This window comes from Thermocoleostomius sinensis A174 (genome assembly GCF_026802175.1).
In the GTDB taxonomy this organism is placed as follows: Bacteria; Cyanobacteriota; Cyanobacteriia; order Elainellales; family Elainellaceae; genus Thermocoleostomius; species Thermocoleostomius sinensis.
The window spans coordinates 1,210,003-1,671,375 of sequence record NZ_CP113797.1; the positions used below are offsets into that span (position 1 = coordinate 1,210,003).

Here is a 461,373-nt window from a genome sequence, read left to right on the forward strand (position 1 = left end):
AGATGTCTTGCCAATCGCGGCGGCTATTGTTGATAGAGTGGAAATATTTGAGTAGGCGATCGTGAGTCTCAATAAAAGCTGAATCGGTTTCGGGTGACGACAACAACAATTGCATCTGTGACACTACAAAGGGCGATTGCGATAGCAACACTACGTCTTGTTTCTGATCACTCACCCATCGATCTAGCTCCCCTTCTTTGAAAGCAGCCGACGCACTTAACCGTTCATACACGGATTGTTCTAACGCCGATCGCGCTTGTAAAAAGGCGACATAACCAACTAACCCCACTGTCACCCAAGACAACACTAAAAAATAGCCCACTAAGCGAGCCATCAAGCTTTTTTTCCAGAACCTCATCCCTCCTCTCCACTCAGTTTGTCTGTAATGCCTTCGCTATTAGATACACCCGGTTTCATCCTAGTCACACAGCGGCAGCACAGATTTGTTCTCATGGATCAACCTGCTTGAGAAAGTGCACGTGTCCATCTGTGATGTGGGAAATAATGACGCTACGAATCGGATCACCCGTCCCGCGATATTCGATCGTTCCCGTCACCCCACTATAACGTCCCAATGTTGCCAAGCCTTGGCGAATCGACTCTGAGTCCACCTTTTGTTGGTTTTGCATGGCGCGAAACAGAATATTCAAGGTGTCATATGTTGCCGCCGCCGCATTGCCAGGCTCTTCACCGTACCTCTGCTGATACTGATCAATGAACGCCTGAGTGTAGGGATTTTGAATATCTGGCGAATAAAGATCGGTAAAAAACGCCCCATTGACTAATTGGCGCTGGTTAGCTGGTATATTCCCCCACGCATCAGCCCCCAACAAGGTTACATTCATTCCCATCGCCCGCGCTTGCTTCACCTGTAACAGCACCTCATGCACATAGTTCGGCAAAAACAACACAGTTGGATTGCGGTCTCGAATAACCGCCAATTGTGCATCAAACGTCTTTTCACCTGTGGTGTAGGACTCAAACGCAACCACTCGCCCCCCCTCTGCCTCAAACACCTGCCGAAACACATTCGCAATGCCTTGATTGTAGGCGCTGGCAATGTCATAGAGTACCGCCGCTGTTTCTGCTCCCAATTCATGATGGGCAAACTGCGCCATCACCTGCCCTTGAAACGGATCAATGAAGGTGGCTCGAAACACATAGCGCTTGCCCATCGTCGTTTCGGGATTTGTCGAAACTGGGCTAATCATAGGAATCTGCACCGTTTCAACAAACTTAGCCACGGGAATAGCATTTCGGCTCAGTTGCGGTCCCACAATCACCTGAACGTTGTCTTGATAAATCAATTTTCGAGCAGCATGAACCGCCACATCTACATTGTCTTGATCATCTTCAGTATTTAAAACAACGGTATATCGTTGGCGATCGATCTCCAGTCCCCCTGCTTGATTCACTTGCTTCGCGGCTAATTCTGCACCTTGCACCATCGCCCTACCACTGCTTGCCAGTTCACCTGTTAGGGTTGCAATTAACCCAATATGAATGTCATGACTTTCAGAACTTTGCCAGGCGAGTGGCCGTGCGCAAGCGGCTAACCCAACGATCCAGGCGCAAACCAATCCCAGAATCGCATAGGGTCGAAGTCGGGGAAAGAAGTGGAAATGGGGGGTCATGCAATGAGAAGGAATTGAAGGAGGGAAAGTCAAAGATAAAGCATAAAAGGGAAGAAATAGGGAAGATGGAATCGCTAGCGTGTGATTGGAGCTAAGCCACGGCTGATTGTTGGTTTGATCTCCTTGTGGAAGGTTGGTTTGCCGTTTTGAATTTGCAAAAGCGTGACGGTGACAATAGGGTCACCTGTTCCTTGATAATTGATCACCCCAGTGACGCCATCATATGGCCCATAGTTAGCTAAACCGTGCCGAATGGTCTCTGCATGAGTTGTGCCGTGTTGTTGCATTACACTGAATAACAGGTTCATGCTATCGTAAGTGGCTGCTGCATTTGCGCCAGGTTCATAGCCATACACCCGTTCATAATTGCGGATAAAGGTGCGTGTGGCTCCATGTTTGGTTGCTGGTGCAACGTGATCGCTGTAGTATGCGCCTTCTAGGGATTGCCGATCGCCTGCTTTGATATTGCCCCATGCATCAGCCCCTAGCAGCGTTGCCTCAATTCCTAAGGCTTGGGCTTGCGCAGCTTGCTTGGGCACCTCGTTCTCATAGTTGGGCAAAAACAAGACATCTGGTTGTCGATCGCGAATCGTTTGCAGCGGTGCAGTGAAATCTTGCTCACCGGTTGTGTAAGCCTCGGATGCTACAATGACTCCTCCCTGTTCCCGAAAGGCTTGCTGAAAGACTTCGGCAATCCCGCGATTATAGGGACTAGCAATGTCATACAATACAGCAGCGGTGCTTGCCTTCAAATCTGTGTAGGCAAAATCAGCAATCACCCGTCCTTGGAGAGTATCTACAAAACTGAACCGAAACACATAGCGTTTATCGGCTGTTGTCTCAGGATGAGTCGATCGAGGACTAATCATAGGAATTTGGGCCTGTTCTGCTATTTGCGCGACCGGGATGGCATAGCGACTGTAGTTTGGACCCACAATGGCCACAATATTTTCTTGAGTAATTAGGCTTTGGGCCATACTTGCTGCGATGTCGGGTTGGCTTTGGGCATCTTTGATGACCAGTTCAACGAACTGTCTTTGTCCGCCTATTTCAAGTCCTCCTTGAGCATTCACAGCTTGCGTAGCCAACATCGCCGCCTCCACTGTTGCTCGTCCACTATCGGCATCGTCGCCCGTCAGCGAGTCAATAATGCCAATGCGAATCGTCCCTCTCGGTAACGGTGCATCGATCGTAGGCGGAGCACACCCAACCAACGACGCTAGCCCTATGCCCCACAATAGCCCCCACAACAGAACCAGCAGCCAACAGCGAACTCCTCGAACCCATTGATGCGTCACAAACACCTCATACCCGGAGATATTCCGAGAACATTCTCGACAACGTTAAGCCGTTGCGAGCACGTCACTCACAACGTGGATTCACCTGCGCATCTTAAAATCTATATGCCATAGAATTGCAGCCTCACTGTGGTTAACAGCCTCTAGCGTCTGCAATCAAGCGGGCTAAGCGAGGTTGACTTCACGAGACTTCACGAGAACCGATCGAGCAATCGAGCAATCGATTCAGAGTTACTCAAAAGGTTTGAACTTGAGTCTGTGTGAAACCTATTAACTCGATCGGTACACCCACATTAAATGGCGATTTATGGAGGTTTAGGGGAATATACACATCTGCTGTGTGAGATAGCACCAGCCGCACCTTTTTCCATGTATCGCGGGTTTTAGCATCTTCGTGCCATGCTCGCAACAGTCCCAAAAATTCATCGGCTACCTCAATGTAAGGAAATAGTCGATCGACATCATCTAATGCCAGCACTAACGGCTGTGACGATTGAAGTAACAGATATTCTTCAAAATAGCTTTTGCAACTTATGCTGCTGCCAAACACATCATCCCAATAGTCATCCAAGTAATTGGGCAACTGTAGGGCGACTGTCACCTGCTGACAAAACCACTGAAGCAAAGCATCAATATCTTGTAGCATCGAGGGTTCTACAGCTTTCAAACTCAGCAATGCTACATCAAAATTCTGCTGAGCTTTTTGATGCAATAGGCGCAGCAGTAGCGATGTTTTTCCCATTTGCTCGGCGCCTTTGATGCGCAGCAAGGCTCCAGGCTGCAAAATTGCTGCATGGCAAGCAGCTTCGACGGTAAGGAACGATGGAGTGTGATCGGACGTGTGCACGAGGCCATCGTGCAAATCGCAAGTGGTTACCAGTGGTCGTTCAATATAAAACTCAGAGTTTGGTAGTGAGGAATTCCCCCATTCTGGACGATAATCGCCCAATTGAAAGTCTTCCTTGGATGGTTTCACGCTACTACCTCTGAACGATGAAAATCTCCATCAAACGTAATAACGCTTCAGTTTGCCTGCTTTTGTCCGTATTTTACCGCAAAGTAAGCCTTTCTTGGCTTATTCGCCCTTTATAGCAGTAATTAGTGGATATAAAAATATCAGCTATTAACCGATCGCGCTAACTGCAACGAACCAGGTCAATAGCTGAGATAGGTTAGTAAGTTAGAAAACGGGCTAACCCGCCTTTCTGGATTAACCCGCCAATTTGGGAACGCTGAGAGAGACTACTTTTGCACAACCAGCTTAACGTTAGCGTTTTGCAAGCCAGGGCGCTTAACTTCAGCCAGAGTCTTGTTCACAGCATACTTCTGGTTGATGGAGTTAATTAACTCGGTCTGGTTATGCTTTTTAGCAACGCCCCACAGGTCAGCAATCAGGTCAAAAGAACCATCTGCATTGCGGGACCAGCCCAAATCATACTCACCTTCAAGAACAGCAACAATGTCGGAACGAACGCGCTGACCATTGTAGCCACGAACATCAGCCTCAGTCTTAACCGTGATACCCAGATCACGCAAAGAAGACTTCAGGATCTCAGCATCAGTGATCTTGGTGCGCAGAGTGCTAAAGTGAGACATTTTAGGATTCCTCCTGTAGAGAAGTTGAGAGAAACGACAACAGTTAAGAGGTGATAGATATCGCCACACCGTTCAGCGGTTGGAATGCCAACAAATGCGGCTGCTGTATTTAACTGCTAGCCAGTAGCTAGCCTTTCCCCCTCTGTTGGGAGCAGAGGAGAAAGCCTGTTAAAACTCCAGTCGCTGATATTCAGCGATCGTATCCGATGCAGGTCGCGCGCGCTGCTGGGCCCATTTGCGAAGAGCTTCTACCTGCTCGGTCATGGTTCTGGAGAGTGGGAAGGTTGCTCGGGTAGCTGCGATAATATCTAACTGCGTAAACTCGCGGTTATGAGCGAAAGCGTCATACATAGCTGCAATAATTGCTTGCTCAATTTCAGCCCCAGAGTAACCATCAGAAATCTTTGCTAGTTGATCAACATCAAATCGACTAATGTCGCGTCGGCGTTTGCTAAGATGAATCGTGAAAATTTGTTTGCGCTCTTCTTCATTAGGCAGATCGACGAAGAAGATTTCATCAAACCGTCCCTTTCGTAAAAATTCTCCGGGTAGCCGTTCAACCCGGTTAGCTGTCGCCATTACAAACACAGGCGATCGCTTTTCCTGCATCCAGGTCAAGAACGTTCCTAAAATCCGGCTAGAGGTACCTGCGTCTGAATCTGCGGAACCAGCACTTCCAGCGAATGCTTTATCCAATTCGTCGATGAAGAGAATACACGGAGAAACTGATTCAGCCGTCTTGAGGGCGTTGCGCAAGTTCGCCTCCGAGCGCCCCACCATTGAACCATCATACACACGACCCAGATCCAGACGCAGCAGGGGTAGACGCCATTCATTTGAAGTTGCCTTCGCAACGAGAGACTTACCACAGCCGGGTACACCCAGCAATAAAACCCCTTTCGGTTGAGGCAATCCATACTCTCGGGCACGTTCGGTGAAGGCGATCGAGCGTTGCTTCAACCACAACTTTAAATCATCCGAACCGCCAATATCATCTAGAGTTCCTTGCTCTTCCAAGTACTCCAAAATACCATTGCGGCGAATCAACTGACGCTTCTCAGAGAGAACAATATCGACTTCAGACTCAGTTAAGCGACCCGCCGTCACATAAGCTTTTCGGTAAACTTTTTCGGCTTCATCTCGGGTCAAGCCCAGAGCCGCCGACAACAACTTCTCTCGCGTTTCTGTAGTAATTTTAGCAGAATCAGCCCGACGGGGAGACTGCTCGCGTCGTGCCTGCTCTAACTGACTGGAGAGGACATGGTTCAACTCCTCCATATTAGGCAAGGGATAGTCAACAACCGCCACTTCCTTCTCTAGCTCGATCGGGATTTGTTGAAGCGGGGACATTAGCAGAATCGTCTTGTGAGAATCTTTGAAGCTTGCGATTGCATCCCGTAACCAGCGGGTAACAGCCGGAGAGTCAATAAATGGATGCAGGTCTTTGAAGACGAAGATCCCAGGTTCTCGCTGTCGAACTACCCATTCGATCGCAGCTTCTGGCGAAACCGTATTGTGCTGTGTGATGTTGCGGGGTTGCCCATACTCAACAATTCCATGCGTCACTGTCCAGACAAAGACCCGCCGTTGCGGCTTCATTTGCGCGACCGCTGCAATCGCCTGCTCAGCCCGCTCTTCCTCGGAAGTAACGAGGTAGATCAGAGGATATTGAGCCTGAACTAGAATACTAAGCTCTTCTTTCATGATCATCAACCTAAGAATGTAAGAGACGGTGCAGAGGTTGCAATAGTGGGGAGGAAAACTTACATCTGCCCAAAGCAAACGAAAGTTTTAGCTAGGTGTATATCGGGATTAATAAATAGCCGCAAAAGCTATCCCAGCAGCGAGACCAATTCTTCACCCTTCTGATCAGATTCCAAAGACTGATTCGACATATCGGTGACATCATCTTCAGAGAGGAGGCTTGGCGGCTCACTGACAGAAACTAATTCCCCCTGCCGAATCACCAAAGAGCTAGCGCACTCTGGACAATGATAGAGCTGGTGAGTTTGACCATGTGCCACTTCCACCTCGTCTACAAGGTCAGGATGCTCCAGGTAGAAGACGATCGCTCGCTCAGCTAAAGTAGACATCGGCTCCAATTCAACGGCTGAACGAATCTTCAACTGGCGGTGCAGTTCTGGAGGGAGATACAGTGTAACTTTGTGCTTATCTTGCATAGAACAACTACATGGTTAATACCCGGGTATGGATGTCAGAATAATCCGTAGAATCCTGTGCTGTCAAGCCAGCAGAACGCTATGACAGCAATATTGTTACATTCGTTAACAATTCGAGTAGATTTTTGATGCTTTGAACCAGTGCATCACCTAATGGGTATAAATCATTGATGCTACGGGCTGCTTAAGATCCGTCTGTAGAGATAGCGAGTTGAACTAGATGGAAACCGATCGGTTGGAGTAGAGATGAGGGTGTTGCAGCACTTGTTGGTAAAGCTCTTCAAGCCGAGAGATGTTGGCGCTCAGGGTGTACCGATCGAGAACGCGCTGTCGTGCTTTGTGTCCTAAAAGGGTGGTTAACTCTGGATGATCCCGACATACAGGTAGCAGAGTGCGTAATTGCATGGACACTTGCTGCGTGCTCAATACGATTCCGGCACCGCCTTCCAGGACTTCGCCATCAGCCCCGGCATCGGTGGCAATACAAGCCACACCGCAGGCCATTGCTTCCAGGAGGGACAGTGAAAGTCCTTCTACTAAAGAGGGCAGAATAAAGACATCCGAACCACGCAAAATTTGGATGCGCTGCTGTTCATTGGCAATGAAACCCATCCAAATTACACCCAGTTCTTGACCGTAGGCGCTCATCAACGCTGGAGCTAGGGGTCCGTTACCCACAATCAGCAGCTTGCTATCACCGCCCATATCAGCTTGTTTCCAAGCCTTGAGCAACGACTCGACGTTTTTTTCAATCGCAATTCGCCCTTGATAGACGAAGATCCGTTGCGCGCCTAATTCTGCCTTTAGCTTTGACAGACCTGGTGAGTATTTGTCTGCACTCACACCGTTAGGAATTACGGCCACCTTGACAAGCGGTACACCTAAACGCACCAATAAATCTCGTTGAATTTGAGAAAAGACAATCACCCGATCATAGTTTGCTAGAAACGGAGCATAGAGTTGATAGGTCAAATGCTGAGTTCCAGAGGTGAGATTTCGTCGTTTGTGGTCGAAGGCTGGATGAAAGGTCGCAACTAAGGGTACGCCCAATTCTTCACAAATTTCTGGTAATAGAAAATCTAATGGAGAGAGGGTCAATGAAGCATGAACGATATCTGGCTTCAGTTGTTTGAGCGCTCGAATTAAGACCTTGCTCGATTTTAAGGAGGGAATGGTATAGATTTGAGATTTATAAAGAAATGGAATAGGAACTTCTGGACAATCTGTTGGACCTTCGATCGAGGAAAAGGCGCTGTCGTCTTCCTGGGCAAAATGCAGAAAGCTGACGCGATGGCCGCGATCGAGGAGGGCATTCGTGACTTCTCGACTATAGGTAACGTTGCCACAGAAGGGAGATTTCTTTCCAAGCCAGGCAATATGCATCCAGATTAATCGTTGAACGGTTTGAATCTTAATCCAGTATTAAGGATTCTAGTGGGTTATGGGCTTTTTTCAGTGGATTGAGTCCGAGAAATTGACCAGGTTAGCACCCCACCGACAATGGCTAATAGGGCTAATCCTAAAAACACCGCTTGAATACCAAAGAAGGTTTCCGCAATGCCTGCTAGGGCTAACGGTAAACTTAGGGCAATGTTAATCGCATTATTTTGTAGTCCAAATACCTTACCGCGCATGGCGGCTGGTGTTTCTTCCTGGATAGCCGTTTGCATAGGAACACCCACAATAGCCGCACAGGCTCCTAGCATCACCAGTAGCGGCAATGTGGGAAGAAGATGATGGGCCACTAGCGAAATTGCAGCCAGGGAAGCAGCCATTCCGATTGATCCATACAGCCCCAATTGCGCCCGAGAAATCCGTTGACCAAACTGACCTACCAACACGGCTCCGATTGCCATGCCGATGCCACCTGCTGCTAATAGAAAACCAAATTGCGAGGATTTCAGCTCCGGCATAATTTCCGCCAACCGTACTGCCAGCACTGCTAGGGCTGCAAAGATAGAAAATAGAATGACCAATTGAATCATGGCAGCGCGCACGCGTCGTTGCCCATTGAGGTAGCGTAAACCATCGCGAATGTTTTGCCATACATCCGGCAAGGATTCATCGGCATCCACGGTTTTTTCTTTGGTTCTCAGCAACATCAGCAACAATCCAGCGATCGTATAGCTGCCACCCACCAATAGTTCTTTTCCTAGATCTGGACCCAAGTTTAGTGAGGTTGCGATCGGTTGTAGGAGGCGATCGGCGATCGCTAAAAGGGGTTCTCCTAGAGCAAACCCAACAATCACCGACGCCATCATCGTCATGGTGTACAACGAATTGGCCGAGAGCAGGTGCTTTCGTTCCACAATCAGCGGAATCACAGCTTGCTCGGCCGGAGCAAAGAATTGCGTCAATGTCGAGACAAAGAACGTGATGCTGAGTACTACTAAAAACCCAACTGGCAGCCCCACAAAAGGCTGAAGGTCTTGAGTGAGCCACAGCAAAATTGGGAGTGCCAATACCAACCCACCGCGCAGCAAATTTGTGAACACCAACACCGCCCGCTTGCGCCAATGATCGACAAACACACCTGCCACCGAACCAAACAGTACCGCTGGGATTGTGAAGGCAATCATTAAGGAGGACACCCAGCCGCTAATGGTTTGCCCAGCCGCTTGAAACCGACTGGCAATGAGGGCAATCATCAGTACCAGGTACACCTTATCAGCTAGTTGAGAAAAAACTTGGCCACTCCATAGGGTTAAAAAGTTGCGATTTTTAAGTACCGGCAACAAGCCTCGTTCGGGTTCAGCGGCGATCGGTTCAGCAGAGAAATCTGAACCAGCTAGGTCGCCATCTCCCTGATGAGGTCTTCCATCGCCGCTATCGCTATCTCCATTGAGACCAAGGTGGTTGCCATTGCCATGACCGTAACCCGTAGAATCCTCAACCTCAAGCGATGGGTCATCTAGCCGGATGGCATTGCCATGCGTTCGTCCGTTTGCTTCCTCTAGGTCTAGCGCCTCTGCATCCGCTGCCGATCGCTCTGCCACAATCCGATCGCGTACTGGCTCTGATCCTTGCCCATTTTCCGTCCCACCCGGTGAGTACCGCTCTGATTCAGTGTGATAGATTTGTACCTTTCCCGAAGCAAGCTGAGTTGAAGCAGAAGGCAAATAGTCACGATTGAGGACTCCCGAAATACCAGACGCTCTCCGTGTCGCCAGTTCTTGCTGTGTAGGCAACAGGGATCTTGAAGCTGGAGGTTGTACGTCAGGATTATAGGATCGCATCATGATATTTGATAGGTGAAGAAACAGGAATCGAAGCAAAACACGTATCGATTAAAGCAGCCGAACGAATCGGTCGATCGAAGTGATACTGAGCATAATGCCGCAGAATTCGCTCGATCGAAAGCCAGGATTGAGGGTGGTTGAATGGGGAAAATGCTAGCTCAGATTCGGTTAGGTTTTTCAACAAATCTGGTTTGGCAAGCTGTTGCAGAACGGACAGTTCGGCAGCCGTCAGTTGGGCAGAAAGGTCGGGTGGAGGATCGGCAGTAGCACTAATCACACCACCAGCAACCGTACTAAAGCCAATGCGCCAATCTGACTCGGCAAAATTTGGAAGAACAGGCTGTTGAGTCACACAGCAGGTTTGAACTCGGGGTGCAATTCCTGCGGTCTCTAGCAGATGAAACGTGGCATAAGTCAAACAAGGCAGCGTCAAATGAGTCGGAAGTTGCTCTAGCCACTTTAGAGTCTGTCTGAGTAGACGAAATAGTTCAACTTGAGGTTGATTGCTGAGAGCTTGATAGAGCGCTAATTCAGCCAAATATTGCCCGGCTGTCAGTTTACGCAAATCTTGGCTTAACCCAGGGTATGATTCCAAACTTTCAGCTTGAATGACCTTATCAAGGTTACGCCCTTTTACCAGCAACAGTTGATTCACAACAAACACGCTGCTGCGCCCACCCAGACTAGATTTGTGTTTGCGAGAACCGGGGGCAACGGCCCGCAGAAGCCCATGTTCTTCCGTCAGAATAGTTAGCAGGCGATCGGCTTCCCCCAAGGGGGTACTTTTAAGGTTGATGCCAATAGCCTTGTACGTTCCGCTCATGAAATCTATATAGTAAAGCCCAGTGTATTAGCAAAAGCGTCCATAGTCAGAGCACAATCTCAGCATTTAGGCTGAATAGATGAAGTTTTTAGAGTAATGCCTCTCGTTCATACTTGGTCTACCGCTATTCTTTTTGACTCTTCTCCTTATCCAGCCTATCGCGTTGTCGGATTAATTCGGGCCCGCGAGACGTTCCCAGCCGTGTTGCTCCTGCTAGAATTAGCTCGATCGCCTGTTCTACGGTGCGAATGCCGCCAGCGGCTTTAATGCCAACTCGATCTTTAGTTATTTGTTTCAATAGCTTGACATCGGCAACGGTCGCCCCTCCGTGCCAGCCAGTGCTTGTCTTTAAAAAGGAAACGCCTGCATCCAAGCACACCTCCGCCGCTAGTTTCTTCTCGGACTCGGTGAGCACGGTCATTTCCAGAATGGCTTTCACGGTTCGATCGGTTTCTTCACAAATCTGGGCCAGTTCCCGATGTAGTTTGTCGGTTTCGCCCATTTTCAACCAGCCCAAATTGATCACCACATCCAACTCCGTGGCTCCGTTTTCCACAGCTTCTTGGGCTTCAAACAGCTTTGTAGCGCTGGTTGTGGCTCCGGTAGGAAAGCCAATTACGGTACAGACACCAGGACGTTTATGATGTAAGAGATCCACCGCCTGCCGCACATGAACCGGGTAGACGCAGACTGTGGCAAAGCCAAATCGATCGGCTTCCAAGCAAGCTTGAGTTACCTGGTCCGCCGTTGCACCCGGTAGGAGGAGGGCATGATCGATAAATTCGGCTAGATTAATTTCAGGCTGAGCATCCATGAGTCTCCAAACAGCACATCTGTTTATAACTTGTATCAGAAAAGGCCAAGGAGAACATGTCGTCCAGAGCAGGTGAGTTGTGTAGAACGACACACCTTCGCCGGGCAGCTACGCTATTCTAAGAAGAAAGAAAAGTTAAATTTTTGTTGCAGCGTGCGGTTTATCGTCGTTGTCTGTCGGGTTTCTTGAGGTTTTTTATGGCGTCTCTATCAACCACTCCAAACCACTTTGCTGACGATATGATCTGGAATCATTTAAAGCAAGCGATCGCCGCTAGTTCTGGGTTTCAACGTTGGCGGGCCGATCGCTCTATTACTGATAGTGATGCCGACTCGACGCTAGACCAGCTTGTAAATCGTTATCTACGCGAAACCCTGGAGACACTAGCCTACTAGGAAGCTGGACAGGAGACAGAGAAATCACTATCGAGTCCAAGGTAACCCGATTTTTTCTAGTGCATTGGTAATGGTTTCTTGAATATTCTGAATTTGGCGATAGGTAGCCACAATTCGATTGCCGTTTACGTGCAGTTCGCGAGTGGGATAGTTTTGGATCACTTCAATCAGGCTAATGCGGTTGTCGTCGCTAGCGGAAAGAATCAGGGCTGATCGCAATGCTTCTCGATCAGCTGTGCCTGAGGGTGTGTGAACAAAGCCGCCCATTTGATCGAGAATGGCATCTCCCAAAAAGCTGTTTAACACGCGATCGAGCGGTACAACATCCACCTCCACCTCATTGGCCAGGGCGCGTCTGATCCGCTCTGGATCTTGTCCAGACAGCCGAAAGTAGCTGCGCAGTTGGCGCGTAGTTTCCCCGGTTTCGACAAAAGTGGTCAAATCTTCTACGGGAACCGAACGTTGAAACATACGGTATCGCAATACCACGCGCTCGGCCGCTAGGGCAGATGGACTTAAGAGCAACACCAAGACACTACTGCCCATTACAGTTGCTACGATAGTTGCCTTAATATTTGCCCTCGATGAAGATAATAAACCCACAATTGCCTCCCTGACTGTGCGCCGTCTCTCTATAACTGCTGACGATCGGGTGACTGGTTTAGTTGCCATTTTTCAGGGGCGATCGCTGCAAGCTCCTATAAATACTTCTTGAGAAGGAGAGATAGCTTTTCTTTGGTGGCAACGGGGGCTTTGTCGAGTGGTGTGATGATGGCGTACTTTAGGGCCGAATGAGCATCAGAAGGGGGTGGATTGTGGCTGAGGCGACGCACGGTTTCTAGAATCACCCGTTGGGCATTCACGGCATTTTTTTGCAAATTGCCAATCACCATTTCCACCGTAACGCTGTCGTGATCGGGATGCCAGCAATCATAATCGGTGACAAGTGCAAGCGTGGCATAGGCGATCTCGGCTTCTCTGGCCAGCTTGGCTTCCGGCAAATTGGTCATGCCAATAATCGTGGCTCCCCAACTACGATACAGATTTGATTCGGCTTTGGTGGAAAAAGCTGGGCCTTCCATACAGACATAGGTGCCACCTCGATGCAGCGTCACGTCGGGCAAATTCAGAGACTCGATCGCCTCACTTAACACGGTCGCCAAGTTGCGACAAATTGGATCGCCAAAGGCAATATGCCCCACAATGCCTTCGCCGAAGAAAGTAGAAACCCGATTCTTGGTGCGATCGATGAACTGATCGGGGATTACCATATCCAGCGGTTTGGCCTCTGCCTTAAGCGATCCCACTGCCGATGCCGAAATCAAGTATTCCACCCCCAAACTCTTCATCGCATAGATGTTCGCTCGAAACGGCAGTTCTGACGGCATGTAGGTGTGGTTGCGACCGTGCCGCGCCAAAAACGCCACCCGCGTTCCCTCCAATGTGCCCACAATCAGCGCATCGGATGGCGAACCAAAGGGTGTTTCCACTTGCACTTCTTCCACATCCTTCAGCGCTTCCATCTTGTAGAGGCCGCTGCCGCCAATGATGCCAATTTTGACCTGATCTGCCATTTCTGCCCTAGCTCCTCGATCGTGCTGGAGTGCGTGGATATTGTACCAGTCTGGGTGGCTTAGCTCCCACGTTTCAACCAACTAAACACCTGGAGACTCGTCAATTTGCGGCAGTTGCAATAAAGCCTGCGAGGGCGATACCTAGATCTGCGCCACTCAAGTTCGTGCGCTGGAAATTGGCTCCGGCTAGATTGGCATGACTCAAATCTACACTGCTTAAGTCAGCTTCAGCATAGTCTTTGAGGGGATCTAGTCCTAGTTTGCGAGAAACCTCAAAAAATCACTAGCAGAGTAATTTTCAGATCAACGAGCCGAGAGGTGGGTGAAGGAGAGGATTGCTCGATCGCCACCGGGACAGACTCTATCTCCACTAAAACCAAATAGGGAAACCGATTGTGGGAGTTCAGCGGAATCGGCTGTTGCTGTTGCCCTAATTCTTGTTTGAGTAGGTTCAGACGATCAGTTTGATCCTGTAATAATCGCTCTTGCTCAGCCAGGATGCGGGCAAATTCTGTTCTGCCAATTTGCCTTGATTGTTGCAGCCAACCCTCCACTTCCCAGTAAATGCGATCGACTTGATGCAGCAAAGCTTCTTGTTCATGGATAAATTGATGCAAGCGATCGCGATCGAGCATGAAGGCAGAAGGTGGCTCAAGTTTTAATTGCTTGAATAAAAAATACCCTGGCTTAGATGGCGATCGACCCAAGCTTTAGAATTCTTTTTGCAGTAGCCAAAAGCCGCTGTAGGTCATACCGGAGTCATCGGGTTGAACTAAGAGAAAATGTAGCCCCTTTGCAGTGTGCTGTCGCTGTTGAAAGGTTCTAGCGGCGGTGATCACCTCTGGATCTTCAAAGGTTGTTAAAATCCAACGTTCAACTAATCCGGCTTCCAAGATTAAGCCATCCGGCTGTCCAGGAATGTAGTTGAGGGCAACGGGTTTGGACCGCTGAATCCACTGTGCCAAGGGCATCGATCGCCGTCCACCATCAATTACCACGCCGGGAATCAGGGCAGTGGAAGGAAGCTGAAGCTTGAGCGGCAAAAACACCTCTGGCATTTCTAGAATGGGAATCGGACGATGTTGAAATCGCTGAAGTTCGGGCGCTTCAATCGCCGCAAATCGCCATTGGTTGCCCCACAAATTTTCTGGCAAAGGCACAGGAGGCGGTTGTTCTAGTTGCACAGGCTCATAGGGCTGTCCGGTGTAATTGGGCAGCGTGCGATATTCCTGTACTCTGGCTTGCAACTGCTGCTTCAAGACTGGCGTGCGACGAGTGGGTTCTACAGCAATTCCCAACGGCTGGCAAGCGGCTTGCAGCAGGCTAACCGATTGGGGACGAAATACCTGAATCCGATCGGGCGTTCCTTCTGTTTCGATCCAGCGTTGTAACTGCTGAGCAATCCACGCAGAATTGGCTTCTGGCTGTGGACAGTAGGCACTGGCTGTAAAGGATCGATCGGCAGCACAAACCACCAACTCCCACAAGGGATTGCCAGCCTCATCCTGTAACGGACGCCGATAAAAGTCAGCTTGCCAAAGGTTCATAAACCGTGTCTTGATTCTGTTTTTAAGCTAGCAGAGAGCGGGAAGCGAGTCTTAGGTTTTGTGTTGAATTGCTGACAAACGTAATAACTGCCTAATGGAACTGCTTCGGCGTAATAAGATAGAAGTTTGACTACGTTGTTACGAACGCGATCGTGATTTTGGTTTGGAAAGTGGCTGGGGTGACTGAACTGACGATCAAGAACCTTTCCTAATCTCAGATTGAGTCCCAGAGTTGCCGCATTAAAGGTTTTCAAGCTTACAAGGTTGTTGTTGCTATTTCAGGTCAAATTACAGGTTCACGTATGAGTTCTTCCATTCGTTTTTTAATGTGCTCTCCCAAACACTATGATGTGGATTATGTGATTAATCCATGGATGGAGGGTAATGTTCACAAATCATCGCGCGATCGAGCTACGGAACAGTGGCAAAAGCTGTATCACATTTTGAAAGAACACGCCATTGTAGATTTAATTGAGCCGCAGCAAGGCGTTCCCGATATGGTGTTTACGGCCAATGCGGGCTTGGTGCTAGAGAGAACAGTGGTGTTGAGTCGTTTCTATCACAAGGAACGGCAAGGCGAAGAACCGTTTTTCCAACAGTGGTTTGAAGATCAGGGTTTTACCGTTTACACCTTACCCAAAGAACTGCCATTTGAAGGCGCGGGCGATGCTCTGCTCGATCGCGAAGGGCGCTGGCTATGGGCAGGATACGGATTTCGATCGGAACTAGATTCACATCCGCTGTTGGCCAAGTGGCTAGATATTGAGGTACTGTCGCTGCGGCTGATGGACGATCGGTTCTATCACCTGGATACCTGCTTCTGTCCCTTAACCAATGGCTATTTGCTCTACTATCCCCCCGCATTTGATGCCTATTCCAATCGTCTTATTGAAATGCGGGTGCCGCCAGAAAAACGAATTGCGATTGATGAAGCGGATGCGGTGAATTTTGCCTGCAATGCGGTCAATATCGATCACATTGTCGTGATGAACAAAGCCAGCGATAACTTGAAAGCACGGTTGGAAGAAGTCGGGTTCCATATCATTGAAACACCCCTGACCGAATTTATGAAAGCGGGCGGTGCAGCCAAATGCTTGACCTTGCGCGTGACCGAACCGTTGCAACCTGTGCATCATGCCGCCGCGACGGTGGAAAGTCGCACAATTCAACTAGAAGGTCATTTGTTAGATTCAGGCTTAATCAATCGCGCCCTCGACTTAATTGTGGAAGGTGGCGGCAGCTTCCAAGTACTCAATTTCAGCTTGGGCGAACAGCGGCAAAGTACATCTTCGGCGGAAGTACGGGTCACAGCGCCATCGCATGATGTGATGGAAAAACTGATGTCCCAGTTGATCGATTTGGGGGCCGGGCTGCGGCCTCAGGAGGTCTGTGATAATCCGCTTGAGGAAGTGACTCTAGACGGCGTCGCTCCTGATGATTTCTATGTCACCACCATCTACCCAACAGAAGTACGGGTCAACTGCCAGTGGGTGCGGGTCAACAATCAGCGCATGGATGGGGCGATCGTCGTTAGCCAAACCGCAGAGGGCCCAATAGCAGAATGTAAGCTGCTGCGCGACCTGAAGAAGGGTGATAAGGTGGTCGTGGGCGTGGACGGCATTCGCACTGTGCGCAAAACCGAATCACGGGAACAGCGCACCACTAACGACAAAGAGTTCAGTTTTATGGGATCGGGTGTATCCAGCGAACGTCGAGTCGAACTGGTCGTCGAGCAAATTGGCTGGGAACTGCGCCGCATTCGCGATCAAGGGGGTCGGGTGGTGGTGGTGGCTGGACCGGTTGTCATTCACACGGGTGGCGGCGAACACCTATCTCGGTTAATTCGCGAGGGATATGTGCAGGCATTGTTGGGTGGTAATGCGATCGCCGTTCACGACATTGAGCAATCGATGATGGGCACCTCGCTGGGTGTAGATATGAAGCGCGGCGTATCGGTACGGGGCGGTCATCGACATCACCTTAAGGCTATTAACACCATTCGTCGCTGCGGCAGCATTGCCAAGGCTGTGGAACAAGGTGTTTTGCAAAGCGGCGTGTTCTATGAATGCATTAAGAACAATGTGCCGTTCTCGTTGGCAGGATCAATTCGCGATGACGGACCGCTGCCTGATACGCGTATGGATCTGCTGGAAGCTCAGCGTGAGTATGCGCAGCTTATTCAAGGCGCAGATATGATCCTAATGCTGTCATCGATGCTGCATTCAATCGGCGTTGGCAACATGACCCCCGCAGGCGTGAAGATGGTCTGTGTAGACATTAACCCTGCCGTCGTGACAAAACTGAGCGATCGCGGTTCTGTTGAATCGGTGGGTGTTGTCACCGACGTAGGACTATTCCTCAGCCTGTTAGTGAAACAACTCGATCGGTTAACCAGTCCCTATCAGATTGCACAGCCTGTTTAGTGAAACCACTGTAACCTAGACGCTTGTTGTGGCAACCGGATTGGTTTGAACGGTCAGCGTCTTGTCTAAAGAGCTACCCTGTATACGGGTGGAAGCCCCCCTACCGCTTTTCAGTCAGGGGGGCAACCGTTGATGACCGATCGGACAACCAAGCCAAAATTTCAGCATTGACACATTCCGCACATTCATCATACGGACAGTGCCCTGCATCTGGAATTTCTACCAACTTCAACTGAGGATTGAGAGTTGGTAATTGTCGTCCCCATGTCAAGGGAATCACCCGATCGTTCGCTCCCCAAAGCAGCAAAATTGGGACTTGTACCTCGGCTAACAGGTCTTTGGTCGCACGGGCAAAATCGCTGCGAGTTCGGGCCTTGGTGAGGCGAGTCAGGGCCCGCACGGCTCCTCGATCGAATCCTGGCTGCAAAAACCGTTGCACCAGTTCCTCCGTTACCCGCTCCTGGTTGACATACACCGCTCGCAGCACGGCCCGAATCACACGGGGACGGCGGATAAAATAGAACACCAACCGCGTAAACAGCGATGTCATTACCAGCGCCTCCAATTTGCCCGCCAAAGCCTGCATGCGTCCAGTCAACAACTCTTGCCGTGCCGCTGGTAAGGTCAACAACACCAACTCTTGCACCATCTCTGGATGGGCAACCGCCGCTGTCAATGCCACCAAGGCTCCGAGGGAATGACCAATCAAGACGATCGGGCGTCCAATAAATGTGCGCCAGAACTCGTAGACTTGCTCCACCCAAAACCCCACACTGTAATTTGCGGCTGCCTTTTCAGACCCACCAAAGCCCATTAAATCCAGTGCATATACTGGATGCGATCGACTGAGCGGCAACAAGTTTTCGTGCCATTGCGTCAGCGCCGAACCAAACCCATGCAACAACAGCAGTGGAGTGGACGAACTCGACACAAGCGGCGAGCGCAAATAGGTATAGCGCACCTGCCAACCGCGCCACACCCAATCGCGCTGAGCACCAAACTGGGACTCCCAACCCTTCATCCCATCAATCCTTCTACTCCCGACTCCCGTTTTCCAAACTAGTCCACTCTCTCACTTCGCCAACCCATGTTCCAAGGCATAGCGCACCAATTCTGTCCGGCTATTGGTTCCCGTTTTGCTGAACAAGCGGCTGACATACTTTTCAACGTTGCGCACACTGGTATCTAGGCGACGAGCAATCTCCTTATTCATCAATCCTTCAGCCACTAGTTCCAAAACGCTTTGCTCTCGCGGCGTGAAGTCAATTTTTATCGGAGCCGGAGTTTGGGCGATACTGCCGCGCTGGGTCAACATGGCTCTAATTTCAGCAATTTGTCTAGCCATATCAGCAATATCAGGGGTTTCACCATCACTAGCAGATTTAGACACAACCGCCCGCCGTGCCAAGATGTTAGACACGATCGCCACTAACTCATCTGGATCAAACGGTTTGGAAATGTAAGCATCAGCTCCCGCATTGTATCCCTGAATTCGATCGGAGGTCATACCTCGGGCTGTCAGAAACACCACAGGTAAGCTTTCAAAGCGAGGATCTTCGCGCATTTGTTTCAAAAACTGATAGCCATCCACCTGCGGCATCATAATGTCTGAAATCACAAGTTCTGGCGAAATTTGCTGCAACAGTTCCCAGCCTTCTCGAGCATTACTAGCCACATGGACGGTAAACCCCTCCTCCTCGAGGTAAGCCTTGACCGCTTCTCGCAACCCTGGTTCATCATCTACTAGCAATAGCTGACCTGCCATTGGTCTTCTCTCTTTTCTATAGGGTGAGCCACAACTTGTTCCTTTCTTCCCATTATCTATCACGGAAAAGCCGAATCAGTCGTTGCCAAGAATCTTGTGATGGCGAGTGACTCGAGTTCGATCGCCACCTGATTCCATCGCAGAATGCATAGAATTTGCCAAAACTTAAAACTTTGCCTTACTTTAATGCTTATTCCTGATCCTTTACGGCAAGCTTAGACGAGATTAAGGGCGGGTTGGTAGACTGAGAATATTCAGGAAGTAACATATCCTTAAAATCTCTATTTTGCGCAGGCTTTTGTGCAGACGTTGTTAATTGACTTTTACGGAGATCTTTATTTAGCGTTCATGGTTACTGTTGCTCAATCTCCTATTCAACTGCTTCCACTTGCATCGCAGACGATCGCCTCGTTTTTACCCTCACTGCCCTTAGACAGCCTGCTCTCAACGCAGGGTATTATGGTAGCGCTCCTGATTGCCTATGCTGGAGCGATGTGGATGTTTTTGACGAGTGCGCCCAAAGTTTACACCGTCATGGTGTCTGACATTGAGTTGGCTCGACAGTTCTATGAGGGACTATTGGATTTACCCGTAGCGGATGTGCCCCTGCACTATTACTACAACTATGAACAAACGCTAGGAGCCGTTGGTGTCGATCCGCTGTATGCCTCTACGGCCAGCTTTAGCCAACCGACGACCCAAGCCTACAAAAACTCAGATGGGCTATGGTATCAGCTTAAGAAAAACACCCAGTTGCATGTGATTTCAGGGGCCAGTCTAGGTGCAAAAAATCGGCAGCGCCATGTGTGTTTCGATCACGACTGTTTAGAACAGCTTCTGTTGCGGGTTCAATCCTATGGGCTGAAATTCAAAATCCGTCGCGACAAACCGTTGAATTTTCTCGTTAAGGACTTGGACGGACGGGTGATTGAGATGGCTGAGGTGTCAAATTAGCAAGGTTTAGCGTTTCCAGTTCAGTTTGAATCGGTTCATCGCCGGGTACATCCACCACAATTAAATATCCTGTGAAGTTTTGTTCGCCTGCGGTTCTCAGAGCCTCCAGGATTTTTGGCATATCTGCTGCTAGCAAGCGTCCCGACTCGTCATAAAGCTCCAGCGCTGACAAACAACCGATCGTCGGGTTCCAGTTTTGGCTGGTGGGGTAGCGTTGATTATTGCTAAAGAACGTCGTGGCTTCGCCTGTGCCGTGGATGCGAAATAGTGCCCGTCCCGCTTTACCGGCCCAGTAGATCTGCTGAATCGGGAAGTAATTGCGCCAAGCAGGAGGCAAAAGTGCTTGATAGTCAGACAGCCCAACCCAGGAACCCGATCGCCCTACCACAAATTCTTGCACACCTGCCTCAAACGGCACAAATAAATTCACCAGTGAAAATTGCCCAAAGGCTCGAAAAAACTCTGTGTCTGGCTGAGGAATTGCCCCTTGAATCCGATAAATTCCCTGCGGTGTCTGCCCCCGCGAAAACACCCAAGATAAATCATGGATCGATCGCAATGACAGCGGCACCGACCAAAGCTGTCCATTGTCTGTCAGGAAGCGACCGTGACGATCCTTCAAAATTGCCTGACATAGCACACCCCGATCGGGACGGCAAAGGACATACAAGTGGGGTTGATGGGGCGCGATTGTCCACTCCAGTAAATCAGAGAGCGGCGGCGGGGTTTGGCTGTATTCGGCAACTTCGCGCAGCGTGGCGTACAAGTAAACATTGTGAGTCCAATTAGGAAAGCGCTGCTGAATAGCGGTGGCCCACTGTTGCTGTGAGGCTGGGTCTAGTCCACGTTGCACTAGGGCTGAAAACGCCATCGCCACCCACATTGGATCGGGGCTGTGCTCGATCGTTTGCACCAAGGTTGGCTCTAGGCGGCTGTACACGGTTGGATGCCCTAGATAAAGCTGCGTTCCTACCTGCATTGCCATATCAATGGTGCGCTGTTGGGCTGTGGTCAAATTGGAGCGAGTTGCCAAGCTCATCAGTTGCTCGATCGCTTCGGCTACATAGGGGGCTTGCGGTTCAACGATCGCCGTAGTCCACAGCAGGTTGCGCCAAAAGCTTTCATTGGCATTATTCACAGGGCGCAGGTTCAGGTCGTAATGCTCTGGACGAATTTGCCGTTCCTGTTGCTGACGATACATGGCGCGATTGGCTTCAGTGGCTTGAACCATTACATCAGCTTTGGCAGAAACCGCTGTCACCCCTGGGCTAATCACCAAGATGCCGGCAACAAGAAGTTGTTTTAGCCTTGTCATATTTCCCCGCAAACCATTACAAGCCTTCTAGTTCAGCAAGAATAGAACTAAGTTGCTTCTAAGCCCTTGAGCCAGCACGCGATCTGTCACTTTCTTGCTTGCACTTTCTTGCTTGAAGTGCGATAGAACTTAGTAAGCGCAAAATTCTACCGCATTATACCCAGTGCTGGACTGAATGTAGATATAGTAGTCGCCCGTTTCAGGAATCCAATAGTTTACTTGGTCGAACTCCACTTGGTCGCCGTAAATTTGTCCGTTCGGGCCAGAAACATAGGCGGTGTACTGCGTCCCATTGCCAATATTTCTCAGGGTTAGTGTCTGTCCAGAACCTATATTCAACACAAACTCTCTGCCTCTAGAGAAGTCACCCGCATATGCTCCGCAATAACTGTTTGAGGCAAATTCTATGCGAGTGGTAGCCAAGGCGATCGATGCGTTGCCGGTCACTGCCATCGTAATGGCAATCGGTAAGCTGAGGAAGCGAAGAAGTTGAATCATAATAGCAACAGGGTTCACAACGACGGACAGATACAACTTCAGTCATCTCAACAACACATCATGATTGAGCAACAGAAATCCATCGAGAATTCATATAAAGAAGCTTATGAACCTCATCAATCCCATAAATCTTTAACTTTGATTGTTTAGCCAAATGCCGATCGCAATGCTCACAGCCGTTTTCCGGAGCGTTAGCTGCTTCAGAAACTCTAAAGGCGGGACCACTTTGCAGAATTGCAATAGGATCGCATCAATGCGACGAGTCGATCGGAGATGCTTGGTTGATGGTGGTCACTGCCAAGAAGTTGGAGGAGGCAAATCAACAGGAAACCCGTCGCCTGACAACGGAACAGATCCTTGTTGTTATGAACTGATCAATGGGGGACTAGTGGAGATGCTACCCGCAAGTTGGATCAATTTGCTGATTGCCAAACGGTTGTTTGTGGCGTTGGTCAGGGTATTGGCGCTCGAAAGTAACAGGATTGACCCTAGAACATGGATTCTATGAAGCGAAGGAATTTGCGGGGGATGGGGCGATCGAAACTCGAATCAGGGATTTGATCAGGGACTTCCTTACAGCTAACCGCGAGTCAGGTGCTCAATCTCTAGAGGCGGTCCTGTGAGTAGCCCCATCAGTAGCCCCATCAGAGGCTTGTGTTTGTTCATTGGCGAGGTTCGCTAGGTCGTTCGCCATCACCTGAGGATAGATCAACAAAAAGAAGCCCATCCAGACCAAAACAGGAATCGCCACTAGCACCGTCACCCAAACCAGGCGCAAGAGCCACCAACTGCCGCCGATCGCCACAATTCCAGTGAGAACAATTGACCACGGCTGACACCACCAAGGTTTGTAGTGCCAAACTGTGGGAGGAGAAGATGCCATCGTAGTAGTTGTCCTTCCGATCGTCTTGTGTGCTGCCAGTGTAGTGTTCTGCCAATAACGATGATAGATGATAGCTGCGTTTGAACGTGAATGTCGGACTAGTCAAGTTGCACCGAAGAAGGCAGTTCCTCGGATAGTACCTCTAATTGTTCAGTTTCCCAAACGGTAGGGGCATTGTCTGGCGATAAGTCGTCGATGGCTGGATCAATCGCGCCGCTTGGGTCCACTGACTCATGCCCAGATTCGATCGCAGCGGCTTCTGGTACTGGCGATTCGATCGGATATTCGGCATCTGGAATATCAGCAGGGGGATGCAAGATTTGTAGAGCATCTTGTCCCAAACGAATAGTGATATCAGACTCTAAATTGCCCGTGCTTTCGACCAACACTTCCCCAAACCCCAGCGCCTTGTGAATAGCTTCGGCATTACGGATATCGCCGTGTTGAGCAATAATGCGTGTGTCTGGCAAGTCCTGTTCCCAGGATTTATCTTCGACATAGACATTGCCATAGCCCGCATTTCCCAAGAGATTCATTAACTTTTGCAGCGCATAGGCATCACCCGTGCTGTCTTGTACGACCACTCGAACATAGGCGGCACCACTAGGCAACTCGTATCCATAGGTAGCCTGAGTATGACCAAAATACTGCTGCACCATGATGTCAATCTCACTGTGCGACGGCAACCAATAGCCAGCCCCAGTTTCGCTATCAAACCCACCAGGCAACATCAACATTTGAGCATTGGGACGATCGGTTTGAGCAGCGAACCCAACCAGGGCTACCAACTCTTCCACGCTGAGGTTTGTATCAAGGTTCGATTGAATGACCGAAAGAATTTGTGGCAATCGAGGTAGGGTAGAAGGCTGTAAGGCTTGTTCCATCAATTCTCGCATTAACATCTGCTGGCGTTGCACTCGGCCAATATCGCCATATTCGTCATAGCGGAATCTGAGAAACTGCATGGCTTGTTCGCCGTTGAGGTGCTGTTCTCCTTTTTTAAGGTTGATGTAAAGGTGTTGGCTATCGTCTTGATATTTCATGTCTTGCGGCACATACACCGTTACCCCGCCCAGGGCGTCAATCAGTTTCTCTACCCCTTGCACATTAATGCGAATATAACGATCGATGCTCACCCCTCCCAACAATTCGCTCACCGATCGCGCCGTCAACGCCGGGCCACCTAACAGATTAGCCTCATTTAGCTTGGTTAAGCCTGCCCCTTCTACCCAGGTTCGAGTATCTCGTGGCAATGACAGCACCGCTACTTGATGCGTCTGAGGATTGAACCGCACCAGCAGCATAGTATCCGTTAAACCATCAAGCCGATTAACCAAAGCATGGTACCCCTGGTCACGCAATTCTTCAGGGGGATCTACCACATCGGACGTTAGAATCTTGGTGCCTAGCACCAAAATATTAACTGGGCGAGTTAGCTTTGGTAGCCGAAAGTTCATGCCTGTGGAAATGGGTTCATCGTGGTTGAACTCAAAGACAGGCTTGCTCGTTCCAGTGAAGGCTCGATGCATAAAGGGTGTACCAGCGATCGTGACGGCAAGCAATGCGCCAGCCGACGCTGATACACTGGCCACCCCGATCAAGCTTAAGAGAAGCCAGAGCCACTTGCGACGATGACTGACTGGCGGCTTCAGAACTTTAGGGGAGGTTGAAAAACTTTTGGACACGAACTTCCTCACACATCAGTAGGGGGTAGATCAGGGATTGGGAGTTAGAAGCGACTCTCGTTAAGAGTGCTAACACCAAGCAGATAAAGTGTTCTTCGCTGCCAGAGGTAAATCATCAGCCAGATATTAGCTAAAAAACAGGCAGACGTCAGTAGGCTAGACATAATTAGCAATGGTAGAGTTCACGAATCTGTGGTTTGAACAGGGGTGCTTAATACTACAGCACTGAGTAGTCCCATCAGGGTAAGGGATACAGTGGGTTGGCGAGCTTTTTGCTAGTCGCAATTGCCACGCTGCAAGGCAAGTGTCCACTAGATTGCCCACTTTGCTATGAAATCGGTCTGAGGAAAGTAATAGTTTATCGATTAGCAGAGCATTTAATGCAACGTGGCTTAAAATTCTTGACTTGACAATTGAGGTAGTGATTATGCCGCTTAGTATATTCGTCCTACCCACATTGATATAAACTGGTTGCTCAAGTGAATGACTCTTCCATCCCCATCTGTCTGTGTCTCGATTTCCCAACCAACGATGGCAAATTGCATCAGCCGACCCAGTGCGATCGGTGCAATTGGCTGATCTGACTGAGGTTTCACCGCTGTTAGCCCAGGTGCTACTCAATCGTGGTATCGATACGCCGGAAGCGGCCGAAACTTATCTCAACCCCGAATTACAGCGATTGCCATCACCGCTAGAAGAATTCCCCGATCTACCGATCGCCCTAGATTTATTGCTGCGAGCGATTGGAACCCATCAACCCATCGCCATTTGCGGCGATTATGATGCCGATGGCATGACCAGTACCGCGTTGCTGCTGCGAGCCTTGCGGGTGATGGGAGCGATCGTGGAGTATGCCATTCCCAGCCGGATGCAGGAAGGCTATGGCATTAATCAGCGCATTGTCGAAGAGTTTTACAACGAAGGGGTGGGATTAATTCTGACGGTGGACAATGGTATTGCCGCCTATGAGCCGATCGCCCGTGCCAGACAACTGGGTTTAACGGTGATTGTTACAGATCATCACGATATTCCAGAACAATTGCCGCCTGCAAATGCCATCTTAAATCCGAAGCTAATTGATGAAGCATCGCCCTATCGTGGGGTGGCAGGAGTGGGCGTAGCGTATATTCTGGCAATTTGTTTAGCACAATGCCTTCAGAAAACTCAAGACCTGACGACACCCTTAATTGAGTTGTTTACACTGGGCACGATCGCGGATTTGGCTCCACTGACCGGGGTAAACCGACGCTGGGTGAAACGGGGGCTAAAATTACTGCCCAAATCGCGGCTGCCGGGGGTACAGGCATTGATCCAAGTGGCAGGGCTGAGCAACGAGAAAGAATTGAAACCAGAGGCGATCGGCTTTCGCTTAGGGCCACGCATTAATGCCATTGGTCGCATTGCTGACCCGCAAATTGTGATTGATTTGCTGACCACAGACGATGAGGGTCGCGCCTTGGAATTGGCGATGAAATGTGAACAAGTCAACCAACTGCGGCAACGATTGTGTGAATTAATTGAGCAAGAGGCGATCGCTTGGTGTGAACAACGTGCAATCAATTGTCAGCACGAGCGGGTGTTAGTTGTCGTGCAACCTGGTTGGCATCATGGCGTCATTGGTATTGTGGCGTCGCGACTAGTGGAACGCTATGGCGTCCCCGTGTTCATTGGCACCTATGAAGAGGAGGACGAGCACCACATTCGCGGTTCAGCCCGGGGTATTCCCGAATTTAATGTGTTTGAAGCGCTACAATTCTGTGATTCGGTATTAGAGAAATATGGCGGACACCGAGCGGCGGGCGGCTTCTCGCTGAAGGCAGAAAACCTAGAAGCATTTCGATCGCAATTGCGTTTGTTTGCCCATGGACAACTGCAACCCCAGTATCTAAAGCCATTGGTGACAATCGACGCACAAGCCAACTTCAGCGACCTCACGCTGGACTTCTACAAACAACTCGACGTGTTACACCCGTGCGGCATTGAGAATCCCGATCCGGTGTTCTGGACGCCCAATGTTCGGATTCTGGATCAAAAGGCGATTGGACGGCAACAGGCACACTTGAAGTTGACGTTGGTGCAGGAATCGGGAATCCGGAGTTCGGAGTCCGGAGTCGGAATAACTTTAGAGTCCCAACCTTCAATTACCAACTACCAATTACCAACATCCATCAAAGCGATCGCCTGGCGCTGGGGTGAGTTCTATCCCCTGACGAGTCCGCTGGATGTGGCATATCGACTGCGGTTGAATGATTGGAATGGCGTGCAGACGGTGGAGCTAGAGTTGGTTGGGGTGCGAGTTCCTGAAGGAAATGATGGAGAAGGGGAACTGGCTGACATAACAACTCAACCCACGATTCAATCTGTGATGACGGATCACGATCGATCGACGGGGGTTGGAGCGGTATCTCCATCGCCAACCTTGCTAGGAGCGGATTCTGCATCAGAATCTCCACCCCCGAAATCTTCACCGTCCATGGCGCGGCGATCGAAATCGTTGGCTCGATCGATTACGCATCCGGTCGAGCCGCCCTCGCCCTCTCCCGCAAACCCTATGTCTGTTGCCGAGGGTTCGGAGGAGATTCAGTCGAATCAAGACAGTGCAAACAATACGACATCCAATACTGCTTCCAATACAATCTCTGCTAAAATCAGTTCTCCTCGCATTGAGTTCTACTACAACAAGCGCAAATATACCTGCGGACTTTTGCAAGTGGGTGAAAATCACGAATTGCGCATTCGCAATTGGGAAGGACAAGTTCTCACAGTGCAACCACAACAACGACGCGGTTTACTGGGCAAGCGACGAGACGATGCCAGAGAAATTGATGTGTCTCATCCACACTATTTCAACTTGATTCGGGCAGCATTGAATGCGCTCGATCTCGCCGAAAAAATGCTGCTCATTCAAGCGAAAGATCACCTGCTGGCAGCCAAAGATCAGCAGATTGAAATGCTCAATCAGCAGTTGCAAATGCTCGATCGTCAATTGACGCAACTGTCGCAAGAGCAACAGCAACAATTTCAAACGCTGCAATCTGAGTTACAACAGCGACAAACTTTGGTTCAAAATCACGAAACACAAATTGCCCAACTGCAACAGCAGCTTAGCCAACACAAACCGCTACCGAAACCCGAGGAACTTAAACATCAAGCTCGATCGCAACTTGGTGATAGCGTTTGGAAATGTTTGAATCCTCACAGTCAAAAGGATCTAACTGCTGCCCTCAAGCACTATTACTCGATTCAAGCTGAAACCTTTACAGCGTCTGTCACCGATTACTCTGAAGCAGGATTGCGGCTCGGATGTGCGGTGGAACGAGAAGTGATTCAACCCTTCTTTCGGCAATTACATCAATTTCTACTCAACAACGATGGCTTGGATGAAATTGGTGGGGTAACGCTGCGGCCTCGTAAACGCTATACTTTGGGAATGTTGCCGCCGCTGTTGTCGTCACAATGGTATTCATTTCGCGACACCATTTTGACAACCTGTACGCAGCTACCCGAAGAGGATTTTTACTGCACGATTAAATGGGATCAGGTGCATCAACCCGATCGCGATCGCATTAATGCTTTCTTGAATCAGTGGGATCATGCCGTGGCCCACTGGCTCTTGAAACATAAGGTGGCGGCCGCGTCTGCGATTGATCAAATCAATAAACTGCGTAACGTTGCAGCCCATGCTGAAAATTCGCTGTATCAATGGCAGTACGACCTGATGCAGGTTCTGGTGATGGGCAGTGAAACCCAATTTGGTATTTTTCAAGATATTTATGGAACTTTGTAGCGAAATGACCACGCCAATTGCAAAATCTGCTTCTAGCCAGAGGCGTCGTTGGTGCAAGTATCGCTAAGCTAAGAGGCTTAGTAGGTTTTTATGGGTAGCCGCTACCAACTGAATCGGGCTACACTATCCTGCTTACTGCATTCGGGTGGTTGCATCGATGGATATTGGCTCTGTTTGGACACAAATTCTTACCGCCTTGGTAGTTGGATTGCTGACAGCATTTGCGTTTCAGTTTTTGCTGACCAGTTTAGGCATCGCCATAGGGCTATCCGTCTGGAGTCTTGCCACACCCGATCGATCAGAGTCACTCAACCAGGACACCCAATCCAACTCACGCTCGAACACCCCGTCGGCTGATTCTTCCCAACTAACCGGACAAGAACCCAGAGGCGCTAGTGGTATTGGCACAATGGCGGGTTTTAGTATTCTACTGACCGTTAATTTTGTGCTCTTTGTTGCTTGCTTTCTGGCCGCTAAATTTAGTCAAGCCGTTGATCCTATCGCTGGTGCAATCGAAGGCGTTGTGGTTTGGTCTGCCTATTTTTTACTGTTAATTTGGCTCAGTTCAACCGCAATGAGTTCAGTCGTAGGAGCGATTGTAGGAGCCACAACTGGTGGGTTTCGGCAGCTTCTTTCCACCATTGGAACAGCACTCAGTCGCTCTGAGACCGAGGCATTGCCCACCGATCAACAACTGCTGGCGTTGCAACAAGAAATGCAGGAGATGCAAGCTGTTCTTGACCCGGAAAATTTACGCCAGTTGCTCGAAACCCAACTGCAATCGTTACCGCCTGATCCGTTTCCTCATAGTAATGCCTCTCTTGCGCTTAAAACGACGGCGACTAAATCGTCTGCCACCACCAGTGACATTGCGATCGATTTTTGGCAACAGGTAGAATCCTACCTACAGATTGCTAGCCCGAAAGCCTTGGCTCCCAAACGCTTCGATCGTCAGTTGCAAAACATGTGGCAGGCAACTCAGGCTAAGTTTGAGTCGCATGTGAGAATTTCTACAAATCCCAACCTCGATCAGTTCTATGATCGGGATGCACTGCATCAAATTTTAGAACAGCGCCATGATTTAAGCGATAAAAAGAAAACGCGACTGCTCGATCAATTGCAGGAAACCTGGACAGATTTTCTAAATAAGGCCGAACCGGAGGCAGAAGTATCTACTGCCTCCGAAGAGACTAAAAAGACTGACGATTCTGATGGCACTACCCAGTCGTCAATTGCGCAACTGACGACAAAACTGATGCAATCGGCGTCAGAAGCTAGCCTGGAACAACTGCTTGCTAATCTACCAACGTTGTTGCAATGGCTGAAAACAACCATGCCTGCTGAGATGCCAAGTTTGGTTCCCCTTATTTTGTCGATCGCCCTCGACAAAATTCGCAGTTCAATGACTGCAACTAATTTAATGGATGCTGAGTCATCTACCCCCAATTCATCAAACCATGAAGCACACGCTCCATCCCGTGGAGGGGGTTCATTGATTAACTATGTCACTCTGCGTCAATCGCTGAATCAACTGTTAGAAAGTTCATCTGAATTGGCAAGCTTCAATCAATCACTGGTAACACAATTGGAAGCTTGGCGCGATCGATCGCTGCAACAGGTAGACTTGATTCAACAAGCTGCTCAGGATCGCCTTCATGCCGCCAAGCAACAAACTCAACAGCGGCTAGATGAGACTCGCAGAGCCGCTGCTACCGCTGCTTGGTGGTTAGTCATGACAGCCACAACTGGTGTTGTTTCGTCTGCCCTTGCAGGTGCATTGGCCGCCAATTTTGATCTACGCGATCTCCTATTCTGGTGGTAGCGGAAAAGCTGAATGCTTCTAGGGTTTCAGGCTGTTTTCCTCGATTGCCCCCACAGGTTTCGAGCATCATTGACGGTGGAACTAAACCAGAACAATTGCAGAATGATTGCAGAAAAATGCATGAACGATGAAAATTCTCTACATGATTCATTCTTAGTTCTCCATATTTGTTCTCCTGTTTTCAAAATCAGACTTAGAATAGGTAATAGAACACTCCGTCTCGTGGCAACTAATGGCAACTCAAGTCTTGAAACGATCTAGGGCAAAGTTTGTATCCAAACAAACCGTTGAACAGGTTGGAATTTTTCTGCAAGAGTTACCGGAAAAAACACCGGACACGCTCTCTCTGCGGCAAACGATCGAACGATTGCGAGAATCAATTGAAGCCGCCTTGGCGAAGGGCTATAGCTATGAAGAACTTGTTCCCATGCTGGCTCAACAGGGAATCGATATTCAACCCTCGACTTTGAAGCGCTATGTGCTCACTCGCAGCGATCGGACGGGTAAACGTGCAGGTAAAACCACCCGTGGTCGCCGCAGAAAGGCTGTGTCTGATGAGGTGGACGATACCGATGCTGTATCCAAACTCACAGCAACCAGTGGAGCCGCCGTCGATGACGAGGATGACACCGATGATATCTCCGATGCGCCTGCTCGCAAACGCGGACGTGCGGACAAAGAAACAGCGTCTGAGCCTCTACCGATCGAGGAAGCTGAACCTGTCCGCTCTACTCGCACGCGCCGCCGGTCTACAGCATCGTCAGCCAAGTCTAGCCCGCGCAGTACTTCGAGCCGCCGTCGCAGATCATAGGAATCCTCTCCAGTGATTCTTGATTTGGTTTAGGTGCAGTTGTAGAGATGCATCATCAGGAGCGGCTAGTTCAACCTTCAATTTCGGTTCCTCCTCTCTCGATTCTGCAAACAGTCTAGTAGTATCGTAGATAAATGTTTGCAGGTCGATCGCAATGCCGTTTGCACTTCCAAGTCACTACAATTTTTTGCCTCGTTTCTACCGTTTGTCATCGGTCAGCGTGCTCTCTAATATGATGGTACCTTTGGCGGGGCTAGTGGATACGGCCTTCCTGGGGCACTTGACCGACATTCGACATTTGGCTGGCGTCATTTTGGCGTCTATCCTGTTCGATTATTTATATCGAGTACTGAAGTTTCTGCGATCGAGTACAAATGCTATCACAGCGCAAGCAGTGGGGCGTGATGATCCAAAAGCGATTGTGTTGGCAGGAGTGCGCAGCGGTCTTATTGCCCTGGCGATCGGACTTGTGATCCTATTGCTGCAATATCCACTCCAAAAAGCAGGATTTGCTATTCTTAGCGGCTCGCAAGACGTAGAAGCATCGGGTGTGGACTATTTTTATGCTCGCATCTGGGGCGCACCCGCTGTATTGCTCAACTTTGTTTTGATTGGCTGGTTTCTAGGTCAAGAGAAGAATGGGCTGGTGCTGGTTATGTCGATCGTCGGCAACGGGTCTAATGTGTTGCTCGACTACTTGATGATTTCTCAATGGGGCTGGGCTAGCGCGGGAGCCGGACTGGCAACGGCTGCTAGTCAATACTTATCGTTGCTGATTGGACTAATTGGCATGGGCGTTATTGTTCCCTGGACGGCAGTTTCGGCGGCGTGGTCAGAGATATTTGATTGGGCGGCGCTGAAGGAAACGGTGGCACTAAAGGGTAATATTTTGATTCGGTTTTTGGTGCTCATTTCCACGTATGCCATTTTCACCAACCTAAGTTCGGCCATGGGAACAACCACACTCGCGCAGAATGGGTTGTTGTTGCAAATTGCCCTCTTGAGTCAGTTCACAATTCAAGGGGTTGGAATGACGACGCAAACGCTAATTGGTAATTTCAAAAGTAAAGGCACGATCGATCGGTTGTTGCCGGTGTTGATCGTGTCAGTATTGACAACGTTGCCGATCGCCCTTACCTTTGCGCTAGTTTCAATCCTGTTTCCAGAAACGGTATTTGGACTGCTTACAAATCATGCAGAAGTCAATGCCCACATCACCAACTACACCCTATGGCTGTTGCCGCTGCTGGAAATTACGGCCGTGGCGTTTATGTTGGAAGGCTATTTCATTGGGCTAAAAGCAGGCGAAACGCTGCGAAATGCCGTGTTGATAGCCTTTGGGTTGGGATTTATCCCTGTAGCAGTGACGGCGTGGTATGTGCACAGCAACCATCTGTTGTGGCTATCGCTGGTCATGTACGTAACGGTGACAGCGTTAGTGTTAGGCTGGCACTTGCCCAAAACGCTGGAGCGTTCGGATGTCCCCGACCAACGTCCGTTACCAAGCTCCTAGTAGATGTAAATGTAGATGTAAATTCTACGGTTCAAACGCGAGCAGCATAGGCACATCCACTCTCAAGGCCGTCCACCCATCTTGGCTGCTGGCACTAATAGTTCCTTGTAGTGTTTCTACCAGCTTCTTTACCAGAGCTAATCCTAGTCCTGTACCGCCTTGTTGCCACGGGTCGGTTTTGGGAATGCGGTAGAACTTTTCAAAGATGCGCGGAATTTCGGTCGTAGGAATGTTGGCTTGATTGCTGACGATGAAGCTGATAACAGGACGGATACTCTCGTCGATCGCCATACTCGGCTGCTGCAAAATGCGCAAGACGATCGTGCCATTCGGCGGAGTATACTTACAGGCATTATTGAGCAATTCAGCTAAAATTCGCTCTAGGCAGCGCTGATCCGACATCAGAACTAGATCGACTTCCGGTGCTTCAACAATCAGCGATTGCTGACGGTTTTGAGCACGCGATGAAAATGGCGCAATGACGTTTGGCAACCAATCAAGTAACTGAATCGGTTCCATGGTGACGCAGTAGGAATCGTTTTCTAGTTTTTGCAAATCGAGCAGATCATTGATCAATTCAGTTTCGCGATTGCATTCCGCTTCTAAGATTGACATGTAGCGTTCTCGTTTCTCATCAGTCGGAGCAGTGCGCAACATATGAATCGCCATTTTGATATTGGAGAGGGGTGTACGCAATTCATGAGAAACCGTACTTAAAAAATCGTCTTTCAATTGATTTAAGCGTTCTAGTTCTTTAACCTGGGCTTGTGATTTTTCATATAATCTCGCTTGACGGATGGCAATCGCGCACTGATTCGCCACTTGTTGAGCCAATCGAATATCTTGATCGGTAAACGCATAGGACTTGTGATGAATTAACCATAAATCCCCAATTACTTCCTGATCATCTAGAATTGGGCAAGCCAGCATGGATACTACCCCTCGTTCGGGATTGGGAACCAGCGAACAAAACTGAAAATACTGCCCTCGCAATAACTGATCATAGAGTTCAGCCGCCGCCGAAAACTTAGATACCCGTCCTTGGTAGGGAGAAATTGAGTTTGTGTATTCATAGCAGGTGGTGGACGTGCCTTGCTCTAGGTCGTACAGTGACGCATTACAACCGCTAATTCGTAGCACCAAGGCCAATTCGCGCACCGCTGCCTGCAAAATCTGATCTTCATCCAAACTATCCCGCACTCGATCGGTGATGCGTTTTAGGGTGGCTTCAAACTCAAAGGCAACCTGTAGCTCTGCCGTGCGAGTGGCAACCTGATTCTCCAATTCGTCATTGAGTCGCTGAATTTGCTGGTGTAACTCAGATTGTTGAATGGCAATCGCCAACTGCGTCGCTAGTTTTTCCGACAGTTCAATTTCAAACGGTTCCCACTGATGAATGGCTGAACAGTGATGCACCGATAAGATGCCCCACAACTGTTCCCCAAACCCGATCGGAATAGCTAACCTTGATTTAACTTGCAATGAGTTTACCCAAGTTCTAACCTCGTCGGAGACTGGTAGCGACTGTAGATCATCAATTATCAACTTCGTCGGCTGGTGCTCCAAACACTCCAAACACAGATGGGATTGTAACCACGGATCGCGAATCAAACTCCCTAAGCAATTCGGCCATTCGTCACTAACGGATTCTGCAACCACGGTATACTGGTCTTCGTCGCTGCGTTGACTGATAATGACGCGATCGGCGTGCAAGAACTGACGCAATTCCGTCACGGTCGTATCAAGAATTTCCTGCAATTCCAGTGATTGCAGAATTCGCATAGCAATCTTGTTGATAATACGTTCGCGTTCAAACTGCTGTTGTAGCGTTTCCAAGGTAATTAGATCAGGAGAAAGATCAGGAGACAGGTGTGCCGTTGCGACCAAATCGTCAGCCAAATCGTCAGAAAGTTCAGCTTCAGCAGATGCAACGTCTCGAAATTCCATCTCGTTACATGGCAGGTTGCAGACCAGACCGCTTGTTATAGAGCGCGTCCGATCAATCTGTTTGAGATGTGAATCCAAGGTTGCTTGCTGATCGGGTTTCGTTTCTACAAGCAAAACTGTAACCGCAGGACAGGGAGCGGCCACAAAAAAGCAAGAGACGCACCAAGTGCGACGATCGGTTGGTGGTTCTACCGTAGAGTTTTCTGCAACAAACTCGTCTGCTAGCGCAATATTTACAACAGATTCTTTAGTTTTGAGCACTTGTTGGCAACAGTACTCGAGGGTAGAAGACCAGTGAGGAAATAAATCTCGCAGCGCTGCGTTCAAGTGACTTTCAATCGGCAATCCAGTGATGGCAGCAGCAGCAGTACTCGCTTGTACACAACGCAACTGCTCATCTACCCGCAAACAACACGTCACTAATTGCAAAGTATTTGCAAAATGAGTTTCCAAGCCTCGCTCCCACCAGTCACCTTGGACTGCATCATCAGGCAGACCATCTTCAAGGTCAGAAGCGCAAGCTTGGGATTTGGCTACCCGCGAGGAACCCATGCGCTGAGAATGCGATCGAACCATTAGACAACGCCTTACTGCGTTTAAATTTGATCCCTCTTAGTTTAACGGTCAATTGAGCTTAGCCGTCAACTGGAGATAGCTCCACCACAACCCGTTGTCCTGGTGTCGGCTGCATCACCCGGGTCGCTAAATGATGCTGTTCCAACAAACGACGAAATTCGTCCGGGCTACCCTTCGCCTGCAATAGTGACACCAACGCCCCTTCAAACACCACATCACCACCCGCAGCAGTTGGCACAATCACCTGCGGGTTTAACCATTGCACGGCTTGGAGTGCAGTTTCTCCGCCCTGGATGATGGGCCCCAGCAAGGGAATGCGTAGATCAATCAAGGGCGTGATGATAACATCAACAGGCGCAAAATTGCGCAGTGAAGGGGAATGATGACCGTGAGGATCGTAATAAAGTTTTATATTCCGCTCTAGATCTGTGAGAATGTAGGCGTTTTCTACTAAAAAGGGCCCGATCGGATCTCCCGGTACCGCTTGGATTTCAAGCCGATCGGCAAGAGTGAAGTGCTCACCATGCGACAGAGGTGTGACGTTGACATATCCCAATCCTTGCACCACCTTAGCCGCATTGGGTGAGGCAACCACCGGAATCATACGATCGATCTGCTGGAGGGTTTCAGGATGAGCATGATCTTCCAAGCCTTGGGACAACAACAACAGATCTGCTTCAGGAATGGGGCGCGGCTGCGAATGCTTTCCAGTAAACAACCAGGGAAGATTGCCAAACACCAGCGGCCCCACCAACCACGGATCGAGCAGAATCCGCTGCCCTGCCATCTCAATCAGCCAGGAGTTGTTGTCTAACCAAGTCAGATGCATGGATGTTCAGTTTGATGCTACCTCATAATTGTAACAAAGCTTCATATTGAGAGAAGTTGTCACGTTGTCACAAAGCAAGAAAATGGGTGAGTGCATCAAGTTCCAGCTACTCAGCCAGGCATCTATTTCTTCCTCCTCCAATTCATCTAAACCCGCTATAGTAGTCTGTTGTTGCACGGCATGAGGAAGACCATGAAGGATTTTGCAACCTTGATGATGCGCGGCGTGGTGGGTATTTGTTCGATCGTGGCAACAGCGATCGTCTCTGTGTTTGTTCAGCGTTACCTCAATAGCATCAACGGTGTGCCGCCTGCGGGGTTCTCGCCAGTTCCAACTCACACTGCACCAACCCCTGCCGCCTCAGCGGAGTCCTCTGCGATCGAGGTCTCACCCATCCCTGACGATGTGGCAGTACCACCTCTTTCAGAAGAAGCCGCCATTCAACTAGACCCGATCGAGCCTGACAAAAATGCTGATGCAACAACCAGTGGTGAATCCAATCGCTTGCAGGGAACCGATCGCCCAAACCAGATTATGCAAGAATTTTGGCGCAAGTTGAATCGATAGGACGAGGCAGGGTTGATGGAGAGCCACCTTCACACGTTGTTAGCAGCACAGCAGATTGAGTTTGTCCGAGTGCTGTGGTGCGACAATGCTAATGTGATCCGCGCCAAGGCGTTTCACACCCGCTTCCTAAGCGAACACCAATCTCACGGGGTCAGTATTTCGATTGCTCAACAGGCGATTCCAGTAATGTACGATGCCGTAGCGTCCGGCAGTGGTTTGGGTCCAGTGGGTGAAGCCTGGCTGGTGCCGGACTGGTCAACCCTCAGGGCACTTCCCTATGCACCTGGTCATGCACGGGTGATAGGCAATTTGGTCAAGGATAGTCAGCCGTGGTCGCTGTGTCCTCGCGGGTTTCTGAAACGAACAATCGCTCAAGCACTGGAGCATGGGTTAGACATTATGGCCGCCTTCGAGAATGAATTTTATTTGCTGAAGATCAACAGCGAGGGGGAAATTCGGCCCACAGACAATACGGTGTTTGCGTCAACGTTGAGCATGGATCTGAATCAGTCTGTGATTGATGCCATCTCTGAGGCATTGATTACCCAAGGCCTGCCGATCGAGCGCTACTATCCCGAGTCAGGTGGGGGACAGCACGAACTCTCGATTCGCTACACGCACGCTCTTCAGTGTGCAGACTGGCAAATTGCCTTTCGGGAAACGGTGCGAGGCGTAGCATTGCAGCACAACTTACGATCGTCCTTTTTGCCCAAACTCTTCGCTGATCAGGCTGGAAGTGGCTGCCATTTGCATCTCAGCTTGTGGCAAAACGGAGAGAACCTCTTGCCCGATCGCGAGCATCCAGGACAACTCTCAACGATCGGCCGATCGTTTGTGGCAGGTATTTTGCACCATCTTCCTGCATTGATGGCAATTACGACCCCCAGCGTCAATTCCTATCGTCGCTTACAACCCCATTGTTGGAGCGGGGCCTTTCGCAGTTGGGGATATGACAATCGAGAGGCCGCTGTCCGTATTCCCAGCAATCCAAGTCTTCCTAGCCCTACCCATATCGAACTGAAAACCGTCGATGCGACGTCCAATCCCTATCTAGCCCTAGGAGCGGTGATTGCAGCAGGTTTAGATGGCATTCAGCAAGGTCTTGATCCAGGTGAGCCAGTGCCCCTTGATCCAGGACATCTTCCCGAAGCCGAACGCCAATCTCGCTCAATCGATCGGCTACCGGAAACGTTAGCAGTGGCGATCGAGCAGTTCAGACAAAACCAAACGTTGATACATGCACTAGGATCTGACCTGACGCAAGCGTTTTTAGCAGTGCGTCAAGCCGAGTGGGAGTATCTCAAAGATTTTACCCTGGAAGAAGAGGTGCGCCTTTTGCTGGAGCGGTATTAGCGTTATGAGGGACAAGGAGTGGAACAGAGATGATTCAAGAACAAGGGCATAATGGGGTAAAGAATAGGGTGATTGCAGATTAATCATGCGTTTTGCAGTTCTTGCAGCCCCCTTTAGGCGGTTGGGCAATCTATGGACTGATCTGTCAGTGCGTCGCAAGGGAACCGTTGTGGTTGCAATTCCTTCGGCCTGTCTTTTGATTACAGTGGGAGCTTGGATTTGGTCGCGCCATGCCTTGCAAGAAATTCGCGTCGCGATCGACTATTCGGAATCCCTCATTCAACGCAGCGATCGACTGTTAATCACCCTTCTAGACGCCGAAACAGGCGTGCGGGGCTATGCTCTGACCTCTGATCCGACGTTTTTGGAGCCATACAATCAGGCACAGGGCGCATTAGAACAAGAGCTAATCCAGTTTGAACAGACCCTTCGAGCCGACGATCCCGATCGATTAGCCCTGTTTCAAGACATGACAGCGGCGGTTGCACGCAAAATGGAGCGTTTAGAGACCACCTTATCTGACATTGAAGCATCACTACAATCTCCAACCCCAACTGTCTCTGTGCCGTTGTTCTATCAAGAAAAGGAAGCAATGGACACGGTACGGCGTTTGGTAGCAGGCTTTCAGCAAAACGAACAGCAAGTGCTAGACAACTATGAGCAACAACGCCAACAGGTAACAGACCTAACGACGCTGGTGTTGTGGTTGACAATTTTGGTCAGTCTCGTCAGCTTTTTAGCAACCGTTTTTTTGTTCACTTATCTTGATCGAACGTTGCGAAACCGTGATGTGTTGTTGCAGGAAAATAAAGAGTTGCTGCAAGCTATCCTCTCCCATGTCGTAGACGGCATGGTGACATTAGACGCTCAAGGCAAAATTGAACTGTTTAATCCCTCGGCTGCCACTATGTTTGGCTATGGAGTCGAGGATGTTGTAGGGCAAGACCTCGGTTTGTTGTTAGACCAACCCCTACCGGATGCGATGGAAACCAATGGAGGACAGGAAGTGGTGGCTCCTTGGCATCGATCGAAATGGCAAACGAAAGGACGTAGCAAAGCGGGTACGGTGTTTCCTGTTGAGGTATCAATCAGTGATGTGCAACTTGACGATCGCCGCATTGTCATCATTCGGGACATCAGTGAGTTTGAGCAAATTGAAGCCAAATTACAGGCACGGGCTGATGAACTGGCTCGCCTCACCACGATGTTGGCCCAAACTAACACAGCCCTAGAACACCGAAATCGTGAGCTTGAACAATTTGCCTATGTGGCCTCTCATGACCTCAAGGCCCCCCTACGGGCGATCGCCAATTTATCCGAGTGGATTGAGGAAGATCTAGGCGGACAGTTGCCCGACGAAAATCAGCATCAAATGCGCTTGCTGCGGGGGCGCGTGCTGCGGATGGAAGCCTTGATTAATGGACTGTTGGAATATTCACGCATTGGGCGGACCCAATCATCCGTAGATAAAGTAGCAGTGGCAGATATCATTGCCGATGTCATTGATTCGCTCGATCCGCCGAATTCTTTCACGATCGACGTGGCTCCCAATTTGCCCACTTTGGAAACCAAAGCTGTACTGCTGCGTCAGGTGTTTGCTAACTTAATTGGCAATGCGATTAAACATCACAATCGATCGAATGGACACATTCAAATCTCGGCACAAGAGCAGGAAGACTCTTATAAATTTGCCGTGAGCGATGACGGACCAGGCATTGCCGCCGAATATCATGACAAGGTGTTTGTAATTTTTCAAACCTTGCAAGCGCGAGACACCAAGGAAAGTACAGGCATCGGTTTATCGATTGTCAAAAAAATTGTGGAAGCAGAAGGTGGTACGGTGCGGCTAGAGTCCCAAGAAGGGAATGGATCAACGTTTTCTTTTACCTGGCCAAAACAATGATTCGATCGCATATCAAGTCATAAAAAATACCTGTTTATTTGCGTAGGTACAATTTCATACCGGCGGCTGAGGTGCAGAAGATTACTTATTTCTAAAATTGAAGCTAATGTTACAAATACATAAGTTTAAGCTGTTAACGTCTTTAAGTTTCTAGTTAAACGTCTATGTAGCTGTCCATGATAGAAGCGGTTGAAAAGATGATTAACATCTTGCTAGTTGAAGATGACGAAGTTGATGTCATGAACGTCAAGCGAGCGTTCAAAAAAAGCAACATCTCAAATCCCCTCTTTGTTGCGTCAAATGGACTAGAAGCGTTGGCGATGCTGCGGGGTGAAGGCGAATCGCCTCAAATTCCCGCAAGTCGGCGTTTAATTCTGCTTGACCTTAACATGCCCAAAATGGGCGGCATCGAGTTTTTGCATGAGTTGCGGGCCGATCCCAATCTACGCATGACTCCTGTCATTGTGTTGACGACCTCAAATCAAGACCGCGATCGGGTGGAAGCTTACCAGCTAAACGTAGCAGGTTATATTCTGAAACCCGTTACTTTCTCTAACTTCGCTGAGGCGATGATCACGCTCAACAAATACTGGATGCTGTGCGAGATGCCGTAGTAGAGAATGGATCATTGCAACTGGGTGATTGCGGACTGTTGAAGCATACAGGGCATACATACATACAGAGACGAAAGGGCTAGTCTAAGATGGAGATCGATGCTATCTCTATTTTCGTCATTTAATGCCTTTTGCCTATGTCTTCTGGTTCTGCCAATTTTATTGCTTCCGCGCCGATTGCTGCTGAGTTGGCGACCCTTCCCGACCCATCAACACCTTTGTTGGGTCAATCGCTGGCACAGTTAACGGCATGGGTGCAGCAACAGGGACAGCCTGCTTATCGTGGAAAGCAGTTGCACCAGTGGATTTATCAGCAGGGCGCTCGATCGCTGTCCGAGATTACGGTGTTTTCCAAACAGTGGCGGGCATCGGTTACAGACGTGGTAGTAGGGCGATCGACGCTGCACTATCGGGCAGAAGCACCAGATGGCACAGTGAAGTATTTGCTGCGGCTGACGGACGGGCAAATCATTGAAGCGGTAGGAATTCCTACATATAAGCAGGAATCAGGGATTGGGGATTGGGGGTTGGGCAGGGAAGCCCAGACGACTCGGACGAAGCATTCTTCTCAATCGTTGCATTCCTCTGCACCGCTCGATCGCCTGACGGTATGTGTGTCGTCTCAGGTGGGGTGTCCAATGGCGTGCGATTTTTGCGCCACAGGTAAGGGCGGCTATGTCCGGAATTTGGCAACGCACGAAATTGTAGATCAAGTGCTAACAGTACAGGAAGACTTTGGACAGCGGGTCAGCCATCTTGTATTTATGGGCATGGGGGAACCGTTGCTGAACAGCGAGAATGTGTTGGCGGCGGTACGATCGCTGAATCGCGATGTAGGCATTGGGCAGCGATCGATCACGATATCGACTGTGGGCATTCCGGGGCGAATTCGTCGCTTTGCCGAACATCAGCTACAGGTAACACTAGCGGTGAGTTTGCACGCTTCCAATCAAACGATTCGCGAACAGTTAATTCCCAGCGCACGGCAATATCCGCTGGAAGCGTTGCTGAACGAATGCCGCGAGTATGTGCAAATCACAGGTAGACGAGTCACGTTTGAATACATTTTGCTAGCCGGTTTAAATGATGAACCACAACACGCGATCGAGCTAGCTCAACACTTGCGTGGCTTTCAAAGCCATGTCAATTTGATTCCCTACAACCCTATTTCCGAAGTGGCCTACCAGCGCCCCGATCGCGATCGAATTCAAGCGTTTGTCAATATCTTAAAGCAACATCGAATTGCTGTGAGCGTGCGCTATTCCAGAGGGCTGGAGGCCGATGCAGCTTGTGGTCAGTTACGAGCGTCGAAAGGCTTATGACTCAACGAAATGTTCCCAACTATGGATCTCTCAATAACGGATCTACAGGATCTACAAACGTGAATGCGGAACTGGAAGAAACAATCCTCAGTTTCAGCGACATTCAGGCAGAACTGAACTATCGGCAAGCACAAACGGTACTGCGCGATTTGGTACAAAAGCTCGACCTCACTCCTGCTGAACGGCAAGGGCTAGAAGCGGAGGTAGAAAGTCTGGAAACTATGCTGGACAAGCTCGATCGCCAAGTGGTGCACATTGCGGTATTTGGCATGGTGGGGCGGGGAAAGTCATCGCTGTTGAATGCGCTGCTGGGTCAGGAGGTGTTCACTACCGGCCCAACGCATGGCGTGACACAAACAATTCAGAGCGCTGAGTGGACAACCAGTGAAGAGGCGATCGATGGTAGTCACCAGAAGCTGTGGAAGGTGTCGCTGCCCGGTGTTGGCAATTCCTGCATTCAACTCATCGATACCCCTGGCATTGATGAAGTAGATGGTGAAGCGCGAGAAGCCCTGGCTCGGCAGGTGGCCAAACAAGCCGACCTGATCTTATTTGTCATCGCTGGCGATATGACTCAGGTAGAATTCGTAGCGCTGTCGGAACTGCGTCAAGCCAATAAGCCGATTCTGCTGGTGCTGAATAAGATGGATCAGTATCCCAGCGCCGATCGCTTAGCAATTTATGAAAAAATTCGCGACGATCGCGTGCGGACGTTACTTTCACCCAATGAAATTGTCATGGCAGCGGCTTCTCCTTTGGTTGCTAAAGCAGTACGGCGATCGGATGGCAAACTCGTTCCGCAGTTGAACCGAGGGGTACCCCAAGTTGAAGATGTAAAGCTGAAAATTCTGGAGGTGTTGCACCGCGAAGGAAAATCACTGGTAGCACTTAACACGATGCTGTTTGCCGATTCGGTGAATGAACAGGTGCTACAACGGAAGCTGGAAATTCGCGATCGCAGCGCCAATCAAATCATTTGGAATGGCACGATGACCAAAGCCATCACCACCGCCCTCAATCCAATTACCGTAGTGGATTTGCTCAGCGGAGCGGCAATTGACGTAGCGATGATTGTGGCACTGTCTCGGCTGTATGGCATTGCCATGACTCAAGCTGGAGCAGTGGCGTTGCTGCAAAAAATTGCAATTAGCTTGGGGGGAATTACCGCTAGCGAACTGTTGATTACGGCGGGGCTAGGCTCCCTCAAAAGTGTATTAGGTCTCTCGGCTCCGGCCACAGGCGGGGTTTCCTTGGCTCCCTATCTCTCTGTTGCGGTCACGCAAGCGGGAATTGCGGGCGTCTCAACTTACGGAATTGGGCAGGTGATCAAGGTTTATCTGGCTAACGGAGCCTCTTGGGGTCCCGATGGCCCTAAAGCCGTGATCGATCGCATTCTCTCGACCCTAGACGAAACCTCGATCATGAACCGAATTCGCGACGAGTTACGGGAGAAATTGGGAGTTAAGGGTTAGGCATTGAAGGTTAAGCGTTGAACGCATGTCCCCACGTTGCCAGTCCGCAATTCCTTGCAATTTCTTCATCTGGAATTGGACTATTTTCAAACGATCGGCCTTAGCTTAAAAAGCAGGGCTAGTTTACCAACCCTACCTTAGGAAGAAAGGACAGACAGAGAAGGGGGCTTACAATCTGTCTGTCCTACCCTAGGGTGTTACGGTATACCTCAGCCGCATCGTCCCCCATTTCGGACGCGATCGACTACTTTGCAAAAATTGACCGGCAAAACTTGGGTGAGTAACCTGATTAGCAATTTCCTCGCTTAACTTTAACTGAAGCCTAGAGCCATTGAGTTTGCGGCTGTAAAGTTTGTCAAACGTTTATCATTCGTAGCTACGCTTGTGTTCCAATCCTCTCTATGATGGATATGGAAGTGAATTGAATATAGAACCAATTAAGTACATTATCTCGTACAGATTCGGGGTTCTCTAGAACACATTCTAGAAACGGCAGCGCTGCACTATGCACTCTAGAAATACCTAGAAACTTAATTCCTAAGTAAACCAATTAAAACAGCCAGCGTGGAACTGCGTTGGTGTATTTTTCAGGAGGATTTATGGCCAATAGAATTATCGGCACGCTTCATGATGACGTGTTGTTTGGAGATACCAACCCCCTCGATCTGAATGACATTATCTTGGGATTGGCCGGAAACGATCGCTTATATGGATTTGCCGATCGCACAGGTGGCGATCTAATTGTCAGCCACGATACCTTGCGCGGCGGGGATGGTAACGATACGCTGCGGGGTGGAGCCGGAGACGATCAATTGTTGGGGGAAGCTGGCAATGATGTCATGGGCACAGCTTTCCCTGGCATCGAAGATGATTCTGCGGGGGAAGCTGGCAATGATAGTTTGCAAGGGGGCGCAGGCAACGATGTGATGAGCGGCGGAGATGGAGACGATTGGCTGTTGGGGGGAACAGGTGACGACTTGTTGGGTGCGTTCAGCAGTCGAGGTCCAGGCAACGACAGCCAATACTATTATGGCTCTGATGCGGGCAACGATACGCTTCTCGGCGGGGATGGAAACGATTACATCAGCGGCGGGGATGGAAACGATCTGCAAGTAGGCGGCAATGGAAACGATAACATTGGCAATTACTATTATTATGACGATCGCTTTGGTCAAGATGCCGGAGACGACACCCTCTTGGGTGGTGCGGGTAACGATGGCTTGTTTAGTGACGACGGAAATGATTTGATGCGGGGTGGAGCCGGGAACGATTACATTGGTTTTGGAGTAGATGGTCGCTATTTGATTGGTGATTCTCCGGGGGACGATCGGGGGTTTGGCGATGGCGGAGACGACTACATCATTCTGGGTTCCGGCAACGACACCATGAGCGGTGGCGCGGGCAATGATCGCTTGGGAACTCGAGAAATCAGGGTTCCCCCCGGTTTTATGGATGAGAGTGGCAACGATCGCTTAGATGGCGGCACAGGCAACGATACCTTAAATGGTGGTGTCGACAGGGATACGCTGATTGGCGGACGCGGCAACGATATCCTCTATGGCGATGATGACAGCGATGTCTTGACTGGAGTTGACCCAACCTCGGCGACGCCGGGGCGTGGCGAACAAGATGTGCTGTTTGGTGAACTAGCTCCTGAAGCCGACTACGAATGGCAATCGCCCGATCGCTTCATTCTCGGCAACCGCACCAGTGTCTTTTACAACGACGGCCGCAAGGATACCCGTGGCAACGGCGATTATGCCGTGATTAGAGACTTCGATTTAACAGCGGGCGATCGAATTCAACTAAAAGGATCGGCTAGGGATTACAGCTTAGGGGTGTCTACGATCGATCCGACAGCAACCGCCATTTTCTATACAGCCGGACAACTAACCCCTGAATTGATTGGATTGGTGCACGGCGAAGCGCCCTCGAATCTTACAACCGGGTTTGTGTATGTTTAAGTCCACTAGTGTTGACCAATGCTTGAATGAGCAGAACAGGTCAATAGGCGCTACGACAGAAAACCTCGAAAATAATTAAGCAATCAAGTAATTAAATTGATCAAACTATCCGGAACACGCAGCAAGGGTGCGAATAACTGAATTGGTAGATGCACCCTGATTTGTTTCCCCCTGGTCCCGAGCTAGGGGGATTTTTTATGCCTCTACATTCTTAGGGTGTTGCAAAAGTTGCCACGTTTCTGGGCCCACAATTCCATTCACTGGCAACCCATGCCGCTGTTGAAACGAAATCACCGATGCCAATGTTGTTGCCTGAAAAATGCCATCCACCGCTAGGCTCGATCCTTGGGCATTTAGCAATGTCTGCAATTGAGTAACGGCCTCGCCGGTGTCTCCTTTGCGAAGAATTGGGGATGATTCTGTTTCTTGCTCGTCCATGATGGTGTTTCCTCAGCTTTTCAAATAGTTGCTCTGAACCGCTCACCGCAATAGCGACAGCATAGGCTGCATACAATGACCGATCGTCATTCGCATGAATATATCCTTATTGACAGTCATACCAAGGTTAAAATAGATGGCTGTGACCCGATCGCAGGTGTCGTGTGATAGCCTAAGTCGATCAAACACACCGTTACAATACCTGTAATAATGAACTAGAACTGCCGAATGCCGGGGCCGGGGCTTGTTTTGTTTACAATTTAGCCGCTGATTGCACTTGACTGTATCTTTCCCAAGACTTAATCAACCGTCAATGTCAAGCCTGGCATATGGCCTATCCGATTTCAGGTTAATTTTCAAGTCAATTAATTTTCCGATCGCGACGGCAATGGGTTCTTCTTTCGATTTAAGTCAACAGAATATGAGTGCTGATTTTGCAACAGATCGGGATATCGATCGCTCGTTGGCGGCCTACGACTATGAACTGCCCGCCGATCGCATTGCCCAAAATCCGGTCGTACCTAGAGATAGTTCGCGCTTGCTGGTAGTGGATGCACCACCTCAATTTCGCCACTGTGTGTTTCGTGACTTGCCAACTTTGCTGCGATCGGGCGATTTGTTGGTTCTCAACGATACGCAGGTGATTCCGGCTCGGTTGTATGGCCACAAGGTGGATCGTACCAAAATTGCAGATGGAGCCAAGGTAGAAGTGTTGCTACTAGAAGAACAGAAGCCTCACTGTTGGCTTGCCCTGGTCAAACCAGGTAAACGCTTGAAACCCGGAGCAAAGATTGAGTTTGCCGATCGTCTCACGGCACAAGTGGTGGCAATTGACACAGACACCGGGGGACGTTTGCTGCAATTTAATTTGCCCACTGAACAATCGTTGTTGCCTTGGCTATCGCAACGGGGAGTTGTGCCACTGCCGCCCTATATCACGAACTCGGAAGCTGACCCAGAGCAATATCAGACGGTGTATGCTAAACGTCCAGGGTCGGCGGCGGCTCCTACGGCTGGATTACACTTCACACCGGAGCTATTCGATCGCCTACAAGCCAAGGGCATTTCGCACGTAACCTTAACATTACATGTGGGGGTGGGAACGTTTCGCCCAGTCGAATCGGATGACATCACCCAGCACAAAATGCATGGTGAGTGGCTAGAAGTCTCGCCATCTGTGGTAGAAGCAATCCAGCAAACCAAAGCCAACGGGGGACGGGTGATTGCAGTTGGGACAACCGCTGTTCGATCGCTGGAGGCTGCGGCCCAAACCGGAACCCTTCAACCCTACTGCGGCAAAACTGAACTATTTATCTATCCTGGCTATCAGTGGCGTGTGGTGGATGGACTGATCACGAACTTTCACCTACCTAAATCAAGCCTGATGATGTTAGTTAGTGCCTTAATTGGACGACAGCGCTTGTTAGCGTTATACCAAGAAGCGATCGATCAGCACTACCGTTTCTACTCGTTTGGAGATGCCATGTTGATTCTGCCCGAAGCAACAACATGAACGTTGAAGCATCAGCGTTGCCCCCTAGTTAAATACCTCTATTAGTACTTATTAGTGCTAGTGCTTATTAGTGCTAACGTTGCCGTTGCTGCCCACAGAGGCTCTAATCTCTGCGGCTGTCTAAGGGCAGAAAGATCGTCATTACTTCGCCCTGCTCGGGTCGCTGGCGCACAATCAACTTACCGCCCAACGCCTGAAACAGATTCTTGGTCGCCGTCAAATTTAGGCTAATGCTTCCTGTTTCTGGTTGGAACATCAGCAGTTGCCCCAATGATTTCAAGGTAGGGGTGAAGCCAAACTTTGAACCGCTGCCTTTGCCAGAGCCATCCCCGAGCGCCGAATTTGACTCAGGATGAGATTCTAACTGCAACTTGAGTTGATGACCCGCCAAGGATACCTGAACTTGAATATGGCTACCGGGTGGCAGACTGTGAGTAATGCGATCGATCAGACCCGTCAAGGCTTGATCGAGCATGGTGGGGTCTGTCACCACCAACGGCATTTTCTGTGGTAAGACGATGTCCAGCGTATGGTTATGCTGACTGGCCTGCTGCTGCCAGCGAGGAATATTCTGCTGCAAAACCTGATCGAGGGAAATGGGAGCCAACGAATTGATTAAGGTTTGCGTATTCGTCGTTTCCAACTCCACAGCCCGGAAGAATAAACTGAAGCGATCGATTTGCTCAGTACACTCGCGATCAATCACTTCCAAGCGCTTGATTACATCCGGGTTCAAGTCCTTGCGCCGCAACAGCAACCGCGTCAGCGTCCGAATCGTCGTTAAGGGGGTGCGTACTTCGTGGGCGATCGCCTTCAGCAATTCTGCATCGGAGCTTGGTTGTGGAGCGGGTGCTTTCTCATCCGGAGCGCGAGTCGATTCTGCAACCGTTCGTTTAGCGCGATGGCTTTTACTTTTTGCTCCAGACGTTTTTGTCCGATGGGGAGGTTTAGAGACCGTCACTTCCGATTCAGTCGTGGGGATAAATGCCTTACCAACTTGTGCCCCCAACTCTTGACCCACTAGCTCTTGGCCAAGACGGCTATTATGAGCAAGTGCCTCTGTTTCTAATTCCGACACCTGCGGCAAATTGGCTAACAGTAAGCGACTAAATTGCGTAACCAGGCGATAGTCGGGCGTAACGGGCGGAAATTGCTGCACTACCCGCGACAACATTGGCAGCATGTGAGGAGCCGCTAACTTAATCCTGGCTTCCAACGATCGCCAAACTTGCCACACCACTTCCGGATCAAAGGAAAACTGAAATGCAGGTTTGCCGGCGTCCTGTTCTCCTAGCACCATAGCTAAGCTAAAATCGTGCGTCAAGACCAAGCAAAACTGTTCAGCAGCGACTGGATCTCGTGGCAACAGCGGCAACGTCAGTACCTTGGCATAACGGGATGACAAATCAGGATCAGCAGCAGGCAGCAGTTGCACAATATCACCGGGTGCAGCGACCGTAAACATCCAAGCAGCTAAGCGATCGGTTAATTCAGATGGATTCAGAACGGGGAACGGTCCCGATAGTAATACACCGTCTAGGGGCTTGATTTTAGTGGTTCCAGCAACGGCTTGTCCGGTAGAAGTGGAGTCGGCGCGTGCGCCATTTCGGCTAGTACGAGTCACTCCCTGCGCAGATAGATGGGCAGACGAATTGGCAGAGATATCTGACGCTAGGCGCTCTGCTGCAATTGTCCGCTGCAATAATTGATTCAAGGCTGCAACCGCACCAGACCATTGCCCTTCCGCCGTCACCTGTTGTTGAGCGGGAAAGCCAAACCCCGGTTCTTGATCTGGCTCCGCCAAAGTCATGATTTCACTTAAGGTTGGCAAATACCACTTGTACACAGAAACCACCCGATCGACCATTAGCAACGTCTAGCAAAATACTTCGGAGGGATGTCTCCTAAGTAGCTCCTACTACGACAATACTGGGAGGAGCCGATTGGAAACAACCTTAGAACCGAACCACAGTAGTCGCGATCTCCCCCCGCTGGAATTCAGTCTTAGTAGTCTTAGTAGTCTTAATAGATAGGGATAGGTGGGGTGTCTAGTTGTTTCTAGTTTACGCAATTTATGACGATCGTTCTTTGCCCAGGTATCCATCCTCCCGCTTTTACCGAATCTTTCATCAAAGGGCTTGACATTTCGCCTCATGACCTGCTCGTGTTTCCGACCAATCGCTATCCGGCCTATTCGGTCTATCATCTGGTGCAATTTCTGCAAGAGACGGTTCCAAAGCAACCCAAGCAGGCTTTGCTGTTGATTGGATTCAGTGCTGGGGCAGTAGCTGCCGTGGGTGCAGCGACGGTTTGGCAGTTACATGGGAGCGTGAAAGCGGTGATGGCGCTAGATGGGTGGGGAGTTCCACAACTGGGAACCGTGCCGCTGTACCGCTTCAGTCACGATGCTTTTACCGCTTGGAGTTCAGCGTGTTTAGGTGGACAATCCCTCGCCTTTTACGCAGATCCAGCCGTGGCCCACCTAGAGCTATGGCGATCGCCAAAAACCACCCAAGGATGGCTCATTCAGAACTCCGATCCGGCTATCCCCAGCCCCCAGCCGCTTACCTGGACACGTACCACTCCTTCAACCTACGAGCGATCGACCATGGCCGAAGTCCTCAGGAAACTGCTGAAAAAATACGGAGAAATTTAAAGCCACGACAAAGTTTGTCACTTCAGCCACCCAAAATATGCCTAGTGGTGGAAATTTCACTTAATATGGTCAAGAATATTTTGCAATGTGACGTCTTCATCGTGGACGGATATGAGCAAGCGACGTGATGCTGGGGCGAATAGACGAATTCCATCCGGGAGGATTTCACATTTTTACTTTAAAGAAGAGTTCGACATTAACCCTACCGCTCCTGCACCTCCGAAGCGATCATTGCGGTGGATAGTGCCCATTCTTCCCATCGCTATTTTTTGCACTTCGATCGTACTAGCCGTTGCCTTTACTGTTCGAGACACCAAGCAACATGGTCCAGCGGTGGAGACGCTTAAAACCGAGGCTTTTCGGTGGGCGGTTAACCGGGCCATGAGTGCGGCTGAACTCACCCAAACTGCCAATTCTCGGGATGAGTGGTCGATCGTCAGTACCTGGTGGAAAGAGGCGATCGAGTTGATGGGAGCCGTGCCCAAATCGCATCCCAAGTATCAACTAGCACAACAAAAAGTAGAAGAATATCAGCAAAACCTGACCTATGCTCAAACTCGCGTAGACAACAACAACCGCAATGGGGTGACAGCGACCCATTTGTGGTCGATTGGGTCTAGACGCATCGATGTTTTAAGCATTCAAGGAGAGCCAACCCATCAGTCTCGCTATGATGCACTCTGTCAAGAAGTGATGTACTACGGGGGCAGTGTTGTTGAATTGAGTAATGGAATTGTAGTGCGCTATGAAGACCAAGACAAAAACCTAAGAGTTGCTTCAAACAATGCGATAGTGTCAGCGCCTAAGGCTCCCTTCGTTTGGACGCTGGGTTCTTCCAAAGATGAAGTTTTCAAAATTCAGGGAACTCCTAGCCGTGTTGTGCGCTATGACTCTTTGCGCAAAGAAACGCTTTATTACAACTACAACACAATTGAGCTAACGGATGATCATGTTACGGGTTATAACAACCTAGACGGAACCCTCAAAGTAGCGATGACACCCGTACTATTACCGAACACCAATTTCAGCAGCTTCTGGACGATCGGCTCCGATCGCAATGAAGTGTTCCGAGTACAAGGCACCCCATCCCAAGTGTCACTTGAACATTCGTTATGCCGCGAAACATTGCGCTATGGCGGAAGCACGGTTGAACTGAAAAACGGGTTTGTGTCGGGCTACGACAACATCAGCAAAAATCTACGGGTCAAAGTTCAGTAACCTTGCCCAACCTTGCCAAGCGGTGGGGAACGGTACAGCATCTGCCATAAACCACAACGGTGTATTGTTTGTATTGTTATTGATGTGTTTTTAACCACTGGCAATACTACACTAAGGGTTGGTACGGGAGTGCTGCTCTGCATCAAGTGCTGCTTCTTACCCTGCTGCCTACCTTAATTGTGTGCATGAAGACTCGATCGTTTGTCTCTATTCTCGTTGCTATCTTCCTCGTGCTCCTGCTGATTGGTGGTGTTGGAGCCTATTGGTTAGCGGCTAATCATCCCAATCGAGCGCTGCAAGCGGAACGGACCAGTCACGCCACGCAGTTTGTGTCACGGCAATCTCCACTGGTGGTATCGCTGCTGGTAAATCCCGATCGGTTAGCAGCATCCGGTTTAGCGAAAACCCCACCGGGGCAACGACAGCAATGGTTGGGACAGTGGCGACAGTTTCGGCAAACGTTGTTAGAGCAAACCGGATTAAACTACCGCCGTGATATCCAGCCCTGGTTGGGGAATGAACTCACCTTTGCTGTCACAACTACCGATTTCGATCGGGATCTCAGCAATGGTCGGCAAACTGGATATTTAATTGCCGCAGCGATTCACCGTCCGGAGCAAGCTGAACGATCGATCCAAGCCTTCTGGCAGCGACAAGCCACCACAGGCGCAGATTTGGTGTTTGAACCCTATGCGGGCGTCACCCTGATTCATGCCAATGACGGCACGACGACAACTCCCGATTCTGAACAAAGCTTGACAACTGCCATGATTGGCGATCAGTTCGTCCTGTTTGCTAATTCTCCCAAAGTGCTGCGGGATGCCATCAATAATCTGCAAGTGCCAGAACTGAGCTTAGGCAACAGCGAATCCTATCAACAGGCAATCGACCGCTTAACCAATCCACGCATTGGTATGGTGTATGTTCATTTTCCTCAACTTGCAAGCTGGTTAGAAGACACCACTATTTCTGACCCAACAATCGCCAACCTTTCTCCTACGTTTGACAGTTTGGTGATGGACGTGCAGCTTACCTCCCAGGGACTGTTGGCAGATGCGCTGCTATTGACCGCACCTGGACAAACGATCGAAGTCAGCCGACCTCAGTTGTCTGAACCGGTACCAGCCTTGCAATATATTCCAGCCACAAGTCCGCTAGTGGTAGCAGGCAAAAACTTGGCACAACTTTGGCAGCAATTGGACACAGGTCTAGCAGGCTCTCTGCAAACCCAGTTTCGTAAACCTCTACAAACTTTGGCACAGCGCTGGCAAGTGCAACCGGAAGAGATTTTTGCGCTGGTTCCCGGCGAATATGCTCTCAGTTGGCTTAACCAGGACGCTGAATCTTTAGATTGGGTGATTGTCACCGAACGATCGGACGCAACGATTGCTAGCCTGGCCCACCTAGATGATCTGGCGCAAAATCGAGGCGACAGCGTCAGCACGTTTACCATTGCTGACCAACCTGTGACGGCTTGGACAAAACTTTCCACCATTTCAGTCAATTCTGGGCGATCGTCGCGCTCCTCGGTGAAGCTGGAAGCCGAAGTCGAGGGCGTTCACACCACGGTGGGCAATTATGAAGTCATCGCCACCTCACTCGATGCTATGACCCAAGCGATCGATCCATCGCAACCCACGATGCTTTCAGCGGGCGCCTTTCAACAGGCCATTGCACCACTACCAACGCCGAACAGCGGTTACCTATACCTAGATAAAACCGTAGTAAAACACCTAGAGCGCTCTACCAATCTGCGATCGATTCTTAAACCACTGCGCCCCTTCTTAGAACCAGTGCAATCTGTAACAATCAGTGGTTATGGCGGCAGTCGCGATGCGCTCCACAGTATTGTTTTTCTGAAGCTATAGCCTTCCCCTCACAGTGACCAAAACAACGCTTGCGGGATGAGTTGTTGTTGATCCGGTTGCCAGCAAGCCACTAGACAACGCTTGCCTTCTTGCCGTTCCCTATCCTGGAGCCAGCATTGCTTCAAACAACGACGTTGGCAGGCTTTTTCCACCCTCCCTTTGCACTCATTGGCACTAGGCGATGGCGGCAGTGGTTGATCATCCAGTAGAACGCCGCCGAGAAAATCAACATCTGCACGCTCTAGAAGTCTGCTCAAAAACCTGTTCATCGTATCATCTTTGACCAATTAGATATTTTCCAGCATAGAAAAACCGTCCCTGTGCCAGCTTCCGACAGTTGTTGTACCCAGTGGGATGAATCATCCTCCTGCTGTGGAGCAAGACCACTCACCCGAACGAGAATTCGTTAGGATCAGTAAAACCAGTAGGACAAATTCGCGATCGATCGGGGGGCATTGGCTTTAAAAGAGGGCATGGCTTCTAACCGTCAATCTGACCAGCAACCGAGTCATACAACAGCCATTCAAACGCTGCCGACTGAAGTCATTCACTTGATGGCGGCTGGAGAAGTGATTGACTCTTTGGCAGCGGTGGTGCGCGAATTAGCCGAAAATGCCTTAGACGCCAAGGCGACACGAATTGTCGTTTCGGTTTGGTTAGACCAATGGCGCGTGCGAGTGGTAGATAACGGCGTAGGTATTCCCCTAGACGATTTGCACCAAGCGGCTGTTTCTCACAGCACCAGCAAAATTCGATCGAGCCAAGATCTGTGGCACGTTCACAGTTTGGGGTTCCGGGGCGAAGCGCTACACAGCCTAGCGCAATTGGCGGATTTGGAGATTTGCAGCCGTTGTATTGATGCAGACGGTTGGCACGTCAAGTATAGTGCTGAGGGTGAAGTTGAGGCGATCGAAACGGTGGCCATTGCCCCTGGAACGGTTGTCACGGTCTCGGATTTGTTTGGTCACTGGACAGCCCGCCGCCAGACACCGCCGCCTACCCAACAATTGCGGTTGATTCAATCAACAATTCATCATTTAGCCCTTTGCCATCCGCAAGTGACTTGGCAGGTGCAGCAGGGCGATCGCAACTGGTTTTCCATTGGGTCTGGGACCACGGCTCAGCAAATCTTGCCGCAGATTTTGCGAGATGTGCAGCCCAGCGATCTGCAACGGGTGCAAGTGCCGCTAATGCAATCGAGTAATTCCAATGCAGCTAGGGCGCTTGATTTATTGATGGGATTGCCCGATCGCTGTCATCGTCATCGCCTGGATTGGGTCAAAGTGGCGATCAATGGGCGCATGGTCAAATGCCCAGAACTAGAGCAGTGCATTGTGAGTGCCTTTCGTCACACCCTTCCCCGCGATCGCTATCCCCTTTGCTTTGTACATTTGCAAGTTCCGCCCAGCGAGATCGATTGGAATCGCCATCCCGCCAAGGCCGAAATTTACTTGCGATCGATGAGCGACTGGCAGCAAGCCATCGTTGAGGCAATTGATCAAGCGCTGCGGTTGGGTTCAGTAACATTACCAGACTCTGCCTATGCTACCCGTGTCGGCCACCTAATTGAAACCGCCGATCGGAAAGTGACCGAAGGCGCAGGGCAATATCGCGCCAGTTCCTCTAAACCACCAAAACCAGACACCGACGCACTTTCTGATTCCCTGGCTTCCTCCCTTCCTCCCGCTTCTCTGAAAGCCGTGGCTCAAGTCCACAACATGTACATCCTGGCCGAGCATCCGGCGGGAGTTTGGCTTGTAGAGCAGCACATCGCCCACGAGCGGGTTTTGTATGAGCAACTCTGCCAGCGCTGGGAACTGGTGGCTCTCGATCCGCCCCTGATTTTGCATCAACTTTCCGCTGCCCAGCTTGAGCAACTTCAGCGCCTTGGAATATCGGTTGAACCATTTGGCGAGCAGCTTTGGGCGGTGCGATCGGCTCCAGAACCGTTGGCCCCTCGATCGGACTGTGCCGATGCCCTACTGGAACTCAGCTTGGGAGGCAATTTAGATGCTGCCCTTGTAGCGACCGCCTGCCGCACCGCTATTCGCAATGGGACGCCCCTCTCGCTCTCCGACATGCAAGACCTGCTCGATCGCTGGCAGCAAACCCGCCACCCGCGCACCTGTCCGCATGGTCGCCCTATCTATTTACCCCTAGCAGAAACCAGTCTATCTCGCTTCTTTCGTCGCCACTGGGTGATTGGTAAAAGCCACGGAATTTAACACTTGGCAAGGAGCAACTTTCTCAAATTTCTAAACGTAATGTTGCTTACTCCAATCGATCGCGGCTCTGGGATACAGTCAGCTTGAACTTATTAACCGTCTTATAAAAATGGCTAACACATTTCAAACCCTCCAGAAGCGGTTTCAAGCGATCGGTAAAAACTTAACTCCAGAAGTCTTAGATCAATCAGTTCGCACCTTAAAAGAATGGCTAGAGCAAAACTATCCACAAGTGGCCCAGCGCCAAGCCACAGGAGACTATAACGGCACAATGATGCAGTGGTTCCATTGGTACATTCCCCCCGATGGCACGCACTGGAATCAGTTGAAACAAAGCGCCCCAGATTTAGCCAAAGCAGGGATTTCTGCCCTATGGCTACCACCTGCCTCGAAAGCCAACGGGGGTGGGTATGATGTCGGCTATGGCATTTATGACTTGTTTGATTTGGGTGAATTCGATCAAAAGGGCACTGTGCGCACCAAGTACGGCACCAAGGATGAATACCTAGCAGCAGTGCAGGCTGCTCATCAAGCCGGATTACAGGTTTATGCCGATGTGGTTTTTAACCACAAAATGGGAGGAGATGCCGAAGAAGAATTTGAAGCGATTCCCTTCGATTTCAACGATCGCAACCGACCGTTAGGCGATGCGCGAACCATCAAATCCTGGACACGATTTGACTTCCCAGGTCGAGGTGATAAGTACTCTAGCATGAAGTGGCACTGGTGGCACTTTGACTCGGTAGACTACAACGGCTATGACCCTGGCTATCGCGCTGTTTATCGCATGAAAGATAAAAACTTTGAAGACAAAGTAGACCTGCAAGGCGGCAACTATGATTACCTCATGGGTTGTGATCTAGATGTGAATCATCCCGAAGTGCGGGGCGAATTGAAGTATTGGGGCGAATGGTTGCTAGATACAGTGGGGATAGATGGGTTTCGCCTCGATGCCATCAAGCACATCAATGGAGATTTCTTCGTAGATTGGTTGGAGCATCTAGAACACTACGCCAAGCGCAGTTTGTTCTGTGTGGGCGAATACTGGACAGAGGATTTCGCCACCTTAAGTTGGTACATCGGTAATGCGGGAGGGCGACTGAGTTTGTTTGATGCACCATTGCACTACAACTTCCACCGGGCTAGTAAAGCCGGGGGCTATTACGACATGCGATCGATTCTGGATAATTCGCTGATGAAAAATCTGCCTCTGTTTGCCGTCACGCTGGTAGAAAATCACGACACGCAACCGCTGCAAGCCCTGGAATCCCCCGTAGAATCCTGGTTTAAGCCGTTAGCCTACGCCATAATTTTGCTGCGGGGCGAGGGCTATCCCTGTATTTTCTATCCTGATTATTACGGGGCTCACTATCGAGATAAAGGGCGTGACGGCAACGAGTACGAAATTTGGCTGGAATCCCACAAATGGATCATCGATCGCCTATTGTTTGCCCGCAAGCACTTTGCCTATGGGCCACAATATGATTATTTTGATCACCCGGATATTATTGGCTGGACGCGCCTCGGCAATGAGCACCATCCCAGAGCCATGGCTGTGATTATGAGCGATGGGCCCGGCGGCAGCAAGTGGATGGAAGTCGGCAAACCCAACGCCACTTTCTATGACATTACCGAAAGCGTCAAAGAACCGATTCAAACCAACGAGCACGGCTGGGGTGAGTTTCGCTGCAACGGTGGCTCGGTTTCGGTGTGGCTCGAACAACAATCCCTGCGATCGAAACTCTCGGAACTGCTGTCGCCGCTGGGCATTTCCTTGTAAGCAAGCTTGGGCAAGGAAGTCCTTACCGACTTATTCGTTGCTATATCCAGCAGAGACCCCAAACCGATAGCCCTTACCATACACACTGTGAATGAGGGTGGGTTCATCGCCTACCTCAATTTTGCGTCGCAATAATCGCACCTGAGCGGCCAACGCATTGCTGCTCGGTTTTTCATCGTCATCCCAAAGCTGTTGATGAATTTGATCATGCGTGAGTAGTTGATTGGGATGACGCATAAAGAAAGCTAATAGCCGACTTTCTTTGTCCGATAGCTCAATCGATCGCCCTCGTCGATAGGCCACTTGGCTAGACAAATCAAGTTCTAGATCATCCACTTGCAAGCGCTGTGCAGCTAACGGCTCGATCGTGGAAGGACGTCTCAGCAACGCTCGCACCCGGGCCAACAGTTCGCGCAACTCAAACGGTTTGACAATGTAATCATCGGCTCCGGCATCTAGCCCGCTGACCCGATCGTCGATGGTGTCTTTAGCGGTTAGAAACAACACTGGCGTACTATCACCGTGGGAGCGTAACTGCTGACAAATTTCTAGACCCGATCGATGCGGCAGCATCCAATCTAGAATTAGGAGATCGTACTGCCCTTCCGTGGCCAAGCGACTGCCTTCGGCTCCATCGTGGGCAATTTCCACCTGATAGCCTTCCCGTCGCAAAATGCGGCTGAGGGGGTCTGTCAATTCGGGTTCATCGTCAACCAACAGAATGTGCATAGACACAGATCAGTCATCCCAACCTATCGTTATAGTATGGCAACAGAGGCACAGTGCGGACAATCGGAAGTTAGCATCAGCAATCGCGAATCAGTAGTGGCAATAAGAGGCAATAAAAAACAAAAGGACATAAAAAAAGAGGCGAGCGAACTCACCTCCTCAATTTCATCTATCTAACACTCATGGGCAAACATACAAAGCCAATGATGAGGTTAACAAGCCCTCAGGGCTGACAGATCCGATCGTCTTTCTAGACTAGCTGTGGCTAGGGTCTGCCCAAGCATCTTCGATCGGTTGAGTGGTCTCATCAGTACCCGTCATTTCAGCCACAGGTTGGCTCTCTGTCAGGTTAATTTTCACAACTTTATTGCGAACTTCCGTCACTTTTGGCAAGGTCAACGTTAGGATGCCATCTTTATATTCCGCTTGCACGTTGTCGTTCTCAACTGCAATGGGAAGTGGAACAACGCGACGGAATTTACCATAGTGAAATTCAGATTTGAAGTAACCCTTCTCTTCTGTTTTTTGTTCGCGATGCTGTTCACCTGAAATTGAAACTCCTTGCTTAGCAACTTGAACATCCAGTGCATTGACATCAATTCCAGGTAATTGCACCCGCAGTACCAGCGTATCACCTGCATCTTTCAATTCAATAGCTGGAGACCATACCGGTTCAGGAGTTGTTGTACCGATTAACTCATCAAAAATTTGATCAATTTGACGGCTTAAGGATTCCATTTCACGCCAGGGTTGCCAGTAACGAACAATCATTGGTTTATCTCTTAAGTAATGATTTTCAGTGCGAATTCTTCATGTCTCTATCGTGCCCTGTGGCAATCGAATTGGCAGTCAGGAGACCTACACCGATCGGTCGAGGTTTCCCCCTATGGTATGAAGGGGAAGGAAATCCGCTAAACTCAATTAGTGCATTTTTATTGTGCAAAGCAGGAGCAGAAACAAAGGACAGTTGCCACTAGGTTGTTTTAGTCAATCGACGATCGGACCCTCATACTCCGACTACAGCTATGGCAGTGCGTTTTTAGACGAATTTCCTATCTCCCACATTTTCCCTCTCCGCAAACCACCCTACGACTATGACTAAATCCTTCAAGCATCTGGACACCATCACCGTATTGTTTGTGACGGTACTACTGATCTCCAACGTAACATCTACCAAGATTGTGGCGCTGGGGCCGCTGACGTTCGATGGTGGCACAATTCTGTTTCCACTTAGCTACATTTTTGGCGACATTCTCACCGAAGTCTACGGTTATGCTCGATCGCGTAAGGTGATTTGGCTAGGATTTTTTGCCGCCCTGTTGATGTCAGTCACGTTTATTGTTGTGGGGGCACTGCCGCCTGCACCAGATTGGACTTATCAAACCGCTTACGAGCAAATTCTGGGGCTGACACCTCGCATTGTTGTGGCAAGTTTGATTGCGTATTTTGCTGGAGAGTTTGCCAATTCGTTTACGCTGGCGAAATTGAAGCTTGTCACACGCGGCCGGTATTTGTGGACACGCACGATCGGCTCAACGCTGATTGGACAAGTGATTGACACTGCTCTGTTTATCTTAATTGCCTTTACGGGTGTAGTTCCCAACGCACTGCTGCTGACGCTGATCATCTCAAATTATTTGTTTAAGTGCGGTGTGGAAGTGCTGTTTACTCCGATGACTTACTGGATTACCGGTTGGTTGAAGCAGCAAGAACGGGAAGATTATTACGACACCCACACAAACTTCAACCCCTTTCACATTTTCGATCGAGAATCATCGGTGTAGCCGTTAAGCGTAGCTGGAAAAGGTCGCATTTTCCAACCCTTACAGGTCACCCTCAACCTCATCCTCAACCTTCAGCAGACTCGCAAACAACTTCATCAACTCGTTCGGCTTTTCTGAGATGCGGCATGAGGATATAGCAGCACTCAAAGCGACACTCAAACTCAGTACGCATCTAGTATTTCTGTAAACAAATAAGAATAACTTTACTTAGACTTGAAAATTTGGAAGATAAAGATGAGTAAAGACAAAACATCGAACAGATTCATTGATATGTATATTTCTGAATACAAAAGATGACATATCTATTGACTGAACTGAAGCCTAGGCACTCCTCCGTCTGTAAACGTCCAAATACTCTGTCTTTGCTGAGGAGCATAACTGATGTGGATGGGTCGATCGCACCCATAGTAATACAGCACATCAAACGGCAATTGCTGTTCTAGAATCCACTCTACGAGGCGATCGCTCTCTAACCCCATAACCTGAAAATCACAGGCAGCACCAAGACGATCGCTCAGGTAGAGGCAGGCATGGAACAGGACACTTATCAAATTGATGCCTTTTGGGATGCAGAAGCCGCCGTCTGGGTGGCAACCAGTGAAGATGTACCGGGATTAGCCACTGAAGCGGATACGATCGAGGCACTGAGTCAAAAGCTACGACAGATCATCCCCGATCTACTGCTCCTCAACCATGTCATTTCTGCCGATTATGCAGGGACGATTGCTATTCAACTTACCAGCCATCGGCAAGAACTAATCAAGGTTGCTTGATCAATGGCTACATTGCTCATGCCTGCGCTCAAAAAACTGTTGACAGAAGCAGGTTGTTCTTTTGAACGTCAAGGTAAAGGAGACCACGAAATCTGGTACAGCCCAATGACCGATCGGCGGTTTGTGGTAGACGGCTCGATTAAATCTCGTCACACGGCAAATGCTGTCCTCAAACAGGCAGGACTACCCAAGGCGTTCTAACCACCACTGCTCAATGCCCTTCCTCGTTGGCACTCCTCTTGATTAGGTAGCCCTAATTTGCACAGGCATGACCAAATAAGTCATTTTCATACCACCTAACGGACTCAGAATAGCTGGACTAGTTGACGTATTGAATTGCATCTGCACATCCACCGTATTGAATACTTTTAGTCCTTCTAGCAAATATTTAACATTGAACGCGATCTCCAAATCCTCCCCCGAAATTTGGGCTGGCACAGCTTCACGACCGCTGCCAACATCCTGTGCATCCACCGACAAGACCACTTCCTGTCTAACCGCATCAAGGTTCAGTTTTACAATACTGTTTTTCTGGTCGGCGAGTACTGCAATCCGTTCTAGAGCCGCTAGAAATAATCGCCGATTGATCGTCATTTGCCGAGAAAACTGGCGCGGAATCAGTTGACGATAGTTGGGATATTGTCCTTCTAGCAGCCGACTGGTTAATCGTTGATTCTGCCACTCAAACACGAGTTGTCCTTGATCAAAACGTACCGCCACCGATTCCTCTGCCGCATTCATTTGCAACATTCGTTCTAACTCTCGTAGCGCTTTTGCAGGAACCGTCATGTTGAAGGGCGCTATCGTCTCCGGAATATAAATGCCAGAAGCCTCATCTGCACCGGATTCTGCGTTGAAGGTTTGGACAACAGCCAGCCGGTGACCGTCCGTAGCAGCAAATTCTAAACTTTCTGCTTCTACCGTAATGTGTACCCCAGTCAACACCTGTTTCGTTTCATCCGAACTTGCTGCAAATAATGATCCTCTCAACCCTTCAATGACAGCATCATTGGGTAAATGAACCACGTCACCCTCTTCGATCGACGGCAACTCTGGATAGTCAGATGCTCCCATCCCCCGTACCTGATACCGACCCGTCGCACAGGTCAACGTCACCATCGCGTCATCCTCATCTTCATCTAGGGTCAGTTCACCATCGGGCAGACGAGAAACGATATCTCCAAATAGCTTTGCAGGCAAGGTCAGGGTTCCACCTTGTTCAACATGAGCCTGAAAACTTGTTTGCACTCCCAAACTTAGATCAAACCCGGTTAAACGAATTTGTTGTGTGTCTGAGTCAGCAATGAGCAACACGTTTGCCAAAACTGGATGAGTTGGACGCGATGGTACAGCACGGCTTACAAGCGAAAGATGAGTGTTCAGTTCAGTTTGGTTGCAGATAAGTTTCATAGGGGGAACTGGGCGCTGAGACTTAAAAAAAGCAGATGAAAGATGAGCGTGAGAGGTAAATTGTAAATCGAGATGCTGAAATCGGATCGAGGAGCTTAATTTTTATGGTTGTGAAGTTGGGGTTTTGTTTACTCACCCCGTGATCTAATTCCGATCAAACCCTTGATCTAGATCCTGATCGTTAACTCGATCGCCGCCTCAATCGTTGATTCGATTACGGGTGTCGATCAAACTGCATTCATCAATCTTCATGCATCATCTTCTCTCAATCGAGTTGGCATGGATTTGAAGAGTGATCCTAGCACCGTTAATCGAAAGCTTCAATTTGTTTCGCTCAAAGTATAGACCCCAAACCCAACAAATCTCTATATCTAAAAATAGTTTTAAAGAGATCGATCAGTAGTAGAGCCTGTGGAAAAAGTGGAAAACTCTTAAAGCATAGATCCAAAGCAAGATTCCAGCGATTGAGCTTGTGGAAAACATGGGGAAAACGGGTTCTGTTTCTGATTAAGTATAAATACTTGTCATGGTTTTTCGATTGGCAAAGCGGGTTTTCCACGGGTTTTTCAAGCTGCTTTCCACAGAAAACTAAAAGTTTTCCACAGCCTCAATTGAAGTAACAAAAAGCAATGCAAAGCAATACAAAGCAACAAAAAGTGGGAGATGTTTCGATCGCCTAAACCGGCTTTCTTATCACAATCTCCCACGTGGCTTATGTGAGGACACACTTGGATATTTTTAAAGGCAGCTTACCGCTGCTTTCGATAAGCAATCTTGGCTATACGGTTTCTCGAACGCGCTGCATCTCTGGGACAGAGGGTGCACTGAAGACAGACGAATACAAGAAACCAGCCAGTAATGCCCCCAAAATTGGGGCGACCCAAAACAACCAAACTTGCCCAAATAATTCGGGCCCTGCAAACACAGCCACCCCAGTACTGCGAGCCGGGTTTACAGAGGTATTAGTAACAGGAATACTAATTAAGTGAATTAATGTCAAGCAAAGCCCGATCGCAATCGGCGCAAATCCTTTTGGGGCCCGTCCGTCTGTTGCTCCCATGATAACGAGCAAGAAGATGAACGTTAGTAGAACTTCAATGAGAAAACAAGCCAACAGAGCATAGCCACCCGGAGAGTGTTCTCCATAGCCATTGGTTGCTAGCGGATTTGATCCAGTTAAGGCAAACCCTTCACGACCGTTGGCGATGACGTAGATCATGCCCCCTGCTACGATTGCCCCTAAAACTTGAGCAATGATGTAAGGCAGCAATTCCGAAGCTGGGAACCGCTTACCCGCCCAAAGCCCAAACGACACGGCCGGGTTAAAGTGTCCTCCAGAAATGTGCCCTACTGCGTAGACCATGGTTAATACCGTTAAACCGAAAGCAAGAGAAACACCCACTAGACCAATGCCAAGGGGATTTGTGCCAGCAGCAGCATTATAGGGAAAGACGGCCGCGAGAACGGCGCTACCACATCCCCCAAAAACTAACCAGAACGTTCCTATAAATTCAGCAAGACAGCGACTTACAAGCGGCATATGAACAACTCCTTGGAACCCTAAACTATGACGAAATAACCACTAAGGCTTGCGCAAGTTTAGATTTTTTGTCAACTCAACACGGGCTGAGTCAATACAACGTGATTAAGCGTAGAAGTAATTAGAGATTGAAGCTTCCGCTGCTTTGCTGAATCCTCAGTATGGCGGTAGCATCAACTCGTTCATTGAATACTTCAAGCAAGTGAACTTTATAAAACGATGACAGAATGATCAAAAAAAACTGCATCATAATCGGAAAAAAAGGTTAAGATTTTGTCAAAAGAGGGAAAAATCTAAGCCAGATACCGTTCTAACGCTGCGAACAAATTAGACTTCCTCTACATAATTTGTAATCTCTGGCTTACTCAAGCATCACTGCTGGCTTCAGCCTAACCTAAGGAATCTATTCATTCGTTTCTTCCACAAAGTTCGATTTTTGTCAACAGCCAAGTTGCCGAATCTATTTCTACTAAATGGCTGATATTTACAAAATAGATGCCAAACAGGTCTAAGCACGTGAAATCACTGAGATGGCGGATGTAACACCATCACTAAACTTCCTATTCTTATTCTTGAGGAAACCCAGTCAGGTTAAAACCAGCGTAAAGATTCCTGCTCTCACAAGTCTCTTAGGAGCTTGAGGGGGCAGGACTTCCTACAATGTAGGGTGTGTAGGGCGTGGCCGTGGTTTTTTCCTTTCTTCAAAGTAGGGTGTATTAATCCTGTAAAACGGATTGAGAAAACCTATGCTAAGTGAAACTGATGTCAGGTCGTATTTGTGCTAGCAGAGTATTTTTAGCAGAATGAAATGAGAGGTGTGGGCGTTATTGTATGAACAGTCCCAGTTGTCACGTATGCTTATTTTGGGGAAGGAAGGGGTTCGGTCGCCACATCTGCCAAGTAGATTAATGAAAACTTTACAAAACCACCAGCAATCTGCTTTAAGAAAGTCTTAGAAGGTATTGATTCAAGTCGTCGGTTAGTTCGTTGATGTGGTTGATTGGTTGATGTGAATTTGTTGGTATAACGCTAGGTTTTGATCAGATTGCTGTCCTCTCGTTGCTCCTCTTGCTGCTCTCGTCCTCCTCCAATTGGTTCTGTCCTGTCGTAGCCCTCATCCGGAGAACCTTATGTCTTTTCCTAAGAAGCCCCGTCCAATTCCTCGATCGTCGAATATGTCGGCGGCTACTCTACTATTACTGCTGGCGATCGTCGCGGTCCCCGTTCCCTTGACCTCAGCCCTGCTGGTTCGTCCAGGTCTTGCCCAGTCTCCTAGTCCAGCTTTTCCGTTGCCGACGGCGGTTCCTAGTGGCACAACTGTGCGAATCAATGGGTCTTCAAGCCTAGAATCAATCAATGAGGCGCTAAAGCAGCGGTTCGAGTCTCAATTCTCAGGGACAACGGTAGAGGCGGCCTACGATGGATCAGATGAGGCATTGCAACAATTACTGAATGGCTCGATCGATCTGGCAGCCATTGGCCGACCTTTAACTGAACAAGAGCAGGCGCAGGGGTTAGTGGCGGTGCCTGTGGCTCGAAATAAAATTGCCGTAGTTGTAGGGGCAGATAACCCGTTTAATGGCAGTTTGACTTCTGACCAATTTGCTCAGATGTTTCGCGGTGAGATTACGAGTTGGTCGCAGGTGGGCGGACAACCTATTCCGGTTCGCTTCATCGATCGTCCAGAGAATAGTGATATTCGGCGATCGTTTCAGCAATATCCAGTATTTCAATCGGCTCCATTTGCTACTGGGGCCAATGCAGTGCAGTTGACCGAAGACAGTGCTGAAGCGGTGTCCAATGAACTGGGATCGGATGGGATTGGCTATGTCATGGCCGATCAACTAGCTGGTAGTCCCACGATTCGGGCCCTGTTGATGCATGAGACTCCACCAACCGATCCGCTCTATCCCTTCTCGCAGCCCTTATCCTATGTGTATCGAGGCCCAACCCCAAGCCCTGAAGTTCAAGCGTTTCTGGGCTATGCAGCGGCTCCGGAAAATCAACCAATTGTAGAAGAAGCACGACGGGCTGGCATTGTGGCGGCTGTACCAACAACAGCCCAAGCCTCTCCGAGTCCGGTTGCTTCACCAGAGGCTAGTCCATCGCCAGCAGCAACCGACGCGACCGAGCCAGCGGTTGTTCCGTCGCCTGATCCATCCCCAACCGAGGCAACACCAGGAGCCGTGACCACAACAGAGCGCGATCGAACGGGGGTTCCTTGGTGGCTATGGCTTCTGGCCATTCCGCTGTTGGGAGCGTTGCTGTGGTGGCTATTGCGTGATCGATCGGCCCCTGTTCCTCCTCCAGCGGCGGTTCCTTTGGTTGATGCCAATAGCCGCATGATTTTGACGCCGCGTAATTGTCGAGAAGGGTATGTGTATTGGGAACTGCCCGATCGGCTGGTCAGCGATCTGCGTGCCCAAAATCGCCCGCTGAAGGTTCGGTTGCATGATGTAACAGAGTATGGCATCACAGACTATAGCGTCACTGATGTAGATATCGATCGACATTTGTCCCAATCTCAATCTACCCAGCGAATGAACGTGTTTGACTGCGATGAGCAAGCACAGGATTTGCACGTTGCTATTCCGGTAGATAATCGTGATTATGTGGCGGAACTGGGATATTTTGTTGACGACGATCGCTGGGTTCGCATCACTCAATCTGCCCCGGTCCGGGTTCCTGCCTGTGAACCTGACCCACGTCCAGTTAACACCACTGACGTTACTACCACACCTGTGTCTGCAACAACGGCTACGCCCTTAGCTTCTACCGCGACGGCTCTTGAGGCTGGGGCGGCCGGAGTGGCGGCCGGAATGACCGCTCGATCGGCCCCCAATCCGCAATTAATTGAGGAGCATAGTCGCATCATTTTGACGCCGCGTAGTCCCAAGTCAGCTTATGTGTATTGGGAAGTGTCCAAGGAACACAAAGACTCGTTGCGGCAACAGGGTGGGCGCGATCTAAGGCTACGTATTTACGACACAACCGGGATTGATATCGATGAGCAATCAGCGCATAGTATGCGGGAATATCGCTGTGATGAACTGGCTCAAGATATGCATGTTCCCATTCCGTCAAGCGATCGAGACTATGTGGCAGAGTTGGGATATGTGACGGCCGATCGCCGCTGGTTACGACTGGCTCGATCCGCCCATGTGCACATGCCAGTGATGCCGCTGGCCAATCGCACAACTGCCAATTCACCGACAACTGGAACCACTAACCGAACCACTAACCTCAGAACTGGTGCGCCATCTGGTGGACCTACCTCGGGAACGTCCAGTTCGGAGGCTGCTTCTCGAACTCCTCCTAGCCCACCGCCAGTCAGACCGACACCGATGGTGCGTCAGTCCAGTGAACCTCGTCCTGCTGGAGCGACGGCTGACATGCCAGAGGGAAGCGCTGCTGGAAAAGCGACTGGTTCAGTGGAGTTACCTAGTCGGACAACGCCAGATCGAGTAGACGATCGGCGTAAATCAGGCGCTAATCCAGTTAGTGACGCCGCCAAGGCCGCCGGGGCAGCGCTGGCCGGAGGCGCGGCCGCCATTGGAGCAGGCATGGCCCAAGCTCGCGATCGATTGGGAGCAGATACAGAGAGCGATCGCCAGCGGATGACGGATGGAACCGATGGGCGCCAACGGCAGTGTCGCATTATTCTCGTACCACGAACCCCCAATGCTGCCTATGCCTACTGGGAAGTTTCAGATGATTACAAAGAAGAATTGCGGCGTCAGGGGGGGCAAATTTTGATGTTGCGCATCCACGATGCTACCGATCTAGATATCGATTATCAACCTGCTCATAGTACACAGGATTATGTGTGTGATGAAGGTGAGCAAGATAAACACGTTTCCATTCCTGTGAGCGATCGAGATTATGTGGCGGAATTAGGGTATGTCAGCAATGACGGGCGATGGCTACGGTTAATTCGTTCGTTGCATGTTCGGGTTCCCTCAGATGGTACAAATTTGTAGCTGGGTGCAATGTTCTGGAAGCTGTCCTGATAATGAGTTGGTCAATATGTTGGGCCGTGACAATTTTAAACTTGGTGTTCAGTTAGGGTGATTCTACCTTCCTCTACTGATTCACTTGATTGGAGATACTAGGAGACAATAATGGGACTTTTCTTTGACGTTCTCAGCGCAATTAATAATCCAAACCAACAGGGTAGCGTGGCTCAATTAGCCACGATTACCAACTCTCTTCAAGAACTGTCAGCCGGGCGAGGAATTCAACCCTCTACGATGCAGACTGTGATGTCTGTGTTAGGACAGACGATTCGTCCATCGTTGCAACAGCAGCGCGCGGTGATGGGCAGTAGCCAATTGGATAACTTGATCGGTCGCAGTGTTGGCAGCGGAGCGATCGCCTCTGTGATTCAATCGCTGTTTCCGGCCCAACTGCAACAGCAGCTTGCCGAAGGCATTGCCAAAAAAACCGGATTAAGTTCCACGATGATTCAAAGCATCTTACCCATGTTGTTGACGGCAGTGCTAGGAGTGTTCAGCATGGGAGCGCGCAAACCTTCTACCTCTACAAATGCAGCTAATCCGTTGCTTAGTGCGTTTTTGGATGGCGATCGAGATGGAAACACAGATCTAGGTGATCTTTTCAAGTTTGCTTCTCGGTTTATCAATGCGCCTCGGGCTGCTTAAGCAATTGAAGTACCTTCAATTTGCCAGGCTTTGGTCAGTCACAATATGGCTAAATGGGCTTGGCTTCATCACGTTGACTCCACCACGTTTCTTTTTTTCGTTCAGCACTTGACAAGGATAGGGTATGAGTACTACCACCGATTACACCCCGGAAGAGTTGACGACCTTGGCAGCGGCGGTCATGTTAAGTGGCATGGCTGTGTCAATGGTTGATGTTGGCGTGGTCTCGACGGCGATCGAAGCCAACGCCATGGCCCAAGAGGTTGCTGGAGCAGCAAAACGATATCCTGACAATGCGGTGATCCAAGCCCTATTCTCTGAGGACGCTGCTAGGCGTGCCAAGGATCAAGGTTTAAAAATTGAAGTGCGCCCGGAGGAGATGAAACCCGAAACGGCGGTCAATACTGCAATCGATCGAATCAATGCTGCATTGACAATTTTAAATACCAAAGCCACACCCGAAGAGATTCAGGAGTACAAAGAATTTATTTATGCCTGTGCCGATCGGGTAGCAAACGCAGCCGGTAGCGGATTGTTTGGCGCTGGTGAAAAGGTCAGTCCTCAAGAAGCGGCAGCACTAGATCAACTCAGAGTTGCCCTGGAACTGTGAAAGAAATGATCGATATCGTGATGGGCAATGCAATCGATCATTCGTGACGAATTCAATTCAATATGGAATCGACTCAGTTGGTAATTTTGATGACTTAAATCGGTTATTGCAGGGAGAGAATGGAGTGAACGGTCGATCGAATCCACTAAAAATTCAATTTGCGGGTGCATCTGCTCATCAACCAGTCAAACTTAATCAAGCAGAGTCACTTCATTTAGACGGTCATAGCGAACCGATCGAGATACAGGGTAATTCAATGCGGATGAATACGGTTGAGAATTCCGCGCTTAAGCAATCAGTGCAACAGCCTACTGAATTGATGGAGCACTCACTGTCGAACAATCCCACTACAATAGAGCAACCCTCCAGCGAGTCGTCATCATCTTGGCGCTGGTTGTTCACGGCACTCGTTTTGTGCTGTGCAGTGGGTGGGTTAGCCACACTCGCTTTTGTTTGGTTAACCTCGCTGCCCCCGCGGACCAATTGCGGTGAAATTTCTCCTTTGTCTCCAGATATCGATCGACTCTATTGTGCCCAAGCGGCGGCGGAATCGGGAGAATTAGACGATTTAATGACAGGGTTGAAACTGGTAGAGGCGTGGTCTCCTGATCATCCCCTTTATAATGAATCGCGCCGCTGGATGAAAGAATGGTCGCAATCGGTATTGGTGATTGCGCGTCAAAAAATGGCAGCTAGCGATATGGAAACGGCGATCGAGTTGGCCAATCGCATTCCCAATTCTAGCCCTCTATACGCAGAGGCCCAAAGTGCAATTGCTCAATGGCAAGAAAATTGGCAGATTGATGAAGCAATCTATGCCAAAGCACAAACGGCTCTTAAAAATCAAGATTGGGATAGTGTTTCGCACCATATTCTGGAGCTAAGTGAATCGCCCTATGATTACTGGAATACTGAAAAGGTGAATGAACTGGCTCAACAAGTATTGAGCGAAAAGAAGGCACGGCAAATATTAGCGCAAGCCAAGCGCACAGCCGAGGTGGAAACGCCTGACAATCTGCAAGCGGCATTGAAACTAGCCAAAACCTTGGACACTACGACGTATACCTGGATGGACGCACAACCCACTTTGACTCAGTGGGGAAATACACTACTGACCATCGGGTTCGATCGCTGGCGTGAAAAACGCTTTGATGAAGCAATTGCTCATGCGGAGGCTGCAAGTGTTAGTTCTGCTTTGGCAACCGAAGCACAACACTTAATCGATTTGAGTCAGGCGCGACAGTTGGCATTAGCCAGTGGTGGCAATTGGAAGCCTCAACCCAAGCACGTTTGGAACTTGATGGAAGCGGTCTCAGCGGCCAAGCGCATTCCATCGACTAGTCGCTTTTATGCTCAAGCTCAAGAGAGCCTGGCAAGTTGGGATGCACAACTGCAAGCCACCTCCCAGTTGCAGGTTGCTAATCTACTAGCAGACTTGGGACAGCGTGATTCATTGCAAACTGCTATCGCCCAAGCAGAACAAATTCCTCCGGCTCATCCCCGACGATTACAGGCTCAAACCTTGATCGCGTATTGGAAACAGGAAGTGCAACGAGTTGAAGACCAACCTTATTTGCTGTTTGCGCAACAGTTGGCGGAAGCTGGTACGGTTGCAGACTTGAAGCTGGCGATCGCCGAAGCCAGCAAAATTGAGGCAGGGCGGGTATTGCGTCATCAAGCTCAAGGGCTGATTTATGACTGGACTCAGCAAATTCAAGTTCTAGAAGATCAACCTCTTCTTGCCGAAGCAACCACCCAAGCGCAACAGGGCAACCTGACAGATGCAATTCGGATCGCGGCTCAAATTCCAGCCGATCGAGCCTTGTACGATGAGGCGCAAGCGGCAATTGCCGGTTGGCAAGCAGAATTAAACCGGATTGAAATCGCACGCACACGACCAGCCCGATCGAATGAATCGAATGTTGCTAATACGCCAGACTCGTCCTATCCTACTTCCTCCGCTCAAGCTGATCCAGAGTCCTTTGATTGGGTGCAGACACCTACGGTGGCAAAGACAGCCAAGGACGAACGCCCTGTCACCCCTCCATCGCCCCAATTAACTCCTGTGTTGCCACCTCAGGAAACGACCCGACAACCAGAACTTGCGCCACCTTCGCCTTTTGTACTGCAAGAGTCTGCTCCTTTGTATGAAGAGGAACCCGCTGCCCGATTTGAATATCGTTCTGATGGAGTGCCCCGGTTAATTCGTCGCCATTCTCACTCCTCTGATACTCCTGCTTCGGTCGTCAACGAACCTCCAGCCATCCGTGAGGTATTTCCCCCATTGGATGATGCCACCCTATTTGAAGAACCTCCGGAAGTGGCACCGGCACTGGAATCGATTCCTGTTGAAGCTGAACCCGTTGTGGAAGAATTGCCGTCCGGAACCGAATCTTCTGCGATCGAATCTCTCCTACCCTCCGAGTCTTCACAGTTAGAGGAAAGTGTTCCCTTATCGGTGGACTCGATCAACAAGAATGCATCGGATGAAATTTCTGAGGCTGTGGAACAGTCTTATCCGGTATCAATGAATGTTTCTGAGAATGAAATTGAACTGAATGTTGAGTTTAGCGATGGGTGGAATTAGGAATAGGGAGTCGGGAGTTGGGCTGGAGCATTAGACTCTAGTCAACTAATATTAATGAATAAATCAGAGATGAAATGATATTGTTAAAGCCTATTCCTATGCGATCGACCTTTATGCTGAAAAACTCTATGACTGTTTCTGCGATGAAGCGTGCATTGGTGCAGGGGTGTTTAGTAGGGCTAATGGGAGGGTTGCTGGTGGGATGCGAGTTTCTCAACCGCGATCTACTCAGCCAAAATTCCACAACCAATGCTCCGGCGACCGACTCAACGGAGACATCTCCTGGGGCAGAAACGGCAAACTCAACACCGGGTAATGCTTCCACCCAAACAGCGGGCAAAAATGTGGCGTGCGACACTCCCAGTCATTTCGCAGAGGTGACATGGCAAGATGGGGGCCCAAGTATGACCTATGTCGATAAACCCGATCGAACCAATTTTAGTCAGGTCACTCCAGTTGCCATTGTCAGTAATGCCGATGGCAGTACTACCTATGGATATGCAGGCGATTCAACGACCTATGTTCGCATTTATCCCAATGGTAGCTGTCTGGTGCAGACGATCGATGCTCAAGGAACAGTTACAGTTGAAGAATTTGGGCGGGTTGGGTTTGTTGAGTAGAGTGGGTTGAGGCATGCAGGGGGTTGCCTGACGGAACGTTCTACGGGGTTGGCAAATTGAATCAAGATTTGAATCAACACTAGGAGCGGTTCCCGATCGCCCCTGACTTCAGCGTCAATGGTAACAGGTGAATTGTTCTAGTCCAGAACCCTATGTCTCTACTTAATGCTTCTTAATTCTAAAGAAGAATCGGCAGACAATAGCCGCTGTTTTCCAAAGAAAAACTAAAATGTGTGCCGAATCACGTCGAAAGTGCACAGAAGTTTGATATTGTGCAAATGTGCTGGTTTCATAAGGTCGATCGTGCTTTCTCTGGCTATGCTGTGCCGAGACTTCGCATCAACAGACTTTAACGATCGCCTGACTGACCTATCCTGGTTTCCTGCCATTTCCATTGCCATGAGATGTTGGCCGATAGCCATTTCAGCAATCAATCCTTGAGGTTGGTTGACGGGAGAGTGCGGCCAATGGCAGCAATCAATCGTTGCTGATCTCACCAATTTTTTGAAGGACTAGAAGATAGCGTGGGTTGCTCATTCAACTAGCGTTCTTCCTTCACTGTTTGTCCTTTCCCCCAAGGAGACTCGATCGTGCATCAAGGGCTAAACTGCTATATTGTGCAATCTATTGTGCAACACCGAACGCAAGACTTTTTCAAAACTGCTACCAGAACAAGCATTAGCCAAACCATTCGGAAAACCATTCAGCAATTTATAGTCACAGGTTGCCTCGTTTTCCTATTGTTTGTGGTTCCGGTTGGAACGAGAGTTGCTCATGCCGATGATGCGATCTCGACGGCAACTCAAGAGTTTTTGAATGCTGTCAATGAAGCGCGAACAAACTTTGATACTTTTTCTCGCGAATCGAAGGATCTGTTGAGCCAAGGTATTCGCGAATCGCAAGCCATGCTAAGCGATCTGCCAACGCAGTTAGAGAAATTTGCTGCTGAGACTGACCTTACAACCCGCGATCGATTGCGACGGGACATTGTAGCAAAGCAGCAATCTTTGACAGAGTTAACTAACTCATTTGACACGCAAATTGCTGCCGCCGAGCAAGCTGAAAAACAATACAAAACAGCGATCGACGATGCCTATGATCTGTTCAAAAAATCGATTTCCCAAACTCAAGATGGTTTGAAAACCGAAACCCATGACAAGGTAGCGAGTTTAAAGCAAACCCTGAAGGAAACGGCAAAAGCCATTAGTAGTGTGTCAGATGGAACCAGTCGAATTACGACCGGCAAGGTTCCGTTTACGCCCACTCAATGGGATGAACAATTCTCGTCGTTAGAGGCGGTACTTGAGAAAGCTAGTGATGCGATTCAAGCGCTAGTTGAATAGTCGAAGTCGCAACCTATTCCTCATCCTATGTTTAGATTTTCGTTTGCCACGTTAATAGATGGTTTACAGGAGCATTCATTATGAAGAACTTTAAGCGATCGATTCAGTTATTCTCGGCGACGGCTGCCCTAGTCGCAATGACGGTTGTTTCAACCAGTACGATGGTTCAAGCGCAAGCCATCACGCCGGAATTAGAAGCCCAAGCGGAAGAAGCCTGTATCAATAAAGCTCGCGCCGATGGATTTGAACTTTCAGAAGTTGTAGATATTGCCGCAGTGGATGCAGACACGGTGAATGTGGTGTTGAACCTTACCCGTGATGGGCAACTGTTTAAACTAACCTGTGGATATACGGCCTCTAACCAAACTGTCACTACCACGAATGCATCCCGCACCTATGCTCCCTGGATTAATCCGTGGTTAGGTATTCTTCTGCCACTCTTAGTGGGGTTGCCGTTGCTGTTATGGTGGGCGGCTGGTCGTCGGGAAGACCGCGATCGGGTGGTCACCCGCGAGAGGACCTACATTGGCGAACGCTCAGAGGCAATTGTGCGAACTAGTGCCGATGGAATTAATGTTCACGCTGGCCCAACCAGCACCTCTCGCGTGACGGGCAATTTGCGCAATGGTCAGCGCATTGTGTTGTCCGGACGTTATGACAACGACTGGGTTGAGCTTGAAAATGGCGGTTGGGTGCCAGTGCGCTTTGTGGAAACGGCTACACGCTATGTCAATTAGGTGAAATTGGACGTTGCTTGGAATGGTTACAGTTAACTTCTTTCAAGCGAACATTTAAGCCTAAAAATTAGATAATTTCTGTTTTTAAAAGAGATAAAACAAGATTTTCACTGTTTTTCTTGTTTTGTCTCTTTTTAGCATTGATTAGCTTTTTGCTGCTTCAAGCTACGGTATGATCACCTCAGCATTGATTGTTTGTTGTGATTTTCGATGTTGTGATGTTGTTCTTGAAGAGGATTTATGAGCATCTATACCCCTGAAGAAATGAGTACGATCGCCTCTGCACCGATGATGATTGGCATGGCGATCGCCTCGGTTGATATGGGCATTGTTTCAACGGCCATTGAAGCCGCTGCGATGTCCAAAGAAATTACTGGAGCCGCCAAGAAGTATCCCAATAATTCCATTATTCATTCGGTGTTTGCCGATGAGGTGTTACGCAGCGGTGCTGTGAAAATGCAAAAGCCGGATGTGAAGTCGGAAGAAGTGCAATCGGGTGCCATTGTAGATAAGGCTCTGGCGGCAGTTGATGCAGCGGTGGCGATTGTCAGCAGCAAGGCGACTCCGGAAGAGGTGCAGGAGTATAAGCAGTTCATCTATTCCTGTGCCGATGCAGTGGCTAATGCAGCCGGCAGCGGTTTGTTTGGGTCAGGTAGCCCCAAAGTCACAGATAAAGAAGCCGCGGCTTTGACAAAGGTAAAAGCCGCCCTTGGCATCTAAAGTCATTGCCTCTCATCAACGCTTTTCAAGCTTGATTTCTTGCAATAGTTTGCAAGCTCGTTACAAGGTTAGTTACTTCTATTAATATTCAATTAATTCGCCTTAGTTTCAGGAGAAAACAATGATTTCCGATCGCTGGCTTAGGGTACTTGCTCCCATTTTCCTTAGCCTGTTGATATTTGTTTCAGCATGTGCCCCAAAGCAAACCTCTCGTTACTCGGATATTCAGAAGGAAACAACGCGCCGTGGTGCACCGTCGGCTGTGGTGAAAACGGCTGAACAGGGAGGTACGTTTAACAAGTTCTTCCCAGGGTCTATGGGTTCCTATGAGGTTGTGCCTGCTCAAGAGAAGAAGGGCTTTGCCGAGTACAAAATCAACCAGGATGGTAAAACGGTTGCCATGCTGACGATCAATGATACGCTAAGCTTGCCTTCTGCGGCTGCCAAGTACAAAACCAGCACTGAGAAGGTCGCTGGTTATCCGGCAGTCGATCAAGGCACAACGGCCACTGGCATTCTAGTGAACGATCGCTATCAAGTGAAAGTTCTTTCGCGAGATGCTTCGTTTACCCGTGAGGATCGGGTCGCGTGGCTACAAAAATTTGACCTGAAGGGATTAGCCAAACTAGAATCGGCTCCCGCTTCCACAACAGCGACAACTTCAAAACCCTCTAAAGCCGCAGATTCAACACCCACCCTGCCCAGATCGTCTAGAACAGCGGATTCTAAACCGAAGCTTGAGTTTCCTCCAGGTTTGTCTCCTCAGCCTGCGACTTAACGAGCGACGATCGCTGTACACCTCAACCTGAAGGGTTCCGCGCAGTTATAAGATAAGGAGATTACCGTGAGTAAACCAATCTATGAGTTGGTCGATGAGTTACCGAAAGGCGGCCTCACCGTATCAGCATTGCGATCGTTAGACTTCGTGGTGCCAGGACAGTGGGATAATTTGGTTGGCTTTGACAACACAATTCGCACCGTCACTGGCGAAACTGACGAAAGCCTAATTCAACAGATCGGCGAACGAGCCGTGGCGCTCTATAACGACAAGTCGCAAGGCTATCAGCGGGCCCTGTGGCTCTATGACACCGTTGACTCGGCCTCTGGGTTGCTGGGAACAGCAGCATTGGCTAACCGTATTGGGCAAGATTCGTTTTTAGGCTTTTTGAAGCACCTGACCCCCAAACCCGAACGGGCGCAAAGTATTGACCTCTGCGTTAAACTCGTCACGGAGTTGGTTGCCTTCTGCCAAATCAACGGCATTCCTGGCGACAGCATTGGCGATTTTTTGGCATCGCTGAAAGATTACAGCGGCGAGTCGTTGATGCGGATGGCGGCGTTGGTATCGTTTGATGGGTTGATTCCGCTGGGGCCTAGCTTCACCGATAAGGCCCTGTCGATGATTAAGGGGATGAATGCTTCCGAATTGGAGAAGAATCAAACCTTCAAAGGTGTCAAGGATTTGATTCCGGGCAACAATGATGCTGGGAAGCATGCGTTTATCACTGAAAGCTTTGAATCGACGAAGGGCTGGATGGACAGCTTTGTTGCGTCTAAAGGGCTAACTCAGGCGGGCTTGATTGATAACCTCTCGAAATTCATTGATTTCTCGAAAGATAAGGTGGATTATTTGGGCGCGTTATTGGATGTTTCGGTGAAATACTATCGCCACACAGGCATTCAAACGTTAGCACGTCGCTTAATTGAGCGGGCGGTCGCTGAAATCTAGCAGTTCTCTGAACCATGCTCGATCGATTCTCGTTTTGATTCATGTACCCCTCTTTCAACCTTGAGAGAGGGGTCTTTTCATTGATTCCTCTAAAAGCTGGCTGAATTATACTAATTCTCTAAACTTGTTCCCTAAACTTGGACTATTCATCACCGCATCTGTAAAGGGCATCACGCATCTGTAAGGGCATTTCGCGAAACGCCCTTACTATGGGTATAAGCTCTTGCCGCTGGCGTTTATCTAACCAACACCGTCATGTATTTGCCTGCTGCAAAAGGCGCGGGAATGATGGGGGTGAATTTCACCCGATCGTTGGTCATTTTGCGCACGTAAAACTCATTCATCTGGTGTGTCACTTGCTCGCGAGAACCGATAATCCAAATTTGTACCCGATCGTCGTCAACAATGGGCAATTGCTCGTTCCATTCTCCAGTCATGTTGGTATTCCTTTTTTGCGGATTGTGCTGCAAGCGCGATCGTGCTGAGACTCCAAGAATTGGGGGTTCCTCCCACGCTCCCAGTGGAGGACGGCTACATCTCCCGCACCCCCTCTAGAAAGGTAGAGTCAATGGGTAGAGTGGCAAGGCGGTTTGAACCCTCACACGACTCACCCATCACCGATTACCGATTACCGATTACCCATTCCCCAAAGCTCGATCGCATCTCTAGAAAAAGCCCAAGGTGTGAGAGACGGCTCTCAAACTTAATTGCAGCATCAGCAAGGCCAGATGATACACTCATCAAAGCCTGCTTCCTGCTGGTGTCAGGAAGTTAGGTTAGCTGGTCGGGGTTGTTGGTAGCTTCCCTGATCAGCGCTATACCTCACCTTGAACCGATGGGTCACTGGTCATCTCCGGGCTGGAAAAAACCAGTACTCGCCAGCATAAAACAAACGATCGAATTACACAAGCGTGGAGTGCAAAAAACCAGGCGATCGTTCACTGGTGTAGAGCAATGGCTGGGTTGAGTTCACCTGTTGCTGTCACGGTTATTGCATAGGCTGCTGCGTTTGCTGCGATCGAATCAACATTTCTAAAATTGACTGGAATCATAGCTAATTCCCTCAGCTTATCTTTTAAGATGAAGTCACTGACCTAATCAAATTGCTGCAATGAGTACTCATCCCTTGCTCAAGGTTGAAATTTCTCAACTTAGCATTGCTGAACGCATCCAACTCGCTGAAGACCTTTGGGATAGCATCCTGGAACAGCCAGACAAACTACCGCTGACTGATGCTCAGAAACAAGAACTCGATCGCCGACTGGAGCGATATCAGCAAGATCCGATGGCGGGTTCAACCTGGGAAGCAGTTAAGCAACGATTAGGCTTTCCTGAATGAGCTACAATCTCATCATTCGTCCCGAAGCAGAGTTAGATATTCAAGATGGTTTCAAGTGGTATGAAACGCAGGTTCCTGGCTTAGGGTCTGAATTTATCCGAGCCATTGATACGTGTCTGTCTGGCATCGGTCGCAATCCACTTGCCTATCCCCTGCTCTATCAGCAAGCACGACGAGCACTCGTCCGCCGTTTTCCCTATAGCATTCTCTACGTCTTTGATCAAAATACTGTTTCCATCATTGCTTGCTTTCACAGTAAACGCAATCCAAAATCCTGGCAAGAAAGACTTTAGCGTTTAGTTTGAGCAGTTCTTGGTGCTGCTCACAGTAGCCGATAATCTCACAGATGGCAGGTAGGGGCAAGTCCCAGTTTTCGGCTCCCTGCTCTGGCGATCGTTGATTAATCATCATGTCTTGCCAAACCGTAGAAGCAAGGAGTTTACACAAGCGTGGAGTGCAAAAAACCAGGCGATCGTTCAATGGCAAGAAGCAATGGCTGGGTTGAGTTCACCTCTGGCTGCAACCGTTATTGCATGGGCGGCTGCATTTGCTCAATTGGTCACTGCAATTGTTCAATCGGCTACTGCATTTGCTCGATCGCTAGCTGCATTTGTTTGATCAGCAACTCCATTTGCTCAATTGGTTATTGCATTTGTTAAATTTGTCACTCTATTTATAGCATTGCTTGCTGCATTTTCACCTTTGCCGATCGCCTTTGCTGGATCAGCGCAAGGCGTTTCTGCATTGGCGATCGCCATCTTAGAATTGCTGCCCTAAATTGCAGAAAACTTCTATTATTTACGCAAATACACAGAAAAAATTCAGCTTTTCAGTTAAAAATATTGCTTAAACTCACAGAAATACGCATCCCAAATCAATTGGCTTTTGGCTATTTTAAGAGCAACGATTTACAGGAGAATCATTTCTATGGTACTTAAAACACGTGGCTCTGCGGCTCTTGACAAAGCACAACGGCGTCTGGCTTTGCTCAAATCTATTGAGGAAAATCTGGATCTGGGATATGGATTGACCGTTACCGCCTATGGCCAATTGATTGATCAAACCCGCGCCATGCTGGAAGCTCACAACACGTTGCTGTCTGAAATTGAAGAATCTCGCAAGACCATGAACCAGATGGACAGGGCGCTTTCTGAACTATCTGGGCGAATGCTGAGCGGTGTCGCGACTAGGTATGGCCGAAACAGTATGCAGTATCTCAAGGCAGGCGGCTCCAACCGCACGCGCAAGAGCCAACCGTCCCAATCTGCTGCACCTGAAACACCCCCACCAACCCAAGCGGCTTAGACAAGCATCACCACAGGTGTCATCAATTAGTTCTTAGGCTTGGGAAGAAACTGTTCTGAAGGTTGATATACCAAAACAGGCAGAATTAGTCGATCGCGCTTCTCAAGCTAAGCAGGATTCTACGCATTCTACGTAAAATTTAACCTTTTTTTGCTACCCGATCGAATTATCTGCCATGATTTGGCTAAATCGCCATCTTTGGAGCGAATGTTAAACTTGGGAAAAACGGCTTTGTAAGATTAACCAACCCATGAAACTTGATATTCAGCTTGACGACGAATACATCCAAAAACTTTCATGCATCCAGCAACAAACCCAACAGGATGTAACAGAGGTAATCAAGGCATCGATCGATTTGCGCTATCAGCAGCTTCAACAAACAGATGATTCACCGACAAAGCTCCAACAGAGTCAGTTTATTGGTAGCTTTGAAGCTGAACCTGATCTTGCGGCCAATGCTGAGGCAATTTTGCGCTCAATGTTGCAATAGAAAAAATGATTATTGCAGACACTGGATTTTTTATTGCAATTGGCAATCGCCGCGATCAAGATCATCTACGTGCTGTACAGATTCTTGCTTCGCTAGATGAACCATTAATTACTACTTATCCTGTGATTACTGAAACATGCTATCTGCCCTCTGCAAGAGCGGGACATGTCGTTCAATGCAACTTTTTGAAAGAATTTGTCGCTGGTGCATTTGAAGTGTTCAGCTTGCAGCGTGAGCATGTTGAACGCATGATTGAGTTGATGGAATGCTATGCGGATTTGCCAATGGATCTAGCTGATGCATCTCTCGTTGTATTAGCAGAAAACTTAAAGCATGGACGGATTCTAACTACCGATCGTCGAGACTTCAGCATTTATCGGTGGAATAAAACCAATTCCTTTGAGAACTCGTTAAACTAGCTCCTTATCACGTTGCCTAAGCTAAGCAAAACTCTACACAAAAATTTAACCTTTTTTTGCTACCTAATTGATCGATCCATCTGCCATGATTTGGCTAAGCTGCTACTCAAGTTGAGCAAACTCATGAGAATCAGGATCGATCGTCTGGTTCGGTTGGGAATCACCAGTGCTTTCACTGTCACAGGTCTATTGCTGGGGTTAAGATATTGTGACAGCGCCAATGCTCAAAGCCGGATTGAACCAGATGAGACGTTGGGAAGTGAACGATCGCAAGTTCGAGGGTTGAATAGCACCATTGACTTGATTGAAGGCGGTGCAACGCCAGGCCGCAACCTCTTTCACAGCTTCCAAGAATTTAATATTGATGCTGGACGAGAAGCTTATTTCATTCATCAGTTAGGTATCGACAATATCTTTTCACGGGTTACAGGCGAAACGCGATCGGAAATTGATGGAGTATTGGGAACTCGTGCATTTGAAAATGGTGCGTTTGTTGGTTCTACTGCCAATCTTTTTTTCATTAATCCGAATGGTATTCTATTCGGCCCTAATTCGAGTTTAGATGTCGGTGGTTCATTCGCTGCAACAACCGCCGATGGTATTCAGTTTGGTGAAAACGGTTTTTTTAGTGCCACAAATCCAGAAGCCCCTTCGCAGTTATTGACGATCGATCCTTCTGCGTTTTTCTTTAATCAGCTTCCCGTCGGCAGTATCACGGTACAGTCTACGACTCCGGTCATTTCTGGCATCAACGGTTTATTTGTTCCACTAGGAGAGAATCTGACGCTGCTAGGAGGTGATGTCAATATTGAGGGAGGTGGACTGAATGCCCTCGGAGGACGAATTGACATTGGTGCGGTTAGTGGCGCTGGAACTATTGGATTCAATAGCAATGGCAGTTTCAATGTTCCAACAAGCATTCAGCGCGGAGATGTTGTTTTTACTGATGCAGCTAGGGCAGACGTGGGAACATTGGAAAGCGGCGGTGATATTGCTGTTACTGCCCGATCGATTACAGTGGCTGATGAAAGTGTATTGTTTGCCGGGATATTCCGAGGGCAAGGATTTCAAGGAAGTCAAGTAGGTGATATTCGGCTGGATGCAACAGAGCGAATTCTAATCGCTCAAAGTAATGTCTTCAATGCAGTTCTGACAGACGCAACTGGCAATGCAGGAAATATTGAGATTGCTACTCCTATTCTGGAAGCCCTGGATGGGGCATTGCTGGCTACTATTACCCTTGGACAAGGCAATGCTGGCGACATTACCATTAACGCTGGTTCAGTATTTTTGACCAATGGTGCTCAACTGGTTGCTAATACCCTTGGACAGGGCAATGCAGGTAACGTAATGATCAATGCCACCGATCGGGTCACGTTTAGGGAAAGGAGTACCGATGGACGATTTCCGAGTGCTGCCTTCAGCAGGGTTAGTGAAACCGGCAATGGTGAGGGTGGCAACATTGAGATTACCACGCCTATCCTAGAAGTGCTTGATGGAGCAGGACTAGTCGCTAGTACCTTGGGTCGAGGCAGGGCTGGCAACGTGATCATCAATGCAACCGATCGCGTGTTGCTGGATGGCACCAGCAGTGTTGGTCGGGTTTCCAGTGCAATCTTCAGCACGGTAGGAGAGGGAGCAGTCGGACAGGGGGGCAATATTCAAGTCACTGCTGGCATCCTTGAAGTTCTCAATCGTAGTCAATTAACGACTAGTACGTTTGGCAATGGCAATGCAGGAGATATAAGCATTACGGCTCGTGAGAGAATCACGCTTGCGAATGGAGGCACGCTAAACGCAGAAACATTTACGCAAAGTTCCGCTGGCGACATCTTTGTTAACACTGATATCCTCACTGCTAGGGCTGGTTCTTACCTAACCTCCAGTACTTATAGAGGTGGCAGTGGCAATGCCGGAAATGTGATCATCAACGCCCATACGGTGAACTTTGACGGCACAAATCAAAATGATTTTATATTACGTGAATTCAATACGGGTTACACAGGTGCCTACAGTACCTCTGAAGGTGGAACTGGAAGTGCGGGAACAGTTGAAATCAATACCGAACGACTTCTCGTTCAAAACGCTGCCGAAGTAGCCACTCGTATGTTTGGAGGGGGAAATGCAGGGAATATCTTAATCAGAGCAAGCGATTGGGTTCGCTTTGATGGTGGTTTTGCTGTTAGCACAGTCGGGAGGGAGGGGGTTGGACGGGGTGGTGACATTCAAATCTTTACTGGCTCTTTATTTCTCACCAATAATGGTGAACTAAATGCCAGTACTCGCGGACGAGGTGATGCTGGCAACGTGGTGATCTCAGCAAGCGATCGGATCGTGTTTGATGGAGGGGATGTCTTGAGCCTGGTTGGTGAGACTGGCAACGGAGCAGGCGGCAACATTGAAGTTACCACTCCCATTCTAGAAGTGCTTGATGGGGCACAACTGATCGCTAGTACCTTTGGACAAGGTAGGGCTGGCAATATCATTATCAATGTATCCGATCGCGTGTTGCTGGATGGAGTTAGCTCCAATGGGTTCTCTAGCGCACTTTTTACCAGTACCACCACAACAGCAACGGGTAGAGGAGGGCGTATCACGATTACCACACCTGATTTGCGCCTTACTAATAGGGCGGTCATCAATGCCAGAACTGAGAATTCCCAACGTGGCGGCAGTATCATCATCCAAGCCGATCGGTTTGAAGCCTTCAACGGTGGACAAGTGATCACCTCTACCCTGGGACAAGGGCAAGCCGGAAACATTACCATCAATGCCGATCAGGTGCGCTTATTAGGCAGCGATTCCACCTTTGCTCAACGAATTGCAGACCCTACTTTGAGGTTGCGTGTTGCCAATGAAGGCAACGGAGAAAGCGGCTTGTTTGCCAACACTCGTGCTGGTTCCACAGGCGACGGTGGCAGGATTACCGTCAATAGCACGAACTTAACCCTAACCGATCGCGCTCGTATCTCAGCCCGCAGCGAAGGCACAGGTATCGCTGGAGATATTGAAATTAATGCGTCTGGATTATTAGAAGCAAGAAATGGTGATATTGAAACGATCGCCACCAACTCATCGGGTGGAGATATTAATGTAGAAGCCGATCGCATTCAGTTGTACGGAGACAGTGACATTCGCACAAACAGCAGCGTAGATGGCGGCAATATTACTCTCAGTGCCAGTTCAATTCTCGCCTTTGATGACAGTGACATTATTGCAGCAGCAGGCAATCAAGGTGGTGACATCACGCTCAATACAGCCGCGTACTTTGGTGAAAATTATCAAGCGGATACAGTAGATCAAGATCCAGAGAGTTTGGAAGGGAACGATCGCGCTGACATTAACGCATCGGGAGCGCAACCGGGAAATATTACCACACCGGATACGAGTTTGGTGCAAAACAGTTTAACGGAATTGCCCGATACGGCGATTGATACTGATACCTTAGTGGCGAATAGCTGTGTCGTGCGTAGTGAGAATGGTAGTAACACATTCACGATTACTGGAACCGGAGGATTGCCTCTGCGACCAGGCGATTGACCATTGTTGCCCTATGAGACTAATCCAGTGCGATCGGTTTCGGGTGCAAGCAGTGTTGACGACGATCGATCGTGGCAACCGGGAGACCCCATTGTAGAGCCGCAGGGAGCTTACCAACTAGAGGATGGTCGTTGGGTGTTAAGTCGCGAGTGCTCTTGAGCAGAATGCCAACTTCTGCCTAGCCTGATGCCTGTACCTTCGTCTCGATCTCAGATTGAATAGCAACTTCAGTTTGCGTAGATTGAGGCAGAAAACGACGAATACCCTGTTTCACCAATCGCTGCACAAACAGCGATCGTTGATTGTCTTGCAATACGGCTTTGATTTTTTGCACCAAGCGATCGAGTTGAAAAGGCGTTTCAGATTGGACCTGAAGTTGCAGGCTTTGTTCCTCGAAATATTCCACCAAGCTTAGCCCAGCAATATGTGTTAAATAGGCAGCACTTAACCCTTGCAGCGTTCCTCCAGCAACATAGGTCAGGGCATGGCTTTTCAACAGTGGGCCGATCGCTTGGGTTGCCATCTCAACAAGACCCAGCTTCACCATTTGTTCAGCCAACTGAACCATCACCGTTTTAGCTTGATCGATCGAAAATTTTTGTTGGTAAATCGCTCCCAGATCTACCACCAGTTGGGCTGTCACCGAAGCAGTAGCAATAAGATCCAGACTGGGGACAGGGTTTGCAAAGGCCGCGGCCGCAGCAATCCATTGATATTGCTCAATGATCGGAATCGCACGAGTACGACGAAACTGATTGAGTTCGTTTTGCACCACAATATTTAACACCTTGGCCTGCCGCAAAACCGTATTGAGAATCAACTGTGATCCGTCTTGAGCAACGATATCTTTCAAACGGGCTTTCAGTAGCCCAATGTCAGGCTCAGGGTGCTCTAAGGTTTCTTGCACAGAACCATCAAACTGCTGTCGGCGCACAATGACCGGGGCGGGTTGGGCCGCGATCGCCACAATATCCTCAGCCGCAATTAACCCCTGCATCCGTTCACGCAACCGCTGCAAAATCAGCGGTCGTTCATCTGGCAAATATTGATCTTGTTTATTGAACAACAACAACACTCGTTGATGGCGCTGAACTAACGGCTCGATCGCCCGGAATTCTGAATCTCGCAAGTCGCCCGTCGTAACAAACAGAACGAGGTCGGCTGTATCGATGTCTTGGGTTGCTTGATGTTGGGGTTCTTGATGTGGCTCAGGGGTTAGATCCGGAGAGGTTGGCTCAGTAGAACCCGCGGCTGGTTGCTCTGGTTCAACCGTTGGCTCAGCCATAGCGCTCTCTGTCGTGCCAGACATAAGGCTTGCATCGATCGCAGCAGGCACAGGCAAATTTTGAGTTTTCAACAATTCTACCAGCGTTGTTTTTCCCACTGCCTTGCCGCCTGTCACCGCTAAGCGCAACTCTTGGCGATCGAGTTCTTGCCGCAGTGCTGCTAATTGTTGCCGCAGTTGAACCACCAATTCCTGCATGGTTTGAGCGGTTGCCGCATTGAGATTGGCCGCTTGGCTTTCTGCTTCTAGTTGTTGAATCCGGGTTTCCACATCCCCCAGCGCCCGATTTACCGCTGTGCGATCGAGCACAACCGGCGCTTGAAATGTCAGCCCTAACTGCCCTCGCTGTTTCAGCAACCAGAGTCCAGACCCCAGTGCTGCAATTCCCCAAACAGCAGAGTCAGCCAAGTGAGTCAAACTCGGATCAATGGCGCTGAAGACCCAAGCACCAACGGTTAGACCAAGCCCACCAACTAAAATTGGACGCCGCAATAGAGAAGCCATAGGACAAAGCAGTGAAGCGCAAGCAGGTAAACATGGGTAGGCAGTGTCTATCCTGGGTGTGACTAAAGTGTCAGCGGGATACATCTTTCCTAACCCATTTAACGGTAACATAGCCAGCAACTCACTTAGTCAAGACCGGGAGTAAGGAAAACCCGATCGACAGACTCGTAATTAGAACGGTCATTTCTACTGCGTCTTACTTAGATAGCTTGGAAAGAAACGCTTCAACGAAGGCAGAGTGTGTCGCTGATCCATCAATGTTTCTATTGCCAGTTCAATAATCAGGGAACTTAACCATGACAACATTTCGCTTTAGCCTCATTACTCCCAGCTACAAACCAGACTTTGAGCGCTGTCAGTTGCTGTGTCGTAGTATCGAAAAGTTCGCTCAGACTGCCATTAATCACTACATTGTTGTCGATCGTCAAGACTTAGCGCTGTTTCGCCAATTGCAGGGAGCGCAAACTCACATTGTCACGAAAGAAGAAATTGTACCCTGGTGGATTAAACGATTACCTAGAGTAAATGCTTGGCTAAATTTTAGAGGATTGCCAATTCGTGGCTGGATTCTTCAGCAAATTATTAAACTGGCAATGGCTGAAACCATTACTGATGAAGTTTTAGTGTTTATTGATTCAGATGTTTTCTTTATTCGACCGTTTAATCTCGAAGATATCTTTATTCAAGACGATAAGGTTCGATTATTTCGAATCGCTCAAAGAAGTCCGTTTCCAGAGTATGAGAAAACCGCCATTGAACTCCTCGGAATACCTGCCATTCCCTCCAATAAATATATTGGGCAAATCGTCTCTTGGAAGCGCGATAATGTTCTAAAACTGCATCGGCACATTGAAGCGGTGTCAGGAAAACATTGGATAGCAGCCGTTGCCAGCCACTGGCATCTATCAGAGTATGTGCTTTATGGCGCATTTGTAGACTATATTTTGCAGGAGCAAGCAGGACATTATTATGACGAAGGGGCATACTGTCTTGGATATTGGAAAGATGTCCCCTTGTCTAAGCCACAGCTAGAAGAATTTTGTCAGCGCATTCAGCCAGAACATATCGCAGTCATGGTCTCGGCAAAAGCCGGAATGACCCCTGACGATTATGCAACTTCGATCGAAGAAGCAGCCTATGTGACAAACAGCTAGAGCAACTGACAGGGAAGTAGCGCCGTTCAGAGACCAAGCCTATTTCTAGCCAGAGAGCTACTCCCAAATCAAAAACCTCCTGAAATTACTCAGGAGGCTTCTAACTAGATGGTGGCGGGGAGCGGATTTGAACCACTGACCTTCGGGTTATGAGCCCGACGAGCTACCAGACTGCTCTACCCCGCGTCGAACTTTATTTAGTATAGCGAGGGATTTACAGCTTTGACAACCAATTCCAAAAATTCCTGTAACTTGTCCGCATCCCAAGCCTTCTGTCGAAGCAGACGAGGAGCATTTGTTCCAGGGTTTGGGGTTGAAGTCCCTGCGCCCTCGCGTAGGAGCAGAGATTGAGGGATGTTGTGTCTTCCAAAGTTCCGTTGCTAGCAAGGTAAGGAGACGGGCGTTCCGTGAACTGTTCGATATCAACAACACTTTAAAAATTGATGAAGTTCCGTGAAACCGCTGTGATTTTCCGTAAAGTCGGAACTCACGCTGATTACATTAGTAGAACTCCGTATACTTCGATCGGCCGATAGGTTCATTATGTATCGGACAGTTCGCTTAGACGCCGAGGAATAAAGGGAATGTTTGCACTCAACAACATTCAGTTGCTTTTTCTTGCCGCCATTCAACAACGCTTCTTGAAAAGCGTTCTCTTTGTGAAGCGGGAAGTCTTCCTTGTTGCCGTTGCTGCCGCGCGTGTTCCGGGTGGATGTTGTCCACCTTGAAAGCTTCTCTGTGAGTTTCAGAACTAGTCGTTGTCCATTGTTGGAGACTAATAGTGGAAACTAGCTCCACTGACAGCTTTGTTTCTTTCGATAGATAGAACAAGTCGAACCGTTTCTTGAGTTCGCAGCCAGCGCTTAACGGTGTTAGATATTCCTCATGTGTTTATCTACTGTCATAGTTGCTCTTGATTTGGGCAGTGGAAAGCGGCTAGTTGCACTCGTGCTTAAGCAGGCGGACATCCCAATCTTGTTCTGACGAATTTTGATTCCGTAGGTATCACATAGTTGCCGATCGCTTCCTAGCATTTGCATAAACGCAGCATTCATTCCGTTTAAATCTCTGAATCAGCAGATCACCTGAATTGAGTAAGTTCTCAGTTCTATTAGCGTTGCGGAGGTGGGACGGTAACTCCGCACTTCTAATGAATGGTATTTGAGCTTGTAGCAAGGTTTCAAGGATGAAAATAACAGACACGACTTTAGAAAAAAGCATTGAGCATGTTCATCAACATGAACAAATTCCTGAGCAATCCTCAGACTCAATGAATCGGTGGCGCTTGCTGACTGAGCGCTTTTTGATCAGTTTAATTGGAGGAATTCCCCGCCCCCTGGGAGCACACCTCAGACGAGGCTTCTATCCGTTGATTTTTGCGCAAATGGGGCGATCGGTGCACATTCAAGCAGGCTGCGAGTTTATCGGTTCACAATCAATTGAAATCGGCGATGAAGTTCGGCTGCTGCGGGATGTGCGCATTAACTTGAAAGCCAATCGAAGCCGACTACGCCTTGGCAACGAAGTGTGTCTCGATCGAGGAGTTGATATCAATGTAGCCGGGGACGATTGCCTGATCGACATTGGCGACCATAGTTACCTAGGACCCTATGTGTGTATGGCGGGACCTGGTTCCATCATCATCGGCAAAAACTGCATGATTGCTTCTCAAACGGGGATCTATGCCAACAACCACCGCTCCTATGGACTCAGCCGAGAAGGCATCACCATCGAAGACAACTGCTGGTTGGGGTCTGGGGTGAAGGTATTGGACGGAGTGACGATCGGTCGCAACAGTGTGGTTGGAGCGGGTTCAGTGGTGACGAAAGACATTCCGCCCTACTCGGTGGCGGTGGGTGTGCCAGCCAAGGTGATTAAGCAGACAACCGGCGTGGTGTAGTACCTTACCTGCTATCCAGGCAATCAGTATTCCCAAACGGGACGAGGAATACAACTGAAGAGATTCAATTCTTTGTAAAGTTCCTTGTGAAGTTTCGATAACCTGACTGAATACCCCAAGCTCAATCTGTTTAGTTTAAAAGAACTCAGTTTCCCTAAGCGGCTTCATGCTGGCAACAGAGTATCAGCACTTGGGTTAAAACAGACTGATCTGCTGAGGAAATTGCTTATGTTTAAACCCAACACGACTCGGTTATTGATCCTCGCAGCGATTTATCAACGTCTTTTGAAAGGCGTTTCATGGCTGTATCGTGAAGTTGTAATCCGCGCTGTGGCAGCGGTACGTGTTCCAGGCGGTTTTTGTCCACCGTGAAGTCATCGGAGTCAACGATAGCTAGATGACTTTTTGCCCTAACCGAAATTTAGTGAGTTAGTTCAGAGCATTATTTCATCGGCTCGGAAAGAAATTTTCTAGTTCCTAGTTCAATCTTCAACGATCGTCTTGGTTGTAATCCGATATCAATCTGCGTTCATTAGTTTTACTGGATGAACCTAAAAGTGCTTCTTAGCGGCACAATAAGCAGAACACTAGTGGAACACTTTATTGAGAAATTTTAATAACGTGTTGTCCGCTCCCAAGCTTGTATAAAAATCGTACTGAAGATACATTTACAAAGTATCCTCAGCGGTGGCTGAGTGCAGCATTCATTCACCTAGAGATGAGTTTGTCACTTAACTAATTTTCTCTAATTCACGCTCATTGCATTGCAATTTGCATAGTGTGTTCTCGAAATATGTTCTTTGAATGGCTAGGTTGATAACCATGAAAATTACTAATACGTCAAATACTGTTTTAAAACAGCGCATTGAATCAATTCCGCATCATCGTATAAAACTCACCCAATCAAAAGATTCTCATGAACGCTGGCGTTGGTTGCTTGAGCGCACATTGATCACATTCGTTGGCGAAATCACCCGACCGACTGGCGTTCTTTTGAGGCGATGGTTATACCCACTGATTTTTGCGCGCATGGGTCGATCGGTTTACATTCAAGAGCGCAGTGAAATGATTGGCTGCAATTCTATTGAAATTGGTAGCAATGTTCAAATTTTGAAAGATGTAAAACTGAATGCCAAGTATCTCCGGGTGCGACTACGCCTTGGCAACGAAGTGTGTCTCGATCGAGGAGTTGATATCAATGTAGCCGGGGACGATTGCCTGATCGACATTGGCGACCATAGTTACCTAGGACCCTATGTGTGTATGGCGGGACCTGGTTCCATCATCATCGGCAAAAACTGCATGATTGCTTCTCAAACGGGGATCTATGCCAACAACCACCGCTCCTATGGACTCAGCCGAGAAGGCATCACCATCGAAGACAACTGCTGGTTGGGGTCTGGGGTGAAGGTATTGGACGGAGTGACGATCGGTCGCAACAGTGTGGTTGGAGCGGGTTCAGTGGTGACGAAAGACATTCCGCCCTACTCGGTGGCGGTGGGTGTGCCAGCCAAGGTGATTAAGCAGACAACCGGCGTGGTGTAGTACCTTCTTCTAACAACCAACATAAAAAAAGCAGGGTGGCATCGCTACCCTGCCTGTGATGGATTCTACTAATTTGTAAACGCCTTTATAAGGGTCAATCGACAGCTTTTCACTCAATGAACTGACGCTTGAGGTTGAATCGGCTTCATCAAGTAAAGACGCAGCAGATTGACAGCAATCGATGCCATATGCGGCAGCTTGCGCAGGGTCTTCAGCCAGTTTGGTGCACTAGAGTTAGCGATAGCAGCAATCTTCAAATTTGCCGCAGCCGACACATCCATAAGTTTAAAGAAGACGGGATGGTCTACATTTAGAATTACTGGGAACACCCGTCCAGCTGTTTCATTGGTTTTGCGAATTACATGGATATCATACTCGCGTGCATCCAGCCCGATCGCTCGATAGAATTCCGATCGCTGAATGTCGTTGAGGTACATGGTGGCAAACACCGACAGTAGGAAGAATCGGCTCCATAGCCGTGCTTTCCAATCATTCAAGAACTGAGGCTGGGACTTCATAATGGCATCAAAGAAATCCCCGTGGCGATTTTCGTCCTGGCACCAATTCTCGAAGAATCGGAAAATCGGGTAGATGCGATTTTCGGGATGTGACTCAAGATGGCGATAAATCGTAATATAGCGCCAGTAGCCAATTTTTTCAGACAGATATGTGGCGTAAAAGATAAATTTGGGCGCGAAGTAGGTGTAGTTTTTGCTTTCGGTTAAGAAGCCCAAATCAAGCTGAAGTCCAAAGTCGGACATGGCTTTGTTCAAGAAACCAGCATGACGAGCTTCATCCCGCGACATCAACGAGAAACACTCGGCCAGCACAGGGCTGCGATTTTTCAGCTTCCGCGATAATTCCTTGTACAGCAGGAACCCAGAAAATTCAGCGGTACAAGAACGCTCTAAAAACTCAATAAACAACCGCCGGGTTTCTCCATCAATGTGATCCCAGGATTGTTGAAACTCATCAGTACGGACAAAGTGATGACGATTATAGTCAGCCCGGAATTCTTCCAAAATTGCCAAGAGTTCATCTTCGTTGGCAGAAATGTCCATCGTGGCCATCTCTTCGAAGTTTGTGGTGTAGAACCGAGGCGTGAGAATGGTGTCTTTGGCTGGAGCCTTAATTCCAGGACGAAGCTCTTCAACCGACGTTTTTTTCAGAGAATCTACCATGTGTATCTTCACTCTTGCTTCTAGATCGTTCTGACCTCAGCCATTGAAAAGCTATCCGATCGCTGGAGATCTTGAAACTCAAAATCAAACTCAAAATCTGCTTCAGGATTCAGATAGAGTTCCAGAGTCGTTTGGCTGTGGAACTGAGGCTTCGTGAATTCTGAAAGGGGTTTATTTACGTCCTTTAGTCTATCAGCCTAAGCCGTACCCATGCGCCCTCACAACGTTAAGAGTTGCAACAGAATATGAGGTTTTGTGACTGGTTGACTCGGTTTTTTGTCAGCAGAGATAAACTTCCGGTTCTTGAGAGCGGTTCCTTCTTTGCAACGTTTAAGGTGAAACAGTTTTGAAAGGTTTGCAGATTCAATGGTTTCTACCGGGTCTGATGAGTTTCCTCTGGTTAACCTGTCCGGCGATCGCAGGCGAACTTGCATCCTGGCAGTTTGACCCAACGCAGAATCGGTTAGAGTTTACGACCAACGAAGGGGTGCAGCCGCGTGCGCAGTTAGTTCCTAACCCAACGCGATTAGTGATTGACTTACCCGGCACAACCATGGGTGGGGTGCAGCGCAGTCAAGAATTGTCGGGTAGTATTCGGCAAGTTCGCCTTGGGCAGTTTGATGCGACAACAACTCGCATTGTGGTGGAGTTGGCTCCGGGATATGTGCTCGATCCGCAGCAGGTGCAGTTTCGTGGATTGACGCCAACCGAATGGATTGTACAGCTTCCCACTCCTGACTATGTGGGTGTGGCGGACCCCCTGCCTGTTTTGGGTACATCTTCTGATGATCGTGTCTTGAGCCATGCTGCTGCCCCATCTCCTCCAGTTCCGCCCCCACCTACTTCGTCTATTCAATCTTCGTCTATTCAATCCCCTCCACCGATGGTTCAAGGGAGCGCGCTGCCTTCTCCGGCAATTGTAACGCTGCCCGATCGTGTCAGTTCTGTGGTTTCTACTCCCACCCTAGACTGGCCGGCCGTTACCAGTCCGCCGCCGGCGGGGGGAAACAACTCGATGGCTCAAGATGCAGTGACACAGGATGGGGTGACACAAATAGAGTCGCTACAAATCACCAACGATGGATTGTTTCTTCGCACCCGCGGCGCTCCCCCAACCATTGATGACATTGATCGCAGCCGTAACCGCCGATCGATCACCATTACAGTCGAGAACGCTGTGATTGCTCCTCAGTTAAGCGAACAAGAGCAAGCAATCGAGCAGTTTGGCATCGAGCAATTGCAGTTTGAACAAATCAATGAAGACAACAACGATCTGCCATCGGTAAAGATTACACTCAGGATCGATCGCGATAGCCCCAACTGGAATGCTTCTGCCAGTGGAATCGAGGGAATTGTGCTACTGCCGCAACAACGATCGGCTCGGCAGACAGCGCGGCGATCATCTGCCACTCAGGACGCCACTCAGGGCACCAATATGGCTTCTAGCCAAAACGTGTCACGGCGATCGCAACGGCGGTCGGAACCAGACCTGACTGAAGCACCCGACGCCTTAAATCCGTCTACGGCATCTGCCGAGGAACCAGACCTATCTGTTGCCATGATCGAGGGCATTGAATTCGACCCCAGCAACCGCCAATTGCTGATTCGCTCCGATCGTCCTATGACTCATGCAGGGCAATGGCGAAGTGGCATGTATCAAGTGCGGTTGTTTCCGGCTCGTTTGGCCAATCAGGTGACGGGGCCACAGCTTGCTACTGATAGCCCGCTGCTACGAGTACGGTTACGAGAAGAAGAGGATGAGACGGTAGTGGTGATGATTCAACCAGCCGCCGGGGTGCGGTTTGGTGCGCTCAATTGGGTGACGCCACAACTACTGGCGCTGGAAATGGAACGATCGTCACCAACCGCCGCAACTCCTCCCGCCTCCAATCGAACCAGCTATCCGGTTTCACAGAACAATTCTTCGGCTCCATCATTATCGATGCTCCCTTCATCGGGACGAATTCCCAACGGTCGGCTGGTGATTGTGATTGATCCGGGGCACGGTGGTGCAGACGTGGGAGCCGTTGGTGTGGGTAATATTCATGAAGCCGACGTAGTATTACCGATCGCCCAACAAGTAGGAGCCTTGTTGCAGCAACAGGGAGTGCATGTGGTGATGACCCGCAACGACGATCGAGAAATTGATCTAGAACCACGAGTGCAGATGGCCGAGCAAGCCAATGCTACGTTGTTTGTCAGCATTCATGCCAACTCAATGGGCATGGATCGTCCCGATGTCAACGGTACGGAAACCTATTACTATTCCAGCGGGGCCGGGCTAGCACAGGTGATCCAAACGAACATCGTCAATACTGTTGGCACGAACGATCGCGGCATTCGCCAAGCGCGATTTTACGTGCTGCGACGAACGACTATGCCCGCTGTACTAGTCGAGATTGGCTATGTTACGGGTCGTGAGGATGGCCCCCGCCTCGCCGATGCCAACTTTCAGGCGCAGATGGCCCGGGCGATTGCGCAGGGCATTTTGCAGTATGTGCAAAGCATGGCCAGCCAGTAAGGAGCGATCGTGGGTAGGGCGTTTCGTGCAACGTCCTTATGGTTGGGAAATCACACATTAAAGCGAAACAGCAACACATCTCCTTCTTTGACTACGTAATCCTTGCCTTCGCTGCGTACTAGCCCCTTCTCTTTGGCTGCGTTCATTGAGCCAGCTGTCACCAAATCTTGATAGGCAACGGTTTCTGCCCGAATGAAGCCCCGTTCAAAATCGGAGTGAATGACGCCTGCTGCCTGGGGAGCCAACATCCCTGCCCGAATCGTCCAAGCGCGAGTTTCCTTAGGTCCGGTGGTGAAGTAGGTACGTAGCCCCAGCAGTTCATAGGTGGCGCGAATCAGGGATTTTAGTCCGCCTTCGCTTACCCCCAGCGAGTCTAAAAATTCCTGCCGATCGCTCTCTGGCAGTTCAATCAGTTCTGCTTCCACCTGCGCCGAAACAATCACCACCTGCGCTTGTTCCTGAGCGGCGATCGCCTTGACTTGCGCGACCCAATCGTTCCCAGAGGCGAGATCGTCCTCGGAGACATTAGCTGCATAGATGACGGGTTTGCGCGTCAACAATCCCAGCGGTTTAATCAGGACTTCTTCTTCCTCAGTCAGGGTCACCTGTCGTGCCGATTTGCCTTCGTTCAGCACAGCACTAATTTTCTCAAGGGCCGCCAGTTCTGCTTGCGCTTCTTTACTGGTGCGGGCTTGTTTGCGAACTCGCTCTATTCGCCGTTCAAGTTGCCCTAAATCGGCTAAGCCCAATTCTAGGTTGATTACTTCAATATCCCGCACTGGATCAACCGAGCCAGACACATGAATAATGTCGTCGTCGTCAAAACAGCGCACCACATGCACGATCGCATCCACTTCGCGAATATTAGCGAGAAACTGGTTTCCTAACCCTTCCCCTTTACTGGCCCCTTGTACCAGACCAGCAATGTCCACGAATTCAACGCGAGCAGGTACAATCTCCGCCGATTCAGAAATGTTTGCTAACACTTGCAATCGCTCGTCTGGAACCGCAACCACACCTGTGTTTGGCTCGATCGTACAAAAGGGAAAATTGGCCGCCTGTGCCTTGGCATTGGCCACAAGCGCATTAAATAAAGTCGATTTACCGACGTTGGGCAGCCCCACAATCCCGGCTCTCAGCATGGCAACTTAAACTTACCTAAACAAAACATCAATTCATGCAGTCCACCCCCCAGTGTACTCGGCGACGGAGCGATTTGCTTGCTAATGATGCTCTCACGCCAGAACACCTTCAGAGCACCCACCGCCTGCGGACCCTTGATGGATATTGATGGATATTACTTGACCTCACTCAGCGAATGGGTCTGGGTTGGTTCAGTCATCGCCGATCGAATTGCTTGAGCCAAATCATCCGGCGTGCCGATGTCTAAATATGAGCCATTGGCGAAGGGAACCGCTTGAACTGATAGACCAGCATCGATCCCTGCTTGAATCACATCGCCGATCGGAAGTTCACGATCGCGAGTACAGGTTGGTAGGTAGTCGTGTAGAAATTGGGTGAAGGTAGGCATCCATGTTGCGATCGCCCACATGTATTTTAGTGTTGTTTGCGCTGGTTTTTCAATAATTTGCTGAACTCGTCCGATATCGTCAAACTCTACAACACCGACTTTGTGATAATTTTCAGTTGGAAAGAGTCCTAATACAATATCTGCGTGAGTTTGAGTTTGATGCGCCATTAAGTGTGAAAACGCATCTTTGGGTTGAAATAGAATATCTGGAAACCCAAAGATGATCTGGGCTTGCTGCACAAAAGGATAGGCTTGATCTAAGGTAAAGGGGACTCCGTAAGACACATGCACCGTTAAATATCCTAAGGGCAAATTTAGCCGCGATCCATCGCCAAAATAAGCTGGGATATCCCACTTGCCCGGACGCACGATGAAGAACGCTTTTCGTGCACCTGCTTGCTGCATACTTTCTAGCAAGTAATGGCTGACTACTTTGGGTTTTGGTTGATTAGCAGAATCGGCATAAAATCCGATCGGATACAGTTCTTTACTTAACGGTAAGGGAGCAAGGCGGGTGGCTTGTCCGGCGGCAGGCAAGAGTCCAATAATTTCGCGATCGATCGGGTTGGGTTTCGTTGCAAATTCGTTCATAAATGTGTCATCTGCACAAAATCTAATTACATTACAGAGAATTACGGGTAATGCCTCAAACCATCCGTATGCTGAAGTAAATAATGTGCCATCAGGAGCAATTTCATGACTAGCGGTTCTGCGACTCCTTCAACGAATCGTAATTTTTCAGATATTGACAACCATTGGGCAAAAGCCAGCATTCTGGCCTTGGCCGATCGCCGCATTCTTAATGGCTATCCAGATGGCACCGTTCGACCGGATGCAGGCATTACGCGAGCAGAGTTTGCTACGTTGATGAAGGGCGCGTTTCCCAGTGCCCCAGCGGTGCGTCCAGCGGTAAATTTTTCGGATGTGCCTCCGCAATACTGGGCATACAGTGCGATTCAGTGGGCTTATGAACGCGGGTTCTTCTCCGGCTATCCGGATGGTACGTTTCAGCCTAGCCAAATGACTTCTCGCTTGCAAACGGTGTTGGTACTGGTCAGTACGCGATCGATTGACCAAGCATGGTTGCCAGATGAGTTACTACGCCTCTATTTTGAAGACGCAGGGCAGATCGCCACTTGGGCCAAAAAAGCAGCCTCCGATGCGATCGCGGCTGAAATCATCGTCAACTATCCTCAGGTGCGGCAATTGCGACCCTTAGAGAATGCCACTCGTGGAGACGTTGCGGCGATGGTCTGTCGCACGCTCAAGATTCCCAATGTGGTTCCAGCCGAGTATTCAACCTGGTTTTGGGGCGTTTACGACATTAAAGATGGAGTGACGGTTCCCTTTGCTTCCTGGAAAGGCAGTGCCCGGCTCATGCGGGATATACAAACACTGCTGGTTCCATTTCGACTGTATCCCGCCAACCAGATTAATGGTGAATACAACTGGGAAACCGAAAAAGCTCTGACGCAATTCTGCGATTTTTATGGACTGCCGAATATGCGTAGCGGCGTGTTTGATGAAAAATTTGCTTGGTCGTTACTCAATGCCGATCCGGTCAGTTTTATCCTGGCGTATGCGAAAGATCGGCAGCAAATTTACAACGAGTTTTTGGCACAAGAAGCAGGATATGATGCCACCAAGTTGGCATTTCTCGATCGTGGTATTCAAAACTCCCCCTACCACGATGATGTTCCAGAGTATCCGGCGCGGCTTCAGCAGGTTCCTGACGGCACACAGTTGACCTCGTTAGGTTCGCAAGTCACCTTAACGGGAACCAACACAGTCGTTACGTTTGCGCCCTATCCGGCGATCGGCAGTCGTCCGCAAATCGATGGCGGGTTAGAGTTTTTGCACAGTGATATCAAATATGCTTGTGTCTGTGTGGGCAGCATTGTAGATGGTAAACTGCGATCGCATTGGCTGGGCCGCAATCCTCTCACTAATGCCCAGCAGTGGAGTACAACAAAAATTATTCCCGTCTTAAATGTGGTGGCTCGGGCCAATGCGGTACAGCCATCAGCCAGTATGCGCGACTGTTTGGTGCGGCCGATCGGCAGTGCCAGCGGCTATGGGTTCTACAATTTGGTGGTGGATTTGGTTAGCTATCGATCGGCGATCGCTAGTTCCAACGCCGTGGCGGCCAAGTTCAAGCAATTTTTCACGCCAGCGGATTTGGAAAGCTGGGTGAAGCGAATTACCGGCAACAGCGGCCTCACGTTTCGGGGGCGATATGGCGAAGCACCGTTCATTGATCGACCTGATTTATTTCACCAACCGTCGCAGCGGGTCATTCTTTCTGCCCCAAGCACCAGTCACACAGGAGATAACCTGATGTCGGCTTATGACTTGACGCGGTTTGTTTCGCTTTTGGGCTGGCACAATTATTTTGCCCAAGAAGCAAGATTACCCTCGGCGCAATGGAACAGCTTGGAAACTGTGGTGCGGGCCATGGGAACCGATACGGCTCGCTATCTGGATGTGGCGATCGAGCGTTTGGGGCTGAATACTGTGATCGAATCGCCAGTAATTTTATCGAAATTGGGGTTTGGACGCAGCAGTAGCCGCGATCGCACCGAAATTTGCTATGTGGCGTTGCTGCAATTTGCCGATACTCGCCCGCGTCGCCAAGGTAAACCTGCTGTACAGTACACTGTGGCGCTATCGCTACTAGCTGCTAAAGACCTCAATGATGCTAACGAAGAAGCCCGACAACTGGATGCCCGCATAGCTGCCGAAGTCACCGAAATTTTGCGCCGCCTTGTGTCACAAGAATTAGCCTGATGCTGTTGGTTTGCAATTGAATGATTAAAACTGAATTGCTGACTAGAGGCTGGTGAACAACAGTTGTTTGACCGAACAGTTTGAATTCGATCGCTTAAAGTTCACTGAAACTTTTCAATCGATCGATCAAACCTATCCTGACCTTGCCAGAAAAACCTGTGAAAAGTAAGCATCGTGGGTTTCCTAGCCAGCTATGCGTTTTAGGACTTGCACTCGGCAAAGACATGAGCCACTACTCAGCAAGGAGTTCCGAAAAGAGGTTGATGGTTGATGTTAATGAGCGATCTGTGTCTATTAGTTGCCAGTCTAATTACGCAGGGACGGATTTCTGGTTGGCTATTGGCAAATTCAATCTCTAAGCTGCCAACACTTTTTCCTAATGTCATCACTGAAGAATTCTCTCGCTGGTGTAATCGCATGACGATCGCAGAAATTGAAAATCTAGGACATACAGTTTTTGTGTCCCAGGTTGAAGTCGATCGCCCGGAATTTAGCCATCAGCCGCGAGTTGTGCCGATGGCAATGCTGGGTGACACTGCCATGACGTGGGCACCCGATCGGTCTATTTCTGTTCCCGTTCCAATTCCAGTTCGGATTCAAGCACCCGCGTTGCCAGAACCGCTGTTTCATGATCCGATTGATGTTCCCATTCGTCCTGTATCAGGAGCACAACTCTATCAACAGCGGCTTGCAGCCCTGATAGCAGGCAAAACCTATACTCGCTTGCCAGTCGATAGTTTTCACGAACACTGGTTGAATGCAACGGAACAACCAACTCATAATCAGTGGATAGATCTGCTACATCAGGAAGCCCGCGCTATGGCCAACGGACAAGGTAACGCCCGACTCACCGTGTTACTCGGAGATTCGCTGTCACTGTGGTTTCCCTTGGAATTGATGAGCACTGATCGATTTTGGCTCAACCAAGGCATTTCCGGTGATACGACCGCCGGGATTTTGCAACGCCTTGACGCGTTTCGCGAAACGCGCCCCGACACAATTTATGTCATGGCAGGTATCAATGATCTGCGGCGTGGAGCTACCGATGCTGAGGTGACAAACAATTTGCGCTTAATTATGCAGCGACTCCGACGCGCCCATCCTTATGCAAAGATCATTATTCACTCAATTTTGCCCACCCGCCTTGCTGCACTGCCTACCACTCGGATTCATCGTCTCAATCAAGCCATTGCTGCAATGACACAGGAAGAAGGCGTGCTCTTTTTGAATTTGCAACCAGTTTTTATGGACGAGACGGGCATCCTTCATCGCGATCTCACCACCGATGGCTTGCATTTAAACGAGCGTGGCTACCGCACATGGGGCAATGCAATGCTATCGATGTTGTAGTGTACAGGGTTAAAGCGTATAGGTCAGGGCTTTTGCCAAACCACTAAAATCACGCCCAAAATAATCAACCCCACTCCAATGACGCGCTCAATCGGAATGACTTCGTGAAAAACGAAATGACCAATCAACACCGAAAAAATGTAGCTCATGGCAATTGAGGGTCCGACAATGCTGAGATTAACGCGAGTGAGCACTAAAATATAGGCGATCGCGCCAATGGCATAACAGGTTAATCCAACAATCAGTTCGGGCACGGTGATGATGCTAATAATATGGCGGGTCAGGTTTTCCCAATTCACCTGCCCCAGTTTCAGTGCACCTGCCTTGAGAAAAAATTGTCCGCCCACACTCGCCAAAATTGAAATCAGCAGTAGAAAAAATTCTTGCAGAGTCACGGCAGTTGTCCTTGAAGCATCGGTCGCCAAAGATTTTGCATAAACGAATTCCTGCAAATTGAACATCCGTAGTTTACAACCAGGTTGCAACCTTTTGGGGCATACTGAACAGTAGCGTTAAACTGGAATTGTAAAGATTGTTTTAAAAACTAGGTGTGATTGACATGGTTAGTGCGGTTTCTCCTTACACCGATGAGCAGATTGCCGTCTGGCTACGAGGTCTTTTAACGGTTGCCTGGGCAGATGGGCACTTTGATCCGGAAGAGCAAACGTTGATTGGCGAACTGACTCAAACAGAACTTGCGCCCAAAACCGAGCTAGGCAAGGTAGAGTCAATTACTGCTAAAGAATTAGCTAGGACGTTAGGGGGCGATCAAGGCCTAGCTGAAAACTTTATGCGCACAGCCGTGATGGTGGCGATCGCCGATGGCGTTTATTCCAGTTCTGAAGATGACATTTTGCATGACTTTTGTGTTGCCCTGGATTTGCCGCCCAAGCTTTTAGAATCCCTCCGTTTGACGCTGAATTACCGCCCAGAAGATGGAGGGGCCCCCATGTCGGATTTCTCTCAAGCGGATCAGCCTGATCTGCTGGCCCCCATGCGCGAATGGCTTGATCACTTAGAAGTACACGATCCAAGGCTGGCGCGTTTTCTTTGCAAAATGATTCCGCCACAGTGTCCCTTTGAGCGAGATGTCAAACTCTTTGGACAAAAGGTGGTTCATATTCCGCCCATGTGTAAGCTCAACCCGCTTTATGACCAGCTAGTCGGCTTACGCTTTCGCGCCCTAACTTATTTAGCAGATGAATGTCAAGAAGATGTCACGAAGTATTGTTAGAAGGTGGGATTGAGCCACACTGACCCCACCTGTTAGGGACAGTTAAGCCGTGACCTTCAATTTTGGCACTGTCGGATCGGTCAGGCTGAGCATAAAGCTAAGTACTTGTTCAATGGTTCGCCCATTGACATCACCTTTCTGCCTGTTTTTTAGCGATCGATCGCAATCTATCCCTTGTCTTGTTTTGCCCATCATAACCTTCTTTTCCTACCGATGGATGGCTACCTTTCGTCTCTAGCTCTCCACGTAGACAGGTTTGCCCTGCCAAGAAGTTTTGCAGTCATTTAATTACCCCTCGAACCCTTTCCAGAATCTTCCTTAAGGAGGATGTCAGAATTCAAGATTCCCACCAAACTCACTTGCGAAGAGGCGTTGCCATTAGAGAAAATAGGTTCTAGCATTGATGTATTGCAATTGTATTGCAAGTGTTATACAGGGTTTGCCTACGGTCAGGGATAGCTACCGCCAAGAGGAATCACTCGAGAGAATAGCTAGAAACATCGCAATAAAGAAGGGTCGCATTTACTAGTCTTTCATGTCAAGCAGCAAATGGGTACGCATCATTTTACAAGGCTGCATTCTACTTTGTTGAGCATGGCTTTTGATAAACACCCGGAAAACCACACTAGAAATGCTTTAAGCACTGCTCAAGGATGGCTAAGACTAGCATCAGGGCAGGTGCGAGCTTAATCAGTGTTCTGATGCCACAGATGCGAACCCGTATTACTTGTCGGGGACTCTTCAGAGCAGGTGTTTAAGAGAGTCCATGTTCAAAGGTGCGTTGAAAGGTGCATCCGAACTGGTTCACTGAACAAAATTCAGAATTTGAATTCAGAGTTTGCAGATGTAGGGAGGGCGCATCTACTGTTCTTCATAGGGTCAGAGTCCGTTAAGATGCGCTCTGAAAAACCAGAAAACTAGAAGTGTTGGGTGATTGTCATAGGTATTGAGTTCATGCAATCAGTTGAGGTAATAGGAATGACACCCTGTTATCAGTTTACGGTTATTTCTAAAACCAATCTGATTCCCAATCCTTTTCCACTCTCCAATTTATCCAATTCTCTGTTTCAATTAAACAGTTGTAATAAAGCTGTAACAGAATCCAGTCCTTCTTTGGTTGGGAAACGGTGAAACCTGCTTGACTAACAACTCTTTGTCCCTCATCCTCAATCCTTTGTTCCACCAAGGGTAAAGGAATTGAAAACCAAAAATCTGTGAATGCCCCTCGTCCGTTCTGGAAGAGGGGTCGGAGTGAGGGCGGGTCAAGTTTTAGTTTTGTCAGTCAGTCAGCGGTGAAATGCTAGTGAAGTTGTAGTAAAGAATGATGGCTCTTTGTGAATATTGTGAACATTATAGAACCTCCGATCGCAACCTACAAAATCTTAAACGTTGATGAATTAAATCAACGCCTTCAAGCCTGCCATCAGTCGCAATTTACAGGACGCTTAGACATTCATAACAAAACCTCTCAAAGCCCGCAGTGGAGCCTGTTCTTCCGCGGTGGCAGTTTAGTGGGTGGTACAAGTGTGTTGCACTCGGTTCGCCGTTGGCATCGACAGCTTTCTCTTTACTGCCCTCAACTGCTCGATCGATCGCGAGAAGGCACAGATCTATCTCAGAACTGGAACCAGCAGACGTTGGTTGGATTGGTTCAGCAGGGCAAAATGTCGCAAGAGCAGGTGGTGTCTGTGGTGGCAGGAAATTTAGTCGAAATTTTGTTTGATTTGATGCAACTCTACACCCTGCAATTCGATCGCCTGATGCACCTTACCTATCGCCAGTTACCAAGCGAGACGGCAATCACGCTACCAATTCGGATTTCACCCGCGCTGATTTGGCAAAAGGCTAGCCAACAGTGGGAGACGTGGCAACAAGCTGGGCTGGGAAGCTGGTCGCCTAATTGGGCCCCTGTGATTTGGGATGCCGAGGAACTGCGTCGCCAAACCTCGCTGCTGGTCTATCACAACCTCACGACCATCATTGACGGCGATCGCACTCTCAGAGACTTAGCTGCCAAGTTAAAGCAACCGCTTGTTTCGCTTGCCCTATCGCTGCTTCCCTACATTCGTAAGGGCATCATGGGACTCGTAGAAGTGAGAGATTGGAACTATCAAACGCAATCAACTCACTCATCGCCCCCGATCACTCCTCCACCTGTACAAGTTCTATCGTCCAGTCCACTAGTAGCTTATATCGAGGATAGCCGATTTGACTGCATTGCCATGAATCAAATTTTGGCACAAGCAGGATATCGCTTTATTAACGTTCGCGATCCAGTACAGGCGTTACCCATTTTGATTGAACAAAATCCAGGCTTGATCTTTTTGGATTTGATCATGCCTGTAACCAATGGCTATGAAGTGTGTGGACAACTTCGACGGGTATCTATGTTTAGAAATACACCCATTATTATTGTCACAAGTAGTGATGGCATTGTCGATCGCGTGCGAGCAAAACTTGTGAATTCGTCCGGTTTCATTTCAAAGCCGATCGAATCAAAGAAAGTACTGTCTGTCTTACATCATCATCTACCATTAACAGCGCCTTAGTGGCTCATATTTATCTCCTTTATTGATGCAATCTCTGAACCCTTTCAAATTCTCTTAGTGACAATCCTCTGACTTGCTTAAGGAAGCTTGATTGTATGACTACTGTACTGTTAGTTGAGGACAGTTTGACCGATACTGAAATCATGACTCGTTACCTTTGGAAAGCAGGTTTGACGGTAATTAGTGTGACGAATTGTGAGGATGCTCGAAAAAAATTTCAACATCAAAAACCTGATCTAATTGTCTTAGATGTAATGCTACCGGGAAAAAGTGGATTTGAATTATGTCGTGAACTGAAAACAAATACAGAAACAAAAGAAATTCCAATTGTTATTTGTTCTACAAAAGGAACCGAAGCGGATAAATTTTGGGGAGCATTGCTAGGGGCTGATGCTTACTTACCTAAACCCGTGGATCAAAAAGAGTTGATGAATATTATTTTACGATTTACTATTGCTTAGAGGGAAAGGCGATCGTGCAACCATTAAAACCAGAGCTATCAATCATTAGTTTGCTAGATACTCTGAGCCTAACCCCCGCTTCAGATCATCGGCAGCGGCTTCTGCGCATTAGCTTGAACCATCAAGATAATGCCCTTTTACCCCTAGAGCAAATCACCGAAATTCTACAAGTTAATGTCACAGATGTGCTCTCGGTGCCTGAACTGCCCGAATGCGTTCTCGGCATTTGCAATTGGCGAGGAGAAATTCTTTGGTTGGTTGATCTGTGTCAGGTGTCAGGCTATCCTTCACCTTTTCAGCAAGAACCGTTGCCTCCATCGATATTTTCTGTGATCGTCCGCGTGAATCAGCAAGCGATCGGTGTTGGTGTGCCAGCGGTTAGTGAGGTGGAGTTACACGATCTGAAGCAACTTCAACCGATTGTTTCCGGCTTAGTATCACCAGGACTGCTGCCGCTAGTTTGGGGGCTTTTACCAGAATGCAATGACCCCGTTTTGAACATAAAGGCAATTGCGGAGTATCCCCTATGGAAAAACCAGACAATCAAGGCTTAGTGTCTGAAGGCGAGGGTTCTCCATCCTTAGGCCTGATTAAACGAATTCAAAAGCGCCTCAAACGGAACCCAACTTCAGAGCCGGATTCAAGTCAATCTTCAGAGCAAGTAGAGCAGGCTCCAGAGGATTCCTTAGCGGCGATAGAGATATCTGCTCCCTCTATTACGCTGAGAATTCCGCCTGACTTTACGCCCAACCCAGAGTTATCAACGGCGTCATCAGAGACATCCTCGATCGATTCCTCTTCTGCGTCTCATGTTGTAGATGATCACACTAGTATGCATCTACCGTTTGATGATCAATCCGTCGCCGATCCTCCACCCAGCGAAGCCATGCGTAGTTTTAACTCGAGTGAAAATTCCAGATTTCTCAGATTTCCATCGAATACAAGTTTCTATTCAACTTCTAGTTCAATACCTAATTCCATGTCTAACTCCATGTTGATGAACGAGTCATCCACTTCCATCGGTCGAGATTCAACGTTGGGGTGGTTATTGATAACGACGCAACAACTGCGACAAGCGAAAACCATTGAAGCCTTGCTGAACATTACAGTGGCAGAAGTGCGGCAACATCTCCAAGTCGATCGGGTTCTAATTTTTCGGTTTCAGTCCGAGAGTCAAGGCACGGTGCTAGCTGAATCCATCGCTAACGGATACACACCTAGCTTAAAAGAAACATTACCGGCGATCGCCTTTGGTGCAGAACAGCCGTTGCACTACTGGCAATTGCCCTTCGTTAGTATTGAAGATGCCACGAAACGAGCATTGACCCCACACCAGCGCCAACTGTTTGAACGGTTTCAAGTCATGGCAAGTTTGTGCATTCCCATTTACATGGGCAGCCAACTGTGGGGTTTGCTAGTGGTTCAAGGATGTACACGCCCTCATTACTGGCAGGAAGCCCAAATTCTGTTGTTGCATCAGGTTGTGGCGCAGTTACAGATTGCATTACAGCCCCTGGAATCTAGAGAAGAGCGGCAACTATTTGATCGCATTAATGATCAGATTCGACAAAAAGTGAACCTGAGTGATCTGTCAGCGATGGTAGTGCGAGATGTGCGTAAACACTTGGGTGCAGACCGGGTGGCCGTTATTCAATTCTGCCCAGATTCTCAAGAAGATTCCTCAATCCAGGTTGTGGGGGAAGCTACAGCCAATCTGCCTGTTATGATTAATGCGGTTTGGAAAGTAATCAGCGATCGCGTTCGTGACAACTTGCCGCTTGTGGTCAATGACAGCCGGATTACAACGTCAACAGAGTCTTTAGATTTTTTAGAACAGTTTGATATTCAATCATGTGCAATCGTGCCACTGGTTCAGGGAGAAACCTTATGGGGAGCTTTGGGGGCGTTTCAACACAGCGGTGCTCGCCAGTGGTCGTCAGATCAGATAGAGTTTCTGACCCAGATTAGTCAGCGATTGAATGTGGCGCTACAGCAAGCTGATGATTTGATGCAGTTACATCAACAGACGGCCCACATTATTGATGTGGTTCAACTGCATCAATCGGTAACGGCGATGATTCCTCGGTTACTTCAGTCCCAATCCCTAGAAACTCTCTTCCAACTCACTAATCAATCGGTGCGACGATTATTAAAGTGCAATCGGGCAACTATTCATCGCTTGCAGGATGATGGTAGCCGTGAATGGCTAGCAGAATCGGTAGCGCAGGGATTCAGTTCCCTTGAAAAGGTGCAACTAGAGAGCCGCCTCAATCCAGCCGTGCTGATGTTGCAAGAGAATTTGTATCGCCAAGGCAAAAGTTGGGTGGTACACAATATCCATACAGCTGATTATACGACTGAGGAAGTGGAGTATTTCGAGGAATTGGGGATTCAAGCCTTTGTGAGAACGCCGATTGTTAAGCAAGGGGCCCTGTGGGGAATTCTTAGCGTGTATCAATCTGGTAAGCCTCGACAGTGGACAGATGCTGAATTGTTGGCCTTGCAGCAACTTGGTCTCCAGGTAGGCGTAGCTTTGCAGCAGATTGATCAAGTAATGCAAGTGCAACAGTTATCAGAACAACTAGCGCAAACGGTGCAGCGCGAGCAATTGGTGATCAAGATTGTGGAACGAGTGCGGCAGTCATTGGATTTACAGCAGACATTCCGCACCACTGCTAGAGAAATTCGCAACTTTTTAGAAGTCGATCGCGTGGCTATTTTCAAGTTTGATGCAGAGTCTGGCTACCGAGAAGGAGAAACGATCGCCGAAGATGTACAGCCAGGCTATGTTTCTGCCTTGTCCGTCAAAGTTGTCGATCACTGCTTCAGCGAAAATTTTGCGGAGATGTATCGCAAAGGACGAGTGTGGGCTACCGCCGATATTTATCAAGGTGGGCTACAAAGCTGTTATATTGATGTGCTCTCAAAGTTTCAGGTGCGGGCTAATTTGGTCGTTCCGTTGCTGCGTGGAGATGAGCTTTGGGGATTGTTCTGTGTACACCATTGTCAGGATGCGCGTGAATGGCATTCGACTGATATTGAGTTTGTCAAACAAATTGCGGCTCAACTCAATATTGCAATTCAGCAAGGAGAATATGTTGAACAGTTACAGCGACAATCAGAGGAACTCTTAGAGATTGCTGAACAGAGTAGGAATGCTAAAGAAAATCTTCAGCAAGAAGTTATTCAACTCTTATCAGCTGTCAGACCCGCGTTGAATGGTGATCTAACCGCACGTGCACCTGTGACTGATACCACAGTAGGCACAATCGCCGATGCTTACAACAACACGTTGAGCAGCTTACAGCAAATTGTGATGCAAATGCAAACTGCATCAACTCTGGTTGCTCAAACTTCTCAATCAAGTGAAGCATCTTTATCAAGTTTGTCTGCCCAAGCGGAACTGCAACTGCAATCATTAAATCAAGCCCTAAGCCAAGTACAACGTTTGGTACATTCCACTCAAGTCGTGGAAACCTATGTACAACAAGTGCAGTCTACGGTTCAGCAAGCTAACGAAACTGTTATGTCGGGTGATGAGGCGATCGATCGAACGGTCGATGAAATGGACAAAATTCGTGAAATTGTTGCAGAGGCTAATCTGCGGCTGCAACGGCTGAGCGAATCATCGCAGAAGATTTCCAGAATTGTTAGCGTTATCAGCAACTTCACCACTCAGACCCAACTATTAGCCCTGAATGCTGCCATTGAAGCCACTCGAGCTGGTGAATATGGGCGAGGATTTGCTGTCGTTGCTGATGAAGTGCGATCACTAGCGCGACAATCGGCCGATGCAGCCGTAGAAATTGAACAACTTGTCCAAGACATTCAAGCCAGTACCGCAGAAGTGGCAACGGCAATGGAATCAAGTAGCCAACAGGTAGCGTCGGGTACTCAAGTGGTGAATGAAGCTCGCGAGAATTTAAACTCAATTGTGAATGCAACTAGCCAAATTAGTGAACTCGTAGCTCATATTACTCAGGTCATGCAAGAGCAGACTTTACAGTGTCAAACGCTGACACAAACAATGAATGATGTTGCGACGAGTGCAAACAAAACTTCGCAGGATTCTGTCACCATTTCTACTTCCTTTAAAGATCTGCTGGCTATGGCTCAAGATCTACACGCGAAAAGTAATCGGTTTAGGGTGGCATAGTTGAGAGAGTAGGGAGTAGGGAATTAAAACAATTTATCTTGTCTGCTGTTTTTTGCTTTTTCTGTTCTTCTTGATAGTAAGTCTGTAATTCTAAGCGATGTCATGACCCTCGATCCAACCATTCGCGAGCAAACCTACCGATATTTTGTTCAGGAAGCACCAGAACTGCTGCAAGCACTGGAGCAAGGCTTACTGGATTTCAAAAGCGATCGCAGTCTTCATCATGTTCATACGTTGCTGCGCGTGACTCATACGCTGAAGGGTGCTTCTATTAGCGTGGGATTGGAAACAATTGCCACGGTTGCTCATTCTTTAGAAGATATTTTTAAGGCGCTCTGTCAGCCAGATCTGATGATTGATTCGGAAGCAGAAGCGTTGCTGTTTGAAGGAGTGGAGTGTCTGCGGCTGCCATTGGTGGCAGAGTTAACGGGGCGATCGGTGAACCATGGAGAAATCTTAGATCGAACGGCGGCAATTTTTGCTCAATTACAGGAGAAATTAGGCGATTGTTTTGATCACAATGCCCAGCTTCCCACCTCGGAAGAGTTGGGCTTTGATGTGACGCAATCGATTTTTGAAGTGGGAGTGGCTCAACGGTTAGAGCAACTGTCTGAGGCGATCGATCAATTGCAACCTAATCAACTTTCGGCTCTCTTGCGTACACAGACCGAGGTGTTTTTGGGGATTGCTGAATCTCTCAATCTGGTTGGGTTTGCGGCCATTGCTCAAGCAACAATGACTGCCTTGGATCAGCATCCCGATCAGGTCGTCGCCATTGCGCAACAGGCTTTGATAGACTTTCGGGAAGGGCAAGCGGCGGTATTGACCGGCGATCGCCAGCAGGGTGGGCAACCATCTCCCTCCTTGCAAGCGTGGGCAGAACAAACAACAGAGTCCGTTAATCCGTTGCCTGAAGTTGATGCGAACTCGTTGTTAGAGTCAATTTGGGGAACAGCGAGTGCAGATGCACTGGAAACCCCAACTGAGCCAGAGCTAAATCTGTTTGCAGCGATGACTGCATCCTCAACGAACGATTGGGGGAACGATCGTTCGTTTGCGTCATCCCATCCCATGCATGTATCCCCCCCTCCCTCGGTCAACGATTCAGCAGCCCCTTCTACCGTACGGGTGAATGTCAAACATCTCGATCACCTTAACTATGCAGTTGGAGAACTCCTCACTCATCAAAACCGACAATTGCTGCAAACCGAACAACTTCGGTTTGATATGCTGACATTGCGACGACGACTCAATCAGCATCAACAACTGCTCAATCAACTGCGGCGTTTCTCCGATCGCCTGACGATGGGCGAAGAAGCGCTCCAGCAAACGAGAAGGCGCGGAAAGGGCAAACGCAACAAATCTTCCTCGGTGCGTCCATCACAGAACTATCTAAAATCTGATGTGGCTCACTCGCAGCCTGTTAAACCCGATCGCCACAGCCCTGCCTACCTCATTCAAGCCTTACTGGATGATCTGGTGCAATTGACAGAGTCGGTCGATGCGATTGATTTGTTCGCCCGCGAGTCTACTCAGACGCAGGAAAAGCAACGTCATCTGCTAACAAATACCCGCAATGCTTTGATTGAAGCACGAATGTTGCCCCTAGGAGAAGTCTTGCGGCGCTTTCCCCAAGTACTGCAACAGCTAGAGACCTTGCATAACAAGCCCGTGGTTTTAAATTTGCAGGGAACAGATGTATTAATTGACAAAGCGATCGCTGAGAAGCTGTACGATCCATTGTTACATCTGGTTCGCAACGCTTTTGATCACGGTATTGAAACGCCCACTGTTCGGCAAGAGCAAGGCAAATCTGCTGAGGGGCACATTACAATCGCCGCACATAACCAAGGCAGTTGTCTCATGATTGAAGTTCGCGATGATGGCAAGGGAATTGACTTTGACCAAATTCGTTATCGGGCTGTTGCGCAACAACGGCTTTCGCTCGAGCAAGCTAGTCAACTAAGCCAATCCCAATTGATTGATTTGTTGTTTGAACCAGGGTTTTCAACAGCAGCTCAGGTGAATGACTTGTCCGGTCGAGGGATTGGGCTGGACGTGGTGCAAAGTCAACTAAAAGCATTGCGAGGTTCTGTGACTGTACAGACCCAACCACATCACGGTACTACCTTTACGCTGCAAATTCCACTAAATTTGACGATCGCCTCATTACTGGTGTGTGAAGCGGGTTCTCAAGTCTATGCTCTCTTAGATGATGCTGTTGAGCAAATTTTGATTCCTCAATCTAGTCATATTTATGAGCGTCATGGCTGCAAAGCGTTGAAATGGAAGAAAGAGGGACCAGAACAACTTGTACCCATCTTTTCACTTTCTAGTTTGTTAAACTATGGTGCAATCATCTATCCTCCAGCCAATTTTCGGTTGCCATCGGTTGCCGGAAAGGAAACAAGCAAACCGATTGTACTGATGCGCTGCCAAACTGGGTTATTGGCTATTGAGGTCGATCGCTTGATTGGTGAACAAGAACTGGTGATTCGGCCTCTAGGAAAAATGATTGAAGCCCCTGGCTATGTGCAAGGGGCGAGTGTTTTACCCACTGGGCAGTTAGCGTTAGTTCTCGATGGAGCCAAGCTGGTACAGTTAGGAATTGCCCGTCAGCAAGCAAATGTCCACAGCCATTGGTCGGACTCTGCTAAAACTCTGACTCATGCAACTGCGCCAAGTTTGCTATCGGCTGACCCATCTCATCAAACTGGTTCTATTTCCCCTCCCGAACGGTTGGCTCCGTCTCAGGTGCCTCCGAACACCCGAATCTTGGTTGTGGAAGATTCCATTACTAGCCGTCAAGCACTCGTGTTTACGTTACAGAAAGCTGGCTATCAAGTGTTTCAAGCCAAAGATGGTCAAGAAGCGATCGCCCAGCTACAGCATCAGCATCACATTCGCTTAGTAATCTGCGATATTGAAATGCCGACGATGAATGGATTTGAGTTTTTGGGACATATTCAAAAACTACCGCACCTGTCTCATATTCCAGTGATTATCCTTTCTTCTCGTACTGATCACAGCTATCGATCGCTAGCTGCTCAACTAGGGGCAATTGCTTATATGACGAAGCCCTACATTGAACACAAACTACTAGCCACTATCACTGATCTATTGCAGCAAACCTTGCTCAATACGGTATCTGAATGAGGAGTACGATGGTTAGTCATCATTCCCCCAACTTAGCCAAATATATTGTCTTTTCGATTACACCCTATCGTTTTGCTTTGCCTGTCGAACAGGTACTGCGAGTGATTCGTCGTCCTGCTTCAAGTGGTCAACCTAACGAAACTGGGCTACTGCAAATTGATCGCTACGTTATCAAGCTCTTGGATCTTCATGAATCATTACAGGCTAGTGCAACGGATTCGCTGCAAAATCGATCGATTTTAGTGATCATCCATAATTTTCAAGGACACCTGTATGGCATTCCGATTGGTACTCCTCCTGATCTAGTAGAGTTGTCCGCTGCGCTAGTGCATTCACTGCCAGAACTCAATAGCCACTCCAGTATGCCTGAACGCATCAGTTATGCAGTAGCCACCTTACAATCGACAACGGTACCTATCTTTCTCCTTGATTTACAACGAGTGCTGACAATGGAGATTCCTAAACCTCGCTTATTAATGTCATCTACTCCTAGCACTGCTCAAGTAGGGGAAGTTGATGGTGGGGAGTCGGGAGTCGGGAGTCGGTAATAGACTACCAATTTCAATTACCGATTATCAACTTCAATAATGCACTACAACTGGAGTGCCGATCGTCGCCCAATTGAATAGCCATTCAGCATGATCTACGGCAACATTGACGCAACCATGACTAACTGGTGTGCCAAATGAACGATGCCAGTATGCTCCATGAATACCATAATTACCGTCATAGTACATCACAAACGGAACATCAGGAACATCATAATCATCCCCTTGCATCCGTGCTGTGCGATGTTTTGATTGCACTGTAAATGAGCCAACTAAAGTGGGATGGTCGTCTGTTCCGGTAGAAACAATAATGGCATATACTGGTGTTCTTCCTTCCCAAGCAATTAAGCGCTGAGTAGACACGTTGATCTCGATCCAGCGAGTGTTTGTGTACTGTAGCTCCGTCATGCGTTGAGCAATCCAAGTTTGTGCCTCGACAGGTACAACGATCGCCTCCCCAACTGTAATTGATAAACTCAAGCACAAACTTAATAACATCCTCGCACTCCAAGGATTGATCCACGAACGAGAATGGATTCGGCGTTTCATGATAATTAATTTGTGGTTGCTACTTAGTTGATCGCGTTCATTCCTACCCATCCTGAAATTTTTTACAGAATGTTTAACCAGCGTGCCTACTCCAGATATAGCAGGTTTTATTCTCTAGATCTACAGAATTTCATCGGGGTTGATGCTCATCGATCGCAACTGCTCAGCTAATCGATTAGCGCGTTGGCGTTCCTTACCGGATACCACAGCAAGTCACCTGCCACAAACCCATCTGGGCTCGGCAAACAACCAATCTAAGTTTTGCTGAATCGTGACAATCCAACGAAACTGCTCGGTGTTGTCTGCCATCTGGTTGCCGTCACTGTCTGGGTAGATAATTTCTGAATGGAATCAATTGGCTTCAGCACTCAGAGAAATCCAAACTGGAAGCAATTAATTTTGTTAAGTTGATCTAAGTATGCCTGAGGGGATCGATCCTACCTTGTATATTAACGTTGAGTATCCTCCAGGTTATTAGACTCCTCTCTGCCACTCGCAACGGGTTTCTCCTCGGCAGACAGATCTATGCTGTTTTGAAGCAATAGAAATTAGGTCTGCATCGGACTTTTCTTACACTTTTAAAGTTAGATATTGGATTATTTGTGAAAACCAAATTCAAGGGTCAGCCTCCAGTTGATAACAACGGAGCAGCGGACGGAATTATTGATAGGATTGTTGAACTCAGCGAAGTTAGGGTAGAACAAGGACAACGTGATCAACACCCGAAGCAGCACGGCTGTGTTTGGGCGGAATTCACCATATTAAAGCACCTGCCCAAGAAACTCAAAGTTGGAGTGTTTGCAGCACCCCATACTTTTCCAGCTTGGATTCGCTTCTCGAATGGTCAAGCTCAGAATGACTCTAAGGGAGATTTGGTCTACGGCATGGCCATCAAACTTATGGGAGTGAAGGGCAAGAAAGTTCTAGAAGGTGAAGAGCAAGCGGAAACTCAAGACTTTGTGTTATCTACACTACCTGCTTTTTTTGTTAACGATGCAGAGGATTATGTCGAGTTGCTTGAGAAGCGTAGAGCGAATAATAGTGAATCGATGGCATTTGCTCAGTTTCTTGTTCCTAGTTGGAGTCCACTGCAATGGCGCTGGCGCGAGGCTCAGATTCTATTACCCGCAGGGTTGAAGAAATTTTTTGGAAAACCAGCGAGTCCTCTAGAAATTCCTTATTGGAGTGGAACGCCCTATCGTTTGGGATCTCAAGCGATTAAATTTTTTGTCAAACCTGCAATCGAGAACCACGGAACTCAATCATCGAAGAAAGACTCCGATTACTTGAGCAAAGCGATGGTCAACCATTTGACGTATCGATCGGCTGAGTTTGACTTTTATGTGCAGCTACAAAATGAAATAAATCCCAACCGCACGCCTGTAGATGATCCAAGGATTGTGTGGAAAAACGCTGAGACGTATCGCGTCGCAAGGATACGCATTCCAGCACAGATATTTGACCTTCCAGAGCAAAGAGAATTCGGTGAGAATTTGTCTTTTACACCTTGGCACTGCTTGCCAGAGCATGAACCACTTGGTGATATTAATCAAGTACGTAAGGATACTTATCAACATACTTCAAAACGTAGGCATGTCCAAAGGAACCTATTGCCTCAAGAACCGACTCCGGATGCTTTTACTCCTCAACTACTAGATTCAGTCATGCTGAGCGATCGTTCTGTGCAACAATACCCCTTGACAGTTGTTGTTAAAATTCGAACTGATCGTAAAGCTGATCTTGAAGCGATTTTAGAAAGCCGAATCAAAACTATCAACTACAAGTCTATTCAGGAACGACTGCTTTGGTTGTACTGGTATCAGAAGTTAATCAAAGAAGTCGATAAAAGAGAAGAATTTAATCCTTGGATGATTCTGCGAGCGTGTTATTTAGCGTTTATCATCATTGAAGACAATGAAATTCGATCGCGATTTAGAGACTCGAATTTGACTCATTTTTCTCGATTTGTAATTTTAGAAGACCAAGGAACGTTGAAGGGATTAGAGCCACATCTGTACTTCAGTACCAACTATGATGGCGCGTTTGAAGACTATATTCAAGAACTAATTGCCCTAATGGGCGATAAGCTCGACAAGATTTTCGAGTGTTGCGAAGGCTACACTGTAGGGTGGGCATTGAACCCCGCTCGATTAACTCGCTTCATTCGCTCGCATTCATTTCAACCGGAAAACGTGTTTTACAATGCTTATCAATTCACCCAGTCCAAATATGGTCTATCCGTTGCAGCGATACGCCAGAACGCTGAAATTTATGCCATACTAAAACGGCTTTTACAGTACTTTGACAGTCTAGGTTTTAAGCTGAGTTTACTAGATTTTTATAGTATTTCCTTACCTGCCAGCTTGCCAGCACCAAGCATCTGGTCAACCATAATAGAAACAGTCAAAAAGTTAGTGGAGAAAAGGAGTGATTCCTTATTAGGTGTTGGTTCCAAGCTGCTGCAATTTCTTCTAGGAATTAACTCTAATCGACCCCCTGATCTTGTCAAAATTGTAGAACTCAATGAACAGTTTGACTTACCAGGATTTAAAAGAAACTTGAAGACACTTACCGCTTTAGAAGACAAGATTACACAAAATCAAATAACAGTACTAACTCCACTAAAAACCTGGAGGTTACCCTATGGAATCGAAGTCGATTGGTTTTATCGGATTGCGTTGACAATTGTTTTGTTTTTGCTAAAACGGGGTGCTCCTAATGGGCTTCCCAAACTAGGTACAATCCATTTAGCACGGTGGGTAATTGTAGATTTAGAAACACAGGTGAACAAGCGTCGTCGCAAGGCTTCCTATTTGCTGTTTGAAAGCAACTACGATGAAGCTTGGGATGCTTATATTGATGATTTTGTTAGGTATACAAGAGACGGAATGAATGTGATTTGGGGACCCTGTGTTGGATTTCCTGAAACGGGTGCTGACGATATTGAGTGGTTTAAATATTACATCCGTCAGCATCAATTTCCGGCTCAAATGTTTTATAGTGCTCATCCAAATCTATCGATTGGGCAAATTCAACGCGATCGAAAAATTGGCGAACGAGCAATACAACTGCTCAATTTTCTGCAACACGCAGAAGTGCAAAGATTTCTTACAAACCTATAATTGTTCTCATCTCAAGTTAAAGTTTTAAGAAAAATGAATTTGCAAGACAAAGATCAGCCGTTACAGCAATCAATCAACCTAGAAACTGGAGATATTCAAGGAATTATTATTAGTGGCTTTAAGTATTTGCCATTCTCTCGCTATCTGTTTTTACAGATCGATAATCCGGTACAAGCAAGAACCTGGTTGAAGAAAATTTGTCCCGCTATCACTACAGCAAAAATAGAACAAACTCGCGCTCGTCGTGACCCTGCTATTAATATTGCCTTTACGCATGTAGGGTTAAAACAGTTGGGACTGTCAAATGAGGCATTAAATACCTTCCCACAAGAATTTATTGAAGGAATGGCAGCACCGTATCGATCACGGCAGTTAGGAGACGTAGAAAAGAGTAAGCCAGAAGAGTGGGAAAAGCCTTGGCGCAGAGAGTGGACTAAAACTTTAAACCCAGAGGACTATCAAGTTGCAGAACAACGAATTCATATCTTGCTCATTATCCAAGCAGCAGATCATTATCAGCTAGAAAAGTGTTGCGAAGTTTACTTGAAGCAATTTGACGACTCAAAGAAATCAGATTTGAGTCAGGCTGGGCGAATTATTTATAAGCAAGATGGCTATCAGTATAAACCTAGCGAATGTGGGCAGAATAAACCCGATCGCTACTTCAAAGAACATTTCGGATTTCGTGATAGCATCTCACAACCTGCGATTGAAGGAAGCGGCAAGCTGCTAGCTCCGGGACAAGACTGTATCAAGGCAGGAGAATTCATTCTAGGTTATCCCAATGCATTAAGTACTAACACTAAGATTCATTTACCACCTACACCAATAGTTAAAACAGATTTCAATCATCTGAAAGTTTTGAGAGGTTCTCTCAGAGATTTTGGGCGTAACGGCAGTTACTTGGTATTTCGTAAACTGCGTCAAGATGTGGAGTTATTTCACAAGTATTTTGACCTGTTTGAAAAAGAAGAAAAGGAGTTGATGAAAGCTAAACTTGTAGGGCGATGGCCGAGTGGTGTACCCCTTAGCTTGTCGCCCGATCGCGATCCACTAGCAGATGCAAACGGTGACGCAAAACTGATCGAGGAATGGGAGGCAAAGCTCAACGATTTTTCCTACCGAGACAAAGATGCTTCTGGCTATGGATGTCCACTGGGTGCTCACATCCGTCGAGTCAATCCACGTGATTCGTTGGGAAATGAACCTGAAGAGTCAATCAAAACGTCGAAGCTCCATCGAATTATTCGCCGTGGCGCACTTTATGAAGATACAGAAGGTAGAGAAAAGGGGCTATTGTTTATCTGCATCAATGCCAACATTCGTCGTCAGTTTGAATTTATCCAACAGAGTTGGGTACAAAGTTCTAACTTCAATGGGTTATACGGAGAGATTGATCCCCTAATTGGTAAAGATCCCAAAGAAGCACGACGAGAGATGACGCTTCAGCAAGAACCAATTCGGCAATCTTTGCAAAATCTCCCCACTTTCGTCACAGTCAGAGCAGGCGGATACTTCTTCTTGCCAAGTATTTCAGCGCTACATTTCTTAGCAGAATTTAGTATAGGCAATGAGTAACAGGCGATAGGATGATTTTTATCACTCAGTTTCTATACTTCGATCGCTCCTAAGTTACACAAAGTTGCTTTTTGTGCAGTGGTTAACCCGGTGATTCCTGTAATATTCATATGTTCATAGGGGCGGTTATCTCGTAGTGTTTTGATGAGGTCTCCTGTCTGTGAGTCCCAAAGTCTAATCATGCCATCTTGCCCGCTACTTGCAATCATTGACTGATTTTCTAAAAACGTTGCAGTATAAATCTCACCTATGTGCCCGACCATAGTTACGAGGCATTCACCAGATTGAACATCCCATAACGATACGGTTTTACCGTCGCTGCCACTTACCAACTGTTGTCCGTCTGCGCTAAACCGTACAGACCAAATTCGGCCATCGCAGGTTAAAATCCGTAAACATTGACCCGATTGCACATCCCATAGGCGAATAGTTCGATCGTGACACCCACTTGCAAGCATCTGACCATCTGGGCTGAAAGCAATTGACCAAACTGCGCTGTCATGACCTTCCAAGATTTTGAAACATTTGCCAGATGGAATATGCCACAACCGTACAACTTTATCATCGCCGCCGCTTGCTAAAATGTGTGATATTGCGCCAGCACCGGCAGCGCGATCGGGATAAACACCACAAGCCACCGACCAGATTTGCCCTGGATGCTGAAGCGTTTCCAGACACTGCCCTGTTTCAACATCCCAAATTCTCACGGTTTGATCACTACAGCCGCTTGCTAACAGTCGATCGTCTATGCTGAATGCCACGGACATAACTAGGTTAGTGTGACCATACAAAACATGTAAGGGCTTACCGGTGTCCACGTGCCAAAGTCGAACTGTTTGATCGCTGCTTGCAGTGGCCAGTATGCGGCCATCTTGACTAAAAGCTGTACTCCAAATCCAGCTTTTGTGTCCAGTTATTGTTTTAATGCATTCACCCGATTGTATATCCCAGAGTTTCAATTTCTTGTCGTTTCCCCCACTTGCTAAAAGTTGCTGCTTAGAGTTGAAAGCAATCGTTCTAATTCCATCGTCATATCCTGTTAGGGTTCTTACCGATTGACCAGTTCTGACATTCCAGAGCTTGATCATGCTGTCATTACTACCGCTAATTAGCGTTTCCTTATCCGGATGGAATGCGACTGTCCAAACTCCGTTTGGATGTCCTCGTAAAGTGTTAAGACATTGTCCAGAAGCAATATCCCAAATTCTGACAGTTGTGTCTTGTCCGCCACTGGCTAGGGTTTGAGCATCGGAACTCAGGGCAAGAGAGGTAACTGTACTAGAATGTCCTTGCAGGTGACGGATACAAGTTGCTGTAGCAATGTCCCAAATTCTGACAACAGAATCACTACTGCTGCTAATCAACCAGCGTCCATCGGGTGTGAAGATAACCGATCGAACCCACCCTTGATTTTGAAATTCCTTTAAAGTCTGCCCAGTTTGCACGTCCCACAGGCGAATGGTTCGATCGTCTCCCCCGGCTCCACTAGCCACCCAGCGACCATCCAGACTAAATTTCGCATACCAGACCGTGCTTGTATGACCCTCCAAAACACGTAAACACTCACCAGTTTTGGCGTTCCAAAGTCGCACAGTGCAATCAGCGCTGCTACTGACTAGCGTTTGCCCATCTGGACTAAAGCATCCATACCAGACCCAATTGGTATGTCCAGATAGCGTGCGTAGGCATTGTCCAGTAGTCAAATTCCACAACTTAACAGTGTGATCAAAACTGCTGCTTGCTAGAAGCTGTCCGTTAGGACTAAAGGAAACCGAAGTGACCCAACTGTGATGTCCCACAAGGGTCAAGTGCTTCTGTCCATCAGTGGTTCGCCAAACTCGCACCAAGCCGTCCGAGTTTCCGGCAGCAAAAAACTGTCCATCTGGACTAAATGCCAGCCCTAAGGTAGCACTCAGCGCATCAGCAAAAACCGACTTCGAGAAATCTGCATTAGCAAAATTGACCTGATGCAGGGTTTTATCAATTAAGTAGGCTTGCCAAATACACAGAGAAGAACAGTCTAGCCCACTTAAATCAGCGTTCAACTCACCCAGCAAATTCAAAACATTACCGCCAACATATCCAGGTTGCAGAGGGGCTTCCTGTCTGAGCATCACCAACAAGTCTTTGAACTGCTGCTCGATCGCCTGCATACTTCCTAACTTCATTGTTAATTCTGTGAGAATTGGTTGAATGATCAGGCGAATTTGCGCTTGCCGAATATAATCCTTACTTTGCGCCTTGAGCAAGGCATAGTGCCTCAGTAGAGTTTGTTGTCGTTTAACGACCTCGTTGCATACGCCTGCAATAAGTTGATAAGTTATGTACTCCATGACAACCGGCTGAAGCGAGAGTTGCTTTGTTGTACGTTCGACTAAGCAGCGGCGGATTAGCGATTGCACTGCATCCAGCAGTTGTCGTCGCACCAGATCAGAAACAATATCCGCTTCCAACTCAGCTAGTGTAACTGGCTCACGATTGATTGCCAGCCAATACATTACTTGTTGTTCTGCTAGCGATAAGCGCTCAAATTGACGTTTGAGTAAATCATTGATATCACCAAATTGAAATTCGCCTTGTCGCAAATAGGGCAGCAATTCAGCAATGTCACCCTCTGCAAGTTCTTGGATTCCAGATGCAACAATTCGTAGTGCTAATGGATTCCCTGCATAATGCTCAAAAACTTCCTGCAATTCGCGATCGTCTGCACCATAACATCCTTTTGACTTGAAAATTTCCCAACCTTCGGACTGTGTTAGTCCTTTCAATTGGAGCGATCGAACGGGTGCATCAATACCTTCTAGAAACGATACATCTTTGGGTTTTTCACGACTGGTTAACAATACGCAACTCTGGTGTGATGACTCACTCATGCGTTGTAATAGACGACCATAGCCTTCATATTCTGAATTGTAGTGACCCGCGCAAGTGCCACTTTGTAAAGTAGATTCAAAATTATCTAACAGAACAAGACAGCGATGCTGATTCAGGTATTGAATTAGACGAGAAAGTCGCCCTTCTAAAGTATCAGGAAGATGGATTTCCTGTTGATTGGATAGGAACTGAATTAGTTCTTGGAGTAATTCCTCAATCGGCGGTGCATTCAGCAACGATCGCCAAATCACATACTCAAATTCACCCTGTATCTGTTCCGCCAACTTCACGGCTAGGGTGGTTTTGCCCATGCCGCCCATGCCTAAAATCACGATTAAGCGACAGCGATCGACCGTGATCCACTGGGTTAATGTCGCCAATTCATCCATGCGACCGTAAAACGTTGACACTTCGGGCGCTTCTCCCCAATCCTGCTGTGTTGCGGGGCGATCGACGTTAGTTACTGGCATCGCAGGTGGAGGTGAGGATTCCTCCAGCGGGGCAGCAACATCTTTCCAGTGCAGCAATAGCCTTGTGCAAAGCTCCTCAAAAATGGCGCGATCGACCGGTTTACCGTTGAGGAAATTACTAACCGTCGCTAAAGCAACTCCCAACTCTTCAGACAGTTCGCGTTGAGTATGAAATCTAGCCCGAACCGCTGCTTTTACGGTTCCAATGTGTACCTGATCCACTCTAAGCGATCGTGACATAGCTCTTCACCGATAGATTCCTGAATTCTGTGACGTTTCAAATAAATATAAGAAGGTCGATCGCAAGTCATAACAAGTCAGTCATTTTCAGGTTCGATCTCAGTCAGCAACAGGGTTTGATAAGAGCATCTTCAAACAACCTCTAAGAGATTCCTGAAGATGCATCGAGAGGTTTGCAGCCTATTTAGAATAACCGAGCAATTGGGTAGTGGGCCTCTCTACTCTGTAATTATTAATACCTTTGATTGTAATTAATACCTTCGATTGTCAATCTATTCACTTCGTAAAAACTCAATAAAAACTCAGGCATTCTCAATCACAAACTCAGTCATTGTGTTGATTTGATGAAAGTAGAAACGCAGAAGAAATAACCTTTCAGGTGGATGGCGTTTACCACATTATTCCTTCTCACTCTTGAGATCAGTACTTATTTCGGTGACATTACTATGAATCTACACTTCTCCTCTCCCTTCAACCTCATGATCATTCCGCTGGGAACCGTTGTGCTGTTAACTGCTCTATTTGGGGTTAAGCAAGTTGAGTCCCATTTCAACCAGGCTGATACTAGTCATACTGACACAGCTTTAACGGAGAATGCGCCACTCCAACCTGCCTTAGAAGAACCGATCGCCCCCGGCTCTAGTGCGTGGTGTGATGGACGGTTCCAAGATTGCCCAAATTAGTAGAGATAAAACAATAGCTTGTATTGAGCATCTACTCATCACTCTCGTCACACTTTCAATCATCGTATTCTTGGAGAAACAACCATGCGCCCTCAATCCTTGTTTCGCACTAGTGCTGCCCTATTGGTTGGTGCAACTCTGCTTTGTTCTAGCTCCGCGATCGCCACCCCCGATCAAGCTCGTGCTTATTTAGAAAATGCAGCTTATGACGAATTACCCGATTATGTTTTCTCAGGACGACCGTTAACTGGCTCAATTGCAGGAGGACAGTATACTCATCGAACTGTACGACTACGAGCAGGAGTCGAGTACATCTTTATGGCTGCCTGCGACGATTATTGTACCGATGTAGATCTATATTTATATGATCGCTACGGTCAAACATTACTGGATTCAGATAGCGACACAGATGATTATCCGATTATTTCGTTTACGCCCTCAAACACAGGCAACTATCGACTATCCATTCAAATGTACACCTGCTCAAATAGCACCTGCGGGTATGCGATCGGGACACTAACTCGCTGAGGTATGGTGACAGCAATTCAATCGTTTCGGCTCCCCTTCTCCCCCCTATGGCAGAGGGGAGTGGGGGATGAGGAGACAAAGAATATGGCAGTCAACCCAGTTCGAGCGTCTTAGGTTAACGATTTAGGTTAACGCTCGCCTTAAATTAAATAGTGACAAAATACGAAATAGTCGCCTGTTCCGGTGTAGAGCTTAATAGCTGAAAAAGAACGGTTTGCTGGCTGAAGAAGCTATCGCACATTGATAGCACAACGATCGATGGCTTGAATAAAGCTTAGATCACTAAGAAGCTAGCTAGTTTGAAACACAGCCGGTAACAGAGCTAAATCGAATCGAGAAGTATCCGCAGACGCTAGTTGTCCTTTTCATTCACGAAGATTTATCCGCAGAAACCTGATCCCAAGAAACTAGTTGAAAAATTTTACCTAGGTCTTAATACAGTCAGTTCAGTCCTGAATTTCTCAAAATTAATAGAGGCTGAACCAAGAAAATATTTGCTTGCTTTTGATGCACGGAAGCATTGCAGTACTTGGGTAAGCAACTGTGGAATTTGAGAGAAACTGAGCTTGATTAGTAGTGAAACAACAACGTTTAGCTAAACACCGTCAAAGCAAAATGAGCCGCTAGATAGCTGTAAATTCAGAACGGGTTAGGCTTTGCTATCTTACCCAACAGCAATGTTAAAGGGGGTTTCCAAAGCTAACGAATTCAACACGTCCTATCTACCTGCTTATTACACTGTTGTTGTTTTCAAAGTCATGTCTTCTAAATCGATCGCCTTTTCAAACGCTTTTTAAAGCGTGTCTAAGTTGCCAAATTTGCAAGCAATCGCACAATTTTTTTTAAGTTACTTGCAATTTTTGGTTTACAAACTAAGTCTTACGTCACTTATCTATCACCCATCATTTGGTGCACCATGGCACAAGTGTTACTTGCAACTACACCTGAAGCGCGTCAACAAATCTATCAATTTCGCTATCGTGTTTACGTCGAGGAGATGAACAAAAATCCTCGCGGAGCCAATCATGCTGAACGCATTCTCAAAGATGAATTAGACGATACAGCTACCTTGCTTTACCTGACGATCGATGGCGACATTGCGGCCACCCTACGACGTAATAGATTAAGTGAAACTCCCCTACCTAACTTGATCCACCGCGCTTTAGAAATCGAGCGGTTTATGGTGGCTTTTCCAAAGGATGTGCTTTCTTTTAGCTCTCGGTTTATGGTGGCTCCTAAGTATCGAAACTCTTCGATAGCGGGGGCGATCGTTGTTGAAGCGTATAAACTAGCCCGCGAACAAGGCATTCTGTTCGATTTTTCCCATGCATCACCTTGGCTGGTTCCGTTCTATGAAAATTTGGGGTTTCGTCGCTACGGCGATAATTTTCTGGATGTAGATGCTGGATTACAAATTCCATTAGTGTTGCTGCTAGACGATATTGCCCATTTGCAAGCGGTGCATTCTCCTATGTATCGATCGGCTCGTCGAGTAACCACACCAACCGTTACACGAGATTGGTTTCTTGAAGCCTTTCCTAAAGCTGCTGATTTCTTCAACACCTATCAACACTCGCCCGAAGAAGTTTGGGAATTTTGGTTGCACAAACAACAAAATCATTCTGATCAACCAGTGTCTATTTTTCAATCTCTCGATCGAGAGCAACTCAAAAAACTTTTGAGACAAGGATTATTTCATTCGGTGAAAGCAGGTGAGAACATCGTGCGGATTGGGGATATCCATAGCTCAGTGTTCGTTGTGTTGTCGGGTATCGTTCAACGCCAGAGCACCATTCATTCTAACACCACCACTACATCAGTACTTAATCCTCATCATTTCTTTGGAGAAGTCACCCTGTTTGCTTCGCTGCCATCCCCAGAACAAGTCACAGCCGTCACCGATGTAGAACTGTTTGTGCTGCCCAAACAAGCCGCTATGCGAGCGATCAAGACCATGCCCGACGCTATGTGTCAGTTCTTTTTGCAGGTCTCTCAATCGCTGTGCGAACGGTATGTTGCCAAAGATGTGACTTACGAGCGATCGACCGATTTATCTTCATCCAACATCAATCAAGCTGCTTAACCTTAGCCCCTTCTACCTCCCACCCATCTACTCATCTACTCATCTACTTATCCCACCCCATTCATAAGGAGAAAACTTGTGCAGGAAATTTTGCAGGTCATTCAAAAAGCCAAAACAATTTTTCGCCTCAAACTAGAACAAGTCGAGCAATCTGGCGGCTTAACCCTAGAACAATATGTTCGCTATTTGTCGATGCAATATCATCTGACGCGCAATGTCCAACGGCACTTCTTTACGATCGCAGGACATCCTTTGCTAGCTCATAAAGGCAAACTACGCGAATTTCTTGTCGCCTTCGGATTAGAAGAAGAGATGCACTACAAAATTGCCTGTAAAGATCTAGAAAATCTAGGGTATGACGTTTTACCCGTGCCATTGGACGTTAAATTGTGGTGGACGTATTTTGATTCAGTGATTCACTCGCGTCCGCTGGTGCGGCTGGGTGCAACTTGCATTTTGGAAAACCTTGGCGCAGGTGGTGGCGATGTCGTCAAGCGACTGATGAGCAACGCCCCATTTATCAACGAACGCACGTCTCGCTTTGTGCAAATTCACCTACACGAAGAGTTGCCCCACGGGGATTGGATTGTACAAACCCTGAAAGATGTGCCCCTAGACGTAGCCAATATTCGTGACCTGCGCGAAGGAGCCGAAACGGGCGCGATTCTTTATCTACGGATGGTAAATTGGGCATTGGGAACGGATTACCTGACCAACTGCATCCTGGAAGAACCCACCAATGCGCTTCCTTCTCAGGTGGCTTAATTCTATATCAGTCTGTTGGCTTTACAGAATCTTTAATAGCTGTCCGGAATTGGAGAAAACGATCGGGTATCCATTCATTGCATTTGAATTCCTTTCGATGGAAAATCTGTCATGAAGACAACCTCGCCTCAGCGCGTCAAGTTGTTCCCTAAGAATGTCTACGGTACGGTTGAGAAGCGTATCACCCCTACACAGCCAGGACGAGTGCGGTTTCAAGGCAGCACCTGGAAGGCTCGATTTTATGGAGCAGCGTGTCCGGTGCTGGTTCCTGGGGACGCTGTCAAAGTGGTTGGGCTAGAAGGAATTACCCTCCTGGTTCTGCCTAAAGGGGATGCATCCGACACCCCCGATCGGTAGTCGAGTCCGGCAACCTGCCGGTTGATTCTAATACGTCATAAGTTACTTCATACTACGAGTAGGGTGGGTAATGCTCACCCTACCCTATCAGCGTTGAAATGTCGAAACAACGATCGCAGCCTATTCGTATTCGTAAGCCATAGACTCCAAGGTTTCCATTTCGGGTTGCTCGAGTTCAATGGCAATTTCTGTAGATTCTGGTAGCGATAGCGGTACTGGTGGTAGAGCAGTTTTAGCTTTGGCTTTATAGGCAGCAGGATCGATGCGATTCCAATGCTCAATCATGCTCAGAACAAATCCTACTCCAAAGTAAACCAGGCTAACTAAAATGACCAGGTTGCAAGTGAAGTCTACAAGGGCTTCCACGATCGTGCTCCTAATCAACGGATATAACAACAGATATTTTGGAGGCAGTTAACTATTTCGTTAACTTGGCTACCATTCTCTAGCTTACTGTAGCCGAGGACGGCCAAAAATAGTCACCCCCTAACGAGAGATCGCCCCGTGTTTGTAGCGAATTACTAAAATCAGTTGCTCGTGAGGACAATTCTTGCCAATCTCGTTTAAAGTCACTGCTGCAATAGCAATTCAGAACAAGACCATGAGTCTAAGCGTAATTAAATTCTCTTCGGAAGATTGTGGACTTTGCCACAAGATGTCGTTTTATGATCAAAAAGTTGCTGAGGAACTTGGTCTAGACTTTGTTGATGTCAAGATGCAAGACACAGCCACCTATCGCAAATACCGCAAAATTTTGCTGGCCCAATATCCTGACAAAGCGGAAATGGGCTGGCCGACCTACATCATTTGTGATTCGCCTGACGGCGAATTTAAGATTGTGGGGGAGGTGAAAGGAGCACACCCCAAGGGGGAATTTCGATCGAAATTGCAAGAGGTAGTGGCGCAGATGAATTAGGGCGGCAGCTAATTTGCCGTGGCTTCAAAAAGGCTTAAAAAAGATTTAGCTGTTCGCTTTCCAAAGGAGTCGCCATTGCTTGCTTCTTTTCTAGTTTCTCTAACTCCGAAGCGGGGGTTTCAGAGGCGAGTTTGTGGGCAAAGCGGGTCGTTTCTGGCAGGCGATATTTGGTTGTGCAGCGCAACACATAATCGATCGCTGTTTCTAAACTCACCCGATGCCCCGGAGAAATGTATAGTGGTTTGGTTTTAGGGCGAGTGCGTAAGGCGGCTCCGATCGTCTCTCCTTTGTGCTGGAGCGGTTGCCAAGCGCCTTTTTCATCGAGTATGTCGGCATGGTTTCCCACCAACAGCGATTTAGCTACACCAATGCTAGGAATGTTAGTGAGCAACCCCAAGTGGCAAGCTATGCCAAACCGACGTGGATGGGCAGTTCCTTGACCGTCGCACAGCAATAGGTCAGGTAGAATGTGCAATTTTTCCAATGCATCCAATACGGCAGGAACCTCGCGAAACGACAGCAGCCCAGGAATATAGGGAAAGGTGGTAGGACGACGGGCGATCGTCTGTTCCTGTAACTGTAGACCTGGAAAGCTTAAAACAGCGACAGCTGCCCGAGTGGTATGACCTGCATCTTCAAACCCCACATCTACGCCTGCGACCGTATCAATGCTCTGGAACTGATCAAGCGTAATGACAGCCTGCTGCAAGGATTGCTGGAGGGCGATCGCTTCCTCTGGTGTTAAATTCCAGTCGTGTTGATGATGCAAGTCCATAAGCTAAAAGCAGATAAGAGCATTAAGCCTACCTTACCTGCTTTCACGTCACGAGTTAATCTTGCAATAGAAAGAAGCTGCCACTGAGCTTAGTTAGCCGCGCCGACCAATGCCCACATAGCGGAATCCAGCTTTCTCAACCACGTCTTGATCCAAAAAGTTACGACCGTCAATGATGATTGGTGTAGTCATCAACGTCGCCATCTTGGCAAAATCAAGGCTGCGGAATTGTTTCCAATCTGTCACCAACACCAACGCATCACAGCCATCTGCCAACCGCTCTGGGTCAGTTTCTACTAGGACGTTGGACAAGCCGTGCCGCATTCCACTCTGAGATACCAGTGGATCAAACGCTTTCACCTTCGTTCCCAGCCGATGCAGTTGTTCGATGATGTCGAGAGCGGGCGCATCGCGCATGTCATCGGTATCAGGTTTGAAGGTCAAGCCCAATAAACCAACGGTTTTACCCTTGAGGATTTTCAACACTTGTTGCAGTTTTTCCACTGCTAGCAGGCGCTGTCGTTGGTTCACACTGACCGCCGACTTAAGCAACTGCGCTTCATAGCCATAATCGTCAGCAGTGTGAATCAAAGCAGACACATCTTTCGGGAAGCAGGAACCGCCCCAACCAATGCCAGCTTGCAGAAACTTGTTGCCAATGCGCGAGTCCAGACCAATTCCTTTAGCCACTTGCGTCACATCTGCGCCTACCCGATCGCAAATGTTGGCGACTTCGTTGATGAAACTGATTTTGGTGGCCAAAAAGGCGTTGGCAGCGTACTTAATCATCTCAGCTGAGCTTAGGTCAGTCACAAGAACGGGAACCGTTGGCAGGGATTTGTCTTCGGCAAACTCCCGCGACACGATCGGCGCATATAGTTCTTTCATCATCGAGATAGCCCGCTGACCGTTGCTACCGAGCACAATGCGATCGGGGTTGAAGGTATCGTAGATAGCGCAGCCTTCCCGCAGAAATTCAGGATTGCTGACTACATCAAAATCAGCGGTGATTTCGGTAGCCGTTCCACCGCCCGCCGCCACGAGTTCTTTCTGTCGCTCTGCTACACCATCTAGCACCAGCATTCGCACCCAGTCTCCAGAGCCAATGGGCACAGTTGACTTATTGACAATAACTTTGTATCCACCGTTCAGGTGCTCTCCAATGCCGCGTGCCACTGCTTCTACATAGCGAGTGTCGCTTTCTCCCGTTGGTAAAGGAGGAGTGCCTACGGCGATAAACAAGATATCGCCATGGGAGACGCCCGCACCTAAATCGCTTGTGAAGTGAATCCGCTGTGACTGAATGGCTCCTTGCATCAACTCAGACAATCCTGGCTCAAAAATGGGAGACTGCCCAGACTGCATCAGTTTTACTTTCTCTTCGTTGTTATCAACGCAAACAACATCGTGCCCGATGTGAGCCAAACAAACACCTGTTACCAAGCCAACGTATCCAGTACCAATGACACAAACACGCATGGAAATCAGTTCCTTAAACAATGAGAGACAACATGGATTCGTTTCCACCTTCTGTCAAATCATGGTTGAACAGAAGTAGGACGGTTGTGCGAGGAGAGACGGCGGTCATCGTTCGACAATTGTTCTAACACAACTGTATTAAACCCGATCGCCTAAATTTGTAGGGGGGCTTCTGTTTTGTCTTTGTCAGATTGAGCCGCTTCAGTGAGCCGTGCCCGGAAGTCTTCAATCGTACGTTGCAGTCCTTCTTGCAGCGGCACGGTAGGTTGCCAATCTAGATGGGTTTTAGCTCGTGTAATATCGGGTTTACGGCGGCGGGGATCATCTTGGGGCAAGGGCTTAAAGTCGATCGCCACATCCGGGTTAACCATTTGCTGCACCGCTTGAGCCAGTTGCAGAATCGTGTACTCGTCTGGATTGCCTAAATTAACTGGGCCAATAAAGTCGCTGTTCATCAAGCGCATAATACCTTCTACCAAGTCAGAGACGTAGCAGAAGCTGCGGGTTTGAGACCCGTTTCCATAGACGGTCAAGGGTTGCCCGCGTAGCGCTTGCACCACAAAATTGCTGACGACTCGACCGTCGTTTTCCAACATGCGGGGGCCATAGGTATTAAAAATACGGACGATGCGGATGTCCACATCATTTTGACGATGGTAGTCAAACGCCAGGGTTTCTGCTACTCGTTTGCCTTCGTCATAGCAACTGCGAATGCCGATCGGGTTGACATTGCCGCGATATTCTTCGGTTTGAGGGTGCATTTCTGGATCGCCATACACTTCCGAGGTCGAAGCCAGCAGAAATCTAGCTTTCACCCGTTTAGCTAATCCCAGCATATTTAACGTACCCATGACGTTGGTTTTGATGGTTTTAACGGGGTTGTACTGGTAGTGCACAGGCGAAGCTGGACAAGCCAAATGATAAATTTGATCGACTTCTAAGCGAATGGGTTCGGTGACATCGTGCCGAATCAGTTCAAAGTTGGGATGATTAAACCATTTGAGAATATTGCGCTTATGTCCGGTGTAGAAGTTGTCGAGGCAAAGAACGTCATGGCCTTGCTCCATTAACCGATCGATAAGGTGAGATCCAATAAAGCCGGCGCCACCTGTGACTAAAATTCGCATAGTATTGGTTACTCTGTATACTCCAAGAATGTTCGGCAGACCGACAACGTCGATCTTTAGGGTTCCCTCTAGATTCAGGGTTCCCTCTAGATTCCAAATTCCTCGCACATTGCCAGAATCTTAAATTGATCTGAAGTTTGGCTAGGTTCGCCCTTTACGTTTACCAAATCTTTACCTGCTAAAACACTAGCAATCTGGACGACTGCTTATTTTGCAACCGCATATTCACGGAACTTTTAATATCCGCTTTAGTGGGTCAGGGCAGTCCAATCGAGCTTTTGTTCGCAAACTTCATCATCGTTGTGATAACACAGAACTTAATTTTTTGAAAGATTTAGAAAGATTTTTTAGTGAGAGAAAACTCACAATTTTTTTACAATGGCGGGTGGACCGGACTAGAACATAACCTGGCTAGAAATCGTCTTGAACGTTCGATCGCAATCTCCGCTGATATTGCATTCCTGGCAACATTGAAGCTAAATCCATCAGTTCAAGTTGAGACAGGACACTAAGCACGGTTCCAGCATCTAATCCGGTTTGTTCGACTAGCCAATCAACCGTGACTGGCTCTAGGGGCATGGACTGCAACACCTGCCGTAATTCTGGTGCAAGCTCAAGCCCAACCAAACTCTCTTCGGCAAACATAGTCAGTTGCGTTGAAGAGGATGGGGCAAGCGACACCGACGAGGCAAGGGGCGGCAAGTTTGGTAACAGTCCTAGCCCATTTAATAGCTCTTGTTCGCCTAGAATGACCTGAGCACCTTGGTTAAGCAGTTCTAAACAGCCTTTAGAACGAGAATTATCGAGTGAACCAGGCAAAACGTAGACCTCGCGTCCATAGTCATTGGCAAACCGAGCCGTGATCAGGGCCCCCGATCGTTCAGGTGCTTCAACAATTAGGGTCGCTCGGCATAATCCAGCAATAATTCGGTTGCGACGCGGAAAGTGAGAGCGATCGGGTTGTGTTCCGGCTGGATGCTCACTCAATAGCAACCCCTGCGAGACAATTTGTTCCGCGAGCTTGTGGTTAAACCAAGGATAGATCACATCTACACCCGTGCCTAATACGGCGATCGTCCGTCCCGCGGTCGCTAGGCAGGTATGATGGGCTTCCGTATCGACCCCTGCTGCTAAGCCGGACACAACGGTGAATCCAGCTTTGGTTAACGTGGCACTGAGTTTGCGCGTCCACCGTCTACCATAGTCTGAGGGTTTGCGCGTTCCCACGATTGCAATAGCCGGTAACAGTCCTTGATTTTCTGGGGGACTGACTCGACCGCGGAAGTAGAGAACGGGAGGCGGATCAGGAATTTCCCGCAGTAGCCGAGGATAATCTGGATCAGACAACGTCCAAAAGTTAGGGTTTGTAGTTTGATGCTGCTCCAAAAGCTCAACTGGATCTAGATTGCGCCGCTCAGCGACAATCGTTTCGGCTATTTGCCGCCCAACCCCGTCTACGGTCGCAAGCTCTGTTAACCCTGCATCCCAAGCTGCTTCAAGCGTACCAAAATGTTGGTGAAGGCGGCGAATGAGAATGGCCCCAATTCCAGGAATTTGCGACCAAGCAAGCCAGAAAGCCCGCTCTTGTGCCAATGATGTCTCCCTAGTAGAAAATAAACGCTTTGCTGAGAGTGTTTAGCCGGATGGATGAACGAAGAATCAAATCGAGATCTTGATCTACAGGATTCCCTGATTTTTCGACTAATATTGCAGATCGATTGAGATGAGCCGTCGCAGATTACTCTAGATGCTCACAGATAACCTCTCACGTCTTAAAGGCTTCAGAACTATCTTCATCAGCAACCCAAATACAGTATCGAACATCTCCACGAATGTATTCACTTGAACCATATGCACGTTTGATGAACTTATTAGCTGCTGGGTATTTCTGAGTAAGGTGGTGTGCTTCACTGCTACTAAATTAAGAGATTTCCACCTTCGACTGGCTTCCCACCTGCCTCAACTGGAAATCTGCCATCATCTGGTAATAAGCATTTTTCAATAACAACATTAGCTCCAGCCACCAAATACGCATTGATATTCTCAACTTCCTTAACAACCGTTTCCCCAGTCTCTTCCACCGCAAACAACCGCCGTACTTTCCCCATGTGATCCGAGATGCCCACAATCACCACCGTGACCCCGGCATTATGACTCGCCAGATTCGCCCACTTAAAGCTGGTATGGGCAAAGGCAATCTCATGCCCTGTGACAAAAATCAAGGGCCACAAAATCGGCACCTGCTGCCCCTGACAAATCGAATTCGTTGCCACAAATGCGGCTGCCGATGGGGTCTGGGTGTCGTAATCCGCCGCCTTCATGAACCAACCGGCCACATAATCCAGCGACTTCCAGGTTTTCGTTCGTCCCCCAGATACCAGCTTCGAATCATCCTTTTGCTCTGCCGATTGCCAGGTCGAACCCAAATAGGGTGGATTGCCGCAAATATAGGTTTCGCCCCCTCGTTTTCAAAATCAATCTCCGTCTGCTCCAAGGGTGTACTAAACAAATCATCAGCCACTAGCTTCACCCCCGTCCCCGTCGGTGGACACAAACTCAACCAATTCAACCGCAGGGCATTGCCACAGGTAATCCAGTTCTCATTCTTCAGGGGCAAAAACTCCGCCAACGCCAACCGCTGCCCCCGGTACAGCACATCGCACTGATACTCGGCAATGATCAACGCCAAGCGGGCAATCTCACAAGCAAAGTGGCGAATTTCAATGCCGCGAAAGTTAGTGAGGGGAATCTCGGAACGGCGATCGGGTTCTCCCCGGCGGCGGTTGATTTCGGCTTCAATGGCCCGCAGTTCCTTGTAGGCAATCACCAAAAAATTGCCCGACACACAGTCCGGGTCAAAGACGCGAATCCGAGCCAGCCGTTGCCGCAGGTTCAGTAGCTTGCGTGGGTTGTGTCTCCGGCAGCTTCTAGCTGTGCCCGCAGATCGTCCAAAAACAATGGATTCAACACCTTGAGGATGTTGGGCACGCTGGTGTAGTGCATCCCCAACGCGCCGCGTTCCTCATCTTCGGCAATGGACTGAATCATCGAGCCGAAAATATCCGAGTTGATCTGTTTCCAGTCCAGGTTGCCAATGTGGAGCAGGTACGATCGGGCGATTTTGCTAAAGCGAGGGACTTCCACACCCCCAGCCCCTCGCCCTCTCGGGGCGAGGGGAGCCGAACCTTCTGATCCCCCTTCTCCTGGCTTGGGAGTAGACCGAAGGGCGCGCGAAGCAGGGGTTAGGGGATGAGGGCTAGCCTGCCGAATTATGGATAATGCTTCCTCTACATCCCTTTCCACCAACTCACTGCTGACAAGAACCACCCTCAACCCCAGCGATTTCAACTATCTTCCCTTCCCGGTATTTCCGCTAGGCTACTCACGTTTTCTAACGCGATATCGGGGCAGGTGCGTCTGATGATGCCTGTGAGGACTTTGCCTGGGCCAATTTCGATAATGCGATCGATGCCTTTGTCAGCCAATTGCAGGGTGATTTCGCGCCAGCGCACCGATCCTGTCATTTGGCGAATCAATCGATCTTTGAGCACAATACCTTCGGTGACGGGAGTGGGATCAACATTAGATAGAATGGGTACGTGAGCCGCTCGAAAGGTAATAGCTTCTAGCGCTTGTTGAAATTCTGTCGCCGCTGCGGACATCAGTGGAGAGTGAAACGCGCCACTGACGTTGAGCTTCACGGCCCGTCTGGATTTAACATTAGCCAAGACAGATTCCACCGCTGCCTCGGTTCCCGAAATCACCACCTGTCCGGCATTATTGTCGTTTGCCAATACCACGTCTGGAGTTTGGGAAATTTGTTGCTCTAGCTGGTCGCGATCGAACCCCAACAGAGCCGCCATGATCCCTTCCGAGGCAGCATCCATCAACTCGGCCCGACGTTTCACCAGCCGCAGTCCAGTTTCAAAATCAAATACTTTAGCAGCATAGAGCGCCACAAATTCACCTAAACTATGCCCTGTCATTAATTCAGGACGTTGCCCTTGCTCCCACATCAGATCAGCTAAGATGCTTTCGATCACATACAGACAAGGCTGGGTGTAGAGGGTTTTGGAGACCTTATCGCCTTCGTCTTGGCAAACCGCCGGCACAGACCAGCCCAATATTTGTTCAGCTTGCTCAAACTTGGATTGGGCTTCAGGGAATTCATACAGATCAGCACCCATACCGATTGCCTGCGAACCTTGTCCTGGAAACACCCATGCCGTCTTAGTCATAGCAATTGCAGAAATAAGGGTATACAGCTTTGTAGCCAGACCTACATTTTACGGCACTAGCAACCAGCCCTATGCGAAAAATAGCCTTTCCTTGATAGCAACTCTAGAAATCAAAGTAAATATAGGGTGGGGCTTCGTTGGGAGCTAGTAGCCAAGCGGCAAACAAACAAATGGGAATCAGCAGCATCTTGATCGATAGGTGCAGTTGTAGCTTCAGATGCCGGTGGATAAAGTAAGCGATCGTCATAGCGACCAGGAGCAGCCCCAACAACAACGCCAAGTGCAGGCGATCGGTTTGCAGCGTCTCCACATAAACCTTTTGCGCAAATTGCACATCGGCGGTGTGCCCAAACAAGCGTTGCACCACGCGCCCAGACTCGCGCAGATCGGGTAGGCGAAAGAAGATCCAAGTGGTGAACACCATCGCTTGGGTCAACATCCACGCCAGCAACACACCAGGGACAGAATGCCACCACCCCTGTAAAAGTTGCCACCGTTTAGACAAGGCATCCGTGAGGCGATGTAGAACCATCGCCAGTCCATGCAACCCACCCCAAACCACAAACCCCCACGCTGCTCCATGCCAAATACCGGTAATTAACATAACAATGAGCAAATTGAGACACGTGCGCAACAGCCCTTGGCGCGACCCTCCCAATGGAAAATAGAGATAATTACGAATCCACTCGCCCAAAGTCATATGCCAGCGTCGCCAAAAATCGGCAATGTTGGTACAAAGGTAGGGGAAGTTAAAGTTTTGCGGCAAGTCAAACCCCAACAACAAAGCACTCCCTCTTGCTACATCTACATAGCCACTGAAATCTAGGTAAAGCTGAAAGCCATAGGCAAAGGTCGCTAGCCACAGATCCCCACTGCCAGCCCGCTCCACATTTCCAAAAATTAAATCCACGACCGTTCCCAGATGATCGGCAATCAGCAGCTTTTTTACTGCTCCGCACGCAATCAGCCACAGTCCCTCGGTGAGTTGACTCGCGGCGGGAAACTTCAACGTTTGGATTTGCGTGGCAAAGGGATGAAAGCGGGTGATAGGCCCTGAAATGAGTTTGGGAAAGAACAGCTTATAGGCAGAAAATCTTAGGAAGCTTTTCGTGGCGGGTGCACCGCGATACACGTCTACTAGGTAGGCAATGCACTCAAAACTAAAGAAACTTAGCCCTAGTGGCGCGATAATGTTGGCGCGAATCCAGTCGGCATGAGTTTCGGCCAGTGTCCACTGCAAGCCGCCGCCGATCGTCTCTAACAAAAACGGTACGTACTTAAAGCCAACCAACAGCAGCAGGTTGAGAATAATTCCTACCCACAACAACTTCAACCGCCGCCGATCCCAATCTTGTTGAGCAAACTGCCAGCGATCGTTCTCAATGCGCCAATCCATGGGTGCACCGATCGCCCGCCCCACATAGTATGTCACCAAAGTGATCATCATCAGCATCGGCACATACTGAATTTGCAGCGAACTGTAGAACACCAAACTGGCAATGACCAGCACCCATAGTCGCAGCGATCGTCCTTCGACCGACCAATAGATGCCGAGAATACTGATGAGGAATAATCCGTAGACAATCGACAGAAAATTCATAGTGGGGAGTGAGGAATGGGAAGTCGGGGGTCGGGTTAGGGTTTATCCTTTCTTCTTAACGGCACAAACGGCGCAAACTGACCAGCGTTGCAATTCTCCGGGGGGGGTGGGGCATTGGCAGCGAGGGCAAGTGGGCAAATGGCGCGAGCGATCGCGAACGATAGCAGACCAACGTTGAAAAGCGGTTTGTGGGTCACAGATAGAGGGGGACAGGGAAACGGGGTGTACCGAGGCGATCGAAATTCGACTGGGATGCTCCTGCCATAGGATAGAAGATTCTGAACTGGTTGTGTAGGTTTCTCGTCGCCAGCAGGCCGTGGAGAATCGAATATCGGTAATTTGATAGGAAAGACGAGTATTCAGCTTTTCTAAAATCCGCTGCCGTTCAAATGCCAGGTTCTGGGCCCATACCGCGCTAGAGGTTGCCACTTGAAGAACTTGGCGTTGAATACTAACTGGCTGAGTTTGAGCCGCCACCACACTACCGACAACATCACTCCAACACTGCAAAAGCTGGCGAAACTGTTTACGCTTCTGCCAATGGTTGTGGTCTTCAAAGCCACCGAGAACTTGCTGAAGGGACGAGAAGGGCATAGAGCAAAAGCAAGAATCAAGATAAGTCAGGTTTAAGGATATAGCTTTAAACCAAAAAAATAGGCTGAGTATAGAGTCTAGAAGAAAGTTTTTTTGAAATTGACGCTACATATAATCACATCTGAGCTATTGTATGGTTGCCTATTCAAATTCTCGCCAGACTTTACCAATGAGGAGATGGCTACGGTTTAGGTTAGCGGAAGCTTTACCTAAATAGTTCCCCTTCATCAATAAATCTTCAATCAATGCATTGATCACGTCTTTACTGACATCACACTGACATCACCTCGCCGCATCGATTAGCAGGAGTTCTGAAAATGTCGAAAGGTTCCTCCACTCTTTTCTCTCAAACCGCCACGGCTAATCTGGCTTGGGTTGGTCTGCATCCAGTCCTGCAAGCAGCATTAGACAGTTTGGATATTGAACTAAACGAGGAGTTAATTCGCTATCGCCGGCAACGCTATCGTCAAGCTAGACAGGCAGAACCAGAGCAGATTCCTGTTTGGCAACCGCCGATCGTCTCTGCGCAGACACCCCCTCAGTCTCGATCGCTTCAGCTTCCCTTTACCCGTGGCACGTCGGTGCAGAATGTCATGAGTCGTTTGCAGCAGACAGCTACACTAGATGAGTTAGATCTAGAAGATGATTTAAATGCTCAGGTTTCTAACGATGGTGTCCGCAGTTCTGTTACTGCGAATCCTGTGCCGGAACCACCTGAATCGATCGCCCCGCAGTCAATGGAACTGCCAGAAGCGTTGGCAGCGGGGTTATCTCAGCATTCGACAACGCCTCAAGGCACAACCTTTCAACCGGAAACCCCTCCAACTGACGTACCCTTGGCGGCGGCTTCATTTGATTCCGTTGATCCCGACTGGGAAGAGTTAATCCAAGCAGCGGCAAATCCAAACCCAGTCAATGTGGCACCAGCATCAGAGTTTGAATCGACATTTAATTCCGACGATTTTGAGGCCGGCTTTAATTCAACAGCAGAGGATTATTTACGATCGAATGAAGAATTACTGAGAAGCATTGTCGAAGAATCGGCTCAGCAACAATCTCGCCAGGAAGCAAATTTACTCGATTCATTATTAACTCCGCTTGGTGTTGGGTCTATGGCGCTGGTGCTGCTTTCAAGTGCCACCTTGGGTTACGTCATTATGCATCCGTCTAGTCTCGATTTCCTGTGGTCGTCTAAGCCAGCTAGCCAGTCCGATCGGATGAGCAGTGGTTCGGAGCCGTTTGCTTCACCGCTGATTCCTGACTCGCCCAATCTAGCGGCCGACGAGTTTGTTGATTTGAATGTGAACAACCTCAGCACTCTTCCTAGCCATCAAGAACACCGATCGCCATTGCCGCCTACAACAAATTCTGGGCATTCTGTCCTAACTCCTACCGTTGCTCCCCCGCCAACGACACTAGATTCTGCTCCTGTTGCCCCAAATTCGGGGTTGGAATCCCCTACTGAGTCTGCCCCGGCAGGTATCTCTGAATCCTTGCCATTGATAGAGTCTGCCCCTGCATCTGCACCTATCTATGTTGCACCTGAGCCGCCGATCGTAGAATCCGCGAACTCCACTGCCCCGATTGCGGTATCGCCACCCGCCTTGCCGACTCCGACTGACACTAGAGATCCGGATGTCGCTACAGCCCCCGCCTATCAACATTCGATCGATTCATCAGGAACTGGAGCGACATCAGCCCAATCTGCTGGAATCTATTATGTTGTCGCCCCTTACAGCGGCGATTCCAGTTTGCAGCAGGCTCGTGAAGCTGTGCCCGATGCCTATGTACGCAATTTTGCGGCAGGGGCCAGTGTGCAGCTTGGCGTTTTCAATAATCAAGAGAATGCTCAAGAGTTGCTGCAACAGCTTGCAGCGGAAGGAATTTCAGCAGAAATTTATCAACCATAACTGAGGCGATTGATGGTTTGATCACGAGCGCCTTGAAACCGATCGCTTAAACCACCAGATACATTCTCAAGCTGCTCGTCCGTTTTTGGTTGCTCTTGTCCACTCATCGGTTCATATCCTCAGATGTGCTGGATTTACTGCACAGTGTTATGGAGCGATTGGGCTATGGGGCACGCAACAGTACCCATCCACGGGGGATGACTTCAAAAGACACTGATGAAGACGAATTGAATCTAGATGAGTTGCACCAAATGTCTCAAGGAGCCAACCGCTTTACCTGGCTGTTAAAACGCTTAGGAATTGGCAGCAGTCGAATGTAGCACCATGGACGATCGCATAATCAGGTCTCGCATTCAGATACCACAACTAGCACAAACAGACCATATCTTTAGACTCTCATTTACGGGTAGAGCGATAGCGAATGATTCTAAGAGCAGCAATTTTCGTCAAGAGTCGCTGGAACAGATCTCTTCTCCTGAGCAACTTGCTCAACTGATGCAAGTTGTTAGTGCAAAAAGTTGGATTCCATTAGCCAAACTCAGTATTTTAGTGGGTTTGGCATTAATTTGGAGTGTCGTAGGCTGCATTTCCATCACGGTAACTTGCCAATCACTCTGTTCCTTTTACTTCCCTAAACCTCCATCTCTACACCAACTGAGGCTTGAAAGCGTTGCCTAGCGCCTCGTTTAGAAACGACTTTAGCGGGAACCCCCACCGCCACAGAATAGGGAGGAATATCTTTTGTTACGACAGCCCCGGCTCCAATGACACTTCCTTCACCAATCGTCACACCGTCCAGGACACGAACTCCTGATCCCAGCCAGCAATCATCCTCGATGACAATACCTTCACAGCGAACTCCTTGTTGATTGATAGGACGGGTAGGATTATCAAAAATATGATTGTTAGCATAAATGCCGCTACCGGAAGCAATCAAACAGTTTTGACCGATGTGAATATTACCGGGACCTGCCATGCAGACATAGGGCCCAATATAGGTATGCTTGCCAATAGTAATCGTGCCGCCGATCGCTTGAATGTGAACGCCTTGATCTAGCCTGACCTTATCGTGAAGAATCAGCTTACTGCCAGCGTCCCAGCAGTTAAGTAACGCATGACGGCAAATGCTGACTCCATACCCCAGTTCAATCGACTGTGCACACACCAGTTGCACCGCAGGCTCGATGTCTACGTCTCGATCTAACTTGCCTAGAATCAGACGATAGAATTGCTGCCGCAGGTTTTTGCCGATCGACAGCGGAATCGCCCCAAACAAAGCCATTAAAATGGCGGTCTTTTGCTGACGATGAATCAAGTTGGAGTAATCCAGAGATAATGCCATGATATAGGCCTCCGTTAAACGCTAAAATTCGGAATTCAAATCGAAGTAATCAATGAAAATTTGACTGCTATTTGGATGAAGCAGTGAAGATTTTTATGATCTTTCCGTCAATATTGAATGACACAGAAAATGGCTGAAACCATTGACGCAAAACTTTGCTAGCGCTGAATAGCAAGCGTAGATTAGAGCATGTTTCCAAACAACCTATCTAACAAAGCTGTAGATATGCTTATGAAGCAAAGAACAACAGAGAAGGAATAGAAAACAGTTCTTCCGTTAACCTTTAATGCTTCTAATGCTTCCAGCAAGCTTTGATCAGATGATTTATCAGAAATAGCCCCTTCGAGTGCAAGAAGACGTATCATTGAAGAACACTTTCTGTCATGCAGCAGTGTAGGGCGAAAGCTCAATTGATAGAAACCCAGGCGAAAGCTGCATCGAATTGATTCTTCTAAAACCCAAGTATCGTTGGGTTATTGAAAAAATACTTTGAACTTCCTGAATATTTGAAAATCTAGGCTGATATTCCGTTGTTCACGGGGGAGTTAACCCACCAGGAATTCTAACAGCATAGACCGTCTGTAGTACCAACTTGTACACTGCCAAAAGCTTTCCTTTCAACAAAGGCTGATGAGCTAGAACCAGGAAAATCGATTGGATAGAATTTTGTTTAGGCATGATCAATCGTCCTTGGCTACGCTATTGTGCAGTGTTATTTTATAGGCAATGTAAGCAATCGTTAGCTTTGTAGAAGCTGAAAATGTTTTATTGATTATAGAGTAACACTTGAAAACTCTAGTGTGATTTCAACTTCGATTTTTGATTCAAGCTTTACGTGAATTCACGAGTGACTTCAAGAAACCTTTAAAGTTCTGCGATTCATTGAAGGGTAAATTGAGAATAAAGTGACGTAGCTTTACTTTTTTTAAAATCTATGTTTACAAAAAGACCAACTTAGGCAGTCGGTCTTTGTTAATAATTCACCGGAGTATTACTGACTCGATCGATGAGTCGTCTTTCGTTCCAACAGTGCTTTACCCACTAACGTAACGACTGCCAAACAGGCGAGTAGCACCGCAGCAGTATAGGCAGACTGAGTGTGGTACTGCTTGTAGGCTTCTTCAACATACAGAGGCAACGTTTGAGTTCGACCCATAATGCTGCCGGATACGACCGCCACGGCCCCAAACTCCCCCATGGCTCTAGCGTTGGTCAAAATCACTCCGTACAACAAGCCCCAGCGAATCGAGGGCAACGTGACGCGCCAAAAGGTTTGCCACTCGGAAGCGCCCAGTGTTTTTGCGGCTTCTTCTTGATCCGCTCCCATCTCTTCCAGGACTGGAATCACCTCTCGTGCCACAAACGGCATTGACACAAACGCTGTTGCCAGCACCATTCCCGGTACTGCAAAGATGATTTTGACATCGATCGCATTCAGCAAGGGCCCGAACCAGCCATTCCGACCATACAGCAACACTAACATCAAACCCGCCACGACTGGAGACACCGAAAAGGGCAAATCAATGATGCTAATCAACAACGCGCGTCCGGGAAATTTGTTGCGGGCAATCACCCAAGCCGCACATAAGCCAAACACGGTATTCAGCGGCACAGCAATGACCGCCATCAAGAGCGTCAACTTGACGGCGTTGAGAAACGCGCGGCTCTTGAAAGTTGAAAAAAATCCATCGAGTCCACCACTAAAAGCTTGTACGAACACATTCAGCGCGGGAATAAATAAAATCAATCCCAGAAATATAAACGTGAATGCGATTAACGCCACTTTCACCCAACAGTGCGATTGAGATTTAGCAGCCGATGGAGGCAGGGAAGTGTAAGAACGTTGCCCCACAGTGACCGTATCCCTAACCGTATCAAGTGTCATACCGTCTTCCCCACGCTTGTAATAGATTGATCGCAAATAACATCACCAACGAAACCAGTAGCATGACCATGCCAATCACCGTGGCTCCTGCATAGTCGTACTGTTCTAAGCGCTGAAAAATTAACACTGGAGCAATCAGATCCTGAAATGGAATATTCGAGGCCACAATCACGATCGAGCCATATTCCCCCACCGCACGGGCAAATCCCAACGCCACGCCTGTCAGCACTGCTGGCATCAGAGGAGGTAACAACACCCGCCAAAAGGTTTGCCAACTCGACGCCCCCAGCGACCAAGCCGCCTCTTCAATTTCCGGCTCCACTTCTTGAAGCACTGGCTGCACCGTTCGCACAATGAATGGCAGTGAAATAAACACCATCGCCACGAACACTCCCAAGCGCGTAAAGGCAATCTTGATACCAAGGGGAGCAACCAACGATCCAATCCAGCCATTTTCGCTGTAGACAGTGGCCAACGTTAGACCAGCCACGGCAGTGGGTAACGCAAACGGTAGATCGATCGCCGCATCGACAAGGCGCTTGAGGGGAAACGTGTAGCGCACTAAGACCCAGGCGATGATTAGTCCTGCGAATCCATCCACGATTGCAGCAGCTAATGCTGTAGTGAACGTGACATCATAGGCAGACAACGCGGTTGGACTAGTGGCAATTCGCCAAATATCGGGCCAACTAAGCGTAAAAGCTTTCAGAAACAGAGCGATCGTGGGAACCAATAGCATCACAAACAGATATCCAAGCGTGATACTCCAGGGAATCGAAGGACGAGAAAAGCGGCGCGATTGTTTTTTGGGTGCAACTCCTGTTCGAGTCGTCAGGGGTGTTACCATCTCTCACCTTAAACGTTAAAAGTAATTGCAGATAAGTGTGAAATCGTTAGTGCGAAACTAATTCGGACTGTTTTAGAATCAGATTCTTCTAAACTAGGTGATTAAAAAGATAATCTTCTTGGAAACTTGAAACACGTTGTCTGTCCTATCACTCTAAATTCAGGAGAATCTGAAACGAACCTGAATGATCTGTATTTCTACACAAACGCTAGGCGGCTCCTACCTTAGCCAAAATCTCATCAAACTTCGCTCCATCGTCGAAAAACCGCGTTTGCACCTCGTCCCAACCGCCCATGTCTTGTACCGTGAACAGCTTGTTTACTTTGGGGTACTGGTCGGCAAACTGCTGGGCGATCGTCTCATCCACCGGACGGAATCCCACCTTGGCAAATTCTTCTTGGGCTTCGGGAGTAAACAGAAACGCTACAAACGCTTCTGCCACTTCCCGAGTGCCGTGCTTATCAACATTGGCATCAACAACGGCGACTGGATTGTCGATCGAAATATTCACATCAGTGGGCACCATAAAGGGCAATCCTTCCCCCTTCTGTTTGGCTAAAATTGCTTCATTCTCATAGTTAATCAACACATCGCCCTGGCCTTGCTTAAAGAACACATCAGTCGCTTCTCGCGCATCTTTGGGTAGGACTGGCACATTCTCAAACACCTGCGTGGTAAATGCCTCAGCTTGGACATCATCCCCTCCATTTTCAGTCACCGATCCCCACAGCGCCATAAAGTTCCAGCGTGCCCCGCCAGAGGTTTTTGGATTGGCGGTCACTACCTGTACATCATCTTGAGCCAGATCTTGCCAGCCCTGAATGCCCTTGGGGTTGCCTTCGCGCGTCACCAGCACCGCCACCGACTTATGGACAATACTGTCGTTGGGCAATTCCTTCTCCCATCCAGTTTCAATCAGTCCGGCATCTTCAATCTTCTTGGTATCCAGCGCCAGCGCCAGCGCCACCACATCAGCTTCCAGCCCGTCAATGACTGCCCGCGTTTGCGAACCGGACCCTCCATAGCTTTGGTCAAACACAACCTCTTGGTTATGGTCTGCTTGCCACTTCTGAGCGAACTTAGGAATGATTTGCTCGTAGGCCGCTTGGGTAACAGCATACGAAACTAGCGTCAGGTTGACCGTTTCTCCTTGAGCTGGGCTAGCGGCATCACCCGATGAGGCAGTATCCGCAGGAGCGGTGTTGCAGCCTGCCAAAGCAAAGCACAATCCTAAGCCAACCAGAAATAATGAGAAAAATCCTTTGACCGATCGCAAACGAAACCTGAATCTACGCATTTTACGCATTTACCGTTGCCTCACAGTTTGAAAACTCTGCCGTGAATTTACCCAAAACCAGCGGAGTCGTCAGATTATCAAAATTACAAAAAATTGATCGACTTACCGATGATTGCAACTATAATACTCGAAGTTGCAATAAAAGTACTATAACTTGATCGACTTATCGTTGATTAAGTCATGATCGGCAGCAACCTAATACGTGGAGCATTGACAGCATGGGAATTCTAGTTGATAACGTGTCGAAGGGATTTGGGGATTTTAAGGCGGTGGATCAGGTCAGCATTGAGGTGAAGACCGGATCACTGGTAGCGCTGTTGGGCCCGTCTGGCTCAGGAAAGTCTACTTTGTTGCGGTTGATTGCCGGGTTAGAGCAACCCGACAGCGGCAGAATCTACCTAACCGGACGCGACGCCACTCATCAAAGCGTCCAAGACCGCCGCATTGGCTTTGTGTTTCAGCACTATGCTCTGTTCAAGCACCTGACGGTGCGTAAAAACATCGCCTTTGGACTGGAGATTCACAAAACTCCCAAAGCCAGAATTGCCAATCGGGTCGAAGAATTGATTGAGTTGGTGCAACTGAAAGGGCTGGGCGATCGCTATCCTTCGCAGCTATCGGGAGGACAACGACAACGGGTGGCGTTGGCTAGAGCGTTAGCGCTAGAACCACAAGTGTTGCTCTTAGATGAGCCGTTTGGGGCGTTAGATGCCAAGGTGCGCAAAGATTTACGCAGTTGGCTACGGCGATTGCATGACACGGTGCATGTGACAACAGTATTTGTCACCCACGATCAAGAAGAGGCAATGGAAGTCTCGGATGAATTGGTAGTAATGAATCACGGACGGGTGGAACAAGTGGGTAGTGCGGCGGAGTTATACGACCATCCGGCTTCACCGTTTGTCATGAGTTTCATTGGCCCGGTCAACGTATTGCCTAGCCATGCGTCGATTTTTCGTCAAGCCGGGTATCAAGCTAGTGGAGATCATGTGTTTCTGCGGCCTCATGATATCTTAGTTGAAGTCACTCCTAGCGAAAATAGCGTTCCGGCTGTGGTTAATCGTGTGATTCACTTGGGTTGGGAAATTCAAGCTGAACTGACGATCGAGGACGGCCAAACGTTTACGGTCCATCTGTCGCGTGAAGCGTTTAAGCAGCTTGATTTAGAACCCAATCAGCAGGTATACGTCAAACCGAAAGAAGCTCGATCGTTCGTCCTACAAGATGTATAGATCCGTAGCAGAACTGGGGCGTTCTGCTACCCTTATATGTGCCTGCGGAGGCAAGCAACAGGAATTTAATGTGGCAATCCTCGTTCTCTAGCTTGCTAATTGACAAAATTCCTAAAAAATCACAATGAGTCTGATATTGGCGATCGTCCTCTCTGACACCGCTTGGTACGACCGTTGGCAAGCAAGCTGGAAACAGGCTACATGTGCAGACCCGCAGGATTCGGATATGCCCAACGGAACTAGTTTGCACCCGCCGTTCGCAAAATATTTGGACTGAACCAAAAAATTATCAGAATCAAGTATCGTCATCTGGGTTAATACCTAATTCTCTTAAGCGTTCTGCCAACCGTTCTGCTCGCTGGCGTTCTTGTTCTGCCTCCGTTGAAATCCACTTTCCTTTCGCATCGTACCAGTGCAACCAGAGTCGATGAATCCCGGCATAGTCTCCTTGCCACAGCCCTAAGCCTAAGCCAAGCTCCGGCATCCAAACTTTAGGCTCATTCAAATTAAGTTCTTGATAATGTTCTGCTTGCAAGGTAGAAACTTGTAGACGCTCAGTATACCGGCTGAAGATGACATAGTAAGGAATTCGCAAAAACTGCTCATAAACCTGCCATTTTGTAGGTGGTTGGTTAACTTCTCGCTCAGTTCGTCCTAAATCCTCATCTTCTGTACCGGGTGAAAGTAATTCAACCACCACAAACGGGCTGATTCCCTCTTGCCAAATGACGTAACTAAGACGTAAATCTCGACCTTCATAGAGCCTCGACACCTACCACACCAAACCAGTCCGATCGCTTGTAGCGGTTAGGATAACGGACATCATAATAAAGATTCATGTCGCTGGCACTAAATACCTGTTCCGGCAGATGAGTTGGAGGCTGAAACGTAATTCGCAGTAGCTCAGGTTGAAAATCATGAAATTCGTCAGGCAAGCCCGGTTCCTCTGGGTTCTCGCTAGGTAAATCATACATAGTAGGTAGCGTTTCTCTCGCAGGACGGGGCGGATCAGTCTGCTCAATATACTTGGCAAAAGACACAGCAACCTCTCTCATTCATCAGAAACGATCGACAAAATCATTTTAAAGTAGTCCCGAAAGATGATTAGGACAGCTTTGTGCGCCCAGTTTATCTGCTTCGGGCTTCAGCCACCTGAGATTGTCCTAAGTCATAAATTTGTCCGTCATCCTTTACCCCACTTGATATACTGTCCTGACTGATTCTTGAATTGGGTGTATTCATGAAGCAGGGCTTCAGATCCCTTTGAGGCTCAGTCACAAATTTGTGGGTATTGGGAGCAGTGGCATGAATGGCTTCTCGGAGCGCAATGTTGATTACAGTACACTGTGGGCTTTGTTAAGGGCGAAGGACTGGAAGACAGCCAACTACGAAACGTTGCTGAAACTGCTGGAGGCTTCTGGGCGCATTGAATCAATGGTGGCATCGGGATATCTCAGTGGAAATGGCATCGCCACGCTGTTCCAACTTTCTGATACGTCCGCACGGCTAAAGTTATTGGAGACATTAGCTGTATCGGAGCGCCTCGTCTTCGAGGAGAGGCAACGAGCGCCGCTCAAAAAGTCTTCAATGCTTGAATTACCGTCAACGGGACGGTTTACCCATGCCGAAGTCAATGCACTGTTTAAATGGCTTACAATCTCCGATCGCTTTGAATTAGCAGAGGCGATTGGTATCTCTCGTCGATTGGCAGAAAAGGATAAACATGTCCTCCACCGCATTCTGGAGCTTGCTCCCTTTCCCAACAAGACTGACCTGGAACCAACAGGTTACGTTAATCGATCGCAGCTATTTGAAGTGTTAGTGCGAGGATGGAAAGAGCAAGGTTGGCACTTGACTCGTCGAGATATTAGCTTTTGCCCGTGCCGCGACTTGCAAACGATCGATGAATTTTGGATGACTCACAGTGCCGGACGGTTTGGCTTTAGCGTACAATCTCAAATTTGGCGGGTTGTAGAAGGCGATGTCGAACAGTTTGGGCAATTTGTAGGTTGGCGCAGCAACAATTCTTGGGTTGATTATGAAAGAAATATTTTTGCCGCTAAACCAGCAGAGTCTGGCTACTCGTTGAACAGTGCTCCTTACGGTCATCTGCCAGTATTTCCGCTGACAGGTTGGTGGTGCTGGATGGGCGGCATGAAGAAACTGATTGAGCGCTTAGATTGTTGTAATGTCTTATCGACTCAATCGGATACGGAAGATAACTCCTTCATGCAGTCGTTTGAAGACCGCAACTTGCTGCCTCCGGCTTCTTTTGGGAAATTGGGTTACAAGCATAGCAGCAATGGGATAGCGTCTCAAAACGATGGACTTGATGATCTGGTTTAGGCGGTGGGATAAAAGTGTCCGGACTTATTGCCCAAGCAGCCACAACGGTAAGCCACAATGAGTTAGCTGACTAGTCACCAGGGATGCGCCGCCCATCTAGTTCACTGGCGGCCCCTAAGCCAGTGGAAAACGGGCCTGGATCGCCCACCCAGTTGAAGTCATTGATGCGGAAACCGATCGCTCCAGATTGTCGTTGCGGACTGTAACTCACTGAGATTGAGTAGGTTCGGCGGCTGTACTCCAGGGTAAAGGTGGTGTCAGCATCATTTTCTCGATCGGTTTGGCTCTCTAGATACAAGGTCGAGCGTATACCTAACCGGAAAGGGCCATAAATTTGTTGGGTTAATCCCAAAGACAAAACTTGGATGTCATTGACCCGATCGAAATCAAACGGAGTTTCTCCGCCTACTGCATTATAGGAATAGGCAAGGCTGAACCCGGTGTAATCCAAAAAGGGGCGCGAGAACTGACCAAATTGCCCTGAAATTCCAATTGATCCGGTAAAAACCGATTGAGTCTCTCCATTACTGTAAGCACTCAGAACGCCACGTGCGCCAATATTTAGCCCCAAAAATGGCACCACTGGCTCAGGGGTATACCGTAATCCTTGATCTGGGGTGCGGGGCAGCGGGGTTCCAGACCATAGCGGAAAAAAGCGATTCAGTGCGGCACTTACCTGATACCGTGCCAAATCAATGCGGTTGTTGTCGCGGCTACCGTCTTCATTAAAATTCAGCAGATCAATAATGTCAGGATCATTCAACCGCGCATTGTTGGCATTGGCATTAATCAACTGTACGCCCGCTTGATAGTTGAGGTTGATACCAGTATTTCCCAACGGAACATTGGGAGATGTCACCACCAGCCCTAGACTGGATTGCACATTTTGGAACCCCAGTGAACCGTTAAAGAGCCGATCGCGATAGCTGTATTCCAGCGACAGCGTATGATTGGCCACTACTTGTTGCTGTACCCGCAGGCTGCCCCGGAATGTATCCTCAAAATCTCCTAAATCCAAGGTTGTAAAAATGGCATTGGCACGAACTGCGGTTGTGGGTGTGGGGTTTGCCGTCAGCCTTGCAATTAAACCGTAGCTATCTAAATTGCCAAAGCCTTCATCAAATCCTCGCTGTACGAGGATTTGCGGGGTTAGAGTTAGCAACCCCACATTGCCGATCGTGAAGTCAAAGCCTCGCTCAATGAATAAGCCGCCTCGATCGCGCTCATCAAACCCAATACTGAACAAGCCTGGATTGCGTTCACGGTTGTCGATAACCAGTCGTTCTTGCAGTAAAGGTAAGGAAAACCCTTGATCAAACACCAAACGCGGATTGCGAGCGCGAATTTCGGTGCGTCCGGGCCCCAAGGGTGTAACAGTGACCCGGTTCGATCGCAGTTCCAACTCCGGCGGTGAAAACGGATCGTTGGTAATGCGAACATTGCTCGCTTGCCAAACGGCCCCCATGAATTCAATGTCATCGGCTTCATAGCGTAATCGGCTAAGTTGCCCTTGAGTTCTTGCAGAACCGCTGAGTTGGTTGGGCGTATTTAACCCAAACGACAACCCAGGTAGCCCTTGAATTACCTGAAAAGGTGGCAACGGCTCGGTTGCCCCGGCTGACGGAGCATCAGCAGCCGTATCGTCGGCAATAGAAGGTAAAAAGAGTTCACCCCTGGCATTTTGAATTAAGCCCTGATTTTGTACCAAGTTATACTCAATTCGATCGCCTTGCAGAACTTGCTCTCCTCGCGTCAGAATGGCATTTCCTTCGGCAACAGCAATGCGATTAGGGATATTAACAAATAGGCGATCGGAATTGAGCACTGCTCCTCGAAATCGCAGTTCTACATTGCCGTCTGCTTGAAATACCTGCTGTTGTTCGTTATAAGTTTGTCGATCGGCATCGAGTTCGATCACATCCTGAGCCGCGATTGGATCAACTGGAGCAGGCGGTGGAGGAACAGCGTCTGGGGCAGTGCCGGGCACATTGTCTAGGGGGGAATCGGGTGTATCACCGGGACGATCGAGTGGAGTCGTTTCCAACAGGGTCTCACTTGGCTCATCAGGAGGTGAAGCATCAGGAATGAGCGGTGGAACCAGCAGTTCTGACCCTGGCAACGGTGCCGCGTCAGTTCCGTCCTCTTCAGCAGCTACCTGCATCGTCCCCCCCCCTGAATCGAGGGCTGACGTGGCGAAATATAGCTCGCTGTTCAACTCAGGGAAAGCAGCAGCGGGAACAGCCGATGAGAATGGTTCAGATGGAGTCGGAGCAAATTCAGCCGTAGGTACACCAGTCTGGCCTAGCGCATCTTCCTGAGAACGAGTATCTGCGGTTTGAGGAGCGAATTGAGTGGGTGTACTTGGTTCGGTGGTTGGTAGACCAATTTCTAGTGGCTCTCCTAAAGAGTCTGCCCAGGTTTCAGATTGATGAACCAACGGATGATTCGCGAGCAGAGGTGTCAATAATTTACTGCTGACTGCGAAAGTCTCAAAAGTCTCAATTGCCTCAGCAGACGCATACTCTGGCACCTCATGATTGGAGATGGCGATCGTATCAGCATTGAGATCTCCAGGCACTGATCTGATAACTGGAGGAGGATCGGGCGGCAGAACCGGATAGGGCATACAACAGACATACTTAATACAAGCGGGTAGCCCAAACTCAGGCCTTTGTCCGTCCGCAAGAGAAGGGCAGGGCGAGATAAGGAGCGGGCACGGGTACAATTAACTTGCAGCATCTATCGACAAGATAGACTTAGGTGCAAGAATTTTGTTCCTCACACCTCCAAGCCATGCTCCACCCCTAAAAAATTAATGGTTAAACTGCGAATTGAATGCCCAGGTTGTAACCTGAAGAATTCTTATCGGGCGATGCTATTCAAGATCCCGTCGCTTTGGGTTACGAGACGGGTCATTTGACAAGAAGCCAAACACAAATAAACCAATGAAGAAGGCAACGACAATATAAACCACAATCTTAAGGGTTAGCATCAGACAACCTCCCGCAGCAATTTTCCGAACAATAAGCTTTATTATCTTATCGAAACCTTGCACTCTTTCATATAGGCATCTTCTAAATAAGAAGCCTGTAAAACCCACCATAAACAGGCAGATAGTCGGCAATCAACGCTAAGAGACGGAATGAGATGCTTTCAGAGTGAAGTAGAGGACAATAGACGTAGCTCGCTAGACTGTTACTTCTCATCTAGTCTCATGTCATCTTCAATTCCAATCTCCGATGGTTCTAGGCATTCAAACCTCCCCAGCCTACGGATCTTACTTGTCGAAGACGATCCGGTGATGCAGATGGGGTTAGAACACTTTCTTTCTGGTTATTCGGCTTTGCAAGTGATCGGGCAAGCCGCAGATGGTTATTCTGCGATCGATGCGGCTCATGCGCTTCAACCAGATTTGATCATTATGGACATTGGGTTGCCGCAGCTAGATGGAATTGCTGCAACTCTGCAAATTAAGATGGCTCAACCCCAAGTGCGAATTTTGATGCTGACCTCTCACAAAACTGAGCGAGAGACGATCGCCGCTCTATCCAGTGGAGCGGATGCTTATTGCATCAAAGGCAGCGATCCCGAAACGCTATTAATGGCAATCAGTTGCATTCACGATGGCGGCAGTTACCTTGATCCACAAATAGCACGGCGCGTATTGAATCATCTCAAGCCGCCTGTTTCCAATCCCGCCCCCACTAATCTATCTAACCGAGAATTAGAAGTGCTGAAGTTAATTGTAGACGGATGCACCAATTCTGAGATTGCTGCGGTGCTTTACCTCAGCCCCAGTACGGTAAAAGCCCACATTCGCAGCATTATGAACAAACTGGCTGTAGACGATCGGGTACAAGCGGCAGTGGTGGCATTGCGAGCGGGATTGGTTCACTAGTTGGTCTAAGATTTTTCAATTGTGGCAAAAGATTCATTGCCCAAGGGACTTGGCGTCCACCCTGTTAGGTTCGTGCGCTGTACCAACAGGGGTTCTGAATGTACCATCGGCAAGCGTACCGCTTCATCGTGCAAAATTCGATCGACTTCTGCATACATTTGTGCCCGTCGCGTTTCGTCTTCTTCGCTACGAGCCTCGTCTAGTAATTGAAACACCCGATCGTTTTTCCAGTTGCCAATATCTGCGGTAGAACCGGGGCCAAAATGCGGATAGTAGAAATTATCGGGATCGCCATAATCACCCCCCCACGCCAACATAAAGGCTTGATAACCCGGCGCTTTGTTGCGATCGGCTAGGTAGGCGGCCCAGTCTTTGGTATTGAGGCTGACGCGAATACCAACCGCTGCCAAATCAGCCGCCCAAGCTTCGGCAATCGGTTTGGGGGTGGGAAACACAGTCCCGGTGATAGGAGAATACCACAACTCCAGGTCAAACCCATCAGGATAGCCCGCCTCGGCTAGCAGTTGCTTGGCTCGATCGGGGTTATATTCATAGTCCCTCAAGCTCTGGTCTTGATAAGCTTTCATTGAGGGAGGGGTGAAATGGGGGTCTGTCACTGCTAGCCCAGACCAGAAAGCATCCACCAAGGCTTGCTTGTTGATTGACATGGCGATTGCGTGCCGAACTTCCTTCTTAGAAAGGGGTTCATAACTCGGATTCAGCGCTAAGTAGCCCACATTAAACGAGGGACGCCGCCGTTCTTCTAAATTCGTGTCGCGATTAATTTCACTCAGTTGTTCAGGCGAAAAGCTTTCGGCAAAGTCGATCGACCCGGTGCGCAGTTCTGCTAGCCGCGAGGAGCTTTCCTTAATGGTGCGGAAAATTAACTCATCGGTTTTAGGCAGGTCAGCTTGCCAATAGTCTGGATTGTTGGTCAGCACTACCCGATCGCCATTGCGCCACTCCACAAACTTGTAGGGACCTGTGCCAACGGCTCCTACGCTGGGCAACCCGTAATCGGCCCCAGCTTGTCGAATAGCAGCGGGACTAGAAAAGCCAAAGTACCCGGAGGCGATCGCCGCCGGAAAAGCGGCAAACGGTTGCTTCAGAATAAATTCAACAGTGTAATCGTCCACCACTCGCAAATCTTGCAGCAGGGATTCATCCGAGCCTTTAAACCCGCCGAATAATTGTGGCCAAATTTCGTAAGTTTTGCCTGCCTCGCGGAAGCCCAACGGATCGTCCGGGTTCCACCAGCGATTGACATTGGCACGCACGGCTTCAGCATTAAAGTCTGTACCATCGTGAAACTTGACACCTTCTCGGAGCTTAAACGTCCACCTTAGCCGATCGTCAGAAACCGACCAGTCTGTGGCCAACGCCGGAATTAAAGTGGTCGTGCCAGGTTCAAAATCTAGCAGCCGATCGTAAAGCTGTTGCTGTACATATCCAGAATAGGCATCCGTCGCATTGCCAGATTCTAAAGTGACAGGATCGCCCACCGCTCCAAAAACGAGAGTGTTGGTTCCGCTTCCGGCATTGGCAGAACCTGAGGACGTTGTAGCCGTCTGAGGGGTGCAATTAGAAAGGGTGAGCGTAAGCGCTGCTGTAAATATCACCAGAATCACCCACCAACGTTGCGATCGTCTCATCTTCCACCGTCCTCAGAGCAGTAAGAAACACTATCAATCAACCATCAACGAAATAGATTTAATTTTTAAGCAGAACGTTCTTTCAGGATAAAACAGGTACCAGCTTAATTTCAAAAAAACCATGCTCAGGGATTTGCTACAGTTTGGGTGAGCTTTCTCCTCTGCTTGCTTGTTGTGTTGATGATGAAGGTTGCCATCAACTCATTCGCACTAGTACAACATCAAGTGAACCCACATGTCATCTACCTCAGATTACGCTTGCGATTTTTTGAGACCTGAGCATCGACCGCTCGATGCCATTTTTGCACCCAACTCCGTTGCTGTTATCGGTGCTACAGAACGATCGAGGATCGGACGAAGTGTGTTGTGGAACCTGATCAGCAATGCCTTTAGTGGAACTGTTTATCCAGTTAGTCCAGACCATCCCAGTGTTTTGGGGATCAAGTCCTATCCCACCCTTGCCGATATTCCAGAGCCGATCGACTTAGCTGTAATTGCAACCTCAGCATCAACCGTGCCTGCAATCGTCGAACAATGTGGAGCGGCAGGGGTCAAAGGCGCGATTGTGCTTTCGGATGGGTTTCGGGAAACTGGTGCAGCAGGACTAGAACTGGAACGGCAAATTAGTGAACACTTGCAACGCCACTCCCTACGATTGATGGGGCCGAACTGTCTAGGTGCGATGAACCCAAGCATAGGCTTCAATGCCACCTTTGCCAATGCCATGGCACGTCCGGGCAATGTCGGCTTTATTAGCCAAAGTAGTGCAATCTGTTCTGCTATTTTAGATTGGAGTTTTCGCGAAAATGTCGGATTCAGCACCTTCGTATCAATTGGTACGATGCTGGATATAAGTTGGGGAGATTTAATCGATTATCTAGGCGACGACCCCAACACCCATAGCATTGTGATTTATATGGAAACGATCGGAGATGCCCGATCATTTCTGTCTGCGGCACGAGAGGTGGCCCTAACGAAACCCATTATTGTGCTGAAGGCAGGTCGTCCCGAGGCAACGGCACAGGCAGCTATGTCTTCTACCGGAGCATTAGTTAGCAGTGATGCTGTGTTGGATGCGGCCTTTCGTCGATGTGGAGTACTGCGGGTGAATTCCATCGCTGCACTGTTTGATATGGCAGAGGTACTGGCAAAACAACCTCGTCCCAAAGGTCCCCGCTTGACGATCGTTACCAATGCAGGCAGTCTAGGGGAACTGGCAGCAGATGCGTTGCTTGTCAATGGCGGAGAACTGGCTCCTTTGTCAGACGCTTCGATCGCCGCTCTCACTGCCTATTTACCTCCACTCTGGAGTCACCATAATCCGATTGATATTCTTGAAGATGCTGACCCCGATCGCTATCAGCAGACGATTCAAATTGCTGCCCAAGATCCAGAGAGCGATGGCTTGCTCGTGATTCTCACCCCTCAGATGATGACTGAGCCGACACAAACAGCAGAACAAATAAAGACTTGGCTTGAACATCAAGTTAAACAAAACGGGGATCGCTCTAAACCAATTTTGGCGAGTTGGATGGGAGACTTTAGCGTCAATGCGGGTGAACTGTTGCTGAACCAAGCTCAGATTCCTACCTACCGCTTTCCCGATACGGCTGCCCGTGTGTTCAGCTACTTGTGGCAATTTAGCTACAATCTACGGGGGATCTATGAGACTCCTGTTCTAGTAGCAAGTTCAGAGGCGGAAATCCCCGATCGTGCTCTTGTTGACTCTATTATTACTGCTGCAAGACAAGCCAACCAAACAATCCTCACAGAAACAGAATCCAAACAAATTTTGGCAGCGTATGGAATTCCAGTGCTTCCAACTTGTGTTGCTGCAACCGTAACTGATGCAGTCAACTGTGCAGAGAAAATTGGATATCCAGTCGCTCTCAAACTATTCTCTAAAACCATCATTCAAAAAGTCGATGTTGGCAGTGTGCGACTGAATCTAGTTGATGCTGAAGCCGTACAACGAGCCTATCAAGCAATTAAGGATGCAGTCTCTCAAACGGTTGGAGCAGAGCATTTTCTGGGTGTAACGGTACAGCCAATGGTGAGGCCAAGGGGTTATGAGTTAATTGTTGGCAGTGGGCTTGATCCTCAATTTGGTTCGGTGATAGTGTTCGGGGCCGGTGGACAGTTGGTAGAAGTATTTCAAGATCGAGCAATCGCCCTTCCTCCACTGAATTCCACCTTAGCCCGACGGCTGATGGAACAAACCCGCATCTACAAAGCCTTACAAGGAGTGCAAGGACAACCGATCGATCTAGCAGCACTGGAGCAACTGTTGGTACGATTTAGCCAACTAGTGGCAGAGCAGCGCTGGATCAAAGCGATCGATATCAATCCACTCCTAGCACCGTTTGTAGGAGCAACTACTCCCTCTTCCTTGATAGCATTGGATGCTTGCATTGTTTTGCACGATGCGACCCTTGACGAAAATCAGCTACCAACGCTGGCGATTCGACCCTATCCCACTCAATATGTTAGTTCTTGGACATTACGGGATGGTAGGACAGTCACCGTTCGCCCCATTCGCCCTGAAGATGAGCCACTGATTATTCGGTTTCATCAATCTCTATCGGAACAGAGCGTGTATTTCCGTTATTTTCACTTGATTAAACTAAGCCAACGCATTGCCCACGAACGCCTAACCCGTATCTGTTTTATTGATTACGATCGCGAGATGGCCCTAGTCGCAGATTATCAAAATCCTGAAACAGGAATTCATGACATTTTGGGTGTTGCCCGGCTGAGCAAACTGCGGACCACTGATGAAGCAGAATTTGCGCTACTGGTTAGCGATCGAGCACAAGGGCAAGGATTGGGAACTGAATTGCTCCGTCGATTACTGCAAATTGGACTGAATGAACGCATCAAGCGAATTACAGCCGAGATTTTATTTGAAAATATTGGAATGCAACGAGTATGTGAAAAACTGGGGTTTGAGATTGCTCGTACAGCAGATGCCTCCATTGTGAAAGCCGCCATTGTTCTAGCAGACTAATCGATTGAAGGTTCTACCAATTTAGGTTCCACCAATTTATAGATCCGATCGTGCTGGATCACCTTCTTTTCGCGCAGCAGTGTCTTTAAAGCCGCAATTAATTCGATTCGACTTAATTCTAAGTCTTGTTCAATTTCTAGTAACCGGGCACCTTCTGTTTCTTGCAAATAGTTGATGATATGTCGATCGATTGCTATTTGTGGTTCGAGAGATTTTAATTCATTGCTTTTTACTGTGTTTTCTACTTGTTTTGTTTCTTCTACTTCTAGTGTTTCTAAATCTATTTCAAATTCATTCGCTTGGTTATTGATTGAGTTTAAGCTATAGAAAACAGAAGAAACTGAATATGTCTCGGATGGATTTACATTTCTTGTAGAGCAATTGGTAAAATTGTCTGCAAACTGTTGAAGTGTATTCACTGATTCAGGTTGGTAGCGTGATTCATCATAGAATTCCAATTGAGCAAACAAAGTCTGAAGCACCTGCATGCCATCATCCATCATCAACGAACTCCTGGATAACAAGACATCTTGGCAAAGTTCTTGAAAATCTTCGTTGTTGGGTGCTACGCGAATGTGATGATCACAGCAAATTGTCGCGAGCATCAGTGCCGATCGCAGACCTGATGTTTTTTCAGCCTGAGTTTGATCACGAAACGCTCCAACAAGCTGAACAATGGTCGCAGCATCCGCTTGACTGATCGCCGTTTTACGCATCAAGATTTCAGTTTGTGTGAACACATCTGGCTCTGGAACATTAATTGTAATCATGCGATCGAGCAGCGCATTTTGAGCAGCATGGACACCGCAATATTCTTCCGGATTGGATGTGAAAATAGCGCGAAACTCAGGATGAACTCGGATATATTCCTGCCGGTGGCGATGAGGCGGCAAAACTAACAGCTTTTCCTCGAGAACTGATAACAGGACATTGTTACCCTCTGGACGCGATCGATTGAATTCATCATAGACCAAGGTTAATCCTTCTTTGCAAGCCAGGGTTAACCGCGCATCGACCCACGCTTGCTGCAATTCATCTTCCACCTTGATGACGCTGTGAATAAAATTGTCCACCACCTTTTTTCGCGTAAAACCAGATTGCGTGCCAACTAAATCCGATGACTTCACTTCATCATCGCCAAATACTACTACAATGGGGCGAGCTAATAGGTTCGCTAAATGAATCGCCAATGTCGTTTTGCCAGTACCAGCCGGGCCACGTAAATGCACAGCATATCCCGATCGCAAATAACGAAGTGCGCGCAAAACAAGGCGCTGAATAGATGGGGTATCCACAAATTGGTACGGGCTAGCGTGAAGAACAGTTGTCACAACCACCTCATTAAAACTGCGTGAGAAACTAGCGCGAAGAAATAACTGCTTGACGGGACTTCAGCTTGCAGACGTTGAGCGACCCCATACAGTCATCGATAATTGCAATCGAAACTGCTGCAATTCGACTCGAAACTCAGCGAAGTCCTGAAAGAGTGTTTGCATGACTGCGGTTCGGACTGCTCGGCTTTGCGCCAATTTTTGCTGCAATTCTTCTGTCTGAATTTGTCGCACCAGTGAAATATCGGTCAAATAATTCTGCATCTCCTGTCGCCGTACTTTGACTTCAGTCAATCGAGCAACGTGGGCCTGCTGAGCAACGTATTGACGATGATAATGATGGCGAGCTAACGTTTGCCGCAAGGATTGTCGTTGACGTTGCTGCTGGAGAGCAGTAACTTGACGCATTTCACGATAGCGTGTCAACAATTGACAAACCTCCTGTTTTCGCTGTGTGAGCGCCTGTTTTCGCTGTTGGTGTTGCTGTTGCCAGGAATCGTTAAGAGATGGCATAAGGATTAAAGATAAATAAGAAAAAATACTGGTTTAAGAAGAATGTGCAATCACTTTTGCTTGCTTATCCAAGCTAAAGGAAGGTCGCTAAGAACGAACGTGTTATAAATACGGAAACCTCATGGTTCCGAATTAGGACGATCGTAAGAATACTTAGGAATGCTGATGCTATGTCACTGATGCTATATGGAAATGCTCTGTAGAGTGCTCTATAGCCTACTGGTGTGAAGCATGAACGTAGGGCAGGCACCCATAGAGCTATAAATAGAAACCTTACGTGTAAGTGTATCTTGAAGTAGAGAGTAGGGACTTGGTGATCTATATTGCATCCTCTTACCAAGCATTCCAGTAATGGCAATCAGAGTCACCAGTTGCCACCACTAGTTATTCATAAAACGGGACCGACGGGGCTCGAACCCGCAACTTCCGCCGTGACAGGGCGGTGCTCTAACCAATTGAACTACGGTCCCTTGTACGTTGCGTTTTTGGCGCGATCTTCATTATGCTCAATCAAAACAAATTTGTCAAACTTTTTTGAGTTAATTTCTACCCATTCTTCATAATTTTCTGGGGTGTTGAGTGGAGATCCCTATCAAAAGAATGATATCGTTTGAAAATGCCCAGGGTAGTATGGGTGGAACCATGCACATCCTTGAACCTCCATCCGATCAACCCCTTTCCCCCAAACACGCTTTTCAGATCCGAGCACTGCTCCAAGAGATTGCTCAAGAGATCGGAGCCAGGGTTCTAACTGAAGATTTGTTGCCGCTGACCGCTTCTACTGTGGCAACAAATCTTGGCGCAGATCAATTTGATCAATTTATAGTGGTGGCATCAAAATCCTTTAGTGCGATGCTTCAAAGTCGATTCCTTGCCTCCGAACCATCGGAGCCGACATCACAGTCAACATCAAGAACAAAAGCCACTCGATCGACTGGAGAAACGCCACAACCTTCCTGTCCAACCTGTCGGATTAGGCTCTCCTTTGATGCGTCTGAAATCACAGACTTTCTCGATCGCCTCTGTGCGCTATCTTTCTCTACATCTGCCTTATGTCAAGCTATTGAGCAGGCACGGGCGGTGCTGTGCCCCAGTAATGATCCACAGTGGCAAAACCAGTTTACCCTACGCTTGATTGCTCGACTGACGCAAACAGCCCCTGGCACGACTCCTGAGGCTTCTTCCACGCTCCAATCGCTTCCAATCGGAACAGTATTGCAGCAACAAATTCAGCAGGAGCGGTTGCTGAACCAAGTAACCACCCAAATTCGTCAAAGTTTGGAACTACCGGTAATTTTGCAAACGGCTGTTGAACAGGTGCGGCAGGTGTTGCGGGTCGATCGCCTGGTGATTTATCGCTTTGCGTCAGACCAATCTAGTACTGATCTGTTTCAAGACATCATGTCTGCTGGCGTTACCACCGAGGACAATCGCCTAGATCAAGGAAGAGTCATCTATGAGGCAAGGGTATCACCTGAGATTCCATCGGTACTCAATTTTTCGGAAGCCCACTGTTTTGCGCGATCGAATCAGCCAGGTCTATCATCGGATCGGAAGCGAGCCATCGTGATTGAAGATGTTCACGCGAAATACGCAGCGATTCCCTGTCTGCTCAACTTCTTAGAGCAGGCCAGAATTCGATCAAAGCTCGTGGTGCCAATTTTGATTCGCGATCACCTCTGGGGACTATTAATTGCTCATCAATGTGACCACCCAAGACGCTGGCAGGACAGCGAACAGCGATTTTTACATCAAATTGCCGAGCACTTGGCGATCGCCATTAGTCAGGCTCAACTGTATGCCGAACTTCAGCAGCAAAAACGGACTTTAGAGCAGCGTGTCATCAAGCGCACACAAGAGTTGCACGATGTGATGCAGTCGGCTCAGTCGGCTAATCGGGCCAAGAGCGAATTTTTAGCGGCTGTTAGCCATGAGCTACGCACTCCGCTGACTTGTATTATTGGCATGTCAGCAACGCTGCAACGCTGGACGCACGGCATACTGAATGAACGACAGCAACATTTTCTGCAAACTATCCACGATAGCGGTGAGTATTTGTTGGCGTTGATTAACGATATCTTGGATCTGTCGCAGGTAGAGGCGGGCAAAATGCTGCTGAGCCTCAGCGAGTTTTCCCTATCACGACTGTCACAACAGTCCTTGAAAGCGTTTGAGGGACAAGCAACCCTGAATGAGGTAGCATTGGAAGTCGATTTGAGAATTCCACCACAATACGATCGCTTTGTTGCCGATCCACGCCGACTTCAGCAGATTCTCTTCAATTTGCTAGATAATGCCATCAAATTTACGCCTGCAGGGGGACAGGTGACATTGCGCGTATTTGCTGAGGAAAATCTGGCCACTTTTCAAGTGAAAGATCAGGGCATTGGCATTCCTGAAGAGCAGTTGCCGCTGTTGTTTCAAAAATTCCGTCAGCTTAATGCGGGATATCAGCGCCAGTATCGCGGCACGGGGTTGGGGCTGGCGTTAACTAAGCAATTAGTGGAGCTACACGGCGGTTGGATTGATGTCGAATCAACCGTTGGCATTGGTTCGGTGTTTACGGTTCGGTTGCCAATTCAGGTCCTTCCGGGTAAGGGTTCTGCATTGAAAACCCGCAGCGCCTCAATTGCCAATCCTGCACGGGGGCGAATTGTGTTAATTGAGCACGATGAAGACAATGCCGATTTGGTCTGTGATGTGCTGACAGCCGCTGGCTATCAAATTGTGTGGATGTTGGAAGGTTCGACGGTGATCAACCAAATCGAGGTGCTGCAACCGATCGCTGTAATCATGAATTTTCAGCTTCCCGATATTGATGGACAACACTTGATTCAACAATTGCGCCAAAATCCAATGACAAAGCACCTCAAAATCATTGTGCTAACGCCGATCGAGTTGGAACAGCAGGAAGTTGAACCCATTGTTGGAGTAGATGGCTGTCTTACACAACCGCTGCGTCCTAACTTGTTACTACAAACGGTTATGCTATTGACTGATTTGAAAAGCCCCTCGCCTACTTTGGGAGAGGGGTTGGAGTAAGGGCGGGTGAGAATAGAGTGCGAGGGCTATCAGTCGAGCCGCACCTCCACCAATGGCTTCAGCCAATAGTAAGGGCGGGCAGAGTTACTCGCCCATCCTCACTACTTGTTCCAAACCTTAATCGAAAATGATTGGGAGGTGGTTCTGCAAGGAACGACCGCAGGCTTACGGATTAGCTGCTTGGGTCGCCAAAAGCTGCTTTAGCTTCTCTAACTCTTGGGCCCAACGAGGATCAGGTTGAACTGAATCACTATCTGTCGTGGTGGTAGTTCCGCCCGATTTACGAGATTTGTTGTTTCCCTTACGCCGGTTTCCACTCGACGAGGTGGTAGCGGGGCTAGAACTAGAAGCAGTTGCATCCGATTGTTCGCCTTCCTCGCCCGCTTTACCCTTAGCCCGGGGCAACGCCTTCTCTATTTTCAACGGGCTATCTTTGAACAGATAACCATTGAACTTTTCAATGAGTTGATCAGCTTGCTCGTCGTTTTTGACTGTGACAAAGCCAAAGCCTCGGCACTTTCCAGTTCGACGATCGGTAATCACTTTCGTAGAAATGGTGTTATCAAACTCAGCAAAAAGTGCTTCTAGTTCCTGGCGCTCCAATTCCTTCGGCAAATTGCCTACATACAAACGAATCGACATACAAGAATACCTCCAGAGGCTCAAAAACAAAGGATGTCAAAAGCAAAAACAGGCGTGGGTGAGGATAAAATTTGTTTCACGAAAATCTTCGTAGTGTGAATGCAGTTTGTTAGCGACTTTGAGAATATAACTTAATAAACGCACTTCATAAATGCTACACAATACTTTCAACTCAACACTGTACCTTCAGGAGGAGAGAAGCCGCACCATTGGACAGCTTGTTCTCCTGCTTGAAACACTGAAACGGGTACGCTTAATCGGGTCGTTGTGTTGAGACATCTATACATTTGTGCCATTCACTAAGGTATCACGGCGTCGGGTCTACAGGTACGTTCTGTGCAAGATTTCATAGAAGATTTCAGCCAAATTGGTTAAGGGCCACGTTGAACCTTGATATCCGGCTCTCGATCAGGTCGGCAGACCAACAGCTGGCAGACCCACCCACGACTCTTTGAAAGAAAAGCCAGCCTTAATATTTTAGGCTGACTTAAACTCGCTGTGTTGGGAGGAGATAACCCGATACCTACGGAACATCCTTGCAGTAGCCAAACCCCTATGACAAACCGCTGATGGATGACCCCAAGATCGATTGTTAAGAAATATAACATAACCATCATTGGCTTGCAACAAATTGTTAAGAAGCGATCGCGGCTTCTTCCTACTGGGAAGGCTAGGACTTCGGTGGTATGACCGCTTCAGGCAGTTTCTCAGTAATTTTTAAGCGCTCGTTCGATTTCCCGTTTCGCTTGTTTCTGCTTCAAATCTTCTCGTTTGTCGTGCAGTTTCTTACCACGCGCAAGTCCAATCGTCAGCTTCACCCAACCGCGCTTCAAATACATTTTTAGGGGCACCAGCGTTAAGCCCTTTTGCTCAACCTGTCCGATCAGTTTGCGAATTTCCTGACTATGAAGCAACAGTTTACGTGTGCGCCGAGGATCGTGATTAAACACTTGACTAGCGGTGTCATGGGGAGAAATATGCACATTGTGCAGCCAAGCTTCGCCATTGCGAATTAGGGCATAGCCATCTCGAAGATTGACCTTACCTTGGCGAATTGACTTGACCTCGGTGCCGCGCAGTTCCACGCCAACCTCATAGGTCTCCAGAATTTCGTATTGAAAGCGAGCCTGACGATTGTCGGCCACAATTTTGTAGCCATCGCTGCTATCGGCCATGCAGTTTTACCTATCCTTTACTAACCACAAATTAATAGAGTCCCTTATTAACCAGGCATTTTTGCAATCACGATGTAATCACAAAGTTTCCAATCCTTGTTTATTCAATAACAATGCACCATTCATGAATTTGATAATCAACACAACCATTCTGAATCAGCGGATCTTGAGCTACGATCGCCTTGGCTTCTTCTAAATCAGCCGCCGTAAACAGCATCATGCCGCCTCCCCGCTCGCCCCAGTATCCAGTTTTGGCTTGATGGCCTTTAGCAATCAGGCTTCTAACATAGTCTTTGTGGGCAGGAACGAACTGGTCAAACGTTGACTTATCTACAATTCCCTTTTCAATTTTGACAAACCACGGCATGAAACATCTTCCTCCATAGGACTTCCAGGATACCTCAGAGAAAAGGCATGGTTTTGTGAACGTTGTCGTTGCAAGCGTTCCAGTTTTCTTACGTTGTCGGTGAAGTGGCTCATCGTCTGCCCCTTCTTATCGTTAAACCTTTCAAGTTTTTATGTCTAGAACGAGCTTAATTGATTTATTGCGTCGAACGTATCAAATTTTTCAAATTTCTCGCGCTACGAAAATTCCGACGAGCGATATACCAGGCTTACTGAATGAGAAGCGGAGTTTGGGTATGTCTCGTCGGCAAGTATTACAAGGATTGGCGATCGCTGGCGTTAGCCGTGTTGCTCCCTTTGGTTCGATCGGGTCTTTTTCAAAGCGAACGGTTCAAGCGGGCGGGGCGTCCCTTCAGCGTCCGTTGCTGGATACCACTTCGATCGATACTACGTCCAAGGTTCTAGTAGTAGGAGCCGGAATTGCCGGATTGACTGTGGCCTATCGTCTCCATCAGGCGGGTGTGCCTGTGGAGGTAATAGAAGCCAGCCCGCGCATCGGCGGACGCTTACGGAGTGCCAAAGCTAGTGGCAGTCAAAGCGTTGTTGAATTGGGAGGAGAATTTATCGACTCGCACCACCATGCGGTTCATGCGCTGGCGGCCGAACTAGGGCTGGAGATGGGCGATTTACGCGCTGCCGATCAGGGACTAGAACCTGAAATCTTATATTTTCAAGGGCAACGAATTTCTCACCAGTGGGTGGCCGATGAATTTGCACCCCTAGCTCGACAAATTGCGCAAGATGTAGGAACGCTGAGTCGCTGGTCACTGACCTATCATGACCCTCACCCAGATGCATTGCGGCTCGATCGACTGTCCTTAGCTGAGTATTTGGCCGCCACACCAATGCATCCAGTGATTGAACAACTGATTCGGGTCGCTTACATTACCGAATATGGCTTGGATGCAGAATCCCAATCCTGCTTGAACCTGTTGTTTTTAATTGGGGCTGAGGCTGGTCAGTGGAGCACCTATGGCATCAGCGATGAGCGCTATCACGTGATTGGGGGCAATGACCAAATTCCTCGCCAGTTAGCCGATCGACTGCATGGGCGGATTGAAACGGGCACTGCGCTAGAGTCGATCAGTCGCACCGCTACAGGTCGCTATCGAGTTAGTGTACGCAGCGGAGCCACCAGCACCGATCGTTGCTACGACCAAGTGGTGCTGACGGTTCCCTTTACCGTCTTGCGGCAAATTAACCTAGACCTGGAGTTGCCTCCTGTCAAACAGGCGGCGATCGCTGAGTTGGGCTATGGCACAAGCACTAAACTGGCCATTCCTTTCCAAGAGCGGCTCTGGCGCACGCGATACAACTCCACGATTAGTATTTACACCGATCGAACTTTTCAGAACACGTGGGAAAGCGCCCGCTATATGACGGGCCCTGACGGTTGGCTAACGGATTTGCGAGGTGGTACTGCGGGGGTGCAATTGGCGAGTGGCAATCCTCAAACCCATGCCCAAACCCTAGTGGAGGATTTGAACGTGCTCTTTCCTGGACTGACAGAGGTTAAGCGTGGACAAGCAATGCGGGCAGCTTGGATGACTGAGCCTCATGCTCTTGGCTCTTACTCCTGCTATTTACCCGGGCAGTGGAGCCGTTTTGGAGGAGCCGAAATTGAGCGAGTGGATCACCTGTGGTTTGCGGGCGAACACTGCTCGATTGGGTCGCAAGGGTACATGAATGGTGCGTGTGAAACGGCTGAACAGGTGGCGCAGGGAATTTTGCAACACTTAGGAGCCGTGATGTTATGACCTAGGCACTATCGACAGCATCTGACTAATACATTCAAAGTATTAATCTAGTAGAAAAAATATATTGGACATTCAAAATAAGCCGAATTATTGTGGAGATATCCTGAATTGAGGTCTCACCAACGTCCTACCTAACAAAATTGGAAAGAATTCGGTGAGAGTTTCGCGCAGGTTCTACAATTTCAAGGCAATATCTTCAAAGCGATGCTTTCAACGCGACGATGGTATCGATTTCTGGTCAGCTGATCCCTCACAAGAACACTGAGATTACCCAGTCATTGCTATGAGTAAAGGCACCTTATTCGATAAAGTTTGGGACTTGCACACCGTTGGTACGCTGCCCTCTGGACAAACTCAACTGTTTATTGGCCTGCACCTGATTCATGAAGTCACTAGCCCACAAGCGTTTGCCATGCTGCAAGAACGCGGACTGAAGGTGATGTTTCCCGATCGCACGATTGCGACGGTCGATCACATTGTCCCTACTACCAATCAAGCCCGTCCCTTTGTCGATGCATTGGCAGAAGAGATGATGCAGGCGCTGGAGAAGAATTGCCAAGACAATCATATTCGCTTCTTCAATATTGGTTCTGGCAATCAGGGGATTGTACATGTGATGGCTCCTGAACAGGGTTTAACTCAACCGGGCATGACGATCGCCTGCGGAGATAGCCATACTTCAACCCATGGCGCATTTGGTGCAATCGCCTTTGGCATTGGCACGAGTCAAGTACGGGATGTTCTGGCGTCGCAAACTCTGGCTTTGTCGAAGCTGAAAGTGCGCAAAATTGAAGTAAACGGTACGCTGCCTACGGGCGTCTATGCTAAAGATGTAATTCTGCATATAATTCGCCAGCTTGGGGTCACGGGTGGCGTTGGCTATGCCTACGAATATGCTGGCACGACGTTTGAGCAGATGAGCATGGAAGAGCGCATGACCATTTGCAATATGTCGATCGAAGGAGGGGCCCGCTGTGGCTATGTCAATCCCGATCTGGTAACGTTCGATTATCTAAAAGGACGCCCCTTTGCCCCCCAGGGAAGCGATTGGGATGAAGCGGTGGCTTGGTGGACAAGTCTGCGCAGTAATACAGATGCAGAATACGATGATGTGGTAGTTTTTGACGCGACTGAGATTCCGCCCACTGTTACCTGGGGCATTACACCCGGACAAGGCATTGCGATCGATCAAACGGTGCCCACCCCAGAGGAACTGCCTGAAAAAGAACGGGCGATCGCGGCTGAAGCTTATCAGTATATGGACTTGCATCCCGGACAGCCAATTGTCGGCACCAAGATTGATGTGTGCTTCATCGGTAGTTGCACCAACGGACGCCTCAGCGATCTACAAGAAGCCGCTAAGGTTGCTAAGGGGCGTCATGTAGCAGAAGGCATCAAAGCCTTTGTGGTTCCAGGATCTGAGCAGGTGAAGCAACAGGCAGAATCGGAAGGTTTAGATCGAATCTTTACAGCCGCCGGGTTTGAGTGGCGCGAACCAGGTTGTTCGATGTGCTTAGCGATGAACCCAGATAAGCTAGTGGGAAGGCAAATCAGCGCGTCTTCGTCCAACCGCAACTTTAAGGGTCGCCAAGGGTCTTCATCGGGACGCACGTTGCTGATGAGTCCGGCGATGGTAGCGGCAGCAGCGGTGACAGGGCAAGTCACCGATGTGCGATCGTTGCTCTAGCGGCTGTAATTGGGGCGATTGTTAGGAAGGATAGTAACACCTTCGTTTTTAGATAGTCACACTACGATCAAAATCCACACCCGGCAAATAATGATATTGAATGCAAGGAGTATGCATGAGCCAAGTGACATTGATTGCAGGTCGGGGCGTTCCCCTGGTTGGCAATGACATTGATACCGATCGGATTATTCCGGCACGCTTTTTGAAAAGCATCACATTTGATGGGTTAGGAGAGCATTTATTTCGAGACGATCGGACCCAAGCGCAGGGTCAACATCCTCTTGATCAGCCTCAATATCAGGGAGCCGAGATTTTGGTTGTAAATCGCAATTTTGGCTGTGGGTCTTCTCGGGAACATGCACCTCAGGCGCTATCTCGATGGGGAATTCGGGCGATCGTCGGCGAAAGTTTCGCTGAAATTTTCTTTGGCAACTGTGTCGCGTTGGGGCTTCCCTGTGTTATGGCAACACCAGTAGAAGTACAGCAGTTGCAAGAGTGGCTTGCGGCCAATCCGCAGACCTCCATTAGCGTTAATCTGGAAGCCATGCAGGTTCAGTATGAGAATGTTACGATTCCCGTACAGATGAGCCGCGATGTTCAGAATATGTTTATCGGCGGCACTTGGGATGCATGTGGTCAATTAATGGCGCAATCGCACCAAATCCAGCAAATAGCCACCCGATTGCCTTATATCCGCTGGAGTCAGACCGTTGCTTCCTAAGCTGAATCCGCATTGCCCCAACAAAGTTATTCAAGCCTTAATCTGAACTTCATCCACTCCTTAATAAAGTCTCGCTACTTTAAGGCTAGATCTACTAGATCTATACGATTGGATACTCCGTTAGATGGATTTTAGAGCAACCGTTGCTCCTTTAAGATGCTGTTTGGTGTTTAGGGGCGTCTGTCATCGATGATACTGTCTGCTGTGTAACGGCTGGTTGCACTGCTAGAATTCATTGCAGCATTCGCCACCTCCTAAATCCCTCCAGTCCACATCGGTTTGGTGTTGGCAACTCAGGTTAAAAGGAAGGAAGATGAACAGTACAAAAAACGAGTCCACACCAGTGGAAATTTCGCCAGCGCCATTTAACAATGCAGACAGTTTTGACTTTGAGACCTGGGCAAGTTTGGTCAAACGGCAAATGATCGCCTGCTTGCGTAAACGTGGAGCCGTCTAAACTGCACTAGTGCTACAACTACTAGTGCTGCGATGACACGGGGTAATTGTATCTCGGTAGTGATATTCGCTCCCACTGCCCGATTCATCGGTTCATCTCAATTGACTCTTGCCCCTCAGCGGTTTACGTCGATCGATGGGTGTTGAAAGCAATATCCAGCCTCGCGTAATTTTTGGTTAGAGACTTTGGCATTGTAGGGACGATGGCTGGGTTGGCTAGCATCCCAAGTAACAGCAGGCAGTTGATGCACTTGAAACAATTGACCGAGCAGATGCCCGGTAGTGGTGGGCACATCTTGTACTAAGTTGTAAATGCCGCAGAGGCGATGGGTTCTAGCAAAGTCGATCGCCCCCACAATATCATCTAGATGTACCCAGTTGGTGATGTCGTTGCCATCACCAGGACGAGTGGTTCCAGCGGCTCGTCTAAAGATCTTGATCAATTCTCGACCTGGGCCATAAATGCCTCCCAATCGCAACACACACACCGAGCGAGAATTCGTCGCGGCACTCAGCAAAACCTGTTCAGTTTCTGCCAAAATTTCGCCATTCCGATTAGTAGGCGACACTGGCGTGGCTTCTGTCACCCATTCGCCTTGGCAATCACCATACACGGCATAGCTGCCCGTATAGATAATCTGTTGCACTACAGGCACGTCTGGCAACACGCTGACAAGCGTTTTTGCAGTTTGCAAGTAGGTTTCTTCGTAAGCATTGGCATTCGGTGCACCCACGCTCAGCAACACGATTTGTTGATCAGCCAGAACCGATCGCAGTGCCGCCGCCGCATTTCCATTCAGCACCAAAGCCCGATCGGCGACTAACTCTAGTTCAGGCAAGCGATCGGAACGGGTGGTTGTAGCAGTGACTGTTATTCCGTGCTGTCTCCAGCACAGTGCAACTGCCTTGCCCACATACCCACAACCAATAATAATTCCGTTCATTGCCGCTTGCCTCGGATCATCCTATTTCTATATTCCTCCAAAATGAGGCCTTCAATAATCTAAGTATTGAGGATTTGACTAGATCAGAATTTAACCAGACAAATTCAAACTGAGGATCTGTTGCACAATCGGCAACTCAGCCTGTTGATCTGATTCTCTATCGGAGGATGACGATGCGAATAGATCCATGAATTTCTGAGTGAATAACTGAGCCATACCATTTTGCTGGATATTGTCTTTGCGATTGGCTTGATCATCGGACGATTTTGGCAACGATCGATGGGCAATTTGTTGTAAGTAATTGGCGATTGCATCGGCAATGGCAAACATGCGGCGTTCTTGATCGCGGGTAATGCGCTCTTGGCTGTTGCCCAAACCGGGTGCATCCCAAGTTTGCGTGCGGGGATTAATAAAGGATTGCACTCGCGCCCACAAAATAGCATCCGAGCCAGTTAAACCACGGGCATACGCTTCTGCCAATCGATCGATATATCCCCATTCATCGAGAGCCGCTTTGGGAGCTTGGTTTGCCAAATCAATACCGTTCAGCTTTTCCTCCAACGTGAGATCCAACCCTTTGGCAGACGCCTTATCAAAAATGGTTTTGGCTTGTGCTCGCAGCCGTGCAAGTTGCTTGGCGTCTGCCTCTTCCGGTGAATTTGCACCATGTTGATAGGAAAAACTACCCAAATTCCACACTCCATTTCCCGGATCAACGTGTCCCCGATAGGCAGGATTTTTACCACCGTCTGGCGATCGAGTACCCTCTGCACTACCAACAGCGATGGCCACCAGCGAATCCGACTCGCCCGCAAACAGTTTTTCTAGTTCACCCTTACTCAATCCATCCAACGCATTATCCTTGGGAGTAGTTTCTGGGGAGGGGGGAACAGGTTGAGGCAAAACTGGAGAAGGTGCAACTGTCGCTTGCGGCAGGGATGAGGGATGAGGAGACAAACTGAAATCAAGACCGGGGGAGGATTGAGGAGAAACACTCGATCGAGCATTGCTTTTCTGAGTATCAGTTTGATACACACGGCGAGCTTCTAACTGGCTTTTAGAGTTCACCTCAGCTTGAGCAGAATGTTGTCTACTGAAGTTTCGGTCAGTTGAGAAAGTTGAATCATTCGTTGGATGAATTGATTGATCGATCGAATTGATTGAAGATGACGGTTCTGAGGATGGCTGAGATTGCAACGATTCAAAAAATTGATCAAACGCTGCATCTGACGATTCTAATTCTATACTCGGAGATTTTGATGGTAGTGTCGGTTCAACTGAAGTAGAGGTGGGTTCTTCTTCAAACAGTTCTGCATCTGTCAGATCCTCTCGAAGCCGAAATGGAGGGGATTCTGTGGTTTCTAGCTGGTAGGAACGATCGGGCATATGGGGTAAGTTTGATGGCAATCGATCGCGGGATGACAAGTCTTCAACAATATCCCCAGGAGATAATTCCTCAGAATTGGATCGATCGAAATCACGACCTTTAGCAGATTGATTAATTTGTTTGCGGGTATCTGTGTGAATCTCTGTATGAGTATCTAGTTGATGCGTCTGACTAGCAGAATCTTGTTGCTTTAACCGAGACCCATCAGAGGATTTCTGCGCCAATTGGTGGGGGCGGTTAGACGATAATTGCGATGGATCAAAATCGATTGGAGCAGGGGGATGGTTAGCGTAGGCAGGTGCACTACTCAAGACAAGGCTAGTTAGCCCTAGCAAGAGCACAAGTGAATGCTTCATACTGAAATATGAAAAAGATAAGGAATGGACTAGAACTAGAGAATAGAAGAAGGAAAAGATAAGGGAGAGAGTTTGATCAAGAACAGAGTTATGGCAGCATTCGCTCCAAGATGTTCTTTGCGGGTTCTACAATCGTCCAAGTACCGTCGGGTTGCCGTCTTAATGCGGCGAAGTGAAGATACTCTCCAGAGCCGATTGGGCTACCGGCGGTGATTTCGCCAATAATTGGGCGGTTTAAGCCACATAAGCGAAACAAATAAGCAGGAACATTGGTGCTGGAAAATAAGACACAGTTGGCATCAGTGAGTTGAATTTCTCCATCAAAGGGAGCATAAACAGCCCCTCCATTCAAATGGATTGAAATTTCTCCCAATCCTGCCACAATTTTGCGTCCTCCTATGATCTCGCCTGGCTGTAATTGCCAAGATTGCTGAATTTGAATGGTGCGTATAGATGGAGCATCAGATTGAATCATTGAACAACTAGTAATGAATATTTTCACTACCATGAATAGACTCCATTGATGAACCAGTTTTAACCGTACTATGAACCTCACTATTTCAGCCCTGCAACTATGCTTTCAGCAAGCCATCAGCCATACTATGTCAATTAAATTTCAAACGTGATCCATGAGACCTTCTCACCCTCCATGTCTTTTAGGATCTTTGTAGGTGTGTTTGAGTGGAACGCTACTTAAATACTAATGAGCAAAACGAAATTGATAGCCAGCATATTCTTCTTCTTCGTAGAGAACCACAAGCCATGTATTTGGGTCAAAAGCTAACGGATATACAACTCGTTCAGCGGGTACTCCAGCGCGAATCTCTAGATTGGACAAATGACAATAGGGTGCTTGCAAAACCTCTTGCACTCTAGCTTTACGATCGCGTTCGGGAATGGTTAGAAATGTGGCTAGTTGTTCTCTAGAAATAATCACTCCATCATCAACTTCGCCTATGCAAACTTCATCTCTGTGCTGATCACCAGCCAATGACATTCGTCCTACATCTATCATTAGAACCACTGCCACTGCTGCTAATCCAGCAATTGGTAAAAGACGCAGGATAGGATTTGTGTTAGACCGTTTTGCAGATTTATGTCTAGTTCGACGTTTTGTAGATGGTGGTAGCGATGAACTCATGCTCATAGTAATCTTCCTCCGAGCAGTAAACCAATCATGATGATGAGTAAGCGATACGTCCAAACCAAGCTGGAATCGGGTTGATAACCAGAGCGATAGACCGCGATGGCGGCGGGTGTCACCAATAGCGCGATCGCCGGAACCCAAGGCAGCGAGAAGGTCATGAGTAACCAATCTAGCCCCATTCGTACGACCAAGGCTCCTACGAAAAGAGCAATGCTCTCTCGCCAACTGAAGGAGGTAATTCGACGAGAACGTTGTCCTGATACAGAGTTTGGCTGAGACGATAGCCGATCGGACCCTTTTCCTTGATTAGATGCGTTGGCAAATGGCCACCAGCGCCAAGCTGATTTGGTTGGGATTACACGGGTTTTCTCACGGTTGCCCCAATGGCGTAGGGACTGAGCCGTTAGAGCGGCTTCTCGTTCGGCTTTGAACAAATCAATCAATCGAGAAGAGAGCACATACACACCATCTTCATCTTGCTCAATCCGAGGTACAGCTATGTCAATATATTCGCAGATGGGTAACTTTTCTAATTCAGCATCTTTTCCACGATCGAGCGCCATTGCATCCCAATCTTGTTCTAGGGTTTCTGCCATTGTTTTTAATTCCAGAATGGCCGCTTCCTGCACAGCCGATAGGTGATTGATATGTTGAACCTGTGCTTCTAAAATTTTCAATGATCGATCAAGAATGTATCTAGGAGGTTGAAATGATTGGACTTGCAGTTGTCGATACTGGTGCACATGTCGGGCGGTTTGTTGCTGCAACCGTTCCACCATAGCGGCAAGCTCAGCGTGTCGAAGATGTGCGGCTGGTGATGGGGTGGTTGTTAAAGAAGGTAAGGAAGGCGCGGTTTGTTTTCGCTGGGCTGGGGGCGTAGCGGACGGGGACGGCAATACAGACTGATGCTTTGTTTGAGTGGACAGTGATTGATGGGACATTTGGCTGTCGAGGGGCTGACGGCGCAAGGTTGCAGCGGCTCCTACTTCAGACGGAGATGTGAAAGATTTATCTACCGTTGTAGAAGTACGAGCAGGTTGCCCTGGATTCGCTCGAATTGAACGAATTTGGGCTTCGATCGCCTTAATTTCTGCTTGTGATTTGCTCATAACAACCCCTTTAAGAACCATGCTTCATCAGTGTTTTGCCATCAATTTGCTGCCAAGCCGTTGATTGATACTTAGATTGATGCTTAACAGTTAAGTGATATTTGGTTAAGAATTTGATTGCTAAATATGGGTTACTAATTTCGTTACTCAATATTGCTATCTGTTGTTGACTTTTTAGCTGCCAACAACACCCTGCTGAGTACTGCTTTGCAGAGATGTCTGATGAATCAGCTTCTTATCAAGTACAATAGTACTATATATAGTACTTGCGTACTATGTCAATACATTTTTTAATCTAATATGAAACCGTAAATTTATGGCATTGAGCAGCAACTGAAAGAAGCGGTTAGGGGATGAAGAGGCAATGAGTTGTCAGTCAATCAAGGTAGCAATCGTTGGTAATGGTGAGATGAGCCAAAGCCTCTGCAATCGGCCGCCACTCGGGAATTGCGCATCGATCGCGCATCCATAACTAGCTCCAGTCATCCTATCTATGGCTATACAAAAACAAAAAGGGGGCGATCGATCGCCCCCGCCCCCATATAGTGTTACATGAATCTTAAATAGCCATTTGCGTTGATGTTTGCTTTTCCGGTGCTGATTCCTGGGTTCCCAACTGAATCAACTCCACCTTGTAACCATCTGGATCTTCGACAAAGGCAATCACTGTAGAACCATGCTTCATAGGACCTGGCTCTCGCACAACTTTACCACCCCGATGTTTGATTAAATTACATGTGGCATAAATATCATCAACTCCGATCGCAATATGCCCATAGGCATCTCCTAGGTTGTATCGATCGGTTCCCCAGTTGTGGGTAAGTTCTAGCACTGTATGATCAGCTTCATCACCATAGCCGACAAACGCAAGCGTAAACTCACCGCCGGGATAGTCTTTTTTGCGTAGAAGCGTCATCCCCAGAACATCACAGTAGAATTTTAGAGATTCTTCTAGGTTGCCAACCCGCAGCATTGTATGTAGCAATCGCATAGGGATCTCCTATTTTTACTAGTTCTCCTCATGGTCACTTCCATTGTGAATGATTATGATGGGAACGCAAATGTAATCTACGCATTTGACACTCATTCTCCCTCCCAGCTAAGCTTTTCAAGCGCAAGTATGAAGATGCAATTATTGCGGGAATATCGGCAACGGTCAGCTCAACGCCGCGGTTCTGATGCAATCATTGCTCAACAACAAGCACTGCACTTATTAGATTTAGATCAAACGATTGATTTACAGGCTCCCATTTTGACATTCGAGGACATGTTTCGCTTTGTTGATATTATGCTAATTTGTTTGTTCCCGTTGCTATTTCTATTAGCAAGAGGAGAGAGAACCAAAGCTGGGGTAACTGTGCATTAGTTAGCATGTCGCAGGTAGGTTCAGTAAAGTATCCCGTTTCGTATGTGCAAATTCTACAATCCGTTATGACACTGGCACAATTGCCTTCTGTCAAACTACTTCCTCTACGTTGGCTGCTGATCTTACAAACTAGTCGTCATCATCTTCGAGATAGTCGTCATCGTCTTCGATAATTGCTGGAGACGGTTGCAGTACTTCCGGGTTTGATGGAGCAGCCACATTGGACGGTGCGAGGGTGGATGCCCTGGAAGGCTCCGACGGAGAAGCTGGAGACACAGCAGGCGCAGTAGGAGATGATTCGGGGGTGACAGTGGAAAGTTCTGTATTACCGCGTAGGGCAACAAAAGCAGCAATGGCAGACGCGATCGCAGCAAACGCGCCAATGCCCCTTGCCAGCACGTCATAGCGTTTGTACTTGAGTTCAAGCTCTTTATACTGATCTCTCTGTCGATCTCTGATTTTATTTTGTTCTTCAGGACTCATGACACACTTTTCAAATCACTGCTACTACGTCAATTTGAAGAGTTCAATCAATGGGGCTTCACTACTCGCGTTCCATATTTACAGATCAATACACAACTTTTCAAGCCTCCGATCGCAATCTTGAGACAGATCTTTGACGAGATTCTTTCTGTCTTTAGGAAGGTTATACGCTCTAAATTCTTCGTTGGGATTAGCGGCTCAGTGTAATCGAACGTGAGATCCACAATTTAATGTTTGCCGAACTGGATGAGACTGAAGCAGAGTTGGCAAAACTGCGATCGTGGTTGCCCAAAATTGATGACCGAGATTTGCTCAAACCTACTGAGTCCTCGCCTTTTCTCAGCACTCAGTCCTACGGGCTAACGCCCACGCTCCGCGAACAGTCCTCAGTCCTTCTAAAACACATCCTGACGAGTTCTGGCAATTCGATCGATTTAACGATACAAAAGAAGCTATGGCGATGGAGCTCGCTAAAATCGCCTCCTATTTTCAAATTTTCAAAAGAGTTGAAGCCGCAAAAGGCTGAAGCTACAGATTTGAAACATAGAAAGCTGATGTCTCCTACAATTCCGGCTTGTGGCGGGTAGGAGTGCTTTTGCATTCATCTGGTCTTTCCTCTGCAAGCCACGTTGTTCAATCGATTCAACTTCAGCGTGGTGAAATGTGAAAAAGCTTAATTTAGGAAATTCTACTAGTGGGGTTCTTGGTTGGGCGAAATGCTCGGCGACTGAAAGCCCATACCTTCTGCGGTTGGGATGTTCGCCAGCGGCTTATAAAGCAATGGCGATCGCGTTTACCCCGATGTAGCAATTGACAACTCGTTCATTCAATCTAGATTGACCCCTTCGGGTTAGCGATATCTCCTGATGTCTCCCCGTTCATCAATACACCCAATATGGAAACCCCTCTTTTGCTAACCCTTTGGATTGCGCTAGGAGCCATCCCAGGTGCCCTTAGCTGCTCTTATTTAACGCTAGTTCGTTATGTCATAGAAAAATAGCTGTTCTGGAGCATAACTTGAGGACCTGCATTCGCAGCAGCATCTCAAATTGTTATATATAAAAATCTGTAGAGAGATGGAGGCTCTCTACAGATGCACCTTAGGTGATCAAAGTGAACGTTTCACAAACCGATCGCACCTCACAAAACCATCATGCCGTGATGGTTGTATTTTGAAACTCTGTGACGAACCGCGATTGGGTAATCAAATCAGTGCTGACATTATTAATCAGCGCTAAAACGTCATTGTCTAGGCGAATGCGAACATTGGCTCCGCGTTGTTCGATCGTAAGTTCCTCGAAGTCCAGCCCTTCTGACAATCCCAATCGATCTTGACGGGTAAAGTCGAGGATTCTGGCGCGTCCGCGTCCGGTTTCCAGCACAAACACATCGCGTCCGTTGCCACCTGTCATATCATCGTTGCCCAAGCCACCATAGAGTGTATCTCGGCCCAAGCCGCCTTCGAGGGTGTCGTTGCCGCGATCGCCTTTGAGCAAATCTGCTCCACCTCGTCCTTGCAGCAGATCGCGCCCAGCGCCGCCAATCAGCGTATCATTGCCAGCCCCACCAATCAGCGTATCTCGTCCAAACGTGCCCACTAGTTGCCGATCGCCCCGTGTCACTGTGTCAGCGCGAGCCGTCAGGTTTTGAATCCGGGTATCTTGATCAGGGTTGGTATCTGCCTGATTAAACGTCCCAATCCTGGCAAGATATTCAGCTAACGCATCTTGCTCGGTTCCGGCTTCGGCAAACGTAGAGGTACCTGGAGGTAAAGTGATGGGTGCATCGATAACGCCGTTGCGGTTCGTGTCTTCGTCTTCCTCCCCTGCAAAGTCGATCAGGTTAGCCAGGGCAGGATTCTCTTCAACATAGCGGGCGAAGGGGTAATTATCTCCTCCGTTCGCTAAAAAACCCAGCGTCACCATGCGAAAGGTGCGGTTTGGATCGCCAATGATCGCCCCGTTTTCTACGACAACATCGGTGATTTGTCCGTCTGCATTGGTAATAGCGATCGATCGCACCCGCTGTCCTGGGTCGAGAATGCCATTGCCGTTGGTGTCTTCGCCCGCATCCAGCACACCGTTGCCATTTAAGTCTTCGGCTGCCGCTTGGTTAGGGTCAAAGCTAAACGAAATGCCACCAATTTGAGGGAAGCGTCCCGGGGTGGCTCCGTCTTCGGTTTCTGCTACCCCGTGTTCCAATACCTCGCGCAACTGAGCCGCTGTGACCGTGATCAGTGCGAGGCTATTATTGAAGCGCAGCGAATTCTCAATATCAAGCTGAGAAACGGCTCCAACTGGTTTATTGGGGGCTAGATTATTAGGCTGAGGCGGTAGCCGCTGTACATCTTCAGGGCTAGTCGCTCCAGGAGCCGCTGAAATTTGACCGATGCTATCGCGAATGCCGCCCCCATTCTTGAGCGAAAGGACGACGCTGGTATCTACCTGCCTTGCATAATCTAAGTTAGCATCAGCCGTGAGATTGCCCAGGTTGGTTTCTTGAGTACGAACATCGCTGCGAATGCCGTTCAGGAAGAAATTTGTGATGCCGCCTGTTAGGTTGTTATCTTTGCTAGCAATGACGTTGCGCAACGCATCGGTAATAGCCACAACATCGGCATTTGCCACATCCCTAGGATTGACATCAGCGCCATAAACGCGATCGACACCGGCCTCATCAGTAGCAAATCCGCCGTTGAGCGTGTCGTTGAGGCTACTGGTGTTAACAACGCCATTGTCATCAAACTCTACAACCAAGCGACCGACATAGCGATAGTTAGAGTCTGTATTAACGATGAGAATGGGCTGACCTGACGCCGAGGTGCGCACGATCGGGTAGCCGCTTTCAGGGGTATTGCCATCCGAGCGAGCAACATCATTAGCATCGAGCAGGGGAATGTGCGATCCGCCTGCAATAATCACATCCACATTGCGTAGACGCGGAGCCAGTTCGTCTCGCTCAATATTTAACTGCTGCATGTGCGACACCAGCACCACTTTGTTAATGCCTGTCTGAGTCAAGGCATCCACCGATCGCTGAATGTCTGCCGCCAGCGCATCATAGTCTGTGGGACTGGCAGGCCGCACCGTAACATTGCCTGGAGACGAAATATTAGGCAGCGTCGGGGTGGTGGCTCCAACAATCCCAATTCGCTCGTCATCATCGGTTCCCAGAACGCCATCTGCGCCCGCAACTGTAATCACCGTACTGGCGGCTAACCGATTGGGAATGTCGCTGGCTTCTGCGGTTGTTGGATTATCTGCAACCTCACCAGCTAAATTCTCATCTGTACTGAAGTCAAGATTGCTGCTGAGGTAGGGAAAGTTTGTACCTGGGTTGCCGCCACTTGCTCGCAACAAATCTCGAACTTGGCGTGTTCCCAAATCAAATTCGTGGTTTCCCAAAGCCGAGGCTTGAATGCCCAGGGCGTTGAGAATCCCAATGTCGGCTCGACCAATTGTTGGTGCATCTGATTCTCCTAGCCCACCCACATTGTTTAGGCTGGTATCGCTGGAAGCCGTGAAAAATGGTCCGGGAATGTAGTTATCGCCAGAAGACAGCGTTAAGGTATTTGCCAGGATATTGTCCGAAACGCCAAATGGGCCCGTCGTATTCGTTCTAAAACGATTGAGAATGGCAGAAAATCGAACGGCATCGTCTAACGCCGGAATACCCGCCTCAAAATCAGAGGCATGTAAAATTTGTAGAGTTATCGGCATGGTGCTATATCAGAACAACCTCGTGACGATTGAGTTTCAATTGCCCCCATACGATCCCACAGTGATGTTAAGAGGTCTTTAATTACATAACCAGGAGCGATTAAGACTTTATTAAATGGAGACACCCGACTGTCAGGGCACAAACATCTAGTTCTTTGATCTTGGGAAAAATGACTTGGGCAAAGAAGGAAAATTCCCGAAATTCGAATATTGCGATCGCCTAACCTGAAAGCTTGAACAGTTGCGAAGAGGCAATTGAATTTATCGTAGCGATCGGCAACATTTCGTTAGAATGAAGCTATATCAGTCTTTTTGGGTAATTAATAATCACATTGATTCAGACCGAAACCCTAGAACTTTTGGAGTGGTCGCGCCTATGTCAGCACCTTGCGACCTTTGCAGCCACAAAGTTAGGGGCTGCCGCCGCCCGTCAGCTAAGCATTCCAAACACAATTGCTGAGAGTCAGTACCTCCTGCATCAAACACAAGAGGTTTACCAACTTGAAAGTGAGCTAAGCAGTGGCTTATCGTTTGATGGCATTCACGACATTGGCGATGCGCTGGAACGAGCAGCTCGGCGTGGTGTCTTGGCTGGAAACGAGCTATTAAACTTAGCAACAACCTTGGCAGGCGCTAGGCAACTGCGGCGCGTCATTGACAATCAACCAGACTTGACGGTACTGAATGCTCTAGTAGCAGAACTTCGTACCTACCCGGAACTAGAGCAAGAAATTCATCGCTGCATTGACGATCGCGGTCGTGTCACCGATCGGGCTAATCCCAGGCTAGAAAGCATTCGTGCCCAACTGCGACAAGTTCACGATCGGATTTATGCATCATTACATCGGCTGCTGCAACGTCACTCCAATGCCATTCAAGAATCGGTGATTACCCAGCGCAGCGATCGATTTGTGGTTCCGGTGAAAGCCTCCCACAAAGACGTAGTGCCTGGGATTGTCCACGACACCTCGACGAGTGGCATGACGCTCTATGTGGAGCCGCAAGCGATCGTAAATTTGGGCAACCAATATCGGCAACTGGTGCGGCAAGAACAGCGCGAAGAAGAAGAAGTTCGTCGCCAACTGACGGAGCAAGTCGCAGAAGTCCAGTCTGATTTAGAGCGGTTGCTGGCAATTGTCACAACCTTAGATTTAGCCACAGCCCGTGCACGCTATTCACTGTGGCTAGAAGCGAATCCGCCTCGGTTCATTCACTTTGCTGGGGCTGAAGTGTCTAACACCACAGGTGAGTCTGAGACAACCAGTGAATCGATCGTCCTGCGCCAACTGCGTCATCCCCTTTTGGTTTGGCAGCAACACCACGAACAAGGCCCAAACGTTGTGCCGATCGATTTGATCATGCAACCGCAAATTCGCGTAGTGGCAATCACTGGACCAAACACAGGTGGAAAGACCGTTACCTTGAAAACTTTAGGCTTAGCTGTGCTCATGGCCAAAGTTGGGCTTTTCGTGCCCGCTCGCGAACCCGTCGAGTTGCCCTGGTTTGATCAAGTCCTCGCTGATATTGGTGACGAGCAATCACTACAACAAAGCTTGTCTACCTTTTCAGGTCACATTCGCCGCATTAGCCGAATTCTGGAAGCGATTGATACGGGCGATCGGGAATCAGGGGCTAGGGATCAGAGATTGGGGATCGAACCAAGCCAAGCTGATAAACTCTCGTCGCCCCACTCTCCACTCCCCACTCCCTTCAACCTGATTCCCTCCAACGCCCTAGTCCTGCTAGATGAAGTTGGAGCCGGAACCGATCCGTCAGAAGGTAGTGCGCTGGCAATTGCCCTGCTGCAATATCTAGCCGATCACGCACGCTTAACGATCGCCACGACTCACTATGGCGAACTCAAAGCCCTGAAATACCAAGATCCACGCTTTGAGAATGCCTCGGTGGAATTTGATGACGTTACCCTATCTCCTACCTACCGATTGTTGTGGGGAATTCCAGGGCGATCGAATGCCTTAGCAATTGCTCGTCGTTTAGGGCTAAAGCCAGAAATTATTGAGCAGGCCCAGCAACAGGTAGGACAAAGTGCGTCTGAAGATGTTAATCAAGTGATTGCGGGGTTAGAGGCTCAGCGCCGCCAACAGGAGGAAAAAGCTAAAGCAGCCGCAGATTTGGTCAAACAGGCTGAAAAACTCCATCAGGAAGTGGCTCGTAAGGCAGAACTGCTCAAAGAACGAGAGCGCACCCTTCAGCAACAGCAAGAACAAGCTGTACAGCAAGCAATCGCCACTGCCAAAGCTGAGATTGCTCAAGTAATTCGGCGGCTTCAACAAGGACCCGCCACTGCTCAAGATGCCCAACAAGCGACGGAAGCACTTAACCAAATTGCCGAACGACAACTTCCCTCGCGACAACAACCGACAAAGCCGAAGCCTGGATTTCGTCCTCAAGTGGGCGATCGGGTGCGCATTCCCCGTCTAGGGCAAACAGCAGAAGTGCTGACCGATCCTGATGAAGACGGTGAGTTTAGTGTGCGGTTCGGACTGATGAAAATGACCGTTTCCTTGGCAGATGTAGAGTCTCTTCAAGGTGAAAAAGCCGAGTTACCCACCAAATCTAAACCTGCTCAATCCCCAACCCCTAACCCGCAACCCCCAGCCCCTGCGCCCCACATCCGTACCTCCCGCAATACCATCGATATTCGCGGCAGTCGTGTGGCTGATGCCGAGGTCGCCCTAGAGCGAGAGATCGCCAAAGCTGATCCCGGACCCCTATGGATCATTCACGGGCACGGCACTGGAAAGCTCAAGCGGGGTGTGCAAGAATTTCTCAAGCAACATCCTCAAATTTCTCATTTTGAAGCAGCAGAACAAACGGACGGTGGGACCGGTGTTACAGTGGCCTATGTTCAGTGATGTTCAGTATGGTGTTCAGCATGGTGCGAGGGGTGATTGAATCCGATGGACTCATTCTATGGCTCACCTTAAAAGAGTGATGGAGCTTCAATCTTCGCTGGGTTGCTCCTCAATTAAACCAATTCCAGATAAAGGACGATAGGTGTATCCCGCTTGTCGTGGAGTTTTCATAATATCTTCCTTGATCGAATCTAGATCGATGTAACGATCGGCTACATTGATTAAACTGTCGCTGGTCATCGATCGCAGGCTCACAACCTCAACCCGTACCCCACGATAGCTAACTGCATCCACAGCATAGGCCAGATCGCCATCTCCGCTGACCAGAACGGCTGTATCGTAGGAGCCAACGAGTGCCATCATATCTACCGCAATTTCCACATCCAAGTTGGCTTTTTTAGACCCATCGGGTAGCTGCACCAAGTCCTTGGAAATGACGCGATAGCCATTACGCCGCATCCACAGCAAAAATCCTTGCTGCTTTTCGTTCGTGCGATCAACGCCTGTATAAAAGAACGATCGCAATAGCCGAGAACCCGCTGTCAATCGACACAGCAACTTGGTATAGTCAATTTCAATTCCTAATTGCAGAGCTGCATAAAAAAGATTAGATCCGTCAATGAAAATGGCAACTCGTCCTCGGTTCTCTAATACTTGATCCGGCGTAAAAATTGGAGAGTCGGCTTCACTAGGATGGCTAAACATAATTTTTCATACCTCGTTTTTTATTTGAATGGATTAAACAAATGCAACAGAACCATTACTACTCTTAGCGCAAATAAGGAGGGCTAAGGTGCAATAGTCCTCTAGAAAATAAAGTGTCCTCTTCACTGAGAAGGCACAGGTGGATCAAGGCGTTGAAAAACCGGTTGAGGCTCTCCTAGAATTTGACCACCTGGAAGAATTCCCCAGGTTGCATGAAGGTGATAAGGAACAAGCGTCCCCACCTCTAGAGTATTAAAGTCAGTTAAGAATCCAAGCTGCTGATATACCGCACTACTGACTTTCGGAATAATGGGCGAGAGCAAATAAGCAGATAGCCGTACTGATTCTAGGATAGTGTATAGCACATGTTCCACAGCCGTCTGGTTGCCCTGCTTATAGAGGGACCAAGGAGCTTGTTCGTCTATAAACTTATTACCCGCTTGCACGAAGCCTAGAACCGCTTCACAGGCTTGGCTAAATGCCAGGTTTTCGTAAGCATCAGCTACAGACTTGCCTAGTGTTTCTCCAAGGGATTGCAATCGATTCGTTGCAGAGACTTGGCTCAAGGGAATCCGGGGAACTTGACCCTGGCAGTACTTTTGCACCATCTTCAAGGTACGATTGAGCAAGTTTCCCAGATCATTCGCCAAATCAGCATTGAGGATGTTAATGAAGCGTGCTTCGTTGAAATCACTGGCCCGACCGAATTCTATTTCCTTTAAAAAGTAGTAGCGAACCGCATCAGAACCGTAGCGATCGACTAGATCATAGGGGTCAATCACATTCCCTAGGCTTTTGCCCATCTTTTGCCCGTCCTTGGTTAAAAATCCATGGCCAAATACTTGACCTGGAACAGGCAACCTAGCCGATTGAATGTTTAGTCTACTCCAAAGAACTTCAAATTCTTGTACTACTAAATCGCAGTGCTCTTGAGGTGTTCGCCCTGCTTCTAATGCCGTTCGCTGAATTTTTTGACCATGTTCGTCTGTTCCGGTCATCATCCGCACCTGCTTTCCCCGAAGTCGGTAATACCGAGCAAGCACATCGGCTGCGATCGTCGTATAGGCACTACCAATATGCGGAGAGGCATTGACATAGTAAAGCGGCGTTGTGATGGCAAACGTATTGTGAATGGATGCATCTTGTTCGATCGGATTAAAACTCATGAATTCGCTAGCAAGCCACTTTTAAGATACGAACAACTATACTCGAAGCTGGAATAATTAAACCTTCAGGGTTTTGTTGAAAATTGCTCCTATTTTCAATAATCAACAATTTCATCGCAACAAAAAGATAGCATATTTATAAAAGTCAATAAATTTTGATTTTTGGTAATTTTTTCTAAATAAATCTTGAATAATTAGCGGTTAAATTTGACAGTAATCTAATTGGATTGTTCTATTACGTGCTTCAAAAAAGAATTAAAACGATTCTCTATAATCTAGCTCTTAGTAGGTAATATGAAAGTTCAGGCTAGATTTTCTAGCGCCGCACTTTTACAACTATTGATAACATTTGATAACATCAAAATCTTTTAGAGGTTGTTTGACAAGTATGAAGGATGGCTTAAACTACCCTCTCCTGTAGGAGCGGAAACCGAATACTTGTTCCACTTTTCTTGTGGAAGCAGGGGTTGGACGATGAGGGCATAAAATTTGCGACGTTTCAAATATTCTCTTAGTTCAAATCAACTAATTAACTAATTAAATACAATATTGGCTGATAATTAATCTCTTCAAAATTAATATGGGATTAACAGGAAAACGTTACCATTCTGTATCGTTTTATTTGTGACTGATCTAAAAATAAGCTAGAACTCAATAAGTATTTAGTATAGTTCAAAACTAGCTCAAAGGTTTCAGGCTGCTGAGGTTTGTCTTTAATATCTTAAGCTTTGAAAATAAATTTATGGCAGTACATGAAGATGATTAAAATAGGGTCGTGTCTCCAGTCCATTCATTTCAGGTGGCAATCTAAAGTTATCCCAATCAACCTGATTGACTGATAACTCTTTGCCCCTTCATCCTCTACCTCTTCTCCTAAATGAGGCGACGAAACAGAGGGATATAGGGTGAAGGGAATCGAGTAAAGTGACCAATCGCTTTCCAACTACCAGGAGAAACCGCGCAGAAGCGCTTTGAATCGAAAAATTTAGAAGCAGCCTGTTTAAAAACTGATCGCAGGTTCAGTGAAGCAATCTCTTGATCCGCCAGATCATTGAATTAGGTAATTAGACTTAGATGTTGCCAAAAATCTAAACAATTGCAACACCAAATCTGGCTGGAGGCAGAGGCTGAATGAAGGTCTCCGGAATGTAAAATAATATTAACAAAATTAAACAGAGGTAATCCAAGAGCCGGTTTGATGCCTAGCCCGTTATTGATTTCTCAACAGTTACTGACGCTGATGGGAACTCGTCTATTCGTTCACCATCAAGATCGCGTCCCTAGTGATAGCGCTATTTTAGTCGTTAGCAATCACCGTAGCTTCATGGATGCACCGCTGCTAATGGCAGCGATCGATCGCTCAATTCGGTTTGCTTGTCACCACTACATGGGACAAGTTCCAGTGTTACGTGAGTTTGTGACTCGGTTAGGATGTTTTCCGTTGGATGCTCCTGATCAACGCCAGCAAATGTTTTTTCATCAAGCCACTCAACTTCTGCAAACCCGTCAAGCCGTTGGGGTTTTCCCAGAAGGCGCGCAGCCAATGGTGCAATTAACCCGCCCAGATGATGTGGGCGACTTTCAGCGCGGTTTTGCACACCTAGCGTTGCGGGCTCCCATTACCGATCTGGCTATTCTTCCTGTAGCCATTGCTTCTCATGCTGAATCTACCACTTCACCCTTTCCGTTAAAGCTTCTGAGTTGGTTTGATCCGTCTGAGCCATTGTTCAACCAGGCTGGTTGGCATCCGATGGTAGTCTATGAGCATGTTGATGTGCTGATAGGTCGGCCAATTTGGATCACAGATACACAGCGTCAACGTTATCGGGGTAAACAAGCCCGAACAGTGGTCTCAAATTTAACCTCTCGCTGTCAAACCGAAATTGACTATCTGCTTCGCCATAGTTTTAGCGCATGACCGACGTTGTAGAGTATCCCTATTTCCGTACTCCTAGACCCACTAATCCTAATGCACCCCTATTTATCTATCTGCCCGGTATGGACGGCACGGGGCTGTTGCTCGATCGCCAACTTGCCGGGCTAGAGAAAGGATTTGACATTCGCTGCCTCTCCATTTCATTGAACGATCTCAGTAGTTGGGAGGTTTTAACAGAACAAGTAGTGAATTTGGTGAGAGTTGAACTACAACGCGAGTTGCAACAGTCAGTCTATCTCTGTGGAGAGTCGTTTGGCGGTTGTTTAGCCCTGAAGGTGATCACCCGTGCCCCAGAGTTGTTCAAGCGATTTGTACTGATTAACCCTGCTTCCTCGTTTCAACGGTTTCCCTGGATGTATTGGGGATCTTTGCTGGTTCAACCGTTTCCTGAACCAATTCATCGGCTTTCTTGTCTATCGTTTCTGCCGTTTTTGGCGGCCCTTAATCGCATTACGCCAGACAACCGCCGCGCGCTGCTGGATGCGATGATCTCGGTTTCCCAGGAGACATCGGTTTGGCGACTGTCACTGTTGCGTGAGTTTCAAATTGGGGAAGCAGAACTGCGACAGATTACCCAACCAACCCTAGTGATTGCCAGTGGTAGCGATCGGCTTCTACCCTCAATCTTAGAGGCCGATCGGTTAGTTCAGTTAATGCCAAATGCTCGCAAACATGTGCTTCCCTACAGTGGACACGCTTGCTTGTTAGAGGCAGACATCGATCTCTATGAAATTATGCAATCGGAAGGGTTCTTACCAGAACGACAGCCCGAACTAGAAGAATCGATCGTCAGTGGCTAAGAAAAAATTGCCCCAGCTTTACTCCAAATCAACTCTACACGAATTCCGCAAACCGATCGGTCGCCTCTAGCAACGCCTCACGGATACCTGGTTCCGTCATGGAATGTCCCGCATCCGGCACCACAACCAAGGTTGCCTCTGGTAGTTTCTGAGACAGTTCCCAAGCCGAAATCATAGGGCAGACTACATCATATCGTCCTTGCACGATCACAGTTGGTAAGTGGCGAATCCGATCGCAATTTCTCAACAGTTGATCGTCTGTATCAAAAAAACCCCGATTGACAAAATAGTGACACTCAATCCGAGCAAAGGCATCAGCAAACTGACTTTCGCTAAATTTTGCAGTCAACCCCGGATCAGGAATCAGCTTGCTGGTACTAGCCTCCCAAATTGACCACGCTTGTGCCGCCGTGGCCCGAACTGATGCATCCGAACTAGTTAGCCGTCGATAATAAGCAGCTATTAAGTCGGTCTGCTCACTCAGAGGAATAGGCTTCAGGTAGGCTTCCCAAGCATCAGGGAAAATATAGCTTGCGCCTTCTTGATAGAACCATTGCAGTTCCTTTTGTCGCAGCAAAAAGATGCCTCGCAAAATCAGCCCCGTACAGGAGCATGGATACGTTTGACTGTAGGACAGTGCCAATGTGCTGCCCCAACTACCGCCAAAAATCAGCCAGCGATCGATCCCTAGGTGTGATCGCAGTTTCTCGATGTCCTCAACTAAGTCCCAGGTGGTATTTTCGCGTAGCTCGGCATGAGGACGACTTTGACCACAGCCCCGTTGATCAAACAAAATTACTCGCCAAATGGAGGGGTTAAAATACTGACGATAACTAGGATCAATACCACCACCTGGCCCGCCATGCAAAAATACAACTGGCTTGCCAGTGGGATTGCCAACTTGTTCAAAATAGATGGTATGGAGCGCAGAAACGGGTAAGGTTCCTGTATAGTAAGGCTCGATCGGTGGATAAAGTTCTCGCATAGCCCTTGTACCGCTTCAATCAGCTTTTCTTAGCCCAAGCTAGTTAAACACTACATTAAGGCTAGCCAGGCTTGGCTTACTACGCTGCTGTTGATTGGCTTAATGAATAGAGTTGGTCTTATCAAGCTGCTTGACGGGTTTCATTTGAGATTCTTCAACTATAGAATCGATCTAGTTAGAAAATTGATGGATTATGACGTTAGCGTTCGATTTAGTGACAAGCTTTAAACCAGGGCAAATTCTGTATCTGGAGCACCAGGATAGTCGATTATATGCTGAGGTAATCCAGTTGGTTTGCGATCGTAACCTCTGCTGGGTTCGTCCCATTGCCCTACTCACTTCCGCTACAGCTAAGCCATTCAATCAATCTATCCAGCCGTCCAGCCACTATCCAACGCTCCCGTCCCTTACCATCCATGACCTGCGTCAAGGAGCAGACTTACTTTGTCCACCGTCTCTATGGCGAGTAGCGCTTGATACAGAGGTAATTCCCCTGCTGGCCCAGCTAGAAACGCTAGACCCGCAAACCTCGTCACATTTCGTCGGTTTAGGAGAAAATCGGCTTGCCCACTCCCAATTGCGGGAGTTTATTGGCTATCTTTGGCAAGCTAACCCAGAAGTTTTTGATTAGAGCGAGTATCTGCACCCTCTGCACCCTGATATTGTCGATTTCGCTCTTCTATCGCTTCTGTGGCTTTGATTGCCTAAAATTCCTCCTCTAGCTTTTGTCCACTGTTACCAGAAAGATTTCCAACCTTAGGGGCTAGGAACTAGACGAATTCGTCCTGCATCCATTTCTGCCATCAATAGCTCTAATGCCTCATAGTCTGCATCAGAGATATACCCTAGTCGAGTCAGTTCGTAGTTAATTTCGTTTTCAATGTCTGGCGTAAGCTGCTTAATGTGCAACGCTTTGGCAACCAGTTGACGAATAACGTGAGTAGTTTTCATGACAGGATGACAATATAGTCGTGTAGAGGGGCACTTTAGTATGCATCGGTTCAATTCTGAGCCAGATATATAAGGTGTGCCGATGATCTAATCCTTAGCTTCAAGTGATTTTAGTCACGTTCCTGATATCTAGCTCATAACGCTATATCCACGGTTCCCAAACAATTTAAACCACTTTTAGTAGTTGGATGGGATGGTTTAAACCCCGCCCTCAGGAGGGATTTCCGTATATCCTTCTGTACTGTTACCCATTCGTCAAGCCCTTTTGTTTAGGTTAACTTTTGCTAAGTTACGCGGAATTGCTTGAAACAGTCTTGTAGGTAGATGCACAAGACTTCTGGAAACTCACTCAAGCCAAGTGATTCTCGTGTCGTATCTATTAAGGGAAAAATTGGCTTATTAGGAAGAAAATTGTATTTTTGTACACATCAACGCAAAAATACTTACAGAAAACTTTAAATAATGTCGGGTAGTTGATTAAGATTCAGCAAAATATTGCTGGTTCAGTGGTTCGTCTTCAAATGCAGAAGCTATCGTCTGTACATTCTCATCAGACGCATTCCTTCAATCCTTTAGCTTCGTTAGTTCGCTATTTGTCTAAATAGGAATGGAAAACATGCAAAGTTCTCTTGGTCAAACTCGAACGACGGTTATTCAACCCAATGGACATATTAATGCAGAAAATGCAGCGGCTCTAAAGCAGCAGTTAGTTGAAACTGTGACATGTCAGGAATACACCTCTTTGCTAGTAGACATGAGCCAAGTTGAGTCACTTGATAGCGCAGGCTTGATGGTTTTCGTATCTACGCTAACTCTGGCACAACGCTTAGGCAAGTCCTTCGGACTATTTGGTATTTCTCCAGCCGTGCGGATTATATTTGAATTAACTCAGCTCGATCGCGTTTTTCACATTCTTGAGGTTCATCCTAGTGTTGAAATGGCGGTCGCATGACTTCAACCATTAAATGTATACGATTAATTAAGACATACAGTAACGTTAAAGCCTGTTTCAAATACGTGTTGGATTTATAGCTATTTTTTGAGGGCTGCTCTACGGTGAATTGAAGACTAGGACTGGGTCAGTCGGCTAAAAGCAGAAGAAAACCGCATCCGGTATAGTGAAGACTAAGTGATGTAGTCTCGTCTGGCTTTTGTTAGAAAGCGATTAACTGTGGCAGTTGCGATTGAACGGCTATTAACTTCCGGCATCTCTCGTCCCGCTCGCTACTTGGGCAACGAGTTAGGAGCAATCCATAAAGATTGGCACACAGCCGCTGTCCGCTGGGTCTTAACCTACCCAGAGGTTTATGAGGTTGGAGCGTCTAACCTGGGTCATGTTATCCTCTATAGCATTTTGAACGCTCAACCTCGCCAATTGTGCGATCGAGCGTATCTTCCAGCTCCAGACTTATCTGCCAAGCTTCGAGAAACCCAGACTCCTTTGTTTGCGGTCGAATCTAGGCGATCGCTTATTGACTTTGACATTTTGGGCTTTAGTCTCAGCTATGAGCTAGGGGCAACGAATATCCTAGAGATGTTGAGCTTGGCTGGAATACCGCTGACTTGGCAGGAGAGGGCGGATGAGGGAATGTGGAATGTGGCGCAAGGAAGCTATCCGCTAATCTTCGCAGGAGGTCAAACAGCAACCTCTAATCCAGAACCTTATGCCGACTTCTTTGATTTTATTGCCTTGGGGGATGGTGAAGAGCTATTGCCGGAAATAGGGCTGATCCTTGAAGAAGGCAAAGCGGCTGGGCTTAGTCGAGAGGCGCTGTTACTGGACTTAGCTCAAGTTCCGGGGGTGTATGTTCCTCGATTTTATGACATGGACAGCGATGGGTCAGTACGACCCAACCGTCCGGATGTGCCGGAGCGAATTTTGCGACGAGTTGCAGCCCCAATCCCAGCCTATTCAATCGGGTTGGTTCCCTTTGTGGAAACAGTCCACGATCGGCTAACGATTGAAATCCGTCGAGGTTGTACGCGCGGCTGTCGATTCTGTCAACCGGGAATGCTCACTCGTCCAGCCCGAGATGTGGAACCGCAGCAGGTGATTGAAACGGTAGAGCAAGGAATGCGGGCAACCGGATACAACGAGTTTTCGTTGCTTTCTCTTAGTTGCTCAGATTACTTAGCCCTGCCAGCCGTCGGAGTTGAAATTAAAAATCGGCTTAAGGACGAAAATATTTCACTTTCATTACCTAGCCAGCGGGTCGATCGTTTTGATGAAAACATTGCTCATATCGTAGGCGGACTGCGGCAATCAAGCCTAACCTTTGCGCCAGAAGCTGGAACTCAACGACTGCGCGATATTATCAACAAAGGCTTGACCAATGAAGAATTGCTTCAGGGAGTCAAAACTGCCTACGAGCAGGGCTGGGAGCGGATAAAGCTCTATTTCATGATCGGGCTGCCCGGTGAAACCGATGCCGATGTTCTGGGAATTGCTGATACCATTCGTTGGTTGCAGCGAGAGTGCCGCGGCAAGGGCAAAAAGCCGCTAGGTTTTACAGTCACCATTTCTAACTTCACCCCGAAACCCCACACGCCATTTCAGTGGCATTCTGTTTCAACTGCCGAGTTTGAGCGCAAACAGTGGATGTTACGTCAAGAATTTCGTACAATTCGGGGCTTAAAAGCCAATTTTACGGATGTGCGTATTTCAGCAATGGAAGATTTTCTGGGGCGTGGTGATCGTCGTCTCGCTTGTGTGATTCACCGAGCGTGGCAACTAGGGGCTGGCATGGATGCTTGGTGGGAAAGCCTCGATCGAGCGTTTACGGCTTGGACGCAAGCCATCGCAGAGTCAGGCCTAACCTGGAAATATCGCCAGATTGAGACGGGTGAGTGGAATGTCTGTGCCGAATCTTCCGTTGAGGAGGAGGCATCTCCCTCAACGCTGCCTCAGCCGGTCTTGGACGCTGCTTTACCGTGGGATCATCTCGATACGGGCATTAGTAAATCTTGGTTAAAGGCGGATTTGGAGCGAGCGTTAGAGGCAGCCACAATCCCAGATTGCTCCTTTGACGGCTGCTCGCACTGTGGCGTCTGCGGCGCCGATTTTGGACACAATGTGGTAGTTTCCCCCCCGGCTATCCCCCAGTTTAATGGGCAGTTTGTGCCTCAGACGGAACGAGTGCAGCGACTACGAGTGTGGTTTGGTAAACATGGACAAATGGCATTGCTGAGTCATTTGGACTTAGTCCGCCTATTCGATCGAGCGATCCGTCGAGCCGCTCTGCCGATCGCATTTACCGGGGGCTTTCATCCCGGACCTCGCATTTCCTTTGCGAATGCCTTATCTCTAGGAGTCACAAGTTCTAGCGAAATTGTGGACATTGAATTGGCTCAGCCGATGACGGTCACAGATTTTCACACCCAGCTAGCTGCTCAACTTCCTGATGAACTTCCGATTTATCAGGTCGAATCAATTGCTTTACAAACACCGTCTGCTACCCAATTGCTAGAGCAGGCCGAGTACTTTATCACCCTCTGTCCTGTACCAGATGCACCATCGCCAACTATTGCTCAGTGGCACACCTGGATTGAAACCATTCTGGCAACTGATACAATTGCAGTAGAGCAAACCACTAAGTCGGGGAAGGTGAGGCTCGTCAATCTGCGCGAGCGGTTGTTTGAATTGCAGTGGGTCGATACCAATTTAATAGACGAAAAGATACGTTCATTCATCTCATCTGAGCCGATCGCAGAGACCATCACAACAGTGCGATTCCTGGGAAGCTGTCGCAATGATGGCACGGTACTACGTCCAGAACATGTGGTTTACATGTTAGAATCCGTGGCAACCCAAGAGTGGCAACTTTTGCAAACTCACCGAACACGATTGATTTTGCAAACTGTTTAGGAAAGACTGCACTAAACAGAACTGGGCTTCAACCATTTAGTGATGAGTCCAGTGCCTAGTTAAATGTCTTTACCGTTGGGCTTCTTGAACGCATAAGCGGATGTGCTAATTTTCATTTTTCACAAAATGTTTACTCATACTAATGGCGTAAGGGTGTCTCCACGCTATAATGCTTTGCAAGAGAAGCCGTTGCGGACTGAAATTTCTCTGGGGTTGCCAGTGGTTTAATCGGCACCAAGTGTAAGGTAAAGTTCGCTTCTGCCAAGTTTTAACTCATGTTGACCCGGGTGCCTGTCTTCTTTAGGAAGGTATCTGCTTGAGGACTGACTGTCAGTTATTGACTCGATCGCTCACGTACCAGAATTCTGGATTACGATAGCAACCCTCGCCTGATGAAGTTTAACCGTGTCTTGGGGTTTGCCTAGGACAGGAGTAATTCTGCAAACTTCTCATCATGTCAGAATTTTTTTTGCTGATTTTGCTTATCGTCGTTTTGAGTCGCAGCGAGGATGGCTTGGATAGCGCCAGTGCCGCTGAGACTATCAGTTTTTGAGGAAATTGAATGCCAAAGCAAATTATTATCGCTGAACAGCACCGAATCGCGGCTGTCTTTTCGGAAGACCAAATTCAAGAGTTAATCGTTGCCAAAGGTAATCATCAAGTTGGCGATATTTATCTAGGGGTCGTAGAAAACGTATTGCCAGGAATTGATGCAGCCTTTGTGAACATTGGAGACAGCGAGCGAAATGGCTTTATTCACGTTTCTGATTTAGGACCTCTACGCTTACGAAAAGCCGCTGGTTCGATTACTGAATTGTTAGCACCTCAACAAAAAGTGTTGGTGCAGGTAATGAAAGAGCCAACTGGCAATAAAGGTCCGAGACTAACGGGCAACATTACATTGCCTGGTCGTTATCTAGTACTAATGCCGTTTGGACGCGGCGTCAATCTTTCTCGGCGCATTCGCAACGAATCGGAACGGAATCGTCTGCGGGCGCTGGGAATTTTGATTAAACCAGCCGGTATGGGGCTATTGATCCGCACTGAAGCGGAAGGAATGGATGAGAAAGCCATTCTCGAAGACTTAGACAATCTACAAAATCAATGGGAAAGCATCCAACAAGAAGCGGTATCTACTCGCCCGCCCAGCCTACTTAATCGGGATGATGATTTCATTCAGCGGGTGTTGCGAGATGTGTATAGCGCCGATGTCAACCGCATTGTGGTCGATTCTCACACCGGAATGAAGCGGGTCAAACAGCATTTGGTGACCTGGAGCGGGGGGCGATCGCCCCAAGGCGTATTGATTGATCATCACCGCGATCGCATTCCCGTGTTGGAATATTTCCGGGTCAATGCTGCTATTCGGGAAGCACTAAAGCCTCGGGTTGATTTACCCTCCGGCGGTTATATTATCATCGAGCGCACCGAAGCCTTGACAGTCATTGATGTGAACTCTGGGTCGTTTACCCGCTCGGCTACTGCCCGAGAAACGGTGCTGTGGACAAATTGTGAAGCGGCAACCGAGATTGCACGGCAACTGCGCTTGCGCAACATTGCTGGGGTAATCATCGTGGATTTCATTGACATGGATTCTCGGCGCGATCAACTTCAGGTGCTTGAGCAATTTAATAAAGCCCTGAAAGCAGACAAAGCCAGACCTCAAATCGCTCAACTGTCTGAACTTGGGTTAGTGGAACTCACTCGAAAACGCCAAGGACAAAACATTTATGAACTGTTTGGGCGACCTTGCCCCCATTGTGGTGGGTTGGGGCATCAGGTTCATTTGCCTGGTGAACCCGATTATGAGGAAGCGGAACCCGTCGAGCCGTTCCGAACGGTTCCAGTTGCAGAGCCACGCACTCCCCAGCTTCGAGAGTCGTGGGAACGTACTAGCGTTAATAACGGAGATGAGTTTGAGTTTGACACCTCTCCAGATCTGCAAGAGCTTGATCTAGTCAACCATCCCAGCTATCAAGAACGGGGGCGAGGCAGTGCAGACAATCGCCGTCGTCGTCGCAGTCGGTTGAAACTAGGTGAACCAGTCGCAAAAGGATTCGCTAAGCCTGATGGAGAGGCTGAATCAGAAGTGATAGAAGAGGCAACCCCTGTCGCTTCTGTGAATCGAGTCCTGAAGGATGGTCGTGAAGGACGAGAAGGGCGGGATAAACTGGATCGCAATCGATCAACGCGTCGTGACAAACCCCCAACTGACCCCCCGCAGTTGGTGTCAGTCGAGATGACATCCGAGGAGCAAGATGTCTATGCCTTGATGGGAATTTCGCCGTTAGTATTGACCACAGAACCTATTAAAGATCCAAAAGCAACGATCGTTTCTGTATCGTTACCGGGACAAAGCAGCCGTGCCGCTAATGGCAATACGATGTTTGCCGAGGAGGTGGAAGCAGCCGAACCGGAAGAAGAAATCAGGACTGTCATTGAACCACCTGTCACTCGTCAATCTCGCCGCCTAAAAGCAGAAGATACGATTGCCGCATCAGAGCTTCCTGTCGCACCTCTGGCAACCTTAGAGGAAGAGTTTCACGATCATGGGAATGGGACGGAACCTGAAAACGACGCGGATTCAGATGTAACGGTTGAATCAACTCGTCGTCGCCGCCGTCGTCGTTCTTCGGTATCCATGGCTGAGTCATCCTCAGATTCTGAAGTAGGTTAATGACATGGATTGTGAATCTTGTGAATCGACAGCTTGAGCTTCAGTTCCTGAACTTGCCTTCCGAAAGCAGCCATGACGCTAAAAATAGGGTCATGATTGCTGGAGTCGATGAAGTTGGGCGAGGAGCATTGTTTGGTCCCGTAGTAGCGGCTGCCGTCATCTTGCCGCCCGACGTTTATTCGGCATTAGCAGAATCTGGCGTAACTGACAGCAAGCGGTTGTCTGCTGGCGATCGCTTGCGCCTTGCTGTCCAAATTCGCTCGGTGGCGCTAGATTGCCGAATTGGAATTGCGTCCGTACAAGAAATCGATCGCTTGAATATTCTACAAGCTTCATTGCTAGCAATGCGCCGGGCAGTGATGCGACTCAACCCATCGCCCAATTTTTGTTTGGTCGATGGTCATCAGCGCATTCGAGATCTACCAATCTTGCAGCAACCACTGGTCAAGGGCGATCAAAAGTCGCTAGTCATTGCGGCCGCTAGTATTGTGGCTAAAGTCTGGCGGGATGAATTGATGATCCGCCTTGCTGCTAAATATCCGGACTATGACTTAGCAATCAACAAAGGCTATGGCACAGCTAAGCATCAAGCCGCTATTCAACGTGTAGGAATTTCAGCCCAACATCGCTTGTCCTTCAGTCCCTGTCAATCAGTTGCCAAGCAAGCCCAAGTTTGAGCCAGCGAATCTTTAACTGCACGTATTGCTATATGAGCATGTTGCTTTCACACTACATACATGCTACTAACTTTACGCTTATTCGGCGTCCTGCCCATCAGGAGTAGAATGGTGGCTCAAACAGCAGAGTTGTTTGAAGAAAATTTATTGGTAGCGAACTGACTTGCGGCAAACAAGGGGGCGTCTGCGCTCGCATCAGTATTGAATTGTTGAGAAGCGACCCATGTGCGATAATCCAGCAACAGTCGATGCATCAGTCGCTGCTTGATGGTCAACAAAACGCTTCTGAGTAAGCCGTTTCCCGTCGTTTCAATGAGTGGCTTTGGAGCCAGCATGAGAGGCGGAGGCAGATCCACCTGAACTTTTAGATCTGCTCTACCTTGAAGCTGAGTCGTGCCGCCCTGCGATCGGGGAACCAACTGCCCTACTAGCTCCAATTTAAACCGTTGGTTCACATACTCAACTCCGCGAATTTCACAGCCAACTGATCGCAAATGGATCTTACCGTCTGGCTCTGCCCATACGTTCATATCTACGGTTGGCTGAACACTCAATGTCATGAAGTGAAGTGGACGCATTTTGAGGCGAAAGCATTCAGGGCTTAATTGTTCCGTTCTAGTTGGATCAACCAATGCCTTCACCAACCGTTGGGGCTGGCGTAAATAGTGCTGAATTGGAATTGACGCTTCCGGTACAATCAGTTCAACCGTTTGGCAGGCAGAGAAGGAGGTCAGCATGATGGCAACACAACTAGCCCTATTGTTAACTTCAATTAATTAAATTTTACAATTTTTCCAAGAAATCATCCTTGACATTAGGGAGTATAGATCTCGGCCTGGACTGATTCTGAGTTTGCTTCATTAAATGTTTCAATTGCATGTAGTAGTTCTACGCAGATAGGTCGGTCGATGAACCAGCAAGGTGCGTAGTCTAGTATTATTGATACTTCGCCAACATGAGCTTAAAAGATTACATTCTATGACTTTTCTACTTGCCCATCTAGGACCTACCGGTACTTATGCCGAAAGTGCCGCTATTGCTTGGGCAACCCATTTAAAGCACCAAACTCAAGAAGAGGTGTGCTTACTGCCTTGCGCTAGCATTGCTCAAACATTGCGAATGGCAGCAGAACAGCAAGTTGATTTTGCAGTGGTTCCTGTGGAAAACTCGATCGAAGGAAGTGTCACAGTCACGTTAGATACGCTGTGGCAATTAGATTCCCTGCGCGTTCAGCAGGCTTTAGTTTTACCCATTTCTCATGCGCTGTTGTCTTGTGCCCCAACCTTACAGTACGTTCAAACCGTATATTCCCACCCTCAAGCATTAGCGCAATGTCAAGGCTGGTTAGAAAAGAATTTGCCAACGGTTCAACTAGTTCCAGCTAATTCAACAACAGAGGCACTTCAGTTTTTATCTACCGATGAAACTGTAGCGGCGATTGCTTCTCAACGAGCCGCAGAGCTTTACAATCTTCCTGTGCTTGTCCATCCCATTAATGATCATCCCGATAACTGTACCCGCTTTTGGGTGTTAAGCTTAAAACCGCTCTCTGTCGGTAGTCATACGTCCCTAGCCTTTAGCTTACCTGCTAATGTTCCGGGGGCCCTAGTTAAACCATTGCAACTTTTTGCTAAACGCGGCATTAACTTAAGCCGGATCGAATCACGTCCCACTAAACGATCGTTGGGAGAATATGTATTTTTTATTGATTTTGAGTCGTCTATTGCAATGGATTCTGTGCGATCAGTACTAGAGGAGCTACAGAACTGTACTGAAACGCTAAAAGTTTTTGGTAGCTACAATATTAGCTTTGTAGATAGCACCAAGACTTAGATCATTAGCTCAATAAACTCCAATCTTTTGCTCTACCTATTCTCACTAAACGCTTCATTTGAAGACATCTTCGAGGGCGGCTCGGGCTGCTAAGTGATTTCGGGTAGAAGTCAAGATCTCCACTTCCCGTTCAAGCCGTAACCCTGTGTCTTGCATTTCTAGAAGCGCTTGCTGTTCAAGGGCAGCACCTTTAAGGTTGCCTGCCACCCAGTAAGATAACTCAGTGGGAAGGGTGGGAATATCATCAGGAAGTTCAATTTCTTGACCCGTCAGCTTAGCGGACAAATGAACGACATTCTTCAATAGTTCATCCACTTCAATGGACAAGGCTCTTAAATCTCGATCGGTCGGTCGATCTTCTATCCATTCAACCAGTCCCACATAATAGGGCTTTTCACGAACAAAGTCTAAAACACGAAATCGCTGCTGCCCCACTGCCATGATTTTCATGCGATCGTCGGGTAAGCGTTGGTAATGAATGATTTCAGCACAGCAACCAATGTTTGCCACCGTCTTGTCCGTCGGATCAACCATCAACACACCAAAGCGGCGATCGCTTTGCAGAATGGTGTTCATCATGATCCGATAGCGAAACTCAAAGATGTGCAGCGGCAGCTTAATGCTGGGAAAAAGGACTAGCTCAGGTAAGGGAAAAAGCGGAAGCTCGCAAACAGCCACTGAAGAAAATGCCATCGTTTGTTTACATTCCCGTGGGGAATTCAACACCAGTTAACCCTGGACTACCCCTCAGCTTCCTCAGAAATGCTCTGAAACAGACTGAAGTCAGCCAGTTTTTGACCCAACTCCAGTCTACCGCATTGCTTCAGCTTCTCCAACGCGTACTTGCTACAAATTCACTACAACTTCACTTCAATATCGACACCAGCAGGCAGATCCAGCTTCATTAAGGCATCGATCGTTTTAGAGGAAGGTTGATAGATGTCGATGATACGGCGATGGGTGCGAGTCTCAAAATGCTCGCGGGAATCTTTGTCAACGTGAGGAGAACGCAAAACACAATAGATGCGGCGTTTCGTTGGTAAAGGAATCGGGCCAATCGCGGTTGCATTGGTGCGATTAGCGGTATCCACAATCTTTTCACAGGAAGTATCGAGTAAACGACGATCGAACGCCTTGAGGCGAATCCGGATTTTTTGCTGCTGAATCGTTGCCATTGGATTTCCTAATTGTCCTACCTAATTGTTTAGTTGTCTAGGTTCAAAACAAACACAACCAGATAACTTGATCAAATACACATCAAATGCACATCACGTGATTTGAGGCAAACAATCAGCAGCCAGACAAAACCAGCTGCTGATTCTACCAGAGTCCTACAACATCCTACTTGAGGATTTTGGATACAACGCCAGCACCGATTGTGCGACCACCCTCACGAATGGCAAAGCGCATCCCTTGCTCAATGGCAATCGCGTTGATCAGTTCCACCGTCATCTTGATGCGATCGCCTGGCATTACCATCTCAGCATCACTGCCATCATCAGCGGTAAAAGCTTTGATTGTGCCTGTCACATCCGTTGTGCGCACATAGAACTGAGGCTTGTAACCAGCGAAAAAGGGAGTTTTGCGTCCACCTTCTTTCTCAGTCAAGATGTAGACTTCACCTTCAAATTGAGTATGTGGAGTAATAGAACCTGGCTTAGCAATCACCATACCACGCTCCACATCCTCTTTCTTCAGACCCCGTAGCAACAACCCCGCATTGTCGCCTGCCATTCCCTCTTCTAGGCTCTTCTTGAACATCTCAATACCAGTCACCGTGGTGCTGCGGGTTTCACGTAGACCAACAAGTTCAACTGTTTCATTGAGCTTGATCTTGCCACGTTCAATTCGACCCGTTGCAACCGTTCCGCGACCCGTAATAGTGAAGACATCTTCAACTGCCATCAAGAAGGGCTTATCCACATCTCGCTCAGGCGTCGGGATGAAAGAATCAACCGCATCCATCAATTCGTAGATTTTATCAACCCACTCATTGTCGCCACGCTGAGTTTTAGGATTAGCCACCATGGCTTCCAGTGCCATCAAGCCCGATCCCCTAATAATCGGCAGATCATCACCTGGAAACTCATACTCGCTCAAAAGCTCGCGCAGTTCCAGTTCCACTAGTTCCAACAATTCCTCATCATCCACCTGATCAATCTTGTTCAGGAAGACCACAATACTAGGAACGCCAACTTGGCGAGCCAATAGAATGTGCTCTTTTGTTTGAGGCATCGCGCCATCGGTTGCCGCAACCACCAAGATTGCACCATCCATCTGTGCTGCTCCAGTGATCATGTTCTTCACGTAGTCAGCGTGTCCAGGACAGTCCACATGGGCATAGTGACGATTTTCGGTCTCGTACTCAACGTGAGCCGTATTGATTGTGATACCCCGAGCTTTCTCCTCAGGAGCCGCATCAATGTCTTCGTACTTCTTAGCCGTAGCGCCGCCTCCGGCAGCCAGAGTCATCGTGATTGCTGCGGTCAGAGTTGTCTTACCGTGGTCAACGTGACCAATGGTACCAATGTTAACGTGAGGTTTTTTCCGTTCAAACTTTGCGCGTGCCATGTATCTATCCGTTCCTCTTTAACTGACTATGCGTTCCCTTTGCTCTTTGCAATGATGGCTTCAGCCACGTTGCGAGGCACCTCCTCATAGTGGCTAAATTCCATAGTGAAAATGCCACGACCTTGCGTTTTAGAGCGAATGTCCGTAGCATATCCGAACATCTCTGCCAATGGTACTTTAGCAGTAACCTTAGCAGTTCCTTGCTCTGTGTCTTGCCCCTCAATCTGTCCCCTACGGGAGTTAAGGTCACCGATCACATTTCCGATGAAATCCTCTGGTACTTCTACCTCAACTTTCATCGTCGGTTCCAAGAGCACAGGCGATGCCTTCATAACAGCTTCCTTGATTGCCATCGAACCAGCAATCTTGAAAGCCATTTCCGATGAGTCAACCTCATGATATGAACCGTCAACCATCGTTACCTTCAAATCAATCACTGGATAACCAGCCAGGATACCAGATTCACAAGCTTCCTTCATGCCTTGCTCGGCCGGAGCAATGTATTCCTTTGGAACTACCCCTCCAACGATTTTGGAAACGAACTCAAAACCACTGCCTGGGTCACCGGGTTCCAGTTCGATAACCACATGACCATATTGACCTTTGCCGCCGCTTTGCCGGACGAACTTGCCCTCAGCACGAACGGGTTTACGAACGGTTTCACGATAGGCTACCTGTGGTGCTCCCACATTCGCTTCTACCTTATACTCCCGCTTCATTCGATCGACCAAGATATCTAGGTGTAGCTCACCCATCCCGGCAATCACGGTTTGGTTAGTTTCTGGATCAACACTGACTCGGAAAGTTGGGTCTTCCTCAGACAAAGCTTGCAGCGCTTTCGATAGTTTTTCCATATCCTGTTTGGTTTTTGGCTCAACCGCAACCGAAATCACAGGTTCTGGAATGAACAACGATTCTAGGATGATAGGCGATGCCTCATCACAGAGCGTATCCCCTGTAAAGGTATCCTTCAGCCCCAAAGCCGCTCCTAAATCGCCTGCTCGCATCTCCTCCACTTCTTGGCGTTCGTCTGCTTTCAGGACAATTAAACGAGAAATTCGCTCTTTCTTACCCTTCGTCGCGTTATAGACATAGCTGCCCTTCGTTAACACGCCCGAATAAACTCGGATAAAGGTTAAGCGCCCGTAAGGATCTGCCATGATTTTGAAGGCCAAGGCAGAAAAAGGTTCATTGTCGTCAGCGTGGCGAACTGCTGTGCTGCCATCTGGCAAAGTGCCTTGAATAGGCGGAACTTCAACTGGAGCAGGCAAGTAATCAACCACTGCGTCTAGCAGTAATTGAACCCCTTTATTTTTGAAAGCAGAACCACAAAGAACTGGAACGATCGTGCCTTGCAGCGTCCCTTTGCGTAGTGCCGTAATTACTTCTTCTTCAGAGAGTTCTTCACCCGACAGATATTTTTCAATCAGTTCGTCATCGGTTTCAGCAGCAGCTTCCAGCAGAACCGTACGGTATTCCTCAGCTAGCTCTTTGACGTCATCGGGAATCTCAGCTACCTGAATATCCGTGCCCAAATCATTGGTATAGAGGTAGGCCTGCATCCGGACCAAATCGACAATGCCTTTGAATTGATCTTCTCCACCGATCGGAATCTGAATCGGCACCGCGTTGGTGCGCAATCGATCGCGAACCTGATTGTAGACCTTAAAGAAATTCGCTCCCGTGCGGTCCATCTTATTGACAAAAATGATCCGGGGTACTTTATAGCGATCGGCTTGTCGCCAAACGGTTTCGGTTTGAGGTTGAACACCACCCACCGAACACAGCACAGTAATCACCCCATCCAACACCCGCATAGAGCGCTCTACTTCGATGGTGAAGTCCACGTGTCCAGGCGTGTCGATAATATTAATTCGGTGTTCCAACGCTCCCGGCAACGCTTGGTTTGGGTTAGTCGGATCACGGTGAGTCCAAGATGTGCTGATAGCTGCGGCAGTAATCGTGATACCCCGTTCTCGCTCTTGCTCCATCCAGTCGGTCACAGCCGTCCCTTCGTGGACTTCACCCATTTTGTGAACCACACCGGAATAAAACAGAATCCGTTCTGTTGTTGTTGTCTTACCCGCATCAATATGTGCGGCAATTCCAATATTGCGTACCCGTTCCAGCGGGATATTACGTGCCACAGCTACCTCCTTAGTCTCTGGCGCAGTGTCTAGTTACTGCATCTGTTAAGATTCTATACTTTCTGTCTCTAGTCAGGTGCAGCTTCCAAAAATTTAGTATCGATAATGGGCAAACGCCTTATTAGCCTCAGCCATCCGATGGGTTTCTTCCCGTTTGCGAATGGTGCTGCCAGTTTCGTTCGCTGCATCCATCAGTTCATTTGCCAATCGACCTGCCATGGTTCGCCCAGACCGCTGTCGAGAAAATTGAGTCAACCAACGCAAGGCCAACGCAGTACCTCGATCGGAGCGAACTTCCATCGGCACTTGATAGGTTGCGCCACCAACCCGACGAGCTTTTACCTCTACCAATGGCGTTGCATTTTTTACGGCTCTTTCAAATACTTCAAGCGGATCAGTGCCTGTCCGCTCTTCGATCAGCTTGAAAGCGTCATAAACAATTCGATAAGCCAGCGATCGTTTGCCGTTTTTCATCAATCGCGCCACCATCATGGTGACAAGGCGACTATTGTAAGTAGGATCAGGTTGGATTGGACGCTTTTGAATAACAGTACGACGGGACATGGTAATTGCCGAGCCTCTAGTCTAGTGTGTTTGCAAAGTCTATCGTTTTCTGTAGTTGGAAGGTTGCTATATGAAATGCCAGCCAAAATTGCAGTTTTAAACAGGTATCACTGGAGGCAATAAAATATTAGGCAGTACCTACAAACTCCGGTTCCAAATCAGCAACTCTTCACACATTAAACCCTCACAGCTAGATGATGCACCCATCCAAACCGCTGGGGATGCATCATCACGAATTGAGCTTACTACCTCATTTGATGGGTTCAATCAAATGTAATTTATTGAACTAAACCTTCAAAGCTAAAGGAGAATAACCCATGTAGGAAGGGTTAGACCTCTAACTCTTCGGACGCTTAGCACCGTACTTCGATCGACCTTGTTTGCGATCCTTCACACCTGCGGTATCTAACGTGCCTCGAATAATGTGATAGCGAACTCCCGGTAAATCTTTTACCCGTCCGCCTCGAATCATCACGACAGAGTGTTCTTGCAGATTATGTCCAATACCTGGAATGTAAGCAGTGACTTCAAAGCCAGATGTCAAGCGAACCCTAGCCACCTTACGAAGGGCCGAGTTGGGCTTTTTAGGAGTTTGAGTATAAACCCTAGTACAAACGCCTCGGCGCTGAGGGCAACTCTTTAAAGCTGGCGACTTGCTCTTTTTCTGCGTCTTTTGACGCTCATTACTGATTAGTTGCTGAATGGTTGGCATGAGTTATGGCAGATTTTGCCTCTAAATCGATTATCCTACAGTTTCCACAGTCTATAACTATAACGATTTTATCGAGATTCTGTCAATTTGTGGATTTGATAAATTTTTTCTCTAAACTCTATATCGATATCGCACTTTCGTGGTGAGTGTGAAGGCTAGAGCCGAAGGATTGCAAAATTGTCGATTGGGGCTGGATTGCCCTGTTGATCGATGGCACTGAAATATTTGAAGGATTGATTGACTTCCGGTGGAAAGGTAGGGAAATGGAAGCAAGCATCTCCGTCAGCAATATCTGCCCAGAAATAGCGCAAGGCGGGAGCAAGCTGTTCTGCTTGAGCAAGAGGCAAATTGAACGGAACTTCGGTTAGAAGCCGCACCATGAAGGGCAGGGATCGATCGCCCATCCATTCCTTGGAAGTTTGTGATAGATTCGTCCAACCTGGCACAGCCGTGACTCGTCCGGATTGTATCTGTAGCTGGCGGTGATCCCCAATTTGCTGAAACTCCAAAACTCGGTAAGGATGCGGATAACTCACAAGCGATCCTGTGGTAATTTCGTAGATATTCTGGTGCTGAGCCACATCTTGCACATGCAAATGTCCTGTAAACAGCAACTGCACACCCGCTTCATCAAGCAACGCCAATAGTTCTGCCGCATTTTTCAGCATATAGCGGCGTCCCATTGGGTTTTGGGATTGGTTGGGCAGATGCTCAATGACATTGTGATGCACCATAACTAGAACGACTGCTTCGGAGGTTTGGGTTAAAACTTGACGTAGCCACGCCATTTGTGTCTCATCAATGTACCCCATACCGATCTGTTTGCCGGCAGCATCAAAATGATTGGAATTCAGTCCAATCAGTTGAACGCCGGGTAGCACCTGGCAGGTATAGTAAGGCTGCTCTAGCACTTCGTAGCCAAACTTTTGGTAATAGCTGGGGAACTCTAAAAGTCCGATCGATCGATCAGTAGCAAACTGTTCCACCACATCATGATTTCCCGGAATAACATAGGCGGGATAGGGTAATTGCGCTAGGCGATCGGCTAGCCATTGGTGATTTTCGGGTTCTCCGTGTTGAGTTAAATCTCCTGGCAACAACAGAAAATCAAGATCAAATTGCGCCAGTTCTTCAAACACCACTTCTAAGGCAGGAATACTAATTTCTACCAGATGGAACCGGCTGGGATGATGCCAGATTGTGTGAGGCAGGGCGATGTGGGGATCGCTAACGATCGCAAAACGAAATTGCAAGTCCATTCTTAAATTCAGGGATCAAGGCGTAGTAATTAACGTAGGGAACCAAAATGCAATTAGGCATCTCAGAGAGCTAAACCCTTAGAAACGTACATAGGGGGCTGTCACGATTGCAAGTCTATCCCTCATCTCCAACCCCTTCTCTCCGCTTGGAAGAAGGGGAGTCGGGTTGAAGTCCCTCACCCTTGGGGAGAGGGCTTTAGGGTGAGAGCGACAAATGTGACATGCTTCCAACGTATACTCTCCACCCTACACCTTGTTTCGCCTTGATCACTATTGTTATGGTCTAGGTTAAAGATTGAAACTGCGTTAGGAGAAGTCCGTTTGTCTCTTGTTCGAGTTCGCCAGCACGTTAACCCCCTCAGCCAGAAATATCAGTCTCCCGTTAGCCCACCCGACTGGGAAAGGGTGTATGCTGATTGCACACGCCCATTGCATTTGGATATTGGCTGTGGACGGGGACAGTTTCTCCTCACTTTGGCACAACAACAGCCAACTTGGAATTATTTGGGATTAGAGATCCGTCAACCGCTGGTGGTGCAAGCCAATGAGCGGCGCGAGGAATTTGGCTTAACAAATTTACACTACCTGTTTTGTAATGTCAGTACATCGCTACGGTCGATTTTGGCTTCCTTGCCACAGGGCAGCTTGCAGCGAGTGACAATTCAGTTTCCTGACCCTTGGTTTAAGCGAAGACATCAGAAACGGCGGATGGTTCAACCCGAACTTGTGCAAGCATTGTCCACTTATCTGGTTGAGGACGGAGTCGTATTTCTGCAATCAGATATTGAAGCCGTTGCCAAAGCGATGCACGATCGTTTCAGTGAGCATCCATCTTTCACTTCACAACATTCTAATTGGCTGGAAACAAATCCATTATCAGTTGCTACAGAGCGAGAACAATGGGTTTTAGAGAAAGGAGAACCAGTATACCGATCAATATTTATTAGGAAGTAGTAACCCGCTAGTGGCTGTTTGATGGAACTGAGGAGATTGCTTGAGGCATAGGCTATTCAAACGGAACCAGGGATAGCAAAGACTGCTCCGCTTCCAAAACTGTGCGATAGTTGCGCCAGAGATCTTCGATCGGTTTTGCCGATTGATAGCCAAATTCCGGTGTTGTGTACCTGCCTGTACCATCTTCACAAGGAAACGATGCCCAAATTGGGCAACTAATCGTAACGGCAGCCATAAATTGCTTTACATCTACATCAATTTCACCAAACTGATTGACCGAAACCCCATCCACCAGCCGCTGATATCCTCCTGCTTCGGCAAACAAAAGTAGGCATCCAATGTCTTGATTCTTAGGATGAAAGTTAGGTAAATCGGTATACCAAACATGTGGATAGTGCTGATGCAGGGCGTCCCAGATGTCTGATGTAAACTGACAAGCACCTGCTGCATCAGAACTCACTTCCAGGCTACTGCCCGAATTGACAGTTATCAATTGGCGGGGATGATCCTCATAATCCTGAAATGCCTCCTCTCCTAAAATCAGACGATAGGGACTAACGGTATTGAAGTTAGAATAGGTTCCTTCGCTATAGTAAATAACACCCCATAAAAATGCTTTGACTGCTAGAAGTTTTGCCAATTCAAGATTATCTTTGAGTCGTAATTGATGATCTGCTTTTGATTTGGGCCGAAACGGGTCACTGCTGAGAAACGGTGAAGGACGGCTGGGCGTTAATCCGGGAACTTGTTCGAGTGCCAGTAGGTAATGACTGGTCGCGCTTTGCAGAGGCGGGGGAGTAGGGTAAACAGCCTGTAATCCTGCTTGAACCGCAAGGGTTGATAGGACGGCGGCAGTAAAGCTCAGAATTTGAATTAGAGCAAGCTTCACTCGTCGATCTTTAATTGGCATAGCACCCACGTTGCTTCTAGCATGACGACACCCAACTTGCAGTCTCAAAAACCTATACTATGGCTGGTATCTTTTACAATATAAATTGATTAATTATGCTACATATAGCGTAGAGCAGCTTTGGCGATCGAGTTACTATAGATTTGTAAAAAGATTCAATCAGTTGGGTTATTTGCTCAGTTTACCGATATATTGGGCGCTAATCTAACTGATTAATGCTTTGCGGTAGAGAAGAATGGAGAATCATGCAACTCTCAACCTTTTCTGAAAGTCATCATCCGCTTGTAGTGGCTTTGAATCATCACAGCGATCGAGATTTGTTAACACTGTTTCAGCGCCATCCTGACAGGGGGAAGTATTTTGTAGCAATCTTCTGTCGTTATGCGCCCATCGTTCATGCATTGATTCGTCATTCGGTTCGATCGTCCGTTCAAGCAGATTATTTATTTGCTGTCATCTGGCGACATATCTACTACGAGCTAGGTGGGTTAAATTTACATGAACAGTCCCCTGATGGCAAACCTAATACCTTGCAAAACTGGTTAATTCATGTCTCTGCTGTGTGTATCAATCGTGTCGCGTTGCCACCTGTGGAACAGATTCACTATTCACTGCAAAAAGCGTCTCCGCCGCTCTGGTGCTACCTGGAACAAGCATTGGGGCGGTTGCACCCTGTTCAGCGGTTAATTGTGCTGATGGCTCAAACATTTCATTGGAGCGCAACTCGCATTGCCGCGTATTTGCAAGCTGAGGGAGAATATTTCAATGTGCAGGAAGTAAACCAACAGTTGCAGGCTGCCTATCAAGCACTGGAAGAGGTGTTACCGGACGACATTCGCCAAATCTACCTAGACCCCCCTCAACCAGAACCGGACCAGTCAGAACCGATCACCTCTACATTGAACGCTAGCCCAGACAACGCACCAATAACTACACCTGCCTTCAGCTTCAAATCTCTGGAACCAATTTTCGAGTAGTAAAACTAGTTTGATAGCCAAATAATCGACGCCAAAAACAAATAAAAATCCTAGAACCAACCCGATCTTACCCCTGGAAAGTAGAATCTTCGCCTTGATCGATGCGCGCCTTAGCTTCTTTCTCAAACCAACTTACCACCTGCGACAGAGTGAGCGCTTCGATCGCCACGTCTGCTTCTTGGGCAATTTGCTTCAGCGGACGTAGAGATGAGATCACCAATCGGGCAAAAAAGCGCTTGAAGTTGGGATCAAAGCCATCCTCTGGTCGCAGCGTTGGATCTTGCTCTACCCAATCAATAATCTGCTGTTCGGTTAAGGTATCAATTGTAATTCCCGCTGCTTGAGCAATTTGTTTGAGGGAGCGCAACGAGTAGATTGATACCCGCGCTGTGAATCGATCGCGAGCAGGCATCAGTGTTGCATCAACTTCAGCACATTCTTCCGGGGTGAGAAATTGATCAGAAGATTGGGGTAGTTGGGACATAAGAGATTAGGGATGAGAAATTACGATCGGTAATCAGTAATTGGGTATAGGTGATTGGCTCATTGACAGCTATCTCCCATCACCTAACTACCGATTCCCTATGATTACTCATGATCACCCACGATTACCCGCAACCTGCCTCCCATCTCTAACAGCTATTGGGCCTGTACTAAATAGCCACAGCGATGCTCACCATTGACTAACCAGTGGGTACGTTCAACTTTACAGCCTTCTAAGGCTAGGGCAAACATTTCTAGCTCATGACCGCAAACACTCGGAAAGGATTCTGCGACATGCGAGATCGCACAATTGTATTCGGTGATGATGAAGCGCGAATTGGTAGAGGCAGGATCTGCTTCTACTTGATGCCACTCTGCCATGTAGCCTTCCGCTTTGCGTAACTCGACCAAGTTTGCCACCCGCTCTTGCAGGGAGCCTTGTCCGACTCGATCGCGATATTCTAGGGCTTTACGTTGCCACTGCTTTTGTAAAATTTTATTGACCTGATCTTTACCAACAGTTTCAGCGAGGGTGTCTAACAAAGACAGGGCAAACTCATCATAGCGATCGGGCAGCAAACTACGCCCTTTTTGGCTGAGTTGATACGAATAATTGGGACGCCCCATCGCAACTGGTTGAACCTGATGTTCAATCAATCCTTCATCTTCTAAATCTTTAAGATGGCGGCGTATGGCTTGAGGACTGATCCTGAGTAAATCAGCCATGTCTTGAGCGGTGGCCTGACCTCGCTTCAACAAGTGATGCAGGATGTCCTGTTTGGTGGAAGGGTGCTGTGTGGCTGTCATCATCGTTTCATCGTCGTTGACGATCGTCGTAGAAGCGTCAGAACTTTGAACCAGAACTACGAAAACGTAGCGCAAAAAGGCTACAATCAAACTTTGACAACACCAATGTTGCTAAAGTACTCTAAAATGAACTTAAGCAACAAACGTGTTGTTTTAATTATAGAAGCTGTTGGTCGTCCTGTCGCCTAAGAGAGATGAACACACCTACCAAACCAACCCAAGCATCAGATAAGAATTTGGAATTGATGCGGAGTTTTTCCGAGAGTTACGCCAAGCGAACAGGCACGTATTTTTGTGTCGATCCAGGTGTAACGGCTGTTGTGATTGAAGGACTAGCAAAGCATAAGGACGAGCTAGGTTCGCCCCTTTGCCCGTGCCGTCACTACGAAGATAAAAAAGCCGAAGCTGAAGCTGCTTACTGGAATTGTCCCTGTGTGCCGATGCGCGAGCGCAAAGAATGCCACTGCATGTTGTTCCTTACTCCCGACAACGACTTTGCAGGCGACAAACAAGAAATTTCCTTTGACGAAATCCGCACAACTACGAATCAGTACTAGAGTCCATCAACAGGCATTAGGGAAGCAGGATAAAGGAAAAGGAACATGATTTGGCTTAATTTTTCGCCTTTTACCTTTTGCCTTGATCTCCCACTCCCTACTCCCGACTTCCCCCGTTGAAAGCGAGAACACTTCCCAATGACAAGCACATCAGTTAAATCCCTAGTCAATCAGCCCTATAAATACGGATTTGTCACCAACATTGAATCTGATGCCATTCCCCCTGGCTTGAGTGAGGATGTGATTCGCCTCATTTCTGCCAAAAAAAGTGAGCCAGAGTTCATGTTAGAGTTCCGCCTCAAGGCTTATCGCCACTGGCTGAAGATGGAAGAGCCGAACTGGGCAGCAGTAGGCTATCCAGCGATCGATTACCAAAATATCGTTTACTACTCGGCTCCTAAGCAGCAGAAGAAACTGGAAAGTTTAGAAGAAGTCGATCCGGCGTTGTTGGAAACTTTCGAGAAGCTGGGTATTCCCCTCTCAGAGCAGAAGCGGCTGTCGAACGTGGCAGTAGACGCGATTTTTGACAGTGTTTCTGTCGCCACCACTTTTAAGGAGAAGTTGGCTGAGAAGGGTGTGATTTTCTGCTCTATCTCTGAAGCATTGCAGAAATATCCCGATCTGGTGCAGAAGTATTTGGGCAGCGTGGTTCCCACCAGCGATAACTACTTTGCCGCGTTGAACTCAGCGGTATTCAGTGATGGATCATTTGTCTATGTGCCCAAGGGAGTGCATTGCCCGATGGAATTGTCCACGTACTTCCGGATCAACAATGGCGAGTCGGGGCAGTTCGAGCGCACGCTGATTGTCGCAGAAGCAGACAGCTATGTCAGCTATTTGGAAGGCTGCACGGCTCCCATGTTTGACACCAATCAGTTGCACGCGGCGGTGGTGGAACTAGTGGCGCTGGACAATGCTGAAATCAAATACTCCACCGTACAGAATTGGTTTGCAGGCGACGAAAACGGTAAAGGTGGGATTTACAACTTCGTCACCAAGCGCGGCTTGTGCCAGGGCGTGAACTCCAAAATCTCCTGGACGCAGGTAGAAACCGGATCGGCGATCACCTGGAAGTATCCCAGTTGTGTGCTGGTGGGCGACAACTCGGTGGGCGAGTTCTACTCGGTGGCGCTGACCAATAATTATCAGCAGGCGGACACCGGAACCAAAATGGTGCACATTGGCAAGAACACTCGTAGCACGATCGTCTCTAAGGGGATCTCTGCTGGAAAGTCGAAAAATAGCTATCGCGGACTGGTGAAAATTGGACCCAAGGCAGAGGGGGCGCGCAACTACTCACAGTGTGACTCGATGCTCATCGGAGACACGGCTGGAGCCAACACTTTCCCGTATATTCAGGTGCAAAACAACAGTGCCAAAGTGGAGCATGAAGCCTCAACTTCCAAAATTGGCGAAGACCAGTTGTTCTACTTCCAGCAGCGCGGCATTTCCTTAGAGGACGCGATCTCGATGATGATCAGCGGTTTCTGTAAGGACGTGTTTAACCAACTTCCGATGGAATTTGCCGTTGAAGCCGATCGACTGTTGGCGCTGAAGTTGGAAGGTAGTGTGGGTTAAAGCGGTGGGGGCGTAGCCTTTACGCCTCTGCTAAAAGGAGAGGTATGGTTCAAACTCTGCAAACTAGAAATGTTACTCTGCGCGATCTGATCGAAAAGTTTCAGATGCAACTGGTTCGGGACGAGCAGTTCTTGCCGAAGTGGCAGAGTCGTTTACCTAATCTGAGTGAATTTGAGAAGCAGGTTTTGAACAAAGTCAAGGTGGGTTATTTTAACCTGGTTGCTGATCCTCCGGTCCTGGAGAAGCCGATGCAGTTGGCGATCGTGGCTCTTATTCTCTTCCTCGAAGGTTTTTATCTGCCTCCTTTTCTCTAGAGATTGGGTTAGATTAACTTTTGGCATACATGATGACATCTCTAAACCCGGCTCAACCCAGTTTTGACAGGTTAACCCATGGAGGAAGTTTTACATTCGCAAAATTAGTTAAAAACCCGGTCTATCAGTACGCTACATCTAAGTTCTTCGAGCTTCGTAATCTTGGTAACGAACTTTATGATGTTCTCAAAATTTTAAAGCGAATTCGTCAGCTATAGAAATTATCCATATTGCAGCAGTTAAGAGGTTAAAGCAGGTGATTGTTGAAGGTAGCGAAACCATTCTCACAGTGTGGAACTTAACCGCCAGTGTTGATGAAACGCCGATTCTCAAGGGTTTAAACCTAGAGATCAAATCCGGTGAAATTCACGCCATTATGGGCCCCAACGGATCGGGCAAAAGTACTTTTTCTAAAGTATTATCTGGTCATCCCGATTATGCAGTAACGGGCGGTGACGTGATTTTCCAGGGACAGGATTTATTGGAACTAGAACCGGAAGATCGGGCGCGATCGGGCGTATTTATGGCGTTTCAGTATCCGCTAGAAATCCCTGGCGTTAGCAATCTTGATTTTTTGCGGGTGGCGTATAACTCTAAGCGCAAGCATCAAGGGCTAGACGAACTGGATGCCTTTGATTTTGATGAACTGGTGCGCGAAAAGCTGGATGTGGTCAAAATGGACGCAGCTTTCTTAAACCGCAGCGTCAATGAAGGCTTTTCTGGCGGTGAGAAGAAGCGCAATGAGATTTTGCAGATGGCACTGCTGGAACCCAAACTCGCAATTCTAGATGAAACCGATTCCGGACTAGATATCGATGCACTGAAGATTGTCGCGAATGGCGTTAACCAACTTTCAACCCCAGATAATTCCATTCTGGTGATTACTCACTATCAACGCTTGCTGAATTATATCGTGCCGGATTATGTCCATATCATGGCCAACGGGCGAATTTTGCGTACAGGCACGAAAGAACTGGCGCTGGAAGTGGAGGAACGCGGCTATGACTGGATTTTGGCAGAAGCGGGGGTGGGAGTCTAATGAGTATTCAAGCGTCCGCTCCAGAGCAAACCGGAGTGCGCAATGCTGCTCAGCAGCGTCTCGAGTTTTTGTCACATTTGCTGAACCTAGCGAAACAGGCTCCGGTGCAGTCTGGTTGGCTGCAAGACCTGCGCAATCGAGCCGCAATTCGAGTCAGCGAACAGGCCTTCCCTACCACACGTGATGAAGAATGGCGCTTCACCGATTTGTCGGATTTGGTGCGGTTGAAGCTAGAGGCTGCCAGCGATCACTATTCCTCTGCCAATCTCGATAGCGTTAATTCTTTTGCCCTGCCCGAAACCTCTGCTCGACTAACGTTCATCAACGGCGTCTATGCGGCTGAATTTTCCACGATTGGGCAATTGCCTCCTGGTTTGATCATCAGCAATTTATCTGGGCTAACAGGTACCGATCGCTTTCACGCCTATTTAGGTCAGCAATCCGGTGCAGAAGAAGTGTTTACAGCGCTGAACACTGCTGGCTTAAGTGACGCAGCGATCGTGTTTGTGCCCAAGAACTTGGTGGTAGAGGCTCCGGTTCATCTGCTGTTTATCAACACCACGCGCAGCACCGCCGCTTTGATTCAACCGCGTTGTCTCATCGTGGCAGAAGCCAACAGTGCCATTACTTTAGTAGAAGCATATGAAACGATCGGCGAGGGCACATCCTTTACCAATGCTGTTACAGAAATTTGGTTGGCAGAAAACGCTGAGGTAAATCATACACGACTGCAACGAGATAATCTGGCGGCTTTCCACATTGGCAAAACAGCGATCGCTCAAGCGCGAGATTCTCGCTATACCGGCAATACCATTAATTTGGGCGCAAAATTATCGCGTCACAACCTGGAGGTTTATCAAACGGGTGAACAAACGCAAACCACACTGAACAATCTCACCAGGATTCACGGTGAACAGACCAGCGATACCCACAGTACGATTGCCCTGACGCATCCGTATGGAACAACTCGCCAACTGCACAAGTGCATTATTGACGATCGGGCCCACGCCATCTTTAACGGCAAGGTGTTTGTTCCTCAAGCGGCGCAACTCACCGATGCTGGACAACTAAACCGCAACTTGCTGCTGTCGCCCAAAGCCAGGGTCGATACCAAACCACAACTAGAGATTGTGGCTGATAATGTGAAATGCACCCACGGGGCCGCCGTCGGACAACTCGACGCCAACGAAATCTTTTACTTGCAAAGTCGCGGCATTCCTGCTGCTGAAGCCCGTCACTTGCTGGTTTCCGCTTTCGCTCAAGAAATTATCGATCGCATCCCGATTGACTCCCTGCAACAACAACTGTCTCAGTAAAGGTGTCTCAGTAAAGGCAGTTCGCGAACTGCCTTTACGTGTGAACTCACTTCCTAACCCTACTCCCCAATCTCGCCATGACTGCCATCCAAGAAAAAACCCTTGCTGCAAAAGTCCGCGCCGATTTTCCGATTCTCCACCAAGAAATCCACGAAAAGCCGTTGATTTACTTCGACAATGCCGCCACGTCCCAAAAGCCCAACGCGGTACTGGAAGCCTTGCAGCATTACTACGAGTTTGATAATGCCAACGTGCATCGCGGCGTTCACACGCTCAGTTCGCGGGCAACCGATGCCTATGAAGGCGCACGGGATAAGGTAGCAGCGTTCGTTAAGGCGGCATCCCGTCAGGAAATTGTGTTTACGCGCAATGCCAGCGAAGCGATCAACCTGGTGGCTTATGCTTGGGGCAATGCTAACGTGCAGGTAGGAGACGAAATCATCCTATCGGTGATGGAACACCACAGCAATCTCATCCCTTGGCAACTCTTGGCACAGCGATCGGGCGCGGTGTTGAAGTTTGTGGAACTTACTGAGACGCAGGAATTTGACTTAGATCATTACAAGTCGTTGCTGTCAGATAAAACCAAACTAGTCTCAGTCGTGCATGTTTCCAATACACTGGGCTGCATTAACCCTGTTCAGGAAATTGTGCAACTAGCGCATCACGTGGGGGCACGGGTGCTGATCGATGCTTGTCAGAGCGTGCCGCATATGCCGATCGACGTGCAGAGTCTTGGCTGTGATTGGCTGGTTGCCTCTGGACATAAAATGTGTGGCCCCACCGGAGCCGGATTCCTCTACGGCAAGCTGGATTTGCTGCGATCGATGCCGCCGTTTTTGGGTGGGGGCGAAATGATTGCCGATGTGTTTTTGGATCACTCTACCTATGCCGATTTGCCTCACAAGTTTGAAGCGGGAACTCCGGCCATTGCGGAGGCGATCGGATTGGGAGCAGCGGTAGATTACCTGAGCAATATTGGGATGGACAAAATTCATGCCTACGAGCAAGAGTTGACGAGCTACCTGTTCCAGCAGCTTGCCCAGATCCCCGAAGTCAAAACCTACGGGCCCAACCCCAACGCTGACGCCAGCAATCGCGCCGCACTAGCTTCGTTTACCACCGGAGCGGTGCACCCCCACGATCTATCCACTATTCTCGATCAAGCGGGGATCGCCATTCGCGCCGGACACCACTGCACCCAACCGCTGCATCGGCACATCGGCGCACAGTCTACCGCCAGAGCCAGCCTCTATTTCTATAACACTCGCGAAGAGATCGATGCGTTTATTGTTTCGTTGAAGGAAGCGATCGAGTTCTTCGGCAGCATTTTTGGTTAGGTATCAGTCAGGGCGCGTCGCGAAGCGCCCCCACCCCATCCTGTTATTTCACCAACTCCGGGCGTTTATCTTCCGGCGATTCCACCTTCGCATCGTCAGGGGTAGCAACCACGGCTGCTTTCTCTTCAGCGGGTTCCTCTTCTGGTAAACCCCAAATGCGACGATAGGCCTTGACGTACTCCACGGCTGATTTATCCCAGCCAAAATTTTGCGCCATGCCTCGCTGCTGAAGTTTGCGCCACGGTTCCTTAAAGTGATAGCCTTCCCACGCTCGCACTAGACAGGTATAGAGATCGAGCGGCTCATAGCGATCGAAGCAATAGCCTGTCCCTGTTTCATTCGCTGGATCATGGTGCGTTACCGTATCCACTAGTCCACCTGTGCGACGCACGATCGGCACACAGCCGTAGCGCATCGCCATCATTTGGCTAATGCCGCAGGGTTCAAATCGAGATGGCATCAAAAAGGCGTCACATCCAGCATAGATGCGGCGGGCCAAGGTGTCGTTGTGCAAAATATAGGCGGAAACTCGCCCCGGATAGCGAGAAGCCAAATGCCACATCTGCGTTTCATAATAGCGATCGCCCGTACCCAGCACCACAAACTGAGCATCACTGTAGGCAATAAAGCGGTCGAGAATTTGCAGCACTAAATCCAGACCTTTTTGCTCCACTAAGCGAGAGACCATGCCCAGCAAAAACGCCCCAGAATTGACTTCTAGCCCCAGTTCTTCCTGAAGGGCAATTTTGTTTTGCTTACGATCGTCGATCGTCTCTGCCGTAAAGTTTTGAGGAATGTAGCGATCGGTTGCAGGATTATAGGAATCGCGATCGATGCCGTTCAAAATTCCAACAGTTTTACCAGCAATGAACGACAGCAACCCCTCTAGTTGCTCTCCATAAGCAGGCGTTCGAATTTGCTCTGCATAGGTAGGCGAGACAGTGGTAACCAGATCAGCAAACTGCACCGCTGCCGCCATGGTGTTGTGCCCCTGCATATACCAAGGACACCAGGTAATTTGCTCTAGCCGCCAGCGCCACGGCCCTTGATAGGCTAGGTTGTGAATGGTAAAGACCGTGCGAATATCGGGGTCTTCGTAGAGCCATACTGGAATCATTCCCGTATGCCAATCGTGACAATGCACTACTTCCGGCTTCCAATAGTTCCAGCAAAACTCCACGGCTCCATTGGCAAAGAGCGTGAACCGCCAGTCTTCATCTTCACCATAGTAGATGCGACGCGGTGAAAAGGACGGATGACCAAACAGGTAGAGCGGTACATCCGAGTTCGGCAATTTTGTTTCATAGACTTCAAAATCTTGAAACATGGCTGAGCCTTGCCAAATCGAGTCTTTGGGAATTCGGATTTTGTCGGGCAAGAAGCCGTAGTATGGCATGAACACCCGGACATCGTGCCCCATCGCCTTTAGCACTTTCGGCAACGCTCCCACTACATCTCCCATACCCCCAACCTTAGCAATCGGAGCCGCCTCTGCCGCCACAAACAGAATTCGCATAATAGTCCCTGTGTCCCCCGCAAACAACACGCTTCAGACCACAACATCTCAATAAGTTGAGATTTGTTACCGAGTTTTTACCAATCTACAACAATCCTTCCACGAATATCTAACTTCGTTGGATCTGCTCGAAGATTTCTGCCAGGATATCGGAGGCTCCTTGGTTGCGTAGCTGTTGGGCCAGTTTTATCCCGATCGCTTCTGCCTCAATTGCTGCACCCGTGATACTGCCTTTCACCATTTTTTTGCCGTCGATGCTGGCCACCATGCCCGTTAGAGTCAGTGTATCGCCATCAAGAACCGTGTTCACCCCGATTGGCACTTGGCAACCGCCTTCTAATTCTCGCAGAAACGATCGCTCAGCATAGCAGCGTTGCGCCGTGGGAGTATGTTCCAACGCTGTTAGTAGCTCAATAATTTCTGCATCATTGGCACGGCACTCAATTCCCAGTGCACCTTGTCCGACTGCGTGTAGCGAGACTGCTGCTGGAATCACCTGATGAATGCGATCGGCCATATTCAGTCGCTTTAACCCTGCCACCGCCAGAATAATGGCGTCATATTCGCCAGCATCTAGCTTTTGCAGCCGCGTATTCAAATTGCCGCGAATATCTTTAAATGACAAATGCGGATAATGATAGCGCAGTTGCGCCAAGCGCCGCAGTGACGATGTACCAACCACCGCCCCTGCTGGCAACGTCTCCAACTGCTTGTCTTGGTGATTGGCATGTACCACCAGTGCATCCGCCGGATCTTCGCGCTCGGTAACGCAGCCCAGCATCAAACCTTCTGGCAACCGAGTCGGCAAATCTTTAAGAGAATGCACGGCAAAATCGATTTCGTTGTTGAGCATTCCCATTTCTAATTCTTTGGTGAACAGACCCTTGTCACCGATTTTTGCCAATGCTACATCTAGGATTTTGTCGCCTTGAGTACTCATGGTGTGTACTTCAAAGCGGCGATCGGCGAATCGATGTTGTAGCTGCTCTTGAACCCAATGGGTTTGTACCAGCGCTAGCTGGCTTTTGCGTGAACCAATCCGAATCGGACGAGCGGGACTAGCAACCATTTGTAAAAAAGTGTTTAGAAAAACTGCGAAACATTGATGAGTCAAGCGCTTTTAGGCACTTAACCAGCTTACCGCAGTCGGTCACTCATCTACTCATCCACTGCCAAAACCGAACGAATCCTCTTAACCTGCTCTAAATATTCTTCTTCATTCAACACTGGACAAGCCTCAGTAGTCGGAATTGCTTCCTGAAGCTGAATCCAAGACTTGCAACCGCCATACTCTGGACGATAGATGATTGGGTGTGGCTGAGGTAAGCAATATACCCGCAACAGCAACACCGACAGCGGCGATTTCGGCTTCCACTTCAGCCGCTCCGAGGCAAAATCGAGATTCCAGATATGAAACGGCAATAGCGCCTCTACCGTCGAGAGGTCACTCACCTGAAAGACATGGGTAATGGCTGCCCAAGCTTGAATGTTCACATGGTCTGGATGCCAACCTGATGCAACGGGAGTGACGCGATCGGCATACTTTGGCTTCAGTAAATGTGGCTTTTGGTGCTCATAGGTAGGGTAAAGCCAAGCCTGCAATTGTTCAATCCTAAAAACCCCGCTCTGCTCTCGAATGCCTCCTTTGCGCAACAATAGAATCATCTCACCTTGGCACAAGGCTTCAACTGCTATGGCCCATTCTTTGAAAGCGTCCGTCAAATTAGTGAGAGGCTTTGTCGATCCCACCATTCTGTTTTCCTCTTTTTGACTGTGCCCGACTTAACTGCTATGGTGGCACTCTCATCAAATTATTGCTAGATTACGTTCAGGTTGAATTAGCTATTAAAAAAGCTGGCTCATGAAGCCAGCCCCACGGGCATACATGTAAGCATACCTACGTAGAATCATGTATGATGTCGTTTCTCAACCGAAGAAATCCCAGCTACGCGTTCCCAAACCGGCAGCAACTTCGATTACGTGTTAAGGATACCTACAAATTGGTAATATCCAATTCCCGAAACGTATTGTAACAAGAAGCACAGTCCTTTTTACAAAACGTTATGCTTAGTTTTTGAAAGCCAACCGATTACTACTTCATTCATCGATTTAGCTAATCATTCGGGCAATAGATGTAGAGATGGCATTAGAAACTGCGTTAGACAAGTTCAACCTTGTCCGGAGCCGTCGTGGAGATTGCCAGCAGGTAGGACTCGCTCTACTGGAGTGGTTTCGCTAAGTAGGTTTGGGAGAAGCCGTTCGGGCACTTATTGCAGCCCTCTTTCGTCCTGAGGATTAAGCGTCAACCTGCCTGGTGTCATGACTGACTTAGGTCGTGATCGAGAGTACGCAAAAGTCATACTTGCTAACCTAACAAGGCTCAAAGTTGTTTGAGGGGTCTCATTATGCCACGACGGGCACCATTGAAACTTATGTCGTTCCATTCCAATTTCTCTTCTCGTGTATCTGCCTATTTCAAGCATATCGGCTGGTCTTTAAGCGCAGTGGCACTGGTATCCAGCGGTTCAATGCTGGCGATCGGAGGGGCGGCCCAAGCCAGAACTGCTCCCGTTTCAGTCGCTCAAGCGGGTTCTACAATTCCTGAGCAAATTCCCACTGGGCCGAATGATGCCCGCTTCACCTGCGAGTTTGTCAACGGTCGGTATACGGTGATGTACCATCCTATCAGCCAACCTGGTCAGTCAAACGCATGGGCCACTCCAACAGCCCTAGGCGGTGGTTGGACAGAGGATCGACGCTGCAATGAAATCAGCCGTCGCTTGGAGTTCTATCGCCCTGATGGATTGCTGGAATTACGCACTGGGATAGAAAATGGGTATAACACTGTCTGTGTCACCACAGAAGTGAATCCAAGTTGTCGAATTGTGTTTACTGTTCCACCTGGGCAAGACCCGATTGCAACCCGCGATCGCGTGTTCTCCAACTTGACCATTGCCGATAGTGGACAGCCCACTCAAGGGGTTGTCACCTATACAGGTGATGGCGATGATATTCTCCAGCGATTAGGAGGTTCACTGGGCATCGAGCTACCGTCCGGTCGAGGTAGCCGTTCGTCTTCTGCTCGTCCTGGTTCCAGTTCTAGCCCAAGCTCGATCGATCTGCGTCCGTTTCTCGATCCCGCTGACGGCGGTACGGGGGAAAACCTATAAAAAGGTGGAAGGCTTGGAGGCTGTAGTGTCCATCGGTCATCTCTCATCCTTCATAAAGCCTCGATCCTAATATAAATCTTATGAAGTTCCCTATTCTGTCCACAAGAGTAGGGAATTTATGTGTATAGATAGTCCAGACGTGATACTATCCCTGTTGCCGCTTCACAGCAGTTAGGAGTTTGCAATCCCCTCTCTCTACTTCTGGAACGTTCATGTATTTACAACAAACCCTCCGTCGAACCAAAATTGTCGCTACGATCGGCCCTGCCACCAGTAGCCCAGAAGTACTCCGTGAATTAATTGAAGCAGGAGCTACCACGCTCCGTCTCAACTTTTCTCATGGAACTCACGATGACCACCAGCGTAATATCCGCCTTATTCGTCAGGTTTCCTTTGAACTGAATCAACCCGTTGGCATTCTGCAAGATTTACAGGGTCCTAAGATTCGTTTAGGCAAGTTTGAAAATGGCTCGATTACGCTTCAAAAAGGAGACCCATTCATTCTAACTAGTGAAAAAATGGTGGGGACGCAAGTGATGAGTTCCGTTACCTACGAACCGCTAGCAGAGGAAGTGCCAGAAGGGGCAACTATTTTGCTGGATGATGGACGGGTGGAAATGGTGGTGGAGAAGGTTGATTTTCTGAAGCGATCGCTGCACTGCCGAGTTGTAGTTGGAGGGGTGCTCTCAAACAATAAGGGCGTCAATTTCCCCGGCGTTTACTTATCAATTCGGGCGTTAACTGACAAAGACAAAGAGGATTTGATGTTTGGGCTAGACCAAGGGGTAGATTGGGTAGCCCTTAGCTTTGTCCGCAATCCCCAGGATGTACTAGAAATTAAGGAGTTAATCTCTAGTGCTGGGAAAAATGTGCCCGTGATCGCCAAAATTGAGAAGCATGAAGCGATCGAACAAATGGAAGCAGTGCTATCGATTTGCGATGGCGTTATGGTAGCGCGGGGCGATTTAGGAGTGGAATTGCCAGCTGAAGATGTGCCAATTTTGCAAAAGCGTTTGATTGCAACAGCTAACCGTCTGGGCATTCCCGTGATTACCGCCACGCAAATGCTCGACAGTATGGTGAATAATCCGCGTCCCACTAGAGCCGAAATTTCTGACGTGGCCAATGCCATTATTGACGGCACCGATGCAGTGATGCTGTCTAATGAAACAGCGGTTGGTAAATTTCCGGTACAAGCGGTTGAGACAATGGCTCGCATTGCCTGTCGGATTGAACAAGAGTTGCCGCTGGGACATGGGTTAGACGATGTACCCGGGCGATCAATTCCCAATGCCATCAGTCAAGCGGTGGGGCAAATTGCAGAAACCTTGCAAGCGGCGGCTATTATGACGCTGACCAAAACCGGGGCCACAGCCCGCAATGTTTCAAAATTTCGTCCGCGCAAGCCAATTTTGGCCGTCACTCCTCATGTAGATGTGGCGCGACAACTGCAACTGGTCTGGGGGGTGAAACCGTTGCTGGTGCTAGACTTGCCTTCAACGGGTCAAACTTTTCAAGCGGCAATCAATGTTGCCCAGGAAAAAGATCTTCTCTATCAGGGAGATTTAGTCGTAATGACGGCTGGAACATTGCAAGGAGTCGCTGGTTCGACCGATTTGATCAAAGTGGATGTGGTAACGGCTGTGTTAGGGAAGGGGGTTGGCATTGGTCAAGGCTCGATCAGCGGTCGGGCTAGGGTTGCCCACAACACGATGGAGTTAGGCAATTTTAATCCAGGGGAAATTTTGGTTGTGTCCAAAACCAATGCTGATTATGTCGATGCCATTCGTAAAGCCGCTGGCATTGTCACTGAGGAAGAGAGCCTAACCAGTCATGCAGCGGTGATTGGATTGCGGTTAGGAGTGCCAGTGATTGTGGGCGTCAAAAATGCCACTGAAGTGATTCGCGATGGTACGATTCTCACCCTCGATCTGCATCGTGGATTCGTGTACTCGGGCTTATTAAATGCTGCGCAAGCTGATACAGTACTACCGATTTAGCTTCTGCTGGCTTTCCTGCTACAACAAAGGTGTAGGTGCGCAAGATACTGTTCGGGGGCAATACATGGATGATGGTTTAATCGATCGTCTCTTGCAAGATTTGAAAAACCCAGATGACGCCATTCGCGATCGGGCAACAGCAGCGTTGTGGCAAATTTGGTTTAACCAAAAGGGAGACTATGGCTTTGAAATTTTGGGACAGAGTCAAGCTCTACTAGAGGCAAAGCAGTATACACAAGCCGAAGCCCTGTTAACTGATCTAATTGGCGATCAACCCGATTTTGCTGAGGCATGGAATCGCCGAGCCGTGCTGCATTATCTGCAAGGAAATTATGAACGATCGTTGAGTGACTGTCAGCAGGTAGTAAAGCTGAACCCCATTCATTTTGGAGCGCTACATGGCATGGGTCTATGCTATGCCGCCCTCGGAGAGTATGTCGCTGCCATTCAGTCCTTTCGCCAAGCCTTAGAAATTCAACCCTATGCCCTGATTAACCAGCGATTAATTTTAGAATGCACTGCCCGGCTTAACTAGCAGTATTTTCCACCTCCACCCCCTAACAGGTAGGAAAACCGAACCGATTTTCGCTGATTTCCCCTTGTCAAGCAGTTCCGCGCCGCTTCTAGAATTGTCTATGACTAGGAATATTGGTCTTTGGTGGGTTTATACGAATGATCACGGGTATAATCGCAACGGTTTTAGGAATACTTGTAACTATTAGTCCGCTGCAACTGGTTTTAGGATGGCAGTTTCCCTTCCTACAAGGAGGAATGACAGCGGGGAACGGCTCAAACCAGCCAGTCGCAGAGCAACTTGCTTCACCCCAACTCGTGGCACAAGCCCCGATCGCCCGCAGTAACAGCTTTGTCGCCGCTGCGGTCAATCGGGTGGGGAATGCCGTCGTACGGATTGATACCGAGCGCACCATCACTCGCAGCCCGGATGCATTTTTGAGTGATCCATTCTTTCGTCGCTTCTTTGGAGATGTGCCCATCCAACCCTATGAAGAGCGTCTACAAGGGCAGGGATCTGGCTTTATTGTGGATGGCAATGGCACAATTTTGACCAATGCGCATGTGGTAGAGGATGCCGATCGCGTGACGGTATCGCTCAAAGACGGGCGTAAGTTTGACGGTACCGTTGTTGGCGTGGATGAAGTCACAGATCTAGCCGTTGTCAAAATCGAGGTGCGCGGCGAAGGGTTGCCCACAGCAACGTTAGGGGATTCCGACAGTGTGCAAGTAGGGGATTGGGCGATCGCCGTTGGCAACCCATTGGGGTTAGACAATACGGTCACCCTAGGAATTGTCAGTACGCTGAATCGATCGAGTTCGTTGGTGGGCATTCCCGATAAGCGTGTTGATTTTATTCAAACCGATGCCGCCATTAATCCAGGTAATTCCGGTGGCCCTCTGTTGAACGAACAAGGAGAAGTTATTGGCATTAACACTGCCATCCGTGCCAACGCGATGGGAATTGGGTTTGCCATTCCTATCAACAAGGCAAAGCAGATTATGCCGATTTTAGAGCGAGGAGAACAGGTTTCTCACCCCTACTTGGGTGTGCAAATTGCTACCCTCACTCCTGATGTGGCTAAGCGTAACAACGAAGATCCCAATGCTACTGTGATGCTCCCGGAAATCAACGGTGTATTGGTGGTGGGGGTTGTGCCTAACTCACCCGCTGCCTCAGCCGGGATTCGCCGAGGGGATGTGATCACAGAAATTAATGGTCAACCGGTCACCAGTGCCGATCGCCTGCAACGATTAGTGGATCAAACCCAAGTGGGGCAATCACTCCAGGTGACGCTCAGACGAGGCGATCGAACTCAACGCTTATCGGTGCGCACGGCTGATCTTCAGCAAGCGAATCGCTAGCAATGTCTAGATGGGCAGGTTTTGCAGAGACCAAAGGATCAGTTTCGAGGGTGGCTCTGCTGAACGCTGCCCCTTAGGCCGATCGTCCAAATCGTTGACGTAGGCGAGTGACGAGTTGATCGACCTCTGGTAATTGCATCTGCATCGCAATCAGGGCAAACACAAGCAGTCCAACCGTCCCTGCTACAACAAGCTGCAACAGTTGAACGAAAAACCCTTCAGTGCCCAAGCCTCGCTGAAGCGCAAAGAGGGTGCCCCAACTGGCCAGTCCTGTTACGACACTGCCCAGCCCCAACCCCCCGATCGGCAAGCCCCATTCTTGTAAGGGCAGACCATGCAGTTTACGGTTCAACACGGTTAGCAACCACACAGTTGAGATGATGTTGACCCCCACTGTTGCCAGCACCAATCCCGCCGCACCAAAGGGACGAATCAACAGATAGTCCAGCAACGCATTGAGAAAAATGTTGATGACGCTGATGCGGAACGGGGTGTCAGCATCCCCCAGGGCATAAAACACTCGTACCAGCACATCTCGCGCTAAGTAAACAAACATGCCGATCGAATAGGCAATCAGCACACTGGTGACAATCTGTGAGGCCTCCTGATCGAAGGCATAGCGCTCATACACCACCCGCACGATCGGAAGTGCCAGGGCAATGATGATTGCTCCTAGCGGCAGCATCGTGATTGCGGTCATCACTAGTCCTTGGCGAATGCGGAGTTTCAGTTCTTCCCAATGCTCTGGGGCAGCTAGGCGCGAAAAGACGGGTAGAAACGGCACTAGAATCATGTTAGAGATGATGCCAACTGGAGTTTGCACCAGTAAATTGGCATAGCCCAAGGCCGCCGCTGCTTGTGGAATAAAGGAGGCAAAAAACAAATCGGTGTAGACATTAATTTGGGTCATGCCAGACGACAGCGTAGCCGGGCCCATCAGCCGCACCGTTTCTTTGACGCCCGATCGATTAAAGTCAAACCGCAATCGCAATCGCCCTAAGCCCGATCGCCACTGGGCGGGAACCTGGACCAACCACTGCAATATCGCGCCAGCTAGGGTGCCCCACGCTAAAATTTGCCCGCCTAACAGGCTATACTCTGGAGAAATTAAGTCTTGCCCTACAAACAGCAATAATCCGCCCAGGCCCACTAAGACTGTCACACTAGATAACAAAGGGCTAATGGACGGTAGCCAATATTGATCATCGGCATTCAGCACACCAAACCCAATCCCAATCAATCCAGCAAACAGTGCCATCGGGGCCATAATCCGGAGTTGCTGCACTGCAATGGCCTTGGTTTCTAACCCAGTAGCGGTTTGGCCAAGCCCGGGAGCCACTAAATCAATGAGTGGGTCGGCGAATAGAATCAACAGGGCTGTGGCCAGGATCAACACGCCGCCTACGAGGGTAGAAATTGTCTCAATGAGGGGAGCAATCTCTTCGCGTTTGCGCTTAGAAACAACACTGACGATTGCACTGTGAAACGGGCCATTAATGCCTCCCAATAGCACAAAGAAAAAGCTGGGGATAACGTAGGCATAGTTGTAGGCATCTGCCACAACCCCGACCCCAAAGGCAGCGGCGATTGCCTGTTGACGAAATAGCCCAAACAGTTTGCTGAGCAAGGTGGCAGCGGCAACAATGCCCGCAATACCAACCAGCGATCGGGAGTTTTTTTTGGCGTCAGACACGGATTCTTGGAGAATGGGTTACAGCGTTAGTCTACATCCACAGAAGCCGAAATCATCGCGGATTATGGATTTCGACCTAGCTTTGATCCTCTACAATATCCAGCCAGACGTCATCTGAGCCATGATGCACAGTCTTCACCCATTTCAGGCGTTTGGGACGCACAGCCATCCGAGCCGTTGTGCTGGCCATGACAGGCAACCAGTGCAGCATATACAGCGAACCCAACACCGCTTGAAACACGGCATGGTCTAAGCGGCGAGGCAGTTTTCGCGCCAGTTGGCTCTGTGTGCGTCCGGCTCTGGTGCGCCGCATACCAATCACCATTCCCACCATCGAAAACATCACCATGAGGCTAGTGGCAGGGGCCAGCATCGGAGGACTGCTGCGAGCTACTGCCATCACAAAATCGGGAACCGCAGCAGTGGGTAACAAATATTGCGTAATCCAGAATACTAGCAAATCCATCGTTTTGGCGGTGCCCATGCGGTTCCGCAGAATCAATCGCCAGTAGTCTAAATAGCGCTGGTAGCCACCTTCAGCCCAACGGTTGCGCTGATGCCATAGCCCGATCGCATTCGTCACACCTTCTTCGGCCACCGCTGGCAGCATCAGAAAATCAATGTCCCAATGATCAAGATGGAGACGAATCGTCAGATCCAGATCGTCGGTGATCGTTTCCTCGTTCCAACCGCCACAACCTTCTAACGCTGTGCGCCGCACAAACTGGCCGTTGCCCCGTAGTTCACCAATGCCGCCGATCGCAATGCGCTGTTGTTGGAAGTAGCTATCCAGCGCCATTTCAGCCGCCTGCCCCCTCACCCAAAGATTCGAAGATTGGGGATGATTTGGATCGAGGGCCTGCGACACTGCTTTTTGCACCTGTACCGCACCCACTTGCTCTCGCTGAAACAGGGGCATCACTCGTCGCAGCAGATCTTTGGGCACTTGAGCATCCGCATCGAATACCGCAATAATATCGCTTTGGGTTTGCCCCCAGACCTGATTGAGTGCACCTGACTTGCCCCCTTGCGCATTGGCTGGACGTACCACTACATTTAGCTGCTGATAATCCCGCTGAAGCCGATCGAGAATCAGCGGTGTGCGATCGGTGCTATTATCGTCAATCACCCACAGGTCATAGCGGCTAGCCGGGTAATCGAGATGGCATAAATCTTCTACCAAGGATGCAATCACGGCTTCTTCATTTTTGGCGGCCACCAGCAGCGACACATAGGGATAATCGTCTGGATTGTCGCTTGACAGCGGCTCTGGTACAGGAATTGGCCGAGCAAACATCACCCGCAGCACATGTAGCCCTAATAAGGTTGTCAGTCCCAGCGCAAACCAACTGCCCCAGGACACTAAGTGTAGGGCCACCGTACTGCTCCAAATCATGGTGAGTGCGATCGCTGCCTTGCGCCGCCGACCACCATAGCCGCGACTAAACGGACTGATGGTCTCGGCATCCGGCTCAATCAGTGTTTCTTCAGACAAGAGAGACTCGGATAATAGAGAATCAGACAAGTTAGACAGGAGTGAGTTGATTGGCAACTGTTCGTTGCAAGAATCGCTTTCGCGCCAGGAATTCTCCGGCATAGGTCATTTGATTGAGGAACCAATATTTATCAACACCCATGAAGAAGCTGGGGATGAGGTAACACCAAACCGTACAGCTTTCACATACAGACAGCTTGCCCTGAGATTGACGATAGGCGTCCACTTTTTCAGATTCGCGATATAGTTCATACAATCGCCCGTTAATAGGCATGGCGTCTTGAGCAAAGTGGTAGCAGGGCAGCAGTAGCTCATCATGTGGGGAGATGGCAATGACCGCATCCACCGCTTTACAACGAGGATTTTGGGGATTATTACCACCTGCCTCGATGAAGGCCAGTGCAGCCTTATTGTAACCAACATTGCGATACCGCTTGGCAGTCAATTCGATCGCTTCGGCAATTTCTGGTGTGGGATTTTTCTTCGAGTTGTAGTTGCTGTGAGCCGTAAATGCGGGGTTTAGCCACACTCGTGCTCTCAATTGCTGGGCAAACTCTGCAACTTCACCAATGCGGTGATAATTTTGGGCTGTCACAGTATGATTTAATACAGGGTATTCGCCCAGCGACTGAGCTAGCTTCACCGACTCAACGAGCGTATCGAAGATCTTAGTGCCGCGTGATTGATCATGCGTTTCTGCATCGGCTCCATCCAGAGAGAAGTTGAGAAAATCAACTAAGCCTTGTAGTGATTTCGCCTTTCTGGGGTAGAGGATGGTGTTGGTGGTGAGGCTTGTTAGAAACCCCAGCCGCTTGGCTTCTGTATAGATTTCAGCTACATCAGCCCGCAGCAATGGTTCTCCCCCGGTGAAGTCTACATACTTCACACCCAACCGGCGTAGATCATGCAAATTGTGCTGAATAGTTTCAAAACTAGCTTCTTGCTTAGGTTCCAATGCCCAAATATCGCAGAAGTGACAGCGAGCATTGCAGCGATAGGTAAGGTAGTAGTTTGCAACTAGGGGTGCCATAAGTAAGGGGTTTACAGACTTTATACTTTATGAGGATGAGTTAAGCGGGGATGAGTGAACCGTAGAGGAAATTCGATAATCCTCTATTGTTTTCATTGATTGTCACTACATTGTCTTTACAACAATATTGCTGATGCGACGACTTGAATGAGCGGTAACTGACACAAAGGTTGAAGTTAGTTTACCAATCTCCGGTCGCTGACGGGGAGGAATTTAGAAAATCTGATGTATGCAAAGCTGCCGGAATGAGTGATTCTAAGCATTCAGCGCTGGGGCATTGGCAGCATCGATCGCCACCTTCTGCATCCACAAGTCACGATTGGCACGGCTAACTTGCTTCAGTGTGTCCAAAAAGGCATAGACAGCGGGCGGGTGCAGTGCATTCGCTAAAACCGCCGATCGAATCACTCGTTCTAGCCGAACAGGCAGCGGATACACTCGCGCCTCGGGGGGCAGGGGTTCGGCGGCCAGTCGAGCCATGATTGTTGCTCCTAAGCCTTGCATCACCATACCAACGATCGTCGAGTCTTCCTGAATGTGATAGGCGGCGTCGATCGATTGTTTCAGTTGAGCTAAGTGCTTGCGAATCAAGCTAGAACAGTAATCGCCTTGGGGCGGCATGATTAGAGGGTAACTCATCAACTGCTCCCAGGTGAGATGATGGTCTGGTACTTCTGCATTGGGCGGCAACAGGGCCACGTATTCATCGCGCATCACTTCCCACGTTTGCAGATCTTCCGCAGGCGGCATACAAATTAGCCCAATATCGGCACGCCCTTCCCGCAAGCACTGTTCCACTTTATCATCACCACGATATTCCAAGAGCGTGACACTAATGCCCGGAAACCGTTGACGAAATTGCGCAATAACTCCTGGCAAAAGGTGCGTACCAGCACTACGGAATGAAACCAGCCGTACATGGCCGCCCTGCAATCCTTTGGAGAGTTGCGCTTCTTTGCCAATCACCTCGACTAATCCCAAAATTTCTTGAGCATGACAGACAATTTGTTCTCCGATCGGCGTCAACGTTGCCCCATGACGACCGCGAGATACTAACACTACGCCCAATTCTTCTTCTAGACTGGCGATCGCATGACTGATGGCTGACTGAGATACTTGAAGATGGAGGGCCGCTTCACTGAAATTGCCGTGCTTGGCTACTGCTATGAGCGATCGAAGTTGAGAAAGTTTAATCGCTTCTAAATTCATGAACTCAACCTGCTTGAATATCCGTCGTCAAACGCTGCTACTTCTAAGTTCGGTTGATGGGAGGTCTTAAGCTGCTGTCAATTGCCCTCGCTGACTCATCTCCTTCAGAGTATCTAGGAAGGCATAAACGGCGGGTGATTGCAAGGCCTCTGCCAAAATTGCCACACCGATAATCCGCTCCAAGGGATTCGGTAAGCTCCGTTTTTGAATGCCAACGGGAATCGGCTCAGCCGCTAGCCGTGGAATAATACCTACCCCTAACCCCTGCCGAATCATGCTGACGATCGTGGAGTCTTCTCGCACTTCGTACGTGGGCTTTAGTGATTTACCTAAGGCAGTTAAGTGATGCAGAAACAACTCTCGACACGAATCGCCTTCAGGCGACAAGATCAGCGGATAGGTGCTGAGGTCTTCCCATGTCAACGGCTCGTGGATCACCTGATAGTTGGGTGGAATTAGCACCAAATACTCATCACGCAAAATTTCCCAACTGCGAAACTCCTCCGAAGTCGGCAACAGAGTAATGCCAATATCTGCTCGCCCGTCGCGTAGATCTTGCTCTACTGCTACACAGCCTGGAAATTCGTTGAGGACAATGCCGATTGCTGGGAACCGTTCGCGAAAGACGGCAATGACACTAGGCAATACATGGGTAGCCACACTGCGAAAGGAGGCAATTCGCACGGCTCCTCCCTGCAAGCCTTTGGCCAAATTGGCTTCTTTGCCCAACTCATCGAGCGATCGCAAAATATTGTGAGCATGAATTAACACCCTTTCTCCAACAGGCGTGAGTGTAGCTCCGTGGCGTCCTCGTGACAACAGCACCACGCCCAGTTCTTGCTCTAGGGCAGCAATGGCATGACTAACAGCCGACTGAGAGACCGACAACTGTAACCCAGCCTCACCAAAATTGCCGCACTCGGCCACCGCTACCAATGCCCGTAATTGGGATAACTTGACATGTTCCAAATTCATCGCCTGTCAACCACCCCTTCAGTTCAAACAAAGACAGGGAGCGCCTTTATTCTCTCGCACTTGACTTGCAAATGGTGAGTCTATCCTGCAATCTAAGGATGAATTTCTTTCATAGTAATGATGCAAGAAAGTGTTTGAATGCGCTTAACAAATGTTCTAAATTGGAACTCTGTTGGATTGAGTAGTTGGATTGCTCAATGCTGTTGGGCGATCGAGTCTAGTTGCAAGTGATTATGCGCAAACTAGGTACTGATAGCCCGCCAAGGCATGTGCTGAAAGTTGAAGCCAAAGTTGAAGCCATTGATTGATTCATTCAATTCATTTTGAGCCTAGCTTGTGCCATTAGCTACAGGAATCTAGATGGTTTCAGTTGGAGCGATCGACTCATAGGGTCGTGCTTTTGAAAATTATTTTGAAGATTATGCCTTCAAGTTCTCTACAGTTCTGAAGGGTTGATCCATAGAACAGTGACTAGCAAAATCAACAGGTATTCATCCTCACCATTTGTATCAAAATCAAAACTAATTTTTGACATTCTAAGGTACTCGTTTCAATGTACGCCCGCATGAAAACATCCAATCATCTTGTTGTGGGATATGCGTTTGAAGAAGCCCTCAATCGTGAAGCACAAGCCCGCCATCGTTCTGTGGAACGAAACCGCAAATGCAGATTCCACGCTCTACTGAATGCTTGTGGACGAATTCTATTTCACAACGCGGGGGAACCACAAATTCGCCAACATATTGATCGCGCTGGCTTCACCTACTGGCAGGTGTATGATCCTCAAACCGATCGATCGCAACAATTCGACAGCGAAACTGAGGTGCGGCAATGGCTCGATCGGCGGTACTGTATGTAACTAAATGCGGTCAGCAACTTGTGGGCAAGTTAGAGCATACGTTAAGGTGAAGCGTTGGGTTGATTGCGACCCTAAATTTCTCTTCTTTCCTGTTCATCGTGTCTGAACTTTTCTCTCCCTTTCAACCGATCGCCGCTATCGCCACAACCCCTACAGCCGTCAAAACCCTGTACCCCATCTGGGAAACCGGAGCCGTAACACTCTGGATTCCAGAATCGCTGGCTGAAGTTCTAACTCTATCGTCACAGCATCCAACTCCCAAACTTTATCGTCACCTATCTGCTCACCTTACCTCTCTGTGGCAAACCCACCGCAGTTTGGTTTTTTGCCTAGCCACGGGGGCAGTGGTGCGGCTAATTGCTCCTTATTTGCAGAACAAAGCGATCGATCCTGCGGTGGTGGTGGTCGATGGGACTGGTCGGTTTGTAATCAGCCTGTGCAGCGGTCATCAAGGCGGAGCCGATGCTTTGACTCGAACGATCGCCGCTCACCTAGGCGCAACCCCGGTACTAACTGGCGGCTCAACGAGTGTCGGACTACCTGCGATCGATCAGCTAGGGATTCCATTCGGTTGGACTCGTGGCAGCGGCGATTGGACAGGCGTGAGTGCAGCCGTGGCTCGGCAAGCCCCAATTCAAGTCATTCAAGAAGCTGGCAATACCCTCTGGCAACAGCATCTGCCGTCTAACCATCCCTTTTTATTCGAGGGAGATACCGTTGAGGGAACCGCCAGCCCCCCAGAACCAGCACAAGTCCCCTTAGCAAACCCATCGCCCCAAGCCCGTATCTGGATCAGCCCAATTCAGCGCCGATTTGCTCCAGAGTCAACCATGCCCAAAGTCCAGTGGCATCCGCGTGTTTTGTGGATCGGCATCGGTTGCGAACGCGGCACATCTCGCCAACTCATTGAAACAGCAATTCACGAAGTTTGCCGGGCTTATCATCTAGCAGAAGGATCGATCGCGGGCATCGCCACAATTGATTTGAAAGCTAATGAACCGGGTATTATCGAACTGTGTCGCGATCGGCGGTGGCCGTTGCGCTGTTTTTCGGCAGAGCAGTTGCGAGTGGTGGCTGTGCCTACCCCATCGACGATTGTGGCTGCCGAAGTAGGAACACCAAGTGTGGCAGAAGCCGCTGCAATGTTAGCTAGTGCGGCAGTGAGAGTTGAGAATCAGGAGGCAGGAAGTTGGGAACCAGGATCGAACCTGCGGGTGACAAAGAAGATTGTGCGTGATCCGGAGCAGGCGGGGGCGGTCACGGTAGCGATCGCCGAGGCAGATCAGGAATATACAGGCCGATCGGGGCAGTTGTGGCTTGTAGGGACAGGTCCAGGACAGCTTAGCCAAATGACGCAAGCGGCGCAAGCGGCTATTACCCAAGCAGATGTTGTCATTGGCTATAAGCTTTATGTTGAGTTAATTGAATCGCTGCTGCGGCCAGGGCAAATGATCGAAGCGTTGCCCATCACTCAAGAGCGACAACGAGCTAATCGGGCGATCGAACTGGCACAGTGGGGCTTGTCGGTGGCAGTGATCTCATCGGGCGATTGCGGTATTTACGGCATGGCTGGACTGGTGCTAGAGCAATTGCAAGCCCAAGGATGGGACGGCAAAACACCAAGTGTGCAGGTCATTCCAGGGATTTCTGCGCTACAAGCCGCGGCCTCTAAAGTAGGAGCGCCCCTGATGCATGACTTTTGCGCCATCAGCCTCAGCGATCTCCTGACCCCCTGGGAGGTGATTGAACAACGGCTAGTGGCGGCTGCCCAAGCGGATTTTGTCACGGCTCTCTATAACCCTCGATCGCAAACTCGCACCCAGCAAATTGGTATAGCCCAGCAGATTTTTTTACAACATCGTGATCCCACGACCCCAGTGGCGCTGGTGCGATCGGCCTATCGATCGGACGAGCAGATTACCTTAACAACCCTATCGCTGTTTTTAGAGGAACCTATCGATATGGTGACAACAGTAATCATCGGCAACCGCAGCACCCGTACCCACGCCAATTGGATGATTACGCCACGCGGATATGAAGGCAATGCATCAGGAAAAGGGAATAAAGGATGAATCGTTCTCGATCGCAGTATCCTAGAAGTGAGCGATGCATTTGGTGAAATGATGAGCACTCAACGCGCTTCTCAGATAGCTGAACCGATAGCTGAACCGACAGTTTACAAAGGACAATTTGGGGAATTTACGATTACTCAAGCCGATCGCCGAGGTGTCATCATTTACCGGGCTGGGTTAATGGTGGCGGCGCTTTGTTTTGCCATTGGCACAGGGTTGGTGCTGTGGCAACCTGAGAATTCAGTAGTGCTACGAGCATTAACCCCCCTCTATACTGGCTTTACGGCTGCCTTAGCGGTGAGTTTGCTAACAATCCACATCTACATGGCGTCACTGCATCGCACGCTTCAAGCCTTTTGGTTGATTGGAGTCATCGCCTCTGTTGTTGTAGCGCATAGTAGTCCAGAACCGTTTGCAGCAACCGTCTATCAACATCCAGTCACCATTTTGGGAGTTGGCTTTGTCTTTGCGGCATTAACGGGCATTTTCTTTAAAGAAGCGTTTTGTTTCGATCGCCTGGAAACTAAATTTTTGACACCCTTAGTTCCCTTGTTATTGCTCGGACATCTTTTTGGGCTGATGCCCACCGCAGTTGAGCAAGTTTTACTAGCAGGCTGGGCGATATTATTTTTAGTGTTTGCTGGGCGTAAGGTGATTCAAGCCATTCCACCAGACATTGGTGACAAAAGCGTGTTTGAATATTTACACCAACAGCGATCGTTGAAGACGGCAGAAAATTAGCCGATTGAATAATTCACGCATTGGTCACTCACTCGCTGGAAAGTAGGATGACGTAGCACTGTTCGCAGATTTAGGAGCGGAGGGCTAGGAAGGGGATGGCAAAACAGTGGCACATTGCGTAGTGTTAGTACAGTATCTCATCTAAACGTTCAGCATTAAGGCAATACTGCATGGTCACTGCATTGGTATGGCTGGGAGTTCTTCTGGGTCTGTTTGGATTGGGAAGGGTATGGATTGTTCAGGCTTATGAGTTTCTAGCAGTCAATGCGCCGATCGAGGCTGATGTGCTGGTAGTCGAAGGTTGGTTGCCAGATTATGCCCTGGAAGAAGTTGCGGTTGAATGGCGTCAAGGGACGTACCAAAAAATCATCACCTTGGGCGAGCCGTTGCGACACGGTTATTTTCTGTCGCAGTACAAAAGCTATGCCACCTTGGCTGCTGCAACTCTAAGCACCCTAGGAGTAGATTCCGATCGAATTGTGGCGATTCCTTTTCCATTGGTAGAACGCGATCGAACCAAGACCTCTGCACTCTATCTGCAAGCGTGGCTTCAAGAACACGATCCATCGATTTGTGCCATTAACCTCTACAGTTTGGGGCCCCATGCCCGTCGCAGTTGGTTTCTGTTTCGACAAACCTTGCATCCTAGGGTGCGGGTCGGTATTTTGTCTGGAACGCCCAAAGAGTATCAGCCCCAATGTTGGTGGAACTATAGTGCAGGTGTGCGATCGATGCTCAGCGAAATGATTGGCTATATCTATGCGTTCATCTTTAGCCTGTTAACCCGATCGAAAGCGGTTGAAGGCATTGCTATCTCGCTCTAGTCTTGGGTTGGGGGCAACATTTTGAGAGTTTTATTCAAGACTTAAGATTCCTGCATTGTGATTCTCCCAAGGGACACTGCGCTTATCGCTCTCCACCCCAAAGCACTGCGATCGGCAAAGTCCAATCTGCTTGCAGTGCTTCGCGATCGATGACCATCGCGACCTCCATCCTCGAAAATCAGGGTAAGATTTCAAAGTTGTGCTAGGAGGCGAACATTAAGCCCCTGCGCGATCGCTGGCTAGTCTATGAATGCAGTCGAAATCGAAGAAGCCATTTCTCGGTTAGCCGAGTCCCCTTTTGACCCAGAGGAGTTTCCCTTCGCGTTTCTGGAAGCCTTTGGCAACAAGACAACGACGATTAAACGGCTGAGAAGTCAGGGCAAAGATTCCACCAATCAATCGGATTTGGGTGGGGTGCTCCAGCGCAATAACATTCACATCAAGGTCTGTGCTGAGGGAGAGGTCAGCGCCACCCTGACTGCTCTGCGAGAAAGTCCAGCGACCGCCCGACTTTTTCTGTGGTGCGGAACGGTTGATTGTGGAACTAGATGGGGGTGTGCATGACTCCCAGCAGGAAGCAGATCAACAACGGCAAGGATAGGGGATAAGGGATGAAAAGGGAATGGAGGAGTGGATGGGCTGCGCTGCGAGTGACTCAATCGCACGATGGATAGTATGAGAACGATGAGGACGTATCGAATTTAGCTTTCTTACCTCCCCAATCTCTCCTGTCTCCTCCAATCTCCTTTGTCCATCCCTATTTCATCACCGCCGAATGTCCTTGAATATCCCCGATCGGTTCACAGCGACCGCCTAAATATTTCGCTAAAAATTCTTCAGCGACCGCGTAGAAATGTAACCGATTTTCAGGACGGGCAAAGCCGTGTCCTTCGTCGGTGTACAGCACATACTCAACGGGTTTACCGGCTTGACGCATGGCTTCGGCAATCTGATCGCTTTCAGCTTGTTTTACCCGTGGATCATTGGCTCCTTGCCCAATCAGCAGTGGCTTTTGAATTTGATTGCAGAAGAACAACGGCGATCGCGATTTGAGGAATTCTGCTTCAGTTTCCAGGTTACCAACGCGATGATAAAACTGAGCTTTCAGCGGTTCCCAGTAGGGCGGAATGCTCTGCATTAGCGTAATTAAATTGCTAGGGCCAACAATGTCTACCCCAGCTGCGAACACATCAGGAGTAAAGGTCAAGCCGACCAACGTGGCATAGCCACCGTAGGAGCCACCCATAATAGCAATCTTGGCAGGATCGGCAATGCCTTGATCTATCAACCATTGCACCGCATCCAACAAGTCATCGTGCATCTTAGCTGCCCATTCCCGGTTGCCTGCATTCACAAAGGCCTTACCGTAGCCAGTTGAACCTCGGAAATTGACTTGCAGCACGGCATAGCCGCGATTAGCCAACCATTGTGCCTCTGGATCGTAACCCCAAGTATCTCGTGCCCATGGGCCACCATGCACCAACAGCACTGTCGGCAGATTTTGAGCCGGAATTCCAACTGGGGTAGTGAGATAGCCGTGAATGGTCAATCCATCGCGAGCCACAAAGGACATTGGCTGCATCGACGCTAGAGGTAAATCTTCTAAAGCTGGTTTGGTACTGAAGAGTAATTGGCTAGTCTGAGTGGCGCGATCGTAGGTGTAGTAATACGTAGGACCATCATCCGTGGTATAGGACACCAGCCAGCGCTGATCATCTAGGGTGCGGCTACTGATGCCAAACTCCCCCGATCGTACCTGGGCGATCGTCTCAAAATCCTTGGCGATGCTGGTATCGAGAATTTGCCATTCCAGCTTGTCTTTGTAGAAAGCGACCGCTTGCAACGTCCGTTCGGTGGGATGCACAACCACACCGCCCACGTCGTACTGGTCATCAGCGGCGATAACGGTTTCTTGGCGAGTGGTCAAGTCTAATGCCAGCAAGCGCTCGGCATTGGCATCGTGGCTACCGACCACATACAACGTTTTGCCATCGGCAGAAAAGCCAACCGCATAGCCTTCATCCTCAGGGCCCCAGTGGCGCAGCAGTTCCCACGGTTGATCGATTGTGTCGCGATAGAGCAGATCCGAGCCACCGTCCGGCGTGGCTGCAATCGCAACGCGAATGTTGAACTGCGGATCGGCAGTCCAACTGACAATATTTCCCGGATTCTCCGTATCAAACTCGACGGCACCGCTGCTGAGGTGAATCCGGTATACGTCAAAGCGTTGGGGATTTTTCAGGTTCATTCCCACCAACAACTGGTCGGGGAACTCCGGATCAAGATCGATCGGCTGAGCTTTCACACCTTGAAACGGGGTGAGATCCCGAACAATATTGGAGTGAATATCGACCGAATAGCAATGAAAGTTTTCATCGCCATCCGCATCTTGCATATAAATTAAATGGTTGCCATCATAGGTCCAAAAATAAGCCCGAATTCCCCGCTTCTTATCAGCAGTCAGTTGGCAATTATCTGCTTGCCCGATCGTCTGTAACCAGACCTGCAACACATTCGACTCATCGGGTGCAATGTACGCCAAATACTGACCATCCGGTGACAGCCGCGGCTGTGTCCGCTCTGGATTCCCAAAGAGAATCTCCCGAGGAATCAGCGGTGGCAGTTGGGCCACGGCTGGAGTCGCGTTAGCAGTTTGCATCAGTGCTTCGTTCCATACTCAACCCTATGGATCTTAGCGCTTTCGGAGAAGAGGGGTAGGAAGAAAAACGAGCTGAGAAAATTGATTCCCCCTGGGTGCATTCTCCTTAGTGATTTCTACCTGCCAATTCCTACCTCCTAACCGCCGCTAATCCAATTCACTCTCTAACACCGTGGCAATCGCTTGGCGCGAATTTTCCTGAAACTCTTGCACATTCACCCGCCGTAGAAAGCTAACTGCAAGGATCATGCCGATCGCCTGAAGCCCGAAGACCAATCCGTAGGCAAGCACCAGATGGTTGAATAATTGTTTGCCGAGGGTTAGCACAGTTCCACCCATAACGGTGGCAATGGCCCGAGCTAATGCCTGTGACAGACCCCAAGCGCCAATAAACGTGCCCGCTGTTTCAGCCGCTGTCAAATCCAGCATCATGCTAATAGCGCCGGTGGTAGTGAAACCCGATGCCACTCCGAATACAACTAACGCGCCGCGCAACAGCACTGGGTTTTCAGTAAATCCAGACAGAATGATCAGCGCAAAACAGCCTGCTACCAGCCAACAGCCTAATGCGGCTGTGCGCTGTTTACCCAAACGGGGCACAATCAAAAAGCCTGTACTGCTTAGCCCCACCAGGGTTCCCGTTCCCCAAAAAGCATTCAGGCGGGTAGTTTCTGCATAACTCATGCCAAACACTTGTCCACCGTAGGGTTCCAAGATTGGTTCTTGCATAAACAGGCTGATGGTCATTATCAACAAAAATGTGAAAAACAGACCTGTTTGACGGCTCGCCGTGAGAACCCGCAAGGCTCGCCCTAGGGTAATTTTATCCTCTCGATCGACCAGCGTTGATCGGGTAGCAAACCGGGAATACCGTTTTTCTATTCCAACCGTCGCCAGCAACACCAGCCCCACGACGATCGTCGGCACCACGCTAAACAAGCGATCGATCGAAGTTTGCAAGGCAGCAATCGGAGCATCTGCTTCTAGTTGCTGCAATAGCTCGCCGCTGAGGATGGCTCCAATCACGATTCCTACCATCAGCATTGACCATACCACGCCAACCAATCGGGAACGATCCTCTTCGTCGGACACATCCACTAGCAGCGCTGCAAACGGAGTTGAACTAGCACTCAACGCCAACCCATACAGAATCAATAAAATAGCCAGAAAACCAGTCCAGCCAGCAATTTGACCTGTCCAAGCCCACCCCCCCGCTGTTTCGATTCCTGCTCCCAATTGCCAGCTTGCTTGAACTGCGAGATAGGAAATTAGAGTAAAGGCAATCGAACCTAGCCAAATGTATCCACTACGATGCAGTCCAAACAGGGGTTTTGCGTCGGACATTTGCCCAAACCACACCCGTGCTGGCGCAACAAACTGATGCATGGCGATCGCTCCGGCGGCAATCACAGCTGGAACAGCTAGCCCGTCAATTAAAACGCGATTCAACACACCCAACATGAGAATCGACATAATTCCCAAGCTCATTTGAAATAGCCCCAACCGGAACATTGTCAAAAGACCGAGTTTGGAGCGGCGATCGGCATTGCCTAGATCTGATCTAGGCGTTGAGAGGTGCTCAGTTGCCATAGTTCCTAGAGGTAGTTGCTTAACAATCCTTTTCAATCGTTGCTTTAACTTCAAACAACCACACCAGAAGCAAACGACCTCCCACCGCAATCGGCAGGAGAAAACAGCTTCTTCTCTAAGGATAAAGCGGGGAGTGATTGGAAGCGTAGCCAACGGCTGAAAAATTAAATGGATTTAGGAGTTACACCGTTGGGTTGACATTAAACCCTGAAGCAGATGAATTGATAAACCCCTCAGCGACTCTCCGAAAAACTCCGATGAGTCTAAGTTTCACGGTTTTTTCGTCTCAGTTTTTGTTGTCAATCTAGTTTGAGCGCATTGACGGGAACCTCATCCCAAGACTCGACTGTACGAATTTGCGCAACCCAGCCTTCTTGCTTCTGTTCTGGTGTCAAGTTGGATTCAAAGGAATCGTGACATTCTTGTGCTTGACGTTCATCGCAGCAGGCAATGCAGGCTCGAATAATGCCAGATGGATCGATTTGCTCATTCACCCAAATGATCACAAAGATTTCCTCTAAACAGCTTGAACGCTCCGTGTTCATTCTCTCATTGCCAGTTGCCCGATCGCCTTCCCCGTGACGCGGCAAATGCGCCAATCGGGTAACACGGTTGCGCCCATGCGTTGGTAGAAGCCGATCGCGGGTGCATTCCAATCTAAAACGCTCCACTCAATGCGCCCGTAATCACGTTGGAGGGCCAACTGGGCTATATACCTTAATAGTGCTTTGCCAATGCCTTGGCTGCGGTAATCTGGCAGCACAAATAAATCTTCTAGATATAGTCCGGGCTTGGTGAGAAAGGTAGAGTAATTTGTAAAAAATAGCGCAAACCCGACTGCCCGATCCTCACACGTTGCCACAATTGCTTCAATGCAGGGGCGATCGCCGAATAAATGAATTGCTAGCGCGTCTGCACTGCCTGTGACGCAATGCGACAGTTGTTCGTACTCGGCCAAGGCGTTGATAAGACTAAAGAGCGTAGGAACATCGTCAGGTTGGGCAAAGCGAATCACGAGGTTATTCGGCCAAGGCATTCCAGTATCTGGCATAGGTCGTGGAACATGCTACATGAATCATGAATGAAGGTTAAGGGCGATCGCTAGCCAATTTGTTCAAGAACCCCAGGTTGGCACCCCAATTTCCGCACCGCTTCACCGCAGCCAGTTCTTGAGCCGAGCCGCTACTTGAGGACGACGCAACTTGCGCATAGCCTTCGTTTGAATTTGCCGTACTCGTTCGCGGGAGAGATTGAAAATCACGCCGACTTCTTCTAGGGTGTGGGTTTCGCCAGTTGTTAACCCATAACGAAGAGCAATAATATCGCGTTCTCGTTCGGTTAATACTTCTCCTAAAACCGTGTAGATTTCCTGGCGCATCATCGATTCGCTCATCTGCGCTTCGGGCGACTGGGTGCTGTGGTCTTCCAAAAGCTCCATCAGTTCTGTGTCTTCCCCTTTACCTACCCGGTGATTGAGCGATAACGATCGCCGCCGCACCTGTTGCAAATTGCGAAGCTGATCGGGAGCCATATCCAAAGCCGCCGCTAGTTCAGCTTCCGTAGGGTTGCGATTTAGCTCTTTGCGCAGTTCGCGATGGGCCTTCTTCAGCTTATTAAGTTTTTCAACAATATGAATCGGCAGCCGAATCGTCCGCGCATCATTGGCAATCGTTCGAGTAATACCTTGGCGAATCCACCAATAGGCATAGGTGGAAAATTTGTAGCCTTTGTCTGGGTCAAATTTCTCGGTGGCGCGGTTTAGGCCCAAAGCTCCTTCTTGAATCAAATCCAGGAATGGTACGCCACGATTGAGATAGCGCTTGGCGATGGACACCACCAGCCGTAGATTCGATCGAATCATCTTGCGCTTCGCTACCCGACTGAGATACAGCCGATGTTCTAATTGGCGCTCTGTTAAGTCTAGAGATTTGGCAATGTCGGCCTTCGTCGCAGGACGATCGAGTTCTTTCTGAAGCCGTTCGCGTAGCTCTTCAATCTCACCGAGAAACTTGACTCGACGCGCCAACTCAATTTCTTCATCGGGTTTCAGCAGGGGATAGCGAGCCATTTCCTTGAAGAAAGCGCCCACAGCATCGTCTGAGACCGTTTTGCGATATCCCGATGCTCGGCTAGACATAAGTTCGCTTAATTCGCCCTCAAATCCAATGATGACACCGGGTTCACCGTCGCTGCGGTCATCTGAAAACCCCATCTCTTGCAGGTCGGACTCTGGCGAAAGAAAGTCAGTTTCAGAGAGGTTGATTAACCCAACTAAGTCAGTTGAGTCTTCAAACGAGTCACTCATTCTCCGATCGGAATTATGATTGTATAGGGCTGTCATATCTACTTCGATTTAGTGCAATTAGTGCAATTAATTGGGGAGATAGCTGCAAAGAATGTGTTCAGTTCAACCAGTGCTTAATCAACCAGCGTTTTAGACGAGATTTGTAATCACAACGAACCCTTATCCAGTTGAACCGCGTTCCACCAACCATCAGTTAAACAAATGTGTTTGTCGAGACAAACGATGTCATTCACGGTCGTCTATATCAGTAAAATTTGATGAGGGACATCGAATGTTTTAGAAGAACACTTCAAAAACGTCGATAGGTTTGCTTTGTTGTTAAGGTTGTTTGCTGAACCCTAATTCATTTCTAATTCATTTAGATCTACCCTAACTTTCGGGCGGCTAGCTGTAAGTTGATACAACTATTTATCTCAGCTTCGGTTTCTAATTAAGAAACCGCTGATGACTGAGATACAGATCAAGCTGACTGTGTAGGTCTAGCAGCACTAGGACTAACGCTACAAAGACCTGAGAGAATTAGACTAATAATGCCTATCTCTTGCGCTAACCCTACCGGAACCAGCCGATCGAATTGTCTATCTGACTACATTTCTAGCCAAGATGTATCTGGCAGATTTTGTGTTTGCTACACCAAACTCTCAGAAAGAATGGTCTTTCTTGGCAGTGCTCTGAATTTGTCAGGTCTCTGGCAATCCAGCTACAGGGCAAGGGATTATCTCCTTAGATGCAATCCAAAAAATGAATTCACTCTGAGCGCTTTCAATCGACGAACATTGTGAAACTAACGTGAGTACCACCTCATTTAACTGGTTTATTCATTCAACTGTGTGGTAGCGGGAAGAAGTTTAACTTCATCCTGGCGAATCGTCCATCCAAGTTAATTTAACTTAACAATATTTGCGGTTGTCTCCTGTAATCAAATTGTTAATCAAACTGTAGAAGATTTGAAAAGTTGTAGAAAATTGTCTGTATGCAACGCTCCTCGAAAAACAGAACTGGTTTTTATTGTCTTTTTTTATACGTTTGAGCTTGCTTTTTAGTTAAATTCCTCTAGTGCTTCAGGCAAGGCTGCTCAAAACTTGCTACCTTAATCTAGAGAAATGGTCAAAACTAGCCAGCCACATTCTTGCCGGGTGGTATGTACAGGGTTGCATTAGTTTTGTCTATTGTTTTTTGTTCGTCTCGTCGCTATTCTTAATTCCTCTGTGGTAGTAGATCGGGGCTTTATCGTCTTTCAGTATCGTTTTTCAGTCACTACTGATTCCTCAGATTCTATGCTCCGTCGCCCTGGCTTTACTCATTGTTGATTGCTCGATCGCATGTATTCAAATTTACTTGAACCTTCCCTATCCCCCCGGCGATCTGTTTCGTCGCTCGCCGAACCCAACAACCGTTACCCGACGGAAGGAGGTTGGGTTGAAGTGTTGGTCGATTGTCCTGGTGCAGAAGGGTTATATACCTACGCTGTTCCACCGCATTTACAGGTGCGATCGGGTGATATTGTGAGTGTGCCCTTCGGTGCTCAGCAAGTGGGAGGAATTGCCATTCAACGCCTGAGACAACTCAGTGCTGATCGTGATCCGGCAACAATGCGTTCAGTTGAGGACGTGATTAGTCACGGTTTTTTTCCACCTACTTACTGGGAATTGTTACAGCGAGTCGCTCAGTATTACTGTACGCCTCTGATTCAGGTGGTGCGAGTCGCTCTGCCGCCTGGCTTGTTGGGGCGATCGCAACGGCGCATTCGTCTCACTGCGGCGGCGCCGTTCCCCCCTATCAGGGAAGTACTATCTCCCACCGCTCAACAACTATTGACGTTGCTGCAAGCTCAAAAACAGGGCGATTATTCCTGGCACTATTTGCAGCGGCAAGTCCGCAGTGCCAACCGGGGGTTAACAGAACTGCTTCAGCGTGGGTGGGTAGAAAGCTATTTGGAACCGCCGTCTGTAGTTCGTCCTAGACAGCGCCAAGCTGTGATGCTAGCCCATCAACCGTCCATTCCATCCTTAAGTGGACAGCAGCAAGAAGTGCTGGCAATTCTGCGCCGACAAGGGGGGGAAATGTGGCTACAAGACTTGCTCCAACAGGGGCAGGTTAGCTCATCGGTGGTGAGAACCCTAGAGCGCAAGGGCTGTGTGGTGATTCGATCGCAGGAAGTGTTGCGCTTCGATGCAACTGTGCCGGTGGTTCCCGATCAGCCCAAAGCATTGACAGATGAGCAAGCAGAGGTTCTAGCTACCCTTAAGGCTTTGACAGGGCATGCCCAAGTGCTGCTGCATGGTGTGACTGGATCTGGCAAAACTGAAATCTATCTCCAGGCGATCGCGCCAGTGTTGCAGCGCGGACAGTCAGCCTTAGTGCTCGTTCCCGAGATTGGACTCACCCCCCAACTCACGGATCGATTTCGGGCCCGCTTTGGATCGGCGGTGCATGTGTACCACAGTGCCCTGTCCGATGGAGAGCGCTATGACACGTGGCGACAGATGCTAGAGGGTACGCCACAAGTTGTGATTGGCACACGATCGGCGGTGTTTGCCCCGTTGCCTCAGCTAGGGGTAATTATTTTAGACGAAGAACACGATGGTAGTTTTAAGCAAGACCAGCCCGTGCCTTGCTATCACGCTCGCACAGTGGCACAGTGGCGATCAAAATTGGTAAATTGCCCGCTGATTTTGGGATCTGCCACTCCCTGCTTAGAAAGTTGGGTGGAAGCAGGAGGGAGGGAAGCGAGGGAAGACAGAAAAGATATCTCCCGGTTGTTCTTTCCTTCCTCATCTTCCTCATCGTTGACATCGCCTCCGCCTTCCCTGTATTTATCTCTGCCGCGCCGAATTCACGATCGCCCCATGCCACCGATTGAAGTCGTGGATATGCGGCGAGAACTGCACCAGGGCAACCGATCAATTTTCAGCCGATCGCTGCAAGACGCACTACAAACCATGCGCGATCAGCACCAGCAAGGATTACTGTTCATTCATCGACGTGGACACAGTACGTTTGTCTCCTGTCGCAGTTGTGGGCACGTCATGGAGTGTCCGCACTGTGATGTCTCTTTGACGTATCACCAAACCCAACTGGGCGGACACGAAACCCTGCGCTGTCATTACTGCGGCTATGGGCGATCGCATCCATCTCGCTGTCCGGTCTGTGACGCTCCCTACCTGAAGCATTTTGGTAGCGGTACCCAGCGCGTCATGCAAGAATTGGCTCAGCATTTTCCTTCCCTGCGCTGCCTTCGGTTTGATAGCGATACTACTCGCGCCAAAGGGTCACATCGCGCTCTATTGACTCGCTTTGCGTCCGGTGAGGCAGATATTTTAGTCGGGACACAAATGTTAACCAAAGGTATTGACTTGCCACAAGTCACCTTGGTAGGGGTGGTAGCGGCTGATGGTCTCTTACATCTTGCAGATTTCCGTGCCAGTGAACGAGCCTTTCAAGTGCTAACCCAAGTGGCAGGTAGAGCCGGACGGGGGGCTGATCCAGGACGAGTGATTTTACAAACCTATTCTCCTCAACATCCGGTGATTGAAGCCGTTGTTCAGCAAACCTATCCCTTGTTTGCCGAGGCAGAACTGCAACAGCGGCAAGCTTTGCATTATCCTCCCTATGGTCGCTTGGTCGCCTTTCGCCTCAGCGGCTTTGATGCCGAAGCCGTGCAGCAGACTGCCACTGCCCTCGCCCATCATCTACGATCGCGCTTAGAGGCAGAATTATCCACTTCCACATCCGGCCAGACCCCTTTCTATGAACTGCTAGGACCGGCACCAGCGGCCATTGTCCGGGTGGCACGGCGTTATCGCTGGCAACTACTGTTAAAATTTTCCACGCATTATGAGATTGGGTTGCCAACCTTGACCGAGCTACGATCGCACTGTCCCGCGGGTGTCAGTCTCACCATCGACGTTGATCCGCTGCGATTGTTGTAAACGCTATAAACTCTAGGGTCGCTTTAGGGCCAATTTCCAATTTCAGCCCCTAATCCTGCTTGGGACGCCGCTTACGTCGATTAATCAATGCCCGATCGACCGGAAACCCTGCCACTGGCATGACCTGATATTTGCGTTCGTCTTCCAGTTTGCGCAATTCCGTATAGTCTACCCAATGAATACAATCAACCGGACAAGTATCAATTGCCTCTTGAATCACATCTTCAGCATCCCCATCTTGCCGAATCACCCGCGATCGACCATAGTCTGGCTCAATATAAAACGTATTGCGAGCGACGTGGGCACAGTGTTTACAGCCAATGCAGGTGATTTCATCCACATACACACCCTTCTGCCGTATGACGCCCCCCAGTTCCGGCTCTAATCCGGTACGATCGTCGGCATGACGCCAATTTCCACCTAATTCGGGTTCTAGTCCCGATGGTGTTGCTGGCAGCCCATTCGCGATCGGCTCTATTGGTACGGAAAAATCACTCATTGCCTTGCTCTATCCATTGACAGCTTGAAACGCACTGCTCTGGGACATAACCCACCAGAGAGCATCAAGTATCGAGAAAGCACCAAGGACTGAGTGCTGAGTGACGCTCCCTAACTCAGTCTCAGTCCTCCATTCTCAAACTACCTGGTCTAGGCGCTCCAGCGTTGTACAACCAAGCGAATCGAACCGTCTTGATTCTGCTGTTGCTCTGCCACATGGAACCCTTGACGTGCTGTTTCCTTAACAACCGTGTGGTATGCATAGCGCTGAGTAACCCGATTGACAAACCCCTCCACTGACAACGGCTGTTGCCAATATTGCAAGTCGGCTACTAGTTCGTACTGATCATCATTGCGGCTAAAGCCGACATCGTATCCGTTCGCTTGCTCAATCACAATCTCTGCATCATGGGTTTGTCCTCGATACCCACGAATGGGTTGAGGTCCGGGCTTCCAGTTAATATTCAAATCGGTCAGGGCCGCTTGCAGAGACGTGAGATCACGGATTTGAGTTTTGATCTGAGTAAAGTGTGACATGGGAGACTTTATAATGACTTCGCTTGGACTAGGGGAACAGGAAATGAGATGCCAAACCATCTACCACTCGCTGTAAGTGGTTTGAGAATAGGCAGAGTTTGATTGTTGAACTGGCTGAGCGTAGTATTCAGAAGTCGTTTCTTGACTAACGACGCGACCCAACTGGGCTTCGATCGCCGCCGTGACATCTGCACAGGATTTACCGACAATTCCTGTAACTTTCTCTTGAACTCGACCATCTGGATAGATGATGAACTCCAGACTTTCCATGTTTGCTAACTAGCTCTCAGAAAGGTTTACCGAGTCAAACTAGGCAAGCCTACCCCAACTGTCGCTGGCATTATTGTCAGCAGTCAGTTTAATGCATTTGAGCGTAACCCAGCTTGGATTGATTTTAATTAATCAACTGGAATTAGATGAATAACATCGAGTCAAAACGCAACAAAAATTAGCAGAGGGGTGAGGCTTTACTTCGTGTCTTCAGATAGTTTCGCTTAACTCAAGAATCCAGTCAAGGATGCTATTTGGCGAAAACTGGTCTTGATCTCATTCAAACCCAGGGAGAATTCATAGAAAATGCTCTATCTTTGAATGAGTTTTACACTTCTTCACTGTTCCACAGCCATCGAAACATGTCCTCAATCTTTGGGCTTACTTTGGATTACACCAAGAAATTGCCAGAACCGACATCATCAAAGTCTACGTTATTGAGAGTGACGAGGGTGCGGAAGGGGCGATCGCCATTGTCCCCGTCTATATCAATGCGAATCAACGTTCGCTCATTATCGTCATTGACAATCACGACATACTTGTCGAGCCGATCGGATTCAGAGTAGCGACTGTCTGCAAAAATTTGTCTTAGATCCAGCACGTCTTCGTCAGTAACAAAGTCTGTAATTTCATCGCCCCGTTCGTCAAACAGGCTGTCTTTACTGCGCCCCCGATCGCGTACTGATCGATAAACAAACCGATCGCGCCCTGCGCCTCCGGTCAGCGTGTCATTGCCACCACCGCCAATGATGACATCGCGTCCATTGCCACCAATTAAAGTATCGTCCCCCGAACCGCCAACCAGCGTGTCAGCCGAGCGCCCTCCATTGAGGCGATCGTCACCATTGTTTCCCTCCAGAAAATCTTGCCCAGTGCCGCCAAACAGGCTGTCGCGACCGCTATTTCCCTCTAAGCGATCGTCGCCTGCTTCTCCTTCCACGCGATCGCGTCCGGGGCCACCAATCAACGTATCATTTCCGCCTCTACCAAATAAGCGATCGTTTCCTCCCCTGCCCCGCAAAATGTCATCCCCCTCTGTGCCGCGCAGTCTGTCATTGCGGTTGGTTCCTGTTCGTTCCACCCCCGGGACATTGGCGAGAACAACCTCAGATGCCGATAATGTGGCAGCAACCGTCACCTCAGAGAGATTACCAGTTGTCTCAGACGTTGTAGCCGGGGATACAAGAGTAGAGCGCAGGGAGTTGTCCGCTTCAGGTAACAGAAAGTCGGAAGTGGAATTAGAAGTAGATCGATTCGCTGTCATTAGTTCATCTAGGTTAAACGAGTCGCCAACCACAACGCCAGCAACAAGACTCGCAAAGTTTACCACGTCACGGTTCTCTATTAACTATTCATTTTCGTCTGTTAAGACCAATGCTCTATCCGATTGCACAGTCTATCGACCCCTCCCAACCTCCCCTTGGCAAGGAGAGGAGCCGCCGGCGGTGAGGTGAATGTAATGCCGCAGACAACGAATGAGAAAAGACCAGGACTGACGGAGTTCAATCCGTTTCGCCCCTCAGCCCCTAAATGGAGGGGGGGAAGCTAGATAAACTCCTTCGTGTTGAGGGAGACAAGGGACAAGTGGGTTAGTGAAAGCATCTTAGCGCCTCCACCTAGCCTTGTTGAACTCTAATTGGCTGCAATGAGTGTCGTCGTTTCAACGTAAATTTAGGCAAAATGGGGAAGATTAAAACCCGTTGATATGATGCTTGGTTGTGGGTCGATCGCCAGTGTAGCTACTATATTGGTTCCGAAGCCATGGCTTCCGGATTACGGGTGCTTCTGGAGTGTTGTTATCTTCAGTAATCTGCGATGAGAGATGATCTCTGAATTGTCTCTAGCTGCTTATCATTTCCGCGTTATTTGTTTCCGTACTGTGAGGGTTGACTAAACTGCCATGCAACCATCGATTCCAATTGGAACTGTGTTACAAAATCGCTACCGTTTGCTGAAGGTGCTAGGGCAGGGTGGTTTTGGTCGAACGTACTTGGCAGAGGATCTGGGACGCTTCAACGAACGCTGTGCGCTGAAGGAGTTTAGCCCACTCGGAGAAAGCGACTATGCACTCAATAAATCTAAGGAGTTATTTCAGCGAGAGGGGGCAACGCTCTACCAAATTCAGCATCCCCAAATTCCTCAATTTCGAGCCACGTTTGAAGAGGATCAACGTCTGTACCTTGTCCAAGACTATGTAGAAGGCAAAACCTACCGCGCTCTGCTCTTAGACTATAAATCTCAGGGCAAAACCTTCTCGGAAGCCGAAGTGCTGTGGCTGATTCAGCAGTTATTACCCGTACTGGCGCACATTCACAGCAAAGGTATTATTCATCGAGACATTGCTCCTGACAATATTATGTTGCGTGAGCAGGATAATTTGCCTGTTTTAATTGATTTTGGTGTGGTTAAGGAAATTGCGACTCGTCTGCACGCACCGGATACCCAAACTCAAGCAACCACGGTGGGGAAAATGGGTTATGCTCCTAGTGAGCAGATGCAGACTGGACGTGCTTACCCCAATAGCGATCTCTATGCGCTGGCGGTAACGGCGTTGGTTTTACGAACTGGTCGTGAACCCCAAGAATTATATGACGATCAAACCTTGACCTGGCAATGGCAGCGGTGGGCTACGCTCAGTCCTGGCTTGGCGCAAGTGTTAATGCGGATGTTAAGTTATCGTCCGACCGATCGTTATCAATCGGCAGAGGAGGTAATCACCGCACTACAAGCCTTGATCAGTCCGCCGCCTTCATCCACCACTCGCACCCTCCCGATCGCGTCTCCCAATCCTTTGGCCTCCCCCTCAGCGGCGCCTCCCCCGCCTTCCCCCGCCTCTGGTCATCGAGCGATCAAACCCAGGAAAACTGACTCCCGTGTGCCCACGGTGGCTATTGGGCAACGCCCAGAGGCAATGCCCCGTCCTGTCGGGCAACCCCTCCCAGTAGAACGGCGATCGGCCGCGACCGCTCCACCTACCCATGACGGATCATTTTGGGAGAATCCAGTAGCCCTGATATTAACCACCATTGGGTTGGCCACTGTATCAGGAATTGCCGCTTGGGCAATTGTCAGCGCCATTCTCAACAGCACGCAACCTACCCCGATCGCCAGTCCCACCCCTGCCCCGATCGAAAATCCCACCCTCCCTCCTACGCCTGACCCTCCAGCAGCGGGAGAACCCAGTATAGTTAATGTGCAGCTAGAAGCCCTCCAACCAACGGGAGCGATTGTGCCCGTAGAAGGAATTGCGAGAGCCAATCAACTCCACAACTACACCTTCACAGCCGAGGATGGGCAGCAACTCAGCATTGCAGTGGAACAGGGAGAAGTGATCTTGGGGGTATTGGCTGCCGATGGCAACCCGGTCAATGAGCAAGCGTCGCAATTTCGATCGAATTGGCGAGGAACACTCAGTGCAGGAGACTATACCATTCAAGTGCGGCCGCGTCGAAATGTGCCAGAAAGCTATTATCGCTTTAATGTCGCCCTAGAACCGTCTGAGCCAACTCCGTCTCCTGTTCCTAGTCCCGACCCCAGCCCCGACCCCAGTCCAACGCCCGACCCCAGTCCTGTTCCTAGTCCCGACCCCAGTCCAACGCCCGACCCTAGTCCTGACCCTAGCCCCGACCCCAGTCCAACGCCCGACCCTAGTCCCGACCCCGTCGTTGATACGCAGGTCCTCGACGTACCGATCGGCTCCCCTCTCGATTTTCCAGGTGAGGCGAGCGAATCGGTGGTTCGTCGCTATTTGGTAAACGTTGCTCCTGGACAGGATTTATTGGTGCAGGTGTTACAAGGAGATGTGGTGTTGGATGTTCGATCACCTGATGGTCGATTTGCACAGAATGGCAGCAGAGTGCGCGGGTGGCAAGGCCAGTTTTTGAGCGGTGGCGACTATTCGATCGATGTGATAGCTAATCAACCCACAACTTTCTTTCTACGTGTTGAGTTAGATGGACCGCTTTAAGTTAAAGGGGAGTGGGGAGCCGGGAGTCGGAATTGGGAATAAATGTATGCTGCCGCAGTTTAATCAGGTATTTAATAATTTGTCTTGATAATTTGTCATGGTTGATTGGAGTATTTTCACACTCATGAAAGCGAAGCATCGCAATGCTAAATCAACTCGCTGCGCTTCTCGATCCAATTGGACGATCGATCGGTTGCCGGGTCTCAGCGATCGTGAGCAAGCACGACTAAAATCTTGTGGCATTCACAGCACTGGGCAACTCTTGCAGCAATCTCAAACCCCGGCTCAGCGACAAAACTTGGCGGCTCGGTTGCAAGTTCATGTCCAGTACGTCAATAAATGGTCTGCTTTGGCAAACCTGGCGCAAATTCCCAGCGTTGGGTGTGATTACTGTGGGCTGTTGCTTCATGCTGGAATTAGCTCGCCCACCCAACTTGCTCAAACTTCCTTACCTCGCCTGCATCGACAAATCCTCAAACTACAAGTGGCAACCATGCAGCGTCAAGACCTTTGCCCCAGCCTGGATCAAGTGTCTACCTGGATCGATGAAGCTCGGCAGCTACTTTTGCAAGGCTAAAGCCTAGTCTGGATACCAGAACATCCCCTTGATGCCTTCTGGATCGGACATGAAGCCCAAACCTCGATAAAAATCGACTACATGCGGATCGGCAAATAGCGTAATATTGCTGATGTCTTCACTACGTAGTTTCTTGATCATGTGTCGCATCAGGGCTTTCCCTAATCCTTTGCCTTGAAAATCAGGATGAACCACCACGTCCCAGATGGTGGCATTGAAGGCATGGTCAGACGTAGCACGGGAAAACCCAATCAAGCGGCGTTGGGCCCCTCGTTGCTCCCACATAGAAACCACCAAAAAACTATGTTGAATGGCTTTTTTTACTTTGCGGAGCGGACGACGTGACCAACCCACCGCATCGCATAGTTCCTCTAACTCATAGAGGTCGATGTCTCGATCGGTGCTAAAAAAAATGCGAGAATTTTCTACTACCATACCAGGAGACGCTAGCCCGTCAGCCTCCATCGATTTGGGTGCAGTAGTAGTATCAGAGGTGCTGAATAAGCTCTTCCAGAAACCCATGCGAGTGCGGTCAAGTTAGTACAGAGTCATATAGCAGTAATAGTAAGTATATCGCTGTGCTTCTGCTTCCACTGCACCTTCGGCAAAATAGATCTCAAAAAGACGAAGATTTCAAGCAGATAACAGCCGTAACGTTGCGGCTGCTAAAAATCGATCGCCGTCTGTAGCACGGCTACGTTTTGTTTTTGGGAAAGATGAAAATAGGCAACTGTGCAATCGCCGATCGATCGGGTTCCGTCCGAGGATTGATCGTGATGCGGCTCTACCATTCACGACTTGGAATTCGCCCCGCTTATGGCTTCGGGTTTGAAATCATCCACACTAGAGCTACTGAGACGCTTCAACCGTGCGTTTCCTCAGTTCTACGAGCAATTCGTCAGCAGTGAAATTCAACTACAAAATTTACGGCTAGCCTACCAGCTTTACAAATCTCGACAAGCTGTAATTGAACTCAGTTCTGAAAGCAACCGCAGCACCTTGCATTTTGCCTACCGCAATCACTCGTTTCTACTAAGCGATATTTTTGGTGTGTTGGCAGCTTACGGTCTCACCATTCATAGTCTTAGCCTGTATGGGCAAATTGATCCCCCCATGTTGGTGTTCATCAAGCTCGTAGTATCGCGCGGCGGCAAAGCCCTTCCCGACAAAACGGCTGACAATGTTTGTCGTGCCATTCGTGAAGCCCTAGCAGGGCGATTTGAAGTGGAAGAAATGCTAGCCGTTGAATTTAACCTCGATGCGGGTCTCGAACAAGTAGAAACCGAATTTTATGTCGATCCAGTGTTTCATTTGCCAGCCCTACTGATTGAGGCAGACAACCAACCAGGCTTGTTCTACAAGGTCATGTATGCGATTTGGCAAGAAGATTTGCTTGTTGTCAATGCCAATCTTCTGGTTTGGCGAGGGCGAACACGACTGATTCTTTACCTATTAGGGCCAAACGAAAGTCTCATTCCAGAATACTTGGGGCAAAAGATTGCTGAAGGAGTGCGACAACGCCTGCTCGGTCGGTTTCGATAACTAAACTAACGGTACGGCTGAGCCTGCTTTACCCTAATTGGTTCATTTTCTACCCACAAGCGATTGGGTAAGACCCGTATGGGCTGACGGGAGTGGGAGGTTCCCCACCCCTTAGCGCCAAGACGTTCATAGAGTAGGATTTAGATCAGGGTTTCATTGCTAGACCAATGCAAAGGAACCGATCGCCAACTTAACCTGAGCCTACCTGGTTGTTCGGCTAAGCGCTTTCAGACATTTGACGGAGAGGTTCTACCAGTAGCGTAATGTTACTGCGACCAATCACTCGAACCACCTCACCTGGCGACAGGGTGACATCTCGATTGCATTGGGCCGACCACCATGACCCTTGAAAGCGAACGCGACCTTTTTGGGATGGTTGAATCACAGCATCAACGATCGCTTCTCCAACGGATTGAAATCGAGAGATAGCTGTTAAAGAGGCATTTTCAGCATCCTCAAGGGCGGTTGAAACCGTGGAGTTGAAGAATTTGTTGAGCGAAGACATAACCATTGGAATTCCTCCTTGTCGTGAAACTCACTTGACTATCGCAAAACAGTTAGTGAGGAATAGATGCACTAAGTAACGCCGTAGATTCACTTAGAAAAAGCAAAAAAGCGTCACTCAAGAGGCCTGAGGACACTGAAGGAGATCAAGCTGTAAAAATGCTGACTCTTCAGTCTCCCCTCACTGCCGACGGAGTTAGCTGACGGGCTAGGGCTGAGAGGTGCCCCTTTTGAAAAGGCTAAAGCATTAAATCTCAAGGTCAGAGCGACGACGGTTAAATTCAGTTTTGTCTATCTCTCATCGCTTTATCTTTTTCAAAATTCGCCCCAAGGAATGGTTCCTCCGTTTCAGATTCATCTCTTTGTCATTTTGAATGAAGGTGGATCTGAATTAGGCTGACTAACAGATTTAAGATTGTAAGGTAGCACTCTCGTCAAAATTTCGTCAACGTTGTTGGATCATTGAATTTGCTTTGTCAATTTTGCTACGGTTGCCTTGTCACTCCAACTAAAGTTTGAGTTCGTAATATTAGCTTAAACAAAAATGCAAGTCAATGCTTACGTCTTAAGATGAGTTTTAATATTGCTGATGGAAGAGCGGCTTGAATCTTGTTTTATTTGATACGCAACGATCGCAAAAAATTGACGAGTTGCTCTGGGTGAATCCAGATGTCCTCAAGTAGAGGATTGGTGTACATGAGTTGCCGCAATGGTTCTCCTGCAAAGGGTTGACCACTAACCAGATAATGTTGAAGCGATCGCTGATGGCTGATGACCCAGTAATAGTGCCGGATGTAGGCAGGGTTGATGAACTCAATCACGATTGTCTCAGGGCGACAGAAAATGAGATTGGTTAACCCGCCTCCGTGGGGAGCCAGAATCAGCTTAGCCTGAGCAAACAGAGCGACCTGCTCGGCAAACGATCGGGTTTCTAACTGAATCGGAGTAATGTTATAGGCTTTTAGTTGGTCGATTATCGCTACTTCGTTTAACACTCGTCGGTGGTTGGCGCGGGCGCGGCTAATGTAGATCCGTTCGGGTAATTGAGTGTTGGCAGCAATTGCCTCAGCTAATGGTAAAAATTGTTGCCTTAACCAGTCCATGGCCCACGCTTCTAGCCAACCCAACGGGCCTGCGAAGGAGGGAACTAATAGACAATTAGCTTGGATAAACGGCTGGCGATCGCTTTCCACGATTTTTTCTAAAGGAATGCCCAGCGCGGCCAAGGTGTCTCGTTGAAAGGGTTGGCGGATGCTGTTTAGGAAGAATCGATTGACTTGATCGAGGGGAAAGCCGCTTTGTTGTAACAGCGCCAAACGAGGCAGAATGTCTACTATCCAGTGATAGTAGTTATGCCCTGACAAACCTGTCAGAATAGCCACGGTACCTGAAATCGGAATCGGGCGCGCTTTGGGCAATGGCAATTGCGGGGGTCTAGAGGAGTAGGGACAGCCGGGCAAGTGACCAGGATACGTGCGCGACAAATCGTTAAATAGAGAATCATCCGGTGTTGAAACCGCGATCGTGTGACACACTAGCCAGTCATTTTGCTGTGGCGTAGCCCAACTCTTGCCCTGTGGAATTGTAACGGTGAACAACGGCGAAGCTTGAATAGACGGCAGTCCACGACAGCGATGAATCCCCTGGTCTATCTGAGTTAATTGAAAAGCCTGGAACAAACGCTTGAGGCAAGGCGAACAGTTCAGTCCATGACAGACCGCAGGGATAGGGAATGGAGTGAGGGGATTGAAGTGAACCGGACAATCAATGGGTGATTGTGAAGCAACTGGTGATTGCGGAGCAACGACCCCTCTTGTGTCAGCAGCAGGACAAGTCAAGCACGATCGTATCCAATTTAAGCAGCGGTAGTCGGTGGTGGCGGCATGGGTCGTGAGCCACTCTTGAGTGGACGTATGGAACCCTGTCCAGACTGTTGAGGTGAGGTCGGGTTGGCTGGGATCAATCGCGGCTGAGAGTTGCGATTGTGGCTGAGCTTGTTTCAACGGGCACTTTGCTAAGTTGCGGTTGGGGTCGAGGCGATCGGGCTGAAGCTGTAAAGCTTGCTCGTAGTAGAGTTTGGCTTGCTGCGTTTGACCGTTGCCACCGTACCTAGCAAGTGCAGCGGCTCGATGAACGTAGACGTCTGCTAGATAACTGGCTATGACCGACGAAGCTTGTTGTTGATGGAGGGCTAAAAAAAAGCGCCCGCAGGCAATCTGCGCTTGCAGCAGTTCATCGATAGGCGAATTTCTCTGATCGGAACGATTTCTGGCTTGTTCTGTCCATTGCCAGTAGGCTTGCACATAGGGTAGCTGGGGTTGAATCACAGATCGCAGTAGTGCAAACGCCCGATCGAAATCTCCTAGTGCGAGCCACGAAAAGGCTGCTTCGGCGTAGATGTTCCAATGGGTGGGGTGCTGTTGAATTGCTTGCTGAAGATGCTCAATAGCGGCCGCATGTTGGCCTTGTTGGCGCAAAAGTTGACCTAAGCCGTGATGGGCGACTGCCAAATCTGGTTGCAGAGCAATGGCACGACGGTAGGCGACGATCGCCGCTGAAATTGTTTTTCGATCGGTGCCTTGTTGGCTCAGGCTTTGCCCCAAATTACTATAGAGAATGGCCGAATCTGGCTGTAGGGCGATCGCCTGCTGATACACCTGAATCGCAGCGTCAACCTCACCTTGTCTTGCCAATATACAGCCCAGATTGTTATAAGCCTGGACGGCGTTGGGTTCTAGCGCGATTGCCTGTTGATAGTTGGCAATGGCTCCGGCGAAATCCCCCTGTTTCTCTAACACGTACCCCAAATTGTAGTGTAATTCGTACAGAGAGAAGGGCGGCATAGGGTTAAGAAATAAAGGGAGTGTTGCTTGGCGGTTGGTTGAACAAGATCATGTGGCTCAAAGCTGGCTCAAACTACCCTCACCCACAGGAGCGTGAAGCTGACACTGGCTCTGCTTCCACAGGAGCAGGGGTTGAGGGATGAGGGGGTAAAAGTTGCAACGTGTCAAATATCCTCTTAGACAGGTTGGCGCGATCGAGTGATTTCAACGGCTACACGACCAGCGAAATCTGGAATTGGCGGGGTAAGTTTGGTGAGACGAACCCGCACTTGGGCAACCTTGGCAACTTGATCAGACGCTAACACCCGCTGCGCAATTTCTGCTGCCAGGGTTTCGATTAATTGACAGCGAATGGTGCGAATCAGCGTTTGCACCGCTTGAACGATCGCTACATAGTCATAGGTATCGTCTAGGCGATCGCTAGCGCCAGCTGGAGCCAAATCGAGCCATAGGGTGAGATCAACCTCAAACCATTGCCCCAAGGTTTGTTCTTCTGGCAATGCCCCCACATAACCATAGGCGCGAATGCCTGTGAGATTTAAAGTATCCATAAGTGACGCTGGATTTAATCCGTAAGATTGCGGTGGGTGAAGGCCTTGGCGTTGGCTCCGGTATACGTTGCGGCGATATGACCGTTGCCTACCAGTTGGTACTTATACGTGACCAACCCCTCTAATCCAACCGGTCCACGTGGCGGCATTTTTTGCGTACTAATACCTACTTCGGCTCCAAAGCCATAGCGGAAGCCATCCGCAAAGCGAGTTGAGCAGTTGTGGAAGACCCCAGCCGCGTCTACTCGGGCTGTAAAGTGACTGGCAGCCTCTGCATCTTCCGTCACAATCGCCTCTGTATGGCGAGATCCATAAGTATTGATGTGATCGATCGCCGCTTCCAGAGACTCCACGAGCTTAATTGACAGAATGAGATCGCTATATTCAGTAGCCCAGTCGCTTTCGGTCGCTGGGGTGAGTTCAGAGAAAGCGTCTCCTATTAGTTGACGGGTGGGTTCGTCGGCTCTTACTTCCACCTGTTTAGATTGGAGGGCTGGAATAATTTGTTGCAGGAATGCTGGAGCAATCTGCTTATGAACCAATAGCGTTTCGATCGTATTGCATGCAGAGGGGTATTGCGTTTTGGCATCTACCGTAATCTGCACAGCTTTTGGCACATCAGCCGCCTGATCTACATATAAGTGACAAATCCCATCGGCGTGTCCCAACACCGGAATCCGCGTATTTTCCTGCACAAACCGTACAAAAGCATTGGAACCCCTAGGAATAATCAAATCTACATATTGGTCAAGGTGCAGCAATGCCAATGTTTCCTCTCGAGTAGTGAGCAGGCGCACCAACGCAGGATCGAGACCCACTTGAGTTAAGCCCCTATGAATCGCCTCAACCAACGCTTCGCACGATCGAACGGCTTCTTTGCCACCCTTCAACATCACAGCATTTCCCGATTTAATGGCCAATGCTGCAATTTGCATCACCGCATCCGGTCGCGCTTCAAAGATGACACCCAAAACTCCCAACGGGCAGGTTATGCGCTGTAACACTAACCCGTCATCTAGCTCTCGGTGAATTTGCCGTACACCTACCGGATCGGGCAATCGTCCCACATTGCGCACCCCAGCGATCGCCGCCATCAACTTCTCAGCATCCAGTTTCAGCCGACCATAGAGCGATTTAGCCAATCCCTCTGCAAGCGCCGCCTCACAATCGGACTGATTGGCTGCCACAATCTCAGCCGACGCCGCTTCTAAAGCTGCGGCTATTGCTTCGATCGCTTGATTTCGGGTTTCAGTCGATGCGATCGCCAACTGACGTGCGGCCTCACGGGTTTCACGAGCCAACGTAGCAAGAGACGGAGTCAGAGTTTGAGAAGTCATTGGTGGTTGGGAAGTGGGGATTGGGGGTTGGGGAACTAGGAAGTAGGATTGGGGACCGGGAATCGGGGGGGGGTAGAAATACCTCTGCTATTCTCGATTACCCATCACCCATTACCCATACCCCTGTGTTGAGAGTATAGATCTCCATCCTAAAATTTTGCAGATACAAAATCCTTGAACTTTTATAGCTACAGATTCATGTCCATACCGTTGCAATTGAAGTGTTCTCTATGCTTCTTGCAACATAGTCCCAAAATATAGCGATAAAGTAGATCAGCAGGCTTTCCCTATTTGGCATGAGCGATTCCTTCGAGGGTAATCAGGCAGATCCCAAGCATTCCCAATCAACCAATTCTCCTACGTCTGATTCTCTTACCTCTGGCACGAATCATTCGGTGAATGAGCCAACTCCATCTGAGACATCTGACTTGGCAGAGGAACTGGCGGCCGTTGAAGCCAGCTTAAGCTTGCCAACATCCTCCCATGCCTCCCATGATGCGCCGCATTCTACAACGCCAATTTCAACCCCAACGCCGCCACTGGTAATGGTGGAAACGGCCTTTTTGGCTAGCACGGCCAGTTTGCTGTGGCTGGTGAGCTATTATCTCAGCGTTGGCCCGTGGATGCGGATTCTATTTCCCGTACCGATCGCCCTGGTATATCTTCGCTGGGGTCTGCGGGCGTCCTGGATGTCGGCACTGGTGTCTGGGTTGTTGTTGGCGGTGTTGATGGGTCCCTATCTTAGCCTGTTGTTTTGTGTACCCTATGCGCTGTTGGGTGTGCAGCTTGGAGCCATGTGGAAACGTCACTCGCCTTGGCTACCATCGATCGGCATTGGGACTCTGATTGCCACGTTTGGATTTTTCTTCCGCATGTGGCTGTTGTCAGTATTTTTGGGCGAAGATTTGTGGGCATATCTCACCAACCGCATTGCAGATTTTATTCAGTGGGCCCTCAGCAAACTAGTTGACTGGGGATGGTTAGACATTGGTGTATTAGGACAAACTAACCTAACGGTAATCCAAGTGATGACCGTTGGCGCAATTCTATTAAGTGATGTCATCTACTTGTTCACCGTCCATCTTGCCGCGTGGTTACTACTAGAGCGGTTAGGCAATCCCATTCCGGAACCGCCACAGTGGGTGCAAACATTGCTAGAAGAGGAATAACAAGGATGCAGGATGAGCGGGAATGATTCGATCGTATAGCCAAATTGAGCAAGCGCAGGCCTGGCTAGAACGGTATCAGTCTCGTCCACCTGTGTTTGCCTGTGTATTGGGCTTCACAGCCACCGGATTGATCCCCGGTATTTCTGCGGCCGGGGCAACCCCACTCGATCGCCAATACACAGCCATTGCCGATGCCGAATTTCTTGTTTACGGGCCACAGTCACAGCCACAACATCCACTGCCGCCGCTGAGTGCGGGAGTCTCGCCTGTTTTCATTACGCGATCGGTGGTGGCTACTCAACACATTCCAGTGACTTTATTTAACGCCGGATTGCTCCATGCGCCTACAGTTCCCTGTACTGATTTAGCAGGACAGCCAGCACACTGCCTCAGCCAAGGCAACGCAATGACATTGAGTATCGTGAAACACTTGTTCCAGCAGGGGTTGTATTGGGGAGATAAGCTAGCCGATCGCGGCAGTTATGTGATTTTGTCGGAATGTGTCGTGGGCGGCACAACGACAGCATTGGCGGTGCTAACAGGGTTGGGTTGGGCCGCGGCCGGCAAAGTGAACAGCAGTCATCCCACTTGCAATCATTTACAGAAATGGCAATTAGTGCAAGCAGGGCTACGATCGGCTAATTGGCTTGATCCCAAAACCTGTCAATTTGATCCCTTACGCCTAGTGGCTGCCGTTGGTGATCCGATGCAAATCACGGTTGCAGGCATGATGATTGCGGCGAGTCGGCGAGTCGGCGTGTTGCTAGCGGGCGGTACCCAGATGATCGCCGTCTATGCATTGGCCCAAGCCATCGCTTCCCACTTGACACTTGCCTGGCACCCTCAATCGGTGGTGATTGGCACCACCCGCTGGGTAGTTGAAGATCCAACGGGAGATACGATCGGGCTAGCAGACCTGATTGGGGTTCCATTAATTGGTAGCCAGCTTTGCTTCGCTTCGTCCCAATATGCTCAATTGCGAGCCTATGAACAGGGCTATGTCAAAGAAGGGGTTGGCGCAGGGGGCTGTGCGATCGTCTCGGCACTGTATCAAGGATGGACTCACGAGCAACTGCTTGCAGCGATCGAATCTCTTGTAGCGGAGTACGCGAGGGTAGTAAATCGGGAAAAGTGAGACAGCGATCGGCAAAAACGGGAGGAACTATCAAGAAACCAGGGCAATGACTTTCCTCAGCTTTTCTGGGATCGTGAAACTTGAGGAATAGATTGCATCTGACCTATATCCATTGAATGAATTCGTTAATGAATTCGCTTAGAAAGCAGTTGCTCTTCCAGGGCGGCAATACGATTGTAGGCGGCTGTTAGTTGAGCGGTTAGGCGTTGAATTTGCACTTCAGGTGCAAGGGTGCGTTCACCACTTTGGCTATCTGTTTCAAGATAGGTGAAATCAGATAGCACATCTTTGTGCTCTAGTTCTTCATCCAACCTGCGGCTTTGGTAAGATTGCCGAACGGTTGCTGCTCCAGGCTGAAGCGGATTTTTGTCGGCTGTCACCAGCTTTACTTCCGAGAGAATCTCGGTTACTTGTCCCCCTAATTCCTCGATGGTTTGATGCAGTGCGTCAACCTTGTCATTCAACGCAGCCATCTGATCGTGGAGTAAATCCATGTGACGCTCTACTTTCTGCTTAGATCTCCCCACTATCTTAGGGAAGAAACCCTCTGAATAACTGAATACTCCTGAATCATTTAATTTTTAAACGAGAATCTTACAATTGCTAAAAACTAATCGGATTATGCAACAGCTTTATTGTTACAGAATGTATATCAAAAAATGAATACTGCTCGAAAGATTGGTGGTGTCCTTCCTATCCTATTTGGCAGCTTTAGGCGGTGAGAACCAGTCTTGCCGCACTTTCATGCCGATCGTCGATCGATGCTACTTGCTAACCAACGTCGTGTAGGTAATGGCAGTTTTCGCTCAGTTATTTATGAACTTATTCGGTTTTTTGTGCCAATTGATTCAATCAATGCGTCAAATAATTAACTAATCCATTGCAAGAGAAAAGTCTGACGGCTGTGCTTGAAAAACGTAACCGATCGCGCCTAAACATCAACCGTGATCGACAACCGTCGTTTCCCACGTTTTGATTGAGAAGCGAAGGACAAAACACTGCTAGAGAAAATGGCAATTCTGTAGGACACTGAAGGTTAAGCAAAAATACAGTTAACACTCGATTCGGTCACATCACAATGCTAAGTTTTCAAGACTTTTTCACAAACTGTGCAGGACTTTGGAAAACAGAGAGAACATATCACAGTGTGTTAACGGGAGAAGTCGAACGATCGTACACAGAATTTCGAGCGAGTGTGCTTGATTTATCAGAAAAACAGCAGATTTTGGCCGGTTCATCTTCCAATGATTCTGCTGATTCTGCATTTGCCGATCTTGCGATTGATGTTGAACAGGCAATGATCAATCCAATCACTATGCCAGGGTTTGCCATCTCCTTTGAAACGCGATCGGAAACGGGAGAAGAGGTATCGATGAGTTTGAAGGCGTTGTTTGTGCCCAACATCTATGTCCTCTCCAAAATACCTGAGCGAGTGACGATGCCGTTTCCAACCGCTGCGCAAGTGCCCAATGATTCTGAAGAAATCATTCAGGGGTTGTATCTCCGCGACCAGGGTTATTCCGAAGCCGGGGCGATCGCAGGTCGCTTCACCTATCAACCTACTCGGCAAACTCTGGAAATGACCACTTACTACCGTCGATCGGTGGCCGTCGATCAGATGCGTTTTGTTGAACCCAATCTCCGGTTGCGCACGATCGTCACCTATGAGCGACCTTTTGAGGATGCGTCACCGTCGGTGATTAATTTGGTGGGATTCGGCGTAGAGCGGAAGGATGTTGAGTAGGGAGGCGGGAAGAGAACCTTCATTCTCGGTGTGTCTTTCACAGGCTTTAGCCCTGCCGCGGGCGGGCGCCATTGATGTCATAAGGAAATCTGTAGATAACTCACGATATCTATAAATTCTCTTGAAGTCTTAATGAAAAAACTTTGCAAATAGGTCGCTTATATCGTAAATTAGGTTACAGTGTTGTTGATTCTAATTCTCAATAAGCAAGATTAGATGCTTAGTGGTTCATCCCCGACATATAGATTTTATTGTCATGTCATTCCCGTAATTTCAGGTGTTCGTTTGATCTCTATCTGGTTCAGAAAAATTTAATTAAGAATCTATTGCATCAGTTTTATCAAAGCTTGTTCAGGAATTTTTAAGACAGTCAGGATAGCTTGAATGGATCAACTCTCTCCTCAGTCCTCATCTTCAGCCGATCGATCGCCTCAAATTATTTCGATTCCTCGCTGCGATCGTTGGCAAGCCTATCACCGTCTACAGGAACTGCATATTCCCTGCATTTGCCTAGAGGATGGTCGGCTACAGGTCGAAATCACGTCACCCCATGCAGCGGTTCAACTATGGAGCGTCATGCAACAGTTGACTCGACCGCGCCAACAATTATCTAATTGGTTAGAGCGCTGCTGGCACATGTAGCGTCATTCCCTAGTTTTAAGTTTTAATCAGTTGGCTTCATTGCTTCAACTGTAGCTCCAGCGGGTGATTCCAGTGAATAATTGTCCTCCTCTCTAGCATCTCCTCCTTAGTCTTATGAGTAAATCCGATCGCCACCAAACCGAATTTACGCTTGAAGGTCGATTCTTGGGCTTTGCCGCCAAGGATAGCTACAAGCTGAAGTATGTGCGTCTAGCTGCCAATGCCAATGAATACTTCATCAAAATCCCGAAAGAGTTGCGCTTAACGCTCTATCGAACCCTAGCAGCAGGTGATTGGGTGGCGGTATCGGGGCGGCAGCATATCTGTTCTAAAACCGGAACGGTTAAGTTAAAGGCTTATGACATGAGACCGATCGCGGCTCCGTCCAGGTTGTCTGAAACGGTTGAGGCAATTCCCGTGGTGTCACCAAGCAAGGTATCACCAAGCGGTGGGCGCCCGTCAGGGGCAAAGAAAGCCAGTATTTTAGTCTGCCAGAAATCAGATTGTTGTAAGCGGGGTGGACGGGCCCTTGTGGCAGCGTTGCAAGCTGAGTTAGCCGATCGGGGCATGGGCGATCAGGTGTCCATCAAAGGAACTGGGTGTATGAAGCATTGTAAGGCCGGTCCGAATCTGGTGATGCCCGACAAAACCCGCTATAGCCGCATTCAGGCAGATGATGTGCCTGCGCTGCTAGACAAGCATTTTCCTGCGTCCACTCCTGCGGCAAGTTCCCCTCCTAATGCCACGCCCGTGACGACACGTGTGGCATAGGGTTGTTGACAACTGAGTCATGATATCGAGATAACTCCGGAAAAGCTGAAGAAAGACGATCGAGACTGAGGCGATCGTCTTTTTTTAAGTTCAGCAATACCGCCAAATGAGCATTACGCCTCTTCAAACATCTCGTCTTCCTCGTCATCCGGTGGAGCAACTGAATTCGCTGAAACCACGGCTCCCATTTCCAGTTTCTCGCGCACCAGCTTTTCTACTTCCTTGGCAAATTCAGGTTTTTCTTCCATATATTTAATGGCATTATCTCGACCTTGGCTAATGTTTTCGCCGTTATAGCTGTACCAAGCGCCACGGCGTACCACTACTCCGGTTTCCTCAGCCAAGTCAATCAAACACCCCAGCGTTGAGATACCCTTACCAAAAATAATGTCAAATTCGGCAATACGGAACGGAGGAGCCACTTTATTTTTGGCAACCTTGACCTTGGCGCGGGTTCCATATTCTTCGTTACCCTTCTTCAGGGTTTGAATGCGACGAATATCTAGACGCACTGACGCATAAAATTTGAGGGCATTCCCACCTGTAGTGGTTTCGGGGTTGCCATAGGTGACACCAATTTTTTGTCGCAATTGGTTGATGAAAATGACGCTACAGCCAGTTTTGCCGATGTTTCCCGTAATTTTTCGTAGGGCTTGGCTCATCAACCGGGCTTGCAAACCCACGTGAGCATCCCCCATTTCGCCTTCAATTTCAGCCCTGGGGACTAACGCTGCCACGGAGTCTACAATGACAATATCGATCGCATTCGATCGCACTAATTGATCTACAATTTCCAGCGCTTGTTCGCCCGTGTCGGGCTGGGAGATCAGCAAATTGCCAATATCGACCCCCAATACGGCTGAATAGGTCGGGTCTAGCGCGTGTTCTGCATCCACATAAGCCGCTACACCACCCGCTTTTTGGACTTCAGCCACCGCATGAAGGGCTAAGGTTGTTTTACCCGAGCTTTCCGGCCCATAAATTTCGATAATACGTCCTTTGGGTAAACCCCCACCCAACGCTAAATCTAGCGTTAGTGCGCCGCTAGGAATCGTTTCCACTTTCATACGGCTGGCATCACCCAAACGCATGATCGTTCCTTTGCCAAAGGTTCGATCGATCTGGGTCATCACCAAATTTAGGGCTTTGTCCCGTTCAGAATGTTCACTGCTAGTTTTTGCCATTCGCACCTCAACAAGAACCTGCGAAATAATCTATGAAGCTGTCTCAACAAAGGTCAGGGCGGGTAGATCTAAGTCTAACGCTAGAATTTGATGTCGAAACGACTGAACTCAAAACTTGCGGTTTTGCTAAGGATGTCGCTGAGGAACCGCCATATTGTGCCAATGTCCTTGCATTCATCTTAACGCGGTTTTGATGTCATCATACAAATGTACTAAATTAAAACAGATTTGACGACTGATGGGAGTGATCAATTCGTTCGTTTCAATTGACACCTTTGGCTTTGAAACAAAGGCGATCGGCTAGTTAAAATGCTGACTAGAATAGCTAGTAACGATTGCATAGACCCTTTACTGATTCAAAATAGCGCTTAAAAAATCACCCAAATTCAGCAATGACTTCCAACCTTCCCAGCTTGCTCCTGCCGGATACTGCCCTCTCGGTGACAGGACTCACGGCCTACATTCAAGCATTGCTAGAGCAGGATCAGCAGCTTCAACAAGTGTGGGTCACTGGCGAGGTCTCTAGTGCGACTCGCTATCGCAGTGGTTTGTTTTTTACGCTGCAAGACCCCGATGCTCAGGCTGCCATCAATTGTGTAGTTTGGAACAGTCAATTAAACCGGTTAGCAGTGTTGCCTGAACCAGGCGAACAACTGATCATCTTAGGACGGGTGCAAATTTATCCACAGAAAGGCAGCTATCAGTTGATTGTATGGCAGGCGCTTCCGGCGGGCGAGGGGCTGCGAGCATTGCGCTATCGGCAATTGCGTAAACGGTTGGAGTCTGAAGGGCTGTTTGACTTGGCCCGGAAGCGATCGTTGCCGCCCTATCCACAAACGATCGCCGTGGTGACATCACCCCAAGCGGCCGCATGGGGCGACATTAAGCGCACCTTGAAACGACGGTATCCTGGGCTGCGGGTGTTGTTCTCTCCGGCATTGGTGCAAGGCGAGCAAGCTCCGTTGTCAATCGTTCAGGCTATTAATCGGGTTGAACGAGATGGACGAGCAGAAGTATTGATTTTATCTCGCGGCGGCGGTGCCACTGAAGATATGGCCTGCTTTAATGATGAGCGAGTGGTGCGGGCAGTGGCGGAATGCTCGATTCCGATCGTGGCAGGTATTGGCCATCAACGCGATGAATCTTTAGCCGACTTAGTTGCGGATGTCTATGCTCATACGCCAACCGCCGCTGCCGAGCAAACCGTACCCCTGCTCGCAGATGTGTATGCCGAACATCAAGAGCGCATTGCGGTTCTCAATCGTACGGTGACGGCGACCTTATATCAGTCCTATGCGGAGCTAGAGCGATTGCGGAGTCGTTTACAACGATTGCACCTCGATCGACAGATCCGTCAAGAAACCCAGTCCATAGCGTGGGTGCATCAACGGTTGGTACAAAGTACCCATCAGCGGTTACAGCAGTCCATTCAGCATTGTCACCTGCTGCGGCAAAAGTTGGTCGCGCTCGATCCAAAATCAGTATTGCAGCGGGGCTATGCAGTGGTATGTCAGGAGCAGACTGGTTCTACTGTTCGATCGACAGCGGATGTTACCGTAGGGCAAGCGCTCACAATTCAACTTGCTAGCGGTCGCTTAACCGTCACCGTTACGAACCTGCATTCAGATTCAACTGCTGCTGCCTCGATCCTTGAAGACCGAATTGAACCATCGAGCAATTACCAGCTATGAGCGATCAACCAGACCTATCAGATCTCCAATCTAGTGGGCAGTTGGACTCGGTTCCTTCAGAGACACTGCCCGTCGGTTGGAACTATGAAGCCACTGTTGCTGAAATCGAAGCGATTATCGATCGAATTGAACGGGGCGAGTTAGATTTAGCTGATATGTTTGACCAATTTTCGATCGCCGTCGAGCGCTTGCGTCAGTGCGAATCGTTCTTAGCCCGACAACAGCAGCAGGTTGATTTGTTGGTAGAAACCCTATTAGATGAACCCGATTTGTTTTAAGCGGGGGCAAAACATTTGCAGTGATACAGCCTCCTAGGTGGAGAGCTTGTTCGACAAATGCTTTGCCCTAGTAAAGCGGTGCCTAAGCGGCCGCCAAATTGCTGCTAGCGAAGTCCCAGTTCACTAGTTTCTCTAAATAGTTATCGATGAAGGCAGGACGCTTGTTCTGGAAATCAAGGTAATAGGCGTGCTCCCACACATCCAGCGTCAGCAACGGAACCTGGCCATGCACGATCGGGTTTTCGGCATTGGGGGTTTTGGTTACTTTCAACGTACCGTTGTCTAGTACCAGCCAAGCCCAGCCGCTGCCAAACTGAGTAGCCGCTGCGTTCTTGAACTCTTCCACAAACTTGTCATAGCTGCCAAAATCGCTATCAATTTTAGCGGCTAGATCACCACTGGGTTTACCGCCTCCGTTGGGGCTGAGGCAATTCCAGTAAAAAGTGTGGTTCCACGCTTGCGCGCCATTGTTGAAAATACCGGTCTTAGACGGATCTTTGAAAGCAATCTGAATCACTTCTTCGATCGGTTTATCGGCTAGCTCGCTGTCGGCCGTCATTTTGTTGTAGTTATCAACATAGGCCTTGTGATGCTTGCCATAGTGAAAATCGAGGGTGGCCGCGGACATACCGTTGGGTTCAAGCGCACCAGGATCGTAGGGTAGGGGAGCTTGTGTGTAGGTCATGGTGTTCAATCCTCTCTTAGGTTTTAGCTAGGAATCGAGGGGTGAACGGCAAATATTAGTGTCCGATGCTGGCTAACAGCCTCGGATGGTTTGCAGTTGACTCCTCTGCTCTAACTATTGATAGCATTTTATATCAAAAACCCAGAAATCCAGCGTTTTCCTGTCTACCCCAATGGTTAGAAAAAGGGCAAATTAGGTCGTGCGCCGATAGTAGACATTCATTTTGCAGACCCTCCGGGGTCAGGGGTGGGCAGATACAAACTCCACGTGGTAGCTCCGCGAATGCGGGCATTGTGCAATTGATGCACAATTTCTTGGATTCCTTTTCTATAGCCAAACACGGCAATTTTGATTGACTCTCGACCCGTCAGAGTGTCTCCAGGTTGCCCAAAAAACCTATTTTCGCTGACATTGCTGGCAAATTCCTAAGTTTTCGTCAAAGGAAACCCAGAAGCCTAGTTACCCAACAGGCAACTGAGTCTAGCGACTGTCATTGATCGACGATCATGATCTACGATCGAACACAGCCTTACAGACTGTTTGGGTTTAGGAACCTAATCTGTGGGTCAGTGGTGCTAGCACTTTTTAACTCCACTAGACTTCTGAGCGGACATAGTTGTTACGAGAAAAACCCGTTGATTCGTTTTGTCCTGTTCAAACGGAGTACTGAGTTCGATCAGTTGTGTCAATCGTAAAATGGTTAGTTTAGATCTAAGTCCATGTTAAAAAACTTCGCTCGGCGACTAGCGATCGGTTGCATTACCCTAATTACCCCTTGGTTTCTGTTGTGCGCTCCGGTGATGGCATTGAACTTGAGCAGTGTGGATCATGGGGCGCAAGTGTTCAGCGTTCACTGTGCGGGGTGTCATGTGAATGGTGGTAATATCGTGCGGCGCGGCAAGAACCTGAAGCTGAAAACCCTGCAACGCCATCATATTGATTCCCTAGAGGCAATCGGTGAAATTGTGGCGAATGGTCGCGGCATTATGTCTGCCTATGGCGATCGATTAAGTGAGCAAGAGATTACCGATGTGTCGGCTTATGTGTTACAACAAGCTGAGCAAGGATGGAAAAACAAATAATCTGTATAAAACCAAAGTCTGATCAACTATGGTATTAACTATGGTATTAAAAGCTGCAATATTGCATTCCCTATTGTGGTCTTTGAGTGTTTCCTCGCTGTGGTATAATGCTGAATTTCTCTCAGCTTGACTTTATCCAAAATTAGGTAGATAAGATAGTAGAGCAAGCTGACAGCGTTCCAACAAGCAAGTTGTGTGCTGAGAGACAAATTGCACCCACCGATGATCTATCTTCCGATATCTACCTTCTGTTACTGGTTGCTTATCCCTCCAAATAGGGAAGCAATTATATATGCTAGTACAGCAAGTATTGAAGCTCCTAAAATCGGTAATACTTTACGTCCGATATTAGATAGCACAACTAGAAGTGCAAAAACCGTAATGATTAAAGCTGCAACTCTTGTAGCATGTAAAGGAAACTGAAAAGTAAGTAACAGGACTCCTACTGATAGCAGCAGATTAGACACATGAAAAAGTATGAGTGCAACATTAAACACTGCATGTTTAGTTTTCTTAGTTAAAAAACTGATGGAATTAGCAAAAATACCGGCCGAATAAATATAAAGTCCTGCCGAAAGTAAAACTAAACCTACAACCCAGTCTTTACCACTGTCACTAACAATTGTGCCAGGAGTTAAAGCTAAAACTACTATTGTTATGCTGAAACCGCCTAACACTCCTGCTACTGAGGAAAACGCGGCGGCAGCAGACGATGTATCAGACTCACGGGCAAGAGCCTTTGCCAGCACCAAGATTTCTTCCTCATTGGTCGGGGCAGAAGTATCTGACAAGGTATCGATATTAGAGACGGGAAGTTGTGACTCTTCTTCAGACGCTGAGGATGCAGGTTCATTCATGTTTGTATCACTCTTGTTTCTGAAATTTACTGAAGTCTAACTCAACTCAAATTACTCCGCCAATAGTTCTAAGAGGTTGTTTGAACAGTGAAGATTGCAACAGTCTCTTGGCAGTACCCGCATTTTTTCTTAAGTCAGTAGAAGAAAAGTACGGCTTTGGTGTGACGTTTCTAGAAACTACGGAGAAACGTCAGTATTTCCCGTGCAAAAGACTGTTGATATTACCGATCGCATCTTCATGAAATTTTCACATACTAGGTGAAGTGAATTGAATGGTGCTACTGCTATAGCTCACATAGACAAAGAAAGAGTTGTTCACATTAAAAATAAACACAAGCTGAACAACTGTATGAATGAGTATTAGTCACAACTGAGGTGAATTTCTGCTAATTCAATTTTCGTTTCTTTAAGCTATCCATTGGTGAACTGTGTGAACTCCACTCTGAGCAGTGATTAAGCTCAGTCAGAACGGCTTGGCGATTAATGGTAATTGCCATAAAAACACAATAATTTCCTAGCAAATTGCATACAGGGTTGAATTTCTAATACCTCTATTCTAGGGGGTTTGTGACTTAGAAATCTTGAGCAAAGTGAATACTTTAAACCCATTAGAGATATAGAAATATCTCTAGAATGTTGTCTTACATCTTATTAGTTTATGACTACACATCAGACTGCAAACCGGAATGAAACTGGGCGATCTCTAGGAATTGGTTTAAACGGAATCAGGGCTTGGTCAACTGAATTACCATTCTTAGATGCTTTTCGATCCGCACGATCGTGGTTTACCCATACGCCCACCATTTGGGATACTCGTGAATCTCTCAATTTAGACAGTAATGGTTGGGTGCAATCGATTCCAAGTGCAGCGAGTTCGCAATCCTATCGCTCGGTCGGAACGTTGCTCAATCAACATACTAACTATCGTCCCGGACGCTATGTCGTCTTTTATGAAGGGACAGGCACAATCAACTATGGTCTAGATGCTGAGAAGGTGGCGGCTGATTCAACACCAGGGCGAGATGTGATTCAAGTAACTACGCCCAGAGCCGGTATGCATTTCAGTATTCAGTCCACTGATCCACAGCGTACAGGAGATTACATTCGCAATCTTCAGGTTTATCACGAAAGCGATCTGCCGTTGGTTGAACTGGGTGTTCAATTCAATCCTGATTTTTTGCAGAAAATCAAAGAGTTTGGCACTCTGCGCTTTATGGACTGGATGGCGACGAACGATTCCGATCAAAAACACTGGAGCGATCGACCCACTCTCAAAGATGCTAATTGGTCGTCGAAGGGGGTTCCAGTGGAAGTGATGGTGGAGTTGGCCAACGAAACTGGGTGTTCAGCTTGGATTAACATTCCGCATCAAGCCACCGACGATTACATTCGCAAATTTGCTACCTATGTGCGCGACCACCTCGATCCGAACCTCAAGGTATATGTGGAGTTTTCTAATGAGGTTTGGAACTGGGATTTTGAGCAAACACACTATGCCCAAGCTCAGGCTGAAGCTCGTTGGGGCAGCAATGTCCGGAACGGTCATTTGCAATGGTATGGAATGCGATCGGCTCAAACAGCGCAAATTTGGAAATCGGTGTTTGGTGATCAACACGATCGAGTGGTAGCGACCATTGCCACGCAAACAGGGTGGCGCGGATTAGAAGATCCTATTTTGAACACGCCTGCGTGGGTGGCTGAGGGCAATCAGGCCGCTTGGCGCTCGATGGATGCCTACGCTATCACTGGTTACTTTAACGGTGGTTTGGGGATGCCAGAGAATGCAACTACGGTACGCTCCTGGCTATCGGAACCAGACGGTGGATTTCGCAAAGCTTTTGAACAACTGCGACATGGTAACTTGCTAGAAGTGGGCAGTTCGGTTGCAGATGTAATTGAGAACTTCCGCTATCATGGCGCAGTAGCACGCCAATACAATCTGCAACTAGTATCTTATGAAGGCGGTCAGCATGTCGTTGGCATTCGAGGACTTGAGAATGATAGCCAACTAACAAATTTCTTTATGGCGCTGAATCGTCATCCTGAGATGAGGCAGTTGTATCAACAGATGCTAGAAGGTTGGAAACAAGCAGGAGGCACATTATTTAATCATTTTGTGGATGTGGCAGCTTCAGGCAAGTGGGGAAGTTGGGGAGCGTTGGAACACCTCAATCAAACCACCTCTCCCAAATACAGTGCACTGATGGAATTCATTGCTAGCCATAATCGCTGGTGGAATGAATCCTCTTCAGGGGTGAAAATTGGTCGCTATGAACGTGGCAATGCATACAACAACACCATGAATGGTTCTTCACATAGTGATACACTTTTGAGTGGAGCCGGAAATGACATTATCAACGCCGATACAGGACACGATCGACTGCATGGTGAAGCCGGAAATGATTACCTCAAAGGCGAAACTGGAAACGATCGAATTGGAGGTGGAGGTGGAAACGATACATTACTCGGTGGAGGTGGAAACGATGTATTAATGGGTGGAGCCGGAGATGATTTGCTCGATGGAGGGCGAGGTAGCGACATCTACTGGTTTGACACCTGGCAGCCATTTGCCACCGCTGATGTCGGAGTCGATACAGTGAAGTTTCAAGCGGGTGACAAAATTGGCCTTGCGTTTAGAACGTTTACAGCCGGTGTCACCTTTGCCAAGGTTGCTACAGATGCCGGCGCTGCAACGAGTTCAGCCACGCTCACGTATAGCGCTGCAACTGGTCACTTGTTCTACAATCCAAACCGGACAGCCGCCGGATTTGGTTCAGGGGGTCACTTCGCTACCCTTGTCAACAAACCTACGTTGAGTGCAGTCGATGTTCTATCTACCGAAAACATCTTCAATTTAACGCCTGCTGATTGAGCTAAAAAACTGAAACGAGTCGGTGTCTTGTTTTCAGAATCCGTCAATCATTGATCAGCCGTGCTAGTGCCGGGATCGATCGAGGAAACATGACCTGATGGTTGAGAGAAAATAGCAGCAGTACTTGAGTGGCTTATTTTATTACCTGAAGGGTTGGCTAACGGATTGAACCTAAACTGTTTACTTGAAACTAATTCGCATCCAATGGTGGCAGCGCACCCGATCGATCTCGCCATACCAACCTGAATAGTTCCAGGTAGCACTGCTGCTAAGTTGCCAACATCGGTATTTGCCACCGATGGTTATGATGTGCTCAAGACACCGATCGATCTCAGTAATTTTGCTATGCTTACCCTTCTTTCTACTCTAACGCTTAATGCCAATTTACAGGATTGCCATGGGAATAATTTAAGACTGTTTTAGCGTTCCTTTGCCTCGGTTTAAGTAGAGAGTAAGCTTCATTGTATTGCGAAAGATGAAGAAAATGAGAGCGACTGGTGTAGGGCGGTAGCCGTGACTGCCTGAAGAGGTTGACCATGCAGCGAGTTTCAACGGCATTGCCTCAACCAACCTGTTCTTCAATTTCCCTAAGCAATGCTTCCGACTATAGTGATTGCCGATCGAACCGTTGTCGCAGCCAACCCAATAAGCCGCTGAGTAATGCTCCGGCCATAAGAATGCCGATCGCAGGGGTAAACACAGGCTCCCACAGGCGATACCACAGGTCTAACCCTAAGGAAACGCCAAAGGCTCGACCTGTCACCGCAACAGCAAGCCAAAAAAAACTAAAGAGTACTAGAAACAGGTTGGCAACCAGCGCTAGATTTAACCACTCTAAAAACTTTTCTTTCATGAGTGTTGATTGGCAACAGAGAGAAACATAGATGGCGGATAGCCGTGGAGAATAATTCGAAGGTTGGTCATGACAGGACGATCGATTTCCTTCAGAGTTGGCTATCCCTTTAAAAACTGTACAGGGCTTCTGCTCAAAAGCAATGAAAAGAAACTGAAAAAACAAAGAAAAAGCAAAAATAGGCAAACAAAAAATATGGCTGTATTGAAGAACAGCCACATGAGTAGAACAGCAATCTATTAAAGTTTCCGGGAGTTGTTCAGATTAGCTTTCTACTAACTCCTCAACATCCTCTAAACTATCTGGATCTACATAGTGGCAAGTAGCATCATCAACACAAATTAGTGCCCATCCCGATTGATCGATGCCCATAAATTTGTACAAACCTTGCTCAATGAAAAAGCCTTTGTGATTGCGAGTATCCTGCTTCACTTCGACGTTATTACTGTGCATAGCTCCCGACTCCTTGCATTTTATAAAACAAACTTTTAATTAGCTATGAGTTTAGCTAATCTCCAACTTCACTAAAGCTTATCATTAGAAATCCGAGTTTTTTATTACAAATCTTGAGCGATGATTACAAGATATGTATCGCTATCTAGCTTTATGGCTGTATTCGCGAGCTACAGCATAAATCGGGCAGAGAGCACACGCCTAGCCGATTTGACGATATGCTCTCTGCTGAAATGGAACAACCCTTATTTTCTTTTGCCGTAATGAAGTTATTAATTCTCAAATAACCAGCTTCTAACCCGCATTAAACTCTTCCAATCTGGTTTGCGCGTTAAACCTTCTTTAAAATTCCGCTCGATTTCTTCTTTTAATTCTGGAACTGCCATCATCTGCCCTGCTATTTCAACATGTTGGCGTACTCCAGTTTGAGCAGTTTCGAGCATGGCCATCGCTAAGTTCACCCGGGCTTGCGGATCTTGAGGATTGAGTTTGACAGCCCGTTGAGCCGCTTTATAAGCTTGCGAGGGCTTATTGTCCAATAAGTAAAGCCACGCTAAGCACGTCCATGCTGAGCTATTTTTGGGAGCGCGATCGCAAATTTCTTTAAATGTCGGCAACAAGGTTGCAGCCGATTCGCCAGCATTGTAGCGTTCAATGCCTTGATCAAATAAAACTTCAACCGATTCGGTCATAACCGTTCGAGTGGCAATGCAATGAATAACAAATAATCACAGTCTCAAAGCATACCAAATTTAGCCCTCGACTTGCTGATTCGATGGATGCTATAGAGATGCTGCTTCCGCTGCCTAACATTCCGGTCTAGGTTGTTGCCCTTGATCTTGAGCGGGTTGGTTTCTCGGTTTCGATCCTTTCTAACGGGTTTGTCCTACCAGAGCCATTGCTGCCGCATCCTCTCCATCAGGGGATGATTGGCCGCAAACGCACGTTGCTACGTTACCTTATCGCTAGGACGAGTCACTGTGCGTTCTGCACCCATTGACCAACTGCATCGAATTTTATGTTTTCAAGAAAAAACTGGGTGAGCAAAAGAAATTGTGAGTTATTGTTAGGAGAACCCTCACTTTACACCGAACAGTTGCAATGGCGAACTATTGGGCAATCACGATCGGCATCGATCGCTATCAACACTTACAACCCCTCATGTATGCCCAACGGGATGCTCAAGCATTCCGCACGTTTTTGATCCAAGAGGCAAAGATTCCAGCAAAGCACTGTTTTTTGCTCACCGATTCTGCCTCTCGCCGGCATCGGACAGAAATTTATCCCACTCGCGATGGCATTCAAGCGTGTATTGCCCGCATGTGCCAGCAACGCTTACAACCCGGAGATTTTCTTTGGTGTTTTTTCAGTGGCTATGGTGTGCGGTTTGATGGTAAGGATTATCTGCTGCCGATCGATTGTAGGCTTGAGGATGTTACTACGACCGGGATACCAATCGAACGGTTGTTTAGCACGTTTGAAACGGCTCCGACTGATAACATTCTGTTGGTGTTGGATGTTAACCGTAATCAGGGTCAGTTGCCAGCGGAAGGGGTCGGCGATCAAGTCGCCCTGTTAGCCCGTGAGCACGGTGTTCCAACGATCGTGTCTTGCTTACCAGATCAGGTGTCGCACGAAACCTTGGCGCTACGGCAAGGGCTATTTACCACCGCATTATTGGAAGGGCTGCGATCGTCCGCTGGAGCAACGCTGGAGCAACTGGTTCAATATCTCAGTTATCGCCTGCCCGAACTCAGCCATCACCATTGGCGTCCTCGTCAAGATCCATTCGCAATTATTCCTTCTGAAAAGCGGTTTCAGTTTGTGTTACCAGACGCGAAACACCTCTCTGTTAATGGAACAATCGCACCGTTCCCAGATCTACCTATCGTAGAGGAGCGGTTGCTGACGTCTCCAGACTTTGTGTTTTTTGACAGCGGAGTGGATGTCCCTGTCGGGCGGGTAGGAAGAGGTGCATCCGAGGTGGGACGCCGGTATCCTACGGTGCAACTGAATCCGGCTTGGCACTTTTCAACTGGATCGGAGATGGAAGCGGTTGTGGGTAGGCAGTCCGAGACACGGATGCTGAACGCAGCGATCGCCGATCGATTGGTTGAAGAGGACTTAGCAGATTCTGTGTTTTGGCGGCGAATGCTGGCTTGGAGCGGCCTTGTAGCAGCCGTGTTGTTGATTGGCGTCGTCGTTCGCAATACTGGAACCGAGTCGCCCCCCTCTTCTGCACTTGATGCTGAGCCAATTGTTGAATCGGAGACCTCAAGCCCGGTACAAGGCATTGCACCATCGGTGATTGAAGCGGAGCCAGGTTCGCCCTTAGAGTCTGCTTACTTGGAAGCACGCGCCCGCAATTTCTTGGATGCCAAGCAATTTTTGAATGCGGTACCAGCGGAGGAACGCAATGCTGATTTTGACCGTTTGCTGGATCAAATCAATAAAGGACTATTGAGTGATGCCAAGATTCAATTGGCCCGAACTCGTGAGTTGACGAGCGAAAATCAGGCGGCAGATTTTGTGGAGGCGATGAAAATTGCGCGATTGATTCAACCCAATGAGCCGCAATATCAGGAAGCGCAACAGTACATCACTCGCTGGAGCCATGTGATTTTGGATATGGCGCAGGGGCGAGCCGATCGCCGCAACGATTCTTCTACATCGATTGCTGCTGACAACTTTGGAGCCGCAATCACGACGGCTCGGATGGTTCCTCCAGATAACGCCGAAGTTTACCAAAAGGCCCAAAAAGCGATCAATCAATGGAGCCAACAGATTTTTGATTTGGCCCAAGATCGAGCCGATGAAGCCAAGTATGAAGTCGCTGTGCAGACGGCTGAAATTATTCCCCCCGATGTAGCAATCTATCCAGAAGTGCAAGCGGCGATCGCTGTTTGGCAAGACAAGCCCTCATTGTTGATCTTGCCCACTCCCTAGCGAGTTGGTGAGGAATTTGCCGTCATCGCTTGAGCCTGAATTGCGGTGATGGCGACAGTGTTAACAATATCTGTCACGGTGCAACCACGGCTGAGGTCATTCACTGGCTTCCGCAGTCCTTGCAAAATTGGCCCGATGGCCACGGCATTGGCCGATCGCTGTACGGCTTTGTAGGTGTTGTTACCAGTGTTCAAATCAGGGAAGACAAATACAGTGGCGTGTCCAGCGACTTGGCTACCAGGCAGTTTTGTTTGGGCGACCCTCTCGTCGATGGCAGCATCGTACTGAATTGGACCTTCAATCTTTAAGTTCGATCGCTGCCTGACCAATTGGGTTGCTTCCTTTACTTTGTCTACATCGGCTCCTTTGCCCGATTCTCCAGTGGAATAAGAAAGCATGGCAACTAATGGATTAATGCCGAACAGGGTGGCGGTTTCAGCAGAGCTAATGGCAATATCGGCTAGCTGTTGCGGATTGGGATTGGGGTTGACAGCGCAGTCTCCATAGACCAGCACACGATCGTCTAGACACATGAGAAACACACTGGAGACAATTGAGCAACCGGGCTGGGTACGAATGAATTCTAAAGCAGGACGAATGGTATGGGCGGTGGTATGCAATGCGCCAGATACCATGCCGTTAGCCGCATCCTTGTACACCATCATCGTACCAAAGTAGCTGACATCGTGCATCATGTCTCGCGCAAAGTCTTGAGTAATTCCTTTATGCTTTCTCAGTTCAAAATAGGTGGCAGCATAATCATCATGAAGGTCTGAGTGCAGAGGATCAATAATCGCAACTCCATCCAGATCCAATCCTAATACTGCAATTTGTTCACGAATTTCTGATTCATTACCTAGTAGCGTAATATCAACCACACCACGTCGCAATAAAATTTCACTCGCGCGTAAAATTCGTTCGTCTTTGCCTTCTGGTAAGACAATGTGTTGTTTCGCTGATTTTGCTCGTTCGATTAATTCATACTCAAACATAATCGGCGTGATCCGATCGGAACGGGAAATCGAGATTCGCTCCTCAATCTTTGAGGTATCAACATAGGATTCAAAAATTCCTAATGCCAAGGCAATTTTGCGTTCATTATCGGGTGTAAGTTCGGCGCGAACTGCGTTCACCTGAGTGGCGGTTTCATAGGTATCACTAGCAACTTGAACAATTGGCATCGTCCAGCGTGAAAAGCCATCAATCAACGATCGTATCGTGGGTGGCAATGACAAGCCTCCGGTCAGCACAACCCCCGCGATCGGGGGGTAATGATCAGAAAAGCTGGTGGCCAAGCAGGCCAACAGAATGTCAGCCCGATCGCCGGGTGTAATTACTAAACTACCGTCTTCAACATGGCTGAGAAAATTTGGTACTTGCATTGCGGCGGCCTTGAATCCAGAAATTTCACGGTTGAGGTGTTCAGGTTCTCCATAAATTAACTGCCCATTCAATGCTTTCGCAATTTCAGCCATCGTCGGTTTTGCCAACGTGTCATCTTCAGGTAAGACGAACACGGGTTCTGCGTAGCTCCACACTTTTTGAAGTTGAGACACAACTTCGTCTTGTTGTGGTGAAAATACTCGATTAACAAACGTAGCGACGATCGAACAACCCGCTTCTACAAACACATCTCGCGCCGTTTTAACCGTACTAATCACTTCTTCTGGTTGTTTTTCATGACCGTTTGCAACTAATAAAATGGGAATGGCTAAATGACTCGCAATTAAACTATTGAAATTATCGATAAAAGCCGGATCAATGTCAGTGGAATCGCAACCTTCACACACCACAAACTGACACTGTCGTTCTAAGGCTTTGTAAGCAGTAATGACTCGCTTGAGTAATTCATCGGTTTGACCGTTGGCAATCAACTGCCGTGCTTCAGCCGCTGTCAGTGCATATTGCGACTCGTAAGGCAGCTCTATTTGATAGCGACTGCGAACCAGCACCATATCGTTATCCTGCTCTGGATGGTTATGAATCACTGGGCGAAAAAACCCCAGTTTCTCGACTCGCTTTGATAGTAGCTCTATCATGCCAAGCAGTACTAATGACTTACCACTGCCAGGTTCGATCGCTGCAATATATAAATTGTTTGTCATTTGCACAACCCTTCGCAGTACTGGATGGTTTGGGAATCTGATTCGATCGGATTATCGTAAAATGGAACACCAAAATTTCGTTAATCTTAACGGCAAATCTGTCTTTGAATTGTTCGTTTTGATCGTAATGAGTAGACGGTACATTGCCTCAAACCATCAGTTGCGTCGGCCGCTGGTTAGGGTTGTGTACTGCCCGACTAACACTAGCTTAGGAAACTCTAAGATTCCAGAAAACTCTAAATAGACTAACTGCTTCTAACAATCCCTTGGACAGTGTTTGTGAAAACGCTGAACTCCCTCGTCATGCCGTCAGTTTCAGCCCTCGCCCTCAATCCCTCTGCTGCCTTGAGCGAAGGACATTGATCTGGCTTCCCGTTGCCCTGTTTGAGAGCAGGAACTGGGGGATGACGGCAGTTCGGAATAACGTGTCCGGACTTAAAACAAGCGCCAAATAACAGTAGACAAACTGAGTAAATTTTAAGTATAATCACTGAAATTTATGTAATAAATAACACTATAAATTGAATGGATTGATGATTGAATCAATCACCCCCACTGGCTATCTCTTCTGCTTTTTGAGAAGCTCAGCTACTAGCTTGTCAACCAATTGAGTCAATTTAGTAACTCGCACAGCCACAATCAAGAACTAAATGATGAGTAAAGATAACCTAGCCGTACAGGCGTCCTGTTGTGATGCCGCGATGCATTGGGACGATAGTACCGATCGCCTCAAACAAGATGCCGAACTAGCCGATCCAGAACGCCTATATCGAGAGTTACTGGTTTTGGTAAAAACTCAACCAGCAGAACTGGTTTTGGCAACATTTAAGGATACCTTTTTTGCTACTGCTGATGCTGATCCGGATACTGCTGCACTCTGCCAGAGGGACTGGTTCGCGGTGTTGAAGCCAATGCTTCTGGCTAATCAGGCGCAAACCTTTCGCAATACGCTAAAGCGATGTTGCTATATTCTGGTAAACAACTGGGAGATCGCCCGCAACTATGGTGCTATCCGGGCACTTGTGCAACTCTTCTCTGATCCCATCCTCGCGAAGTCTTCAGTTTTACCTATCATTCGACGACTACGAAATTGGTTGAAGGATTTTGTGACAAGTCCGGATTTTCAAGAACTAACACTGTTTGCGGCTCGTTATCCCGATCGCACGACAACTCATTGGACGGATCGCTATGTTCCCTATTTACTGGTGCCGCAGTACGTCAATCTGAATAATCCATTTGAGCAACGACAAGCCGCTAGAGCACTATATAAAAAAATGAAAGCTCAGTTCAAGTTTGACTTAGCAATGTACACCGCTCATGCTCATGCGTCTAATACGAGTGAGGCAGTCAGTAAGAATCCAACTCGTTTGGGCGATGAGGCGGTTCAACTAATCAAGCGGATTGTGCTAACGCGCAGGTTTGTTGACTATCCGCATTTAGCTCACGTTTTTCTTGAGCAAACGCAGTACCTGTCGTATCGAGAATTCAAGTGCAGTCTGATTGATTATTTGATTTTTTCGATCGACAAGGGTGAAATGGCCACAACGCTGAGATCCTATCTTGCTGATCAGTTAAACTCGCTATACCAGGAGCACGATGATGACCTGATAGACAAGTCATTGCGCCTGCGAACGGCAAATCGGTTAATTGATTACCTAACCATTGAAAAACAACAGCAACCTTCTACTCTCTTTACACTGTTTTTAGCTCATAATGCTGCACTAACACTGGTAGTGATCCTACTCAAACTTGTGCTAAGTAGCCAATACTCTCGCACTCATTTAGAAGTTCGAATAGCAGAATTGATTAAATACTACGAAATCTATGCCGAAAGTGAATGCCAGTGGATCATTCGATTTCTCGAAATCTTGAACATTGCGATGACGATTTACACCGAAAACGTAGAATATAGTTTAGTAAACATGACGAGAGCCTGCTCAGCATCTCCGTCCGTTGCTTTGGCAGAAGCTCACTTAGCAGACTATCGTATCTTTTCCCAATTGAGGTCAGGTAAATCGGCAAGCTAATCTGTGCTGCTAGCCCAGTTATTCAACCCCATCTGGTTCATCCATGTTAGCCGGTGGAACTAATGCCACAGCGACGATCGCATCATCTCCATCCAACCGTTGCACTCGCACCCCAGTAGCCGCCCGCGACTGACAGGAAATGGCATTGACGACTTGACGAATAATAATGCCACGGCTCGTTACCATGATAATTTCATCGTTCTCGTTAACAATTTGCAATGCTGCCAGGCGATCATCGGTCTTGCGAAACTTAATGGCACGCAGTCCCATTCCAGCCCGCTTTTGCAATCGAAATTGTGAAACGGGTACGCGCTTACCTAACCCGCCCATGGTGATAATCAGCGCCCAAGGGCCTTGATTGCGCAAGTCTGCATCCAGTTCTTCGGTCTCACAATCAACATCAGCGTCTTCGCTTTCGGCGATACTATCCACCACCTGACTGGGCAAAATATCCATGCTGATTAACTCATCACCGGGACGCAGCGCCATTGCCCGCACTCCCCGAGTAGGACGCCCCAACGGACGCAATTGTTCATGATCGGCGCGAAAATGGATTGACATCCCTTGGCGTGACCCGATAATGATACTGTCGTCTGCCCGGGCGCGGCGCACCCACCGCAACTGATCGCCCTCTTCCAAAGAAATAGCAATTAACCCATTGGCGCGGATATTACTGAACGCTGCTAACTCGGTCTTTTTGATGTACCCTTTTTGAGTCAACATGACTAGATACTCGTCGCTGGTGAACTCAGCCACCGGCACGATCGATGTGATTCGCTCTTCATGAGAAATGGGCAGCATTTGCACGATCGGAGTTCCGCGTGATGTGCGCGAACCCGTTGGAATTTGGTAAGCTTTGAGGCAATAGGAAATCCCCCGATCGCTGAAAAACAAAACGCTGTCGTGATCACAGCAAGTAAGGAAATGTTCGACTCCATCATCTTCCTTCATCCGAGCAGCCGCTTTGCCGCGTGTGGCCCGGCTTTGAGCTTCAAACGTGCTAACAGGCATCCGTTTGATATAGCCTTGTTCAGTCAGCAGAATGATGGCTTGCTCGTTGGCGATCAAGTCAGTATCCACCAGTTCACCATCAGCCCGCTCAATCAGAGTGCGACGCGGATTGGCATACGCTGATTTCAAGTCAGCCACTTCAGCCTCGATCATCTGCAAGATGCGTTCGCGGCGCTCTAAGATATCTCGCAAATCGGCAATGCGAAGCTGCAACTCATTATGTTCCTGCTGAATCTTTTCCGCCTCTAAGGCGGTTAGCCGTCGCAGTTGCATTTGCAAAATAGCGTCTGCTTGTACCTCCGATAGTTCGTAAGAAGCAATCAATTCTTGCCGCGCCGTTGTGGTATCGGCTGCATGGCGAATCAGATGGATAATGGCATCCAAGTTAGCCAGCGCCACCAGTAGTCCTTGCAGTACATGATCGCGTTCCTCTGCTTTACGCAACTCATAGCGAGTGCGGCGTGTGATGGTTTCGATCCGGAAATCAAGGAAGACCTGAAGCGACTGTTTCAGCCCCAGTAATTGGGGTTCCCCATCAACCAGCGCCAGCATGTTTACACCAAAATTGGCTTGAAGCGGCGTTTGCTTATAGAGATTATTGAGAACCACTCGTGGATAGGCATCCCGGCGTAGCTCAATCACAATCCGCATTCCGTCTCGATCGCTTTCGTCGCGAATATCAGCAATCCCTTCCAGGCGACGTTCGTTCACCATTTCAGCAATGCGTTCAATCAAAGCTGCTTTGTTCGTCTGGTAAGGCAATTCTGTGATGATGATGGCATCGCGATCGGGGCGACCTCGGTGCTCAATCGTTTCGATCGTCGCCACTCCTCGCATGGTAATTGAACCGCGCCCCGTGGTATAGGCTTCTCGAATACCGCTGGTTCCTAAAATTTGTCCACCCGTGGGGAAGTCAGGACCCGGAATATATTGCATCAATTCCAGATCGGTCATTGCTGGATTACGAATTAGCGCTACTAAGCCATCTAACAGTTCCCCCAAGTTGTGCGGTGGAATGTTGGTGGCCATGCCTACGGCAATTCCCGATGAGCCATTGAGCAGCAGTTGCGGAACGCGGGCCGGTAGCACCAGCGGCTCTTGCTGCGAGCCATCAAAGTTTGGTGTGAAGTCTACCGTATCTGATTCAATATCTTGCAGCAGCGCGTTGGTGGTGAGTGCCTGTAATCGACACTCGGTATAGCGCATGGCAGCAGGTGGATCGTTATCAATTGAACCAAAGTTGCCGTGACCGTCAATCAGCGGCGATCGCATCGAGAAATCTTGAGCCATCCGCACCAAGGCATCGTAAACCGCTGTATCGCCGTGGGGGTGATACTTACCCAATACTTCTCCCACCACACGGGCGCATTTACGAAACGGGCGATCGTGCGTTAAGCCCAACTCGTGCATGGCGTACAGTATCCGCCGATGTACAGGCTTCAAACCGTCCCTAGCGTCTGGTAATGCCCGGCCCACGATCACACTCATGGCGTACTCTAAGTACGATCGAGACATTTCATTGCGCAGATCGGTGGGAACAATCCGTTCCTGTGGAGTAGTCATACTGGAAAAAGCTCCGAAAATCTATGCGTATCGCCGAAAAACCTAAAAATTGCGCAAAAATTCCCTAAACCACCAATTTGTTCACTGAATTTGCTCAATATGCTGCGATCAGATGACCAAGTTTAAATATTGTAACATATTTGGCTTCAAGGCATCCTACACCACCTTGGATGACCCAGCCCCAACAATGTGCTTGCTCCACTTCCTTTACTCCTCAATCTGTAGCTCACAGCACTTACAATCTAAGCAGCCATTGCAACCGCTATTTTAGCTATACTCGCTCAAACTGGAACGAGTCCCTTTGAAACGCAGAAGAGGCGCTGTCAAGCCACTCACACCACATCAAGAGCAAACAACCAGCGTAAACGAATCTTGTGTCTATAGCCCTCATGCTCAAGTCCTTTCCCATCCTATAAGTAGGGGAGGGGTGGCAAAACAGGAACATCTTTGTTTATCTCTGTTTATCTCTTGATGTTTGCCTCTTGATTGGGCTATGTCACAAGGGATGCCAAACCCCGCTTCTAGCATTTTTAGAACAATTCTGAAGCCGAGTGTAAGGTCTTTTAAGGGAGCATCCACTGCCAAATCGATCGACACTGCCACTGGTGGTTTACGGTGATTAATGCAGTTGGAGACGCCCGAGTGGGGTTCTGCAAGGTAATTGCCTTAATTCTAAGTATCACTAGTTACATTTTAACCTGACATCGAATTCATTGGAGTTTTGTCCGGGTTCGGTAGCAATCATGGCTGAAATCTTGGTGAATCGATCGCACCTTTATCCCGCAGAACTACCGACAACGCTATCTCACAAAATTGACACAACAGCTTCGTAAGATTGACATCCGTTACTCTTGCCATTGATAGAGTTCGTTTTCTAAGTTGGTAACGGAGAAACAAAACTTAATGGCTATGGCGTCTCTATGGTTGAACTCTTCTGAGTACTGCATCTTTGAACTTTAAACACAAATGCATCATTACTGCTGAGAGGAACTCTGAATGTTAACTTCTATGTATTGTCCCGATACCATTAGCGCTTCGTGGGTCCCTTTCGCTGGAATGCTGACTGGTTGGTTAGTGCGTCCTTTGTTTGTGCTACCGTTCTTTGTTCTATTATTTAGTGCAGCAAGCTTACTGCCACGGGCGTTTGGGCGTCGCCCCGTGCAAATGGCGGTTGTAGGGCTAGGTTTAGTTTACGCACTAACGCTGTTTCCGGTTACAGCCAATGTAGCTGAGGTGGCGCTGGAGTGGCGAATCCCTCACGATTCTGGGGCAGCGGCGGATGCAGTCGTCGTTTTGGGACGGGGTGGAGACTTGAATCCGTCCCGGGTTGAAGTTGCGGCTCAGTTATGGAAAGAGCGGCGTGCTCCACTAATTTTCGCCAGTGGCATTAGCGATGCGCCCAAAATTCTGACAATGCTGCGTGACAAGGGCATTCCAGACCAACAGTTACAGGGGGAAGAATGCTCACGCACGACTTATGAAAATGCAGAATATACGTCAACTTTGTTGAGACCCCAAGGAGTTCAACGAATTTTACTGGTCACGGATGGCCCTCACATGCTGCGATCGTGGCTAACCTTTCGCGGGTTTGGATTCACCGTTACTCCGATTGTCAGCGCTGGTCCCGATTCCTTGAGCCGCGTTGGTCGGACTCGGCTAATCTTACGGGAGTATCTAGGACTAGTTAGCTATGGGTTGCTGGGGCGGTTTTCGTCATCTCCGCAAAGCAGTGCCATGAGTGGTCCGCAACCATCAGTTTCGCAGCCGTTGACGGCCTCCTACTCAAGCTAGAGTCATCTAGACTGAGGGGTAGGGTTTAGTCAAGTTGTTGCCATGCTGCCAATTATTTACTCTGACAAGTTTCTAGAACACGACACTGGGGCATATCATCCGGAACGACCGAGTCGTCTCACCGCCATCATCCAAGCGTTGCACGCGGCCCCTTGGGCCCACCAGTTAGATTGGCAGCCCCCTACCCCCATTGACGTGGCTGGCGATCGACTCATGCTATCCATTCACTCGGTGCATCCACCTCAGTATGTAGAAGCCGTGGCGCGCTTAGCCCAAATGGGAGGAGGGCACATTGACCCCGATACAATCGTATCGGAGCACAGTTACGATGTGGCCTTATTAGCAGTTAGTGCTTGGTTGGACGGGGTCGATCGCGTGATCGAAACGGGGTCTCCAGCGTTTGTGCTAACTCGTCCTCCCGGACACCACGCCCTTCCGTCTCAAGGGATGGGATTTTGTCTGTTCTCGAATGCCGCGATCGCCGCTCATTATGCATTGAGTCATCCATCGGTTAAGCGGGTTGCCATTCTGGATTGGGATGTACACCACGGCAACGGCACTCAGGCGATCGTAGAAACCCACCCCAACATTGCCTACTGTTCACTGCATGAGTTTCCACACTATCCTGGTACGGGTGCCGCCACAGAACGGGGCAAGTTTAATAATGTACTCAATTTTCCGCTAGCCGCTGGTAGCACCCTGGCCGACTATGAGCCGTTGTTTCAAGAAAAAGTCGTTCCCTTCTTACAAGCGTTCCGTCCTGATTTGCTGATTGTCAGCGCTGGCTATGACGCCAATCGAGCCGATCCACTCGCCCACATGGCTCTGCAACCTCAAGACTATGGTCGGTTCACCGACTACTGCCTGCACGTAACTCGGCAGGTTGTGTTTGGGCTAGAGGGAGGCTATGATCTCAAGTCTTTAGGGCAATCGGTGGTAGCCACAATCGGGTCCTGCCTCAGTGCTAACTCTGCTTCGCCAATCCGCTAATCCTTAAAATTACCGACTATATTTCGTCCACGAAGCCTTAGACTAGAGGTTGCATCTTTTTTGTGTTCTAACCAACGTTCAAATATTGAGATTTACCCGTGCGAAAGGTCATCATTGCTGGCAACTGGAAAATGTACAAAACCCAGGCAGAAGCCCTGGATTTCTTGCGAGGGTTCCTAGACCACCTCAATGAAACCCCAGACGATCGGGAAATCGTGATTTGTGCCCCCTTTACGGCCCTGGGAACGTTGTCTAAGAACTTGCATGGTAGCCGCGTGCGCGTGGGAGCACAGAACGTACACTGGGAAGACGCTGGGGCATTTACCGGCGAAATTTCTGCCCCGATGTTGGTCGAATTAGGTGTGCGCTATGTGGTGGTAGGGCACAGCGAGCGTCGGCAATATTTTGGTGATACCGATGTGACAGTCAATCTCCGCTTACGGGCTGCCCAAACCCACGGACTCATTCCGATTCTTTGTGTGGGAGAAACTAAGCAGCAGCGGGATGCGAACGAAACCGAAGCCGTGATCATTGGACAACTGGACAAAGACCTGCGTGGCGTCGATCAAGAGCGGTTGGTCATTGCCTATGAGCCAATTTGGGCGATCGGCACAGGTGACACCTGTGAATCGGAAGAGGCTAACCGCATTATTGGCTTAATTCGCAGCAAGCTCAATTATCCCGATGTCCCGATTCAATACGGTGGCTCGGTAAAACCTGGCAACATCGACGAAATCATGGCCCAACCCGAAATTGATGGTGCTTTAGTCGGCGGTGCTAGCCTTATTCCCAATGATTTTGCCCGCATTGTCAATTACAAAACCGTTGTTTAGTGAAGCGGGGGCTAGGGGGGTGCCCATTGAGCAGGCATAATCCCCTATCACCAACTTCTGAGAAAATGCTATAGAAAAAGCACCCCTAATTAGGGTGCTTCCAACCAGCTAATTTGAGACAATCGTTGCAACAGTAGGTTGCTTGATCTCAAAACTTTAGTGTTAACTGAATCGGACTGAACTAGCTAAGAGCAGCATGGCTGCGATCGTAGGAATCACCAAAGGAAGGATGGACTTTCCCTTGAATATGGTTCCAATAGCGGCCGGCCTCATCCCCAGACAAACCAACTCTGGCATCTAAGCGACTCAACATCGCTTGCTGGCGTTGCTTAACTTTGCGATGGTGATTCATCATTAGCACGCGGGCCCGATCTTGAATTGAGGATGCCGGTGCGTTGATTGTTGCCGCCACCTCTGGAGCGTCTACCTCTGTGGATTCGATCGCATCCTTGACTTCAACCGGATTGGCAGTATAGGCCGTGCCGCGATAGAGCAGATCTAGTGTGGGCTGTAATACAGGAACTTTCTTGGGATTGCGGAACCGAACATCTAGTCCACGATATTTTCCAGACTGGCTGAGATCGCCATATTCCACAGCCGGGGGATTGTATTCGTAACTAACGCCGCGATATTTAATCTTCATGGTCTTCGCCTCTCGAATTCAACGTAGTGATGTGAGGCGCGTTCCTTCGGGGACTTCCCTACTTCCGTCCTTTCAATCTGCACTTCTTGGATGATTGAAGGATGAACGATTTATCTTTCTGTATCTATTGTTACGGTTTTGACGGTTTTTGTCAACACCTAACGAAAAAATATCAGAAAATCTTGACTTATACAGCAATTGCCGCCATGACAACATCCTTGAGTTGCGATCGTTGTCGTAGAGATTCAATCACCTGTTCAGCGGCGATTGGAGTTCCGGTCAGCAGAATGGTCTGTCCATCCGTGGTCTGAGCAATCTTTCGGATTGAATTGAGGTGGCGGCAAGATTCAGATCGGCTAAGGTCGTGGCTTGCACCACTGCAATTGGGCGCAGACGCGAATCATCATAGCCATAAGCTTCGACCTGCACGACTTTCGAGAGACGGGGTCCCGTTGCAGTCCCTGTTTTTTGCGCTCGGTGACTTGGAATCGCAAAATTAATCGTCCATCTTCTATCGCCACTGGCTCCGATGATTGAAACATCCATACAATACCTAGAAGTGTCCGATCGGGATGAGCTTATAGGTTCGTATAAGCACGTACAAGCATCAGAGTAGCAGGGGAAATTCTGCCTGAACGTGCCACTGTTGACCATTGTGAAGAAATAGTGTGAGTCGATCGCTTAGAAAGGTGAACTCAACCGCTTGGGCGGCTAGCTCTGCCCAAGCTTGCTTAAATGACTGCCGGGTTACGTTGCGAGAAGCGACCGTAAGATGAGGAGCAAAGGAACGCTGTTTCGAGACTGGGTCTACAATATCGAGTTGCTGTTTTAGGTGAGCCATCAAGGTAGACTGCAATTGCAATAGCTCTGGTGTTTTTACAACGTTGATAAACAAAACGCGGGGCGCAAACACACCAAACCCGGATAACTGAATTGGAACGGGCGCTTGCGCCTGAGCTACGGTCTGAAGTTCACTGTGTAACCTTGAGATGGCGTCGATCGACCACAAAAAGGGGGGTTGCAGGGTAATGTGGGGTGGGGCTTTGGCGGTGCGCATACGATAGCGATCGGTGAGGTCTTGAATTACCTGATTGGCATAATCCTGAATGGCAGGCGGTGGCAACAGTCCTACAAAAAAACGGGATGGGCGATCGGAGGAGGGCATTCTAGTCAACTCTAATTAATCGTGATTAATTGTACGGCTAGCATCTTCCTAATTGTGGGGAATGCTCAACCAACCGCGCCGATTTGCGTTGCAACTCTTTATTGCAACCGATTATTGCAACTGAGATCTCAGTTGCCTCGATTTTCGGTACACTTTGGAAAAATTCTAAAGTTCAGAGAAAATTAAATCAATCCACCTTCAATCAACAGCCAGAGAGCAACAGCTAGGTTGTTCAGCTTTATTGTTTGTAGCGCTAACTCACCAATTCTATGAAAAATGGACTGCCCTTTGTTCCCGCAGTGCTTGCCTTCGGTGTAATTACAACAGGTTTTGTTCTGCCTGCTAATGCAGAAAACCATGAGCATGTGCAGCAGTTGCTTCAAACTCGGCACTGTTCAAGTTGCGATTTGAGTCGAGTTGGGCTGGTTTACAGTAATTTAGCGGATGCGGATTTAAGCCAAGCTAATTTATCTCAGGCGAATCTCAGCCGCGCGAATCTCACTGGGGCAAACCTCAGCGGGGCTAATTTGACCGGAGCAACGCTGGTTCATGTCAACCTCAGCGGTGCAGATTTAACCGGGGCCGATCTGCGAGGAGCCGATCTGCGAGGAGCCATTTTAACCGGAGCGAATGTTGCTGGTGCGAGGTTAGACGAGGTCAATTTGTTGGGAGCGGTAGGGCTACCCCGCGAAGTAGCTACTCCAGAGCAACTCTATCGATTAGGTTTAGCCGAGGTCGATCGCGGTCACTATCGCGGGGCGATCGATCAGTTCAACCAAGTGCTCCAGTTAGATCCATCTTTTGCACATGCTTACCTTGCCCGAGGCATTGCTTGGTTTCAATTGGGCGAGCGATCGGCGGCTCTAGAAGATGCTCGACAGGCAGAACAACTTTATTTAGCACAAACCAACGAGGACGGCTATCGCATTGCTAATCAACTGAGCCAAGGTATTGTAGCCATTCAAGAAGTCCATGAAAAACAGCAAGAGCAAATGCAAGGCAATGGCATTGGCACCAGCATTCTCAACTTGCTAGGAGTGGCCGCTTCCCTATTTCTGCGGTTTGGGCTGTAGAAGTTGTTCTACCGTTGTGGGGCTAGTTGTTGGTTGCTGGCGCTGGCAGGGATCGATCGCGGCGCTTTGTTGAGTTTCTCCCTGGGTTTCAGCGCCATTGTCGCAATGCCGCCTGCTGCGACAACGTAAATTGGATTGATTAGAGCGTTAAGAATAGAGTCTGTCATGTAAAGCACAACCCCAACAGCTAGCACGGCCGTTGGAGCCACTTTCGGGTTAAACCAGAGCCGAGCCGGATACCGAGACCAAAATAATGCCATCACGGGCAGCAGCATCCCTGTAAATAGGCTAATTAGTCCCACAGCGCCATTGTGACCAAATGCAATAATCCATAAGCTGTCTTGAATAGTTCGACCGCCATAGTCGTCTGTGGCAACCAGCGCTCGGCCAAAGCCACCCCAACCAAACCAAGGGCGCATCCGTGCTCTGTCCACCAGTAATTCTTCATTGTCAAAACGAAACTCCAACGATTCAATTCGATCGGGCGGAAAGACTTGGGACAGGGTCTCAATCAATTGGTCAGCAATATAATTTTCAGTAGCAGCACTGATATAAAGGTAAACCCCCAGCGCACCAATGAGCAGGAATACGGGTAGGGCTGTACGAAACCGCTTGCCGATGAACATAATGCCTAACCCGGCAGCCAGCAATGCGTAAGCCCCTGTCGATCGCACCAAAATGAACGTAACGAACAAGGCCGCTACTGCCCATTTAACAGGAATATTCCAAACTTTCTTCACCGCTTTGGTTTGCCAGAGCCAGATACCAGCTAGTGTTGCCACCATCATAAAGGCTCCAACTGCCAAGCCGTGCTGCAAGAAAACCGTGGGTCTGAATCCACCAAGCCGGATTGATTGACCAAAATCGGCAAAGGCGTGATCGCCATAGACAATTCGGTGTAACTGGGGGCTGAAGCGGTTTTCAAACAGACAGAGAGGAACATAAGACAGTCCTCCCATAAAAATCCCCATCGCTAACAGCCGAAACCCTTCCAAATTGTTGATGTAAATTCTCCCTAAGAAATAAGGAATACCCCATGTGACTACCTGTCCCAGCGTTGCCGAAAACCCGTCGTAGGCTCCCAAACCATTGGTCATAGATGAGGTAAAGGGACAAACCAGGCACCAGATTGCCATTGGAACATCAACCCAGCCAAACCGAAAGGTTGAGAACCTACCAGCGTCGTAGATAAACGTGGCTAGCAAAATTCCATAACAGGTTGCGGAAGCCTTGGTGTAATCTGGAATGCCAGGTAAATCTAGCTCGGCTTGGGGTAAATATAGCCACGCCACAATAAAGCTAATGACGACTGCTTTTCTGGCAGGAAAGCGCGAGAAAAGATAAAGCACCGCCGGAATCCACAAAAACATCACCAGCGGTGTGGTGATGGCGACGTTTGGAAAGTCATTGCCAGTGAATGTAAAACCCATATCGATCTATATTGGTGTGCTGTCGGTACACTATCGATGCTGAATTTAGGAGGCTGAACCAGTTCGTTGACGTGCTAGAGTTCTACCTTAACCTGCGGAATACAGTTTGATCACGGGTTTGGGCATACTTAGCGTCGTTCTAAGCCTCAGCCTTCAAAAGTTGAGTTTGTGCGAAACACCAATCCGTTATTCTTGAGGTTGCCTGCTCCTTCCGGGATAAGTCGAGGCAGCCGAGGTTGCGGAGGTCGATTGGCTGCTTGTATCGAGCGGGGTGGTGCAGCCCGATCGCTGGAAACGCTGTAGTACGAAAGCGCTAGCAGTTTACGGCTTTCACCATCGGGGCAGTTGAGGGGTTCTGGATGACCGTGATATGAGAAATCCGTGGTGCTGAAAATGACACAGCGGTTGAAGATGGGCAAGATACGCTTCTCGCAATGAGTCATGTCAGCATTCCATAATTCAAGATGTCCACCATACTCTTCTTTCCAATCTTTGTTCAGATAGATCAACAGGTTTATTTTGCGATCGAGGGGCGGTTTGATGCGGTGTGGAGGCAACACTGACTGTGACACAAAAACGGGCTGCGGAACGAGACTAGAGGATTGCATGGAGGGTTGAACAACGCTGAGCAATCGGTCGGTTGAGGAAGGGCTGGCTCGATCGACTCCTGAAAGCTGAGTTGATGAATGACCAGATAGTTCATTAACTAGGTCTGGATCTGCCATGATGCCGCTCGTATTTGTCAACTGTTCTAGAAAACTAATGAAAGTCGGTGAATTCAGTTCTAGGAGTAGTGTCTGCGTTGTTTGACCCATCTGAACGTTAGACTTGGGTGTACTGTCGGCAGCTAGCTTATGGATTGACCGCTCGAGCGGTTGCCCAGTCGGTTGCCAACTACAGGCAATCGCGTTGGGAAATTCATCTAGCACTCGATCGAGAACGTTTGCTGGCAGAAACTCGTCAATAACTAAGTGGGGAAATGGTTTGGCTTGATTGTAAAGGTTACGACTGGTTTCTAGCAGATGATTGAGATACTTTGAATGTAAGTAGGGCCCTGAGTATAACGTCATTGGTTCCGCTGAAGACTCGGTTAGCAACAGAAAGGGGGCGGAATTTGCTTCTTACAACCATATCAAAGCCCTCTAAGTATCTAGAGGTTCTAACCTCTCGCTTCATAGAAACTTTGCTTGTGAGTCCGTACAATCTAGGGAGCTTTTGAGTAGGCGTTGGTAACGGATAGATCCCGATAGGAGTGAGATGCTGTTACCGCTGGCTGGTTTTGATGTCGTTCGGAACTAGCCCGGAACAAGATTGCCAATTTGCCTGCTTCGATCGCCACGTTATGCTGTTGGGCCACGCGGGCTGCCCCTTGCCGTCCCAGGTGCTCTAGATGCTCTGGGGAAGCTTGTAATGCCTGCCGCATGGTGCTAACTAAGTCCTCGACGGAACTGGGAGGCGTTAGCCAACCACAAACCCCTGGTTTCACGAGTTCGGGAATGCCAGCGATCGTAGTACTGATTACCGGCCGCCCCAACGCCAACGCTTCCATAATGGCAACTGGCAACCCCTCTGCAAAACTAGGCAACACCATCACCCACGCATTCAGCAAATGCCGCCGCACTTCCACGTTACTGGCCCAGCCGGTAATCTCGATGTAGGGTTGTAGGTGATGAGCCGCAATCAGGGCTTCAATCTCAGGGCGAATCGTGCCGTCGCCCACTAAAACTAGCCTAAACCGAAAACCTTCCTGAATTAATTGTTGGGCCGCTTGTACTAGCAGCAATTGTCCCTTATCTTCACACAGTCGCCCGATGCAAACAAATTGTGGTTCCGTTGGCATGGGTGTAAAGGGATGGTCTAAGTAGACTTGATCGACCCCACAGTGAACCACGTGAATTTTCGGCCACTGATCAAGCGAGCACCAGCGATAAAGCTGGCTTTTGCCAAATGAACTGATCGCTACAACAAAATCAGCGCGTTTAATTTTTTCGGGTAGTCCGATCGCCTGAACTTTATCAAATTCTTCCGGCCCATGCACCGTGAAACTATAGGGCGGCCCTCCCAGCGATCGACAGAGCAAAGCTACCGTTGTTGAGTTAGTGCCAAAGTGGGCATGAAGATGAGCCACGTCAGCTTGATTCAACCATTCCAGCAGCACACATGCCTCGGCTAGGTAGATGAGGTGGTACAAAATCCCTTGCTCTGAACGGCGCCCCAGCTTCCAGGCCAACCGGAAGCTTTGCCAAAACTGACTCGGACGGCTAATTGCTACCCGACAAAAGCTGAGCAGCACTCCAAATAACCCCACCCCCAGAATGAACCGAGTTTTGTCTAGCTCTTGGCGATCGGCTTCATCAACCAACTCAGTCGCGCAGGAGCGCACAGAAAATCGTAAAACCGGTATTCCATCAGCTTCCAGTGCCAAAATTTCTCGCCGAATGAAACTGTGGCTGACTTTCGGATATTGGTTAACGAGGTAGGCAACGGTGATAGACATGTCGCTTGCTGGGATAGCTGGGATAGGAAATGATCAAAAGTCTATAGTTACATGAAAAACTAACAGGTTACAGTCGAGCTATTTCTTATCTAGAAGCTTCACCCTTTCTTTTTAATCCTTGAGGCGATTCTTGGGGGAATGCCATGCCGGATGAAGATTTGACAAAGCTAAGCGCCTCGATCGAGTCTCTTAACCGAGAGATTACCTAGATTTGCTCAACTAAAGTCATCTGATGAACTGAGTCGATCTAGGTTGACTAGATCTTTCACCTTAGAAACGAGTACAACAGTTGGTTGAAACCTGATTAACACCTGAAGTCCTTGAGTCGAAGCTATAGTCGTCCTAAACATACCGCTAGGTTCAGTGCTGCCAATGGCCGTTGGATTATTGTTGCGATCGTTTTGTTGATTTTCCTAGTTTACGGTTTGCTGATTTCGCGCTCGTTAATCAATCCTGTGCAGATGACTCCTTTGCGTCTACTCACCGATCCATTTTTGCAACTGCCAACTGCCACTTCAGTGCGAGTGGTTTGGTTTACAGAGTTTGCAGGTCTGGAGCATACTGTTGCCTATGGAAATGACCTTGAGTACACGGTCACTGCCACCACAACTAAGCTCAGCCACGTTCGTGAAGATCAAGAATCATCGGTGGCTGGACAAACAGAGACAAATCCTATTTATTCACACCCCACTTACCGTGACATTTGGCGACACGAAGCCGAAGTAACTGGATTGTCGGCCGGACTATGTTTGCCCTACCAGGTCATTAGTACCGAAGCTAACAATCAATCGGTGCGTAGCGATCGGTTTATGCTTTGCCCCACGCCGATGGTTGGTCAACCGTTGAAGATTCTGTTAACCTCCGATCATCAACTAAAGCCTCTAACCGCCGCTAACTTACAAAAAGTAGTGGAAACGGTGGGGCAGGTTGATGCAGTGTTTCTCGCAGGCGACTTAGTAGATATTGCCGATCGGGCTTCGGAGTGGTTTGACAGCGATGAGGGCAATGCCTTTTTTCCGTGTTTACAAGGACGCGCCCACTATGATCTGAAGCGTGACGGAACCACGACTCGCTATCGAGGCGGTGCAATCATTCAGTCGGCTCCGTTATTTCCAGCACTGGGCAACCATGAAGTTATGGGTCGATTTTCAATGGAACAGACCCTTGGGGCACAGTTCAACGATCCGATTCCACAGGCAGTTGCTCAGCAGCGCTATGCCGAAGTAGCGGCTCAGGTGAATCCACAAAATGATCCGGCTGTGCAGCAAGCTTGGCTTAAGGATCATTCCTTCAACACCGATACCTATGAGGAACTGTTTTCGCTACCTGCTGATAGTCCAGGCGGGAAGAAATACTACGCTGTCAGCTATGGCGATATTCGTCTCATCTCTCTATATGTGACGAATATTTGGCGGGTTCCTAGCCTAGATGCCGGAGCACGAGGGCGCTATCGCGAACGTGATGAAGATCTGATGAACCCCGATCGCTGGGGCTACGGACAGCACATCTTTGAGCCAATCTCTGTCGGAAGCCCCCAGTATGAGTGGCTGCAAGCGGAGTTAAATCGTCCAGAATTTCAGCAGGCGAAATACAAAATCGTCATGTTCCACCATCCGCCCCATAGCCTAGGGGACAACATCGTTCCAGCTTATACCGACCCAGTGCAGACGATCGACTATTTTCCGGATGGAACCATTAAAGCCGTGCGCTACGAATACCCAATGGAGGCAGACTATCTGATTCGAGATGTTGTGCCGTTACTAGAAGCCGCAGGGGTGCATCTGGTGCTGTATGGACATTCGCATCTATGGAACCGCTTTACGAGCGACAGCGGAATGCACTTTCTAGAAACCTCAAATGTGGGCAATACCTACGGAGCCTATACCTTCAGTAACCAGAAACGTCGCCCAATTCCCATTAGTTACGAGCAAACTTACAAAGCCATGGGCGATCCCAATGGCTTAACCCCAATTATGCCATCTATCAGCCCCCTGATGGAGCAAACAGAGCCACAGCCCTATATCGCCAGCAACGATATCACAGTGTTCAGTATCCTAGAAACCGCAACGGGAACGGTGAGCAGTTATCGATTTGATACGCGCAACCCTGACTCGGCAGTTGTGAAGTTCGACGAATTTCAACTAGGGCGCTGATGGCTGTGGCCTGATCGAGAGATTTATCAGTCAATCAAGACTATGGCTTTAGCGGAGTAACGCCGTCCATGTAGCAGGTCCGACAACACCATCTGGCTCTAGATCGTAGCTGCGTTGTGCAGCCTGGACGGCCGCCTGCGTTTCTGTTCCAAATACACCATCGATCGGTCCTTGGTAGAACCCAAGCGACTTTAACCGCTCTTGCAGCCGTGCCACAGCCGGACCCCGCATTCCTACTCGCAACACAGGCAGATCAATCGACGCTTCTGGCGATGCTTCCGGGGTGGATCGATCGGGTTGGCTAGAAGTAGCCGCTTGGGCCGGTGGAGCAGTTTCGCTGCTCCTAGGGGAAGCTGCCTCGACTCCGGTCGTTTCGGGAGCGGTTGCCAGTGGTGCAGGAGATGGGGCGGGCACGGGATCGGTCGCCGTAGTAGCGGGTGGGGCGGGTAGTAGACGTCCCCAAGTATTGGCTCCAACAATACCATCGGCCTGTAGCCCTACCGCTTGTTGAAATGCAGAAACAGCCGCCGCTGTGTTGGCTCGATACACGCCATCCACCTCGCCTGAGTAGTAACCCAACAGCTTCAATAGGGCCTGTACCTCAGAAACCGACTCTCCTTGACTGCCCACTTGCAATACCGGTCGTGGATCAGGTTGGGATAGATTTGGCTGAACAGGGCTAGGCTGAATGGGATTGGGTTGAGTCGGTGTTGGTTGAACTGGTTCCGGCTGAACTGGAGCGGGTTCAAGCTGTGGCAAGGTTTGCATCCCTTCACCCTGAGCTTGGCTGTGGGCAGGTGCAATCGACAACGCCACGACGAACGCCATTAAACAGAGGAGTGTCTGCCTGAATTGACCAGGATGGGAACACAACTGAGCGTAAAACAACGATCGAATAGATAATTCTCGATGAAGCACTCGATTAAGCATAAGCATGGTTTGGCAGCGAGTCGGCGTACCGTTCATTGCCCTAAATCGTTAGTGAACCTAAATCGCTAATATGAATGGAAAGAAGTAAAAGGAGTAAAAGAAGTAATCGGGTTCAGACCCCAACTTTATACCTCAAACTTTTGTTGATTGGAAATCGTTCATAATTTGTATTCCTTGGGTTAGACGGCACATTCACAGGATAGTTCCACCTCATGCAGCATTCACTTCGTCATCGATTTCGTGGGGCCCTGTTGGGAGCTGCCCTTGGAGAAACCCTTGGAATCACCGGTGCCGATCGAATGGTGACACAAACACCTCGCTCTTGGTTCACCGTACATACCTGGGGATTTCAGGTTCCGCCGTCTGCTGCGGTATGGTGGGGGAAACTGGCAGCCATGCAATTAAGGAAGTTACTGCCTACTGGGCCAAGTTTGTCTGCGTTACCGAACGGCGCAATCATTTCAGAGATTTCTCAAGGGTCTTCCGTCGATCGGGCGAAAATTTCAGGATTTGCCATTGCCAGTCTGCCGATCGCTTTGTTTTATCACGAAGACTGGCAACAGTTGCAGCATCACCTAGAACAAACACTGTCTGACTGGCAACTATCCGTCCAAGACTCGCCAGTAGGAACCGCTCTGTTAGCCGTTCACTATGGAGTGGCCCTAGCACTTCGAGAACGACTGCATCCCGCCCATCTGCTGGCTCGTCTTACGGTTGATTTGGATTTGCAAGATCGTGCTCCCCTCTTTCTACAACAACTCAATCAAGTCCAACGGTGGTTAAGTGAAGGAACAGAGCTATCCACGATCCAGTCGATGCTCAAAGACGGATGCTTGGATGGCTCTAGGGATACTACTCCAATCGCATTAGCGCTGTATGGTTTTCTCGGAACTCCCACAAACTTTCGGGTATCACTTCTGCGAATGGCGCAACTTCCATGTCAGCCCCAAATAACATGTGCCATCACAGGCGCGTTGTCTGGAGCGTACAACAGTTTATCTGGGTTGCCGTGGCACTGGCGAACAGGGACGCGATCGATTACCCCATCCCCCGTTTGCACGTGGGGAGCAACGTCAGAAGCAGATTTACTCAACCAAGCAGATCTGCTATGGGCGGCTTGGTCTGGGGCTTATAACCCAACAACATGGCTGTCTCAACCAACTTGTGTAACCGCGTCCCCCCATGTGATTCGACCTCGATAGAAAAAGGCGGGGTAGGGGGGTGGAGATGGGGAACAGAGGATTGGGAGAGGATGATTCACCTATACCCTGCTTCAGTTTTCGACTTTTCTTCTCGCTTCTTGCTTTCCTATAAAAGCTCCTGTTTGCCAAAAATGGGCTGGGCGATATGATTGACTGAAGGTGTGGCTGCCTCAGATCTCGTTACAGTCTGCACAAATGGTGAGAACACACTTATATTATGTGGGGCTAGTATGTTGGTCCGTCTTAACTTGTTGGGCTGGTTGATTGTCCTCGATCGGCTATCCTTCGGTCATCCTCGTCGATTGTTAAGGTTTACTGCCTCCGGGTCAGGTGTTAGCTGCTAGAACTAAAGAACTGAGCGTTTCAATGTAGTGTCTTAATGTCCTTTGCGATGTAACTGCGATCGTCATCTATCATGCCAGACGTTCGGTTGAACTTGCTGAGCTTCCTCCCCAGTTTCCTCTTATTGGTTATGAACACCTGGTATTGCTGATGAAACCTTTCCAAACGTTGACCCGGCAGATAGCTCAGTGGCGAAAATTCTCCACATCTCAGCAGTCTGTACAACGTCCTCTGAATTTGTTTGCCAGAAGGACAGCGATTCAGGTCAAGCGTTGTCGAAGATTAGCTCGCATTCACTTCAAGTCGGCAGCGGTTTCTAGTGTTTTGCCTTCCAGTACAAAACGGCGCAAGGCTCGATCGAAAGTTCGGGGACAGCCCTCGGTGTTCTTTGTCTTAGCGGTGCTTTCCCTGACGAGTGCCATTGGCTATCGACTCTATAATGAACCCGAGCTTGGAGTAGGAACGGTGGCTCCTCAGACGCTGCGGGCCCCTGCTTCGGCACGGGTGATTGATACGAAAACCACTGAATCCAACCGCAAGGCCGCCCGTACGGCTGCAATTCCGGTTTTGATGATCGATCAAACTACCAATGAGGAGGTGAATCAATCGCTGCAACGCCTGCTCGATCGCGGCAACCGTGTGCGTCAGCAGTCCGGCTCGTTTCCATTCGTCGATACAGCGGTGTTATCGACTCAAACGCAACAATATGTTCGTCAAATTGAGGAGTGGGAATGGCGGATGATGCTGTTTACCATTGAAAACAATGCGACCCCTGCCCCTGCTCCGACTGAAATAGCGCCATCAACGAATCCATTAACAAATTCTGGAAAAGCGGCGATTTCTTCCAGCACCGCTCATCAAGTCTCCGTTTCGGAGTTGCAGGCGTATCGTCGATCGAGTTCAGCCGAAGATTTTGCCGCCCTCAAGGAAGCTGTCAATCAAGCACGACAGCGCTACGCTACTGCTATAGCCCTGTTGATAGCAGACGCTACTAGTGAACAAGATCGGTTTTATGATCCTTCGTTGCTGTCTCTAACGGATGGAGAGTGGACACGAACGCAATCAGCCGTTCGTTTGATCTTGGAACGAATCTTGACACAAGGTGTTCCTCCTGGGTTGCCTGATGCGTTACTAAAGACGGCGATCGAGACACAGGTGCGAAGTGAGGCACCTGCCACGGCCACTGCCTTGTCCACACGACTGTTAATGGCGGTAATTCAGCCCAATTTGGTGCAAGACCCCGAACAAACGAAGGCTCGGGCCGAGCAAGCGGCTCAGTCGGTTGAAGATGTAGTGGTCGAAATTCGTCAAAGTGAAATCATTGTTCGATCGGGAGAAATTATTACTCAAAGTGATTTTGTTTTGCTCGACTATTTTGGGCTAAGTCGGCGTCGAATTAACTGGTCTGGCTTGCTTGGATTTGGGGCTTTGGTGAGCGGTTCGGTTGTTGTTTTTCTACTTGTTGAGCAAAAGTTTCATCCTGGACTGCGCCGACGTGATCATCTGCTGCTGCTGCTGTTAACGCTGGGGGTGTCTTTAGTGGTGGCGCTCGATACGCCGGCGATCGGTCTATCGGCGTTGGGGTTGTTAGCTGGCAGTTTCTATGGTTCGGCGCTGGGGGTTACAGTTGTCGCAATCCTCAGTTTTCTGCTGCCAGTTGGGCTAGAAGTAACCTGGACAAATTTAGTGGCCAGTTCCTTGGGTGGCATTGTAGGAGCAGCCATGGCAGGGCGGTTGCGATCGCGAGAAGAATTGGCGATGTTGGGAATTGGTGTGGGGTTAACCCAAGGATTGGTCTATCTCATTTTAAACTTGATGCTTAGCCCTGCGACCTTTCCTGTCTGGTATGTGGTATTAAAAGGAGCCGGACTGCAAGCTCTGTTGGGACTTGCTTGGAGCATTGTTGCACTAGGAATTAGCCCCTACCTAGAAAACCTATTTGACTTGGTTACGTCAATCCGCTTAGCCGAACTGTCAAATCCTAACCGTCCCTTGCTGAAGCGCCTAGCATCTGAAGCACCGGGTACATTTCAACATACGCTGTTTGTAGCAACCTTAGCGGAAGCTGCCGCGCGGGCGTTGGGCTGTAATGTTGAACTGGTTCGTGCTGGAACCTTGTATCACGATATTGGCAAGATGCACGATCCGTTGGGCTTCATCGAAAACCAGATGGGAGGCCCCAACAAACACGATACGATCGATAATCCTTGGGTGAGTGCCGCCATCATCAAAAAACACGTCACCGAAGGCATTTTCATGGCCCGCAAATGTCGCCTGCCCAAAGCTATCCAGTCCTTCATTCCTGAGCATCAAGGGACGATGCTGATTTCCTACTTCTATCACCAGGCTCAACAACGCGCTAAAGACCAACCCTATCTAGAGGTCAACGAAGCTGATTTTCGCTATGACGGACCTATTCCTCAGTCCCGCGAAACCGGCATCGTTATGTTAGCCGACTCTTGTGAAGCCGCGCTGCGATCGCTCAAAGACGCCACTCCCGACGAAGCCTTAGCCATGGTCAACCGAATTTTGCGGGCCCGTTGGCAAGATAATCAACTCGTAGATTCTGGGCTGACACGAGCCGAAATGACGCGAATTGCCGAAATTTTTGTCAAGGTTTGGCAGCAATTTAACCATCAACGCATCCCGTATCCCAAAGCCGTCTTTAGTTCCCAACCATCTAATACCAATTCTCTGTAGGATTGCACCGGATGCCGATCTCTCCCAACCTCTTCTTGCTAAGGAGAGGAGCCGTAGGCAGTGGGGTGAATCCGATGGCGCCTGACGACGAATGGGGATAACGTCGCTAGCCGAGAAGGAAAAGGAGAAAAGACAAAGGATGACGTGCAGTGTTTTAGCCTTTTATCTTCCCCAACCCCCAATTTCTATTCATCCTGAAGCGCACCAACGATCGCTGTAGGTTGTATTTAGCCCCTTGGCTCACAATCAGAGTTTGCCTATAGGCTAGGCCAACTTTAAGTGAGTTCAACGGCATGATCATTGTTGAGCCTTGATCAAAATTGCTACAACTCAGAAGGCTCTACTCTTCAATGCCTTAATGCCTCTGATTCGATCGGTTTCATGCCAACTCTCTGTCCTTGTGGGTATGCACATGCTGAAAGGAAAGCGCTTCTACTCGACCAAGCTGTTTTGGGGATCGCTGGCAGTTCTTGTCATTGTCGCGACGGCTCTTACGCAAGTACAGGGAATGATTAATGGATTGACTGAAATCGCTTCAGCCGATGAACCGTTTCCTCGTCGCCGCTCTCCGTCGCCTGATTTAGCCGATCGATTGCCACCCTCTCAACCATCACAGCCATCAGGGACAGGGACTCAGGACCGATCGCTTCCCCTTCATACGGTCGGATTGTCCCAACCAGAGATCCTGGAGAAGTATCAGAATTACATTTATGAACTGGTCACTGAGGAAAACCTAAAGCAATTACAAGTCAGTGATCCACTGAGAAATACAGCGAAAGCGCAAACGTTGGCAATTTTGGAGCAACTAGACGGCACCTACAGAAGCCAACTGCTGACATTTTTGGTGGACTCTAATTTGGTGGCGGCCGAAAATCCAACGGTGTCGCTGCATGGAGGCAACTTCAGTAACACCGATTTTAGCGATCGATCGCTGAGCAACATTAATCTGCGAGGAGCCAATTTCAGCGACGCGAATCTGAATCAAACTGACTTCAGCCAAACCAAGCTGTTTGGAGCCACGCTCGATCGCAGTGACTTGAGCTTTGCCAACCTCAGCAATGCAGAATTGTTTAGAGCCAGCCTCAAAAACGCCAATTTGTTTCTGGCTACATTGACCGGAGCCACACTACAAGAAGCCGATTTGACCGCAGCCGATCTGTTCCTGGCAAATTTGCAGAACACGAATCTCAATAAAACCACGTTGACGAATGCTGATCTGTCGTTTGCTAACTTGAGCCAAGCAGAGCTTGTATTTGCCAACGGGCGCGATGCTAACCTGTCGTTTGTGAATCTCAGCGATGCCAGTTTAAGCGGAGCCGATCTGAGCCGATCGAACTTACGAGGCGCCAACCTCAGCAACGCCAACTTAAGCGGCACTAATTTGAGTAATGCCGATTTGACTGGCGCCAACCTCAGCAACGCCAACATCGTTGGAGCTAATCTCACGGGCGTGATTCTCTTTAACACCACCATGCCAGACGGAACTGTGCAGAACTAGACAGGATACCTATGGCATCTACTCCTCACCCGATCGGGTGAAATTGTTGGTCTAGGTTGCAACTCGTACTCATAATGAGTATGATTTAGGAAGTAAGGGAAAAGTACTCACAAGTGAATTGTGTGACAGCAGATTTAGCTCGCGTTTAATGACTCGATAAAAGGTGAAAAGTAAAAGGCAACTCTGCTAGCCACAAGGATGTGATTAACCAACCGATGTGATCGAGAAAGTGTGATTGACTATGACCTCGACCGGCCAATCCAACTAAAAGGCTGAAAAAGACTGACTGATCCAGCGCGTAGCGATCGCTATCTCAACTTCACTGTTCCTATGCTTTGTGGATTGGACTAGTTGCGAGTTTTGATTCACCAACCCGTTTATTGACACGAGTTTATTGACACGAATGATGTTACAGGAGGATCTCAATGGCTCATACGCTTGCGCCATTACCTTACGATTACGCTGCCTTAGAGCCGTATATCGATGCCCAAACGATGCAACTGCATCACGATAAGCACCATGCTGCTTACGTCAACAACTTGAATGCTGCCTTGGAAAGCTATTCCGAGTTGCAATCCAAATCGATCGAAGAGCTTGTCACCAGCTTGGATACGCTGCCAGAGTCAATTCGCACCACGGTACGTAACAATGCCGGTGGGCACTATAACCATACGTTGTTTTGGAATTTAATGGCTCCAAATGCTGGCGGACAACCGACCGGAGCGATCGCCGACGCCATTAATGCAGCCTTCGGCAATTTTGATACATTCAAACAGCAGTTTGTGACGGCAGGAACCAAAGTGTTTGGTAGTGGCTGGGTATGGCTTGTATCATCATCCGACAGACAGTTGCAAATCATCACCACGCCCAACCAAGATACCCCGCTCGCCAGCGGCTTCTATCCCCTATTGGGTAACGATGTTTGGGAACATGCCTACTATCTCAAATACCAAAACCGTCGTCCAGAGTACCTCAACGCTTGGTGGAATGTTGTCAACTGGGAAGAAGTGAATCGTCGCTTGCAAACATCTACCACACGGTAGTTGCGATCGATAGAAAGAGTCGGTACTTTTTGAGTGGTGCCTGACTAGTAGTAATACCTGAATGCCAACTCCTGAGTCAGTTTAAACTAAAGCGTTAGATCTAGCTGGCTCAGGCTCTTGAATCAACCTTAGCCCAATTTATTGTCAGATTAATGGGGACTACAACTATGACAGCTACATTAGAAACTAAGCAAACTGGTGTGATTGCCGCGCTAAATCGTCAGCAAGCCAACGCATTAGTGGCTTTTCTCAACTACAAGAAATATCATTGGTTAACCTATGGCCCCTTGTTCCGCGATTTGCACCTGTTGTTTGAGGAGCAAGGCGACGGTGTCTTTGCCACGATCGATGAATTGGCAGAGCGCAGCTTAATGCTTGATGGTCAACCTGTGGCTGATCCGACTGATTACTTGCCAGTGGCAACCGTACAGCCTTCTACGGGTAAGCTTTCGGTGCGGCAGATGGTCGAAGAAGCAATCGCGACCCATGAGTTGATCATTAAAGAGATGCATGAAGATGCTGAAACCGCAGATGACGCCGGCGATATCGGGACGGCTGATTTGCTGACCCGGTTGGTGCAAGATCATCAAAAATATCGCTGGTTCCTGAAAGAACTGCTGCAAAAGGGTGATGGACTGGTCTCCTAGTTCAATCCATCTCAATCATCCCTGAGTGGTACATAGTCTTGTAAAGCATAAGAATCCTCAAGGGCACGGCACGGCTGTGCCCTTAAGCGTATGATTGAGAATATTCTTGGCCTTACGGGCTATTGCCAGTTTGGGGTCGCCGCCGAATTTGATCAGCCGATCGAATATCCGGAATATAGCTACCTGGATCTTGGGCTACCCAGCCCAAATTGGAGTTCGATCGCACTTCAAAGTGCAGAAATGATGGGGTAGTGCCAGCACCTACCGTTCCCAACGATGTACCAGCTGTAATTTGTTGACCTGTTTGCACGGCGACACCGCCTAAGCGAGCATAGCGCGTTTGTAACCCATCGCTGTGGTTCACTACAACCAAATTCCCGTACCGATCGTCGGCCCCGGCAAAGGCAACCGTACCTGCTCCTACAGACAGCACTGGGGTTCCCGCTTCGGCTTGTAAATTGACACCACTTTCAAACACAAATTCATTGGTACTAGGATTGAGTTGCCAACCATAGCTTGTCAATATCTCGGCAATGGCAGGTAATGGATAGCCAGTGAGAGGATTGTTTGCAGGAGCCGGATCGTTCACAGTCGGAGCAGTAGATCCGGCAGGAGACCAGTTCACACCCGGAATAAAAACTACACTGGGCACTGCTTCTTGACAGCCGTTCACCTCAAACAACGCATCGGCACGCACGCCATAATCTTGTGCTAATTGTCGCCATGTGGTTCCGGTTGGAACATTGACTTGCACGCCGTTGTAGGGCGGAATCAGAATTTCTGTGCCAGTTGGGGCAGTACCGCTCCGCAGCGCAGGATTAAATCCTTGTAATGTGGCAGGAATTAAGTTGTAGCGCTGAGCAATACTCTCTAGGGTTTCACCTGGAGCGATCGTATGCCGAACCAGACGAGACAAAGCCGCCGCTTGGCACAACTCAGCTTGGGCAATTTGAATGGGGGCTACCCAACCAGTTGCAGATGCAACACTTGATCGAGTAGGCATTGACATCGCTGCTTGGGTAAGCATTAGCCAACCAAACCCGACAGAAAACGACAAAATAGGGGTGAGAGAAAGAACAAATTGGCGTTGAAAACGATTCTTCATCCCTGATTAAGTGATGTAATTGAAGTCTAAGTAAAGGGCTGACACTAAAATTTTGACAAATTTTGTCGCCCCTCCGAGACTAGCACTTTATCAATCGTTCAAGGGTCAGGGGAGGGATCGGGATGGAATGGTTCTTCAATTGTTGCGATCGACGGCTCTGATCTGATGCAACAGTACTCTAGCGCTTCTAGGCGTTGCCCTTTTGTTCATAATAGCTATTGATGTGTTCATATACCTGATCAGGAAAGGTCAGATCTTTATAGACATTGCAGCTATCTGGATCATCAGGATTCGGGCAAATGGGAAAATCTTGATGTTGCTGCCATTCCAAGATCCGATCGCGTTTGGGTGGATTGTAATCTTTGCCTTCGACTTGTCGAACTAGTGCCTTGGCATCAGCTTCACTGCAATTGGGATCTTGTTGAAGGTACTGAAGTAACTCTGACTCAGAAATAAAGTGCCGGGCTACCATCGCAAAGACCAAACGCCCATAGTGACCAATATCTGTTTTGGCATCTAGGGCGTCAAGTAAATGCGCCATCATGTCGTTTTTCCGGAGTTCTGCAATTGCCATAACGTACCTTTCGTTTGTTTGTAATCTGGTAAGAGCGATCGATCACTTCTGTTTTTGTTATAGAAATTGCAGCGCTTGGCGTCGTCTATCCAAGGATACTTTTTAGTGCAAATATACTACTATCAAATACACTAGTAACGCACTCTAAAACGGACTAAACTCAAGTCAAGTCTGGTTATACATCTGGTTATACAGTCTAGTTTTACAGATTGATTGCGCTTCTCATCCCTGAAGGCCAGCTACCGTTCCCAATGATCCATGACATCAGTGAGCAACACTTCCTCAATCCAAGTTTTTGCAACCACCGTGAGCGGAATGGCCATCACCAAGCCCAGCGCCCCAAACATACTAGCAAAGACGAGTTGTGAAATTAACGTGATGGCGGGAAGCAGTGCCACTTGTTTGGCCATGATGGTAGGAGTCAACCAATAGCTTTCTACCTGTTGAATTACAATATACAAAATGAGAACGGCGATCGCCTTCCATGGTGCATCCAATAGCGCTACGGTCATCGGCAAGAACACACTTAAGGTGGGGCCGATATTGGGAATAAAGTTAAGCAATCCAGCTAATAGGGCGTGGGCTAAAACGAGGGGAACTTGCAACAGCCAAAGACCAACCGCACTAAAGACAGCAATAAAACCCATTTCAATTAATGCTCCAGCCGACCAACTTGCGATCGCGATTTGACATCGATCGAGAATTTCGTTGGCTCGACGGCGATAAAAAGATGGAAATAATCGTACTAATCCTTGACGATAGGCTTTGGGATTACTTAGAAACATCAAAATTAGTACTAAAACCAGCAGAAATTGCAGCAAAGCAGTGACAGAGGTAGAGAACACATCAAGCGATTGTTGTAGCACTTGCCGGCTCAGAGGTTGTAATTGCCGAATTAAAGAATTGGTATCTGGGATATCCGGTAAATATTCCCCAAGAATGGTGTTTTCCAACCACTCAAGTCCGTTCTGGATTTGTACCAATGCGGCCGGAAATAAATCGACCAGTTGCTGAAACTGTTCAATAAACGGCGGCACAATTAACCAGAAGAACAGCACCAGGAAGCAGAGCAGAATTCCAATGCTTAAAAATACAGACCACGGGCGTCGAAGGCGCGATCGCTCAAAGCGTTCTACTAATTGATTAAGGGCAGTTGCGAGCACGATCGCCGTGAACACCAGCAAAAGAATTTGCCGAATTTGCCAGAGGACATAGAGGGCAATAACAAATATAAGTAAGCCAATCCATTGACTGAGTTTCACAGAAATGTTGCTCCATTTGCCGAAGGGCCGTTGACCAAAAGCAATGTATCAAAAGATCGTTGCTCAAGAAATTGACCACAGAAGTAGTCTACGTTGTCTAATAATATTGCCTAATAATGAGGTCACTTAACGAGTGTTAGGATGCCGATATTGCAGAATTGAACACATCAGGTATGATCCATTCAAATTTAACCCCTGCGACACAGGTAAAGCAGCCTCCGATCGCCTACTATCATCACTAACTGCCTTAACAGCATCATGATGCTTACTAAAATGATGTGACTTTAGGAACTTCTGCTATTCTGCCGTGAGCGTCGTAGAAAAGGCATCTATCCCAAGCGTTCTATCAACAGTAAAAGAGGATTTGTTGATGAGACATTTTTGGCAACAACTTCTGCAACGACCGATTCATTTTCTTCTCGCAGGCCTTGTGGCGATTGTTCTGATCTCCTGCCAACAGACCATATCTCAAGCTCCACCTTCACCAACCGGAACCCCTAACCCAGAACTGCTAGAATCACCCTTACCGTCACCCGCCGTCACCCCCGGAACCGGACTAAGTGCTTCTCCGGCTGAACTTCCTCCCTTGCCTTATGATTACGCTGCCCTCGAGCCTTACATTGATGCTGAAACGATGCGGCTACATCATGACAACCATCATGCCACCTACGTTGAAAACCTGAACGAGGCGGTGCAAGCTTATCCAGAACTGCAAGGTCTGAGTGTAGAGGCAATGCTACGAGATTTGAATGTTGTCCCCGAAGATGTACGGATTCAAGTCCGCAACAACGGTGGCGGTCATCTTAACCACACAATGTTTTGGCAGATTATGGCTCCCAATGCGGGTGGTGAGCCGACAGGCACGATCGCAGATGCAATCAATCAAACGTTTGGTAGCTTTGAGCAGTTCAAGGAACAATTTAACGAAGCAGGGCGCAATCAATTTGGCAGTGGTTGGGTATGGCTGGTACGCAATCCTCAAGGAGAACTCCAAATTACCTCAACCCTGAATCAGGACAATCCTATTATGGAAGGGTTGTACCCTGTCATGGGCAATGACGTGTGGGAACATGCCTATTACCTCAACTACCAGAATCGCCGGGGTGAGTACCTAGAAAATTGGTGGAATGTAGTGAATTGGCCAGAGATTGAGCGGCGATTTGCCGATGCAGGATAGGCGATCGAAACAGGGCATCTCCCTTATGTAGCTCTCATTTCAATCCCTCTCTTAATCTTGGAGAGGGATGTTGAAGCGTTTCTCCCCTGCTCTCAAACTCGGAAGCAGGGGTTTGAGGATGCGGATAAATGCTGCAACCTGCAAACGTGGCAGGCTCCTGACGACGATCGTCCCGCTAGAACTTTGATAGTTTTCCGGAGAAGTAAAATTAAATTTTTAACAAAACTCAATACTTGCTTAGAATAAGCAAAGACGCATTCATCTCGGGATCTGCTATGCCGTTTAAGCTGACCGAATCCAAACTTCCATTTGCACCCCTCTTACTGATTGCTCCTTTCTTCCTGTGGGGAACAGCAATGGTAGCTATGAAGGGAACGATTCCCCACACAACCCCTTTGTTCATGGCAGGGGTTCGCCTAGTGCCGGCCGGCATACTAATTCTGGTCCCTGCCTTTTTCATGAACCGACCGCAACCGCGAGGGTGGACGGCCTGGCTGTGGATTGCGCTGTTTGGATTGGTTGATGGTGCTCTATTTCAGGGATTTTTGGCTGAAGGACTGGTGCGTACCGAAGCGGGCTTGGGGTCTGTCATGATCGATTCTCAACCGATCGCTGTAGCCCTGATGGCGCGCGTCCTCTTTGGTGAAATAGTAGGGTTATGGGGCTGGCTGGGGCTGGGGTTTGGCGTCGTTGGCATCAGCTTGCTGGGGTTGCCCAAAGCATGGATTTTAGGGCTATTGCAAGGCGATACATCGGCGATCGAGTTCGGCGAAGATGTCGTACAACAGCTTTTTCAGAATGGGCAGTGGTTAATGTTGCTGGCCGCGTTGTCGATGGCCGTTGGCACAATTTTAGTGCGGTATGTTAGCCGACATGCTGATCCGGTAATAGCGACTGGGTGGCATATGATTTTGGGCGGCGTGCCGTTGTTTGTGGGTTCTGCTGTGTGGGAAACACAGCCTTTTGTCCATTTAACGACCTCGGATTGGTTGGCGCTCAGCTACTCTACTATTTTTGGTAGCGCCATCGCCTATGGGCTGTTCTTCTACTTTGCCGCCCGTGGAAACCTGACCAGTTTGATCTCGCTAACGTTTTTAACTCCGGTCTTTGCCTTGCTATTTGGCAACTTATTTTTGGGAGAAGTTTTAAATTCGGTACAGTGGATAGGGGTAGGATTAACGCTTATTAGTATTTATTTAATTAATCAACGGGAACACCTGCTTCAACGGTTCAAGCAAGATCAATCGACTGAACGACAAGGATCTAAATCATCTAACTTAAATGGTTTGAAACCTAGCGAGATGGAACCAGACCCTCGATCGATGGCACAGACTCAACCTATCACGCTAGAAGTAGAGTCAGAATTTTCTTCAAGATCTTGAAGGTGAGGAATGAGGTTCGATGAGTAATTGGCTCGATGACTAGGCTGATTGCAATATCACTTAAACGTAAGCAATAGACTTAAACGTAAGCATTTAGACAGTCCACAGAAGCGTCAATTTATTACCAGCACTTTTTATTGCCAACACTTTAAGATTTACCAACACTCTTTGCCTTCTGCCTTGCCTATCCTGAACGAACACGGTGAAATAGGAAGTTGTGGAACAACAAGTGGCCTTCTCAACCCCGCTTCGGTTCCTCTACTAGAGATAGGCAAGAATGAAAATTCTGATTGTTGAAGACGATAAATTGACGGCTGAGGGACTAATCGTTGCCCTAGGCAACCAAAACTACACGATCGAGGTGGCAGCCGATGGCGAAGCGGCCTGGACACTCGTTGAGTCCTTTGCCTATGACTTGATTGTGCTGGATATCACATTGCCCAAATTGGATGGAATTTCGCTCTGTCAGCGATTGCGATCGCACGGATACCAGATGCCAATTCTGCTATTGACTGCTCGCAGTAGTAGCCATGACAAAGCGATCGGGTTAGATGCCGGAGCCGATGATTATCTGGTTAAACCGTTTGATCCAGAAGAGTTGTTGGCTCGAATCCGCGCATTATTACGCCGCAATCAAGTCATGGGTCAGTCGGTGTTGACATGGGGCCTTTTGCAGCTTGATCCACAAAGCTGTGAGGTCAGGTATGGAGAACAACCCGTCCCACTAACTGCTAAAGAATACGCCATTCTAGAACTATTTTTGCGACATTCTCGGCGTGTGTTTAGCTGTGGGGCAATCCTGGAAAATATTTGGTCGTTTGCAGAGATTCCTAGTGATGAAGCCGTTAGAACCCATATTAAAGGTCTACGGCAGAAGCTGAAAGCGGCTGGAGCACCAGCTAATTTTATTGAAACGATTTATGGCATTGGCTATCGACTCAAACCATTGGAGAGAGATGTGGGGAGTCGAGAGCAGGGAACGGGCTTGAATCATGAAGCTCGATCGAATGGAACGGGAGAAGATCGACAGGCAACCAGTGTTGCAGAGGCAGAGCAGCAGGCTAGATCTCAAACATTGGCGGCGATCGCAGAGGTATGGCAACGCTTTCAACCACGAGTGTGTGAACAAGTGGCTGTTTTGGAACAAGCGGTAGCGGCTCTCAGCCACCATACGCTATCTGAGGAGTTACGGCAGCAAGCAGAGCAAGAGGCACACACATTGGCGGGGTCGCTGGGAACGTTCGGCTTCGAGCAAGCTTCGCGTCTAGCCCGTTTAATTGAGCAGCAATTTCAGCACCCCTTGCCTTCGATCGATCGCCTTCATCCTAACCAAATTCGACATCTCGAACAGTTAGTCACAGCGCTACGTCAAGACCTTGAAGCGACCAATACTCATCAACCTCCGTCATCACACCCGTCAGCTACCCTGCCCAATGCATCACTAGATGCACAACAGTCCAAAATCTTGATGGTGGACGACGATCTGCAACTGTTGATGACCGTTAGGACACTCTTGCATCCATGGGGGCTATACGTCACAACCTTGGACAATCCCAATCAGTTTTGGAAAACCCTGGAAGCAACTGTTCCAGATTTACTGCTCCTGGATATCAAAATGCCGGAAATTAGTGGTATTGAACTATGCCACATTGTGCGCAATGATGCCCGTTGGGGTGGACTGCCGATCGTCATCTTAACGGCTCATAATGATGCCGACACGATCAATCAAGTGTTTGCAGCGGGTGCGGATGATTTCATCAGCAAACCGATTGTGGGTCCAGAATTGGTGACTCGCATCATTCATCGCTTGGAACGCATGAAATTACTAGAAAACTTATCGTCACGGCACCAACAGGAAGTTGCCGATCGACAAAGGTCTGAAACATCATTGCGAAAAGTAAAAGATGAATTAGAAATGCGCGTAGCAGAACGAACGGCTGAATTGGTTAGCGTCAATGAACGTCTCCGGGCTGAACTCAATGAACGTAAACAAATTGAAGACGCGTTGAAGATATCTCAAGCTCGCTTTTCTGGCATTTTAGAGATTGCTGATGATGCCATTATTTCGGTAGATAGACAGCAGCGAATTACGCTATTTAATCAGGGTGCAGAAAAGATTTTTGGCTACACGGTACAAGAGGCGATCGGACAACCCTTAGACTTGCTGTTACCCCGTCGCTTTGCAAACGCACACCGACAGCATGTCGCTGATTTCGGTCAGTCTGCTAATGAGGCACGCCGGATGGGAGAACGTCGCGAGATTTTTGGTCGTCGCAAAAATGGCGAAGAATTTCCCGCTGAAGCCTCTATTTCTAAACTGGAATTGAAAGGTGAAACAATTTTTACAGTAATTTTACGAGATACAAGCGATCGCAAAATTGTTGAACGTATGAAAGATGAATTTATTTCCATCGTTAGCCATGAGTTGCGAACACCGTTAACCTCTATCCACGGATCGCTGAAAATGCTGACCAGTGGTTTGTTAGATGCTGAGCCGAACACTGCAAAACGTTTACTGGATATTGCTGTTGATAGCACTGAACGATTAATTCGATTGATTAATGATGTGCTGGATGTTGAGCGTATTGAATCAGGAAAGGTAACGATGAACAAAAATACTTGTAATGTTACCGATTTAATGAATCATGCAGTGAACGTAATGCAGGCAATGGCTGAAAAATTTGGAGTGACGCTATCAGTTTCCTCGCTGCCAATCACTGTATATGCTGACAGCGATCGGATTATCCAAACGCTGACAAATCTGTTAAGTAATGCCATCAAGTTTTCGCCACCTGGTGCAACAATCTGGCTTTCCGCTACACGGAACACTGATCAAGTGTTGTTTCAAGTCAAAGATCAAGGACGCGGCATCCCAGCCGACAAACTTGAAACCATCTTTGAACGCTTTCAACAAGTAGATGCGTCTGATTCTCGCAATCACGACGGCACAGGCTTGGGCTTGGCGATATGCCGCAATATTGTGCAGCAGCATGGAGGTCAGATTTGGGTAGAAAGTGTTGTCGGCAAGGGCAGCACGTTTTACTTCACGCTTCCGATTGAAAGCGGACTGGCTAATTCATAGTCAGGAGAGTCAAACAGCCCTAGGTTCTCTGCTCGTTCAAATGCTTGTTCTAACGTTTCGCCTTGGCGCACAGCAATGTGCATTAATACCATTGCCGCTGCTAATCTAGCACTACGGCTACACACCAAGATCGGTTTCGGCAGTTCATCAATTTGCTGAAGCACGATCGCCACAAGTTCTGTATTGATTCGTTTATGATTAATTGCAAAGTTAAGATAATATAATCCCAATCGTTCAATCTGTTGTTTCTCATTTATTAAATTATCGTTACTTAATTGTTGCAAATTTAATATCGATTTAAATCCAATTTCAGTTAGCTGTTGCAGTTCTTGCCAACTTATACAACCAGCGATCGCGAGTTCATCATTGATTTGTCTGACTACTTCCATCCCTACCTCCCAAATTGCCTATCGCGATCGAATCTGGAATTAAGTTCTATACCTCAAAGTAAGCAAACAACGTGAGAAAGTTGTGAGGAAAAGTAGAACCGGAGAAAGATAAATGTTACAACTTGTGAATGGTTTGGCAATCTCTGGATCTCATAGGCTCCATCCCAAGGTTTCTGCGACTTGGCTAGCTAACTGAAGGGGATCAAAGGGTTTGGCAATGGCTCCTTGCACGCCTAACTCATCGTAGCGTTGCCGATCAGCCGCTTGCACCTTCGCGGTCAGCAAAATCACTGGAATTTGACAAGTCGCTGGATTTGCTTGTAACTGCTGAAAGGTCGTGGGGCCATCCATATCGGGCATCATCACATCCAATAGAATGGCATCGGGGCGATCGGCGTCTGCCTTGGCAATGCCTTCACGTCCTGAACTTGCTGTTGAAACCTGCCAACCCGCAGTAGTGCGTAAGCAAATCTGGGTAATTTCTTGAATATATTGTTCGTTGTCAATTACGAGAATGTGTTTAGTCATGAAAGCCTACACTCGCACTTGAACAGTGATACTGAGTATAAGTCGAGTATAGATTGAGTATAAATTGTTGAACGATCGCCTTGAAGTGGCTCGAATCGGAAATGTCATTGCTGAGTGCCTGATTGGGCAAAATTAGCCGCCATAATCACTCATAATCCCTGACAGGTTAAGCTGAGTTAAACCGTCTAGGATTTAATTATTTGATTTTCAACTATTTATGGCGTTGTTGGATAAGCGATCGCGTTGAGGTCAGGTTTCAAGATGGTATGCATAGCGGCGATCCCTCTGATTTGGTGCGTCGCTGAGTGAGAGAAGACTGGTGCTTCAGGCAGTGAGACGAGGAGTGGATGCGGCTGACTCCTTGGGTGTGTCTTCGCAGCAAAAGTCTGGTTTAAGATTCATCTGGTCGCCGTTTGGGGCATGGGTTGGGAGTGATTCAGCCGGCAGGTGCTTACATAGCTGATCAAGACGCTCGCTCAGCACATCCAAACGACGCTCTAAAAAGATAGTCCGCTGGTCAATCCGGCTATCAATTCGCCCCCAATCAAGCGGCGGAATGGTTTCAGGGGATTCTAGTTGCTGGTGCACGATCGCCATCAGCCACTCCTCTAGGGTTTGACCCGATTGATCGGCTTTGGCTTTGGCTGCTCGATAAAGGTCTGGTGGAAATACGAGTTTGATTTTTTTGTCCATTGTGCCAGTCCTGTTGGTTAGCTCCTGATAACTACGTCTTGACTGAAGCCCGATTTCATGCCATCTACAGCAGTCTTTCATTAGTATCCGCAATCCTGCGGAGTCACTGTAGGTGCTTTACACCAACTTTAAGAAATGGTGAAAATTTGGCGTCCGTAGAACTACGTTTTTCGATCGTGATGCTCCTGCCAGTTTCGATCGTGATGCTCCTGCCAGCGGTTCATCCATTTGGAGGACGTTGCCGATTGAGTGATTGGGTCACTCTAAGGATGGGAATGGTATCGAAAGATAGCAAAGGTATCTTGACCATCCGTCTAGCATCCCGCACCAAACCCATATAAGCCAATATTTATGCTTGAACCTATGCGTTAGTGCCTTGACATTTGTAGGATAAGAGTCATGCAGCCTGGGATTTTTACTCGTGTAATGAAAATTGATCAGCGACGGACTTCAACCCCGACTCAGGCTAAATTAAGATGTCTTGTGGTGATTGGAACAATCGCGTTGGCTTACTTGCTGACGGCACGGCTGTCGCTGGCAGTGTTGAATTTAGGCTCTAGTGCATCTCCGGTTTGGCCACCCGCTGGAATTGCGTTAGCGGCACTAGTGTGGGGCGGACAATCGGCAAGTCTTGGGGTTGCTTTAGGAGCGCTGTTGTCTAACTACACACTGGGAGTTAGCTGGCAATTGTCTGCTGGATCAGTAGTAGGTACAACTTTACAGGCGATCGTAGGAGAGAGTCTACTGCGTCGCTATCGTTTCCGGTCAAGCATGGAACGGTTGAGCGATGTTCTGAGTTTGGCGATCGTGGTTCTGGTGTCTCCGTTGGTCAATGCCACCATTGGAACACTGAACGCTGTTTGGGTGGGTCACTTTGGCTGGGACAGTGCGGCTCAAAATTGGTGGACGATTTGGCTAGGGGACGGTATGGGAATTCTCGTTGTCACCCCTTGTTTATTGACATTTCGGCACTGGCTGTATCAAGAGCGCTGGCAAGAGGTTTTGTGGCGAAAGCAACGTAGCACTCCCTCCAAGGTTTCAAGTTTTGCCAAAAAATTTCACTATTTTCTTCATTGGTTTAGTTCATGGGCTGCTTTGTCGGCTGAAAATCAACCGCGTGTTCTCAATCGGTTAGAAGATTTACAACTTGCCGCAACCAGTCGATCGCAGACCGAGCGCTGGCTATGGCTCGGCTCGTTAATTGCGGTGAGTTGGATTGTGTTCTATTCTCAACCTACCCAAGCAACAGCCCTTTATCCGATTGAATATTTCCCATTTCCATTTGTGATGTGGGCCGCGTTGCGGTTCGGGCAATTTAGAGCGGTCTTAGCCAGTTTTATTTTGTCGGTGATTGCCATTAGTGGCACAATTCTCGATCGCGGCCCGTTTAATGCGAAAGCAACTAATTCTAGCCAGGAAATTTTGCTGTTGCAGGCGTTCATCGGAGTTATCACAATTACCGCCTTGATTTTAGCGGCCGTGATGGCAACTCGGCAGGCGGCTGAACGACAATTGCACTTGACGGCTGAGCGTAACCGTTTGTTGAGTGAGATGGCGATGCGCATTCGTCGATCGCTGGACTTACATGACATTTTGCAAACAACCGTCGAAGAAGTACGGCAGTTTTTGCAGGCCGATCGGGTGTTTTTCAGCCAATTTGATGCACAGGGACAAGCCCAAGTCGTTGCAGAATCGGTCGCACCCGGCTGGACATCAACCTTGGGCTGGACTTGTCCTCCATCGGACTATCAGGAAATTCAAGCGCTGTTTGCTCAAGATCCTATTAAAGTGGCGCATGACACGGCGCAGGAAGAGATTTCGCCGTTGGTGAAGCAGTATCATGAGCGGTATCAAGTGAAGGCTGGTATGGCGGTTCCCATTTTGCTAACTGCACAGGCGTCTCATCAGGGCTTGTGTACGTCGGCCGATCGCCTTTCCGGTTCTTCAGGACCACAACTGTTGGGGCTATTGGTTGTGAATCAGTGTTCAGGACCGCGTCAATGGCAGCCGCTCGAGATTGAACTATTAGAACAACTGGGAACACAAGTCGCGATCGCCATTCAGCAGGGAAAACTCTACCAACAAGTGCAAGATCTCAATACGAATTTGGAACAGCAAGTAACTGACCGGACTTTACAATTGCAAGCGAACATGACCGAACTGGAAGAGTTAAACCAATTGCGAGATGTTTTTATTCATGCGATCGCCCATGACCTTCGCACCACGGTAATGGGTAGTCTCATGGTACTTAAAAATATCCAGAATCAACCCGGCGATGAAAAGGTAGCAATTCCTCGTAATTTTCTAGAGCGAATGATTCAATCGGGCGAAATTCAACTATGCAAACTCAATTCCCTTTTAGAAGCCTATAAAAATAAAACTGAAGGCATTGTCATTCATTCACAACCAGTGGCTTTGCCATCGCTGATTGAAACCATTCTTTCAGATCTAAAAGCGTTTTTCGATCTCAATCAAGCTCAAGTTATCAATCACATTCCTGCTGACTTGCCAAACATCATTGCTGATTGGGAACAGTTGGAGCGGGTTTTTCGGCATTTGTTGGTGAATGCAGTGAAGCACAATCCTCCGGGTGTGCAGGTGATATTGCAAGCCACCGTGGAGGGCGATCGAGTGCGCTGTATCGTAGCAGATAATGGCAAGGGCATCAGTTCCAGTCAATGTGAACGTTTATTTGACCTCAGCATTGGCAATCAGCAGGAGCGGCAGCTAACGGGAATTAGTTTGGGGTTATATCTTTGTCAACAAATCGTTACGGCTCATGGCGGCAAGATTGGGGTGACGAGTCAACTAGGCAAGGGGTCGCAGTTTTGGCTGATGCTGCCGTGTTTGGGAAGTCGGGAATAGAGAATAGGGAGTCGGGAATCGGGGGGCGATCGTTATCCGACGTTGTAGGGGCTGGGGATGCATTCAAGGGTTTGAAAGACGGCTTCAGCGTTGCGTTCAGCGTCTTGCCCGATGGTAACTAAGATGGTGATGTAGTTACTTTGGTTACGATCGACGTTCATTTCGTATTTCATGGCGGGGACTTGGGCGGCTTGTTCAGGCAGTGTCAGCTTGCCCGTTTGAATGGTGACAGGGGCGATCGCGCCACAAAACTCGCGATATTCTGTCTGACTTTGCTCGACTTCAAAGGCTCCCTGTACTTGATAGGAGAATGAGAAGCCCGAGAAGAATTCGCTGGTGGCTTCTCGCTCAATTTCTAAGGTTTCTTGGCTGACTGGAATTTGCGCTACTAATAGCTCTACGGTGGGTAGAGGATCATCTGTAACTGGAATGGTATCCCCTTGCAGGATGGTGTTGCTAGTAACGACTGCCACTCTGGCCCCGCCTAAATTGGTGCCAAATACGCCTTGAGAACCGCCCGGAATACTGTAGGTGAGAATGCTGCGGGCGATCGCCTCGGAACGACCGGGATGAAAGGCATTATTCAAGGCTTTGACTCCCAATCCTGCTAACCCAATGGCGGTTAGCAACACGGCTCCGGCAGCAATGCCAATTGTTTCCCAAATGCTCACTGAGTATTGTGGCATTGAATCCGGGGATGGCTGAGAGGACTCGAACGAAGGCATAAGTTGTGGATGATGTGGTGCTCGGGGTTCTCTCCTCTTGTATAGCAGATGAAGAGAGTGAACGATCGACGTTTGCTCCGCTAGCCGATCGCCACAGGTTGTGGAATAGCGCCGGTCATCCGTTTGAGGTAATCGATTAGGTTTTCCAGTTGTTGATCAGCTTTCAGCACGCCCAAGCCGCGCACGGTAACTTTACCAGGGGTATAAACAAAGCGGGTTTTCAGGTGGTCTGGCAGGTTATCTTTCAGCAGGTTCCAGGCGGGTTCCTCCATGGGTGTTTCTAGAACCACATGCTGCTTGCCGTCTGGTTTGATTCGACTAAACCCAAGGGACTTGGCAATTTGCTTCAGTTCCATAATTCGCAATAGTTGTTGCGCGGCGGGTGGAATGGCTCCATAGCGATCGTTCCAATCAGCAGCAATTTGGGTCAGTTCTCGCTGGGAATGGGCGGAAGCGACGGCGCGGTAGGCACTCATTTTTTGGTCGAGATCGGGAATGTAATCCGCGGGAATAAAGGCCGTCAAGTTGAGATCGATCTGGGTATCATCAACTTGGGGAATTTCCTGTCCGCGAATTTCTTTGATCGCTTCTTCCAACATTTCCATGTATAAATCAAAGCCGATCGCGTTCATCTGCCCGGATTGTTCCGCTCCTAGCAAATTGCCGACACCACGAATTTCCATGTCGCGCACGGCTAGTTGATAGCCTGACCCCAGTTGCGTAAACTCTTGAATTGCTCGTAACCGCTGTCGAGCTTGCTCGGTGAGTTGGTTTTGCTTCGGGAAAAATAGCCATGCGTGAGCCTGAATGCCAGCCCGCCCAACCCGCCCGCGCAATTGATACAACTGCGACAAACCAAACTTTTGGGCGTCTTCAATCAGGATTGTGTTGACGCGGGGAATGTCTAACCCCGATTCGATGATGGTAGTGCAAACCAAAATATCGGCGTCGCCATTGCTGAAGGTGAGCATGGTCGCTTCCAGTTCGCCTTCTTGCATCTGACCATGGGCGATGGCAATGCGAGCACTGGGAACCATTTCACGAATACGACCCGCTGTTTCTTCAATGCCTTCCACACGCGGCACAACATAGAAGATTTGCCCACCGCGATCGAGTTCCTGCCGAATGGCGGTGCGCACCACTTCCCCATCATAGGGAGCCAGATGGGTTTTAATTGGGCGACGAGACGGCGGTGGTGTGGTAATCAAACTCATCTCTCGTACCCCCGACAGCGACATATACAGCGTGCGCGGAATCGGCGTAGCGCTAAGGGTCAGCACGTCTACCTGAGTTTTCAGTGTTTTAATCTTTTCTTTCTGGTTAACACCAAACCGCTGTTCTTCATCTACTACCAGCAAACCCAGATCTTTAAATTGCACACCTTTACCCAACAATTGATGCGTGCCCACCACCACATCTAATTCCCCAGTCGCCAGCCGTTGTTGAATCTCTTTGCGTTCTTCAGCCGTGCGGAAGCGATTCAGTAAGCCTACTTGAATGGGATAGGGGGCAAACCGTTCTTTGAGGGTGTGATAGTGCTGCTGTGTCAGAATGGTGGTAGGAGCCAGCAGCGCCACCTGCTTGCCAGCCGTAATTGCCTTGAAAATGGCGCGGATTGCCACTTCGGTTTTGCCAAACCCTACATCGCCGCACACTAGTCGATCCATTGGACGCGGGCTTTCCATATCGCGCTTCACGTCCTGAATTGCCTTCAGTTGATCTGGGGTCGGCTGATAGGGAAACGAATCCTCCATTTCTTGCTGCCACGGAGTATCGATCGGGTAAGCAAAGCCTTGCTGTTGCGCCCGTTGGGCATAAAGTTGGAGCAGATCAAACGCTACTTTTTTGATGGCTTTGCGAACTTTGCTCTTGGCTTTTTCCCATGCTTTCCCCGACATTTTATTTAGTTCGGGCGCCTCACTACCCGTACCGCGATAGCGCGATAGCGCATTCAACTGATCGGCCGCCACCCGCAGCAAGCCATCTGCATATTGCAGCACCAAATATTCGCGGGTTTCATTGTTAATCGTTAGACTTTCCAGCTTCAAAAATCGCCCCACCCCGTGATTGCGATGCACCACATAATCGCCCAGTTCTAGCTTATTGGGGTCAACTTGCTTCGAGGCGGCTTGCCGTCGCTTGCGAACATAAGTGGGTGTCGCCAAGGTATGCTGACCAAAAAACTCGCGATCGGTGACAACCACCACGCGAAACGTCGGCAGAATGAAGCCTTCTAGTTCCGCTAGTCCTGAATATTTCACCGCCACGGGCGTCCGCTGAGCTTGCAACTTATCAATCGCCGGATAATCGCGAGGATTTGGTACAAACTGAGCCGGACAGTCGTGTTCTTGCAGCAACGCCACCGATCGAGACGGTTGCGCCGACACCAACCAAATTGAAAAGCCTCGATCGCGCTCTTGCCGCAGCGTTTCTGCCAACCTAGCAAACTGATGTGGAATCGCCGGAACTGGACGACTCGACAGATTTAACCCATTGCCCTCCTCCGCCAATTCCGATAAATAAAGGCGATCGAACTGTTCGAGAGCAGTTAACGATTCGGTAAACGATCGATGGATAGGGGGGATTGAGGGTTGGGAGTTAGGAGTTTGCTCTTCTCGACTCCCGACTCCCGGCTCCCGATTTCCCAATTCCTGCCATTGTTCTTCAGCATATTCAAACCACCGATCGCTGTGAGCGCGGCATTGTTCGGGTTCGTCAATGGCAACGAGTGTGTCGCTCGGCAGGTAGTCCAACAGAGAGACAGGACGATCAAACGCTAAACCTAAAAATCGCCGCATTCCCTCCAACGGCGTGCCTGCCTGCAATTGCTCTAGCTCTTCGGGAGTGAGTAGAGACCCTAGAGATTCGAGTGTTCCCGTTGCCCTTAGCCCTTGCAGAATCAGGGGACGAAAATCGGTGGCCGTTAGTAGCAGCCGATCGACGTTATCGAGCGATCGTTGGGTGGACGGATCAAACTCGCGGATTTGATCGAGTTCATCACCAAATAGTTCCAAGCGCACTGGCAACTCAGACGCCACCGGAAACACATCAATGATGTCTCCGCGACGACTCCACTGTCCCTCCATTTCCACCAACGGCACGCGATCATAGCCCAAGTGCGCCAATTGCTGACTCAAATCTTCCAGATCCAGTTCCATGCCCCGCTGCAAGGTTAAGCAGTAGGGACGAAACGCCTCCACGGGTGGTAAATGCGGTTGCAGCGCTCGGGCCGTGGTGACAATGGCAAAGGTCGAGGGTCGGAGGTTTGTAGCATCAGCGTCAGGTTTATCTGCTATTGTTTCGCCTTTCTCCTTGGTTAAATCAGCCAGGACTTGTAGTTGTCCCCAAGTCATTTCCGATTCCGAGTCAAACGGTTCGTAGGGGGACGCCTCCGAAGTGGGATAAAAATGCAACGTTGCCCAACCCATCGCTTCTAATTGGGCCGCCCAGCGTCCGGCTTCCTCGAGTGTGGCCGTGACAACCAGCAAAGGCCGCTTTTGGGCTTGGGCTAAGGCAGATGCCACCAGTCCCTTGGGCAAACGAGAGATGCCGTTTAGCTGCAAGCAATGCTGTTGGTCAAGTTTGGACAACAGTTCGGTCGTGAGGGGCAAGCGTCCCAAGGCACGAGTGATGGAGGAGAAGGCCATACGCTCTGGAATCGGTGAAAAATTGGAAGGTTGAGGGGAAATGATACAGCAATTTACTAATGTTTACTATTCTAAAAGCTGTTTTTATGGAAGATGGGTCGATCGCAAGGCAGATCCTATCTCGGCAAACTTCTCGACAAAGGATTTTTTTCTTTGAAGAGAATGCTACCTTGCTTATATCTCTCAGTCCGATCGGTTAAGTTCCAACCTGTACTTTGCTGCCGCTATGTCTTCTCAAATTGTGATCATTTTGCTGCTCATTTTGGCCAATGGGCTGTTTGCGATGTCGGAGATGGCAGTTGTGTCGGCACGCAAAGCTCGACTTCAGGAACTAGCGGCTCAAGGCAACACCAACGCTCGCACCGCCTTGAGTTTGGCCGAGTCGCCCAATCGGTTTTTGGCGACAGTGCAAATTGGCATCACTATGATTGGAACCCTAGCTGGCGCCTTTGGAGGAGCCACCTTATCTGAACCATTAGCCGCCCATATTGCTCAAATTCCCGGCTTGCAACCTTATAGTGAAACGATCGCCTTTGGAACTGTTGTAGTGCTCATTACCTACCTTTCGCTGATTCTGGGCGAACTGGTTCCCAAACGGCTAGCTCTGAATAATCCCGAACGAATTGCTGCATTTGTGGCGGCTCCGATGCTATGTATATCGGGCATTACTGGGCCGATCGTATCCTTATTGAGCATTTCAACCGAGTTCGTTTTAAAGCTGCTGCGCGTCAATCCTCATACTAACGAACCCCTGGTTACGGAGGAAGAAATCAAGATTCTGCTGCGCCAAGGAGCCAAAGCTGGGGCCTTTGAGGCAGCCGAGCAAAACATGGTAGAGCGGGTGTTTCACCTAGGAGACCAACAGGCTAACGCCTTGATGACCCCCCGCCCCGATATTTGCTGGCTCGATCTCAACGATCCAATGGAAGTCAATCGACAAAAAATGATCGATAGTCACCATAGCCGCTTTCCAGTCTGTCAAGAAACACTCGACAATGTACTGGGGGTGGTTCATGTCAGCGATGTGCTCAACCGCAGCCTGTTGGGAGAACCGATCGATCTTACGGCTATGCTGCGCCAACCCTTGTTAATTCCTGAAAGCACCCGCGCCCTGAAAATCCTAGAGCTATTTAAGCAATCCGGCACTCATATTGCCTTTGTGGTAGACGAGTATGGTGTGATTCAAGGACTCGTCACTCTTAATGATGTGATGGAAGTGATTATTGGTGATGTCTCATTTGTCGATCAGCCCCAGGAGGCCGATGTTATCCAGCGTGAAGACGGGTCGTGGCTCCTCGATGGCATGTTGTCAATTAACGAAATTAAAGAGGTTTTGGACTTAGAACACTTGCCCGGAGAAGCCCGGGGTAATTTCCAAACCTTGGGTGGTTTTATGATCACAAACCTTGGTCGTATTCCCAAATCCTCTGATCATTTTGTTTGGGATGGATTTCGCTTTGAAGTCATGGATATGGACGGCAACCGAGTCGATAAAGTGTTGGTTGTGCCGCCAGAAATGGGCAAGCAAGGAACCAAGGATGAAGAATGAATGCGATGCTGAGTATTTCTGCGGTCAGATTCATACCGTAATTCAGTCATGCCCGGTCTATCTTCAGGGAGATTGGTAATTTTAAATTGGTTTGATATCGTTTGTTTCAATACATTAAGCGATCGTCATTGAGTTAACTTGTGTAGATTAACCACTAATCTATTTAGAATTATTCTTGCAGATCCAAGAGGTTCATGTCAGCTACGCTCAATTCTTACCTTCTTTAGCAGATTCCCAATAAGGCTTAAGCTGTAAGCGCAGCCGCAATTCGCACCTCTAGGTTGATGCTAGATCTTCGATCGCCAAGTTGATAGATACTTTGTATTGCAATTAATAAAAATAACCTAGCTGAAGGAGTACTACATGGGGTCTCTATCTGAGTTGACGCTGCCGATTCAAGATCCCGTTCTTATTTTTGGGATTTGCATGACGGCTATTTTGGTCGTGCCATTGCTACTGGAGCGTATTCGTCTTCCTGGCATTATTGGTCCCATTCTGGCAGGAGTATTATTAGGTCCCAGTGTATTAAACGTTTTAGAGAGAGGACAAGCGCTGGAACTGTTAGGGGCGGTTGGGCTGCTATACATCATGTTTCTGGCGGGTTTAGAAATTGACATGGGTCAGTTTCTGAAACACCGCAATCGCAGTTTAGTGTTCGGCAGTATCACCTTTCTCATTCCCCAAGTGCTAGGAACAATCATTTTTCGATATCTGCTTGGGTTTGATTGGGCCGCCGCAATTTTGATTGCTAGCATGTTTGCTTCACATACGCTGGTTCCCTATCCAATTATCAGCCGATTGGGAATTTTGAAGAATAATGCGGTTGTAACAACGGTTGGAGGAACCATCTTTACCGATACGATCGCACTGCTGATTTTGGTTGTGATTGCGCGATCGGTGCAGGGCGAACTCAATGCCATGTTTTGGTTCAGCCTTACCCTGTCGATGATCATTTACGTTGCAGCAATTCTTTATTTTTTGCCACGACTGACGCGCTGGTTTTTTCGCAATGTCGGTGATGGAGGACGCAGTGAATTTCTGTTTGTTGTTGCCATTGTGTTTCTGTGTGCCTTTGCGGCGAAAGCCGTTGGTACGGAGGCTATCCTGGGCGCATTTTTGGCTGGACTCACATTAAATCGATCGATTCCTGAACGTAGTCGCTTAATGAGCCGCATTCAGTTCTTTGGCGATACGTTTGTTATTCCCTTTTTCCTACTATTTATTGGTCTATTAGTGGATGTTTCTGTGCTTTTAAGTGGAGCACAAGCTTGGATTGTCATGATTGCCATGCTCTCCACGAACGTTGGCACAAAGTTTATCGCGGCCAAATTAACTCAGCGCATTTATAACTACACCAATCCCGAAATGTGGGTCATGTTTGGCTTATCCACCTGTGAAGCCGCCGCTACATTGGCTGCTGCCTTGGTTGGATATGAGTTGAACATTATTGGTGACGATGTGTTGAACGGGGTTGTGTTGATGATCTTTGCCACCTGTGTGCTTGGCCCGTCGATCGTAGAACGATTTGGGCGAGAAATTGCCAAGCAAGAACAAGAGCGACCCTATGAACCGCGCGAGGCCCCACAGCGAATTTTGGTTCCCTTGGCGAATCCGGCTACGTCAGAAACGCTGATTGATATTGCTGCCATGTTACGCGATCGAGGGTCTGAAGAAATGGTGTTTCCCTTAACAGTAGTAGCTGAGCGGCACGACTCTAACACTGAAAGTAATGTGGCAGGGGCAGAGCGGTTATTAGCTCATGCCGTGGTTCATGCCGCCGAGATTAATTTGCCAATTAATCCAGTGACTCGTGTGGCAGCCAATCCGGCTTCTGGAATTGTCGATGCTGCGACAGAACGCCGCATCAGTGATATTGTGATTGGCTGGAACGGTGTTCGGTCTACTCCACAGCGAATTTTTGGCGGCGTAATTGACCAGATGTTAGAGCAGGCGAATCAACAAATTTTAGTTTGTCGCTTAACTCATCCCATCAGTACCTTTAGGCGTGTTGTGGCTATTCTACCCGCCTTGAGTGATCACAATCCCAGCTTTTACGACGCTGTACGTACCCTGAAACATCTCACCGCTCAAGTTGGTGAAGAATTACAAGTGGTAGTAGTTGATGATGATCTCGATCGCTATAAACACCATTTCGATGCAGTCAAGATCGATGTCAAAACGAATCTCATTAAAACTAACTGGCGCGAGCTAAAAGGAACCCTATCAACCACCATTACAGATACCGATCTAGTCATCTTAGTAAGCGCGCGTCAGAAAACAGTTGCGTATACAGGCGAACTGAAGCGTCTGCCTAGAGAACTGGCCGATCTGCAACTGAGCTTCATTGTGCTCTATCCGTCCGAGCGCGAAGTTACAAGCTACAGACCGCTGAAACCGCATGGATTACCGGAAATCTTAGCAGAAGAGCGGGTTTTGCTAGATCTAGCGACTCCTTCGTATGAGAAAACGGTGGAAGCCCTACTGAGTACTGCCATACCGAAAGAAGACAAACGGCATTGGTCGGTCCTGAAAGCGCTAGTATATGACGATGTGGGCTATGCCAGTGAGGTTCTACCAGGTGTCATCATTTCCCATGCGCGGGTACGCGAACTAAAGGAGACGATGATGTTTTTGGGTACTCACCCAGAAGGCGTCCGGCACGAAGGCAGCAACCAACCGATTCATGTAATTGTCTTACTGCTTAGTCCAGATCAAGTTTCTACCCCAGATCACCTGGCTCAACTTTCAGAAGTGGCGCGCTATTTCAGTCATGCTGAAGACAAAGATTTTGCAACGTTGGCCGGCTATCGATCAATCGAAGAACTGCGCCAATGGTTTAATCGGCGTGATGCGGCTGCCCCTGGAACTTCGGTACAATCGTTTTGATTGATTAGTTGAATTAATGACGCAGCCTTAAACGAAGAACTTGGATGAAAAAGTTGTGGATGGGTAGATAGATTCCACTCATCCACTCTTTGACTCAATCAACCGTCTAGTTTCAACAACTCAATTCAACCTACTCGATATCGCTACTCAATATCAATCGAAGTCGGTCGAGAACTAGAATCTGTGGGTGTGCCCATCACAGAAACGGCTTTGCGATAGTCGGCATAGAGGCGATCGCGCCATTGCCAGAAAGGTAAGTAGGCTGGATTGTCGGCCAGCCCAGGAACTCCCTTACCTTTTAAGGTTTCTGGTAAATCCAAATAAGGACCGGCTGGAAATTTCACATACATGCTGAGACCAGCTACTGCAAAATCAGCCAAGGTGGGTTGGTCAGAAATTAAGTAGGGTTGCTCAGATAGGAGAGTGCTCAAGCATTCCAAATTTTGCTGCATAGCAGTACGAGCGACTTTTAGCGCATCTCCGCCAAATCCAGCCCCACTTCCAAGCAGGTCTAGGGCTTCACGGGGCAGCGATTCTACAACAGATCTGAGAAAGCCCGGAGCCGTCGTAGGCAAAGCCGCACTGCGCAAATCTGGGTTTTGGCTAAACGCTCCTAACATGACCTTGCGGGCATTCATGCCGATCGACTCGTCGGCCCACTCTTCCATGAGTAAACAAAGCGCGCGCTGTTTTGGATCAGTGGGAAGGATGGGGCGATCGGGATATTGCTGATCGAGGTACAGAGCAATTCTGGTTGAATCGGCAATTACAGCCGCACCGTCCTTTAAGACAGGGACTTGCCGCTGTCCAGACAGTCTAAATAAATCAAGTTGCCCTATGCCGGGCGTTACTTCAACCTTGCGATAGGCTAACCCCTTGTAATCCAGGATTAAGCGGACTTTTTCACAATAGTGGGATAACTCAAACTGATATAGCTCCAACATTAGAAACCTCCTGGCACAACTGGCAGCATCTAGGATGATGATTGTTGCAGTAAGCAACGTAAAAACCTTACAGCATACGTTTTGCTATTACCAAGTTAAATCTGCCTAAAGGTAGAGAAGCGGTTGTAAGCCTGGCTACAGTTCAGAATTCCAAACCGAATCCCATGAGACTCATATAAACTTCCTATCAAAATTGCTCTGAAATTCGGGATACAGTTTCATTACAAGAGCGTCATAATACAGAGATTAAATTTACAATTCCTTTACAAAGGGAGGATGAACCTCAATGCAAACACTGAACTTCGCCAAACTCGCTAAGCGTGCAATCGGTCTTGCAAGCTTTGCACTGGCAGGCACAGCAGTTGCCCTTCCAGCAATGGCTCAAGTCGAGGGTTCACCCGTTGAGTCCCCGTCTGCCGAGGAAGTTCTAACTCCAGAAGCGACTGAGCTTTCCACTCCCGATGTCGTGGTTCCCACTGAAACAATTGAATCTGGTGCAGAAACTCTAATGCCGGATACTGAACCAGTTGATGCAACAACTTCTACTGAGGTTGAAACGGTTGATCCGGCTGAAACAATAGAAACAACCGAGACACCTGCTGAAACAGAAGAATTGGCTCCAACTGAAGCAGAAGCCCCCGCATCTGATGAACTGTCCCCTGAAACCACTGAAGCTCCTAACTCAGAGGCTCCTGGCATTGCCGCTGGTTCTGGTACGATCGTCGATGTTGCGTCTGCTAGTGATACCTTTGAAACCTTGGTTGCTGCGTTGACTGAAGCTGAACTGACTGAGGTATTGGCAGGTGAAGGGCCGTTTACTGTCTTTGCACCAACTGACGAAGCGTTTGACGCCCTACCCGAAGGAACTGTAGAAGCGCTGCTGCTGCCTGAAAACCGCGAAACCTTGGTGAAACTTCTCACCTATCATGTGGTTCCCGGTTCCATTACCTCGGATGATTTGTCTTCGGGAGATGTAGCAACGGTAGAAGGCAGCCCTATTACCGTGACAGTGGGCGAAGGAATGGTCATGGTTAATGAGGCTAGCGTTATCCAACCGGATATTCCTGCCAGCAACGGTGTCATTCATGCAATCGATCGCGTGATTCTTCCCCCCGATCTACAACCGTAGTGAGTGAACTGTTGTTGGTAACGGTCTCTCCAATCAAGTCTCTCATTGATTAATTAGGGTGTAGCTCAGCTACATCCTTTTTTATTTCAAAATCCTTCAGATTTTGTGAAACCGCTGAACCTCTCGCCATACCGTCAAGTTTAGCCCTCACCCTCAATTCCTCTGCTACGGTGAGCGCGGGACGTTGATCTGACTCCCGTTGCCCTGTTTAGGAGCAGGGGCTGGGGGATGAGGGCGGTTCGGGGTAAACGTGGCCGGACATTAATTTTTTATGTTTTGGGTAGCTTTGGTGATTACAGGTCAAACTGTCCGCTACAGATTGCCGATCGATTCATGCCAGAAACCCGCCTTGGCAATGATCCCCATCCATTCTGACAATAGATGGGTAGCACTAGATGAAACCCTAAACGAGTATTACTATGAGCACAGCTATGAACAACATGGATGACAATCACCAAAGTCCAGAATTTTGGGACGGACAAGGGTGCGCCTTGTGTGCTGGTGAACAATATGAGGACGCGATCGCAGCATTTAACAAAGCATTGGCTCTTGATCCTCGCTATTGCAAAGCTTGGAACAATCGCGGTAACGCCCTCTGTGGGATGAAGCGTTATGCTGAAGCATTAGCTGCTTATGATAAAGCTGTGGCGTTGCAACCAGACTATCATCAAGCTTGGTTTAATCGCGGCTTATTGTTGGCTGAAATCATGGCCTATGGCAATGCGCTAGAGTCCTTCAATCGAGCCATTGCAATTAGCCCCGATCCACGCTATTTGCATGCCAAAGCCGATATTTCGGTGAAGCAGCAGGTGTTTGCCTAAAAAATTTCATTGTTATCAGGAGTAGCATTTGCAAGCCGTTCCAATTTGGCTCGCTGCGGTTGCCCTATGGTCGTCTAAGCGGCAACGTGAGTCACATCCTAGCATCGTTGGACGGGTTCATAGTAGTCACCTCAATAGCTGGTTACTGCGGCGCTGCTGAATTCAAGTTGGATTTGCCTTCATCCCCACCCCTGCTCCCAAAGGAAGAAGAGAGCCAGATTGCTTCCTCGCTGGTTGGGAGCGGGCGAAGGTGAGGGGGCGGTCAGATTCATATCACAATTCAGCCACCGTTACTGCTTTTAACCTACGCCCGATTTTTCTGCGGTTGCCCAATCGCCGACCTCGACTAGTGGTGAATTGAAATGGTGAGACTTTAACCGATCTGCTAACCGAATTGCCATTGCCACAATCATCAATGTTGGATTAGCATGTCCAGCCGTGGGAAATATAGAACTTCCGGCGATAAATAATCCCTCTACTCCGTGCACTTGGCAGTTGGCATCCACAACGCCATCTTGAGGAATAGCTGACATGCGAGTTGTGCCAGTTGGATGGGCCCGTTCAATAAAATGTGATTGCCAGTTGTCGTCAGCATTGAGCCAATCAGCCAAGTCAGGTTGTGGCAGGCCCAGTCGTTGAAATTCTTGAACAATCAAATGGCTGAGCCGCTGCACCGATCGTCTTTCCTGATTACTAATTTTCCAATTAAGTTTCGAGAGCGGCATCCCCAAAGCGTCTTTTTGGTCAGACAATGTCACGCGGCTGTCTGGATCGGGTGGCTGTTCGGTTAAGCACCAAAGTTCAATGCGATCGGCTTTTGTAATAGGAGGACGATGTTTGACTTTGCGGCGATATAATCCGTGGGCAATATCTGGTAATTGCGACGCAACCGCGAGTGTGTCTGGATAAAGCGATCGAGACAGTCCTGTCTGCTTAATGCTCTTAGTCAGCCGCATAATAGCCTGCCACGGCTCATTCAAAGCTGGAAATACTTCCAAGTAAGCCGCACAGTTAAGCAACTGTTCTTTAGCCTGTAAGGCTGGACTAAGCGCCACGCCGTGCAGGTAAACATGCCGCTTTTGTGCATCATCTAACCAGTAATGTCCAAAGAGGTTTTGTACGGCGGCAGAGCGGCGAGGATTGAACGTTCCCAAGACACAGCCGGCATGATCCATTAAAAACCGACCAACCCGATCGTAATGATTGCCTACACCATTGGGAATATAGCGATTGGACGCTAGTAACAGTCGAGCATTTTCAATTCCACCGCAGCATAAAACAAACGCTTTTGCTTTAATCTGAGCACGCTTATGATGTAGCGTGGAAACCTCGATCGATTGCACCTGTTTACCGACAGAGTTGGTATTAATATGAGTCACATTTGCGTGCAGCAGCACATGGATATTGTCTGCAATAGGCGGTAAGAAACCACGTCCAAACCGAGTTGGTTCATTAGGGGTATTCGGATGTTTACTAAATTGCCAGAAGGCTGATTTTAATAATGTAGGATCGAGCGTGAGTCGGGGACGTTGTACGCCAAATTGTTTCCACAGACGCTCATCATAACAGTTTGGGCCTAAGCCTAGGTTATAACTGGCTCGTTCTAAATAGGGATTTAGTTCGTGTCTAGAAATGGGCCAGCCAGAGTAAGGAACCCAATCACGATGCTGAAAATCAATCTCATCAAACGGAGCACAGCGTCCAGTCCAAATATGGGAAGTGCCGCCCCAAATTCGGTAACGCAGAATCTCCTGCTGCATGACTCGCGGCACTCCTATGCTTTCAATGGCATACAACGTTTGAGTATCTGCGTCTTCCTTCAACCCTCCACTTTCAATAATCCAAACTTGGATATTAGTATTGGCAAACTCTTTGGCAATTGATAGTCCGGCCGGACCGCTGCCAACGATACACAGATCAGTTTCAATAACAACATCATTTTCTAATTGATTGAGATCGCTGAATTTCACTCAGATTTAGCTCCTCATTTGTCAAATTGATTATGAAAGAAATTAATATTGAACGCATCGTTAAGGAATTCGATCAGGTTTAGTACGTATAGGTACGCGCTATCAACTCGCTCCTGTCCCTTAAAATTTGGACAAGAACAAGAATGAGCGGCACCTGAACCTTGCACCTATGGTTGATGCGGTGGGGTTCATTAACCTGATGAAGAACGCAGCACAGATTGCTGTCTGTGGAAAATCCAGATAACCCTGAGACCACAACGTTGAGAAGCAGGGATCTTCCAGATGTATCGTCTGGCTTAGCCGTGCCCGTTGGCGTTTGAGCAAAGCGCAGCTTGGTGCTGCCTCTAGGTCAATACAGCGGTTCGGATCATCAGCCTAGAAAACTTGTGCTCTAGCCCCTTGATTTCTTCTTTCCTAGATATAAAGTGCTTTTCGGGTTATGCCTGTAAATACATGATTAAGCTCGAGAACCAGTCCATGTAAAAAAGATGAATTTTGGCAGACAGCCAATCACTTGCCACAAATTTCTAACTAGCGATTAGCGGCGACGATCTTGCAACCTTCGGTACACCGCTTTGATATCAACTTGGTGAGCGGCCAACGCCACTAAGGTGTGATAGAGCAAGTCCGCCACTTCATTAGCGATCGCCTCTTTATCATCATCCTTGAATGCCATTACCACCTCTGCCGATTCTTCGCCAATTTTCTTGAGAATTTTGTTATCGCCGCCTGCTAGCAGCTTGCAGGTATAGGACTCTAGGTTGGGATGATCTCGTCGATCGCAGATAACCGTATAGACCTGTGACAAGGTATCAGCGGGTGGGGCTTGAATTGTGCCTTCAACTTGATGAAAGCAACTGCGCTCTCCGGTGTGGCAAGCAATATCCCCAATTTGCTTAACCGTCACCAATAGGGCATCACTGTCACAGTCATAGCGAATCGATTGCACCTGCTGTACATGCCCCGATGTCGCTCCTTTGTGCCATAATTCTGAGCGCGATCGACTCCAAAACCAGGTTTGTCCGGTTTCCAACGTTTTCTGAAGCGACTCTCGATTCATCCAGGCCATCATCAACACTGTGCCATCCAAATAGTCTTGCACGATCGCTGGCACTAATCCCTGCTCGTTGTAGCGAATTTGTTCAACGGGAATTGCAGATTGAAACGACACAGAACAGGACAAAGATTCAGAAATTGACATGGCACTGGTGCAGGTACAGGGACGAAATCAATACGGACCCAAAAACAAAGGAAAATGTAATCTCATCAACTATCTCATTGACCATTATCAATGCTACTGACATCAAATGCTGTTCTTTACGCGATGTGCAACAATCTAGCTCTCACCTCCCCAACCCCTCCTCTTCCCTATCTGAGCGAGGAGGAGTCAGAGAAGCAGGGCTGGGGATGAGAGCAGTACAGGATTCCTCCACCTCTGCCAGACAAGTGGTACATCGTGTTTTCTTTACCAATGGATAAACTTGCGATAAGGATTACGAACTTTCATAAACGATCGCCCAACTCTTCAAACAGGGGTGATATGTTAATAATCAAGGCACAGGGGAAAGAACGAACTCCCCAAACACCACTAGATTCAAGCTTGTGCCTCCTGCTTAATCTAGACGCAGCGCTCAGTTTCGGTAGAAACATTCCATATTTAGACGTGAGAATTGCGCTTTAGCCATTATTACAATTGAGTTACCTCCTGAGGCAGCAAGCGCATCCACATTAGCTCATTCGTCTCCTAAAGAGACAGGGTGTTCTCCAAACGATGGGGTGTTGCGATTTTGTCCACCCACCTTGTAACTTTAACGGTTAGATTCAATCGCTTAACTACTTCTAATCGGGGTCTGGCACAAAGTCAGACCCAACTGTGTTTTAAATGGCGAGGTTAAATGGCGAAGGAGTCGGGGTTAACCTCCCGCCTCTCCTAGATTTAAGAGGTGCGGGCAAAACAGGCGCACATGCTATGCATAGGAAATAGGTTGCGTCTGCTCTAACCCCCGACGTCCAATTACTGGGATACCAACTCCGGTTGATAACGAATTCCGGCTTGCTGGAATCGATCGAGGGCTTGCTGAAGGCGCTCGAGGTCAGCAATCAGGCTGATGCGAACATAGCCCTCACCCCCCGCACCAAAGGCATTACCCGGTGTCACGACAACCCCCGTTTGTTGCAAGACAGAGAGAGCAAAGTCAGTGGAGCCAATTTCAGGCGGGCACGGAACCCACAAATACATCGTGGCTTTAGATTTGGGAATGCTCCAGCCTAGTTTTGACAGTCCGTCAATGAGAAAATCTCGCCGAGTGCGATAGCGATCTTGTACTGCGTTTAAATATACATCCGGCAGTTGCAGGGCGGTTTCTGCGGCGGCTTGCAATGCCGAAAAGATGCCATAGTCCAAGTTGGTTTTTAGCGTGCGCAGACTTTGAATAATATGGCGATTGCCTACCACAAACCCAACCCGCCAACCTGCCATGTTATAAGTTTTAGACATGGTGTGAAATTCGACCCCAATTTCTTTGGCACCGGGAATTTCTAATAGGCTAGTGGGGTGAAAGCCATCGAAGGCTAACTCGGCGTAGCAAAGGTCGTGGACTAACATGATCTCGTAGTGACGGGCGAAGTCCACAATCTCTTCAAACAATTCGCGGGGAGCGGTGGCAGTGGTGGGATTGCTGGGGTAGTTAAAGTAAAGCATTTTGGCGCGTCGGGCTACGGCATCAGGAATCGCCGATAGGTCAATTAACCAGTGATTCTCCGGTTTCAGCACTAGCGGATAAATTTCGCCGCCCGCAATCAATGGCCCGCGAAAGTGAGCAGGATAGGAGGGACTAGGCACTAAGACCACATCACCTGGATTGACATAGGCGATCGCCAAGTGAGTTAAACCTTCTTTCGAGCCAAGCAGAGGTAAAGCTTCGCTACTGGGGTCAAGCTTGACGGTGTAGCGGCGGTAGTACCAGTCGGTAATGGCTTGTCGAAAACTGGCGGTTCCTTCAAACGGCGGATAGCCGTGATTGGCTGGGTTTTGCAGCGCGGCGATCGCGGCTTCTACAACGGGTTGGGGGGTGGCACCATCGGGATTGCCCATCCCTAAATCAATCAAGTCTAACCCTTGTTCTCGTGCCCGGGCTTTTAGCTCATCTAATCGAGCAAACACATAGGGCGGCAGGGTGCTGAGGCGATCGGCGGGGGTAATCCAGTCAGGTGTCATGCTGTGTTCAAAGGGATGAGGTAGAAGATAGACAACGGAGTGAAGTTGCAATGACGATCGAGCTAGGGGAAGAATGGACGCGGTGACAAAACGCTGGGAGAAGTGACACTGTCTGTTTCTTGGCTGTGTCCTGCCTCTTGAAGTTTGGTCTCGCCCGTAGGAGCCGTAGTAGACACCATTGCCGCCATCAACTGTGTTGGTGTGACGTCAAAGGGAAGATGGTGAATATCAGACTGTGGCCGACAGGCCACTTCGGCCGATCGCTGCAAATCTGCTAACGTTACTTCCAGTAGTCCCAGATCCGCCAAATTCCTGGGTAAACCAATGTCACCATAAAAGCTCAGAAGCTGTTGACGTGCCGTCGCAGCCAGGCGGTTGCCCTGAATCATTTCCTCAAGGCGCAGTTGCACCAAAATGCCATAAGCTACCTTTTCGCCGTGCAGGGTTCCATGACTTTGAAGCAAATGAGTCAGACCATTGTGAACTGCATGAGCCGCCACTGTGCGACACTGTGCTCCTCCCAATCCACCAATGACACCTGCCAGCAACACACTAGCGTCTACCACATCTCGCCAAACTGTGCTACCAGGTTCTTCAAGCGCCGCCACTGATTTTTGCAGCAACAGATCGCGCAACACTCTGGCCTGTTGCACCGCCGCAACGATCAAACTGTGTTCAGAGTGCCCACTGCTGATCGATGCTTCGTACCACTTGGCTAATGCATCGCCAATTCCTGCTACCAGCGTTCGTTGGGGAGCGGTTTGCACCAAATCGTAATCTAGAATCAGCAGGTCGGGACATTTAGCCAGTCCAACATCATAGAGAAAAGCACCTTGCTCGGAATAGACATTCGAGAGGGCTGTCCATGCTGCACAGGTAGCTGCTGAAGTGGGAATGGTGACGATCGGCAACTCCATCTGATGTGCCAATAATTTCGCCGTGTCAAGGGCTTTGCCACCACCGACGCCAATAATCACATCAGCTTGGTGATTGATTGCGGCTTGTTTTAACAGCGCCAATCTAGTTTCGCTACAGTCTGGTGCATAGGAAACCTGGTTAACTGTCAGCCCTGCCTGTTCTAGGGTTGGAACTAACAACGGACGCACCACCTCCAGTGTTCGGTCGCCCCCCACGATCAGCGGATGCTGTCCCAAACGCACCATCATCTTGCTAGCCTGGGGCAAAATTCCTGCTCCCCGTATCACTTGAGCCGGAGCAATAGTTAAGGGAGAGAATGCGATCGCAGCAGGACTAGTAAGCAAAGATGAATCCGTCATAAGTTCAACACAAAAAGCAATTAGTTATTAGATGAAAGGTCTAACAACGAGTGACGAACCACTAAAGTCTGGCTCCGTTAGATTTTAGATTAAGGTGAGGTAAAAATAACTTTACTACACTCGTCTGTACTCATTCTAATAATTCATGGAGCCGAGACTAATGAATTGGCACCTGAACCCGTATAGTTTGACACGGCAAAGGTAGCTTTATGTGCTTTGATACCAGGCTCAGCTTTGCTGCTATCTCTTGGACCTATCGACCCCATGTTCTGCACTATTCCTGCTTCACAACCTCAATTGTTTCTCCGGGGAGGCACTTTCCCTTCATAGCCAGCCGGAAAATCTGGCTGAAGACACAGGTCAGCAAGCAGATGAGTGTGTGACGATCGAAAAATCCTTGGCCAATGCAGAAAGGTGCAATTTTTACAAGGAAAAACTAGTTAAATAGAGTTAAGTTGTGTTAAGAATAATAAAACACGAAATGAACCACTTGTCTTGATGTGAATTCTGCTCGTGTAGCTGTTGTCTCTGTGAGGAATTTTCTGTGACTGTTGCTCTCCAGTTTCCCCAAGCGATTAGTGATTCGTTGATTGCCGCGTTCTTTCGTCGATCGGCTGGGGAGTGGCGCTCGGAACGCCGTTATTATACGCTGCCGGATGGCCAGACTAAAGAAATGGTCAGCGTCATCACCATTCGGTTTCTAGAGCAGGGCTGTGATGAGCTTCGTCAATTAGCTCGCCTGCATCAGCTTGAGGATGACGCTATCATGACTTGTGGAGCAGAAGTCAGTTGGAACAGTGCTGATTCTGTATCAGGCCGCAAGCAATCGAAAGGATTGACGTTGTTTGGAGCACTGGGCGAAACCCTGTTTCGCGATCGAGGATTTGCTACACCTCAACCTGTGACAGCTCAATACTATTTCACCAACCCCGATACCTTATGTTTACGGACTGAATACAAAGGCTCGGTGTTTGAGGAAGAGTTGAAGTTGGTCGGGCAGCAGTACCGCACTCGCCAGACTATCATCTCACGCGCAGGTGAGCAGCAGATGATCGGTCAATATCTGGAAAAGCGCTTAAGTTGATTGAGGGTTGCTCAAGTGGCTCAACTAGATGCACTGGTGTAAAACCGTAGGGCAAACCGCCAAAATAAGCGCGAAATGAGCAGTAACCCGATCGCCAGTAGCCCGGCTCCGGCAATCCAGCCCAATTTGGTACGATTCAGCAGGGCCTCGGCGGGAATCGTTGTTAGAAAGGCGATCGGTACAATAAACGTAAAGAAGAAGCGATATGCCGCTGGGTAGGCCGCCATTGGGAACCGCCCTGCTTCCAGCAATCCCCGGAGCACTTCGGTGACATTATAAATTTTGACAAACCAAATGCTGGTAGCTCCCAGCATAAACCATAAGCTGTAAAGGCTCAATGCTCCAAACAACAGCGGAATGAATCCGATCGCGTAGGCTACGGGGTCAAGGTTGAGGCGCGTTCCGGCGTAGCCGATGATGATTAGTCCAAATAGTAGATCGGGCAATCCCCATGGGGAAACCGTGCGCGTAGACAGCCAGAACTGCGAGCTAATGGGCTTCAACAGCACAAAATCCAGCGTTCCCAATTGCACTTGTCGCACAATTTGGTTTAGGTTGGGGGCAAGGAACGTGGCGGCAAAGCCTTGTAATAGCGTAAATATGCCCAACACAATCAGCGCTTCTTCCCAACTCCAACCTTGGAACGTGTAACCACTGCGGTAAAACAGAAATAACGCAAAGATACTGCCGACTAAATTACTTAAACTGGTCAACGTAGCTACTACAAAATTGACGCGATACTCCAATTCTGCTTCGATCGCCGTTGTCCAAAACAGCTTCAAAATATTGAGGTGTTTTTGAATCCACGTCATTTCCCATCCTCGGGCAGGAGTCTCTTCAATCTACCCTTGAATGGTACTCTGCGCGACTTGGCACGGCCACACGGTACATCGATAGAAGCCAATCAATTCTGAGCAGACTCCTCTGCCGATCGCGACGCTGCCTGTTGCCCTATATACATAGCTCGTAGCACCAAGGCTGGGTCTACCCAGTTTTCATTAAACTTCAGACCCCAGTGCAAATGCGGGCCAGTCGTGCGTCCGGTCATCCCCACTCGTCCAATGCGGGCCCCAGCGGGCAGATCTTGACCTTCCCAGATTTGAATTCCGCCCTCACGATCGATCATGTAGCGTCCTTTGCTATCTTTTTCAACATGTCCGCGCATATGGCAATAAATGTGCATCCACGCGCCCGACTCCACCACCACCGATGTGCCGCAATTACTATCATCTGAGACCTCTATAACCTTGCCGCTCCACCAATTGCGAATGTAGCTGCCTTCAGGGGCGGCCATATCCAGCCCATAGTGAAACTCGGTGGAGTAACCTCCTTCCGGAGACGAGCGATAGCCAAACGGGGATGTATAGGCCTGAAAATCTTCAACGGGAAACGAAGCTCCATACCACTCACTGGCAGCAATCTCGTTGGGCGACACTTGAGACACAGGCTGCTGCGGATCGGTTTCTCCGGCATTAATGGCTAGCAATGGTCGCTCTGCGCGTGTTGCTGTTGCAGGGGAAGCAGCGCTTGACAGCGAATCGGAATTCGGTGCTGGCTGGGCTTCAGCCGCTCGATCATGGGTTGTCAGCTGGGGAGAATCGGACTGAGACGAGCTAGTTGCTTCGGGCGTCGTCACAGAAGAGGGAATCTGCAACACATCTTCTGCTGATTCCACAGTGCGTTCCGAAACAGCGACATACTCTGACGTTGTAAGGTCAATATCCAGCGCTTTAACCATTGCATGAGCTGCTTGAAAAATGAGCAGCCCACACAAACTAGCACCGAGAAGCAAAAGGGGCTTCCTGAAAAACTTGATAGGTTTGAGCTTCATACCGGCAGCAGAGACTTCGGTTCAACATCCTCACGTTCATTCCCTCTGGTTGTCGCCGATCGCGCCTCAAACATCTAGGGGCAATGGCATCGACCGAATCGTGAACAGCAAGCAGTACAGGCGATTCCAACCAAACAAAAACTAGGCAAAGACCAGGACAGAATGAATGCACTTAATTCGTTGGTGGTATCTAGTACGCAAAATCAGGCAAGCCAGATTTTTTTCTATCTAGAGATTCTTCAATCTCTAAGAATAATCGAGACTTTCAGCAAATGAACCAAAATTTGGATTAATTTATCTAATGATTGCTCGAAAATCAACCCTAACCTATGACGGAGAAGAAGGCGATCGAGTTTCGGTAAGAGGACTGAATCAACCCCTTTGCTGTGGTTAGAACCCTGTTGGAATGTCTGCTCTGTACCTTCTACAATGGCAACGGAAATAGCCTCCAACAGCCTATGAATTTACCCGCATCGAGCCGATTACAGTTGACGCCTGATCTAAACGTTTGTCGAATTTTAAACGGCATGTGGCAAGTTTCTGGGGGGCATGGATCGATTGATCCGCAAAAAGCCATTCCTAGTATGTTTGATTACATCGATGCCGGTTTCACCACCTGGGATTTAGCCGACCACTACGGCCCCGCCGAAGATTTTGTTGGGGCGTTTCGCCAGCAGCTTGCAGCTACTCGCGGAGACGATGCTCTGTCTCAAATTCAAGCCTTTACCAAGTGGGTACCGCGTCCCGGCCGCATGACGCGCCAAGTGGTGGAAACCAACATCGATCGATCGCGCCAACGCATGAAAACCGACTGTTTGGACTTGCTGCAATTTCACTGGTGGGACTACCGTGACTCTAACTATCTTGATGCCTTGCGCCACATGAGCGATTTGCAAACCGAGGGCAAAATCAAGCATCTAGCATTAACTAACTTTGACACCGAGCATCTGCAAATTATTCTGGATCACGGCATTCCCATTGTCTCGAATCAGGTGCAATATTCCCTGATCGATCGCCGTCCGGCTGTGTCAATGGCCAAGTTTTGTCAAGAACACCATATCAAACTGTTTGCCTACGGCAGCCTCTGCGGCGGCTTGCTCTCGGAGAACTATTTGGGACAAACCGAACCGGGCCGCTGGGATCTCGAAACCGCCTCTTTGCGCAAATATAAGCAAATGATTGATGCGTGGGGCGGCTGGGCGCTGTTTCAATCCTTGCTGTCTGTCCTCAAAACGATTGCAGAAAAGCATGGCGTGTCGATCGCCAATGTTGCCGTCCGTTATGTGTTGGATCAACCCGCTGTAGGTGGTGTGATTGTAGGAACCCGTCTCGGTTTATCTCAGCACATTCAAGACACCGCTAGAGTTTTCGAGTTTGCCCTCGATGCCGACGATCATCGTTCCCTTGAGGCGATTTTTAATCAGTCGCGGGATTTATACAGACTGATTGGTGATTGTGGTGATGAATATAGAAGGTAGTGGAAGCAAGGGCAAGGAGAAAAGGTGAAGGATATATAGAGTGTTGAGCATAAAGTGATGGGCGACAAATTTAGCTGTAATCCCCATTCCTTCAACTAAATTAACAGTTCAGGGTCAGGGACGAACAGCCTTCGCCTGTACAGCAATGCTAGTCTCGTTCCGTCTAATGCATGGACAACCCCGGTTTTGGCACACCTCCGTTAGCCTTAATCCTCAAGCCCTAGCCTTCTCTTCCCTGCTTTAATTCTTCAGCCTTTGATCGTCTCTTTTCCTTCCTCCTCTCTACAAACAAGTCATGATGACGGCTGATTTCTCCAATCCGATGCTGGCCACGTTAACGCAGAGCCGCAAAGAGAATTTGACCGATCGCGTCAAAGATTTGCCAACCAGTCAATTTGTGGAATTGCTTGAGCAGATTACGCGAGAGTTTGAACATTTTCTGCAAGCGATCGAAATGATTAATACCGATTCGCTAGAGACGATGTTGGAACAAATTTTGGAGGCCTTTACGCTCAAAATTGGTCAGATTTTGCAAGCCGATCGGGCCACAATTTTCTTAGTTGATAAGGATAAAGAGCAGCTTTGGTCTAAAATTGCGCAATCTGAAAACGGCGAGCCGTTGGAGTTGCGGCTTTCGATTCATACGGGTATTGCTGGACATGTGGCCCAAACAGGCGAGTGTTTGAACATTCCCGATGCTTACACCCATCCACTATTCAACAAAGAAGTCGATCGTGAGACGGGCTACCAGACCCGCAACATTCTCTGTATGCCCATCTTCAACACCAAGGGCGATCGAGTGGTGGCGGTGGTGCAGTTGCTCAACAAGCAAGGAGACGCGGCTTTTAATGCCCAAGATGAGCAGCGCTTTCGAGAATTTGCTGATTCAATCGGCATTATTTTAGAAAGCTGTAATTCCTTTTATTTGGCGGCGCGCAATCAGCGAGGAGTGGCGGCCTTGTTGAAGGCTACGTCATATTTGGGGCAAAGCCTTGATCTGGATAAAACGCTGCAAGTGGTAATGGACGAAGCGCGGCATTTGATGCAGGCCGATCGCAGCACGTTATTTTTGGTGGATCGCGCTAAGGGCGAACTGTGGTCAAAGGTGGCCAAATCCGATGATCGCACCATGATGGAAATTCGGATTCCGGCCGATCGTGGCATTGCGGGCTATGTGGCTGCGACGGGGCAAACATTGAATATTCCTAATGCCTATGAAGATCCTCGGTTTGACTCTAATGTAGACAAACAAACCGGATACCGCACCCGCAATATTCTCTGTATGCCGGTCTATAACTCGGAAGGGCTATTAATTGGTGTGACGCAACTGATCAACAAGCACCAAGGCAGCTTCACCAGCCTGGATGAGGAATTTATGCGGGCGTTTAACATTCAGGCGGGCATTGCTCTGGAAAACGCCAAACTGTTTGAAAGTGTGCTGTTAGAAAAACAGTACCAGAAAGACATTTTACAAAGCCTTTCTGATGCGGTAATCTCCACCGATTTACAGGGCAAGATTGTCACAATCAATGACGCTGCGTTGCAGCTATTGGGATATTCTGAAGCGTCTAGCGATCGATCGCAACTTGAAACCTGGCGACAGGCATTGATTGGTCGCTATGTGTGGGACGTGATGGCGATCGACAATTTGCAGCGGCGACTAGAAGACAGTTTGAAACATGGCGCACGGCATTACGTGCCAGAGCAGACGTTAGCGGTTAAGGATTGGGGACTGGGAATTGGGGATTTTGAGCGCAGCATCAATCTCACAGTCAATCCGTTGACGAACCCAGAAGGCGGGGTGCGGGGCGGGTTGATTGTTTTGGAAGATATCAGCCAAGAAAAGCGCATGAAGGCAACGCTGTATCGCTATATGACGCCAGGTGTGGCAGAACGAGTGATGGCACTGGGGGATGATGCCTTGATGGTGGGCGAGCGCAAAGATGTCACCATTTTGTTCTCGGATATTCGTAGCTATACCTCTCTCACTGAGCGCATGAGTGCGGCGGAAGTGGTGTCGTTGCTGAATAATTATTTTGAAGCGATGGTGGAGGCGGTGTTTAACTTTGATGGCACGCTGGATAAGTTTATTGGCGATGCCCTGATGGCGGTATTTGGTGCGCCGCTGCCCTTGGAAAATCATGCGTGGATGGCAGTACAGTCTGCATTGGATATGCGTCGCCGCCTCAAGGAATTCAATCAACATCGCCAAGCGGCTGGACAATCGTTAATTCACATTGGGATTGGTCTTAGTTCCGGCGAAGTGGTTTCGGGCAATATTGGGTCACAAAAACGTATGGACTATACCGTCATTGGAGATGGTGTTGACATCAGTTCTCGCCTGGAGGGAGCCACCAAAGAATACGGCTGCGATATTATTTTGAGCGAATATACTTACCACCTCTGTAGCTCTAAAATTTGGACTCGTGAACTCGATCGCGTCCGGGTCAAGGGCAAAACTCGACCGATTTATATCTACGAACTGATTGACGATCGACAGCAGCCGATCGAGCCGAGTCATGCGGAATTTTTAGCACTATATCAGGCGGGTCGCCAAGCGTATATTGAGCGTAACTTTCGGAGAGCGCTTTACTACTTTGAAACGGCCCAGCAATTGCGACCAGACGATCGCGCCGCTGCCTTGTTTATTGATCGATCGGTGGAGTACCTGCTGACCCCGCCTCCAGACGATTGGGATGGGGTTTATAGAATGATAAGTAAATGAACGGCAAGATTGAGCGGTTTGACAATCAAAATGCGGCGTGGCTGCATTCACGTCGGAGTTGCCCTCATCCCCACCCTGTGCTCCTAGAGGAAGCAGAGAGCCAGATCGCAAGTTCCCTCGCCCTTTTGGGAGAGGATAAGGGTGAGGGGGAAGCACTCCGATTTATAGTTTGATTCAGCAATGTTCAAAATGCTTAGGCTGCTAGCAGTAACGTACACCGAATTCGTGTCAAACGTAAGGCATTGGGTTGGTCACTCGTGGGGGAACTCGGAACCGACAAGACCTCTAACCGTCCTCCCATGAATTCCAGTAGCATCTGCGTGGTCAACAGTAACAAGCCAGGGGTAGGCAGGTCGGGCGGGACATTATCTAGCAAAGCGGTTTTGGATGACGAATCCAGTGACGAGTCCAGTAATGTAGACTGCTGCTGTAGTTGTGAGAGCAGATCAACAGGCTCGTGCCAAAAGCTAGCAGGGCGTTGATCTTCAATGTAAAGGTGCAATTGTTGGGTCTCTTGGTTAACCGCAGAGGTGAGGCGAATAGTTCCCTCTGGCATTAGGGCAATGGGCAAATCCACCAAATTCAACAAACTTTGTCGAAGCCAATCGGCATCTGCCCACACAAAAATCTCGGAGTCGGGATATTCAATCTGAAGTCGAATGTTGCGGTTCCGAGCCTGCAACTGCACAAACTGTTCCAATTCCATCAAAACGTCTTGCCAGTCCAACGATCGTAAATTCAACGTTTCTGTGCCATGCATCGTTTTGGAAATTTTGATCAGTTGATCCAAAACGGCCAGCATTTTTTTGGCCGCGTGATTGGCTTGGTTGACAAATTCTCGTTCTTCTGCGGGGTCTTCTGCCAAATCTGCCAGAATCAACTGGTGCAAACTAATGACAGTGTTGATGGGCGATCGTAATTCATGGGAGGTGCGTCCCAAAAACCCCGCTTTAAACTGGGCCATCTCCCTTGCCATTTCATAGGCCAGTTGAGTACGCTGAAGCTGCTGTGTTAGAGTCTGTACCTCTGGGCTTGATAGTTCTGAGGATGGAACCTCTGGCGTTGCAGAAGCAGAAGGACTGGGTGTGGTCAAGTTTGATTGCAGGGGGCGAGATCTATGCGATCGCCCGATCGCCAATCCTAATCCCATGCCAACTGCCAATCCTGCGTTTAACAGGGCCAAGTTTGTCCAATTCATGCTACTCCTCCCGTTCCTGCTGCCATTCAGCCTTCAGCCTGTCTCCTCATTTGTTTTTTCATCCCCGTTGAGGCACGACCCGCACAATCCTGGTCTGGCGGTGCTCAATCAACATACCTGCACCAATTCATGCAACTGGGGTTATTATTCACACGATTTTGTCTAGTGCCAACAACCACACACCCATCGCCACCTATGCCAACAATCACTCAATCGGAACGATTCTATGATTTCATCGGGTTTGGGGATGAAGTCCCTGGCATCTTAGCACTAATTTCTGCGGCTAGAGAATATCGCCGTCGCTTTGGGTATGCACCTCGGAGCCTGGTGATGTTCAAAAGTAGCTCGTTGGACGGCGTGGGGGGACATTTAGTACGGGGACGGCTGGCCTATCTCGATCGCAGCAGTGTTCCTCTGGAAATTCGTCAAGCCTATGGACTGGGCGACTTTGGCGATCCTCCCGCTATTTATAAAGAATTTTTACAGCGAGTCGGGGTGGCGGTGGTGTCGATTGATCCAGCCAAAGCCAATCAAGTGTTGCGGCAAATGATGACAGAGGCGGGCGTGGATATGCTCAGCAGTGTGGCGATCGAGTCGGTACTGCGAGAGGGTCAGAAAATTGCTGGAATTAAGCTGACACGAGGCGAACTCTATCGCGGCAAACAGTTTATTGATGCTACGGTCAATGCTGAACTAGCGCAGGCGGTCGGGGTGCGAAAACTCAAGGGGTTTCAAACGTTTGGGTTGCCCAACTCGGAGCTTTCAGTGACGTTGATGTTTGAGGTTGAAGGATTGCCGATCGCTGAGTTAAAAGCGGTAGAAGCCCATTATCTGCGACGTTTCAACAATCCCTCTGATACCGAGGCTCAGCGCTATCTCAATGCAGCCGCTTGGTCAGATCCACTATTAATCAAGGAACTGCGGCAAGATTTGGGGCGACGCAATTCTAGCGGGCAATTTCTGATGATGTATCACGGCAAAGATTACATCGATGTTCCTACAAAGGCTTTATCTGTGGCTTATCACGCCTTTCGGGGCACGAAGCTATCGCTGCGAGAAAGTGCGGCCATTTTGGACAATGCCAATATTGCCATTCTGCCCAATGGCAAGCTGTCCTGGAATGCGTTGCTGTTTGATGTCACAGCCGATCAAGCAGAGGAGTTGGCGCGCAACCGAGCGAAACCCACTGCGGCAATGCTGCAAGAGATGAAATTCATTGAAACCTGGTTTAAAAGCTTGGGGGCAACCAGCGTGCGATCGGCACTGGAACTATATATCCGCCATGCCGGAAACGTGACGGGTGTGGTGGAGCCTCTCAGTGGATCTGCCATGCTGCGCGGCGGTGTACCCAATAGTGAAGCGCTGGGAACCTTTGGCTATACGTTTGATACCCGTGGCGGCATTGACGGACTGAAAGAACGGGCAAATGCACTGGGATTCTCGACGCTGCACTTCCGACCTCCCTTGTTAAACATCGGCATTCGTCATGCGTTGGTGAAAGAGGTGCCGAATTTGGCAGTGGTCAGTCCGGCTTCTGGGTTTGAGGGGTATGCTTGCTCGGCTGGTCGGATTGTGGAGTTTAACGTGGGCGTTGGGCAAGGGGTAGGGATTGCCGCCGCGATCGCCTTGATCACTGGCAGAAATTTAGCTGATATCACCAATGCCGAAGTGCGGCAGGTTCTAGCTAGCACCGGACGGCTCCCAAAAATCTATGGAGAAACCTACGTTGCAGATGCTGGTGCCCTGAGCGAGTTCGAGCAACAACTAGGATTGGGCATTGCAATTGCGTAAGATCTTTCATTCTTTTGACTACATGCAAATCGCGTTACCATAAAAGCGTTTGCCCAAACACAGTCAAACAGTCAAAACGCCGCGATGCATATCCCCTCTCGTTGATTCTACCCAAACTTAACTAAGCTCAGATATGACGACCTCTGCCACAAACATCAACGAAACGATCGCTGCCAAAACGTGGACATGGCGAAATTTTGACATCTGCTATCAAGCTCAAGGGCAGTCTGGGCCAGCCGTTGTGCTAATTCATGGCTTTGGGGCTTCCTGGGGGCATTGGCGTAAAAACATTCCCGCTTTGGCACAAACCTGCCGGGTCTATGCCATTGACCTCATTGGGTTTGGAGCATCTGCAAAACCCACCCCTGGACAGGGGGTTGACTACACATTTGAAACTTGGGGACAGCAAATTGCTGATTTTTGTCGAGACGTTGTCAATGGTCCGGCCTATCTAGTAGGCAATTCCATCGGCTGTATTGTGGCGATGCAAACAGCGGTCGATTATCCAGATACCGTTTTGGCTGTGGCCTTACTTGATTGTTCACTGCGGTTGCTGCACGATCGGCGTCGCGCTCAACTACCGTGGCATCGCCGCTTTGGCGCACCAGTTCTCCAGCAGATGTTGTCCATTCGTTGGCTGGGTCACAGTTTCTTTAGAACGATCGCGAAGCCCAAAACCGTTCGCAAGATTCTACAGCAGGCCTACGGACGCCCTGAAGCCGTAGATGACGAGTTGGTAAATCTACTGATGGGTCCGGCGGCAGACCCCGGTGCGGCAGATGTATTCATTGCCTTTACTCGCTATTCTCAGGGACCATTACCCGAAGATTTGTTAGAACAGTTACCCTGTCCAGCTATCTTGCTGTGGGGGACGGCTGATCCGTGGGAGCCGATCGCTTTAGGACAAGAATTGGCGAAGTTTGCAGCAGTACAACAATTTATTCCCCTCGAGGGAGTTGGGCATTGTCCTCAAGATGAGGCTCCAGAATTAGTCAATCCCATCTTACAAGATTGGGTGTTACAACAAGCACAATTGACAAGATAAATCAGAATCAATCAGAGCAATCCTTTATTCTTCTACCGTTGAGAATGTAGCAAGAATTTGGGTTCTCAATCGTGTTTTTCAATGTAATTGACGATACATTTTGATAATTTTTCAAATGTTTTTACGATTGGCTAAAAGCCCATCACCACAAAGATTTAATGCCTAGTCAAAACAAGATAGACGAGCATTTTTTTCAATGATTATGTGCACTCTAAACTACTCTTAATCAGCAGAGTGTATATCTTGAATTGTGTACCGTTGACAGTATGTCTTCGATCGAAATCGAGTGTGTTGCGTTAGCTGAAATTGACTGGGGCAGTTGCCGGCAATGAGGTTTAATTTCAGTCCCGATTGTTGAAGTCCTCTCATTTTTATAACTACTATGCAACCTTTCGAGCACCGCACCAAAATTGTTGCCACGATCGGGCCGGCGAGTCGATCGCCAAGTGTGTTTAAGCAAATGGTTCAAGCTGGGGTCAATGTTGCTCGGTTAAACTTCTCGCACGGCAGCTATGATGACCATGCCAGTACGATCGCGATGATTCGCAGCGTTTCCGCAGAACTGGATATGCCAGTTACAATTTTGCAAGACCTGCAAGGGCCCAAAATTCGCGTTGGAGAGATGCCAGAAGGCGGCCTGGAACTGGTGGAAAATGGGTTTTTAACGCTCGTTCCCGTTTCAGACTTTGATCACCAGCCTGATACCGTCTCGATCGATTATCCGTTTTTGGCCGAAGAGGCCATACCAGGCACCCAGGTTCTGCTGGATGATGGTCTGCTGGAATTGGTGGTCAAAGATATTCAAGGCCATGCTGTTTGTTGTCAGGTGATTAAAGGCGGACGGCTCAAAAGCCATAAGGGTGTTAATTTACCAAGCTTAAATCTGCGGTTGCCTTCTATGACCGAGAAAGATCAACAGGATCTAGCGTTTGGTTTGTCTCAAGGCGTAGACTGGATTTCCCTCAGCTTTGTGCGTCGTGGTGAGGATATTCGCACCTTGCGCGCTTTACTGGCAGAGCATGGTAAGTCTAACATCCCAGTTTTGGCAAAGATTGAAAAGCCACAGGCGATCGAGAATTTAGAGGAGATTTTGTCAGAATGTGATGGCATGATGGTGGCTCGAGGTGACTTGGGAGTTGAGCTACCACCGGAAAAAGTACCGATGTTGCAAAAACACATTATTCGTCGCTGCAACCAAGTTGGTATTCCGGTGATTACAGCGACGCAAATGCTAGAGAGCATGATCCAAAATCCTCGCCCTACTCGAGCAGAAGCCAGCGATGTAGCCAATGCGATTGTTGATGGAACTGATGCCGTGATGCTATCGGGTGAATCGGCGGTTGGAGCCTATCCCATTCAAGCTGTTGCAATTATGGCGCGCATTGCGGCTGAGGTAGAAAAAGGCATTCAATTTGACAATAATCCTCCTGCTAAAACCGATGAGACTCATGCCCTCAGTGAAGCCTTAAATGCGATCGATCACATTTTAGATCTACGCTATATTGTGGCGTTTACCAGCACAGGTTACACAGCCCGATTAGCCGCAGCAGAACGGCCAAATGCACCCGTTATTGCTATCACACCCAATCTCAGCGTGTACCATCGATTGAATCTAGGTTGGGGAATTAAACCCATTCTGATTGAAGAAGAAGTGGATACCTTCGAGGAGGTAATTCAGCAAACCGAGCGCTGTTTACTAGAACGATATTTAGCTGCGCCGGGCGATCGAATTTTAATCATGGGAGGAATCCCCATGAAAACAGCGGGGGGAACCAACTTTCTCAAAATTCATACCATTGGCGATGAACGATAGCGTTCAGGGACGCACTACAACGGGCGTACCCATTTGTACAATTTCAAACAGTGCTTGAATATCCTGGTCATACATGCGGATACAACCGTGGGAGGCCGCCTGTCCAACTGTTTCCGCATCGGGCGTGCCGTGAAAGCCAATGTAGTTTGTGCCATCTGTCCAAAAACCAATCCAGCGCGAACCCAACGGATTGCCCGCACCTGGCGGAACTAATTCACCCGTGAAGGGATGTTCCCACGTAGGATTACTCAGCATCTGAATGACCTCGAATTCGCCAGTGGGTGTTTCCCAGCCGCTGCGCCCGATCGCTATTGGATAGCTGGTGATAACTTGCTCTCGGTCATATACATATACCCGGCGCTCGCTTAACCGAATCACCAATTGAATTGCCCGTTCATTAGGGGTGGGTAGGAAAGGCTCTGGCTCGCCCAACGGAGGCAATGCAGGAATGGTTACAGCCACTGTAGACGATCTTGTAGCTGGATTTGCTTGGGCAGGTGCTGCTTGAAATACTTGGAATAACGGTAGCCCAACCACAAACAACGCCGCAAGTGCTGCATCCGATCGCCAATTGAAAGCCCAACCCTGGTTTGTCATGCTGTCACACCTTTTCACCAACTCAAGCATTCTCACCAAAGCCCTATCACGAATGCAAGTCTTTTTACCACAAGCCTTGTTACTAACTTAAGCAATTTACTACTTAAACAGGTGCGATAACGCTAAAGAAAAATTAGCGAATTGTGTAGATAGTGTGAACGCCGCCGCCAAACTACACAGTAACCCCACCTCAACTCCCGACTTCCGACTTCCAACTCCCTATTAGATAGAGTGTAGAATGAATCGCTGTAGCCAAGTTACACCGTGAGAGCACGGTAAAAACTCTATCTTTAGACTTTACTTTTAGTACCTTTACGGACATGGGGTGCGATCGAGCGAATTAGGATGAGAAGGCTGTGATTTCTAGTTTTAAGAAATCTTGGTCAAACTCTGACAATACAAGGGATTCGTACACAATGTCTTTGCAACATAAACTTCTGGCAAGCACAACCTTGTTAGCTGTGTTTGGCGTTGGATGTGCTCACTCGGCGAGTGCGTCCCCGCTTCCAACTGAAAGCGACCAATTTTTTAGCCAAGTTACATCAGTAAGCAACACCGCCAACACAACCAATACAATTGATATAACCACGCGAATGGCGGGAAGAGTTATCAGCGTATTTGGTGAAGAATATGTGCGTGTGCGCTTAGATAATGGTGAAACTCGCCTAGTACCAATCCGCAATGATGCCTTTGCCACCCGGCGCATTATTCCCGGCTCTAGCGTAATTGTCACGATGCGGGGAAATCGGATTGTGAATGTTGCACGAGCCTCAGAAGCAGACTTAATTGCCCTAGAAGAAGAACAACGTAGACAGGAAACGGCTGTGCGACCCACAACGCCTGAAACGATCGTGCAAACTGAACGAATTGAGCAGGAACAAGTGGTTGAACAACCGGTGATTGAGCAACGTCGCCCTGTATTCACGCAACAACCCCAAGTAACACCTGCACCGCAGCCTGTACGCCCTGTGCGCGCTATGTGGTAATCCCAATGTCTGGAATCTGAATACAAGTACCTGGGGTCACTCTCACTCGGATGACGAACATGACTTGACTTGACGCCGTTGCCTATCTGCGGCCAACGGTAGTGAAGTGACTTGGGGGTGTCGTTGCGTACCAGCCTCTGCCCTGATTTGGGTGGGGGCAATCAGCCGATCGTCCCTACCCAGTCCTTTAATTTGCTTGACTTAATTTGCTTCACTACGATCGAAGGCTAACGAAACCTGACTGCCGCCAATGTCGCGCATCGTCTTGAGTACTTGACTTACTTGGCTAAATCTCAGCCCCCGATCGGCTTTTAACAGCACCATTCCTTGTGGATTTTCGGAAAGAAACTGTTGTATCTGTTGGGTGAGTTGTGTAGTCGTCACAGGCTGATTGTTGATTAGAATTTCGTTCTCGGCATTGAGACCCACTACCAACGTGACTGTGGCTTCGGTTTCTTCTGCCGGAACGCCTCCCGCTCCATCGGTTTCAGGTAAACGGACATTCGCTAATTGCTGTCCCCGTAAAGTCATCGAAACAATGATAAAAAATGTCAGAACGGTCATTAGCACGTCCATCATCGGCACCAAATTGACTTCTGGCAAATCAGATCCTTGCTGACGATGTTTGAAGCGCATGTCGTGTGTTCCTTCTTCTAGCGGAATTACAAGCTTAATGGTTCACTTATTCATCGATCGCCAACGATACACGATTACCACCAATATCCTTCATGACTCCTAGCTGTTGAACAACTTGCTCATAGGGAACGTTTGGATCGGCTTGCAGGACAACAATACCAGTTCTATAAGTTTCTAAATAGCGTTGCATTGCCTGGGTAAGCTGAGCATTGGTAACAGGCTGATCCTCGAGTGCAATTCCCTGCAATGTCAATGTCACTACAAGCGGATCGGGCGTGTCAGTGGGGGGTGGCGTGGCGGCATCCGGAGCACCAGGTAGCTGTACCTCCACACCTTGTTGCGTTGTTAGCATCATTGTCACCATGACAAAAAACGCCAGGATTCCCATCATCACATTTAGCATGGGAATCAAGTTAATTTCAGGCAGTGCAGCCTGTTGTGGACGCTGTTTAAATCGCATTGGATTAAACTGAAAGTTACCCTATGAACGAGTAGCGGGTTCGGGAGTGATATGTCCATCGGATTCAACCAGGGCGGGTTCGTACCAAACCTGCCGATAGATCAGTTCTAGCTCGGTTCCCACATCTGAAAAATAATCCATCTGTCGTGCTTGCAGCGTTACCAGCAGCCGAAACACTAGCAGCGCTAGGATAGCGACAATCATCCCAGCAGCCGTGGTAATCAACGCTTCCCCAATGCCAGCAGCGGCTCGGCTAGCTTGCTCGGTGGTGCCACCGCCACCAATATTGAGGTTACCAAAGGTTGCAATCAATCCGGTGACAGTTCCCAGCAACCCCAACAGCGGAGACACCGCCACCGTCGTTTCCAGCAGTTTGTCGCCTTTGCGCATCTGCACAAATTCCCGATCGCCAGCCGCTTCCATTGCGAGGCGAAAGGTTTCGGGGGTGGGCTGCTTTAACTTCAGCGGGGCCAGCAGAAATCGCCCAATTGGCAAATGTTGAGCCTGTTCTGCGATCGTCCTAGCGTCATCCAGGTTGTAGCGTGCGGCTTCTAATACATCATGGACAATCCGATCTTCTTGGCTCAGCAATTGAAACCAAAACCAAGCTCGTTCCAAGGCACAAGCGACGGTAGCAACCGAGAATCCCACGATTGGGATCATCACCGGGCCACCTTTGACAACCAAATCCAGCAGGTTTGACATATCAGCTAGAAAGAAATAGAGCGAGATGAAACTAGGGCAATTCAGACAGGTAATACCAATTCTCTATCAGCTTGCACAGTCTACCGACCCGTCCCAACCTCCCCTGGTTGGTGGGAGGAGCTGTGGGCGATGATATGAAGAGTTGGTATAACCTCAGTTTCTAATAGAACCGTTGCTTTTGCCAGAATAACCAGTTGTCTCTAGGAACTGGTTAAGATGTGACGATCGACAGATCAACAGCAGGTTAAGGTTTCGGCGCAAGGGCGAAGTCTAAACTATGAGGATTCAAACGCACGAAGAGAATCTGTGCAGTATTTTGTGTCAGGGGCAAAGTTCTTTGGGATAAGAAAGGGAGCCATGCCTACCAGGTCGCCCCCATGTCTGGTTTTTATCTGTTACACTCCACAGACCTGTTGCAGGGTAGTTGTGAATTCGGGATAGGAAATGGCGGCCGCTTCGGCTCGGTGGATTGTTGTCGTTCCGGTTGCCACCAAAGCGGCAATCGCCAAGCTCATGGCCACCCGATGATCGGTATAGCTGTCAACCTCTGTGCCTGTTAAAGCCGTCCCTCCTGTGATGTCTAGCCCGTCTGGGTGTTCGGTGATGTTGGCTCCCATACGATTTAGTTGTGCTGCCATCACCGCCAGTCGATCGCTCTCTTTCACCCGCAACTCGGCCGCATCGCGGATCACAGTTGTACCCTTGGCCATTGCTGCCGCCACTGCCAGAATGGGGATTTCATCAATCAAGCGTGGAATCAGGTCTCCCGCAATGGTACAAGCTTTCAGTGCACTCGATCGCACACGCAAATCTGCTACAGGTTCGCCCGCCACTTCCCGGCAGTTCTCTTGCGTAATATCTGCTTCCATCGCCAGCAGCGCCTCTAAAATTCCGATCCGAGTCGGATTCACACCCACATTTTCAATCACGAGTTCTGAGCCGGGCACGATCGCCCCTGCAACTAGCCAAAATGCGGCTGAACTGATGTCACCGGGCACAATCACAGTCTGTCCTTGTAACTGTGCTGGGCCAACGACGGTAGCGCTATGAGTTTCTGGATCAACTAGCACCTCCGCCCCAAAGGCTTTCAACATCCGTTCACTGTGATCGCGTGATAGAGCAGGTTCAGTGACCGTTGTGTTGCCCTCGGCTGTTAAGCCCGCTAGAAGAAGACACGACTTCACTTGAGCCGAGGCGATCGGCGACTGATAATGAATAGGCTGCAAAATTCGTCCTTGCACAGCCAGTGGCGCAAACCCCCCGTGGCGATGCCAAATTTGTGCACCCATTTGCTGAAGCGGCTGAATGACTCGCTTCATCGGGCGCGATCGCAGTGAGTCGTCTCCGGTGACGGTAAAGAAACAAGCGGGCTGCGAAGACAATAAGCCCAGCATTAACCGCATCGTAGTGCCAGAGTTGCCTGCATCCAGCACGGCGATCGGCTCTTGCAAGCGTCCTAGCCCAACGCCTTGTACTGTAACGAGGTCCGAATTTAGTTCTGAAATGGTAGCCCCCATTGCCCGAAAACAAGCCGCTGTACTGCGCGGATCTTCGCCCAACAGCAGCCCCTGAATGCGTGTTTCGCCTTGGGCGATTGCTCCTAACATGAGCGCGCGATGAGAAATAGATTTATCTCCTGGAACCTGTAAGCGCCCATGCAAACCTCCTGGGGTGGGTGCAGAAATTGTCAGGGAATCATGGGTTTCAGTGCGATTCAGGATGATGGTTGCGGTTGGCATCGAGGTAGACTGGCATAGTGCAATAGTTTAATAGTGCAGCATCATAGGGCTATGTGAATACCACTCAATCCAACATCTCACTCAATTCAATATCACAGGGTGCTAGTCATTCTAGTCGTCTGCTTTTTCCAGTTCCGCTTGTATAACTAAATTCGCGTCTTAACAAATTTGTCAGCAAAGTTTTACCGACTGATTTTCATTCACCTAATTCAATTTCAATCATTCGATCGATTCTCACTATTCGCCATCACATACTTCGTAGTGTTAATGCACCATGCTGACCCAACATCGTAAGCCCATTTGTCTTTCCTTCATGTCCTACGACTTACCGCTTTGGTCAGTGGTGGAAACCGACGCCACCCTCTATCAAAAAGATCTTGAGAAGTTTCACGTACTGCTTACCGAACCCCTGATTCAAGATGTCTCGCAAGACTCCTCGATCGCTTCAGAGCACGACCTCTTAACCAGACCTTTACCAAGCGCCACCCCTAGACTGCTGTGGCTAGAAATTTCTCCCTATCGCGTCATTATGACTATGCAAGGTAATGGTAAATTTAGCTACCGGCATTTTTGGGAGCAAGGAGTCTATGGCATCAGCCGATACTGGCTACAAACCGAAACTCTGACGGGCAGTTATCAGATGCGGTTGCGTAATTTTACTCGGCACTTAGCCTTGGAAAGCAATCCGTTGCCGCACCAACCGTTACCACACCAACTGCGCGTTGAATATGAACTGTGGACAGAGCAATTACAAATTGGGCACTACGTGCTGAATTTAGAGATTCTGCACTAGATTTTGCACCAGACGACCTGGAGTGCATCGGTTGCTCTCTACTCTCAATCTCTCTCTCCTGTTTTCCCCATAGTAGGAATTACGGGTAAAGGTTTCTTTCCCCAAAGTTTATTTTCAAGAAAATGTGCGATTCACTTCACAAGGCTTGACAATTAGAGATAGGCTAGAAACCTAGTTACCCATCGAATTTACAATTCGACATAATCACGCGGCTATGTCAGAGTCTACAACTCCCTCTTCTGAATCTTCCGCCGATCGAACTGCAAAAACGCGGCAACTACTGGGCATGAAAGGGGCGCAACCTGGAGAAACCAATCTCTGGAAGATTCGCTTGCAGTTGATGAAACCCATTACCTGGATCCCTTTAATCTGGGGGGTCGTCTGTGGAGCGGCGTCATCTGGCCAGTACACGTGGTCGCTCGAGCATGTGTTGATTGCGGCAGCGTGTATGCTGCTTTCAGGGCCCTTGTTGGCAGGCTATACCCAAACCATCAACGACTTTTACGATCGTGATATTGATGCCATCAATGAACCCTATCGCCCCATTCCATCCGGAGCAATTTCCATTCCGCAGGTGGTGACGCAGATTACGGTGCTGCTAGCAGGCGGCATTGCCCTAGCTTATGTCCTAGACTTATGGGCTGGTCATTCTTTCCCCACGATTACCGTGCTGGCGATCGGTGGGTCGTTTCTGTCCTATATCTATTCGGCTCCACCGCTGAAGTTGAAGAAAAACGGCTGGCTGGGCAATTATGCCTTAGGAGCAAGTTATATTGCGCTGCCGTGGTGGGCAGGTCATGCACTGTTCGGCGACCTTAATTGGAAAATTGTGGTGTTGACCTTGTTCTATAGTCTGGCGGGGCTGGGAATTGCCGTTGTCAATGACTTTAAAAGTGTGGAGGGCGATCGGCAACTGGGTCTAAAATCTCTGCCGGTGATGTTTGGTGTGAGCACGGCTGCTTGGATTTGTGTTCTCATGATTGATGTGTTTCAACTTGGAGTAGCTGGCTATTTGATGGCTATTCAGCAGAATCTCTATGCCGTGCTGCTGATTTTGTTAGTGATTCCTCAAATTACGTTTCAAGATATGTATTTTCTGCGTGACCCGCTTCAGAACGATGTCAAGTATCAAGCCAGCGCTCAGCCGTTTTTGGTATTGGGAATGTTAGTCACGGCGTTGGCGCTCGGACATGCCTTGGTGTAGCCTGAATCACCACCTTGTCACCAGACGCTTGTCATCAAACTCTGATCCCCGGTGCTTGTGCTTTGCTCAAAAAAGGTCTACTTTTAGATGAAGTTAAATTAAAGCTCCATTCAATGCTGGATTTATAGTGTCCAATTTTGCCTACCACATCCAATCAGCTAGGGAACAAGAGCGGGAATTAGCCGAATTTATTGCCTCTTCGACGGGTTGGAGAAGCTTTTGGGTGAGGTTGGGCAAATGGATGCGTGGGAATTTGACCTGTGGTGGTTTGTGAGGACTTAAGGTGACAGATTTTCTAACTAGGCTCAAGTCTTTGTCGAATCGAAACAGAAAGCAGCAGTCCAGCCAGTCTGCCTCGATGATGGGATCGCGATCGGAACCCATTTCTTCGCTTGGTTCTGGTTCTCCAAATGGCAACCAATCCCCTCTTTCCGATCCGGTTTCTCCCCCATCTTTTGTGAATCAGGCAAAACATTTTATGACGAAACTTCAACCAAGCCGGACTGCGGATTCGACCTCGAATGCCCACCTCTCAGATTTAACACCACAGGACACGACTGGTTCCGGACGATCGGAGCGCCCCCCCCGTCCTCTTTATCAACACTGGTGGGCTTGGGGACTTGCAGGCGTTGGGTTTGGACTGGGCGGCGTTGTCCTTGCGGCTCAGACCACCATCAGTTCGATTCGTAATGACTTGCCAGATACCGCTGATACACTAAACTATGTCCGCACTGGGTCGCTCACTATCAAAGCAGCAGATGGAACGATTTTGCAGCAAACGGGCCCAGCTACCCGTAATAAAATTACCCTCAGCGAGATGCCAGAACGCTTGCCTCAAGCCTTTCTTGCTTCTGAAGATCAGGATTTTTATGAGCATGATGGTGTTGATTATCAGGCGATCGCTCGTGCGCTTTATGTCAACCTCACCGCTGGTGAAGTTGTAGAAGGTGGCAGTACTATTACCCAGCAGCTAGCGCGAATTGTTTTTCTTGATCAAGAACGCAGTTTGGGGCGCAAGGTGAGAGAAGCATTGCTGGCCCAAAAAATGGAAGATGAACTCACCAAAGACCAAATCTTAGAGCAATACCTGAATTTGGTCTATCTGGGGTCAAGCGCCTATGGAGTCGCAGATGCTGCCTGGATTTATTTCAGCAAGCAGGTGGATGAACTAACGCTGGGGGAAATGGCAATGATTGCAGGGATGGCTCCGGCTCCCAGTGCTTACTCTCCTCTGGTGAATCCAGATTTGGCTACACAACGCCGAAATATTGTTTTGCGGCGCATGGTTGATGCGGGCTACATCACAGCGGCTGAAAGCGATGCGGCAATGTCCGAAGAGATTGTTGTAAACCCCGGCCCCGTTAAGAATCTCTACAGTCAAGTGCCCTATTTCACCTCCTACATTCAACAACAGTTACCTCAATATGTGTCACCAGAACAGCTTGAACTAGGGGGACTGACGGTTGAAACAACGCTGAACTTGGAATGGCAAAAGGAAGCGCAGGAGACCGTAGACTATGCTATTCGCAACTATGGCCCCTATGAAGGCTTTGAGCAAGCAGCGCTGGTGGCTATCGATCCGCGCACAGGAGAAATTAAGGCGTTGGTTGGTGGAGACGATTTTGCCGCTAGCCAGTTTAACCGCGCCACGCAAGCCCAACGGCAACCTGGTTCCACATTTAAAGCGTTTGTTTATGCAGCGGCGATCGCGGCTGGGTTTTCACCCTACACTAGCTACATGGATGCCAAGCTGGTGGTGGACGGCTATGAGCCACAAAACTATGGCAAACGCTTTCGTGGCATGGTAACAATTCGCGATGCGATTGCTTCATCGATTAACGTAGTGGCTGTCAAAACCTTGATTGATGTGGGCTGGAATCCCATTATTGAGATGGCGCAGCGCATGGGCATTAAGTCGGAGCTTCTGCCTACCTACTCGCTAGCCTTAGGAACATCTGAAGTCAACTTGCTGGAACTGACGAGCGCCTACGGCACACTTGCCAATCGAGGTAGACATGTTGAAGCTCATGGCATCACTCGAATTTTTGATCGCTTTGGCAATCTCATCTATGAAGCCAATTTCAGCCCAACCCAAGCAATTGACGAAGACAGCGCTTCAATTATGACGTGGATGCTTGAGTCTGTTGTCACTAGCGGCACAGGAGCAGAAGCGAACTTGCCCGATCGACCAGTGGCTGGGAAGACAGGCACGTCTGAAAAACGGCGCGATTTGTGGTTTGTTGGCTATATTCCCCAATTGGTGACCGGAGTATGGCTTGGTAATGACGACAGTAGCCCCACTACAGGAGTCAGTGGCACAGCCGCCCTAACGTGGCGTGATTTCATGTCTACCTTGCTCAATGACATTCCAGTGGAGCAGTTTCCCGAGACGCCATCGTTGGGTGAATGGGAAGGATCAATCAAGGCAGAACCTGTGAAGCCTAAACAGATCTTTGAAGCCGACACCCCTGACAATAGTGGGGCGGAAACGAGCAGCAGTGATAGCGAAGGTTACTATGAATCCTACGATTCCTACAATTCTGGCTATTACAATGACTCCAGTGGCTATTCCAACAGCAGCAGCTACTCTGAGCCGGAACCCGTTGTAACCGAGAGCACCAGTGGAAGTGTTAGTGAACCTGCTCCGGCTATTGTGGAAGAAGTGGCTCCGATTCAAGAAGCCCCACCCGTTGCTCCTAGCACTGATACTCCTGTAGAAACAGCCCCGCCACCCGCCGCGATCGAAGCGCCCCCACCCCCTGTCCAAGACTTACCACCCCTCATTCCTAGTGAATCTGAGGGCACCCCGAGAGCAACAGCACCCGTCACGATTCCTTAATGTCTTTAACAAATGAATGGGGAGAACAGGGGAAGATAGTCCACCCTTCTCCCTGCTTCAGTCCATCACGCTAGATCATGATCAGAAACAGAATCAGAAACAGATCATGATCCTTGAGATTCTTGAGGATCGGGTAGCAAACACTTGTCGCTATCACATCCGGCAGGCCCAGCTTCGACCATTTCGCCTAAGTCATAACCACTCAAGGCTTGATGGAAATTCTGAGTTTTCCGCCGTGCTGCAACTTCTTGGATCAATTGATCGTACTGTTGTTTTGAAATGGGTTCAAACGGTAAACGCGGAAAGGTTTGCAAATCGTCAAAGCGAGCCAACAGGGCCACAGAAATATAGCCTTCGTCGTCGCGAATGGCTCGATAAATGCGATCGCCCAGTTCATCAATTTCATGTTCTCGCAATTCGATCGTGGCGGAGGTATTGTGAGTCGTGTAGTGCTTCTGTACCTGCATGTAAAAATCCATCTGAGCGAGAGCAGAGAACTTAGAAATCTCGATTTCATCGGCTCCTGGCAAATTAGCCCAGGACACCTCTACAGGAATTTCCACCAGCCACTCGGTACAACGCGGATCAAAAGCATCATCCAATAAACGCCCAGTCTCATCTTTGTCAGACTGAGACGGCACAATTTTGTATCCATAGTCTAGACAGGCTAGTGCCACCGGATCGTTCTTGCGGAAGGTGATACGACGAATGAAGCGTTGCGCTTTGGGTGGATGCCAACCGGGACTGGCTCCGGTCAGCAAAGATTTTGTGCCAGCGGGTTGAACGGTGGTGCAACGATTGGGACGTTTAAGATTGTGCCGATCGCAATAGTCCCACACGACGCGGTGTACGGTTTCTTTCCAGCGACTCAGGTATTGTTGCTCTCGTGTTTTAAATTCTAAGCCTTTCACCGTATCTGGACGCCCCTGTTCCCACCAGCGCAACCACTCAACACCAAAGGCATGAACAAAGAAATCGAATAAACCCGTGAACGATACCCCGACGATCGGGTCAAGGTCTCGCGAATATTGATAGCGTGGTTCTTGAAAGCGATGGTTAAGCAACGCAGCTACAGACAGCGCACCTGCTGTAAACGCATCTTCTTGGTCTTGTAAGTTATGGGGATCTAGCTGATTGAGGTGAACCTCCGCCAAGTTGCAATGAAAGTTTTTTCCCAAAATTTCACCACATGGATTCAACCCATAGCGTCCTAAGCGATGCTCAATTTCATCATCACTCATAGTTGGATAGTGTTCCTGAAGCCATTTCCTTGCTTGTCCCTGCTCATAAACACTGACGAATTCAGCTTTTAACTCAGCAGTCGATAGCAAATCAACGCTGGAACGAGCGATCGCTTCACCAGCCCATTGAATCGCACCTTCACCAGAATAGAACTGCTTGCGAACCGCCGCCATACATTCCTCCTGGGTCGGCTTGTGGTGAAATACGCGGGTGTGGTTAGCCATGCGCAGCGAATCTCGTTCTGGATCAATGCGCCAGTTACCCTCCGCATCCTGTTGCCAGAGGTTTTCTTTTGCAGCAGCAAAGTCTGCATCCTCGCTGTCACCCTGACGCATTCCTGCACTACGCCGAATGTTGCCGGCCACGATCGTCACAGCGGCTTCATCGATCAACAAACAGCACTCGACTGAGGTTAATTGCCGACCGATCGCCTTGTTGAGAATGGCCGCACAGCGTTGATAAAGCGCAGGCAGTCGAATCGGATTAGCCACACCACCAAAGCCTTTCAGTGTTTCTCCAGCGGGGCGCACATGGCTTAAATCTACTGTGACTTCAACTGCTTCGGGAAAGCGCTCATCAGTCGAGAGTTCCAGCAGCGTTTGATAGGACGTGACCCAGCCCCGACGGCTATCACCCACCTGCATTGTCGCTGTATTGCCGGTGATGTCAATCGTCGTTTCCTCTTGGCGCTGTGCCACGATTGCCGTACCAATTTCACCCTTCAGCACAACGTTAAGCCGATTGCGAATTGCCGGAAGCTGGCTAATATATTTTGGTTCCAACACTGCTCCTGTACCACAGCCCATCATTGCCAGATCCATCATTAGACCAAAGGCTCGCCAGTCAACAACATTGGTGCTAGTGCAGTTGTAAGCGCCAGAAAAATTGTCGGGGTTTTCGATCCAGCTTGTACCGCCCACCCAGAGCCAGCGTCCAGACGGCAAACTTTTAAGCGATCGCTGCATCCGGTCTAAGTGTTCAACTTCGACAGGTGTGAGTTGACCAAGTTTGGCCAGTCCGTGCAGGGTTCGATCGCAGACCTGTTCCCAAGTTTCTCGGAGATGATTGGCATTCCCCGATCGACGACTATAGGTTCTAAAGAAAACCGGGTTAGCCGCAGGGGCCGATTCAGGAAAAGGGTGATTAGCAGAAGGACGATCGGAACGAATTCGTTCGAGGTCTTGAACCATGATTAAACTCTCGTCAGCTAGAAATCAATGAATTCGAGAACGCTATATACAGCGTTTTAAGCTTACTTAGACGGAAGATATAGAGTTAGAGACCAACAAACATACTCGAAGCGCCTCGAAACCGCATCCGTAGCTGCCCCGTAGATTCAGCAAGAATGATACTCAGCAACGCCTGGGCCCAAGCTCAGAATGATGATTGCTGCGATTGTAACTGGGCCCGCAACCGTTCTAGTTCTTGTTTGTCCCGATCGGCGCGTTGACGTTCTTGTTCCACCTGATACTGAGCATCTTCCTCGGAAAGATGTCTGGGGCGAGAGGTTCCATTAAGGACAACAAAGGGGAATTGCCTGCGATCGGCAAGCTCACCGTCCTGCCATGCAAGCAACTTACGGGGGTAACTCTTACCACCAGCGTAATTGCAGGTAATTTCTTGGTGGTTGACTCAGTTCTTCCTCAGTTAGCCACTCCACTGGCTTGTATGTGCCAAATACATGATCCCACCAATCGACGGCTAGTCCAAAGTTGTGATTCCACATTCCGTACTTATGGTGAACATAGTGAACAGGCATTTTCATCCAGAAGCACTTGGTAGGGTTTTCGTGCTGAAGTTGGTGAGCATAGGCTGAAAAACCTGCGAAGAAGAGTGCCCCTAAGGCCCAGCCGATTCCGACTTGCCAGGAAAACAAAAACGGCAAGGCCATTAAAATGACGCTACCTTTGACGTAATCTAGAAATTCCCAAACGACCCCTTGTCCCTCGTTACGGCGATGATGATCTCGATGGCGTTCACCAATCTTCGGCGACACATGCATCAAGCGATGCATCCAGTATTCAACCAAACTGGCCAACACAAACGCAATGACAAAACAAACGATCGCCAAACTCCACATAGATTCAATCTTCTCCTTGTCTATCACTCCTATCACGCCAACACGTTGATTCTAAACTGTAAACCGTTAGAGTCGCTGCGGCCGGCTTCATCTTGATTACTAGCTTGAGACACGTACCTATTGATCTTGATGAATCATTCGACGTTAAAGTTTCTTAAAAAGAGATTTTACTACTACTTAATAATTGCCAGTCATTCCCTTCGTCTCTCAGCGTAAGAAAACCTTGATAGAAAAGGTTTGCGGTGCATAGCTCTACATCTAGCGTTTAGGAAAAAAATCTCCGCAAATAATTTCTACATCTGTATTGTCACGCTTTGATCGATTGTTATTATGATTGAGATGCGTTTGATCCGAGCCATTCGGATTAAACAGGGTGCCAGTCTCTGTAGCCAGCCGTGGTGAAAAGGTGAATATCGAATGAGTGATACTGCGGCATTTCTAGCGGGTTGTGCTGTTACGGGCGTTGCAGTGCTCTTTGTCATGCGAAATGATTCTATCAGCCAGACAAGAGTGCCGCCGCCTCTACAGTCTGTTTCGCCAACACCTGAAATATTAGCGCCACCAGTTCCACCGCCTCCATCTTCTCATTGGTCGCAGGAGGAGGGGCGAAGTTTTCGCATGGAATCAGAACTAGATCAACAGCGCAATCTTTCGAGAGATCTGTCCGATCAACTGCGGCGGCAGCAAGATCGAACCGAGGATTTGAAGGGACAGCTAGAACAGCAGCAACGCCAAACTGAGGACTTGAAGAGTCAACTGGAGAAACAGGAGCGTAATACCGAAATCCTGATCAACCAAATTCATGAACAGCAGCGGTTGTTGGAGCGGTTGTCTGACCAGCCGATACGAACAGCAATGCCGATCGACGCATTAACAGAACCGCGATCGAATACGACCGACATTCAAACCATCATTACGGGGGTTGTTGGCATTGTGGTGCTAGTGGTTGTAGCGGGGGGAGGATTAATCCTGTTTGCCATCATCGTAGTGGTGTTGCTTTCGTCGCGTCGTCGTCCCACCCGCACCATTCACATTGTCCATCCAGGCCCTAATCCTTATCCCACATTTGCATCCCAACCCCTCCTACCAGCCCGGGCCCGCACTCGTCCGGCTCGGCATATTGATGTCGAGTATTATGCTGACGGAAACTATGACTAATTCCTAACCTCACTCAGACAAGTTCAATCAGTCCACTTTTTTATCTGAATCCAGAACTCACGTGAGAGCATTTACTGAAAGCGAACGGAATTAGGCATATCCAGAACCGGACGAGCTAGTTTTACATGCAGTACATGGGGCAGACTAGAAATTTGGCTAAGTACCTCTTCTAGTTGCGCTCGAGAGGTAATGGTCATCCCGATTGTAGCTTTGGCGGTTTCATCGAAAATGTTTACGCTACGCAGGTCGGGTGTGATGGCGTTTTCTACCAGCTTGTTCAAAATCGGTCGAAAGATATCGGGTTTGTCGGCCAACGTGAGTTGAATTTGAATCCGACAGCCATTGGTATTCCAGATGAGGGGTCGCAGTTTCTCTGGGCTTAAATCGCGCAGGTTAGCACAGGTCGCTCGATGAATTCGCATCGATCGCTTAGGCGACGCTACCACCCCCACGATCGGATCTCCAGGTAACGGCGTACAACACAAAGCAACGCGCCAGCTTTGTTCGCCTGATCCAGGCATATCAGAATTTTCAAGCTGAACATACCGCTGTTCACTGAAAGAATCGCTAACATGGTTGCAGCTATGCAGCAATTCCTGCAACTGCTGAATGCTTATTTCTTCCGAACCGATCGTACTCATAAGATCATCCACCGACAGCCGATTCAGCAATCGTGCTACTTGTTCTAGTTTGGGTCGATACCCTCGAATATTTCTACCCAGCACTTGCTTGATCAATCGCCAGCCCCGTTGAGTATTAACCTGCTTCAGTCCGCGTTGAATGCCCTGTTTAGCGGTGCGTGTAACGACAAAGGTTAACCAAGCAGGATTCGGAGTTGCATTGGTGTCCTTGAGAATTTCGACAACATCGCCAGTTTTTAAGCGCCGATCGAGGGAAACCTCTCGCCCGTTCACCAGAGCACTGATGCAGCGATTGCCCAGCTTCGTATGAATTTTGTAGGCAAAGTCGATAGGGGTGGCACCTTGGGGCAAGTTAATGACTCGATTTTGGGGCGTGATTGCATAGATCATTTCTCCTACTGGATCATGTAGTCGTGTCTCAGAAATGAGATTGACCAAGGCTCCAGCCGTCAAAATGGGAATATTAAATCCGGCAAAGGTGGCTTGATTGGCTTCCATCAGTTGATGGAAAAACTGGGGGCGGCGGGCCACGATCGCTTCTACATTAAGCTGCCAACCGCAACTCAACAACATCACATCATACAAATCCGCCACGCCGCCAAAATAGTTGGATGCCGTATTGGACTGCTCTAGTAGGCGTTCATAGTCAAGGCTAAGATGCGTACTGGCTAATTCAAGAATGCGGTGAACCACATGTTGGGCTTGCTGGGCACCAAAATGGATCATCACCTGCATGTGAGCCAAGCACACAATAAAGGGCGGCACATAGACCACCAGTTGGTCTGCCTCAATTAAGGTATCTAACTGCTCCATCGCCTGTCTGCGGCGATCAAAGTCTTCATAATCGCCATTCCAACCGGGTTCCAGCGTTAAATCTAGAAGGACATCTAGATTCATTAAAACCCTGGAAACCATACGCATTGTTTAAACCGAAACAAGGGAGAGCTTAGGAGAGAGGCGCTTGATACTTATTTGATAAGTGTTCTTTCATTGCCTGCCGACCATCAAACGTTTGTGCAGAAACCGCTGTTCTAGGAGGAGGGGCAGGAACGACCATTAGCTCACCAGTGCCAATTTTTTCTAATAGTCCAGCGATCCAGGGTTTACCACCATACAGGCAATTGTAACTATAAGCGATCTCCTCCAGCATTTGCCGAGTTGCAGGAGACATTCGCATTGAAACAGTTTCATTGTTCAACACTGGACGTTTACCACGACCGAGTACCAGTTGCTCTGTTTTGGGATTGGGGTTTGCCACAACTCTAAAACCTATATGAAGGATATCGTGTACAAGGGACTGGTGCGAGGAACGAAACAAAGCGCGAATCGCCACATACGGCAGCCTAGAAGACCTACAGCAGACGATGTTAAAAGATTTCCATCCCCGTTTTATCTGTGAAACAATCTCGCAACCATCGTTCTGACTGTGAGGCAGTGCAGATGACCCATTTAAAACTGCTATCCACTGCTATCCATAGCAATCGCATATCTTAAACGATCGTGCTTTAGATAACACAACTCTAGACAACACTCTAGCAAAGTTGATTGCTAAAGCTATTTGACATTGCAGAAACATCATAGGTCTTTACGGATTCTTCATTCAAGGGTAATTTCCACAGCCTTACAGAGGTTATCCATTGAGTTTTGCTAAAGTTCTATGCTTAATCCAAAACCTATGGTACGTTTAGCATAAGTCGATTCATTCGATCGACTTTCTCAACCCAGCCTCACAACTAGGAGGAACGGTCATGGCAGACTTTAATCTGCTTAAGGGTTTAACGTCACTGTTGTCTAGTAAAGGATCAAGCGCTTTTCAAACGGTAGGTGTTCCTTCCCTACCCGGTTTTTCAAGGTCAGAAGCCATTGTCGTCAAGGCGATCGAACCCTTTAGAGCAGGGCGCGTTCGTTTTCAAGGCTCTTGGTGGTCGGCTCGATGTCAAGGAAATGTGACGCTGCCACCGGGTGAACGAGTTAGCGTGATTGGGCGACAGAACATCACATTGCTGGTTGAACCAGTAGCTAGTTTGCCAGTCGTTGAACCCTTAATCCTCTCTGGTCAGTCGTCTCATTAACATCGAAGAGGATTTAGAAAGAATCGATGAACAGGCGAACAGAGAAGTACCTCGTTGTGGAAACCGGGTGTGAGGCGAAAGCTAGGTAATGGTACTTATTTATAGCAAGGGCGGTCGATGAACCGCCCCTGAACCTAATTAGTCTTGATTATTAGTCTTGATTAGTCTTGCGTATGAATTCTATAGCTTGACTTGTTTCAAATGGCTGCGTGGATCAGAACTTCGACTAGCGCGGATCTTCTCGTAATACTCTCGCTCTGTAGATGTGAGAGTCTTAGGCGGCACAATCACAATCCGCACTAACTGATCGCCCCGATCGCCTTTAGGGTTACGCCAACCTTTACCACGCAAGCGCATCACTTGTCCCGATCGAATGCCCGCTGGAATATTCATCGTCACGGAACCATCCGGCGTGGGCACTTCCACAGAGGCTCCTAACACCGCTTCATCCGGAGTAATGGGTAGCTCACCCACCAAATTTTCGCCCTCAAATTGGAAGAAGTTGTGCGGTTGAATTTCTACTACTAAATAAAGATCGCCTCGCTGCCGGCTATAGGGGTTCATTTGCCCTTTACCCTTAATGCGGATACGAGAACCGGGCTTTGCGCCAGCCGGAATCCGAACAGTAATAATTTCACCGTTAACGTTGATGCGTTTTTGTACACCGTGAAACGCTTCAGAGAACGATAAAACAATTTTTGATTCTAAATCCTGTCCAACCGCAGCCTCCGTATTGCCGAAGCCGGAATAATCATTGAACCCACCGTTGAATCCTGAGCCACCTGTGCTAGTGCGATAGCTATAGGTTCGAGCACCGCCCGGCGCACCGCCGAAGCGACCCAACAGTTCATTAATAAATTCGTCAAAGCTACCATACTGACTAAAGTCAAAGCCGCTGAAATCAGTTGCTCCTGCACCAGAAGACCAACCGCCTGCTCCTGTGCCTACGCGATTCCAATATTGTCCAAACTGATCATACTTCCGGCGCTTATCAGGATCGGATAGAACTTCATAGGCTTCATTGACTTCTTTAAATTTTGCCTCTGCAACTTTATCACCTGGATTCACATCAGGATGGTATTTGCGTGCCAATTTCCGGTACGCTTGCTTGATATCATCCGCTGTGGCGCCTTTGTTAATTCCCAGGGTTGCGTAGTAGTCTTTGAAGTCAGTTGCTGCCATCCACCCAATACCTCTAGAACGTTTGTATAGCTTCTCTCTTCTAAGCTACCAAGAGTTTAGGTCAAGCGGGTTCGGTTGGGTCATTGAGAATAGAGGAATTTCCGTACCTCTGCTTGTACGATTTAGAGGTTGGCTTTTTTGAAGACTCATTTGCATCGGTGCCAAGATGGGGGGTGATGTCCTGCTCGATCGAGCTTGGTCCACGCAGGACGAGTAGCGAATTAAGCAACTGAGTCCTTCCTCCAAGTTGGGAGGGGCACCCTCAAGTTGACGCTGCATTCGTTGAATTACTTCATCGGGAACTTGGCGATCGCGCTGTCGATTGCGTTCAAGACATACAGACAACGGTGTATCTATCCACAGCCCAGTGATGTGCGTAAACGCAAGCGATCGGGCGAGAGCAATGACGGCGCGGCGTGATTGACGGCGGGTGTTGGTTGCGTCATACAGGACGGCTTGACACTGCCCTTGCTCAATTTGCTGCACGATCTCACGAAGCTGTTGCCCCACTTGTCGCCAAATTAATGACCAAGGTCCTTGAATGGCTTCATCGCCAAAAAGTTGACCGCGAATGCGATCGGTGGAAACAAGGCGTAAAGTAGAACAAGTGCCTTGCATCGATGCGGCGAGTGTAGACTTACCGCTGCCAGGTAGCCCAATCAACAAATACAATCGCTTTCTCATGCATTTCCCACCAATCCTTCATACTTACCACCATTTCGTTAATCTCTTCATCCTGCTGCCCGACGAAACTCTAGACGGTAGCGATACAGCGCCACAGGACGAGGTTCACCAAACAAACTTTTAGGATCGATCGCCTCAAAGTAATGGGGATCTTGGGGCGATAGGTAGATGGCTGTCACCTGATCGGCAACAATTTCGGGGGTTTCGGGCGATTCTACAGTCGCGTGATGCGTATACGCTGTCGTATTTTCGACTTCGTTGAAGTAGATTTCGGGTGCCCCTAAAAATTCCTGCTGAAACACCTCTGTCGTAATAAATCGATCGGGATCTGGGGTTTCAGTAGCCCGAGCGATGACAGTAGACACCAGTTGTCGATCGGAACGAAACAACGTGATTTGCCGATTGGGATTAGTCGGATCAACTTTCACCGCCAAAATGGCCTGATCGCCCAAGTATGCTTTGGTTAAACTTTCGCCATTAAAGGCGCGATCGGACACCACTTGCGGAGATTTGTTTCGGAAAATTGGCGATAGCAGCGACTGTACCCGAGGAACCGCTAATTTAACAAAGCGAATCGGACAAGTGATGGGTTGATTGAGAAATTGGCGATTGCCTTCAAACCCCGGCGTCACAATGTCAGGGGCGAGGGGAGCTACCATATCCACCAACGTTGTTGTGACGGTCCAATTCCCATCAAACCAGTCTGGATAGAACAAGTCTTCATCTTTGGCCGGTTGAGATAGGGGCTTTTCGTGCCAATCGGGGAACTGTGACAGCCGATCGCTCAACATGCCTGCCTGGGCCGTGCCACTGCAAAATAGCCACAGCAGCAGCAACGATAAAATCCAAACGAGTCGCCATGGTCTCTTCATAGGGGTAAGAGCGATTGGAGTTGGAGAGCAAAATATTAAAGAGGTTATACTCGTTCCTGGAATTGTAGGAGGATAGATCGCAAGGGTGATTTGCAGACCGCCATTACAGCCGTAATACTAGGTCAAACTCTAGAGATGAGCGTTCTAGCAGATGACACACCCCCTACTCTCTATCCTGGCGCTAAAGCACTTCAACGGGATGAGGGTGCCATGTTTCTCCATATTGTTCTCGTAAAGCCTGCCACGTTTCAACCTGTCCCGGTGCATATTCGCCGGGTTTGCCCCACTGAAGAAATAAACTCAGCGATACCTCTCTACGATCGTCCAGAAACCGAATGGCATAGGTTGTAAAGTTGCCCCGCTTGGACTCCCCTTCTTCAAACGCCACCTGCGTAATTTTGTCCATGTTCAGGTGAAATTCAAAGCCCTCCTGGTGCATATTAGCGTACTTGCCTTTACCCGGAAGTTCCGCATAAAACAGTTTTTCGATCGAGCCTCGTGCTTCTAAAACGGCTGCATGGCTGGTCACAATCAATCGTAATAAACCCAATGTTTGGCAAGCTTCTAAAAAGTCTTTCAGCGTTGCTGTCATAACTAAACTAAAATCAATCAACAGTACCGTCAGTGATCATCTTATCGCCAAGGGTTGAGTTACACGGTTGCCTTTCTCTTGCCTTTTTCTTCTCCTGCATCCGTCATTCCTCACGTTTCTAAACAGTGTTCAATGATGGCGGCATTGACGACCTTCGGGTTGCCGCTAGAGGCGACATGTCCACAGTTAGGAATGAGTTCTAGACGAGCCTCGGGTAAGCGAGATTGCAGGCGTTCACCGTCGGTGGGCGGGAACCATCGATCGCGATCAGACCAAAGAATCAGGGTTGAATGCTTGATCGTATGTAAGTGCTGCTGAATTGCTCCCAACAGCGTCGGCTGTTGTTGCAGAGTGCGATCGATTTCCTGCGCGGCCAACTGCAAGTCGGCAGCAAATTGGGTCAAGGCTCCGGTTCGATAGAGGTAGGGATAGGTTAACCAGTAAAGCTCATCATCGCTAATTGAATTAGGATCAACGACCACCTCCTGGCGCACCCAGCGCATTATTTCCTGCACCAGCGGGGCAAACGGACACAATAGCTGCCCTTGATCGACCCACTGCACCCACTCCAAGGGCAGATACGACAGTAATTGCATTCCCCAACTGGGCAGTTGTTTAGGAAAAATCGGGACGTTTATTAGCACCAGTCGATCGAGCAAGTCCGGCTGGGATTGAGCTAAGGCGAGGGTCGTCAGTGCCCCCATGGATTCAGCCGCGACACATACTGGGCGATCGCTGAGCGCTTGAATCATGCGCCCCAGTTCAAGCACCTGATGGCCTACTGTTTCGGGAAGTGGAGCCGCAGACGAGAAACCATAGCCTTTAGCATCGACACAAATAACGCGGAAATGCTGGGACAACGGTTGAATATTGGCACGCCAGTTATAGCTCCAACTGCCAATGCCATGCAGCAACATTAACGGTTTACCCGTCCCCACTTCACCATAGGCGATCGTCACTGGGCGATCGCTGGCATCTACAATTGTCAGGGTTTGCCGTCCCGATGGAAACTGTTGTTGCCACCAATCACCCATCAGTCCCAACCCTATTGATACGTTGCCATCGGCAAACACGAACACACCAAGTTTCGATCACCGTAGGCATTGTCAATGCGATCGACGGCGGCCCAGAATTTGTTGTCTCGTGTCCAGGTAGTGGGATAGGCGGCTTGCTCCCGAGAATAGGGGCGATCCCAGTGATCTTGCAACAGCGTAGCCGCCGAGTGAGGTGCATGTTTCAGCAAGTTATGCTCCCGATCGGCATTGCCTGCTTCAATTTCACGAATTTCAGCGCGAATGGCGATCATGGCTTCACAAAAGCGATCGAGTTCTGATTTTGCTTCACTTTCAGTTGGTTCCACCATAATGGTTCCTGCGACAGGCCAGGACATGGTGGGCGGATGAAAGCCATAGTCAATCAAGCGCTTAGCCACATCTTCCGCCTCGATCCCTGCCGATTTTTTGAACTGGCGCAAATCGATAATGCACTCATGGGCCACTAGACCTTGCTTACCTTTATATAGCACCGGATAGTGTCCCTCTAGTCGTTTAGCGATGTAATTGGCGTTGAGAATGGCAACTTGCGTGGCTCTAGTTAGTCCGATTGTCCCCATCAGGGCAATATACATCCAGGAGATCGGCAGAATGCTGCTACTGCCCCACGGCGCAGACGACACGGCGCCTACTGGTAACGATGCAGATAATTCAGTTGGCATTTTTACAACAGAATGCTGAGGCAGGAAGGGAATGAGATGCGCTTTAACGCCGATCGGCCCCATACCTGGGCCGCCCCCACCATGCGGAATGCAAAAAGTTTTGTGTAAATTCAGGTGACAAACATCGGCACCAACATCTGCCGGACGACACAGCCCCACCTGCGCGTTCATGTTGGCTCCGTCCATGTAAACTTGCCCCCCGTGATCATGCACAATTTGGCAAATGTCGAGGATGCCTTCTTCAAATACGCCATGCGTTGAGGGATACGTCACCATCAGTGCGGCCAGATGATCTCGGTGCTTTTCAGCTTTGGACTGGAGATCGGCAATGTCAATGTTACCGTCTTTGTCACAGGCTACTGGAACCACTGTCATGCCAGCCATCACTGCGCTGGCTGGGTTTGTGCCATGCGCCGATTCGGGAATTAGGCAAATATTGCGATGCGCCTCACCTCGGTGTTGGTGATAGTAGCGAATTGCCAACAGTCCAGTGTATTCTCCTTGCGAGCCGGCATTGGGCTGAAGCGAGATGCCGTCAAATCCGGTAATTTCTGCCAACCATTGCTCCAGTTGTTGAAACAGGATTTGATAGCCCTGAGTTTGCTCTAGTGGGGCAAATGGGTGCAGATTGGCAAATTCTTCCCAGGTTACGGGAATCATTTCAGCCGTAGCGTTAAGCTTCATCGTGCACGAACCCAACGGAATCATGGCCGTCGTCAGCGACAGATCTTTAGATTGCAGGCGATACATGTAGCGCAGTAGTTCTGTTTCCGATCGATACCGATGAAAAACCGGATGGGTGAGGTAAGGCGTGGTGCGGCGCAGGTTCGCAGGAATCGGAGACTCCAGAACGTGATCGATTGCTTGATCAAGCACGCTTATCCCATTCGTTTGATCGGACGGGTCGGAGCCAGCAAAAACTTCCAGCAGATTGAGCACATCCTGTTCAGTTGTGGTTTCATCCAGCGAAAGTCCGATTGCGCTAGTGCCAATGGCTCGTAGGTTGATTTGCCGATCAATCGCCCGTTGCCAGATCTCCGCTTGCCGATCGCCCACCTCGACTCGCAGCGTGTCAAAAAAGGGAGCACTGCCCAGTTCATAGCCCTGTTGCTTCAGCCCGGTTGCTAGAAGAAGCGTCAGTGCATGAATGCGATCGGCAATGTGCCGTAGACCCTCGGGCCCGTGATAAACCGCATACATGCTAGCCATCACTGCCAGCAGCACTTGCGCTGTACAAATATTACTGGTAGCCTTGTCGCGACGAATGTGTTGCTCGCGCGTTTGCAGGGCTAAGCGTAGGGCAGGACGACCCGCCGCATCTTTGGAAACTCCTACCAAACGCCCCGGCAGTTGACGCTTATAGGCTTCTTTGGTAGCAAAATAGGCAGCATGGGGGCCCCCATAGCCCATCGGCACACCAAACCGCTGAGTACTGCCAACAGCAATATCGGCTCCAAACTCACCGGGGGGTTTCAGCACAGTCAAACTCAACAGATCGGCAGCAACAGTAACTAGTGCTCCGGTGGCATGGGCCCGATCGACAAACTCAGCATACTCGTAGACTGCTCCATCGCTAGCAGGATATTGCAGTAAGACTCCAAAGATGGGTTGGTCAAACTCAAAGGTGCGGTGATCGCCGACAATCACCTCAATCCCCAACGGCACTGCCCGCGTTTTGATCACATCGATCGTTTGAGGATGGCAGTCTTGCGATACCCAAAAAGCCGTTGCCTCACCTTTATATTGTCCATAACTCATAGCCATCGCCTCAGCCGCGGCTGTGCCCTCATCTAGCAACGACGCATTGGCAATTTCCAACCCAGTTAGATCCATTACCATCGTCTGGAAGTTAAGCAAGGCTTCTAGGCGACCTTGAGCAATTTCAGGTTGATAGGGTGTGTATTGCGTATACCAACCGGGATTCTCTAAAATGTTGCGCTGAATCACGGGCGGCGTAATGCAGTTGTAGTAGCCCATACCAATGAACGATCGAAATACTTGATTCCGTGAGGCGATCGCTTTCAACTCCTGCAATAATTCCGATTCACTGCGCCCTGTGCCCAACTGCAACGGTTGCTTTAGGCGAATTGCCGCCGGAACAGTGCGATCGATTAACGCTTCCAGCGACTCAATTCCCAAGAATTCCAGCATTTGCTCCACTTCAGCTTCATTAGGGCCGATATGCCGCGATACAAACGCTGACACCGTGGGAAACTCCTTGAGAAATCTAACTTCCTGTGTCGTCTGTGACTTCGATCGAACCCCGTTTGGGGGTGGCACCGATTGAAACCCCTTGGAATGCTGGCTCGAAGTATCGAACTCGGTTGCCGTGTGGGTTGCACCTTTCAAGTCAGTGGAAAACTCAGATGACATAGGAACATTTAGGAGGGATGGGGAAGGCAGAAATACATACTAGTAAATTTCTATCGACTTCTGAAATAATTTGCAACAAAAGCCACTTGCCATCAAAGCGATCCCTCTTCAGGTTGTTACAAAGAGTCGTTACGAAAGAATTCACTCTAACTTTTCAACATTTCATAACCACTCTGACGAATAAGCCCCCCAGCATCACTGCCAGGAGGCTGCTCCCCTATCCGAAGGGATATGGCTAGTATGCCCTGATTTTCGAAAACGGTACGAAAGGAAAGGCAGAAGGAAGAGTGAAAGTTTGGGCTTGCAGTCAGCCTCAAGGGGGAAACCATTCCCAGATGCAGGCACGTTCAATTTAATGAGTCAAAAGTTACATTTTGTAAAAACTGAGTTGTTACTTCTAATTCTTGCTCAGCGTTTAAGCCTTCATCTTCTATCTGTTATCCTTCTCCACAATTCCCTTCCCTTCAGTCCCCTAAACTGGATACAATACGACCGATAGCTGAATCATCGCAATAGTCATTCTCTTAATTATGAGTGTAGTTAGCCAAGTCATTCTCAACGCCGATGATGAGCTTCGCTACCCCAGCAGTGGCGAACTCAAGAGCATCAAAGAGTTTTTACAAACTGGTGAACAGCGGATGCGCATCGTATCTACGCTGGCTGAAAACGAAAAGAAAATTGTACAGGAAGCAAGCCGACAGCTTTGGCGGAAGCGTCCAGATTTCATTGCTCCGGGTGGGAATGCGTATGGCGATCGTCAGCGCGCTCTCTGCCTGCGGGACTATGGCTGGTACTTGCGCTTAATCACCTATGGTGTGCTCGCGGGCGACAAAGAGCCGATCGAAAAAATTGGCTTAATTGGCGTGCGCGAAATGTACAATTCGCTGGGCGTTCCCGTACCAGGAATGGTAGAGTCGATTCGTTGTTTGAAGCAAGCTGCCCTGGCACTGCTTAGCGATGAAGATGCGGCAGAAACCGCTCCCTATTTCGACTACATTATCCAAGCGATGTCATAAGCTGGCATATACTGGTTATTCAAATTCAAATAATTCACGGTTAATTCAAGGGCTGGAAGCTGAGAATGAAGGGTAGGGTCTGATCTGACGTTGCTCTTGATTTTCAGAGTTCAGCCCTTGATTGTGCGATGGTGTCCTGCTTTTTCCTTGAAATTGCCGCCGATGGTCTTTGCTGAAAGTTACCAGTGCTTTCGAATTGTAGCGCCAACGCAACCAGTCAACTCCATCACAGATAGATAACCTATAGAACCTTAAAGTAAAAATCTTAGGCAAGTGGAGACGGCTGTGCTCAAGCGAGTGTATTTAGCTAATCCTTATGGATTTTCTCAACAACAACGATCGTTGTTGCTGCCGCCGATCGTGCAAGCATTGGAACAGCTAGGAGCTGAGGTATGGGAGCCGTTTGCTCGCAACAACCAGGTTGACTTCTCGCAAGCGGGTTGGGCTTATCAGGTGGCGCAAGCTGACCTGAATGATGTGAAAACCTGTGATGGCATATTTGCGATTGTCAATGGAACACCACCCGATGAAGGGGTAATGGTGGAACTGGGGATAGCCATAGCCCTCAACAAAGCCATTTTTCTGTTCCGTGACGATTTCCGCCGCTGCACTGACAGTGAACAATACCCGCTGAATCTAATGGTCTTTTCGGGTTTACCTGAAACAACATGGGAAGATCATTACTATACCTCGATCGAGGAAATTGGATCTTCCCATAAAGCGTTGTATCGTTGGCTACAGTCGAGCTAGGAGCTTGCAATTAAGCCTCTGTTTCAATTCGCTTGTCTAAGTTTTTCTCAGCAAAATACTTGGTGAGGAAGGTATTCACAAGCGATAAAACCACGGGACCTAAAATGATTGCTAGCAGTCCACGTACCACAAAACCAGGAACCAAAACAGATGCCAACCAGAAACAAATGCCATTAACAACCAATGAGAATGCGCCAAGCGTTACGTAATTTAAAGGCAGCGATAAGGTGGACAAGATTGGGCGGATGGTCGAATTAATTAAACCAACTGCGATCGCCGCAATCAGCGCCGCAGGAAAGGTATAAATATCAACGCCGGGAACGACGAGATCGACGACGAGTAAACTAAGAGCAGTTGCTAAAGTGGTAAGGAAGAAGCTAAGCATATTTTTCCCTTCTTTATAAACGTACCTTTCATTCAAGGCAAAAATATTAGTTTTCGCATCACTCTACAGTGAGAGTCTACATCGCTCTCACCCAGTCATTGGATGGATTTAGGTCGAATACGTGATGTGCAACTATCCGTCTTTTGCCTCCTCAATCTTCCTCGCTCTGGGGCGGTGTCCGAGGCAGTGGGATGATTTAGTGTACAAATCAAAACCACATTAGAGATAATATTGGCGATTGCAGATAATGACCCTAGCGTGAACAGCACTCCTAAAAATAGAAATACGCTTAGACATTTCAAGTTCCAGGACGGTTGCGTAACGCTTCACTCATGTATGATCGATCGCCCAACACCTCTAGCAGCGGGCCATATTTGCCAAACCTGACCTGGCTGATTGAACCTGCCAAGGCACTGATTCGATCGCGATACCGTCCTAGATCAATTCCTAGTAGGCTGCACAGGATAATGCGAATCGTCGCTTTATGAGAAACCACTAGCACATTGCCATCGCTGTATTTCTGTTCAATTTCAGCAATGACCGCAGAAGCGCGGCTAGCAATTTGTACGGCTGTTTCGCCCCCTGTAGGTGGATTCCAAGCAGGTTCCGTCAGCCAGCGTTCATAATCTTCAGCGAAGTGGGCTTTAACCCACTCACTGGTTTTATCTTCCCACTCGCCATAGCGAATTTCTTTCAGTCCGTCTCGCAACTGCATCTCCATGCTGATTGCCTCACACAGTGGTTTAGCCGTCGCGATCGTGCGTTTCATTGGACTAACGTAAATGGCTTGCCAGGGAACCGATTGATACGCTGCTGCAAATTCCGATGCCATTTGGTTGCCCGCATCGGTGAGTTCCGGATCAAGCTCGCCGCAGTAGCCACCAGTTTGGCTGTAAATTGTTTCGCCGTGTCGAATTAGGTAGAGAGTAAGGGCCATGGGGAAGAAGGATGAGGGAGTGGGGAGTCGGGAATTGGGAGTGGGGAACAGGGAACAGGGAAGAACAAGTGAACTGTTGAAGGGTTTGCTATTAAGAGTTTTACTACGTTTAGGGTCTTACTCAATGTTTTACGCTTAGCATTTCGGTCTATCGCTATGGCAGGGAGAGTAAAGGCACGTTTGGTTCATTACGCCAGTTCCGGTAAAGGCTTCGCCTTCCACAGAATGGCAGACAAAAATTAAGGGACGTTTAGCTAAACGTCCCCACACCACCAAATTGAGTCACTTTTCAGTAGATCGGATCAAGCGTCCCCCGATTCGGTTTAGTTATTTCCGGTTTCGCTCGATTTGCTATTGCCATCTGTGTTATTGCGCACACGCCAGGCAATCTCCAACAACCGTACCCACCGTTTATGAACCTGTTTTGGTGTGCATTTCAGAATTTTGGCGATTTCTGGATCGCTTAATTGTTGCGATTTGAGTTTCAGCAACTGCTGCTGTTCGGGTGAAAGCTGCTGATGAAACTCTTCCCATTGCTGTTGTCGCATTCCTAGATTTTGGTCTAAATCTGCGCCCAGCCACTGATGTACCAGTTGCCAGTTGTGCGATCGGGCAAACTTCTCGACGTGATATTTGAATCGCTGCTGCAAATAGTCGCGCTGGCGAGCGGAAAGTCCCAAAATTTCATCAATCTCTGGAGCCGATAGATCTTGTAGCTTCAGTGTTAAATAATCAATGCAGTCGGTTTGCCCTTGCGATTCTAGATAGGCCACCAGTTCATTGATCACCCGATCGCGTACAACAGAATCAGCCGGATCAACAGCGTCGGCAACCATTTGCTCGCGCACTTGCTGTACTACTGGCGATCGGCTATGAATTTCAGCGTCTTCGCCTTTGGCTGACTCAACCGCCATTTCCAAATCTAATGTTGTTTCTAGAGGTTGACGGTTGGCAAAGCCCTGGGCCCGTAGCACAATTAACTGCTGGTTTCGTCGTCCGGGTAGGGTGATGCGTCGCTTAGCATAATGTTCGGTAAAAGCCATATATTCGGCGAGTTCCAACCGAGTCCGTGGGCTATACCCCTCATCAAGCTGGTGTTCGCGTCGAAAGGCTTTCAGGGCTTCAATATAAAAGCCTTGGAGAAAATCTTCTACCATGCTGTAGCGCGCACTAAAGCCAAGTTGGGCCCGACCCGGTGAGACATGGCGGTAAACCATTGTACTTAAATGACTATGCAGTTCAACACGACCGCGTCTGGAGCCAAGTTTATGGTAATATAAGCACTTTTGTAGCCGATGCCGCACCAGTGTAGACTGCCAGGAGGCAATTTGACCTGAAGTTTGAATGCGATCGCTTTTAACGCAAATGCGCTCGACTTCGGTAGCAATTCGAGCCATAACCTGGTCAACGCCAGACGAGGCGGGTAACTCAGCTTGAAGTTCAACTAAGATTGATTTGGCTAACTTCAGCAGCGATGAACGGGCTTGTTCTGAAGAAACCTCGGTTGGGTTGTCATTCGTCAAAGCTTCATGCACCGTTGTTGAAGTGTCGGTAGATTCTAATTCTGCGATTGAACAGGTATGAGGCATGGCTTTCTCTGGGTTGGGGGCATCGTGGGAGTTTTCAGATTGATTCATAATTGACTCTGTGGTGATGCACGATATCGACAGGGAAATACAGACTCGGGCATTATTGGCAAGACCCTATGGCCTTGTCTAGAGATTGGGCAGTTTTTGTTCAAATCTTCTTAGAAGCCATAGAACTTAAAACCCAATAACTTGTTTCTGTCCGAGTTAGCTTCACCTGTTGGTTTCACTTGCTCTATTTCTGCCTACAAGAGCACTTCGTAAAACTTCGGGTAGGTTTAGAGATCTATATGTCAGTTCTTAAGGTGGTTTCCTGATCTACGAAAATTCGCTTGAGAAAGCGATCGAGCTTTACAAAAATTTGCGCCCACAAAGCCCCATACAGCAAGGCTTTTAAAAAAACTGTCTACTTAAATTAAAAACTGTCCACTTTTAGGAAGTAGACGATTTCTCATCTGGCTCAGTCCCAGTCGATTAGCCGTTGTTTTAACCAAAGCGCGACATCACACTTCAATTTCTGTGACCCATTCTGCTACCGCCTCCCAGCCTCGTCCCTTACGAACAATCGTTGGCTGGTCTGTTGTTAAGTCAAGAATGGTGGACACTTGCAAGCTAATCGGAGAGCGATTGTCAATAATCAAGTCTACGAGCTTATCGAGTTGATCAAATAACTCGATCGAGGACATGGGGGGATCAGTCATCTGAGGCATCTCTTCAGTGCACTGAGCGATCGTCGTAGCAGAAGTAGAAATAATCGGGTTGCCCAATGCCTGCAACAACGCTTGACAAATTGTGTGATCTGGCACGCGAATGCCTGTGGTTTTGCGTTTTGGACTCATGACCAAACGCGGAACCTGTTTGGTCGCTGGCAGTAAAAAGGTGTAGGGGCCTGGAATTAAGCGTCGAATTAACCGATAGGCTGCATCACTAACCTGGGCATATTCGGCAATATTTGACAAAGAGGAACATAGAAAGGTGAGGGGCTTATCGTTAGAGAGTTGTTTGATTTGACGCACTCGCTCGACAGCCGATTTAACATGAAGATCGCACCCGATCGCATAGACGGTATCGGTAGGATAAAGCATCACCGCTCCTTGGCGCAGAGCATCCCGAATGGCTTCAACGTGTCGCACTTGGGGATTGTCTGGATGAAGCTGATAAATCCTCGCCATAACCGTTCTCTCCTACAAAGCCTCACATCACCTGATTCCACGATTGAATAATTTCAAGACCCAACCCACTCCAACCACCATGACAAAGCTAGCCTACCTAGAATGCCCAACTGGTCTAGCGGGAGATATGTGCTTGGGAGCGCTCGTTGATAGTGGCGTTCCCCTAGAGTACTTAGTTGAAAAGCTCAGTTTATTAGGAATAAGCCAGGAATACAATGTGTGGGCAGAACGAGTACACCGCAATGGGCTGCAAGCCACTAAAGTTCATGTCGATCTGGCTCCTTCTCCCCATTCACATCCTACTCCCCATGATCATCCTCATCCTACCTCGATCGGGTCGCCGCTGCCGGAATCGGCTGATTCCATCCCTACGCATACTCATGAGCACAGGCATGATCATGGACATGATCCTACGTATGAACACAGGCATGACCACGCGCATTCTCACTCTACCAGTCGTCATTTGCTCGACATCGAAGCATTGATTCAAGCGGCTGATTTGCCCGATCGCGTCAAAAACTGGAGTCTGCACATTTTTCAACAATTGGCAGCGGCCGAAGCCGCTGTTCACGGCATTCCTCCAGAGCAGGTGCATTTTCATGAAGTGGGAGCCACCGATGCCATCGTCGATATTGTCGGCTCTTGTATAGGGTTTGATTGGTTAGGGATTGAACAGTTCTATTGCTCGGCGCTTCCCGTTGGGGGGGGGACGGTGCGGGCGGCGCATGGACTCTTACCTGTTCCAGCCCCAGCCGTTTTAAAGCTACTGGAGATGCGACACGTTCCTATCTACAGTAATGGCATCGATCGAGAATTGGTGACACCGACCGGAGCCGCGATCGTCACCGCACTGGCCACCAGCTTTGGCCGACCTCCCGCAATGCAGCTACAGCGAGTTGGGCTAGGAGCGGGGTCACGTAATTTACCGATTCCCAATATGCTGCGGCTGTGGATTGGCACACTTGAATCGGTGGCAGAAATCAAGTCTTTGCCATCGAAACAGGCATCCACAACTTCTGCAATCGATCCGCACTTTTCAGAATTCCATTCCAGCCAATCGCTGTCGTCTTCTGTAGAGACCATCACGCTGCTTGAAACTCAAATCGACGACCTCAATCCGCAGGCGATCGGGTACGTGTTCGAGGCTCTATTTGCGGCCGGCGCGCTAGATGTGTTCACTCAGGCGATCGGCATGAAGAAATCGCGATTGGGGGTGTTGCTGACAGTTGTGTGTCACCCTCAACAGACCGATGCTTGCGAAACAGTTTTGTTTCGTGAAACCTCCACATTGGGCATTCGTCGATCACAGCAGCAGCGAGCCATTCTACCGCGTCAATTTGAAACGGTGGAAACGCCCTATGGAAAAGTACGCATTAAAATCACACAACGGGGTGCTAATCCAATCATCAACGGACAGCCTGAATACGAAGACTGCGCCACGCTAGCTAGAGAGTGTCGAGTTCCTTGGCAAGAAGTGTACCGGCTAGCTCTATGCCAGTGGTACCACTGCCAAACGCATCAAATCCCTAAAAATCTTTAAGAGGAAGCCGATCGAAAGCGCCCCTTGAACTGCTTGCATAATCGCAATTCAGTTCCCTTTTTATTCCAATGCACCTGATCAAAAATCTGATGAAGAATGTACAGTCCTCGACCGCACTCGCCAACTTGGTTAATGTCTTCCTCCGCTTCCTCAACGTTGCAGGAACACGAACAACCCGGAGAGAATCCAGTACCCTGATCGGCAATCACCCACCAATACTGATCATCCAGAACAAAAAACTCAACAAGAACTGTTTTACTGGGGTCTAGATTATTGCCGTGCTTGGCTGCATTAACCAAGGCCTCCTGTAACCCAAGCCTCAAATCATCTTGCCACTTAGAAGGAACTTCTGCTAATAGCAGATCCAGAATTGGACGCAAGTGTAGGGTCGAAGCAAAGCTTATAGTACCCCATTTACGCCCAGAGGGACGCAGTGAGATGGCAATCACTCAGAGAACCTCAGAGCTTTCAAGTATGTGAACGACATTCTCTAGCCTGACTCTTTGCATTAGGGTTTCCTGTCTCAAAGAGCGCTAAAGAAACGGGTGAACAAATTATCACTGTGAAAAATGACACTTGAACTACCGAGCTTACATTACCAACAATTAGGTCTCTATGTCGGAGCCATAAACTCTGCCCTAGAGCCTCAGAAGAAGCCGTTTAGCTGACTTCATCATAGCACAGCACCCCTATCCTCCTAAAGAGGGTTGCTCTGTAGCTTATACCGTTGAGGATAATGGCAAGAATAAAAAAGAATGACAGATTTTTCCTATGAATCTGTAAAGTTCTGGTAAAGTGTCTTCAAATCTGAGATGGGAGCATTCTATGTTCCGTCAGAGGTTTTTAGTGATGGATATACTCTCTCAACATAAAAGGCGGCACAGATGTAACGTTTTAGTGAACTGCCCGTAGAAGTACTGGTTTGAGCGATCGAAACATGTCACTATAGAGCAACCTAAACTCTTGAGTTCAGGGAAATTGCAGTCCGTTTTAGCAGTCCGTTTCAATGGTTACGTTTCGCTACTTAATACCCCAGCTATGGCATCACTCGTTACCTACTTGATGCGAACCGATCGATTATCACTAGTCTTATAAAGCGACTAGGCAAAATTACTCAAAAGCAGCTATGAGCAAGTCAAATGAACTATCGCGATTGTCCAGGGGGGATGGCTCCAAATGAACCAGGTTGAGTTATTGAATGTAGCGATCGACAATGTATCTATGCAAGAGTTACTGGCAAGCCTAAACCAAGGCGTTGTCTTTACACCTAATGTAGATCATCTAGTAAAACTACAGAGCGATCGCGAGTTTTTTGAGGCCTACATGGCGGCAGATTATCGAACTTGCGATAGTAAAATCATCTACTATGCACTGAAACTGGTAAGACGCCCGATCGTAGAAAAAATTTCTGGTTCGGATTTGTTTCCTGCCTTCTATCAATACCATAAGCATAATGAAGACGTAAAAATCTTTTTGTTAGGAGCTAAGGAAGGGGTGGCGGCCGAAGCTCAAAGGCGAATCAATGCCAAAGTTGGGCGCGATATAGTCATTGGTGTTCACTCGCCGTCATTTGGGTTTGAACGTAATGAAGAAGAGTGCCAACAGATAATTGAGATGATTAATCAATCTGGCGCTACTGTCTTAGCTATTGGTGCAGGTGCACCCAAGCAAGAGAAATTTATTCATAAGTATAAGAACCAATTTAAGCACATCAAAATCTTCATGGCGATCGGAGCCACAATCGATTTTGAAGCAGGTAATGTTTCCCGTGCTCCAAAATGGATTAGTGAAATGGGCTTGGAGTGGTTATACCGCCTGGTATCAGAACCACGGCGCTTGTGGAGACGTTACCTTCTCGAAGGCCCGACGTTCTTCTGGTTTTTACTGATGCAGGCGATGAAGCTCTATGTCAATCCCTTTGATAGTACAGAGTCCGATCGTTCAAAATATAAAACAATTATCAAGGGAGCATAAGCCCGTTGGTCATCTAACCCCCATTTAGACCCCATTGATTAAGCTTTGCTATTGCAGTGCTCATAGCTGAACCTGAGTTGTACTTGACTGGTTCGTCAACTCAGGTTCTTTTATTAGGGCAGGAGAGTAACGAGATTAAATCAACATTTTAGGGAATGCTAGATCAGGCTAGAACGGTTTTGTCAATATTCAAGCGTTCTGCCCTGATTACTTCATGTCAGTTCAAAGATTTTCGTTAGACGCACTCAAAAAAGTTAGACAGTATATTCAAACCACGCTGTCCCTAGCGGCGATCGAACGACGCACTCAAACCTGGGCAACCTTGGCAGCCACAGAGGATTGGCCAGAGCCAGAATTGCTAGTGGATTTGAGTGAAGTATTCACTTTTGGCGGCTTGTCGGTTGAGGAACGATCAAAAGCTTCAGGCAATAACACTTGGTTTATCAGTCCAATTAACCCAGGGGCTGCCCTGCTGAAGCTACCGAGCTTACGTTTAAAAACAGATATGCGCTTGGTCAGTTTTTTGTATCGCTTAGCAGAGGACGGGGTGGGTGTTACATTCGCAATTCCTGAACGATCGAGTACAACAGCACACCTAGAGAAGGCGATACAGATGAGCAATGGACTGAAGCATCCCCCCAAACCTAAAGAAGCGCTACCGCATGTAATGGAAGCGGTTGAAGGCGATCGATCGCCCGTTTCGTTTGTAGTGGCATCATTGCTATATCGCGAGTTTCAAGAATTTGGCGCGTTGGGGCAATACAGCCGTTGGCAACATCATCACCTGATTGAGGCAATTCCAGTCCAAGCACGCTGTGACTGGCAAGTAGAACAACCGATCAAAGATTTAGCGGCAAAGGCTAGGATTTTAGCGAACGGACAAGCGGCCGTCGAATTTTTTTCCTACCGAACGGGGAAAGCCACCGTCATCTATCGCCATTTTGATCACTACCCACCCGATCGCTACTGCCCCACAAGTGCGAACAAAGCGATTGCCATCATTCGTCCCTCCTAGTTTGCACGATCGCTTGGATTGCTTGAATCACCACCTTGGAGAAGACAAGCAGGAACAGTAAGATAAAAGAGTTGTGTAAAGAAATGTAACAATGCAAGATAAGGTGGTTGTGGTGGTAGGTGCGACCGGGGGGATTGGATCAACGGTAGTGCGAAAACTGGCACCGATGGGGGCACGTTTAGTGCTAGCCAGTCGAGACGCCGATCGGCTTACAGCTTTAGCCAATCAAGTAGCGGTTAGTATCCCCGATCGAATACTGATGGTGCCAACGGATATTACGCAACCCCAGTCTGTTGCAGCCCTCATGCAAGCCACTCTGGATGCCTTTGGCAGACTTGATGTTTTGGTGAATGCGGCTGGTATCGGCCTTCTGAAGCCGTACAACAAGGTGGAAGCGTCTGACTTGGATGCCATGCTGGATGTCAATTTAAAGGGTAGCTTCTATACTTGCCAAGCGGCGGCAACTGCTATGAAAGAGCAGAAATCGGGTCACATTTGCAATGTGATTGGCATTCTTGGTAAACATCCCATGGCCATGGCTTCTGCCTACTGTGCCTCTAAATATGGAGTGGTGGGTTTCAGCAAGTGTATGGCCGATGAACTGAAGCGCTTTGGTATTAAATTTACCTTATTTTATTTGGGCGGCGTTGATACGCCGTTTTGGGACAACATCAGTTTGAAGGTCGATCGCCATAAGATGCTGCGTCCTGACACAGCCGCTGATGCCATTTTGTTTGCGCTGGCGGCCGATCCCCAAGCTGTTCCTTTAGAGGTGAATATTCAGCCAGAAAGCCACTTATTCTTCTAGGCTAGAGAAAGATTGGGATCTACGAGTTCCAACCGTACTTGCTCCCTAGAAACGACATGATGGCTTGCAATCAGCACAACTTAAACACGATTAATGCCATAAGCATTGATCATGTTCACTTCTATGTCGAAGATGCAGAAGCGTGGCGACGTTGGTTTGTTCAAGTGCTTGGCTTTCAATGGGTCGGTCGCTGGATGCGATCGGACACGCACACTGAAATTGTAGAGAGCGGCGACATTTCATTTCGGCTATCTGCCCCCTTGACAGCGAATAGTGCCGTTGCTAACTACTTGCAACAGCATCCCCCTGGTGTGGCAAATGTCGCCTTTCGAGTGGCTGACCTAAACACTGTCTTACAGGCAGCACAGGCGATCGGAGCACTCGTGTCCTCTGTGTCCGATTCAGGTGGGCAAAGAAGTGTGCAAATTCGAGGCTGGGGAGATCTACTTCACACGGTGATTGAGGCAACCAGTGCTACCGCAGCTAGTCCCAATTCCAAGGCTGGAATGGTGCAACCCTTCACGACCATTGATCACGTTGTTTTGAATGTGGGGGTTGGCGAACTAGATGCCGCGTTAACGTATTATGAATCGCTCTTTGGGTTCCAGCGCCAGCAAAATTTCGCCATTCGTACCGATCGATCGGCCCTCTGTAGTCAAGTATTGGCCCACCCCAACGCTCGAATTCAATTTCCCATCAATGAACCAGGATCTCCCAGTTCGCAAATTCAGGAGTTTCTAGATTTAAATCAAGGGGCCGGAATACAGCACATTGCCCTACAAACTCAAAATATTTTGCAGACGATCGCGCAACTGCGAAATCAGGGGCTTTCCTGCTTATCTGTGCCAGTTAGCTATTACGAACAACTGCGTCAACGTCCCGGGTTCTCGCTTTCACCTGAAGAATGGCAGGCGGTAATGACTCAAGAAGTTCTGGTCGATTGGCCAGCCAATATTCCACAGGCATTGCTTCTGCAAACCTTTACCCAACCAATTTTTCAACAACCTACCTTCTTCTTTGAACTAATTGAGCGTCGCCTATATCGAGATCATGATCGCTATCAGCAGACCCAGGGGTTTGGTGAAGGGAATTTTCAAGCCTTGTTTGAAGCGATCGAGCGGGAGCAAATGAAACGGGGAAAGTTGTAGGTGAGATTGACTCAGCCAAAAAACCGATCGCCTGCTGTTGGGACGGGACGATCGGTTGATTGCTTGTTGGTTAATCTGTAATCAGCTAGCTAGACAAAGACAGGCTCATCTCTGGTTCCAAGCTCTTCCTAGTTCTTGTTAAGAAACGCTTGGGCTTGTTTTAGAGCAATTTGACCAATGTTATAAAGCGCCCAGCCACCTGCTAAGAGCACAGGCAATAAGACAATTAAGACTCTCCAATCCATAGCGATAAGAACCTCCGAATAAAGATTTGTGAATTGCTCTCATATTTAATACTTATTTTGCGTCGAATTGGCTGAATTTTCTAGTCCCCTGCTACATTCCATTTCTCAGTATCGTTGCAAACCTGGCCAACTTGAAGCAACATTCCTTCCCGAGCCAGTTGAACCGTTGGAAAACAGGACTGGACTTCAGCTTCAACCTGGTCGAGGAAATCATCCTCATGGGCAGGATCATGGTGGAACAATACAATTTGCTTTACCTTGGCTGCCATCGCCACTTCGATTCCGGCATACCAAATTGCCGGCTGTTGGTTGGCGATCGATTTTGGATCGTAGTAGGCATAGTCGGCATAAGCAGCATCATAGATCAGCAAGTCTGCTTCATGGGCCAAATATAACAACCCTTGATCGAGCGGATTCGGTAGGTGCTCGGTGTCAGTTGCATAAACCACCGAGTATCCGTTCCAGCTAACGCGATATCCCAGAGCGCGATTCGGGCGATTCAAAGAGATGGTTTCAATCACCACATCATCCAACGTAATGACCGTGCCAGGAGAAATATCATGAAATGCCAGAGTCGATCGCATCACTTGTAGCGGCACCGGAAAATTAGGACGCAACATCTGCTCACATAAGCGCTGCTTAATCGAGGCACCATTTTGCCCCGCGGCCCCGTAAATATGAAACTGGTTACCTTCAATAAACGCTGGAATGAAGAAAGGAAATCCTTGAATGCGATCCCAATGGGTATGGGTGAAGAAAAGATGGGCTTGAACGGGCATCTCATGTACTAAGTGCTGCCCCAATACTCGCAATCCGGTACCCCCATCAAAAATTAGCCGCTTACCTGCCACCTGTAATTCTACGCAAGCGGTATTCCCACCATAGCGAGCCGTTTCTAGCCCAGGGGTGGGGATACTGCCTCGTACACCCCAAAACCGAACCGTAAACGGGGGAACGTTATTGCTAGCAGTAGACGGATGACCCTTCGCGGGATTGCCCAACACGTTCATTTCAGAGGAGTCAAAACCTGGCATTGCTGATGGATTGAACCCTTATTAATTGATTATTGTAGTTGTATTAATAGAACTAATAAGATAATAAGATTTTTGCTGTAGGTTTAATGATGTGGTTGGGGGAGTCAGTCCATTGCTCGGCTCGTGCGCTAAACAATGAACTTAATTGGTTAATTTTCGCTGAAAACTGACCTGAACCGGATGAAATAAGTAAAAAGTAGAGAATTTCAGCAGCAGTAAATGCTAGAACGCGATTTGGGGATTCCATCGCTTCAACCCAGTCCAGAATTTTTTACTCGCTTAATGTATTTTTCCCAAAGTTTTGGCAAGTTAAACAAAGTGATGTTGCAAAAAAGAGCGAACCGATCGTCCGCTCTCATCTTTGCATCTCAATGCCAATCATTGCGTGTTGTTTAACTCAAGCAACAATTACTTTGTGGCAGCTTGAATACAGGCTTCTACCAGTGGTGTAACTTGATCTACGTCTTTCCACCCTAATATTTCAGTCACTTTCTTCTCTAGGTTCTTGTAAGTGCGGAAAAACTCGGCAATTTCTTCAAGGCGGTGGGGGGCAATATCCTTAAGCGATTTCACATCTGCATAGCGAGGATCTTTTGCAGGAACACAGAGAATTTTCTCGTCGCGATCGCCACTGTCTACCATTTCCAACATGCCAATTGGACGGGCTGCAATCACGCACCCTGGAAAGGTTGGTTGATCCATGATGACCATGCCATCGAGCGGGTCGCCATCATCTGCCAACGTGTTAGGAATAAATCCATAGTCATACGGATATTGCACAGACGCATAGAGCACCCGATCGAGCGCAAACGCTTGCATATCCTTGTCGAATTCATACTTATTCTTGCTTCCAGCCGGAATTTCAATTAAGACATTGACAACACCAGCTTTTGGCTGAGGGGGAATGAGCGATAAATCCACAGCGTTTCTCCAAATTGACAGTATGAGGATACAGCCCAAACTACAGCGTGATCTGAACACCAGGTCTGAACACCGATGCCGGTATCTTGCTCAGATTGAGGCCGTTCCCTCGACTAGCATTGTAAGAGAAGATGTGGAACAGTTTTCGTCACACTCACTCAGACCAATCTATTCGACAGTAGCCGTTTCCTCAAAAATTGCGTGCAGAGTTGGTAGCCAGGGCAGATCCGTCACGCCTGAATCATAGCCTAACTGGTTGAGCAATGTCGTTAGTTGTCCGCGATGGTGGATTTGGTGGTTAAACAGATGTGTCACCAGCAGCCAAGTTGGCAAGGTCCGAGGTTTTTTGTCTAGATTGCTGGTGTAGGTGAAAGGTTGTGCCAGCCATGCTGGAGAAAGCGATTTCGTCCAATTTGTGATTGTTTGATCCGTCAACTGTCGTTGATGGCGTAATTCATCAAAATCGCTGTAAAGTTCTTGCTTAATTGTGTAGGGTACCGGTTGTTGAGTGAAGCGACCCATCCAAATTCGATCGCCTACTAACAAATGATTCAATGTTCCATGAATTGATTTAAAAAATGCGCCGAGATCTTCTTTGCGTTTCTCATCTGGAATCTTTGCGCAAATTTCGTATAACTTTTGATTCATCCAGGCGTTATACGCAGCCATAATTTCATAGTAGTTAGTCTCTAACATTGCTTGAACATCGCTGGGGTCGGTTTACTATGGCTCAGCTAAGTTTAAACAAAAGATCGAGGGAGTATTGCCCTCGATCTAGAGTAAAGAGTTATTGATAATAGCGTTGATCCAGCCACACTCGTACTTCCTGTTCAGTGGTTAGAATTTCAGTCTGATGCGTGACTGGATCATAGACCTTGAAATACACATTGCCATCCCGATCGTGCTTTTGATAGATCTTCGGCTCGGAAGACTCAGCAAATGCCGACAGTAGGAGGTTCCAGATGCGTTCAAACGATCGACGAAGGGAGAATTGACGTTGGCGAGCTTGAGTGTCCTCAATAAATGTGTCCAGCTCTTTAGAAGAGATCAAAACATAATTCGATCGTGAATAATCATAGGATTTCATGGAAGCAATCTCCTGCAAAAAAGGGCGGGGATAAATGGCAATGTTGAGAAGGGAACCGCTTGATCGATCGCTGCCATTGGTTACTTCGTTGAACGGATAGCAGATGCATCAATTGAATCAAGCTGGCTTACGAACTTGCGCCGTTGTGAGGGTGGCCGTGAGTTGTATTCTCCATAGAAATTGCTGAATTGCCAAAATAGTTTCAACACTTGTAGAATTCGAGCCGCCAGAGAGGACGGTTCATGACGATAGATTGGGGTTTGAGAAGAAGACTGAATCATTTTTTCCTCCTGCTTGATTGCTGATACCTTCAATTTAAGAATTCCTTCATGGAAGATCAAAAACTCTGATAGATACCTTCCATGAGCAAAATTGATGGAAATGAAGAATAGCAAGAACTCAATGCCTAGTGACTGTTCTGGGTGGATGTTTCTATTGTCTTGAAGAAGTCTTGAGCAGAACAGATGCAGTTGAGCTAAATTGTTATGAACACAGTTTTAATATTTGCAACTGTTATGGTCTTGATTGGGGGTAGCTGTATGGGTCATCTGCAAAATGAATTCACCGAGTGGGGGCAAGATGAAAATTAAGCTAGTGGATGCTGTAGATCAGCCGCTTTATGAACAAGTCGCCAATCGGATGCGTGGCCTGATGGCAGAAGGAACTTTAAAAATGGGCGATCGATTGCCGTCGGTGCGGAAGCTACACCAACAGCTATCGGTCAGCATTTCGACAGTGCTGGAGGCCTACCGCATCTTGGAGGATGAAGGCTTGATTGAGGCGCGCCCACAGTCGGGATATTTTGTTAAGCGCATTCAATGGCAACGCCCAGAGGAGCCAAACCAGTTAGTGCTGCCTAAGTCAACCTATCCAATGGAAGTGTCACTGGCGTTTCGAGTGAGTCATGAGATGCGCGATCCAACAAAAATACAGTTGGGGGCGGCGGTTCCGGGTATAGAACTGTTGCCAATTGCGGGACTGAATCGGTTGATGAGTCAAGTGACACGGGCACAGGCAGCACTGGCGCACTCGTATCACATTTCTAAAGGCTATGAGCAGTTGCGCTACGAAGTGGCGAAGCGGTTGATGGATGCGGGATGTTCGATGAACCCGGAGGAAATTGTGATTACCAATGGCACAGCCGAAGCTATTTTTCTGTGCTTGCGGGCGATTACTCAACCGGGGGATACGGTGGCGATCGAATCTCCGACCTATTACGGCTTTTTGGAAACGCTGGAATCGTTGCATTTGAAAGCGCTAGAAATTCCTACTCATCCCAAGGACGGGATTGTTTTAGAGCATCTAGAGGTAGCCTTGGCTCAACGCCAGATCGCGGCTTGTTTGCTCGTCTCTAATTTCAGCAACCCGTTGGGCAGTTCTTTGAGTGATCTCAAAAAGAAGCAGCTTTTGCAACTGCTCGATCGCTATGATGTGCCCTTGGTGGAAGATGATATCTACGGTGAGTTGTATTTTGAGGGCACGCGCCCCAAAGCGGTTAAGGCATTTGATACTCGTGGCAGCGTGTTGTACTGTGCATCGGTCAGCAAAACATTGTCACCAGGGATACGAGTGGGTTGGTGTGTGCCGGGGCGACATCAAACCAAAGTCGAGACGTTGAAGATGGCCATGAATTGGACAACGACGATGCCTTGTCAACTCACGGTTGCAGCGTTTCTGGGTACGGGCGGATATGATCGACATTTGCGACAGTTGCGGCGGGCGTATCAATCACAAATCAACAACATGACGCAGGCTATCTATGAGTGGTTTCCAGCAGAAACGAAAGTATCGCGTCCGGCTGGAGGATATGTGCTGTGGTTACAGTTGCCCGATGAATTTGACTCAATGCAACTGTATGAAGCGGCATTACAGCATGGTATTAGTATTGCTCCTGGTATCATGTTTTCGCCCTCTGGAACCTACCGCAACTGTTTGCGATTGAATGCGGGCATTGTCTGGACAGAGCAGGTACATCAAGCTGTAAAAACTGTCGGTTTTTTAGCAAAACAACAATTGGCTACTTAACAACCTAGCACGGGTTGACTCAGCGTCGATACAGGCTTTGCTCTAGCGCGATCGTTGGGTGGTGAGAGTAGGGGTTGCAATGATCGTGACTAAGGCAAGGAACCCCTGTTTGACAGAGATGGAAGAATATCCGGCATTTCCCGACTCCCCATTCCCGCTCACCTCTTACCGATCGACATAGCGTTTATAGATGCGCATAATCTCTCCGGGTTCTCGCACCGTGGCTTGCTGAATCTGGGCATAGGGCAAGGCCCGTGACCAGTTTTCCACCCGACAATAGCCACAGTGATACAGGTGGGCAATCTCGGCTTCTACGTCTTCGGGTTGTCCAATCATCAGAATTTTGACGGCGCGGCGCTTGCTTCTGATCGATTGTGCGTCTCCCGATGAAATATCAATGAAGTCAGCCATAGTTCAGAACTCCTAGTTTCAGATGAGGAAACTAGAAGCCAAATTCGATTCACCATTGCAGCAAGATCTGTCAGCTAGATGAGATAATCTCTTCTAGCCTTAGACCGGTCACGCTCCGGTTTAAGGTTAGCTGGTTAGGGTTGTTGCTAGCTTCCCTAATCAGCGCTCCTAGAACTTAGCTTCTAGGTAGTTACGTTGTTGCTGAAGCTATTTTCTGTGAAGGAAAAGATAGCCTCGACTTCTGAGGCTATCACTTTGTCATTCAATAATCAAGTTATTTTTGAACGATTCGATCGAAGTTCTTCGAATCTGGTTAATCCATGATTCAGTTATTCTTCAAGGAATGGTCATTTTAATTTTTACTTCAATGGTCATTGAAAAGTCACCACAATCTTTACGGGCATCCTAATTCATCAAGGAAGCCTAGATCCGCGTAGGATTATCTGGCGATCGACCAAGCTCATGTGCAGTTTGTTTTTCATCAGGACAATTGGCAACCTGTTCCGACAAGACCGATCGCCCTGACGCTAATCTGCTTTCATGATCTGTTTCACTTCAGCAAAGGCCCAGTCTAACCAGGGCAACAGTGCTTCAATGTCGGCGGTTTCTACGGTAGCTCCTCCCCAAATGCGAATTCCCGGAGGGGCATCGCGATAGGAGGCAATGTCGTAGGCGACCCCTTCGCTGTCCAACAGCCCAGTTAGTTTTTTAGCGCCTTTCGCCTGATCGTCTTTAGAGAGTTCTGTGTACCAAGGATCGACGATTTTTAAACAAATTGAGGTGTTGGAGCGAGTCTCCGGCACTTCCGCTAGAAAATCGACCCAGGGGGTTTGCTCTACCCAGGCGGCGATCGCGTTGAAGTTGGCTTGCGATCGGTGCATCAAGGCCGACAGTCCGCCAATGCTTTCAGCCCACTTCAGTCCATCTAGCGCATCTTCCACACACAACATCGAAGGGGTGTTGATTGTGTCGCCCTCAAAAATGCCGAGGTTCACCTGTCCTTTTTTAGTGAGTTGGAACAGTTTGGGAATCGGACGGGGCGGCACATATGTATTGAGGCGTTCGACGGCACGCGGACTGAGAACCAACATGCCGTGAGCCGCTTCGCCACCCATCACTTTTTGCCACGACCAGGTAATTACGTCCAGTTTGTGCCAGGGAATTTCCATGGCAAATACAGCCGACGTGGCATCAGCAATCATTAGCCCTTGCCGATCGTCTTTGATCCACTCACTATGAGGAACCCGTACTCCAGACGTTGTACCATTCCAGGTAAAGACAACATCGCGATCGCAATCAATCTGCGACAGGTCAGGCAGTTTTCCATAGTCGGCGAGAAATGTGCGACAATCGGGCAATTTCAATTGCTTTTGGGCGTCTGTCACCCAGGCTTGGCCAAAGCTTTCCCAGGCCACCATGTCTACGCCCCGTGCCCCCAACAGCGACCACATCGCCATTTCCACTGCGCCCGTATCGGAAGCAGGCACAATGCCACAGAGGTAATCTTCGGGAATGCCCAGCAGTTGTTTACTGCGCGTAATTACCTCCTGAATGCGGGCTTTTCCCACTTTGGAGCGATGGGAGCGACCCAAAAGCGCATTACTTAAGACTTCAGGACTCCAGCCCGGTCGTTTGGCGCATGGCCCCGACGAAAAATGACTGGATTGGGGACGGTTTAACGGTTTTTCCATAGCGTTGGTAGAGTCAATAACTGAACGGTGAGCACAAAGACCGGATGATTAAACGAAACTAGAAAAGACTAGGGTTCTATTTTAGTCGTCCTGATCAGCGATAGACGTATGATGCCAATCATCCATGATATCCCCAAGGCAGAACTGCATTTGCACATTGAAGGATCTCTAGAGCCAGAGTTGATGTTTGCTTTGGCTCAGCGCAATCATGTGCAACTGCCCTACGGTTCAGTAGACGAGATTCGATCGGCCTATCAATTCCATAATTTGCAATCGTTTTTGGATTTGTATTACGCGGGTATGAGCGTTTTGCTCACTGAACAAGATTTTTATGATTTGACCTGGGCCTATTTGCAAAAAGCGGCGAGTCAAACCGTGAAGCATACCGAAATTTTCTTTGATCCCCAAGCTCACACCGATCGCGGTCTTGCGTTTGAAACCGTGCACGATGGTATTGTGCGGGCCCTGACCGATGCAAAGACGCAACTGGGGCTATCGTCTCAGTTGATCATGTGTTTCAACCGCCATCTCAGTCCGGAATCGGCCATGGACACACTGCACCAAGCTCTGTCCTACAAAGACACGATCGTGGCGGTGGGACTCGATTCCTCCGAACTAGATTATCCTCCATCGCTGTTTCAAGCCGTGTTTGAGAAAGCGCTGGAAGAAGGCTTTTTAACGGTGGCTCATGCGGGAGAAGAGGGCCCGCCAGAGTATATTTGGCAAGCGATTCGGCTCTTGAAAGTTTCGCGCATTGATCACGGCGTTCGCTGTATTGAAGATCCGGCGCTGGTGGATTACCTAGCGGAAACTCAAATTCCTCTCACTGTTTGTCCGCTGTCTAATATTAAGCTGTGTGTGTTCGATCGAATGGCTGACCATAACCTCAAGCAACTGCTCGATCGGGGGCTATGCGTCACGGTCAATTCTGATGATCCCTCCTACTTTGGTGGCTACATTCTAGAAAATTATCAAGCAGTGCAATCGGCACTGAATCTAAGCCAAGCCGACTTACTACAACTGGCCCAAAATTCCTTTCAGGCTGCATTTTTAGATGAGTTGCAAAAACAATCCTACTTGCAACAACTGGAGGCAATCGGCAAGAAATAATTGAATCTAGTTAACACCAAACAGTCAACAATAAACAAAGTCAACAATGAATAAAGTGCGAGAGATGAGACAGTGAACAATTTCACATCTGTTTCTGCTGATGAGAAAACCGAGTTACGCCGATCGTTGCTCTCCCTGCGTCGGAACCTATCGACCGAAGACTGGCAACAAAAAAGCCAAAAAATCTGTGAGCATTTGAGTTCCGCTAGCAGCTTCATGAAAGCTCAGACAGTATTAGCGTACTTTAGTATCTTCCGCGAAGCGGATCTAAGCCTGCTGTTTACCCTACCGAAACGCTGGGGCTTTCCTCGTTGTGTGGGTGAGACCCTTGATTGGCACTATTGGACAACCAATCAACCCTTACAGCCTGGAAGATTCGGGATTTTAGAGCCATTACCCACCGCTCCAACAATTGACGTGGCTCACGTGGATCTGATTCTTGTTCCTGCGGTCGCTTGCGATCGGCGGGGGTATCGACTTGGGTATGGTGGCGGATTTTACGATCGCTTACTAGTTAACCCAACTTGGGCAACCAAACCAACGATCGGCATCACGTTCGACTTTGCCTTTTTGCCCGCGTTGCCCATCAATAGCTGGGATCGCCCGTTAACAGCCGTCTGCACTGAAACAGGAATCATTCAAGCCGCCCCCGCTCCTCCCAACTAGAAACGTCTCTGCTATTCCTAGGTTGAGAACACCGCCTTTTTGCACTACGCTCTAGCAAACGACATCCGGCTCAAAAATGCTCTCAGTCGATCGCTTTGCGGATGATCTAACACTTGCCGGGCGGGGCCTTCTTCCTCAACCTGACCTTGATTGAGAAACAAAACCCGATCGGCTACCTCCCGCGCAAATTGCATTTCGTGCGTCACCACCACCATCGTCATTCCTTCTTCAGCCAGTTGTTGCATGACTGCCAACACTTCCCCAACCAGTTCCGGATCAAGGGCGCTGGTCGGCTCATCAAACAACATAATCTTTGGCTTCATGCATAGCGATCGGGCAATGGCAACTCGTTGTTTTTGTCCACCCGAGAGTTGATCGGGGTAGGCTTCCGCTTTTGGTAACAAACCAACCTTGTCGAGATAAAACCTGCCCAACCGGGTGCTCTCCTTATCTGACTGTCCTAAAACTTTGCGAGGAGCCAAAGTCAAATTTTCCAGCACGGTCATATGCGGAAACAGGTTGAATTGCTGAAACACCATCCCCACATTAGCCCGCAGTTGCCGCAATTGCTTTGGGGCTAGAGCCGGATGAGACAAATCGATGCCGTTCACCAAAAGTTGCCCACTGTTAATTGTTTCTAGGCGGTTAAAGCAGCGCAACAACGTACTTTTGCCACATCCAGACGAGCCAATAATGGCTACCACTTCACCAGAATTGACATGACCACTGATGCCTTTCAGTACTTGCAATGCCCCAAAGTTTTTGACTACTTGGTCAAACACAATTGCCGGAACCGGAATATCCATCGTCTAAGCTGCAATGCTGAGTTGATTCATCTTAACGAGTTAATCATAAAAGTAAGCGATAGCTGCGCGATCGGCCAATACGATAGTTTACGCAATTCCCTACCAAACCATGACAAAGTTAAAGTTAGATATTTCCGTAGACAGGCACAGCCGCCCCTCGGACATCTTTAGCGGTTTCTGAGGCCAAAAAGCAAATGACCTGCGCCAGCGACTCTGGTTTCACCCATTGATCTGCCCCTTGATCACCCATGGCGGCCCGGTTTGCAGGGGTGTCAATCACGCTCGGCAGCACTACATTAGCAGTAATATTGGTGCCCTTCGTTTCATCTGCGATCGCCTGAGTCAAGGCCACAACACCTGCTTTGGAAGCGCAGTAGGCTGCCAGTTGGCCACCCGGTTGCACTGCCCCCCGAGAGCCGATGGTGACAATCCGCCCATAGTCTTGCTCTAGCATCCGTCTGAGGCTGTGCTTACAGACCAAAAAGGTGGTGTTGAGATTCAGTTCAATATCGTTTTGCCACTGCTCGTAGCTGTATTCGTGGGTCTTGCCCATCGAAAAACCACCCACCAAATGAATTAATACGTCCACTCGCTCCATGCCATTTACTAAAGCTTCGATCGAGGCTTCACGGGTCAAATCGGTTTCCACAAACCGCACCCTCGATAGCTGATGATAGGAAAGCGTTCCTTTCAGGCGATCAACGCTGCGAACATCAATGTACGGGAGGGTAACAGTGGCTCCCCGCTCTAATACCGCGGGTGTTACACCCAACCCCAATCCACCCGTACCTCCTGTCAGCAAAACCTGTTTACCGTTCATGCATTCTCCCTGTATGGTTTTAATCTGTCCTCTGCCTATTAGGATAAAGGGGAAGCGTAAGGTTGGGTGTTGAGTGATGCAAACGAGTCGCTATCTCCATACAGCCATTTTGGTCTCTAATTTAGAGCAAGCCGAGCAGTTCTATGGCGGGGTCTTGGGGTTATCTAAGGTCGATCGGTCTTTAAAATATCCTGGGGTATGGTATCAGCTTGGAGAGGTACAAGTGCATTTGATTGTACACAAGGGCTACCGCTGCGAGTTTTCCAACCCGGAAAAGTGGGGACGCAACCCCCATTTTGCGCTAGGCGTAACCGATTTAGAAGCAGCCAAAGCTCATTTAACTGCGCATGGGTATCCGGTACAGCTTAGTGCTTCAGGTCGCGCAGCTTTATTTACCCAAGATCCCGATGGTAATGTGATTGAGATAACCCAGGTGTGAAACTGTTCATCCGGCACCCTTCTTCCAAACAGGGAGCAGGGGTTGGGGGTGAGGGCTAGACGGGCAACCGTTCCAGAGGCGAGTCAATGGTTAGAGCAGAGTCACTGACGGGTTTCAGTCCTTGTTATTCACCCGATTGATCTACGATCGATCCACGACCGATCGTCATGTTGCAAACAGTCTGCATTCAGCAACGTTAAATCCTGAGTTGATAATACCGAACAGTGATCGATCGTTTGGATTAGTGCTGGAATTCTACCCTGTTCTAGTTCTGTGATGATCGTTTGAACAAGATCACGAACTGAGCTATGAATTAACCAGTCTTGCCATAGATATGCTGGTGAGAAAGATTGTGCTTCAATTAGCACAAAATCGATTCCGTGGGTTGTGATAATCTGTTGTAGCTCTGATAGATTACTGCTGTACTGTAAGCGAAGCATATCGGTCAGGCGTTGTTGAATTTGTTGATAATAGATGGGATGATGGGGCAAAGCAAACTCGCGCCCTACAAAGACCGATCGTTGCGCAAAAGCAGGCAAATTATCGGCTTCAGGTGCTAACGATGCTATCAAGGTATCTTTTGGCTGCTGGGATAAATAGGCATACAGATCGGGGACATGCCCCCTGTGCCAACCCTGGAATTTGAAGAATAGCGGTGGAATGGCGGGTACAACGGTTACAGCCATTATCAGCAATGCTGCAATGCCGATGAGTACTATCTCGCGGAGATTGAATTGCGATCGCCGGATGCGGTGCCGCCGCCACCAACGCCAACCTGAAGTCAACAGCACAGTTAAGACAATGCTAGTGGCAATCGGCAACAAAAAACGCCAAGTGTGATAAGTGTAGCGGCTGGGAAAATGCAGTTTCAGCAGTAGCAATGAAGCTAAACTGAACATCCCTAGGGATGCAATCAACACTTGCCACAGAATTTTGAAGTGGCTTGGGTATCGCATGACGAAAGACGATCGCCGCAGAAACGGTAGAGCAAATCCTAGCCAAACGATCGAAGGAAACAGGGGAAGTTCCAACCCACTAGAGCTATCAAATATCCATTGAAATAGAGTGACGCCAAAGTATTGATTGCGCCCGCCTACGTTATATTCAGGCATCGATCGCATTTGGGCAGCGGTGATCACCGGGCCAACGTCAGATAACCGCAGAGCAAAGGACAGTAAGACGCTACCTGCAACCACCAGCCCACCACCCCAAATAAGATAGGATGCGCGAGTTTTAGTCAATCGAAGCGATCGATCTTGCCATTCAAACAATCGTACTGTCAAAACAGCAAGTTCTAACAACACGAACTGCGGAAAGAATAGCCCCTGAAGCAAAATGGTAACTAGACAAGGAATGAATGAATCTCGCAGTAGATAATATAAAAAAGCAGCAAAGATAGGATAGACAAAAGCTCTAGGTGTGGCTGAAATTAGATCGTCGTTGAGCCAAAGCTGCTGATTAAATAACACAGTACTCAACCATGCGGCGAATGGAATTGGCAGAACTAACAACGAGAGATGGAAAAAGTAACTTGTGGCAATCAATCCCAGACCGATCGGTAAAAACTTAGCAAAGACGATCGGTTCAATGCCAAGCTGAGCCAATACCCAATAAACAAACTGATAACCACTTGGTGCAACGGTATGAAAGTAATTGGCAATTAAATCATTGGAGAATAGAGTTGGATCTAAAAATCGCTGAAGCCAAACCACATGTTGTCGAGCATCATCTTGAACAATATAAGGATAGCTAAGCGTATAATGTAGTGAAATCAAGCCGAAATACAATGGACTCAGCAAACTCATGCCTAGCCACAGTTGCGATCGTAGTGGAGACTGTATCGAATCACACACAGTTTACCGACCTGATGTAACTTTAACAACGATGCGATCGAAATACCATTGCAACCCTGGTGCAATTAAGCTGTGAAAGCGTCCAAGAATTGACATTTCCAGTCCTGGTGTAATGGCAAACGCACCCTTTTCTATGCCAGCAAGAATTGCTCGTGCTACTGCATCTGCATTCCAAACTTCGGCAGTGGCGGTGATGGCTTTGGTTTCCGGTGGTTTGGTTTGGTTCTCTGCGGCTAGCTGTGGCGTATCGGTATCCGGTGGATAGACAATCGACACGCGAATATTCGATCGCTTCAGTTCTCCCCGCAATGACTCTGCCAGTCCGCGCAAGGCAAATTTACTCGGGCAGTAGGGCGTGTAGCCATAAATGCCAATCAGTCCGGCTCCCGACGATACTATGACCAAGTGCCCGTGGCGCTGATGTTCCATCAGCGGTAGCACTGCCCGAATGCAGTACAGGGACCCAAAATAATTCACTGCCATTGTGCGCTCAAAGATTTCGATCGGCAACTCCCGAAAGTAACCAGGATGAGCAATTCCGGCACAGGTAATCAGCAGATTGGGAGCACCCAATTGACCAATCGCTGCATGGATTGCCTGTTCTGCCTGAAGTCGATCGGAGACATCTGCTGATAGTGCCACCACGTGTGCTCGTCCAGCTTGCTGAATTTCTGCCTTTGCTTGTTCCAACTTGGCACAATCGCGGGCAACGATCGATACATTCATACCCTGTTGCACCAGAAGCTTAGCTGTGGCCTTGCCGATGCCGCTAGAACCGCCGGTAATGATTGCATGTCGCCGAGTATCATTCATATTACCCGCCCGATCGCCGCGTAATTTCTTGCCCCAAGGCCGCCATTGTATCGTCTAGTGAATTTTTATAGATGTTGAAAAACAAATCTCGTGTAGGCGATGAACCGGGATCGATCGACACGCGATGAGTAACTAAAACTTGATTAGAGCCGACAGACTCAAGTTGCCATACGCCTTGCAGCGACTCGACATCGCCCTCAATGACATTAAAGGAAATTTGTTGAGGATAGCTTTCAGTAGCAGAAATGACCACGCGAGTGCGGCGAGTGAACGGAAACACGCGAACAACATTGACCTGTTCAAATACTTTCTGATTACCATTGCTCTCTAGAAGCCGGCTTGTTTCCACGTCTGGAAAAAACGAGGCGAAATTATTATAGTCGGTCAAAGCAGCCCACGCCGCCTCCACCGACCCCGTTGCCAGCACTTGACCTACATACTGCCCAGATTCACCGCTAACCGACACTTCCCCTGGTTGCAAGGCCAGTAATTGTTCAGTGGGTTGATGAATGATTCGATCGCCCCCAACGGCTGAGGAAATTGGCGCAACGGTTAACCACACCATCACGGCTAAGCTGCTCATTCCTAGATAGATAGATTTCCGCAAGCGCATACCAGGCATAGAGTTTGACCAACCCATAGAATAATTTCCGCCCAATTGTATCAGATTGATTTCCGTTGATTTCGTTCAATTCGCCTCAATGCCATACCGCTGTCGCTGAAATGGATAGGTAGGCAGCACGACTTTACGACGCGAGTAGGGACGATCGAACGCAACCCAGTTCACCGATGCTCCCTGCACATAATACTTTGCCACTTGATGCAAAACAGTCCGCCAATCTTCCAAACTTAAACATAACTCAGCTAACTGAGTGCCCAACTTGTCGGTCAGCGAGAGATACAATGGTTTAGAACCATCCCCAGCCCTCAGATCTACCATCAGTTCAGAACTAGGAGGGTGAGATAGCGCCCGACCCAAAATCACTCCCTCGGTCGCCTCTCCAGCCATACAACTCGTCAATTTCTCACGTAATTCCTCCATAGAAGCCGCGACGATCGCCAGCCGATAGTTAAAGTGCGATCGCCCCGTATTCGCCGTAAAACACACATCCGCCACATCCAGATCGCCATGAGTTGCCAAGTGCTGGGCATAGCAGGATATCAACTGCTTCAGCGCCACCTCTGTTCGAGCCGACAGCGTCAACACATGCGCCAACCGCTCCTTTCCGCCCGACTCCCAACTCCCGACTCCCGACTCCCGACTCCCTCCCTCTGCCACCACCACATGAGCATTGCTGCCATTAAATCCAAAAGCACTGACTCCGGCAATACGCGGCGCCTCTGCCGATTGCCAAACAACCCGACGGGTGGGAACGGCGATCGACAACTCGTTCCAGCGAATCTGAGGATTAGGCGTTTGGAAATGGAGATTCGCGGGAATTTCACCCTGTTGCAGCGACAGCACCACTTTGATCAAGCCAGCGATGCCAGCCGCCGCCTCGGTGTGCCCAATGTTCGTTTTCACCGAGCCAATCAGCAGAGGATGAGAGGACGATCGATTGCCAAACACCTCTCCCAACGCATTCACTTCAATCGGGTCGCCCAAGGACGTGCCTGTTCCGTGTGCTTCGACATAGCTGACTTGTGAGGGCTGAATCCGGCTCTGCTGTAAAGCTTGGCGAATGACCGCTTGTTGCGCCGGGCCATTGGGTACCGTTAAGCCGCTGCTGCGCCCATCGTGGTTGACAGCAGAACCGAGAATGGTGGCAAAAATGGGATCTCCTTGAGCAATCGCGTCGCTGAGCCGCTTCAGCACAACCATGCCACAGCCCTCCGATCGAACAAATCCATTGGCGTCTGCATCAAAACTTCGACAACGCCCCGCTGGAGAAAGCATCCGTGCCTTGGAAAAGTTGATTGTCGATTCGGGAGAAAGAATCCGGTTCACTCCTCCTGCCAACGCCAAATTACACTCTTGCTGCCGCAAACTTTGACATGCTAAATGCACCGCCACCAGCGACGAGGAACAGGCCGTGTCTACCGATAGGCTTGGGCCAGTTAAACCGAGCAGGTATGATAGGCGACCTGCTGCGGTACTGTGGGTGTTGCCGATCGTCAGGTAAGCGTCAATTTCCGTTCGATCGCGACTGAGCAACCGCTGCCAGTAATCAATGCTGCAAATACCAACAAAGACCCCTGTCTGGGTATTGATCAGTCGATCGGGGGCAACCCCGCCGTGTTCCAGTGCTTCCCAACTCACCTCCAACAACAACCGCTGCTGTGGATCAAGGCTGACAGCTTCTCGCGGGGCAATGCGGAAGAAGGATGCATCAAAATCGTACAAATGGGGCAAAAATCCACCGGAGCGCGCCACCATTTTTCCAGGTGCATCCGGATCGGGACTGTAGTAGCGGTCAATGTCCCAGCGATCGATCGGAATATCCGTAATGGCATCTTGCCCATCGTGCAAAAGCTGCCAGAATTCAGCAGGATTGTCTGCCCCTGGAAATCGACAGCCTATACCGACAATGGCGATCGGTTCGTGTTTGGCTTGGTCTAATGCTTGTTCCAATGCCTCCACTTTTGCCTGGAGGTCTTTAATAGCCAGCAAGGCACGTTTCGTAGGAGATAACGCTTCGGCTTGGTCGGCAGTGTTCATGTCGATCGATCTAATCCTGCAAGCGATTCAACTCATGCAGCAACAGCGCTTCGGCTTCAGATTCCGAAAGTTGCTCCACATCTATCAAATCAGGGGTGGGTGGGGTGCGAGAAACGGAGGCATGATCCTTTGCAGATTGTCCCAGTCGATTGCTCAGATGCTCGGTCAGTGCTGCCAAGGTGGGATAGTCGAACAGCAACGTGGAAGATAATGAGCAACCGAGGCTGGTTTGTAAGCGGTTTCTCAGTTCCACCGAGGTTAATGAATCCATGCCCAACTCAGACAATCCTTGGTGAGGATCATCCAGCAGTGATGGTTCCAACCCCAACACTTTTGCCACTTGAACGCGAACATGATCAAACAGCAATCGAGGGCGATCGTCCACCGAGGCGGCTTCCAGCATTTGCAGAAATGAAAGAGTAGTGGTTGATGGTGCAGTGATCACGTCAGACAAAAACGCGGTCAGCGCTGCGGGAATACCCTCCGTGGCATCGAAAGATCGATCGATCGGCAAGACGCCCATTTGTCCCATTGGCTGTGATATTAGGTAATCCAGGATTTCTAGCCCTTGGGCAGGTGAAATTGATCCTATGTTTGAGAGCGTAGATCGTTGAGGAGGGGACGATCGCGCCGCCAGCCCAATCTCGCTCCATGCCCCCCAGTTGATGCTCAGCCCCGGTAACCCAATCGCCCGTCGTGCTTGTGCCAGCGCATCTAAAAAGGCATTTGCGGCGGCATAGTTGGCTTGTCCTGCTGCTCCTAGCAGCGATGCTGCCGAGGAAAACAACACAAAAAGATCGATCGGCTGATCTTGTGTCAAGCGATGCAAATTCCAAGCGCCCTGTACTTTGGCAGCCATAACGCGCTCGAAATGATCCCAGGTTTGCTGTTGAAGGGTGCGATCGTCAATTAGTCCAGCGGCGTGGAGGATGCCTTTGAGGGAGTTGGGAGGGTTGAAGAGGTAAGGTTGGAGAATGGGCCGGAGTTGTTCTAGCTCTGCTACGTCAGCGTGGGCGATCGTAATGGTGGCTCCAGCGGCTTCTAGTTGACGAATCGTGGTTTGGGCCACAGTAGAGGGAGCATTGCGACCAATCAGTAACAAATGGGTAGCTCCCTTGTTTACAAGCCATTGCGCCACTCGCAAACCCAGATCGCCCAGTCCGCCGGTAATTAAATAAGTTCCATTTTGACAAATTTGAATCGATTGGGTCTGAGTTGGTTGAGGCGGCGTGATTACCAGCTTACCGATGTGTTTGGCTTGCTGCATAGTCCGAAATGCTTCGATCGCCTTTCCACTAGAAAAACTCGTTAAGGGCAGCGGGTGCAGGTGTTGAGCTTGAAATTGGTGCATTAACGAGTGGAGGCTCGATCGCACCCCATCTGGCTGTTGCTGCGCGACCTGCATGAGATCGACCAAAAAATAAGAAACATCCGGCCTACTCTGCGCAACCTGGGCGGCGCTCCAGACGCCGTGTTTGCCAATTTCCACAAAGCGCCCGTTGGCACGCAACACCGATAAACTTTTGGGAATGAACTTGTCCGACAAGCAGTTCAGCACCACGTCTACACCTTGTCCTTGAGTAGTCGCCATAAGGGTATCGGCAAAGTCCAGCGTGCGAGAATTCATCACGTGTTTGATACCGATCGATCGAAGAAACGTCCATTTGCTGGGCGATGCTGTAGCAAAAATTTCTGCTCCAATCTGCTGGGCAATCTGAACTGCTGCTAATCCGACTCCACCCGCCGCTGCATGAATCAAGATGCGATCGCCAGGCGCTAGCTTTGCCAACTGTTTTAGCGTGTAATCAGCGGTTAGAAACGCAGTGGGAATCGTAGCTGCCGCCGCAAAACTGAGCAGCTTTGGTTTCAGCGCTACTAGCCGGGCATCCACTGTCACATACTGACTGAAGCTACCAGACGCGATCGCCACCACCGCATCACCAACCTGAAAATGAGTGACATCCGAACCAACCGCGACAATTTCGCCCGCACATTCCAAACCCAGTTGTTCCGCACCCGGATACAGATCCAGCGCATTCAGAACATCGCGAAAGTTCAATCCACTGGCATGAACCTGAATTTCCACTTCGCCTGCTTCGGGTGAACGTCGAGGACTCGATCGCCACATCAACGAATCGAGCGTGCCGCGATTAGTTATATCTAGTTTTAGAGAATCTATTTCAGAATTGTTTTGAGAATTTGATTGATGACTTGACTTGAATTGATGTTGAACTAATCGTGCTGCTAATCGATCGCCCTGACGAAAAGCAATTTGGCTTTCATAGTCATTGTTGTCGAGAATTTCATAAGCCAATCCAGTAACATCAATTGAATCTGGATCAAGATCAACTTGTGTACAGTGTAATTCTGGGTGTTCCAGCGCGATCGTGCGTCCTAGTCCCCACAGCGGCGCTTGTCCAAGTGTACTGAACGGGCGATTGGTCGTTCCAATCATTTGAGCGCCACGAGTGATTAGCCATAAGCGCGGCGGCTGAGATAATTTGGCATTGATTAAAGCTTGCGTTAAATACAAAGCACTCTGACAACTTCGTTGAACGGATTCGTTGAGCAAGTCCTCCTCACTATTAGGAACAATACTCCAAAGATGAACCACCCCCTGCAATGGTCGATCGCTCTCCGCCCCCCTTAAAACCACAGACAGCAAAGATTGAAACTCTTCTGGGTGGGCTGGATTAATAAAAAACGATCGATCAGTTTGCTGAAAGCTATCACCCGGGTATACAACAACACAGATCTGCTGCTGAGCTTCCAGACACGCCTGTAATTTCTCCGCAATGCCCCCAGCATCCGCGAAAATCAGCCACGTACCAGAACATATCCGATCGTCTGCCCTCCATTCCCAACTCCCGATTCCCAATTCCCGATTCCCGATTCTCTGCCACTCCACCCCATACAGCCAATCCTGCCAAGCGGACGATGCAGTTCCCAACACAGCTTCGCGACGAGTGCACTGAGCGGTCAATCCTTCTACCTGTGCCACTCGATTGCCAGTTTCATCCCATATTGTGACATCGGCAATGACTGAAGAAGACCGATTGGCGATCGATCGAATCTGCGCATGACTCCAAAGGGTGGACGTGGGCGATTGATGCAGGTAAAACCGATCTAAACTAATCGGAATATAAGTTTCAGATTGAATCACTGGCGGTAATGCCGCTAATATCACCTGAAGACAAGCATCGAATAATGCTGGATGGAATTGATAGTTGACATGATCGAGACTTAACGTAGACGGAAGCTGTACTTGTCCCAACGCTTCACCATCTCGTCGCCACAGTTGTTTGATTCCTTGGAAATATGTGCCATACTCAAGCCCTTGCATCTGACACCGTTGGTAGTGTGTTTCAGACGATCGTGTTTCAGTAAATGATTGTTGTAATTCAGGCAGAACGGATTTTAGTGCTTCATGGTTAAGCGCAGGGTTTGTCTTAAATTCTATAATCCTTCCAGATGCATGTAATATCCAATCATCTGGTTGTTCTTCAGTGGCGAGGCTATAAATCTCAAATACTGCTTCATTTCCCTTTCTCGTTATGATGAATTGAAGCGTTTTTACTTGTGCATCTGCTAGTAACAATGCTTGTCGAATCGTTACCTGTTCCAGAAACACATCTGTCTTCAAGATGGACTTCCCAGCCGCTAGCGCCATGTCCAAGTACGCTGTAGCAGGGACGATCGCCTGTCCATATACTCGATGATCAGCAAGCCAAGCGGGGGCGGTGGTACAAAGGTGAGCCTGAAAGACAATCGACTTCAAGGCAGTGGGTAAGCGATGTCCCAATAATGGATGGATAGTTGGGGATTGGGGATTGGGGGTTAGGGACTCTAACCAATAGCGTTGGCGTTGGAAGGGATAGGTGGGAAGTGACAGGCGTTGGTAGGAATCGCCTTGATAAACTTGTTGCCACTCGATTGTCAGTCCTCGCTGATAGAGGTGTGCAAGACTCTGCAAAAGCTGTTGCCAGTCAGAGCGATCCGGGTGCAAACTCGGCAGCCAGGAGATAGAGGGGGAATCGAACTGCGATCGGGCCATGCCGATCAGCACGGGTTTGGGGCCACATTCAATCGCGATATCAAACCTCAGGGTTTGTAAGGTATTGAGGCTGGCAGCAAACTGTACAGGTTGGCAAATATGGTGCACCCAGTACTCTGGTGTGGCAATGGCTTCTGTGATTTTTTCGCCAGTTACATTCGAGATTAGATCAAGCTGCGGGGAAGTATATTGCACCGTCCGCGCTACCTGCTCAAACTCAGCCAACATCGGCCGCATCATCGGGGAATGAAAGGCGTGAGAGACATCAAGCGATCGGGTTTGGATATTTTGAGCTTGTAGATCCGCCACAATCGCCTGCAAGTCCTCGTTAGGGCCTGAAATCACCGTCTGTTCAGATCCGTTAATGGCAGCAACGGCAACGTTTTGGTAAGCCGCGATCGTCGCTCTCACATCGGCTGAATTGGCAAGCACAGATACCATACCGCCTGTTGGTAATGCCTGCATCAATCGTCCCCGTGCGGCCACTAACTTTAGTCCATCTTCCAGACTAAACACCCCTGCTACACAAGCTGCTACATATTCGCCCAGGCTATGACCCATAACAACTGTGGGTAGAATGCCCCACGATTGCCACAGTACTGCCAAGGCATATTCGATCGCAAACAAAGCAGGCTGTACAAAAGCCGTTTCTACAAGGGATGAAGCATGAGGGATGAGGGCTGAATACCCGATCGCATCTTGCCGATCGGTTTCAGCATTAAGAACGGTAGTACAGCGATCGATCGCGGCTCGAAAGACGGGTTGGGTTTCGTACAACTCGCGGCCCATATTGAGATACTGTGATCCTTGTCCCGTAAATAAGAAGGCGATTTTAGGACGAGATTGAGCAAGACCCGGTGCGATCGCCGGAATCTGGCCGGCACACCATTTAGAAAGTTGTTGACGTAGCGCTTGAACTGAATCAGCGACCACTGCCAAGCGATATTGAAAATGCGATCGACCCACATTTGCCGTAAAACACAAATCTGCCAACGAAACAGTGGAGTGCATCATCAAAAACCGCTCATATCGTGCTGCCAATTGCCGTAACGCCCCTTCATTCTTAGCCGACAACGCCAGTACCTGCCACGCTCCCCTCCTCTTCCGACTTCCGACTTCCGACTTCCGACTTCCGACTCCCTCAAACTCCTCCAACACCAAATGTACATTTGTGCCACCAATCCCCAATGAGTTTACACCTGCCCGTCGCGGATGTTCGATTGCCTGCCACTCCGATAGCACTGTATTGACGTAAAATGGACTGCTGGCAAAGTCGATTTGAGGATTGGGTATCTCAAAATGCAGACTGGGCGGCAATTTTTTGTGGTGCAACGCCAACACGGTTTTGATAAACCCCACCACGCCAGAGGCAATGTTGAGATGCCCGACGTTGGTTTTCACCGACCCGATCGCACAAAACTGAGTCTGCTGAGTGCCAAGGCGAAAGGCTTGCGTGAGTCCGGCAATTTCGATTGGATCGCCCAACGCTGTGCCAGTGCCGTGTGCTTCCACATAGGTAACAGTAGCGGGATCAATGCCTGCGATCGACAAGGCTGTGGCGGTCACAGTGGCTTGTCCTTCAGCGCTGGGAGCCAGATACCCAACCTTGGTGCTGCCGTCGTTGCCGATCGCCGATCCTTTAATTACCGCATAGATTTGATCACCGTCCTCGATTGCGTCCGCCAGTCGTTTCAACACTACCAACCCTACACCACTGCCAAAAATTGTCCCCTGTGCCCGCGCATCAAACGCACGGCAATGTCCATCCGGTGACAAAATCAGCCCCTCTTGATATAGATGTCCCACCTTCTGTGGCGTATGCACTGACACCCCACCCGCCAAAGCCATGTCGCACTCACCGTTTAGCAGGCTTTGTGTCGCCAAATGAATCGCCACCAATGACGTAGAACAAGCCGTTTGCACATTCACACTCGGACCCGTCAGGTTGAGTTTATAAGAAACGCGAGTAGTCAGGTAATCCTTATCATTGCCGATCGTCATCTGCAAGCCGCCCATTGAACTCAAGGTCACGACCTGTAGGGAATCGTTTTCATCGAAGCGCTGCCGATTGGGATAGACATGATTCAACAAATAGGTATTCATCGACGCCCCGGCATAGAGACCGATCGCACCAGGATAGGTAAAGGGGTTGTAGCCCGCATCTTCCAGGCTTTGCCACGCACATTCCAGCAACAGCCGCTGCTGTGGATCTATGACCTCGGCTTCTTTGGCGCTATAGCCAAAAAACTCAGCATCAAAGCGTTCAATATCGGACAGAATTGGGCTAGCTTTAACGTAGTGGGGATGTTGAAGCAAGGCTGGATCAACCCCCGATGCTAGAATTTCCGCATCGCTGAACCAGGAAATGGACTCAATCCCCTCACACAGGTTTTGCCAAAACTGAGCGATCGAATCGGCTCCAGGAAATCGTCCTGCCATGCCGATCACGGCAACGTCTGTATCAATGCCCATAGTTTCCGTTTGACGCTGACGGAATGGACGCTTCAGTCGAGGTTGCAGCGGTTCAGTTTGGGACGATTGGCTCATGTAACTTGCCAAGGTGGCGATCGTAGGATGTTGAAACAGATCGATTGCCAACAACGCATAACCCGCCTGCTGCAAGTGATGCAGCACCTGCATCAACCGCAGCGAATTACCACCCAGTTCAAAAAAATTGTCTTGCGTCCCAACTTGCTCTAATTCCAATACATCTTGCCAGATCTCCACAAGCTGCTGTTCTAATTCAGTTTGCGGCAGAGCCGCCGGGGTCGATCGCGCCTTCACCAATCCTTCGATCTCATTCAGAATTGAATCGAACTCGCCCGCCTGAAACCGCTGGACTAATTGGCTGCGCTGAATTTTGCCGATCGTCGTTTTGGGAATCTCGTGGGGATTCACCGGAATCAGATAATCCGGACTGACACCAAGCCGAGTCATTACCGTGCGGCGAATCGATCTCACCAAGTCACCAATCGCTTGATCTGAATCCGCAGGGCTGAAGAAGATCACCAGTCGATCGGTGGTATCATCTGCTCGGCGCACAGCACAGGCGGCTGTATAGGAAGTCACGACTGGTAGTTCTTCCACGATCGCTTCAATCTCGTGGTTATAGTAATTGGCGCCGTTGATAACGATGACTTCCTTTTGCCGACCTGTAATTGTCAAGCGACCGTGACGCAGAACCCCCAAATCTCCCGTAATAAACCAGCCGTCTTCTGTAAAAATTTCATCGTTGAGATCAGGGCGATGATAATAACCACTTGTCACTGTTGCTCCCCGCACTTGCAACAGCCCGATCGTGCCTTCTGACACCAATTGATTCTGTTCATCGACAATACGAATGGCTACACCCGGAATTGGGTTGCCCACTTCCACAAAGGTATCGCTGTCTGAGGTGGTTGCCAGTGAGAAATTATGGGAATGAACAATACCTGAACAGGTTTCCGACATCCCATAGCCCGGACTCACAGCCGTTTGGCTTAACCCATACGGCAGTAGTAGTTCCAAAAATTGGCGTGTCGTTTTGCCCACCACCGCTTCGGCCCCGTTGCCCATCCACTGTACACACGACAAATCCCACGATCGATTGGCAATTTCATCAGCCCGATCGTTCACCAGCCCATAGGCAAAATTAGGGGCCCATGTGGCTGTCACCCGATAGCGATCGATCAACTCCAGCCAGTGCAACGGTTCTTGCAAAATGCGTTCAATCGGCACATGAATTTGTTGACAGCCCACAAACACTTCGGTTAAGTGAAACATCACCAAACTGGCCACATGTTCCAGTGGCATCCAGTTCAGCGTAATGGAATTGCCCGATAGTCCATTTACTGTCGCCATGCCATAGACGCTTGCCAGCAAATTTCGCGCCGTCAGCATCACGCCCTTGGGATTACCCGTACTGCCCGAAGTCAACAGAATCAGCGCCAATTGGTCGAGATCAGCCTGGTAAGGCTGCTTGTCCGGTTCGTTACACAGGAGAGAGTCGATCGCCACAATTTTAGATAAAGCGTTCAACTCAGACTTTGACCTCAACCCATCACCGATCGCTCCCTCTAAATTTTGGCTCGTCAGCACCGTTGCCCGCTCCAACAACTGTGTTGCATAGTGCACCGGATGAGCCTTGTCTTGATCAAGGGTATAGGTAGGCGGTACAGCAATCGGCACAGGCACAAACCCACCCAACACACAGCCCCAAAACCCTGCTAGAAATTCCTGCGGTTGTGCAAGTTGCAGAATAACAGGATCGCGTGGCTGCAACCCCGATTTCCTCAATCCTGTCAGCACTCGCTGGGATCGATCGAGCAACGTTGAATAAGCCTGAAACTGTTCGGTTCCATCTGGTTGAAGACAAAGAATCCCCATATCAGACTGGGCCGCCCGTTGCAACACATCAGGCAGCGTCAATTTCCACAACTCCTCTGAAATCGTGGCTCCTTCACATATCGATTGCCTAAGCATCGTTGCATCCAGATGCTGGCTCATCTGGGCACACGGTTGATAACGATCGATCGATTCAGGATGATTTCCCATGGCTTCCCCTCACACCTGACGTACCTGACGCTACGCTCCTTGATAAGCTTCAGTATGTTATACCAACAATTCCGATGAAATACCGAAATCTGCCAAATTCAAGGCATCTAGTATACTAGCGACTTTAGGCTAGAGGATGAAGGATAAGAAGAAAAGGCTACAGGATAAACCATGAAGAGAGCAGACAAAAAGAAGAGAGCAGACAAAAAGGAAACAACGGGTAGTTCTCGTGTCTCAGTTTATAGTTGGGGCTACAGTGCGATCGATACCTTGATCGATACCTTCAGACAAAACCACCGAAACTAGACAAATTCAAGCTTAAATAGTTTTTCCATTCCCACTCCCGACTCCCGATTCCCCATTCCCGACTCCCTATCTTCTGCCATTATTCTGATTGAACATGGAGACGATCACACTAACTATTTCCGATGAAACGTTACGAGATGGCGAGCAGCAAGTTGGGTTGTTATTTACCCCTGAAATGAAATACAACTTAGCGCATCAAATTGCCAAAACAGGAGTGCATCAAATTGCCCTGATGCCTGCCGTTCATGCGACAGAAGAACAGCTTGTTGAAACGCTGGTAATGCAAGGGCTTGAAAAACGTATTGCCGCTTCTACCATGATGACGCGATCGTTCATTGATCTATCTAAATCTTGTGGCGTCAAGCAAATTATTTTGTTTCATGCTGTGTCCGATCGGCTGTTGTTCTTACGTGATGTTGAAATCAGTCAGCAGCCCCTATATCAGGGGAAAACCATTGATGATTCAATACCTAACGCTGTAATCGATCGGCTTCGCCAAACAATGTTACAAAAAGTAGTTGAGCATTTGCGATACGCTGCTAGTCAAGGATTGAAAATCTATTTCGCCGCTGAAGATGCCAGTCGGGCTGATTTTGATTTTCTAGTCGAGTGCATTCGCGTCTTTATGCCATACCTGCAACAGTTTTTGTTGTGTGATACTGTAGGCGTTCTAACCCCTGAAAAAACGTTTGTCTGGATGCGCGATCTGTTGGAATATACCAATCATCCGTCTTTGTCGGTACATTTTCACAACGATATGGGACTAGCGCTGGAAAACACGATTCAAGCCGTTGTTGCAGGCGCGGTGGGAATTTCCGGTACATTTGGCGGTATTGGCGAACGATCGGGGAATGTCGCTCTAGATCAGGTTTTAAACGGGCTACGGCTGCGGTTTGGCTGGGAAGTGGACGGCATTGATTATGATGCGGTGGCTGCCCTCAGCGACTACTTCGCGCAACACAATATTCGTGCCCATCCTCCCTATTCTCCACAATCCCAACGCCACGAAGCGGGAATTCATGTTCACTCTCTTCTGCGCGATCGCCACAGCTATGCCATTTTTCCCTATGGACAACCGGAGATCTGGTTTGGCAAATGTAGCGGCGTCAGCAACGTGCAATACTTGTTTGAGCGCCACTTATGCCACCCCCTGACCCGCGACCACTATGAACGCTTGAGCCTTGCCATCAAGACCCTAGCTATTCAGGAAAATCGATCGTTTTCAGTTGCAGAGGTGGTGCAGATGCTCCAGTCAGGAAAACTAGGGACAGATTTATCCCCGCTTGATCCTCCCTAACCCTTAAAGCAGGATTATCAGAATTATCCTTCTTGCTCTGTGCCAACAACAGCAGGGGTCAATAAAACGGCTCGACGACTATCAACGAGAATCGCCGTAAATCCTCGTTCATTCAAAGCTTGCAGTAGCGCTGCCGCCACCGTCGGGTCGGTCGTATGCGTAGCCAGCAAGAAAGGCCGTTGCTCATAGGACACCAACCCCACAGGTTGAGCCGTTAGCTGCTTCACATCCGCTGCTACTTCTGGACGATTGAAATAGTGAACGAGCACCGCATACCCCGCACCCAATGGTTGTGGATTAAACATCTCCGTGGAACCAACACGATCGACAGTAGGTGCAGCCGCATTGACAGCAGGCTGGGGCGCTGATTCGGGTACAGGTTCTGGCGTTGCTGAAACGTCAGTTGGTGTCGGGAAGGCAGGAGAAGCACTCTCAACAGACGGTGGTTGGCTGGTTGTTTCGGAAACCGTAGCATTGGTTTCGCCAGAGACCGACGGCTGAGTTGAACTGGGCAAATTAGAAGAACTTGCTGGCTCGGTTGGGGGTGTGGATGCTTCCGGAGAAGGGGACGGGGCGGTGGATGGGCGAGCCACAAACGCTTGCAAGCCTGTCATGTCTGCAAGGTACTGGGCCCATGCATTAGCAATTTCGGCAGTTGCAAACCCACCCACACGTACCACCGGATCATTGAGGTATTGACAGTTAGTGAGCACCGCATTTTCTGGTAGTAGCTGGCGCAATTGCTCTTCTGTGTCGGCTTGTTGACGAACGACCAGCAACAAATGTTCATTCGTTTGAGGCGGAGCGCAGGTAGGCAATGTTTGGGCCCAACTTCGAGTCTCCAGCCCTTGCAGTGTAAGAACTGTAGCACTAAACAAGAGTACCGATCGCACAAAAACAGCATCGTGCCGGGTTAAAAACAACCGCATAACAAACCTCAGGCCAACGTTAGAACAGCATTAGACAGCATATCCAGCTAAGCTTAAGCAGGATTGGAAAACGTAGAGGTTCAGCCTACTTAAGAAACCGAAACCAACGACGCCAGCGGATCAGGAATCGTCTCCGAAGGTGCTAGAAATTGACCAACCACAACAAATTCTAGACGCAGCTTCAGCCAGGTGATGAACGATTGATTGGTCGAAATTACCGCCGCCGCGGGTTGGGGGCATTTAGCCTTTACCTCCGCCATTTCAGGAGCCTCCAAAAACGCTGGCTGCTGCACCAACCAAAAATCGATCGGTTTTTCCTGCTCTTGATAGTAGCGAGTCCGCTCTTTGAGCACTTCTTCCAGCGGTTCCTCATCGATCAAGAACGACTGGCTGGCTAAAACATAGTAATAGGTTTGCATGAGTTTGAACCTGATTTGAACTTGATTTGAACTTTAAGTTTTATCTAGAAGTTAAGTGAGAGGCTGTTGAGAATTCGGTAGTGGGTAATGGGTGATAGGAAATAGGTAATGGAGATAAATGCTAAAGGCTGAAGTTTCAAATCCAGATCCTGCTTTCTGCTCCCGATTCCCGATTGCCCATTCCCCACTCCCGCCTTTGTTTCTTATTCCCCAACTCCCCCGATCGCTTGTTTCATTTCGCGCACGGCTCGTTCCATCCCCACCAGCACAGCCCGACTAATAATTGTATGACCAATATTCAATTCTTCCATGCCAGGTAAGGCGGCAATGGGATGGACATTCCAATAGGTGAGACCATGCCCTGCGTTAATGCGCAACCCATGAGACAGAGCTTGTTCGCAGCCCGATCGCAGCATCTCCAATTCCTTGGCGCGATTAGGCTCGCTAGAGGCGTCTGCATATGACCCTGTGTGCAGTTCAATAAATTGAGCCTGAATGGTGGCAGCCGCCTGAATTTGCCGCTCGTCTGCGTCAATAAACAAGCTGACGGGAATGCCAGCCGCTTGCAGCGTGCTAACCACCTGTTGCATTCGCTCCAGTTGTCCTGCCACGTCCAATCCGCCTTCGGTGGTGACTTCTTCTCGCCGCTCTGGTACCAAGGTGACATAGTCAGGGTGAATGTCTAGGGCGATCGCTACCATTTCATCGGTAGCGGCCATCTCTAAATTTAAGTGAGTTCGTACTATTTGTCGCAATAGGCGCACATCGCGATCTTGAATATGTCGTCGATCTTCGCGTAGATGCACGGTAATGCCGTCAGCCCCGGCCAGTTCTGCTAAAACGGCGGCGGCGATCGGATCAGGTTCTACAGTCCGGCGAGCTTGTCGAATTGTTGCCACATGATCGATATTGACACCCAAAGTCGGCAATCTTGTTCTCTCCTTCTACCATGCGTATTTCCAAAAACATCTTACCTGATGTCTAGCAGTTCAAAAGTTCTGAAACGTAAGTTTTAAGCTTCACTGCGATAATGTGCTACACAGGAATTGTTTGTAGTGATAGTAAAAAAACTCACCAATCAGCGGGTTCATGCTTTATTGTCTAAGTAACGTTGTCTTGGTTGAGGAGGTTGCTCCCGATTCTATTCTTGCTTTTCCTACGACTGGCACAAAACAGGGCGCTCACCTGAATTTCTTGCCGTAGCTAGATAAGCAAGGAACCGATTGTGAATCATTGAAGCAAGTAATTTCCTAAACGTGATGTTAGCCCTCTACCTAGAAGAGCAAAATTCTGGTTAGTTGGTATGTATTGATTATGACTCGGCTTGCGAGGGTTAATCAGGGACATTCGGCTGTGAAACGATCGTCCTCCTGAGCGATTGTCTTCTCATTAATTGTCTGAAGGGAACCGTTAATCCATTGGGGCAGCTATGAATGATGAAGGTTTCAGCCATGTATCTTCTCGCCGTTCCGGGTTTTGTTCCATGAAAATGCTATCTACTCATTCAGAAACTTTGCAGCAGAAGTTTCTAGAACAGAGTTATCGCCAACTATCTGCTTCTCGCTGGTGGCAGTGCTTTCTGCCAAATGTTGTGGCAACAGGAATTGTACTCGGCTTTCTTCTGCTCGGACTTTGTCAACGCTTGGAAGCCTCCTTATATCAATGCTTGCTGATGCAACCGTCGATCGTACCAGCGAATTGGCTCAACGTCAGCATGGTGGTCTTGCTTTTGGGATTGGGGTTAGGAGGAGGCTTGGCACGACTGCGGTTTCGCTATCGGTTTGGAACCTGGGTGGCATTGGGCTGGGGCTGGCTCGGCTTCAGCCTTGGGCTGGGAGGGCTGGGGCATCCACTCCCCATTTTCACCCTGGCGCTTTTGTTTGGCGTCAATGCCGTCACGGTTGCTTCAGCCGAATGGATGCGCACGTATTTGAGTTTGCGTCGCAGCGAAGAACGTTATGCGTTGGCGGCTCATGGTTCCCACGAGGGAGTGTGGGATTGGAATCTGCAAACGAACCGCATCTATTTTTCTCAGCGTTGGCGGCAAATGTTGGGCGATCCGATCGCCACCGATCGCAAATCTGATCATTGGGTAGGAGGAGGGCAAATTGGTTTAGTAGACAGCCCAGAATTGTGGTTTACCCGCGTTCATCCGCTAGATTTAATTCCACTGAAAGCGGCGATCGCTGCTCATCTTAACCATAAAACGGATTATTTTGAGCAGGAATACCGATTGCTGCATTATGACGGAACCTATCGCTGGATGTTGGCTCGCGGACTGGCGGTTTGCAATCGCGATGGACGCCCCGAACGCTTAGTTGGAACCCAAACTGATATCACCCAGCGCAAACAAACCGAAGAGGAACTGTGGCGCAGTGCTTTTTTTGATAAGCTCACAGACTTACCCAACCGCACTGGATTCACCAAGCAGGTGCAACAAGCGCTCGAGCGCACCCATCATCAGTTGGAATCATTTGCCGTGCTGTGGGTGGATATTGACTGTTTCGAGCTAATTAATAACAGCTTTGGTGGTAACGTTGGCGATCAACTACTGATCTCCGTATCGCAGCGGCTTCGGGCGACCCTTCCCTCGACTGATGTGGTGGCTCGAATGGGCGGTGACGAATTTGCAATTCTGCTAGATCAAACTCAAACAGTTGATGAAGCCATTCGTGTTGCTAAACAATTGCAAGAGGTGCTGTCCTTACCGTTCCAGATTGGTGTCCAGGAAATTTTTATTACCGTCAGCATTGGCATTGCCTTCAGTTCTAACCAATATCGCAATCCAGAACATATTTTGCGCGACGCTGATACGGCCATGCACCGTGCCAAAGCCTTCGGACGATCGCGCTATCAAGTGTTTGACCAAACCATGCGGACCCGAATGGTGGTTCGATTGCTGCTAGAAAATGATCTGCGTCGGGTAGTGTCCTCAGAACCCTGTGAGCGTTGCCAAGAGCTACAGCTTTTATATCAACCGATCGTCCAGTTAGAGACGGGAGCACTGGCTGGATTTGAGGCGCTGGTTCGCTGGCAACATCCAGAAAAGGGATTACTGTCCCCTAAGAAGTTTATTTCGGTGGCCGAAGACACCGGGTTAATTATTCCCATGAGCGGCTGGATTTTGCGATCGGCGTGTTTACAGATGCGGCAATGGCAGCTTTTATTTCCTGATCAGTTTCCCCTCACCATGAGCGTGAATTTATCCAGCCAGCAGTTTTCGATGCCTAATTTACCGAAGTACATCGAGCAAATTTTGCAGGAAACCGATCTGAATCCGGTGCATCTGAAGTTGGAGATCACCGAAAGTATGTTGATGGAGAATGCTGCCTCGATCGTCTCCGTTCTTCGTCAAATTCGGGCGCTGGGCATTCAGCTAGCCATCGATGATTTTGGTACAGGTTATTCTTCCTTAAGCTACTTGGCTCGGTTTCCCATCAATACCCTCAAAATCGATCGATCATTTATTCATAACATCGACCTTAACAGCGACAGTCGCGAAATAGTCAAAACCGTGCACGCCTTGGCTCACAATTTGGGCATGGACGTGACGGCGGAAGGGGTTGAAACGATCGACCAAGTGCAGCACCTGCAAACAATGAACTGTGAGTATGGACAGGGATATTTTTTCTCGCCACCGTTGCACACCGAGGCGGTCACACAGCTATTGCGACAGCAATCCTGTAATCGTTCTAGTATCTAGTTGGATCAAGGTAAGATAATGGTTTCAACGGCGATCGACCTTTTAGGCGCTATGGCATTCGGCTCTTCGACTGAACATATTAACCCGGCAACTATTGTCACGACATCTGTCACGACATCTGCCCTCACCCTCAATCCCTCACCCTCTAGGAGAGGGACTTCCGAACTGGCTCCCCTTCTCTTTTTCTGGGAGTAGGGGCTAGGGGATGAGGAGGATTCGGGATGCAAGATCAAATATGGCCGGGTTAATAACAGAACAAATTTTTCAGCTATGCTTTGATACCGCCATGAAGATGTAACTGTACAGCTTAAAGGTCATGGTCACTGTTTGGTTTATTCGTCACGCTGAAAGCGAGTCTAATGCTGGATTACCTACTCGCGATCCAGCTTCAACGCGCATCACCCCCACGGGAGAAGAACAAGCCCAGCAAATTGCCGACTGTCTTCCCGATGCCCCGTCATTAATTGTGACATCGCCCTATCTTCGCACCAAACAGACCGCCCAGCCTACAATTCAACGCTTTGCCAGCGTACCCCAAGCCGAATGGCCCATTCAGGAATTTACGTTTCTTGCACCTCGAAACTATTACAACACCACACGTCTACAGCGCTACCCCATGGTACAAGCCTATTGGCAACATGCTGATCCCTTTTACGTGGAAGACGAAGGGGCAGAATCGTTTGCAGATTTAGTCGGGCGGGTAGAGTGGGTGCGATCGCACATCTTGCAGCTTAGCGAGACAGCCACCCAGCGGGACAAGCATCCCGATTCCTTCATTGTTGCCTTCAGTCACGGGCGGTTCATTCGAGCGGTTGCTTGGGTACTGCTTGTGCGTCCGCAGACGATCGATCGCACAACGATGCAGCAATTTCAGGCTTTTTCCGAGTCTGTCCTAGTTCCTAATGGCACAATCTTGAAGGTGCAGGCCCAAGCTAGTGAAGTTTGGTTAAGCGGTTTACAAACAGAGCATATGCAGAAACCCCAGCAGATGATTTCTGATCCGCAAGTCAAACCATAGCCGAAGAGAACCACTGCACTCAATCCCCTAGACTGAGGACTGAGCGCAGTTGGAACTGGATCTTTATCTTTAAAGCACGGGCGTAGTCGCAAAATAGTCGCCAACTGCCAATGCACCTTTGTTCAAGTCACCAGGTTTGAACTGAATGCCGGTCACATCCACCAGCAAGTCATTTGATGGCGAGAAGCCCCGCTTGCTGTCATTCACCGCCAGATATGTTCTGTTACGTGCTCGGAAAAACACAGCTTCGTCGGGTCTCAACCGTTGGTTGCCCGGCTTTTTGAAGTTCTTATCGTTGAAAGCCGCTTCTGCTGCTTTGCGCAGATTAGTCCTAAATCGACCTGCATTGAATAACCTTCTGGGTAGTTCGATCGTCCCCAAATTATCATCGAAATCTAGCTGAATTCGATCGCCTTCTGCAAAGTTGAAGTCAGTAATGCGATCGAGGCGACGCAATGTCGATTTTCGGAGAGCTTCACGCTTGGTTCGACCCGAGAAGACAAATCGATCGGCTCCGAGATTGCCTGTAAGGATATCACGACGGCCAGTACTCAGCAGACTTTCGTCTTGATCGTCCCCAATCACCACATCTCCGCCGTCAGGGGTGGTATTGCCACCCCCAACTACAACACTGCTAAAGCTTCCGGAAATCGGAACACCATCAGCCTGAATGGCCACATTACCCACTTCGTGAACGTTGGTAGCGCCTCCAGTAGAAGCTGCAAAGGCAAACTTGAAGGTGCTTGGTAGGGGGCCATTGCCAGCCTCAATAACATTGAACTCCAGTACTTTTTCACCCGGATCATTAAAGTCCCCGTCCAGATTAATGTCAAGGGAAACAGCTAGTTTGCCCGTGTTGTCTAGGTCAATTTTGGCGCGTCGTCTGGAATTCTCTCGTGTTGCCCCGGTTCCAGGATTGTCTAACTGGATAGGTAGATTGAAAGCACCATTCAAGAACCGATAATTCGTTGCTTCACTGCCGCGAACTCCGATCGAGTTTGGGCGTCTGTGAGGGAATCCGTCTGTTCGTCCCTCTGTAGAGTTGGAGAAAAAACCAAATTCATCAAAGCCAACGCCCAAATAGCCACCGCTAATACCGGGTATGGATCTGTTTCCAAATATGTACGGTGCATAGCCCAAGGAACCGCCAAACCCACCTGGTTGAGTTGGGGACTTGGAACCATCGATAAACATGAAACTAATGCCATCCCCGCCGCCCGTTGCACCTGTAGTTCCACCCGAGCCACCATATGCATAAAAATCAAACGTGATGGAAACGTTGCGGGTAAACGATACCGATCGATTAAAAGGAAGGTACTTGGCTTGAAACGGTTCAGCAGAGGTGAGTGGATAAATTGTAGGGTCTACCATACGTCAGATGCGATTACAAACTCAAGAAAATGGTCTAAAAAACAAAGCAAAGAAATGCTCAAAAACTCAAATTGCTGTGAAAAGCACAAATAGTCGATCGAGGATAGTCTTTCAGAGCAGTGCGTATCCCCGTAATCATCAACCAATGGCTAGATGTTTTACTACAAAAACTCCGCAAATTTACGCAGCACTTACTAGAAATCAAGTTTTATAAATTTTTAATAAAACTCTCTTTGATCTCTCTGAATGAGTCAATTTTTGGGAAACTTCGTTGATTTTTGCTCGTCGGCTTTTTGCTTCAATTAAATCCGTTCAAACTTTCTAGTTTTGCCCTATACCGATCATTGAATTCGATCGTTCTTAGGTACGGATCGATTTCATTCCATCACACCCACTATCACACCCACCAAGAGCGATCGTTCGAGAAACTTGCCCAGAGGGAGCTTTAAACCCGTATCCTAGTAGGAAGCTGCATTATTGATCCCTGACCAGTTGAGCGGCCCCTGCTAAACACGGTTCCGTCTCATTCGCTTGTTTTGATTCACTCTGATTAACATTTCTGCTTATTCCCCTTTTGATTCCTATGACTTCGGTGCAATCCCATAAGAAAGCCAAAGCCTTGAAACCCAGCAGTCGTCGCCCTGCCAAGGAATTGTGTAGCGAATGCGGATTATGCGACACCTATTACATTCACTATGTAAAAGAGGCTTGTGCGTTTCTGAATCAGCAAATTCCGCAATTAGAACAGCAAACCCACGGTCGCAGCCGCGATTTAAGCACACCGGATGATTGGTATTTTGGCGTTCATCAAGACATGATGGCGGCCCGCAAACAGCAGCCGATTGCAGGGGCACAATGGACGGGTATCGTCAGCACGATCGCTATTGAGATGCTGAAACGCGGGTGGGTCGAAGGTGTTGTCTGTGTACAAAATACCGATGCTGATCGATTCCAACCCCAGCCAGTGATTGCCCGTACCGCCGAGGAAATTTTGGCAGCCCGCGTCAACAAACCTACCTTGTCGCCTAATCTGTCTGTGTTAGAGCAAATTGAACAGTCGGGGCTGAAGCGACTGCTGGTGATTGGAGTCGGCTGCCAAATTCAAGCCCTGCGAGCGGTGGAACAACAGTTGGGGTTAGAAAAGCTGTATGTGTTAGGAACGCCGTGTGTCGATAATGTTACCCGGGCTGGGTTGCAAAAATTTCTGGAAACCACCAGCCGATCCCCGGAAACCGTAGTGCACTACGAATTCATGCAAGATTTTCGGGTGCACTTTAAACATGAAGACGGATCGATCGAGACGGTTCCGTTTTTTGGATTGAAAACCAATCAACTCAAGGACGTGTTTGCTCCTTCATGTATGAGTTGCTTTGACTATGTTAATTCCCTTGCCGATCTGGTGGTGGGCTATATGGGTGCACCGTTTGGCTGGCAGTGGATTGTGGTGCGCAACGATCGCGGACAAGCCATGCTGGATTTGGTCATGGATCAACTAGATACGCAACCTGTGATGTCGCAAGGCAATCGACAGCAGGCAGTGCAGCAAAGTATTCCTGCCTACGATAAGGGCGTGACGTTGCCGATGTGGGCGGCCAAACTGATGGGAATTGTGATCGAAAAAATTGGGCCCAAGGGGTTAGAATATGCGCGCTTTTCGATCGACTCTCACTTCACCCGCAATTATTTGTATGTGAAGCGGCATCATCCCGAAAAGCTGGACGCCCATGTGCCAGAGTATGCCAAGCGGATTGTGGGGCAGTATCAATTGCCAGATTAAATTGAGAACGTGGCAGATGGGGTAGGGGCGAATCGCGATTTGCCCTGACGAGTGGTTCGTTCGTCGCGAAGATTGTTGAATGTGGCATTAGATAGGCAGTTTGGCTGCTTTTGCATCTTTAAGCGAAAACAAGTTTTTGCCAGATTTGACAACATCCTGATAGACTCCAACCATTCAGAACCGTATGATGCTCTAGAAATCTGCCTGTCAAACCATGAGTATTTTTTCTCCCGATTCGTCGATCGGCAAGCGGGTGCAATCGTTTCCTGTCAAACTAACCTTGTTGCTAGTTAGTACTCTGACGGTAATGGCAGGAGCAACAATCGCTCCCGCTTTGCCTGCTATGCGCGCCCAGTTTGCCACTGTAGACAATGCAGACTATTTGGTGCGGTTAGCGTTGACTATGCCTGCAATCTTTATTGCCGTCGGCGCTCCGTTTGTGGGGGTGGCGATCGATCGAGTGGGACGGAAGCCGTTGCTGCTGTGGTCGCTGCTGATGTATGGAGCCGCTGGAAGCTCTGGACTGTGGCTTGATTCACTGGGACTAATTTTAGTCGGGCGGGCGTTTTTGGGGTTCAGTGTGGGCGGCATTATGACCACCGCCACCACCCTCATTGCTGATTACTATGTGGGCATCACTCGCGGTCAGTTTTTGGGCCTGCAAGCGGCGTTTATGGCGTTGGGAGGCGTGATATTCCTCACGGTGGGCGGTTTTCTAGCAGACATTGGCTGGCGGCTGCCTTTCGCCATTTACTTGCTGTCCTTGGCGCTGGTTCCGTGCGCGTTATGGCTGCTGCCAGAACCCGATCGGCGAGTGCCGTTGGTGACATCTGTAGCTGGCGAAGTGGTCTCGGAACGTGCTCCTTGGTTGTTGATCGTATTAACCTACGGCATCGCCCTATTGACGCAGATAGTGTTTTATCTGATTCCGGTGCAATTGCCCTTTTATTTGCAAGCCCTAGTAGGGGCTAGTGCTAGCCAAAGCGGATTGGCGATCGCTCTATCAACCTTCCTGGCCGCCATTAGCTCGATTTTGTATCGGCGTGTGAAAACACGATTCAATTTCATGACTATTTATGCCGTTGCGTTTCTCAACATGGGATTAGGGTATGTGCTGATTGGGCTAGCGGCAAACTTTCTACAGATTCTGCTAGGGTTGGCAGTTGCCGGCTCAGGGCTAGGACTATTAATGCCCAATATGAATTTTTGTCTCACGTCTATTACTCCTGAAGCGTTGCGAGGTCGAGTTTTAAGCGGCATTACCACTTTCTTCTTCCTAGGACAATTTTTGTCGCCGTTGGTCAGTCAACCTTTAAGTCAGTGGATAGGGCTAGGAGCAACGTATGGTCTGGCAGGATTGCTAATGTTGATGCTGTCTGGAACGACGATGATTGTGGCGGCAAAATGGCGGTGATGTCGGCGACATTCGATGATTTTCAAGCTAGCTTATTGGTAACAAGCTATGCGGTTTTGCAGTTCATCGCCACTCTCATCTTAGGACGTTTGTCTGATGTCATGGGGCGTAAGCCACTGTTGTTGATTAGCTTGTTTGGAACCTACGTTTATAATCTTCACGTTTGCCTTTCAGCCATTCTTCTTGAATGTCTGACAACAAGACACTCAAACGCTGGCGATCGTGTTTATTGTGGTCGGTGCGGTGGGGGCATCACGCAAATTTTTGGGTGGAGCCATTGACGAATCGCTTTAACTTAGCTGATGTGTTGACCGGTGCGATCGTCGGTCGTACTTTGATCTTTTTTCTGATTCTCCTACTTCCTAACTTTATTACCTTTATCATTCTGGCATCGTTGCTTGGTATCACGAATTCTTTCCCGATGCCGTTAATTAGTGCCATCTTGTCCGTCAATACCGATCAGCGTGAACAAGGAGAAATTTAAGGTATCAACTCGTCTTATCTCAGTATCTCTAAGGCGTTTGGCTCGGCTACGGCTGGCTTGCTCGTTAGCATTAATTAAACGCTCCATTTTGGGTAACAGGACTATTCACATTGTGTACGGCTGGCTTTGCGTTAAGCTTGAAGTCGATCGTTTGTTGTCAGAGGTCGGGTGAGTTTGGGGAAGTGGGAGATTGGGAATCGGCAGTAGCGCGATATGTAACCCAAAGTAAACCTAAACACAAGGCTAGGGAACTTTTTTATGGGCGAGTCGGGTAAGAGAAAACAATCGTCTATAGAGCTATTCTTGCTTTAAGCGATCGGTTGCCGGTTTAATTTCTGCCTGACGCATCAAGTTGCGGATAACGATAGCCCTGCTTTGATAAAGCTTTCAGATAAGCAGCAATAAATGTTATGAAGAACACGGTGAAACTTACTTAGGTTTGATATATCTGAAGACTGTTTAGAATGCTAATGTTTCCCGCGATCGGAGGTCAGGATGCGGCTTGATGCAGGGTGTCAAATTTTCTTTGAAGCGACGACGCCAACCCCAGTCGTGTTTATGCTTAGACCTCGTAGTGGATACGGGCAATGGATCATTCGCGAGGAATATTTGCTACAACCTAGTGTTCCTGTGGTGGAATACACTGATAGTTATGGCAATTTGTGCCAGCGTTTAGTGGTGCCGCCGGGTTCCTTTCAAGTTCATACAGCCGCAATGGTGGAAACCGCTGATACAATTGATGTTGATACGACAGCTTCCTATGTTCCCGTGGAGCAGTTGCCAGAACAGGTGTTGCAATTCTTGCTGCCTAGTCGGTATTGTGAATCTGACAAGTTGGGCAGCTTAGCGTTAGATATTGTAGGAGAGGCAACCCCTGGTTATGCTCAAGTAGAGGCAATCCGCCAGTGGATTCAGTCTAATGTGACGTATGAGTACGGAACTAGTAATGCATCCACTTCTGCCGCAGATACGGCAAAAAGCAAAATCGGAGTTTGCCGCGATTTTACCCATCTAGGAATGGCCCTCTGCCGTAGTCTCAACATTCCGGCACGGATGGTAGTCGGATACTTGTACCAGTTAGAGCCAATGGACTTACACGCTTGGTTTGAAGCCTATGTCGGCGATCGTTGGTATACCTTTGATGCTACCCAAGTAGAACCAAAAGGGAATCGTGTGACGATCGCCTATGGGCGTGATGCGGCCGATGTGGCTCTGTCCACCCAGTTTGGAGCGATGCAGTTGCTGGAGATGAAAGTGTGGGTAAATGCTAAATCGGTTTAAGCGGCTTCTGGGTTTAAATCAATCATCCGCCTCGTTGTTAAAGTACCGATCGGACTCCAGATTAGATAGGGTAACAACAGCAACGCTGCTTGCTGGGAAATGTCCCAAACCATTAGTGCCAGTATTGCTCCCAGAGCAAAACCGAGTCCTCCTAAGATGGTTCCAACAGCTAAGCTGCGTAACCGTAACGTAGCAGGGATGTAGGCGACTGTAACAATTTCTACCAAAAGATAGATACCCATCAATAGCCAAGTCCGCAAATTGCCAGGGTTTTGTTGCCAGACTAACCCCGCTGACCAAGCACCACAAGCAAAAATAGTTGTCCAGATTAGTGGAATAGCAGGTTCAAAAAATAACCATTTAGGACGATCGAGCTTCGTAGCCCAAGGAATGTCACGAGGCCGGATCAAAAAACTGCCGAACGCAACGAGCAAGGTTATTCCACCAATCACAATCCAGGGGATAAACATCTGTTAGTCCTCCTATTCACTTGCCAATAACATAGTAGCCAGAATCAACTACAACTCCTCAAAAGGATGAATGGTGTTCGTTTTTATTGACAATCAATTCCTCAATCGTATTTCAGTTGCAACTCCAAGTTTACAATTCTCACCTTTACTATCTTGCATGTGCTGCAAATTGAAGTCTAGAAAAAGGGATATTTTCTTTCTCTCTTATGACCTTTTAAGGGCACTTGAATACATCGTTAAGTTCGTATGTGTTGACCGCATCACAACTGATTCTATGGGTTTGTAGCTAGCGAAAGATGTTGCTAGTCAAGAAACCTTCTAAGCTACTGTTCACTATCTTAATGTTGTTTAGCTAAGAGTACGTATATGGGACCTGCTGAAACAGTAGATCGCTCAAAAGATCGTCCGGGTGACATCAGAAATCGGGAAGTTGTGCATTCTGCGCCAGATCCGCAAGTTGGTAATTTAGAAACTCCTATCAACTATTCTGGCTTTACCCGAGTCCTAATCAACAACCTGCCAGCGTATCGCCGCGGCTTGTCGCCTCAGCGTCGCGGGTTAGAAGTGGGATTGGCTCATGGTTATTGGTTGGTCGGGCCCTTCTTTGAGTTCAATCCTTTGCGATACAGTGAAGTTGGTAGTTTAGCCGCGCTATTTGCTACGATCGGCCTTATTTTAATCTCAACATTAGCCATTTCATTGTACGCCGCGAGTGATCCTCCGAAACCTGTCGCTACTATCACAACTCCCAACCCACCAGCGGCATTCGATTCCCAAGATGGCTGGAACGAATACGCCAGTGGATTCTTTATGGGCGGTGTTGGCGGTGCAATTGTTGCGTACTTTATTTTGGCTAACATAGACGTATTTGGTAACTTCTTGAACATTGTGTCTTAAATACTGGTTCGGTTCAGAAGTTGTTAACAGATGATTCATATGGGGGTTTCAAAGACGTTGCACGGGGTTAGCTCGTTGTAGCGTCTTTGCAATATCTGATAAATGTTTTTTCTAGTTGTACGGTTTTTGCGGCTATTTGTGTAGTGTCCATTCCCGAATCTGGAACTGCATTGCTGACTATGCAATTGATTGCTTCCCCTCGAGAGGCAACATCCTCACAGAGGAGAGATTCATGTCAGAACGAATTGGTCTAATCTACTCAAGTCGTTATAGAGGTAAATAATGTCTCCTACTGTTTTAATTACTGGTGCGTCTGAGGGCATTGGTAAAGCAACAGCCTTAGTGTTTGCACATCGCGGTTATGATGTAATTTTAGCGGCTCGTCATTCTGAGCAATTGGCAACTGTAGCCAATGAAATTCAAGCTTTAGGACGATCGGCATTGGCAGTGCCCACAGATGTACGGTTGTTTGAACAGGTAAGTACTTTGATTAATACAGCACTGGATAAATATGGCTCGATCGATGTTTTAGTAAATAATGCTGGAATTTATATTTCAGGCCCCGTTGCCCGGTTTTCGTTAGATGATTGGCGTCAAACGATTGATACCAACTTATGGGGATACATCCATACAGTTCATGCACTACTGCCCCATCTTTTGCAACAAGGTAGTGGCACGATTGTCAATGTCTGTTCGATTGGCGGCAAAACGGCAATTCCCTATTTAACACCTTACACAACGAGCAAATTTGCCATCACAGGTTTCACAGAAGCACTTCATGCAGAATTGGCTCCTAAGGGCATCCATGTTTGTGGCGTTTATCCAAATTTGATCAAAAGCGATTTTTTAGACCGCGCTATTTTTCGCGGCAATGACACTCAAGATGTTGTCGATCGTAAACAGCAAATTGAACAAGTTCTGCGGATACCAGTTGTTGAAAAGCCAGACGATGTAGCGAATGCCATCTGGAATGGAGTAAAGCATCAACGTGCTGAAGTGATAGTTGGGTCTGCGAAGTTATCAATTGTCGCAGACGCAATTTTGCCGGGTATGATGCAGCGTTTTATGCGGCTCATATTTAGGAATAGAGATTGAAATCTGTCATATATTCACCTAGCAACCGTTGCAAAAACTCCTCTGCCCTCACCTAAAATGTGTGAGGGATTTCTGATCTGACCTCCCTGCTCCTGTCTATGGAAGTAGAGTGAACTGCTCCTGTAAGGGACGATTGGTTAGTTGCTTCTCATGAATTACTCGACTTTTCCTACTGCTTTACTAACATCTGCTGGAGTTTCATACTCTTCGTCGGGCAATTGCTCAAGAGCAGAACAAACATTTTCATCTGCTCCATTCTCTTTAGCATACTGAACTAACTCTTCTTTACTAGCAGGATAGTTCATACCTTTAAGATGTATTTGTAACTGAATTGGGTTAATTTTAGTCATGACTATGTTGTTCTCAATTTGCAGTGAAATTATAAATCTTATATCTAACTAGGTGAGTCGTTCTAAAGGTTTGTTTTTTGGGTAGTAGAAATCTATCAGGATGTTGACCTCAGCATGCATCGCAGTTGTGATGTTCGAGACAACTAGAATCTTCACGACTGCTTGCTAGATCTTTTAATGATAAAAAGAGGAACGATCGTCAATCATTCCTCATAAACCTAGTGATGTTTGTTACAGATTCTATCGGCTAAGACTAGCTGCCTTGGTGCACATTTGCATCATTGATCCTGGGATCAGTAGATGACTTGTACTGAGTATAGCCATCGCCACCTTGTTTATAAGGGTTGTTTTGTCCACCCATTTGTACTGGTGGCACATCAGGGCGTGCACCACGAATGTCACCCGTATTACAAGCAGTTGATAAAAATAAGACAACTCCTACTACCAAAATTGTTACTAAGCGAGTTAACTGTAGCGATCGAGCAAAGTCAATTAGTTTTTCCATGATTTCTCCTATTCTATTCATGAGTAATATTCAATGAGCTTACCGATTGATGGTTGATGGTACTTCTCGCTAAGGTCAGATTTGCAATCCAATCTAAAATTCGGATTTCTGCAAGATATTAATCTTTGGGACGAGATACATAAAGGCGAGGAGTTGGTGGGCGCGATCGAACATGATGCCAAAGTTGCTCATACTGGGTTGTCATGGTTTCTACGGTGTACTGGTGGAGCGCCATCTTTCGTGCAGTTTCTCCAAGGTACAGACGTTTGACTGGACTGTCGCGTAAATCACGCAACGCCTTTACAAGCCCATCAACATCATTCTTCTCAATCAATAATCCTGTTTGCTGATCGAGGATGGCTTCTGGCATACTGCCTACCCGTGTAGCGATAACTGGACGGGCTGCTAACATTGCTTCTACCATTGCCAAGGGAAATCCTTCCGAGCGAGAGGGCATCACTATCACGTCAAATCGAGGTAAATAGATGCGCGGATTCTCGACCCAACCGGGTAGTTCTACTCGATCGCCGATGCCTAAATCGTTGATCAAAGTTTCCAGCGTCGATCGATATTTACCTTCGCCCAAAATAATGGCACGCACTTGGTCTACTTGGGCGATTGCTCGCAGCAAAATATCATGCCCTTTCATTGCGTCTAACCGTCCTACACTACCCACAATCATGGGGCTGTGGCAAGCAGGGGGCGGCGTAGGCTGATCAGGAACACCATTGGCAATAGAAATGACGCTATCACGTCCCAGTGCATAAAAATCTTCCATCCGACGCGCACTGGCTTGACCTACCGCTACATGGGCATCAACGCGCAGACATAGCCAGCGAGTTCGCCACAGCGTCCAAGCATCCGTTGTGCGTAGGGGTAATTGATCGACGCGCACGATTCTTGCCTGTGGCACCAACAAAGCAGCTGCAAGTCCGATTGCCCCTGCCCAAGGGGTGCAAAGATTGAAATGAATAACATCTGGGCACAGTTGCCAAAAAGTTTTGAGATGCGATAAGAACGATACAATACCAACCTTAGGTAAAACAATCCGATTTGCCTGTGGACAGCGATCAGCGATGGTGTTGACTACTACATGGGACACGCCAACAACAATTAGTTCAATTTCTGGGGAAACCGTCGATACCAAATGTCCTAAACTGAGTTCTGCACCACCAATGCCAGCAGAATCCGTATAAACAATAACGCGCAAGGGGCGATCGGAGTTCATCGATGACTCTCCTCGGCGACACCAGATAGAGGCTGTAGGGCAGATTTTGAAGTCTGTAACACTGATTGATATATCTGCCAATGAGCGGCTGTAATCGCTTGCCAACTGAACTGACAGCTAAAGGAATAGCCTGCTTCCGCAAGCTGTTGACATCGAGCCGGATCAGAAATCAAAGCAAGCATGGCGCTGGCAAGTTCATTAACGTGACGGGGCGGAATGGGTTGAATGATTTCAGGATTAAGTTCTGCATCGCTTGTTTCAATGTGGGTTGCAATAACAGGCAGGTGATGAGACAGCAGAGTCAGGAGTGAGCCGCTCTTGAGTGTGACGCCATGATGGAACGGCAGAACCCCAATATCGGCTCCTGATAAATAACGAGAAGCTGTCTCAGTCGCCAAGTATCCTGTCATGTGAATGATCGAGGTTAGTCCCAACTCAGCTACTTTGGTGTGTAGCTGCTGCCAATAGCGAGTTGCTTGCTCTCCGGGTAATGCCAGCGTTTCCACCCCACCTACCAAAAGCAGACGAGCTTGCGGTTGGTATTGATGAACTTGCTGAAAGGCAGACAGGAGCGTTTCGAGTCCTTTGACTGGATGCAGAAACCCGAAAAAGGCTACTATGGTAGTCGCTTGGACCCAACCGCAGTGTCGTCGCAATTGCTGTCGAGCTTTGCTCCGATCGATCGGAGTCACGCCTACGTTTGCTGCAATGGGAATACGATGCACTCTTGATTTGAGATGGGGTAAACGATCAAACAGGGCTGCTTCTGCTTCATGGTTGGTTGTAAGAATGGCATGGCTTTGAGTCAGCAAAAAGCCGTCTTCTCGATCCCACCAACCGCGTTTCTGCCCCCATTGCTTCAAGGCTTCTAGCCAAGCCGGAGGGATACCTTGGGGCTGCCATTCCCACCAACCATACTCGTGCACTGTTGTGACAATCGGTCGTCGCCAACCACTGGCGCGCAGCAATAGCGGAAATAGAAAAATCGATCGATCAAAGCCATAGGTTCCAGCCGCATGTTGAATATGCAGAATATCGGCGTTCGATCGACGTACTGCTCGTACAAGGGCTTGTAACTCAGACAATCGCCAGTTTTGTAGCGCCCCTATCACACTAGCATCTTGGACAGACTGAGCGGCCGCCTGCGTTGTCAATACCTCGGTTGTCACCTGATGTTGTGCAAGGGCGTTTCTTAGACGGGCTGTGTAATGGGCAACCCCACAACGTTGAGGCTGATAAGTACCAGCGATGAACACAATCTTTGGCCTAACTTTCTGCATACACGAAACCTTATTCAAACAATTCCTCAGCAGAGGTAGGATGAATGCCGATTGTATGCTTCATTTCCTGTTTTGTGACACCTTGCTGTATCGCTAATGTAATTCCTTGAATAATTTCGGCCGCATGGTCGCAGACTAAGTGAACTCCTAAAATGCGATCGGTTTCGCGATGAATTACGCGCTTGAATAAGGCTGATTGATTAGAACCACTTAGACGGTTATAGAGCGGCGTAAATTCGGTACGATCGCATTCAATAGCATCTTCTCCATAGATTTCGCACGCCCTGGATTCAGTCATGCCAATGCTGGCAGCTTCTGGACGGGCAAATACTGCCGACGGAATGCGCTCGTAATCAAGTTTGCGCGGATGATGACCAAACACCGTATCAGCAAACGCATGACCTTCTGTACGGGCTACAGGGGTTAAAGGAAGGCGATCGGTACAATCTCCTACCGCAAAGATATTGTCTTGAGTGGTGCGACTATATTCATCGACCGCAATCGCTTTATCCTTCAGTGCGACGCCCGCTTTGTCTAAGTTTAAAGACTCTAGATTGGGTGTTCGCCCAGTCGCGCAAAGAATGGTATCAACAGTAATCGTTTCTGAGGTCTTTCCGTCAGTTGTTAGCTGTAATCGATTAGCAACAGGTTTGATTTCCCTTGCTTTCGCTTGATGAATAATTTGAATACCGCGCTGTTCCAATCCTTGTTGCACAATTTTCTGTATATCATGATCGAAACCCGAGAGAATATATTCACTCGTTTCTATTAGCGTAATATTTACACCGAGTGATCGTAGTGTGCTACCAAATTCCACGCCAATGTATCCACCCCCAATAATGGCTAGGTGAGAAGGTAATTCCTGAAGCTGGAACATTTCACGAGACGTAATAGTATATTCAATGCCAGAAATCGGTGGTTTGTTGGGCTTTCCCCCCACAGCAATCAAAATCTTATCGGCGGTGATGGGGCGATCGTCTATTGCAACCGTATGGGCGTCTAAAAACGCTGCATGACCTCGAATCAGCTCAACGCCTGCTTTAGACAATGAATCTTGCTGAGATTGATGAATCCGAGCAAGCTCTCGATCGCGAACGTGGATAAACTGCTGCCAGTCAAAAGTACCTTTAGAAACCGACCAGCCGTATTGCTTAGCATCATCGATTGCAGTAGCAAAATCAGCCGCATAAACCATTAATTTCTTGGGAATGCAGCCTCGATTAGTGCAGACGCCCCCTAATTGTTCTTGTTCCACGATCGCGACTTGTACCCCATAGCTGGCCGCCCGCTTAGCCGCTGCCAATCCGGCGGAACCTGCGCCAATGATTAGTAACTCGTAGTTATATGTCATGATGTGACGAATTTAGTTGATGATGGGTCAGAAATACTCTATAGTTGGCATTCGTTGAATTACCACTGTCCCAAGTCAGAACTTGACGCAAGACGGAACGGATGGATGAATAAGCGGATTCTTCATTTCCACCCCATGACCCCTGCCCATCACCTCCATTGCCGCCTCTTGCAATAAGTCGAGTCCAGCCGCCACAACGGTTTCAGGTGTGATGTCTAAACATTGCAAGTCGTAAGGACAACTGAAGGCATAGCAGGGACTACACACTGTAGGACGACGGAGTAGTCGAGATTGGCTGTGTCGGGGACGCCACTGCTGTTCCTGTTCTGTGCCCGCAAACAACACCACGCTAGGAGTTTGGGTTGCATCAGCGATGTGCATAGTTGAGGTGTTATTGGTTAGTACAAGCTGAGCGTTGGCAATCAGGGCTACTAAGTCGGATAACGTAGTGGCTCCAATTAAATCAATCGCCCAATTTCCCAAAATGGACAGCAGCGGTGCGGCTCGCTCGCGGTCTTTTTCCATGCCGGTTACAACTGTCGGCCAGCCTGTTTTCTGACTGAGTTGTTGTGCCGCCATAGCAAACCGTTGAGGGTTATAGTTACGAGATTGGCATGTTGTCCAAGGATTTAATAAAAGATAGCGATCGGGAAGCGAAAATGAACGAAAAAGGGATGGAATCTGTAGCGTTAGACGACGATCGACAATAGAAAAGTCAATAAATTCTAATAGCCGTAAGTTACGATCGACTTGATGAATAGAATCTGGAGCCGTAGGAACCGCATCAGTTAAGGTTTGGGTATCCTGCTCTTTAGATTCACCTAACCGTAGTGGGATACCTGCCAACGCGCAAATGAATCCGGCTGGATGGGGGCTTTGGCTAAAACTGGTAAAGATAATGGCTGCATCAAACTGACGGTCGGTTAAGGTTTTAATCAGTGACCATTCGCGATCGGGATCAAATGGCAATCGCCCCAAATCTTGCCAAACAACTCGCCACGGCAGCACCTCGTCGATCCAGGGCAGTAATGGAGCCGTCAATGCCCCGGCGGGGCTAGCCATTAACGTCAACTTAGTGTGGGGCAAATTCTGCCGCAATGCCCGCAATGCTGGACTGGTCATCAGCACATCGCCAATGTTGTCGAGGCGCATGATCAAGACATTCTGTACCGTTTTCCAAGCGGCGACTGAGGCAGGTGTAGCGATCGGTACTGTCTGCGATAAGCAATCTTCCGGCTGGGTTGCTTTTTCCTGTGCTTGAGGTTGTCGCTGCAAAACTGCCGCCGCTGCCTTCAGGACACGATCGGGTGAAATATCCTCTAGGCAGGTCCTCCAAGCAAACGGACATTCGCCACTATACCAGCACTGTTGTTCCGTGAAGTTATGGATAACTCGCTCTGAACACGTTAAACCACCCTGTACATTGATGTGAGGATCAGGCTGCCCATAGCGACCGTGCCATGACGGGCCAAATAGGGTAATGGTAGGAACCTGTAGTGCCGCCGCAATACGAGCCGGCCCTGTGTCAGCTGCAATCATCAAATCGGCAGCAGCTAGCATCGCCGCAAACTGACGCAATGAACCTCTCGACCACACTTGGGCTGTTCCTCCGATCGCCTGCACCACTTGCTCAGTTTGGTTGAAATCTGCTCCCTCCGGAATGATCACCGTTGCACCATAGTGTTGCTGCAAAGCACGACCGACTATGATAAAGTGCTCGATCGGCCATTGTTTAATAGGCATTCCTGCATCTATACACAGCACGACCAACGGACGATACAGTGCACCTAACGCCTGTTGTACAGCAATTCGTTCAGTTGAAGTCAAGTGAATATCCGCTTTAGTTCGATCAATCACTTCAGAGATAATTAATTTATCATTCTCAAGTAGTGTCAGAAATCGATCGCCAACTCGTTCATCTGGAGGTGGAGATCGCCATAGATTAGTGATTGCAACGACAGGATGATGGAATACTTCGTAAGCTATTGTGCAATAAGTCTGAATTACATCTGTGATGCCGTCATAATTAGTATCTGAGACAATCAAATCAAATAAATTTTGTGTTCCTGCTAGCGATTCTGGAGCTAATAGTTGCTCAATCGCGCGTCTAGCTTGCCCTTTAGCTGCATAAATCACCTGATGAATCAATGGATCAGCCGTTAGCAACTCGCCGCCGGGGGCAAAAGTGAGAACAGTTACATGAGCATGAGGATGCGATCGAGCTAGCGCATGAATGGCAGGCAATGCAATAACTACATCGCCAATACCACCTAGCAATTCAACAAATAAAATCCGCTGAATGTTTGGCATGGTGCTATCCTCTCTGCAATCCCAACAATTGGGGAGCGTCCATACTGCGATCGGGAATGGTAGTAGGCAACTCTTGATGATAAACTCCGGAGGGCAAAATGCCACAGCCGCCATACTCAGCCATGACGCGCAACTGAGCCAACACATCTTCACCACAGTGATTTGGGGGTAGTTCTCGCCAAAACTCAAACCCCCCAACTTGGCGTAATTTGCTGGCATCATATAGAACGCAGCCAGCAATCCAAGCTACGCGATATTTGCGCATGGTTTCTGGCGTGAGTTTGAGGTGCTGCTGCACATGGTAGACATTAGCCGCATTGTGGAGCTTGTAGCGCTCCCACGCAGGTGTCCCCGATCGCACAATTTCCGGTTGCACAGGTCCGTGCCAAAATTCAATGATTTGTTGATGAGGGCGTACATCATCTTGAAAGCTTAGTCCGATCGGAGCCGACCCCACAAAACCACACTGTTCTGCTTGCATGGCTGTCATCAATCGATCGAGTACCCAAGGTTCTAACAACAGATCGTCATCGAGGCACAAAACATAGGGAGCAGTAGCTTGATCGAGTAAAAACTGTCGCTGTTCTGCGATGCCGCGCCGGGGTAGGTGAGTGTACGTTGTAATGGAATGCCCATGGGCTTGCAGCACTCGTAAAACCGTTTGTACTTCGCCAGATTGCAGTGACGTTTGCTCTCGGTCGGACTGATCGGAAATCACAACACGAAAATCTTGATAGGTTTGCGCACAAAGACTGGTCAAGGTGACAGCCAATGCCGCTGGACGACAATAAGTGGGAATGAGGATATCAACCGTAGTGGTCATGGAATAGGAATGGGTAAACGGAAGGATGGAGAGATAGAAGAATGCAACTCAGCGATTGAGTTTTGTTGAGTTTCAGTATTAGCAGGAATTGCTAAACCACTCATTTGCGGTGATATTGAGCAAGTCTCATTTAACAAATCTAAAGCCGCTTTTACAACAGTATTTGGTTCAACTAGACGCAAGCAATGATGATGTGTCTCGGGACAAATGCTCTTATAGCAAAGACGACAGGGAACGTCATGAAATAGAACCCGATGGGAAACGTTCCAAGGAGTGTGCTGCAAATTTGTCAGAGCATAAAGATCAACAACGGGAGTTCCGATAGCAGAGGCAATATGTACTGGTCCGGTGTTATTAGAGATCAATAAGGGAGATAAAGATAGTAAAGCGGTTAACTCTGCGAGTGATAGCCGATCGACTAAAGAATGGGAAGGAACTTGCATATTGTCTTGAATTGCCTGAACCAGTTCTGCTTCCGGTTGCGTACCTGTAAAAACAATTTGTATTCCTGCCTGTACTAAAGCGCAGGCTACGATCGCAAAGTTTTCGGGTGGATATCGACGAGACGGTGCGGTGGCTCCAGGATGAATCACAATCCACGGTTGCGATAGTTTGATGCCTACCTGAATTAGCAAGGTACGGACGCGATGTTGAGCAGTTTCAGAAATCTGGAGAAACGGTCGATCGCCTTGTTCTGTCTCGGTTTCTGCCACGCAGCCAATACTAGCCACTAAATCAAGTTGTCGGCGTACTTCGTGACGAATCATCTGTTCGGGTTCCGGATCTTTGATCCAATGGGTCAACAGTTGATAAGGGTTTTCGTGGCAGTGGGCCAAGCGCAACGGAATATCGGCTAAATAAGCAAGAAAGGCGGCAGGCAGCGGATTTTGGCTGTACACAGTGAAAATAACGGCCGCATCAAACTGAAACTGCCGCAGTTTCTCGATCATGGTAAATTCTGGTGTGCTGTTCGATCGTGGTTCGGTTGCTTTGAGCCAGGGCGCATCATACACAATCACATCATCCACGTCTGGAATCAGCGGAGTAACTCTTGCGCCCGCCGCCGAGGTCATCAGTGTCAGGCGTCGATCGGGCATAGCACGTTTCAGCATGCGCAACGCTGGCACTGTCATGATCACATCTCCAATTGTATCTAAGCGAATGCAGAGAATATTTTTAGCAGAATCCCAGGAAACCATAATGATAAAAACCAATAAGAACTGAGTGTGATGCTATCTCTGACTGAACCGTGATTTAAACATGCAACGTGCGAATTTGATGAATCAGACGAGTGGTAGAACGATTATCTACATAGGGCAAAATTCGTACATCTCCTCCCAATTCCTCAACCAATTCCGCTTCGGGCAAGGTTTCTCGCGTGTAGTCGCCGCCCTTGACATAAATATCTGGGCAAACAATGCGAATCAAATTCTTTGGCGTTAATTCGGCAAACGGAACAACGTGATCTACACAACTTAATGCTGATAGAACGATTAATCGATCGCTAAGAGGATTAATAGGGCGTCCTATGCCTTTTAACTGCCGAATGCTTTCGTCGGTGTTGACACCAATAATCAACACATCGCCCAAGGCTTTTGCTTGCGTGAGGTAGGTCACGTGTCCCGGATGCAAAATATCAAAGCAGCCGTTGGTGAAAACAATCCGCTGCCCGGCGGCTCGATATTGCTGAATATAGGTGGCCAAATCCGACTGATCGAGAATTAACTTGCTGCGGCTGGTAGCGTCAATCACCGCTTGGCACAGTTCTTCGGCTTTACAGGCGGTTGTTCCAGGCTGTTGCACCACGATCGCGGTGGCTGAAGTGGCTAGGTTAGTAGCGGTTGTGGTTGAGGCTCCTGTTGCCAGTGCTAGAGTCAGAGCGCTGATAAACGTATCTCCTGCTCCAGAGGTTTGATTTTGCGGCACAGGGCGGGCATACGTGCGCAAGGGAGGCTGTCCTGCTTCAAAGATGATGGCTCCTTCCAAATCCAGCGTTACAGCCACGATAGCGGCTCCCGTGATTGCCAACAAGCGATCGCCATGAGGTGCAATTTGCTCGGCTCGATTCTGTAGCTGCTTGGGTAATCCTAATAGTTGAATCGCTTCCTCATAATTGGGTTTTACTGCGGTTACCCCTACGGTGCGATAGTTCTCTAACCGTCGAGAATCAATCACCACCGTGCGCGGAAAACGGGCTTGCAAATCAGCAAGAACTTGAATGATGCGCGGTGTTAGCACGCCATAGCTATAGTCGGAAACAATCACTGCATCACAAAGCGGAAACTGAGCGATTAACTGATCAATGAATGTTCTTTCTAAATCACCAGCGATCGCCTCGGTACTACCTTGATCTAAGCGCACCAAAACTTGTGAACCTGCCATAATTCGCTGCTTTGCCAGCGTTGCTCGGTCAGACTGCAAAAGATGAGCCAGAGACAGCCCACGTTGTTCTAATGCAGTCCGCAGTCGATCGCCCTCATGGTCGGTCCCAGTAACAGATAACAACAGTGGTTTACTGCCTAAACTGATCAAATTGGCGGCTGTATTGGCGGCTCCACCTGGAATATCTTGCCGTTGATGAATGGCAACGACTGGGGCAGGTGCTTCTCGGCAGAGGCGATCGGAACTACCCGTCAGGTAACAGTCCAACATGGCGTCTCCAATGACAAGAACCGTCAGAGATTTCCAACGATCGATTAGATCAAGTAGGTCAGAACTCATAGGATATTGAGTGAGGTAGAGAGTGAATCAATCGGGTGAATCTGTTTCATGCTGTTGTGGATGCGATCGATGGTCAAGATAATTTGTGCCGCTTCCGCAAAATCAGCAACAATATGATGCGGCAGTCGAGCGGGGGATAGGTGCCATTCTGTTTCGTTGCCATTATCAATCAGGATAGTACGACAACCCGCCGCACGCCCCGCTTCCACATCATGTAAGATATCGCCAACAAACCAAGAGCAGGATAGATCGATCGCGTGATCACGGGCAGCTTGTTGCAGGAGACCTGGACGAGGTTTACGGCAATCACACTCGATCGCATAGGCAGAAATACAACCGTCTGGCAGGTGGGGGCAATAATAGAAGCCGTTCAGCGCAACTTCGCTGGGTGCTAACTGGGATTGTAAACAGTCTTCAACCGCTATCAAATCTGCTTCCGAAAAATATCCTCTAGCAATTCCAGATTGATTGCTAATCACAAACAAGGGATAGTTGGCTTTGGAGAGTAGACTTAATCCAGCTAAAACACCAGAACAAAGTCGAATACGAGTGATATCAACGTTATAAGGAACGTTCTCAATCAAAGTTCCATCTTTATCTAAGAAAACAGCAGATTGGCTCATCGTTCTATGCCAAATTTCATGACCAATTCACAACTTGATTTAGGGCCAAGACGTTTCTCGCATGGGAATTACCATTACCTCAGGAATCACCGTTTCAGATGGCTGCATCAGGACATAGCGCACGGTGTCTGCCACATTTTTCGGATCTTGCAACACAGCCGGATCAATATCAGGAAACCGATCGAGCAAGAAAGGTGTGCGCATTCCTCCGGCGACAACGGCTGTGACTTTAACTCCGTGTGGACGTCCTTCCACGTGCAGTGTGTGGCTTAGCCCCATCAATCCCCACTTACTAGCATGGTAGGCAGAGGCATTGGCCCAAGCCCGTTTAGCGGCAGTTGAGGCAATGTTAACAATGTGCCCACTGCCCTGCTGTTTCATCAATGGCAGTATGAACTTAGAGAGTATAAAGGGAGCACGCAAATTGACATTCATCACACGATCCCAGTCCTCGATCGATAATTCTTCAACCGGCAAGGTGACATCCGTTCCCGCATTGTTCACTAATATATCTACTTTGCCGTGCTGATCTAGAATTTTTTGGATAGCAGACTCAATCTGCTGTTCGTTGGTAATATCGAGCGATAGGGCGATCGCTTCCATTCCTTTAGCCTGAAGGTTTTTGGCTGCCTGCTCTGCCAAGTCTATGCGAATGTCCGCCAAGATCACGATCGCACCCACTTCGGCTAGAGCTTCACCAATGGCAACCCCTAACCCTCTAGCTCCTCCAGTGACAAGAGCCACTTTTCCACGTAATGTTTCCATGTAATTCACTCCGTACAAATACAATAGAACAAGCTCGTGAACGATAAAATTAACTAAAATGGCTATGGATTTTGAATGACTAACGTTTTAGAACTGTGAGCGGCAGTAGATGTCATGGGAGACGCCACAGATTGAGGCGAATTGCCAGAATAGGCAGGGTCTTTAGGTTGGGACGTGTTTTCTAAGCACGGTTCTACCGAAAATCCATAGCCGTCTTTCTCCCACTGGGTTTGTTGCAAAGTACAATCGTGCATTGCCAACAGATGTTCCTCAACTAGTTCGCACAATAAATGAATCACCAGTAGATGAACTTCTTGAATCCGCTGGGTTTCTAACGTAGGTACCACGATTGCAATATCGGCTTTTGCTCGAAGTTCGCCGCCATCCCCCCCCAACAGCGCGATTGTCTTTAGATTGAGCCGTCGGGCTGCCTCGAACGCCGCAATCACGTTTTGCGATCGGCCACTGGTGCTGATCCCAAGCAATAAATCATGCGGTTGGGCAAACGTTTCCACCTGCCGAGCAAAAATGTTGTCATAGTTCACATCATTGGCCCAAGCAGTCAGAAACGCCGAATCTGCCGTCAGTGCTAAGGCGGGAAGTCCCGCCCGCTGAGGACAGCAAAAGCGCCCCACCAACTCGGCTGCAAAATGTTGAGAATCGGCTGCGCTGCCGCCATTCCCGCAAAGCAAAAGTTTTCCCCCTTGAGCGAATGCAGCACTCATGGCTTGGGCAGCGGCTTGGATGTCCGATCGTAAAAGGCGCTGAGACCGCTGAACCGTTTGCAGCATCGAGTCAAACCCACGATCGAGAATTGCCAATTGATTTGCCTCAATTCCTGCCGTGGCACAGCCATCTGCAAGGACTTCCTCATACAAGGCAGCAACTGCACTGGTCACCTTTGACCAAGTAAAGTGGTCATGGCAGCGACGAACAGCTTGTCGTCCTAAGAGGTTGGTTAACTGCGGATGGTCATAAAGATACATCAAGCGATCGGCCAACAACTCTGGGGTGTTGGGAGGAATTAGAAAGCCCGTTTCGCCATCTTTGACGGTGAACTTGATGCCACCTACATCTGAACCAATCACAGGCGTGCCGCAAGCCATCGATTCGAGTGGCGTAATGCCAAACGGCTCGTACCAAGGCGTAGTGACAAACACATCTGCTGCACTATAATAGTATTTCAATACTTCGCGCCCCTTTCGCCCCACAAACGTAACGCGAGATGCGATTCCGAGTTCTTGAGCAATAGCCCTTAACCGCCCAATTTCAGGTGTCAGTTTTGGGTCAATCGTTTCGGATTCTCCACCCACGATCAATAATCGTGCGGCAATCGTTTTTTGCTTGAGCAAATGGGCAAACCCTCGGATAGCAGTATCAACACCCTTGCGGGGAACCATTCGCCCCAGTTGCAGAATGATGAACTCATCGGGCGATAATCCTAACGTCAACCGAGCATGAGTTCTGTTGATCGACCAAAACTCAGTCGTATCAAACCCACAAGGAATAATCGTAATTCGATCGACGTTGGCTTGATAAAGCTGCACCAAATCTTCGCGATCTTGCGGACATTCAGCAATAATAAAATCTGCTTCCTGAACAATTCGATCTTCAATAGCAAACCGTTCATCTGGAAACTGATCGGCCGAGCCTTGGTGCAATCGCCGCACTCGCCCTAGGGCATGAAATGTCACAACAAAGGGAATTCCAGTAGACTGCTTGATATTAGCGGCAACAAGTCCTGACATCCAAAAATTGGCATGAATAAGATCATATGAGGAATAATGACGACACCAATCTAAGACAAAAGCTGTAAATTCATCCATGTAAACCAGTAGATTTTCCTTGGGAAGCGGAACTGGTGGACCAGCTGGAACATGAATGACTCGAACTCCTTGGTGCCATTCCACAATATCTGGTAAATGTTCACCATCGCGGCGTGTGAAAACGTCAACATGATAGCCGATCGCCGCCAAATGTTTAGCTAACTGACCCACATAGACATTCTGTCCGCCGCTGTCTACACCGCCAAAAATACCGAGTGGTGTCGCATGTTCGCTTATCAGCGCAATACGTTTGGTCATAGATTTTATCCTTTGATTCCCAACTTAGTTCCTAAGTTAATTCTTAAATTAAGGACAGTCTTTGCTGACTGATGGCTCGTTCAAACACTTGATTCCAATCGTGAATAAATCGCTGAATGTGAAACCGCGATCGCGCCTGTTCTTGAGCAGCTTGTCCAAGACGACGGGCCAGCGAAACATCCCCAATCAGTGCCTGCATTCGTTCAACTAAATGATCAATGTCGGTGGAAATATAACCGGAGACCTGATTCTCAACAACCGTTACAAGTTCTGTTGTCGCGAGTCCCACGATCGGTAAACCTAACATCATTGCTTCGCACACAGCTAATCCCAGACTGGTATAACGCACCGGATGAAAAAAGAACCGATAGCGAGCTTGAAAGGCTGGCAGTTGCGCATGTGGAATTTCTCCCAATCCTCCCAACGATTCAGCATTCATTCCAACTAAATCCAGCGGCACAGACTGCCGTACCTGTTGAAAGATATCGGCTCCAAGTCGTCTGCCTCGCGATCGTAAGCCATTTGTTACCACTAGACCTCGGTCAATTTCGCCGCTGTAGCGGATGGTATCTGGTACCAAAACACCGTGTTCTACAACGCAAGTAGGGGTGCTGTTGTTATCCCACATTAAGCGATTGAAGTGTGTGACATGAACTAACAACATCGTGGGATCATCTACCACATGTTTTGTATCGGTGGGGTGTTCGCGCGGCGGATCGTGCTCAAGATACAGGCGTGGCAATCGGCGTTGAGCCTCCGACAAAATCTCGTACTGATCGTGTTGATAGTTGCGACGGGATTGAAAGAGAATGCAGTCAAACTCTTGCGTTGCTACTGCTTCTGCGGCAATATCGTGAACATTATCGCCCCATGCAAAGCCGCCTAAACGTCCGCCGTATCCTTCTGGTTTTCCGGGTTTAACTGGTAAATAAAACTCATGGGGAGCTTGGGTCAAATAGTAAAGATAGCTGCCGTGAACATGCCAGGTTAAAATTCGGAGCCGCATAGAATTGGAATGGATGAATGGAGCAGATGCCAACAAAAATCACCGATCGAGTCCGTATCGCAAGGAGTAACGCAAATTGACAGAACGCCACCCCCAAATTCGCAGGACTGTCCAACACGAATGGGAATTCCCGCTAAGTAACAGGCATAGGCCATTGCATAGGGCGATCGAGTCGGTGGTGTAAAAATTAGGGCTGCATCAAATGAGTGTTGACGCAACCAATCAACAGTTTGGTGAAACGTCCAGGTTACAGTTGATACCTCTTGAACTACTAGATTTTCACAAATCAGATTATTCCATGAGGTTAGTAGCGTTAGTTGAGAATTCGGCAAAACGTTACGCAGTTTTTCTATTAATTGTATTAATAGGTTCTTATCTGATGTGTCAATTGCTTGAGAAAAATGCGACTTGTTGTAATATTTATACTTCTTGGTTTCATGTTGAAATTCCTCCTTATTTGGCTCTGTCCAGCAAATTAATAGATGTTCTATGGCAACGCTATTGATGGACATAAGCCATCTCCCAACGGTCTATCTCAGTTAGAACTTGATCAATTTCTTGCTGAACGCAATGCTGAGTTGCTATCACCATGCGATGTCGCGATCGATCGAGCGGGGCCCAACGCTGGGGATCAGAGCTTATGAAGATGACAACACTGTTGACTTGTAGAGCAGCAGCTAAGTGAGAAATGCCCGTGTCATTGCAAATTAAACCCCGCGATTGTTTGAGCAAAAGTGCCAGCGCCCCTAAACTGGTTTTGCCAGCTAAGTTAATGCTGGGAAACTGCATAGCTTCCGCCACTGCTTGCGTGAGAGAATGTTCTGCATCGGTTCCAGTCAACACAATGTGTTGTCCTTGAGTTGCCAACGCATCAGCCACTTGAGCAAACGCTGCAACAGACCAACGTCGATCGGGTGTGCTAGCTCCAGGATGAATGCAAACAAACGGGCTATTCAAGCTAGGATACGTCGCAACGAGTGCTGCCCACTCTTTCCAATCAGCCGATCGCAGCGGAAATTCTAACTGGTCGCCTTGTAGCGGTATTCCTAAAAACTCCATCAACCGCAGATTTCGCCATATCTCGGACTCGTGCTCTGGATAGGGCAAAAACCATCCTGCTTCAGGACATCGTTCTTTGGGAAAAAAACCGACACTATGAGTTGCGCCGAGTAACAACGTAAAGCTGTTAATACATGATCCGTCGCCATGCAATTGTAGTGCTAGGTCAGCCGGATTCAATTGCATTTGCGATAGAAATGTTACAGTGCGTTCCGCGAAAAAAGGCACTTCTGGAATGCCAGGATAGCCTGGAAACTCTAACCATCGATCGACATAGCACTGAAATCGTGGCAACCACTGATTTACCTGCTTTAAGCCAATTAACGTGATCTCTGCATTGGGTAAAGCAGTTCGCAGCGCTCTCAACGCTGGAATCACACATAACCAATCACCCAACCCAGGTAGCGATCGGACAATAACAATACTTTGTGGTAGGAATTGCTCCAAACGACGATGGGCATTGATATAGATACTCATCTCTGGTTAGGAATTGTTAGATGAATAATCATTTGATAGTTAAGAGACTGTACCAGAGACCTAATTAGTGGTGACTCAGGTTTGATGATTGACTACTAGGTAATCTAGCCATTTCTATGCGTATCTTAATCAGTCTACTTCCTCACGTGCATTGGGCAATTGCACGAATAATTTAGTAATTTTGTTCTAGTGATTGGGCAAACGCACAAATGTAATGATAGTTTGCTAAATCATTTGATTCATGAATAAATGAAAAGAAAATTGATTGAACAGGACTGCGCCAGTGCAAACTGTATAGTGCTGAGTTGAAGGCTTCTTTGCCTAATACTTGAGCCAGTTCTTCTAATTGCTTTTTCCAAGCTAGGGGAGGTCAAGGATGATTTAAAACAATCGTCCACCCAGCAGTAGTTTAAGATTATCTAAAGGGTCACTTGATCTTGAACATAAAGCCCCAGAGAATCTGTCAAGGCAGCCCTATCACTTTCTTCTATGATTTCGCCTGTCAAGTCGCCATAAATTGGATCAAACAATCCAGTGGTGCACCTTCTCGATATAGAGCAGTGAACGTATAGTTGTCTCGTCGGTAGAAATCAACACCAAGCAGAAGTTGATGCTGGATCAAACGAGCCTTTTCACTAACAACTTGCCCTTTCAAAAATTCTTTGAGTAGGTTGCTTGAAACGATCGTAGTAAAATAGAGAGCCGCATCTGCACGGCATCATCGAACTTACGGGGTTCTAGTCCTGTGAGCGATGTAATTTTATCGAGACGATAACTGAGTGTGTTGCGATGAATCGAAAGTTTTTTGGCGGTGGAAGATGGGCAACAATTTTCTGTAAAAAAGGTATTGAGGGTCGTCAACAATTCCGGCTCTCGATCGAGAGGACTCAGCAAATATTTAGCTAAATCAATTTTGGTGGACTCATCAGCAATGCCCACAAAAGCTGCAATCCCTAACTCTGCTAAGCAATGTACCTGATTTTGCCCTTGCAGGCGATTGCCTAATGATAGGGCTGCTTGGGCGTCCTTGTACGATTGAGCCAATCCTTGCAGTCCAGGATGGTAGCGACCAATTCCAATATTAACAGAAGTGCCCAAATCACTACACAAACGCTGAAGCAAGGCGTGAGCCGCTCGTTTCAAGGCTGTTAAGTTTGCCCAAGACGGGTTTGCCCCCTCGGGTACGTCTTTTGAACGTGCCCAAGGATCTAAGTTTTTGCTGTTACTGGCCTTGAGTACACAGATATTTCCGCTACCCAAATCCGCACAGATTGTGTCGTTTGGCAGGTGAAAAAAACTGACGATGCTACCAATAACGACTTGTGCTCGTCGCTTACGGGCTAGCTCTAAATCTCGGTAGGTAGAATAAGCGGTGTTCCGTAGAATGTAATCAGCAGCATCAATCAATATAACAGCTCTAGGCTGGGTTAAATCCATTCCCAACTGCCGAGCCTGCCCCAATGTCTCCAATTCATCGTTCACCCGTCCGTGAACTAAATCATAGATTAACTGATTCTTGAGATCATGACGTCCAATAGTTTCGTTCTTTGTCACTGTTTGATTAATGACTAGTTCCACTAAGGCATGAGCAAGGCGGGGAGGCACGGTTTCTTGGTTCTGCGACTGACCGACAATGACTTCTCCTGTTTCGGTCTCATGCTGAAGCGGAATTCGAAGCAGTTGACCAAGAGGTGACAGCGAGCGTTCGCTTTGCAATAATTGTCCGATGTGATGAGGTTCACTGCTGGTAATGACAATACCCTTGCGATCGGTGACGAAGACAGGCGCGCACAAAAGTTCCGCAAGCCGCTCCGTAACAGCACTAGCAACATGGACAAACCCAATCGGCATGTCTAGCATAAAGTTCAATTCTTTGTTGTTAAGCAGCAACAGTTCGTAGGTGGTGAAAATTCAATGAGCTACTCTCATTACACCAATTAGTACGGACACAGTGTAATTGAGGGATGGTATCAAAAGACTACTAGTTTCTTTGTCTAGCTAGAGGGATAACGTTTGATACAAATGTTCGTTAGCAATAACACGCGATCGCTTAATGTATAGTCATTACAGTTGATATACATCACTAGTATATTTGTTGACCCAGTATATTTGTTGACCCGTGCTTGTCTTCCTTTCTATTCATCACTAAAAACGCTCGCCGTTTTGAAGCATCCTCCAATAGACAGAAGATCCGCTTCTCTCAACTCAATTGAAAGAACCTGGAAGTATACAGCGTCGAAGTTAAAATTAAGTCAGTTCGCGTATTTCGTTAGATCGATCGGCTCTAGCTTCATTGTTACACCTTGAGATAGTTAATTTTGCTACTTTATGTAATGCAAAATAGAAGAGGTTAACTACTGCACATTTAATCTGTTTCTGCTTAGTGGGGTCATGTATAATATCGCGATTGTTGATGATAACGAAGCTTGGTGCTTTACTCTGGAGTTCTTCTTGCGCCAGCATGGATTTTTGGTTTCTAGTTTTAATACACCTGATATCTTTCTTAAGCAAGCTCATCGGTTTGATCTAGCTCTTATCGATTTCTCCATTCCTGTCCGGCGCTTTCAGCAAGAGGTGGATGGGCCCAGTTTAATTGCTCGAATCAAGCGGCAATTGCCACAGCCTCCTCTACTAGTTCTCATTTCTGCTTATTTCACGAAAGAGGTATTGACATATCCTCAGGATATCTGCCCTGAAGCAGATGCCTATCTCAGTAAAAGTTGTGAATTAGATGAAATCCTTCAATGCGTCCAGCACCTATTGAGTTCCAACCGATCAGGCGAACTACAATTTTCCTCGACGTCTCAGAACAAACAGTCCTATCGTAGGCAACGAGCTTGGCAATATTAGCCTTTATTGAGTTGCGAAAAATTATCCGTGGTTAAACAGGTGGTCAAACAGACTGATTCTACTCTTCCTGACTGGGACACACGCGCAAGATTGTTGCGATTAGCTCATCAAAATCAACCGGTTTAGGAACATAGGCTTGGAATCCAACAGCTAGACTCTCTGATAACGATACTTCTGGTGCCAAAGCACTTACCGCGATCGCTGGAATTTGTCCACTGTGCCCCATGAGCGATCGAACTCGTTGCAGCAATGAATATCCATCTTCGTCCGGCATGGCGATGTCACAAAGTAGTAAGTCGGGTTGATAATCAGCAAGCAGATGAAAGGCGGACTCGGCTGATGCAACTGTTTTGACCTCTGCACCCTGCATCTCTAGAATGAAGGCAAGCAAGGTTTGGCTATCTTCTTCATCATCTACAACCAAGACTCGTAAACCCTTAAGCACAAGTACATTCACTGCTGCAACCATGCCTTTTGCCACGTACCGTTTGCTGAAACGTGTCTCCTTTGAAATAGATCATATGAAATAGATCATACCGAAAGCATAAAAAAAAGACTAAACGAAGAATCTAGTCAATTTCAACCTATTTCGTACAAAAGTTACGAAAGGATTAGCAATGTAACATGGACAACAAAGCAAAACTGCGATGCCTTAGATAACGATGGAATAATGAGCACTAACGCATAGATGAGTTCTTGCTTCAGTCGAGGTTACGACAGTTTACAGACAGGATTAAAACTCACTGGAAGTAGATTTTAATAGATTTCATCAGTAAGACGATACATCGGGCTGATCGTCTGTATTATTTTGAAGCAAATCACGGGTTAGGTCAGCGATCGTTCCAAGTTTGGGTGTCGGTTGATTCAAATGAACTCTGTTTTCCAATTCTGCCTGATCTGGTTCTGCTTGATCTGATTCTGCTCGATCGATCGCTTCAGAAATTGGTTGCGGATTGACCGCATCTAGCTCTGATTTGTCCGCTTGATTGACCGAAATTGGTGAAGTCTCGTCTGCGTCCATAGAAGGAATGCCTTCAAAGAGGCTATCTAGTCCATCTAAGGTGAATGCATTGATGAATAGATCACTGGCATCGATAGGGCGTAAATGATTGTCTCTTGACATGCTCTCTGAATAATCGAGTAAACCTTTTTGTGAAAATTTGGAATCCTCAATGTGCAAAATTCTGCTACTTTGGTCGATCGGTTCTGTGTCAATTGCAGCAAACAAATCTTCAATTGTTGATTCGAGTAAAGCATCAGCTACAGATTGCTCCAGATTGGTTGCAAATCTATGTTCTTCAAATCTGTTCTCTGCGATCGGAATTAGATCGGTGAGCAGGGCAATTGTTTCGATGCTTGTCCCAGCATCTGCGTTACTTGGCTCATTGCTCATTTCAGTACAAATTGGTTTGCTTGATAGTTCGCGCCACTCGTCATTTTCTAGGTCGGTTAGCGCTTGTTCAATCCTTGTTTGACGGATGTTCGGTTCTGGATCTATCTCTTCTCTTTCATCTTCAGTTTCTTCTTCATCTTCAGTTTCTTGTTCAACCGACTGCGATAAACTCGGCATTTCTGGTAGAAGTTTTCTAGATCGTAAGAGCCAACTTTCCCCTGGTTGAGCTACATCTGAGGCGGTAGACTCTGGCGTAATTGACCAAGAAGAAAGGTTGAGTTCGTTGAATACAGTCGTATTCGTATTCGCGTCAGATGGTACAACAATATCGGCTTCCAAATTCTTGTCTGCTTTTAAAAAAGAACTGAAGTCTGAAGCAGCCTGACTCAGCAACTCCAATGCCCTATCCGATGCATGATCAGTCGTGTAATTAGTTGCTAAGTGACTGCTTAAGCAGGATTCGCTAGTCTCCTCATCCTTTGTATCTCTATTTGTACTAGCATTTTCATGTTCGTCACCCGTTTGAGTAAGTATTGGTTCCACCTCATCTATTAGGGACGGTAAGAATCCAGTTTGCTCTTGGTTCATCAAACTAGTTTCTTGCATCTCAAACGCTTCGATCGACGAAATAGCAGATAAATCAATCTGGCTTAAGGTTCGATCTAAGGCGTCGATTTCCAAGTCTGTTGTGTCCGTACTAGTTGTATCCGTATTATCTGTGTAAGTTGTCTGATTCGGTAAACGATCGAAGGATAGCTCAGGTGGTTGCATTGACTCACCTGCAAATGGAATTGGTTCACCTACGACAGTTGTCCGGAAGGCAGATGTGTCCAAGGATTGCAATCCCTCTAGCAGTTGATGAAGCTGGGTGTTGGGGGCAGCAGCGCTGCCTGCATTTAAGGATTCGGGTGGCGCTATATTATCGGGTGTAGGAAGTGACGGGCGATCGTGACTCCATTCAGTTTCAGTAGGAGCTTGCAAAAATGCAGAAGCTTCCCGACCCAATAACTGCGCAAGTCGGGTTACAAAGGCACCGAAGACGGCTTCTCCTTGCTGCCCCATATCATGCATTCGGCTCAGCCCTTCTTCTAGGGAGTTACCATAGCTATGCACATGGGTTTGCAGCGACTCGAACACTAGCCGTAAAGTGGTATCTAGACGACTCATCAATTGGTCAGACTGAGCTTGAATGCGCTGTAATTGTTCCAACCGCTCGACTGGACTCAACATTGCCGAGGAACCCTGTAATTGCAAGGGATTAGGCGCTTGTGAACTTAACGTTGCTACTACTTGCGCCACTTGCTCGGTCAAGTTTGCTTGCATCTGAGCCATTGCCGCTTGCAGAAACTCCTGCAAATGCTGTGAGTGCTGGGATGACCAGCCATACTGCTGACGTTGCTGTTCTAGTTGTTGAATTTCTTGGGTCAACACCTCGCGTTGCAGTCGTAGTGCTTCTACATCCGATCGCAGAGGTTGCAGAAGATTAGCACGCAGATAGCTCATTTCTTGCAAGACAGCTTGCAAAATCTGTTGGGCTTGCACTTCTGCGGGATTATCCACCGGGTGATGAGTTTGGTTCGTGCTTTCAGTATCAGTTCGATTAGCTGTGTCGTCATCCACCCTATCAGCGACAGTATTGTTGGGAGACACTTCAACGGGTGAAGCCGCAATAGCAGACAATTCGTTGAATTCGTCTTTGCTTTCCAAGGAATATTCATCGAATGCCTCTATCGTTGCGTTGATATCAGCGTTATCTTGGTTCAAGTCCTGGCTAATCAACCCAGTCTCATCCATGGAGTTGGTTTCTGCTGCTTGCTGGAGCGATCGAAGATAGCTGCGAGTTTGCTCAAGCACTTGTCGCTGCTGAATGGCATCGCTGGATGTCACCCACGGTAAGCGAGGATTGGTTTTGTCCAGCACTTCGTCGATTTGCTGAATCAAGGCTTGAAGTTGTGTATTTTCGGAAGTCACGGCAGCTAATCCTAAACCATCTAGACCAATTAGACTAAAATTAGATATTAGACTATAGGCAATAGCCCCATTCAGGGAAACCGACACTTGCTGGGGCGATCGCTGCCTAATACTAGCGCTATCTTGCCAAATCAGAACACTATTCAGACTGAGTTGTTCGCAATCCGGTAACTGGGCTAACCTTAGCTCGATATAATAACTTGCTGCCCTGGCGATACCCAACGTAGCGCACCCGAACTGGATCGCCGGGCTGGGCTGTTCCGTCCATTAGCTGATGGTGTTGTGGATCAAAGGCAAGCTCTGCCCCAACCGCCGCGATCGGTTCAATGCCCCACGCCTTCAGCAGCTGCTCGATCGGGCGCATCAAGGGTAGAAGACGCACCGCCGGCGCTTGAGGATTCTGCTGGGCTGCATAAGCAGCAGTTGGAAACTGCAACAACCAGGATTCTAAAATTTGCAAGCTAGTATGTTGAAATTCCTGATAGAGCAGATCTCGCTGTTGAGCAAGCTGCATTTGTAGCCGTTGACATTCTTGCCTGAGATGATTGAGATCGGTCTCAAGTACATCTGGGACGGATGGACAAAGATTTGCAGTCGGGGTTACTGAGATCGAACCTTCGGAAAATTTCTCTAGAAATGTATCCAGTGGAATCTGTAACGCCTGACTGAGCCGAACCAGCACCCCCATTCGCATCTGGTCAGCTTTGCCACGCCGTAGTTGTTCAATCTGCCAGTCAGAGACTTGAGCTACCCGCCCCAATTGTTTAAAGCTTGAAAGCCCAACCTGTTGCATCAGCGATCGAAGTTGTAGCGTGTACGAGGAGGAAGGCATAAAGGGAATGCACTGGGATTGGTAAGGTAGGGTGGAACTGGTCCACCCCAGATTTACGAAGAAAGATTTACGAAGAAATAGAATCGGTTGTGATCGAACTGATCGCTTAGGACAAGGAACGGGGATTTTATCGCTCTAAGATATCTACTTGTTGTGCCCGCCAAATTGCAGCTAATAATCCCAGTCGTCTTCCTCGTGGCGGAACCGATCGAGGTCGATGCTGGCAAAATTGCTGACCCCTGCAAAGGGATACCCATTTGCCGCTAAGGTTTCATCGGGTTGGGGGCGTAGTGGCTGATTCGATTGGGGCTGAGGCTGGGATCGAGTGCGCTTGGCATATCGTCGGGAATGATGACGCTTCGATCGGCGTTTACAAGACTTTGATTCAGGGGGCGGTTCCCGCTTCACCTCATCTCTAATTTCATAACGAATCATTTCCTCGACGCTCATCAGGTCAGGATCATTTTTTAGTAATTGCTTTAGCCCATGCTTCCAATACTTTGCCTGCTCTGGCGTGGGATAAACTCCAATCAAACCGACTAGCTCAATTTTTGTCTTTTCCTTCAGTTCAGCCGCAATGCGGTTGCCCAATAGACAAATTGCCCGGCTAATTTCATCTTCATCCGGTGGAACGCGAGGAGGTAGCTGAATGGCTTGAGGAAAGTCGCTCATATCCAATGCCAATGAATGTATCCAATAGTAAATAGGCGAACAAGATAATTGGTTATTTTGGATAGTTTAAAGGGGCAGAGTCGTTAATGCAACTTAAAGCTAGACGACGTTGCGCAATGATCTCGTTTAAGATCTCTAATACTCTTCTTCAAAGATGGGGCCGGAGTTTATGCAGGGTTTAACACTCTCCTCAGCAGTCGATCTGCCGACGGAGCAATTTAGAGAACTTAAAACAAAGCTGCGCGATCGTTGGCACGAGCTAGACGATTTGAATCAGGCAGATTGCGATATTTTGGTGATCCCTTCCCTTAGCTTGGATCAGCAGGAATTACAAAAGGTAAAGGGAGCACATCACTACGAGGAGCGTTTGCTATTTTCGTTGATTCGTTTACGCAATCCTCGCGCTCGCCTAATTTATGTCACCTCTCAGCCTATCCATCCTAGCGTCATCGATTATTACCTGCAACTGATGCCGGGAATTCCTTTCTCTCATGCCCGCGATCGACTGCTGCTATTCTGCACCTATGATTCGTCTCCGCAGCCCCTGACGCAAAAAATCCTTAATCGTCCTCGGTTAATTGAGCGCTTGCGGCGATCGATCCGCACGAATCAAGCCTACATGACCTGTTTTAACTCGACATATTTAGAGCGAGATCTAGCCTTGCAGCTAGGAATTCCGTTGCTGGCGCTTGATCCAGATTTGCTGTATTGGGGCACAAAGAGCGGCAGTCGCCAAGTGTTTGCCGAGGCAGATGTTCCGCATCCAGACGGCAGCAAATTAGTGCACACCCCCGACGACTTGGCCCAGGTTGCGGCTGAGCTTTGGGAACGACAACCCGACCTGAAGCGGATTGTGGTGAAGCTAAATGAAGGATTTTCGGGAGGCGGCAATGCCATTTTGGATCTGCGATCGCTGCAAAATGTCGCTCCGGGCACGGCGGCGACTTGCGATCGAATGACTGCCCTGAGCGATCGATTTGAGTACCTGGGGTTTCAATGCGATGGTGAAACCTGGACGCACTTCAGCCGCCGCATTCCAGAATTAGGGGCAATTGTGGAGGCGTTTGTGGAAGGTGAAGAAAAACGATCGCCCAGCGTGCAAGGCTATATTCATCCAGACGGCAAAGTGGAGATCCTGTCCACCCATGATCAAATTTTGGGTGGACCTGATGGCCAAGTGTTTTTGGGCTGCACCTTTCCTGCTGATGAGGCCTACCGCTTGCAGCTTCAGGAATATGGCTTGCAAGTAGGAGAAAACCTGGCCGCGAAAGGGGCCTTGGAGCGCTTCAGCCTCGATTTTATTGCGGTTCGTAAGCCCAATACTCGTAATCAGTGGGATTTACAGGCGATCGAAATTAATTTGCGCAAAGGTGGTACAACGCATCCGTTTATGACCCTGAAACTATTGACGCATGGGCACTATGACTATGCCACCGGGTTGTTTTACAACAAGCAAGGCACGCCGAAGTACTACATTGCTACTGATAATTTGCAGCAAGATCACTACAAAGGTCTGCTTCCCAGCGACTTAATGGACATCATTGCCCAGCATGATCTGCATTTCAACAGCACAACTGAGACAGGGAATGTGTTTCACCTGATTAGCTGCTTGTCGGAGTATGGCAAAATCGGCCTGACAAGCATTGGGAACTCTCCTCAAGAGGCCCGAGAGTTGTACGATCATGTGATCGCTGTTTTGGATAAAGAGTCCAGATCGGCCGTCGATTTTGGTTCTTACCTAACTTTCCCCAAGATTTCCCGTCAAATTGCCTGGTGAAAGGATGGATGAATAGGTGGATGGGTAGATGAAGCGATCGGTTCTTTCTTTCGTTGGCGTTGCTGAACTCAGGCATGATTTGCCAATCTTGCTTCCGACGCTGTTTTTCCTCCTCGTTCCTCCCTCATCCTTCCTTTCGCGCCGCCGTAAGCTGCTGGTGTAATTGATCGGCTTGGGTCAACAGTTCCGCTTGCATCAGGGCTTCTTGCTGTCCAGAGGCTAGCCATTTTAGCTGCACGGTTTGGCTTTCAGCTTCGGCATCTCCCAGAATCAAACAGGCGATCGCCCCACTTCGATCGGCTCGTTTGAACTGCTTGCCAAAAGCACTGCCGCTGAGATCGAGTTCTACTGAAAATCCTTGTTGCCGCAATAGTTGAGCCAGTTTTAACGCCTGCGCTTCAGCCCGATCGCCCTTCGAGACTAGATAGAAATCTAGCGGAGCAGCACTGGGGGAGGATAACTGTTGCAACAGCAAAATTAAGCGCTCTAACCCACTGGCCCAACCGACAGCAGGCGTATCAGGGCCACCCAATTCTGTCACCAACCCGTCATAGCGTCCACCTGCACAGACGGTTGCCTGCGATCCCAAATCATCTGACTGTATCTCAAATACGGTGTGAGTATAGTAATCTAACCCCCGCACTAGTTTCGGATTCACATTGTAGGGGATGCCTAATTCGGTTAATAATTGCTGTACTCGTTCAAACCGCTGCTGTGACTCTGGATTGAGATGATCCAAAATACTGGGTGCGTCTTGCAAGATGGTTTGAGTTTTGGCATCTTTGCTATCCAAAATGCGCAGAGGATTGCGCATCAACCGATCTTGAGAATCTGCATCGAGATCTTGCTTGTAGGGCGTCAGGTAGTTGACCAAGGCCTCGCGGTACTGTTGCCGATCGCCCCGATCGCCAATAGAGTTGAACTCTAGCCGTAGATCTTTGAGTCCCAGAGTTTTCAGCAAGTCGGTAGCAATAGCAATCACTTCCGCATCAGCCCGTGGATCAGCACTGCCCAATACCTCTACACCCACCTGATGAAACTGTCGTTGGCGTCCGGCCTGCGGTCGTTCATAGCGAAACATTGGACCTAGATACCATAGTCGTTGAACCCCACCTTGAGCATATAGGTGATGCTCAATATAGGCCCGAACGGCTCCGGCTGTATTTTCTGGGCGCAACGTCAACGATCGATCGCCGCGATCGACGAACGTGTACATTTCCTTACTAACAATATCCGTGGCTTCGCCCACGCCGCGCTCAAACAAATCGGTTTGTTCAAAAATAGGTGTGCGAATTTCTCGGTAGGCCGCCCGACCAAATATCTCTCTGGCAACTGCCTCGACTCGCTGCCAATAACCAACCTCTTCGGGCAAGATATCGCGGGTTCCTCGGATTGCTTGAATGCTGCTCATGGATAGTGATGTTGCGATGTTCCAGCACCGCTCGGTTGTTTCAGTGCGCTGCGTTTACGGTTTTAGTGACTATAGCTGAATGTAGGTTTATACCAATTTAACCCGTGAACGTGGCAACTGCTCGTTGCACACACTGATTCCGTCAGCCTTCCACACTCTAAACTCTAAAATCGCAAGTTTAAAAGAGGATTACTGAACCGTTTCCCAGGCTCCATATCGATCGCCATAATAGGCCAAAATTTGCTCTATGCGCTGTTGTGATGAACCATCTACTTCCTCCCGATACCGAATCCACAATCCGCCGACTTGGCTTTGTTGATAATCAAAGGTTTGCGATCGCTGAGGTAACAACCCCGCATCTACCCCCGTGACTTGTCGTAGGTGGGCCGCAACTTCGCGATACACTGCCAATGGCAAATGAGGACAAAACAGACGATATTCAGGTTGGGACTGCGGAGGTAGGTTGGCAGAGTCAGTCATGGCAAAGAGCGATCGAACTTAACTATTCACTAAACATCAAAAGTCATCGGTGAGCCAAGAAATACCCGTCAGGTGGGTTGCTGAGGATTCCCGCTGGCTTGATTGGGATGAACGGGCAGCGTACAGCAGTTGACTTCGTCGATACATACTTTGCCCCATTGCAATGCCCATCGTACCAAGGCTACACGATTTCCGGTTGCGGTCTTCGTCAAGATATTACTGATATGGTTGTCTACCGTGCGCTTACTAATTTCCAGCTTTTCTGCAATTTCCTGGTTGGTCAAGCCAGCAGCCACCAGTTCAACAATTTGAAGTTCCCTTTCAGAAAGAGAACCTGCGGTCTGAGACTCGCCACCGTTCATAACATGAAGTCCATTGATGTGTATATGTACTTACTCTACTTTTAATTCTAAGGGGTTGCTAGCGCTGCAACGCAGTTTCTCATGATTTCATTGGCATCATCGGGTCAAACGTGCCTTGCCTAGCGCATGACGAAAATAGCTAGAACGACCTAGAGCAATGAATGCTATGAATTCTCCGCATGGTTGGCCGTTGTTTCTGCGGCTATCACGGGTTAGTAAGCTGGGGTAGCAATCCAGGAAACCACCACGCCCAAAATAGATCCGATAATGACCTGAAACGGGGTATGCCCCAACAATTCCTTTAATCGCTCTTCGTTGAAGTTGGGATGATCGCTGAACAGTTCATCCACAAGTTGGTTGAGAATTCGCGCTTGTTTACCGGCTGCTTGCCGAACCCCGGCTGCATCGTACATGACAATAATGGCGAAGACGAAGGCGATCGCAAATTCAGCACTAGACCACCCCGACGTTTGCCCCACTCCGGCAGCTAAAGAGGTTACAAGGGCTGAGTGGGCGCTTGGCATTCCCCCAGTTGTTACCAAGGTGCGGAACGTGACTTTGCCATTGCGAAATAATTCAATCAATAGCTTAAAGACCTGCGCTAACAAGCACGCCAGCAAGGAAATTGCCAAGACGTGGTTGTCTAGAATGGTGTAGAAATTTTGCATAGTTTGTGTCGGGAACATTGAGAGGAAAAACTGACAACTTAACCGCTAGTGATTGCGAGCCGTGATAAAGTCTGCGATCGCCTTGAGCGGTTGAGCGGCAGTGCCATAGGTCTCTAATTCTGCTTTGGCCTCAGCAATAAGATGCTCAGCCTGGCGTTTGGACTCATCAATTCCCCAAAAACTAGGATAGGTTGCTTTTTGAGCTTGCAGATCCTTCCCAGCGGTTTTGCCCAACTGCTCTTGTGTTGCAGTGATGTCCAACACATCATCGACAATTTGGAAGGCCAGTCCAATGTTTTGGGCATAGCGGGTTAATCGTTGCAGATCAAGGTCTGCGGCTCCAGCCAGTAAAGCACCAGACACAACCGCCGCCTCTAGTAGGGCCCCAGTTTTGTGACGATGGATAAAATTCAGTGTTTCCAATGTCACATCCGGATTGCCTTCTGATTCTAGATCTACTACCTGTCCCCCGACTAATCCTGCGGCTCCAACTGCCCGCCCTAAACGAGCAATAACTCGGAGCACCCGATCGGCTGGAACATTGTGGGTTTGATCAGCAATGATTTCAAAGGCATAGGTCAACAGCCCATCGCCGGCCAAAATGGCAATATCTTCACCATAAACTTTGTGATTGGTGAGCTTGCCTCGACGGTAGTCGTCGTTATCCATCGCGGGCAAGTCGTCGTGAATCAGCGACATGGTGTGAATCATTTCGAGAGCACAGGCTGTGGGCATCGCCATGTCAACGGTTCCACCCATTAATTCACAGGTTGCTAAACACAAGATAGGACGCAACCGCTTTCCACCTGCCATCAGCGAGTAGCGCATGGACTCGTAGATCGTCTCTGGATAAACAATCGTAATCGATCGATCGAGTGCCGCTTCCACCTGAGCTTGCTGGGTTGCAAGATAGTGCTTCAGATTAAAGACTGACGGATCATTATCTGGGGCCAGGGTTCCTTGATTCGCTGAACTTGTCATGTCTCCTCACCAGTTTGCTACGGAGCTAAATTCAACCGCTGACAATAGCTCCATACTGTATTGTGCAACAGCATGGTGACGGTCATCGGCCCAATTCCCCCTGGAACGGGAGTAATCCATGATGCTACAGGGTAAACTGCCTCAAAATCTACATCGCCTACTAATTGAGATTTGCCAGTTGTCTGGGTGATGCGGTTGATTCCCACATCAACAACGATGGCTCCGGGTTTAACCATGTCAGGGGTAACGAGTTTGGGCTGACCGATGGCTGTCACCAGGATATCAGCAGTGCGGGCAACAGCAGCCAGATCGGCGGTACGGGAATGGGCGATCGTCACCGTAGCATTAGCCTCTAGCAACATCAGTGCCAACGGTTTGCCCACTAAAATGCTGCGTCCAATCACTACCGCGTGTTGTCCCTTTGGATCGAGTTGATAGTCTGCTAATAGCCGCATCACCCCGGCGGGTGTACAGCTTCGCAGTCCCGGTTCACCCCGCACTAGTCGTCCCAAGTTCGTAGGATGCAAGCCATCGGCGTCTTTATCCGGAGCAATTTGATTGAGCAGCGCTACCGCATCTAGGTGATCGGGCAGCGGCAACTGCACCAGAATGCCATCCACACGATCGTCCTGATTCAAAGATTGGATGACTTGCTTCAACTCTGCTTGGGAGGTGTCTGTGGGAAAGTGCTTGCCATAGGACGCGATCCCGACGCGACTACAGGCGGTTTCCTTACCTCGAACATAAGCCGCACTAGCAGGATTATCACCAACCATTAAAACTGCTAATCCTGGTGGCCGACCCGCCCGCATTGCAAGGGTCTTCACCTGTTCGGACAACTCTAATTGCAGTCGTGTTGCTAGTGCCTTACCATCCAACAAATCAGCCATGAGCGGGTTAAAAATTAGTTACGGTAAACAATAGTCCGGACGCTTTTGTGCCAAACCGCCCTCATCCCCTAACCCCTGCTCCCCCAAAGCGCGAAGGCGCACCGGATTGAAGTCCTTTTCCCACGTTGGGAGAGGGGTTGAGGGTGAGGGTCGAAATTTGCGGCGTGGCAAGAGTTTTCAACATTTCCACAAAACTGTCCGAAGGATTGAGTAAAAATCAGAATTCGCTGATCAAGCCTTGATTAGGCATGACTGTGCCTCAGCATTGACTCACCGTTGCTGGAACAACTATTAAATATCAACATTGAGCGTGTAATTCACCTTGTAAAAGAAGAACGTAGAAGAAGAACCAGAATCAAGCAGCATGATTGGGATGTTCAGGGTATGAATCGAAAACAACAATGAAGTTATCTCTATTGATTTCAAGAACAACTGACTCATCCTCTAGTCTCTCAGAATCCTTGTGACTTAACTCAAAAAACAAGTTGCAAGAGACATGGAGAAGGATATACAATCACCCCCTACTTGACTGCTTTTCTAGCACAAAGTTGGCGATAAAACATGGCAGTGACTGTTTCACAGCCCCTACGGTGGCTAAGTGTGTTCTCAATGTCAATCGGACTGACTAGTTGTGGCGTCAGCACCGTTCGCAGTGTGCATGAACATCCACAACGCCATTGGTTCAATACTATGGTTTCTTTAGAGGGAACGGTGGTCGATCGTGTCCCACTGCTGAATGCTCAAGTATATCAATTGCAAGACGGCACGGGAGCGATTTGGATTTTGACAACTGATCCCAGCCTGCAACCGGGTGAACAAGTTACGGTCAAAGGCAAAGTTCGCTTTGAAAGCATTCCGATCGCTGGGCAAGAACTAGGGGAAGCCTATATTGAAGAACACCAACGACGGAGGGTGAAAGACGATGAGGCTGAATGAGTCGATGCAATCTATAACAACATCCTGTCCGCAAGTGGCCATTGCAATTCTCTATCAAAACCATCAGTTCTTGCTGCAATTACGCGACGATGTTCCTTACATTCGCTATCCAGGGCAGTGGGCCTTCTTTGGCGGACATCTAGAACCTGGTGAATATCCGCATGTTGCCATGCATCGAGAGTTATTGGAAGAAATTGAGTATGAACCGCCTCATATCACTTACTTTCGTTCTTATGCGGTAGAAGCAACGAACATTATTCGCCATGTATTCTATGCACCTCTGGTTGTTAACCCGTCATGTCTAGTGCTCCATGAAGGGATCGATCGAGGATTGGCGACGATCGAAGACATTCGTCAAGGCTGGCTTTTTTCTGAAGAACTTGGTCAACCCCGTCCACTGGCTGCCCCCCATCGCCAAATCCTGCTGGATTTTTTACAAAGTGGAATTCATTACTTACAGAACGACCCAACGTCCCAACCTTTCTAAAGGAGATCGACTGCGGCATTTAAGCAGGAGCCAGAAAATCAAGGCAGATAACTGTTAGCAAAGTGTTTACATTGGAGAGAGGGCAATTAACAATACGTTCTGAGATGGTGAAGGCAAAATTCTCTCATCAACCAAAACCGTACCGTGTACGGGAAAGTGCCAGAGCAAAACACGTCAGCATTCGGGTATCTCACTTGGGCGAGGTTGAAGTCGTAGTTCCTAGGGGCTTTGACCAACGCAAGCTTCCTGAAATCTTAGAAAAACGCAAAGACTGGATCGCCAAAACAACCCAGCGCATTGCAGCCGAGCGGCAGTTGATGACGCCTGGAGTTGTAGAGCCGTTTGACCAAACGCTACCAGAGCAGCTAGAACTCCGATCCATTCCTGAATCCTGGTCAGTGCAATATTGTCAAGGCAGTGGACGATCGTTTGTCGCTAACGTCACAGGTAAACGTAAATTGACCGTTCATGCACCGCTAGAACACCCCCAGTCTTGTTATCGCGTCTTGAGGTATTGGTTAATGCGCAAAGCTGAAAGCAGCTTAGTTCCATGGCTAGAGCAAATTAGTCAAGAAGTCGCGCTGCCTTTTAACCAGGCTACCGTCCGAGGGCAAAAAACTATTTGGGCTAGCTGTTCTGGTAAGAAAAATATCAGCCTTAATTACAAACTGCTGTTCTTGCCGCCTGATCTTGTGCGCTATGTGTTGATTCATGAGTTGTGTCATACAGTCCATCTCAACCATTCCACTAATTTTTGGGACTTGGTGGCGGATAAAGAGCCTGACTATAAACTGCTTGACAATGAGTTGAATAAAGCTTGGTGCTATATCCCCACCTGGGTCGAGCAAGTAGGCGATTAGCTGGGTAATAGCTAGGCATTCCCACTCAAGCCAGTTGATAAACCGCCACATCGTTACTTGAGTGGGAAGTGATCTTCAATACGATTATGAACAGCGTTTAAGTTAGAATACCTGTTGTGGTGTGAATAGGTAATAATGACTAGTCGGAATCAAATGTTAACTACCGTGCCTGAATCCTCTGGGTTTTCAACCAACTTAATAAGCGAATCTACCAACCAAAATGCTGTGACTAGCGTTGATTTAAACGTTAAAGAGTCTAATCAGCCTGGAGAGCGTTCTCCCTCCAATCAGTCTAAAAAGCTTCCCTATCAAGCAAACCACCAGGTTGAGCTACTCCATCTCCAAGCTGAGCTTGATGCTCTCTTTCAACAGCTACAATCTCTTAAACAGCAGCGACAGTCTTCAGCTGCTTCCGAATGTGAAGCGATCGAGACTCCTGTCTTAGTTTGAGAACAAAGAGTCTGAGAATAGAGAGTCTGGGAAGAGCAAGTTTAAGCAATCGGTTTTGGTAAGAGTTTTTTGAGAATAAGCTTGTCTCTGCTTGAGAGCCTGCCCCTAAACTTGGAGGTAGGCTCTTAATTGCTTTTGGGACTGTGCTTTTGGGACTGACGCAGTTCAGCACATTTTGCCCCTCCTAGCTTGCTACGTTTGGGGAAAGCTGAATTGAACTTCCCAACCTGGGAAGAGTGAAGGGACAAGTGTATCAGCCCTGACGCTAAGACTCTGCCTGTTCTAATTCACTATCTCTATCCTTCGTTTTCAATTAGTGGCTGATCACTAGTCGTACAGTGATGGGTCGCGTTATAACTATTTATATTTAAAGTAATGATTAAAATAATGGTTGAAAAGTATCGATTTAAGTAGTACAGCGCAAAAACCTGTCTTTTGCATTCTTCAGTTGGAATACTGAGAATTCATTCCCTCATGGGTGACGATCGGCAAGGCATTAAACATCAAATCCTGCATTTGCTCAAGAGGCAAGGTGCACAAACAGCAACGGCACTCGCTGATCAATTGCAGGTGTCACCTATGGCAATTCGTCAGCATCTACAATCACTGAAGGCAGAACAGTGGGTAACGTATCAGGAAGAGCGACGACCCTTAGGACGACCTGTCAAGTTGTGGCAACTGACTCCGCAGTCGGGGCAGTGGTTTCCTGATAGTCACACTGAACTACTGGTGGATATCTTGTGCAGTATTAAAGCGATGTTTGGTGCTGATGGCATCGATCGGTTAATGCTCGATCGCAGTCAACGGCAAACACAAACCTATCGATCGAAGGTGAATGAATGGTCTGATCCTAATTTGGGGGCTGTTTCGGATTTACTGGATTGGCAACGGCGTGTGAATGCTCTTGCCCACCTGCGCACCCAAGAGGGGTATATGGCTGAAGTGGTTGAGCAACCCGAAGGTGCGTTATTACTAATCGAAAATCACTGTCCTATTTGTGCAGCAGCTCAAATTTGTCAAAACTTGTGCAGTACTGAACTGGAAGTGTTCCGAGCAGTTTTGGGTGCAACAGTAACGGTAGAACGAGTTGAGCACATTTTGCAGGGCGATCGCCGCTGTACGTATCGAATCCAGGGGTAAAGCCAGACCAGAAACCATCTATAAAACAGAAGACCCAGAGCAGCATTGTCGATAGATTACTATCAGATTACTATCCATTACTTCTCGATAGTCACCAATAGTGCCCTTGGTCATGCTGCGCTGCAAATCAGCTTCTGCATAGTTGGGGTAAGCTGTAGCGCTCGATCGAAATCTTGAATGGCTCCCTTTAAACCATCATTATAGATATGCGAATCATGCCACGCCGCCGATAAGCAGCGATAAACTCTGGCTGACTTTTAAGTTGCTTGACTGAAACTGACGATCGTGTGGTTTAAATCACCATGCAATGTGCGACTACCTTGTTCTTCTAAGTCACTTCTATGGACTCACCTCTCTTAGTACGTTTCAAAAGTGGAAAGCCTAACTCTTCTCGCTGCGCTAAGTAAAGTTGAGCAACCTGGCGTGCCAAGCCTCGAATCTTCAAAATATATCGAGTTCGCTCTGTTACAGAAATCACCCCTCTAGCATCCAGCAAATTGAACGTGTGAGAACACTTCAACACCTGATCATATGCAGGCAGTACTAAACCCTTCTGCATCAAGCGTTCCGCCTCTTGTTCATAAAGAGTGAACAGTGTAAACAGTTTCTCTGGATCGGATACCTCAAAATTGTAGATGGAACCTTCGATCTCGCCTTGCAAATGCACATCGCCGTAAGTGATGTCATCATTCCATTGAAGATCAAAGAATGAGTCCACCCCTTGAATGTACATGGTCAATCGCTCTAATCCATAAGTGATTTCAACTGAAACAGGCCGACAATCGATTCCTCCACACTGCTGAAAGTAGGTGAATTGAGTCACTTCCATGCCGTCGAGCCAAACCTCCCAGCCTACTCCCCAAGCTCCAACAGCCGCATCTTCCCAGTTGTCTTCCACAAATCGGATATCGTGATCTTCTGGTCGAATGCCCAACCCTCTCAAAGAGTCCAAATACAGTTCAAGAATATTATCTGGTGAGGGTTTAATGAGAACTTGGTACTGATAGTAGTGCTGCACCCGATTTGGATTTTCCCCATATCGCCCATCGGCTGGACGACGACACGGTTCTACATACGCAACCGACCAAGGTTCCGGTCCCAAGGCTCTTAAAAATGTATGCGGACTTTTTGTTCCTGCACCTTTCTCAGTGTCATAGGGTTGAACAATTAGGCAGCCGCAATCTGCCCAAAACTGATGAAGGGTTGTAATAATCGATTGAAAATTCACAAGCTGTCCTCAACAAGCAATACAACTCTATGACGAGTCGATTAAAATTGTCGCTTAAGATTGGGCTGACAGACGAATGACTAATTACCTAAAGACTTCAATAGATAATTAGAAGAGCAAAACACTGGACTTAAGAAGCTTTAGAACCTGTCCTCAAAATATTTTTTGGAAACCGTTGACAAATCTGAGCAGAGTTAGCTATCTTGGTAAAGCGGTCGAGAGGGGCGAAGCGAAGCGAGAGCGGAGCGAATGCCTTCAAGGCGCGCCGAACCTAGATAAATAAATAGTTTGAAAGCCAGAATAGCATCAAGAGCCTGTAAAAGTAAATGACTCTTCGGAGGGAGTTTCGAAGAGGGATTGAAAAGGAGCTACTGTTGAAGGGACTGGGTGAATAGCCAGTTCAGATAATTCAGCGGTAGTGGATGAAGAAGCCAACAAACTCAAGACAACATGGAGAGTTTGATCCTGGCTCAGGATGAACGCTGGCGGTCTGCTTAACACATGCAAGTCGAACGGGATTCTTCGGAATCTAGTGGCGGACGGGTGAGTAACGCGTGAGAATCTGCCCTTAGGAGGGGGATAACGGTTGGAAACGACCGCTAATACCGCATATGCCGAGAGGTGAAAGGATTTATTGCCTGAGGATGAGCTCGCGTCGGATTAGCTAGTTGGTGGGGTAAGAGCCTACCAAGGCGACGATCCGTAGCTGGTCTGAGAGGATGACCAGCCACACTGGGACTGAGACACGGCCCAGACTCCTACGGGAGGCAGCAGTGGGGAATTTTCCGCAATGGGCGCAAGCCTGACGGAGCAAGACCGCGTGAGGGAAGACGGTCTGTGGATTGTAAACCTCTTTTGATAGGGAAGAAGGACTGACGGTACCTATCGAATCAGCCTCGGCTAACTCCGTGCCAGCAGCCGCGGTAATACGGAGGAGGCAAGCGTTATCCGGAATTATTGGGCGTAAAGCGTCCGTAGGTGGTTGGTCAAGTCAGCTGTTAAAGCGCGGAGCTTAACTCCGTAAGGGCAGTTGAAACTGGTCAGCTAGAGTGCGATAGGGGCAAGGGGAATTCCCAGTGTAGCGGTGAAATGCGTAGATATTGGGAAGAACACCGGTGGCGAAAGCGCCTTGCTGGGTCTGCACTGACACTGAGGGACGAAAGCTAGGGGAGCGAAAGGGATTAGATACCCCTGTAGTCCTAGCTGTAAACGATGGGTACTAGGCGTTGTCCGTATCGACCCGGACAGTGCCGTAGCTAACGCGTTAAGTACCCCGCCTGGGGAGTACGCTCGCAAGAGTGAAACTCAAAGGAATTGACGGGGGCCCGCACAAGCGGTGGAGTATGTGGTTTAATTCGATGCAACGCGAAGAACCTTACCAGGGTTTGACATGTCCGGAACCCTTGTGAAAGCGAGGGGTGCCTTCGGGAGCCGGAGCACAGGTGGTGCATGGCTGTCGTCAGCTCGTGTCGTGAGA

At 48.6% G+C, this 461,373-nt stretch carries 378 protein-coding genes, 2 tRNA genes, 1 rRNA gene, 7 pseudogenes and 2 riboswitches (2 of these 390 cut by a window edge); of the genes and pseudogenes, 178 read left to right on the forward strand and 210 right to left on the reverse strand.

Annotation, left to right across the window (positions count from 1 at the left end):
* The 11 genes and pseudogenes from OXH18_RS25610 to deoC all read right to left on the reverse strand — a co-directional run.
* Positions 1-358: pseudogene (locus OXH18_RS25610) on the reverse strand (cache domain-containing protein) (its annotated part extends 269 nt beyond the left edge of the window); the annotation flags it as partial.
* A gap of 91 nt (positions 359-449) precedes the next feature.
* Positions 450-1,634 carry an ABC transporter substrate-binding protein gene (locus tag OXH18_RS05265; RefSeq protein ID WP_268611355.1) on the reverse strand — a complete coding sequence of 395 codons (1,185 nt, stop codon included), beginning with the start codon at positions 1,632-1,634 and terminating at the stop codon, positions 450-452.
* A gap of 74 nt (positions 1,635-1,708) precedes the next feature.
* Positions 1,709-2,932 carry an ABC transporter substrate-binding protein gene (locus OXH18_RS05270; RefSeq protein WP_268611356.1) on the reverse strand — a complete coding sequence of 408 codons (1,224 nt, stop codon included), beginning with the start codon at positions 2,930-2,932 and terminating at the stop codon, positions 1,709-1,711.
* Between the two features lie 235 nt (positions 2,933-3,167).
* Complete coding sequence (locus OXH18_RS05275; RefSeq protein ID WP_268611357.1) at positions 3,168-3,908, reverse strand: AAA-like domain-containing protein; 741 nt, start codon at positions 3,906-3,908, stop codon at positions 3,168-3,170.
* A 266-nt stretch (positions 3,909-4,174) separates the two neighbouring features.
* On the reverse strand, positions 4,175-4,528 hold the full coding sequence (locus OXH18_RS05280; RefSeq protein WP_268611358.1) for a DUF1257 domain-containing protein: 354 nt from the start codon (positions 4,526-4,528) through the stop codon (positions 4,175-4,177).
* Between the two features lie 168 nt (positions 4,529-4,696).
* Entirely contained in the window at positions 4,697-6,232 is a 1,536-nt protein-coding gene (gene ycf46 / locus OXH18_RS05285; RefSeq protein ID WP_268611359.1) for a stress-responsive protein Ycf46, read from the reverse strand.
* Between the two features lie 128 nt (positions 6,233-6,360).
* Positions 6,361-6,708, reverse strand: coding sequence for a hypothetical protein (locus OXH18_RS05290; protein ID WP_268611360.1), 348 nt, complete (start codon positions 6,706-6,708; stop codon positions 6,361-6,363).
* A 216-nt stretch (positions 6,709-6,924) separates the two neighbouring features.
* Positions 6,925-8,091 (reverse strand): glycosyltransferase family 4 protein, encoded by a 1,167-nt coding sequence (locus OXH18_RS05295; RefSeq protein ID WP_268611361.1) that lies wholly within the window; start codon positions 8,089-8,091, stop codon positions 6,925-6,927.
* A 56-nt stretch (positions 8,092-8,147) separates the two neighbouring features.
* Positions 8,148-9,947: an MFS transporter gene (locus OXH18_RS05300; RefSeq protein WP_268611362.1), complete on the reverse strand. Its 1,800-nt coding sequence runs from the start codon at positions 9,945-9,947 to the stop codon at positions 8,148-8,150.
* Positions 9,931-10,770: a DNA repair protein RecO gene (recO, locus tag OXH18_RS05305; protein WP_268611363.1), complete on the reverse strand. Its 840-nt coding sequence runs from the start codon at positions 10,768-10,770 to the stop codon at positions 9,931-9,933. Before recO ends, OXH18_RS05300 begins: the two co-directional genes overlap by 17 nt.
* Positions 10,771-10,894: 124 nt before the next feature.
* Positions 10,895-11,584 (reverse strand): deoxyribose-phosphate aldolase, encoded by a 690-nt coding sequence (gene deoC / locus OXH18_RS05310; RefSeq protein ID WP_268611364.1) that lies wholly within the window; start codon positions 11,582-11,584, stop codon positions 10,895-10,897.
* 197 nt (positions 11,585-11,781) lie between these two features.
* On the opposite strand from deoC, the gene OXH18_RS05315 reads away from it, so the two are divergent.
* Complete coding sequence (locus OXH18_RS05315; RefSeq protein WP_268611365.1) at positions 11,782-11,979, forward strand: hypothetical protein; 198 nt, start codon at positions 11,782-11,784, stop codon at positions 11,977-11,979.
* Between the two features lie 27 nt (positions 11,980-12,006).
* On the opposite strand, the gene OXH18_RS05320 is transcribed toward OXH18_RS05315, so the two are convergent.
* The 5 genes from OXH18_RS05320 to OXH18_RS05335 all read right to left on the reverse strand — a co-directional run bounded on the left by OXH18_RS05320 (position 12,007) and on the right by OXH18_RS05335 (position 15,100).
* Positions 12,007-12,525, reverse strand: coding sequence for an alpha/beta hydrolase (locus tag OXH18_RS05320; protein WP_268611366.1), 519 nt, complete (start codon positions 12,523-12,525; stop codon positions 12,007-12,009).
* Between the two features lie 152 nt (positions 12,526-12,677).
* The gene (locus OXH18_RS05325) at positions 12,678-13,553 is read right to left on the reverse strand and encodes an S-methyl-5'-thioadenosine phosphorylase (protein ID WP_268613130.1); all 876 of its coding nucleotides are present in this window, start codon (positions 13,551-13,553) and stop codon (positions 12,678-12,680) included.
* 100 nt (positions 13,554-13,653) lie between these two features.
* A complete protein-coding gene (locus OXH18_RS25280) occupies positions 13,654-13,758 on the reverse strand; it encodes a pentapeptide repeat-containing protein (RefSeq protein WP_315874627.1) in 105 nt (34 codons plus the stop codon).
* Between the two features lie 67 nt (positions 13,759-13,825).
* On the reverse strand, positions 13,826-14,260 hold the full coding sequence (locus tag OXH18_RS05330) for a hypothetical protein (protein WP_268611368.1): 435 nt from the start codon (positions 14,258-14,260) through the stop codon (positions 13,826-13,828).
* Positions 14,261-14,263: 3 nt separating this feature from the next.
* Positions 14,264-15,100 carry a Tab2/Atab2 family RNA-binding protein gene (locus OXH18_RS05335; RefSeq protein WP_268611369.1) on the reverse strand — a complete coding sequence of 279 codons (837 nt, stop codon included), beginning with the start codon at positions 15,098-15,100 and terminating at the stop codon, positions 14,264-14,266.
* A 302-nt stretch (positions 15,101-15,402) separates the two neighbouring features.
* Here OXH18_RS05335 and argZ point away from each other — a divergent pair, with 302 nt between their 5' ends.
* Positions 15,403-17,523: a bifunctional arginine dihydrolase/ornithine cyclodeaminase gene (argZ, locus tag OXH18_RS05340; protein ID WP_268611370.1), complete on the forward strand. Its 2,121-nt coding sequence runs from the start codon at positions 15,403-15,405 to the stop codon at positions 17,521-17,523.
* A 100-nt stretch (positions 17,524-17,623) separates the two neighbouring features.
* Here the strand turns inward: argZ and OXH18_RS05345 are convergent, their stop codons facing one another.
* On the reverse strand, positions 17,624-18,544 hold the full coding sequence (locus tag OXH18_RS05345; RefSeq protein WP_268611371.1) for an alpha/beta fold hydrolase: 921 nt from the start codon (positions 18,542-18,544) through the stop codon (positions 17,624-17,626).
* A 51-nt stretch (positions 18,545-18,595) separates the two neighbouring features.
* On the reverse strand, positions 18,596-19,288 hold the full coding sequence (locus OXH18_RS05350; protein WP_268611372.1) for a response regulator transcription factor: 693 nt from the start codon (positions 19,286-19,288) through the stop codon (positions 18,596-18,598).
* Between the two features lie 348 nt (positions 19,289-19,636).
* Between OXH18_RS05350 and OXH18_RS05355 the strand changes: the two genes are divergently transcribed.
* Positions 19,637-20,242 carry a glyoxalase-like domain protein gene (locus OXH18_RS05355; protein WP_315874628.1) on the forward strand — a complete coding sequence of 202 codons (606 nt, stop codon included), beginning with the start codon at positions 19,637-19,639 and terminating at the stop codon, positions 20,240-20,242.
* On the opposite strand, the gene OXH18_RS05360 is transcribed toward OXH18_RS05355, so the two are convergent.
* From OXH18_RS05360 to OXH18_RS05375, 4 genes are all read right to left on the reverse strand, one after another.
* Positions 20,193-21,557 (reverse strand): hypothetical protein, encoded by a 1,365-nt coding sequence (locus OXH18_RS05360; RefSeq protein ID WP_268611373.1) that lies wholly within the window; start codon positions 21,555-21,557, stop codon positions 20,193-20,195. The two genes, OXH18_RS05355 and OXH18_RS05360, sit on opposite strands and share 50 nt — an antisense overlap.
* 129 nt (positions 21,558-21,686) lie before the next feature.
* On the reverse strand, positions 21,687-22,055 hold the full coding sequence (locus OXH18_RS05365) for a hypothetical protein (RefSeq protein ID WP_268611374.1): 369 nt from the start codon (positions 22,053-22,055) through the stop codon (positions 21,687-21,689).
* 598 nt (positions 22,056-22,653) lie between these two features.
* The gene (locus OXH18_RS05370; RefSeq protein WP_268611375.1) at positions 22,654-22,938 is read right to left on the reverse strand and encodes a DUF6737 family protein; all 285 of its coding nucleotides are present in this window, start codon (positions 22,936-22,938) and stop codon (positions 22,654-22,656) included.
* Positions 22,939-23,036: 98 nt separating this feature from the next.
* Positions 23,037-24,623 (reverse strand): LCP family protein, encoded by a 1,587-nt coding sequence (locus OXH18_RS05375; RefSeq protein WP_268611376.1) that lies wholly within the window; start codon positions 24,621-24,623, stop codon positions 23,037-23,039.
* A 502-nt stretch (positions 24,624-25,125) separates the two neighbouring features.
* Between OXH18_RS05375 and recJ the strand changes: the two are divergent.
* From recJ to gntT, 4 genes and pseudogenes are all read left to right on the forward strand, one after another.
* A pseudogene (gene recJ / locus OXH18_RS25285) lies at positions 25,126-26,925 on the forward strand (single-stranded-DNA-specific exonuclease RecJ); the annotation flags it as partial.
* 1,642 nt (positions 26,926-28,567) lie between these two features.
* Positions 28,568-30,232, forward strand: coding sequence for a hypothetical protein (locus OXH18_RS05385; protein WP_268611378.1), 1,665 nt, complete (start codon positions 28,568-28,570; stop codon positions 30,230-30,232).
* Between the two features lie 232 nt (positions 30,233-30,464).
* Positions 30,465-31,043, forward strand: coding sequence for a hypothetical protein (locus OXH18_RS05390; RefSeq protein WP_268611379.1), 579 nt, complete (start codon positions 30,465-30,467; stop codon positions 31,041-31,043).
* A gap of 154 nt (positions 31,044-31,197) precedes the next feature.
* On the forward strand, positions 31,198-32,556 hold the full coding sequence (gntT, locus tag OXH18_RS05395) for a guanitoxin biosynthesis MATE family efflux transporter GntT (protein WP_268611380.1): 1,359 nt from the start codon (positions 31,198-31,200) through the stop codon (positions 32,554-32,556).
* A 24-nt stretch (positions 32,557-32,580) separates the two neighbouring features.
* On the opposite strand, the gene OXH18_RS05400 is transcribed toward gntT, so the two are convergent.
* Positions 32,581-35,079 (reverse strand): sensor histidine kinase, encoded by a 2,499-nt coding sequence (locus tag OXH18_RS05400; protein WP_268611381.1) that lies wholly within the window; start codon positions 35,077-35,079, stop codon positions 32,581-32,583.
* A gap of 58 nt (positions 35,080-35,137) precedes the next feature.
* Complete coding sequence (locus OXH18_RS05405) at positions 35,138-35,908, reverse strand: MBL fold metallo-hydrolase (protein ID WP_268611382.1); 771 nt, start codon at positions 35,906-35,908, stop codon at positions 35,138-35,140.
* Between the two features lie 192 nt (positions 35,909-36,100).
* Here OXH18_RS05405 and OXH18_RS05410 point away from each other — a divergent pair, with 192 nt between their 5' ends.
* The 7 genes from OXH18_RS05410 (at position 36,101) to OXH18_RS05440 (ending at position 45,103) form a co-directional block, all read left to right on the forward strand.
* On the forward strand, positions 36,101-36,475 hold the full coding sequence (locus OXH18_RS05410; protein WP_268611383.1) for a hypothetical protein: 375 nt from the start codon (positions 36,101-36,103) through the stop codon (positions 36,473-36,475).
* 15 nt (positions 36,476-36,490) lie between these two features.
* Positions 36,491-37,828 carry a glutamine synthetase family protein gene (locus OXH18_RS05415; protein WP_268611384.1) on the forward strand — a complete coding sequence of 446 codons (1,338 nt, stop codon included), beginning with the start codon at positions 36,491-36,493 and terminating at the stop codon, positions 37,826-37,828.
* 85 nt (positions 37,829-37,913) lie between these two features.
* Complete coding sequence (locus OXH18_RS05420) at positions 37,914-39,731, forward strand: sensor histidine kinase (protein ID WP_268611385.1); 1,818 nt, start codon at positions 37,914-37,916, stop codon at positions 39,729-39,731.
* Between the two features lie 176 nt (positions 39,732-39,907).
* Positions 39,908-40,345: a response regulator gene (locus OXH18_RS05425; RefSeq protein ID WP_268611387.1), complete on the forward strand. Its 438-nt coding sequence runs from the start codon at positions 39,908-39,910 to the stop codon at positions 40,343-40,345.
* A gap of 137 nt (positions 40,346-40,482) precedes the next feature.
* Positions 40,483-41,667: a 23S rRNA (adenine(2503)-C(2))-methyltransferase RlmN gene (rlmN, locus tag OXH18_RS05430; protein WP_268611388.1), complete on the forward strand. Its 1,185-nt coding sequence runs from the start codon at positions 40,483-40,485 to the stop codon at positions 41,665-41,667.
* Positions 41,664-43,139 (forward strand): GTP-binding protein, encoded by a 1,476-nt coding sequence (locus OXH18_RS05435; protein ID WP_268611389.1) that lies wholly within the window; start codon positions 41,664-41,666, stop codon positions 43,137-43,139. Before rlmN ends, OXH18_RS05435 begins: the two co-directional genes overlap by 4 nt.
* Positions 43,140-43,738: 599 nt before the next feature.
* Entirely contained in the window at positions 43,739-45,103 is a 1,365-nt protein-coding gene (locus OXH18_RS05440) for a calcium-binding protein (protein WP_268611390.1), read from the forward strand.
* A 195-nt stretch (positions 45,104-45,298) separates the two neighbouring features.
* On the opposite strand, the gene OXH18_RS05445 is transcribed toward OXH18_RS05440, so the two are convergent.
* Positions 45,299-45,541 (reverse strand): peptidoglycan-binding domain-containing protein, encoded by a 243-nt coding sequence (locus OXH18_RS05445; RefSeq protein WP_268611391.1) that lies wholly within the window; start codon positions 45,539-45,541, stop codon positions 45,299-45,301.
* Positions 45,542-45,962: 421 nt separating this feature from the next.
* Here OXH18_RS05445 and queA point away from each other — a divergent pair, with 421 nt between their 5' ends.
* Positions 45,963-47,054, forward strand: a complete 1,092-nt coding sequence (gene queA, locus OXH18_RS05450) for a tRNA preQ1(34) S-adenosylmethionine ribosyltransferase-isomerase QueA (protein ID WP_268611392.1) — start codon at positions 45,963-45,965, stop codon at positions 47,052-47,054.
* A gap of 103 nt (positions 47,055-47,157) precedes the next feature.
* On the opposite strand, the gene OXH18_RS05455 is transcribed toward queA, so the two are convergent.
* Positions 47,158-48,921: a sensor histidine kinase gene (locus OXH18_RS05455; protein WP_268611394.1), complete on the reverse strand. Its 1,764-nt coding sequence runs from the start codon at positions 48,919-48,921 to the stop codon at positions 47,158-47,160.
* Positions 48,922-49,128: 207 nt separating this feature from the next.
* On the opposite strand from OXH18_RS05455, the gene OXH18_RS05460 reads away from it, so the two are divergent.
* The 3 genes from OXH18_RS05460 (at position 49,129) to OXH18_RS05470 (ending at position 52,796) form a co-directional block, all read left to right on the forward strand.
* Positions 49,129-49,710 (forward strand): hypothetical protein, encoded by a 582-nt coding sequence (locus tag OXH18_RS05460; protein ID WP_268611395.1) that lies wholly within the window; start codon positions 49,129-49,131, stop codon positions 49,708-49,710.
* Positions 49,711-49,821: 111 nt separating this feature from the next.
* The gene (locus tag OXH18_RS05465; protein WP_268611397.1) at positions 49,822-50,928 is read left to right on the forward strand and encodes a hypothetical protein; all 1,107 of its coding nucleotides are present in this window, start codon (positions 49,822-49,824) and stop codon (positions 50,926-50,928) included.
* 185 nt (positions 50,929-51,113) lie between these two features.
* Positions 51,114-52,796, forward strand: a complete 1,683-nt coding sequence (locus OXH18_RS05470) for a DUF3352 domain-containing protein (RefSeq protein WP_268611398.1) — start codon at positions 51,114-51,116, stop codon at positions 52,794-52,796.
* An 8-nt stretch (positions 52,797-52,804) separates the two neighbouring features.
* Here the strand turns inward: OXH18_RS05470 and OXH18_RS05475 are convergent, their stop codons facing one another.
* Positions 52,805-53,053 carry a hypothetical protein gene (locus OXH18_RS05475; RefSeq protein ID WP_268611399.1) on the reverse strand — a complete coding sequence of 83 codons (249 nt, stop codon included), beginning with the start codon at positions 53,051-53,053 and terminating at the stop codon, positions 52,805-52,807.
* A 216-nt stretch (positions 53,054-53,269) separates the two neighbouring features.
* On the opposite strand from OXH18_RS05475, the gene mutL reads away from it, so the two are divergent.
* Both mutL and OXH18_RS05485 read left to right on the forward strand, forming a co-directional pair.
* On the forward strand, positions 53,270-55,021 hold the full coding sequence (gene mutL / locus OXH18_RS05480; RefSeq protein WP_268611400.1) for a DNA mismatch repair endonuclease MutL: 1,752 nt from the start codon (positions 53,270-53,272) through the stop codon (positions 55,019-55,021).
* Positions 55,022-55,130: 109 nt separating this feature from the next.
* On the forward strand, positions 55,131-56,801 hold the full coding sequence (locus tag OXH18_RS05485; protein ID WP_268611401.1) for an alpha-amylase: 1,671 nt from the start codon (positions 55,131-55,133) through the stop codon (positions 56,799-56,801).
* Between the two features lie 30 nt (positions 56,802-56,831).
* Here the strand turns inward: OXH18_RS05485 and rppA are convergent, their stop codons facing one another.
* Positions 56,832-57,530 (reverse strand): two-component system response regulator RppA, encoded by a 699-nt coding sequence (rppA, locus tag OXH18_RS05490; RefSeq protein ID WP_268613132.1) that lies wholly within the window; start codon positions 57,528-57,530, stop codon positions 56,832-56,834.
* A 255-nt stretch (positions 57,531-57,785) separates the two neighbouring features.
* On the reverse strand, positions 57,786-58,301 hold the full coding sequence (locus OXH18_RS05495; protein ID WP_268611402.1) for an Hsp20/alpha crystallin family protein: 516 nt from the start codon (positions 58,299-58,301) through the stop codon (positions 57,786-57,788).
* Positions 58,302-58,624: 323 nt separating this feature from the next.
* On the opposite strand from OXH18_RS05495, the gene OXH18_RS05500 reads away from it, so the two are divergent.
* Entirely contained in the window at positions 58,625-59,314 is a 690-nt protein-coding gene (locus OXH18_RS05500) for a queuosine precursor transporter (RefSeq protein ID WP_268611403.1), read from the forward strand.
* Between the two features lie 302 nt (positions 59,315-59,616).
* Here OXH18_RS05500 and OXH18_RS05505 read toward each other — a convergent pair.
* Positions 59,617-59,835, reverse strand: a pseudogene (locus tag OXH18_RS05505) (hypothetical protein); the annotation flags it as partial.
* 9 nt (positions 59,836-59,844) lie between these two features.
* Between OXH18_RS05505 and OXH18_RS05510 the strand changes: the two are divergent.
* Together OXH18_RS05510 and OXH18_RS05515 are read left to right on the forward strand one after the other, a co-directional pair.
* A complete protein-coding gene (locus OXH18_RS05510; protein ID WP_268611406.1) occupies positions 59,845-60,087 on the forward strand; it encodes a DUF1902 domain-containing protein in 243 nt (80 codons plus the stop codon).
* A gap of 3 nt (positions 60,088-60,090) precedes the next feature.
* Positions 60,091-60,288 carry a type II toxin-antitoxin system HicA family toxin gene (locus tag OXH18_RS05515; protein WP_268611407.1) on the forward strand — a complete coding sequence of 66 codons (198 nt, stop codon included), beginning with the start codon at positions 60,091-60,093 and terminating at the stop codon, positions 60,286-60,288.
* Positions 60,289-60,330: 42 nt separating this feature from the next.
* On the opposite strand, the gene dnaN is transcribed toward OXH18_RS05515, so the two are convergent.
* Both dnaN and aqpZ read right to left on the reverse strand, forming a co-directional pair.
* Positions 60,331-61,497: a DNA polymerase III subunit beta gene (gene dnaN / locus OXH18_RS05520; RefSeq protein WP_268611408.1), complete on the reverse strand. Its 1,167-nt coding sequence runs from the start codon at positions 61,495-61,497 to the stop codon at positions 60,331-60,333.
* Positions 61,498-62,275: 778 nt separating this feature from the next.
* The gene (gene aqpZ / locus OXH18_RS05525) at positions 62,276-63,037 is read right to left on the reverse strand and encodes an aquaporin Z (protein ID WP_268611410.1); all 762 of its coding nucleotides are present in this window, start codon (positions 63,035-63,037) and stop codon (positions 62,276-62,278) included.
* Between the two features lie 1,130 nt (positions 63,038-64,167).
* Here aqpZ and OXH18_RS05530 point away from each other — a divergent pair.
* The 10 genes from OXH18_RS05530 to OXH18_RS05575 all read left to right on the forward strand — a co-directional run bounded on the left by OXH18_RS05530 (position 64,168) and on the right by OXH18_RS05575 (position 76,044).
* The gene (locus OXH18_RS05530) at positions 64,168-67,017 is read left to right on the forward strand and encodes a DUF4912 domain-containing protein (RefSeq protein ID WP_268611411.1); all 2,850 of its coding nucleotides are present in this window, start codon (positions 64,168-64,170) and stop codon (positions 67,015-67,017) included.
* A 141-nt stretch (positions 67,018-67,158) separates the two neighbouring features.
* On the forward strand, positions 67,159-67,698 hold the full coding sequence (locus OXH18_RS05535; RefSeq protein ID WP_268611413.1) for a DUF937 domain-containing protein: 540 nt from the start codon (positions 67,159-67,161) through the stop codon (positions 67,696-67,698).
* Positions 67,699-67,822: 124 nt separating this feature from the next.
* Entirely contained in the window at positions 67,823-68,308 is a 486-nt protein-coding gene (locus OXH18_RS05540) for a hypothetical protein (protein ID WP_268611414.1), read from the forward strand.
* A 43-nt stretch (positions 68,309-68,351) separates the two neighbouring features.
* The gene (locus tag OXH18_RS05545; protein WP_268611416.1) at positions 68,352-70,895 is read left to right on the forward strand and encodes an HlyD family secretion protein; all 2,544 of its coding nucleotides are present in this window, start codon (positions 68,352-68,354) and stop codon (positions 70,893-70,895) included.
* A 98-nt stretch (positions 70,896-70,993) separates the two neighbouring features.
* On the forward strand, positions 70,994-71,515 hold the full coding sequence (locus tag OXH18_RS05550; protein WP_268611417.1) for a hypothetical protein: 522 nt from the start codon (positions 70,994-70,996) through the stop codon (positions 71,513-71,515).
* Between the two features lie 590 nt (positions 71,516-72,105).
* Entirely contained in the window at positions 72,106-72,858 is a 753-nt protein-coding gene (locus tag OXH18_RS05555; protein ID WP_268611418.1) for a hypothetical protein, read from the forward strand.
* 80 nt (positions 72,859-72,938) lie between these two features.
* Entirely contained in the window at positions 72,939-73,595 is a 657-nt protein-coding gene (locus OXH18_RS05560) for an SH3 domain-containing protein (protein ID WP_268611419.1), read from the forward strand.
* 240 nt (positions 73,596-73,835) lie between these two features.
* Positions 73,836-74,315: a hypothetical protein gene (locus OXH18_RS05565; RefSeq protein WP_268611421.1), complete on the forward strand. Its 480-nt coding sequence runs from the start codon at positions 73,836-73,838 to the stop codon at positions 74,313-74,315.
* A 121-nt stretch (positions 74,316-74,436) separates the two neighbouring features.
* Entirely contained in the window at positions 74,437-75,093 is a 657-nt protein-coding gene (locus OXH18_RS05570; RefSeq protein WP_268611423.1) for a hypothetical protein, read from the forward strand.
* A gap of 66 nt (positions 75,094-75,159) precedes the next feature.
* Positions 75,160-76,044: a hypothetical protein gene (locus OXH18_RS05575; RefSeq protein ID WP_268611425.1), complete on the forward strand. Its 885-nt coding sequence runs from the start codon at positions 75,160-75,162 to the stop codon at positions 76,042-76,044.
* A 236-nt stretch (positions 76,045-76,280) separates the two neighbouring features.
* Here OXH18_RS05575 and OXH18_RS05580 read toward each other — a convergent pair whose 3' ends face one another.
* Positions 76,281-76,481: a hypothetical protein gene (locus tag OXH18_RS05580; RefSeq protein ID WP_268611426.1), complete on the reverse strand. Its 201-nt coding sequence runs from the start codon at positions 76,479-76,481 to the stop codon at positions 76,281-76,283.
* 674 nt (positions 76,482-77,155) lie between these two features.
* On the opposite strand from OXH18_RS05580, the gene OXH18_RS05585 reads away from it, so the two are divergent.
* The 9 genes from OXH18_RS05585 to OXH18_RS05625 all read left to right on the forward strand — a co-directional run bounded on the left by OXH18_RS05585 (position 77,156) and on the right by OXH18_RS05625 (position 83,296).
* The gene (locus tag OXH18_RS05585; RefSeq protein WP_268611427.1) at positions 77,156-77,383 is read left to right on the forward strand and encodes an addiction module protein; all 228 of its coding nucleotides are present in this window, start codon (positions 77,156-77,158) and stop codon (positions 77,381-77,383) included.
* A complete protein-coding gene (locus OXH18_RS05590) occupies positions 77,380-77,676 on the forward strand; it encodes a type II toxin-antitoxin system RelE/ParE family toxin (RefSeq protein WP_268611428.1) in 297 nt (98 codons plus the stop codon). Before OXH18_RS05585 ends, OXH18_RS05590 begins: the two co-directional genes overlap by 4 nt.
* Before the next feature lie 121 nt (positions 77,677-77,797).
* Positions 77,798-78,001, forward strand: coding sequence for a hypothetical protein (locus OXH18_RS05595; protein WP_268611430.1), 204 nt, complete (start codon positions 77,798-77,800; stop codon positions 77,999-78,001).
* A 21-nt stretch (positions 78,002-78,022) separates the two neighbouring features.
* Entirely contained in the window at positions 78,023-78,160 is a 138-nt protein-coding gene (locus tag OXH18_RS05600) for a hypothetical protein (protein WP_268611432.1), read from the forward strand.
* A 150-nt stretch (positions 78,161-78,310) separates the two neighbouring features.
* A complete protein-coding gene (locus OXH18_RS05605) occupies positions 78,311-78,688 on the forward strand; it encodes a hypothetical protein (RefSeq protein WP_268611433.1) in 378 nt (125 codons plus the stop codon).
* 250 nt (positions 78,689-78,938) lie between these two features.
* The gene (locus OXH18_RS05610) at positions 78,939-79,178 is read left to right on the forward strand and encodes a hypothetical protein (protein ID WP_268611434.1); all 240 of its coding nucleotides are present in this window, start codon (positions 78,939-78,941) and stop codon (positions 79,176-79,178) included.
* A 5-nt stretch (positions 79,179-79,183) separates the two neighbouring features.
* Positions 79,184-79,597 (forward strand): type II toxin-antitoxin system VapC family toxin, encoded by a 414-nt coding sequence (locus tag OXH18_RS05615; protein WP_268611436.1) that lies wholly within the window; start codon positions 79,184-79,186, stop codon positions 79,595-79,597.
* Positions 79,598-79,720: 123 nt separating this feature from the next.
* A complete protein-coding gene (locus OXH18_RS05620; protein WP_268611437.1) occupies positions 79,721-83,137 on the forward strand; it encodes a two-partner secretion domain-containing protein in 3,417 nt (1,138 codons plus the stop codon).
* A gap of 27 nt (positions 83,138-83,164) precedes the next feature.
* The gene (locus tag OXH18_RS05625; protein ID WP_268611438.1) at positions 83,165-83,296 is read left to right on the forward strand and encodes a hypothetical protein; all 132 of its coding nucleotides are present in this window, start codon (positions 83,165-83,167) and stop codon (positions 83,294-83,296) included.
* Positions 83,297-83,315: 19 nt separating this feature from the next.
* Here the strand turns inward: OXH18_RS05625 and OXH18_RS05630 are convergent, their stop codons facing one another.
* Positions 83,316-84,926 (reverse strand): slr1306 family protein, encoded by a 1,611-nt coding sequence (locus OXH18_RS05630; RefSeq protein ID WP_268611439.1) that lies wholly within the window; start codon positions 84,924-84,926, stop codon positions 83,316-83,318.
* Between the two features lie 296 nt (positions 84,927-85,222).
* Between OXH18_RS05630 and OXH18_RS05635 the strand changes: the two genes are divergently transcribed.
* On the forward strand, positions 85,223-86,080 hold the full coding sequence (locus OXH18_RS05635) for a DUF6492 family protein (protein WP_268611440.1): 858 nt from the start codon (positions 85,223-85,225) through the stop codon (positions 86,078-86,080).
* A 109-nt stretch (positions 86,081-86,189) separates the two neighbouring features.
* Here the strand turns inward: OXH18_RS05635 and OXH18_RS05640 are convergent.
* Positions 86,190-86,266 (reverse strand) — tRNA-Met (locus OXH18_RS05640).
* Between the two features lie 1,084 nt (positions 86,267-87,350).
* Here OXH18_RS05640 and OXH18_RS25165 point away from each other — a divergent pair.
* From OXH18_RS25165 to OXH18_RS25170, 3 genes are all read left to right on the forward strand, one after another.
* Positions 87,351-87,980 (forward strand): acyltransferase, encoded by a 630-nt coding sequence (locus tag OXH18_RS25165; protein ID WP_390904380.1) that lies wholly within the window; start codon positions 87,351-87,353, stop codon positions 87,978-87,980.
* Between the two features lie 228 nt (positions 87,981-88,208).
* Positions 88,209-88,352, forward strand: coding sequence for a hypothetical protein (locus tag OXH18_RS05650; RefSeq protein WP_268611441.1), 144 nt, complete (start codon positions 88,209-88,211; stop codon positions 88,350-88,352).
* 450 nt (positions 88,353-88,802) lie between these two features.
* A complete protein-coding gene (locus OXH18_RS25170; RefSeq protein WP_290428438.1) occupies positions 88,803-89,525 on the forward strand; it encodes an acyltransferase in 723 nt (240 codons plus the stop codon).
* A gap of 113 nt (positions 89,526-89,638) precedes the next feature.
* On the opposite strand, the gene acsF is transcribed toward OXH18_RS25170, so the two are convergent.
* Positions 89,639-90,706, reverse strand: coding sequence for a magnesium-protoporphyrin IX monomethyl ester (oxidative) cyclase (acsF, locus tag OXH18_RS05660; protein WP_268611442.1), 1,068 nt, complete (start codon positions 90,704-90,706; stop codon positions 89,639-89,641).
* A 346-nt stretch (positions 90,707-91,052) separates the two neighbouring features.
* Here acsF and OXH18_RS05665 point away from each other — a divergent pair, with 346 nt between their 5' ends.
* Positions 91,053-93,227 carry an N-acetylmuramoyl-L-alanine amidase gene (locus OXH18_RS05665; RefSeq protein ID WP_268611444.1) on the forward strand — a complete coding sequence of 725 codons (2,175 nt, stop codon included), beginning with the start codon at positions 91,053-91,055 and terminating at the stop codon, positions 93,225-93,227.
* A gap of 50 nt (positions 93,228-93,277) precedes the next feature.
* Here the strand turns inward: OXH18_RS05665 and ychF are convergent, their stop codons facing one another.
* A complete protein-coding gene (ychF, locus tag OXH18_RS05670) occupies positions 93,278-94,369 on the reverse strand; it encodes a redox-regulated ATPase YchF (RefSeq protein ID WP_268611445.1) in 1,092 nt (363 codons plus the stop codon).
* 155 nt (positions 94,370-94,524) lie between these two features.
* Entirely contained in the window at positions 94,525-95,349 is an 825-nt protein-coding gene (locus OXH18_RS05675; RefSeq protein WP_268611446.1) for a nucleotidyltransferase family protein, read from the reverse strand.
* Positions 95,350-95,454: 105 nt separating this feature from the next.
* Between OXH18_RS05675 and OXH18_RS05680 the strand changes: the two genes are divergently transcribed.
* Positions 95,455-97,545 carry an S-layer homology domain-containing protein gene (locus OXH18_RS05680; protein WP_268611447.1) on the forward strand — a complete coding sequence of 697 codons (2,091 nt, stop codon included), beginning with the start codon at positions 95,455-95,457 and terminating at the stop codon, positions 97,543-97,545.
* A 276-nt stretch (positions 97,546-97,821) separates the two neighbouring features.
* Positions 97,822-98,895 carry a GDSL-type esterase/lipase family protein gene (locus tag OXH18_RS05685; RefSeq protein ID WP_268611450.1) on the forward strand — a complete coding sequence of 358 codons (1,074 nt, stop codon included), beginning with the start codon at positions 97,822-97,824 and terminating at the stop codon, positions 98,893-98,895.
* A 23-nt stretch (positions 98,896-98,918) separates the two neighbouring features.
* On the opposite strand, the gene OXH18_RS05690 is transcribed toward OXH18_RS05685, so the two are convergent.
* Entirely contained in the window at positions 98,919-99,290 is a 372-nt protein-coding gene (locus OXH18_RS05690; RefSeq protein ID WP_268611452.1) for an EamA family transporter, read from the reverse strand.
* Between the two features lie 164 nt (positions 99,291-99,454).
* On the opposite strand from OXH18_RS05690, the gene OXH18_RS05695 reads away from it, so the two are divergent.
* From OXH18_RS05695 to OXH18_RS05725, 7 genes are all read left to right on the forward strand, one after another.
* Positions 99,455-100,129, forward strand: coding sequence for a Mo-dependent nitrogenase C-terminal domain-containing protein (locus OXH18_RS05695; RefSeq protein ID WP_268611454.1), 675 nt, complete (start codon positions 99,455-99,457; stop codon positions 100,127-100,129).
* 1,334 nt (positions 100,130-101,463) lie between these two features.
* A complete protein-coding gene (locus OXH18_RS05700) occupies positions 101,464-102,678 on the forward strand; it encodes a response regulator (RefSeq protein WP_268611455.1) in 1,215 nt (404 codons plus the stop codon).
* A gap of 95 nt (positions 102,679-102,773) precedes the next feature.
* Complete coding sequence (locus OXH18_RS05705; protein ID WP_268611457.1) at positions 102,774-103,139, forward strand: response regulator transcription factor; 366 nt, start codon at positions 102,774-102,776, stop codon at positions 103,137-103,139.
* Between the two features lie 14 nt (positions 103,140-103,153).
* Positions 103,154-103,693, forward strand: a complete 540-nt coding sequence (locus OXH18_RS05710) for a chemotaxis protein CheW (RefSeq protein WP_268611460.1) — start codon at positions 103,154-103,156, stop codon at positions 103,691-103,693.
* Positions 103,666-107,295 carry a GAF domain-containing protein gene (locus OXH18_RS05715; protein WP_268611462.1) on the forward strand — a complete coding sequence of 1,210 codons (3,630 nt, stop codon included), beginning with the start codon at positions 103,666-103,668 and terminating at the stop codon, positions 107,293-107,295. Before OXH18_RS05710 ends, OXH18_RS05715 begins: the two co-directional genes overlap by 28 nt.
* 102 nt (positions 107,296-107,397) lie before the next feature.
* Positions 107,398-110,451: a hybrid sensor histidine kinase/response regulator gene (locus OXH18_RS05720; protein ID WP_268611464.1), complete on the forward strand. Its 3,054-nt coding sequence runs from the start codon at positions 107,398-107,400 to the stop codon at positions 110,449-110,451.
* Between the two features lie 8 nt (positions 110,452-110,459).
* Positions 110,460-110,999 carry a chemotaxis protein CheW gene (locus OXH18_RS05725; RefSeq protein WP_268611465.1) on the forward strand — a complete coding sequence of 180 codons (540 nt, stop codon included), beginning with the start codon at positions 110,460-110,462 and terminating at the stop codon, positions 110,997-110,999.
* Positions 111,000-111,032: 33 nt separating this feature from the next.
* Here the strand turns inward: OXH18_RS05725 and OXH18_RS05730 are convergent, their stop codons facing one another.
* Together OXH18_RS05730 and OXH18_RS05735 are read right to left on the reverse strand one after the other, a co-directional pair.
* Entirely contained in the window at positions 111,033-111,548 is a 516-nt protein-coding gene (locus OXH18_RS05730; RefSeq protein WP_390904351.1) for a L,D-transpeptidase, read from the reverse strand.
* A gap of 176 nt (positions 111,549-111,724) precedes the next feature.
* Positions 111,725-111,857, reverse strand: a pseudogene (locus tag OXH18_RS05735) (Uma2 family endonuclease); the annotation flags it as partial.
* A 293-nt stretch (positions 111,858-112,150) separates the two neighbouring features.
* On the opposite strand from OXH18_RS05735, the gene OXH18_RS05740 reads away from it, so the two are divergent.
* Both OXH18_RS05740 and OXH18_RS05745 read left to right on the forward strand, forming a co-directional pair.
* The gene (locus OXH18_RS05740; protein ID WP_268611467.1) at positions 112,151-114,670 is read left to right on the forward strand and encodes a catalase family protein; all 2,520 of its coding nucleotides are present in this window, start codon (positions 112,151-112,153) and stop codon (positions 114,668-114,670) included.
* A gap of 33 nt (positions 114,671-114,703) precedes the next feature.
* On the forward strand, positions 114,704-116,248 hold the full coding sequence (locus OXH18_RS05745; protein WP_268611469.1) for a Dyp-type peroxidase: 1,545 nt from the start codon (positions 114,704-114,706) through the stop codon (positions 116,246-116,248).
* Positions 116,249-116,280: 32 nt separating this feature from the next.
* Here the strand turns inward: OXH18_RS05745 and OXH18_RS05750 are convergent, their stop codons facing one another.
* On the reverse strand, positions 116,281-119,832 hold the full coding sequence (locus OXH18_RS05750; RefSeq protein WP_268611471.1) for a WD40 domain-containing protein: 3,552 nt from the start codon (positions 119,830-119,832) through the stop codon (positions 116,281-116,283).
* Positions 119,833-120,278: 446 nt separating this feature from the next.
* Between OXH18_RS05750 and OXH18_RS05755 the strand changes: the two genes are divergently transcribed.
* The 5 genes from OXH18_RS05755 to OXH18_RS05775 all read left to right on the forward strand — a co-directional run bounded on the left by OXH18_RS05755 (position 120,279) and on the right by OXH18_RS05775 (position 124,248).
* Positions 120,279-120,515 (forward strand): hypothetical protein, encoded by a 237-nt coding sequence (locus OXH18_RS05755; RefSeq protein ID WP_268611473.1) that lies wholly within the window; start codon positions 120,279-120,281, stop codon positions 120,513-120,515.
* An 84-nt stretch (positions 120,516-120,599) separates the two neighbouring features.
* Positions 120,600-121,043, forward strand: coding sequence for a hypothetical protein (locus tag OXH18_RS05760; RefSeq protein WP_268611475.1), 444 nt, complete (start codon positions 120,600-120,602; stop codon positions 121,041-121,043).
* Positions 121,044-121,959: 916 nt separating this feature from the next.
* The gene (locus tag OXH18_RS05765; protein ID WP_268611477.1) at positions 121,960-123,126 is read left to right on the forward strand and encodes a cyclic nucleotide-binding domain-containing protein; all 1,167 of its coding nucleotides are present in this window, start codon (positions 121,960-121,962) and stop codon (positions 123,124-123,126) included.
* A 78-nt stretch (positions 123,127-123,204) separates the two neighbouring features.
* Positions 123,205-123,891 (forward strand): hypothetical protein, encoded by a 687-nt coding sequence (locus tag OXH18_RS05770; RefSeq protein ID WP_268611479.1) that lies wholly within the window; start codon positions 123,205-123,207, stop codon positions 123,889-123,891.
* 111 nt (positions 123,892-124,002) lie between these two features.
* The gene (locus OXH18_RS05775) at positions 124,003-124,248 is read left to right on the forward strand and encodes an NfeD family protein (RefSeq protein WP_268611480.1); all 246 of its coding nucleotides are present in this window, start codon (positions 124,003-124,005) and stop codon (positions 124,246-124,248) included.
* Positions 124,249-124,368: 120 nt separating this feature from the next.
* Here the strand turns inward: OXH18_RS05775 and OXH18_RS05780 are convergent, their stop codons facing one another.
* Positions 124,369-124,614 carry a hypothetical protein gene (locus tag OXH18_RS05780; protein WP_268611481.1) on the reverse strand — a complete coding sequence of 82 codons (246 nt, stop codon included), beginning with the start codon at positions 124,612-124,614 and terminating at the stop codon, positions 124,369-124,371.
* A gap of 235 nt (positions 124,615-124,849) precedes the next feature.
* Between OXH18_RS05780 and OXH18_RS05785 the strand changes: the two genes are divergently transcribed.
* Entirely contained in the window at positions 124,850-125,164 is a 315-nt protein-coding gene (locus OXH18_RS05785) for a thioredoxin domain-containing protein (RefSeq protein WP_315874630.1), read from the forward strand.
* 34 nt (positions 125,165-125,198) lie between these two features.
* Here OXH18_RS05785 and nfi read toward each other — a convergent pair whose 3' ends face one another.
* From nfi to OXH18_RS05835, 8 genes and pseudogenes are all read right to left on the reverse strand, one after another.
* Positions 125,199-125,939 carry a deoxyribonuclease V gene (gene nfi / locus OXH18_RS05790; RefSeq protein ID WP_268611483.1) on the reverse strand — a complete coding sequence of 247 codons (741 nt, stop codon included), beginning with the start codon at positions 125,937-125,939 and terminating at the stop codon, positions 125,199-125,201.
* A 93-nt stretch (positions 125,940-126,032) separates the two neighbouring features.
* Positions 126,033-127,418, reverse strand: coding sequence for a UDP-glucose dehydrogenase family protein (locus tag OXH18_RS05795; protein ID WP_268611484.1), 1,386 nt, complete (start codon positions 127,416-127,418; stop codon positions 126,033-126,035).
* 152 nt (positions 127,419-127,570) lie between these two features.
* Complete coding sequence (locus OXH18_RS05800; RefSeq protein ID WP_268611485.1) at positions 127,571-128,545, reverse strand: UDP-glucuronic acid decarboxylase family protein; 975 nt, start codon at positions 128,543-128,545, stop codon at positions 127,571-127,573.
* Between the two features lie 411 nt (positions 128,546-128,956).
* The gene (dprA, locus tag OXH18_RS05805; RefSeq protein WP_268611487.1) at positions 128,957-130,138 is read right to left on the reverse strand and encodes a DNA-processing protein DprA; all 1,182 of its coding nucleotides are present in this window, start codon (positions 130,136-130,138) and stop codon (positions 128,957-128,959) included.
* 184 nt (positions 130,139-130,322) lie between these two features.
* Positions 130,323-131,698: pseudogene (locus OXH18_RS25290) on the reverse strand (class I SAM-dependent DNA methyltransferase); the annotation flags it as partial.
* A 191-nt stretch (positions 131,699-131,889) separates the two neighbouring features.
* Positions 131,890-132,783: an ACP S-malonyltransferase gene (gene fabD, locus OXH18_RS05825; protein ID WP_268611492.1), complete on the reverse strand. Its 894-nt coding sequence runs from the start codon at positions 132,781-132,783 to the stop codon at positions 131,890-131,892.
* A 103-nt stretch (positions 132,784-132,886) separates the two neighbouring features.
* The gene (locus OXH18_RS05830) at positions 132,887-134,383 is read right to left on the reverse strand and encodes an MBOAT family O-acyltransferase (protein ID WP_268611494.1); all 1,497 of its coding nucleotides are present in this window, start codon (positions 134,381-134,383) and stop codon (positions 132,887-132,889) included.
* Positions 134,384-134,425: 42 nt separating this feature from the next.
* Positions 134,426-134,977, reverse strand: a complete 552-nt coding sequence (locus tag OXH18_RS05835) for a DUF721 domain-containing protein (RefSeq protein WP_268611495.1) — start codon at positions 134,975-134,977, stop codon at positions 134,426-134,428.
* Between the two features lie 317 nt (positions 134,978-135,294).
* On the opposite strand from OXH18_RS05835, the gene OXH18_RS05840 reads away from it, so the two are divergent.
* A complete protein-coding gene (locus OXH18_RS05840; protein WP_268611496.1) occupies positions 135,295-136,887 on the forward strand; it encodes an SPOR domain-containing protein in 1,593 nt (530 codons plus the stop codon).
* Positions 136,888-137,012: 125 nt separating this feature from the next.
* Positions 137,013-137,207, forward strand: coding sequence for an amino acid kinase family protein (locus tag OXH18_RS05845; RefSeq protein WP_268611497.1), 195 nt, complete (start codon positions 137,013-137,015; stop codon positions 137,205-137,207).
* Positions 137,208-137,518: 311 nt separating this feature from the next.
* Here OXH18_RS05845 and OXH18_RS25175 read toward each other — a convergent pair whose 3' ends face one another.
* The 4 genes from OXH18_RS25175 to OXH18_RS05865 form a co-directional block, all read right to left on the reverse strand.
* Complete coding sequence (locus OXH18_RS25175; protein ID WP_290428439.1) at positions 137,519-138,229, reverse strand: acyltransferase; 711 nt, start codon at positions 138,227-138,229, stop codon at positions 137,519-137,521.
* Between the two features lie 991 nt (positions 138,230-139,220).
* Complete coding sequence (gene cysW / locus OXH18_RS05855) at positions 139,221-140,114, reverse strand: sulfate ABC transporter permease subunit CysW (RefSeq protein ID WP_268611498.1); 894 nt, start codon at positions 140,112-140,114, stop codon at positions 139,221-139,223.
* Complete coding sequence (gene cysT / locus OXH18_RS05860; protein WP_268611499.1) at positions 140,104-140,961, reverse strand: sulfate ABC transporter permease subunit CysT; 858 nt, start codon at positions 140,959-140,961, stop codon at positions 140,104-140,106. The genes cysW and cysT overlap by 11 nt, the downstream gene beginning before the upstream one ends.
* A gap of 208 nt (positions 140,962-141,169) precedes the next feature.
* Entirely contained in the window at positions 141,170-142,258 is a 1,089-nt protein-coding gene (locus tag OXH18_RS05865) for a sulfate ABC transporter substrate-binding protein (RefSeq protein WP_268611500.1), read from the reverse strand.
* Between the two features lie 218 nt (positions 142,259-142,476).
* Here OXH18_RS05865 and OXH18_RS05870 point away from each other — a divergent pair, with 218 nt between their 5' ends.
* Both OXH18_RS05870 and OXH18_RS05875 read left to right on the forward strand, forming a co-directional pair.
* On the forward strand, positions 142,477-143,490 hold the full coding sequence (locus tag OXH18_RS05870) for a sulfate/molybdate ABC transporter ATP-binding protein (protein WP_268611502.1): 1,014 nt from the start codon (positions 142,477-142,479) through the stop codon (positions 143,488-143,490).
* A 124-nt stretch (positions 143,491-143,614) separates the two neighbouring features.
* Positions 143,615-143,767, forward strand: a complete 153-nt coding sequence (locus OXH18_RS05875; protein ID WP_268611503.1) for a hypothetical protein — start codon at positions 143,615-143,617, stop codon at positions 143,765-143,767.
* Between the two features lie 18 nt (positions 143,768-143,785).
* Here OXH18_RS05875 and OXH18_RS25295 read toward each other — a convergent pair.
* Positions 143,786-144,545 (reverse strand): annotated as a pseudogene (locus tag OXH18_RS25295) (Uma2 family endonuclease).
* A gap of 250 nt (positions 144,546-144,795) precedes the next feature.
* Between OXH18_RS25295 and OXH18_RS05885 the strand changes: the two are divergent.
* Positions 144,796-145,836 carry a GUN4 domain-containing protein gene (locus OXH18_RS05885; protein ID WP_268611504.1) on the forward strand — a complete coding sequence of 347 codons (1,041 nt, stop codon included), beginning with the start codon at positions 144,796-144,798 and terminating at the stop codon, positions 145,834-145,836.
* Between the two features lie 70 nt (positions 145,837-145,906).
* On the opposite strand, the gene OXH18_RS05890 is transcribed toward OXH18_RS05885, so the two are convergent.
* Together OXH18_RS05890 and OXH18_RS05895 are read right to left on the reverse strand one after the other, a co-directional pair.
* Positions 145,907-148,462, reverse strand: coding sequence for a DUF3769 domain-containing protein (locus OXH18_RS05890; RefSeq protein ID WP_268611506.1), 2,556 nt, complete (start codon positions 148,460-148,462; stop codon positions 145,907-145,909).
* Positions 148,463-148,711: 249 nt separating this feature from the next.
* Complete coding sequence (locus tag OXH18_RS05895; protein ID WP_268611507.1) at positions 148,712-148,828, reverse strand: photosystem II reaction center protein I; 117 nt, start codon at positions 148,826-148,828, stop codon at positions 148,712-148,714.
* Positions 148,829-149,050: 222 nt separating this feature from the next.
* On the opposite strand from OXH18_RS05895, the gene OXH18_RS05900 reads away from it, so the two are divergent.
* Positions 149,051-149,734 (forward strand): response regulator, encoded by a 684-nt coding sequence (locus tag OXH18_RS05900; RefSeq protein ID WP_268611508.1) that lies wholly within the window; start codon positions 149,051-149,053, stop codon positions 149,732-149,734.
* A gap of 5 nt (positions 149,735-149,739) precedes the next feature.
* On the opposite strand, the gene OXH18_RS05905 is transcribed toward OXH18_RS05900, so the two are convergent.
* Entirely contained in the window at positions 149,740-151,386 is a 1,647-nt protein-coding gene (locus OXH18_RS05905; protein ID WP_268611509.1) for an ABC transporter substrate-binding protein, read from the reverse strand.
* A gap of 235 nt (positions 151,387-151,621) precedes the next feature.
* Here OXH18_RS05905 and OXH18_RS05910 point away from each other — a divergent pair, with 235 nt between their 5' ends.
* A complete protein-coding gene (locus OXH18_RS05910) occupies positions 151,622-154,393 on the forward strand; it encodes a bifunctional acetate--CoA ligase family protein/GNAT family N-acetyltransferase (RefSeq protein WP_268611511.1) in 2,772 nt (923 codons plus the stop codon).
* Here the strand turns inward: OXH18_RS05910 and gvpN are convergent.
* The 3 genes from gvpN to OXH18_RS05925 form a co-directional block, all read right to left on the reverse strand.
* Positions 154,390-155,724 (reverse strand): gas vesicle protein GvpN, encoded by a 1,335-nt coding sequence (gene gvpN, locus OXH18_RS05915; protein ID WP_268611512.1) that lies wholly within the window; start codon positions 155,722-155,724, stop codon positions 154,390-154,392. The two genes, OXH18_RS05910 and gvpN, sit on opposite strands and share 4 nt — an antisense overlap.
* A 60-nt stretch (positions 155,725-155,784) precedes the next feature.
* Positions 155,785-156,237, reverse strand: coding sequence for a hypothetical protein (locus OXH18_RS05920; protein ID WP_268611513.1), 453 nt, complete (start codon positions 156,235-156,237; stop codon positions 155,785-155,787).
* Between the two features lie 396 nt (positions 156,238-156,633).
* A tRNA-Asp gene (locus OXH18_RS05925) sits at positions 156,634-156,707 on the reverse strand.
* Positions 156,708-156,837: 130 nt separating this feature from the next.
* On the opposite strand from OXH18_RS05925, the gene OXH18_RS05930 reads away from it, so the two are divergent.
* Positions 156,838-159,279: a hybrid sensor histidine kinase/response regulator gene (locus OXH18_RS05930; protein ID WP_268611514.1), complete on the forward strand. Its 2,442-nt coding sequence runs from the start codon at positions 156,838-156,840 to the stop codon at positions 159,277-159,279.
* 165 nt (positions 159,280-159,444) lie between these two features.
* Here OXH18_RS05930 and OXH18_RS05935 read toward each other — a convergent pair whose 3' ends face one another.
* From OXH18_RS05935 to OXH18_RS05945, 3 genes are all read right to left on the reverse strand, one after another.
* Complete coding sequence (locus OXH18_RS05935) at positions 159,445-159,921, reverse strand: RNA recognition motif domain-containing protein (protein ID WP_268611515.1); 477 nt, start codon at positions 159,919-159,921, stop codon at positions 159,445-159,447.
* Between the two features lie 707 nt (positions 159,922-160,628).
* The gene (gene smpB, locus OXH18_RS05940; protein ID WP_268611517.1) at positions 160,629-161,096 is read right to left on the reverse strand and encodes an SsrA-binding protein SmpB; all 468 of its coding nucleotides are present in this window, start codon (positions 161,094-161,096) and stop codon (positions 160,629-160,631) included.
* A 100-nt stretch (positions 161,097-161,196) separates the two neighbouring features.
* Positions 161,197-161,463: a YciI family protein gene (locus tag OXH18_RS05945; protein WP_268611518.1), complete on the reverse strand. Its 267-nt coding sequence runs from the start codon at positions 161,461-161,463 to the stop codon at positions 161,197-161,199.
* Positions 161,464-161,614: 151 nt separating this feature from the next.
* On the opposite strand from OXH18_RS05945, the gene OXH18_RS05950 reads away from it, so the two are divergent.
* The 4 genes from OXH18_RS05950 (at position 161,615) to OXH18_RS05965 (ending at position 166,123) form a co-directional block, all read left to right on the forward strand.
* Complete coding sequence (locus OXH18_RS05950; RefSeq protein WP_268611519.1) at positions 161,615-163,258, forward strand: flavin monoamine oxidase family protein; 1,644 nt, start codon at positions 161,615-161,617, stop codon at positions 163,256-163,258.
* A gap of 283 nt (positions 163,259-163,541) precedes the next feature.
* On the forward strand, positions 163,542-164,945 hold the full coding sequence (gene leuC / locus OXH18_RS05955) for a 3-isopropylmalate dehydratase large subunit (RefSeq protein ID WP_268611520.1): 1,404 nt from the start codon (positions 163,542-163,544) through the stop codon (positions 164,943-164,945).
* 115 nt (positions 164,946-165,060) lie between these two features.
* Positions 165,061-165,666 (forward strand): 3-isopropylmalate dehydratase small subunit, encoded by a 606-nt coding sequence (leuD, locus tag OXH18_RS05960; protein ID WP_268611521.1) that lies wholly within the window; start codon positions 165,061-165,063, stop codon positions 165,664-165,666.
* A gap of 313 nt (positions 165,667-165,979) precedes the next feature.
* On the forward strand, positions 165,980-166,123 hold the full coding sequence (locus OXH18_RS05965; RefSeq protein WP_268611522.1) for a hypothetical protein: 144 nt from the start codon (positions 165,980-165,982) through the stop codon (positions 166,121-166,123).
* Positions 166,124-166,238: 115 nt separating this feature from the next.
* Here OXH18_RS05965 and OXH18_RS05970 read toward each other — a convergent pair whose 3' ends face one another.
* The 6 genes from OXH18_RS05970 to gloA all read right to left on the reverse strand — a co-directional run bounded on the left by OXH18_RS05970 (position 166,239) and on the right by gloA (position 172,056).
* Entirely contained in the window at positions 166,239-167,066 is an 828-nt protein-coding gene (locus tag OXH18_RS05970; RefSeq protein WP_268611523.1) for an SDR family oxidoreductase, read from the reverse strand.
* Positions 167,067-167,156: 90 nt separating this feature from the next.
* Positions 167,157-168,809, reverse strand: a complete 1,653-nt coding sequence (locus tag OXH18_RS05975; protein WP_268611525.1) for a hypothetical protein — start codon at positions 168,807-168,809, stop codon at positions 167,157-167,159.
* Between the two features lie 88 nt (positions 168,810-168,897).
* On the reverse strand, positions 168,898-169,284 hold the full coding sequence (locus tag OXH18_RS05980; RefSeq protein ID WP_268611526.1) for a hypothetical protein: 387 nt from the start codon (positions 169,282-169,284) through the stop codon (positions 168,898-168,900).
* Positions 169,285-169,509: 225 nt separating this feature from the next.
* Positions 169,510-169,956, reverse strand: a complete 447-nt coding sequence (locus tag OXH18_RS05985) for a hypothetical protein (protein WP_268611527.1) — start codon at positions 169,954-169,956, stop codon at positions 169,510-169,512.
* Complete coding sequence (locus OXH18_RS05990; protein ID WP_268611528.1) at positions 169,953-171,065, reverse strand: hypothetical protein; 1,113 nt, start codon at positions 171,063-171,065, stop codon at positions 169,953-169,955. The genes OXH18_RS05985 and OXH18_RS05990 overlap by 4 nt, the downstream gene beginning before the upstream one ends.
* A gap of 559 nt (positions 171,066-171,624) precedes the next feature.
* Positions 171,625-172,056 carry a lactoylglutathione lyase gene (gloA, locus tag OXH18_RS05995; RefSeq protein WP_268611529.1) on the reverse strand — a complete coding sequence of 144 codons (432 nt, stop codon included), beginning with the start codon at positions 172,054-172,056 and terminating at the stop codon, positions 171,625-171,627.
* A 30-nt stretch (positions 172,057-172,086) separates the two neighbouring features.
* Between gloA and OXH18_RS06000 the strand changes: the two genes are divergently transcribed.
* Positions 172,087-172,431, forward strand: a complete 345-nt coding sequence (locus OXH18_RS06000; protein WP_268611530.1) for a hypothetical protein — start codon at positions 172,087-172,089, stop codon at positions 172,429-172,431.
* A gap of 129 nt (positions 172,432-172,560) precedes the next feature.
* Here the strand turns inward: OXH18_RS06000 and OXH18_RS06005 are convergent, their stop codons facing one another.
* Positions 172,561-172,914, reverse strand: coding sequence for a hypothetical protein (locus OXH18_RS06005; protein ID WP_268611532.1), 354 nt, complete (start codon positions 172,912-172,914; stop codon positions 172,561-172,563).
* Between the two features lie 230 nt (positions 172,915-173,144).
* Between OXH18_RS06005 and OXH18_RS06010 the strand changes: the two genes are divergently transcribed.
* Entirely contained in the window at positions 173,145-173,501 is a 357-nt protein-coding gene (locus tag OXH18_RS06010) for a hypothetical protein (RefSeq protein WP_268611533.1), read from the forward strand.
* A gap of 564 nt (positions 173,502-174,065) precedes the next feature.
* Here OXH18_RS06010 and OXH18_RS25185 read toward each other — a convergent pair.
* Positions 174,066-176,633: a 5'-nucleotidase C-terminal domain-containing protein gene (locus tag OXH18_RS25185; protein ID WP_290428442.1), complete on the reverse strand. Its 2,568-nt coding sequence runs from the start codon at positions 176,631-176,633 to the stop codon at positions 174,066-174,068.
* Between the two features lie 332 nt (positions 176,634-176,965).
* On the opposite strand from OXH18_RS25185, the gene OXH18_RS06025 reads away from it, so the two are divergent.
* The gene (locus OXH18_RS06025; RefSeq protein WP_268611534.1) at positions 176,966-179,509 is read left to right on the forward strand and encodes an endonuclease MutS2; all 2,544 of its coding nucleotides are present in this window, start codon (positions 176,966-176,968) and stop codon (positions 179,507-179,509) included.
* Positions 179,510-179,596: 87 nt separating this feature from the next.
* Here the strand turns inward: OXH18_RS06025 and OXH18_RS06030 are convergent, their stop codons facing one another.
* Both OXH18_RS06030 and OXH18_RS06035 read right to left on the reverse strand, forming a co-directional pair.
* A complete protein-coding gene (locus OXH18_RS06030) occupies positions 179,597-180,214 on the reverse strand; it encodes a LabA-like NYN domain-containing protein (protein WP_268611535.1) in 618 nt (205 codons plus the stop codon).
* A gap of 122 nt (positions 180,215-180,336) precedes the next feature.
* Positions 180,337-181,380, reverse strand: coding sequence for a methionine--tRNA ligase (locus OXH18_RS06035; RefSeq protein ID WP_268611536.1), 1,044 nt, complete (start codon positions 181,378-181,380; stop codon positions 180,337-180,339).
* A gap of 1,198 nt (positions 181,381-182,578) precedes the next feature.
* Between OXH18_RS06035 and OXH18_RS06040 the strand changes: the two genes are divergently transcribed.
* Both OXH18_RS06040 and OXH18_RS06045 read left to right on the forward strand, forming a co-directional pair.
* Positions 182,579-183,298, forward strand: a complete 720-nt coding sequence (locus OXH18_RS06040) for a lysophospholipid acyltransferase family protein (RefSeq protein WP_268611537.1) — start codon at positions 182,579-182,581, stop codon at positions 183,296-183,298.
* Complete coding sequence (locus OXH18_RS06045) at positions 183,295-184,116, forward strand: alpha/beta fold hydrolase (protein ID WP_268611538.1); 822 nt, start codon at positions 183,295-183,297, stop codon at positions 184,114-184,116. The genes OXH18_RS06040 and OXH18_RS06045 overlap by 4 nt, the downstream gene beginning before the upstream one ends.
* A 34-nt stretch (positions 184,117-184,150) precedes the next feature.
* Here OXH18_RS06045 and pip read toward each other — a convergent pair whose 3' ends face one another.
* Positions 184,151-185,101 carry a prolyl aminopeptidase gene (gene pip, locus OXH18_RS06050; protein WP_268611539.1) on the reverse strand — a complete coding sequence of 317 codons (951 nt, stop codon included), beginning with the start codon at positions 185,099-185,101 and terminating at the stop codon, positions 184,151-184,153.
* A 193-nt stretch (positions 185,102-185,294) separates the two neighbouring features.
* Here pip and OXH18_RS06055 point away from each other — a divergent pair, with 193 nt between their 5' ends.
* Positions 185,295-185,732 (forward strand): hypothetical protein, encoded by a 438-nt coding sequence (locus tag OXH18_RS06055; RefSeq protein ID WP_268611540.1) that lies wholly within the window; start codon positions 185,295-185,297, stop codon positions 185,730-185,732.
* Positions 185,733-185,857: 125 nt separating this feature from the next.
* Here OXH18_RS06055 and OXH18_RS06060 read toward each other — a convergent pair whose 3' ends face one another.
* Positions 185,858-186,052, reverse strand: coding sequence for a hypothetical protein (locus OXH18_RS06060; protein WP_268611541.1), 195 nt, complete (start codon positions 186,050-186,052; stop codon positions 185,858-185,860).
* Between the two features lie 616 nt (positions 186,053-186,668).
* Between OXH18_RS06060 and OXH18_RS06065 the strand changes: the two genes are divergently transcribed.
* The 4 genes from OXH18_RS06065 to OXH18_RS06080 all read left to right on the forward strand — a co-directional run bounded on the left by OXH18_RS06065 (position 186,669) and on the right by OXH18_RS06080 (position 193,271).
* The gene (locus tag OXH18_RS06065; RefSeq protein WP_268611544.1) at positions 186,669-187,004 is read left to right on the forward strand and encodes an STAS domain-containing protein; all 336 of its coding nucleotides are present in this window, start codon (positions 186,669-186,671) and stop codon (positions 187,002-187,004) included.
* A gap of 219 nt (positions 187,005-187,223) precedes the next feature.
* Positions 187,224-189,917, forward strand: a complete 2,694-nt coding sequence (locus OXH18_RS06070; RefSeq protein ID WP_268611545.1) for a TIGR03960 family B12-binding radical SAM protein — start codon at positions 187,224-187,226, stop codon at positions 189,915-189,917.
* 562 nt (positions 189,918-190,479) lie between these two features.
* Positions 190,480-192,594, forward strand: a complete 2,115-nt coding sequence (locus tag OXH18_RS06075; protein ID WP_268611547.1) for an Rne/Rng family ribonuclease — start codon at positions 190,480-190,482, stop codon at positions 192,592-192,594.
* Positions 192,595-192,686: 92 nt separating this feature from the next.
* Positions 192,687-193,271, forward strand: coding sequence for a ribonuclease HII (locus tag OXH18_RS06080; protein ID WP_268613133.1), 585 nt, complete (start codon positions 192,687-192,689; stop codon positions 193,269-193,271).
* A 116-nt stretch (positions 193,272-193,387) separates the two neighbouring features.
* On the opposite strand, the gene OXH18_RS06085 is transcribed toward OXH18_RS06080, so the two are convergent.
* The gene (locus OXH18_RS06085) at positions 193,388-194,008 is read right to left on the reverse strand and encodes a DUF1997 domain-containing protein (protein WP_268611548.1); all 621 of its coding nucleotides are present in this window, start codon (positions 194,006-194,008) and stop codon (positions 193,388-193,390) included.
* Between the two features lie 241 nt (positions 194,009-194,249).
* Between OXH18_RS06085 and pheA the strand changes: the two genes are divergently transcribed.
* Complete coding sequence (gene pheA, locus OXH18_RS06090) at positions 194,250-195,104, forward strand: prephenate dehydratase (RefSeq protein ID WP_268611550.1); 855 nt, start codon at positions 194,250-194,252, stop codon at positions 195,102-195,104.
* A gap of 54 nt (positions 195,105-195,158) precedes the next feature.
* Here the strand turns inward: pheA and OXH18_RS06095 are convergent, their stop codons facing one another.
* The 7 genes from OXH18_RS06095 to OXH18_RS06125 form a co-directional block, all read right to left on the reverse strand.
* The gene (locus OXH18_RS06095; protein WP_268611551.1) at positions 195,159-195,797 is read right to left on the reverse strand and encodes an LON peptidase substrate-binding domain-containing protein; all 639 of its coding nucleotides are present in this window, start codon (positions 195,795-195,797) and stop codon (positions 195,159-195,161) included.
* 164 nt (positions 195,798-195,961) lie between these two features.
* Positions 195,962-196,279 carry a 30S ribosomal protein S10 gene (rpsJ, locus tag OXH18_RS06100; RefSeq protein WP_018399487.1) on the reverse strand — a complete coding sequence of 106 codons (318 nt, stop codon included), beginning with the start codon at positions 196,277-196,279 and terminating at the stop codon, positions 195,962-195,964.
* A 166-nt stretch (positions 196,280-196,445) separates the two neighbouring features.
* On the reverse strand, positions 196,446-197,675 hold the full coding sequence (gene tuf / locus OXH18_RS06105; protein WP_268611552.1) for an elongation factor Tu: 1,230 nt from the start codon (positions 197,673-197,675) through the stop codon (positions 196,446-196,448).
* Positions 197,676-197,701: 26 nt separating this feature from the next.
* On the reverse strand, positions 197,702-199,822 hold the full coding sequence (fusA, locus tag OXH18_RS06110; protein ID WP_268611553.1) for an elongation factor G: 2,121 nt from the start codon (positions 199,820-199,822) through the stop codon (positions 197,702-197,704).
* A gap of 93 nt (positions 199,823-199,915) precedes the next feature.
* Positions 199,916-200,386, reverse strand: a complete 471-nt coding sequence (gene rpsG, locus OXH18_RS06115; protein WP_268611554.1) for a 30S ribosomal protein S7 — start codon at positions 200,384-200,386, stop codon at positions 199,916-199,918.
* A 337-nt stretch (positions 200,387-200,723) separates the two neighbouring features.
* The gene (gene rpsL, locus OXH18_RS06120) at positions 200,724-201,098 is read right to left on the reverse strand and encodes a 30S ribosomal protein S12 (RefSeq protein WP_268611555.1); all 375 of its coding nucleotides are present in this window, start codon (positions 201,096-201,098) and stop codon (positions 200,724-200,726) included.
* A gap of 155 nt (positions 201,099-201,253) precedes the next feature.
* Positions 201,254-202,357 (reverse strand): metallophosphoesterase family protein, encoded by a 1,104-nt coding sequence (locus OXH18_RS06125; protein ID WP_268611556.1) that lies wholly within the window; start codon positions 202,355-202,357, stop codon positions 201,254-201,256.
* A 321-nt stretch (positions 202,358-202,678) separates the two neighbouring features.
* Between OXH18_RS06125 and trmB the strand changes: the two genes are divergently transcribed.
* On the forward strand, positions 202,679-203,311 hold the full coding sequence (gene trmB / locus OXH18_RS06130; protein ID WP_268611557.1) for a tRNA (guanosine(46)-N7)-methyltransferase TrmB: 633 nt from the start codon (positions 202,679-202,681) through the stop codon (positions 203,309-203,311).
* A gap of 52 nt (positions 203,312-203,363) precedes the next feature.
* On the opposite strand, the gene OXH18_RS06135 is transcribed toward trmB, so the two are convergent.
* Positions 203,364-204,221, reverse strand: a complete 858-nt coding sequence (locus tag OXH18_RS06135) for a lysozyme family protein (protein WP_268611558.1) — start codon at positions 204,219-204,221, stop codon at positions 203,364-203,366.
* A 245-nt stretch (positions 204,222-204,466) separates the two neighbouring features.
* Here OXH18_RS06135 and OXH18_RS06140 point away from each other — a divergent pair, with 245 nt between their 5' ends.
* Positions 204,467-205,198 (forward strand): RNA polymerase sigma factor, encoded by a 732-nt coding sequence (locus OXH18_RS06140; protein ID WP_268611559.1) that lies wholly within the window; start codon positions 204,467-204,469, stop codon positions 205,196-205,198.
* Positions 205,199-205,265: 67 nt separating this feature from the next.
* Here the strand turns inward: OXH18_RS06140 and OXH18_RS06145 are convergent, their stop codons facing one another.
* Entirely contained in the window at positions 205,266-205,682 is a 417-nt protein-coding gene (locus OXH18_RS06145; RefSeq protein WP_268611560.1) for a hypothetical protein, read from the reverse strand.
* Positions 205,683-205,837: 155 nt separating this feature from the next.
* Positions 205,838-206,488, reverse strand: coding sequence for an iron-sulfur cluster biosynthesis transcriptional regulator SufR (gene sufR / locus OXH18_RS06150; protein ID WP_268613134.1), 651 nt, complete (start codon positions 206,486-206,488; stop codon positions 205,838-205,840).
* A 194-nt stretch (positions 206,489-206,682) separates the two neighbouring features.
* On the opposite strand from sufR, the gene OXH18_RS06155 reads away from it, so the two are divergent.
* From OXH18_RS06155 to OXH18_RS06180, 6 genes are all read left to right on the forward strand, one after another.
* Positions 206,683-207,045 carry a ferredoxin-thioredoxin reductase catalytic domain-containing protein gene (locus tag OXH18_RS06155; protein ID WP_268611561.1) on the forward strand — a complete coding sequence of 121 codons (363 nt, stop codon included), beginning with the start codon at positions 206,683-206,685 and terminating at the stop codon, positions 207,043-207,045.
* Between the two features lie 138 nt (positions 207,046-207,183).
* A complete protein-coding gene (gene sufB, locus OXH18_RS06160; protein WP_268611562.1) occupies positions 207,184-208,623 on the forward strand; it encodes a Fe-S cluster assembly protein SufB in 1,440 nt (479 codons plus the stop codon).
* 44 nt (positions 208,624-208,667) lie between these two features.
* The gene (locus tag OXH18_RS06165; protein ID WP_268611563.1) at positions 208,668-208,937 is read left to right on the forward strand and encodes a hypothetical protein; all 270 of its coding nucleotides are present in this window, start codon (positions 208,668-208,670) and stop codon (positions 208,935-208,937) included.
* A 256-nt stretch (positions 208,938-209,193) separates the two neighbouring features.
* The gene (gene sufC, locus OXH18_RS06170) at positions 209,194-209,976 is read left to right on the forward strand and encodes a Fe-S cluster assembly ATPase SufC (protein ID WP_268611565.1); all 783 of its coding nucleotides are present in this window, start codon (positions 209,194-209,196) and stop codon (positions 209,974-209,976) included.
* The gene (sufD, locus tag OXH18_RS06175) at positions 209,976-211,292 is read left to right on the forward strand and encodes a Fe-S cluster assembly protein SufD (protein WP_268611566.1); all 1,317 of its coding nucleotides are present in this window, start codon (positions 209,976-209,978) and stop codon (positions 211,290-211,292) included. The genes sufC and sufD overlap by 1 nt, the downstream gene beginning before the upstream one ends.
* A 77-nt stretch (positions 211,293-211,369) precedes the next feature.
* Positions 211,370-212,632: a SufS family cysteine desulfurase gene (locus tag OXH18_RS06180; RefSeq protein ID WP_268611568.1), complete on the forward strand. Its 1,263-nt coding sequence runs from the start codon at positions 211,370-211,372 to the stop codon at positions 212,630-212,632.
* Between the two features lie 43 nt (positions 212,633-212,675).
* On the opposite strand, the gene glgA is transcribed toward OXH18_RS06180, so the two are convergent.
* The 3 genes from glgA to OXH18_RS06195 all read right to left on the reverse strand — a co-directional run bounded on the left by glgA (position 212,676) and on the right by OXH18_RS06195 (position 215,900).
* Complete coding sequence (gene glgA / locus OXH18_RS06185) at positions 212,676-214,148, reverse strand: glycogen synthase GlgA (RefSeq protein ID WP_268611569.1); 1,473 nt, start codon at positions 214,146-214,148, stop codon at positions 212,676-212,678.
* Between the two features lie 109 nt (positions 214,149-214,257).
* Complete coding sequence (gene hemC, locus OXH18_RS06190; RefSeq protein WP_268611571.1) at positions 214,258-215,217, reverse strand: hydroxymethylbilane synthase; 960 nt, start codon at positions 215,215-215,217, stop codon at positions 214,258-214,260.
* A gap of 89 nt (positions 215,218-215,306) precedes the next feature.
* Positions 215,307-215,900, reverse strand: a complete 594-nt coding sequence (locus OXH18_RS06195; protein WP_268611573.1) for a DUF1802 family protein — start codon at positions 215,898-215,900, stop codon at positions 215,307-215,309.
* A gap of 653 nt (positions 215,901-216,553) precedes the next feature.
* On the opposite strand from OXH18_RS06195, the gene OXH18_RS06200 reads away from it, so the two are divergent.
* From OXH18_RS06200 to OXH18_RS06215, 4 genes are all read left to right on the forward strand, one after another.
* A complete protein-coding gene (locus OXH18_RS06200; protein ID WP_268611574.1) occupies positions 216,554-217,318 on the forward strand; it encodes a COP23 domain-containing protein in 765 nt (254 codons plus the stop codon).
* Between the two features lie 212 nt (positions 217,319-217,530).
* A complete protein-coding gene (pyk, locus tag OXH18_RS06205) occupies positions 217,531-219,318 on the forward strand; it encodes a pyruvate kinase (protein WP_268611575.1) in 1,788 nt (595 codons plus the stop codon).
* Between the two features lie 64 nt (positions 219,319-219,382).
* Positions 219,383-219,853: a tetratricopeptide repeat protein gene (locus tag OXH18_RS06210; RefSeq protein ID WP_268611576.1), complete on the forward strand. Its 471-nt coding sequence runs from the start codon at positions 219,383-219,385 to the stop codon at positions 219,851-219,853.
* Positions 219,854-219,990: 137 nt separating this feature from the next.
* Positions 219,991-221,196 carry an HhoA/HhoB/HtrA family serine endopeptidase gene (locus OXH18_RS06215; protein ID WP_268611578.1) on the forward strand — a complete coding sequence of 402 codons (1,206 nt, stop codon included), beginning with the start codon at positions 219,991-219,993 and terminating at the stop codon, positions 221,194-221,196.
* A gap of 73 nt (positions 221,197-221,269) precedes the next feature.
* Here OXH18_RS06215 and murJ read toward each other — a convergent pair whose 3' ends face one another.
* From murJ to OXH18_RS06240, 5 genes are all read right to left on the reverse strand, one after another.
* Positions 221,270-222,889: a murein biosynthesis integral membrane protein MurJ gene (gene murJ, locus OXH18_RS06220; protein ID WP_268611579.1), complete on the reverse strand. Its 1,620-nt coding sequence runs from the start codon at positions 222,887-222,889 to the stop codon at positions 221,270-221,272.
* A 76-nt stretch (positions 222,890-222,965) separates the two neighbouring features.
* The gene (locus OXH18_RS06225) at positions 222,966-224,486 is read right to left on the reverse strand and encodes a glycosyltransferase (protein ID WP_268611580.1); all 1,521 of its coding nucleotides are present in this window, start codon (positions 224,484-224,486) and stop codon (positions 222,966-222,968) included.
* Positions 224,416-225,414 (reverse strand): radical SAM protein, encoded by a 999-nt coding sequence (locus OXH18_RS06230; RefSeq protein ID WP_268611581.1) that lies wholly within the window; start codon positions 225,412-225,414, stop codon positions 224,416-224,418. Before OXH18_RS06230 ends, OXH18_RS06225 begins: the two co-directional genes overlap by 71 nt.
* A 255-nt stretch (positions 225,415-225,669) precedes the next feature.
* Positions 225,670-226,623 carry a LysR family transcriptional regulator gene (locus tag OXH18_RS06235; RefSeq protein ID WP_268611583.1) on the reverse strand — a complete coding sequence of 318 codons (954 nt, stop codon included), beginning with the start codon at positions 226,621-226,623 and terminating at the stop codon, positions 225,670-225,672.
* Positions 226,624-226,689: 66 nt separating this feature from the next.
* On the reverse strand, positions 226,690-227,598 hold the full coding sequence (locus OXH18_RS06240; RefSeq protein WP_268611584.1) for a LysR family transcriptional regulator: 909 nt from the start codon (positions 227,596-227,598) through the stop codon (positions 226,690-226,692).
* A gap of 565 nt (positions 227,599-228,163) precedes the next feature.
* Here OXH18_RS06240 and OXH18_RS06245 point away from each other — a divergent pair.
* From OXH18_RS06245 to OXH18_RS25460, 6 genes and pseudogenes are all read left to right on the forward strand, one after another.
* Complete coding sequence (locus OXH18_RS06245) at positions 228,164-228,457, forward strand: hypothetical protein (protein WP_268611586.1); 294 nt, start codon at positions 228,164-228,166, stop codon at positions 228,455-228,457.
* A gap of 98 nt (positions 228,458-228,555) precedes the next feature.
* Positions 228,556-230,529: a precorrin-3B C(17)-methyltransferase gene (gene cobJ, locus OXH18_RS06250; protein ID WP_268611588.1), complete on the forward strand. Its 1,974-nt coding sequence runs from the start codon at positions 228,556-228,558 to the stop codon at positions 230,527-230,529.
* A gap of 51 nt (positions 230,530-230,580) precedes the next feature.
* Positions 230,581-231,270, forward strand: coding sequence for a DUF2301 domain-containing membrane protein (locus OXH18_RS06255; protein ID WP_268613135.1), 690 nt, complete (start codon positions 230,581-230,583; stop codon positions 231,268-231,270).
* A 170-nt stretch (positions 231,271-231,440) separates the two neighbouring features.
* A complete protein-coding gene (locus tag OXH18_RS06260) occupies positions 231,441-232,094 on the forward strand; it encodes a YdcF family protein (protein WP_268611589.1) in 654 nt (217 codons plus the stop codon).
* A 246-nt stretch (positions 232,095-232,340) separates the two neighbouring features.
* A pseudogene (locus tag OXH18_RS06265) lies at positions 232,341-232,604 on the forward strand (type IIL restriction-modification enzyme MmeI); the annotation flags it as partial.
* 28 nt (positions 232,605-232,632) lie between these two features.
* Positions 232,633-232,695 carry a hypothetical protein gene (locus OXH18_RS25460; RefSeq protein WP_390904381.1) on the forward strand — a complete coding sequence of 21 codons (63 nt, stop codon included), beginning with the start codon at positions 232,633-232,635 and terminating at the stop codon, positions 232,693-232,695.
* A 156-nt stretch (positions 232,696-232,851) separates the two neighbouring features.
* Here the strand turns inward: OXH18_RS25460 and OXH18_RS06270 are convergent, their stop codons facing one another.
* From OXH18_RS06270 to OXH18_RS06290, 5 genes are all read right to left on the reverse strand, one after another.
* Positions 232,852-234,753: a S9 family peptidase gene (locus tag OXH18_RS06270; protein ID WP_268611592.1), complete on the reverse strand. Its 1,902-nt coding sequence runs from the start codon at positions 234,751-234,753 to the stop codon at positions 232,852-232,854.
* A 147-nt stretch (positions 234,754-234,900) separates the two neighbouring features.
* Entirely contained in the window at positions 234,901-236,343 is a 1,443-nt protein-coding gene (locus OXH18_RS06275; RefSeq protein WP_268611594.1) for a BCD family MFS transporter, read from the reverse strand.
* Positions 236,344-236,642: 299 nt separating this feature from the next.
* Positions 236,643-236,849, reverse strand: coding sequence for a glycogen debranching protein (locus OXH18_RS06280; protein ID WP_290428456.1), 207 nt, complete (start codon positions 236,847-236,849; stop codon positions 236,643-236,645).
* Between the two features lie 35 nt (positions 236,850-236,884).
* A complete protein-coding gene (locus OXH18_RS06285; protein ID WP_268611597.1) occupies positions 236,885-237,394 on the reverse strand; it encodes a GNAT family N-acetyltransferase in 510 nt (169 codons plus the stop codon).
* Between the two features lie 102 nt (positions 237,395-237,496).
* Positions 237,497-238,480: an RNA polymerase sigma factor, RpoD/SigA family gene (locus OXH18_RS06290; RefSeq protein WP_268613136.1), complete on the reverse strand. Its 984-nt coding sequence runs from the start codon at positions 238,478-238,480 to the stop codon at positions 237,497-237,499.
* A gap of 1,490 nt (positions 238,481-239,970) precedes the next feature.
* On the opposite strand from OXH18_RS06290, the gene priA reads away from it, so the two are divergent.
* Positions 239,971-242,580: a primosomal protein N' gene (gene priA, locus OXH18_RS06295; RefSeq protein WP_268611598.1), complete on the forward strand. Its 2,610-nt coding sequence runs from the start codon at positions 239,971-239,973 to the stop codon at positions 242,578-242,580.
* A gap of 49 nt (positions 242,581-242,629) precedes the next feature.
* On the opposite strand, the gene OXH18_RS06300 is transcribed toward priA, so the two are convergent.
* From OXH18_RS06300 to OXH18_RS06315, 4 genes are all read right to left on the reverse strand, one after another.
* Entirely contained in the window at positions 242,630-243,079 is a 450-nt protein-coding gene (locus OXH18_RS06300) for a ferredoxin (protein WP_268611600.1), read from the reverse strand.
* 149 nt (positions 243,080-243,228) lie between these two features.
* A complete protein-coding gene (locus OXH18_RS06305; protein WP_268611601.1) occupies positions 243,229-243,615 on the reverse strand; it encodes a DUF1257 domain-containing protein in 387 nt (128 codons plus the stop codon).
* Between the two features lie 60 nt (positions 243,616-243,675).
* Positions 243,676-243,885: a DUF2997 domain-containing protein gene (locus OXH18_RS06310; RefSeq protein ID WP_268611602.1), complete on the reverse strand. Its 210-nt coding sequence runs from the start codon at positions 243,883-243,885 to the stop codon at positions 243,676-243,678.
* Positions 243,886-244,276: 391 nt separating this feature from the next.
* Positions 244,277-245,215, reverse strand: a complete 939-nt coding sequence (locus OXH18_RS06315) for a type I secretion C-terminal target domain-containing protein (protein WP_268611603.1) — start codon at positions 245,213-245,215, stop codon at positions 244,277-244,279.
* 570 nt (positions 245,216-245,785) lie between these two features.
* Between OXH18_RS06315 and OXH18_RS06320 the strand changes: the two genes are divergently transcribed.
* A complete protein-coding gene (locus OXH18_RS06320) occupies positions 245,786-247,852 on the forward strand; it encodes a serine/threonine-protein kinase (RefSeq protein ID WP_268611604.1) in 2,067 nt (688 codons plus the stop codon).
* Between the two features lie 124 nt (positions 247,853-247,976).
* A complete protein-coding gene (locus OXH18_RS06325) occupies positions 247,977-248,429 on the forward strand; it encodes a DUF4332 domain-containing protein (protein ID WP_390904382.1) in 453 nt (150 codons plus the stop codon).
* 3 nt (positions 248,430-248,432) lie between these two features.
* Here OXH18_RS06325 and OXH18_RS06330 read toward each other — a convergent pair whose 3' ends face one another.
* Both OXH18_RS06330 and OXH18_RS06335 read right to left on the reverse strand, forming a co-directional pair.
* Positions 248,433-248,951 carry a GNAT family N-acetyltransferase gene (locus OXH18_RS06330; RefSeq protein WP_268611606.1) on the reverse strand — a complete coding sequence of 173 codons (519 nt, stop codon included), beginning with the start codon at positions 248,949-248,951 and terminating at the stop codon, positions 248,433-248,435.
* Between the two features lie 143 nt (positions 248,952-249,094).
* On the reverse strand, positions 249,095-249,220 hold the full coding sequence (locus OXH18_RS06335; protein ID WP_268611607.1) for a hypothetical protein: 126 nt from the start codon (positions 249,218-249,220) through the stop codon (positions 249,095-249,097).
* Positions 249,221-249,245: 25 nt separating this feature from the next.
* On the opposite strand from OXH18_RS06335, the gene OXH18_RS06340 reads away from it, so the two are divergent.
* The gene (locus OXH18_RS06340) at positions 249,246-249,971 is read left to right on the forward strand and encodes a hypothetical protein (RefSeq protein ID WP_268611608.1); all 726 of its coding nucleotides are present in this window, start codon (positions 249,246-249,248) and stop codon (positions 249,969-249,971) included.
* Between the two features lie 217 nt (positions 249,972-250,188).
* Here OXH18_RS06340 and OXH18_RS06345 read toward each other — a convergent pair whose 3' ends face one another.
* From OXH18_RS06345 to OXH18_RS06360, 4 genes are all read right to left on the reverse strand, one after another.
* On the reverse strand, positions 250,189-250,482 hold the full coding sequence (locus OXH18_RS06345) for an NfeD family protein (protein WP_268611610.1): 294 nt from the start codon (positions 250,480-250,482) through the stop codon (positions 250,189-250,191).
* 163 nt (positions 250,483-250,645) lie between these two features.
* Positions 250,646-250,853: riboswitch (cyclic di-AMP (ydaO/yuaA leader) on the reverse strand.
* A gap of 236 nt (positions 250,854-251,089) precedes the next feature.
* A complete protein-coding gene (locus OXH18_RS06350; protein WP_268611611.1) occupies positions 251,090-253,318 on the reverse strand; it encodes a tetratricopeptide repeat protein in 2,229 nt (742 codons plus the stop codon).
* Between the two features lie 176 nt (positions 253,319-253,494).
* Positions 253,495-253,869 carry a dihydroneopterin aldolase gene (gene folB, locus OXH18_RS06355; protein WP_268611612.1) on the reverse strand — a complete coding sequence of 125 codons (375 nt, stop codon included), beginning with the start codon at positions 253,867-253,869 and terminating at the stop codon, positions 253,495-253,497.
* Between the two features lie 14 nt (positions 253,870-253,883).
* Positions 253,884-255,206, reverse strand: a complete 1,323-nt coding sequence (locus OXH18_RS06360; RefSeq protein ID WP_268611613.1) for a glutamate-5-semialdehyde dehydrogenase — start codon at positions 255,204-255,206, stop codon at positions 253,884-253,886.
* Positions 255,207-255,502: 296 nt separating this feature from the next.
* Here OXH18_RS06360 and OXH18_RS06365 point away from each other — a divergent pair, with 296 nt between their 5' ends.
* Both OXH18_RS06365 and cobT read left to right on the forward strand, forming a co-directional pair.
* Positions 255,503-256,375: a DUF2232 domain-containing protein gene (locus OXH18_RS06365; RefSeq protein ID WP_268611614.1), complete on the forward strand. Its 873-nt coding sequence runs from the start codon at positions 255,503-255,505 to the stop codon at positions 256,373-256,375.
* A 22-nt stretch (positions 256,376-256,397) separates the two neighbouring features.
* Positions 256,398-257,510: a nicotinate mononucleotide-dependent phosphoribosyltransferase CobT gene (cobT, locus tag OXH18_RS06370; RefSeq protein WP_268611616.1), complete on the forward strand. Its 1,113-nt coding sequence runs from the start codon at positions 256,398-256,400 to the stop codon at positions 257,508-257,510.
* A 125-nt stretch (positions 257,511-257,635) separates the two neighbouring features.
* On the opposite strand, the gene OXH18_RS06375 is transcribed toward cobT, so the two are convergent.
* Entirely contained in the window at positions 257,636-258,004 is a 369-nt protein-coding gene (locus OXH18_RS06375) for a hypothetical protein (RefSeq protein ID WP_268611617.1), read from the reverse strand.
* Between the two features lie 584 nt (positions 258,005-258,588).
* On the opposite strand from OXH18_RS06375, the gene OXH18_RS06380 reads away from it, so the two are divergent.
* The 3 genes from OXH18_RS06380 to OXH18_RS06390 all read left to right on the forward strand — a co-directional run bounded on the left by OXH18_RS06380 (position 258,589) and on the right by OXH18_RS06390 (position 260,667).
* Complete coding sequence (locus tag OXH18_RS06380) at positions 258,589-259,254, forward strand: phycobiliprotein lyase (RefSeq protein WP_268611618.1); 666 nt, start codon at positions 258,589-258,591, stop codon at positions 259,252-259,254.
* Between the two features lie 384 nt (positions 259,255-259,638).
* Entirely contained in the window at positions 259,639-259,896 is a 258-nt protein-coding gene (locus OXH18_RS06385; RefSeq protein WP_268611619.1) for an Asr1405/Asl0597 family protein, read from the forward strand.
* Positions 259,897-260,010: 114 nt separating this feature from the next.
* Positions 260,011-260,667: a (2Fe-2S) ferredoxin domain-containing protein gene (locus OXH18_RS06390; protein ID WP_268611620.1), complete on the forward strand. Its 657-nt coding sequence runs from the start codon at positions 260,011-260,013 to the stop codon at positions 260,665-260,667.
* Positions 260,668-260,780: 113 nt separating this feature from the next.
* Here the strand turns inward: OXH18_RS06390 and recA are convergent, their stop codons facing one another.
* Complete coding sequence (gene recA, locus OXH18_RS06395) at positions 260,781-261,851, reverse strand: recombinase RecA (protein ID WP_268611621.1); 1,071 nt, start codon at positions 261,849-261,851, stop codon at positions 260,781-260,783.
* 392 nt (positions 261,852-262,243) lie between these two features.
* Between recA and xseA the strand changes: the two genes are divergently transcribed.
* Both xseA and xseB read left to right on the forward strand, forming a co-directional pair.
* Positions 262,244-263,542 carry an exodeoxyribonuclease VII large subunit gene (gene xseA / locus OXH18_RS06400; RefSeq protein ID WP_268611622.1) on the forward strand — a complete coding sequence of 433 codons (1,299 nt, stop codon included), beginning with the start codon at positions 262,244-262,246 and terminating at the stop codon, positions 263,540-263,542.
* Complete coding sequence (gene xseB / locus OXH18_RS06405; protein ID WP_268611623.1) at positions 263,539-263,820, forward strand: exodeoxyribonuclease VII small subunit; 282 nt, start codon at positions 263,539-263,541, stop codon at positions 263,818-263,820. The genes xseA and xseB overlap by 4 nt, the downstream gene beginning before the upstream one ends.
* A gap of 82 nt (positions 263,821-263,902) precedes the next feature.
* Here the strand turns inward: xseB and OXH18_RS06410 are convergent, their stop codons facing one another.
* Positions 263,903-264,505: a superoxide dismutase [Fe] gene (locus OXH18_RS06410; RefSeq protein ID WP_268611624.1), complete on the reverse strand. Its 603-nt coding sequence runs from the start codon at positions 264,503-264,505 to the stop codon at positions 263,903-263,905.
* Positions 264,506-265,305: 800 nt separating this feature from the next.
* Between OXH18_RS06410 and OXH18_RS06415 the strand changes: the two genes are divergently transcribed.
* Positions 265,306-265,587, forward strand: coding sequence for a c-type cytochrome (locus OXH18_RS06415; RefSeq protein ID WP_315874680.1), 282 nt, complete (start codon positions 265,306-265,308; stop codon positions 265,585-265,587).
* Between the two features lie 251 nt (positions 265,588-265,838).
* On the opposite strand, the gene OXH18_RS06420 is transcribed toward OXH18_RS06415, so the two are convergent.
* Positions 265,839-266,444 carry a hypothetical protein gene (locus tag OXH18_RS06420; RefSeq protein WP_268611626.1) on the reverse strand — a complete coding sequence of 202 codons (606 nt, stop codon included), beginning with the start codon at positions 266,442-266,444 and terminating at the stop codon, positions 265,839-265,841.
* Between the two features lie 658 nt (positions 266,445-267,102).
* Here OXH18_RS06420 and OXH18_RS25190 point away from each other — a divergent pair.
* Positions 267,103-269,316 (forward strand): calcium-binding protein, encoded by a 2,214-nt coding sequence (locus OXH18_RS25190; RefSeq protein ID WP_290428444.1) that lies wholly within the window; start codon positions 267,103-267,105, stop codon positions 269,314-269,316.
* Between the two features lie 604 nt (positions 269,317-269,920).
* Here the strand turns inward: OXH18_RS25190 and OXH18_RS06430 are convergent.
* The 3 genes from OXH18_RS06430 to OXH18_RS06440 all read right to left on the reverse strand — a co-directional run bounded on the left by OXH18_RS06430 (position 269,921) and on the right by OXH18_RS06440 (position 271,314).
* Positions 269,921-270,169 carry a hypothetical protein gene (locus tag OXH18_RS06430; protein WP_268611627.1) on the reverse strand — a complete coding sequence of 83 codons (249 nt, stop codon included), beginning with the start codon at positions 270,167-270,169 and terminating at the stop codon, positions 269,921-269,923.
* A 264-nt stretch (positions 270,170-270,433) separates the two neighbouring features.
* Positions 270,434-270,622 carry a hypothetical protein gene (locus OXH18_RS06435; RefSeq protein WP_268611629.1) on the reverse strand — a complete coding sequence of 63 codons (189 nt, stop codon included), beginning with the start codon at positions 270,620-270,622 and terminating at the stop codon, positions 270,434-270,436.
* A 272-nt stretch (positions 270,623-270,894) separates the two neighbouring features.
* The gene (locus tag OXH18_RS06440; protein ID WP_268611630.1) at positions 270,895-271,314 is read right to left on the reverse strand and encodes a tetratricopeptide repeat protein; all 420 of its coding nucleotides are present in this window, start codon (positions 271,312-271,314) and stop codon (positions 270,895-270,897) included.
* Positions 271,315-271,723: 409 nt separating this feature from the next.
* Here OXH18_RS06440 and OXH18_RS06445 point away from each other — a divergent pair, with 409 nt between their 5' ends.
* Entirely contained in the window at positions 271,724-273,568 is a 1,845-nt protein-coding gene (locus OXH18_RS06445) for a caspase family protein (protein ID WP_268611632.1), read from the forward strand.
* On the opposite strand, the gene pta is transcribed toward OXH18_RS06445, so the two are convergent.
* Positions 273,565-275,673, reverse strand: coding sequence for a phosphate acetyltransferase (gene pta / locus OXH18_RS06450; RefSeq protein WP_268611633.1), 2,109 nt, complete (start codon positions 275,671-275,673; stop codon positions 273,565-273,567). The genes OXH18_RS06445 and pta overlap by 4 nt on opposite strands.
* Before the next feature lie 650 nt (positions 275,674-276,323).
* Here pta and OXH18_RS06455 point away from each other — a divergent pair.
* Positions 276,324-277,700: a hypothetical protein gene (locus OXH18_RS06455; RefSeq protein ID WP_268611634.1), complete on the forward strand. Its 1,377-nt coding sequence runs from the start codon at positions 276,324-276,326 to the stop codon at positions 277,698-277,700.
* 18 nt (positions 277,701-277,718) lie between these two features.
* Here OXH18_RS06455 and gyrA read toward each other — a convergent pair whose 3' ends face one another.
* Positions 277,719-280,274, reverse strand: a complete 2,556-nt coding sequence (gene gyrA / locus OXH18_RS06460; protein WP_268611635.1) for a DNA gyrase subunit A — start codon at positions 280,272-280,274, stop codon at positions 277,719-277,721.
* A 996-nt stretch (positions 280,275-281,270) separates the two neighbouring features.
* On the opposite strand from gyrA, the gene OXH18_RS06465 reads away from it, so the two are divergent.
* The 3 genes from OXH18_RS06465 (at position 281,271) to tpiA (ending at position 283,888) form a co-directional block, all read left to right on the forward strand.
* Positions 281,271-282,065: a YdcF family protein gene (locus OXH18_RS06465; RefSeq protein WP_268611636.1), complete on the forward strand. Its 795-nt coding sequence runs from the start codon at positions 281,271-281,273 to the stop codon at positions 282,063-282,065.
* A 42-nt stretch (positions 282,066-282,107) separates the two neighbouring features.
* A complete protein-coding gene (locus tag OXH18_RS06470) occupies positions 282,108-283,055 on the forward strand; it encodes a histone deacetylase family protein (RefSeq protein ID WP_268611637.1) in 948 nt (315 codons plus the stop codon).
* Between the two features lie 98 nt (positions 283,056-283,153).
* Positions 283,154-283,888 (forward strand): triose-phosphate isomerase, encoded by a 735-nt coding sequence (gene tpiA / locus OXH18_RS06475; protein WP_268611638.1) that lies wholly within the window; start codon positions 283,154-283,156, stop codon positions 283,886-283,888.
* 181 nt (positions 283,889-284,069) lie between these two features.
* Here tpiA and OXH18_RS06480 read toward each other — a convergent pair whose 3' ends face one another.
* Positions 284,070-284,531: a DUF4278 domain-containing protein gene (locus tag OXH18_RS06480; RefSeq protein WP_268611639.1), complete on the reverse strand. Its 462-nt coding sequence runs from the start codon at positions 284,529-284,531 to the stop codon at positions 284,070-284,072.
* Positions 284,532-284,566: 35 nt separating this feature from the next.
* A riboswitch (Glutamine riboswitch) is annotated at positions 284,567-284,641 on the reverse strand.
* A 497-nt stretch (positions 284,642-285,138) separates the two neighbouring features.
* The gene (locus tag OXH18_RS06485) at positions 285,139-285,696 is read right to left on the reverse strand and encodes a 2'-5' RNA ligase family protein (protein ID WP_268611640.1); all 558 of its coding nucleotides are present in this window, start codon (positions 285,694-285,696) and stop codon (positions 285,139-285,141) included.
* A 269-nt stretch (positions 285,697-285,965) separates the two neighbouring features.
* Here OXH18_RS06485 and OXH18_RS06490 point away from each other — a divergent pair, with 269 nt between their 5' ends.
* Positions 285,966-286,769, forward strand: coding sequence for a pentapeptide repeat-containing protein (locus tag OXH18_RS06490; protein ID WP_268611642.1), 804 nt, complete (start codon positions 285,966-285,968; stop codon positions 286,767-286,769).
* Positions 286,770-286,777: 8 nt separating this feature from the next.
* Here the strand turns inward: OXH18_RS06490 and OXH18_RS06495 are convergent, their stop codons facing one another.
* From OXH18_RS06495 to OXH18_RS06505, 3 genes are all read right to left on the reverse strand, one after another.
* A complete protein-coding gene (locus OXH18_RS06495) occupies positions 286,778-288,199 on the reverse strand; it encodes an O-antigen ligase domain-containing protein (protein ID WP_268611643.1) in 1,422 nt (473 codons plus the stop codon).
* Positions 288,200-288,345: 146 nt separating this feature from the next.
* The gene (locus OXH18_RS06500) at positions 288,346-289,269 is read right to left on the reverse strand and encodes a 2OG-Fe(II) oxygenase (RefSeq protein ID WP_268611644.1); all 924 of its coding nucleotides are present in this window, start codon (positions 289,267-289,269) and stop codon (positions 288,346-288,348) included.
* 134 nt (positions 289,270-289,403) lie between these two features.
* A complete protein-coding gene (locus OXH18_RS06505) occupies positions 289,404-290,690 on the reverse strand; it encodes a glycosyltransferase family 4 protein (protein WP_390904383.1) in 1,287 nt (428 codons plus the stop codon).
* Positions 290,691-291,157: 467 nt separating this feature from the next.
* Between OXH18_RS06505 and OXH18_RS06510 the strand changes: the two genes are divergently transcribed.
* Complete coding sequence (locus OXH18_RS06510; protein WP_315874681.1) at positions 291,158-292,849, forward strand: metallophosphoesterase family protein; 1,692 nt, start codon at positions 291,158-291,160, stop codon at positions 292,847-292,849.
* A 48-nt stretch (positions 292,850-292,897) separates the two neighbouring features.
* Here OXH18_RS06510 and OXH18_RS06515 read toward each other — a convergent pair whose 3' ends face one another.
* On the reverse strand, positions 292,898-293,779 hold the full coding sequence (locus OXH18_RS06515; protein ID WP_268611649.1) for a peptidoglycan-binding protein: 882 nt from the start codon (positions 293,777-293,779) through the stop codon (positions 292,898-292,900).
* Positions 293,780-293,991: 212 nt separating this feature from the next.
* Here OXH18_RS06515 and OXH18_RS06520 point away from each other — a divergent pair, with 212 nt between their 5' ends.
* The 5 genes from OXH18_RS06520 to OXH18_RS06545 all read left to right on the forward strand — a co-directional run bounded on the left by OXH18_RS06520 (position 293,992) and on the right by OXH18_RS06545 (position 301,211).
* Complete coding sequence (locus OXH18_RS06520; protein ID WP_268611650.1) at positions 293,992-294,981, forward strand: ADP-ribosylglycohydrolase family protein; 990 nt, start codon at positions 293,992-293,994, stop codon at positions 294,979-294,981.
* A gap of 492 nt (positions 294,982-295,473) precedes the next feature.
* The gene (locus OXH18_RS06525; protein ID WP_268611651.1) at positions 295,474-298,023 is read left to right on the forward strand and encodes an HD family phosphohydrolase; all 2,550 of its coding nucleotides are present in this window, start codon (positions 295,474-295,476) and stop codon (positions 298,021-298,023) included.
* Between the two features lie 406 nt (positions 298,024-298,429).
* A complete protein-coding gene (locus OXH18_RS06530; protein WP_290428445.1) occupies positions 298,430-299,521 on the forward strand; it encodes a pentapeptide repeat-containing protein in 1,092 nt (363 codons plus the stop codon).
* A 425-nt stretch (positions 299,522-299,946) separates the two neighbouring features.
* The gene (locus OXH18_RS06540; protein ID WP_268611652.1) at positions 299,947-300,564 is read left to right on the forward strand and encodes a superoxide dismutase; all 618 of its coding nucleotides are present in this window, start codon (positions 299,947-299,949) and stop codon (positions 300,562-300,564) included.
* 167 nt (positions 300,565-300,731) lie between these two features.
* Positions 300,732-301,211: a Dps family protein gene (locus tag OXH18_RS06545; RefSeq protein ID WP_268611653.1), complete on the forward strand. Its 480-nt coding sequence runs from the start codon at positions 300,732-300,734 to the stop codon at positions 301,209-301,211.
* 112 nt (positions 301,212-301,323) lie between these two features.
* Here OXH18_RS06545 and OXH18_RS06550 read toward each other — a convergent pair whose 3' ends face one another.
* From OXH18_RS06550 to OXH18_RS06560, 3 genes are all read right to left on the reverse strand, one after another.
* A complete protein-coding gene (locus tag OXH18_RS06550) occupies positions 301,324-302,220 on the reverse strand; it encodes a peptidoglycan DD-metalloendopeptidase family protein (RefSeq protein ID WP_390904384.1) in 897 nt (298 codons plus the stop codon).
* A 283-nt stretch (positions 302,221-302,503) separates the two neighbouring features.
* Positions 302,504-302,890 carry a hypothetical protein gene (locus tag OXH18_RS06555; RefSeq protein ID WP_268611656.1) on the reverse strand — a complete coding sequence of 129 codons (387 nt, stop codon included), beginning with the start codon at positions 302,888-302,890 and terminating at the stop codon, positions 302,504-302,506.
* A 239-nt stretch (positions 302,891-303,129) separates the two neighbouring features.
* Positions 303,130-304,152, reverse strand: coding sequence for an AI-2E family transporter (locus tag OXH18_RS06560; RefSeq protein ID WP_268611657.1), 1,023 nt, complete (start codon positions 304,150-304,152; stop codon positions 303,130-303,132).
* Positions 304,153-304,522: 370 nt separating this feature from the next.
* Between OXH18_RS06560 and OXH18_RS06565 the strand changes: the two genes are divergently transcribed.
* The 3 genes from OXH18_RS06565 (at position 304,523) to OXH18_RS06575 (ending at position 309,793) form a co-directional block, all read left to right on the forward strand.
* Positions 304,523-305,329 carry a superoxide dismutase gene (locus OXH18_RS06565; protein ID WP_315874632.1) on the forward strand — a complete coding sequence of 269 codons (807 nt, stop codon included), beginning with the start codon at positions 304,523-304,525 and terminating at the stop codon, positions 305,327-305,329.
* Positions 305,330-305,604: 275 nt separating this feature from the next.
* Complete coding sequence (locus OXH18_RS06570; protein WP_268611658.1) at positions 305,605-306,711, forward strand: DMT family transporter; 1,107 nt, start codon at positions 305,605-305,607, stop codon at positions 306,709-306,711.
* A gap of 277 nt (positions 306,712-306,988) precedes the next feature.
* The gene (locus OXH18_RS06575) at positions 306,989-309,793 is read left to right on the forward strand and encodes a response regulator (RefSeq protein WP_268611659.1); all 2,805 of its coding nucleotides are present in this window, start codon (positions 306,989-306,991) and stop codon (positions 309,791-309,793) included.
* Here the strand turns inward: OXH18_RS06575 and OXH18_RS06580 are convergent.
* The 3 genes from OXH18_RS06580 to OXH18_RS06590 form a co-directional block, all read right to left on the reverse strand.
* Entirely contained in the window at positions 309,751-310,182 is a 432-nt protein-coding gene (locus tag OXH18_RS06580; protein WP_268611660.1) for a hypothetical protein, read from the reverse strand. The two genes, OXH18_RS06575 and OXH18_RS06580, sit on opposite strands and share 43 nt — an antisense overlap.
* A gap of 150 nt (positions 310,183-310,332) precedes the next feature.
* Complete coding sequence (locus OXH18_RS06585; protein ID WP_268611661.1) at positions 310,333-310,710, reverse strand: response regulator; 378 nt, start codon at positions 310,708-310,710, stop codon at positions 310,333-310,335.
* A 324-nt stretch (positions 310,711-311,034) separates the two neighbouring features.
* Positions 311,035-311,403, reverse strand: coding sequence for a hypothetical protein (locus OXH18_RS06590; protein ID WP_268611662.1), 369 nt, complete (start codon positions 311,401-311,403; stop codon positions 311,035-311,037).
* Positions 311,404-311,802: 399 nt separating this feature from the next.
* Between OXH18_RS06590 and OXH18_RS06595 the strand changes: the two genes are divergently transcribed.
* Positions 311,803-314,268, forward strand: a complete 2,466-nt coding sequence (locus OXH18_RS06595) for a sensor histidine kinase (RefSeq protein WP_268611663.1) — start codon at positions 311,803-311,805, stop codon at positions 314,266-314,268.
* Between the two features lie 32 nt (positions 314,269-314,300).
* Here the strand turns inward: OXH18_RS06595 and OXH18_RS06600 are convergent, their stop codons facing one another.
* Both OXH18_RS06600 and mfd read right to left on the reverse strand, forming a co-directional pair.
* The gene (locus OXH18_RS06600; protein WP_268611664.1) at positions 314,301-314,954 is read right to left on the reverse strand and encodes a hypothetical protein; all 654 of its coding nucleotides are present in this window, start codon (positions 314,952-314,954) and stop codon (positions 314,301-314,303) included.
* 119 nt (positions 314,955-315,073) lie between these two features.
* A complete protein-coding gene (mfd, locus tag OXH18_RS06605; protein ID WP_268611665.1) occupies positions 315,074-318,640 on the reverse strand; it encodes a transcription-repair coupling factor in 3,567 nt (1,188 codons plus the stop codon).
* 226 nt (positions 318,641-318,866) lie between these two features.
* On the opposite strand from mfd, the gene OXH18_RS06610 reads away from it, so the two are divergent.
* Together OXH18_RS06610 and OXH18_RS06615 are read left to right on the forward strand one after the other, a co-directional pair.
* A complete protein-coding gene (locus OXH18_RS06610) occupies positions 318,867-320,189 on the forward strand; it encodes a hemolysin family protein (RefSeq protein WP_268611666.1) in 1,323 nt (440 codons plus the stop codon).
* Positions 320,190-320,552: 363 nt separating this feature from the next.
* Positions 320,553-323,075 carry a cation:proton antiporter domain-containing protein gene (locus OXH18_RS06615; protein WP_268611667.1) on the forward strand — a complete coding sequence of 841 codons (2,523 nt, stop codon included), beginning with the start codon at positions 320,553-320,555 and terminating at the stop codon, positions 323,073-323,075.
* 143 nt (positions 323,076-323,218) lie between these two features.
* Here the strand turns inward: OXH18_RS06615 and OXH18_RS06620 are convergent, their stop codons facing one another.
* On the reverse strand, positions 323,219-324,019 hold the full coding sequence (locus OXH18_RS06620; RefSeq protein WP_268611668.1) for a glutathione S-transferase family protein: 801 nt from the start codon (positions 324,017-324,019) through the stop codon (positions 323,219-323,221).
* A gap of 286 nt (positions 324,020-324,305) precedes the next feature.
* On the opposite strand from OXH18_RS06620, the gene OXH18_RS06625 reads away from it, so the two are divergent.
* Entirely contained in the window at positions 324,306-325,148 is an 843-nt protein-coding gene (locus OXH18_RS06625; protein WP_268611669.1) for a fasciclin domain-containing protein, read from the forward strand.
* Positions 325,149-325,567: 419 nt separating this feature from the next.
* Positions 325,568-325,969 (forward strand): tetratricopeptide repeat protein, encoded by a 402-nt coding sequence (locus tag OXH18_RS06630; protein WP_268611670.1) that lies wholly within the window; start codon positions 325,568-325,570, stop codon positions 325,967-325,969.
* A 299-nt stretch (positions 325,970-326,268) separates the two neighbouring features.
* Here the strand turns inward: OXH18_RS06630 and OXH18_RS06635 are convergent, their stop codons facing one another.
* The 4 genes from OXH18_RS06635 to OXH18_RS06650 all read right to left on the reverse strand — a co-directional run bounded on the left by OXH18_RS06635 (position 326,269) and on the right by OXH18_RS06650 (position 332,433).
* Positions 326,269-327,939, reverse strand: coding sequence for a GMC oxidoreductase (locus OXH18_RS06635; protein ID WP_268611671.1), 1,671 nt, complete (start codon positions 327,937-327,939; stop codon positions 326,269-326,271).
* 538 nt (positions 327,940-328,477) lie between these two features.
* Entirely contained in the window at positions 328,478-329,140 is a 663-nt protein-coding gene (gene hisIE / locus OXH18_RS06640) for a bifunctional phosphoribosyl-AMP cyclohydrolase/phosphoribosyl-ATP diphosphatase HisIE (protein WP_268611672.1), read from the reverse strand.
* An 813-nt stretch (positions 329,141-329,953) separates the two neighbouring features.
* Entirely contained in the window at positions 329,954-331,156 is a 1,203-nt protein-coding gene (locus tag OXH18_RS06645) for an aspartate aminotransferase (RefSeq protein WP_268611674.1), read from the reverse strand.
* 62 nt (positions 331,157-331,218) lie between these two features.
* Positions 331,219-332,433: an iron-containing alcohol dehydrogenase family protein gene (locus OXH18_RS06650; protein WP_268611676.1), complete on the reverse strand. Its 1,215-nt coding sequence runs from the start codon at positions 332,431-332,433 to the stop codon at positions 331,219-331,221.
* Between the two features lie 544 nt (positions 332,434-332,977).
* Here OXH18_RS06650 and OXH18_RS06655 point away from each other — a divergent pair.
* Positions 332,978-333,517: a phycobiliprotein lyase gene (locus OXH18_RS06655; protein ID WP_268611678.1), complete on the forward strand. Its 540-nt coding sequence runs from the start codon at positions 332,978-332,980 to the stop codon at positions 333,515-333,517.
* 20 nt (positions 333,518-333,537) lie between these two features.
* Here OXH18_RS06655 and OXH18_RS06660 read toward each other — a convergent pair whose 3' ends face one another.
* Both OXH18_RS06660 and OXH18_RS06665 read right to left on the reverse strand, forming a co-directional pair.
* Complete coding sequence (locus OXH18_RS06660) at positions 333,538-334,329, reverse strand: ABC transporter permease (RefSeq protein WP_390904352.1); 792 nt, start codon at positions 334,327-334,329, stop codon at positions 333,538-333,540.
* A 92-nt stretch (positions 334,330-334,421) separates the two neighbouring features.
* On the reverse strand, positions 334,422-335,003 hold the full coding sequence (locus OXH18_RS06665; protein WP_390904385.1) for a M23 family metallopeptidase: 582 nt from the start codon (positions 335,001-335,003) through the stop codon (positions 334,422-334,424).
* An 803-nt stretch (positions 335,004-335,806) separates the two neighbouring features.
* On the opposite strand from OXH18_RS06665, the gene OXH18_RS06670 reads away from it, so the two are divergent.
* Positions 335,807-336,826: an aldo/keto reductase gene (locus tag OXH18_RS06670; RefSeq protein WP_268611679.1), complete on the forward strand. Its 1,020-nt coding sequence runs from the start codon at positions 335,807-335,809 to the stop codon at positions 336,824-336,826.
* 298 nt (positions 336,827-337,124) lie between these two features.
* Positions 337,125-339,551, forward strand: a complete 2,427-nt coding sequence (locus OXH18_RS06675; protein ID WP_315874682.1) for a GAF domain-containing protein — start codon at positions 337,125-337,127, stop codon at positions 339,549-339,551.
* Positions 339,552-339,744: 193 nt separating this feature from the next.
* Here the strand turns inward: OXH18_RS06675 and OXH18_RS06680 are convergent, their stop codons facing one another.
* Positions 339,745-340,749, reverse strand: coding sequence for a sensor histidine kinase (locus OXH18_RS06680; protein WP_268611682.1), 1,005 nt, complete (start codon positions 340,747-340,749; stop codon positions 339,745-339,747).
* A gap of 195 nt (positions 340,750-340,944) precedes the next feature.
* Between OXH18_RS06680 and OXH18_RS06685 the strand changes: the two genes are divergently transcribed.
* From OXH18_RS06685 to pyk (OXH18_RS06695), 3 genes are all read left to right on the forward strand, one after another.
* Positions 340,945-342,540, forward strand: a complete 1,596-nt coding sequence (locus OXH18_RS06685) for an FAD-dependent oxidoreductase (protein ID WP_268611684.1) — start codon at positions 340,945-340,947, stop codon at positions 342,538-342,540.
* 133 nt (positions 342,541-342,673) lie between these two features.
* Positions 342,674-343,585, forward strand: coding sequence for an alpha/beta fold hydrolase (locus OXH18_RS06690; RefSeq protein ID WP_268611685.1), 912 nt, complete (start codon positions 342,674-342,676; stop codon positions 343,583-343,585).
* 382 nt (positions 343,586-343,967) lie between these two features.
* The gene (gene pyk / locus OXH18_RS06695) at positions 343,968-345,398 is read left to right on the forward strand and encodes a pyruvate kinase (RefSeq protein WP_268611686.1); all 1,431 of its coding nucleotides are present in this window, start codon (positions 343,968-343,970) and stop codon (positions 345,396-345,398) included.
* A gap of 3 nt (positions 345,399-345,401) precedes the next feature.
* Here pyk (OXH18_RS06695) and OXH18_RS06700 read toward each other — a convergent pair whose 3' ends face one another.
* Positions 345,402-345,995, reverse strand: coding sequence for a L,D-transpeptidase (locus OXH18_RS06700; protein WP_268611687.1), 594 nt, complete (start codon positions 345,993-345,995; stop codon positions 345,402-345,404).
* A gap of 416 nt (positions 345,996-346,411) precedes the next feature.
* On the opposite strand from OXH18_RS06700, the gene OXH18_RS06705 reads away from it, so the two are divergent.
* Positions 346,412-346,981 (forward strand): S1 domain-containing protein, encoded by a 570-nt coding sequence (locus OXH18_RS06705; RefSeq protein WP_268611688.1) that lies wholly within the window; start codon positions 346,412-346,414, stop codon positions 346,979-346,981.
* A gap of 201 nt (positions 346,982-347,182) precedes the next feature.
* Here OXH18_RS06705 and OXH18_RS06710 read toward each other — a convergent pair whose 3' ends face one another.
* The 4 genes from OXH18_RS06710 to aroA form a co-directional block, all read right to left on the reverse strand.
* Entirely contained in the window at positions 347,183-347,617 is a 435-nt protein-coding gene (locus OXH18_RS06710) for an ExbD/TolR family protein (protein ID WP_268611689.1), read from the reverse strand.
* Positions 347,618-347,663: 46 nt separating this feature from the next.
* Positions 347,664-348,077 carry an ExbD/TolR family protein gene (locus OXH18_RS06715; RefSeq protein ID WP_268611690.1) on the reverse strand — a complete coding sequence of 138 codons (414 nt, stop codon included), beginning with the start codon at positions 348,075-348,077 and terminating at the stop codon, positions 347,664-347,666.
* A gap of 21 nt (positions 348,078-348,098) precedes the next feature.
* Positions 348,099-348,782 (reverse strand): MotA/TolQ/ExbB proton channel family protein, encoded by a 684-nt coding sequence (locus OXH18_RS06720; protein WP_268611691.1) that lies wholly within the window; start codon positions 348,780-348,782, stop codon positions 348,099-348,101.
* Between the two features lie 395 nt (positions 348,783-349,177).
* The gene (gene aroA, locus OXH18_RS06725) at positions 349,178-350,521 is read right to left on the reverse strand and encodes a 3-phosphoshikimate 1-carboxyvinyltransferase (RefSeq protein ID WP_268611692.1); all 1,344 of its coding nucleotides are present in this window, start codon (positions 350,519-350,521) and stop codon (positions 349,178-349,180) included.
* 274 nt (positions 350,522-350,795) lie between these two features.
* Between aroA and OXH18_RS06730 the strand changes: the two genes are divergently transcribed.
* The 3 genes from OXH18_RS06730 to OXH18_RS06740 all read left to right on the forward strand — a co-directional run bounded on the left by OXH18_RS06730 (position 350,796) and on the right by OXH18_RS06740 (position 355,357).
* The gene (locus OXH18_RS06730) at positions 350,796-351,314 is read left to right on the forward strand and encodes a hypothetical protein (protein ID WP_268611693.1); all 519 of its coding nucleotides are present in this window, start codon (positions 350,796-350,798) and stop codon (positions 351,312-351,314) included.
* 214 nt (positions 351,315-351,528) lie between these two features.
* On the forward strand, positions 351,529-352,518 hold the full coding sequence (gene chlG, locus OXH18_RS06735; protein ID WP_268611694.1) for a chlorophyll synthase ChlG: 990 nt from the start codon (positions 351,529-351,531) through the stop codon (positions 352,516-352,518).
* 358 nt (positions 352,519-352,876) lie between these two features.
* Entirely contained in the window at positions 352,877-355,357 is a 2,481-nt protein-coding gene (locus OXH18_RS06740; RefSeq protein WP_390904386.1) for a transglycosylase domain-containing protein, read from the forward strand.
* 104 nt (positions 355,358-355,461) lie between these two features.
* On the opposite strand, the gene nrdJ is transcribed toward OXH18_RS06740, so the two are convergent.
* The 3 genes from nrdJ to OXH18_RS06755 all read right to left on the reverse strand — a co-directional run bounded on the left by nrdJ (position 355,462) and on the right by OXH18_RS06755 (position 358,679).
* The gene (gene nrdJ / locus OXH18_RS06745) at positions 355,462-357,789 is read right to left on the reverse strand and encodes a ribonucleoside-triphosphate reductase, adenosylcobalamin-dependent (protein ID WP_268611697.1); all 2,328 of its coding nucleotides are present in this window, start codon (positions 357,787-357,789) and stop codon (positions 355,462-355,464) included.
* 184 nt (positions 357,790-357,973) lie between these two features.
* The gene (locus OXH18_RS06750; protein WP_268611698.1) at positions 357,974-358,174 is read right to left on the reverse strand and encodes a hypothetical protein; all 201 of its coding nucleotides are present in this window, start codon (positions 358,172-358,174) and stop codon (positions 357,974-357,976) included.
* Positions 358,175-358,190: 16 nt separating this feature from the next.
* The gene (locus OXH18_RS06755; RefSeq protein ID WP_315874683.1) at positions 358,191-358,679 is read right to left on the reverse strand and encodes a sterol desaturase family protein; all 489 of its coding nucleotides are present in this window, start codon (positions 358,677-358,679) and stop codon (positions 358,191-358,193) included.
* A 417-nt stretch (positions 358,680-359,096) separates the two neighbouring features.
* On the opposite strand from OXH18_RS06755, the gene OXH18_RS06760 reads away from it, so the two are divergent.
* Positions 359,097-359,837 (forward strand): hypothetical protein, encoded by a 741-nt coding sequence (locus OXH18_RS06760; protein WP_268611701.1) that lies wholly within the window; start codon positions 359,097-359,099, stop codon positions 359,835-359,837.
* Between the two features lie 71 nt (positions 359,838-359,908).
* Here OXH18_RS06760 and OXH18_RS06765 read toward each other — a convergent pair whose 3' ends face one another.
* Positions 359,909-361,393, reverse strand: a complete 1,485-nt coding sequence (locus OXH18_RS06765) for a TGS domain-containing protein (protein WP_268611702.1) — start codon at positions 361,391-361,393, stop codon at positions 359,909-359,911.
* Positions 361,394-361,424: 31 nt separating this feature from the next.
* The gene (locus tag OXH18_RS06770; protein ID WP_268611703.1) at positions 361,425-361,736 is read right to left on the reverse strand and encodes a hypothetical protein; all 312 of its coding nucleotides are present in this window, start codon (positions 361,734-361,736) and stop codon (positions 361,425-361,427) included.
* A 490-nt stretch (positions 361,737-362,226) separates the two neighbouring features.
* Between OXH18_RS06770 and OXH18_RS06775 the strand changes: the two genes are divergently transcribed.
* Positions 362,227-362,550, forward strand: a complete 324-nt coding sequence (locus OXH18_RS06775) for an NfeD family protein (protein ID WP_268611705.1) — start codon at positions 362,227-362,229, stop codon at positions 362,548-362,550.
* Positions 362,551-362,730: 180 nt separating this feature from the next.
* On the opposite strand, the gene OXH18_RS06780 is transcribed toward OXH18_RS06775, so the two are convergent.
* From OXH18_RS06780 to gcvP, 6 genes are all read right to left on the reverse strand, one after another.
* Positions 362,731-363,732, reverse strand: a complete 1,002-nt coding sequence (locus OXH18_RS06780) for a DnaJ C-terminal domain-containing protein (RefSeq protein WP_268611707.1) — start codon at positions 363,730-363,732, stop codon at positions 362,731-362,733.
* Positions 363,733-363,777: 45 nt separating this feature from the next.
* Complete coding sequence (locus tag OXH18_RS06785; RefSeq protein ID WP_268611708.1) at positions 363,778-364,416, reverse strand: AAA family ATPase; 639 nt, start codon at positions 364,414-364,416, stop codon at positions 363,778-363,780.
* Between the two features lie 47 nt (positions 364,417-364,463).
* A complete protein-coding gene (locus OXH18_RS06790) occupies positions 364,464-365,288 on the reverse strand; it encodes a DUF6816 family protein (protein WP_268611710.1) in 825 nt (274 codons plus the stop codon).
* A 181-nt stretch (positions 365,289-365,469) separates the two neighbouring features.
* On the reverse strand, positions 365,470-365,880 hold the full coding sequence (locus OXH18_RS06795) for a ChuX/HutX family heme-like substrate-binding protein (protein WP_268611711.1): 411 nt from the start codon (positions 365,878-365,880) through the stop codon (positions 365,470-365,472).
* A gap of 110 nt (positions 365,881-365,990) precedes the next feature.
* Entirely contained in the window at positions 365,991-366,914 is a 924-nt protein-coding gene (locus OXH18_RS06800; RefSeq protein ID WP_268611712.1) for an alpha/beta fold hydrolase, read from the reverse strand.
* Positions 366,915-366,925: 11 nt separating this feature from the next.
* Positions 366,926-369,967, reverse strand: coding sequence for an aminomethyl-transferring glycine dehydrogenase (gene gcvP, locus OXH18_RS06805; RefSeq protein WP_268611713.1), 3,042 nt, complete (start codon positions 369,965-369,967; stop codon positions 366,926-366,928).
* Positions 369,968-370,497: 530 nt separating this feature from the next.
* Between gcvP and apcD the strand changes: the two genes are divergently transcribed.
* Positions 370,498-370,983: an allophycocyanin subunit alpha-B gene (gene apcD, locus OXH18_RS06810; protein WP_268611714.1), complete on the forward strand. Its 486-nt coding sequence runs from the start codon at positions 370,498-370,500 to the stop codon at positions 370,981-370,983.
* A 285-nt stretch (positions 370,984-371,268) separates the two neighbouring features.
* On the forward strand, positions 371,269-371,733 hold the full coding sequence (locus tag OXH18_RS06815; protein ID WP_268611716.1) for a nucleoside 2-deoxyribosyltransferase: 465 nt from the start codon (positions 371,269-371,271) through the stop codon (positions 371,731-371,733).
* A 10-nt stretch (positions 371,734-371,743) separates the two neighbouring features.
* On the opposite strand, the gene OXH18_RS06820 is transcribed toward OXH18_RS06815, so the two are convergent.
* The 4 genes from OXH18_RS06820 to OXH18_RS06835 all read right to left on the reverse strand — a co-directional run bounded on the left by OXH18_RS06820 (position 371,744) and on the right by OXH18_RS06835 (position 375,813).
* Positions 371,744-372,118: a phage holin family protein gene (locus OXH18_RS06820; RefSeq protein ID WP_315874684.1), complete on the reverse strand. Its 375-nt coding sequence runs from the start codon at positions 372,116-372,118 to the stop codon at positions 371,744-371,746.
* A 298-nt stretch (positions 372,119-372,416) separates the two neighbouring features.
* Complete coding sequence (locus tag OXH18_RS06825) at positions 372,417-373,055, reverse strand: histidine phosphatase family protein (protein WP_268611718.1); 639 nt, start codon at positions 373,053-373,055, stop codon at positions 372,417-372,419.
* Positions 373,056-373,378: 323 nt separating this feature from the next.
* Positions 373,379-374,692, reverse strand: a complete 1,314-nt coding sequence (locus OXH18_RS06830; protein ID WP_268611720.1) for a HetZ-related protein — start codon at positions 374,690-374,692, stop codon at positions 373,379-373,381.
* 452 nt (positions 374,693-375,144) lie between these two features.
* Positions 375,145-375,813, reverse strand: a complete 669-nt coding sequence (locus tag OXH18_RS06835; RefSeq protein WP_268611722.1) for an L-threonylcarbamoyladenylate synthase — start codon at positions 375,811-375,813, stop codon at positions 375,145-375,147.
* A gap of 79 nt (positions 375,814-375,892) precedes the next feature.
* Between OXH18_RS06835 and larC the strand changes: the two genes are divergently transcribed.
* Complete coding sequence (gene larC, locus OXH18_RS06840) at positions 375,893-377,353, forward strand: nickel pincer cofactor biosynthesis protein LarC (RefSeq protein ID WP_268611724.1); 1,461 nt, start codon at positions 375,893-375,895, stop codon at positions 377,351-377,353.
* Here the strand turns inward: larC and OXH18_RS06845 are convergent.
* Positions 377,350-377,802, reverse strand: coding sequence for an ATP-binding protein (locus OXH18_RS06845; protein ID WP_268611725.1), 453 nt, complete (start codon positions 377,800-377,802; stop codon positions 377,350-377,352). The genes larC and OXH18_RS06845 overlap by 4 nt on opposite strands.
* A 727-nt stretch (positions 377,803-378,529) precedes the next feature.
* On the opposite strand from OXH18_RS06845, the gene OXH18_RS06850 reads away from it, so the two are divergent.
* From OXH18_RS06850 to hppD, 4 genes are all read left to right on the forward strand, one after another.
* Positions 378,530-379,327 (forward strand): WecB/TagA/CpsF family glycosyltransferase, encoded by a 798-nt coding sequence (locus OXH18_RS06850; RefSeq protein ID WP_268611726.1) that lies wholly within the window; start codon positions 378,530-378,532, stop codon positions 379,325-379,327.
* Between the two features lie 214 nt (positions 379,328-379,541).
* The gene (locus tag OXH18_RS06855; protein ID WP_268611727.1) at positions 379,542-380,342 is read left to right on the forward strand and encodes a hypothetical protein; all 801 of its coding nucleotides are present in this window, start codon (positions 379,542-379,544) and stop codon (positions 380,340-380,342) included.
* 91 nt (positions 380,343-380,433) lie between these two features.
* Positions 380,434-381,150, forward strand: coding sequence for an SDR family oxidoreductase (locus OXH18_RS06860; RefSeq protein ID WP_268611729.1), 717 nt, complete (start codon positions 380,434-380,436; stop codon positions 381,148-381,150).
* A gap of 56 nt (positions 381,151-381,206) precedes the next feature.
* On the forward strand, positions 381,207-382,298 hold the full coding sequence (gene hppD, locus OXH18_RS06865) for a 4-hydroxyphenylpyruvate dioxygenase (RefSeq protein ID WP_268611731.1): 1,092 nt from the start codon (positions 381,207-381,209) through the stop codon (positions 382,296-382,298).
* A 128-nt stretch (positions 382,299-382,426) separates the two neighbouring features.
* Here hppD and OXH18_RS06870 read toward each other — a convergent pair whose 3' ends face one another.
* The 6 genes from OXH18_RS06870 to OXH18_RS06895 all read right to left on the reverse strand — a co-directional run bounded on the left by OXH18_RS06870 (position 382,427) and on the right by OXH18_RS06895 (position 385,866).
* Positions 382,427-382,543, reverse strand: coding sequence for a photosystem II protein Y (locus OXH18_RS06870; RefSeq protein WP_268611733.1), 117 nt, complete (start codon positions 382,541-382,543; stop codon positions 382,427-382,429).
* 80 nt (positions 382,544-382,623) lie between these two features.
* On the reverse strand, positions 382,624-383,577 hold the full coding sequence (locus OXH18_RS06875) for an MBL fold metallo-hydrolase (protein WP_268611734.1): 954 nt from the start codon (positions 383,575-383,577) through the stop codon (positions 382,624-382,626).
* 408 nt (positions 383,578-383,985) lie between these two features.
* Complete coding sequence (locus OXH18_RS06880; RefSeq protein WP_268611735.1) at positions 383,986-384,498, reverse strand: inorganic diphosphatase; 513 nt, start codon at positions 384,496-384,498, stop codon at positions 383,986-383,988.
* A gap of 168 nt (positions 384,499-384,666) precedes the next feature.
* A complete protein-coding gene (locus OXH18_RS06885) occupies positions 384,667-385,194 on the reverse strand; it encodes a DinB family protein (RefSeq protein WP_268611737.1) in 528 nt (175 codons plus the stop codon).
* 91 nt (positions 385,195-385,285) lie between these two features.
* Entirely contained in the window at positions 385,286-385,585 is a 300-nt protein-coding gene (locus OXH18_RS06890) for a hypothetical protein (RefSeq protein ID WP_268611738.1), read from the reverse strand.
* 80 nt (positions 385,586-385,665) lie between these two features.
* Entirely contained in the window at positions 385,666-385,866 is a 201-nt protein-coding gene (locus tag OXH18_RS06895; RefSeq protein WP_268611740.1) for a hypothetical protein, read from the reverse strand.
* A 298-nt stretch (positions 385,867-386,164) separates the two neighbouring features.
* On the opposite strand from OXH18_RS06895, the gene OXH18_RS06900 reads away from it, so the two are divergent.
* On the forward strand, positions 386,165-387,610 hold the full coding sequence (locus OXH18_RS06900) for an aminotransferase-like domain-containing protein (RefSeq protein ID WP_268611742.1): 1,446 nt from the start codon (positions 386,165-386,167) through the stop codon (positions 387,608-387,610).
* Between the two features lie 165 nt (positions 387,611-387,775).
* Here OXH18_RS06900 and OXH18_RS06905 read toward each other — a convergent pair whose 3' ends face one another.
* Positions 387,776-388,021, reverse strand: coding sequence for a hypothetical protein (locus OXH18_RS06905; RefSeq protein WP_268611743.1), 246 nt, complete (start codon positions 388,019-388,021; stop codon positions 387,776-387,778).
* Between the two features lie 527 nt (positions 388,022-388,548).
* Positions 388,549-389,712, reverse strand: coding sequence for a phosphoserine transaminase (locus tag OXH18_RS06910; RefSeq protein WP_268611744.1), 1,164 nt, complete (start codon positions 389,710-389,712; stop codon positions 388,549-388,551).
* Positions 389,713-389,820: 108 nt separating this feature from the next.
* On the opposite strand from OXH18_RS06910, the gene OXH18_RS06915 reads away from it, so the two are divergent.
* Together OXH18_RS06915 and OXH18_RS06920 are read left to right on the forward strand one after the other, a co-directional pair.
* A complete protein-coding gene (locus tag OXH18_RS06915) occupies positions 389,821-390,822 on the forward strand; it encodes an adenosine deaminase (protein ID WP_268611745.1) in 1,002 nt (333 codons plus the stop codon).
* Positions 390,823-390,894: 72 nt separating this feature from the next.
* Positions 390,895-391,488, forward strand: coding sequence for a 5-formyltetrahydrofolate cyclo-ligase (locus OXH18_RS06920; protein ID WP_268611746.1), 594 nt, complete (start codon positions 390,895-390,897; stop codon positions 391,486-391,488).
* Positions 391,489-391,532: 44 nt separating this feature from the next.
* Here OXH18_RS06920 and OXH18_RS06925 read toward each other — a convergent pair whose 3' ends face one another.
* Positions 391,533-392,294, reverse strand: a complete 762-nt coding sequence (locus tag OXH18_RS06925; protein ID WP_268611747.1) for an amino acid ABC transporter ATP-binding protein — start codon at positions 392,292-392,294, stop codon at positions 391,533-391,535.
* 124 nt (positions 392,295-392,418) lie between these two features.
* Entirely contained in the window at positions 392,419-393,114 is a 696-nt protein-coding gene (gene fabG / locus OXH18_RS06930) for a 3-oxoacyl-ACP reductase FabG (RefSeq protein ID WP_268611748.1), read from the reverse strand.
* A 76-nt stretch (positions 393,115-393,190) separates the two neighbouring features.
* Between fabG and OXH18_RS06935 the strand changes: the two genes are divergently transcribed.
* Complete coding sequence (locus OXH18_RS06935) at positions 393,191-393,553, forward strand: VOC family protein (RefSeq protein WP_268611749.1); 363 nt, start codon at positions 393,191-393,193, stop codon at positions 393,551-393,553.
* 128 nt (positions 393,554-393,681) lie between these two features.
* On the opposite strand, the gene OXH18_RS06940 is transcribed toward OXH18_RS06935, so the two are convergent.
* The 5 genes from OXH18_RS06940 to OXH18_RS06960 are packed head-to-tail and all read right to left on the reverse strand — an operon-like array spanning position 393,682 to position 407,465.
* Positions 393,682-395,406, reverse strand: a complete 1,725-nt coding sequence (locus tag OXH18_RS06940; protein WP_268611750.1) for a hypothetical protein — start codon at positions 395,404-395,406, stop codon at positions 393,682-393,684.
* Positions 395,407-395,409: 3 nt separating this feature from the next.
* Positions 395,410-396,219 (reverse strand): SDR family oxidoreductase, encoded by an 810-nt coding sequence (locus tag OXH18_RS06945; protein ID WP_268611751.1) that lies wholly within the window; start codon positions 396,217-396,219, stop codon positions 395,410-395,412.
* A 1-nt stretch (position 396,220) separates the two neighbouring features.
* On the reverse strand, positions 396,221-396,859 hold the full coding sequence (locus tag OXH18_RS06950) for an SRPBCC family protein (RefSeq protein WP_268611752.1): 639 nt from the start codon (positions 396,857-396,859) through the stop codon (positions 396,221-396,223).
* A gap of 48 nt (positions 396,860-396,907) precedes the next feature.
* Positions 396,908-398,878, reverse strand: a complete 1,971-nt coding sequence (locus OXH18_RS06955; protein WP_268611753.1) for a type I polyketide synthase — start codon at positions 398,876-398,878, stop codon at positions 396,908-396,910.
* Between the two features lie 10 nt (positions 398,879-398,888).
* Positions 398,889-407,465 (reverse strand): type I polyketide synthase, encoded by an 8,577-nt coding sequence (locus OXH18_RS06960; RefSeq protein ID WP_268611754.1) that lies wholly within the window; start codon positions 407,463-407,465, stop codon positions 398,889-398,891.
* A 400-nt stretch (positions 407,466-407,865) separates the two neighbouring features.
* Here OXH18_RS06960 and OXH18_RS06965 point away from each other — a divergent pair, with 400 nt between their 5' ends.
* Entirely contained in the window at positions 407,866-409,068 is a 1,203-nt protein-coding gene (locus OXH18_RS06965; RefSeq protein ID WP_268611755.1) for a 2-isopropylmalate synthase, read from the forward strand.
* A gap of 23 nt (positions 409,069-409,091) precedes the next feature.
* Here the strand turns inward: OXH18_RS06965 and OXH18_RS06970 are convergent, their stop codons facing one another.
* The 3 genes from OXH18_RS06970 to OXH18_RS06980 all read right to left on the reverse strand — a co-directional run bounded on the left by OXH18_RS06970 (position 409,092) and on the right by OXH18_RS06980 (position 411,345).
* The gene (locus tag OXH18_RS06970; RefSeq protein WP_268611756.1) at positions 409,092-409,997 is read right to left on the reverse strand and encodes a hypothetical protein; all 906 of its coding nucleotides are present in this window, start codon (positions 409,995-409,997) and stop codon (positions 409,092-409,094) included.
* 89 nt (positions 409,998-410,086) lie between these two features.
* The gene (locus tag OXH18_RS06975; RefSeq protein WP_268611757.1) at positions 410,087-410,416 is read right to left on the reverse strand and encodes an MgPME-cyclase complex family protein; all 330 of its coding nucleotides are present in this window, start codon (positions 410,414-410,416) and stop codon (positions 410,087-410,089) included.
* Positions 410,417-410,619: 203 nt separating this feature from the next.
* Complete coding sequence (locus OXH18_RS06980) at positions 410,620-411,345, reverse strand: pyridoxine 5'-phosphate synthase (protein WP_268611758.1); 726 nt, start codon at positions 411,343-411,345, stop codon at positions 410,620-410,622.
* 560 nt (positions 411,346-411,905) lie between these two features.
* Between OXH18_RS06980 and OXH18_RS06985 the strand changes: the two genes are divergently transcribed.
* Positions 411,906-414,119 (forward strand): putative bifunctional diguanylate cyclase/phosphodiesterase, encoded by a 2,214-nt coding sequence (locus OXH18_RS06985; protein WP_268611759.1) that lies wholly within the window; start codon positions 411,906-411,908, stop codon positions 414,117-414,119.
* Positions 414,120-414,435: 316 nt separating this feature from the next.
* Complete coding sequence (locus OXH18_RS06990) at positions 414,436-415,137, forward strand: histidine phosphatase family protein (protein WP_268611760.1); 702 nt, start codon at positions 414,436-414,438, stop codon at positions 415,135-415,137.
* A gap of 69 nt (positions 415,138-415,206) precedes the next feature.
* On the opposite strand, the gene OXH18_RS06995 is transcribed toward OXH18_RS06990, so the two are convergent.
* Positions 415,207-416,508 (reverse strand): bluetail domain-containing putative surface protein, encoded by a 1,302-nt coding sequence (locus OXH18_RS06995; RefSeq protein ID WP_268611762.1) that lies wholly within the window; start codon positions 416,506-416,508, stop codon positions 415,207-415,209.
* A 583-nt stretch (positions 416,509-417,091) separates the two neighbouring features.
* Here OXH18_RS06995 and OXH18_RS07000 point away from each other — a divergent pair.
* The 4 genes from OXH18_RS07000 (at position 417,092) to OXH18_RS07015 (ending at position 421,464) form a co-directional block, all read left to right on the forward strand.
* A complete protein-coding gene (locus OXH18_RS07000; RefSeq protein ID WP_268611763.1) occupies positions 417,092-418,285 on the forward strand; it encodes a Coenzyme F420 hydrogenase/dehydrogenase, beta subunit C-terminal domain in 1,194 nt (397 codons plus the stop codon).
* A 214-nt stretch (positions 418,286-418,499) separates the two neighbouring features.
* Positions 418,500-419,699, forward strand: a complete 1,200-nt coding sequence (locus OXH18_RS07005) for an MFS transporter (RefSeq protein ID WP_268611765.1) — start codon at positions 418,500-418,502, stop codon at positions 419,697-419,699.
* Positions 419,700-419,886: 187 nt separating this feature from the next.
* Positions 419,887-420,183 carry a hypothetical protein gene (locus OXH18_RS07010; RefSeq protein ID WP_268611766.1) on the forward strand — a complete coding sequence of 99 codons (297 nt, stop codon included), beginning with the start codon at positions 419,887-419,889 and terminating at the stop codon, positions 420,181-420,183.
* Positions 420,184-420,678: 495 nt separating this feature from the next.
* Positions 420,679-421,464, forward strand: a complete 786-nt coding sequence (locus OXH18_RS07015; protein WP_268611767.1) for a transglutaminase family protein — start codon at positions 420,679-420,681, stop codon at positions 421,462-421,464.
* On the opposite strand, the gene OXH18_RS07020 is transcribed toward OXH18_RS07015, so the two are convergent.
* Positions 421,461-421,934: a TspO/MBR family protein gene (locus tag OXH18_RS07020; RefSeq protein WP_268611769.1), complete on the reverse strand. Its 474-nt coding sequence runs from the start codon at positions 421,932-421,934 to the stop codon at positions 421,461-421,463. The genes OXH18_RS07015 and OXH18_RS07020 overlap by 4 nt on opposite strands.
* A gap of 366 nt (positions 421,935-422,300) precedes the next feature.
* Between OXH18_RS07020 and OXH18_RS07025 the strand changes: the two genes are divergently transcribed.
* Entirely contained in the window at positions 422,301-422,831 is a 531-nt protein-coding gene (locus tag OXH18_RS07025; RefSeq protein ID WP_268611770.1) for a photosystem I reaction center subunit XI, read from the forward strand.
* Between the two features lie 282 nt (positions 422,832-423,113).
* Positions 423,114-423,926, forward strand: a complete 813-nt coding sequence (locus OXH18_RS07030; RefSeq protein WP_268611771.1) for an SDR family NAD(P)-dependent oxidoreductase — start codon at positions 423,114-423,116, stop codon at positions 423,924-423,926.
* A gap of 155 nt (positions 423,927-424,081) precedes the next feature.
* Here the strand turns inward: OXH18_RS07030 and OXH18_RS07035 are convergent, their stop codons facing one another.
* The 16 genes from OXH18_RS07035 to OXH18_RS07110 form a co-directional block, all read right to left on the reverse strand.
* Positions 424,082-424,276 (reverse strand): DUF2795 domain-containing protein, encoded by a 195-nt coding sequence (locus tag OXH18_RS07035; RefSeq protein ID WP_268611772.1) that lies wholly within the window; start codon positions 424,274-424,276, stop codon positions 424,082-424,084.
* Between the two features lie 253 nt (positions 424,277-424,529).
* On the reverse strand, positions 424,530-424,781 hold the full coding sequence (locus OXH18_RS07040) for a DUF6658 family protein (RefSeq protein WP_268611773.1): 252 nt from the start codon (positions 424,779-424,781) through the stop codon (positions 424,530-424,532).
* 118 nt (positions 424,782-424,899) lie between these two features.
* The gene (locus OXH18_RS07045; protein ID WP_268611774.1) at positions 424,900-426,009 is read right to left on the reverse strand and encodes a glycosyltransferase family 4 protein; all 1,110 of its coding nucleotides are present in this window, start codon (positions 426,007-426,009) and stop codon (positions 424,900-424,902) included.
* On the reverse strand, positions 426,006-427,289 hold the full coding sequence (locus OXH18_RS07050; protein WP_268611775.1) for a glycosyltransferase: 1,284 nt from the start codon (positions 427,287-427,289) through the stop codon (positions 426,006-426,008). The genes OXH18_RS07045 and OXH18_RS07050 overlap by 4 nt, the downstream gene beginning before the upstream one ends.
* Positions 427,290-427,299: 10 nt before the next feature.
* Positions 427,300-428,640, reverse strand: a complete 1,341-nt coding sequence (gorA, locus tag OXH18_RS07055; RefSeq protein ID WP_268611776.1) for a glutathione-disulfide reductase — start codon at positions 428,638-428,640, stop codon at positions 427,300-427,302.
* A 75-nt stretch (positions 428,641-428,715) separates the two neighbouring features.
* Positions 428,716-430,950, reverse strand: coding sequence for a glycosyltransferase family 9 protein (locus OXH18_RS07060; protein ID WP_268611777.1), 2,235 nt, complete (start codon positions 430,948-430,950; stop codon positions 428,716-428,718).
* A 4-nt stretch (positions 430,951-430,954) separates the two neighbouring features.
* Entirely contained in the window at positions 430,955-431,773 is an 819-nt protein-coding gene (locus tag OXH18_RS07065) for a glycosyltransferase family 2 protein (protein ID WP_268611778.1), read from the reverse strand.
* Complete coding sequence (locus tag OXH18_RS07070; RefSeq protein ID WP_268611779.1) at positions 431,770-432,972, reverse strand: glycosyltransferase family 9 protein; 1,203 nt, start codon at positions 432,970-432,972, stop codon at positions 431,770-431,772. Before OXH18_RS07070 ends, OXH18_RS07065 begins: the two co-directional genes overlap by 4 nt.
* A 55-nt stretch (positions 432,973-433,027) precedes the next feature.
* On the reverse strand, positions 433,028-434,494 hold the full coding sequence (gene rfaE2, locus OXH18_RS07075; protein WP_268611780.1) for a D-glycero-beta-D-manno-heptose 1-phosphate adenylyltransferase: 1,467 nt from the start codon (positions 434,492-434,494) through the stop codon (positions 433,028-433,030).
* Positions 434,491-435,117: a D-glycero-alpha-D-manno-heptose-1,7-bisphosphate 7-phosphatase gene (locus tag OXH18_RS07080; protein WP_268611781.1), complete on the reverse strand. Its 627-nt coding sequence runs from the start codon at positions 435,115-435,117 to the stop codon at positions 434,491-434,493. Before OXH18_RS07080 ends, rfaE2 begins: the two co-directional genes overlap by 4 nt.
* Positions 435,118-435,156: 39 nt before the next feature.
* Positions 435,157-435,882 (reverse strand): SDR family oxidoreductase, encoded by a 726-nt coding sequence (locus tag OXH18_RS07085; RefSeq protein ID WP_268611782.1) that lies wholly within the window; start codon positions 435,880-435,882, stop codon positions 435,157-435,159.
* A 62-nt stretch (positions 435,883-435,944) separates the two neighbouring features.
* The gene (locus tag OXH18_RS07090) at positions 435,945-437,966 is read right to left on the reverse strand and encodes a glycosyltransferase (protein WP_268611783.1); all 2,022 of its coding nucleotides are present in this window, start codon (positions 437,964-437,966) and stop codon (positions 435,945-435,947) included.
* Positions 437,967-438,009: 43 nt separating this feature from the next.
* Positions 438,010-438,972 (reverse strand): glycosyltransferase, encoded by a 963-nt coding sequence (locus tag OXH18_RS07095; RefSeq protein WP_268611784.1) that lies wholly within the window; start codon positions 438,970-438,972, stop codon positions 438,010-438,012.
* Positions 438,954-439,484, reverse strand: coding sequence for a glycosyltransferase family 9 protein (locus tag OXH18_RS07100; RefSeq protein ID WP_268611785.1), 531 nt, complete (start codon positions 439,482-439,484; stop codon positions 438,954-438,956). The genes OXH18_RS07095 and OXH18_RS07100 overlap by 19 nt, the downstream gene beginning before the upstream one ends.
* Positions 439,471-440,508 (reverse strand): glycosyltransferase family 9 protein, encoded by a 1,038-nt coding sequence (locus OXH18_RS07105; protein ID WP_268611786.1) that lies wholly within the window; start codon positions 440,506-440,508, stop codon positions 439,471-439,473. Before OXH18_RS07105 ends, OXH18_RS07100 begins: the two co-directional genes overlap by 14 nt.
* Positions 440,509-441,159: 651 nt before the next feature.
* Positions 441,160-442,368 (reverse strand): PucR family transcriptional regulator, encoded by a 1,209-nt coding sequence (locus tag OXH18_RS07110; protein ID WP_268611787.1) that lies wholly within the window; start codon positions 442,366-442,368, stop codon positions 441,160-441,162.
* A 531-nt stretch (positions 442,369-442,899) separates the two neighbouring features.
* On the opposite strand from OXH18_RS07110, the gene OXH18_RS07115 reads away from it, so the two are divergent.
* Complete coding sequence (locus OXH18_RS07115) at positions 442,900-443,358, forward strand: response regulator (protein WP_268611788.1); 459 nt, start codon at positions 442,900-442,902, stop codon at positions 443,356-443,358.
* A gap of 58 nt (positions 443,359-443,416) precedes the next feature.
* On the opposite strand, the gene OXH18_RS07120 is transcribed toward OXH18_RS07115, so the two are convergent.
* The 4 genes from OXH18_RS07120 to OXH18_RS07135 form a co-directional block, all read right to left on the reverse strand.
* Entirely contained in the window at positions 443,417-443,827 is a 411-nt protein-coding gene (locus OXH18_RS07120) for a response regulator (protein WP_268611789.1), read from the reverse strand.
* A 300-nt stretch (positions 443,828-444,127) separates the two neighbouring features.
* A complete protein-coding gene (locus OXH18_RS07125; protein WP_268611790.1) occupies positions 444,128-446,722 on the reverse strand; it encodes a hypothetical protein in 2,595 nt (864 codons plus the stop codon).
* A gap of 139 nt (positions 446,723-446,861) precedes the next feature.
* The gene (locus OXH18_RS07130; RefSeq protein WP_268611791.1) at positions 446,862-447,554 is read right to left on the reverse strand and encodes a nucleotide exchange factor GrpE; all 693 of its coding nucleotides are present in this window, start codon (positions 447,552-447,554) and stop codon (positions 446,862-446,864) included.
* A 171-nt stretch (positions 447,555-447,725) separates the two neighbouring features.
* Entirely contained in the window at positions 447,726-448,226 is a 501-nt protein-coding gene (locus OXH18_RS07135) for a hypothetical protein (protein ID WP_268611792.1), read from the reverse strand.
* Between the two features lie 154 nt (positions 448,227-448,380).
* Here OXH18_RS07135 and OXH18_RS07140 point away from each other — a divergent pair, with 154 nt between their 5' ends.
* Positions 448,381-450,003, forward strand: coding sequence for a peptide ligase PGM1-related protein (locus OXH18_RS07140; protein WP_268611793.1), 1,623 nt, complete (start codon positions 448,381-448,383; stop codon positions 450,001-450,003).
* A gap of 124 nt (positions 450,004-450,127) precedes the next feature.
* Here OXH18_RS07140 and hisS read toward each other — a convergent pair whose 3' ends face one another.
* From hisS to folD, 6 genes are all read right to left on the reverse strand, one after another.
* Positions 450,128-451,414 (reverse strand): histidine--tRNA ligase, encoded by a 1,287-nt coding sequence (gene hisS / locus OXH18_RS07145; RefSeq protein ID WP_268611794.1) that lies wholly within the window; start codon positions 451,412-451,414, stop codon positions 450,128-450,130.
* A 189-nt stretch (positions 451,415-451,603) separates the two neighbouring features.
* A complete protein-coding gene (locus tag OXH18_RS07150) occupies positions 451,604-451,894 on the reverse strand; it encodes a hypothetical protein (protein ID WP_268611795.1) in 291 nt (96 codons plus the stop codon).
* Positions 451,895-451,962: 68 nt separating this feature from the next.
* Entirely contained in the window at positions 451,963-452,256 is a 294-nt protein-coding gene (pedR, locus tag OXH18_RS07155) for a photosynthetic electron transport-dependent transcriptional regulator PedR (RefSeq protein ID WP_268611796.1), read from the reverse strand.
* A 212-nt stretch (positions 452,257-452,468) separates the two neighbouring features.
* Complete coding sequence (locus OXH18_RS07160) at positions 452,469-452,924, reverse strand: divergent PAP2 family protein (RefSeq protein ID WP_268611797.1); 456 nt, start codon at positions 452,922-452,924, stop codon at positions 452,469-452,471.
* A gap of 45 nt (positions 452,925-452,969) precedes the next feature.
* A complete protein-coding gene (gene crtE, locus OXH18_RS07165; protein WP_268611799.1) occupies positions 452,970-453,905 on the reverse strand; it encodes a geranylgeranyl diphosphate synthase CrtE in 936 nt (311 codons plus the stop codon).
* Positions 453,906-453,922: 17 nt separating this feature from the next.
* Entirely contained in the window at positions 453,923-454,795 is an 873-nt protein-coding gene (gene folD, locus OXH18_RS07170; RefSeq protein WP_268611800.1) for a bifunctional methylenetetrahydrofolate dehydrogenase/methenyltetrahydrofolate cyclohydrolase FolD, read from the reverse strand.
* Positions 454,796-455,356: 561 nt separating this feature from the next.
* Between folD and OXH18_RS07175 the strand changes: the two genes are divergently transcribed.
* From OXH18_RS07175 to OXH18_RS07195, 5 genes are all read left to right on the forward strand, one after another.
* A complete protein-coding gene (locus OXH18_RS07175; RefSeq protein ID WP_268611801.1) occupies positions 455,357-455,731 on the forward strand; it encodes a hypothetical protein in 375 nt (124 codons plus the stop codon).
* 4 nt (positions 455,732-455,735) lie between these two features.
* Entirely contained in the window at positions 455,736-456,218 is a 483-nt protein-coding gene (locus OXH18_RS07180; RefSeq protein ID WP_268611802.1) for an NUDIX hydrolase, read from the forward strand.
* Between the two features lie 104 nt (positions 456,219-456,322).
* Positions 456,323-457,078, forward strand: a complete 756-nt coding sequence (locus tag OXH18_RS07185) for a M48 family metallopeptidase (protein WP_268611803.1) — start codon at positions 456,323-456,325, stop codon at positions 457,076-457,078.
* 135 nt (positions 457,079-457,213) lie between these two features.
* Positions 457,214-457,528, forward strand: a complete 315-nt coding sequence (locus tag OXH18_RS07190; protein ID WP_268611804.1) for a hypothetical protein — start codon at positions 457,214-457,216, stop codon at positions 457,526-457,528.
* A gap of 474 nt (positions 457,529-458,002) precedes the next feature.
* Complete coding sequence (locus OXH18_RS07195) at positions 458,003-458,668, forward strand: helix-turn-helix transcriptional regulator (protein WP_268611805.1); 666 nt, start codon at positions 458,003-458,005, stop codon at positions 458,666-458,668.
* A gap of 328 nt (positions 458,669-458,996) precedes the next feature.
* Here OXH18_RS07195 and glyQ read toward each other — a convergent pair whose 3' ends face one another.
* Positions 458,997-459,896 carry a glycine--tRNA ligase subunit alpha gene (glyQ, locus tag OXH18_RS07200; RefSeq protein ID WP_268611806.1) on the reverse strand — a complete coding sequence of 300 codons (900 nt, stop codon included), beginning with the start codon at positions 459,894-459,896 and terminating at the stop codon, positions 458,997-458,999.
* Positions 459,897-460,343: 447 nt separating this feature from the next.
* Here glyQ and OXH18_RS07205 point away from each other — a divergent pair.
* Positions 460,344-461,373: ribosomal RNA gene (locus OXH18_RS07205) — 16S ribosomal RNA — on the forward strand; it runs 464 nt beyond the window's last position.

Coding starts and splice junctions, on each gene's coding strand:
- OXH18_RS05265 (WP_268611355.1), bottom strand. CDS start 1,634: ATGACCCCCCATTTCCACTTCTTTCCCCGACTTCGACCCTATGCGATT.
- OXH18_RS05280 (WP_268611358.1), bottom strand. CDS start 4,528: ATGTCTCACTTTAGCACTCTGCGCACCAAGATCACTGATGCTGAGATC.
- ycf46 (WP_268611359.1), bottom strand. CDS start 6,232: ATGAAAGAAGAGCTTAGTATTCTAGTTCAGGCTCAATATCCTCTGATC.
- OXH18_RS05290 (WP_268611360.1), bottom strand. CDS start 6,708: ATGCAAGATAAGCACAAAGTTACACTGTATCTCCCTCCAGAACTGCAC.
- OXH18_RS05295 (WP_268611361.1), bottom strand. CDS start 8,091: ATGCATATTGCCTGGCTTGGAAAGAAATCTCCCTTCTGTGGCAACGTT.
- OXH18_RS05300 (WP_268611362.1), bottom strand. CDS start 9,947: ATGATGCGATCCTATAATCCTGACGTACAACCTCCAGCTTCAAGATCC.
- recO (WP_268611363.1), bottom strand. CDS start 10,770: ATGAGCGGAACGTACAAGGCTATTGGCATCAACCTTAAAAGTACCCCC.
- deoC (WP_268611364.1), bottom strand. CDS start 11,584: ATGGATGCTCAGCCTGAAATTAATCTAGCCGAATTTATCGATCATGCC.
- OXH18_RS05315 (WP_268611365.1), top strand. CDS start 11,782: ATGGCGTCTCTATCAACCACTCCAAACCACTTTGCTGACGATATGATC.
- OXH18_RS05320 (WP_268611366.1), bottom strand. CDS start 12,525: ATGGGCAGTAGTGTCTTGGTGTTGCTCTTAAGTCCATCTGCCCTAGCG.
- OXH18_RS05325 (WP_268613130.1), bottom strand. CDS start 13,553: ATGGCAGATCAGGTCAAAATTGGCATCATTGGCGGCAGCGGCCTCTAC.
- OXH18_RS05335 (WP_268611369.1), bottom strand. CDS start 15,100: ATGAACCTTTGGCAAGCTGACTTTTATCGGCGTCCGTTACAGGATGAG.
- argZ (WP_268611370.1), top strand. CDS start 15,403: ATGAGTTCTTCCATTCGTTTTTTAATGTGCTCTCCCAAACACTATGAT.
- OXH18_RS05345 (WP_268611371.1), bottom strand. CDS start 18,544: ATGAAGGGTTGGGAGTCCCAGTTTGGTGCTCAGCGCGATTGGGTGTGG.
- OXH18_RS05350 (WP_268611372.1), bottom strand. CDS start 19,288: ATGGCAGGTCAGCTATTGCTAGTAGATGATGAACCAGGGTTGCGAGAA.
- OXH18_RS05355 (WP_315874628.1), top strand. CDS start 19,637: ATGGTTACTGTTGCTCAATCTCCTATTCAACTGCTTCCACTTGCATCG.
- OXH18_RS05360 (WP_268611373.1), bottom strand. CDS start 21,557: ATGACAAGGCTAAAACAACTTCTTGTTGCCGGCATCTTGGTGATTAGC.
- OXH18_RS05365 (WP_268611374.1), bottom strand. CDS start 22,055: ATGATTCAACTTCTTCGCTTCCTCAGCTTACCGATTGCCATTACGATG.
- OXH18_RS05370 (WP_268611375.1), bottom strand. CDS start 22,938: ATGGCATCTTCTCCTCCCACAGTTTGGCACTACAAACCTTGGTGGTGT.
- OXH18_RS05385 (WP_268611378.1), top strand. CDS start 28,568: ATGGATATTGGCTCTGTTTGGACACAAATTCTTACCGCCTTGGTAGTT.
- OXH18_RS05390 (WP_268611379.1), top strand. CDS start 30,465: ATGGCAACTCAAGTCTTGAAACGATCTAGGGCAAAGTTTGTATCCAAA.
- gntT (WP_268611380.1), top strand. CDS start 31,198: ATGCCGTTTGCACTTCCAAGTCACTACAATTTTTTGCCTCGTTTCTAC.
- OXH18_RS05400 (WP_268611381.1), bottom strand. CDS start 35,079: ATGGTTCGATCGCATTCTCAGCGCATGGGTTCCTCGCGGGTAGCCAAA.
- OXH18_RS05405 (WP_268611382.1), bottom strand. CDS start 35,908: ATGCATCTGACTTGGTTAGACAACAACTCCTGGCTGATTGAGATGGCA.
- OXH18_RS05410 (WP_268611383.1), top strand. CDS start 36,101: ATGAAGGATTTTGCAACCTTGATGATGCGCGGCGTGGTGGGTATTTGT.
- OXH18_RS05415 (WP_268611384.1), top strand. CDS start 36,491: ATGGAGAGCCACCTTCACACGTTGTTAGCAGCACAGCAGATTGAGTTT.
- OXH18_RS05420 (WP_268611385.1), top strand. CDS start 37,914: ATGCGTTTTGCAGTTCTTGCAGCCCCCTTTAGGCGGTTGGGCAATCTA.
- OXH18_RS05425 (WP_268611387.1), top strand. CDS start 39,908: ATGATAGAAGCGGTTGAAAAGATGATTAACATCTTGCTAGTTGAAGAT.
- rlmN (WP_268611388.1), top strand. CDS start 40,483: ATGTCTTCTGGTTCTGCCAATTTTATTGCTTCCGCGCCGATTGCTGCT.
- OXH18_RS05435 (WP_268611389.1), top strand. CDS start 41,664: ATGACTCAACGAAATGTTCCCAACTATGGATCTCTCAATAACGGATCT.
- OXH18_RS05440 (WP_268611390.1), top strand. CDS start 43,739: ATGGCCAATAGAATTATCGGCACGCTTCATGATGACGTGTTGTTTGGA.
- OXH18_RS05445 (WP_268611391.1), bottom strand. CDS start 45,541: ATGGACGAGCAAGAAACAGAATCATCCCCAATTCTTCGCAAAGGAGAC.
- queA (WP_268611392.1), top strand. CDS start 45,963: ATGAGTGCTGATTTTGCAACAGATCGGGATATCGATCGCTCGTTGGCG.
- OXH18_RS05455 (WP_268611394.1), bottom strand. CDS start 48,921: ATGGTCGATCGGGTGGTTTCTGTGTACAAGTGGTATTTGCCAACCTTA.
- OXH18_RS05460 (WP_268611395.1), top strand. CDS start 49,129: ATGACGATCGTTCTTTGCCCAGGTATCCATCCTCCCGCTTTTACCGAA.
- OXH18_RS05465 (WP_268611397.1), top strand. CDS start 49,822: ATGAGCAAGCGACGTGATGCTGGGGCGAATAGACGAATTCCATCCGGG.
- OXH18_RS05470 (WP_268611398.1), top strand. CDS start 51,114: ATGAAGACTCGATCGTTTGTCTCTATTCTCGTTGCTATCTTCCTCGTG.
- mutL (WP_268611400.1), top strand. CDS start 53,270: ATGGCTTCTAACCGTCAATCTGACCAGCAACCGAGTCATACAACAGCC.
- OXH18_RS05485 (WP_268611401.1), top strand. CDS start 55,131: ATGGCTAACACATTTCAAACCCTCCAGAAGCGGTTTCAAGCGATCGGT.
- rppA (WP_268613132.1), bottom strand. CDS start 57,530: ATGCACATTCTGTTGGTTGACGATGAACCCGAATTGACAGACCCCCTC.
- OXH18_RS05495 (WP_268611402.1), bottom strand. CDS start 58,301: ATGATTGTTCGTTACTGGCAACCCTGGCGTGAAATGGAATCCTTAAGC.
- OXH18_RS05500 (WP_268611403.1), top strand. CDS start 58,625: ATGACTAAATCCTTCAAGCATCTGGACACCATCACCGTATTGTTTGTG.
- OXH18_RS05510 (WP_268611406.1), top strand. CDS start 59,845: ATGGAACAGGACACTTATCAAATTGATGCCTTTTGGGATGCAGAAGCC.
- OXH18_RS05515 (WP_268611407.1), top strand. CDS start 60,091: ATGGCTACATTGCTCATGCCTGCGCTCAAAAAACTGTTGACAGAAGCA.
- dnaN (WP_268611408.1), bottom strand. CDS start 61,497: ATGAAACTTATCTGCAACCAAACTGAACTGAACACTCATCTTTCGCTT.
- aqpZ (WP_268611410.1), bottom strand. CDS start 63,037: ATGCCGCTTGTAAGTCGCTGTCTTGCTGAATTTATAGGAACGTTCTGG.
- OXH18_RS05530 (WP_268611411.1), top strand. CDS start 64,168: ATGTCTTTTCCTAAGAAGCCCCGTCCAATTCCTCGATCGTCGAATATG.
- OXH18_RS05535 (WP_268611413.1), top strand. CDS start 67,159: ATGGGACTTTTCTTTGACGTTCTCAGCGCAATTAATAATCCAAACCAA.
- OXH18_RS05540 (WP_268611414.1), top strand. CDS start 67,823: ATGAGTACTACCACCGATTACACCCCGGAAGAGTTGACGACCTTGGCA.
- OXH18_RS05550 (WP_268611417.1), top strand. CDS start 70,994: ATGCGATCGACCTTTATGCTGAAAAACTCTATGACTGTTTCTGCGATG.
- OXH18_RS05560 (WP_268611419.1), top strand. CDS start 72,939: ATGAAGAACTTTAAGCGATCGATTCAGTTATTCTCGGCGACGGCTGCC.
- OXH18_RS05565 (WP_268611421.1), top strand. CDS start 73,836: ATGAGCATCTATACCCCTGAAGAAATGAGTACGATCGCCTCTGCACCG.
- OXH18_RS05570 (WP_268611423.1), top strand. CDS start 74,437: ATGATTTCCGATCGCTGGCTTAGGGTACTTGCTCCCATTTTCCTTAGC.
- OXH18_RS05580 (WP_268611426.1), bottom strand. CDS start 76,481: ATGACTGGAGAATGGAACGAGCAATTGCCCATTGTTGACGACGATCGG.
- OXH18_RS05585 (WP_268611427.1), top strand. CDS start 77,156: ATGAGTACTCATCCCTTGCTCAAGGTTGAAATTTCTCAACTTAGCATT.
- OXH18_RS05590 (WP_268611428.1), top strand. CDS start 77,380: ATGAGCTACAATCTCATCATTCGTCCCGAAGCAGAGTTAGATATTCAA.
- OXH18_RS05605 (WP_268611433.1), top strand. CDS start 78,311: ATGGTACTTAAAACACGTGGCTCTGCGGCTCTTGACAAAGCACAACGG.
- OXH18_RS05610 (WP_268611434.1), top strand. CDS start 78,939: ATGAAACTTGATATTCAGCTTGACGACGAATACATCCAAAAACTTTCA.
- OXH18_RS05615 (WP_268611436.1), top strand. CDS start 79,184: ATGATTATTGCAGACACTGGATTTTTTATTGCAATTGGCAATCGCCGC.
- OXH18_RS05620 (WP_268611437.1), top strand. CDS start 79,721: ATGAGAATCAGGATCGATCGTCTGGTTCGGTTGGGAATCACCAGTGCT.
- OXH18_RS05630 (WP_268611439.1), bottom strand. CDS start 84,926: ATGGCTTCTCTATTGCGGCGTCCAATTTTAGTTGGTGGGCTTGGTCTA.
- OXH18_RS05635 (WP_268611440.1), top strand. CDS start 85,223: ATGACAACATTTCGCTTTAGCCTCATTACTCCCAGCTACAAACCAGAC.
- OXH18_RS25165 (WP_390904380.1), top strand. CDS start 87,351: ATGAATCGGTGGCGCTTGCTGACTGAGCGCTTTTTGATCAGTTTAATT.
- OXH18_RS05650 (WP_268611441.1), top strand. CDS start 88,209: ATGTTTAAACCCAACACGACTCGGTTATTGATCCTCGCAGCGATTTAT.
- OXH18_RS25170 (WP_290428438.1), top strand. CDS start 88,803: ATGAAAATTACTAATACGTCAAATACTGTTTTAAAACAGCGCATTGAA.
- acsF (WP_268611442.1), bottom strand. CDS start 90,706: ATGGTAGATTCTCTGAAAAAAACGTCGGTTGAAGAGCTTCGTCCTGGA.
- ychF (WP_268611445.1), bottom strand. CDS start 94,369: ATGCTGAGAGCCGGGATTGTGGGGCTGCCCAACGTCGGTAAATCGACT.
- OXH18_RS05675 (WP_268611446.1), bottom strand. CDS start 95,349: ATGAACGAATTTGCAACGAAACCCAACCCGATCGATCGCGAAATTATT.
- OXH18_RS05680 (WP_268611447.1), top strand. CDS start 95,455: ATGACTAGCGGTTCTGCGACTCCTTCAACGAATCGTAATTTTTCAGAT.
- OXH18_RS05685 (WP_268611450.1), top strand. CDS start 97,822: ATGAGCGATCTGTGTCTATTAGTTGCCAGTCTAATTACGCAGGGACGG.
- OXH18_RS05695 (WP_268611454.1), top strand. CDS start 99,455: ATGGTTAGTGCGGTTTCTCCTTACACCGATGAGCAGATTGCCGTCTGG.
- OXH18_RS05705 (WP_268611457.1), top strand. CDS start 102,774: ATGACTACTGTACTGTTAGTTGAGGACAGTTTGACCGATACTGAAATC.
- OXH18_RS05715 (WP_268611462.1), top strand. CDS start 103,666: ATGGAAAAACCAGACAATCAAGGCTTAGTGTCTGAAGGCGAGGGTTCT.
- OXH18_RS05720 (WP_268611464.1), top strand. CDS start 107,398: ATGACCCTCGATCCAACCATTCGCGAGCAAACCTACCGATATTTTGTT.
- OXH18_RS05725 (WP_268611465.1), top strand. CDS start 110,460: ATGGTTAGTCATCATTCCCCCAACTTAGCCAAATATATTGTCTTTTCG.
- OXH18_RS05730 (WP_390904351.1), bottom strand. CDS start 111,548: ATGAAACGCCGAATCCATTCTCGTTCGTGGATCAATCCTTGGAGTGCG.
- OXH18_RS05745 (WP_268611469.1), top strand. CDS start 114,704: ATGAATTTGCAAGACAAAGATCAGCCGTTACAGCAATCAATCAACCTA.
- OXH18_RS05750 (WP_268611471.1), bottom strand. CDS start 119,832: ATGTCACGATCGCTTAGAGTGGATCAGGTACACATTGGAACCGTAAAA.
- OXH18_RS05755 (WP_268611473.1), top strand. CDS start 120,279: ATGAATCTACACTTCTCCTCTCCCTTCAACCTCATGATCATTCCGCTG.
- OXH18_RS05760 (WP_268611475.1), top strand. CDS start 120,600: ATGCGCCCTCAATCCTTGTTTCGCACTAGTGCTGCCCTATTGGTTGGT.
- OXH18_RS05765 (WP_268611477.1), top strand. CDS start 121,960: ATGGCACAAGTGTTACTTGCAACTACACCTGAAGCGCGTCAACAAATC.
- OXH18_RS05775 (WP_268611480.1), top strand. CDS start 124,003: ATGAAGACAACCTCGCCTCAGCGCGTCAAGTTGTTCCCTAAGAATGTC.
- OXH18_RS05785 (WP_315874630.1), top strand. CDS start 124,850: ATGAGTCTAAGCGTAATTAAATTCTCTTCGGAAGATTGTGGACTTTGC.
- nfi (WP_268611483.1), bottom strand. CDS start 125,939: ATGGACTTGCATCATCAACACGACTGGAATTTAACACCAGAGGAAGCG.
- OXH18_RS05795 (WP_268611484.1), bottom strand. CDS start 127,418: ATGCGTGTTTGTGTCATTGGTACTGGATACGTTGGCTTGGTAACAGGT.
- OXH18_RS05800 (WP_268611485.1), bottom strand. CDS start 128,545: ATGCGAATTTTAGTCACAGGTGGCGCCGGCTTTATTGGATCTCACCTT.
- fabD (WP_268611492.1), bottom strand. CDS start 132,783: ATGACTAAGACGGCATGGGTGTTTCCAGGACAAGGTTCGCAGGCAATC.
- OXH18_RS05830 (WP_268611494.1), bottom strand. CDS start 134,383: ATGAATTTTCTGTCGATTGTCTACGGATTATTCCTCATCAGTATTCTC.
- OXH18_RS05835 (WP_268611495.1), bottom strand. CDS start 134,977: ATGCCCTTCTCGTCCCTTCAGCAAGTTCTCGGTGGCTTTGAAGACCAC.
- OXH18_RS05840 (WP_268611496.1), top strand. CDS start 135,295: ATGTCGAAAGGTTCCTCCACTCTTTTCTCTCAAACCGCCACGGCTAAT.
- OXH18_RS25175 (WP_290428439.1), bottom strand. CDS start 138,229: ATGGCATTATCTCTGGATTACTCCAACTTGATTCATCGTCAGCAAAAG.
- cysW (WP_268611498.1), bottom strand. CDS start 140,114: ATGACACTTGATACGGTTAGGGATACGGTCACTGTGGGGCAACGTTCT.
- cysT (WP_268611499.1), bottom strand. CDS start 140,961: ATGGTAACACCCCTGACGACTCGAACAGGAGTTGCACCCAAAAAACAA.
- OXH18_RS05865 (WP_268611500.1), bottom strand. CDS start 142,258: ATGCGTAGATTCAGGTTTCGTTTGCGATCGGTCAAAGGATTTTTCTCA.
- OXH18_RS05870 (WP_268611502.1), top strand. CDS start 142,477: ATGGGAATTCTAGTTGATAACGTGTCGAAGGGATTTGGGGATTTTAAG.
- OXH18_RS05875 (WP_268611503.1), top strand. CDS start 143,615: ATGAGTCTGATATTGGCGATCGTCCTCTCTGACACCGCTTGGTACGAC.
- OXH18_RS05885 (WP_268611504.1), top strand. CDS start 144,796: ATGAATGGCTTCTCGGAGCGCAATGTTGATTACAGTACACTGTGGGCT.
- OXH18_RS05890 (WP_268611506.1), bottom strand. CDS start 148,462: ATGCCCTATCCGGTTCTGCCGCCCGATCCTCCTCCAGTTATCAGATCA.
- OXH18_RS05895 (WP_268611507.1), bottom strand. CDS start 148,828: ATGCTAACCCTTAAGATTGTGGTTTATATTGTCGTTGCCTTCTTCATT.
- OXH18_RS05900 (WP_268611508.1), top strand. CDS start 149,051: ATGTCATCTTCAATTCCAATCTCCGATGGTTCTAGGCATTCAAACCTC.
- OXH18_RS05905 (WP_268611509.1), bottom strand. CDS start 151,386: ATGAGACGATCGCAACGTTGGTGGGTGATTCTGGTGATATTTACAGCA.
- OXH18_RS05910 (WP_268611511.1), top strand. CDS start 151,622: ATGTCATCTACCTCAGATTACGCTTGCGATTTTTTGAGACCTGAGCAT.
- OXH18_RS05920 (WP_268611513.1), bottom strand. CDS start 156,237: ATGCCATCTCTTAACGATTCCTGGCAACAGCAACACCAACAGCGAAAA.
- OXH18_RS05930 (WP_268611514.1), top strand. CDS start 156,838: ATGATATCGTTTGAAAATGCCCAGGGTAGTATGGGTGGAACCATGCAC.
- OXH18_RS05935 (WP_268611515.1), bottom strand. CDS start 159,921: ATGTCGATTCGTTTGTATGTAGGCAATTTGCCGAAGGAATTGGAGCGC.
- smpB (WP_268611517.1), bottom strand. CDS start 161,096: ATGGCCGATAGCAGCGATGGCTACAAAATTGTGGCCGACAATCGTCAG.
- OXH18_RS05945 (WP_268611518.1), bottom strand. CDS start 161,463: ATGCCGTGGTTTGTCAAAATTGAAAAGGGAATTGTAGATAAGTCAACG.
- OXH18_RS05950 (WP_268611519.1), top strand. CDS start 161,615: ATGTCTAGAACGAGCTTAATTGATTTATTGCGTCGAACGTATCAAATT.
- leuC (WP_268611520.1), top strand. CDS start 163,542: ATGAGTAAAGGCACCTTATTCGATAAAGTTTGGGACTTGCACACCGTT.
- leuD (WP_268611521.1), top strand. CDS start 165,061: ATGAGCCAAGTGACATTGATTGCAGGTCGGGGCGTTCCCCTGGTTGGC.
- OXH18_RS05965 (WP_268611522.1), top strand. CDS start 165,980: ATGAACAGTACAAAAAACGAGTCCACACCAGTGGAAATTTCGCCAGCG.
- OXH18_RS05970 (WP_268611523.1), bottom strand. CDS start 167,066: ATGAACGGAATTATTATTGGTTGTGGGTATGTGGGCAAGGCAGTTGCA.
- OXH18_RS05975 (WP_268611525.1), bottom strand. CDS start 168,809: ATGAAGCATTCACTTGTGCTCTTGCTAGGGCTAACTAGCCTTGTCTTG.
- OXH18_RS05980 (WP_268611526.1), bottom strand. CDS start 169,284: ATGATTCAATCTGATGCTCCATCTATACGCACCATTCAAATTCAGCAA.
- OXH18_RS05985 (WP_268611527.1), bottom strand. CDS start 169,956: ATGAGCATGAGTTCATCGCTACCACCATCTACAAAACGTCGAACTAGA.
- OXH18_RS05990 (WP_268611528.1), bottom strand. CDS start 171,065: ATGAGCAAATCACAAGCAGAAATTAAGGCGATCGAAGCCCAAATTCGT.
- gloA (WP_268611529.1), bottom strand. CDS start 172,056: ATGCGATTGCTACATACAATGCTGCGGGTTGGCAACCTAGAAGAATCT.
- OXH18_RS06000 (WP_268611530.1), top strand. CDS start 172,087: ATGGTCACTTCCATTGTGAATGATTATGATGGGAACGCAAATGTAATC.
- OXH18_RS06005 (WP_268611532.1), bottom strand. CDS start 172,914: ATGAGTCCTGAAGAACAAAATAAAATCAGAGATCGACAGAGAGATCAG.
- OXH18_RS06010 (WP_268611533.1), top strand. CDS start 173,145: ATGTTTGCCGAACTGGATGAGACTGAAGCAGAGTTGGCAAAACTGCGA.
- OXH18_RS25185 (WP_290428442.1), bottom strand. CDS start 176,633: ATGCCGATAACTCTACAAATTTTACATGCCTCTGATTTTGAGGCGGGT.
- OXH18_RS06030 (WP_268611535.1), bottom strand. CDS start 180,214: ATGTTTAGCCATCCTAGTGAAGCCGACTCTCCAATTTTTACGCCGGAT.
- OXH18_RS06035 (WP_268611536.1), bottom strand. CDS start 181,380: ATGAGTTTTAATCCGATCGAACAAGATGCATCCATTCACAATACGTTT.
- OXH18_RS06040 (WP_268611537.1), top strand. CDS start 182,579: ATGCCTAGCCCGTTATTGATTTCTCAACAGTTACTGACGCTGATGGGA.
- OXH18_RS06045 (WP_268611538.1), top strand. CDS start 183,295: ATGACCGACGTTGTAGAGTATCCCTATTTCCGTACTCCTAGACCCACT.
- pip (WP_268611539.1), bottom strand. CDS start 185,101: ATGCGAGAACTTTATCCACCGATCGAGCCTTACTATACAGGAACCTTA.
- OXH18_RS06055 (WP_268611540.1), top strand. CDS start 185,295: ATGACGTTAGCGTTCGATTTAGTGACAAGCTTTAAACCAGGGCAAATT.
- OXH18_RS06060 (WP_268611541.1), bottom strand. CDS start 186,052: ATGAAAACTACTCACGTTATTCGTCAACTGGTTGCCAAAGCGTTGCAC.
- OXH18_RS06065 (WP_268611544.1), top strand. CDS start 186,669: ATGCAAAGTTCTCTTGGTCAAACTCGAACGACGGTTATTCAACCCAAT.
- OXH18_RS06075 (WP_268611547.1), top strand. CDS start 190,480: ATGCCAAAGCAAATTATTATCGCTGAACAGCACCGAATCGCGGCTGTC.
- OXH18_RS06080 (WP_268613133.1), top strand. CDS start 192,687: ATGATTGCTGGAGTCGATGAAGTTGGGCGAGGAGCATTGTTTGGTCCC.
- OXH18_RS06085 (WP_268611548.1), bottom strand. CDS start 194,008: ATGCTGACCTCCTTCTCTGCCTGCCAAACGGTTGAACTGATTGTACCG.
- pheA (WP_268611550.1), top strand. CDS start 194,250: ATGACTTTTCTACTTGCCCATCTAGGACCTACCGGTACTTATGCCGAA.
- OXH18_RS06095 (WP_268611551.1), bottom strand. CDS start 195,797: ATGGCATTTTCTTCAGTGGCTGTTTGCGAGCTTCCGCTTTTTCCCTTA.
- rpsJ (WP_018399487.1), bottom strand. CDS start 196,279: ATGGCAACGATTCAGCAGCAAAAAATCCGGATTCGCCTCAAGGCGTTC.
- tuf (WP_268611552.1), bottom strand. CDS start 197,675: ATGGCACGCGCAAAGTTTGAACGGAAAAAACCTCACGTTAACATTGGT.
- rpsG (WP_268611554.1), bottom strand. CDS start 200,386: ATGTCCCGTCGTACTGTTATTCAAAAGCGTCCAATCCAACCTGATCCT.
- rpsL (WP_268611555.1), bottom strand. CDS start 201,098: ATGCCAACCATTCAGCAACTAATCAGTAATGAGCGTCAAAAGACGCAG.
- OXH18_RS06125 (WP_268611556.1), bottom strand. CDS start 202,357: ATGGACTTGCAATTTCGTTTTGCGATCGTTAGCGATCCCCACATCGCC.
- OXH18_RS06135 (WP_268611558.1), bottom strand. CDS start 204,221: ATGCCAATTAAAGATCGACGAGTGAAGCTTGCTCTAATTCAAATTCTG.
- OXH18_RS06140 (WP_268611559.1), top strand. CDS start 204,467: ATGCAACTCTCAACCTTTTCTGAAAGTCATCATCCGCTTGTAGTGGCT.
- OXH18_RS06145 (WP_268611560.1), bottom strand. CDS start 205,682: ATGTCCCAACTACCCCAATCTTCTGATCAATTTCTCACCCCGGAAGAA.
- sufR (WP_268613134.1), bottom strand. CDS start 206,488: ATGACAGCCACACAGCACCCTTCCACCAAACAGGACATCCTGCATCAC.
- OXH18_RS06155 (WP_268611561.1), top strand. CDS start 206,683: ATGAACACACCTACCAAACCAACCCAAGCATCAGATAAGAATTTGGAA.
- sufB (WP_268611562.1), top strand. CDS start 207,184: ATGACAAGCACATCAGTTAAATCCCTAGTCAATCAGCCCTATAAATAC.
- OXH18_RS06165 (WP_268611563.1), top strand. CDS start 208,668: ATGGTTCAAACTCTGCAAACTAGAAATGTTACTCTGCGCGATCTGATC.
- sufD (WP_268611566.1), top strand. CDS start 209,976: ATGAGTATTCAAGCGTCCGCTCCAGAGCAAACCGGAGTGCGCAATGCT.
- OXH18_RS06180 (WP_268611568.1), top strand. CDS start 211,370: ATGACTGCCATCCAAGAAAAAACCCTTGCTGCAAAAGTCCGCGCCGAT.
- glgA (WP_268611569.1), bottom strand. CDS start 214,148: ATGCGAATTCTGTTTGTGGCGGCAGAGGCGGCTCCGATTGCTAAGGTT.
- hemC (WP_268611571.1), bottom strand. CDS start 215,217: ATGGTTGCTAGTCCCGCTCGTCCGATTCGGATTGGTTCACGCAAAAGC.
- OXH18_RS06195 (WP_268611573.1), bottom strand. CDS start 215,900: ATGGTGGGATCGACAAAGCCTCTCACTAATTTGACGGACGCTTTCAAA.
- OXH18_RS06200 (WP_268611574.1), top strand. CDS start 216,554: ATGCCACGACGGGCACCATTGAAACTTATGTCGTTCCATTCCAATTTC.
- pyk (WP_268611575.1), top strand. CDS start 217,531: ATGTATTTACAACAAACCCTCCGTCGAACCAAAATTGTCGCTACGATC.
- OXH18_RS06210 (WP_268611576.1), top strand. CDS start 219,383: ATGGATGATGGTTTAATCGATCGTCTCTTGCAAGATTTGAAAAACCCA.
- OXH18_RS06215 (WP_268611578.1), top strand. CDS start 219,991: ATGATCACGGGTATAATCGCAACGGTTTTAGGAATACTTGTAACTATT.
- OXH18_RS06225 (WP_268611580.1), bottom strand. CDS start 224,486: ATGCCGGAGAATTCCTGGCGCGAAAGCGATTCTTGCAACGAACAGTTG.
- OXH18_RS06230 (WP_268611581.1), bottom strand. CDS start 225,414: ATGGCACCCCTAGTTGCAAACTACTACCTTACCTATCGCTGCAATGCT.
- OXH18_RS06235 (WP_268611583.1), bottom strand. CDS start 226,623: ATGAATTTAGAAGCGATTAAACTTTCTCAACTTCGATCGCTCATAGCA.
- OXH18_RS06240 (WP_268611584.1), bottom strand. CDS start 227,598: ATGAATTTGGAACATGTCAAGTTATCCCAATTACGGGCATTGGTAGCG.
- OXH18_RS06245 (WP_268611586.1), top strand. CDS start 228,164: ATGAAAACATCCAATCATCTTGTTGTGGGATATGCGTTTGAAGAAGCC.
- OXH18_RS06255 (WP_268613135.1), top strand. CDS start 230,581: ATGAGCACTCAACGCGCTTCTCAGATAGCTGAACCGATAGCTGAACCG.
- OXH18_RS06260 (WP_268611589.1), top strand. CDS start 231,441: ATGGTCACTGCATTGGTATGGCTGGGAGTTCTTCTGGGTCTGTTTGGA.
- OXH18_RS06270 (WP_268611592.1), bottom strand. CDS start 234,753: ATGCAAACTGCTAACGCGACTCCAGCCGTGGCCCAACTGCCACCGCTG.
- OXH18_RS06275 (WP_268611594.1), bottom strand. CDS start 236,343: ATGGCAACTGAGCACCTCTCAACGCCTAGATCAGATCTAGGCAATGCC.
- OXH18_RS06285 (WP_268611597.1), bottom strand. CDS start 237,394: ATGCCAGATACTGGAATGCCTTGGCCGAATAACCTCGTGATTCGCTTT.
- OXH18_RS06290 (WP_268613136.1), bottom strand. CDS start 238,480: ATGTCTAGCCGAGCATCGGGATATCGCAAAACGGTCTCAGACGATGCT.
- priA (WP_268611598.1), top strand. CDS start 239,971: ATGTATTCAAATTTACTTGAACCTTCCCTATCCCCCCGGCGATCTGTT.
- OXH18_RS06300 (WP_268611600.1), bottom strand. CDS start 243,079: ATGAGTGATTTTTCCGTACCAATAGAGCCGATCGCGAATGGGCTGCCA.
- OXH18_RS06305 (WP_268611601.1), bottom strand. CDS start 243,615: ATGTCACACTTTACTCAGATCAAAACTCAAATCCGTGATCTCACGTCT.
- OXH18_RS06310 (WP_268611602.1), bottom strand. CDS start 243,885: ATGGAAAGTCTGGAGTTCATCATCTATCCAGATGGTCGAGTTCAAGAG.
- OXH18_RS06320 (WP_268611604.1), top strand. CDS start 245,786: ATGCAACCATCGATTCCAATTGGAACTGTGTTACAAAATCGCTACCGT.
- OXH18_RS06325 (WP_390904382.1), top strand. CDS start 247,977: ATGAAAGCGAAGCATCGCAATGCTAAATCAACTCGCTGCGCTTCTCGA.
- OXH18_RS06330 (WP_268611606.1), bottom strand. CDS start 248,951: ATGGGTTTCTGGAAGAGCTTATTCAGCACCTCTGATACTACTACTGCA.
- OXH18_RS06335 (WP_268611607.1), bottom strand. CDS start 249,220: ATGGTAGAGCCGCATCACGATCAATCCTCGGACGGAACCCGATCGATC.
- OXH18_RS06340 (WP_268611608.1), top strand. CDS start 249,246: ATGGCTTCGGGTTTGAAATCATCCACACTAGAGCTACTGAGACGCTTC.
- OXH18_RS06345 (WP_268611610.1), bottom strand. CDS start 250,482: ATGGTTATGTCTTCGCTCAACAAATTCTTCAACTCCACGGTTTCAACC.
- OXH18_RS06350 (WP_268611611.1), bottom strand. CDS start 253,318: ATGCCGCCCTTCTCTCTGTACGAATTACACTACAATTTGGGGTACGTG.
- folB (WP_268611612.1), bottom strand. CDS start 253,869: ATGGATACTTTAAATCTCACAGGCATTCGCGCCTATGGTTATGTGGGG.
- OXH18_RS06360 (WP_268611613.1), bottom strand. CDS start 255,206: ATGACTTCTCAAACTCTGACTCCGTCTCTTGCTACGTTGGCTCGTGAA.
- OXH18_RS06365 (WP_268611614.1), top strand. CDS start 255,503: ATGAGCGATTCCTTCGAGGGTAATCAGGCAGATCCCAAGCATTCCCAA.
- cobT (WP_268611616.1), top strand. CDS start 256,398: ATGATTCGATCGTATAGCCAAATTGAGCAAGCGCAGGCCTGGCTAGAA.
- OXH18_RS06375 (WP_268611617.1), bottom strand. CDS start 258,004: ATGGATTTACTCCACGATCAGATGGCTGCGTTGAATGACAAGGTTGAC.
- OXH18_RS06380 (WP_268611618.1), top strand. CDS start 258,589: ATGCTAAGTTTTCAAGACTTTTTCACAAACTGTGCAGGACTTTGGAAA.
- OXH18_RS06385 (WP_268611619.1), top strand. CDS start 259,639: ATGGATCAACTCTCTCCTCAGTCCTCATCTTCAGCCGATCGATCGCCT.
- OXH18_RS06390 (WP_268611620.1), top strand. CDS start 260,011: ATGAGTAAATCCGATCGCCACCAAACCGAATTTACGCTTGAAGGTCGA.
- recA (WP_268611621.1), bottom strand. CDS start 261,851: ATGGCAAAAACTAGCAGTGAACATTCTGAACGGGACAAAGCCCTAAAT.
- xseA (WP_268611622.1), top strand. CDS start 262,244: ATGACTTCCAACCTTCCCAGCTTGCTCCTGCCGGATACTGCCCTCTCG.
- xseB (WP_268611623.1), top strand. CDS start 263,539: ATGAGCGATCAACCAGACCTATCAGATCTCCAATCTAGTGGGCAGTTG.
- OXH18_RS06410 (WP_268611624.1), bottom strand. CDS start 264,505: ATGACCTACACACAAGCTCCCCTACCCTACGATCCTGGTGCGCTTGAA.
- OXH18_RS06415 (WP_315874680.1), top strand. CDS start 265,306: ATGGCATTGAACTTGAGCAGTGTGGATCATGGGGCGCAAGTGTTCAGC.
- OXH18_RS06420 (WP_268611626.1), bottom strand. CDS start 266,444: ATGAATGAACCTGCATCCTCAGCGTCTGAAGAAGAGTCACAACTTCCC.
- OXH18_RS25190 (WP_290428444.1), top strand. CDS start 267,103: ATGACTACACATCAGACTGCAAACCGGAATGAAACTGGGCGATCTCTA.
- OXH18_RS06430 (WP_268611627.1), bottom strand. CDS start 270,169: ATGAAAGAAAAGTTTTTAGAGTGGTTAAATCTAGCGCTGGTTGCCAAC.
- OXH18_RS06435 (WP_268611629.1), bottom strand. CDS start 270,622: ATGCACAGTAATAACGTCGAAGTGAAGCAGGATACTCGCAATCACAAA.
- OXH18_RS06440 (WP_268611630.1), bottom strand. CDS start 271,314: ATGACCGAATCGGTTGAAGTTTTATTTGATCAAGGCATTGAACGCTAC.
- OXH18_RS06445 (WP_268611632.1), top strand. CDS start 271,724: ATGGCGAACTATTGGGCAATCACGATCGGCATCGATCGCTATCAACAC.
- pta (WP_268611633.1), bottom strand. CDS start 275,673: ATGACAAACAATTTATATATTGCAGCGATCGAACCTGGCAGTGGTAAG.
- OXH18_RS06455 (WP_268611634.1), top strand. CDS start 276,324: ATGATGAGTAAAGATAACCTAGCCGTACAGGCGTCCTGTTGTGATGCC.
- gyrA (WP_268611635.1), bottom strand. CDS start 280,274: ATGACTACTCCACAGGAACGGATTGTTCCCACCGATCTGCGCAATGAA.
- OXH18_RS06465 (WP_268611636.1), top strand. CDS start 281,271: ATGTTAACTTCTATGTATTGTCCCGATACCATTAGCGCTTCGTGGGTC.
- OXH18_RS06470 (WP_268611637.1), top strand. CDS start 282,108: ATGCTGCCAATTATTTACTCTGACAAGTTTCTAGAACACGACACTGGG.
- OXH18_RS06480 (WP_268611639.1), bottom strand. CDS start 284,531: ATGAAGATTAAATATCGCGGCGTTAGTTACGAATACAATCCCCCGGCT.
- OXH18_RS06485 (WP_268611640.1), bottom strand. CDS start 285,696: ATGCCCTCCTCCGATCGCCCATCCCGTTTTTTTGTAGGACTGTTGCCA.
- OXH18_RS06490 (WP_268611642.1), top strand. CDS start 285,966: ATGAAAAATGGACTGCCCTTTGTTCCCGCAGTGCTTGCCTTCGGTGTA.
- OXH18_RS06495 (WP_268611643.1), bottom strand. CDS start 288,199: ATGGGTTTTACATTCACTGGCAATGACTTTCCAAACGTCGCCATCACC.
- OXH18_RS06500 (WP_268611644.1), bottom strand. CDS start 289,269: ATGACGTTATACTCAGGGCCCTACTTACATTCAAAGTATCTCAATCAT.
- OXH18_RS06510 (WP_315874681.1), top strand. CDS start 291,158: ATGACTCCTTTGCGTCTACTCACCGATCCATTTTTGCAACTGCCAACT.
- OXH18_RS06515 (WP_268611649.1), bottom strand. CDS start 293,779: ATGCTTAATCGAGTGCTTCATCGAGAATTATCTATTCGATCGTTGTTT.
- OXH18_RS06520 (WP_268611650.1), top strand. CDS start 293,992: ATGCAGCATTCACTTCGTCATCGATTTCGTGGGGCCCTGTTGGGAGCT.
- OXH18_RS06525 (WP_268611651.1), top strand. CDS start 295,474: ATGAAACCTTTCCAAACGTTGACCCGGCAGATAGCTCAGTGGCGAAAA.
- OXH18_RS06530 (WP_290428445.1), top strand. CDS start 298,430: ATGCACATGCTGAAAGGAAAGCGCTTCTACTCGACCAAGCTGTTTTGG.
- OXH18_RS06540 (WP_268611652.1), top strand. CDS start 299,947: ATGGCTCATACGCTTGCGCCATTACCTTACGATTACGCTGCCTTAGAG.
- OXH18_RS06545 (WP_268611653.1), top strand. CDS start 300,732: ATGACAGCTACATTAGAAACTAAGCAAACTGGTGTGATTGCCGCGCTA.
- OXH18_RS06550 (WP_390904384.1), bottom strand. CDS start 302,220: ATGTCAATGCCTACTCGATCAAGTGTTGCATCTGCAACTGGTTGGGTA.
- OXH18_RS06555 (WP_268611656.1), bottom strand. CDS start 302,890: ATGGCAATTGCAGAACTCCGGAAAAACGACATGATGGCGCATTTACTT.
- OXH18_RS06565 (WP_315874632.1), top strand. CDS start 304,523: ATGAGACATTTTTGGCAACAACTTCTGCAACGACCGATTCATTTTCTT.
- OXH18_RS06570 (WP_268611658.1), top strand. CDS start 305,605: ATGCCGTTTAAGCTGACCGAATCCAAACTTCCATTTGCACCCCTCTTA.
- OXH18_RS06575 (WP_268611659.1), top strand. CDS start 306,989: ATGAAAATTCTGATTGTTGAAGACGATAAATTGACGGCTGAGGGACTA.
- OXH18_RS06580 (WP_268611660.1), bottom strand. CDS start 310,182: ATGGAAGTAGTCAGACAAATCAATGATGAACTCGCGATCGCTGGTTGT.
- OXH18_RS06585 (WP_268611661.1), bottom strand. CDS start 310,710: ATGACTAAACACATTCTCGTAATTGACAACGAACAATATATTCAAGAA.
- OXH18_RS06590 (WP_268611662.1), bottom strand. CDS start 311,403: ATGGACAAAAAAATCAAACTCGTATTTCCACCAGACCTTTATCGAGCA.
- OXH18_RS06595 (WP_268611663.1), top strand. CDS start 311,803: ATGCAGCCTGGGATTTTTACTCGTGTAATGAAAATTGATCAGCGACGG.
- OXH18_RS06600 (WP_268611664.1), bottom strand. CDS start 314,954: ATGCCACAATACTCAGTGAGCATTTGGGAAACAATTGGCATTGCTGCC.
- mfd (WP_268611665.1), bottom strand. CDS start 318,640: ATGGCCTTCTCCTCCATCACTCGTGCCTTGGGACGCTTGCCCCTCACG.
- OXH18_RS06610 (WP_268611666.1), top strand. CDS start 318,867: ATGTCTTCTCAAATTGTGATCATTTTGCTGCTCATTTTGGCCAATGGG.
- OXH18_RS06615 (WP_268611667.1), top strand. CDS start 320,553: ATGGGGTCTCTATCTGAGTTGACGCTGCCGATTCAAGATCCCGTTCTT.
- OXH18_RS06620 (WP_268611668.1), bottom strand. CDS start 324,019: ATGTTGGAGCTATATCAGTTTGAGTTATCCCACTATTGTGAAAAAGTC.
- OXH18_RS06625 (WP_268611669.1), top strand. CDS start 324,306: ATGCAAACACTGAACTTCGCCAAACTCGCTAAGCGTGCAATCGGTCTT.
- OXH18_RS06630 (WP_268611670.1), top strand. CDS start 325,568: ATGAGCACAGCTATGAACAACATGGATGACAATCACCAAAGTCCAGAA.
- hisIE (WP_268611672.1), bottom strand. CDS start 329,140: ATGTCAATTTCTGAATCTTTGTCCTGTTCTGTGTCGTTTCAATCTGCA.
- OXH18_RS06645 (WP_268611674.1), bottom strand. CDS start 331,156: ATGACACCTGACTGGATTACCCCCGCCGATCGCCTCAGCACCCTGCCG.
- OXH18_RS06650 (WP_268611676.1), bottom strand. CDS start 332,433: ATGACGGATTCATCTTTGCTTACTAGTCCTGCTGCGATCGCATTCTCT.
- OXH18_RS06660 (WP_390904352.1), bottom strand. CDS start 334,329: ATGACGTGGATTCAAAAACACCTCAATATTTTGAAGCTGTTTTGGACA.
- OXH18_RS06670 (WP_268611679.1), top strand. CDS start 335,807: ATGAATTTACCCGCATCGAGCCGATTACAGTTGACGCCTGATCTAAAC.
- OXH18_RS06675 (WP_315874682.1), top strand. CDS start 337,125: ATGACGGCTGATTTCTCCAATCCGATGCTGGCCACGTTAACGCAGAGC.
- OXH18_RS06680 (WP_268611682.1), bottom strand. CDS start 340,749: ATGAATTGGACAAACTTGGCCCTGTTAAACGCAGGATTGGCAGTTGGC.
- OXH18_RS06685 (WP_268611684.1), top strand. CDS start 340,945: ATGCCAACAATCACTCAATCGGAACGATTCTATGATTTCATCGGGTTT.
- OXH18_RS06690 (WP_268611685.1), top strand. CDS start 342,674: ATGACGACCTCTGCCACAAACATCAACGAAACGATCGCTGCCAAAACG.
- pyk (WP_268611686.1), top strand. CDS start 343,968: ATGCAACCTTTCGAGCACCGCACCAAAATTGTTGCCACGATCGGGCCG.
- OXH18_RS06700 (WP_268611687.1), bottom strand. CDS start 345,995: ATGACAAACCAGGGTTGGGCTTTCAATTGGCGATCGGATGCAGCACTT.
- OXH18_RS06705 (WP_268611688.1), top strand. CDS start 346,412: ATGTCTTTGCAACATAAACTTCTGGCAAGCACAACCTTGTTAGCTGTG.
- OXH18_RS06710 (WP_268611689.1), bottom strand. CDS start 347,617: ATGCGCTTCAAACATCGTCAGCAAGGATCTGATTTGCCAGAAGTCAAT.
- OXH18_RS06715 (WP_268611690.1), bottom strand. CDS start 348,077: ATGCGATTTAAACAGCGTCCACAACAGGCTGCACTGCCTGAAATTAAC.
- OXH18_RS06720 (WP_268611691.1), bottom strand. CDS start 348,782: ATGTCAAACCTGCTGGATTTGGTTGTCAAAGGTGGCCCGGTGATGATC.
- aroA (WP_268611692.1), bottom strand. CDS start 350,521: ATGCCAACCGCAACCATCATCCTGAATCGCACTGAAACCCATGATTCC.
- OXH18_RS06730 (WP_268611693.1), top strand. CDS start 350,796: ATGCTGACCCAACATCGTAAGCCCATTTGTCTTTCCTTCATGTCCTAC.
- chlG (WP_268611694.1), top strand. CDS start 351,529: ATGTCAGAGTCTACAACTCCCTCTTCTGAATCTTCCGCCGATCGAACT.
- OXH18_RS06740 (WP_390904386.1), top strand. CDS start 352,877: ATGATGGGATCGCGATCGGAACCCATTTCTTCGCTTGGTTCTGGTTCT.
- nrdJ (WP_268611697.1), bottom strand. CDS start 357,789: ATGGTTCAAGACCTCGAACGAATTCGTTCCGATCGTCCTTCTGCTAAT.
- OXH18_RS06755 (WP_315874683.1), bottom strand. CDS start 358,679: ATGTGGAGTTTGGCGATCGTTTGTTTTGTCATTGCGTTTGTGTTGGCC.
- OXH18_RS06760 (WP_268611701.1), top strand. CDS start 359,097: ATGAGTGATACTGCGGCATTTCTAGCGGGTTGTGCTGTTACGGGCGTT.
- OXH18_RS06765 (WP_268611702.1), bottom strand. CDS start 361,393: ATGGTTTCCAGGGTTTTAATGAATCTAGATGTCCTTCTAGATTTAACG.
- OXH18_RS06775 (WP_268611705.1), top strand. CDS start 362,227: ATGGCAGACTTTAATCTGCTTAAGGGTTTAACGTCACTGTTGTCTAGT.
- OXH18_RS06780 (WP_268611707.1), bottom strand. CDS start 363,732: ATGGCAGCAACTGACTTCAAAGACTACTACGCAACCCTGGGAATTAAC.
- OXH18_RS06785 (WP_268611708.1), bottom strand. CDS start 364,416: ATGAGAAAGCGATTGTATTTGTTGATTGGGCTACCTGGCAGCGGTAAG.
- OXH18_RS06790 (WP_268611710.1), bottom strand. CDS start 365,288: ATGAAGAGACCATGGCGACTCGTTTGGATTTTATCGTTGCTGCTGCTG.
- OXH18_RS06795 (WP_268611711.1), bottom strand. CDS start 365,880: ATGACAGCAACGCTGAAAGACTTTTTAGAAGCTTGCCAAACATTGGGT.
- OXH18_RS06800 (WP_268611712.1), bottom strand. CDS start 366,914: ATGGGTGATTGGTGGCAACAACAGTTTCCATCGGGACGGCAAACCCTG.
- gcvP (WP_268611713.1), bottom strand. CDS start 369,967: ATGTCATCTGAGTTTTCCACTGACTTGAAAGGTGCAACCCACACGGCA.
- apcD (WP_268611714.1), top strand. CDS start 370,498: ATGAGTGTAGTTAGCCAAGTCATTCTCAACGCCGATGATGAGCTTCGC.
- OXH18_RS06820 (WP_315874684.1), bottom strand. CDS start 372,118: ATGCTTAGCTTCTTCCTTACCACTTTAGCAACTGCTCTTAGTTTACTC.
- OXH18_RS06825 (WP_268611718.1), bottom strand. CDS start 373,055: ATGGCCCTTACTCTCTACCTAATTCGACACGGCGAAACAATTTACAGC.
- OXH18_RS06830 (WP_268611720.1), bottom strand. CDS start 374,692: ATGAATCAATCTGAAAACTCCCACGATGCCCCCAACCCAGAGAAAGCC.
- OXH18_RS06835 (WP_268611722.1), bottom strand. CDS start 375,813: ATGGCGAGGATTTATCAGCTTCATCCAGACAATCCCCAAGTGCGACAC.
- larC (WP_268611724.1), top strand. CDS start 375,893: ATGACAAAGCTAGCCTACCTAGAATGCCCAACTGGTCTAGCGGGAGAT.
- OXH18_RS06850 (WP_268611726.1), top strand. CDS start 378,530: ATGAACCAGGTTGAGTTATTGAATGTAGCGATCGACAATGTATCTATG.
- OXH18_RS06855 (WP_268611727.1), top strand. CDS start 379,542: ATGTCAGTTCAAAGATTTTCGTTAGACGCACTCAAAAAAGTTAGACAG.
- OXH18_RS06860 (WP_268611729.1), top strand. CDS start 380,434: ATGCAAGATAAGGTGGTTGTGGTGGTAGGTGCGACCGGGGGGATTGGA.
- hppD (WP_268611731.1), top strand. CDS start 381,207: ATGATGGCTTGCAATCAGCACAACTTAAACACGATTAATGCCATAAGC.
- OXH18_RS06870 (WP_268611733.1), bottom strand. CDS start 382,543: ATGGATTGGAGAGTCTTAATTGTCTTATTGCCTGTGCTCTTAGCAGGT.
- OXH18_RS06875 (WP_268611734.1), bottom strand. CDS start 383,577: ATGCCAGGTTTTGACTCCTCTGAAATGAACGTGTTGGGCAATCCCGCG.
- OXH18_RS06885 (WP_268611737.1), bottom strand. CDS start 385,194: ATGTTAGAGACTAACTACTATGAAATTATGGCTGCGTATAACGCCTGG.
- OXH18_RS06890 (WP_268611738.1), bottom strand. CDS start 385,585: ATGAAATCCTATGATTATTCACGATCGAATTATGTTTTGATCTCTTCT.
- OXH18_RS06895 (WP_268611740.1), bottom strand. CDS start 385,866: ATGATTCAGTCTTCTTCTCAAACCCCAATCTATCGTCATGAACCGTCC.
- OXH18_RS06900 (WP_268611742.1), top strand. CDS start 386,165: ATGAAAATTAAGCTAGTGGATGCTGTAGATCAGCCGCTTTATGAACAA.
- OXH18_RS06905 (WP_268611743.1), bottom strand. CDS start 388,021: ATGGCTGACTTCATTGATATTTCATCGGGAGACGCACAATCGATCAGA.
- OXH18_RS06910 (WP_268611744.1), bottom strand. CDS start 389,712: ATGGAAAAACCGTTAAACCGTCCCCAATCCAGTCATTTTTCGTCGGGG.
- OXH18_RS06915 (WP_268611745.1), top strand. CDS start 389,821: ATGATGCCAATCATCCATGATATCCCCAAGGCAGAACTGCATTTGCAC.
- OXH18_RS06925 (WP_268611747.1), bottom strand. CDS start 392,294: ATGGATATTCCGGTTCCGGCAATTGTGTTTGACCAAGTAGTCAAAAAC.
- fabG (WP_268611748.1), bottom strand. CDS start 393,114: ATGAACGGTAAACAGGTTTTGCTGACAGGAGGTACGGGTGGATTGGGG.
- OXH18_RS06935 (WP_268611749.1), top strand. CDS start 393,191: ATGCAAACGAGTCGCTATCTCCATACAGCCATTTTGGTCTCTAATTTA.
- OXH18_RS06945 (WP_268611751.1), bottom strand. CDS start 396,219: ATGAATGATACTCGGCGACATGCAATCATTACCGGCGGTTCTAGCGGC.
- OXH18_RS06950 (WP_268611752.1), bottom strand. CDS start 396,859: ATGGGTTGGTCAAACTCTATGCCTGGTATGCGCTTGCGGAAATCTATC.
- OXH18_RS06955 (WP_268611753.1), bottom strand. CDS start 398,878: ATGAACACTGCCGACCAAGCCGAAGCGTTATCTCCTACGAAACGTGCC.
- OXH18_RS06960 (WP_268611754.1), bottom strand. CDS start 407,465: ATGGGAAATCATCCTGAATCGATCGATCGTTATCAACCGTGTGCCCAG.
- OXH18_RS06965 (WP_268611755.1), top strand. CDS start 407,866: ATGGAGACGATCACACTAACTATTTCCGATGAAACGTTACGAGATGGC.
- OXH18_RS06970 (WP_268611756.1), bottom strand. CDS start 409,997: ATGCGGTTGTTTTTAACCCGGCACGATGCTGTTTTTGTGCGATCGGTA.
- OXH18_RS06975 (WP_268611757.1), bottom strand. CDS start 410,416: ATGCAAACCTATTACTATGTTTTAGCCAGCCAGTCGTTCTTGATCGAT.
- OXH18_RS06985 (WP_268611759.1), top strand. CDS start 411,906: ATGCTATCTACTCATTCAGAAACTTTGCAGCAGAAGTTTCTAGAACAG.
- OXH18_RS06990 (WP_268611760.1), top strand. CDS start 414,436: ATGGTCACTGTTTGGTTTATTCGTCACGCTGAAAGCGAGTCTAATGCT.
- OXH18_RS06995 (WP_268611762.1), bottom strand. CDS start 416,508: ATGGTAGACCCTACAATTTATCCACTCACCTCTGCTGAACCGTTTCAA.
- OXH18_RS07000 (WP_268611763.1), top strand. CDS start 417,092: ATGACTTCGGTGCAATCCCATAAGAAAGCCAAAGCCTTGAAACCCAGC.
- OXH18_RS07005 (WP_268611765.1), top strand. CDS start 418,500: ATGAGTATTTTTTCTCCCGATTCGTCGATCGGCAAGCGGGTGCAATCG.
- OXH18_RS07010 (WP_268611766.1), top strand. CDS start 419,887: ATGTCTGACAACAAGACACTCAAACGCTGGCGATCGTGTTTATTGTGG.
- OXH18_RS07015 (WP_268611767.1), top strand. CDS start 420,679: ATGCGGCTTGATGCAGGGTGTCAAATTTTCTTTGAAGCGACGACGCCA.
- OXH18_RS07020 (WP_268611769.1), bottom strand. CDS start 421,934: ATGTTTATCCCCTGGATTGTGATTGGTGGAATAACCTTGCTCGTTGCG.
- OXH18_RS07025 (WP_268611770.1), top strand. CDS start 422,301: ATGGGACCTGCTGAAACAGTAGATCGCTCAAAAGATCGTCCGGGTGAC.
- OXH18_RS07030 (WP_268611771.1), top strand. CDS start 423,114: ATGTCTCCTACTGTTTTAATTACTGGTGCGTCTGAGGGCATTGGTAAA.
- OXH18_RS07035 (WP_268611772.1), bottom strand. CDS start 424,276: ATGACTAAAATTAACCCAATTCAGTTACAAATACATCTTAAAGGTATG.
- OXH18_RS07040 (WP_268611773.1), bottom strand. CDS start 424,781: ATGGAAAAACTAATTGACTTTGCTCGATCGCTACAGTTAACTCGCTTA.
- OXH18_RS07045 (WP_268611774.1), bottom strand. CDS start 426,009: ATGAACTCCGATCGCCCCTTGCGCGTTATTGTTTATACGGATTCTGCT.
- OXH18_RS07050 (WP_268611775.1), bottom strand. CDS start 427,289: ATGCAGAAAGTTAGGCCAAAGATTGTGTTCATCGCTGGTACTTATCAG.
- gorA (WP_268611776.1), bottom strand. CDS start 428,640: ATGACATATAACTACGAGTTACTAATCATTGGCGCAGGTTCCGCCGGA.
- OXH18_RS07060 (WP_268611777.1), bottom strand. CDS start 430,950: ATGCCAAACATTCAGCGGATTTTATTTGTTGAATTGCTAGGTGGTATT.
- OXH18_RS07065 (WP_268611778.1), bottom strand. CDS start 431,773: ATGACCACTACGGTTGATATCCTCATTCCCACTTATTGTCGTCCAGCG.
- OXH18_RS07070 (WP_268611779.1), bottom strand. CDS start 432,972: ATGGTTTCCTGGGATTCTGCTAAAAATATTCTCTGCATTCGCTTAGAT.
- rfaE2 (WP_268611780.1), bottom strand. CDS start 434,494: ATGAGTTCTGACCTACTTGATCTAATCGATCGTTGGAAATCTCTGACG.
- OXH18_RS07080 (WP_268611781.1), bottom strand. CDS start 435,117: ATGAGCCAATCTGCTGTTTTCTTAGATAAAGATGGAACTTTGATTGAG.
- OXH18_RS07085 (WP_268611782.1), bottom strand. CDS start 435,882: ATGGAAACATTACGTGGAAAAGTGGCTCTTGTCACTGGAGGAGCTAGA.
- OXH18_RS07090 (WP_268611783.1), bottom strand. CDS start 437,966: ATGACCAAACGTATTGCGCTGATAAGCGAACATGCGACACCACTCGGT.
- OXH18_RS07095 (WP_268611784.1), bottom strand. CDS start 438,972: ATGCGGCTCCGAATTTTAACCTGGCATGTTCACGGCAGCTATCTTTAC.
- OXH18_RS07100 (WP_268611785.1), bottom strand. CDS start 439,484: ATGTCCATCAATAGCGTTGCCATAGAACATCTATTAATTTGCTGGACA.
- OXH18_RS07105 (WP_268611786.1), bottom strand. CDS start 440,508: ATGAGTATCTATATCAATGCCCATCGTCGTTTGGAGCAATTCCTACCA.
- OXH18_RS07110 (WP_268611787.1), bottom strand. CDS start 442,368: ATGCTAGACATGCCGATTGGGTTTGTCCATGTTGCTAGTGCTGTTACG.
- OXH18_RS07115 (WP_268611788.1), top strand. CDS start 442,900: ATGTATAATATCGCGATTGTTGATGATAACGAAGCTTGGTGCTTTACT.
- OXH18_RS07120 (WP_268611789.1), bottom strand. CDS start 443,827: ATGGTTGCAGCAGTGAATGTACTTGTGCTTAAGGGTTTACGAGTCTTG.
- OXH18_RS07130 (WP_268611791.1), bottom strand. CDS start 447,554: ATGCCTTCCTCCTCGTACACGCTACAACTTCGATCGCTGATGCAACAG.
- OXH18_RS07135 (WP_268611792.1), bottom strand. CDS start 448,226: ATGAGCGACTTTCCTCAAGCCATTCAGCTACCTCCTCGCGTTCCACCG.
- OXH18_RS07140 (WP_268611793.1), top strand. CDS start 448,381: ATGGGGCCGGAGTTTATGCAGGGTTTAACACTCTCCTCAGCAGTCGAT.
- hisS (WP_268611794.1), bottom strand. CDS start 451,414: ATGAGCAGCATTCAAGCAATCCGAGGAACCCGCGATATCTTGCCCGAA.
- OXH18_RS07150 (WP_268611795.1), bottom strand. CDS start 451,894: ATGACTGACTCTGCCAACCTACCTCCGCAGTCCCAACCTGAATATCGT.
- pedR (WP_268611796.1), bottom strand. CDS start 452,256: ATGAACGGTGGCGAGTCTCAGACCGCAGGTTCTCTTTCTGAAAGGGAA.
- OXH18_RS07160 (WP_268611797.1), bottom strand. CDS start 452,924: ATGCAAAATTTCTACACCATTCTAGACAACCACGTCTTGGCAATTTCC.
- crtE (WP_268611799.1), bottom strand. CDS start 453,905: ATGACAAGTTCAGCGAATCAAGGAACCCTGGCCCCAGATAATGATCCG.
- folD (WP_268611800.1), bottom strand. CDS start 454,795: ATGGCTGATTTGTTGGATGGTAAGGCACTAGCAACACGACTGCAATTA.
- OXH18_RS07175 (WP_268611801.1), top strand. CDS start 455,357: ATGGCAGTGACTGTTTCACAGCCCCTACGGTGGCTAAGTGTGTTCTCA.
- OXH18_RS07180 (WP_268611802.1), top strand. CDS start 455,736: ATGCAATCTATAACAACATCCTGTCCGCAAGTGGCCATTGCAATTCTC.
- OXH18_RS07185 (WP_268611803.1), top strand. CDS start 456,323: ATGGTGAAGGCAAAATTCTCTCATCAACCAAAACCGTACCGTGTACGG.
- OXH18_RS07190 (WP_268611804.1), top strand. CDS start 457,214: ATGACTAGTCGGAATCAAATGTTAACTACCGTGCCTGAATCCTCTGGG.
- OXH18_RS07195 (WP_268611805.1), top strand. CDS start 458,003: ATGGGTGACGATCGGCAAGGCATTAAACATCAAATCCTGCATTTGCTC.